Genomic DNA, 454,740 nt, shown 5'->3' on the forward strand with positions numbered 1-454,740 from the left:
GTGCCGGTGTTGATCGCTCCGCCGAAGACGTAGACGAACAGCAGCATCATCGCGATCGGGGTCACCGCGGTGGTGATGATCGTGTCGGGACTGCGCAGGATGTGGGTCAGGGACCGCCCGGTCAGGACCGCGGTGTCACCGAAGAAGTGCTTGATCATGACTGCTCCTTGCTCGACTCGACGCTCGACTGGTCCTTGCCGTCCTTGCCGTTGGTGCCCACGAGGGTGAGGAAGATGTCCTCGAGGGTGGGCTGCTTCTCGACGTACTCGACCTTCGCCGGCGGAAGCAGCGCCTTGAGGTCGCCCAGGGTGCCGTTCGCAATGATGCGGCCCTGGTGCAGGATCGCGATCCGGTCGGCGAGCTCCTCAGCCTCGTCCAGGTACTGCGTGGTGAGCAGCACCGTGGTCCCCTGCTCCGAGAGCTCCTTGACGACCTGCCACACCTCGATGCGCGCCTCCGGGTCGAGGCCCGTCGTGGGCTCGTCCAGGAAGATCACCTTCGGCTGCCCGATGAGGCTCATCGCGATGTCCAGGCGGCGACGCATGCCACCGGAGTAGGTGCCTGCCTTGCGCGATCCCGCTTCGACCAGGTCGAACCGGGCCAGGAGGTCGTCAGCGATCTGGCCGGGGTCCTTCAGGTGCCGCAGCTTGGCCACCAGCACCAGGTTCTCCCGGCCGGAGAGGACCTCGTCGACGGCCGCGAACTGCCCGGTCAGGCTGATCGACTCCCGAACTCGCTGCGCGTCGGTGGTGACGTCGAACCCGTTGACGGTCGCCGTGCCGGCGTCCGGCCTCAGCAGCGTCGACAGGATCCGCACCATCGTCGTCTTGCCCGCTCCGTTGGAGCCCAGCAGCGCGAAGATGCTGCCCGTCGCCACCTCGAAGTCGACGCCGCGCAGCACGTGCAGGTCCTTGTAGGACTTCTCCATGCCCTGCACGCGGATCGCGGGCCCGCTGTCTGCTCGGGTACTTGACTCGATACTCATCCGGCTTCCTCTCTCGTCACGCTCTCGAAGACGTGGATCAACCGTTCGGGGTCGATCCACGGAGTCTGTGGCTGGGTCGAACGGCCTGCCCCGGCCCGGCCGCCGTGGCGGCCGGGCCGGTCAGGACGGGTGCTGCTCAGAGGCTGCGGGCGGTGATGTCGCCCTGGGTGGTGGTCGCGTGGATCTCCAGGTCGACGGCGCCCGTGTTCTTGAGCGCGTTCTCGACCCGGCCCACGGCGGTGCCGGCGTCGAGGGACGCGGAGACACCGGCAGCGGCACCCACCGACACGTTGCCGGCCTGGGTGGTCAGCACGACCTTGCCGCGGACGGCCTCGGTGACGCTGATGTCGCCCTGCATGGTGCTGATCTCCGCGGGACCGGTCAGGCGACCGACCGAGACGTCGCCGGCCTGGGCAGTGAGGCGGACGCTCGCCGCCTCGTCGACGTTGATCGCGCCGTAGGCCTCGTGGGTGACGTCACCGAACCGGCCGACGCCGCGCAGCTCGGCGGTGGCCGCCTTGCCCTCGACGCTGGAGCCGGCGGGAAGCTGGACCGTCACCTCGATGGCACCGGAGGCGCCGAGGATCTCGTGCTTCACCGGGGTCACGATCCGCAGTACGCCGTCGGCGTACTCGACGGTGGTGGCTTCCGCGGCCTTCACGTCGCGGCCCTTGGAGGCGTCCGCGGGGAGGACCTCGACCACTGTGTCAGCCCGCTCGGCGGCAATGAGCTGGACGCGTGCTGCGGGGATGTCCAGGACGGTGGAGATCGGGGTCGGGGTGTTGAAGTTCTGCACTGTGCTCAGCTCCTGTGCTTGGTGGTACTCGTGGTTTCTGATGTTGGAAACGCTACGTTGCGTTCGCGAATCCAGCAACACTCATCTTGAATTTGGTCACCGTTTTTGCAGGTCAAATGGGATAAATCGTTGCGCGCTGTGAGAAGTTAACGCAACGAGACCTTATGAGCCGTTGCACTTAGTGGAAGTGAACGCTACGCCTGGACCAGCCAGCCGTGACCCTCCCGAGCGCTCGTCAACAGATTGGCGGGACGGCCGTCGCCGAACAACGGCGATGTCGGTATTGCAGCCTTGCTCTACAGGTCATCGATGCGGATTGTGGCAACGCAGCGATGACCGCTAGGTTCACGGTCCGGGAGGATTCATGGAGCTTCGGGACATCGAGATCTTCTTGGCGCTGGCCGAGGAGCTGCACTTCGGACGCACCGCCGAGCGACTGCATGTCACCCCGTCCCGGGTCAGCCACGTCATCAAGAAGCAGGAACGCCGCATCGGCGCCCCGCTGTTCGAACGCACCTCCCGAACGGTCCGCCTCACCGCGCTCGGCGAGCGGCTCTACCAGACCCTCCGGCCCGCCTACCAGCAGATGCTCGACGGGATCGAGGAGGCGTCGGCTGTCAGCCGCGAGGTCTCGGGCACGCTCACGCTCGGCACCATGGGCATCCAGGGCTGGATGATCGAGGACATCCTCGAACGGTTCCGAACGCGCCATCCAGCCGCCCGGCTCCTCCACCGCGACCTCAACGCCGTCGATCCGCTCACGCCGCTGCAGTCCGGCGAGATCGACGTCGCCCACCTGTGGCTGCCGGTGCGCGAACCCGACATCACCGTCGGCCGGATCACCCACACCTCGTCGATCGTGGTCGCCATGTCCGCGACCCACCCCTTTGCCGGCCGCGAGTCGATCGGCATGGAGGACTACGGCGACCTGACGTTCGTGGCGCTCGAGTCGCCGATCCCGGCGTCGATGGAGGAGGTCTACCATCCCTTCCGCACCCCGTCCGGACGTCTGATCGCCCGCGGCCCGGTCGTCGCCACCTGGGACGAGGGACTCAAGGAGGTCAGCGGCGGACAGGTCGTCATCGCCGCTGCGGCCCAGGCCGCCCATTACTACCCTCGGCCCAACGTGGTCTACGTCCCGGTCCGCGACGCCCCGCCCTGCCGCTGGGCATTCGCATGGCAGACAACCAACGCGAATCCGCTGATCCGCGCCTTCGCCGCCGTCGTCGACTCCAGCCGCAGCGACGCCTGAAGAACATCGCGCGCTTCATGGACTTCGTCAGCGAGAGCCTTGTCCGCGCCGCGGCGCAGGCCCGCGAGATCCTCCACGCCAAGGCCGAGACGCCGTCGGACGGGACTACCGCACCGCCTCCAGGGCCCGCTGCGAGCGCACCGTCCGAATGATCGACCAGGCCACCGTCGCGACGGAGGCCAGGGCGAAGACCGCGAAGATCGGCCGCTCCACGAAGAACGTGGGCGACATGGTGAACGACTGCCGCATGGTCTGCTGGAGGGCTGGCCCGAGCACGAACCCCATGACCAGGGGCGCGACCGGCAGGTTCGCCCTGTCCAGCAGGAGGGCCAGGAACCCGAAGACGGCGCACACGCCGACGTCGAACAGGCTGTTGCGCTCCAGCAGGGCGCCGGCGAGGCAGCACACCACGACTATGGGGCCCATGATGCTGAACGGGACGCGGGCGTTCTTGGCCCACAGCCCGACCAGCGGGAGGTTCAGCAGGAGCAGGATCACGTTGGCGACGAGGAAGCTGGCGATGATCCCGGCGGTGAAGTCGGCCTCCTGCGTGAACAGCATCGGCCCGGGCACGAGCCCGTAGACGAGGAGCGCGGCGAGGATGAGCGCCATCGACGCGCCGGTGGGGATACCGAGGCTGAGCAGGGGCACGAACCCGCCCATGGCGGCGCCGTTGTTGGAGGCCTCCGGGCCGGCGATGCCCTCGATGGTGCCGCGGCCGAACCTCGAGGTGCCGCGGCGCTCGGCCCGACGGCGCTCCCAGCTGTAGTTGAGGAACGACGTCACCGACGGCAGCATCCCGGGGATCAGGCCGAGGAAGAAGCGCTGGAGCGTGCCGCGCGCGGTGGGGCCGACGCTCGCGCGGCGCTCCTCCCGCGTGGGCAGCAGGCTGCCGACCTTCGCGATGCTGGCGTCGGGCTCGCTGCGCAGGAGGGTCTTGAGGATCTCCCCGATGCCGAACAGCCCGATCATGACGGGGACCACGCTGAACCCCTGCGCGAGCGTCCACGAGCCGAAGGTCAGCACCTGGACGCCGGAGATCGCGTCGTAGCCGACGAGCGAGAGCAGGATGCCGAGCACCCCCATCGCGAGCCCCTTGACGAGCGAGCCCGAGACGAGCCCCGCGATGGCCGTGAGGCTGAACAGGATGAGGCCGAACTGCTCGGGCGGCCCGAAGGCGAGGGCGAACCGGGCCAGCGTGGGGCCCAGCAGCATGACCCCGATGGTGCCGACGATCCCGGCGACGAACGACGAGACCGCCGCCGTCGCGAGCGCCGCGCCGGCCCGCCCGCGCTTGGTCAGCGGGTAGCCCTCCAGCGCGGACGGCAGCGAGGAGACCTCGCCGGGGATGTTCAGCAGGATCGCCGTCGTCGAACCGCCGTACATGCCGCCGTGGTAGACGGCCGCGACCTGGAGCGCGCCGGCGCCGTCGACCCGCGCGATCGAGCCGCCGCCCGCGCCCACGGTGTGCACGTTCGCGCTCGGGGTGCGCACGACGTAGCCGTCGATGCTGCGTTCCTTGGTGACCAGCGCCCGCCCCGACGGGAGCCATCTCCGCCGGGTCGTCGACGACACGGCCCGCGCGATCGAGCAGTTCCGCGCCACGCTCGACGAGTTCGACTGGGACGCCGTCGTCGACGACATCGCCGGCGCCGACCGGGTCTTCTGCTACGGGCTAGCGCCGACGGGCTACATCGCCGACTACCTCGCGTTCTTCCTCGCCCGCACGGGGGTCGACGCCCGCAGCTCGCGGATGACCGGCGTGCTGCTCGCCGACGAGCTGGCCGGGATCCGTCCCGGCGACGCGGTCATCGTGTTCGCGCCCATCCGCCAGTTCGACGAGGTTGTCGCCGCCGTCCGCGCCGCGCGGGCACAGGGTGCGCCGGTGGTGCTGATCACCGAGGCCATCGGCATGCCCATCCGTGCCGAAGCCGACCACGTCATCACCACCGCGCCGACGTCGCTCACCGCGGCCAGCGACGCGAGCATCCCGCTCGTCGTCGCGCAGGCCATCGTCAACGCCGTCGCCGCGCGACAGCCCGAGCGCGCCCTTGCCGCGATGGACCGGCTCAACGCGCTACGCCCCTCGGTGTCGCACCAGAAGGTCCAGCTGACGGCGGACCGGCTCGGCATCCCGACGCACCCCGAGATCCGGCGGCAGGAGGATGGGCCTACGACTCCAGCCGGGTGATCTCGAGGGACATCGCTTCCGGCGACGCGTCGGTGACGTACACGCTGACCAGCCGGTCGGCGTCCGACGTCACGCAGACGTACCTGCGGAGCAGCTTCTCGACCTCGTGGATGCTGTCCGAGAACTGGGTCTGCGCCTCGCAGGTGTCGAGGGTCGGCGCGTCGTCGAGGACCGAGAGCCGGTCGCCCTGGAGGTAGTCGGCGTAGCAAAGGTCACCGTCCCCGTCCTCGTTCGCGCCCCAGTTGGTCTCTTCGCTGTCGAGATCGATGCACGTGTAGTTGTTGATGGTGATCTCCCCCGCGGGCGCCGCCGCGGAATCGGTCTCCGCAGACGTCTCCGACCCGGCCTGCTGGGCGGCGAGCTCGTTGATCTGCTCGCGGAGCGCCTTGTTCTCGGCCTCGAGCGTGCTCTTCGCCGCCGTGAGGTCCGCGACCTGGGTCTGCAGGTCGGACGATGTAGGGCTGCCCGACAGCACGGGCACCTCGACCGTCCCGGTGAACAGACCGATCACCGCCGCCAGGACCACGGCCCCCGCGCCGATCCAGGCAACCCGAAGGCTTGTCGAAGAGTCCGATGACACCGAAGCCGCTCCTAGTCAGTTCATGCCAATTGTCGCGAACATCCTAGGAGATGGCGGGGGTCATTCAGTCCGCGGTCGCTCAGTCCTCACCGTCGAACCGAGCCCGCGCCCGCCCGTGTCGCTCATCGGCGTCGACTACCTGTTCGAGCCCGACGTCCTCGTCGAGGTCGAGGCGTTCGCCGTCCTCGACCGAAGTTGACGCATCGATCAAGTTAGTCCTATCGTTCTTGACCATGACGTCAAGTAACGCGATCATCGAGCCGGTCCGGGCGGTCGACGCCCCGGCGATCAAGACACCGGCAGCGGAGACCCCCGGGGCCGTCGACGGCGGCCCGGCCACCCCGACGCCGTTCAAGCTCCTCCCCGTGGGCGAGGCCTTCGGCGTCTGCGACCTGGATGGAGAGTGCTACTGATGACCGGTGAGGCGTTCGGCCGGGCCACCGACCGGCTCGTGGTCGATGTGTGGAGCGACGTGATGTGCCCGTTCTGCTACATGGGCGACACGCTCCTGGAGCAGGCGCTGGAGAAGTTCCCCCACGCCTCCGGCGTCGACGTGCGGTACCACAGCTTCCTGCTCATGCCGGGGCTGACCGAGGACGACGCCCCGGTCAACCCCGCCGAGCTGCTGTCGGCCAAGCACGGCCTCCCGCTCGAGCAGGCGCAGGCGATGAACGACCAGGTCACGGAGCGGGCGCGGCAGATCGGGCTGGACTACCGGTTCGATCACGCCCAGGCAGTCGGCACCCGCACCGCGCACCAGCTCAGCCACTTCGCCGCCACGCAGGGCAAGCAGCACGAGATGGTCCAGCGGCTGTTCAAGGCGTACTTCACCGACGGGCTGAACGTCGCCGACCACCAGGTCCTGGGTGACCTGGCCGCCGACGTCGGCCTAGACCGCGACGCCGCCCTCGCCGCGTTGGCCGGCGGGGAGTTCGCCGACGCCGTCGAGGCGGACATCCAGCAAGCCCGCCAGTACGGCATCCAGGGTGTCCCGTTCTTCGTGTTCGCCGGCAAGTACGCCGTCTCCGGCGCACAGCCGGTCGAGGCGTTCGTGCAGGCCCTGGAGACGAGCTGGAACGAGACCGTCGGCTCGCCCACCGCGGCCGGGGTCACCGCCGGGTCCGGCCGATGACCTCGGACCCGCCGCGGCTACGTGCCGACGCACGGCGCAACGTCGAGGGCATCCGCACGGCTGCCCTCGACGTGTTCCGTGCGGGCGGGCTGAACAGCCCCCTCGACGAGGTGGCGCGTGCAGCGGGGGTCAGCAAGGGCACCATCTACCACCGCTTCGGGGGCAGGCAGGGACTGATCGACTCGGTGGTCGAGGAGCTCGTCGCCGAACGCATCCGCGGCATCGTCACCTCGGTCGACGCCGTCGACGACCCCGTCGACCGGTTCGAGAGCTACCTGCGCCAGATCTGGCTGCTCCAGTACGACGAGCCCGCCGCCAACGACGTCCTGCTGCGTGCCATGCCCGGGTCCGAGCAGCTGATCGCGCTGTGCGAGCACGCCAGCGCGGCCGCCGCACGGTTCCTCGATGACGCCCAGGCCACCGGCACCATCCGGGACGACCTCACCCCGGACGACGTCCACCTGCTCATCTGGGAGCGCGGCATCATCGCCCGCGCGTGCGACCAGCAGCACCGCGACGCCTACCGCCGCAGCTTCGAGCACACCCTGCGCGGGCTGCGCAGCGACGCGTAACGCTCGGACTACAGGTTGTCCGAGTAGAAGGCGACGAGCCGGTCGACGGCGGCCTCGACGTACTGGGGCTCGTCGTACATCTCGTAGTGACCGGCGCCGTCGACCACCATGAGGTCGACCGGGTTGGGCGCCAGCTTCCACAGCCGCATGCCGGTCTCGTAGGAGCCGGTGTTGCCGATGCGTCCGGCGAGGATGACCTGCAGCGGCTGGGTCATGAGCTGATCGACCAGGTGGAACGCGTCGTAGCCGAGGAGCAGCGAGTCGCCACGGGAGAGGCGGCGGTTCGTCGAGTGCTCGTTGCGGCCCCGCTCGGTCCGGTAGAACGTGATCGCCTGGGTCGTGTCGATATCGGTCAGGCCGGCCGCGGCGGCGTCCTCCAGGGTGTCGGGCAGCCAGTTCTCGCGGGTCAGCTCGCCGGTACGAGCCTCCTCGGTGCGGGCGTCAGCCATGGTGTCGAGCGCGGCCGCCGGGCCGTCCGGCTGGAAGGCGCGGAAGGCGGCACCCGTGTCGCTCGGCACCACAGTGCCGACCGCCTTGATGCGATGGTCGGTGCGGGCGGTGTGCACCGCGTAGCCGCCGCCGGCGCAGATGCCGAGCACGCCGATGCGGTGCGGGTCGATGCCGGGGACGGTGCTGAGCGCGTCGATCGCGTAGGAGATGTCCTCACCGCGACGGTACGGGTCCTCGAGGTCGCGGGGCTCGCCGCCGCTCTGGCCCTGGTGCGCGGGGTCGAACACGAGCGCCGCGATTCCTCGGGCGGCCAAGCGGGAGGCGTAGTTCGCGCCGATCTGCTCCTTCACGCTGCTGCCCGGCGTCGAGAGGACCACGGCGCGCAGCGGCGCGGCTTCGTCGATGCCGTCGAGGTCGAGGTCGTCGGGCAGGTGGAGGTCGGCCGCGAGCTCGATCGGCCCGCGCGGGATCGTGATGTGCTGAACCATCTGATGAGGTCCTTCGCGTAGAGTTTGTTCGATAGCCGTTCTGTTCGAGATGGGCAGTAGTACAGTCTCGAACTAGTTCAGAACTGTACCACTTGGATGAGGGGGCTCGTGTGTCGGTTGACGCCGCACAGCTGTGGACGCTGAACCATCGCCTGCTGACCGTCGTGCTGGACGCCTGCAGCGCCGAGCTGGCCGAGCTCGGGCTGGAGACGAAGGAGTTCTTCGTGCTCGCCGAGGTCGCGGCGTCGCCGTACCCGGCAAAGCTGGCGACGGCGCTGGTCATCCCCAAGGCGAGCGTGACGGTCTATGTGCGCAACCTGGTCGCCAAGGGGTTCATGCGACGCGAGATCGACGACGCGGACCTGCGGCGGCATCGGCTCGTGCTGACCGACGAGGGTGAGGCGGCGCGGGACCGCGCTTTCGCAGCACTGGCGACGGCGTTCGACCGGAGGCTGGCGACGATCCCGCCGCGCGACCGCACCGAGCTGCAGCGGATCCTCCTGGCGCTGCTGGAGCCAGGGGCGGAGGGGTAGTCCGATCACAGGCTTGGCGGGTCACGGCTGGGCTCCGTAAGGGGGGATCGGCGGGCCGTGGCTACTTCCTCGCGCAGGCGGTAGAAACGAAGCACCACTCGTGAAAGGGGGCGTCGTGATCGATCGCACCGGGCTGGCGGAGTTCCTCCGCAATCGTCGTGAGGCACTGCAGCCGGAGGACGTCGGCATGCCGCGCGGGCAGCGTCGCAGGACCAGCGGGCTGCGGCGCGAGGAGGTCGCGGCCCTGTGCAACATGTCGGCCGACTACTACTCCCGCCTGGAGCGGGAGCGTGGACCGCAGCCGTCGCAGCAGATGCTCGGCTCGATCGCCCAGGGGCTCCACATGTCGCTCGACGAGCGCGACCACCTGTTCCGCCTCGCCGGGCACAACCCACCGCCCAGGGGAACGTCCAGCGAGCACATCAGCCCTGGCCTGCTGCGCATCCTCGACCGCCTGGAGGACACCCCCGCGGAGATCGTCACGGAGCTCGGCGAGACCCTGCGGCAGACGCCGATGGGCGTCGCGCTCACCGGCAACACGACCCAGTACACCGGGCCCGCCCGCAGCACCGGCTACCGGTGGTTCACCGACCCGGCCTCCCGGAACATCTACGCTCAGGAGGAGCACGCGTTCCTGACTCGGATGTACGCCTCGGGGCTGCGCGAGATGGTCACCCTCCGCGGTCCTGGCTCCCGGGCCGCGTACCTGGCCGGCCTGCTCCTGGACAGCAGCGAGGAGTTCCGGCGCGTGTGGGACGACCACGAGATCGGGATACGCCCCCACGAGGTCAAGCACTTCAACCACCCCGAGGTCGGCGCCCTCGAGCTGAACTGCCAGCGGCTCGTCGACCCGGGCCAGGCCCACTCGCTGATGGTCTACACCGCCGTACCCGGCAGCGAGAGCTACGAGAAGCTGCAGGTGCTGTCCGTCATCGGCGCGCAGACGCTTCGCTGACCTCGGCGGCGATCGTGCCCGCGGAAAGATCGTGCTCCTGAGCCGATCAGACATTCCACTACGGTGTTGCGCATGCAGCCTGCGGCGATAGGGCCAGCCCGTCCGACTGTCGTCTTCGATGTTCTCGGCACCCTGGTCGACCAGGCCGGGAGCCTCGGGCGGCGGGTGTCCGAGGTGACCGGGATCAAGAGCGGTGCCGCGGCGTACGTAGCCCGTCGATGGCTCGAGCGCATCGCCGAGCAGGAGCGCGAGATCGTCGAGCGCCGTCGTGCGTTCATCCCGAGCCACGAGCTGGATCGCGAGGTCCTGAACTCGCTGGTCCACGAGCACCTGCTGCCGCCCGGGTCGGCCGCTGTGCTGGCCGACGCGTCGGAGCGGCTGCGCCCCTGGCCGGACACCGTCGCCGGCCTCGACCTCCTCGCGGGCGACCTGGCGGTGCTCGGCCTGTCGAACGCGAGCCGTCGCGTCCTGGCCGGGCTCAGCGCGGGCGGCGGGCTGCGCTGGCACCAGGTGCTCTCCGCGGAGGACGCGGGCACGTACAAGCCGGGTCGCGAGGTCTACGAGCTGGCGGTCGCCAGCGCGCCCGCCGCCTCGGGTCCGCCGTTCATGGTGGCGGCGCACGCCTGGGACCTGCGAGCCGCCGCGGCGGCGGGGATGCGCACGGCGTACGTGCCCCGCCCCGCAGGCGACCTGCCTCGTCCGGACGACCGGTTCGACGTGCACGCGACGAGCCTCGTGGACCTGCACGCGCGGCTGCTCGAACTGCCCGAGAACTAGGGCCGCTGTTAGCCTTCCGGCATGTCGTCGGACAGGATGATCAGCGGAGACAGTGGGCGGACCGCTCCCCCGGCGCACCGCGCCCTGGGCACGCCCCAGGGCGTCGGCGCCCCGCTGACCCGGTCCGCCGTCTTCCTCGTGCTGGTCGTGGCCGACGGCGACGATGCGCTGGGCGCGGTCCGCGAAGTGCTCTCCGACCTCGCCGGTCTGGTCAAGACCGTCGGGTTCCGGGACCCGCAGAACCCGGTCTCGTGCACGGTCGGCATCGGCAGCCGGATCTGGACGGAGCTGACCGGACGGGAGCGGCCCGCCGAGCTCCACCCGTTCCGCGAGATCGCGGGCGCCGCGCACACGGCGGTCGCCACCCCGGGTGACCTGCTGTTCCACATCCGGTCCGATCGGCAGGACCTCTGCTTCGAGCTCGAACGCCTGCTGCTCGACGCGTTCGGCGCCTCGGTCACCACCGCCGACGAGGTGTCCGGGTTCCGCTACTTCGACACCCGCGACCTGCTGGGCTTCGTCGACGGGACGGCCAACCCCGTCGGCGCCGAGCTCCCCGAGTCCACCCTCGTCGGCGACGAGGACCCGGCATTCGCCGGTGGCAGCTACGTCGTCGTGCAGAAGTACCTGCATCCCCTCGCCGCGTGGCGGGCGCTGACGACCGAGCAGCAGGAGCAGATCATCGGCCGCACGAAGGCCGACGGGGTGGAGCTGGACGACGCGGCCGAGGGGCAGAAGTCGCACAAGACCCTCACCACGATCACCGGCGACGACGGCGGCGAGCACGACATCCTGCGCGACAACATGCCGTTCGGCCGGCCGGGGCACGGCGAGTTCGGCACCTACTTCATCGGCTACTCCCGCCACCTGTGGGTCATCGAGCGGATGCTCGAGCGCATGTTCGTCGGGGACCCGCCCGGCCTGCACGACCGGATCCTCGACTTCTCGACCGCGCACACCGGCACTGCCTTCTTCGTCCCGTCCACGGCGATCCTCGACGCGTTGTAGGCGGGCGTCGGCACGGACTCCCGCACGTCGCCCCGTCCCGAGTCCGGCGCTAGGAGTCCGGCGCCCCGCAGATCGGGTCCCGCCATCGGGTAGCCGTCTGGGCGTCGGCCCGCGCGGCGACCAGCCTGGACATGAGCGACCTGTCCTGCTCCCCTGGTTCGGCCCCGGTCTCGACCGGGCAGACGGCGCGGCCGACGATCTTCGCGGCGGGAATCTGCTCCAGGGCGCCGTCGTCGCGCAGGAGCAGGAGGCTGACGTCGTCGACGTTCACGACCATGCCGTCGTGGTATCTGGAGCTCTCCCCGGAGGACGCCGCGACGCCGTCGACGACCACGCGCTCGTTCGGCAGCCAGCGCGAGGACGCGACGGGTTCCCACAGCGACCACAGCAGCAGGAGGACGAGCAGCAGCGCGGGATAGGTCCGGTCGGCGAGCCGGATCCAGCCCGGGGCCTCGCGCGTGCGCGCGAGCAGGAAGAACGTGACCGTCACCGCGCCGATGACCTGGTAGAAGAGCAGGACCAGGTCGCGGCTCACCGCCGCGGAGACCAGGCCGACGACGAACGCCAGCGCCGCGAAGACCGCCAGCGCAGCACCCGTCCACAAGCTCGTCCCGGCCGCCCGGCTCTTGACGGTCAGCTCGTCGAGCGGGAGCCGGTCCAGGCGGCTGCTGAGCGGGAAGTCGAGCCGCCGCATCCACGCGACCCAGGCGTAGAACGCGAAGATCACCACGGAGGCCACCGGGAGGCACAGGATGCCGGCCAGGACGAGGACGACGAGCGGATCGATCCTGCCCGGCCGGAACCAGATGCGGCGCTGCAGCACGACGCCGAGCACGGCGATCGTCGCGATGAGGTCGGTCCACGTCGCCAGGACGAGGCTCAGCGGGTTGACGTGCTGGATGACGGCAAGCATCGCGTTCGAGTCACCGCGCGTGATCGACCAGACGTTGAACGCGATCAGGACGAACGGCGCGACGGGCACCACGGCCAGGAAAAGGGGGTCCTTGACCAGCGCCCCGAGCCCGGTCTCGTCGGCGGGTCGCGGCGTCGAGCGTCGGCCGCTGTCGCCTCCACCGGACCAGTCGATCCCGCGCTCGTCAGACATGGCGACGAACATATCGGCACATTTGCGCCGGCTGAACGGCCGGGTGTGAAGGCCATCGAGTTCGATCCGCCGAGTACTTGTTTTCGGATGCCCGAACTTTTAGAGTCTCGACATGCCCAGCGCCCGCCGTACCCCCGCCGTCCTCCGTCTCGCGCTCCCGCTCGCGCTGGTCGCGGGAGCGCTGTCCGGCTGCTCGGCGTCGGCCCTGGAACGCGCGGCGGACGACCGGCCGGTGGTGCTGACGACGTTCACGGTGCTCTCGGACGTCGCGCAGAACGTGGCCGGCGAGCACCTGCGGGTGGAGTCGATCACGAAGGCCGGCGCGGAGATCCACGGGTACGAGCCGACGCCGCGCGACATCGCGAGGGCGTCCGAGGCGGACCTGATCCTGGACAACGGGCTCAACCTCGAGTCGTGGTTCGGGCAGTTCGTGGAGTCGGTGGACGTGCCGCACGTGGTCGTGTCCGACGGCGTCGAGGTGCTGGACATCACCGAGGACGCCTACGCAGGCAAACCGAACCCGCACGCGTGGATGAGCCCCGTGAACGTCGCTCTCTACGTCGACAACATGGTCGAAGCGTTCAGCGACCTCGACCCGGCGCACGCCGACGACTACGCGGCCAACGGCGCGGCGTACCAGGCGGAGCTGCAGGAGGTCCAGGACGAGCTCGCCACCGGGCTGTCCGCCCTGCCGGAGAACGAACGGGCGCTGGTGACCTGCGAGGGCGCGTTCTCCTACCTCGCCCGCGACGCCGGCCTGACCGAGCGGTACATCTGGCCGGTCAACGCCGAGCAGCAGGCCACCCCGCAGCAGATCGCCTCGGCCATCGAGTTCGTGCGCGAGAACGACGTCCCGGCCGTGTTCTGCGAGTCGACGGTCTCGGACAAGCCGATGCAGCAGGTGGTCGAGGCGACCGGTGCGGCCTTCGGCGGCACCCTCTACGTCGACTCCCTCTCGGAGGCCGACGGGCCGGTGCCGACCTATCTCGACCTGATCCGCTACGACAGCGCGACGATCATCGACGCCCTCACCGGGGGCAACGCATGACCGCGAACCAGGACGCGACGAACCAGGCCACCGGGACCCGGGCCGCCGCGATCCAGGTGGCGGACGTAGTGGTCCGCTACGGCGAGGTCCTGGCCCTCGACGGCGTGTCGCTGAGCGTCGGGCCGGGGCGGGTGACCGGGCTGATCGGGATGAACGGATCCGGCAAGTCGACCCTGTTCAAGTCGATAATGGGCATGGTCCGCCCCGACCGCGGACGCGTCCTGATCGACGGCGCCGACCCCGTCGTGGCACGCCGGGAGGGCCGGGTCGGCTACGTGCCGCAGAGCGAGGACGTCGACTGGGCCTTCCCCGTGTCCGTCCGTGACGTCGTCATGATGGGCCGCTACGGACGCCAGGGCCTCACCCGGCGCGCCCGGCCGGCCGATCACGCCGCCGTCGCCGACGCCCTGGACCGGGTCGAGCTCACCGACTACGCCGACCGGCAGATCGGGCAGCTGTCCGGCGGGCAGCGCAAGCGCGCGTTCGTCGCGCGCGGCATCGCCCAGGACGCCCGGACCTTGCTGCTGGACGAGCCCTTCGCCGGCGTCGACAAGCGCTCCGAGGCCACTATCGTCCGGCTGCTGAAGGAGCTGGCGGCCGACGGCCGGACGGTCCTGGTGTCCACCCACGACCTGCACGCCCTGCCGCGCCTGGCCGACGAGGCGGTGCTGCTGCTGCACCGGGTCCTGTTCCACGGTGACGTCTCCGAGGCGCTCCGGCCGGAGAACCTCGCCCGCGCGTTCGGCCTCGACGGCGTCGACGTGCTCGACCACGAAGGATCCGTATGAGCCCGCTCGACCTGCTGCTGGAGCCGCTGCAGTACGACTTCATGGTCCGCGCGATCGTGACGACCGTGATCGCCGCCGTCGTCTGCGCGCTGCTCTCGTGCTGGCTCGTCCTGGTGGGCTGGTCGCTGATGGGCGACGCCGTCTCCCACGCCGTCCTGCCCGGGGTAGTGCTCGCCTATGTCCTCGGCGCACCGTTCGCGCTGGGCGCCCTGGTGTTCGGGTTCCTCGCCGTCGCCCTGATCGGCGCGATCCGCGGCACGAGCCGCGTCAAGGAGGACGCCGCGATCGGGATCGTGTTCACCACCCTGTTCGCCCTCGGCCTCGTCCTCATCTCCGTGACGCCGAGCCAGACCGACCTGAACCACATCATCTTCGGCAACATCCTCGGCGTCTCCACCGCCGACCTCGTCCAGATCGGCATCCTCGCCGCCGTCGCGTTCGTGGTCCTGGTCGTCAAGCGCCGCGACCTGACCCTGTACGCGTTCGACCCGATGCACGCCCACGCCATCGGGCTCTCGCCCCGGTTCCTCGGGGCGCTGCTGCTCGGGCTCCTCGCCCTGACCGCCGTCGTCGCGCTCCAGGTCGTCGGGGTGATCCTGGTCGTGGCGATGCTGATCATCCCCGGCGCCACCGCTTACCTGCTCACCGACCGGTTCGGGCGCATGCTCGTGATCGCCCCGGTCATGTCGGCGATCTGCTCGGTCGTGGGGATCTACCTCAGCTACTGGCTGGACGCCGCCTCCGGCGGGCTCGTCGTGGTCGTCCAGGGTGTGGCGTTCACCCTCGTCTACCTGTTCGCTCCCCGCCACGGCCTGCTCGGCAGGTACCTGACGACCAGGCCGGTGGCGGTCCCCGCGGGATGACTCAGCTGGACCCGGTCCGTGCAGGTCACACGGTCGGGACCAAGGTCCCTTGGATGCGGGGCCGGGGACTCTGCCGGCGGCTGGCGGTCCGCGGGAGCGTGGAGACAGGCACCGGAAGGGTTCCGGCGCATCTCCCAGGAGGACATCATGAGCTCGATCAGCCACTCCGCATCGTCGGCACACGGACCGGTCGCGCGTGAGCGTGCCGCCTCGGCTGCCACGACTGTCACGAGCAAGTCCGTCGCCCGGTACAGCTTCGCGGGCGTCCGGCTGCTCCTCGCCGTCGAGTTCCTCTGGGCGTTCGGCGACAAGCTCTTCGGCTGGGGCGTGGCCACGCCGACCGACCGCGCCTGGATCAACGGCGGCGCCCCCACCGAGGGCTTCCTCAGCGGCGTCGAAGGACCCTTCGCCGGATTCTTCGGCGCACTGGCGGGCAACCCGGTCATCGACTGGCTGTTCATGCTGGGGCTGCTCGGTATCGGTGTCGCCCTCGCCCTGGGCATCGGCATGCGCCTCGCCGCCGGGACCGGCGCGCTGCTCATGCTGCTGATGTGGATGGCATCACTGCCGCTGGAGAACAACCCCTTCGTGGACTACCACCTGCTCGACGCCGTCCTGCTGGTCGGGCTGGCCGCCTACCTGGCCGGTGACACGATCGGTCTCGGCAAGCAGTGGGCACGGCTCCCGCTGGTCAAGCGGTTCCCCGTGCTGCGATGACAGCCCACCCCGTGGTGCCCGTCCCGGCGGTGACCAGGACGGGCACCACAGCTACGGTAGAGCGCATGGACGTGCGCGTGTTCCTCGTGGATGACCACGAGGTCGTGCGCCGCGGCGTCGCCGACCTGCTCGAGTCGGAGCCCGGCGTGCGCGTGGTGGGCGAGGCGGGCACCGCCCGCGAGGCCCTGGCGCGCGTGCCTGCGGCGAAACCGGACGTCGTGGTGCTGGACGTCCGGCTGCCCGACGGCGACGGCGTGACCGTCTGCCGTGAGCTGCGCTCCCGCATGCCGGATCTCGCCTGCCTCATGCTCACCTCGTTCGCGGACGACGAGGCGCTCTACGACGCGATCCTCGCGGGTGCCGCGGGCTACGTGCTCAAGCAGGTACGCGGCACCGACCTGGTCGAGGCCGTGCGGACCGTCGCGTCGGGCGGCTCGGTCCTCGACCCCCGAGCCGCCGCGCGCGTGATGGAACGGCTCCGCGCCGACGCCCACCACGAGCCCGACCCGCTCGCCGACCTCACCGACCAGGAGCACCGGATCCTCCTCCTGATCGGGCACGGCCTGACCAACCGGCAGATCGGCGCCGAGCTGTTCCTCGCCGAGAAGACGGTCAAGAACTACGTCTCGAAGATCTTCGCCAAGCTCGGGCTCGAACGACGAGCCCAGGCCGCCGTCCTCTCCGCCCGACTGGAGCGGGAGGAACGACCCCACCCCTGACGCCTGCTTGCGCGGGCCGCACCGGACGCGCCCGGGATCAGGCCGGCAGGACCGTGTCCGTGGGGAGGTCGGTGGGGAGCGGGACCCGCCACACCAGGCGGGTCCCGACCCGGTCGGCGTCCCGGTCCCCCGGCCCGACCTCCAGGCTGCCGCCCAGCTCGTCCGCGCGCCGGGCGAGGTTGCGCAGGCCGCTGTGCGGGGCGCCCGGTGGGATGCCCGTGCCGTCGTCGCTCACGGTGAGCACCAGGTCGTCCGCCACGGCGAGCCGGACCTCCGCCCGGGAGGCCGACGCGTGCCGGGCGACGTTCGACAGGGCCTCACGCAGTACGGCGACGACGTGCTCGGCCGTGTCGGGCGGCACCAGGGTGTCGACGGCGCCCGCGAACCGCAGCCGGGCAGGGAACCCGAGCGCTGTGGCTACCGCGTCGACCTCCGTGATCACCCGCGAGCGCAGGCCGACCCGCCGGCCGCTCGCGCCGCCGGACCCGTCATCCGACTGCAGCCGGTAGATAGTGGTCCGCACCAGGGAGATCGTCTCGTCCAGCTCGTCGACCGCCGTGTTGAGCTGCTCGGCGACCTGCGGTGGTGCGGTGCGTGCCACGCGCTGGAGCGACAGGCCCGTGGCGTACAGCCGCTGGATCGCAAGGTCGTGCAGGTCCCGTGCGATGCGCTCCCGGTCGCGCAGCAGGACCACACGCTCGGCGTCGGCCCGGCCCTCCGCCAGCTCCAGGGCGACGGCGCCCTGGGCGGCGAACGCGCTCAGCGCCTCCACCACTACCGACGAGAACGGTTCCTGGCCACGGACGCGCGCCGCGGCCAGGACACCACGGGCGCTGCCCGGCTCGCCGAGGGGCCAGACGGCCAGCGGCCCGAGCGTCACCGGCAGATCGAGCGCGAATCCGGCGCGCTCGTCGGTGGCGGCGTCGTCGGTGACCATCGGCACGCCGGTACGGAAGGTGAGCGCGGCGAACGTCCCGTCGGCGGACAGGACCGACCCCACCTGCGCCTCGGTGCCCAGGCCGGACGCGGTCTGCAGCATCAGGCGCCCGGTGAGCGGGTCCGGCACGGAGATGGCCGTGAGGTCGGCGTCGGCCACCTCCCGTGCCTGGCTGCCGATGAGGGTCAGGACGTCGTCCGGCGATGAGCCGGCCAGGACCTGGCGGGAGATCCGGTCGTTCGCGCGCGCCCAGCGCTCGCGCAGCCGTGCGACGTCGTACAGCCGGGCGTTCTCCACCGCGACGCTCGCCGCTGCCGCGAGGGCCTCCAGCACCCGCTGGTCCTCGGCGGTGAAGTCGCCGCCGCCGTGCTTGTCCGTCAGATAGAGGTTGCCGAACGGCGCGCCGCGCACCCGCAGCGGCATCCCGACGAACCGATTCATCGGCGGGTGGTGCGCGGGGAAGCCGACCGATGCGGGGTGGGCGGCCAGGTCGTGGAGGCGCAGGGGCACGGGATTGCGGATCAGCTCGCCCAGCACGCCGTGCCCCGTGGGGTACGGACCGATCGCGGCGATCTGCTCGTCGGTCAGGCCGACCGTGAGGAACCGGGCGATCCGTCCGTCGGCTCCGAGCACGCCGAGGGCGCCGTACCGGGCATCGACGAGCTCGACGGCGGTCTCCACGATGCGGTGCAGCACCGTCTCCAGGTCCAGGCCGCGGCTGACCGTGATGACCGCGTCGAGCAGCAGGTCGGTGCGGTCGCGCGGCGTGCCAGTCAGGTCCATCGGCACCTCCCGAGGGCCACGGTAGCGCGCGCGGCGGGCGGCCACACCGGGGACCTTGGTCCCGGGATCCAGGGCAACCCGGCTCTGCCGCACCCGCCCGGCCGCCTGATGTCCTGGAGGTCGACCGAGGAGGCAGTCATGAGCATCAACTGGTACCGGGGCATCATCGTCGGGGTCGACGGGTCGGACGAGAGCCTGGTCGCGCTGGACTGGGCGGCCCGCGCCGCCGACCTGCACGAGGCTCGCCTGACGGTCCTGGCGACCTACGCCGTGCCGATCACGCCCGATCCGGGGATCGGTGATCTGATCGGTGAGATGCGAGACCAGGCCAACCAGGCCGCCCGGGCGGCGCGCAACCTGCTCGGCTCGCGCCGCCCGGGCGGGCACGACCTCGAGGTGGTCGTGGTGCCCGGCGCCGCCGCCTACGAGCTGATCCAGCGCGCAGAGGCCCACGAGCTCGTGGTGGTGGGGCGACGCGGCCTCGGGGCGTTCGACCGCCTGCTGCTCGGCTCGACCTCCGCGGCGCTGGCGGCGACGACTCCCGGAGCGGTGGCCGTGGTGCCCGCGGGCGCGTCGGCCGGGGACCCGCGCCGGATCCGGGTCGGTGTCGGACGCAACGACGAACCGGACGTCCTGGGTGCGGCCTTCTCCGAGGCCGACGTGCGCGGCTGCACTCTCGAGATCCTGCACGTGACAGGTTCCGACCCGATCACCTCCGCGCTGCCCGAGATGGACCCCGTGGCCGCTTCCTGGCACGAGGCGGCAATGGCGGACCTGGCCGACCGGGTGGCCAGATGGTCGGAGAAGTACCCGCGGGTCACCTGCTCGGTGGTGATCCGACGCGGGGACAGGATCTCCGCGCTGCTGTACGACCTCGCCCCGGACGACCTCGTGATCGTCGGCGGACACCGCCACCCACCCGTCATGGGCCACCTGCTGCGCAGCGCGCCGGACGCCGTGCTCCGGGCCGCGCCGTGCCCCGTCCTCGTGGTGCACGCGCAGCGCTAGGCGAGGCCCGGCAGCCGGGACGGGGTGCGTGCCCTGGTCGGCGGTAGGGCTGTCCCTCGGCCTGCCCCAGGCCAAGCAAAGGGCTTATCACACCTAAATTTCGATGAATCGTCATTCACGGTGAAACTGGGGCCCAGCCGGTCAAAACCGGACAGTGCTTGCACAGGGGGCAGGTTCGTGACGATCACAAGTGACGTGCGGATAACTGACGTCTGCGAGGTCGACGCGCCTGAGTGCCGCTCCACCCGCGCCGCCATGCACGACTACCTCAACAGGCGCCTTCCCCCTGACCGCGAGAACCACCTCGAGGTGCACCTGGACGGCTGCGCCGCATGCATCCGCGCGTTCATCGACATCCGCGAGGTCTCCTGGAAGCGCCGTGCCGCAGCGGGCACCGCGGCTCAGGACGGGTCTTCGTAGCGGGCAGCGATCGCGGCGGCACGGTTGCGCAGGGACGTGCGCAACGACTGCGGGGCCAGTGCTTCCGCGTCGGTGCTGAGCTGCCACAGCGCCCATTCGGCGTGTCGTGAGTCCTGGAAGGTCACTTCCAGCCGCAGGCTGCCGTCCTCCTCGGCCTCTTCGGCGAGTACGGCCAGCGCGGTGCCCACCAGCTCCTCCCGTCGCGCCGGGTCCACCCGGACGAGCACGGTGACCTGGTCGCCGCCGGTCCGAAACCGGGTGCTGCGTTCCTGCCAGACCTGGTCCAGATCGACCCGGTCCGGTCGCTCCGCCGGCTCGGCGAGCTCCTCGGCGGCCAGGATCCGGGACAGCCGGTAGGTGCGGTCCGCGCCGGACGCCGTGGCCAGCAGGTAGCCCTTGTCCCGCACGGTGACCAGGCCGATCGGGTCCACCGTGCGCCACTTCGGGGCCTGGCCCGCGGCCGCGTAGTGGATGCGCAGCTTGTGTCCGGCGAGCACCGCGCGTCGGACCTCGATCATCGTGGCGTCGGGCACCTCGTCCGTGACCGGCCGGCGTGCGAGCAGGTCGGTCTCCGGGTCGACCAGAAATCGCTGGGCCACGTCGCTCGCGGTGGCCTGGTGGCTCTCAGGCATGGCGTCGACCACCTTGCGCATGGCCGAGGCGAGCGCCGAGCCGAGGCCGAACACCTGCTCGCCGCGCCCCGATCCAGCGGTCAGCAGGGCAAGGGCCTCGTCGTGGTTCAGCCCGGTGAGCTCGGTCCGGAACCCGGGCAGCAACCCGAACCCGCCGTGGCGGCCGCGTTCGGCATAGACCGGGACGCCGGCCGCGGACAGCGCCTCGATGTCGCGCAGCACGGTGCGGGTGGATACCTCCAGCTCGCGGGCCAGCGTGGCCGCGGACAGCCGACCGCGCTGGCGCAGCAGCAGCACCAGCGAGACCAACCGGTCGGCGCGCACACGAAAAATCGTATCGGAATACCTGACACAGGGTGTCGTGATTCGTTGGAAGGCTCGTTCGCACGACGTCGAAGACGGCGGCTACCGAGCCGACGGACGTGCGTACCCCATGAATCGAATGGAGCTGAAGTGGCGATGGAACGAACGGCAGTCAACCCGGTGACGTGGTCGGTGGAGATGGGATTCAACCAGGGCGAGATCGTCTCGGGTCAGACCCGGACCCTGTACTGCTCGGGGCAGACCGCGATGAGCGGCGACGGCAAGCCCCAGCACGACGGCGACATGGCGGCGCAGGTGGCGCTGAGCCTCGACAACCTGGAGGCGGTGCTCGGCGAGGCCGGCATGTCGCTGGCGAACCTCGTCCGGCTCAACGTCTACACCACCGACGTCGACCTGCTCTTCCAGCACTACGGGGTGCTGGCGTCGCGTCTGGGCGCCGCCCGGGTGGCACCGACCACGACGATGCTCGGGGTGACCCGGCTGGCGATCCCCGGCCAGCTGGTCGAGCTCGAGGGAACCGCCGTCGCGTGAGGTGACGTCGCCCAGGCCTCGGTGGACCTCACCCCGGCCTGGGTGGTCCTCCGCCAGGATCGGGTCCACGATCGAAGTACGACTCCCGGAGGCCCACCATGTCCGTCATCCCGACCTACAACGCCGAGCAGCTCGCCGACGTGCTGTCGATCCTGCCCGAGGTGGACAGCGTCGAGCTCAAGCTCACCGTCCCGGACGATCGTCAGCGCTCCGTCGTGCAGGTCCTGGGTATCGACCCGCTGGACGCGGTCATCCGCCAGACCGCGTTCGTCGACACCCCCAACCTGCGGCTCTCGTCGGCCGGGGTGGTGCTGCGCGCTCGGCGGACCCAGCGCAAACCCGGCGACCTGACGGTCAAGCTGCGGCCGGCGATGCCGTCCGACGTCCCCAAGAAGCTCCGGAGCCACAGGGGGTTCAAGGTCGAGCTGGACGCGTCGCCCGCCGGCTACGTGTGCTCGTGCTCGCTCACCGTCGAGGCTCCCGACCGCCAGGTGCGGAAGCTGATGACGGGCACCCGCGACATCCGCGACCTGCTCGACGACGACCTGCGTACGCTGCTGCGCGAGCGCATGCCCGACGACGTCGGTCTCGACCAGCTCGTCGTCCTCGGCCCGGTCAACCTGCTCAAGTGCAAGTTCCAGCCGAAGGGGGAGAGCCGGCGCATGGTCGCCGAGCTGTGGCTGCTTCCCGACGGCTCCCGGATCCTCGAGCTGTCCACGAAGGGAGCGCCCGACGCGGCGTTCCAGATCGCCGCGGAGACGAAGGTCTACCTTGCGGGTAACGGGGTCGACCTGGGCGCCCCTCAGGAGACGAAGACCCGCGCGGCGCTCACCGCGCTGACGGCCGAGGGCACGGGACCCGGCGAAAGTGACTCCTGATGACGGCGAAGGAGCCCGTGATGTCACCGTCCGACCTGCCGGTCGAGGAGGTGCTCGACCGCGCCACCGGCCCACGGCGCGCGGAGGCCGATGAGCTGCTCGCGATCCACCGCGAGATCAGCGGCGAGCAGCCGGTCGTATGGGCGGGCCGAATCATCGGCTTCGGAGAGTTCGAGTACCGCTACGAGAGCGGGCGCGAGGGCCGCTCTCCCCTGCTCGCCTTCGCACCGGGCCCCACGAAGCACACGATCTACCTCGTCGAGGACTTCTCGGAGCGCTGGCCCGGTCTCATGGCCAGGCTCGGCAAGCACCGTGCGAGCAAGGTCTGCCTCTACCTCACGCGGTTGACGGGGGTGGATCGCGGCGCGCTGCGCACGCTGCTTGAGCACTCGTACGCCGATGCGCGGTTGCTGGCGCGCCACAGTGGCTGAGGCCCGACGCCGTCGCTGCCGGGCTCGCCGCGAAGGCGGGTCAGACCTCGCGGTCGCTCTCGTCGGAGAGCCGCTGGTCGGTCGCGGCGTCCGCCTGCTTGACCGCCGCGAGGCTGGCGCGCTGAAGCACATCGAGCTGGGCCGGGTTGTACAGCTCGACGACTGCCTCGACGAACGTCTGCTGGGCGACCTGCTCGCTCTTGGACATGCGCCCCGCCGGGCTGCTCAGCCACGGGTAGTCGGCCAGGTTGCTCGCGATCTTCGGCGCGAGCTGATCCGCGAGGCGCTGACGCGTCGCCTCGTCCGCATTCGCGGGTAGCGCATCGAACTCCGCGCTGACCTCATCGAGCTCCACCTCCACCATCTGCCGCAGGTCTGACATCGCATCCTCGTCATAGAGCTGGGTGTAGATGTGGATGAGCGAGCGGTCGGCCTCGGACATGCGCGACGCGACAGACTCGAAGCCCACCGGGCTGTCAGCCGGGGCGCTGTCGCGCAGGATCGCCGCGATGTCGGACCGGGCCTTCTGCTGGCGCTCGATGCTCGCCGCGAGCTCCGCGTCGAGCTCCCGCAGAGCGGCCGGCGTGCTGCCGCCGCCGGCCCGGACCTCCCCGACGTCCGACAGCGGAACGCCCAGCTCGACGAGCCGCCGGATCCGCAGGAGGCTGACGAGGTGCCGCACCTGGTACTGCTTGTACCCGTTGGACTTGCGCTCGGGCTCTTCGAGCAGCCCGACCTGGTGATAGTGCCGGATGGTCTTGACCGTCGTGCCCGCCAGCTCGGCGAGCTCCCGTGTGCTCCAGGCCATGCTGGATCCTTCCCTTCCTCGTTGACCCTGCCCCGACGGCACGGTTTCTACTGACGTGCACCAGTGAAACCCGGCGCGCAGGCGCCACGTCGAAAGAGGCTCCGATGTCAGGCTTCAACCCCTACGAGGGGCTCCAGGATCTCGTCGCGCAAGTTCCGGAACTCGTGCAGCCGTTCGTCGTCGCACTCGCCGGTGCGATCCCGTACATCGAAGGTGAGGGATCGGCGGCGCTGGGCATCCTCGCGGGCATCCACCCGCTGGTCGCCGCCGTGTCGGGCGCGGCAGGCAACATTATCTGCGTCGTGCTCGTCGTGGCGCTCAGCTCGCGGGCCCGGACCGCCACCCTGGCCCGCCGGAGCCGCCGCACCGCCGCCACGGCGACTGCCACAGCGTCCACCGTGACGGCTGGCGGCACGACCCTCGCAACGGAGGAGCGGACCGGCGAGGCGGAGGAGGCGGGCGAGCCTTCCGGGCGACAGGCCAAGGGCCGCAAGCGGCTGCGCCGCTGGCTGGTGCGTTTCGGCGTCCCCGGAGCAAGCCTCCTCGGTCCCCTGGCACTGCCGACTCACCTCACCGCCGCAACCCTCGTCGCCTCGGGAGTCAGCAAGCACTGGGTCATTCTCTGGCAGGTGATCGCGATCGTGCTGTGGACCACCCTGCTCACCCTCGCCGCGACGGGACTCATCACCGCGATCGAAGCGGCGTGAGCCACCGGCGACACCAAGCCCACCACGACCGGCTCAGGTGCCGTACACCGCGATCTCGGTCGCCTTGATCACGAAGAAGGCTCGCGATCCCGGTGCGAGGTCCAGCTCCGCGGCGGCTTGTGCCGTGATTTCAGCGCTGAGCTCTGCTGTCCGCACTCTGATCTGGCCGCCGTGCGGTTCGAGGTGGGTGATCGTCACCTCCAGCGCGTTGCGTGGGCTGCCACCGGGTGCGTCGAGGAAGACGGACACGGCGCTGGGCGGGAAGACGGCGACGACCGGGTCGCCTTCGTGAGGCTGGGGATCGCCGGGGTGTCCCTCGACCCGCATGCCGGCTGCAGTGAGCACGGCGTGGTCGCGCCAGGTGCCGGGAATCATGTTCAGGCCGGCGATCTGGGCGGTGAACCGGCTGCGAGGCCTGGCCAACACTTCCGAGCTGTCGCCCTGGTCGACGATCTCTCCGCCGTCGATCACGATCACCCTGTCGGCGAGCAGCAGGGCGTCGAGGGCGTCGTGCGTGACGAGCACGACGGTGCGTTCGGCCAGCACTCGCCGCAGGGTCTGCCGCAGGGCAGGTGTCACGGCGACGTCGAGCGCGGCCATGGGTTCGTCCAGGAGCAGCAGCTTCGGGTCGGCGGCCAGGGCCCGGGCGACGGCGGCCCGCTGAGCCTGCCCCCCGGAGAGCTGGGCGGGGCGGCGATCGGCGAGCTCCTCAATCCCTACCTCACGCAGCCACTGGTCGGCCGCGGCTCGCGAACCGGACCGGCTGTCGCCGCGGCTGCGGGGGCCGAACGCGACGTTGTCGAGCACACTCAGGTGCGGGAAGAGCAGCGGCTCCTGGGCCAGCAGGGAGACCTGCCGGTCGTGCGGTGGCACGTGCAGGTCGCGCTCGCGGTGGCCGCGGACCGTCAGGGGTCGCCCGTCCAGGGTGACCCGGCCGACGTCGGGCCGCAGCAGGCCCGCCGTGACCGCGAGGACCGTGGACTTTCCCGCGCCGTTCGGTCCCAGCAGCGCGACGGTCTCCCCCGGGGCGATGTCGAAGGCGAGGTCGACTCCCCGGTCGGCGACGGTGGCCTCGTACTCGAACGTCACAGGCTGGCCTTGCCTTGGCGGGCGAACCCGATCACCAGGACGGCCACCACCACCAGCACGAGCGAGAGCGCCACAGCCGCCTGGGCATCGGTCTCCCGGAGCAGGTAGATCTCCAGCGGGAGCGTGCGGGTCACGCCCTGCAGGCTGCCCGCGAAGGTGATGGTGGCGCCGAACTCGCCCAGCGACCGGGCGAAGGCGAGCACGGCTCCCGAAGCCAGGCCGGGCAGCACGAGCGGCAGGGTCACGCGCCGGAAGACCGTGGTGGGTCCCGCGCCCAGGGTGGCGGCGACGACCTCGTACTTCTGGCCGGCGGTGCGCAGCGCGCCCTCAAGACTGACCACGAGGAACGGCATGGCGACGAAGGTCTGGGCGAGCACTACCGCCGTCGTCGAGAACGCGACCTGGATCCCGAGCACCTCGAAGGTCTCGCCGAGCAGCCCGCGCCGCCCGAACGTGTACAGCAGGGCGATACCGCCGACGACGGGAGGCAGCACCAGCGGAAGGAGCACCAGCGACCGCAGGATTCCCTGGCCTCTGAAGCTCGTCCGGGCCAGGACCAGGGCCATCGGGACACCGAACGCGATACACAGCAGCGTGCTGGTGCCCGAGGTGCGCAGGCTCAGCAGCAGCGCTTCCTGCGAGGCCTGCGAGCCGAGCAGGTCGAAGAAGCGGCTCCAGGGCGTCCGCAGCACGATCGCCACGAGCGGCAGCAGCACGAAGGCTGCTCCCGCCACGGCGGGGAAGAAGATCCAGGTCGGGACACCGACCCGGACGGGCTGACCTGTCATGTCAGGGTGCCTGCGCGAATCCGGCGTCCTGCAGGATCGACTGCCCGCCCTCGGCCAGGACCAGGTCGACGAACTCCTGAGCCAGGTCCGCGTTCTCGCTGTCCGCGAGCGTCGCGACGGGATAGACGTTCACGGCCGACGACGACTCGGGGAACTCGACTCCCTCGACGTCCTCACCGGCGGCGATCACGTCGGTCACGTACACCAGGCCGGCGTCGGCCTCGCCCGTGGTGACCTTGGCCAGCACGTCGGTGACCGACTGTTCCTCGCTCACCGGCGACAGCTCCACACCCGCGGACTCGGCGACCTTCTGCGTGGCGGCACCGCACGGCACCTCCGGAGCACAGATCACCAGGTTGACGTCGTCGCCGGCCAGGTCGTCCAACCCCTGCACGCCCGCCGGGTTGCCCGGGGGCACCGCGATCTCCAGCGTGTTCGAGGCGAAGGTCACCGGGTCAGCGCCTTCGAGCCCTTCGGCGGTCAGCTTCTCCATGTTGGCCTCGTCAGCGGAGGCGAAGACGTCGGCGGGCGCGCCCTCCTGGAGCTGCGCGACCAGGTCCGACGAGCCCGCGAAGTTGAGCTCGACCTCGACCCCGTCGTGGCTCGCCTCGAACTCCTCCCCGATCTGCTCGAACGTCGCGGTCAGCGACGACGCGGCGTACACGGTCAGGGTGGTGTCCTCGACGCCGGTGCCCTCCGCGCCGTCCGCGCCGTCGGATCCGCATCCGGCGACCGCGGCCAGGACCACCGCCGCCGTCGTGATCGAGACCCTTCGCCTCATGATTCTCCCTTGGTTGTCTCCACGATCACCGTCGTGGACTTGATGACGGCCACCGCGACCGAGCCGAGCTCCAGGCCCAGGTCGCGCACCGCTTCGCTGCTCATGAGGGACACGACCCGGAACGGCCCGCACTGCAGCTCGACCTGGGCCATCACGGCGTCGACCTGGATGTCGGTGACCAGCCCGACGAACCGGTTGCGCGCCGAGCTCGCCATGCCCTTGGGCGGCCCCGGCAGGGTCGCCTGCTGACGGGCGACCTGAGCGACCTCGTACCCGTCGACGACCTTGCGACCCGACTCGTCGCTGCTCTCGGTGAGCAACCCCCGGCTGATCCAGCGGCGCACGGTGTCGTCGCTCACCCCCAGGTAGGCGGCGGCATCCCGAATCCTCATCTGCGGCACGCTGTTGATCTTAGTGGTGAGAACTCGGGTGTTGGAACCCATCGGCTCACGATCTGCGGAACCGCATTGACCCGAACCACTGTCGCACCACTTTTTCTCCACAGCGCGGTGGCACGATCCGGCTGCACCTGGCGGGATCGGTGCCGGCTCGACGGCACCGATCCCGCTGCCCTGTCGCGGCACACCCGGCAAACGGGTGCCCGCCCCAACCATTTTCTTGAGGACAGTCAACAATGAGGCAATCTGTGTGGACCGACCACCTCCGGCGGTCGGTCGTGGCCCTCGGCGCTTGCGGCATCGCCTTCGGGCTCGCCGCCTGCGGCAGCACCGGCGAGACCCCCGAGTCCGCTGAGCCGTCATCGATCAGCGAGTCGTCGGCCGCCGAGTCCCCCGCGGCCGAGCAGGACACGGAAGAGGCAGCCGACACCGAGGAAGGCGACACCGAGGAAGGCGACACCGAGGAAGGCGACGACTCGGACGGCGACGACTCGGACGGCGACGGGACCACGTTCAGCCCCTGCGATCTCGAGACCGATGGGGCCGCGCCCGATTCGAGGCTGGGGTCGCTCGTCGGCGAGTGGACCGCCGTCGGCGAATCCTTCCTCGGCGACTCTGAGGGCCAAGGTTCGCTGCTGTGCATCGACGGCGACGGTGACGTCTCCTACAGCTCCGTCGACGGCGACTGGATCGGTGCGCTCACCGCCGGCGAGGTCCCCGGGGGCGACTTGCAGCTCGAGTCGCTCGACAACCAGGCCCTCACCGAGTGGTTCGTCGGGTACGACTCCGAGCCCGACACGATCGACGTCGGCGAACCCGGCGGCCGCGGCTTCGAATACGCCCGCGTCAAGTAACGACCGGCACGCTCGGAGGCCGCCCGCGAGAGCGGGCGGCCCTCAGGCCGGTGGTCGGCGATCGTCGGACGGCAAGCCGTCGAGCTTGGCCCGCAGCTGTGCCGCGTCGGCGTCGTTGAGCGCCACGTAGATGTCGAGCGCCTGCTGCCAGCTGCTGCGGGCGGCGTCCAGGTCGCCGGTGGTGTGGTGCGTGTCGCCGAGCTTCGCGCAGGTCACGGCTTCGCTGTGTCGCTCGCCCAAGCTCTGGAAGATGCCGATGGCATGCTGGAAGTGGTCGATGGCCTTGGCGTGGTGCCCGAGATGATGGTAGGCGTGGCCGAGACTGTCCGCGGTAGCCGCCTGGCCGAGCCTGGCCCCCGTCAGGGTCATCAGAGTCATCGCCTGCTCGCAGTAACGCAACGCCTGCTGGTGGTCGCCCTCCAGGAAGTGCCACCAACCGATCGAGTTGAGCACATGGGCCTCACCGTCTCGGTGGCCGACCGACCGGTACAGGTCCAGTGCGCGTCGGCCGCACTCGATCGCTTCGACGGTTCGTCCTCGTCGCACCCAGAGGCGGCCTTGCGTATGCCGGGCTTCCGCTTCCCCCGCAGGATCGTCCAGCGCCAGATACAGGGCCAACGCCTCATCCACGAAGGAAAGCGCCTCATCGACACGCCCGAGATGCGTGTTCGCCTGCGCGAGAATACAGCTCAGGCGGGCCTGGGACGGGACGTCTCCGAGCCGCTGGGTGGCCTTCAGTCCCGTCCGCAGGACGTTCACCAGTTCCTGACGGCGCCCTCGATCAAAGTAATCGCGAAGCGTCCAGGCCAGCTGCCAGCAGTGCACGTCGAAACCCCACCCTGCCGCGTACTCGACGGTCGCGACCAGAGTGGACCCCTCGGAGGTGAACCAGGCTCGGGCCGAGAGGGCGTCGTGCACCCGAACGGGCGAAACACCCGATGCCGCCGGGGCGAGGCTGAGGGGATCGCGCGTAGGGGCTATCGACCTTTGGGCCGCGTAGGCCGAGTGCAGGTAGAAGTCCAGCAGCCTGCGGACCGCCTCCGCTCGATCTTCGTGCGGGTCCTCGTTCTCGGCGAGCTCTCCCGCATAGGTGCGCAGCAGGTCGTGGAACGCGTACCTGCCGGGCGCCGGCTCGACGAGCAGGTTGGCGCGGCTGAGCTCGGTGAGCAGCTTGGCGGTGTCCCGCGGTGACGCTCCGGCGATGCTGGCGGCGGCCGCCGTCGGCCAGTCCGGACCGGGGTGGAGGCCGAGCAGCCGGAACAGGCGGGCGGCGTCAGTGGTGAGTGCCCGGTATGACCAGGAGAACACGGCACGGATGTCCGTGCTCTGGTCCGGGTCGGCAAGCGCGTCGAGGCGGCCGCTCGCGTCGCCGAGTCCGGCGGCCAGGGCTGCCAAGGGGAACCGGGGCTCGTCCGCGGCGCGGGCCGCGGCGATCGCGAGGGCAAGGGGCAGACCCGCGCAGGCGTCGATGATCCGGCGGGTGGCGTCGGGTTCGGCGGCCGTCCGGAGCTTGGGGATCCTGGCTTCGAGCAGCGCACGCGACTCCGCCGTGTCCAGCTCCTGGAGGTGCATCGGCTGCGCGCCATGGGCGACGAGGCCCGTGAGCCGGTTCCGGCTGGTGACCAGGACCCGGCACCCGGCAGCACCGGGCAATAGCGGGCGGATCTGGTCGAGTCCGTAGGCGTTGTCCAGCACCACCAGGACGCGCTTGCCCACCAGGAGGCTGCGGTAGAGGGCGGCTCGGGCGTCCAACCCGGGTGGCACCGACGCCGGCGGGGTTCCGAGGGCGTCAAGGAAGTCGCGGAGGACGTCGGTCGGCGCGGTCGGGCGTCCGGCGGGGTCGAAGCCGCGGAGGTTGGCGTAGAGCTGGCCGTCAGGAAACCGATCGGCGACCCGGTGCGCCCACGTCACGGCCAGTGCGGTCTTGCCGACTCCGGCGGTCCCGGTGATCACGGCGACCGTCGTGGCCTGGTGCTCGGGGGCACCGGCGGCGGGCGGCAGCCGGTCCAGCTCGGCGACCTGCGCCGTCCGGCCGGTGAAGTACGGGGCGACAGCAGGCAGCTGCCGAGGAGTCAACGGCGCCGGTCCGCGCCTGGCGGCCGGGGTGGCGCTCCCCTGCGGAGGCACGCGCGCCGGCACCGGGTCCCCGGCAAGGATCAGGCGGTGCAGCTCCTCGACCGGCGCCGAGGGCCTTACCCCCAGCTCCTCGTCCAGGATCCGGTGCAGGCGCCGATACGTCTCGAGCGCCTCGCCCTGGCGTCCGGCGCGGTAGAGACTGAGCATGAGCAGGCGCCACGGCCCCTCTCGGAGCGGGTGCTCGGTGACGAGGGACTCCAGCTCGGCGATCGCACCCGACCCGGTCCCGGACTCCAGCTCCGCGCCGATGCACTCCTCGAGGACCGCGAACCGCAGCTCGTCCAGTGCTCGCGCGCGGCTTCGGATCGCCGCGACCTCGAGGCCGGCAAACGCCGCGCCACGCCACGGGGCCAGCCCTTCGCGGTATGCGCCGGCGGCTGCTGCGAGGTCGCCGTCCTGCAGCGCCCGCCGGCCGCGGGACGCCAGGTCCTCGAAGCGGTCCGCGTCGACCACGCCGTCGGGGACCTCGAGCGTGTAGCCGCCCTTGCGGCCGCGGATGGCTACGTCGCCTCGATCCAGTCGCCGACGAAGCTGGTACGCGTAGGAGCGCAGCGTCGTTGCGGCCTGCGCCGGGGGCTCGCCCGCCCACAGCTGGTCGATCAGCCAGTCGGACTCGACCGATGAGTTCGCCTTGAGCAGCAGGAGCGCCAGCAGCGTCTGCGGCTTGGCGGCCAGCGGTCGCACCGGCTCGTCCGAGATCTGCAGCTCGAACGGGCCCAGGACCCGGAACTCCACCGGATGAACGGGCATCGCACTCCTGTCGGTATCACGATCCGCAGCCCGTGGACCATCCCGCCCTTCGATCCGGGCAGTGGCGCACAGTGTACGAGCACGCCGGACCCCTCCGAGAGAGTCTGTCCCGAGCTCTCAGATCGCGGGCAGCATCCTGGTCGTGACCAGGCCGACGTCTCTCATGAACCGTTCGAGAGCGACGGCGGCGATGCCGGTCATCCCGGGGTCGCTGAGAGACGAGATCTCGATCGCGAGGTCCGCCGCGGCGTCCCCGGGCGACTCCTCGGCGACCCTGCGCCGGACGATCGGCAGCATGCGCTCGCCCAGGAACCGCGCCGTCCAGCCGGACAGGGTGATCACCTCAGGGTTGACGAGCGCGACCAGGTCGGTGAGCGCGGCGCCGAGGTAGTGCGCGGTGCGTTCGACCGTGTCGGCCGCCTCCCGGCCAGGCGATTCCGCGAGGGCCTCCAAGAACCGGCGGCGCCCGGGCTCGGCGGCGAGGGGGTGCCCGGGAGCGATCTCGGCGAGCGTCTGCCGGATGCCGTCGGCGCCGAGGTAGGCCTCGACGCAGCCTCTCCGCCCGCATCGGCACAGGCGCCCGTCGAAGGTGAAGAGGGTGTGGCCCCATTCGCCGGCGGAGTCGGAGGACCCGCGGGTGAGCACGCCGTCCTGCACGATGCCCGCGCCTACACCGATGCCGAGGGTGACGGTAACGATGTTCGTGCGCCGCCGTCCCGCGCCCAGCCACAGCTCGGCCGTCGCCTTCGCCTTGAGCGGGTTCTCGACCACGACCGGCAGTCCGAGGCGGTCGCGCAGGCGATCGAGGTGGAGCCAGATGGCGTTGGGTGCCGCCACGGGCACCTTGACCGGGCGTCGCGTCCCGCCGGGCAGGAGGATCCCGACACCGAGCACGTCGTCCCGGTTCGCCCGGGCGCGCTCCAGGGCGGCGCCCAGCACGCGTTCGATCCCGTGGATGACCGTATCGGCGTCATCGAGGCCCTCGTCGATGGTCGCCTCGGCCAACGCCAGCTCGCCGAGCTCCGCGTCGTACACCTTCGCCGCGAGGTAGGCCTCTTCCACGTCAACGTAGACGCCGACGACGCGGCCCCGGTCGGCATTGGGTCGCAGACCGGTCGTCGGCCGCCCGATAGACCCGCCCACCTGGCCCGTCTCCGTGATGATGCCGTGCTTGAGAAGGTCGCTCACGACGGTCGAGACCGTCCCGATGCTCAGACCCGTGTCCTCTGCCAGCCTGTTGCGCGTCGACTCGCCCGCGGCCAGCAGTGCGCGCATGACGGTGAGCCGCGACTCGCTGCGGATGTCGCGAGAGGTACGCCGATTCACAGCCATGACCGTTCCCAAGATCTCTGCCCGCTGCTCCGGGAGCTGGTTGCCACACGCAGGACGCATCTGGTCGCCCACAGTAACGCCCAGGACTGAGCCTGTTTCAACCTGATTGAGGTCCCTACGGTGCGGCACGCCGCGAGCCCGCCCATCCTCGGCGGGACGGACGGGCCCGCGGCCGTGGCGAGGCCGGGCGGTCAGACGGCGGGCGGGACGACCACGACCTTGCCGTGGACCTGTCCCGCGTCGGCCTGCTGGTGGATAGTGGGCAGCTCGCTCAACGGCACGCGCCGGGCGATCTCCACGTGCAGGTCGCCGCTGTCGACGAGTGCGACCAGGCGCGAGAGCACGTCGGCCTCGGGGTGGAGGAAGATCGTGACCGCGCGCACGCCGCGGCCCTCGTCGCCGGGCGTGGTCACGGTCGGTGTCGTGGAGACGACGACGCCGCCGTCGCGGACCCGGGGCACCAGGGCGGCGAATCCGTCGGGGGTGATCGGGGCCAGGTTGAGCAGCACGTCGACGGGCTCGGTCACCGCGTCGAGCACCGAGGTGGTCGTGTGGTCGATGACCTCGTCCGCACCGGCCGCCTTGACGACCTGCTCGCTGCGCGGGCTCGCGGTGGCGATGACGTACGCGCCGGCACGCCTGGCGAGCTGCACGGCGTACCCGCCCACCGGGCCGCCCGCACCATTGATCAGCACCCGCTGACCGGCCTGGAGCCCGCCGGCCTCGAACAGCGCCTGCGAGGCTGTGAGCCCCACCGACGGCAGCCCGGCGGCGTCGGCCAGCGGGATGCGCGTCGGGGCCGCCACCAGGTCGGCAGCCGGGGCGACGACGTACTGCGCCGCCGAGCCGTCGGCGATCATCGGGATGAAGCCGACGACGTCCTGGCCCACGGTGAGGCCGTCCACCCCGTCGCCGAGCGCGTCGATCGTGCCGGAGACGTCGTAGCCCGGGACGTGCGGCAGCGTCACCGGGAACGGCAGGAAGCCGCCACGGATGCCGCCGTCGGCCGGGTTGAACGCCGACCCGGCAACCCGGACGCGCACCTCGCCGGCGCCGGGGACCGGCAGGTCGGCGTCCTCGTAACGCAGAACCCCGGCGCCGCCCGTCTCGTGGAACCGAACTGCCTTCATGATGTCGCTCCCTTCAGCAAGTGCTTCGGATTCGAAGCAACTGCGGAGCACGCTAGCACTGCTTCGAATTGGGAGCAAGTGCTTCGAGTTGGAAGCATCGGCGGGCCTGGCTAGGCTGGAGACGTGACCTCGACGCCATCGCCTCTGGATGCAACGCAGCTGGGCGCCTACTTCGCCCTCATCGAGGCGAGCAGCCTGCTCAAGCACGCTGTCGAGCAGCAGCTGCGGGAGGCCGGGGACCTCAGCTACGTGCAGTTCCAGCTCCTGGCCACCCTCGGCGACTCCCCGACCGGCAGCCGGCGGATGACCGATCTGGCCGACGGCGTCGTCTACAGCCGCAGCGGACTGACCTACCAGGCCCAGACGCTGGAGAAGCGGGGCCTCGTGACCAGGTCGCAGTCCTCCGATGACGAGCGCGGCGTCACCGTCACCATCACCGACGGGGGACGCGCCGTGCTCGCGGAGGTCTTCCCCGGTCACGTCGCCGTCCTCGACGACCTGCTGTTCGCCGCGCTGTCCCGCGCCGACATCGAGACACTCGCCGACGTCCTCGCCCGTGCCCGAGACCACATGCGTCAGACCCCGCCGCGGTCAGCACAGCCACGGCGCCGCAAGAGGACGACGGCGGCGAACCAGCCCTGAGAGGCTGCAGCCTCTACATCGCCGGCGGGCGACACGTCGCCGCAGCCCACGAGACCGGCGGCAGCGTCATCGTGAGAAGACCGTCGTGCAGGCTTGCGTCCGCGAGCGGTCGTAGCGTGACGCGGTCGGGAGCCTCGCGCGTGTTGGCTGCTGCGAGGTCGCCGTCGTGCAGGTACAGCGCCTGCTCGAGCGTCGACGCGCCGGCGGAGCGGAGGTCGACGGTGACGGTCACGGCGGAGCTGAGATCTCGGTTGACGGCGAAGACCGTGGTACCGGTCTCGTCCGTTGTGGCGACGGCGTCCACGGTCGCCACCTCGCCCAGGCGCTCGTGCGAGTAGGTCCCCGAGGTGACTCTCGTGGTGAGCACCTGACCCCGCGCGAGTCGCGCGGTCGCGGCGAACGGGTGAAAGATCGTCTGCCTCCACGCCGGCCCGCCGGGCTCGGTCATGATCGGCGCGATCACGTTCACGAGCTGTGCCAGGTTGGCGCTGGTCAGCCGGTCCGCGTGCCGCAGGAGCGTGATGAGGAGGCTGCCGACGACCACCGCGTCCACGACGGTGTACACGTCCTCGAGCTGGCGCGCGGCCGTGGGCCACTCGCGGTTCGCGAGCCGGGCGGCGTCGTCTCGCTCGGCCTCGGTGGGCGGCCTGCCCTGGTACCAGACGTTCCACTCGTCGAGCGACACCGGGATCGTTCGCCGGGACCGGCGGCGGTGGCGCACATGGTCGATCGTCGCGTAGACGCCGGCAAGCTGGTCGTCGAGGTCCGCACCCGCGGCGAGGAAGCCCGTAAGGTCCCCGTCACGCGGCTGGAAGTACGCGTGATACGAGAGATGGCCCACCTCGTCCCAGGTGTGCTCCAGGACGACCCGGTCCCACTCCAGATAGGTCGGGCTGCCGATCCAGGACGAGCCGCAGACCGCGAGCTCGAGGCGGGGATCGACCTTGTGCAGCGCGCGAGCGACCCGCAGCGCGAGCCGCCCGTACTCGTCGGCGTCCAGCGCTCCGATCTGCCAGTCGCCGTCCATCTCGTTGCCGAGAAACCAGAGTGCTACGCCGTACGGGTCGGGATGGCCGTGGCTCGCCCGGAGGTCGGCCAGCGTGGAGCCGGGCGGACCGTTCACGTACTCCACCAGGTCGAGCGCCTGCTCGAGCCCACGTGTCCCGAGGTTCACCGCGAGCATGAGCTCGAGGTCGAGCCGCTCCGCCCAGCGGGCGATCTCATCGGTGCCGACCGCGTTCGTCTCGGTGCCGAGCCACGCGAGCTCGCGACGGACCGGTCGGCTCGAGCTCGGGCCGACGCCGTCCTCCCAGCGATATCCGGACACCTGGTTACCGCCCGGGTACCGCACAGCGGTGACTCCGAGCTCACGGACGAGCGCCGCCACGTCGCCGCGGAAGCCGTGCTCGTCCGCGGTCGGGTGCGTCGGCTCGTAGAGACCCGTGTAGACGCCGCGCGCGGCCTGCTCGACGAACGCCCCGAAGATGCGCCGGTGGACCGGCCCGATCGGAGCGTCGGCGTGCACCGTCACAAATGCGTTCGACGGTGAGGACTGCAGCGACATCGGCTTCCTTTCGGGGTGACACGCGGCCGAGAACCATGCAATAGAGAATTGCTGCGTGAGCGCTCACGCAGACCTTAGGGTCGGACTTCTCAACTGTCAACGCCGCTCAGGCAGTGCCACGCCACAAGGGCCGGGGCGTGATCGACAGGCGTTCACCATCGCGCGACTCGCCGGACAGAATGCGGTCGATCAGCCCTGCGGTCACCGTGGCGAGCTCCGTGTCCACGATGGCAAGACTCGAGAGCGCGGGGTACGTGACGGCTCCCAGCGAGATGCCGTCGATGCCGACGATGCGGACGTCGCCCGGCACCGCGATGTCCGCCTCGTGAGCCGCGACCAGAGCACCCATGGCCATCAGGTCGCTGAAGGCGATCACCGTGTCGGTCTCGGGATGCTCGGCGACGAGTCGGCGGAAACCGTCGATTCCGGCGTCGACAGACTGGAAGCCCGCATCGCAGACGACTACCGAGCCCTTCGAGAGCTCGTCGACGTGACGACCGTAGGCCAGGCGGCGCGACGACGGCTCGTACAGCGCGCCCGTCGCGTGGCTCTCCAGGAGCCCGAACCGGCGGCTTCCCCGCGCGCGCAGGCCTTCGACGAGTGCCGCCAGTCCTCGATCGAAGTCGATCGCCACCGAGTGCAGCGCGGGATGAGTGGCCTCCTCGCCGATCAGCACCACCGGTACGCCTCGGGCGGCAGCCGCGATCTCGGACTCGTTCCCGGACAAGTAGCCGACAATGACGTCGACGTCCTGCGAGATCCGGCGCAGGAGCTCGTCCTGCGGCGCCTGCTCGTGCGACAGCACGGTCATCTGCCAGCCGCGCGCGGCGGCGGTCCCGAGGAGCTCGGCCGTCAGCTCGGTGTAATAGGGGTTGCGGAAGGAGTCGACGACGAACCCGATCGCGCGCGCCTTGCTGGAGCGTGCGAGGTTGGCGGCGAACCGGCTCGGGCGGTAGCCGAGCCGCTCACTCGCCTCGAGCACCTTGCTGCGCGTCTTCTCGCTGATGCGAGGCATGCCGTTCATCGCGCGCGTGACCGTCGTCCGTGAGACGCCGGCCTCGGCCGCGATGTCCTCGATGGTGACGCGCTGATCCACGAACCCCCCACTCGTCGGAACAGCTCCGTGCCGCACGGTCGCCGCCCGGAAATGAGCCGTCGCCCGCGCCAGTGGTGAATCGGGGCGCCTGGATCATACATTCACGGATGCGTGAGCGCTCACATGCCACTTGCGTGAGCGCTCACGCATCGCCTAACATCGGGGCCGTTGAATGACAGGTGACGTAAGTCACCACGGACAAAGGAGTTCCGATGGCACGACAGCATCCGTACCTGGCCTCCGGCCTGGCTCTCGCGATGTCCTTCTCGCTCACGGCCTGTGCCGGGGCGTCCGACGACAACGCTGACGGGACGACGACCCTCACGTTCCTGTCGTGGGTGGACGAGGAGCGCTTCGGTCCGGTCGTCGAGGCATTCGAGGCCGACCACCCGGAGATCGACATCGAGATGACGTTCACGCCGCCGGTGAACGAGTACGTCCAGGCGCTCCAGACGCAGGTGCTCTCCGGTACCGCTCCCGACGTGTTCCTCATCGCCGCGGAGAACAAGACGAACCTCATCGACGGCGGCCACGTCGTCGACCTGTCGGGCGAGGACTTCGTCAAGAACGTCGAGCCGTTCAACCTGGAGACCTACGGCCGGGACGGCGCGTACTACGGGCTCTCGCTCGCCTCGTGGGCCGGGGGCTACGTCTACAACGAGGACCTCCTCGCCGAGGCCGGCTACGACGGTGTGCCGGAGACCTGGGACGAGTTCCTCCGCATGTGCGAGAAGCTGAAGGACGCCGGCATCACCCCCTTCCTGGAGCCGGCGGACGGCATCCCGTTCACGATGGCCGCGTGGCTCGGAGCAAAGACCGAAGGCATGGATCCGACGCTGGACCAGCAGATCTTCTCCGGCGCGTCCTCGTTCGAGGAGGAGTGGACTCCCCTGCTGGAGGAGTACAACCGGCTCTTCGAGGACGACGTCATGACCCGAGACGTTGTTGGTCTCGACGGCCAGATGGTCCTGGACGAGTTCACCGCTGGACGCCTCGCGGTGATGCCTGCCGGTGGGTGGACCGTCTCGTCGATCCTCGAGGCCGCACCCGAGATGAGCTGGAGCTTTGCCCAGATCCCCGGCGTCGACGGTCGTGAGCCGTACGCGGCCGGCGCCGCAAGCCCTGGGTACGCCATCAACTCCGCCTCGGACCAGGAGCACCAGGAGGCGGCGAAGGTCTTCCTCGCGTGGCTGGCCTCGCCCGAGGGCACCGAGCTCATCTTCGAGCAGACCGGTGACGTCACGGTGACGAGCGACTTCGAGCCGCAGGTCGACCCCCACTTCGAGCCGCTCGTCGACAACATCCGTAGCGGTCGGATCTACCTGCCCATGATTGCGTGGGAGCGGTCAGAAGACGTGCTGAACGTCGAGGCGATCGCACAGCTCCAGCGGATGGTCACGGGAGAGATCACACCGCGGCAGATGGCGTCCGCTCTCGACGCGAAGCTCGCGGCTTCCTGAGTCCGATCGTGCGGACTTACACGGAAGGTGTGATCGCATGAGCGCGATCGTCGTGAGCAAGGCACACGACGCCGCCACCCGACCTGCGAAGCGTCGCAGGTCGGGTGGCGGGTGGAAGCAGATAGCGGTGAACCAGGCATTTCTCCTGCCGCTCGGCGCCGCGTTCGTCTTCCTCGTCGTCATCCCCCTCGGGCAGACGTTCTACTGGAGCCTGACGGACTTCACCGGTTACGACCCGGACGCCAGCTTCATCGGTCTGGCCAACTACGCCAGCATCCTCAAGGACCCGTCCATGCTGGCCGGCCTGGGGTTCACGCTGCTGTACGCCGTCGCGACGACGGCAGTCATCACGGTCCTGGCGATCTCGCTCGCCGTGCAGCTCAACAAGGTCTTCGCGGGCCGCAACTTCGTGCGTTCGGTGTGGTTCTTCCCGGCTGTCCCCTCGATGGCGATCCTCGGCCTCGTGTGGCGGTACATCTTCTCGCCACTCGAGTCGGGCGTGATCAACTCGGTCCTCGCCAAGCTCGGGATCGCGCCGGTCGGCTGGCTCTCCGACGACGGGCTTGCCCGGTTCGCGGTCGTCGTCGTCGGGGTGTGGGCGGCCACCGGGTGGCATGCGGTGCTCTACACCGCGTACCTGCAGTCGATCCCCGAGGAGTACTACGAGGTGGCGAAGATCGACGGGGCCAGCCCACGGCAGCAGTTCTTCGGCATCACGCTGCCCCTGCTCACGCCGGCGATCGTCATCAGCACGTTCCTCCTCATGACGGGCGGGCTCAAGGTCTTCGACCTGCCTTATGCGCTCACCGGCGGCGGCCCAGGGTTCGCCACGCAGACGATCACGCAGTCGATCATCATCGCCGGCGTGAGCCAGGGGCGTTCCGGAATGGCCTCGGCGCTAGCGGTCCTCTTCACCATCGCAGTCGCCGCGCTGACGTTCGGGCAGCTCCGGCTCACCCGTGCACTCGAGCGGAGGCTCTCATGACCAGTCCACTGTGGCGCCGAATCGGTCTGAGCGCCTGGATGATCCTGTTGGCGTGCGTCATCGGGATCCCCCTCTACTACATCGTCGTCAACACGCTCAAGACGCAGTCCGAGATGGTCGCGAACCCGCTGGCGCTGCCGACGGGTCTGTTTCTCGACAACTACCGGGAGGTCCTCGCCAGTCCGAGACTCTTCCGCTCGTTCGGGAACACGGTCTACGTGACTGCCGTGTCGGTGGCGGCGCAGCTGGTCACGGGTTCGCTCGCAGCCTTCGCGATGCTCATCTGGACGTCCCGCTGGAACCGCATCGTCGGAAACCTCTTCCTCCTGGCCTTCGTGGTTCCCGGGCAGGCGACCCTGATACCCCTGTACCGCACGCTTGTGGGGCTCGAGCTCGTCGACGATCTCAACGGCCTCGTCCTGATGTACATGGGCGGCGCGATCTTCTGCTACTTCCTCATCCAGGGGTACATGCGCACGCTGCCGTTCGAGGTCATCGAGGCGGCACGCCTCGACGGTGCCGGATCGCTGCGGATCTTCTGGCACATCGCACTGCCGCTGATCAAGCCCATCCTCGTGACCGTCGGGATCTTCCAGACGATGGGGGTCTGGAACGACTTCCTCATCCCGACGGTGTTCATCTCCAGCCCGGACAACCGCACCGTCGTGCTCCAGGTGTTCAACGCGGTGTCCGAGTTCGCGACCGACTGGCCGATGTTCATGACCGTCTCCGTCGTAGCGCTCATCCCCATGGTGATCTTCTTCGTGCTCACCCAGCGCCACATCGTCAACGGGCTCCTCGCGGGCAGCGTGAAGGGATAGCGGAATGTATTTCGGAGGCGACTACAACCCCGAGCAGTGGCCCGAGGAGGTGTGGGACGACGACGTGCGCCTCATGCGCGAGGCGCACGTGAACCTCGTCAGCGTGGGCATCTTCGCCTGGGCGCGGCTGCAGCCCGACGAGGGCGAGTTCGACCTCGGCTGGCTGGACCGGCTCCTGGACAAGCTCCACGCCGGCGGCATCGCCGTCGACCTGGCGACCGCTACCGCGTCACCGCCGGCCTGGCTGGTGCGCCGGTACCCCGACGTCCTGCCGGTCACCGAGACCGGCACCGTGCTCGGCCCGGGCAGCCGCCAGCACTACGCCCCGACCTCGCCCGACTACCGGCGTCTGGCCGCCGAGCTGGTGACCGCGCTCGGCCGCCGCTACGCGGACCACCCCGCGGTCGCGATGTGGCACGTCAACAACGAGTACGCCTGCCATGTGCGCGCCGACTTCTCCGAGCACGCCGCCCGCGCCTTCCGCACCTGGCTCGCCGACCGCTACGGCGACATCGACGCGCTCAACGAGGCCTGGGGCACCGCCGTCTGGTCCCTGCACTACGACGGCTTCGACGACGTCCGGCCGCCGCGGGCCTCCCCGACCACCCAGAACCCCTCGCTCGTCCTCGACTGGCGCCGGTTCACCTCCGACTCGGTCCTCGAGCTCTACCGGATGGAACGCGACGCCCTCCGCGCCGCCGGCGCGACCCAGCCGATCACCACGAACTTCATGGGCGCCTTCCCGGCGATGAACTACTGGGACTGGGCGGCCGAGGTGGACCTCGTCTCCCACGACGGCTATCCCGACCCGCGTGATCCCGAGGCGTTCCGGCACGCCGCCTTCGCGGCCGACCTCATGCGCTCATTGCGCCCCGGCCGCCCGTGGCTGCTCATGGAGCAGGCCCCCAACGCGGTCCAGTGGCGACCCAGCAACGCCGCCAAGGCGCCGGGCCAGATGGCCGCCTGGAGCGAGCAGGCCGTCGCCCGCGGCGCGGACGGCATCCTCTACTTCCAGTGGCGCCAGTCCCGCAGCGGTGCTGAGAAGTTCCACTCGGCGATGCTCCCCCACTCCGGTACGCGCTCGCGCACCTGGAAGGAGATCGTCGAGCTCGGCGGCGCGCTCGAGCAAAGGGACGCGGCCTGCCCACCGCGGGGCGACGTCGCCGTCGTGTTCGACTGGGAGAACTGGTGGGCGCTCACCCAGGTCGACCTCCCGGCGGACGTCGACTACCAGGCCGAGGTCTTCGCCTGGTACCGGGCGCTGCACGCGCGCCACGTCCAGGTGAGCTTCGTCCGCGCGGGCGACGACCTCTCCGGCTACCGCCTGGTCATCGCCCCCGCCCTGTACCTGCTCACCGAGGACGGCGCCGCATCGCTCGAGCAGTTCGTCGGATCCGGCGGCACGCTGGTCACGACCGCCTTCACCGACGTCGTCGACGAGAACGATCGCTTCCGCCCCGGCGGCTACGGCCGCCAGCTCGCCGACGTCCTCGGCGGCGAGCCCGTCGACTTCTTCGGTGTGCTTCCCGAAGACGGGCGTAGCGCCCGCGGGCTCGACGGCGAACCCCTCGCGGTCATCACGATGGTCGAGGACTTCGAGCTTCACGACGGCGAAGCTCTCGCCCGCACCGGTGAGGGCGAGCCGGTGCTGGTCCGCCACCACTACGGCTCGGGCACATCGCTGCACCTCGCCTGCTTCACCGACCGGTCCGGCATCGACCAGGTTCTGGACCGGGCCACCGCGACGGCCGGCGTGCGGCCCGTCGTCGGCGGCCTGGACCCCACGGTCGAGGCCGTCACCACTGCCCGCGGCGTCACCCTCATCAACCAGTCGCGGCGGCCCACCTCCGTCACGACCCCGGACGCGGCATTCGAGCTGTCCCCCTATGAGGTCCGCCACCTGATCGCCTGACCCCACCGAACCGGCCCTGCGCGGGGTCGTCGGGCTCCGGTGTCAGCCGTGCTGCTCCGCCTCGAGGCGCTCCCACTCCGCGCGCGTGAGCGGTAGCACTCCCCCGTGCTTGGTCCCGGGCCGCAGGGTGAACCGATCCGGCGGCACCCTCGTCCAGCCGCCCGAGAGGATGTCGTCGGTCTCCATCGCGAAGTACCCCTGGGGCCTCTGGGAGTACTGGTCCAGGAAGAGGTACCAGCGCGCCGCGCGGCGATCCCGGATGATGATCGGCGCCTCGACGTCGCCGTACTGGTCCGCGCCGATCCTGGACGCCACCATGCGGTAGTCGTCCGAGAACAGGCTCGTCCCAACCTCCTGGTAGACCCGCAGGCTGCCCGCCGCGCGGTCCTCGTCCTTGCTGATGCGTACGACGTAGCCGTCGTCCTGGAGCACCGCGGTGTCGATGATGTCGCGGTCGGCGTCCACGAGGACCTGCGCCGGCGAGAACGTGTGGAAGTCGCGCGTTCGCGCGAACAGGATCCGGCTGTAGGACTCCCCGAGGTGCTCGGGGTCGTCCGGGCCGTACAGCCGGGACGACCAGAACACGATCGCCTCGCCGGTCTCGGCGTCGGTGGTGACCTCTGGCGCCCAGGCCATCCCCGCGGTCGGAGGCGCCACCTCGACGAGCCGCGGCGGGCTCCACGCGAGCAGGTCGGCCGAGTCCCACACCACGATGCGGCGACTGCCGTGCCGCACCCAGCTCGCCCAGTCGCCGTCACCATCCTCGACGCGCAGATCGGTCGCCAGGATGTGATATCGACCAGCCGCATCTCGCGCCAGGACCGGGTCGCGCACACCTCGGGTACCGACGGTGCTCTCGAGGATCGGCTCGCCGCCGAAGAGCGGGCGCCAGCGCAACGGGTCGTCGCCCACGGTCAGCGACAGATAGATGCGCTCGCCCCCAGGCTCGTCACGGAAGTGGACCAGCAGATAGCCGAATGGCTCGTCGGCGGGTCCCTCCTCGCTCATGAGCCCGCTCCGACGGGTGCCGAGGCGACGACCGCCACCGTGAAGGACCACGGCGGAAGGTCGACCTTCGCGGCCCCTTCCGCTACGTCGATGCCCGGCGCGGCCTCGACCACGATGTCGACTCGTTCCACGGAATGACCCTTCTGCTCGTGCCTGTGCGCGACGGCTCGCCTCCGCGGACACAGCTCGTCCGGGAAGATGCTAGACGCTGCGTGAGCGCTCACACAATGTCGCCCGATGGCCGGCGGGTCGTCGCCGGACGCCGGTGGACGGGTGCTCCACTCACGCGACAGTCGGTATTATCGTCCACGCGCGTGAGCGTTCACGCACGAGAAGGCTCGCAGATCCGGCGGCTTGTGCCGGGCCCCTCGGTGGCCTTCTGACGCTCGACGAGATGAGGACCTTCGATGGCGAAGCACACGAATGGCGACGCGACCCGCCGACCGGCACCGTCTCCGCTCTTTCGCGACCCCGTCTACGACGGTGCCGCGGATCCGACCGTGATCTGGAACCGCGCGAAGCGCGAGTGGTGGATGTTCTACACGAACCGGCGCGCGTGGTCGCCCCCGATCGACGACGTGTCCTGGGTGCACGGCACCGACATCGGCATCGCTATCTCACGGGACGGCGGGACGAGCTGGCTGTACCGGGGAATCGCGCGGGGACTCGGGATCGAGCCCGGCCGGCACACCTACTGGGCGCCCGAGGTCCTCGACGACGGCGAGACCTACCACATGTACGTGAGCGTCCTCGAGGGTGTGCCGACCCGGTGGGAGGGCCACGACGCGACGATCCGCCACTACACGAGCGGCGACCTCGTCGACTGGCGGTTCGAGTCCGCGCTCGAGCTGGGCTCGCCGGACGTCATCGATGCGTGCGTCTTCCCGCTCCCCGAGGGCGGCTTCCGCATGTGGTTCAAGGACAGGGGGCACACGTACGCCGCGGACAGCCCCGACCTGTATCGCTGGCAGGCCAAGGGCCCTGCGGTGGAGATCTCCGTGCACGAGGGCCCGAACGTGTTCGCGCTCGGTGGCGCCTACTGGATGCTCGTCGACGAGTGGGCCGGCCTTCGTGTGCTGCGCTCGGACGACCTCGAGACCTGGCACGCCCAGGGCCGAATCCTCGACGTCTCGGGCAACCGCGAGGACGATCGCGGCTACGGCCTGCACGCGGATGTCGTCGTGGTCGGGGACGACGCCTACGTCTTCTACTTCACGCACCCGGGACGTGAGCCCGGGCAACCCGTCCGGGACGACCTGTTCGAGCATCGCCGCTCGTCGGTCCAGGTCGCGCGCGCCCGGGTCATCGAGGGTCGGCTGGTATGCGATCGGGATGCGGTCCTGGCGGGACCCTTCCTCCCGACGGACGGACCGCGGCCGTGACCTTCACCAGGACCCCGCCTGTACCTCGCAGCGGCCGCGGATCAGGCGGACTCCCGCCAGATGACGCTCGGAACGGAGCGCCGCCGCTCGAAGCCACCGTCGGCTCCGCCCAGCGCCTTCTCGAGGACGTCCGCGACCTGCCCGGTGAGCTCTGAGCCCAGGATCGCGAGGCTGGTGAGCGCGGGGACCGTGGCGGCGCCGAGCGACAGGCCGTCGATGCCCACGATCTTCACGCGACCTGGCACCTCGATCCCCTGGCGATGGGCGGCGCGCAGCGCACCCATCGCCATCAGGTCGCTGAACGCGATGACGGTGTCCGTGTCGGGGTGGCGTTCGATCAGGGAGTCGAAACCGAGCTCGCCGGCGGCGACAGACTGTACCGGCGCCTCGCAGACGACGACGGCCTTCGCCGACGCGGGATCCACGGTGCTCTCGTACGCCTCCCGCCGGCTGCTCGGGACGTACGCCGTGCCGGCCGGCTGGCTCTCCAGCAACCCGAACCGCCGCGCACCCCGAGCCCTGAGGCCGGCGACGAGGTCGCCGAACGCGCTCGCGAAGTCGAAGTCGATCGAGTGGAGGCCGTCCGCGGTCACCGTGCGATCGATCAGCACCAGCGGCACCCCGCGGGCCGCAGAGACCAGGGCGGCCTCGTCGGGCTCGCTGATATAACCGACGATCGCGTCGACCTCGCTGGCGAGGCGGCTGATGAGCTTGAGCTCGTTCTCGTGCGAGGAGATCGTCATCTGCCAGCCGCGCTCCGACGCGGCGTCCAGCAGATCTGCGGTCAGCTCGGAGTAGTACGGGTTCCGGAAGGAGTCGACGACGAACGCGACCGTCTTGGCCTTGCTCGACCGGGCGAGGTTCGAGGCGAATCGGTTCGGGCGATAGCCAAGCCGCTCGCCGGCTTCGAGGACGCGCGCTCGGGTCTCCTCGCTGATGCGGGGCATCCCGTTCATCGCGCGGGTCACGGTCTGGCGTGAGACGCCGGCCGCGCGGGCAATGTCCTCGATCGTCACACGCTGCTGCATGCCGACCATTATCTCCGTGTGCCGTAGGCCCGTATCTCCGTGTGCCACAGGCCCGCCGTCGCCCGGTCGCCCATTCCCACATACCGCAGGAATCGGCGCGTGCAGCCTTGACCTGAACGACCCGGCTCGTGGGGCTCCGGCCCTCGTTCGCTCGACGTCGCCGCACTGGCACGCGTGGCCGGCGGACTCCAGTAGCGTTCACTTGACTGATGATTTCATCAGAACTGCTTGACTCGTCAGCCGATTTAGTTGATGATCTCATCAGTTGATCCGATGGAGGACTGATGATGGTGACAACGACGTCGTCGCGCAGCGAACATGCGGTGCGGGTAGGCCGGCGCGAGATCTTCGTGACCGAGGCGGGGAGCGGGCCCGCGGTCGTGCTGCTGCACGGCGGGGGCGCCGGGGCCTCCGGGGTGTCCAACTACGACCGGAACATCGATGCGCTGGCGCAGCACTTCCGGGTCATCGTGCCGGACATGCCCGGCTACGGCAGGTCGACCAAGGGGATCGACCCGACCGACCCGTTCGGCGACCTGGCACTGTTCGTACGCGGCCTGCTCGACACGCTGGACATCGACCGCGCGCACCTCGTCGGCAACTCCTACGGCGGTGCGGCCGCGCTGAGGTGCGCGCTCGACCGGCCCGAGCGGGTCGACCGGCTCGTGCTGATGGGTCCGGGCGGCGTCGGCACCACTCGGAGCGCACCCACAAAGGGCCTGACCGCGCTGCTGGACTACTACCGGGGAGCCGGCCCGTCGCTGGAGAAGCTCGAGCGGTTCATCCGCGAGTACCTCGTGTACGACGGCGCTGCCGTCCCGCAGGAGCTGATCGAGCGGCGCTACGCGGCGAGCATCGACCCCGAGGTCATCGCCGACCCACCGTTGCGAAGGCCCTCCGGCCGCGGCGCGCTGCGGACGCTGCTGCGGATGGACTTCACCCGCGACCGGAGGCTGCGCAGGCTCGCGGCGCCCACGCTCGTGCTCTGGGGAGCCGACGACAAGGTCAACCGGCCCGAGGGCGGGCACGCGCTGCTCAACGCGATCCCACGGTGTGACCTCTACGTAGCCGCGCGGACCGGCCACTGGGTGCAGTGGGAGCGCGCCGAGCTGTTCAACTCCCTGACCATCGACTTCCTGACGCGAGGTGACTCATGACCACGCTCCTGCCCCGGCCCGCCACCGGCCCGTCGGTGTTCGGCGCCGTCCACCTCGGCTATGTGGTCGTCGAGACCGAGCGGTTCACCGAGTGGCACCGCTTCGGCGCCGACGCCATCGGCCTCCACGTCGACGAGCTGGACCGAGACACCATGCGCTTCCGCATGGACGATCGCGAGTGCCGCTTCCTGCTCCGGCGCGGCCCGGCGGAAGACCTCGTCGGCGCGGGCTGGCAGGTGGACGACCACGAGACCTTCGACGAGATCCTGTCCCGCGTCGCGGACCGCAGTGTCCCGGTCACGGAAGGGACCGCCGAGGAGTGCGCGCTGCGCGGCGTCGAGCGGCTGTGGCGGTTCCCCGGCCCCAAGGGCATATCGACCGAGATCTTCACCCGCGCCCGGACCACCGCCGCACCCCTGAAGATGCTCAACAGCGCTTTCGTGACCGGCGCCGCAGGGATGGGGCACCTGGCGATCACGACGAAGCGCCCGGACGAGCTGCGCAGCTACTACAACACCGTCTTCGATGCGCGCATCACCGACTTCATCGACGAGAACATCAGCGGTCTCACGCTGAAGATCCGGTTCCTGCGGGTCAACGAGCGGCATCACTCGATCGCCGTCGCGAACGTCAACGGCGTCCGGATCGACCCGATCCGCACCAGCATCCAGCACATGAACATCCAGATCGAGACGCTCGACGACCTCCTGGCGTCGTTCGAGCGCGTCACCGACCTGGGCTTCGCGATGGCCTGGAGCGTGGGTCAGCACACCAACGACCGCGAGCTGTCGTACTACTCCGTCACCCCGTCGGGCTTCGAGCTGGAGGTCGGCTGGAACCCGGTGGTCATCACCCCGGAGCTGGAGTCCACGTGGGACCCGTCCACCTATCAGGGCATCTCGATCTGGGGGCACAAGCCCGTCGGCGAGACGGTGGTGACGAAGATGGCCCAGTTCCAGGGCGCCCTGAGGTCGTTGCGGGAGCGCGAGGTCGTCGTGTCGGAGCTCAGCGAGGTGCGTCGATGAGCGCGGCCGAGGTGCGCCCGTTCGACGTCGCCGTCGTCGGGTACGGCCCCGTCGGCGTCACCGCGGCGAACCTGCTCGGCGAGATGGGCCTGCGGGTTCTTGTCCTCGACCGCGAGCCCTCGGTGTACGAGCGCGCCCGGGCGATCTCCACCGACGAGGAGGTGATCCGCATCTGGCAGGCGATCGGCCTGTCCGAACGGCTCAAGGCCGACATGCTGAGCGAGAAGCCGATCGACTTCGTCGACGCCGACGGGCAGTCGTTCATGAGCATCGTCCCGACGCCCCGCGGCAACGCGCACCCGACCCAGCTGTTCATCTACCAGCCGGCACTCGAGGAGGTGCTCCGCGCCGGCGTCGGGCGTTACCCGAACGTCGCGGTCCGGCTCGGGCACGAGTGCCTCGGCCTCACGCAGGACGCCGAGGGCGTCGACCTCACGGTCCGCGCCCGGGACGGCGTCGGGACCTACGGCGTTCGTGCACGCTACGTGATCGCCGCCGACGGCGGATCGAGCCCGATCCGCGGACAGCTCGGCATCGGGTTCGAGGGCAGGACGTACGAGGACCGCTGGGTGGTCATCGACACCAAGGTGAAGCAGGAGTGGCCGGAGGTCGAGCGGCTGCGCTTTCACTGCGACCCGCAGCGCCCGGCAGTCGACTGCCCCACGCCCCTCGGCCACCACCGCTGGGAGTTCCCCATCCTGCCCGGGGACGACGAGGCGCAGCTGATCACCGAGCCCGCGGTGCGTCGCCTGCTCGCCGACCAGGGCATCGGCCCGGAGCACGTCGACATCCTCCGCGCCGTGGTCTACAGCCACCACGTCCGGCTCGCCGACCGGTGGCGCGTCGGCCGGGTCTTCCTCGCGGGCGACGCCGCGCACGTCATGCCGCCGTGGATCGGAGAAGGTATGGCGTCGGGCGTTCGAGACGTCTGGAACCTGTGCTGGAAGCTCGACGCCGTCCTGCGGGGCGAGCTGCCCGAGACCCTGCTCGACAGCTACCAGGCCGAACGGCAGCCACACGTGCGCAAGGTCACGCGCGCCGCCGTGAACATCGGCCGGCTCATCACCGAACGCAACCGCCTGGTGACCACGGTCCGCGACCCGCTGATGCGAGCGGCGATGCGTGTCCCCGGCCTGGGTGCCTTCATCCGCGGCGCGAGCTGGTTCCCGCGCTCCCGCTACCCCGACGGCTTCTTCGTCCGCAGCCGCTCGGTGCTCCGGACGCTCGGCGCGGGGCGTGGACGCACCGTCGGCGGATGGCAGGTCCCGCAGCCATGGGTGCTGCACCCGGTGGGTATGCGGATGCGGATGGATGATGCGCTGCCGCAGGGCTGGGTCGTCCTCCGCACGGCGCCGGCAGGCCGCGACCGCGGCGCCGAGGCCTGGCGGCTCGCGGGCGTCCCGGTGATCGACGTGCGCTCGCCGGGATCGAGGACCGGCAGCGGTGCGATCGTCGACACGGACGGCTCGCTCCTCGCCTGGCTCGCGAAGGGTCGAGCCGACGTCGTCGTGCTGCGCCCGGACGGTTTCGTGTACACCTCGGCCGGAGGGCGCGGGCACCTCGCGGCACCGCCGTTCGGCGCCGCTGCGCACGCCGGAGCGGCGCAGGCCGTCTCGGCCCGGGCCGTCGCATGAGCCGGATCTACCGCCTCGGCCTGCTTGCCGACCGGCTGGAGACCGCCGCCGCGACACGGACCCCGATCCCGCCGCTACGGAACGACGTCGGCGCGGCGAGCGTCTCCGCTGCCTACGCCGTGCAGGCCGAGCTCACCCGTCGCAGGGTGGCTCGTGGCGGGCGCGTCGTCGGCCGCAAGGTGGGCCTGACCTCACCCGCGGTGCAGGCCCAGCTCCGGGTCGACCAGCCCGACTTCGGCGTGCTCTTCGCCGACATGCAGGTCGCCGACGGCGGGACCGTGCCCGCGGGCACGCTGCTCCAGCCCAAGATCGAGGCCGAGGTCGCGTTCGTGCTTCGCGAGGACCTCGTCGGTGAGCTCGACCTGGCGCAGGTCCGGGGCGCCGTCGCCCACGCCGTCGCCGCGCTCGAGATCGTCGACAGCCGGATCGAGGACTGGGACATCGGCATCGTCGACACGGTCGCCGACAACGGTTCGTCGGCCCTGTTCGTGCTCGGCGGTGCTCACCGAACCCTCGACGAGATCGAGCCGCGCGACGTCGGTATGTCGCTGTCGGTCGACGGCAGGGTCGCCTCCACCGGCTCCGGCGAGGCGTGCCTCGGAGATCCGCTCGCGGCGCTGCTCTGGCTCGCACGGACCGCCCAGGACCATGGCGCCCCCCTCCGCGCCGGCGAGGTCGTCCTGTCGGGCGCGCTCGGCCCCATGGTCACGGCCGTTCCCGGGACCACCTACTTCGCAGAGATCACACCACTCGGCTCGGTCTCGGTCGAGTTCGGAAAGGAACAAGCATGAGTCGGACCAAGGTCGCCGTGATCGGGTCGGGCAACATCGGCACCGATCTGATGTTCAAGATCCTCCGTCTGTCCGGCTCGCTCGAGCTGGCCGCGCTCGTCGGCATCGACCCTGCCTCCGACGGCCTCGCGCGTGCGGCACGGCTCGGCGTCGTCACCGTCTCCGACGGGATCGACGGGCTCATCGGGACGGATGGCTTCGACGACATCCAGATCGTGTTCGACGCGACCTCCGCCGGGGCGCACGTCGTGAACGCCGCGAAGCTCGCGCCCTTCGGCAAACGCATCATCGACCTCACCCCGGCCGCCGTCGGCCCCTACGTGGTGCCACCCGTGAACCTCGGCGCGCACCTGGACGCCACCGACGTCAACATGGTCACGTGCGGGGGCCAGGCCACGATCCCGATAGTCGCCGCGATCAGCCGGATCACCCCCGTGCCGTACGCGGAGATCGTCGCGTCGATCGCGTCCAGGTCCGCGGGGCCCGGCACCCGCGCGAACATCGACGAGTTCACCGAGACCACCGCGGCCGCGATCGAGCAGGTCGGCGGCGCCGGACGCGGCAAGGCGATCATCATCCTCAACCCTGCCGAGCCGCCGCGCATCATGCGGGACACCGTGCTCGCCCTCATCGGGGACGCCGACCACGACGAGATCCGAGCCTCCGTCGCCGAGATGGTCGGCCAGGTCTCGGCCTACGTGCCCGGATACCGGCTCAAGCAGGAGGTGCAGTTCCGTGCCCTGGGCGTCGACGAGCCCGTCCACACCCTGCTGCCCGCCGGCTCGCCGCCCGTCACCCACCAGGTCTCGGTGTTCCTCGAGGTCGAGGGCGCCGGGCACTACCTGCCCGCCTACGCCGGGAACCTCGACATCATGACCTCGGCCGCCCTTCGGGTGGCCGAGCGCATCGCCGAGCACACCACTGAGCAGCACACAGAAGAGCAGGAGCCTGTTCGATGACCAGCATCTTCATCCAGGACGTCACGCTGCGGGACGGGCTGCACGCCCTCCGCCACCGCGTCGACCCCGACGACGTGCGCCGGATCGTCGCGGCCCTGGACGCCGCCGGCGTGGACGCGATCGAGGTCACGCACGGCGACGGGCTCGCCGGTGGCTCGCTCAACTACGGGCCGGGCAGCCACACCGACTGGGAATGGATCTCCGCCGCCGCCGAGACCGTGCGGAACGCGCGCCTGACCGCGCTCGTCCTGCCCGGTATCGGCACGGTTCATGACCTCAGGCGCGCCTACGACCTCGGCGTCCGCTCCGTCCGCGTCGCCACGCACTGCACCGAGGCGGACGTGTCGGCGCAGCACATCGGATTCGCCCGTGAGCTCGGCATGGACGTCTCCGGCTTCCTGATGATGAGCCACCTGGCCAACCCGATGCGGCTCGCCGACCAGGCGAAGCTCATGGAGTCCTATGGCGCGAACTGCATCTACGTCACCGACTCCGGCGGGTACCTCACCCCGCGCGGCGTCACCGAACGGGTCCGCGCCTACCGGGACGTCCTCGACCCGGCCACCGAGGTCGGCATCCACGCGCACGAGAACCTCAGCCTCTCCGTCGCCAACAGCGTCGTTGCCGTCGAGGAGGGCGCCACGCGGGTCGATGCTTCGCTCGCCGGCCTCGGGGCGGGTGCGGGCAACTGCCCGATCGAGCCGTTCGTCGCCGTCGCCAACCGGTACGGCTGGCAGCACGGCGCCGACCTGTTCGCCCTGCAGGACGCCGCCGACGACCTTGTCCGCCCGCTCATGGACCGTCCGGTCAGGGTGGACCGCGAGACCCTCACCCTCGGCTACACGGGCGTCTACTCCAGCTTCCTGCGCCACGCGGAACGCGCCGCCGCGGACCACGGCGTCGACGCCCGGGACATCCTCACCGAGGTCGGCAACCGGAAGCTCGTCGGCGGCCAGGAGGACATGATCGTCGACATCGTCCTCGACCGGGTCGCCGCCCGTCGCTCAGGTGATCGCCGGCAGCTTCGGTAGCGGACGCGTACTGATCTCCCGGGCCTCCTCGGGGCCCAGCCCGAACATCAGGAGCACTCGCTCGGTGAAGCCGTCCGACGCGGCGCCGTCGTCCAGCGAGGCATCGGACTCGAGAAGCTGCAGCAGGCCGAGCAGCGCGCCGCCGGCGGCCATCATGCCGAGCTCCGGGTCCGGCATGTCGAACCGCCCGGCCTCGATCCCTGCGGCGATGTCCGCTACCGCGCGGGGGCGCAGTCCACGATCCGTGACCAGCACTGACGTGCCTGTGTTCAGGATGATCCGCACCAGCTCCGGATAGGCCCGCTGCAACCGGCCCGTCATCCTGAAGCTGCGGGCGAAGACCTCAGCGGGATCGGTGAGCCCGGCCACCGCCTCGTCACGCAGTGCGCTCCAGGTGTCGAGCGCTGTGGCGACAGCCTCGTCGAACAGCTCCTCCTTGGACGAGAAGTGGTTGTAGAAGGAGCCGAAGCCGACGTCGGCGGCCTCCGTGATCACCTGGATGCTGACGTTCGTCCTCCCGCTGGCCAGGAAGGCCTGCGCGGCGCTCACCAGGGCGGCACGAGTGCGTGCCTTGCGCCGATCGAGCCTGGTCGACGGGCTCTCAACGCTCACGGACGCTCCCTCGGACGACGGTCCGTCGGTTCTGACGGATTCATCACCAAGGATCGCATGTCGACTACGCCGGCGCGCTGCCTGCCCGGCCGATCCGGGTCGGCGACAAAAGGTCCCTGCTCGTGATCGCCAACCTTGACGACGGGCCGCGCCGTTACACCCACCTGCAGCGTGCAGTACCCGACATATCCCAGCGCATGCTCACCCTCACACTGCGTCAGCTCGACGAGGACGGGCTGGTCAGCCGGACCGCGTACGCCGAGGTGCCACCCCGCGTCGAGCACTCCTTGACCCCCTGGGTCCAACCCGTAGAGGTCTGACACTCGTGTCAGACGTGCAGGTCACCGGCTGGCCTGCACGTCTGACATGTCATGTGCGGCGGCTCAGCCTCCTGCTGGGGTCTCGATGACAACGACGCCGTAGGGACCGAGCTCGATCGTCTCTCCGACGGAGTGCCCGGTCAGGATGTCAGTACCTGCGGTGCCGGGCGTCGCGCTGTGCGACTCCGACGTGGAGTTGACCAGGAAGGTCAGAACAGTGCCGTCCGGCCGGATCCGGCGTGACACAGCGACGCCCGCGGGAGTGCGCGTGCCACGGACATCAGTCCCGGCCAGCAGTGCGTCGATGACGAGTGCCACGCCGGCCTCATCGGGCAGCGACGCCGAGTACAGCACTCCGCCGTTGCCGGCGGACGCGGCGAACGTCAGCGCCGGGATCCCTGCGTAGTACTCGCCGCCGTAGCGTGCCAGCACGGTGGTGTCGGGGTCCGGGCGCAGCACGTCGCACAGGATGGTGCCTGCCGGGGCGCTCGCGCCCGCCAGGACGGTTTCGCCGAAGTCCAGTGCCACGCTGTGTCCGGGTCTCAGCGCGTCGGTCTCCTCGACCGTGACGCCGGCGAGGTCACGTAGCGGGACCGGCGCTTGCCCCTGGTGGAGCCGGTCGAGCTCGTCGACGAGCGCACTCATGGTGGTAAGCAGCAGGCGGCCACCGTCGCCCACGTAGGCCCGCAGTGCGGCGGCCGGCTGTTCGCCAAGCATGTACAGGCAGGGGGCGATGACGGCCTGGTAGTCGTCGAACGGCCCGGCGGTCGAGATGATGTCCACGGGGATGTTTCGACGATGGATCTCGCGGTACCAGTTCTCCACCTGGGCAACGTAGTCGAGGGACTGGCTGGGGCCGGTGGACATGGCCAGCCCCCAGTTCGACGGCCAGTCGAAGACGATCGCGACCTTGCCGGGTTCGACGTGACTGCCGAGGACACGCCTGGAGACCTTCGCCAGCTCCTCGCCGAGCTGTGCCACCTCGGTGAAGGTTCTCGTCTGGGACGATCCGTCCGCACCGATGACGGCGCCGTGGAACTTTTCGCACCCGGCACGCGACTGGCGGAGCTGGAAGAACTGGACCGTGTCGGCGCCACGCGAGATAGCCTGCCAGGACTGTTGGCGCAGCTGCTGTGGCCGCTTGAGCGCGTTGTACGGCTGCCAGTTCTGCCGGGACGGTGTCTGCTCCATGAGCATGAACGGCTTCTGGTGGCCGACTGCACGCATCAGGTCGTGTCTGAAGCAGGTCTCGGCCGCGGTCGTCTCAGGTGAGGGGTAGCTGTCCCAGGACACGATGTCCAGGTCCTCGGACCACTGGAAGTAGTCGTAGTCCGGAAAGGTACCCATCATGTTGGTGGTGACGGGGCGGTCCGGATCGTGCTGTCGGATAGCAGCCTTCTCGTCGCGGAAGGACTCAAGTACTGCCTCACCGTAGAAGCGGCGGTAGTCCAGTGAGAGTCCGCCCAGTACTGCCTTGTTCCCGGCCGTGGTGTCTCCGAGCTCGTTCGGCGGGAAGATCTCCTCGAACGAGTGGTAAGTGTGGCCCCAGAAGGCCGCGTTCCATGCCTCGTTCACGTTGTTCACCGTGCCGTATCGAGCGCGAAGCCACTCGCGGAAGGCCCCAGCGCAGATGTCGCACCAGCAGAATCCGCCGTACTCGTTGGACACGTGCCATGCCGCCAGGTTCGGCACGGGCCCGTACCGCTCCGCCAGTCGACCTGCGAGTTCGGTCGACAGTCGGCGGTAGACCGGGGAGTTGATGCACGGGTTGTGGCGCTCCCGGTGCCGCATCCGGCGCCCTTGGTGATCAACCCGGTTGACCTCCGGATGGCGCAGCGAGAGCCACGCCGGGAGCGCACCGGTGCTGGTCGCCATCACGATCGACAGTCCGGCGTACCGGGTCATCGTGACGATCTTGTCCAGCTCTGCGAAGTCGTAGACGTCCTCGGAGGGCTGGAGTCTCGCCCAGGAGAACACGTTGATCGTGACGGAGTTGATGTTGGCCTCGCGGAAGAGCTCCATGTCGCGGGCCCAGACTTCTTGCGGCCATTGCTCGGGGTTGTAGTCACCTCCGTAGAGGGCGCTGACGCCGTCGAGCGCCGTGACGGGGGGCTGCTGGCCGGCGAATGATGCTGTGGTGTCAGCGCTCACCTGTGAAGAACTCCGATGCGTAGCGGAGGACGAGGGTCAAAGCCCAGTCCTGATCATTGGCGAGGGGATCTGCTGTGTAGCCGGGGCGTCCGTCCACGGTGCCTGGCATGACGAACGCACAGGTCGCAGCGCCGTCGTCACGAAAGAGGGTCAGGTTGGCGATGCAGATCTGTTCCGCCTCTTGCCAGAGGCGCTCGGTGCGCAGCTCCGGCGGGAGCATCAGCATGGCGACGGCGGACAGGACGCTCCAGTGGTGAGGCATCGTGTCGCCCCACAGCCGATTGACGCCGAACCAGTAGCCGTCCCAATGGCGCAGGGGCACGTGCCGCAACCGGATGTGCGGCTGCGGCCCGGCGAAGGCACGTAGCCATTCCAACGTCGTGGTCAGGTGTGGCAGAAAGCGGTCGTCTCCGATGATCCCAGAAGCGATGCCGAGCAGACTGATCAGAGGTGCGACGATTGATTGTTCGTAGTTGACCTCGTGTGCTGGCAGATCCGGGCCGAGCGACGCAAAGTGCTCGGCGCTGCGGACGATGTGCTGCTCGAGTTCCGACACCGTCTCGTCCTGACCCAGCGACCGGTGGATCTCGATGAGGGTGGCACACGCTTCGGCGTGCCCGATGGAGAGGTGTTCGTCGGCGCCGAGAGCGATGCCGCGCCGGATGATGCGAGTGGCGAGCTCCAGATCGGCGCTGTCTCCGAACAGGCGGTACTGGTCGGCGAAGAAGTGCGCCATCCAGGGGAAGTTGTAGAGCCGTGGACAAGGCTCGAGCGAGGCGGACCCCCACCGCACCGTGCCGTCATCGGACACCAGGCGTGCACGGGCGAACTCGGCCCAGGCATGCAGTGGGGCCTTCACGTCGGCGAGCGGGGTCCATCCCAGCAAGGCAGCCTGTTGGAGCAGCGTAGGCATGGCAAGTCGTTCGGCGCCGTCGTTCCAGTCCGACCACCCGCTGGCCGCCCACGTGAGTCCGGTACTTGTGTCGTAGGGCACCATGGCCGCGGAATCGGGTGCGGGCCTCTCGCGGGCGAGCTGGTGGGTCAGGATGAATCGCACGCGCTTGCGCACGAGCGAGCTGAGTGGCTCACGGAAGAGCACGGCCGTGCGGGCACCGGAGACGTCGATCTCGCAGACCTGGTGGATCGCTGATGTCACCACGGTACGGCCCTGGCTGTCCGTGGCGGTGGTGACTGCTTCCGGGCGGTCAGCTGTGGCGATCGCCCCGCCGTGCGGGAGCACGAGCTCGTCGCCGACCGCGGTGTGGAGCGGGAGCGTGCCGAAGGATCCGGTCCGGTCGGACTCGAAGGCCGCCATGTCGGCCACAAATCGGACTCTCCACGTCAGGGTGTAGGTGGCGGTGGCCGGGAGGACGATGGGTTGCTGGCCGCCGAAGGCGCGCTCGTTCCGAGCGGCGTCGGTGGGATGGACCACGATATGCCCGCGCACGTTCGAGGAGCTGTTCGCGTTACGCGACTCGATCGAGTAGCTGCTGAGCCGGCCGTCGACGACGTCGACGGCGAGAACCGGACCGATGCCGGACATCGGTTGTGCGACGATCCAGCTGTCCGTGCCACCTGTCCACACGTGTGCGTGCACGGACCGTTGCAAGGACTCCCTGGCCGAGCTGTAGGTGTCTTGGAACGGGCAGGAGATCCCCATGGAGGTGATCGATATCGGAGCATCCGACGCGTTGGAGACCGCGTAGGACTCGGTGAGCGCTCCGTCCTCGATCGTGCGGGTGATCGTCAGTGCGAGGTGATCGCCCAGGGTAAAGGTGGCGGTGCTGCGATCTTCGTCGAGCGTCAGCTCAGAGGGTTGGTGCCACCGCGCGCTCCCGCGATCGGTGATCACGAACCCGCTGCCCCACTCGCGTTCGTACGTGTGCCACGGCTCGCTCGTCGGGTCGAGAAGATAACGGCGGTCCGGATCGGTGTCTGCGGTGAACTGCAGGGGCGCACCGGTCGTGCTGCTCATGGCGACCATGCCGCCGCCCAGCCGCCAGCGAGTACGGGTGTCGGTCAAGAGGATTCCTTCGGATGATGGGGAGTGACACGGGATGGCCGTGGTGCGCCGAACCCCGGCAGGCCGCCGAGGTAGTAGACGATCGCCGTCACGAGGAAGATCGGAAGTGCGGCGCCGAAGACGACGAGCAGGCCCGGCCATTGCGACCACGTCCAGAGAGTGATGAGTCCGAGCACGGCGAGCATCAGACTGCAGATCGGTCGAGCGAGAAGCATCTGCACAGTTGTCCTGGCCGCCCACCACGACGTCTGGTCGAAATGTGCACGCACTACCCACACCAGCATGGCGAACAGGACGAGTGCGAACAGGATCACTGTGAGCGCACCCCCAGTCGCTGCACCGGAGGCGCCGGCCACCTCGTGGGTCATGAGGCGGAGCTCCAGCACGAGGAGGGCTCCGGCGAGTGTCAACGGCCAGCCGAGGAGGTTGGCTGCCCCGAGCTCACCTCGCCAGAGGTGATGGAAAGTCGCCCAGGTCTCGCGTGCGGTCCACTGCGGCGCAGATTCACGGAACCAATGTCGCCAGGTGCCATAGGCCGCCGCCACCGAGGGGAACCACCCCACGACGACGAGACCGAGAAAGCTGTGCACGAGAATAGCCAGGTTGACGACGAAGATGTTCATCGAAATGCGAGCGAGCTGTTCAAAGCGGATGGCGAACCTCGTAAGGCGTGGTTGCCGCTCGGCGGAGGCGAGGGTGAAGCTAGCCCTTGACCGCACCGAGCATCACTCCCTTGTTGAAATACTTCTGCACGAACGGGTAAAGCACGAGAAGCGGGAGTGAGGAGACGATGATGACGCCGTACTTGATCTGATCGGCGAGCTCTCGCGCATCCTGCATCGTCGTGCCTCCAGCGCCGACGGTCGCGACTTCTCGAACGTTGCTGGACTGATTGGCCAGGATGATGCTTTGCAGGACGTTCTGCAGCGGGAGCATGGACTGGTCACGAATGAAGACCAGTCCCGTGAAGTAGTCGTTCCAGTGCTGGACGAAGTAGTACAGACCGATCACAGCGACGAGAGCGCCCGACAGTGGCAGTGCGATACGTGTGAAGAATCCGAAGAAGGACACGCCGTCGACTCGGGCTGCGTCATAGAGCTCCTCAGGTATCGAGACCTCGAAGAAGGCACGAGCGATGATGAGATTGAAGACGTTGACCGCGACAGGGAGGATGAATACCCATCGCGTGTTCAGGAGCCCCAGGTTATGGAAGAGGATGTAGCTCGGGATGAGGCCGCCAGAGAACATCATCGTGAAGACCAGGCCGAACAGCAGTGTGCGGCGCGGGCGGAAGTCGCGGCGAGAGAGGGCGAAAGCCGCTGGCAGAGTCACCAGCAGGTTGAGTGTGGTGCCGCCGACCGCGTAGAGGATGGTGTTTCCGTAGCCCTGCCAGATCCGCTCGTCTGCAATGACAAGCTCGTAGCCGGCAAGCGTCAGTCCGCGCGGCCACAGGGTTACCTGCCCGCTGGCGACGAGCGACGGATCGGAGAATGAAGCGATGAGCACGAACCAGAGCGGATATGCGACAACGACCACCGTGATCACGATCAAGGCGGCGATCACCATGGTGATCAGCCGGTCTCCGAGTTTTTCCTTCTTGGTGTTGCGTGACGACGCCATGATGACCTCCTCAGTACAAGCTTGTGTTTGACACTCGCTTCGCGATGGTGTTGGCGATCACGAGCAGGGTCAGGTTGATGACAGAGTTGAAGAGCCCGATGGCAGTCGCGTAGGAGAACTGGTTGCCAAGGATTCCGACTCGGTACACGTACGTCGAGATGACCTCGGAGGCCGACAGATTGAGGGCGTTCTGCATGAGGAGGGCCTTCTCGAAGCTCACACTCAGCACCTGGCCGAGATTGAGGATGAGGAGAATTCCGCAGATAGGCAGGATCGCGGGGATGTCGATGTGACGGATCAGGCGGATCCGGCCCGCTCCGTCGAGCTTGGCGGCCTCGTAGAGGTTGGTGTCCACATTGGAAAGAGCGGCCAGGTAGATGATGGCGCTCCATCCGGCGTGCTGCCACACCTCTGAAAGCCAGTAGACCGGGGCAAAAAGCTCGGGTTCGGCCATGACATTGGAGCCCAGAGCCGCCCCGAGAAGGCCGGTATTCGGGTTGAGGAATATGTTTATCATCGCCACGATCACCACGACGGAGATAAAGTGCGGCATATAGGTGATCGTCTGAGCGATACGCTTGGTGTTCCCGCCTGCGATCTGGTTGAAGAGCAGGGCAAGGATGATCGGGGCAAGAAAACCGAGCACCAGTGTTCCCAGGCTGATGCGAAGGGTGTTCGTGAGGACCTGCCCGAAGAGCGGCGACGTCACGAACATCTGGATGTACTTGAGCCCGACGAAATCTCCGCCGAGGAGCCCTTCTGCGGGGTCGTACTCGAACACGGCCAGTCGCAGCCCGTACATCGGAACGTAGGCGAACAGCAGCACGAAGAGCATCGCCGGCAACACCATCAGCCAGTGCTGCCAGTATCCGGCAAGGTGTCGGACCAGGGTCTTGGTGGGCCGGGGACGGTCTGTCGATTCTCGACTGAACGGCTGTCCTGCTTGTTGGCTCTGGCGGCTCGCCGCTTGCACGCTCAACTCTTGCTCCATTTCGTGAACGTCGACGTTCTCGCCCTCGGGTGGGGCGAAGTTTCTCGCCCCACCCAATGGCACCGCCATGGCCTACTTCTGCCTCGCTTCGTCGTAGATCTGTTGCCAGAGCTCGACGTTCTGCGTGCCTCCGAGGGTGTTGACCTGGTCGACGTACTCGTCCCACTGTTCGTCGACGTTGCCGTCCTGCAACCAGCTCGCGGTCATCTGCATCGCGTAGTTGAGCACGTTGGTGGCATTGTTGGCGATCGTGTTCGTGTCTTCTTCAGATGGTCGCGCCCATGGTGGGATGACGTCGTTCTCCCAGTCGATGTTCTGATAGACGTCCTGATAGTTCGCATCCATCTTCTGAAGGCGTGCGATGTTGATCTCGTTCGCCAAGGTGATGTCCGGGCTGATCCAGCCTGCGAATCCGCCCTCAAGGGCTTCCCGGTCGTTGCTGGCCTCCCAGAAGTGATCGGTGACCGTGTAGGTACCGTCGCCGTCGTCGGTGACGAAGCTGGGCATCGTTCCGCGGAACTGCTGCACTGAGATCTCTTCGGAGAACAGCGCGTCGATGACCCGATATGCCGCTTCCTTGTTGGTGGCTGAGCTACTCATGGCGATGTTGCTCGTGAACACGTACGTGTCGGCCGAGGCATCCCACACGACCTCGTCGTCGGCCATGCTCTCGTCTGCCTTGGGGGGTGCGATCGAGATGTACTGGTCCTCGAACTCCGTCCCCAGGTCGCTCGCACCCCAGCCGAAGACCATCCCGACGGTTGGCGTGATGCCGTCGGCCTGGTTCCTGGCGGAGTACTGGGAGCTGTCGGCAGTGAGCGCGTCCTCTGGGATCAGGCCCTCACTCATGAGCTGGTGAAGGAAGCCGATCACCTCCCGGTACTCCTCGGAGACCAGGGCGTTGCGTACCTCGCCGTCCTCGACGTAGATGCCCTGCAGCATCGACCCAGTTGCGAAGTGAGTGGTCAGACCCGCGGAGTTCAGCAGCAGGAACGGGCTGGCGAACCCTCCGAAGGAGTCGATGGAGAGCTGGTTGATGTTGAGTGGAATCTCGTCGGCCTTGCCGTTGCCGTTCGGATCCTGCTCCTTGAACGCCACGAGCATGTCGTGGAGCTCGTCCCAGGTCCGCGGAGGCTCGAGGTCGAGAGCCTCGAGCCAGGTCTTGTTGACGATCATGTACCGGCCGGGAACTTCGTACCCGGCACCCATGTACGAACTGACCGAGAACACCTCGTCGTCGGTTGTTGCCACCGTCTGCCGCGCTGTGGGGACGGTGTCGAAGTACTCCCGCAGGTTCGGCATCTGGTCCAGGTGCGTGCCGAGGTCCTCGAAGTAGGGGTTGCGCTGGGTGTCTTCCACGGAGAACGCACTGATGGAGATGTCCGGCACGTCCTGGGCTGCGAGCATCGCTGCCCTTTGCTCGCCGAATCCGGTTGCGTCGACGCTCTCCCACTCGATCGCGCACTCGCACAGCTCCTCGACCTGTGCGGTCCAGCCCATCTCGGCGACCGGCATCTGGTCGGGGTTCTGGGCGACCAGCACCTGCACGATGGGACGTCCGCTCGCGTCGGTCTTCTCGTCGGCGGCGTCACTGCCGGCGCAGCTCGCCAGGGTGAGGCTGACGGCGCACGCGAGAACGCCGCCGAGTGCGGCGCCCCGGCGGCTGTAGTGCCGGTGCTTCGGGCGGGGTGAGGACATCGTTGTGCTCCCATACGGTCGAGACAGACATGCTGGCGGTGCCGACCGTGCGCTCACGGTCGGTTATCCCATGGCGGCAGGCCGAGGAATGCTCAAGTTCACCAAAGGGCCATCCATCGTTGGAGGGCCGCCTGTCCGATGTTAGGGGGGCGCAGCTCGACGGCAAGGAGGTGCCGATCGGCAGTTAACATCCTGTTAAGGATTGTCCGCAGACGGAGCCATCACGTTGCATCGGGCCGCTGCCTTCGATAGTCGCTGGGGGGACAACCGATCTCCCTGCTGAACGCACGTGAGAATGCGAAGAGGCTGCCGTAGCCACACGCCGCGGCGATCTCCTTGACCGGCAGGTCCGTCTTGACGAGCAGCTCCTGGGCCTGCGACATCTTCGTACGCAGGATGAACCGCTGCGGCGTGACGCCGACGTGCCGCTTGAAGAGGATGAAGAGGTACTCACGGCTGATGAACAGGGCTGAGGCGATGTCGTTGACCGTCAGCCGGTCGGCCACGTGCCTCTCGATGTAGACGACCGCTTTGCGGACCATTGCGTTGTCGGCGTACTCGCCAGGTCTGAGAGCGGCGTGCGAGGACTCTGCGATGATGGCGATCATCTGCAGGAACCAGCTCTGTACGCGCAGCTGGGTGGCCAGCGTGACCTCGCGGACCTGGAGCATGGCCATCACGATGTCCTTGACCGCGGACACGGTGGGCAGCGACAGGACCGGACGCCTTTCGCTGAACCCGCACTGTGCGAGGAGCGCTGGAGCATCGGCACCGGTGAATGCGACCCAGCAGTACGTCCATGGGTCTCGCGGATCGGCGTGGTAGATAGCGCTGATGTCGGCCGGGATGACGAAACACTGGTTCGCGCCGATCTCGAAGTGTTCGTCGTTCATGTAGCAGTGGCCGCGACCGCTCAGCACGAAGTGGACCACGTGGTAATCACGCTTGGGCGCGCTGAGGTCGAACTCAGAGGTGCGCTCTTCGTACCCCGTGAACAAGAACTCCAGGTTCCTCATGGGAACGGTCAGGTCGAGATTCAGCTTCATGACGCGGCCTCACAACCTGATCTGCCCGGCGACTGTTCGTGACCCGTCAGTACGACGCCTCATTCGACAGGCTTGCCTCGCCCGGCGGGTGAAACCGCCCGCCGGGCGACGCGTTCCGGCGCGCCACACCGGTCCAGGTACAGGATCCACCACCAAGGATGGCACGCCGGCTAGACCGCGGCCGCGCCCGGCTGCGGCCGCGCGGCCCGGTCCAGGCGCAGCCGGCGCGGGGTCAGGTACCGCCGGCGGTCGGTCACGATGATCGTCGCCAGGAGCCCGACGGCGAGCCACGCGGCGAGCTCGACGATGCCGGTGACGAGGCCAGTGCTGCCGGTCGCGACGGCGCGCAGCGCGACGATCGCACCGTGCGTGGGCAGGAAGCCCGCGATCGAGTACAGCGGTCCGGGCAGTGTCGACACCACGCCCGTTGCCACGGCGAGGACCGCTATGGCGAGGGAGGCCAGGCGGCCTGCCGGTCCGAAGATCGCGGCGAGCGCCTGGTTGAGGGCCACGAACGTGCCGGCGGCGAGCAGCGCGACCAGCAGGAAGCCGGCCGCCGCCGTCGCGTGCAGGTCCAGCACCGGGACCGCGATGACCGAGATGACGGCGGCCGCGCTCGCCCCGGCGATCGCGCCGGGTGCGGCGGCGCGCACGGTGATGCGCCAGGTCGGCTCGCGCGAGGTGAGGATCCCGGCCGGCACGGGGCGGGTGACGAGGTAGGTCACCAGCGCCAGGGCCCACAGCGCGAGCGCGGCGAACAGGGTGATCGACAGGACCCCGAACGGGGTGGAGAGGATGTTCGCCACTGTCGGGCTCGACGCGACGGCCGACAGGTGGTCCTTCTCCTTGTCGGTGTACGTCGGCACCTGGTCGACGGCGTCGGCGAGCCCGTCGGCGAGCTGCTGTGCGCCGTCGTCGACGTCGCGGGCGCCGTCGGCGAGCTGCCGGGAGCCGCTGCTCAGGTCGTCCGCGCCCGCGGACAGCTCGCTCGCGCCGTCGGCGACCTGGTGCGCGGCCTCGTTCGTCTGCCGGACGCCGCTGTCGAGCTCGCTCGCCCCGGAGGCGACCTGCTGGGCGGCGGAGTCGACCTGCCGCGCACCGGCGGCGACGTCCTGCGCGCCCGAGTTGACCTCGCGTGCGCCGCTCGCGGCCGAGGCGATGCCGGCGGCCAGGTCGACGGACTGGGCGGCGAGCTCGGCGTTGCCGTCGGCGACCTGGCGGCTTCCGGTGGCCAGGGCCTCGACGCTGTCCCGCGCGGAAACGATGTCGCCGCGCACCTGTACCTTGCCGTCGTCGAGCCGCTGCGCGTCGGACTCGGCCTCGTCGGCGGCGCGCTCCAGGTCCGCGCAGAAGTCCGGGTCTGCCGCGATCCGGTCGGCGCACTCGTCGGCGAGACGGCGGAGCTCGGCGGCGCCGTCCTGCGCGTCCGGGAGCCGGTCGATGCCGCTGATCGCGCTGTTCGCCAGCGGGACCACCCGGTCGGCGAGCTGCTCGTTGCCGTCGGCGACCTGGTCGGCACCGCTGGCGAGCTGCTGCGTCGCCGCGGGGAGCCGCGCGGTCTGCCGCGCGGCCGTGTCGAGCCCGGACGAAAGCTCCGCCGTGCCGTCGGCAAGCTGAGCGGAACCGTCGGCCAGCTCGCCGGTCCCGTCGGCCAGCTGGGCGGCGCCGTCCGCGAGCTGGGCGGACCCGTCGGCCAGCTGCGCGGTCCCGTCCGCGAGCTGGGCGGACCCGTCGGCCAGCTCGCCGGCGCCGTCCGCCAGCTCCCCGGCGCCGTCGGCCAGCTCGTCGGCGCCGTCGACGAGGTCGGAGGTGCCGTCGGCCAGCTGGTCGGCGCCGTCCGACGCCTGCTGCAGCTGGTCGTGCATGGTGTTGAAGCCGGCGTAGATGTTGTCGAGGTAGGTCTCGACGATGGTCTGGTTCAGGGCGTCCTGCATGTCGGTGGCAACGCCGCCGGCCAGGTGCGGGTCCGCGACGCCGGCCGCCGAGGTGGTCTCGACGTCCAGGCCGGCGCGGACGGCGTCGAGCGGGTCGTCCTCGGTCGCGGCCGAGGTGGCCTTGGCGGAGAAGTCCTCCGGGATGGTGACGACGGCGGCGTAGGACCCGTCGTCGAGCCCGTCCTGCGCGTCGTCGGCGTCGGTGAGCACCCAGTCGTACGCGGAGTCCTCGTCGTGGGTGAGGTCTCCGGCGAGCGTGCGGCCGAGCGGGATCGTCTGCCCCTCGACCTTGACCGGCTCGTCGTTGTTCACGACGGCGGCCTGGGCCGTCCCGTGGTCGGTCTCGGGGGACCAGAACGCCCAGGTGAGCAGGCCCATGACCACCAGCGGGACGGCGACGAGCGCGGTCCAGGTACGCCAGGTGAGCGGGCGGGTCGTCAGGGCTCTGGCGGAGGTGGCGAACGGCTTGATCATCACAGGACCTCTGCGGGGCGATGGGTCATGGCGTACAGCTGGGTGGCGCCGAGCGGGAGCAGGTCGGCGACCCGGTCGGGGTCCTGGCAGGCCAGGACGAACGTGGCGGGCAGCCCCGTGGCGGTGACGCGGGTGGCGAGCTGCTCGCGCAACCGGGCGCGCGCGTCGGAGCGGAGCACGAGGTCGGCGTCGTCGACCAGGATCAGGGCGACGCCGTCGGCGAGCGCCTGGGCGACCCGTCCCGCGGGGTCGAGGTCGTCACGGCCGTCGACGACGGCGATCTCGGGCCGCAGGGCGTGCACGTGCTGCGGCAGCACGTGCCCCAGCACCTTCAGGTCGCCGCGGTGCGTGGTGACGCGTCCGGCGAGCGACAGCAGCAGCGCCGTCTTGCCGACCGCGCCGGACCCGTGCAGGACGAGCACCTCGCCGCGGGGCACGTGCAGCTCGACGTCGCGGTAGACGGGGCGTCCTCGGTCGTCGTCCAGGGCCAGTGCGTGCGCGCTGATCACCTCGTCGCTGCCAGGAGCGGGCCAGTTGGCCAGGCGGAGCTCGTGCAGGAGCCCGTCGCCCTCGGCGTCGAACACGGGCAGATGCCGGTCCAGCGCGGGCGGCAGCCCCCAGGCCCGGTCGCCCAGCAGCGCGAGGACGGCGGGGACGAGGGTCATGCGCACGAGGAACGCGTCGACGAATACGCCCACCGCCAGGGCGAACGCGATCGGCTTGATGGTCGCGCTGCCCTCTGGGACGAACGCCGCGAAGACCCCGAACATGATGAGCGCGGCCGCGACGACGACGCGGGAGGCCGAGACGAAGCCCTCCTCGATCGCCTCGTGCGCGTCGCCGTGGTGCGCGTAGTGCTCGCGGATCCGCGAGACGAGGAAGACCTCGTAGTCCATCGCGAGGCCGAACAGGACGCCCATGAGGATGATCGGCAGGAAGCTGATGACGCTGCCGACGTGGGCGACGTTGAACAGGTCGGCGCCGTGCCCCTGCTGGAAGACGAGCGACGTCATGCCGAAGGCCGCGCCGACCGACAGCAAGTAGCCGAAGGTCGCCTTGACCGGCACCCAGACGGAGCGGAACACCATGGCCAGCAGCACCAGCGAGAGCCCGACGACGAGCAGGCCGAACGGGACCAGGGCCGCGCCCAGCTGGGTGGACACGTCGATGCCGACGGCGGTGATGCCCGTGACCGCGGTAGCGGTGTCGTACTTGTCGAGCCAGTGCTGCTCCTGGTCCCGGATCCGTTCCACCAGCGCGTCGGTGCGGGCGTCGTCGGGCGCCGTGGTGGGGACGACCTGGATGATGCCCGTGTCGCCCTTCTCGTTGGGCGTGGCGAGCGGCACGAGCGCGACGCCGGGGATGTCGCGGATCTCGTCGGCGATGTCGTCGACCAGGCCGACGGGGTCCGTGGACTGGATGACGTCGGCGGTGACGATGAGCGGGCCGTTGTAGCCGGCGCCGAAGTGCTCGGCCACGACGTCGTAGGTCTCGCGTGCCACCGAGCCGTGCTCCTCGCTCCCGTTGTCGGGCAGCGCGAGCCGCAGGTCGGCCGCGGGCAGGGCCGCGGCGCCGAGCCCGATGACGACGACGGCGACCGTGATCAGCGGCTTGCGGGTCACGAAGCGGACCCATGGCCGGGCGACCCGGGGCTTGCGGAGCCGGAGGCGCCGCCGTCGTCCGGTCTTCTCCGCCGCGGCTGCCTTCGGCACCTCCTGCACCTTCTGCGCCTTCGGCGTCTTCGGCACCAGGCGGGTCCCGGCGAAGGACAGGAGCGCGGGCACGAACGTCTCGGCGACGCACACCGCGACGGCGACGCCGAAGGCGGCGGCCACGCCCATGGTCGTCAGGAACGGGATTCCCGCGACCGACAGGCCGAGCAGCGCGATGACGACGGTCAGCCCGGCGAAGACCACCGCCGACCCGGCGGTGGCGGTGGCCCGCGCGATCGACTCCTCGACCTCGAGGCCCTCGGCGAGCTGGTCACGATGTCGGGACAGCAGGAAGAGCGCGTAGTCGATGCCGACCGCGAGGCCGAGCATCACGGCGAGCATGGGGGCGGTCGAGGAGACCGGCACGAAGATCGTGGCCAGGTAGACCACGGCCACGGAGACGCCAACGCCCAGCACGGCCGTGACCAGCGGCATCACCGCGGCGATCAGCGACCGGAACATCAGCAGCAGCACGAACAACGCGATGACCAGGCCGACGGCCTCAGTCGGGCTCAGTTTGGGCACCTTGTTGGAGAACGCGTCACCGCCGGTGTAGACCTCGGCGCCGTCGCCTACTTGGCCGGCCAGGTCGTCCGCGATCCCGGTCAGGTCCGACTTCGTCTCGGCGGTGACCTGGGCCAGGTCCACGCTGAGCGGGATCGCGATGATCGCCGCCCTGCCGTCGTCGGAGACCGCGCCGTCGACGTCGTCACTGAACGGGTCGGAGACCAGAGCGACCTGCGGCACGTCCTCGATGCGGTCGACGGCGTCCGCCACGGCCTTGCGGGTATCGGCGGTGTCGACCTCCTCACCCTCCGGCACCAGCAGGACCAGCTGCGCCGACGTGCCGCTGACCTCGGGAAAGACGTGGCCGAGGTGGTCAAGGGCGTCCTGCGACTCCGAGCCCGGGATCGCGAAGGTGTCATCGGTGCCCTCGTTCAGGAGAACCGTCGCGGTGCCGCACACGAGCAGCGCCACGAGCCACGCGACGACGACGAGCGCGCGGCGCCGCGCCGCGGCACGGCCGAGCCGGTAGAGGAATGACGACACACGGGCCTCCTGAAGCGCTGAACGATACGTAGTGCATCCTCGATGCGTGTTGTATCGTAATACACAGTGTATCGAGTTGAGCAACTGTTCGCACCAGGAGCCATGCCGAGAGAAGGGAGATCAGCCATGCAGGTCCCGCCGGCGGACGATCGCCCGGACGCCCCGCAGTCGGACGGTCCCCGGAACGTCGCGCCGTCGAAGCGGCGGCTGGAGACGCGCGCCCGGCTGGTCCAGGCCGCCTACGACGTCTTCGCCGAGGTGGGCATCCACGACGCCTCGATCGAGCTCGTCTGCGAACGCGCCGGCTTCACCCGCGGCGCCTTCTACTCGAACTTCACCTCGAAGGAGGAGTTGTTCCTGGCGACGTACGAGGTGCAGATGGCAGCACGCGCGCGGCGCCTGGCCGGGGCCGTCGAGTCCGCTCTCGGAGACGTCCGGGAGGGCGATCCGGCGCGCGCGACCGACGTCGGCATGCGGGTCGCCGTCCTGTTCACCGAGGCGCTCACCGCCGACGTCACCTGGTACCTCGTCAACAGCGAGTTCCGCGCCCAGGCGCTGCGACGTGCGGAACTGCACGGACCCACCGCCGAGGTGGAGGAGCGGTTCGAGCGCGCGTTCGCCGAGCTCCTGGCCGAGGTCGTCGGCCACCTCGGCCTCCGGCTGCGGGTCGAGCCCCGCCAGGCGGCGGTCCTCCTGATCAAGCTGTACGAGGCGCTGCTCGAACGCGCCCTGCTCCGGGAGACGCCGCAGCCTGCGGACCCCGGCGCGATGTCGGACGCGCTCGCCCGCGTCCTGGCCGTGCTGACTACCCCCTGACCGACCCGTCCGTCCCGTCCGACAACCCCTCACGAAGGACCTGCCCATGAGCCGCGCACGCCGCATCGACACGCACCAGCACCTGATCCCCCCGCGCTACGCGGACTGGATGCACGACAAGGGCATCCGCCCCGGCGGGATCGACCTGCCCGCATGGTCCGAGAGCTCAGCGTTGTGGTTCATGGACGGGCACGGGATACAGACCGGGATCCTGTCCCTGTCGACCCCCGGCGTCTGGTTCGGCGACGACGCCGAGGCCCGGCGGTGGGCGCGCGAGGTCAACGAGTACGGCGCGAGCCTGGTCCGACGTCGGCCCGACCGGTTCGGCCTCTTCGCCACCCTCACGCTGCCCGACGTCGAGGGCGCCCTCGCCGAGGCGGAGTACGCCCTCGACGAGCTGCACGCCGACGGGATCGTCCTGCTCGCCAACAACGACGGCCGCTACCTCGGCGACCCCGGGTTCGCGCCCCTCCTGGACCTGCTGAACCGGCGCAAGGTGACGGTCTTCGTGCACCCGGGAGAGCTACCCGCCCCGGAAGTTCCCGGCATCCCGACCTTCACCGCCGACTTCCTGCTGGACACGACGCGCACCGCGACGAGCCTGATCCTGTCCGGCGCCATGGACCGCTACCCCGACATCAAGTTCATCCTCGCGCACGCGGGAGGGTTCGTCCCGTACATCTCGTACCGCATCCTGCTGACGATGCTCAGCCAGAAGAACAAGGCTCAGCAGGCGTGGGCGATCCTCGACCAGCGGCACCAGGTGCCGAAGCTGATGGAGGTCTTCAAGCGCTTCTACTACGACATCGCACTCTCGGCGAGCCCCGCGGCCCTGCCGAGCCTGCTCGAGGTGGCAGCGCCGGACCACATCACCTACGGCAGCGACTACCCGTTCGCTCCCCCGCCAGCGATCCGATTCCTCAACGGGCAGTTCGAGAAGTACCCGCTGGACGCGGCCCTCCGGGACGCGATCGACCGGGGCAACAGCGAAGCCCTCTTCCCCCGGCTCAAGGCCTGACGCCGGTCGCGGACCGGCCCGAGCGCTCTCCCACCACGTAAGGGCGTCACGAGCGGGTGGAAGCCTTGGATACGCTTTGTATCGGCCGCCGCGAAAGCGGCTCGTCGACCCGAAGTGCCGTGAAGTGAGGAGAAACATGCAGTCCACGGACTCAGAGGCCACCTCGAAGGGGCTGACGCGCAGGCGTGCCGAGACGCGCCAGCGACTGATCGACGCCGCCTACGAGGTGTTCGCCGAGGACGGGATTCGCGATGCCCCGGTCGAGCTGATCTGCGAGCGGGCCGGCTACACCCGCGGGGCCTTCTACTCGAACTTCGGGTCCAAGGAAGAGATCTTCCTGGCCATGTACGAGATCCAGATGTCGGCTCGAGCCACGCGGCTCGCGGAGGGCACCGAGTCCGCACTCAAGGCGGTCAGCGCTTCGGACCCCGAACGCGCCGACAAGGTCGTCGCGCTGATCGCCGCCCAGTTCGTCGAGGGCCTCGCCGACGACGTGCGCTGGTACCCCGTCTTCGCCGAGTTCCGCGCCCAGGCGCTCCGGAGACCCGAGCTGCGCGCGCCGACGGCGGCGGCCGAGGCCCGGTTCGAGGCCGCGCTGGCCGCCGCGCTGCAGACCGCTGCCCGGGCCCTCGATCTGCGGTTCGCGGTGGACGAGAACTACCTCGCGATCGTCGTACGTTCGATGTACGAGGCGTTGCTGACCCGGATGCTGCTGCACGAGACGCCGGCCGGCGGAGCCGAGGAAATGGCACGGTCTCTCGCCGACCTGGTGCTCGGCGTGAGCACGTCGCAGAACACCGAGGCCGACGAGGCGGCGGCCCAGTAGAGCCGTCGCCCCCGGGCCGGGTTCTGTTGTCGCTCAGCCGATGCCGATCGAACCGATAGCGATACCGACCACGAGCATCGCCAGCGCCACCACAACCGCCCGCCACAGCACCTTCTTGTGGTGGTCGCCGAGGTTCACCCCGGCGAGCGAGATCAGCAGCAGGATGGCGGGCACCAGCGGGCTCTGCATGTGCACGACCTGGCCGGTGATCGAGGCGCGGGCCATGTCGACGGGGTCGATGCCAAAGGCGGCGGCGCTCTCGGTGAGCACAGGAAGGATGCCGAAGTAGAAGGCGTCGTTCGAGAGGAAGAAGGTCATCGGAATGCTCAGCAGCCCCGTGATCACCGCCGAGTACGCCCCGAGCTCGGCGGGGATGCTGCCCGCCACCCACGCGGCCATGGCGTCCACCATTCCCGTGCCCTCGAGCACTCCGATCAGCACGCCGGCCGCGAGCACCATCGAGACCACGCCGACGATCGACGGGGCGTGTGCGACGATGCGCTGCGCCTGGTCGGAGACCCGGGGGAAGTTCACGATGATGGCCGCCGCGCTCGCGGCCATGAACACGTAAGCCAGCGGTAGCACGTCGGCGACGAGCAGCGCCATCACGGCGACCGTGAGTACGAGGTTGAACCAGAACAGCTTCGGGCGCAGAGTCGGCCGCTGCGGGTCGAGCATGCTGTCCGCCATCGCGGTGTCGGCGGGATTCACGAGGGTGCGGATGGCGCCGGTCGAGATGCGCTCGACCTGGGTGGCGGTGCGTCCGGTGCCCCGCGGGCCGATCGTCCCGGATGCCGAGGAGCCCGACCCGTTCACGCCCTCCCAAGGAAGGTCGATCGAGCCGAGCCGACGCCGCTCGAGCAGGCCGAGGTGCCACGAGAACACGAAGATCACGGCGAGCCCGACCAGCAGCGACGGCACCATCGGCACGAACACGTCGCTCGGCGACAGGTTCAGGGCCGCTGCGGCACGAGCGGTCGGCCCGCCCCAGGGCAGGATGTTCATGGCGCCGTTCGCGAGGCCGGCGACGCACGTGAGCACCACGGGGCTGAGCCCGAGTCGCAGGTAGATCGGCAGCATGGCGCTCGTCACCACGATGAAGGTGGTCGAGCCGTCGCCGTCGAGCGAGATCACCGCGGCGAGGAGGGCAGTGCCCACGACGACCTTCACCGGGTCGTGGCCAACCACGCGCAGGATGACGCGCACGAGTGGATCGAACAGCCCCACGTCGATCATCAGGCCGAAGTAGATGATGGCGAACATCAGCAGGGCGGCCGTGGGAGCGAGACCGCCGATCGCGTCCATCGCCATGTCGCCGATCCCGAGACCGGCACCGGCGAAGAGCCCGAAGATCGTGGGAACGATGATCAGCGCCAGTACCGGTGTCATCCGCTTGGTCATGATCAGCACCATGAAGGTGGCGACCATTCCGAATCCGAGCACTACAAGCACGGGAGACTCCTTTGTCTGGGCGGCCGGGACGGCACGGGTGTGCGATGTTCAGGTCACCCTAGGAACGTGTCGGGGGGCGCCGCGCGCTACTGCGCGTTGTGGCCGAATACTGCACAGAACCCGTTCTGCGCATTCTGCTCACTCAACGTCCGCGCGCGTGGATAGCATGCGAGCATGGCGACGGCGCATCCGCATCGGCGGCCCCCACGGGCAGAGGGGGTCGCGCCCGCTGCGGGCGAGGGGCGGTCCGGTCCCTCGGCCAAGCGCTTCACCGCCCAGGTGAATCGCTCGATCGTGGCGGCGATGATCGTGGTCTCGCTCGTCACGCTCGGGCTGTTCACCCTCACGGGGCTCAACCGGCTCGTTCAGCAGACCCAGGAGTCAGCGCTGCGCATCGCGCAGACCGTTGCGCAGACCCCCGATGTCCGGGCGGGCGCCGAGGAGGAGTCGGAGCGACAGCCGCCGTCGAGCGACGCCGAGCTCGTGGCCGGGACCCTCGACGACTACGCCCGCGAGGTGGAGCGCCGCACCGGCGCGCTGTTCGTGGTGGTCACCGACGACACGGGACGGCGCCTCGCGCACCCGAACCCCGCCGAGATCGGCGACCCCGTGTCGACCAGCCCTGATGCCGCCCTGCGCGGCGAGGAGACGGTGAGCTGGGAGCGCGGGACCCTGGGCTACTCGGCGCGGGCCAAGGTTCCGGTGCACGGACTCGACGATCCCGACGCGATAGTGGGCGAGGTGAGCGTCGGCCTGCCGCCTGCCGAGGTGTTGTCGACAGTGCTGGCCGACGCCGTTCCGGTGGCCCTCTCGACGGCGCTGGCGCTCACGGTCGGCGGACTGCTCGCGCGGTTCATCACGCGACGGCTGCGCGAGAAGACGCTCGGGCTCCAGCCCGAAGAGCTGCTCGAGCTCGTCCACGACCAGCAGGCCGTGCTGCAGGGAGTCGACGACGGCGTGATCGGGCTGTCGGGTGACGACGTCGTGACGGTGTGCAACGATCGCGCGGCGGCGCTGCTGGGCCTCGTCGATGCGGTGGGGCACCAGGTCGACGAGGCGATTCCGGATGCGGGCGTGCTCGAGCGGATCAGGAGTGCTCGTTTCGTGGCGTCGCCGGCCCACGGTCAGGCCGCCGATGCGGTGGCGCACGACGTGCCGCCCGCCGCTCCGCTCGTCGTGAACGGACGACTCGTCTATGTCGACGTGCACGAGGTGCGGCGCGAAGGCCGGCTGCTCGGGCGAGTGGTGATAGTGCGCGACGTCACGACGGTCGAAGACCTGTCCCGCCGACTCACCGCGGTCGGCACCCTGGCCAGCGCACTCCGGGAGCAGCGGCACGAGTTCGCCAACCGCATCCACGTCGTGACCGGGCTGGTGCGGGCGGGAGACACGGCTGAAGCCCTCGACTACCTCGACCGCATCGGCGAGCACGGCCCGGTGCGCTTCCCGATCGAGAACGCGGGCCTCGTCCGAGAGCCATACCTGCAGGCCTTCCTGGGGGCGAAGGCGCTAGAGGCCGAAGCCCGGGGAGTGACACTGCGCATCGGTCCCGACGCCGACGTGAGCGGGTCGCTCCTGCACCCCGAAGACGTCACCACCGTGCTCGGCAACCTCGTGGACAACGGCATCGCGGCGGCGGTGACCTCGGCGCGAGCTCCCCGCTGGGTCGAGGTGGAGGCACTCCGGCACGGCGGTGAGCTCCATCTGTCGGTCATGGACTCCGGCGACGGTACGGTGGGCGATCCGTTCGCGGCGGAGGCGCGACCTGCTCAAGCCCCGCAAGCGGGCGAAGCGACGCCGCCCACCGGGGACGCGCGGGAGTCTCCGGTGCCGAGAGACCCCGGCGTTGCCGAGCCCGCGCACGGTCACGGCATCGGGCTGCGCCTGTCGGCCGAGGTGGCGCGGCGACACGGCGGCGAGCTGAGGCTCGCCATGGGCGGCACAGAGCACCACGGCGCGGTCTTCGTGGCCCGCCTCGAGCACCAGTTCGAAGAGGAGGACGGCCGATGAGCGCGGCGAACGATGCGGGTTCCGCGGTCCGATTCCGGGTAGTGGTGGTCGACGACGACTTCCACGTGGCCCGGCTGCACACGCGCATCGTGGAGTCGGTCGAGAGCTTCGGGGTGATCGCGACCGCGGGAACGGCGGCACAGGCGGCCGCGGTGATCGACGCCGAGCATCCGGACCTCGTGCTGGCCGACATCTACCTCCCCGACGGCTCCGGGCTCGACCTCATCGCCCGGCGGGACGTCGACGCCATCGTGCTCTCGGCTGCCGCCGCCACCGCGGCGGTGCGCAAGGCCCTTCAGCGCGGGGCGTTCGGCTACCTCATCAAACCCTTCGCCGACGACGCGCTCGCCGAGCTGCTCCGCGCCTATGGTCGGTACCGCAACCTGCTCGACTCCCGGTCCGAGCTCGACCAGGAGGCGGTCGACCGCGCCCGTCGAGTGCTCCACGGTTCGGGTGGCCGCGATACCGCCTCACGCCGCTCTCCCACCGAGACCGCGGTGCTCGGGGCACTCGCCGAGGCGGGGGCGGCACTCTCGGCTCCGATGGTCGCCGATCGGGTGGGAATCTCGAGGGCGACGGCCCAGCGCTACCTCTCGGCCCTCGCCCACCAGGGACATCTCGTGGTGGAGCTGCAATACGGCTCGACCGGCCGCCCCGAGCACCGCTACCGCACGGCGGGGCGCACGTAGGATCGCCGACGACTTCCTGGCGAACCGACGGCGCGCTGCCGCAGGTCAACGCCACTCGGCAGCACTGACCTGGCGGGATGCCGCCGCGACAGGCCCGAACGATTCCACACGGACACCGTGCGTCTGGAATGTCAGTAGCTGTTGGGTGCCTGGACGGACTGCCAGTGCCACGGCTCCGGGTTGCGCCCGGACGGCTCGGCGAACGGGGGGTGCACCCAGCCGTAGGCCTCGGCGTTGACCTTGAGCCAGTCGTACTGGGCCGATCCGAACGTCTGCACCCCACCGCCGATGTCGATCGCCAGGCCCGTGCCGTGGTTGGAACAACCCGGCGGGGCCGCAGTGTCGGACGACGGGTCGTACAGCGCCTCCTGCTGCTCGTAGGTGCGGTAGGAGGAGTTGACAGTCAGGTTCACGCCGAACTCCGCCGCATAGGCGGCGTTCAGCTCGGCCAGATCGCCGACGACGTCCGCCCGTACGTAGTGACCCGGAGCGAACGGGATCTCCGCCAGCTCCGACCAGGACAGGTGCCCGTTCTCGGCGGACCACACCTGGTCAGGCTCGGGGCATGTGGCGGCCGGAACGGTGTCGGTGTCGTCGGTCGTGCCCGTGTCGTCGCCCGGGTCAGCGCCGGTGTCGTCCGCACCCGGGTCGGTGGCGTCAGCCTCGGCCTTTGCCGCATCGTCCGCTGCCTCCGCCGTCACCGCGGCGGCGGCCTCCTCGATACCGGCGGTCGCCTCGATCAGGGCCTTGGTCAGCCGGCCGGCGTCGCCGAGCACGTCGGCGCTCGCCTCCGATGCCGCGCCGGCCTTGGCGGTGCCAGCCTGTGCCGTCGCAGCGGGAGATGCGTCCACCTGGGCACCTACCGCGGCCTGGGCGTCCGCCGCCCGTCCGAGCAGCGCGTCCGCCTGGGCGGTCAGATCGCCCGCGTCGTCCAGCGCGGCGCGCAGGGCGTCCCGCCCGGCCGCATCTGCAGCCGACTCCGCGTGAACCTGCTCGCCGTCGACCAACGCCGTCTTCAGACCGTCCCGGGCCGCTTCCAGCCCGGAAGCGGCTCGGGCCAACCGGGCCTGCCGCCCCGAGGCGACGACAGCACCGGTCGCCTCACGCAGCGCGGCGGTCACCGCGGGCACGTCGTCGTCGAGCGCGTCGCTCGCCTTCAGCAGCGCGGTGGCCTCGGCCTCCGTGCCCGACGGCGACGTGGTCACCGACTCCAGGGACGTCACCACCCGCTCGGCGTCCTCGATCGCCGTGCTGAGCGCACGACGCGCGGACTTGGCGGCGGCCTTGCCGTCCGGGCTCTCGAGCACGGCCCGGGCATCGTCCAGATCAGTGGCGAGGCCCGTCTGGAGCGAAGCGCTTTCGGTGATCGCCGCCTGCGCCCCGGCCACCGCGGACGGCGGATCGGTCGCCTCCGGCTCGAACACGTCGAGCGCGTAGGCGCTTCCGACCGCGACGACCATGGTCATCGCGGCGGCGACGATGCCGATCGTCCACCGCTTGCGCCTCCGCTCCGAGGCGCGCTTGCCCCGCCGGGGCCGCGGCGACATTCGAGGCGCCGGCGGCTCGGGCCAGAGCGGGGTCTGGGTCAGCACCGACGGAATCTACCGTCGGTGCGAGGCTGATGCGAAGGTTGCATGGGGTGAATCTTCTTCGTTCCAATCCCACTAGCCTTGGCTACACGACGGGACCAAAGAGCTTTACTCGCTCGCAAGCTCCATCAAGCATCGAAACAGCCATCGGTTTGTGGTGCGATCGGAGCTCACCAAGCAGATCCTCTGCAAGGTTCTGGCAGATTTCGATGAAGTCGATGCCGTCAGCCTTTTTTCGATCCAATCGCATCAGACACTCCGATGGAAACTCATCCGCCAAGCGTGTGATCCTCTCGAGGAGATCTTTCACGTCGGTCCTAGGCGATCCCATGCCCACGGACAAGGTATGCAGCCCACACAGACCATGCAACAGATCCCAGCGATCCAGCTCTCGCCCTTCGCCAACAATCCGGTTGTCGATGGGCCAGGTTGAGAGCGTTGCAAAGTCGCACCGAAACTTTGCTTGCGCTGAATCTATGGCAGGACACACGATCCAGCTCGATTCGCCCTGGTCGAATCTCTCCAACTCCGCGCGGAAGAGTTCCGGACCCCCTCCATCACAGTCCCGTTCGCCGATCGCTCGCAGGGAAATGGTTAGGTCACTCCAAGACATCGGAACACCAACCCTGTCGATCACGGCAGCTAGAGCCACTCGGTTCACCCTCGCTAACTCCGATCTTCACTTGCGATGCTCCAAGGATGTCCCGCACATCGAGCCACCACACCTCCGGCGCCGAAATGGACCTGGAGACACCTCCGGAACGCTCTCGTCCAGATGGCGCCCCACCTCCGGTGCAGCAGCCCGAGCCCACACACCGCCGCCCGGATGAACGGCGCCCTTGTCGGTTGGTGCCGGTCCGCACCAACGCCGACAAGGAGTGAAACCGCAAGATCGCGTCGATGCGCGCACCGGTCGAGCGGACCGTCGCTCACCTCAAGCAGTGGAAGATCCTGTCCACCGGCTACCGCGGACGCCTGACCGAACCACCAAGCGTGATCCACATGATCACCAACCTCGAGTTCTACCGCCAAGCCACGTGAATGACGCTCTAAGGCAGGAACCAGGTTCTCAAACTGGTGAACAACCCAACTATGGCCCTCGCGAACAGGCGAAGCATCCTGAGAAACGAGAATCCTGAACGATACGCTTCGACGACGACCCCAAAGGCCACAAAGGCTGCCGCAACGAGAAGTAGCACGAGAGCCGCTAATTCCACGCGCGACGGAATATCAACTAACCAGCGCAGACCAAGTGTCACCATGGAAACAGTGCCGAGAGCAAATCCAGATCTGGACCAGGCGTTCAGCTTAATCCGATCGAAGTCGTCGCTCGACTTGCGAGTAGGCTCGTTCACGACTGGCAATATACAGTGGCGCATCCTCTCCACCGGCAACCGCGAACGCTTGACCGAACTGCCAACCGTGATCCACGTGATCGCCAACCTCGAGTTCTACCGACTCGCGAACTAAATAATGCTCTCAGCTAAACTGAGAAATCCAGAAAGAATCTCACCATTCGCTTAATGGAATTCCACAAGACTCGCCACATGGAGGAATCGGTACGCACGCCGACGACAATCGTGCCGACGGCGACCATTGTCCCACCACCAAGTAGGAGTAAGATCCCCGCTAGCAAGACTGGAAACGGTAGCGAAGCGAAGTAGCCCGCAAGAAATATCGGACAGCCGACAAATCCGAGCACCATGCCAGCTGTAGCAATTCCAGATGTCGGATCTTCTGGGTACGGAATCTTAGCCACCAAAACTACCCTTTCTCAGAACGACAGACCACCGCCGGTGTCAATCAAGAATCCAATCAAATCGTCGGAATCCTCTGGCGGTCGCGAAATTGCCTTCGGGGCAATATTGAATACGGCCTGCTTGAGCTGGCCCCCCGCCGTGCAATTGTCGTAGCACTCCCCTCGGTCGAGGAACACTTCATAGGCTTGCTTACCGCCTCGAACTGCTCGCAGCCCCCCGAAGACAACGTCCTTGCCTCCGAGGAGAACGCACGCGGCAGCTCCAGCGCCCCCCGCCACCATTGCACAGCCGGGTGTTAGTTCCAAAATCTTGACTCCACGGTACGCCATAAAACTGCCATAGCCAATATTGAACGCCGCAGCAGCTCCCTTACCCCATTGGTGTTCGACCGGAAGATTCCAATATGGAATCTCTTCCAACCAGCCATTGGCTGTCCGAAGCCCACCCATGCAGTTCTCCGAGAACGACTCATTGGGGACGGCCGAGCACCAGTCCGAGATCTTCAGATCTTCGCTCCCGCTGGGGGAGACTTCATTTGATGCGTCGGCATCGCCTTCGGGTTGTTCGGTGGTGTCGTCTGAACCGCCAAGGGCGGCCTGCAAGGGTGTCGCTTCACCGCAAATGTCCACGATTCCCTCAGCGCACGGTAGGTGCCCGTCGACCTCGATCATGGAGATTGGATTGCCGGCTCCGAACGCGTATCGGTTGCTGGTGTAGGGGTTCGTGCCAAGCCCCATATCAGCCAGGGCCCCGTTGTACATGTCCCGCGTAGTGAACCTGTTCAAACCAGGCGCATAGTCCCGGAAACCCATGTCATACGTGCCAGAGCTTGCGTCCCAGCGCTTGGAGTTGTACCGGTAGGCGTTGTATGGCTCCGCGTCCTCCGGAGTACCAGGCTCGGCCTTGTCGATCCCTGTGTACTCAGACTCGTCGGCGTTCCCATACGCGGTGTACCCGTACGTCGCCACCGTGTTGCCCGCGTCGTCAGTCAGGGTTTCGACGTCGGTATGGGCGTTGTACCCGTAGTAGGCACTCTCTCCCGCCTCGACACCGTTCTCAGGGTCGGCCTGATGGGTGATCTGCGACAGCCGCTGACCCCACGGCGAGTACTGGTACGACTTGGTCAGCTCACCAGCGACCTCCTCGCCCAGCACCTCCGACGACAACCCGAGGTAGGTGTAGTCAGTCGTCTCCCCGCCTGCGGTCTTGGACGCGGTCCGGTCCAGCGGGTCGTACGCGTAGGTCGTCGAATCCATCCCGCCGGACTCGTTCAGCTTCTCCGACGTGGCGATGTGGTCGAACCCGTCGTACGTCGTCCGGCTGATCGTCAGCCCCGCCGAGACCACCGACGTCTGCCGACCGAACGGGTCATAACGGTAAGACGCCGTCGCACCGTCAGCCGTTGCCGTCAGCAGCCGGTTGCGGTCGTAGGCGTACGTCGTCGCCGTCCCACCCACGCTCTGCGAGATGACATTCGCATTGTCGTCGTGCACGTACGTCTCGGTCTTGGCCCCGTTGCCGGTCTTCACGGACTGGGAGAGCCGGTCCACCGGGTCGTACGAGTACGTCGTGGTGCTGTTCAGGTACGCACCCGCGACATCGGCGTTCGCCTTGGAGGCGACGTCGGTGGCCTTGTTGCCGTTGTTGTCGTACGTGTAGGCGTGCGAGGAGACCAGCGCACCGCCCGACTTCTCCTCACGCAACGACTTGAGCGCACCGTCCAGGAAGAACCCGTTGGTAACGACGTTCCCGTTGGCCTTCGTCTGCGTCGCCTGACGCCCCAGAGCGTCGTAGGTATACCGAGTCACCTTCGCCGCGGCACTGTCGTTCAGATCGTCCACCGACAGGGACGTGAGCGGCCCGCGAGCATCGAGCCCCAGGTCGTACGTGTACTCCGACCGCTGGTCCGGGTGCGCCACCGTGACCGGCTGCCCCAGCACGTCATACGTGTACGACGTCGTCGCCGTGTCCTGACCCGCCAGCGCCTCCTTGACGGACGCGACCTGGTTCAGGCCCGTGTAGGTGACCTGGTAGTCGTCCGCCCGCGCACCCGAGGACGTGTCATTGATCCCGGTCAGGTTCCCGTTGACGTCGTACGAGTACGCGAACGCCCGCGCCTCCGTATCGGTATCAGCAGAGTTGTCCCGCACCAACCGCACCGCGTCTGCCACTACCTTGCCCGTCGCCGACGGCTTGAGCGTGACTGTGACAGGGTCACCCTTGACCAGCTCCACCTCACCGACCGTGTTCCACGCCCCGGCCCCGGTGGTCTGGTTGACCGTGTAGGCCGGCTCGGTCACCTCCCCGCCATGACCGTCACCGTCCGCGCCGTGGGTCAACTCGAACTTCGCATCCGTGGCGGCACCCGTCACCTGCGGATACGTCACCGCCAGCGAGTACGTCCCATCGGCCGGGGCATCCAGGGTCCAGGTGAACTTGTCGGTCGTGGTCCCCGTGACCGCGGCATGCTGGCGGTGGTTGGTGCCCTGCTGATCAGGAGCAGTCCAGAACGTGGACCAGGTGCCCGTCACGGCGGTCAGACCAGTGGTGTTGTTGTCCGTCACCACCGAGTGCGACCCCACCGGTACACCGTCATCAGCCTTGGAAGCCAGCTTCCCGTCCGGGAAGTACGCCCACGTCATCGTCCGGTTCGCGGACCCGTCCGCCGACGTCAACGTCCGGGCGGTCTGCGCACCCAGGTCGTCGTACTCGTACGCCGTGGAGATGTCCCACGGGTCCGTGGTGTTCTTGATCCACCCGTTGTCGAGGTACTCAGTCACCGACTCGTTGCGGACCGTCTGCCCCTCCGACGCCGGCATCGACGTCTCGGTGACCCGGCCTGCGGCGTCATACACCGTCTCCGTGTACACGTTCGCGTCGTTGTACCGGGCGTCCGCCGGATCGTACGGCTGGAACTGCTTGACCGGCCGGTTCAGCGCGTCGTACTCCGTCCGCGACGCGAAGTCGTCCGCATTGGCCGTCGCCACACCCCGCGGCGTGACCACCCGCGTGGTGTTGCCGACCTCGTCGTACTCCACCTTCGTGGTCCGGTACTGCACCACACCGCCGACGCTCTCGTGCGGGGACTTGGTCTCCACCTGCGCGCCACGCTCGTCATATGAGACGTAGGACGTGTTGCCGTCCGGGTCCGTCGAGGACACCGCCAGACCGTCCGCGTCATACTCCGTCGAGCTCGAGTTACCCGCCGCGTCCGTCGCCGAGACCGGCCGGTGGCTCAGGTCATACTCAGTCGTGGACGTGAAGTCGTCCGGATCCGCCGTGGCGTTCTTCTTCGGGTCCACCGTCTTGACCAGGTTGCCGACCTCGTCGTAGCTGTACCTGACGACGTCGCCGTCGGCGTTGGTCACCGACGTCTGCTGGTAGATCGCGTCGTACCCGTAAGTTGTGATGAGTCCGTGGCGTCGCCGGTGGTGGCCACACCCTTGGGCTCGGTCCTCCTTTGAGTTCACCTCCCGTGTTACGCAACCACGCCAGGAGACGTCAAGACGTTAACGATCTATTAACTCACGAGCCCGTACCGCTTCACGACCATGCAGAAATACCCATTGCGAAACGTCGCTCGTCCTCGGCATATGACAGATACCGGATCATGTCGCCGGAAGGTATTAGCCCGAGATCCGGATACCCCTCGAACACGGATGTGAGCAGGAATTCTGAGAACCCGAGCTCATATCGGGTCCACTCCCACGCCGTCTGATCCCAAACGATCGTTGCCCACGATTCTGGGTCGTCGCTCGAGATATCCCAGCAGACAATATCTGCGGATCCACTAACCCCCCACGCCCACATCTCGACACTCTCGGGCGCACCTTCCCAGACCGAATATACGTTGTCCTCTGGCCGCCCGTTACCCCACATCGAGTACACATTCGAAGTTTCGGCAACCATTTGCTCCATGCCAGATGCGCGTATCCGCCCGGCCTCCAGAACACCGAAGTCTTCTTCGAAATAGCCGCCACCGAATCGGTCAATGAAAGCCCGATAATCGCTGGGGAACAGCGTGCCCTTTGGTGGGCGGAGCCGCTCCCAATCACGAGGCTCTCCGAGGGCTCCGATTGGCTGGACGCTACTGATCAACCGAGCCGACGCAGCACGATCCGAAAGCCCACTCATTACGGTTCTCCTATCAACGGAACCGCATCCCCGTTAGCGTCTGTTGCGTTTCCGAGGTTGGTCCCTTTGTACGTGTTCTGAAAACTTGCAATCACGGTCTTCGTACCAAGACCTGCCTTGGTCGCGACAAAGTTTGCCTGGAACGATGTCGGGACAGTTCGGTCGCCAATGTAATTTACGCGCACCATGTAGTTGACCGTCCAGCCATTGTCTACCAGCCAACCAACCTGCTTCTCCAGCGCATGATACATGTTGATGTCGTTCTGATCCGAGTCGATCTCTTTAGTGTTAAGTCCACGCGCGCATGTCGCGACGTTCCGAGGGTTCCGTCCGTCGCCGCCCAGGGACCCTGCTAGAAGGTGGCAGCTGTTGATGTTACCCCGCTCACCTCCAAGGGGCTTGATATAACCACGCGCCCACTTGCTTCCAGGTGACGGCTTCGCTCTGATCTTGTTCGGCGTGCGTTGGTTTCCGGGGATACAAATGGAGGCGCCCTGGGCTCGTTTCAGGCTATCGAGATCGAGATAGCTTGGCGTGTTGCTGCACGTGGCCCCCGCGCCCGTTTTCGAAGGCGTCGACGGCGAAGGCTTCGGGTCCGACTCGGGCGCGGCGAGCACGCCGCTCGATCCAACCGCCTCGAAGCCGAGTACAGCGAGGATACCCACTGTGCCGCCCAGTGCGGAGCTGAGTGTGGAGCCGGTACCACCTGCCGTCCCTGGTGCGGCAAGGGGTGCCAACGGCGCGGGCCGAGCAAGCGTGCCAACACCGCCTCCGCCCCAAGAGCCGCCGCTTCCGCAAGCGCTGCAGGGAGCGTGACCGTCGCCTTCGATCAGGCTGATCGGGTTGCCGGCGGTAAAGGCGTACCGGTTACTGGTGTACGGGTCCGAACCCAGCCCGAGATCGGCGAGAGCTCCGTTGTACATGTCCCGCGAGGTGAACCGGTTCAGGCCCGGGTCGTAGTCGCGGAACCCCATGTCGTAGGTGCCCGAGGCGGTGTCGAACCGCTTGGAGTTGTATCGGTAGGCGTTGAACGGTTCGGCGTCCGGGCTGACCGGGTCGGGCTTGTCGATGCCTGTGGTCTCGCTCCGGTCGGCATCGCCGTAGGCGGTGTACCCGTAGGTCGCGACCGTCCCACCAGCCTCGTCGGTCAGGGTCTCGACATCCGTGTGCGCGTTGTATCCGTAGAACGCGGTTCCGACCTCGGGCGCTCCATCCCCGTCGCTCTCGTCCGGTGCGCCAGGGTGGGTGACCTGGGACAGTCGCTGGCCCCACGGGGAGTATTGGTACGACTTCGCCAGCTGGCCGGCGACATCCTCCGTCAAGACCTCCGACGACAGTCCCAGGTAGGTGAACCGGGTTGTCTTACCGTCGGAGGTCTTTGACGTGGTCCGGTCCAGCGGGTCGAACGCGTAGGTCGTCGCCTTGAGCAAGCCGGCGTCATCGATCTCTTCGGACTTGACGACGTGATCGAATCCGTCATACGTGTTCCGGGAGACCACCGACCCCGCCGCCGTGACCGACGCCTGGCGTCCGAACGGGTCGTAGGTATACGACGCTGTCTGGCCCGGCGTTGTGACGGTCTGCAGCCGGTTGCGGTCGTAGCTGTACGTCGTGGTCGTGCCGCCCACCGTCTGGTTCACGACATTCGCGTTGTCGTCGTGAACGTACGTCTCGGTCGACGCGCCGCTGCCGGTCTTGGTCTTCTCGATCAGCCGATCGACCGGGTCGTAGGTGTACGACGTGGTCGAGTCCATCAGTGCATCGGTGTCCGCGTTCCGCTTGGATGCGGCATCGGTGGCTTGGCTGCCGTTCTCGTTGTACGTGTACTCGTGCGACGCGACCAACGCTCCGCCGGAAGTCTCCTCCCGCACCGTCTTCAGAGCACCGTCGTTGAAGTACGCATTCGTGACGACGTTCCCGTTGCCCTTGGTCTGAGTGACCTGGGCACCACGCTCGTCATATGTGTACGACGTCGTGGTCGGGTCACCCGCGCTCGCACCAGCCGTGTCCGTCACAGTGACCGTCTTGACCAGGTTGCGCAGGTCGTACCCATACTCCGCAGCCTGGTCCGGGTGATCCACGGTCACCGGCTGCCCGTTCGGGTTGTACCCGTACGCCGTCACCACCGCAGCAGTGGCGTTCTCCGTGACGCTGGCAACCTGGTTCAGCTCGTCGTAGACCATCTCGTACGACGACACCGACGCGCCCGCCGAGTCGTCAGCGATCCCGGTCAGGTTCCCGTTGACGTCATAGTCGTAGGTGAACGTCTTCTGCTCGGTGTCCGTGTCCGCGGAGTTGTCCCGGACCAGCTTGACCCCGTCCGCCACCACTGTCCCCGTGCTCGACACGGCAAGCTTCACGGAGGCCAACTCGTTCGCGCTCAGCGCGTACGAGGCAACCTTGCGCCACGCGCCCGCACCCGTCGCCTGGTTCACCGTGACAGCCGGCTCGACCACCTCCGGCTGCGTTCCTTCAGCGCCGTCGGGGTCATGCGTCAGCTGGTACTTCGCACCCGTCGCAGCGCTCGTCACCTGCGGGTAGGTGACATACAGGTCGTAGGTCCCATCCGCCGGCACGTCCAGGTTCCAGGTGAACGCATCCGTGCCCGTACCGGCCGCGTGGGTGCGGTGGTTGAACCCCTGCTCACCCTCCACCGAGGCCGTCGCCCACGTCCCAGTGGCGGACGTCGACTGGGCGTCGGTGTTGTCCACCAGGGTCACGTTCGACCCCACCGGCGCACCCTCGTCCGACATCGAAGCCTGCTTCCCGTCCGGGAAGTAGGACCACGCCATCGTCCGCGACGTCGACCCATCGGCAGCCGTCAACGTCCGGGCCGTCTGCTGCCCCAGCTCGTTGTAGTCGTAGCTCGTGGTGATCCCGTGCGGGTCGACCGACTGCTTCACCCAGCCGTTGTCGAAGTACTCCACCTCAGTGGAGTTGCGGACCGTCTGGCCTTCCGACGGCGGCAGCGACGTCGCCACGACCCGACCTGCGGCGTCGTAGGTGGTCTCCGTGTAGACGTTCGGGTCGTTGTAGCGGCTGTCCGCGGGGTCGTACGGCTGGTAGGAGCGCACCGGCCGGTTCAGCTCGTCGTACTGGGTCCGTGCCGCGAAGTCCTCGGTATTCGCCGTGGCGACCCCACGCGGGGTGATGACCCGGGTCTGGTTGCCGACCTCGTCGTACTCCACCTTCGTGGTCCGGTACACCGTCGACTCCCCGGAACCGGAATGCGGAGCCTTGGACTCCACCGCGGCGCCACGCTCGTCGTAGGTCACGTAGCTGGTGTTCCCGAACGCATCCGTGCTCGAGACGGTCAAGCCGTCGGCGTCGTAGTCGGTGGTGCTGCGGTTGCCCTCGGCGTCGACCGCCGCCACGGGGCGGTGGTTCAGGTCGTACTCGGTCTTGGACGTGTAGTCCTCGGCATCGGCCGAGGCGACCTTGATCGGGTCGCGCACCTCGACCGTGTTCCCGACCTCGTCGTAGTCGTACTCGATCCGGTCACCCTCCGCGTTGGTCACTGCGGTGAGCTGGTAGATCGTGTCGTACGCGTAGGAGGTCACGTAGTCCGTCGCGTCGCCGGTCGTGGCCACACCCTTGGGCTCGATCGTCTTCAGGACGTTCCCGACCGTGTCGTACTCGTACTTCGAGATGCGGTCAGGTCCGGCCGTGGTGTCCTTTGGCGCGGAAGCCGACGTGACCTGGTCTGCCTTGTCATATGTTGCCGTTGACGTCGATCCGTTCGGTGCCGTAGCGGTCGTCACGTTGTCGTTCGCGTCGTACACCGGCGCCGGCGTCGTGATCGTCTCGCCGGCCGACTTCCGATCGGTTGCCGCCAGCGGCCGCCCGAACGCGTCATACGCCTGCGTCACCAGCCCGTCCAGCGGGTCCTCGACCTGCGTCACCAGGCCGCGCCCGTCGTTCGAGTACGTGGTCCGCGAGACGTTGCCCAGCGCGTCCTCGGTCACCACGGGGTAGCCCACGTCGGTGTACTCGCGGTACTCGGTCACGTTCTCGTTCGCGTCCGTGGCCGTCAGCAGCTGCCCGTACGTGTCGTACGTGTACGACGTCGTGTAGTCGCCCGCCGTCGCCGTCGCGATCCCCTTGCCGTCCGTGACGGTCAGCAGGTTGCCCTTGGCGTCATACGTGAACTGGTTCTTGCGGCCCTGCGGCGAGGTGGTCTTCGCGATCTGCGCGACATACCCGCTGTCCCAGGTCCGGTACTCCATCACCTGCGTACCGGGCGGTGCCTGCTCCGCGGTCTCCCCCGGCACGCACTCCGACGCCGGCGGCGCACCACCACGGTCCGCGTTCTGCTCAGCGTCCCGCTGCCACAGCGGGTACCCGGACTTCGGGTCGTAGCAGTACGCGGTCACGGCCCCGTTGTCCTCAGTCAGCGTCCGGACGTTGTTGTCCGTGTCCCACGTCAGCGACACAGTCTCGGACTTTGCGTTCGTCACCGACCGCGGCCGGCCGAAGTCGTCCGACACGTACGTCGTGGCGTGGTCCTCGGCGTCCGTGACCGTCGAGTTCCACCAACCCGCAGTGGCGTTCGGCGCGTAGTCGAACGTCGTCACACCGTCGTTGCGGTCGGTAATCGTCTGCACCGACCAGTGGTCCTTCGGGTCATCACCCTCGGACGGGTAGAAGTACGACAGCTCGGTGTCGTTGCCCCGCGGGTCGGTGATCCGCGCGAGCTTCGCGTTCTTGTTGCCCTGGTCGGCGTCGTAGGTGAACTTGAACGTCTTCGCGATCGACGCCCCCGACGCATCCGTCGCACCCACGCCGTCGATCATCCGGCCCATCAGGCCCTTGCCGGTGTAGTAGAACTCGATCTTCCGGCCAGAGATGTCAGTCATGGACCGCACGTGGTCGTAGATCTTGGAGTTGTTCAGTGCGCCGGAACCGTTCACCAGGTTGCCGGTGGCCTCGTCCACGTACTGCCAGCCGGTCTGGCCCTTGGTCCAGTAGTTCACCGTCAGGGTCTGCCGGCCCGTGGGGTCGGTGACGTACTGCAGGAACTTACGGGGCTGGTTGTTCGACTGCCGCTCGGCGTAGGTGAACTGCTGCGTGTTGCCGTTCTTGTCGATCACCTGGTTCAGGTAGCCGTCGCAGCCGAACACGAACTTCGTACCGTCCGGGCGCAGCATCGTCCAAGCGTCCGGGTCCGGGTCCTTGTTCGACGCGCGGCAGTCCACCCCGGCCTTCTGGGTCAGCCGGTAGTTCACGCCCGCAGGCGCGTCCCACTGGCCCGTCGTGGTGTTCAGCCGGAAGACGTGAGTCGTGCCGTCGCCGTCCGGCAGCATGACCTCACGCGGGCTGTTGTTCGGGTGGAACTCCAGCGGCGCGCCGAGCCGGATCGGCCCGGACACCTGCGCCGACCAGCCGAAGCCCGACACCGTGTCGGAGGTGTCCTGCGAGTTGTACGCGAACCGCGCGAACGTCGACAGGCCCCGGCCCGGGTTGGCGAACGCGTCATACGACCAGACGGCGTTGCCCGCCGCGACGTTGTTCATCAGCGTCGACCCGGCACCGGTGTTCTTACCCGCGTAGGTGTAGAAGCTCTCCAAGCCCAGCTGGTCGGACGTCGGGTCCTCGACCGCGACGTTCTGCTTGAGCTGGCCCGTCGGCAGCGCCGCGATGCCGGCCTCGGCCAGCACGCCGGCCTCGGTCTGCTCGGCAGCACCCCCGGTCGCGGTGGTGTCCAGCCCCTGGGCCGACGCCGCGGCGTCGACCGAGTCCTCACCTGCGGCCTCGGCCTCCTGGCGAGCGGTCTTCGCCTGCGCCGCCGATGCGGTGTTCGCGATCTCCCACGACAGCGAGTAGTCCGAGCGGAGGTTCCCGTCACTCACCGGGGGCGCGACGACGGACGCCGTCATCTCGGCCACCTCACCGGACGACAGGTCCTCCGGCAGAGCCGTCGTGGTCGGCTCGGAGCCCGGTGCGACCGAGCCGTCCGGCAGCGTCCAGGACGCGACCAGTGCCTGGGAACCCTTGACCCAGGTGGTCGGGGTGGTGTTCGAGACCGTCACCGGCACCTGGTAGGTCGTGCCTGGCGTCATCCGCTCCGGGGTGTCCGGCGCGTAGAACGTGTCCTCCGGCGCCGTGGACAGGTACGTCACCGCCAGACGCGGCCCGGAACGCTCCAGACCGTTGTGGTCCTCGGCCTCACCCGAGGCGAACAGCGACCGGTCCTGGGAGGCGGCCTCGTCAGCCATCTTCACCAGCAGCGACTTGTGCCAGGTCGGGTTGTCCACGAACGCCTGAGTCACCGCCTTCGCGTCCCAGGACAGGCGCGACGGGCCCTCGCCCACGCTGGAGACCGCCGACTGGACCGTGCTCGAGTAGGTGCCACCCGCGTTCCACGTCCCGGTCCCCGAACCGTCCGGGTCGTTCCACGTCGCGGTCGTCTCGTTGAAGTCCACCGTTGCCCGGTGCAGGTTGTACACGCCCTGGGTCGGGTAGACCATGTCCCCGTTCCCGTCCAACTCCGTGGTCTCGGTGGTCTCCTGCCACATCTGCAGCTTCGAGTCGGTCACCACCGCGCCCGCGGGGATGTCCCACGCGGCGGCGTCCCACTCCATCACCGTGCGCGTATCGCCATAGGTGGGGCTGGCGTTGCCCACCAGGTCCCAGTACTGCGTCGTGATGTCCTGGACCGTGTCACGCGGCGTGGTCGGCTGCCCCGACGTCAGGGACGTGTCTCCCGAAGCCACCAGGATCTTCGTGGTGTGCCCCGCCTTGGGCAGCCGCACGATCTGCGTCGAGGACGGCACGATCGTCCCGTCCTTGCGCTTGACCGCGACCTGGTAGTAGTACAGCTTGCCCTCGCCCGTCGCGTCGGCCGCGGTCGGCACCGCCGTCGTGTCGGTGAACGATGTCGTCCCCGGGGCCACCGGCGCCACCAGCGTGGTGGCCGACGGCGTGAACGTCTGCGACACGCTGCGGTGCACCTGGTACTCCACCAGGTTGTCCCCCGTGCCCGACGACGGGTCCTGATACGCCGACCAGGACAGCTCCGCACCCGTGGCGTGGATGGTGTCCGGGATGTCCATCACGACACCCGGCTGCCCGTACGTGACTGTCAGCCGCGGCATGTTGCGGGTCTCGCCGCCGTAGACGTCCTCGCCCGCCTCGTACCGCGGGCCACCGACCGGACCGGCGGCCGTCTCGTCGGTCGCCTTGATCATGAACCCGTTGTCGAGCGACGGGGTCTTGACCCACTCGCCGACCGTGCCGGACACGTCGTACGTGTGCCACTTGCCGATCTCGCCGGCAGTCCGGACCTCGGTCGCGTCCTTGATGAACCGCACCCCGTCCGCGATCACCGCGGTCGTCGACGTCGCCGGCGTGTCCAGGATCTCCACCTTGCCGCTGGTGCCGGCGTCGAAGGTGTGCGCGGCGACCTCGCTCCATCCGGTCGCCGCCTGCTGGTTCACCATGTACGTGTGCACCGGGTTGGCGGTGGCGTGCGTGATCCGCACCGGAACCTGCGTGGACCGGTTGCTCCCGGTCACGTTGTGCAGCCACACCTGCCACAGGCCCGAGGCCGGCAGGTCAGGCGTCCAGGTGAAGATGTCGCCCGCGACCGTGTCCCGGTTGAACTGGTAGTCGCCGCCGAACCCGTCCGCGCCCGTCGCCGAGGCGGGCCAGTTGCCCGTCGACGACGCGTACGGCGAGACGTTGTTCAGGGTGCGGCGTGTGCCCGCGACCGCGCCCATCAGGCCGTTCGCGCTGTTCCACGTGGTGCTGGAGGACGTCCACGGTGCGGTGACCTCGCGCACCTCCAGCGGCACGCGCGTCGCCCAGTCGGTGTGCGCCTGGTCGAAGTAGAGCTGCAGGTCGGCGTGCGTGACGTTGGCACCCAGCGGCACCACGCCGTCCGTACCCGTCGTACCCGTCAGCTTCGGGAACTGCACCATCGAGCGCGCGACCCCGCCCTCGGTACGACCCACCGACAGCCGGCTGCTGGTGTAGTAGCTGGTCGTCGGCGCCTCCGACAGGATCATCGTGTCCTTCGAGAACGCACCCGTCGGCGAGACGATGATCGTCGGGTCCACCGTCACCGGCCACACCCGCGCCTCGTCGCCGAGCCACTCCTGGTCCGGCGTCACGGTCAGCGTCCAGGCGCCCTTGCCCGCACGCTCCAGCTCGTAGTCCACGTCCGTCGAGACGGCGGCGCCCTGGTCGTCGGGAGCGGACAGCTTGCCGTCCTGCGTGGTCTCGGCCTCGCGGGAGTCCCACATCACGCCCGCGGGGATCGACGCCACCGGCTCTGGGTCGAGCTCGGAGTAGAAGCCGATCGACCCGTCGTCCTCGACCCGCGGGGTCAGGTCGCCCAGCTCGGACAGCGTGAACGTGAACTCGGCCGGGTCGGCGCCGTCCGGGGCCTCGGCCAGGACGATCGACTCCTTGACCCGACCGGGCAGCACCTCGTACGACAGGTCCGCACCGCCCAGCCCCGCCACCTCGGAGTGAGTCACCGTGTCCCCGTCGACCCGCGGCGAAGTCAGGTCGCCGGCGGCGGCATCGGGCAGCCCGACGGTCACACCGCGGCCGGCGGCGTCCTCCACCCGGACCACCCGGTCCGGCCGCTGACCGAAGTACGCGCGGGCCGTGTTGGCCACGCTCGCGTGGGACCAGCCGTCCGAGGTAGCGGCCTTGCCCGCCTTCGTGGAGAGGCCCTTGGCCTCCGCGCCGGCCACGGCCTTGCCGGTCGCGGCGACGGTCGTGTCGATCTCGGCCAGGCCGTCGTGCGCGGTCTCGTAGAACAGCGGCTCGGCCGACAGCTCGACCTGGCGCTGGCCGTCGTCCAGCAGGAACGTCCGGGTGTTGACCGTGCGCTTGCCCGTCAGCTCACGCACCCGCTCACCCGGGTCGCCGGGCGTCGCGACCGGAGCGTCAACCGGATGCTGCTCCGGCGCGAGCGGGGCGTCCGCGGGGATCGGGTCCCCCTCGGGCTCGTCGTCACCTCCACCGAACAGGTCAGTGAACCAGTTCCCGCCGTCGTCCCCGTTCTGGTCTGACGAGGTGTCGGACGGCGGGGCCGCTGCCGCGGCCGCGGCAGCCCGGTCCGCCTCCGAGAGCCCGTCGCCGGCTGCCGCCGAGGCCGAGCCGGCAGGCACGACGTAGACGCCGACCAGTGCGGCGGCGGTCACCCCCACCGTCGACACGCGCACCCACCACCGCGCGCCCGAGCGGGGCATCGTCGTCGGAACCGCAACCGGACCGGTCGTCCTGCGCACCATCGAAAAACTCCCTGAGCTGCGCCCCCGCCACTCTCAGGCAGAGGTCAAGAAACCTCCGGTAGCGAACCAGCGCCCGCCCAGGACGAGGAAGCCTGAGAAATCCTCCGGGTGAATTTGCGGGTGAAAGTAAACGGCGCGTATCGGACTTTTTTGACGTCCGCACGCCAGGATGCCTACGTTGTAACGAGATGCCAGGCGGGTTGAGCACAGGGGAAGGATCTGCCACTGATGGCGCGCAAACGAGCCACGACAGAGAACCTGCTTGCGGTGCTGACCCTCTACGAAGTGGGCTCTTGCGGGGCGGCAGCCAACATCCTGGGACGAGACTCCGACACGGTCAGGTACCACCTGACCGCCACCCGAGAGGTGTACGGGGAGAACGTGCTGGTCTACGACCACGGCAGGTGGGAAGCCACTCCCACGGGTCTGCGAGTCCTGGAGATCGCACGCAAGGCGCGTGCGCTGAACGACGACCTTGCGGAGATCGACGCCCCCGACCCTGACGGCAGCAGCTCCGAGGACGCTGCCTGAGCTGTGTCCTGGCCGTCAGGATCACAACTCTCGAGAGCGGACCCGCACATGACGCGATGGCTGCCGTTCCGGCCGGTCCACGGGAAGTTCACCCGCTCGGCCGGGTGAATCCGGTCGAACCGGCCGCGCCGCGCGGCTAGTGTCCCTGTGTTATTTGCGTCGTTTGCACTGGCTGCGAACGCGCTCAAGACGAGGAGGACACATTGGCTCGGCATGCGGCACAACCGACATCCCGATCGGGCCTGAGGGCATCGGTCACCCGCTCCGTGGTGGGTAGGACGATCATCCTGGGTGTGGCACCCGCGATCGTGCTCGGGGGCGCGCTCGCCCCGACGGCCACGGCAGAGACGCTGTCGCCGTCGCTCGAGCCGGAGGGCACCTCTGCCCCCGTCGCGCCGGAGGACTCCGCGCTGCCCGACGCCGGCACGACGGCGGCCGAGATCGACCGGGTGGAGGTCGCCGCGGCGCCCGCCGCCGAGACCACCGTCGTGGACGACGTGACGGGTTCGAACCCGGAGGAGGGCGCCGAGGCGGCCACGGTGGCCGACGGCGCGGTGGTCCTCGACACGGCTGACACCGACGGCCGGCTCGCGGGCGAGATCGCGGTGCCGGAGGGGTTCCAGACGGTCGGCCTCTCCTGGCCCGCCGAGATCGACCAGGTAGTTCCCGAGATGCAGGTGCGCACCCGGGCCGCCGACGGCACCTGGAGCGAGTGGAGCCACCTGGAGAAGTCCACCGACGACGCCGACGCCGGTACCGCCGTCAAGACCTCGACGCCGGTCTACGTGGGCGAGGCCGACGCGGTGCAGCTCGCGACGGTGGAGGAGACGGCGGAGTTCCCGGAGGGCATGGAGCTCAGCCTGGTCTCGTCCGCGCAGGTGACCACGGCCGCGGCGACGACGGCGGGCACGGTCGCGCCGTCGGCCGCGACGGCGGGGCCCACGATCATCACGCGCGAGGAGTGGGGCGCAGCGCCCCGGTGCCTCGAGCCGGGCACCGGTCCCACCTGGTTCCCCGCCGAGGGCGGCCTCAAGGCCGCCGCGGTGCACCACACAGTGAACCCGAACGACTACGCCACAGTGGCCGAGGCCATGCAGGCCATCCGCAACGACCAGGCGTACCACCAGCAGACCCACGGCTGGTGCGACATCGGCTACAACTTCCTGGTCGACAAGTGGGGAAACATCTACGAGGGCGCCGACGGCAGCATCGAGGAGCCGATCATCGGCGCCCACACCGGCGGCTTCAACACGAGCACGGTCGGCGTTGCCATGCTCGGCACGTACACGACCGAGGCGGGCGTCACGCCTGCGGCGGCTCAGCAGGACGGCGTGGCCAAGATCATCGGCAGCCGCCTGTCGGAGTACGGCGTGAACCCGGACGAGTCCGTGGTTCTCACCGCCGCCGCCCACACCGACGGCGGCCGCTACTACACGGGCGACCAGGTGACGCTGCCGCGTGTGTTCGGACACCGCGACACGCACCAGACCGAGTGCCCGGGCGAGCTCGCCTACCCGCTCCTGTCGACGATCCAGGATCAGGCCGCGTCGTACGCGCGGCAGTACACCGAGGTGGCGGAGCAGTACAACAACTTCGTCCAGGCCATGTACCAGGACTACCTCGGTCGCGAGGCCACGGCGACCGACATCGAGAGCTGGGCCTACCGGGTGTCGGTCGACGGGCAGGGCGTGCTCGCCGACGGCATGGCGAAGTCGGACAACTACCGCAAGGTCCGCATCACCGCGGCGTTCCAGGCGACCCTCGGCTACACGCCGTCGGCCACACAGACGGCCAACTACCTGTCCCAGGTGAAGCAGAAGACGCGGACGATCGACGAGATCGAACCGTTCCTCATGGGCACCTCGACCTACTACAAGCACGTGGGTAGCACCGACGCGAAGTACGTGACCGCGCTGTACCAGCACATCCTGCACCGCCCGCCGACGTCGGACCAGCTCAACCACTGGATACCGCGGCTGGCGACGCTGGGGCGCGCAGGCGTCGTCAATGCCCTGTGGGACAACCCGCAGGCGGTGCGCCTCCGTGTAGTGGCGACCTACCAGCACTACCTCGGCGTCGCGCCGACCACCGCCCAGGCCGACACCTGGGTAAAGCGGCTGACGGCCGGAACGGGCGAGGACGAGGCGACGCTGCGCCGGGCGATCGTGGTGACCGCGAAGTACCTCGCCAACGCCGACTTGAGGTACTGAGCCCCCGGCGGGGACCATCAGCAGGCCGTCAGGTGCCCGGCAGCTCAGGCTGCCGGGCACCTGACGTCTGCACGATGTGAGCGACCCGCCGCCCCCGGCATCTTGACCACTCGTGGCCTTTGGCCGGGACGGTCAACCGCCTGCGGGCGGCGTGGTTCAAGCCGAGGCTACCTGGGATCGACGCACGTCCAGCTGATGGTGCCGGTGAGCTCTGCACCCGGGGTCGGTGACGTGAAGCTGTCCAAGGTGATCGTCCCGGAACCGTCGGCCTCGACCTCGATCGTCGGGCTGCTGTCCAGCCCCGGCACGAACGGGCCGATGCTCGCTCCTGGACCGAGCTCGTACTCGCCAGGACCGGCATACCCCTCGGCGGCGAAGTACACCGGCAGGTCCTCGCCGCCGATCCTGGCGGGCTCGCCGTCCAGCGGGGCGAATGCGAACCCGTCGGCGCTGCTCGCGAGCTTGGCGCAGCTGAACTCCGCGCTGGTGTCGGTGAGGCTGCCGGTCGTGGGGATGGCGACGACCCGGTCGCTTGCGGTCATCGTCCCGGACAGCTCGTAGTTCTGGCACAGCGACACCTCCTGCTGAGGTTCGCAGCCGCCTGATGCCCCGTTCGCCACCTCGCCGGGGTCGCCCTGGTCGCCGCTGTCGGCCGACGTCGTGCCGGCCGAACCGCAGCCGCTGACCAGCAACCCGACCGCCGCGATAGTGCCAACTGCTACGGCCTGGACCGACCGCCGCAATGGTCTCGTCATCTTCTTCCGTCCTTTACCTTCGTCGGGGGACAGCGGTCTGCTCGGTCGTGCCGAGTCCCGATCACGGCACATGACCCGGCGGGTATCCCGGATAGCCCGGGTACTGCGGCGTCTGCTGTGTCGCCTCGGCTGGGTTGCCGCTCGATCCAGAGCCGTAGCCCGAGTAGCCCCCGGTGCCGCTGTTCCCGGAGTAACCGTCCCTGCCGCTGTAACCGCCTCCCGCGGCGTCGCCTGCGGACGTGTCAGGGATGTTCGGACCGTCCAGGTAGTCGACGGGCAAGTCCGGGAGCCGCGAGTAGGCCGCGTTGATCGCACGCATGGCCACTTCTGTCAGCGCGCTTGCGCCGGGATCTACGGCGTCACCTACAGCGGAGGCGAGAGGGGAGAAGTCGCCGCCGAACTTGCCGACCACGTACTCGGTGCCGATCTTCGCGACTTTTCCACCGACAGGTTTTGCGTTCTTGATCTGCTCCTCGGAGAAGAAAGGCTTGCGAGGACCAGGGCGCTCCCCAGGTCCGAACGTGTCCTCGAATGTGTGCTCGTGTTTCACCGACCCTTCTGGGGGAAGGTCGTTCTTGGCGAGCGACTCCTGGTATCCCGGGTTCTCGTAGTACCTCTCGCGATACTGCCCGTTCCCCCAGCGGTGTTTGTCCATTTCCGATTCCGGTACGGTCGTTGGGCTGCCTGCCCGCTTGATCGCCTCGCGCTCCGCGTCGCCTGCGGGATCCGGCGGGGGCGGCGGTCCGTATGGCTTGGCCGGCCCAGTCGGCGCGCCTCCTCGCTGCCTCACCTGCTCCTCAATGCCCTCCATCAGGTTCGCCGATGTCGGCGGCGCCATGCCGGCGCCTGCGGCTCCAGCACTCGCGCTGGCCGCCGACGCAACCGCGCCGGCCATACCGCCGGCCGCTCCGGCGGCGCCGACGACGTTAGTGACGCCCTGTGCGGTGCCGCCCTTGGTGGAACCGGAGTTCAGCACCCCGACGATCCCGTCGACGACGTGGTCGAACCCACCGCTGGTGAGCTGTTCGAGCATGCTCCATGTCAGGCTCATTTCTGTCCCTCCGATCGCTGCGGCACTGGCGCAGAACCCGCATCGGCTGCCGCGGGCTGCGCACCTCTCCCGGACTTCACTCGCTCCGATCCCGCTGCTTGCCAGACGCCTAACATGCGACCGCGCCGCTCGCCCTCTGTGGCGGTCCCCCACACCCACAGCGGCATTCGTGTAGGTGGCAGCGGTGGCAAGCTGCGTCCGAACGAGCCCGCCAGCTTCGTCATGCGGCGATGACTCGTCAGGTTCCACTCGACGAGCACTATGACCGCCGTCCCCGCGACGAGCAGCAACGTCGACAGCCCACCGCCGAGGAGCAGCACGTGCAGGATTCGCACCAGCACACTGACGGTGCCGTCGGCGAAGGCGTTGGCGACCGCGTGCTCACCCAGCGCGGCGGCTATGGTCACCGGGATCGCGATCCAGCTCCAGCGGCCCCCGCGGTACAGCAGCCCGATGCCCAGGCCGAGCGCGATCAGCGCGCTCCACAGCAGGTGACCGGCACCGATCACCGTCACGCCGTCCGCCCAGTTGGTTCCCATGACCGGGAACGGCACCGTGAGCACGGGCGGCGACTCGAAGTTGAAGCCGCCGCGACCGAACAGCGCGTTCTCGTGCAGGGCGAAGCCGGCACCCGACCACGCGCCGAGCAGCATGATGTCTGTCGCTGACGGACGGACCTCCCGGCGTCTGGCGAGCAGCACCACGATGAGCGCGGGCACCACCTTCAGCACCTCCTCGATCACCGGCATCACCACGACGCTGCCCACCTGGGGCTGCTGCTCCAGCGCCGACATCAACGGCCGGCCGACCAACGCCGAGAGACCGAACATCCCGAAGAACCCGGCGAAACCAACCGCCGCGAACGCCGGGAACCGCAGGGTTCGCACCGACCCGACCGCCAGCGTCAGGATCACCAGCACCCAGGTGTGCGCGAGCAGGTCCTGCACGAACAGGCCCACGCCGCCGGCCTCCGTAAGGCTCGGCAGCGAAGCCAGCAATGCCAGCGTCGACCCGGCCAGACCGACCAACGCCATCAGGTTCAGCGACCGCCAGCCGTGCTTCAGGCCCGCCAGCCGGCCGGGACGGCGCGCCGGCGCTTGGCCGGCAGGAAGGGCCGACGGCGGCGGAGCGACGTCGGCCGGGGCATGCACCGAGTCCCGCGCTTGCCCGGGGGGTGCGTAAACAGGCTCACTCACCGGAACCATCTCCGGTCGCGAGATCGACGTCCAGGTCCGGGCAGTTGGTGGCGACCCAGTCACCGACCTCCTCGGCGGCCTGCACCATCGCCTCCGCTTCGCCCTGAATCTCGGCGATGGCGTCTTCGTCCTTCGTCACATAGGCGTCAGCCACCTTCTCGTAGAAATCAGCGGCCGTGTCCATCGGCGCCTTGATCTCACCCGGCGCGACGGCCGCAAGCTCACGCATCGTGTTCTTGAGCTCGTCGATCTTGGCAGGATCCCCGTCGAGGAACTCCATCGAGAACGCGTCACTGCTCTGTTCGAGCTTCACGCAGAAGGTGCCGCCGCCGGACTCCGCCGGCTCACGTTCCTCGGACTCTGCCGGCTCGCCTTCGGGCGCACGCTCCCCGGCGTCGGCAGTCTGCTCGGCCGTCGATCCGGCCTGCTGCTCACCCCCACCGCCGGAGTCCGTCGCCGCACAGCCGGCCGTGGCCAGCACGGCCGCCGCCAGCACGATCACGAGCCGCCGGCCCGCGATCCCCCATGTCGTGTTGCGCAACTGGTTCATGCGCACAAAGCTGGACGACTCCGCTAAAGGTCGGCTAAAGGCCGGTCAGAGCAGCTCGTCGACCGCCGCGTCGAGGGACACGGCGGAAGCCGACTCGGTGACCGCACCCGCACGGTCGGCGAGGGACGCGCGTGCACCGGAGCGGGTGGCCTCCCGGTCAGCCTCGCGGTCGACGGAGAAGGGCCGGGCGTCCAGCCGCTCCCGTTCGCGGTCGGTGATCGTCAGCAGTCGTAGGGCCTCGTCCGCCCGGCCCTCGGCGAGCGCCAGCCCGGCCAGACCGTCCAGCGCGTCCAGCTGCCCGGTCTCCAGCTTGGCCCCGCGGTACAGCCGCAGGCTCCGCACGTACAGTGCCCGCGACCCGGCGAGGTCGCCGTCCGTCCGGGCCATGCCGGCGAGATTGCTCAGTGCGAACGCCTCGCCCGTGGTGTGCCCGAGCATCCCTGACCTTTCGAGTGCCGAGCTGAAAGCGGCCTTCGCCTCGGCGGGCCGGCCCAGCCCACGCAGTGCCATACCGAGCGGGTTGAACGTGGATGCCGTGCGCATCGCGTCACCCATCGCTTCGGTCAGCTGCCGGCACTCCTGGGCGTACTCGAGCGCCGCCTCGTTGTCGGCCTGGGCGAGCGCGGTGAACGCCAGCCCGTTCAGCGCGCTCACGACGCCGAGCGGATCGGGCAGCTCCCGGTACACCCGCAACGCCTGCTCACCGAGCCGCCGTGCCTCGAGATCGTCCCGGTTGGCCCGGGCGAGTGCCGACGCCGCTCGATAGGTCTCGGCCCGTAATCGACCGGGCAGCGAGTCGACCGCCGGCAGCCCGCGCCGGAGCCAGCCCCATGCCTCGACGGCCAGTCCGTGATCACCCCAGAACCACCACAGCGACGCAGCGATCCGCAGCATGGATTCGACGTCATCGCCCTCGCCGAGGCACCAGGCGACGGCGGCGCGGAGGTCGGGACTCTCCCGCGTCAGCCGGGGCAGCCAGCTCGGGTCGAACCGCTCGCGGTCAGCGGTCTCGGCCAGCGCGGCATACCAGGCGGCGTGCCGCTGTCGCAGCCGTCCCGCCTCGCCCGGTTCGTCTCGCTCCAGCCGATCGGCGGCGTACTCCCGGATCAGGTCGAGCATCCGGTACCGGGCGCCGTCCGCCGACAGCTCGACGTTCAGCAGCGACCGGTCTGCCAGCCGGACCAGGATCTCAGGTGGTCGACCGGTGACCGCCTCGGCGGCATCCCGCCCGAACCCGCCCGCGAACACCGAGAGCCCGCAGAGCATTGTCTGCTCGTCGGGCGTGAGCAGCTGGTAGCTCCAGTCGATTGTCGAGCGCATGGTGCGGTGCCGGTCCGGCGTCGTCCGCGAGCGGGTGTCGGACAGCCCGAGGCCGCCGCCGATCTCGTCGAGCGACAACGCGCGCAGCTGGGCGGCGGCGAGCTCGATCGCCAGCGGCAGGTCCGACAGCCGTTGGCACAGCTGCGCGGCCGCGCTCCCGTTGCGGCCGTCGATGGTGAACCCGCGGCGCGCCTCCGCGCCGCGTACGGCGAGCAGCCGGATCGCTTCGGCGCGAGGCAGCCCGGATACCGGCCAGACCTGTTCGCCGGGTACGCCGAGCGGCTCGCGGCTGGTCGCCAGGATTCGCAGGCCCTGGCAGCCCGCGAGCAGGTCGGCGGTCACCCGGGCACAGTCGTCGGCCAGGTGCTCGCAGTTGTCGAGAACGATCAGCGCCCGCGTGCCGCGCAGCTGCGCGACCAGCACCTGCGTGATCGGCTCATTGGTGCGGGGGCGGATGCCGAACGCGGCGGCGACCCTGTCGGCGACCGAGCTACCAGGCGCGGACGCCGCCAGCTCGACGACATGCACGCCGTCGCGATGGTCGGCTTCGGTGTCGCGGGCCAGCTCGAACGCCAGCCGGGTCTTGCCTGCGCCACCGGGGCCGGTCAAGGTGAGCAGTCGGGTCCGACCGAGCCGGTCGGCCAGGTGCTCCAGCTCGTTGCGCCGCCCGATGAAGCGGCTGGCCGAGACCGGTATCGACGACGGCGGGTCGAGGGTGGGGTCACGGCGCTCGATCGCCCGGGCGAGTGCGGTCAGCTCGCTACCGGGTTCGACGCCGAGCTCCCGTGCCAGCTTGACCTCCAACTGCCGGAAGCTCTCCAGGGCTTCGGTGCCGCGGCCGCAGCGGTACAGCGCGAGCAGGTGCAGGCTCACCAGGCGTTGCCGCGTCGGATGGTCGGCGACCAGCCCCGACAGCTCGGCGACCAGGTGCGCGTGCCGGCCGATGGCCAGGTCGGCGCCGAGCCGATCCTCCAGCGCGGTCAGGCGAAGCTCGGACAGCCGCGTGCGGGCGGCAAGCACGTCGGGCCCGTCCGGAACGCCCGCGTACGGCTCACCGCGCCACAGGTCGAGCGCGGTCGCGAGGTCGGCGGCGGCACGTGCCGGGTGATCGGTCCGGGCAGCTCGGGCGGTCATCACCAGCGCCTCGAAGCTGAGCGCGTCGACCTCGGCGGGTTCGGCGTCCAGGAGGTAGCCGTTCGGTGCGGTGACCAGGCGATCCCCAAGGACCTTGCGCAGGCCGGAGACGTGGACCTGCAGGGAGGTACGCACGGTCGCCGGCGGCTGTTCGCCCCACAGCTGGTCGATCAGGCGGTCGGTGGAGACGGGTGTGCCGGCGTGTGCCAGGAGTACGCCGAGGAGGGCCCGCGGCCGCGGCCCGCCGAGCGGGACGGAGGTGCCCTCGATGATGGCTTCCAGCGGTCCGAGGACCCGGAACTCAGCGGTCGAAATCGTCGCTCCTCACCAGGACAACGACATGCTCAAACGAGGCATGCGGGGAAACGAAGGCCGGCCAGTATTTCCTTCACCGAAAGACCGAATGTAAATCAGATGTTACTGTCAAAAAGCAATATCCAAGCTCCCGAGCCGTGGACACTGCGATGGCCAGTGAAGGCCCGGCATGTCGAATGCGCAACCCGTGCTTGAGGACAGGACATTCGTGGCTTACCAATCGCTTGAGAACTATGGGTTCATCGGCGACCTGCACACGGTGGCTCTGGCCGGCGTGGACGGGTCGATCGACTACATGTGCTTCCCGCACTTCGACTCCCCCACCGTCTTCGGCGCTCTGCTCGACGACGACCTGGGCGGACGGTTCAAGATCGCCCCTGCCGTCGACGGATCTCGGTACAAGCAGATGTACCTGCCGGACACGAACGTGCTCCTGACGCGTTTCCTCGGCGCCAACGGGGTCGTCGAGATCACCGATTTCATGCCGGTCGAGGAGATGCGACACACGCACATCCTCATTCGCCGGGTGCATGCGGTCCGGGGCCCCGTCGACCTCCATCTCGAGTGCGCGCCGCGCTTCGACTACGCCCGGGTCGGTCACCGCGCGAAGGCCAAGGGCGACGAGGTGTGGTTCATCCCGAACGACAACAGCATCCCGACGCTGCGGCTGCTCTGCGCGATCCCCGTCGACGTCGTGGACGGAGACGCCGTCGTCGACTTCACTCTGCAGTCCGGGGAGAGCGTCGACTTCGTCCTGGAGACCGTAGAGAGCGAGGAGCGGAGCCCCGCCGAAGCCACCGACTACGCCGAGAAGGCACTGCAGCACAGCATGCAGTTCTGGCGCGGCTGGAACGCCACGATGTCCTACCGCGGACGGTGGCAGGACATGATCAGCCGCTCGGCGCTGGCGTTGAAGCTGCTCACCTCGCAGAAGTACGGCTCGATCGCCGCGGCCGGCACCTTCGGCATCCCCGAGGAGATCGGCGGCGAGCGCAACTGGGACTACCGGTTCACCTGGGTCCGGGACGCGTCGTTCACCGCGGCCAGCCTCATCCGCCTCGGCTTCACCGAGGAGGCAAGCGGCTTCATTCGCTGGATCGAGCAACGGTTCGACGAGTCCGACACCCCGGGGAAGCTGCAGATCATGTACGGCATCGACGGCCGGCACGACCTCGCCGAGGCGACGCTGGACCATCTGAGCGGCTACCGGGACTCCGCTCCGGTACGCATCGGGAACGGGGCGTACGAACAGACCCAGCTGGACATCTACGGTGAGCTGCTCTACGCGGTCAACCTCTACGACGAGCTGGTCGAGCCGATCTCCTACGCGTTGTGGAAGGACCTGTCGGCGGCCACCGACTGGGTCTGCGACCACTGGCGGGACACCGACGAGGGCATCTGGGAGGTCCGTGGCGGGCAGCGCGAGTTCCTGTACTCGCGGCTCACCGACTGGGTGGCGTTGGACCGGGCGATCCGGATCGCGCAGCGGCGGTCGTTCCCCGCTCCGCTGGCCCGCTGGATCCAGGTCCGCGACGACATCCACAACGAGATCTACACCGGCTTCTGGAGCGAGCAGAAGCAAGCGTTCGTCCAGTCGAAGGGTTCCGACACGCTGGACGCGTCGGCGCTGATGATGCCGCTCGTCGACTTCATCGCCCCCCGTGACCCGCGCTGGCTGTCCACCCTCGACGCCGTCGAGAGGGAGCTGGTGGACGACGCACTCGTCTACCGTTACCGCCCGGATACGGCCGCGTCGGACGGCCTGGAAGGCGCCGAAGGCACCTTCGGCATCTGCTCCTTCTGGTTCGTGGAGTGCCTCGCCCGGTCCGGTCAGATCGACAAGGCGCGACTCTTCTTCGAGAAGCTGCACGGCTACGCGAACCATCTGGGCCTGTACGCCGAGGAGCTCGACCCATCGGGGCGGTTCCTGGGCAACTACCCGCAGGCCTTCACGCACCTCGCCCTCGTCAACAGCGCGCTGTACCTCAACGAGGCCCTCGAGCGACGGCAGCGCTGAGATCAGCCGCTCGACTCACTGCTGCACGTGGAACTGAGGCTGTGAGTCCCCGGGCGGCTTCGCGGTGGCGGGGCGCCGGGCCGGCAGATGCGTGCGCAGGACCGAGCGGTAGTCGGAGTCGTGGAAGAGCTTCGCGGTGAGGATGACTCGCGGGGTCGTCCGCCACACCACCGCCACGAGCGCCGCCCCAGCGAGCGGCCCCGCGAAGTACACCCACCAGTCCTGCCACTGTCCCGACACGAGATTGGGTCCCAGGGTCCGCGCCGGGTTCAGGCCGGCGCGGGTGAACTGGGAGCCCAGCCAGAAGCTCAGCGTCACGACCGTGCCGGCGACGACGGGGGTCCACCGAACCAGGACAGGCGTGGAGACGGACACGAAGATCGCGCATATCACGAGACCCACCATCAAGGCTTCCACCAGCACGGCGGCCCAGGGGGCCACCTCCGGAGCGATGGCGCCGTACTCGATGCCCGCTGCCGTCTGCCTCCAGACGAGGCGGAGCGCGAACGCGCCGAGCGCGCCTCCGATGAGCTGAGCCGTCCAGTAGCCGAAGAGGTCGTGCGGGTGCACGTGCCCGGTGATCCAGAACGCGAGCGTCACCGCGGGGTTGAGATGGGCGCCACTGAGGCGACCGGTCGGGCTCCTCGCGATCGAGGTGAGGATGACCACGAACACGATGCCGAGCAGGAGCCGGCGTACGGGCTCCGACGGGAGCCAGTCCTGGACGACCGATCCCGGATGGAACAGCAGCGTGGCGGTCGAGAGGGCGGCGAAGACCAGGACAGCCGTGCCCGCGAGCTCGGCGCCCCACTCGCCGAGGTGCAGCCCGCCGGTGGCGGGCTGCGGTGCCGGGCGCTCCTCGCTCAACGTGACGACCGCTCGCGTCCTGGGTGACGCATCAGGGGGCGTCGATCGTGGGCGGTGCCGCCCAGCTGCCGAAGCCCTGCGCCTTGGCTCCGGGCGGGTTGGCGCCGATGGTGGGCCACAGGAGGGCCTCGGTGTAGGACGCCGGGGAGACGACGTGGGTGCTGTCGTGACCGCGGGTGGCCTGCACGTCACGCCATTCCTGCGGAAGCTCGTACCACGTGCCGACGAACCACATCTTGATCACGTTGCGCGCGACCGGGCCGAGCAGACGGTCGCTGAGGATGCGGGCACGGAGTCCGGTGTCCAGCGCCTTCTCGTCGTCGCCGGCGTCGCGGTGCACGTCTGTGTACGTGTTGAGCAGCTCGGCTAGGACCTCCTCCCCCACGGCTTCACGCGTCGTGGACAGGTAGGGATCAGCCTGGCCGGTGCCGAGCAGACGGAAGCGCGAATAGCCCGTCAGGGTCGAGGAGAGGTCGAGAAACGCCTCGTGGAGCTCGTCGTTCATCTCAGGCCACCTCTACCGGGGCGAGGCCGCGGAAGACCGGGGCTGCATTGACCCCCGGTCGGCCGGGCATCGGGTTGCGGATGATCTGCGAGGCGAGGTCCCTGATGTGGAACATGTCGACCACGGCCGGCAGCAGCAGGTCCGGTCGGCCGTTGAAGGCCTCGGTGAGCCGGGTGAGGAAGTCGCCGTACGCCCGGCTGAAGGCCGTCACGGCGTCCTGCAGCTCGCCGGGTTCCGTGTAGTGGTCCAGGGCCGAGTCGGGCACCACCGGGTAGACGGCGTCCCAGTCCACGTCCAGGGCCGGACCCGTCGGACTGCCGGCCTCGTCCCCGGGCTGGTAGTGGCGGCCCAGGAGCAGCTGCTGGAACCGGTAGTAGTGGGCGAGCTCTCCTTCCTCGTCGAAGATCCCGCCACCCAGGCCTTCGCCCTGCTCGCTGATGACGCGCAACGCAGCGGCGGCCGACGACGCGTCGGTGACCTCCACGATCGCCGCACCACCGGAGTAGTAGTAGGCAGGCCCGACCTGACGGGCCGGGTCGCCACAGAACAGGCCTTCGCCCATCTCGTGGTGGAGTCGCTCGAGCCCCTCGCCGATCTCGGCGTAGAACTCCCCGATGCTGAAGAAGTGGAGGCTGTCCTCGTGAGCGTCCACCGCGGGCAGCAGGGCGCCGGCGGACCGGTCACGCGACACGAAGCGGGAGTCGTCCTCTCCTGCCACGGCTGGCCGCTCGATCTTCAGGAAGGTCTCGATCGTGTCGCGGGAGAAGGCGCGCGTGCCGACCTCGAAGTCGTCCTCGCCGTCGGGCAGGCGCGCGGGGTAGACCGGCACGAAGCTGTTCGCAGACAGGTCCGGGGTCCCTCCCACGGCATTGAGGATGTTCGCGGACAAGGTCAGGTGGAGCATCTCTTCGACCGCGACGACCCGGATCACCCGGTAGGCATCGGCGTTCGCCGTGGGATGCATCGAGTAGAGCGCCGTGAGGTACGGCGGGATCGTCGCGTGCTCCAGCTGCATGGCGACATGTAGGTACTGTTGCAGGTCCTCGACGGTGGCGATTCGGCGCAGGCTCATCAGGTCATCCCTCGATCGTGACGGACGGGCGGGTGGTCAGCTCGGAAACGATGTGGTCCGCGGTGCGGAACGACAATGCCGCCAGCGTGAGCGTCGTGTTGGACGTGCCGATGCTCGGCATGCTCCCCGATCCGACGAGGTAGAGGTTCTGGTGGTCCCAGGACCTCTGGTGGCTGTCGACGACGGAGTCGTGGCTAGCCGTGCCCATGATGTGGGTGCCGGACCAGTGGTTGCCGCCGCGGATCACGTAGCCGTCGCCCTGGTGGGACACGAAGCCGGGGTCCAGCGGGTCGTAGTGGGTCCTGTCCTCGACGCCGAGCCGCTGGAACAGCTGACGCGAGACCCGGCGGCTGACCGCGACGGCGTCCATCGTGTAGTCCGGCAGGGAGTACGAAAGCACCGGGCGCAGGTTGCCCAGCGCGTCGACGTAACGACCGTCGACCGTGATCCGGTTGCTCGGCTCCGGCGGCAGGTCGATCATGAACGACAGCATCAGCTGGCGGGAGATCCGGTCCGCCACGCGCCGCCGCAGGGCTGTGCCGTAGGCATTCGCGTCGTCGACGAGCTCGATCAGGTCGGTGTACGGCGACCCTGTGGGCCAGGACCAGCCATCGTTGTGGATGCTGACGCGCATCGCGGCGTGGCGGGTGCGGAAATCCCCCGAACGCAGGTCCTCGATCCCCGAGGTGCACTGCGAGCCACGCATCGTCCCCGCGACCTCGGGCAGCAGGCCCCAGGTCAGCAGGTAGGCGTGGTCCATCAGGTTGCGGCCGACGAGCCCGCTGCTGCTCGGCAGGCCGGAGGCCAGCAGCAGGCGAGCGTTCTCGACGGGGTTGGCAGCGAGCACGTAGGTGGTGGCGCGCAGGGACCCGGTGACGTGCTCCGGCGACGTCGTCGAGCCGTAGGCCTGGTAGTCCACGTGGCTGACCTGACCGTCCGCACCGACGTGCACCTGGGAGGCGACCGTCTGCGTGAGGATGTCGACACGGCCCGTCCGCACGCCGAAGGAGAGCGTCTTGCGGGCGCTGTACTTGGCCTGGACCGGGCACAGCGGCACGCAGTTGATGTTGCCCTGGCAGCGGTCGCCCTGGTCGACCTGGTGCGTGCTCACCGCACCGACGGGCACGTATCCCTTGCCGCCGTCATAGGCGGGGTTGGGGATGCTGTTGCGGGACTGGGCGGTGGGGCGCACCAGGATCGTGCGTTCAGTCTCCTCGAGCTGCACGACGGTGCCGTCGAGGTCTCGGGCGATGATGGTGTCGAGGTAGGACTGCGGCAGGCTGTGCATCGGGAACACGTAGTCCGGTGGGAACGTGATGCCGTAGAACGTCTGGTCGGCTACGTCGGCGGACACGCCGAGCTCGCGCTCCGCCTGCTGGTAGTACAGCTCGAGGTCGTCGTACGCGATGGGCCAGTCGCGCCCCTGCCCGAAGCGGGTGCGCATCTGGAAGTCCTCGGGGAGCATGCGCAGGGCCTTGCCCTCCCAGTGCATCGTCGTGCCGCCCAGCACCCGGGTGTAGGTGCTGTCCATCTCGTACGGACCGTTCTGGATGAGATAGCTCGTCGAGTCGGGATGCCCCGCCTGGAGGCGCCTCACGTCCGGGGAACGCGGCATCGGCGCGTTCGGGTTGACCTCGTAGGCGGAGTTGTTGTCCTTGGCGGCCGCACCGTAGAACCGCGTGAGGTGCGTCTCGTACTCCGCTACCGACAGCTCCTCCCCCGGGCCGGCCTCGACGATAAGCACCTGGAGTCCGCGCTCGGCGAGCGATCGGGCGATGATGGCCCCGCTGACACCCGAACCGACGACGAGAACGTCGTAGTCGGTGCGCGCTGCGGCGGCGTGGTCGATCGGAGCTGGCATGAGAGGCCTTTCTTGAGAGGCTGAGCATGATCAGGAGATGTCCTCGCGCACCGTGGCCACGTCAGAGCCCTGTCAGGTCTGCGATGTGGCGGCGTGCGAGACGGAACGCCTCCAGCGGGTGCGCGGTGGCCGGGTCTTGTTCCGCCTCCACCACCAGCCAACCCGTCCAGCGGTCGTCGGCCAGCCTCTGCAGAATCGGGGCGAAGTCGATGCAGCCTTCCGTGTCGCCCGGGACGGTGAAGATGCCCTGGCGCAGGGCGTCCCAGAAGCTCAACGCCTCCTTGCGCATCCGGTCCAGCACCGGCTGGCGGAGGTTCTTGAGGTGGACGTGACCGATGCGTCCCTCGTGCCGAGCCAGGACGGCCATGGGGTCGCCTCCCCCGACCAGCAGGTGGGCCGTGTCCAGGAGCAGCCAGGTCTCGCCGGCGACGGTGTCGGTCATCAGGCGGTCGATGTCCTCGGACGACTGCACTCCCGTGCCGGTGTGGTGGTGGTAGTTGATGCGCAGGCCGTGATCGGCGGCGATCCGGCCCATCTCGCCCAGTCCGCGGATCAGGTCGTCCCACTGCGCGTCGTCGAAGACGGGCCGGTTCGCCAGGGCCGGGACGGGCTGCTGGTGGACGGCCCTGGTCACCTCGGCGACGTAGACGTCCTGCAGGCCGATCGCGGTGAAGAACGGGATCTGGTCGCGGAAGGTCTGCAGGGTCTGCTCGTACGCGCCCCCCTTCGAGGCGAACCACGTGGAGACCCAGCCCCCCGAAGGAGCCAACCCCCGCACGTCGAGGGCGGCCCTGAGGGTCGCGGCGTCCTTGGGATAGGTGCTGCCCAGCTCGGTGCCCTCGTAGCCCGCGAGTGCCATCTCGCTGATGATCTGGTCGAAGGACGTGCCGGCGCCTAGCTCTGGGAGGTCGTCGTTGACCCAGGCGTTGGGCACAGCGGCGAGGCGAACGGTTCCGGAGGCAAACATGTGTCCCTTTCGAAGGATGGGTGGCCGACCTCGAACTTCATTGCGATCCCTCCATGGAGGCGAGCGGCCCGGTGCGGTCGAGACGTGAGCGAGTCTGGAAGTGCCAGCCACTCCAGGCGGCGAAGACCACGAACTCCGCCAGGAGAACGCCGACCGCGAGGTACGGCTGCACGAAGGCGAGCAGGACCGAGGCCGTCGCGACTGTCGGCAGCACGTAGAGGTGGTGCGACCGGTGACGGCTCAGCACCGTTCTGGACTGGTCGGTGTGAAGCAAGTACGGCCCGCGCAGCACGTGCCGGGCCAGCAGACCGACGCTGAGCGACAACAACCCGACGTTTCCTGCGAAGACGATCGTGGACCAGGGCTCGGCGATCCGCTCGGTCCCGATGAGGTCGGCCGAGAAGGGCACGAGGGTCACCGCGCCAAGCACGCAGAAGTTCAGGGCCAAGGTCCCGACGTGACACTGCTGGAGCCGCGCCGTCACCGCGTGGTGCACGAGCCAGAAACGAGCGATCAGCAGGAAGCTGATCAGCCATGCGATGAACACCCGTCGGTCGTTGCGCATGAGCGCGAGGATGGACTCGTCTGTTTCCGGCAGCTTCAGGTCGAGCGCGAGGAGGGTCAGCACGATCGCGAAGACGCCGTCGGTCAGAGCGTTCATCCGCTCAGGCTTGAACTGCCCCTCGACGGAGGCGTCCCCCTTCAGTTGCGAGCCGTCTTCAACCTCAGGTTCCATCACGTCTTCTTCCACTCGGCGTTGACCGGAATGGACTTCTCATTGATGACGACCTGAATGACGGACGGGCTGCTCGTGTTGGCCAGTGCCCCCCGGACGGCGTCGTCGAGCTCGCCGTACGTCGCGGCCTTCCAGCCTTGGCAACCGAAGACCGCGGCCAGCTTGCTGTATTCCCAAGGGTGCAGGTAGCAGGACTCGTAGAAGGGCTTGTCGGTGCGGAAGACGGTCGGGTCGGCGAGCCACTGCTCGACGCCATACACACCGTTGTCGATGACAAAGATGATCGGGTCGAGGCCGAAGCGCGTCTGCGTCGAAAGGCATTGGGCGCTCATCTGGAAGCCACCGTCACCGGCGAAGACCATCACCCGTTGCTCCCTCCGCTTGGCCAGGCAGACGCCCGTCGCCGCCGGCGAGATGTAGCCGATCGACGAGTACGACGGCTGGGCGAAGAACGCTCTGGCGGTGGGGACCCTCAACAGCAGGCTGCCGAAGTAGTTCAGGCTCGCGTCGCTGCCGACGATCGTGTTCTCGTCGACGTAGCGCGGGATGAAGTCGTAGAACCCGGGATAGGTGATCGGGTCAGCAGGATCCGGTGGGGCGGTGGTCGGTGGCGTCACTGCTGGGAGCGGCGCCGCCTCCCGTGAGACGCCACTCGTGATCAGGGCGTCGATGGCGTGGGCCAGCGCGACCTGGGCCCAGAAGGAGGTGCCGTACTTGACGGTGTCGAACGACACGAAGGCCGTCTTCTCGAACTTTGGATTCCAGCCCAGGGTGTTGAGATCTGTCAGCCAGACGCCCAGTGCCAGGACGAAGTCGGCCCCCTCCACCAGGCTCTGGACCTCTGCGGAGGACGCCTTCCCGTCGAAGACGCCGGCGAACAGGGCGTCGTCCTCGGCCACGACCGACTTGCTCAGGAGCTCGGTGACATAGGGAATGTTCAGCTGCCGCAGGAGCATCGCGGCCTGTTCGTGCAGGCCGAAGCGGTCGACCTCGACGCCCACCCAGATCAGCGGGTTGCTCGCCTTCTCGAGCATCGCCGTGATCGTCGCGATGGACTCCTTGAGGTCGGCATCGTCGGACATCGTCCGGGCCGGCCTGAGTTCGCCCTGCGGCGGTTCGCACTCCAGGTCGACCATGTCCTGCAGGAGCTCGATGTAGACCGGACGTCGTTCCGTGATGCACTGCGTGAGTGCGTAGTCGATCAGCATGCCGGCCAGGTCGGGATTGTCGACTCGCACCGCAGCAGCGGTCAGATGCTCGAAGGCCTGCATGTCGGTCTCGCGCCCGCTGATGAAGTGATGCGCGCTGAAGCCGGTCTGTTCAAACGCCAGGGTCTTCTTGATGTCCGGAGTGCCATTGATCAGGACCACGGGCACTCTCTCGGCGTAGGACCCGGCGATGGCGTTCGCCGCGCTCAACGCGCCGGCGGAGTAGGTGACGCAGAGCGCCCCTACTCCGTTGATGCGGGCATAGCCGTCGGCGGCATAACCGGCATTGAGCTCGTTGACCTCTTCGATGACCGTGATCGGGCTCGGGCCCACGTACCCGTTCACCCACCGGATGGAATAATCGCCGGCGATCGAGAAGAGATGGCCCAGCCCCACCTGGTGGAGTCGGTCGACCAAGTACTGCCCGACCGTGTAGGGATCGCTCATGCTTCGGAACCTCCGTCGATGGTGGCAAAGGATCAGTAACTAGCCGCGCCGCCGAACAGGCGCGGCAGATAGATGTCGAAGATTCCGGGACACCGGCGTTCGGGATAGCGCGCGAGCATGAAGTCCTTGAAATCAGCGCCAGTCATTCCGTCGGCGACCGCCGCAGCGGCCGCGGACAGATATTCGATGTTCCGAGCGACCTCGTTCTTGTCCGCCGGGAGACCATGACCGGCGAGGAACAAGTCATGGTCCTCCGTCAGCAGCTGGCTCAGGACGCGGATCCATCGGTGCATGCCAGAACTCAGGTAGAGGTGCGTTCCGCTGTACAACAAGTCCTGTGCGATACACACGCCCAGCTCGGGGAGCTTGATGGTCAGGTGATAGTCGATCTCGGTGTCGGTCACCACGTCGAACAGGTAGCGGATCCCGTCGATGGTTTCCTCACCCGGCCGCACGATCCCGTCGGGCACGACAATGACATCTGGCGCGAAGTCGCCCATCTTCCAGTGGTCGCCCAGAGAATCTTCGCCGTGCTCTTTGAGGAAATCGACGGTCTCGGCCAACGCGAAGACGGGCACGTCGCGAAAGGCGGCTCCCAGCCCGAACCAGTGGTCGGGGTGGCGATGCGAGAGATACAGCCTCTCGATCGGCTTGCCCAGGGTGTCGGCATACTCGCGGAAGCGTCGGGCATACGGCGCGAGGAACTGGCCGTCGACCAGGACCAGCTTGGTCGGGCCCTCGATGATGTGCGTGGCGTTGGCAATGTTGTTGTCCAGGAACGAGGAGACGAAGGTGTGGACGCGGACATCAGCGGAGCGTCTCGCCACCACGATGATGGGATCCGACAGAGCGTGCGACACGGGTGGACCTCCGAGCCTGCGTTGGGAGAGCGATGGACGGTCACGGGTGCTGGGCGACCGCGGCGAGCTGTTCCTGCAACGTGGTCAACGCGGTCGCGGCGACGTCATAGGCGCTGCCATACGGCGTCGGGTCGTCCTCGCCCGGCCGCCAGAACCGACCACGCGACATCCGCATGGAGCTGTCGAAGGGCGGGACCGCGTTGAAGACCTCAACGAGGTACGGGCCGCGGAAGACCGGTTCGAGCTCCCGCAGCAGCAGGTCCCACGGGATCCAGGCGTCCCCCACGGCGCCCCGGTCGGGCGCTGAGACGTGCACGTAGTGCAGTCGGTGCTGCGCAGACGCGCGCGCGACATTGCGCCGGAAGCTCTGCGGGCCCTGGCTCTCCATGACGACCTGAGCGGTGTCGAGGGCCACGCCGGCCGGCCGGCTCTCGAAGCTGTCGAGGAAGTCCAACACCTCGGAGACCATGTTCGGCCCAGGTGTCTCCCAGCTCTTGACCGGCTCGATCGCGAGCGTGACGTTCTTCGTGACGGCATGCTCGACCAGCTCCGCAAAGCTGGACCGCGCCGTCACATACCGTTGTGCCATCCAGTCCTGCAGCGCATCGCTCCAGATCGGCTCACCGTCGTCGGTGACCGGGAAGACCCCGTAGGGGTAGAGGAACGGCCCTGACATGATGGCGGCGTCACCGCCCAGGATGGCAGTGATGTCGACCCGGGACTTGAGATACGCGAGCGCCTGCGCGCGTTGCTCCTTGTAGGGCGAGGTGATGTCGAACCCCTGCGTCGTCCCGACGTTGGTGGTGAACGGAACGTCGCCCACGCCGGCAAGGTCGAACCGATTCTTCAGCTCGACGTAGCTTGCGACCTCCAGCGCGTGATCGCCGCCGACCGGCTGCGGCGCGATGTGCACGTCGAAGCCGGTGTAGCCCATGTCCTTGAGGGCTCGGCAGTGTTCGATCAGGATCCGGCTGTAGGCCTCGTCATCCGGACGGAGGTCGGCAGTGAACATGAAGAAGCTGAAGTAGATGTCCCGGGAGGACGTCGTGGTCATACTCGCTCCCTTGCTGTCTCAAGTTGCCGGCTAGGAGCCGAAACTTGTCACGCAGGTAGGGGGTAGGCCTTGATTCGCACGAGCCAGCGGGTTCGTCTGGACGGGGCCTGTTCGGCCTCGGCCATCAGCCAGCCCTCGTAATCGTTGTCGGTCGACATCTACGTCGGAGGATCCACAGGATCGGGACGAGGTCGATAGAGCAGTCCCTGGGTGAAACTTACGACCACGCGCTCCACACAATTCCCGTTAAGGTCCCAGGCCGCAACCGCAAGGCTCCCTCGGCCATGCTGAGGCAGTCATCGACCCCGGTGCACGCCGACGCCGGCAAGACCGAAAAGAGAGCCACACGAAATCAGCTGGTGAACAGCCGTGAGGCGATCATCCCGCCGGCCGCCTGGACCGCGTCTGACCGGACGCCGGTCCAAACGGAATCGCCTCGTAGCCGCAAGTCGCCGTGGGGATTCGGCCCTGACGTGAAACGCTCGGCAGATGGTGGAGATCAGCTTTGACGACCTGATGGAAGCGGTCGTGCGCGGCTTCGAATTGGGCGGCGTTGCGGTCTTGGTCGTGGGGTCAGTGGCTGCGTTCGTCTCGGCCGCCCTCTCGTACCGGCGGGTCGGAGGGCGCCGCGCCTACGAGGGAGCGCGTCGTAACCTTGGGCGCGTCATTCTCCTGGGCCTGGAATTCCTCATTATTGCCGACATTGTCATGACAATCACCATCGATCCCACACTCAAGAGTGCGGCCGCGCTCGGACTCATCGTGCTGGTCCGAACATTTCTTAGTTTCTCGCTCGAGATCGAACTCGAAGGTTCTCTGCCTTGGCGCCGAGGAGCCTCGAGACCGAACCCGAACGTGGCGCCGCGTTCGGGATGAGTCCTTGCCCCATTTCCGGACCGCGTGGTTCGAGTTCTCGTGGCGAGCCTGCGACCAGCAGAATCGTTGAAATGGCCCGGTAGAACGGGCATCTCCGCCCGGTGCCGGTACGGGTTCGCGTGCGAGGGGGGTATGCGGTGCAGGCAATCGGCCCCTCCCGCCCGACGGGCCGGACCGTGGAATGTTAGTTTCGAGAGGTGGCTGACGACGCGCCGCACGGCCCGCGAATTGCTCGTCCGGCGCGGTGGGCGCTGGGGCGGGTCGAGCGTTCTGGCGGGTTCGTCACCAGGATGACCTGGCATCTCGTCGACGGATCGTCGGTCCGGTGGGCGTCACGAGCCGTGCGCCGCCGGGGCCGGGTCGAGGTCCGGGACGCGAGCGGCGCCCTGACCCGGGTCGTCGGGGCGGAGCCCACGACCGCGGCCCGCCTGGCCAGGATCAACGTGGTCGCGGGCGTGGCCTTCATGATCGGCGGGGCGATGTTCGCCCTGGGCCCGCTGCTGGCCGAGCTCGGCGTCGGCAGCGTCCGCGCCGTCGACACGGTCTACCTCGTGGGCGGGCTGTTCTTCAGCGCGGGCGGCTACGCCTCGGTGGTGCAGGCGTCGAACGTGCCCACCGACATCGACGAGCGCGGCACCCTGAGCGCCACGGCGTGGACGTGGTGGGCCTGGCTGCCGCGGCAGATCGGCTGGCTCAGCGTGGCCGTGCTGTTCGCGGGGACCCTGTTCTTCGGCGTCAGCCTGGTCGCCGCGTTCGCGTCCGGCCTGACGGCGCGGCAGTCCAACGGGTGGATCTGGTTGCCGGACATGCTGGGCTGCATCTGCTTTCTCGTCTCGGGGCACCTCGCCCTGGTGGAGGTCTGCCACGGCCGCATCGGCGTGCGGCCGCACGAGCTGGGCTGGTGGGTGGTGGCCGTCAACCAGGTGGGCTCGGTGTTCTTCTTCCTGGCCGGGCTCGCGGCGTTCACACGGCCCGCCACCTCGACCGTGGTCGACCTGGGCCTGGTCAACTGGGGCACGTTCGTCGGGGCGGTCTGCTTCGTCGCGGGCGGAGTGCTGCAGCTCGGCGAACGTCCGGACCGCTGACGCCCCGCCGACATCTAACCCCCCAGCAAATTCGCTCGCCCTCCGGTCGACGGCATCCAAGGGCGCCTGGACGGTGCGCGGCTGGGCGCAGGAGTCAGGCCACTACCTCGGCACCGGAGCGGACAAGGCGAGCCTGGATCGCCTCAACGAAGGGTCTCCGACGAAGCGGGGGCCACCGGGGCCGCGATCCGGGGAAGTCGTCTCCTAGGCTACGAAGAAACCCCGCTCGACCGGAGCGTTTGCCCTGGTCAAGCGGGGTTTCCGTCTGTGGAGCTAGGGGGATTCGAACCCCCGACCTTCTCATTGCGAACGATGGGGGTCCGGATCCACTGGCATTTCAGGCCCGATTCTCCGAGTGCACGGGGTGCATCGGATGCGGGTGGATCCGCTCCCGGGGGACACCTGGGGGGCACGCCAACAGGGCTGGGCGGAGCACCGCTATGTGTCGTCAAGTGAGGCAGAAGCTTGTACGACCGCTTCGCCCAGTTCAGTTGCCCAATAGAAGGGGTCCCCGAAGGCACCGTTGCGGCTCCCAATCAGGCCAGTGCCCAACAGGTCTGACAGACACCAAGCCGCACGGTCCTCTGTGAGCCCCAAGGCGTCCGCGACGTGCTTGGCGATCCAGCCGCTCTTGCCCCTGGCACCCCGCATCGGATGAGTACAAACGTAACGCAGAACGCGGAAATGACGGGGCGTGAGGGTACTCATCGCCATGAGCGCCTGGTCTGCGTCGTGTACCGAATCGGACTCGCCTGAGGCTGACGCACGCGCTGCCTCCCCGAGCACCGCACCCATTGCTCGTAGCGTCTCGTCGTGTCCGTTCATCCCTGCCGCCCAGAGCACGCGCATGTATAACGGCATGAGGGCTGGATCCTGCTCCAGCAACTCTTCGAGATCTTCGCGGGAGCGGCCCGAAATCGATTCCGCCGCCTTGAGCGCCCGAGAGGTCAACCGCTGCCACTCCTCGCGCAGCCCGGAGGAGATCCAGCCCGCTATAGGACCGGCCCCAGGCAAGAGCGTGCCTGCAACCTCGCTCGCCGCATCGTCGACCGGATGACTGACCTTGCCCATTCAGGAACGATAGCGCCCCGCTTCGTCGCACGGCATCGAACTCCTGCGGCGGCAGCGTGCCCTTCAACTCATACCGCGTCGAGGCTGAACGCGTCATGTGATGTCAGACAACGCTTGCGCCAGTGGGCCGTCGCCCATATCCGGCGTCCAGCGGACAACCTTTGTCCGCACTCTCTCATCAACTTCTGGCGCACGCTCGCGCCGGTTTGTGAAGATAATCGGCCTGTTTGACACATACAGGACTGTCTGCCAATCCGCCAATCCAACAAGTCGTCGAGCCGAATCGACCACAATAGCTCGGCTCTGCGTGAACTTTATCTGCACAGCGATTTTGCCGTTGACGACGGCGTCGAAGCCGGAATCAATCAGTCCATCTTGAGCATCCATGGACTGTGCGACGCGGCGGAGCGCGGCTAGGACAGCACGCTCGTATCGGTGCGCGGAAGTGATCGCGAGAACCTCTTGCGGAACATTCGATGAGTCCTGGGCAGCTTCCTCCAGGATTTCCGTCGCGACGTCCGCAGCACTACCTGAAGCCTCGAACTGCGCATCCCCGCTCTTCACTCTTCGCATCGCAGCACGTTTCACCGCGTTGCTGAATTCCGCTTCGTTTTCCCCTAGCTTCAAGCGGCGGAGCGCCTGGCCACTAAGCGCCAAGTAAGCAAAGACCCCGCCGACAAGCACCAGAGCGACGCTTCCGGCCTCGCTGGAATTCACATAGACCGCAACCCCGCCGGCAACTAACCCTGCCGCAGCGACGACACCCGCGACGATCCGTGAGAAGCGGCCAAGTCCCTCTGTCTGCGAAGATTCGCCGTCTGGAGCGCTTCCTTCGCCCCCTTCTTCCTGGTCGTCATGAACCGGCCGACTCATCCGAGCACTGCCCCGAGATAGTCCTCGACCATGGGCGCGAAGCCGTAGGGCGCGTAGTCGCTGAATTGGTCCGGCGTCGCCCACGCGAGGTCCGAAAGTTCTTCGGAGTCGGCCACGTACGCCATGCCGCTCTTGACCTCGCAAGCCACATAGCCCATGAGCCGCCTGGTCTTCGGGTGGACCCGCTCGCCGAGCATCTTCATTGCCTCGACCGTGAGCCCTGCCTCTTCAGCGGTCTCACGCACAGCGGCCTCTTCGAACGTCTCGCCAGCCTCGACCGCACCTGCGGGGAACTGCCACGACAGCGCGCGCTCAGATGCGCGGCGCTGGACCAGGAGGAGCTTCCCGTCCTGCACGATGATCGCTGCCGCGATGGCGGGCTTCTCTTCCGTCACTGCCTCAGACATCCGTACCTCCCAGCACTTCGAGAATGGGGGCGAGTAATGGCGCTCTGGCCAGCGAGCATGCCTGCTGGCCAGGCAGGGTTTCAGGCGAGGTCGGTACGTGGGATCGGCCCAAGGGCAGTGAAAGTCTCAGACGGCCGCGAGCCCTCATACAGGGTGGCGGTAACGTTCTCCGCCGTCGTTTCCAACAGGGACGGCTGCGCGAAGGTGCTGACGGCGTCTAGAACTTCACCAATCTTAAAGTTGCGACGCTCCACGTAGATCCGCGCAACCTCCCGATGAGCTGGTTCGGGAAGTAGCGCATCGCTGGGCATCTTGAAGTCGCTTGCGACCAGCGCCTGGACAATTCGCATTCCTGTGTAGAAGACCTGCATAAAGCTGAAGTCGTGTGGAACGGGGCAGACCACGAGGTTCCGCGACTCGTCAAGACGCACCGCGTCCGACTTCCCCGAGGATGTCGGCACGATCCCGATCCGCAAACCCTCGGCCCCGTCGAGCTGTAAGCGGTTGATCTTCACTGACGCACCAACCCAGCGGTCAGGCTCGGCTGACCCGAGGAAGAGGTCTGCCTTCCAGAGACCCCGGATGCTGCGAGGAAGTTGGACCCGGCTGGTTGGCCGGTGGAACGCCGCAGCAAGCTGGTTGAGGTAACCCTGCAACTTGACCGGCTGGCCGCGTTTGCCCGAGAGTGCGCGGGACTCCGGGGTAATGAGTTCGCGCTTCGTCTCGACGAGCTGCTTTGCGCCCGTTTTCTCGATCGCGAACAAGATTGACGCAGGGTCGCCCTGAGTAATCTTCACCTTCTTCAAGGCAGTCGCAACCCGGTCGGTGATGACTTCCTCCTGTCGCATCACTGCGTCGTGAATCGCGTACTCGAACGCTACGCCGAGGTCGCCGTCACTGGCCTTCCTCACTCGGCCGAGGTCGGCGAGCCGCATGTTCTCCCGGCCGCCGTGGGGCTCAAGGTACTCCTCTCCGATGGAGTGAAGCAGGCCGACGATGATTGGCCGCGTGACAGCGACAAGGCCACTCACTTCATCAGCCACGGGATTGAGTTGACGCTCTTCACGGATCTCCACACGCCGATGATCACGCCGCGCTGGACGAAGCACCATCTCTCAGCGCACCAAATAGGGCGTGTTGCGCAAACTCGCCGTTGAGGGCGGAAAATGCGAGAGCTGTGGACCCCCCCGGAACCGTGCGGGCATGGTGTGACCACGTCGATCGGACGACCTCGGCATCGGGGCCTACAAGACCGGTCTGGATCGCCTCAACGACGGCCCGGGGGCACCAGGGGGGCACGACCCGCCGGGAACGGCGCCCAACCAACGAAGAAACCCCGTCTGACCGGAGCGTTTGCCCTGATCAGACGGGGTTTCCATGTGTGGAGCTAGGGGGATTCGAACCCCCGACCTTCTCGAAAGGGTTCATCCCGCTCCGCCGAGCAGAAAGGCTTTGGTTGCGATCCTTCGCTCGCCTGCGCGGACGGGGTCAGATCGGCGGAATCTCAACGATTCCAGCGGGTTGAGTCTAGCGCAGACCAGGTGGTCATGGGCGGTCGTTGGCGGTCGGCAGCGGTGGCCGAACCCGAGGCGAAACCGAGGCAGGAACGGGGAAAGCGCGGCAGAAGCGAGGCAGCGCCGTCGGCATTCCCACGCCCGAGAGCGGTCCACCGGCTGATGGATCGCTCTCCTGGTCTACCGCGCGAACTGGTGAGCCAGCCGGCGGGCTTCGATGTGGGACTCGGCAACGGATGCGGTGTGGAGATCGATGAGCTCGGCCATCGCGGGAACCACCGGCGCGAGCACCAGCTGCGGCTTGACCCCGTGGATCTGCAGGCCGAGGGTCTTGGACCCATGGAGCACGCGGTCCTTAGAACGGTCTGGAACCTCGCCCGCACGGGCAACGCCTACCACAACCTCGGCGCGGGCTACTACGCCCGCCTCTGCCCCGACCGCACCACAGCGATCTTCGTCTCAGAGGACAACCAGCTCGTCGCCCAGCAGCCGCTCCAGCAGCGGAGCGAGCGAGGCACGCTGCTCGTCGTCCAGTCGGGTCAGCATCATGCTCCCCGCGGACACCGCAGCGGCGATCTTGTCGCGCAGCTCGCGACCTTCGTTCGTCAGGGCGAGTAGCTTGACCCGCCGATCCGTGCCGGGCACCCGCCCGGCCAGCCCTCGCTCTTCGAGCTGATCGGCCAGCGACGTGATGTAGGAACGGTCGCACTCCAGCCGTTCTGCCAGCTCACTCATCGGTGCCGGCTCGTCCAGCATCGCCAACGCCCGAGCGAGATGCATCGGTAGCCCAAGCGGCGCCACAGTGGAGGCGAAGTCCGCCTTCGCCCGCTCCGCCAAGGTCACCAGCATCTGCGACAGCCGCCACGCCTCCACCAGACGCGCCTCATGACTCACTAGGGCAGCTGCAGCGTGATCCACGCCGCCAGCATAACCCTCCTACGTCAATAGTTCAGTCAGTCAAAGATTGCCCGGGCCGCTGTGGCGTATCACGCCCATCGTTGCTGCCCGAGGAGGAGTTTCAGACTGTCCGCGAGGGCTTCGGCACCGATCTCAGCACCGGCACCAAGCTCATCTACATGCTCGAGGGCGCGATGGACTACGGCCACAGCCGGTCCGTCTATGGCCTCACTCCCGGCGACAAGCTGCAGTTCGACGGCGAAGGCGCGCACGGGCCCGTCGCGCTGGTCGAGCTGCCGATCCGGTTCCTGTCTCTCATCGCGTTCCCGGACGCGATACCCGTCCAGACGCCCATCGCGGCAGCGGGTCGCCGGTTCATGTGACCCCATGGATGTAGCACTTTGGTTTGCAACAGCTCCCGAGCCAGCTATTCCGGGCCGTCGAACCGGGCCTGGGCCGAGCGCACTTCTTGCATGTGTCGTGCGGACCAGTCGGTGAGGTAGCGGAAGGCGGGTTGAAGGGTCGCGGCGAGCGCGGTGGCCTCGTACTCGACGCGGGGCGGCACCTCTGCGTGATACGTGCGGGTGACGAGGCCATCGCGTTCAAGCTTGCGCAGGCGTTCGGTCAGCACCTTGGGCGTCACTCCGGGCAGCAGTCCGCGCAGCTCGGTGAACCGGAGTCGGCCATGCTCGCTGAGCACCCACAGGATGTGGGAGGTCCAGCGTGCAAAGACGATCTCCACGACCGGCGCGAACGGGCAGGGGTCCTCAACGAACTTTGCCTCAGCCAATGGTACCTCCTTGGTAACTAGTATCTTCAGCATACTAGCGTGTGTGGGCGTCGGGAAAAACCGACGGAAGTGCTACCGAAAGGACAGCTCATGACGACGCCGGACAACGACCGTGTCGCCCACAACCTCCAGCTGATGAAGGAGGCGGACGACGCCTTCAACGCGCGCGACTACGCCGGCTTCCTCGACCACCTGCACACTCAGGACGTGGTCGTCTACCAGCCCAATCTGGCGCAGCCGACGCACGCACTGGAGGACCACCGCGCCGAGGTCGAGTGGCTCGTGCGCGCCTTCCCCGACCTGCACGTGCACAACGACCTCTACGAGCTCCAGTTCGGCCAGGGCGACTGGACCCTGGCGCTGGGCCGGATGACCGGAACCTTCACCGGCGAGATGACCGCCCCCGACGGAACCGTCGTCCCTCCGACCGGCAAGGGCTTCGACATCCAGTTCACCACCATCGCCCGTTGGCGTGACGGCAAGATCGCCGAGGAGCGCATCCTGTGGGATCAGTCCGCGATCAGCCAGCAGACAGGGCTGGCGGACTGACACGCAACGCGGGGCCGGACTGGGTGACTGCATGTCGAAAGCCGGCCCCGCCCGCGTACTCATCGCCGCTGTCTACAGCCCTGGCGCGCCCCGGGACGGGGCCGGGGCGACTCAGGAACCACAAGACGAAAGGCATTGTCATGGAACTCGGCGTCTATTCCTTCGGGGACCTCGGTCACGACCGGACATCGAAAGCAGCGGGGCGGCGCTTGGACGCGCTCATTCGTCAGGCTCAGGCCGCCGACGAAGCGGGGCTTGACATGTTCGCGCTCGGCGAGCATCACAGGCCTGACTTCGCGGTCTCGGCTCCGGAGGTGGTTCTCGCGGCGATCGCGGCGACGACCCGGCGTATCCGGCTCACGACATCGGTCATCGTCCTCTCGACGGTCGATCCGGTGCGGCTGATGGAGCAGTTCGGCACTCTCGACCAGATCTCGCACGGCCGGACGGAGATCACCGTCGGTCGTGGGGCATTCCCGGAGTCGTACTCGCTGTTCGGGTACGACATACGGGACTACGAGGCCTTGTTCGACGAGAACGTTCGGCTCCTCATCCAGCTACGCGACGACCCGGCGAAGCCGTGGCAGGGCCGGTTCCGATCTGCCTTGCGCGACGTCCACACAGGGCCCCGGCCGGCGCAGCAGAAACTGCCGATCTGGATCGGGGTGGGTGGCACCCCGCAGAGCGCCGTCCGCGCCGGGATGCTCGGGCAGCCGATGTTCTTGTCGCTGTTCGCCGGGCCGCGCAGCGGTGTGCGCCTGGTGGAGCTGTATCGGCGTGCGGGCACGCAGGCCGGGCACGACCCCGCCTCACTGCGGCTGGCCACCGGCGGGCACATGTATGTCGGGCGAACGTCGCAGGGCGCCCGGGAAGAGTTCTACCCGCACTACTCGCACTACCTCTCCCTGCACCCGAGCTTCGCCGGCGGCATGCCGCGCCACGTGTACGACCAGTGGATCGCCAACGGCCTCCTCGTGGGGAGCCCGCAGCAGATCATCGACGGAATCATGACCCACCGGGAGCTGCTCGGCGTCGACCGGTTCGTCGGCCAGTTCGACCCCGGCATGCCCGAGAGCCTCGCCGACGGCAGCCTCGAGCTCTACCTCACCGAGGTCCTCCCCGTCATCAAGGCCGAGACCCGCACGTCCGAGCCCGCCGCGACGGAGGTGGCGTCATGAAAATCGGCATCATCGGTGCCGGCAAGCTCGGTACCACGCTCGCCCGACGCGCCGTCAACGCCGGTCACGACGTCGTGATCGCCGGGCGCCCCGGAGCCGCACAGACCGCCCTGGTCGTGGAGGTCATGATCCCCGGCGCGACCGCACTGCCTGTCACCGACTGGGAGGATCTAGACGTCGCGATCCTCGCGGTGCCGTTCTCCATAGCTCTCACCATCCCCATGCCACTTCAACCGGGCACCGTAGTGATCGACCCGACGAACCATTGGGCGCCGGTGGACGGCGATCTGAGCGATGTCGCCCACCGGAGCACGAGCGAGGCCCTCGCCGCCCGTCACCCGCAGCTGCAGTGGGTGAAGTCCCTCAACCAGCTTGGTTACCACGACCTCGAAGACGAGACCATCGGGATCGCGGAGCGGCCGGCGATGGGCATCGCATCCGACTCGGCTGAGGCAGCGCACACGGCATCGGTGCTCATTGCATCCCTCGGGCTCGACCCCGTGGTGATCGGCCCGCTCAGCACCGGCACCCTCCTGGAGCCGGGTGGCCCCGCCTTCGGAACCACGCTCAGCAACGCCGAGCTCAGTACGCTCCTCCACCCGGCCGAACAGGCGGAGCGGTCGCGGGGCGACGTTGCGGAACATGTCGGTTGAGAGCGCATTCCGCGACGCCGCCTGAATACTGCCGCACGTTCGACGCGGCTACCCGGCCTCGGCCTCGACCAAGCGCCCGGCCCACGCACCAACGATGACCTCTGTCCAGCTCGTGAACGTCTCGCGGGCCTCGGCAGGCAGAGCGGCGATCATCTCGCCCAGGACGGCATCGAGCTGTCCGTAGAACGCTTCGGACGCCGCCGCACCTGCTGGAGTAGCCAGGACATGGGTCGAGCGCCGGTCGCCCGGGATGGCCTCCCGCGCGATCAAGCCGCGCGCCACGGCGCGATCGACCAGGCCCGTGAGCGCCGCCTTCTCGACGCCGAGTGCTTGCCCCAGCTCGTTCATCCGCCTCGGGCCGCGCACCAGCACGCCGAGCATCCGCGCCTGCATGGGGGTGACCCCATTGCGCTCAGCCACTGCGGCGACCTGCGAATGGACCATCACCGACAGCTGGGCGAGCACGTGCAGCGGGCTGGTGCCGTCGGGACCGAACTCGCACGCCTCGTCCCGGACGTCGTGGTCGAGCTTCTCAGCTGTCATGGGAATACAGTACATGGCAGAAAGTGTTCATGGCATGTACTGTTAGTGCCACGTACTCAACCACTGCAAGGGAAGACCTCATGACCTCCGCCTTCGACTCCTACGACCTGGCTGGCGCGTCGCTGAAGAACCGCATAGTGATGGCGCCGATGACGCGCTCGCGCGCCTACGGGGCAGGAGCGACGCCCACCGATCTGAACGCCGACTACTACGCGCAGCGCGCGTCCGCCGGCCTGATCGTCACCGAGGGCACGCAGCCCTCGGTCGTAGGGCAGGGCTACCCCGACACCCCTGGGCTGCACTCGACCGAACAGGTGGCGGCATGGCGCATGGTCACCGACGCCGTCCACGCCGAGGGCGGAGTGATCTTTGCCCAGCTCATGCACTCGGGCCGTATCGGCGACCCGGACCTGCTTCCCGACGGTGTCATCAACGTCGGCCCGTCGGCCGTCGCAGCGGACGGACAGGTCTACACCCACGCGGGGATGAAGCCGTTCCCGGTGCCGCGCGAGCTGACCCACGAGGAAGTCCTGTCCACGATCGTCGACTTCACGACGGCGGCGCGCAACGCGATCGCCGCCGGCTTCGACGGTGTGGAGATCCACGGGGCCAACGGCTACCTGGTGCACCAGTTCCTTGCGACCAACGCGAACCAGCGCACCGACTCCTGGGGCGGATCCGTCGACGGCCGGATCCGGTTCGCCGCCGAGGTCGCGACCGCCGTCGCCGGCGCCATCGGCGCCGACAGGACCGGGATCCGCCTGTCCCCGGGCAACCCGCTGCACGACATCGCCGAGGAAGGACTCGACGAGACGTACGACGCCCTGGTCACCGCGCTCGCCCCGCTCGGGCTGGCCTACCTGCACGTGATGGAGGCACCGGGCCAGCGCGAGCTCACCCTGCGGATCCGCAAGGTGTGGGACGGCACACTCATCCTCAACCCGTCCACCGAGGGCCGGCCCACCGGCCCTGAGGAGCTGTCCCTCCTCGAGGACGGCACCGCCGACCTGCTTTCTTATGGGGCGCTCTTCCTGGCCAACCCGGACCTGCCCGCGCGCCTGGCCGCAGGCGGTCCGTTCAACACCCCGGACCGCGCCACCAGCTTCGGCGGGGACCACCGCGGGTATACCGACTACCCCTCGCTCGTCTGAAAGGCAGTTCGATGAGCTTCAACACCCCGAACGGCACCTACGGCGCCCAGATGCCGGTGTCCACCGCGCAGATGCGCGCCATGAACGAACGCAACATCGCCGCCATCCGCGCCGGCCAGTCCGCGATGGGAATGCAGGCACTCGTCCTGATCACCATCGGCAAGAAGAGCGGCCAGGTTCGAGAGAACCCCGTCGCCTACTTCCCGGTCTCGAACGACTCCTGGCTGGTCGTCGCCTCGGCGGCCGGAGCCGCCAAGCACCCGGCCTGGTACTTCAACCTGGCCGCACAGCCCGACAAGGCCCGCGTCGTGCTCGCGGGCGAGGAATTCGACGTCGACGCCGAGGAGCTCCACGGACAGGAGCGTGAGCACGTCTGGCGGCAGATCGCGTCGGCGTCGGCCGGCTTCGCCCAGTACGAGACCCTCACGGACCGGGTCATCCCGGTCATCCGGCTCACCCGTCGCACGCACTGAACCAGAAGGAGACAACCCCATGAAAAAGGACACTAGCGTCCACTGGCACCGCACCAGCGCCGCCTTGGACCTAGACGGGAAGAACGTGGCCGTCGTCGGCGGCACCGGTGGTATCGGCCGGGCCCTGAGCCGGCAGATGGCCACACGCGGTGCCCAGGTCACCGTCGTCGGCCGCACGTTCCGCGACCGGGGTATGCCGAACATCGAGTTCGTCCAGGCCGACCTGGACCGCATGAGCGAGGCCCAGCGCGTCGCCCAGACCCTGCCGGCCGAGGACCTCGACGTGCTCGTACTGACCACGGGGATCTTCGCCGCGCCCCAACGGCAGGAGACGCCCGAGGGCCTGGAACGGGACATGGCCGTCAGCTACCTCAGCCGCCTGGTCCTGGTACGCAACCTCGCAGCACGGCTCGGGACCGCCCGACCCGAGGGTGCGCCCCGCCCGCGGGTGTTCGTCTACGGCTACCCCGGCTCCGGACAAACCGCGCACGTGGAGGACCTCAACTTCGAGAAGGACTACGTCTCCATGAAGGCGCACATGAGCACCGTCGCCGGTAACGAGGCCCTCGTGCTCGACTCGGCGCAGCGGTACCCCGGCCTGGGCGTATTCGGCCTCAACCCCGGTCTGATCAAGACCGACATCCGCGCCAACATGCTCGGCGAGGGCAGCTGGAAGCACCGCGCCATGGAGACCGCCATCGGGTGGTTCACCCCCGACGCAGACACCTATGCGAAGCACATCCTGCCGCTGCTGTTCACCCCCGACCTTGAGCACCACACCGGAACCATGTTCGACAAGAAGGGCAGTGCGATCCTCCCGTCACAAACCATGACGACCGCCCACGTCCGCGACATCATCAAAGGGTCCGAGCACCTGCTCACCCGGAAGGTCCCCGCCGTCCGGCACTGAGCACACCCCGCCGCCGGCCGGACACCACCCGTGGGCTCCGGCTGACCGGCACCTCGGCCGCACCGTCCACGCGCCCTGACGCCACCCGCACCCCAGCCCTCATACCCGGAGAGAGATCATGGTCGACTACGGTCACGACCTGCTGTTCGGCAGCTTCGTCACACCCCGGTCCGACGCGATCGCGGAGCTGATCCATGCGGCCCAGGAGGCCGAACGCGTCGGCCTGGACCTCGTGACGGTCCAGGACCACCCCTACCACCCCGGCTTCGTCGACACCCCCACGCTCATCGGTCAGCTCGCAGCCCGCACCGAACAGATCCGCTTCTCAGCGAACGTCACCAACCTCCCGCTGCGCCCGCCCGCCGTACTGGCAAAAGCGACAGCAAGCCTCGACCTGATGACCGGCGGACGGATCGCGCTCGGGCTCGGCGCGGGCGGCTACTGGGACGCTATCTCCGCCTACGGCGGCACCAGGCTGACACCGGGCCAGTCGGTTGACGCGCTTTCGGAGGCCATCGACATCATCCGCGCGCTGTGGGACGTCACCGACCGGTCCATGGTGAACCATCAGGGCGAGCACTACCAGATCGTGGGCGCCAAACGAGGGCCTGCACCGGCCCACCCCGTGCCGATCTGGGTCGGCGGGTACAAACCTCGCATGCTCCGCCTGATCGGCGCCAAGGCCGACGGGTGGCTCCTCAGCATGTGGGGCAACGACATCAAGGCCATCGGCGACGGCAACCAGAGGATCGACGATGCCGCACACGCCGCAGGCAGAGACCCGTCAGCGATCCGCCGCCTGGTCAACATCCCCGCTCGCGCCTCGGCCACATCGGAAGGGCTGCTGGCCGGGCCGCCCCGGACCTGGGTCGACCAGCTCGCCGGTCTCACGCTTGAGCACGGCTTCTCAGGGTTCATCCTCGCTGGCGACGACACCAGCCTCTACGACGTCATCGGACAAGAAGTGGCGCCTGCGGTCCGCACGATCGTCACCGCCGAACGCCCTCCGTCAGCACCTCGGGATTGACTCTCGGCAGAGTATCCGCCCGGCTCTACTGACGTTCTTCGGTGTCCACGGTCAGCAGACCGCGGATCGCGTCGATCGTGGCAAGGGTCGAGACGACCTCGTCGAGCGTGTGCAGCGGCGACTCAGGTCGGCCCTCAGCCAGGTAGGAAGCGAACGCGAGCGCTTGGTAGCTCAGTGCGTCGTATCCATCCTCGAAGGTGTCGTCGGTCCACGACTCGGTGACATCCGTCCCGTCGGCGCGCGTGGTGAGCACGACACCGGTCGGCGTGAAGAAGGACGCGGGGATGTCGATGCGCCCCTTCGTGCCGATGACCGTGGCGCGCGTGGGCAGGTGGGCGACCATCGACGTCGCGACGAAGGCGTCCGCTCTTCCGGGTGAGGTGAGGATCGCCGAGGCCCGCAGGTCGACCCCGTCCGGGGTGATCTCGCCCGAGGCCTGGACCCGTGCCGGCGCCCCCAGGACGAAGCTCGCGAACGAGACCGGGTAGACGCCGGCATCCAGGAGCGCACCACCACCCAGCGTCGGATCCCACATCCGGCTGCCCGGGTCGTAAGGGGCCACGAAGCCGAAGTCCGCGGTCACGAGGTGGATGTCGCCCAGCGTGCCGTCGTCGAGCATCTGGCGCACGATGTCGATCTGGGGCAGGTAGCGGGTCCACATCGCTTCCATGACCAGCACTCCCGCGGCGCGTGCTGCCGTTGCGATCTCGCGTGCCTCGGCGGCCGACAGCGCAATCGGTTTCTCCACGAGGACCGGCTTCCCGGCGGCGATTGCCTGCAACGCCAGGTCTCGGTGCGAACTGTGCGGTGTGGCGATGTAGACGGCGTCGATGGACTCGTCGGCCAGCAGGGCCTCCGGGGTCGGGTACGACGTCGGGATGTCGTGCGTGGTGGCAAAAGAGGACAGCCGGTACGGGTCGCGGGCGGTGACCGCGGCGACGCGCTGCGCGGTGCGCCGGTGGACGGCGCGGACGAACCGGGTGGCTATCCACCCGGTGCCGATGATGCCCCAGCGCAGTGCCGGGGTCGCGTCGCCGTCGATGCGGCGGGGCTTCGGGAGGGTCATGGCGGGACTCCAGGTCAGAGGTCTTCGGGGCACGGGTTCAGGGGCATGGATTCAGGGGCCGACGGCGGCGAGCCTCACCACACGCGGATGCGCGAGATACCTGAGGCGAGAGCGGCGAGCGGGCCGGCCGGGTAGGTCTCCTCGGCGGACTTGGGGGCGCCGCCCAGGTCGACGTCGATGGCGACGGGGCTGCCGTCGTGATCCTCGAACTCCGCGTCCACGACCCGGACCCGCTCGAGGTCCTTGCCGGTCACGACGTTGATCCGCAAATGGTCGAACCGCGTGGGCAGTGCCGCCTCCAGGTAGACCCCGTCGCCGTCCTCGACGACGGCGACCGAGACGCCCTGATCGACGACGACGGCGCCCTCCTCGGCTTCGTACGGCACCGCGCCCGAGGCGTAGAAGTTGTCCCGGATGTAGACGGGCTGCTTGGCGCCCATGAATCGCTCGTGGTCGCCGGTAGAGGGGTCCGCGAGCTGATCGAAGTAGCTGGTGAGCGAGGACGGGTGCCCGTCGTACCCGGCGGTGCCGTAGCCGACGACCTGGCCCGCACGCGCCGTCGGCCCGTAGGCCCGACCTGCGTCGCTCCCCAGGAAGATGTTCCCGATGTGGCGGTCGTCGCCGCCATGGATCGCGGCGTAGCCCGCGACCTGGGTGCTGTGCGGCACGTGGTACGGCGTGGGCCGCTCCACGACCGGCTCCAGCGATACGGTGCCGCACACGAGATTGCTGACGAAGGCGCCTCCCTGGCTGAACACCTCCAGGGACGCACGCGAGCCGAAGATGTTGTGGTCGACCAGGTACGGTCCGTGGCTCACCTCGACGAACAGGTCGCGGTTGTTGTCGTGGAACAGGTTCCGGGTGACCCGAGTGCCCTGGGTCTGCCAGTCCAGCCAGGTTCCGAGCGTGCAGTCGTGGATGCGGTTGTGCCGGATGGTGACGTCGATCGCGGCGTGGAGCTTGATGCCGGCGATCTCGTAGCCGTAGAACTCGCGCTTGATCGCGATGTTGTAGATGTGGTTGTCCTCGATGGTGGAGAACACGCAGCCGAGGTGTCCGACTATGCCGTTCTGGCCGCAGTCGTAGATGGTGTTGCGACGCACGACGTGCGAGCCGACGTGCTCACGGTCCCACCCGATCTGGCGTGCGGAGAACACCGACTCGAGCTGGTACTGGTAGCCGGGCTTGTCTCCGCGGAGCGTGGCGTAGTTGTGGCCGGTCGAGGCCTCCTTGCCCAGCGAGATCGCCGAGCACTTCGCATCGTGGATGACGTTGTCCTCGATGATCCAGCCCTTGGCCCAGTTCGGCCCGATCAGGCCGGGCTGGTCGGCGGTGGGCGGGGCCCACGGACTCGCGGCGTGGGCCAGCTCGAAGCCCCGCACCGTGATGTAGTCGATGTGGTGCTCGGCGGGGTAGAACACCGACCGGCGCACGTTGATCTCGACCGCCTCGGCGTTCGGGTCTGCGCCCTGGAAGTTCGCCCAGATCGTCGTGACGTCCGGGCCGACCTCGGCGTACCAGACATGGCGCGTCTGCTCGGGATCGCGGATGTGATCGGTGCCGCCGGTCCAGTCGTCGGTCGCCTCGGCGCGCAGCGGCGGGTCGAAGACCTCCGGCAGGGTCAACACCTCGTAGAAGCTGCGTCCGTTCAGGTAGACGTCGCCCAGGTGCTTGCGGGGCGTGTCCTTCTTCGGGTAGACGATCCAGTCGCCCTCGATCTGTTCGGCGTAGGGGTTGAACGAACCGAACAGCGTGTTGGGGACGGTGACCGTCCATACATCTCCCCCGCCCTGCTCCCACCCCGTTACCGGCTCCGAGCCCTTGATCACCACGTGCTCGCCGGGCGCCGCCTGGTAGGTGATCCGCCGGGCGTCGCTGAGCCCGCCGCGGCGCGGCCGCACCCACTCGCGATACTCCCCACCGTGCACGACGACGGTGTCGCCGGGTCGCGCCACGGCCGCGGCCCGGTTGATGGTGCGCAGCGGGCTGTACGCGCTGCCGTCCGCGGTGTCGGACCCAGTGGTCGCGACATGGAGCGTGGTGGGCGCAACGGTGTTCATGAAGCTCCTCAAAAGGCTGGGTACTTGCCCGGTCACTTGCCGAAGCCGGCGGTCAGGCCGGACACGAGCTGGCGGCGGCCGACGATGTAAGCGGCAAGGATGGGCAGGACGGACAGGACGACGGCGGCGAGCACAGCCGGGACGTTGACGGAGAACTCGCCCTGGAAGGACCACAGGGACAGCGGCAGCACCCGGGTCTCGGCGCTCTGGGTCAGCACGAGCGGGAACAGGAACCCGTTCCACACCTGCAGGGCGTTGTAGACGCCGACGGTCATGATGGCCGGGCGGGTCAGCGGCAGCGCGAGGTTCCACAGGGTGCGCCACTCCCCCGCGCCGTCCATCTTCATCGACTCGAACAGCTCCGCCGGCACGTCGCGCAGGAAGTTGGTCAGGATGAGCACCGACAGCGGGATGGCGAACGCGATCGACGGCAGGATGATCGCCCACAGGGTGTCGTAGAGGCCCAGCTGCACGATGAGGTAGTAGACAGGGATGATCGTGGCCTGGATCGGGATGGCGATCCCGAGCAGGAAGACCTGGAAGAGCCGCGCCGTCGAGCGGCGGCGTGATCGCACCACGACGTAGGACGCCGTCAGGCTCACCGCCAGGATCACCAGGGTCGAGACGAGGGTGACGACGACCGAGTTGCCGAAGTAACGCAGAAAGTCGTTGGCCAACACCTGCCCGTACGCGTCCAGGGTCGCGTTGGCCGGCAACGACAGCGGGTTCTCGGAGTAGTAGTCGGCCTGAGGGCGCAGGCTCGTGACGAGGATGTAGTAGATCGGCACGATGATGATCGCCAGCCAGATCCACCCCGCCAGGCCGCCGAAGAGGTTTGGCGTGGTGCGTGCGACGCGTACGGACATCAGACGCCCTCCATCTGCGAGTCCATCTTGCTCGCTCCCGAGAACCGGTTCAGCCCGATCGAGACCGCGAGGCCGACGACGACGAGGATGACGGCGATGACGCTCGCCTTGCCCATGTCGTAGCTGCGGAAGCCGGTCAGGTACATGTCCAGCGGCAGGATGCGGGTCGCGTTGCCGGGACCCCCGCCGGTCAGGACGAAGATGAGGTCGAAGTAGGTCAGGGAGCCGACGATCATCAGCGTCGAGGACGTGACGATCGTGTACTTCAGCTGCGGCAGCGTGATGTAGAAGAACTGCTGTACCCGGCCGGCGCCGTCGAGCAGCGCCGCCTCGTACATCGACTTCGGGATCTGCCGCACGCCGCCCTGGTACAGCAGCGAGTGGAACGGCACGAAGGACCACGAGATGACGAACAGCACCACCCACAGCGCCAGGTCGGGGCTGCCGATCCAGTCCTGGGACAGCCACGAGATGCCCAGTGCGGTGCCGAGCCCGAAGTTGGGGTCGAGCAGCGCTCGGTAGGCGATCGCGACGGCCGCCGCCGAGAACAGCAGCGGCAGGAAGTACAGCACCGAGAGCACGGCGCGGTAGCGCTGGCGGCCGGCCATGAAGACGCCGAGCAGCAGAGAGAGCGGCGTCTGGAAGAGCCAGGTCGCCACGCTGAGGACCACGGTGAGGCGCATGGCGTTCTGCGTCACCGGGTCGGTCAGGGTCCGGCCCCAGTTCTCGGCGCCGGCCCATACGGGATCGCCCAGGCCGTCCCAGCTCATGAACGACAGGACAGCGACGCCGATCAGCGGCACCACGGCGAACACACCGAACAGGACCAGGGCTGGGCCGGCCATCCAGACCGACGGGCCGTCCGCGCGGTTTCCAGGGGCCCGGCGGCCCTGGCGCGTCTGCGTCAGGGCCGCCGAGCCGGTTGCGGCACTCACAGCGTCGCGTCCATCGCGTCGGAGAACTGCTGCGGGTCGATCTGCCCCAGGAAGAGCTGACTGAGGTTGTTCAGCAGCTCCTGGGCCTGGGCCGGCGGCAGGGCCTGGTCCCAGGAGAGCTGGAAGTGCGGGGCGTCGCGCACCATGCCGTACACGAACGACAGATAGTCCGCGTTGTCCTGCTGCTCGATCTTGTCCTCCAGCCCGGTGATCGGAGGAACGGTGCCGATCGCCAGCAGGTCGTCGACGGCGTCGTCGTTGAGCACCTGGGAGGAGATGAACGACTTTGCCGTGGCCTGGTCCTCCTCGGCGGCGGATGCGGAGACCGACCAGAAGTTGGACGGGTTGCCGACGATGTTCGCCGGGTCACCCGCGCCACCGTCGACCGCGGGGAAGGTCGTGTAGCCCAGGCCGCCCGACTCGACGAGCTCGGGGGCGTCGTTGAGGAAGTTCGGGTACACCCAGCTGCCCTGCAGGATGAACGCCGCCTTGCCGGTGTGCACGAGTGCGGTGTCGGCGTTCTGGTCGGCGTTGACCGAACCGAAGCTGTCCCCGAACGCACCGGCGTCGACGAGCTCCTGGATCTTGGTCGTGGCCTCGATGACGGCGGGGTCGGACCACGCGCCCTCCTCGCCGTCGACCACGGCTTGGAAGACCTCCGGGCCGCCGATGCGGTCGGTGAGGTACTGGATCCACATCAGCTCGGGCCACACGCTCTGCCCGGCCAGCGCGACCGGGATCACGCCCTGGTCCTTGAGGGTGCCCACCGCGGTGAGCAGCTCGTCGTACGTCGTCGGCACCTCGACGCCGGCCGCGTCCAGGACCTCCTGGTTGTAGTACAGGACGACCGGCTGGCTCTGCGTGTTCGGCACCGCGTAGGTCTTGCCGTCCACCTGACCGTTCGCCGCGACCGACGGGACCAGCCGGTCGGTGAGCTCCTGCGTGTCCGCCGTGATGTCGACGACGCTGTCGTTGGCGACGTAGTCGGCCAGCGTCCCGCCCGCCCACGAGTAGATCAAGGTCGGGGCGTTGCCCGATCCCACGGCGGTCCGGATCTTCTCCTTGTACGCGTCGTTCGCGAACCAGTCGACCGCGATCTCCTGGTCCGGGTTCTCGGCGTTCCACGCGTCGAACTGCGCGCGGAACATCTCCTCGCTCCCGCCGGTCAGCGCCCACGCACTCGCCCCGTCCGCGGCCGCCTGGCCGGGCTGGTTACCTCCACCGCATGCCGCCAGCACGGTCGCCAAGCTCACCGCGGCCACCATGGCGCCAGTGCGCCGTCCGATGCTCAGCCTCATTGCTCGAGTCCTCTCTCTCGTCGACACCACCGTCGACTGGACAGAAACAGTTTCGCACTGTTTCCTAAACAGATTCGACGGTAGGGCCGACGCCCATTGAAGTCAACACGCAAAACAGGCACTTTCGTGCGTGAGTGTTCCGAAACTTTTTCAGAGGGGGTAGGCTGCCGGTGATCCACTCGAGGGAGGTTTGCAGTGAGCAGCACGAACGCGTCGCGCCCGACACTGGAGCAGGTGGCCCGTGTTGCCGGGGTCTCGAAGGCCACCGCCTCCAAGGTGCTCAACCGCAGGCCCGACATTTCGGCCCAGACGCGACGGCGGGTCGAGCAGGCGATAGACGAGCTCGGCTACGTGCCGACCACCGGCCCTCGCGAGAAGGACCGTCTGCAGAAGGTCAACGTCGTCTTCGACACCCTCGTGAACGTCTACTCCATGCAGGTACTGGACGGCATCCTCACTGCCGCACACTCCCAGGACGTCGAGGTGCTCGTCGACAAGCTGGATCCGGATCCCGAGGGCGACGGCCCGCTGTCCGGGGGGTGGATCCGCCGCTTGGCGGCGCACGGGCGCACCGGGGTGATCGTCGTGACCTCCGAGCTCACCGCCGACCAGCGCGACCTAATGCGCTCGCTCGGGCTCAGCGTCGTCATGATCGACCCACTCAACCCGCTCGACGACGAGGTGGTGTCGGTGGGGGCGACGAACTTCACCGGTGGGATGCAGGCCACCCGCCACCTGCTGGATCTGGGACACCGCCGGATCGCTTTCGCCGGGGGGCTCCCGATCTCGATGGCCTCGCGCGAGCGTCTGCAGGGCTACCTCAGCGCGATGAGCTCGGCCGGGGTGGCACTCGACCCGTCGTTGGTCCTCGAGCAGGGCTTCAGCTTCCTGGCCGGGCTGGAGATGGCCAGTGAGTTCCTCGCGGGCCCGCAGCCACCGACGGCGATCTTCGCCGGGTGCGACGCCTCCGCCCTCGGGGTGCTGGAGGCCGCGCGACGCCGAAGTCTGCGCGTCCCGCAGGACTTGTCGGTCGTCGGCTTCGACGACACCTACGTGGCCGTGTCGACCGCACCGCCCCTGACCACTGTGCGTCAGCCCATCATCGACATGGGCCGCGTCGCGCTGCGGACCCTGCTCCAGCAGGCGCGCGGAGAACGCGCCGACTCCCACCACGTCCAGCTGTCCACACAGCTGGTCGTGCGAGAGTCGACCGCCGCTCCGGCCGCTGCGCCGGTGGGCGCCTGAGAGCTCAAGCACCCACCGGTCAGGCAGCACTCGTAAGGAGTCCTGCTCGACGTCGCGCAGGCGCCGGACCGTCAGAGACCTTCGGCCTGCACGTACTGACGCACAGTCGTGGGTGTGATGTGGGGGTACCGGTCGTTCATCACCGGGTCCAGGCGGCCCTGACCCTTGAGCTGGGCGCGGTAGTACATCAGGGGTAGGTACTGGAGGAAGTTCGCCTGACCCCCCTCCTGCAGTTGCGCAATCTGCGCGTCCAGGTCCTCCAAGGAGCCCATGCGCCGGACCGTCAGCGTCGTCCCGGAAGCCTCCTCATACGCCAGGACCATGTCGGCGAAGTTCAGGCTGTCGCCGAGCGCGGCGAAGACACGCGGCACCGGCCGCTCGTCCACGGCAACCGCCGCGGTGTACCGGGCCGTGTCCGCGTAGGTCGTGTAGTCCATCGGGGACTCGCCCTCGCCCCAGACCCGGGCGGTCTTCGCCTTGGGGTCGATGACGTCGATGAACCCGAACAGCACGTCCTTGTCCAGGAAGCCCCCGATCATCACGTGGGTGACCTCGACCCCGCCTCGCTCGTCGTCCGCGATCTGGGCGAAGTGCCGGCGCATGTCCGCCGTCACGATCTGCCCGGGGTTCACCGTGAACATGTCGAGCGAGAACGTCGACGGGATGAAGCGTCGCACTCCCGCCTCGCGAGCCGCCCGCAGCACGGCGCGCTGCCCCTCGATGATCGTCTCGGGCCCGCCCTGCACCGCGGAGATGACCGTCATGGCACCCTCGGTGAAGGCGGACAGCGCCGCCGTGTCACCGGAGTTGATGTCGCCCTCCACGACCTGCGCGCCGCGGGCCTCCAGGTCCGCGACCTTAGCCCGGCTCCCGGGGCGCACCAGCAGTCGCAGCTGCACATCCGGCATCGCCATCAGCTCCTGCGCGATCAAGGCCCCCAAGTGACCACTCGCGCCCATCAGTGCGATCGTCTTGTTGCTCATCATGCCCTTCGTCTCGTTGCTTGCTTCTGTTCTTGTGGTCTCTGGGCGACGATCAGCCGCGCAGAGCCGGACCGGTGGCACACAGCCAGGCCCGCGCCACAGCGCTGGTCGAACTGGACTGGACCGGGTTAGCGGAGGATGACGCGTGCGTCGAAAGCGATGCGGACCTCGGTGATGAGGTCACCTTCGACGTGGACCCAGTTCGCGACGGGGACCGAGCTGGTGTCGTTGGCGTGGTGCAGGTCGAACCAGGTCAGGGTGTCGGGCCCGTCGACCCATTGCCTGATGATGTCGATGCGCCGGGTGATGGAAAAGATGTGGCCGAGAGCCTGCTGGTACTGGATGGCGCCGTCGATGTGTCCGAGGGGTCCGGTCACGGCCACCTGCGGGGCGAGGACGGTTTCCAGGAGGTCGGCGTCTCGGTTTGTCCACGCCTGGAAGTACGTGTCAACGGGAGCGGGGACGGTTGTCATGATGCGCTGTTCCTTGTCGGTCGTGGCTATGCGTTGCGAGGGCGGGTGGGTGCGAGGCCGATGAACCAGGCGGCGGCAACGCTGAGGTGCATGACGGCCAAGGCGATCGCGGTCTGCGGGTCGGAGGCGACGAAGAGCGGGCTCACGATCGACAGCAGAGCGAGGCCCACGCCGAGCCCTCGCGCCCATCGCCGGAAGCCGGGACGCCGGCGTGAGACGAACCAGGTCACGACGCCCGCCGCCGTGGCCGGGACGATGCTGGCGACGAGCACCAGAGGCCAGCTGATGCCCTGGTAGCCCGGGGTTGTCACCTGCATGGCCGCTCCGGCGACGGTGGCGATCCAGAAGGCTGAAAGGTTGACCACGGCGGCGAGGACGGTGCCGCCTGCGAGCACGGCAGGGCGAAACGGGCGCGCGCCCTGCCGTGCGGTGGTGCGGCCCTTCGCGGCGGTGTCGGTCATGAGTAGCTCCTCGAGCGGGTGGAACAAGCTAGCGAGCAACGACGTTAGCATCATTGCTTGACTCACTCAATTGTTGAGCATATGGAGTATCGTCGTGGTAGTGACCGATCAGCTGATCCAGCGTGGCTTGGCGCAGTCGCGCCGGCTTGCTCGGCTGATCGTGCTGCTCGCCGACAGGTCAAGAGAGGAATTCGCCGTGGCGATCGCGCCGTTCGGCCTGCCTGTACCGGTCGCCCGCACCCTCATGGTGCTCTCCGGCCCAACACCGATGAACGAGATGGCCGGCCACCTCGGCTACGACCCGTCGTACGTGACCGGGCTCGCCGATCAGCTCGAACAGCGCGGCCTCGCCACTCGCGTCCCCGGCAAGGACCGGCGCATCAAGATGCTGCAGCCCACCGCCGAGGGCCACGCGTTGCGGACCCGGATCATGCACGCGGTCGATGCCGCAGGCGCGTTCGCGCAGAGCCTGTCCCCCGCTGAACGAGACACCCTCGGCGAGCTGCTCGAGCGCCTCCTCGACCCGACAGCCACGAAGTGAACCGAAAGGAACCCACCATGCTCACCCTCACCGGTGAAGAACTCGCCGGCCGCGACACCCTTGTGGTCGGCGGCACCGGCAACGTCGGCACATTCCTCGTTGACGCGTTCTTGCGCGCCGGCGCGCGCGTGATCGTGCCCTCCCGCTCCCCGGAGAAACTTGAGCGGCTGCGCCATCGCCTCGGGCCGAAGAAGGCGGAGCATCTCGTGGAGCTGACGGGCAACATCGGCACGCCAGAGGGCGCCGCCGATGTGCAGCAGCAATTGCGCGACCTGACCGACGACCTGTACGCCGCGGCCGCTGCCCCCGCGAGCTGGCACCAGACGAGCTCGATGTTCCGGGCCGGCTTCGCCGACTTCCAGAACGTCATCGAGACCCGCCTGTACCCGCACTATCTCGCCGCCGAAGCGGTCCTGCCGCTGCTCAACCAGGAGGGCTCGTACACGACCATCAACGGCCCTGCCGGATTCGGCCGCGCTCCGATGCCGGGAACCGGGTCCATCGCGGTGGTCGCTGCTGCGCAGGCGAAGCTGATCGAGGCATTCGCCGTGGAGACTGGCGGGCGACCCCGCGTCAACGACGTCATCATGATGGCCTTCCTCGGCCCGCAGGGCACCCGCCCCGGCTCGCCTCTGACCGGCGAGCAGGTCGGCGACTTCGTTGCCTCACTCGCCTCCTCCGCCGACCAGGGCGTCCACCAGCAGACCATCTACCTGCACGAGCCGCGCCAGGTCGAGGACGCGCTCGCCGGCACCTTCGCCTGAGCAGGAAGGACACAGACCATGGCTGAGAACCAGTATGCCCAGTGGAATCAGAAGATCATCGACGAGTTCCGCGCCAACAGCGGCACCGTCAACTCCGCTCCCTTCGGGCGAAGCCTGGTGCTCGTGCACCACACCGGCGCGAAGAGCGGCACAGAACGAATAACCCCGGTGATGTACATCCGGCAAGACCCGGACACCTGGCTCATCGCCGCCTCCAAGGCCGGGACCCCGGAGAACCCCGCCTGGTATCACAACCTCCTCGCCCACCCCGACACCACCATCGAGACCCCCGACGACGGGGTGGTGGCCGTCCATGTCGTCGACCTCAAGGGCGAAGAACGCGACGCGGCGTGGGACCGCTTCACCACCATCAGTCCTGGGTTCCGCGCCTACCAGGAACGCACCACCCGCATCATCCCCGTCCTGGCCCTGGGCCGGCGAACGAGCTGACCCGCCCGCAGCCGCGCCCGACTTCGTCATCAACAAGAAGAAAGACACCCACCATGACTGACACCACTTCTGCCCACACGCCCGACCCCGAAGAGGCCGCGTCTCCGCTCACGGGTCCGGTGCTCGTCGTCGGCGCCACCGGCGATCTCGGCGGCAAGGTCGTCGACGCACTCCTCGCGAACGGCAAGCAGGTTCGCGCGCTGGTGCGCCCCACGACGAACGCGAACAAGCTGGAAGCGCACGGCGTGGAGATCGCCCGCGGCGACATGCTCGACAAGGCCTCCCTCGTCAAGGCAATGACCGGCGCGGACGCGGTCATCACCACTGCCGCCGGCTACACCCGCGGCGGTAAGCAGGCCAACGACATCGACACCGTCGGCAACGCCAACCTCGCCGAGGCAGCCAAGGAAGCAGGCGTGCGCCGCTTCGTGCTCACCAGCATCCTGACCAGCCACCTCACCCCCGACGTGCCACACTTCTGGCACAAGAAGCTCGCCGAGGACAAGCTCGAATCCCTCGGCGTTCCCTTCGTCGCCCTACGGCCAGGTGCGTTCCTGGACCAGATCACACAGATGAACGGCAATAACCCGTTCGAGAAGCACTCCACTACGTGGCTGGGCAGCAAGAAGGTCAAGCTGACCTTCGTGCTCACCACCGACCTCGCCAAGCTTCTCGCCGCCGCCGTCGACGCGCCCGTCACTGACGGGGAGCGGATCGACATCGGTTGGGACCGCCCGATCAGCATGGACGACTTCGCCCAGATCAGCACCAACATCACCGGGGCGAAGATGAAGGTCCGCGCGATCCCCACCGGTCTCCTTCTGACCGCTGGTGCGCTCATCGGCCGGTGGGCACCGCTGGTTCCCGACATGGCCGCCATGGCCCGGTGGTTCGACACAGGCAAGTACGTCGCGGACACCAGCCGACAGGCAGAAGTCTTAGGCCCCGTCCCCACCGCCGAAGAGGCGATCGCAGGGTTCGCGGCAGGCCTGCGCGCCCAGCGCTGAGGGCATGAGGAGGGGGTGGCGGCTCTGTCTTGGCCGCCGCCCCCCCCCCGCTGCCCTTGAGGATCGAGGATGAATGTCCGTCACGTCGATGACCTGAGCAGGGTCTACCTGCTGTTCGGCCAGGAGCGCCGGTGGAGTCCTGACGACAGCTCCTCCACGTCACCGGCGGGGTGCTCAAGGACGCCGGTCGCGCCGGCCGGCACCCGGACCTCGACCTCCAGCGCGGAGCCGGTGCTGCTCCAGACGATGGAGGCGCGGCCGTACGGGGTCTCGTGGGCGGCCCCCGCCCAGTCGAGCCCGCTCTCCGCGCCGGGGCGAAATCGGATGGCGCGCCAGCCCGGGCTGGTCGGGGCGATGCCGGCGATCGTGCGGTGCATCCAGTCGGCCACCGCTCCGAGGGCGTAGTGGTTGAACGAGGTCATGTCGCCCGGGTTGACGTCGCCGTCGGGCAGCATGCTGTCCCAGCGCTCCCAGATCGTGGTCGCGCCCATCGTGACCGGGTACAGCCACGACGGGGCCGAGCGCTGCAGGATGAGCTCGACCGCCAGATCGAGGTGTCCGGTCCGGGTGAGCGCGTCGAGCAGGACCGGTGTGCCGAGGAAGCCGGTCGTGAGGTGGACGTCGGCCTCGCGCACGAGCTCGGCAAGGCGCTGCCCGGCGGCCGGCTCCTCCTCGGGTTCGAACAGGCCGAACATGATCGCGATCGCATAGGCCGCCTGGGAGTCCGACGTCAGGCGGCCCGGACCGGTGCGGTAGCGGCCCCGGAATCCGTCGCGGGCCTGAGCTGCCCGCACGGCCAGCTCGTCCGACTCAGCCCGGCCCAGCTCGGCCGCCGTCGCGGCGAGCACGGCCGACGAGCGCGCGTAGTAGGCGGTCGCGACCAGGTGCGGGTCGGTCAGGCCGTCCGCCGGGTCGTCCGGTGGCGCGGTGGGGTCGAGCCAGTCCCCCAGCTGGTAGCTGGTGTCCCAGACGTGGTCGTCGCCGGCGAGCTCGTGCTCGAGGTCGTTCCAGGCACGCGCGCTCGGCCACTGGCGGCGCAGGACCTCGGTGTCGCCGAAGTGCTCGAAGACGGTCCACGGGACCAGTGTCGCCGCGTCACCCCACCCGGCCCCGGGCCGCGGCGGCGTCCACTGGTCGCCCCCGGGGATCGTGGGGACGTACCAGGGGACCGTCCCGTCCGGCAGCTGTTCGGCGGCGACGTCCTGCAGCCAGGAGGTGAGCACGCCCGAGCAGTCGTAGAGAAAGCTCGCCGTCGGCGCGAACACCTGGATGTCGCCGGTCCAGCCGAGCCGCTCGTCGCGCTGCGGGCAGTCGGTGGGCAGGTCCACGAAGTTGCCGCGCATGCTCCAGACGACGTTCTCGTGCAGGCTGCTGAGCATCGGGTCCGAGCACTCGAACCAGCCGGTCCGCCGCATGTCGGTGTGCAGCACCCGGGCGACGATCCCGCCGTCGACCGGCCGGTCGCCCCACCCGGTGATCTCGGCGTACCGGAAGCCGTGGATCGTGAAGCGCGGCTCCCAGGTCTGACGGTCCCCACCCTTGAGGACGTAGCGATCGGTGGAGACAGCGCCGCGTAGCGGACGGGTGCACAGCTCCCCCGCCTGGTCCAGGACCTCCGCATGGCGGATCTGGATCGTCTCACCGGCCTGGCCGGCGACGTCGAGGCGGAGCCGCCCGACGAGGTTCTGACCGAAGTCCAGGATGACGCGTCCGTCGTCGGTCCGCCGGGCGTTCACCGGAGCGATCTCCTGGGTGCACCGGACCGGCGGTCCGGTCGGGGCGGCGATCCGGTCGACGTCGAGGTCCCGCTTGGCGACCGGAGTCCACCCGGCACCCGTGAAGCCGGCCTCCGACCAGCCCGGAATCTCGTCCCGCGCGTCGTAGGTCTCGCCCTCCAGCAGCCCGGCCCACTGGACGGGGCCTGGTGCGGCCTGCCATCCGGGGCCGGTGGCGACGACGGTGCGGCTCCCGTCCGGGTGTGTCACCTCGAGCTGCGCGAGGAGAGCGGTCGCCTCGCCGTACAGGTTGACATGGCCGCCGCCGAACCCCAGCCGGCCGCGGAACCAGCCGTCGGCCAGGTGCGCCCCGATCGCGTTGGGCCCTTCTCGCAGCAGCCCGGTGACGTCGTAGGTGTAGCAGCGGAGCCGGTGGTGGTAGCTCGTCCAGCCAGGACCGAGCTCGTCGTCGCCCACGCGGATGCCGTTGATCTCGGCCTGGTAGAGCCCGTGCGCGGTCACGTACAGCCGGGCCGACACCGCCGGGGACCCGAGGTGGAACTCGCTGCGCAGCAGGGCCGGCCTGCGCAGCGACCCGGGATCCTCGTCCCAGGCCGGGCCGATGGCCACCGCCTGCCAGTCGGACGGCTCGAGCAGGCCGGCCTCCACCGCGGCGGGCGGGCTCCACGAGCTCGCCTCGCCGTCGGCGCCCCAGGCCCGGACGCGCACGGTGGCGCCCTCCCGCGAGCGGAGGGCTTCGAACGGCCAGGCGACCAGCACCGACTCGACGCCGTCCACCATCCTGGTCTGCCGCCGGCCGTCGAGCTCCAGCTCCAGCTCGGCGCGGACCTGGCGCCACCCGTCCGGGGCACGGGTGACGACCCAGCTCACGCGCGGCGCGCTCTCGCCGATGCCGAGCGCCTCGCGGTGGTGTTCGAACGTCGGGGCGTCGACGGCGGGTTGCGTCACGGGTGCGATCTCCTGTCGGGAGCGTGGAGGGTGCGGGGCAGGTCCGGCTCGGGGCTCATCCCTTGACCGATCCGGCGGTCAGGCCCTTCATGACCCTCTGGTTGAGGAAGAGGTACAGCAGCAGGGTGCCGACCACGTTGGTGCAGATCGCCGCGAACAGCGGGCCGTAGGCGGTCTGGCCGAACTCGCCGGTGAAGCTGAGCAGTCCGGCCTGGATCGTGCGCAGGTCGTCGCTGATCGTGAAGGTCAGCGCGATGAGCAGGTCGTTCCAGATGAAGAAGAACTGCACCAGCGCGACGGTGAAGACCGCGTTGCGCACCATGGGAAACCCGACCGCCCAGAACGCACGGACCATGCCGGCGCCGTCGAGCGCCGCCGCCTCGAAGACCTCGCGTGGCACCGAGCGGAAGTAGGTGGCCATCATGAACACGGTCAACGGCAGCCCGGTCGCGGTGTAGGTGATGATGAGCGGCCACAGCGTCCCCGCGAGCCCGAGCTCGAAGTAGGTCGTGAACAGCGGCAGCAGGATCATCTGCCACGGCACCATGACCCCGGCCAGGAACAGCAGCTGCACCCCGTGGCGGCCCTTCCACACCAGCACCTCGAGCGCGAACGCGGCCGCGACGCCCAGCACGATCATCAGCGCCAGGGACGGGACGACGGCCAGGAGGCTGTTCCGCGCGTAGGTGGCGAGGTTGCCCTGCGTCCACGCCGCGACGTAGTTGTCGAAGCTCAGGTGCGAGGGCAGCGACCAGCTCGGTTCGGACAGGAACTCGTTCTGGGTCTTGAACGACCCGAGCAGGAGCCAGACCAGCGGGTAGATCTCGATCACGAGCAGGATCGCGATCGCAGCCCGCAGCGGCAGCCGCCGGAAGAATCTGGTGGTCATCGGTCAGTCCTGGGTCAGGTCGCGTCGCGAGGAGCGGAAGATCAACAAGGTGACGCCGAGGCTCAGGACGGTCAGCACCAGCGCGATCGTGCTGCCGTATCCGTACTGGCCGTAGGAGAACGACGTCTGGAACATGTAGAGCGTCAGGGGCGTGGTCGCGTCTCCCGGCCCGCCGTTCGTCAGGGCCACGATCGAGTCGAACACCTTGAGCGTGCCGTTGATGCTGAAGATCAGGGCGGCCAGCAGGACCGGCATCGACAGCGGGAGCACGATGCGCCGGATCATCTGCCAGCCCGTCGCCCCGTCGAGCCGGGCCGCGGCGAGCACGTCCTCGGGGATGTCGACCAGGCCCGCGTACAGCAGGACCGCGTAGAACCCCATCGACCGCCAGACGTCCATGGCCGCCAGGACCCAGAACGCGGTGTCCGCGCTCCCGAGCCAGTCCACGCTGGCGATGCCGACCAGGTTCAGCACCTCGTTGACCAGCCCGTTCTGCGGGGCGACGGCGAACAGCTGCTGGAACATCAGGCCGACCGCGACGGTGGGCAGCACGATCGGGAAGAACACGAGCGTGCGGATGAGGCTGGAGGCCTTGCGCAGCGCGAACACGTACAGCAGCGCCAGCAGGTACCCGAGGAGCACCTGCCCGACCGTGATGACGACGGCATAGCGGACGGTGAACCACAGCGAGTCGAGGATCCGGGGGTCGGTCCACAGGGTGCTGAAGTTCTGGAAGCCGACGGCGCCGAAGCCGGTCAGGGCGTTTCCCTCGAAGAACGTCAGGCCCAGCGACCACAGGACCGGCACCAGCATCACGAGCGTGTACACCGCCAGTGCCGGTCCTAGGAGGATGATGACCGCTCGGCGATCACCCAGAACGTCGTGCATTACTTCTCCGCGTCGAGGTCGGCCTGGATCTTCGCCATGAAGTCCTCGGCGCTGATCGACCCGGACACCAGCGGCGCGGCGTTCTGCTGGCTCGTCGTGGTGGCCTTGGCGCCGAACAGGGCCTCGAACCAGAGCGTCGTCTCGGTGGTCCCTGCGATCGTGTCCTGGACGGACTGCGTCAGCTCCGGCACCTCGGCGACATCGCCGTTGACCTTGAACCCGGAGATCGTGCCCTGGTCGCCGAGCGAGGTCGCGCCGTAGTTCTCCGCGATGCAGGAGAGCCAGGCGCCGGTGTCGTCGCCGTAGGCCTTGGCCGACACGGCGATCGGGAGTCCCACGTTGGCCGGGAGCTGGTCGGCGGAGCCCGCGCCCCCGGCGACCTCAGGAAGCCCGAAGAAGCCGATGTTCTCCGCGCCGATCTGGTTCTGTGCCGGGTCGTTGAACGCGCCGAGCGTCCAGGAGCCCATGTAGAACATGCCGGCGTTGCCGGTCAGGAACTGGGAGACCGCGGTGTCGTAGTCGATCGAGCCGACGCCCTGGCCGAAGTAGCCGTCTGCGCCGAGGTCCGCGATCGCCTGCGCTGCCTCCACGTACTCCGGATCGGTCAGCTTCGCCTCGCCGTCGGCCACCCGCTGGAGCGCGTCGGGGCCGAGCGAGCGGTAGAGGTAGCCGCTGATGAGCCGGGTGATCGGCCAGCCCTGTTCGCCGGACGCCGAGAGCGGCGTGACGCCGGCCTCCTGGAGCTGGGCGGCCGCCTCGGTGAGCTCGTCCCAGGTCTGCGGTACCTCGATGCCGTTGTCGGCGAAGAGCTGCTTGTTGTACCAGACGCCTTCGATGTTGAACTGGTAGGGCAGGACGATGAGGCCGCCGTACAGGTTCTCGATCGTCGAGATCGCGGCCGGCTCGATGTCGTCGACGACGCCGAGCTCGGTGAGGGTCGCTTCGAGGTCGAGCGTGTGGCCGGCCTCGTCGAGGCCCTTCGTGACGGCGGGCGACCCGCTGGCGGCGAACTGCGCCGGCAGCGCGTCCTGGCCGCCGAGGAGCTGGAGCTGCTGGTCCAGGCCCGACTGCGGCACGGTCTCGATCTCGAGGGGCAGCGCCTCGTTCGCGTCGGTGCACGCTCCCGTGCTGAGCGACGTCAGGGCGTCCTGGACGATCTGGTTGTCATCGTTGATGAGCAGCCCGAAGGTGTCGTTCCCTCCGGAGGGGCTGCCGCCGCCGCAGGCCGCGAGCAGTGCGATCGCCGACACCGACGCGGCAACGGGGATCAGGCGTCGGGACCGGGGTCCGGACAGAGATGAAGCGTCCACAGCATTTCCTCCTTGAAACGGCAGGGTCGCGCGGATTTAAGCGCTTAAGTCGCGGACCATACAGACGCCCGTCACGCGGTGTCAACCAGGGGCCGGTCAGACCCCGAGCGGCGCGGCCGCCGTGCTCGCCCGGACCACCAGGCCAGGGCGGACCACGACGGTTCGGTGGCGATGCTCGCCGGCGGGGTTGTTCATCTCCTCCAGCAGGAGCTCGGCCGCGGCCTGTCCCATCTTGGCGCCCTCCAGCTGGACCGCGGTCAGGGCCACGGGACCGCTGCGGGCCGAGCGGTTGTCCTCGCACCCGACGATGCTGATGTCGCCCGGAACCTCGGCGATGAGGGCAGCGTGGAGCCCGTCCGCGATGCCGTTGGCGATGTCGTCGGTGACCGCGACGATGCCGTCCGGGCGTTGAGCGGTGGACCGCTCGCCGAGGGCACGGGCGACGGCCACGCCGTCCTCGAAGGCCAGACCGTCGGTGTCGATCTCCTCGAGCACCGCTCCCCCGGCCTCGCGCACGGCCCGTTGCACGCCGACACGGCGGGCGTGCACCGGCTGGTAGTAGTCGCGCCCAGCCACGAAGGCGATCCGCCGGCAATCCGTCTCGATGAGGTGCCGCGCGGCGAGGTAGCCGACCTCCTCGTTGTCGACCAGGACGGTGCAGCACTCGATTCCGTCCTGGTCGTAGTTGAGCAGCACCATCGGTCGGCCGTGCGAGCGCATCCGCTCGATCCCGGCCAGGGAGTCCTCCATCGGCGACAGCAGGACCCCGCCGACCCGCGCCTCGTCGAACAGGCGCAGATAGTCGTCCTGCCGGTCCAGGTCGCACGCGGCGTTCCCGAGCAGCAGACGCAGCCCGATCGCGTCGGCGCCCTGCTGAGCGCCGTGGGCCATGTCCACGAACAACGAGTTGTCCAGGTCGGCGAGCACCATGCCGATCGAGCTGGTCGTGCCCGTGGCCAGGGACCTGGCCGCGTCGTTGCGAACGAACCCGAGCTCGGAGATGGCGGCCCGCACCTGTTCGGTCGTCGCCTTGGAGACCTTCTCGGGTCGATTGATGACGTTGGAGACCGTCGCGATGGACACGCCCGCATGCCGCGCTACGTCCAGCATGCTCGGGTTGGTCTTCTTCGGCGTCGCCGGCACCGGTCCACCCCCTCTCGGTCTCCGATGTCTCAGAGGATAGCCGCAGGCGCGAGCCGCGATCAGTCGCGCTGAGCGGCCTGGGACAACCTCTTGTTTAAGCGCTTAAAGTCCTGCTAGGGTCCCGTGCCCAGCGCAGCGTCCCGTGCGCACACCCACGACAAAGGAGTCGAGATGCACCAGCTCCGGCGACCCCGAGGCGGCCTGCTCGCCGCCCTCGGTACCGCGCTCATCCTCATGATCGGCTCGCTCGTGGCGGCACCCGCCTCAGCGCTCGACGGCGAGACCCGGTTGCACGACCCGAGCATCATCAAGGTCAACGGCTGCTACTACGCCTACACGACCGGGTTCGAGAACGACCCGGCCAACCCCAGCGGGTCGATCATGGTCTACCGCACCTGCCAGTCCACGCCGGCGGGCGGCTGGCAGAAGATCGGCAACGTCTGGGAGTCCACGCCCGCCTGGGTCACCCAGGCGCACGGCGGGACGACGCCGCCGAACATCTGGGCCCCCGACATCAACTACTTCGACGGCGAGTACCACCTCTACTACGGGACCGCCATCTGGGGCGTCGACTACGCGGCCATGGGCCTCCTGACGGCCCCGAGCCCCACCGGTCCCTGGACCGACCGGGGCATGGTCACCGACGTGAACTATCCGATCGATCCCGACGTCGTCCGCGGCGAGGACGGGCGCATGTACCTGGCCTGGGGTTCTTTCGGCGGCATCTACCTGCACGTGCTCGACGAGTCGACCGGCAAGCTCTCGACCACCGACCACAACCTCTGGCACCTCGCCACGAACATGGAGGGCGCCTCGATCGTCCAGGACGGTGGGTACTTCTACCTTCTGGCGCCGACCGGGACCTGCTGCAACGGCACCAGCAGCGGTTACAACACCGTCGTCGGGCGCGCCACGTCGGTGTCCGGGCCGTACGTCGACCAGAGCGGGCGGAACCTGGTCGACGGGAGCACGACCGTGATCCTGCGTGGCGCATGGCCGCGCGTGGCGGCCGGAGGCGGCGACGTCTACACCGACGGCACCGACCGCTACCTGGCCTACCACTACTACGACGCGGACAACGGCGGTCGCGAGACGCTCGACATCCGTCAGCTGAGCTTCGCCGGCGGGTGGCCCATCCTCGACGCCCCGCTGGGCAAGTCGGATGTCGTCCTGCAGACCAGGCACTCCCAGCTGTGCGCGGACGTCTGGTTCGCGAGCACCACGGCCGGGGCCGAGGTGAGGCAGGGCAGCTGCAACGGCGGCGACAACCAGCTGTGGCAGACCACCCGCAACGGCAACACCTACGAGTTCCGGGCCACCCACTCGGGCCAGTGCCTGGAGATCTACGGCGCCTCGACCACGCAGGGCGCGACAGCCAACCAGTGGACCTGCAACGGCGGCAACAACCAGAAGTGGGAACGGATCCCGGTCATCGGCGCCTACTCCATGCTCCGCAACGTCGCCACCGGCCAATGCCTCGAGGTCTCCGGGTACAACACCACCAGCGGCACCGTCCTCAGCCAGTGGCCGTGCAACGGCGGCGACAACCAGCTCTGGCTCATGGACTGACAGGCACGAAAGCTCGCCTCTGACGCACCGCGCCGATCCGGGGATCGGGGTTGCGGGGGTCTCCGCCGAACGGATCAGCGGAGACCCCCGCAGACGCGTCGTGCCCGGTTACGACCGTCGCCGACCGCTGGGCATACGTGGCGTCGGGACGAACAACTCGCTGGCCACCGCACCGGCCGCGATCGCCATCGCTCTGACCCTGGACACTCTTGCTGCGCTGGTTGATGGGCCAACGGATACACGCTCGTCTGGCTGCTCCTCAGCGGCTTCGTTGCCGTCGTCGGCGCTGCTCCCGTCATCGGCACCGCATCGCCCAGGTCGACGACGCCCCAGCCCGACGTCCCGCCGCCGACTCCGCCTGGGGTGGCGCTGGCGTGAAGCGTTATCTCTGGCTTTGAGGGACTCGGAACTACTACTGCGCCCACCGCGAGCCGAAGATATCGGCCCTGGTGGGCGTTGGTGAAGTCAGCGGGACTCGAATCCGCGACCCCCTGCTGGTGGAGCGGGTTTCGACGCTCGCTCACAAGGCTGTCTTGAGTGGGCTGAGTTAGCCCTGGTAATGGTGCGAGAACGGCTAGATTCCGCCATTCCTGCGCCGCTCGCGCTCAGCCTGACACGGTTGGCATCCGTAGGCAAGCGTTGGCGCCGGGGGTCGCTGGAACCGTGTCATGTTGCGTGTCACGGGCGGCAATCGTGTCAGGAACCGTGTCACGACTCGACCGGAATCTGGTGCAGATGCTTATCCACATCCTTGTCGTCCCGACCTCGTGATCTCCGGCTGGAGGAGCGCAGTGGGAGAACCACGGGGGTCGAAGGCACTGTGATGCGCGCCCTCACGCGACAGGCTGGGAAAGCGGCGTCAGGAACTCAGCCCGAGGTTGATCAGTCGGTACCCCATCGCTTCAGTACTCACTCCGAACTGTTCGGCAAGTAGTTCGGTGGCACGGGCGGGGTTCGCCATCTGCGAAGCCCGCAGCCGGCCGATCGCTTCGTGGACGAGCGAACGAGGCATAAGCAAGGCCGCCGCGAAGGCGTTCGCTTCAATCTCCTCGTCGTTGGTGGCCATGCTGGAGAGTCCGTCGCGCCGGTTCACCCGAACGGTCGAGTCGACGATGTACTCACCCTTATGCATCTGGAGGTGCCCGAGTTCGTGGGCAACCGTGAAGCGCTGCCGGCGGCGATGATGCCCGCTGTTGACCGCGATGAGTTTGGTACCACCCTCGCGGAGCAATAGCCCGCTAACCGTGGGATCCAACGACTCGTGAACAAGCTTTACCCCCAGACTCGCCGCGATCTCTTCGACCGGTACGGGGATCGTTCGGACCGCCAGCCGCTCCAGGAGTTCGGCTGCATGCTTCTCGGCCTTCACTCGATCCGGCAGGCGTGTCATGACGTCTCCTCGGTATCAGTCTTGGCCTGGCTCCGCGCCCACTTCCTGAGCGCGGCATGTTGGGTCTCCGTTGGGTCAACGGCATGGGGTGCGGCCGCCAACAGATCCTGAATCGGGATTTCCAGCACTTCGGCGATCATCGCTGCCTGATGTGCAGCGGGGTGCTGCCGGCCCGCTTCGAGGTTCGCGATCGATGCCCGAGTCAAGCCCAGTCGCGTCGCCAGATCAGCTTGGGACATCTTCGTCCGCGCACGGCCCGCCCGAACACGCTGGCCGAGGTCCAGGTAGAACGATTTGATCCTCTCTTCGCTGGGCACTGAACCAGTATGTCCCCAACCAGAACGAATGTCAATCTAACAAACCTATCACGATTCTGTTGACAGCCATGGTGACAGGGAGGCAAACTTCTCACGGAGCGGAGGTCAGCCAGATTGACGCCCAACAGAACTAGGAGGACGCGGTCATGGCGGCCGAGATTCTGAGCAAGCCCCAGCACAGCAAGACCACCCCGGTCGTCATCAACGGCACTGAGGTCGACGTCACGGAGCGCGAGCTGACGTTCGAGCGCATCGTCGAACTCGCCGACCTCGGAGCCACCGGGGACGTGGAGTACTCCGTCAAGTACAGCCGTGGGCCCCACGACAACCAGACGGGGATCCTGCGACCGGGCCAGAGCGTCAAGGTAAAGAAGGGGATGAGGTTCGTTGTCAAGGCCACCGTTCGCTCCTGAGGAAGCTATCGAGCAACTGCAGAGCGAAGGCTTCAACATCGAGGTCGTCGAGGGCGCGGTTCTCATTCACGACGTGCCTGCCGTCGACCCGAATGGAACCGTCCACCGAGTCACCCTCGGTGATCCGCTGCAGTACGCAGGAGACCGCCTGCTCCCTCCGCGTGATCACACGCTGAAGTTCTGTGGAGACCACCCAAGCGACGACCAGGGCCACCCGCTGACCCGCTTGGTCGCTGGGCCCGACCACTCGGCCTTGACGCCCGGCGTAGTTGCACAATTTCTGCTGTCGTCCAAGCCAACCAACGGCACGTACCTGGATCTGCACGACAAGGTCACCCACTACGTGGATCTGATCGAGCGGTGGGCACAGTCGATCGAGCCGGGCGCATCCGCCCGCACCTTCGGGCGCACCGACGGATCGACAGCACACAAGTCACCGTTCCGATATGCCGACTCGGCCACACCGCGGGCCGGGATCACAGACCTCGCCGAGCCCTTGCAGGGACAGCGGCTCGCCATCGTCGGCATTGGCGGGACCGGCTCCTACCTCCTCGACCTTCTCATGAAGACCCCAGTCGCGGAGATCCACCTCTATGACGGAGATGTGTTGCTGTCCCACAACGCTTTTCGTGCCCCGCGGGCGATCAGCGTCGAGGAGCTGCGCACGGAGCCCAACAAGGCCTCGTACTGGGCCAAGCAGACAGAGGTATTCCGCGAAGGCGTCGTCGCGCACGACCTGTACGTCACCGCCGAGGATGTCCCCGAACTGGCGCAGTACGACTTTGTGTTCCTCGCGGTCGACGACGGACCCGCCCGCACCGAACTCGTGACCGCGCTCGAAGCCGCAGACGTCTCGTTCATCGACGTCGGCCTGGGTGTCGACCGGGCCGGTCCAAAGGGGCAACTCCTCGCCGCAGTCCGCATCTCCGTCAGCACGCCACAAGCGCGCGCACACATCCCCGTCGGCACAGGCAAAGACGAGTACGGCTCGAACATCCAGATCGCTGAACTCAACGCCCTGAACGCGACCTTGGCCGTCCTGGCATGGAAGCGGCTCAACGGGTACTACCTGGACGCGGTCGAAGGGACCACATCGATCTACTCGACCGACGACAACACGATCGCCGAGGACCGGCCGTGACCCACATCGACCACACCTTCGTCAACGCGGTACCGGTGAAGCTCGCGCCGAACACCCTGTACATCAGCGCGAAGTACGAGATCGTAGCCCACCTTTGCCTGTGCGGCTGCGGATCAAAGGTCGTCACACCGCTCGGGCCCGCGGAGTGGACTCTGACCACCGACAGGCACACGGTCACCTTGGCCCCGTCGATCGGTAACGGCGCGCTCGCGTGCCGGTCGCACTACCTCATCACCAACAGCATCGTGCATTGGCTCCCGCAGCAGTCGCCGACCGCGCAGCGACGTGCCCTGGAACGCGATGACCGGGATCTGCAGCACCAGTTGCTCAACGATGCACGGTGGTGGCGGCGCATCGCTCGCACCGCCGGCCGGTGGTGGCGCACGAGAACCTGGCGATAGACACAGGACATCTAATGGCAGGCGCGACGGGCGCCACATGGTCGCCTGCCCACTTGCCCTGCACCGCCTCGGCGCACAGGAACAAGGAACAGTTCGAAGAACAATCGAGATGGATAGGACCAAGATGAACAACAAGAACAGGCGGCACGTCGTGCCGAACAAGACAGGTGGGTGGGACGTCGTCGCCCCCGCCAGCAAGCGCGCGAGCGCTCACGTCGACACCCAAGCACAAGCCGTGGAACGTGCCCGCCAGATTGTCGGGAATGCCGGAGGCGGAGAAGTCCGCATCCACGGCCGGGATGGGCAACTGCGCGACTCGGACACCGTCACACCCGGGAACGACCCGAACCCGCCGCGGGACACGAAGTAGCACGCTCCGTGGTCCCGCCGAGCAAGCTTGACGGGGCTGAAGCATTGAGTGGCCAGCCTGGTCTCACCAGGCTGGCCACGGCATCCTCCAAACCTCTGCCCCCGCCCGTACCGCTGATGAGCGCGAGCAGCTCATGGGTCTATTCCGGGGTGACGCTCGCCGCCAGTGGCGCCACGGCCTCGACGGGCTGAGCGATCGATCGAGGATCAGCCCTCGCGCGGGGCGGCCTGTACTGATTTCACCTCGTGATCCGCGAGACCGGTGGCTGACGTGCGGCGTGGCGTGGCACTCGTGGACGATGACGAGTTGGTGGCCAGCATGATGCGCGTACTGGAGATCGACTTCCAGGTTGTCCAACACTTCGCGGAGGACGACACCGAGGGCGTCGCCCAGTTCCGCCGGTGCGGGCGCCGCGCAATCCGGAACCTCGGCTACAGGGCTCGCACTCACCAGACCGATCCAGACCTTCGCGAAGACCGCCTCGTTGTCGTGCACGCGATGATCGCGAACCTCAACGACGACGACAATAATCGCCTCGAAGAACGCGCGATCCTGCTGGCGCGGAGCATGCCGTCCCCTTTCGATAGGCGCTCCGATCCGTAGCAATCGGTGCTGACGGCTCGACCAAAGCCTGTTGCGGTGGCGCGGCCGTGCAAGATCGATCAACCGTCAAGCCAGCGCCCTCCGGCTACATGCCGATACCTCGCGCATGGCGTGTCGCGCCTGGCCGCCGTGCAAGCACGGTCGGGGGTCGTGTCACCCGACGCAGTGCCCCGGCAACGCGTGCAGCATCGACAGCTTGGGCATCAGTAGAAACTGGGTCGTTGCCGAGTGGTGCGACGCTGGTGATGCCGTAGCGGTCACGGTAGGCGGCGATCGTGCGTGCGGCGGCGTTCCAGGTGTGTCGGGCTGGGGTGTCGCCTGGTTCGGGGCCAAGTGCGGCGAGCCATGGCTCCTGGTCGCGGACAGCGCGTTGGACAAGATCGGTGACGCGTTGCTCGATCAGTGCCGCCCGCTCCTGGAGCGCCTGCCGGTACTCGTTCGTCATCGGCCCGACCACTTCGGGGATGAGGCCGGCGATCCGGCGGGGTGTGGGTCGTTGGATGGTCAGCCCGTCGGAGCGGGCGGGTCGGGCGGTGGTGGTGGCGAGGCGGTGGTGCAGGACGGCTGCGGGGTCGTCGGCGTCGTCCAGGCCTCGCTGGGCCACGAGCCAGGGCAGCACGTGTTCGACGTAGTAGCCGTCGGCTTCGGCCCGCCGCAGCTCTGCCGTCAGAGCACCGAACGCAGGCGCCGTGACGACCCTGTCTGCGTCCTGGGGTGAGAGGCCGCTGTGGTGAAGCAGCCGGGTCCAGCGGTCGTGTTGGCCGGCGGCGGCGAGGGTTTCGTATTCGGCAGCGAGCTGCGCGACCGATCCCCACCGCTCCTTCTCGTGATGGCTGGTCTGGGTGGCGGATTTCTCGGCTCCGACGGTACGCGCGATTCCGGTCAGGACGCTCCGGGGTGTGGGGTCTTCGTAGTCGTCGGGGGTGATTTCTACGGGTGTGTCGGTGATGACGTAGGCGGTGTTGTTCTCCCGTCCGCGGGTCAGGCCGACGTACAGGTTCTCCCGGGTCATGCCCGGCCCGGCGATCAGGTGCCCGGTGTCCACGGTCAGGCCCTGGGCGCGGTAGGTGGTCACGGCGTAGCCGAGGTCGAGGTGCTCGGCGGCGTAGGCGGCGGGCAGCACGACCGTGTTCCCGTATTTCGCTTCGGGGTGGCGCAGGACGACGGATCCGTCCATGCGGACCTTGACAAGGGTCCATCGGTCGCCGTTGCGCACCCAGGCTCCGTTGCGGGTGCGTAGGCGGCGGTCGTTGCGGCGGGTGATCACGGTGTCCCCGGCCGACGCCGCCAGCCCGTCGGCAAGGCGGACGGCCCGATCGGGATCGGTGGCGCCGGTCTGGAGCCGTTCGGTCCGGGCCCGTTCGTTGACCCCCCGGACGGTCTCGCTGTCGGCGGCCACCAGTACGGTGGCCTTGCCTTGTGCGAGGTCGTTCTTCCAAGCGGCGTAGGCGGTCTCGACCATGGTCTGGGTGTCGCCGTCGCGGACGCGGTCGTGGTCCAGGTAGGTGTCGATGGCTTCGTCGTGTCCGTGGCGCAGGGCGAGGGAGGCGTGCTTCTCCCAGGTGTGGGTGAACCGGTGCACCTCGGTCAGCTCCGGGACATTGTCTTCGCTCTGGCGGGCTGCGGTCAGGAGGGCGAAGGCTCCACCGGCCTCGACGGCCTGGAGCTGGGCGGGGTCACCGACCAGCAGCACCTTCGCCCCCACGGCGGCGGCGTGCGCGGTGATCCGGTCCAGGGTGAGCGTCCCGGCCAGTGTCGCTTCGTCGATGATCAGGAGCTGCCCGGCTGTGAACTGGGCGTCGTGGTGGGTGTGGTCGTAGAGCCACTTGGCGGTGTTCTCACACCCGATGCCCAGGTCCTCGGCCAGGACCGCTGCCGCGACCGCGGACGGCGCCAGCCCGACCACGGATCCTGGCCCGTGTTCGTGCTCCCATGCGGTGCGTAGTGCGCGCATGGTGGTGGTCTTCCCGGTCCCGGCCGGGCCGACCAGCAGGTCGACCTGGCGCGCGGAGACCGCGATGCGGGCGATGGCCTCGGCCTGTTCCGGCGACACGGTCCGCCCGCCCGTGGCCTCCTTCGTGATGGCGTGCTCGACGGCGTCCAGGGTGATCGTTGCTGCGGTGCGGGTGCCTGCACGGTCCAGGAGCCTGGTCTCGGCGTCCAGGAGGGCTCGGGAGGAGTACCGGGCCGAGTCCTTCGGCCGCAGGATGCTCGTCCCGTCCTCCCGCTGAAACTCCGCGGGCGTGCTAGCCAGGTCAGGCGGCGTCAACCGCACCGAACCACCCAGCGCCCGGTCGGTGATCGCGTCCAGCACGGCCATCCGGTCCTCAGCTGTGGCGAACCGCAGGGACTTGGTCTGCCGGGCGGCTTCGGCGTACAGGTTCCACCGCCCCCAGACCGGTTTCTTCTCCGAGACCACGACCACCACCACCCGGGCCAGCTCCTGGATGAGGTCCAGCGGGATGTCGTCGGCCCGCAGCACCCGCGGCGGCCCCTTCGAGACCAGTCGACTGGCCCACGTGGTGGCGTCCCGGCCCAGGATCCGGGCCGTGCGGTGCCGCCACGTAGCGGTGAGGTCGGCCAGGGAGTGGTGGTTCTTGTCGGGGCGGGTCTCCTTGCTGGCCTGCTGCTTGTACTTGTTGATCGTCTTCCTGCTCGGCCGGCGCCCGTACTTGGCTACGTGCTGCGCGATCAGTTCGTCCGCGCGGGTGTTGACCTGCTCCGAGCGAGTGGAGAACTCGGCCAGCAGGTCGTCCGGCAGACCCGTGATCGACCAGCCCGGGTTGCGGCCCTGCCCGGCCCGGGCGCGGAGCTCCCACCCGACGCCGAGTTGACGGGTGAGGTGGTCCATCACGATCGCTTCGTGCAGCTCGGACATCGCCACCACAGCCGCGTAAAGCCCGCGGGCGTCGAGGGATCGCCAGTGTCCGTCCAGGAGGGTCTTGACCTTGTTGGAGACCACGACGTGGGTGTGCAGGTGCGGGTCGTTGGTCCGTGAGTCCCAGTGATCGAACGACATCGCGATCAACCCGGTGACCCCGACCTGGGCGACCGCGCCGCCCTCACCGGCTTCGGTGACCGCGTTGCCGGCGACGGAGGCTCCGGTGCGGGTCGCGGCCAGCTCGCGCTCCATGAGCGCGAGCACCTCCACGACGGCCGCGTGGTGGATGGCCACGATCTGCTCCTGGATCCCGGCGTCGGACACGCCCCACAGGATCGAGGCGGACTTCGGCAGTGCGAAGCCGAAGTCGTACCCCGCGACCGCTTTCCGCGGCTTGCCGTCCTTGCCCGGCCCGTACACCGGGTACGCCCGCCCGAGTTGCAGGCCGGTGATCGGGTCCATGCCTTTGCCCGCCAGTCGGGCCATCTGCTCCTCGGTCACCAGGTCCCCCACGACCAGGCGCCCGAGTTCGTCGGACCCGGGGCTAGCGACACCGGAGCCCATCCACCGGCCGGGTGGTGTGCCGGTCTCGGTGTAGTACCGCGTCAACGGGGTACCCATCGACCGGTCCCCGTCCCCAGCCGCGACCGACCTCATGAAGTACTCGAACCCATCCCCTGCCGACATCTTCGCGATCGACACCGCCATGATCCGCACACCTCCTACAGCAGGAGGTGCACGGGCCGCACCAAACGACCCGAACCGCTCTAGGTGCCTCGATCTGCAAGAGGCGTACTGGATTTTTGGGGTAGGTGTGCGGGTCTGTGGTTTGTGGTGTTGTGTGTGCTGTGGTGTGTTTATGATGTTTTATGTGTGTGTTGGTTTGGTTTGTTGGTGTTTCGTGGCGTGGTGGTTGTGTTTGCTGGTGATGCTGTGTCTGACGCGGGCGGGAGGCGCGGGGGCGGGTCCCCCTCGCCCCTTCACCCGCTCTCACCGACGCCGCCCGCCCATGTCCCCCACTGCTCGTGCAAGTCACCTCACGTTCCGGTGTCGCTACGCGACGGCAGGCGGCTTCGGTACGGTCACCGTCCCGAGCGATGATGCGTTCGAGGCGTCAGGCGTTGCACCGAGCAGGTCGTCGAGCAGGTCGAGTGTCACGTCGAGCGCGTTCGCGATCCGTGGCCGCGCCCACAGCGACGGCGTCGTATCCCCGGACTCCCAGCGAGCGACCGTGGACCGCTGCACGCCGACTTCCATGGCGAGCCCCTCTTGCGTTTTGCAGACCTCACGCCTGCGACGAGCAAGTGCACCACGCCGCGGCCTGACCGCCCCCGGACTCTCCACCCGGTCGATGGCGGCGAGACGAGTCGGTCCGTCCTTGACCGAAGCTGGTTCGTGTTCGGCGGCGAGTACGACGACGATGACGGCCGCGCGGTCATCACTCGTGGCGAGCTGTTCGAGCGCCCGCGCGTCACCAGCAGCCTGGAGCAGACGCTCAATGTCGCGCCTCTGGAGCGCTACTGCCTGGGTTGCCATGCGTCCCCCTCGATGGATGGTTCCCGACAGAACCAGACTCCGGGAGCAGCAAGGCTCGAAGTACCCCACGACGGGGTACCAACCTCACCGGCAACGGTTGACGAAGGACGTCACGTGGTCTCGGGAGTGGCCGACCCGATCCATGCCGCCAGCGCTCGGACTTCTTCGCCGGCTTTGCGATGCTGGCCGGCCAGGACGCGGACGGCCTCGCGGGCCATCGGGTGGTACCGCGTCTGCTGCGGCGCGACCGTCCGGGCCTGTTGCAGCGAGGCCAGGGCCGCGTCGCGGTCGCCGACGGCGATGAAGGCGCGCGCGGCGTCGATGAGGTGGTGCCCGCGACGGGTCCGGGGCATCGACGCGGGCAGGTGCAGCTCGCGGGCGCGTTCGGCGGCAATATCAGGGTGCTTGAGCTCGATCTGCGCGGCGATGTCATGGACGGCGGTGTTCACAGGCCCGAAGGTCAGGTGGTAGTGGACGCGGTCGACGCCGTCGGGCACGCGCGCAGCCAGGCGTTGAGCCTCCTCCAGGTGGTGCGCCGTCGCTTCCTCGTCGCGGGCGCGGGAGGCCTGCGTGACCTGTCGGAGCCGGATGCTGCCCAGCAGCGTTACTGCGGCACCGGACGGGTCGGTGCCGACGGCGTCCTGGAGCTGGTCGTAGGAGAGCTCCAGGAGCCGGAGCCCTGTGTCGTAGTCCTTGGCGACCTGGAACCCGTTGGCGCGGGTCCACTGCGACAGGCCGATCGACAGCGGGTCGTCGGCCAGCGAGGACGCCCACTGCAGCCGTTCCTCCAGGATCGAGGCGAGGTCGACGTAGCCGAGGCGTGAGGCCAGGCAGTAGGCCATGTAGTAACAGGAAGCCAGGAGGCGGGCGGCGCGCCGTCGGGCCTTGCCGTCCAGGTGGTGCACACACGCGGTGAGTTCTTCGAGGAGCGCGGGAAGCATCTCGCCCAGCGCCGTGTACCGCGCGGCAGCGCGGTAGTTCGTGGCCTGGTCGACGTCGCGGGCGATGGCGTCGACGGACCGTGGCACGGGGCGCCATTCGGGTGGGAGGTCGTAGGCGCGAGCGATTCCGCGGATCGCGGCGATCGGCGCGTGGACCCGGGCATCGGCCCGTTCCCGGCCCCGGTAGGGCTGCCCGGTGAGCTCCTCGACACTGACCGCAAGGGTACGCGCGGCGGTGTTGAGGAAGCCGTAGGTCGGCAGGCGTTCGCCCTGCTCGACCTTGCGGATCGCGCCGAGTGAGAGGTGGGCGTGGTCGGCGAACTCGCGTTGGGTGTAACCCGCGAGCTTGCGGTACGTCGCGATGCGTGACCCAACGGTCTCGTCGCCGTTGCCGGTCATCCTGGCCTCCCCTCACCAACAGGTACCTCGCGCCAGGGTACCGGCGCGAGACACCGCCAGTCAGCGCCCCGTGGACACCCAGTCGGTGATCGCCTCGATGACCTCGGACTGCCAGACACGGGTCTGCGGCTGCTGGTACGCCTTGTCGTCCGCGACGGCGAAGCCGTGCCCGGCGCCCTCGACGACCATGAGCCGCGACCGCTCGTTGAGCTCCTTGATCGCCTCATAGGACGGTCCGATCGGGACTTGTGTGTCGGCATCGCCGTGTACCAGCAGGGTCGGGGCGATGACGTCACCGAGCGCGGTGTGCGGCTGGAGCCAGAAGACCTCGTTGAGGAACGCACGCCCGTGCCGGAACGACGTCGAGTACTGCAGGAACCCGTCCCGGGTCAGCAGGTCGGCGTGCTCGTCGTCCAGGTGGTCGTCCACCCAGTAGGGCCGGCCGTTGATCGTGCGCGCCTTGTAGTCGATCCGTGGGCACAGCATCACCAGGCGCTGCACCTCGGCCGGGCGCTTCGCCGCGTAGTAGGCGCAGACACCGCCGGCGAACGACTGCCCCACCAGCGATGTCGTCGTCGCACCTGTCTCGGCGCTCAGTACCTCGAACCCGGCCCGTACGTCGTTGAGCAGGCCCGCGAGCGTGACGTCCTCCTGCGTTCCCTCCGACTCGCCGTGCCCGCGCAGGTCGAACCGGAACGACGCAATCCCTGCCACCGCGAGGCCTTCGGCGATCCGGTCGAAGAACCCCGACTCGTGCCGGGTCACGCCCCGCCCATGTACGAGAAGGACACCCACGTCCGGTGTGCTGGCGGGCACGACGACGTCACCGACCAGGCGCAGTCCGTCGAGCGAGCGGAACTCCACACGAGACTCCATGGGCATGGCGTTCTCCTGGTCTCTCCCGGGCACTGACGTGCTCAGTGTGCCCCACAGCTCGCCGGTCAAGGGCCACGATCCGACACCGGTCCCTATCACGCTACGCAGATGCGACAGGGGTGCAGCAGCCGTGCTCTGTTCTGCCTGCTCACCTCTGGCTTCGATGAGAGACGACAACCATTCACCTCATCGAGAGGCAAACCCATGGCAGAACCGACGGCGGTCCTGGACCGCACCGAGAGCGACCTGGACCGGCTGACGGCCGATCTGTTCGACCTGGATGTCCGCACGCTGGCCGTCCCGATGGCCTGCACGAACCACACGAACGACGGCTGCTCGGCGAGCTGTCCGAGCGTCGGCTGCACGGCTACTTGCAGCTGCAGCAACTGCAACTGCGGGAAGTAGGGACGGTGGCGATGGCGCGCGAGCGAACGTTCATCCCACACCCGGAGTTCCCCCTCCTGGCACGGACGCCATTACTTCCGCACGAGCCCAGGAGCCAGGCGGCGCCGACGCTCTCGGGCTCGTTCCTCGAGGCGGTGCGCTTCGCTTCGCGCTCCCTCGCCACCATCACCGACCATGACCTGGACGCCGACGAGCGACTCGCGACCACGGTGCACGCCTACGAGCGTCGCGCTCGGACGCGGGCGACGCCGCGGGGTGCGTTCGCCGGCGTCCAGGTCGCCCACGCGACCGAGAGCGCTGCCCGGTTCCGGATCGGGAAGAATCACCGGGCCCGGAGCGCGCCGTCCGCTGCCTGGCTGAGTGATCTTGCAAACCAGCTCCTCGACGTCCCCGAGGTCCTCGACGCCGTGCGGCTGGTGTCCAACGACCTCGCAGCACGTCGCGGCGACCGGTACGAGCACGAGTGGGCCACAGGATCCCAGAAGCCCGAACGGATCACGCTGCGCGCGACGCCAGCGGTCGAGCTGATCCTGGAGACGTGCCGCACCCCTGCCCGCCTGGCCCAGGTCAGCGCCACCATCCAGACCCGCTGGCCGAACGCTCCGGCCGAAACCATCCGAGCGACGGTGCAGATGCTGGTCCGGGTCGGATTACTGCTGACCGATCTGCTGCCGGACGACGTCGCACAGGACCCGCTCAAGCACCTCCTGACCCTGATCCCGGCACAGCACGAGATGCTCGGGCCGCTGGTCCAGTTGCGCGACCTGCTCGCGGAAGCAGACAAGTACCCGCCCGGTACAGACGAACGTCTCGACGCGCTGGCCGAGGCCCGCCCGATCTGCGACAGTCTCTCGCCTTACGAGAGCCCCATCACGGTCGACGTCGCGGTCGACGCCGACATCCAGGTTCCGCGTTCGCTCGTCACCGAAGCAGCCGACGCGGCCGGCCTGCTGTGGAGCATCACGCCCTCGTCCGATGTTCTGGGCGTCTTCCACTCCCGGTTCGTCGAACGGTACGGCATCCGACGACGGGTACCACTGCTGACCGTCGTCGACCCGGTGACCGGCCTCGGCAACCCGGACGACGACGAACGCCCCGACCCGGCCGAGAACCCTGCGCGTGGACGAGCCCTGGCCGGTCTCCTCGCCGACGCCGCCTCCCGGCAGAGCACCGAGGTCACGCTCGACGACGCGACCATCGCCGCGCTCCGCGTACCGGGCGAGCGCCTGCCACCGACCAGCGGCGAGCTCTACACGCGCGTCCTGTCCGGTTCGGCCGACGACCTCGCGGCAGGCCGATACCTGCTGGCGGCACACCTGGGCAGCACCCTGGATGCGGGGTCGACCCTCGGGCGCTTCTCCTCGCTCCTCGACCTCGCCAGCCCCATCGTCGATTCTGAGGCGCCACTCCGCGCCGAGGTCGTGGTCCGCCCGCGCCTGGCGGCCCTGACGACCGTAGCGTTGCCGTCCGGGTTCGCACCGCAACGGATCTGCGTCGGCTCGGTTCCCGACCCCGGGGACCTGACGCTGTCCGATCTTGAACTGGCCTCCGACGGGCGCTGCCTCACGCTGTGGTCCCGGAACCTCGACCGGGAGATCTCCCCCGTCCTCTACTCCCGGATCGGGCCCGCGTACGTCACACCGGCCGTCCGCGTACTCCAGGACCTCGCGAACGCCGGTACCCAACCGTGGCATGCCTGGACGTGGGGACCCCTCGCTGACGCCCCGTTCGTTCCCCAGGTCCGGTGGCGCAACACGATCCTGTCGCCAGCCCGATGGCGCCTCCCCCACCGGCTCGCAGCGGCCGTCTCCGACAAGCACTCCTGGGAATCCGGACTCGCCCACTGGCGCACGGCCGCAGTTCCCACAGTGCCGCGCCTGGTGGTCGCGCAGGACGCCGACCAGCGGCTCCCGCTCGACCTGGACGACCCGCGCGACCGAGAGCTCCTGCGCAGGTACGTCCGCCGTGGCGCCGACGCGGTGACCGCCCCGCCCGGTGGACCTGACGCGGTCCAGGCCGTTGCGGACGGCCCGGACGGTCGGCATGTCCTTGAGCTTGTCGTTCCGCTCCAAGGACACCGGCCGCGCCCGGTCGCGAACGGCGATCGGCCAGCCGTCTCGACACCACCTGTCATCCACCTGCCAGGTGGACGTTGGCTCTCGCTGACAGTTCCTTCGCCGAGAGTTCATCACGATGACCTGCTCGCGCAGATCGGTGACCTCACCGCCACAGTGCGCAGCGACATCGACCGCTCGTTCTGGCTCCGCTATGACAGCCCAGCCCATGGGCCGCACGTTCGCGTTCGGTTCGCGGGCGAACCTTCAATCCTGAGCACCGTGGTACTGCCCGCCGTGTCCGAGCGGTACGCGACCTGGATGGCTCACGGCCTGGTCGGGCGCCTGATCATCGAGTCGTACGAGCCGGAGATCGACCGCTACGGCGGCCACGACGCGATCGGCGCCGCCGAGCGGCTCTTCGACGCCGACAGCGACCTTGCGTTGAGCCTCCTGACGGAAGCGCCCGACGACGATGCCCGGCTCCTGCTCGCCGCGCTCTCCGCCGTCGAGATCGCACGCGGGCTCACCGATGACGCGGCTGCTGCCGTCGGGCGTCCCCGGCTGGACCGTGCCCGACGACGACGGGTCAACGAGCTGCGCGCGACGGCACCGTCCAGTCCAGCCGCGCTGCTCGCCTCCCCGGCCCGAGAGCGGTGGGACCGGCGCAGCGGAGCACTCGCCGTCTACCGCGACGCAGTCCCGGACGCTCGACGTGCCGACTGCGCCTCTTCGATGATCCACATGCACGCCAACCGGATTGGCCTCGACCGGGACCACGAACATGTCGCTCGTGCACTGGCGGCGGAACTTCTCGCTCAGGAGCGTCGATGAACACCGGTCAGGCCGCCCTGGCCATCGCTGAACGCCTGCTGGACCCGGAACGCGTGATAGCGGCCGCCCCGTCGTACGGGATCGCGACACTCGCCGACGGGCTGCCAGGAACTGCGTTGCTGCATGCGCGCTTGTCCGGCGTCGACCCGGTCTTCGCCGCCGCTGCCAGCGCGCACTGGGACGCTGCCGCCTCAGGTGCCGCTACCGCCCAAGTCCAGGGGCCCGGGATCTACGGGGCCATCGGAGGACTGGCGGCTTCGCTGGTCCTCGGGTCCGCCTACCTGCCTGACCCCGAGGTCACGGCAATGGCGACGTCCCGTTCGGTCCGCTGGCTCTCCGCTCGCGCTGTCGACGTAGCCACCCACTACGCCGAGGCGGCCCGCACCGGCGAGTCCGGCACGTCGTGGCACATCTACGACACGGTCTCCGGCCTGGCAGGCATCGGCCGCATCCTGCTCGCCGCCCTGGCCGACGGTCACTCCTCCGCGGAACCGGGTCTGGTCGCCGCGCTGACGGCGATGACCACGATGCTGACCGACCACGGAGAGCCCCTGCCTGGATGGTGGGTTCCGACCGAACAGCACCCGGCGGTTGTCGCCGCCCGACTCGACCACACCGGGGCCGCAGACACAGGTCTCGCCCACGGCGTCGCCGGCCCTCTCGCCTTCCTGGCGCTGGCGCACTCCACCGGGCACACCGTCGCCGGACAAGAGACCGCGATCCGGGACGCCGCCCGTTGGCTCGAACGCTGGCGAGCCGGCGATCACGGCTGGCCCAATCACGCCACGGGCCAGGAGCTCGCGGACGGCGCCACCCCCACACGGCACGGACGCCGTGCGGCGTGGTGCTACGGCGTGCCCGGAGTCGCCTGCAGCCTGCTGCACGCGGCGCATGCGCTCGACGACGACGGCCTGGCCGGTGCAGCCCGTGCGGATCTCGCGCGGCTCGTCACCCAGCGTGCGGCGTGGGATGCCGAGGGGCCTACTCTCTGCCACGGGTACGCCGGGATCCTGCGTTGCGCGACCGGCGTTGATCCAGGCGTCGCCGAACTCGCGGCGGCCGGCGTCACGCAGTCACTGAACCGCGAACGGCCATTCCTTGTTGCCCACGTCGAGCACGGGGCCAGCCACGACAACCCCGGATTCCTGACCGGCGCGGCAGGGGTCGCGCTCACCCTCAGCGAGTTCGGCGGACTTCCCGCACGCCCAGTCACAACGCCCTGGGACGCCCTGCTCCTCGTCGTATGAGCCCATAGGAGAAGGCCCTGACACCCTTGTCAGGGCCTTCTCCACATCGTGCCTTCCGCGGCGTGCTACGCCTCGACAGACGTCGCTGCCCCGACCGCCGTCACGACGAACACGTGGTCCACCTTGTTAACGACCAACAGGGCGCCGTCCTCGCCATGCAGCGGCACCGAGGCGGGCGAGCGTGCCTCGATCGTCACCTCGACCCCGTCCGCCGTCTGCTCCTGCCACGCCCGGGCTCGGTCGGCGAGCCGCCGCGCCAGGTCGGCCCCGTCGGGGCCGAACCCGCACGCACCGACCTGCAGCATCGGCATCTCATCGGTGCCGCCTGTCTGCCGCGCGACCATGTACGCCAACGACCCGCCCGAGTAGACGCCCCACGCGCCCCACGGGTCCTTCGCGCGGGGAATCCGTCCCGCCGCCACGGCCTCCGCGTTGACGAACACCCGGCAGAAACCGGGCAGCGTCGCGAGCCAGAAGTCCTGCTCCGGCGTCCACGCCCACGGCGCGACGACATCGGTCCACTCCAGCGTCGGCTCGCTGTCCAGTGCTTCCAGAAGCGCGCGGTCTATCGGCTGTGCGTCGTCGATCCGCAGCGTCAGGTCCGGCCCCGTACCGAGCGGGACATTCTTCTCCGGCATCGCGCGGATGCCCTTCATCGGAATGAAGCCGTCCTCGACAACCGACACGCTCCGCAGCCCCGTCCCGCTGCGCTCGAACGCGACCACCCGGGTCAGGCCGCGCAGACGCAGTGGCAGCACCACGCGGCCATCAGGAGCGAGCTGCTCGACCCATGCGGGCGCCACGTCCCACGCCCCGGCTGTCACCAGGATCCGGTCGAACGGACCATCCTCGGCGGCGCCGAGGGTGCCGTCACCGGTCACGACCCGCACTCGGTCCGCGCCATGAGCCGTTAGGTGAGTCCGTGCCGCCTCGGCAACCTCGGGGTCGTACTCGATCGTGGTGACCGAGCCCGACGGTCCGACCAGATGAGCCAGGAGCGCGGCGTTGTACCCGGTCCCCGCACCGACTTCCAACACCCGCTGCCCCGGTCGGACCTGTGCCTGCTCCAGCATTCCCGCGACCGTGCCCGGCGCTGACGCCGAGCTGGTCGGCACGCCCTGCTCGTCCCAGTGGGTCACCACCGCACCCAGCCCGTACGCCTCCTCGATCGGCGCCTCCGGCACGAACACGTGCCGCGGCACCACGGTCATCGCATCGGCCACGTCCTCAGCCAGCGGGCGGCCCCGCATCGCGGCCAGACGGTCCAGCATCCCGGACCGTAACGTCACCTCGTCCTCGCGTGTCTCATCCACGCGTCGAGGTTATGGCCCAGAGCGATGCGCGTCTTGGCTTCGGAGCCACGGGCGCGCAGGTGCTACGAAGATGCGACAACCGACGCGAGTAGATCAGCCACGTCCCAGTGGGACGTCCGCGACGACGTCCCACTCGTACATCTGGTTGTCGCGGTTGAGGCGGATGAGCTGGGCGGCGGTGATCGGGATGGTCACCGGCTCGATGTCGCGCAACGGAGCGACACGTTCCCGGATCGGGCCGGCAGGGACGTCAGCGTTGCTGTACGCGATAGAGACATGCGGGTGGAACTCGGGGCTCTCGGGCGCTTCGTCCCAGACATCCGCGATGGCTTCGCGAATGCCGTCCCGGACGGCGGCCACGGCTGTCCAGGGGCGCACGAGCAGGCCGGTCGCTTCGTCGTCGGCCTCGACCGGTCCAAGCGTCAGGTCGACGGCGGGGACAGTGGCCAGGTGCTTGGTCGCAGCACGCGCAATGGCATCCACATCGTCGTCAGAGACCTCGTCGGTGAAGCCGAGCCCCTGCATCGTCAGGTGCAGCCACCTTTGCGGGATGAGATCGAGCCCTTCAACACCGGTGAGCCCATCGTGGAGACGTCCGACGAGGTCGTGCAGCGGTGCCACCGCGGCGTCGTCGAACGTGAGGTGCCAAGTGTAGAACGAGCGGCCGAGGGACCAGCCAGGACGCCACCACCAGTGGTTGACCAGCCGTTCCAGTCGGCCGAACTCCTCCCAGCGAGCAGTGAAGCTGTCCAGCTCAGGTGTCGGCATGCACGCCCTCCTCAGTGGTATGTCCGGACACGAGTTCTCGGACATCGCGGATCGCGGGCAGAGCCTCCCACGACGCCGCGGCATCGACGAACTCCGCCACGCGCTGCCGCACCGGGAACGACGCAGCTCCACCGATCCGGTACGCATCGGCGACCAGGCTCGCGGCCCGTTCGACATCACCGCTCGCCGGGTCCAGCAATGCCGTGGCAACATCGATTCGTGTCATGGCCTGCGGCCCGGTGAAGCCTTCGGCGTCGAACGTGTCCAGGGCCAGGTTCGCGTACTGCTCCACGCGTGCGGTGTCCCCAACGGCGAGGTAGGCGGTGGCGGCGTTGCCCGCGGCGCGAGGCTCGCAGTAGACGGTCGTCGTCAGGCTCGCAGTAAGGGCCGTCTCCGGATCGGGATGTTCGGTGCGGACGGTCCAGGCGTGCCCGACCGCATGATCAACACCGGCTCGGTCACCCATCCGGGCCAGTGCCCGAGCGCGGCCGTTAACAGACAAGCGAACCGCGTGCGGTCCTCGGGGAGAACGGGCGAGGCCGTCGTTGGCCAGGGCGAGTGCATCGGGGTAGCGGCCCGCGTAGTACTCGACGAGGCTCTGCGCGGCACGCGCCCAGGCCATGAGGTCCGGGTCTCCCGTGGTCTCAGCGAGGTCGAAGGCCTCGGCCGCGTGCGCGCGGGCCGAGGGAAGGCGTCCCATGTCGAGACTGAGTGCAGCCTGCGCGCCTGATAGATGGGCCGCGACCGCGAACAGGCGCATCGCAGTGTCCGGGCGCTGCGGAGCCTCCAGCAACGGATGGAGATGGGATCGCAGGCCACGTGCTTTGGCATGGAGGTCGGCCGGCGGGACGCGTTCGTCCTGGTCGATGATCCACTCGACAGCGGGAGCCAGGTAGTCGATCTTTGCTGCGCTCACGTCCAGCGAGGCCAACCAGGACCTCCGCTCGGCGACGTCGAGCAGCTCACCGTCATCGAGCGGATACGGAGGATACGCCGGAGCCATGTCAGGCGCGGGCACGCGGCTCGGGATGACATCCCTCCCGACGGCCGAGGGCGTCAGGAGCGCGGCAAGATCTTCGAGAGTCAACGAGAGCACGTTGGCGAGCGCGGGCCGCACCCAGGCGAGAGGTTCGACGTCGCCCGCCTCCCAGCGCGTAACCGTCGTACGCGCGACGCCGAGGCGCTCGGCGAGCGCTTCCTGGCTCAGGCCCTGCAGTCGGCGGCGCTCGGCCAGCCCGGTCCGTGGAGTGCGCACGCGGTTCCCCTCCCGATCGTGCGGCCTGGTGACCTGGGCCATGATCGTACCGGGGCTGGCGCTTATCTCGGGAGAGGCGCCCCGCACACGGCGCTGACCGGGACCGTCAGGGGAACGGTCCCGGCCAGCGGTTCCCGCCCGGCGTTGGGCGGGCTCACGTCCGGATCGGGGCATCCGGACGTGAGTTCATCGCTGCCAGATCGGCAGCTCGTAGACGGTCGTGCCGTCGTCGGGCTTGGTCTTGGTCCATCGAGCACGGAGGCCCAGGTCCGTGGTCGGGTACCCGAGCCCGGCCTGATCGGCGGCGTCGGTGATGGTTAGCATCGTGCCGCCGTCAGCGGCAGGAATCGGGGCGTGGCGCACCCAGGCTCGCGCGACGGCGGATTGGATCTCGGCTCCGGCGAGGTCAGCCCCGGACCGGTGCCAAACGCGCAGTTTGGCCACGCCCGGTGCCGAGTCGACAGCGACCGCTAGCTGGGCGGCCAGGTCGGGCAGGGGCGTCGTGTCGATGGCTGGGAGCAGCGAGTCGAGTGCCGTCGCCGCACCGTGCTCGTCGATGGTGCCGGTGACCTCGTCGGCAGCGGCACGCACCGTCGACGGTCCGTGACCCATGCTGATCCCACGCCCCGCCCAAACGAGGGCGTCGAGGTCGTTCTCAGAATCGCCGACAGCAACTGTCGCCTCCGGCGGAATGCCAAGCCTCTCCCGTAGGGCTTCAAGAGCACTCGCCTTCGTGACTTCCGGCCCGGTCACGTCCAGCCACGACTCCCCTGCCGGAGTCACTGTCACCCCGGTTTCTCGCAGCGCCTCCAGGTGCCGTCGCAGTCCTGGCGCGGCCAACGCCACGCGTGTTGCAGGGCTGGAGCACAGGTCCGCGACTGATGCGGTCTTCTGTTCACCGTTGACTTGCGTCGGCTCGAACAGCGTGTTTACCCGCCAGCCCCAACCCGGTTCCTCGACCGCGACCAGCGTCGCAGGCTCCAGTTCCAGGACGCGGCGGATCACCGTGGTCGCGTCGAACAGCTCGCTGCGCGCGAACCGATACCCGCCCGGTGCGCTCGTGTCCAGTCGGATCGTCAGGCCTCCGTTCGAGCACACCACGTGCCCGTCGGTCAGACCGAGGCGCTCGATCACCGGCAGCGCTCCGGCCAGCGACCGCCCTGTCGCGAGCACGATCTGGTGTCCCGCCGCGCGTACCAGCCCGATCGAGCGATCCACAGGGGTAGCGATGGTGCCATCGGACGCCATGATGGTCCCGTCGATGTCCAGCGCGACGAGCAGCCGGGCGTGGCTGCCAACGGCGATCACGACCGGCTCCCGAGGCTGACCAGGACATGTCCGTGGTGGGTCGCCGGGTGCGGATCGCCCAGCAGGATGCAGCGCATGCCGTGCTGCTCCAGTTCATAGGCCAGTCGGGTGTACGCCTCGGCAAGTCTCGCTTCTGCCGGGACCACGACGACGTTCGCACCATGGCTGCGGGCGGTTTCTGTGACCTGGCTGATCGTGAGCCCGTCACGCGTGTCGTTGAGGACATCCGCGAGCGCAAGGCCCTCTGATTCCGCGTAGGAGGCGACTTCGTTGCGCTGCCGGTCAATCTCGCTCAACGTCCGCGCGGCGACGTATCCCACCGCGACCGGTCGCGGCCCAGTCATCGGGCGGTCCCTGCCAGTGTGCGGACGTGGCACTCCAGCCCCGCAACAGTCCCGGACCAGTCGGCGACGGCGGGGGTCGCCAGCCGCTGAACGACGCCTTCGGTCAGTCCAAGTTCGCGGGCGATGACCTCGCCGTCGGACAGCCGAGTCGGCTCGATCCGTACCGAGCCGCGAAGGATCGTCAGACCGGCGACGCGCTCCTCGCCGAGCGCCTCCAGGATCTCGATGAGGGCGACGAACATGCCGTGCAACGACTCGCCGGCTGGGGGTCTGGTCTGGGCCTGCATGGTTCACGCTCCGGGTCCGGGGCGAGCCCACTGGAACGCGGGCTCTCGTACCTTTCCCATCGAACCCGAAACACCAACTCATCTGTAGCGCACGAGGGACGCGGTGGCGTCGCACCCTTGTCGCACCGGCATGCGCCGCGCAGCTGTGTACGGCGTTTGGACCCTTTTGAGCCGGGGAGGCGATGCGACTACAACCCAGGTGCTTCGATACCTCCGCCACTGCGCCGACGAGGCGGGCCTTCTGGGGCGGGCCAGGGCTCGGCCTTCCGTGGCTTGGGCTTCGTTCGCCGTGGCGGATCCTCCGGCGCGGTCTCGAACGCGGTGGCTGGCCGAGTGAGGTCGGGTGGGGTCCAGCGGTCTTCGGGGTCGTCCTGGAGGTAGAAGGGTATGGCTCCGGGTTCGGAGGCGCCGATGGTCAGGACTCCGTGCACGTAGGGCCGTTCGTACGGGTCCTGGATGTACCCAGCCGGGGGCGTGGCCGCTACGTGCTCGGCGATCTCGCGTTCCTCGTCGCTGACCGCGGGCCGGGTGTCACCGACCCTGGCAGCGAGGTGTTCGTAGGTGGCGATGGTGTCGAGGGCCCAGCGTGCGAGGTCGTAGACCTCCATCCGCAGCACCCTCATGAACTCGGTGGGTGCGGGGGCGCCGGCGGTCTGTGCGCGCGCTTCTAGCGTGCCGGCTGCCTCTTCTTCGATGAGCATCGCAAGGAGTTGACCGCGAGCTTCGAACCTGCCATAGGCGGTGATGGCCGCCAGGCGAGCTTCGAGGACGCGCCCGTATCCGCCGGTGAACCACGCGACTGCGCTCGGAGTGCGTTGAGTGCGGCCGGGCAGGACCTGCGTGCTGGTGTTCCTCAGCACGCCGCGTCGGACCACGCCGACAGGTGTGGGTGTGGCGGTCGGGACTGTGCTGACCTCCAGCGGGTACAGGATCTCTACGGGTGAGACCCCGAGCGCGGCAGCGAGCACGGTGACGTCTTGCAGGTAGATCTTCTCCCGCGGCCGGGTCTCCAGGTTCGCGATGCTGGCCCGCGCCATCGGGTAACCGAGCGCGGCGGTCCGGTCGGCGACCTGCTGCGTGGTCAACCCGGCGGCCCGGCGCGCGGAGCGCAGCCGCTCGCCAATGCCTGCGGTCCAGGAGCTCGACCACACCTGACCATCTCGCTCCGCCTGAGCGTCGCTGGGCTGGTCAGACCCGGCGCCTGGGTCGCGGCGATAAGGCTCAACGGGATATCCCATGCGATCAGGCTATCCCTAGAGTGCACGATGACAACACCCAGGCTCTAGTGTGCAGGTATTGCACATCCATCGGGCTCGGCCTACTCTGATGCACATGCCGGGTGCGCGGTGCGTGCCCCGGCGGAGGACTGATGATGAGCGATCAGAGCACGGGCGCAGTCCGGACGGCAGGGCCGGACCACCACCCCGACCAGCAGCCCGCCGAGACACTCCCGCGCCCCGACGGCATTGCCGCGCTTCCGTCCGTCGGCCAGAGCTCCCCGGGCAGCCGCAACGCCTCGCCAGCGTTCGCCACCCCGGAAGGGCTCCGCATCCTGCTCGACCGTCTAGCCAGTGATGAGGCGTGGGCGACCATGCCGGAGGCCACGGAGCTGCTGGCGTACTGCGCTGACCGGTACCGCCATCTAGCGCGCAAGCTCCATCTCGCCGAGCACGATGCGGCTGTCGCCGCGTTCGAAGCGCTCCGCAGCCCTGCCGTGCGGCGCGCACGGAACCCGTGGGCAGTAGTCACCACGGCGGTGGCCCGTACTCTCCGCGCCGAGGCCCGTGCCGATCAGCTGCTGTGCTCCCGGGACCGGGCACGTCGCCTGATGGCCCGCACCGACCTGGTCCCTGCCTGGCGCATTGGCGACCCGTCCGCCCCGACCGCCACTCCGAACGGCGAAGGAGCACCATGGCTCGAACATGCCCTGGCCACCGCCCACGCGGGCGACCCGGCAGCCGACGATCTCGACCCGACCACGGCCGTCGTCGTCGCCCGGGTGCAGACCGCGACCCGGACGACGATCACGGTCCTGGTCGCGGTCGGGTGGCCCGACGACGTGGCCCGGCACGGACTGGAACACATCACCACAACCCTGACCGCAGCAGGCGGTCTGCCCGCCGCATGCGAACGGCTGCGCAAGGACCGCCAACCGGCCGCCGTGCTGGACATCGACCAGCCGGCCTGGACCCGCCTCGTCTCGGCAGTCCTGGGCACCCCGGCCCGCAACGGGGTGCTGCACCGCCTCCTGGCCGGCGACACCGCACGCCTGGTGATCGAGCAAGACGCGCACGACCTGACCCCGCCCCACTACCTCGATGCTCGGGAGGCCGGACATGCCGCATGACGACACTGACGGACTGCGGCTGGACCGCGCCGTCGACTCCATCACCGTCGGGTACCGGCACCGACGCGACCTCGGAGACCTCCAAGCCCTGTGTGACTCGATCCGTAGGGTCGGGCTGCTGGGCCCTCTCACGGTCACGCCGGACGGTCTGCTGTTGTGCGGGTGGCGACGCCTGGAAGCCGTCAAGCTGCTCGGCTGGAAGACCGTGCCGGTGTTCGTGCGCCGCGTCACGTCCGGGCTGCGCGACCTAATCGCGGAACACGACGAGAACACCATCCGCGAGCCCCTGCCGCTGGAGACCGCCGAGGAGCTGTACCGCGAGTACAAGAGTGCCGAGACCGAACAAGCCGCCGTCCGGCAGCACGCCACCCGCTTCCAGGCGACCAAGAACGCGAGCAACGCGGGCTGGAAGGACGGCAACACGACCGGCAGCGACGTGAAGGGTGGGGGCAAAGGGGACGACAACGGTCCCGCCGAATCGGCGGCACCGCAGCAGGAGGAGTCTGTTCCGGGCCGGCACGGTGACGCGCGTGCCAAGGCCGCCCAGATGGTCACCGGCACGAAGTCCTACACCCGTCTCGAGCACACCGGACGGATCAAGGACACCCGCGACGACCCCACCATGCCCGAGCGCATTCGCGCCATGGCCCAGACCGCCTGGCACGACATCACGACCAACGGAGCTTCTCCCGAGAAGGAGTGGAAGCAGATCCGCGCGGCGATCACCGAACACCACGCCACCGACGACCAGCCACAAACGGGCGAAGGCCAGGTCGATCCGGCCGACCTGGCCACCGTCGCGCAGGCCGCGCTTGCCCGGCCACGTACACCGCGCCCCAGAACGCCCACGTCCAATGCTGATATCCAGCCAACAACGCCCAGGACGGCACGGCCGCTCGCTGAGGTGGTCGCTGACCTCGACGAGTGGATCGATCACGCCGACGTCGATGCTCTCGCCGCAAGAGCGAACAGCGTCGACATCGCGCGCCTGCATCGCACGACAGAACGCCTGGACCACCTGTGCACCGGCATCCACGCCGCCCGCCACAAGCGCCACCCCGCGCTCCGGCGCCAGAAGCCGGCCGGAGCGCAGGGTCACGCCGTCAACGAAGAACAACCTCCGCTCTGGTAACCGAACCCGGATTCCCCGCGGTCGCCTACCAGCCAGTACCTGAGTCCTCTCCAGCCACTAGTCTCACGCCGACCGGTGCATCCTCTGGCGCTTTCCGTGTCTCCTGCTCACGCCGTTCGAGCTCGCGCCGCCAGGCCTCGTCGCCGATCTCCACCATGGCCTGCAGCACCGCCGACGTGTCGGGCGCCAGGCGGAGCTGCTCGATGTAGTGACGGGCCGTGATCCCGGTGTCGATCTTGTGCCCGAGCAGGGCGGCAGCATCGGCCGGCTTCATCTTCCGCGCGACCTCCGTCGCGACCGTGGACCGCAGCTTGTGCGGATGCACCAGCCCGGTCATCTCCGCCTTCTCCAGCGCCGCTCGCAGGCTGCGCCGCATGTTGTGCGTGGTCTGCGGACGATCCACGTTCCGCCCGTCCTTGAACATCCGCGACGGAAACACCGGCGTGTCCACCCGTGTACCAGCCGGGCGGACCGACTCCAGCGCCGCCACGGTGAACGGCGGAATGATGATGGTGCGCCCACCGGCGTCGGTCTTCGGCTGCTCCTGCCGAACGGTCCCCTGGCCCTTGATGTCCACGAGCGTGGCCTCGACCCGGACAGTGGGCAACCCATCACTGGTCAGGTTCACCTCGCCCCACCGCAACGCCATCACCTCCCCGATCCGCAGCCCGGTCCCGAGCATCACGTCCACTGCGGTTGGCAGGTGCCCGGTCGGCTTCGGCCCAGGCAACCCGCCACGCTGCTTCTCCCAGGCGCGCACCGCCCACCGCAGCTGGCCCACGGTCATCACAGTCAGCGCCACCGGCCGAGGCGTCTTCGGCTTGGGCGTCTTGGCCTTGCGCACCGGGTTGTCCCGCAGCGCGTCGTGGACCACGGCGCGGTCGAGGACGTCCGCGAACCGGCCGTGTGCCTGGATCGCGGTCGCCACCATGTCGTGCCCGCCCGCATTGCCGCGGCGGATGATGCCGTCGACCCAAGTCTGGACAATTGCAGGTGTCAGCTGGTTGAGCCGGTAGTGCCCCAGGAACGGGTTCACGTGGTTGCCCAGCAGCCGCTCGTACTCGTCCACCGTCTGCGGTCGCACCGGCGGGTCCGGCCACTTAGAGCGCTCCCGCAACTCGTCGATCCACTGCCTGCACGCCAGACCGACCTTGCTGTTCGGTGACAACGCCGCCGAGCCGCGCGCCGCACCGATCCGCTCAGTGACCGCCTTCTGAAGCTTGGACAGCGCCGCGCCCTCGTTCTTCCCGATCCGTGTCACCTGCACAACGGAGTTGTCCAACAGGCACAAACGGGCGCGCGCCCGCACCTGCCCGTCCGGCGTCGGCGCGAACGAGAACTTGCCGTGCTCGCCGGGCTTGAGGTTCTCTCTGGGCATCGGTCACCACCCCGTCCCGTGCTGAGCATCCCCACGCCTGCGGGAAGCGGAACGGCCGCGGATCTCGTGCGCTTCGATCCAGGCGCGCACGTCGGCTTCCTCGAACAGCACGTGCCGCCCGATCTTGTAGGCCCGAGGACCGGTCCCGTTCTTGCGCCACGACCGCACCGTCTCCGGCGAGGCGTGCAGCTTCTCGCACAGTTCCTCGACCGTCCACATCGGGGTCCGGTCCAGGCGTCCGTCGTACTCGTCGGGGCTCCCGGGGCGGTTCTCGTTCATTCCCCATATGAGTGAACGAGGCACCAGTCCTATCGGGCCACGGCGGTCCCTCGCGGTCGTCCCCGGTGGGTCAAAGCGAGGCAGAAACCGAGGCAGCATGCGTCTCATCAGTCAGCACCGTTCTTTCCGGTCAGTGCCTTCCCGCATGAAGAAAGGCCGCTGACCTGGGCTAACGCCCTGTCAACGGCCTTTCCAATCGGTGGAGCTAGGGGGATTCGAACCCCCGACCTTCTCATTGCGAACGAGACGCGCTACCAACTGCGCCATAGCCCCTCGGACTGCAGAAGACTAGCACTTCACCGCCGGGGCTCCGCAACTTGATCCGGTGTCGCGCGGGTCACTGACACCTGACCCGCGCGACCCCGACCAGCACACTCACCCCGCCGCCCGGCGTCGCGCCAGGATCTCCTCGAGCGGCGTCGCCAGCGTCTCGGACTTCATGCGCGGCGGCTCGCCACGCAGCAGCTCGTCCTCGGCGACCGCGTCAGCCGCGGCCGACGCCGAGGCAGCCGCGGCCCCAACCGACGCCGACGCAGACCCCCCAGCGTCCCCCGAGGTGACCTGACGGTCCGAGGCACCCCGAGACGCCGTCGGCCCCTTGGCGGGCGACGGCGCAGCCGGGAGCGCTATCGGCTGCCGCTGCGGTGCCGCGGGCTTGGTCACGTAGGTCGGCAGCGGAACCGGGACCGGGTCCCAGGCGCTCCCGCCCAGCGGCTCGTCCGCCTTCGCGGCCTCGCCGTCCGGCCGCGCGTCGGCCTCGACCTCGACCTCGACCGGGACCTCGACGACCTTGGGCTTCGCCGGGCCGTCGAGGATCTCGTCGAGCACGTTCTTGCCGCCGACCCGCGGGATCGCCTGCGTCTGCGTGTCCGAGCCGCGTGTCGCCAGGCCGACGACCTGCGCACGGTTGCGCGGCGCGTACGGGCCACCGTTCGCGAGCACGCGCTCCTGCGTGGCGCGCTGTCGCGCCGCGCGTACGGTCGCCTGCCAACGAGCGTCCGCTCGCCGCGCGGCACGGGCCGCACGGCGGCCCAGGAACAGCACGAACAACAGCATGGCCGACGGCGCGACGGCGACTCCCCAGTGCAGCCGGTCGAAGCCGACGAACGCCCAGGCGGCGACGCTGCACAGCAGCAGGAACACCGACACGATGAACCGGCGGCGCGCACGGGCAGCCCGTCGCGCACGCCGCTCGACCCGGCGGATCCGCTCCGCCGTCAGCGGGCGGCCGCGGACCATGATCTGGAGCGGGTGTCCCTGCTTCGGGGTCGGGTGGGCGACGCGCGGCACGCCCTGGCCGGTACCCCGCCGGTTGCCGTCGTTGACCATCGCCCCTCCCTTCCTACCCGAGCCGCTCATCGCGACGATGCGCAGCCCTCCCGAAAACCGGTCCGTCACCCGTGCGTCGGCGAGCTCTGCCCGACGACGCACCAGGCTTGGCATCCAGTAGCCCAGCCACAGGACGAACAGCGCTACGGCTGTGAGCCCCGCGGTCGATTCCACAACACGACGTTAGGCGAGCAATGCCACGGCCTGCCGCACCGCGCGCGGCGTGTCCCGCCGTCACGGAGCGTCCCGCAGGCGCTGCCAGCGCGCCAGCAGCCCCTCGGGGACCTCCTCGCGGGTGACGGCGAAGGTGCGGTGGTCGCGCCACTGGCCCTGGATGTGCAGGAACCGCTCGCGCACGCCCTCGTCCCGCAGCCCGAGCTTCTCCACGACCCGCAGGCTCGGCTTGTTCTCGGGGCGGATGTTGATCTCGATGCGGTGCAGCCCCAGGAAGAAGGCGTAGTCCACGGCCATCGCGACGCCCGTCGGGATCACCCCCCGCCCGGCCACGCTCTCGCTCACCCAGTACCCGATGCTCGCGGAGCACATCGATCCCCAGGTGATGGACGCGACCGTCAGCTGTCCCACGAGGGCACCGTCGAGCTCCACGCCGAACGGGAGCGACGTCCCGGCGCGGGCCTGCGCGGAGAGGGAACGCACGTACTCGCCGAACGTCGAGGCGATGTAGCGGTTCGCACCGGGCGACGTCGCCTCCCAGCGCTCGAGCCACGCTGCGTTCTCGGCCCGCAGGCGGGCCCAGTCAGTTGCGTCCCGACGCCGGAGCGGGCGCAGCACGACTGCCCCGGCCGACGTGTCCTCGCGCAACGTCACCGGCCATGGCTTGGCCACCGTCCACCCCTTAACAAACTTTCCCGTGGTGCCTTCCGGCACGTCCGACTTACTCGACGGCATCATCGTTCGCCCCTTGCCACGTCCTATGACGAATCTCGGCGTTGGAGAGGGTCTACCACGCTCGGTGGTCTCAGACCCGTCGAGCAGCCGCTCGGTCATGTTCTCGCCTTCTTCGTGCGCTGTTCGTAACAATCTTGTCTCGGAGTCTTGGCACAATAGCGGTCATGAGCGGCATCTCTGTCCCGACGCCACAGCCTTACCCCGTCCATCCCGGGATGGAGACAGGTGACGCCAAGGAGGAGCTCCGCCGCGCCATCCGCGCACAACGCGGCCTGCGGTCCGCCCGGCTGAGGACCCAGGCCGCCCAGTCGCTCGCCGACATCATCGAGTCGATTCCCGAGGTTCGCGACGCCGGGTGCGTCGCCGCGTACGCGGCGCGCAGCGCAGAGCCCGGCATGCTGCCGCTCCTGGACCGCCTCGCGAGCCGCGGTGTCCGTGCGCTGCTCCCCGTGCTGGGCGCCGGCCTCGCCCGGGACTGGGCGGACTACACCGGACCGGACGACCTCCTGGAGCGCGCGCCCGGCCGGCCGCCCGAACCCGGCGGCCCCACCCTGGGCACGGATGCGATCAAGCTGGCCGACGTCGTCCTCGCGCCCGCCCTCGCCGTCGACACCCGCGGTGTGCGGCTCGGGCAGGGCGGAGGCTGGTACGACCGTGCGCTCACCCACCTGCGCCCCGGCGCGAAGGTGGTCGCCGTGGTCTTCCCGGAAGAGGTGTACGACGCCGCGGACCACCCCCTGCCACGCGAGGAGCACGACATCCTGGTGCACGCCGTGGCGACCACCGCCGACTGGCGCTGGCTGGGCTAGCAGACCCCGCTGGTCGAGACCGGTCTCGACCAGCCCGACCAGCGGCGGCCTACGTCACGGTCACGGGGTGAGGATCAGCTCGTCCTCCTGCGCGCCGTCGACCGCCTCGGTGCTGAACGGCCACGGGAACGTCTCCCCCTTCACCCACGCGTCGAGCTGGTCGTCGTAGTGCTCGGAGGCCGGGTGTGCGGACGCGCCGGTCACGACTACCCAGGTGGAGGCGTCGAGGTCGGCGAGGTCGACGACCATGCGCATGGACGGGCCGCCCGTCACGTCGAAGCTGCCGCTGGCCGCGTCCCATGCGGTGGCGTTCACGATCGAGGGGCCGCCCCCGACCTTGACCGGCGCCGGGTTCATGTACGCGGCGATCGGGGCCGGGATGCCGTCCCCGCCGAGCACCAGGTGCTTCAGCTTGAGCTGGTGCAGCGTGCCCCACTCCCAGTCGCTGGTGTCCTTGCCGAGCTCGACCGTGAGGTCCTGGCGGGCGCTGACCAGCGCCTCGGTGAGCACCTGGTCGCGGCTCTCCACGACGGCCACCGTCGACTTGTCGTCCCAGAAGGCATCGTTCGGGTTGTCGAGCATGCCCTGGATCACGGCGAGCCAGCGGCTGCCGCCGTCGGGCCACATCGACTGCGGTAGCTCGTCGTTGAAGGTGGTCTCCAGGAGGTTGCGCCACACCGCGGCGAAGTAGGCAGCAGCGGCGGAGTCCGAGTCCATGGAGTAGTCGTCCCAGTCGGCCAGGAGGGCCTGGCCGTCCGAGTCGTAGCCGGCGTCGAGGTCCACGGCGAGCAGCACGGGCACCAGCGTCTCGGCGAAGACGCTCCACTCGTCCATCTGGATGTCCGACATATCGGCGGCCGTGAGCTTGCGTCCCTCGGCGATCCGATCGCTGAGCAGGGTACGGATGCGTTCCGACCGGTACCCGTAGTCCCAGTCGCGGCTGAGGAACGGCCCGGAGCCGCCCGGCAGCACCGCCTGGTTCGCCGCGACGATGAAGCCTTCCTTGGGGTCCACGACGCCCGGCATCTGCGCCGGGTCCACGTAGCCGGTCCAGTCGTAGCGGGCGTCCCAGCCGGGGCGCGGCCAGGTGCCGTCGGACTCCACCGCACCGGGGACGCTGGCCCGCACCGGGATCTTGCCCGGCGCCTGGTAGCCGATGTGCCCGTCCGTCGTGGCGAACACGATGTTCTGCGCCGGGACCTCGAACTTCGCTGCCGCCGCCTTCATGTCCGCGGGCGTCTTCGCGCGGTTCATCGCGAACACGGCGTCGGCGGTGTGGCCGGGCTGGAGCGCCGTCCACTGCAGGGAGATCTCGTACTGGCCGAGCTCCGTGCCGGTCTCGGTGGGCGAGTTGCGCACGGCGTCCATCTCGCCCTCGTCCATGACGGACGAGATGATCGGGCCGTGCACGGTCCGCCGGACCTCCAGGTCGACCGGGCTGCCGCCGTCGACCCGGATCACCTCGGTCTCCTTCTCCATCGGGACCCACTCGTCCGCACCGCGGAGGTAGGTGTCGTTACGGACCCGCTCGATGAAGAAGTCGGTGACGTCGGCGCCCATGTTGGTCATGCCCCAGGCGATGTCCGCGTTGTGCCCGATGATCACGCCGGGGAAGCCGGAGAAGGAGAACCCGGACACGTCGAAGGGGCACTCCGGTCCCACTTCGTTGCAGTGCAGGCCCACCTGCGTCCAGATACCGGGGGCGGCGAGCGCGAGGTGCGGGTCGTTGGCCAGCAGCGGCTTGCCGGACTCCGTGTACTGGCCCGACACCGCCCAGGAGTTCGAGCCCGTGCTCTCACCGCGCGCTATCTGCACGGGCACGGCGTCGAGCGCCCGCTGCGCCGAGTCGAGGGCCTTGGCCAGGTCCGGGCTCTCGTACATGTCCCCGGTGCCCGACGCCGTCTGGGTCGCCTGGGTCTGCTGCGTCGCCGCCGGGACGCCCGCCTCCGCGGGGTCGAGGACCGTCGCGTTGCCCGTGTTCGAGTACGCCGGGAACAGCTCGGCGACGCGCGACGCGTCGCCGAGGGTGCTGTAGGCCAGGCCGCGGTCGAGCTCCTCGTTGTAGTTGTTGCGCAGGTCCCAGGCCATGGCCTTGAGCCAGGCGAGCGAGTCGATCGGGTCCCACTTCTCCGGCTCGTTCACCTCGACGCTGACGTCGAGCACCGTGTACTCCACGGCCGTCTCGGCCGGGCTGCGGTCCGCGAGGTAGGCGTTCACGCCGTCCGCGTAGGCCTGCAGGTACTGCCGGGTCTCGTCGTCGAGGATGTTGAACTCCTCCTCCGCGACGTGCCGCCAGCCGAACGTGCGGGTGACCATGTCGGCCTGGATCGCGTCGGGGTTGTTGCCCACGAGCTCGGCCAGGCGGCCCGCGGTCACGTGCCGGCGGTAGTCCATCTCGAAGAAGCGGTCCTGCGCGTGCACGTAGCCCTGCGCGCGGAACAGGTCCTCGGCCGAGTCGGCGTAGATCTGCGGCACGCCCTGGGCGTCGCGGCTCACGCGCACGTCCGAGCTGAGTCCCTCGACCTGCACCTCCCCGGAGTACTCCGGGAGCGGACGGCGGCCGGTGAACCAGCCGAAGGTCGTCACGGCGACCAGCGCCAGTACCACGACGACGGCCGTGCCGACCAGGAACTGGCGGACACGGGAGGTACGAGTCCGACGGGGCTTGGCGGGCCGCGCACCGTCGGGGGAGGCTGTTTCGGCGGGCTCTATGGGCTCGGCGGAAGTCGTCGCGGACACGCAGTGGAGACTACCGCCCGCCCCTGGACTTGAGTGACCGCGCTTGGGTGAACACACTCGGGAGATCCTGGGACTATCCCCCGCCGCCCGACCGTTACTATTGGCACTCGGAAACCCCGAGTGCCAGGCCAGGTCCCGGTGAGCGCTCGACGCCCCGGCCGGCCTGACGTCCAAGAGGAGTGCACGTGCCCACCTACGCGTACCGGTGTGCCGACTGCGGCCACGCGTTCGACATCCACCAGGAGTTCAGCGACTCGTCGCTGACCGTCTGCCCCGAGTGCCAGGGCCGGCTGCGAAAGGTGTTCAGCTCCGTGGGCGTCACCTTCAAGGGCTCCGGCTTCTACCGCACCGACTCGCGGAGCACGTCGACGAGCAGCACGGTGAAGCCCGGCAAGTCGGAGTCCTCGTCGGACTCGTCTTCCTCCTCGGGGTCTTCGGGCTCGTCGGGGGGCTCGTCCTCGGACGGCTCCGGCTCGTCCTCGTCTTCCTCGAGCTCCTCGGGTTCGTCGAGCTCCTCAAGCTCGTCGTCGAGCGGTTCGAACGCTTCGAAGGCCGCCTCGGCCTGACCTTCGCTCGCGCAGACGCCACTGATCCGGAACCTCTTCGCCGGGCACACAGACCCGCTCGACGAGCTTCCAAGGGTCCGAGCGCGACAACAGGCGGCGTTTTCCCGCCGTCGTGCACAGGTTGCCCGATGGCGGCCGCGCGGCCCTGCCTGCGCTGCATAGCGTCGTCGGCATGGGACTTCTCGACACGATCGCAGAGCCGGCAGCACGTCATAGTTCGCCACCCGGCTCCGGCTTGCGCACGCCATGGAGCCGGACCACCGAGTCCGCGCCGGACCGCAGGCCGCACACCCGCCTGGCCGCGTTCCTGCCCCGCCCGGGTCGGCCTCGTTCGGCGGCACTCCGCCGCACGCGACGGATCCTGTGGCGCTGGCGCTTCGCCCTCGCGGCCGTGATGTTCGGCCTCGCCACCGCCCAGACGGTGCACCTCCTGCGCCCACCACCGCCCCCGACCGTCGACGTCGCCGTCACGGCCCGCGCCGTCGCGGCAGGCACCGAGCTCACCCGGGACGACGTGGTGGTGCGCGCGATCGCCGCCGACCTCGCCCCGCCCGGCGCGCTGCACACGGTTCGCGACCTGCTGGGCCGCGCGGCCGTCGTCGGGCTCCCGGCGGGGGCGCCGCTCCACGCCACCCTCGTCTCCGACGACGGCGTCTCCGCCGCCGCCCCGCGCGGCACCGTGGTGGTCCCGGTCCGCCTGTCCGACGACGCGATTGCCGCCCTCCTGCGCCCCGGCGACCGGGTGGACCTGCTGGCCGGGACGACGTCGGGCAGCGAGCCGGCCGCGGAGCCCCAGTACCTCGCCCGGAGCGCGCTCGTGCTGCCCGTCCCGGCCGAACGCGAGGCTGAGGGAGCGGGCGGGCTGCTCGCTCCGGCGTCGGACGGCGACCGGCCCGTCACGCTCGTCGCGGTGAGCCCAGATGATGCCCCGGAGCTGTCGGCGGTCTCCGGCTGGGGATCGGTGACGGCGGTGCTGGTGCCGTAGAACCACCGCGCAGCAAAGCTCGGGAACACCGGGTGAACAGCTTTAGCCAATTCGGCCGAATGTCCTGTTCGACGTGCGCTGAACCGGATTTTCCACCACAATCCCCTTCGAGGTCCTGGCCGACGCCGACCCACACCAACGTCACAGAGATCCAGAAAGAGATCCAGGGGGATCCATGCGCGACCAGCTCAACGGCTTCAAGGAATTCATCACGCGCGGCAACGTGCTCGACCTCGCTGTCGCTGTTGTCATCGGCGCTGCTTTCTCGGGCGTCATCAGCGGCCTCGTCGACGGCTTCATCATGCCGCTCATCGGGTGGCTCGTCGGTGCGCCGGACTTCACCGCCATCTCGTTCAACGTCCCGAACTGGCGTGGCGAGTACACCGTGTTCCCGATCGGCCTCTTCATCCAGGGCCTCATCATGTTCGTGCTGATCGCGTCGGCGATCTACTTCTTCGTGATCCTCCCGATCAAGAAGCTCGCCGAACTGCGCAAGCCCGCGGAGGAGCCCACCGTCGAGGAATCGCTCGCCGAGGACGTCGCGCTGCTCACCGAGATCCGCGACATTCTCCGCGCCCAGGCCGGTCAGCAGTCGGGCTCGCACCCCAGCTGAACCCCACCGCCGCGCCCGCACCCGATCTCCAAGGCTCGAACAGCGGGCGCGGCTGGATCGGCGGACGCGTCAGCCCCAGTGCGGCGGGACGTCTCGGCGCAGCTGCTCATCGTTGGAGCCGTGACCGGCGTCGGTCGCGGCTCCGCCGTCGGACCCCTCGCCCCAGCCGGCCGGGCGCTCGTCGGCGCTCACGCCCAGCACGGCCTCACGCTCGGTCCCCCGGCGCACGGCGCGCCGGGGACCCCGCCGTCGCGGGGCGGCGTCACTCTGTGCCGGGTCGGCCGGCGCGTTCACGGGCTCGCTCACCCGACCATTGTCGCCCCGACCGGCGCGCGTTCGGTCAGGCCGTGGCGAACGCCACCAGCGCGTCCAGGTACGCCGGCCATCCGGTCGCGGAGCCGACGCTGCGGTGGATCGAGCCGCCGCCCTCGCCGTGCGCCTCGAACCCGGTGTGCACCAGGCGCAGCACGGTCTGGTCGGGTCCGACCTCGGTGAACGTCACCTCGATGCGGCTCGCCCGCTCTCCGTCCGGGTCGAACCGCCAGTCGCCGTCCAGCATCCATGCGAGCACGAGCCGGCCGGGGGCGCCCCATTCGAGCACCCGGCCCCAGTCGCACTCGGTGCCGTCGGGCTGCCGCTCGTACCAGCGGCCGCCCGCGGTCGGCTCGAACACGATCGCCGCGGGCCGCTCGTCCCCGAGCCAGTGCCGTTCGGCGACCCACGCCGCCTGTTCCACGGTGAAGAGCTCGAACGCCCGCGCCAGTCCGGCGGGCACGGTCACCTCCGCCACGACGGGCGTGTACGACTGGGTCTCGCTCATGATCGGTCCCTCTCGGGTTCTTCGCCGCGCCCCGCCTGACGGGCCGGGGCAGCGCTCCGCCGTCGGACGGCGTCCTCGCCGACGTACTCGGCGAAAGCGGCCAGCTGGTTGCTCCAGAAACGGTCGAGGTAGGCCCGCACGTCGGCGGGCCCGCTCGGATCGAGGCCGTAGAGCCGCCGCGTGCCCTCCGCGTGATCGCGGACGAGACCGGCCTCCTTCAGCACCTTGAGGTGCTGCGACACGGCGGGCCGGCTGATCGGCAGCCGCTCCGCGAGCTCCCCCACGGACACCGCGCCGCCGGCCAGCAGGGCCACGATGTCCCGGCGCCGGGCGTCGCCCAGCGCGTCGAGCTGCTGCTCGCCGCGGCCGGCACCCCGCTCCGAGCTGGCGGCACCGGTCGCCATTCGGTAAGTTCCCACGAACGGTAAGTTACAACTAACCGTCGATCCCCGCAACCGCTCAGTCGTCCAGCACCTGCGGCACGATCAGCTCCGCCGCCGGCGCCACTCCCCCGGCAAGCCCGACCCGGGCGTCCCGCACGGAAAGCACCACGCGCCGCACGCGCTCGGCCTCCGCGTCCGGGTCCAGGAACGCGGCCGCGGACCACACCTGCGCCACGACCCAGCCGAGCCGTTCGAGCCGCTCGGCGAGCTGCCGGTCGCGCACCCGGATGGAGGGCTCGGCCACGTAGGCGGCGTCGTCGGTCAGGACCGCAACCAGGAGCTCGCCCGGCAGGTCGGGATGCCCCACCGCGAGCGGGATCCGGTCGCCGCCGGGGAGCCCGTAGTCGGTCTCGACCACGAGACCCGAGCGCCAAAGCCGCTCCCCCAGGTCCACGACCAGGCGGTCGACCGACCGCGCCACGTCGACGCCGTTGCCGATCTCCACCTGGTCCGCGAGGCCCGAGCGTTCCTCGGCGAAGGCCAGCACCCGCGCCAGCATCTGGGGCCCGGGCCCGCGCAGCCGTTCAGGGTCGAGGTCGGCGGCCGGGAAGCACGACACCACGTGCAGCCGCTTGCGTGCCGCCCCCAGCGAGCCGAGCAGCATGGCGTCGCCGCCGCCGTCGCCGAGCACGCCGAACCGGTGCAGCACGCGGCCGTGCGGCGTCCGCCCGAACCCGAGGGTCAGGACTATCGTGTCGCGCGCCAGGCCGGCAACACCCGTGACGTCGGCGACCACTACCGGTTCGGGCCGCGACCCCGCGAAGAACGGCGCCAGCGCCGGGTTGCCCCGCACCTCGGCGAGCAGCCGCTCGCGGATGCGGTCGGCGTGCGCGGCGGTGACGGTGACGATGCCGAAGGTCTCCTCGGGCCGGGTCATCGCGTGCTCGATGGCGAGGTCGACCACCCGCTCGACCTCGGCGGTCGTCGACTCGACGGTGCCGGACACGGGGTCGGGCATGCCCGACCCGTCCACGAGCGAGAAGTGCACCAGCGCCTCGGTGCGCGGCACGGGAGCTGGCCGCATGATCCCGTCGTAGCCGTGCTCCGCCAGCAGGCCCGTCAGCCGCGGGTCCCGCCGCGCGGGCTCCGGCTGCAGCGTCACGCGCGGCAGCAGCCGCGCCAGGTCCCGCACGGCGGTGCCCGACGCCGACCGCGGGTCACCGACGACGACGATCTGCCGGCCGCGCGCCAGCGCGGGAACCACCACCTCGACCGGCACGTGCTGCACCGCGTCGAGGATCACCAGGTCGGCGCTGCGTTCCGCCGGCAGCAGGTGCGGCACCATCGTCGGCGTCGACACCCAGGTGGGCCGCAGGCGCCGCACTGTCGAGCCGTGCTCGGACACGAGATCCCGCATCGAGGCCAGGCCGCCGTCGACCAGCTTCGCGTAGAGCGCCTCGGCATCCTCCCGCTCGTCGCGCATCGCCGCGCCGAGGTGCGCACGCACCGCCGCCCGTACGGGCGCGGACAGCGAGTCGACGTGCCGGCGGTCGAGCTCGCGGAACCGCCCGGCGAGGGCGTCGAGCCCGGCGCCGTCCTGGCCGGCGAGGTCGGGCTCGGTGGCCAGGACCTGCTCGAAGACCGACGACCACCACGACAGCTCCAGCTCCGGCCCCACGAGGTCGGCCTCCACGCGGCGCTCACCGAGGTCGTCGACCAGCTCGGAGAGCCCGGCCTTGCGCAGGCGCCGCAGCACGGCGGTCCGCTCGGGCAGCGGGGCCAGGGCCTCCTGCGTCTCGGAGAGGGACGCGAGGCGCTGGACCAGGGCGAACAGGTCGAGGTCGAGCAGCTCGCCGCCCGCCTGGGAGGAGCGCAGCACGGGTTCGAGCGCCTCGAGGTCGATGCGCACCGCCTCGTAGGTCTCCTCGACGCCCGCCAGGCCCTCGGGGAGCGTGGGCCAGCCGCCGCGCGGGCACTGCGCCTGCCAGACCTCACGCTGCCGCTGCACCTCGACGAGGGCCGCGTGCATGTCCGCCACGCGGACGCCCGGCCGCACCATCTCGCGGGCGCGCCGCTTCAGCCGACGCCGCGTCACCCAGCCCATCTCGACGCCCTGCTGGGCCCGCGTCCGCCGCGTCGCCGTGGCCTGCACCATGTCGGCGGCCGTGCGCTCGAAGACCATCGGCTGGAACACGTCGAGGGTGCCCCGCATGCCGCCGAGCATCGCCAGCTGCTCGCCCCACTGCCGCGCCGTCGACGCCGGGACCAGGCCGGTCACCCGCGAGACGTACTCGATCTGTTTGCGCAGCTCCGGCAGCGTCTGCTCGCCCAGGCGGGTGATGCGGGCGAGGGCGGACCGGGCGTCGTCGTCGGTCAGGATGTGCGCGCCGAACCACGGGCTCGACGACGACCTCAGCGTGAACGCCCCGAGCTCGGCGGCCCGCTCGAGGTCGGCGGCGAGCTCGGCGCGGCGCTCCGTGCCCAGCGCGAGCACCGAGTCCTCCTCGAGCCGCACACGCGTGGCCGGGGCCGGCCGCTCGGACGTGAGCCGCGCCAGCGCCTGCAGGGCGTCGTACGCGGAGACCCGCCAGGGCTCGCGCACCCGGTGCAGGGCCTCGATGTAGCCCGCGAGCTGCGCCCGCGACCCGATCAGGGCGTCCCGGACGCGCGCGACCTCGTCTGCGTCGATGCGCTCCTGCGCGGGCGCCATCGCCTCCAGGAGGCGGCGCGACGTCGAGGTGCGCCAGGTCGGTACCGGCGCGATGTCGAGCAGCAGCCCGTCCAGGCCGAGCGTCGCCAGGCGCGCAGCCAGCGCGTCCGCGGCCCGGCGGTGCCCCGGCACGTACAGCACGGACCGGCCGCTCGCGTTCGCCTCGGCGACGACGGCGGACAGCGTGCCCGCGACGTCGGACCCCACGGGCGCGTCCACGAACAGGTGACTGCCCGTCGCGAGGGCGTCCACGACGTGCCGCTGGTGCGGGTCCAGGTCGCCGACGCCGCGCTCGTGCGCCGGAGCCGCGTCGCCCACGCGGCGCTCGGGAAGCTCCAGCTTGCCCAGCTGCGTCACCGACCCGTCCACGCCGGCGAGCGCCGCGACGACCTCGTGCTCCCCCAGGGCGGGGCCGAGCTCGTCCAGGTCGTCGACCAGTACCTGCCCGGGGTGCACGAACGTGCCCACCAGCACGCGCCGGTCCAGCTCGAACTCGCCCAGCACCGCCGACCCGAGGCTGGCGATCCGGTTCAGCACATCCGTCGGGTTGAAGCCCGCGAGCGTGAAGGTCGCCTTGGCCAGCGCTGCCGGGTCGACCAGGGCGCCGTGGGCGCGCAGGGTGCGCGCCACCACGGGGTTGATCTCGGCGGTGGGATCGAGCGTGATGTCGTAGTCGCCCTCGCCGTCGCTGCGCGGCGTGAGCATGACGGGCCGCAGCAGGACGGGCGCGCGCACCACGCGCGGCTCCTGGTCCTCCTCGTCCGACGCCGGTACCGCGCGGCCCGAGGGCATGGCCAGCGTCACGATGGGCACGGAGCCGGTGAGCGCCGGGGCGTCCGCGGGGCTGTCGGCGGAGTCCCCGCCGTGCTCCGACGGCGAGACGACGCTCGCCGGGCCGAGCACCCGGGTGATGGCCTCCATGTCGTTCGAGTCACCGCCGGTGGCGGGCCGCTCGGTCCAGGTCGCGACGCCGATCGCGAGATAGGTGGGCGACACCCCGTAACGCTGCGCGTGCTCGGCGGAGCGCGCGGCGACCGCCCGGGCCCGACGGCGGGCGGTCGGCAGCGCGCCTGCCTCGCGCACGAGGTTGGACAGGCGGGTCGGACGGCCGGCGAAGAGCTGGGCGACGCCCGACGGGTGGGCCGCCGACAGGTCGATGACTGCCTCGCCGAGCAGCCCGACGTCGGCAAGGGAGGAGCCCCCGGCGAGGCGGACCAGCCCGGCGCGCCAGCGCGCGACCGACTCGGTCATGGGGTCCCCTGCGGCCCCCGGAGCCTCCTCCGCTGCCAGCTCGGTGGCTTGGTCCACGGTCTCGTCCTTCAGCGCGGCCGAGAGCTCCTCGGACAGGTCGGCCGAGATCTCGGGGGCGGCTGCGGTCTGGCGGCGTGCAGCGTTCACCCCAGCACGCTAACCGCGCGGCGTCCGCAAGAGCCGGACGCCACGCCGCGCGACACGCCGGAGCGCCAGAACCCCCGGCGTGTCAGACCTGCACCACCCGGGTGACCCGTGGGTCCGCCCGTGCGGCGGGTACAGACCGGTGCATGCAAAAGCCCCTCCGGCAGGGGGTCCGAAGGGGCTCAGCAGACGGGCCGAAGCCCGACAGGAATGACGGTGCGCACCGCGCAGGGGGCGGGCGATGCGCACCGTCTTGTGAGAGTCTGCACCTGTTCCCGGCGGACGTCAACACCGAGTCGGACGATCGTCCAGGTTGCAAGACGTGCGTCAAAAAAACGTTGTCGAAGGGCAAGTTTCACCCTGCCGATCACCCTCTCAACCGCGACATCTCGCCAATCTGGCGCAGGGCGCATCGATTCCCCTCGAGCACCGCCCCGACACCTTCGTCGCGGCACCGAGCCCGCGTCCGTCGGCGGCGAAATCACCCTCCCGGAGCGTCCGACCGCCGGCTCCCGGGGTGCCCACCGGCCGGTGACAAAAAAGCCTGGACGGCCCCACCTAGACTCGAACGCTTGTGAGCGCACTCGTCGAGGCTGTTTTCCCCCGCCGGCTCGGCCGGTCCTTCCGCTGGCTCGTCTCCGCGTCCTGGACCAGCAACATCGGCGACGGCATCGCGCTCGCCGCCGGCCCCCTGCTCGTCGCGTCGCAGACCGAGAGCGCCTTCCTCGTCGCGCTCGCCGCAATGCTCCAGCGGCTGCCGTGGCTCCTGTTCGGCCTCTGGGCCGGCGCGCTGGCCGACCGTCTGGACCGTCGCCTCGTCGTCATCGTCGCCAACACGATCCGGGCCCTGGTCATCACCGTCCTGTGCGTCTTCATCGCGACCGGGACCGTGAACATCGGCATGGTGCTCGCCGCGATGTTCCTCTACGGCATCGCCGAGGTCTTCGCCGACACCACCCAGCAGACCCTCCTGCCGACGCTCGTCGCACCCGCCGACCTGGGCGCGGGCAACCAGCGCATGCAGGCCGGGTTCCTCACCGCGAACCAGCTGGTGGGCCCGCCGCTCGGCGCCTTCCTGTTCGCCGCGGGAATGGTCTGGCCGTTCGCGACGCAGGTGGTTTGCGTGGCGCTGGCGGTCCTGCTGGTCTCCCGCATCACGGCCCCGCCCGGGGCGTCGTTCACCACCGTGCGCGACGCCGAGAGCCACGTCCGCAAGGACATCGCCGAGGGCCTGCGCTGGGTGTGGCACCACCCGCCCGTGCGGACCCTGAGCATCGTCATCCTCGTGTTCAACATCACCTGGGCCGCCCCGTGGGGCGTGCTGGTGAAGTACTCGCTCGACCACCTGCACATGAGCGAGGTCGGCTACGGCCTGCTCACGACGGCGAGCGCGGTGGGCGGCGTCATCGGCATGTTCTCGTACGGCTGGCTGGAGCGGCACGTGAACCTGGCGACGCTCATGCGCGTCTGCCTGACGCTGGAGGTGCTCACGCACGGGGCGCTCGCGCTGACCACCACGGGCTGGGTGGCGATCGTCATCATGTTCGAGTTCGGCGTCTACGCGTTCGTCTGGGGCACGCTGTCCACCACGGTCCGGCAGCGTGCGGTGCCCAAGGAGTTCCAGGGCCGCGTGGCGTCGATCAACATGATCTGCGTGTTCGGCGGCCTCGTCGTCGGGCAGGGGATCGGCGGCCTCATCGCGGAGCACTGGGGCCTCGTGGCCCCGTGGTGGTTCGCCTGCGCGGGCGCCGGCATCACCCTCCTGCTCGTGTGGAAGTCCCTGGGAAACATCGCCCACATGGGGCAGCCGAAGTAGAACCGGGGCGCGGTGGGGTCAGCGGGCCTTGACCACCGGGATCGAGCCCGTTTCCGTGAACTCGCGCATGCGCTTGCTCACCGTCGACTGGCTGACGCCTACCTCCTCCGCGATCTCCCGGTACGTGCGGCCCTTGGTGCGCAGGTCGATCATGCGCTCGGCATCCCGCGTGCCGAGCTGCGTGTTCCGCCGCGGCGCGCGCCGTGGGGGAATCGCCTCCCGGACGTTCGCCGTGGCGCGGGCCGCCGCCTCGGCCGGATCCGCGGCGGGCACGTCGGCAACGGACGTCCGGGCGGCGACAGCCTCCACCGGTTCGGCCTCGGGACCCGGGGCACGCTCGCTCACGCCCTGCCGCGGCATGTCGAGGGCAGCGCTCCGCCGCGCGGGCCGGCGCTCCGCACCGCCGTCGAGCGCGCCAATGTCGGACACGCCCCCGTCGAACGCTTCCCCGTCGAACACGCCCCCGCCGACCGGCTCGCCGAACTCCGCGGCGACGACGTCGGCGGCGCGCCTCTCGTACTCGGGCGCCCCGAACCCGGGAGCCCCGAGCTCGTCCCGCGTACCGGACAGCCGGGCGTCCATGGGCTCGTCGATGAGGATCCCGGTCAGCCGCTGGCGGTCAGCGGCGTGCAGGCGGGCGACGTCGGCGGTGCCGTCACCGACGGCGGCGAGCGCCTCGCACCAGGCGGCCACCTGCGCCCGCATGTCCGTGGGCGGCACGGTGCGCAGCGCCACGGAGCGGGCCCGACGGCGTCCGGCCTCGGCGCGGGCGAGCCGACGGCGCGCGGTCCGTGACCCGTCGTTCAGGCTCTGTGCCCGGAACAGGTCCTCGGTCGTGAGGAAGAGCGCGTGCATGCGCGCGGACTGCCGCATCGCGGACCAGGACGTGCCGGTGGCAAGGTGGCGGTCGCCGATCAGGGCGAGGTGCCACATGAGTGCGGCGAGCAGGGGCACGATGAACCGGAACACGACGGCGCCCACGGGGTGGCCGATGTAGGCCTCGTGCCAGGCGGCGAACACGCCGGAGGCCGACGAGAGCGCCCAGGTCAGGGCAAGCAGGGTGCCGCCTGGCCGGTTGTCGCGGGCGGCCTCGCGGGCCAGGAGCGCGACGGTGACCAGGGACAGCTCGAAGACGCCTGCGGTCGCGTAGGCGGTGCCCTGGTTCATGGCGAGGACGTCGATGCCGAACTGGACCATCGCCAGGTACGCGGACCCGGTCGAGATGAGGGCGACGGATATCGCACCGGTGAGGACCAGGTTGCGGGAACGGCGCGTCGGGACGGTCGTGACGGGGAACGCCCGGTCGGCGGGGGCCACGGTGATCTCTCCTTGGTCGAGGACTGTCGGGCGAGAGTATCGAACAACAGTTCGGATGCCCAGGGGTTGGGCGAACACGAAGATATCGGACATGTGTGACGGCCCGGTATCGTCCATGGCTCAACTGCGCCCGGAGTCCGCGCGGGAGACCATGGACACGGCGGCACCGAGCGGGCAGCCCAGGCTCACGGAGGGGACTACATGTCGGAGATGCTCAGCGGGTATGCGGCCGGACCGGCCCCACGCCGTCAGCACGGTGCGGGTGCGCGCCGACGCGCCGCGCGGACCTGGAGCTGGGTGGCGGGCATCGTTGCGGTCGCGATCCTCGGGACGGCGGCCTGGTTCGTCCTGCGGCCCGACGCCGAGCCCGCCGCGCTCGCGACGCCGTCGGCGAGCCCGTCGCCGTCCGCCAGCCCCACCCCTGAGCCAACGCCGACGCCCGCGGTCTTCTCGCTCGCGGACCTGCCCAGGCCGGGCATCGACGAGATCCTTCCCCGCGCCCTGCCGCTGGCCAAGGTCGACACGCTCCGGGGCCTGCCCGGCTCGGTCGCCGTGCCGAAGACGGCGCGGATCCCCGTCTGGGCGCGGCCGGACGTGACCAAGGCACCGGTGCTCGCCCTCGAGTCCACCTACTACGAGGCCGACGCCCGCTGGCTCGTGCTGGAGCGCCGGCCCGGGTGGGTCAAGGTGCTCATCCCCTACGGCCGCGGCGCGCTCCCGTCGCAGGACCCCGAGAAGGTCAACGGCGCCTCCGGCTGGCTGCGCGGGAGCGACGTCACCCTGGAGAAGGAGAGCCGGTCGGTGGTGGTCGACCTGTCGGACCGCACGGTGACGGTCACGCAGGCCGACGGCTCCCAGAACCGGCTCCCCGCCACCGTCGGCGCACCCGCCACGCCGACGCCGGAGGGCCTCACCCAGGTCTTCACGGTCACGGAGGCCGTGAACACCGGGCTGTCCGTGTTCCTGTCGATGCAGAGCGAGTCCCTCGACGGGTTCTTCGGCACCGACTACGCCGCCACCGCTATCCACGTGGGTGTGGACCAGGGCCTGGCGGTCAGCAACGGCTGCATCCGCCTGACGAGCACCGACTTCGAGCGGCTCGCCGGCCTGGACCCCGGCGTCCCGATCCTGGTCAAGGCCTGAGCCCGGCGGCGGCCCCAACCACCGATCGAGTCCGGGCAACTACTACGAATGCGGGCTGTGTTGCTCTGCGTAGACAAGGTCTACGCAGAGCAACACAGCCCGCATTCGTACAGTCACCCCGTGACGCCGACGGCGGACCGCCCCGTCAGGACCCCGCCGGGCAGGGCTCCTCGGCGGCCTTGCGGAAGCACCCCACGAAGTGGCCGGGAGCGTACTCGACCAGCCCGACGCCGTCCGGCACCTCGCCCGAGCCCGAGCCTTCCGCCGAGGCCGCCTCCTCACCCAGTGACCGGCCCTGCGCCGCGACGGCCTCGTGGTACAGGCACCGCCCCGCCAGGCGCGCGGCTCGCCCCGCCTCCTCCGCCTCGACCTCTTCCCACGTCCGGTCCAGGTGCGGCACCGACGCCAGGAGGTCGCGCGTGTAGGGGTGCAGCGGGTCGTCGAAGACGGCGGTCGTGTCGCCGCGCTCGACGATGCGCCCCTTGTAGAGGATGACCACCCGGTCGGAGACGTAGTTGCCGAGCGAGAGGTCGTGCGTGACGAACAGGATCCCGAGGCCGCGGGCCTTGAGCTCGCCCAGCAGGTTGAGCACGTCGATGCGGGTGGAGGCGTCGAGCATGGAGATGATCTCGTCGGCGACCAGCAGCTCGATGTCGAGCAGCAGGGCACGCGCGATGAGCAGGCGCTGCAGCTGCCCGCCGGACAGCTGGTGCGGGAACTTGCCGAGGATGTCGTCGGGCTCGAGCGTCACCGCGGCGAGCGCGTCGTCCAGCCGCGAGCGCCACTCGCTGCCGGAGACCTTGGGGAAGTAGGACTGCCGCAGGGTCTCGAACGTCCGGTCCACCTTGAAGATGGGGTTGAACGAGCTGAACGGGTCCTGGAACACGCCCTGGACCTTGCGGTAGTAGTCGCGGCGGGCGCGGAACCCGAGCTTGGTGACGTCGCGCCCGTCGAACGTGATGGTGCCGCCGGTGGAGTCGAGCAGGTGGAGCACCATCTTGCCGATGGTCGACTTGCCGCTGCCGGACTCCCCGATGAGCGAGACCACCTCGCCGCGCTGCACGTCGAGGCTGACCTGGCGCACGGCGTGCAGGTCGGAGGTGCCGAAGGTGCCGGTCTTGTAGACCTTGTCGAGCTGGGTGAGGGTCAGCATCAGCTCACCGCCCAGCACGCGACGTGGTGGCCCTCGGCCACCTCCTTGAAGGGCGGGGCCTCGGCGCACTTGTCGTGCGCTAGGGGGCAGCGGTCGCGGAACCGGCAGCCGGCGGGCGGTTCGAGGAGCGACGGCGGCCGCCCCTCGATACCTTCGAGCTGCTGCTCCTCGTACCGGTCGCCGACCTTGGGCAGCGCCCCGATGAGCATCTTCGTGTACGGGTGCAGGGGCTGGTTGATGATCGTCTTGGCCGGCGCCTTCTCGGCGAGGTGCCCGGCGTACATGACCAGGATCGTGTCGGCGACCTGGAACAGCACTGAGATGTCGTGCGTGATGACGATCATCGACTTCACGAACCCGTGGTCGCGGAACTCGACGAGCGCCCGGGCGACGGCCTTCTGCGAGGACACGTCGAGCGCTGAAGTGACCTCGTCGCCGATCAGCAGCGACGGGTTCAGGAGCGTGGACAGCACGAGCACCACGCGCTGCTTCATGCCGCCGGACAGCTCGATCGGGTACCGCTTCAACACCTCGGCGTCGAGGCCGACGAGCTCGAGGCGCCGTTCGAGCTCGGGCAGCACGTCGGTGTACCGGACGTTGTGCGCCGCGAGCAGGTCGCGGATCATCCGACCGATCTTGCGGGTCGGGTTCATCGCGGACATCGCGTACTGCGGGATGAGGGACACCTCGCGGTAGCGGTGGCGCCGCATGGCGCCGTCGTCGGACAAGGGCAGCTCGGTCTCGTCCAGGACCACCGTGCCGCCCACGTGCTGCATGCGGGTGTCGAGGCGGATGAGGGCCTTGCCGAGCGTCGTCTTGCCGCAGCCGGACTCGCCGGCGATGCCCATGATCTCGCCGTCCGCCACCTCGAAGGTGACGCCATCGAGGGCCTTCACGTCGCCGCGCAGGGTGCGGTACCAGACCTTGAGGTCGTTCACGGCCAGGGCCATGTCACATCTCCCGCAGCTTGGGGTTGAAGACCTCGTCGAGGCCGACGTTCATGATGTAGAGCGAGCCCACGATGAGCGTGATCCCCAGCCCCGGCGGGATGAACCACCACCACAGCCCCAGGTGGAGCGCGCTCCACTGCACCGCCTGGTTCATCATCAGGCCGAGCGACATCGCGTTGGTTGGCCCGAGCCCGATGAAGTCGAGCGACGCCGCCGTGAGGATGGACCCGCCGAACAGCAGCACGAACGTCATGAACAGGTAGGAGTACATGTTGGGCGCTACCTCGCGCCGCAGGATCGTGCCCACTCCCACGCCCGACAGCCGCGCGAGGTCGATGAAGTCCCGCGAGCGCAGCGACAGGGTCTGCGCGCGCACCGCGCGGGCCACCCACGGCCAGCTGAACACCCCGATGTACAGCGCCTGCATGGGGACGCTGCGCACGCCCAGGTAGGCGTTGATGATGATGAGCACCACGAAGCCGGGGATCACGAGCACCACGTTGGTGAGCATGTTCAGCAGCTCGTCGATCAGGCCGCCGCGGTAGCCCGCGACGAACCCGATGGTCATCCCGATCACCGCGGACACGCCGCCGCCCAGCAGGCCCACGAGGAACGTGGAGCGCAGGCCGGCGACGAACTGCGCGAAGACGTCCTGCCCGAACGTCGTCGTCCCGAACGGGAAGTCCGCGGACGGCGGCGCCATGGGCGGCCCCGCGTAGTCCATCGGCGCGTACCGCAGGAACGCGGGCCCGAGCAGCCCCAGCAGCAGGAACCCGAGCACGACCACCATGCCGATGATGACCTTGGGGTTGCGCAGCGCGAAGTACAGCGTCTCGCGCGCGTCTCCCCCGGGCTTGCGGCCGCCCGACGGCGAACCGGTCGCCCCGGGCTGTTCGCTCGCCTCGGTCACCGGCCCCGTTATGGGCTGTGTCGCCGTCATGCCGTTCTCCTTCCGCATGAGCCTGCGGCTCCGCTACTGCGCCTCCGGCTCATGCGGTGCCCCCTGTCAGTCCGGTCCGCGTGCGGGGGTCGACCAGCACGTAGACGATGTCGATCACGAAGTTGGCCACCAGCACGCCGATCACCACGAACAGCAGGGTGCCCTGCAGTAGGAAGAAGTCCTGGTTCTGGATGGCGGACAGCACGAGCTTGCCCAGGCCCGGGTACGCGAACACGATCTCGGTCACCAGGGCGCCGCCCAGGATGGTGCCGAGCTGCAGCGCCAGGCCCGTGATCTGCGGCAGCTGCGCGTTGCGGAACGCGTACTGCCGGATGAGCCGCTTCGGCGCGCCGAGCGCGGCGAGGTAGTTCGCGTAATCCGACTCGAGCTCGTAGATGATCAGGTTCCGCATGCCGATCGCCCAGCCGCCGAGCGAGACGAGGAAGAGCGACAGGAACGGCAGCACCCAGTGCTGCAGCAGGTCGAGCGCGAACGACCAGGACCACTGCGGCACCAGGCCGAAGTCGTAGCCGCCGGCCACGGGGAACCACCCGAGCGCGACGCCGAAGCCCCACGCGAGCAGGATCGCGAGCCACATGTACGGCATGGCCGTGATGAGGTACCCGACCGGCAGGGCGACGTTGTCGAGCCAGCGGCTGCGCGCCGCCATGGCACCCACGCTGTTCCCGACCACGAAGCTCAGCAGGATGGCCGGGATCATGATGCCGAGCGTGTACGGGACGGCGTCGAGCACCACCTGGCTCACGGGCGCGGGGAACAGCCACACGCTCGTGCCCAGGTCACCGCGGAACAGCGCGGCCCAGTAGTTCAGGTACTGCTGCCAGAGCGGCAGGTCGAGCCCGAACGTCCGCTCGTAGTACTCGGTCATCGACGCGATCGTCTCGGGGTGCTGGACGGCGGCGCGCGCCACCATCCGCTGAACCGGATCCCCCGGCATGAGCCGGGGGATCAGCCAGTTCAGCGTCACCGCGACGACGAAGGTCAGGCCGTAGACCAGCGTCTTGCGAGCGAGATAACCACGCATACGTCAGGAGGCCGGCTCGAGGCCGAGCAGCGTGTTGATGCCGCCCATCTGCACGTACCCGTTCCACAGGACCGGGAAGTACGCGTCCTCTCGACCCTCCTTGGGCCAGTTGGTCCACTGCGACTCGTTGTACTGGGCCCACGCGCCGTTGTACCAGAGCGGGATCAGCGGCATCTCGGTCATGAACCGCTCCTGCACCTGCGACAGCGTGCTGGTGAACTCGGGTGTGCCGCTCTCCGTGCGCGACAGGTCCTCCACCAGCTCCCACGACTCCTCGTCCTTGGCCCGGCCGAAGTTGCCCGCCAGCATCTGCTCCTGGACGGGCTGGTAGAACGCGTAGTTGTAGTAGGTCCAGGGCGTGTTGCTGATTCCCGCGTTGCCGTTGATGACCAGGTCGAAGTCGCCGGTGGCCCGCGCGTCGTCGACGGCGCCCGCGTCGGGGAAGTCGGCGGTGACCTTGATGCCGGCCGCGGAGGCGTCCTCCGCGATCACGCGCGCCGCCTCCATCCAGTCGGTCCACCCCGCCGGGACGATCAGCTTGAGGTCGATCTTCTCGCCGTCGGGCGTCTCGACGAACCCGTCGCCGTCGGTGTCCTCGTAGCCGGCGTCGGCCAGGATCGACTTGGCCTCTTCCGCGTCGAAGGTGAAGCCGAACTCTGCCGCGACGTCCTCGTCGTAGTACTCCTCGAACGCCGGCACCAGGCCCGACGGGTGCGCCTTCGACACGAGCCCGCCGTAAGCGTTCGCGACGATCTTGTCGACGTCGATCGACCGCGCGAGCGCCTGCCGGAAGTCGACGTCGTCCATCGGCGCGCGCGTCTGGTTCGGGATCAGGTTCGCCGACGCCGCCGCCAGCATGTACGGCTCACCCTCGTAGTAGGTGCTGACCTGGCCGGAGTCGACGAGCGTGTTGACGCCGGGCAGGAAGTTGTTGCTCAGGTCGAGGCTGCCGGACAGCATCAGCCCGAGCGCCACCTCGTTCGAGGTGTTCACGACGTCGACGATGTACTTCATCGGCATCTCGTAGCCGAGCTCGCTCCGGGCCCACCAGTCGTCGTTGCGCTCCCAGACCATCCGGTCCTGCCCGACGGCGGAGAACTTGAACGCGCCCGAACCGATCGGGTCCTCGTTCGGGTTGGAGAGCAGCTCGTCGTCCGACCACTTCGACATGATGTGCTCGGGGACCACCATGGTGCTGTAGAGCCAGTTGTCCCACTCCTGGAACCGGGGGTCGGAGAACGTGAACTTGACGGTCGTCTCGCTGGTGGCCTCGACCTTGTCCAACCAGGTCCACAGGTTGCTGTACGGCACGGCGTCGACCTTGCCGAGCTCCGTGGTGAAGACGACGTCGTCGGCGTCGAGCGCCTCGCCGTCCTGCCAGGTGAGGCCCTCGCGGAGGGTGAGCTCGTAGGTCTTGTCGCCGGTCCACTCGCCGCCCTCGGCGAGCCAGGGCGTCAGCTCGAGCGTGATGGGGTCGAACTGGAACAGCGGCTCGTAGAGCAGGCCGCGTGCGCCCGTGGCGTGCCCGGAGCTCGGGATCGGGTTCCAGCTCGACGGCGGACCCCACTGGGTGCCGCTCGTGAAGAGCGTCTCCTCGCGGGGGTACTCGCCAACGAGCTCGTTCGCCGAGTCCATGCCTTCGGCGGACGCATACGGGTTGGACGGCGTGGGTACGCTCCCACCACCACCGCCGGAGCAGCCTGCGAGCAGCAAGCCCACCACCGCGGCTGTCGCCAGGGCCGACGCGCCCCGGGACTTGGTCTGTCGAAGGAACATCATCGATCCTCTCGTCCACCCGCACGGCCGTCGTGCGGACCCCGGCGCGTCTTCGCACCGGGTTTGGTGAGCATCGTTCTGCCCCGAGGCCGATTGCGTCAAGGTTTGTCACCTATGTTGCGCAATCGACACCTATGTCCGACCCCGGCGCTTCGCGCGCGGGGCCGGGCGGACGCTAGGCTGTGTGCGCCGGTCCGGGCACTGCCCGACGCCGGACGCGCCCCTCCCGCCAGGAGAGGGGTGAGCGCCTGTAGCTCAGTGGATAGAGCACCGCTCTCCTAAAGCGGGTGTCGGCAGTTCGAGTCTGCCCAGGCGCACCTTCTACCTCGCTTGCTCGGCGAGCACCGCTACCCGCTGCTCGGTCCGGGCGCGCTCCCCTCCCCTCGCCACCATGGCCACGGCCATGACGGCCACCCCGGCCAGGGTCACGACGGCGCCCGCCCACAGGGGCGACGTGTACCCGAGGCCGGCGGCCAGGGTCAGGCCGCCCACCCAGGCGCCGAACGCGTTGCCGATGTTGAACGCCGCGATGTTCGCCCCGGAGGCGAGGGTCGGAGCCGCTGACGCGTGCCGCATGACCCGCATCTGCAGGCCAGGCACAGTCGCAAAGCCGACGGCGCCCATGAGGACCAGGCTGATCATCGTCGCCACCTGGCTCGTGGCGGTCAACGCGAAGACCTCCAGGACGACCGTGAGCAGGACCAGCAGGGTGAGCAGGGTGGTCCCGAGGTTCCGGTCCGCGGCCTTGCCGCCGGCCAGGTTCCCGACGAAGAGGCCCGCGCCGAACAGCACCAGCAGCCACGGCACCGTCGAGCTCGCGAACCCGCTCACCTCGGTGAGCGTGAAAGCGATGTAGGTGAACGCGCCGAACATGCCGCCGTAGCCGAGGACCGTCACCGCTATCGACAGCCAGACCTGCGGCGCCCGGAACGCGGCCAGCTCGCCCCGGAGCCCGGACCCGGTCTCCCCGCTGGGGCCCGCGACGGCGTCTGGCACGCCGACCCGGGCCGGGACCAGGAGCGCGATGCCCACGAACGCGAGCACGCCGATACCGGTGATGGCCCAGAACGTGGAGCGCCAGCCCGCCGCCTGGCCCAGCAGGGTGCCGAACGGCACGCCCAGCACGTTGGCGACGGTCAGGCCGGCAAACATCATCGAGATGGCGGCCGCCCGGCGTTCCGAGGCCACCAGGTCGGCCGCGACCACTGCCCCGATGCCGAAGAAGGCGCCGTGGCACAGCGCGGCGACGACCCGGCCGAGCATCATCAGCTCGTAGGTCGGGGCGACGGCGGACAGCAGGTTCCCCGCGATGAACAGGACCATCAGCCCGAGCAGGGCCTTCTTGCGGTCCACCCGCGTGAGCGCGGCGGTGAGCCCCACCGCGCCCACCGCTACGGAAAGCGCATAGCCGGAGATGAGGTATCCGGCGACGGTCTCGGAGACGCCGAAGTCCGTGGCCACCTCGGGCAGCAGGCCCATGATGACGAACTCGGTGAGGCCGATCCCGAAGCCCCCGATGGCGAGGGCCCACAGGGCGACAGGCATGACAAAGCTCCTTGGGGGTAGGGCGGGGCAGGGCGACAGAGCGGGGCCGGGCAGGCCAGAGAGACGGCGCGTCAGCCGTTGAAGGTGTCGGGGTGCGGACCGGTGCGGCCGTCGCGGTCGAGGGCGTCGATCGCGGCGACCTCCGCCGCGGTGAGCTCGAAGCCGAACAGCTCCAGGTTCGACGCGATGCGCGACGGCGTCACCGACTTGGGGATCACGACGTTCCCGTGCTGCAGGTGCCAGCGCAGGACCACCTGGGCGGGCGAGACGCCGTGCGCCTGGGGGGCGTCGGTCACGGGTGCCTCGCCGAGCATCGCGCCCTGCGCGAGCGGGCTCCACGCCTCGGTGACGATGCCCAGGCTCGCGTGGTGGGCGCGCAGCGCACGCTGCTGGAGGCCGGGGTGCAGCTCCACCTGGTTGACGACGGGCCGCACACCCGTCGCCGCGACGATCGCGTCGAGGTGCGCGGGCTGGAAGTTCGAGACGCCGATCTCGCGCACGAGGCCGGCCTCGCGGGCCGCGACGAGCCCTTCCCAAGCCGCCTCGTACCGAGCCAGGGCGGGCGCGGGCCAGTGGATCAGGTACAGGTCGAGCCGGTCGAGGCCGAGCAGCTCCAGGCTGCGCTCGAGGGCGGGCCGTACCTGGTCCCGGGCCAGCGAGTCGATCCAGAGCTTGCTGGTGACGAACAGGTCGTCCCGCGACAGGCCCGACTCGGCGAGGGCCCGGCCCACGCCGGCCTCGTTGCCGTAGATCGCGGCGGTGTCGATGCTCCGGTAGCCGGCTTCGAGCGCGTGGCCGACGGCGCGGGTCGTCTCGGCGTCGGGCACCTGGAAGACGCCGAACCCGACCTGCGGCATGGCCGCACCGGGGCGGGCGGCGTTCGGGAGCGTAACGGTGGGGATCGTGACGGCGGGGACGAGGGATGACATGAGGGCTCCTTGCTGTTCTTCGAGCGGCGCGTCGTGTGCGTGCGCGGCATCCTGGCGTACGCGCTTATTTGCAGACGCCTCATAGATAGTTGCACGCGCGCACTAGTTGCACAAGCGCTATAGTTGGAGACCGGAATCACGCCCGACAAGGAGGGGCCATGGGAATCGCCGACGACGCCGTCGAGATCCGCGCCCAGGGCTGGCGAACGCTCGCCGCGCTGCACGGTTTGATCGACACCGCGCTCGAGCGCGCGCTGCAGGCCGAGCACGGCCTGTCCGTGGTGGAGTACACGGTGCTGGACGCCCTGTCCCGGCAGGACGGGTGGCACATGCGCATGCAGCAGCTCGGCCGCGCGACCGCGCTCTCGCCGAGCGCCACGACGCGCCTGGTCAACCGCTTGGAGGACCGCGCGCTGCTGACGCGGGTCCTGTGCCAGGACGACCGGCGCGGCATCTACACCGAGCTCACGAAGGCCGGCGAGAAGCTGCTCCGCGCGGCGCGCCCCACGCACGACCGGGCCCTGCAGGATGCGCTGCAGGAAGCGGAGCAGGTGCCGGAGCTCGCCTCGCTCGTCGGCACGCTCGGCAGCGTCGGGGCAGCCGCCTGACCTGGCCTCTCGCAGGTGGCTACACACCGCACGGCAAGCGCGCTGCGGTCAGGACCGACATAGCGCCGAACCCGTGACTGCAGGCATGAATGCAGCGTCGGATTCCCGCCAGCATCACGGCGCCCGAACGTCGAGGCTGAGGCCATGACAACTTCGTATGCCGACAACGCACGAATCGCACTGGTCACCGGGGGCAACAAGGGGCTCGGCCTCGCCGTGGCGCGGCGCCTCGGGGAGGCGGGCGCAACGGTGCTGATCGGCGGCCGTGACGCCACTCGGACGGAGGATGCCTCGGCGTCCCTCCGCGATGTGGGACTGAAAGCGTGGCCCTTGACACTCGACGTGACAGTCGACGCCAGCGCCGTGGCCGCTGCGGAACAGATCGAGCGCGAGTACGGCCGCCTCGACATCCTGGTCAACAATGCCGGCATCCTGCCGGAGGCCACCACGCCCGACCTGGACCGTCCGTTGGATCTCGCCATGTTCCGCATGACGTTCGATACCAATCTGTTCGGCGTGGTGTCAGTGACACAGGCGATGCTGCCGCTGTTGCGACGGTCTGGTGCTGGCCGCATCGTGAACGTGTCGACCACGATGGGCTCGCTGACCGACCAGCTTGACCCTCGATCGCCGTACTTCGGCCTGGTCCTGCCGGCCTACCAGGGTTCGAAGGCAGCGCTCAACGCGCTGACGATCGCGCTGTCCAAGTCGCTCGCGGACACGTCGATCCTGGTGAACTCGGTCTGCCCGGGCTGGGTCCAGACCGACCTGGGCGGGCCCGACAACCGCGCCGCCGCACCCACGCCGGCCGAGGAGGCGGCCCCGATCGTGGCTGACCTGGCTCTGCTCGGGGCGGACGGCGCAAGCGGGACGTTCGTCGACGGGGCCGGTCCCGTCGCCTGGTGATCGATGGACAAAGCAGTTCGAAAAGGATTGCATTGGGCCCATGGCCGACGGCGTTGAGACGACTGCATACCTGGTCAACGAGTCCCGGGCGCGAAAGCCAGAGCTGTCCCGGGACCCCTATGCGGAGTCCTGGATCCCTGAGCGGGAACGCGCGGCGGTCCACGAGCTGTGGGCGGGGTTCGCGAGCACCGTCTACGAGCACGACGACCTGGTGGTCTCGCTCCGCTGTCGAGCAGTGCTCGATGCGCTCGCCGAGACGCTCGCGGCCCACCCCGACGCCGTACTTCTCACCTGCGGCGCCGGGTTCGCGTCGTACCCGTGGCTCTTCCCCTTCACGGACGTCGTCGAGGTCGACCTGCCCGACATGATCGCGGCCAAGGCCTCGCGCGCTTCCGCGCTCACCCGTCGAGGGGTGCTGCCGGAACGGAGCGTGAGCTACGTCGCTGCCGACCTCACCGATCCCGAGCAGCGTGGCAGTGTCGCCTGCACGACCAAGGAGATCGCCGCGGGCCGCCCGGTGATCTACCTCGCCGAAGGCTTCGTCTTCTATCTCCCGCTCGACGACTGCCGCGCCACCGTCGCGCTCGGCGACGATATCCCCCAGCTCAAGCGGACCATCGTCACGTACTGGGAAGCCGACAACCCGGTCCTCGAACGCCAGCGCGTCTGGTTTCGGGAGAGGGGGATTCCCGATGACGCCGCCTACCTGAGCCGGGCAGACCTCACCAAGCTCCTCGGCGACTCGATCACTTTCTCCACCGTCGACGACCTGCAGCGGCGCTATCTCGGCTCCGTCGAGATCGAGGAGACGAACGAGCTCGTCCCCGAGCACGTGGCGGTGGCCGACCGATGAGGGACGTCCTTCATGTGCAGACCCGCGCCTATCCGCTGCACTTCGGAAGCCTGGAGCTGATCCCGGACGGTATGGAAGTGCTGGGGCAGCACATCGGCCTCTCCGAGGCGCGGCTGGAGAGCCAGACCTACAACCCCGAGCGGATCGTCGTGCTGGACCTCACGGCGCTGGTGCAGCGCGAGGTCCAGATCCCGGGTATGACGATCCACCGCTGCCGAGCCCGGGTCCTACGCGCGGGAACGGTCCTGCTGACCTACGCGATGACCCACGAGAAGGACCTGCGCGCGCTTGACACCGCGACCCTCGACACCTTCGACTCCGACGTCAACACCGCGCTCCGGGCCGCGGACGCCCACGTGATCGACGCGGTCCTCGACACCGCTGCCTCGATCGGGCTGCTCGGCAGCTCCACGGTGGTCCACACGGACGGGATCGGCACCGGCCCGCCGTCGTCCATCGATCTGCGCGTGGTCCGGTACAACGCGCACTTCGTCACGATCGACCCGCCGTGGAACAGAGATCCTCGGGTGCAGCCGATGCCGCTGGGCCCGCACTGCAGCATCCTCATGTCCTACACCTACGCGTGGGACCTCGACCCGGATGCCCGCTTCGACGACGTCCTGACCGTTCTCGAGCCTGCCGATATCACCGTGGCACAGATCGCGGTGCTCTTCAGCGCCATGATCGGCAGCCGTCGGATCCTCACCCAACTGGCCCGAGCGCATACCGGCCACATGGAGGATCACGACTTTCGCCGGTTCCTCGATCACGTGTGGGCGGAGTTCTACATGCTCGACGCGTACCGCATGGACTCCGCGCAGAGCCACCGGGCGACCTATATCGCAGCGCTCACGACCATGGGGCTTCCCCAGGCGCAGCAGAGCGCCACGGAGCTGCTGACCCATGTGAACAGCTCGCTGCGTTCGGAGTCGACCCTGAAGACGCAGCGACTGGATAGCCGCCTCAACCGGGTAGCGGCGATGCTGACCGTCGCCGTCGCCGGCAGCTTCACGGTGGACATCATGGCCTACGTCGCCCCGGACGCCCCCGTGGCTACCCGCATCGCGGTCGTCGCGACCGTCGTCGCGCTCGGGATCGCCACGGTCATCGCGACCATCGCGGCGCGGGAGGCCATCCAGGAGTGGTTCGGCCGACTCCGGAAGGTCCGCCCGTTCCGCCGCCGGATCCCGCGGGCACGTACCTGACGGCTCGCGGCCTCCCGGCGCCGCGACTTCCCGGCTCCCTGTGCGACCCTGCAGAGCCGGTCTGCGGTCAGACCCAGGCCGCCGGGTCCGCGAGCACGGCCTGCAGCACCTGGCGCGCCCCGCCCGTGAGCGCCGCGTGCGGACCGGCCTGAGCCGCCCTGACCTCCAGGTCGACGAACGGCGCCGCGAGCACGCGGTCGGCGAGCACGGCCTCGACGTCGGCCCGGAGCCACGGCAGCAGCTCCGTGTACGCGCCGCCCAGCACGATGGTGGCGACGTCGAACAGGTTCACGAAGTCCGCGAGGGCCGAGCCGAGGGCGCGGCCGGCGGGCAGTGCGGCCCGGTCGCCGGCTGTCGGTGCGGCCCGGTCGCCGGCCCGCAGAGCGGCGTCGCCGTCGGCCAGCTGGGTGACGAGCGAAGCCAGCGGGGCGTCCGGCGGCAGGCCCGCCGCGCGCATCATCGCCACCTTGCCCGCGTACTGCTCCAGGCAGCCGAACGCGCCGCACGAGCAGCGCGGCCCGGCCGGGTCGACCACCACGTGCCCGATCTCGCCGTTCCACCCCCGCTCCCCCAGGAAGAGCTCACGGTCGACGACTATCGCCGCGCCGATGCCGACGTCGCCCGACACGAAGATGAAGGAGTCCGGTGCGGCGACGTCGGAGCCGCCGGCGAGCTCCGCGAGCGCCGCGAGCTTGGCCTCGTTGGCGATGCGTACCTCGGTCTCGCCGAGCCCCAGCAGCGGGACCGGCTCCAGCGACGACCAGCCGAGGTTGGGCGCCACCTCGAGGAGCCCGGTGCGCGGGTCGACCAGGCCGGGCAGGGCCAGCCGCGCGCCGGCGACAGTCATGCCGGCCGCCGCGACGCCGTCGGACATCTCGCGTGCGAGGTCGCCGAGCCGGCGGAGCACCGCCGTCGGGTCGCTGTCGTGGAAGGCGCCGGGGACCACGCGTTCCGCCACGACGTCGCCGGTGAGGTCGAGCACGCGGGCGCCCAGGTAGTCGACGTTCACCTCGAGCCCGAGGCCCACGACGGATCGCGGCGCGGGGACCAGCGGGACGGCGGGCCGGCCCGCTCGCCCGCCGTTCACGGCGGGCAGCTCGCGCACGAGCCGGGCGGCGACCAGCTGGTCCACCAGCGTCGACACCGTCGCCCGGGCCAGGCCTGTCGCGGCGGCCAGACCGGCGCGGGAGAGTGGTTCCGGCACCTCGAACACCGCGCGGGCGATCAGCTCCAGGTTGCGCTCGCGCAGGGTGTGCTGACGGGCCGCGGCGGGGCCCGTCCGCGTGGTGGTCTCGCGTGCGGTCCCGGCGGTGGTCACGCCTTGACTCTAGCCGAGGCCCGCGTAATAGTTCATCCGTACAACAAATGCGGCGCCGCATGGCGGGGCCGCCCTCGATGAGGAGACCCCGTGAGCGACATCAAGTACTCGTTCGGCCTGTGGACCGTCGGCTGGCCCGCCGCCGACCCCTTCGGTACGGCGACCCGCCCCGAGCTGGACCCGGCCGAGTCGGTCCGCAAGCTCGCCGATCTCGGTGCCTGGGGCTTCACGTTCCACGACAACGACGTCTACCCCTTCGGCTCGGACGACGCCGAGCGCCAGAAGCACATCGACTCCGTCAAGAAGGCCTCCGCCGAGACCGGCCTGGTCTGCGAGATGGTCACCACCAACACGTTCACGCACCCCGTCTTCAAGGACGGCGCGTTCACGTCCAACAACCGCGACGTGCGCCGCTTCGGCCTGCGCAAGGTGCTGCGCAACGTCGACCTGGCCGCCGACATGGGCGCGTCCACGTTCGTCATGTGGGGTGGCCGCGAGGGCACCGAGTACGACAACTCGAAGGACCTCAACGCCGCGCACGCGCGCTACGCCGAGGGCATCGACACCGTCGCCTCGTACATCAAGGAGAAGGGCTACGGGCTCAAGATCGCCCTGGAGCCCAAGCCCAACGAGCCGCGCGGCGACATCTTCCTGCCGACGATCGGTCACGCCATCGCGCTGATCGACTCGCTCGACAACGCCGACATCGTGGGCCTCAACCCCGAGGTGGGCCACGAGCAGATGGCCGGCCTGAACTACACGCACGGCATCGCCCTGGCGCTGCACGTGGGCAAGCTGTTCCACATCGACCTCAACGGTCAGCACGGCCCCAAGTACGACCAGGACCTCGTGTTCGGCCACGGTGACCTGCTCTCCGCGTTCTTCACGGTGGACCTGCTCGAGAACGGCTTCCCGAACGGCGGCCCCCGCTACGAGGGCCCGCGCCACTTCGACTACAAGCCCTCGCGCACCGAGTACCTCGACGGCGTGTGGGAGTCGGCCGCGGCCAACATGAAGACGTACGACCTGCTCGCCGCCAAGGCGAAGCAGTACCGCGAGGACCCCGAGGTCCAGGCCGCCTTCGAGCACGCCGGGATCTTCGAGCTGGGCCAGTCGACGCTGGCCGAGGGAGAGTCGTTCGACTCCTTCCTCGCCGAGGCCGACCCCGACGTCGACGCCCTCGCCGAGCGGGACTACGGCCTGGTCCGCCTCCACCAGCTGGCCCTGAACCACCTGATCGGCTGACCTACCAGGTCACGTCCTGCGCCCTCTTCGAGGCCCGGGTTTCTTCGCTTTGGGCCACCTCAGAGCGAAGAAACCCGGGCCTCGAAGAGGAGCGCTCGGCCAAGAGACCGACGCGGTAGCGTGTCAGTCGCCTTCCCCCTCACGAACCACCCCCTGGAGCACCGATGCCCCTCGTCGCCGGTGTGGACACGTCCACGCAGTCCTGCAAGATCGTCGTGCGCGACGCCGAGACCGGAGCGCTGGTCCGGACCGGTTCCGCCAAGCACCCGGACGGCACGGAGGTGGACCCGCGGCACTGGTGGGACGCCTTCCAGGAGGCGGCCGCCGCTGCGGGCGGCCTGGCCGACGTCGCGGCCCTGTCCGTGGGCGGTCAGCAGCACGGCATGGTCACGCTCGACGCCGACGGCAACGTCGTCCGGCCGGCGCTGCTGTGGAACGACAACCGCTCCGCGCCGTCGGCCGAGGCCCTGATCACCGAGCTGGGCGACGGCGACCGCGCGGCGGGCGCCCAGGCCTGGGCCGACGCCGTCGGCTCGGTGCTCGTCGCCTCCCTCACCGTCACCAAGCTGCGCTGGCTGCACGACAACGAGCCGGAGAACGCGGCGCGCGTCGCCGCCGTCGCGCTCCCCCACGACTGGCTGTCCTGGCGCATCGCGGGCTACGGTCCCGCGGGCGACCCGACGGCGCCCCTGGGCCCGCAGCTCGACAAGCTGTTCACGGACCGCTCGGACGCCTCGGGCACCGGGTACTACGACGCCGCCGTCGGCGAGTACCGCGCCGACCTGCTGGAACGTGCGCTGGGCCGCACCGACGTGGTGCTGCCGCGCGTGGTCGGCGCGGCCGAGGCCGGCGCCGTGGCGCACCCGTCCGTCGCGGGCTCCGACGTCGACGGCGGCGCCCTGATCGGGCCCGGCGCGGGCGACAACGCCGGCGCGTCCCTCGGGCTCGGCATGACGCCGGGCGACATCGCCATCTCGATCGGCACGTCGGGCGTCGTCTCCGCCGTCGCCCCCAAGCGCACCGCCGACGGTTCCGGCGCCATCAACGGCTTCGCCGACGCGACCGGCAACGCGCTCATGCTCGCCGTCACGCTCAATGCGGCGCGCGTCGTGGATGCCGCACGCGAGGTGCTGGACGTCGACTTCGACGAGCTGGCCGAGCTGGCGCTGCAGGCCCCGCCCGGCTCCGACGGCCTCGTGCTCGTGCCGTACCTGGAGGGCGAGCGCACGCCCAACCGGCCCGACGCCACCGGCACCCTGCACGGCATCCGCCTGGCGACGTCGACCCGCCCCCACCTGGCCCGCGCCTACATCGAGGGCATGCTGTGCGGGCTCGCGGACGGCCTCGACGCGCTGCGCGCGCAGGGCGTCTCGGTGGAGCGCGTGATGCTGATCGGCGGAGCGGCGCAGTCGCCGGCCGTGCAGCAGATCGCCCCGCAGGTCTTCGGGCTGCCGATCGGTATCCCCGAGCCCGGCGAGTACGTGGCCGACGGCGCCGCGCGCCAGGCCGCGTGGGTGCTGGCGGCCGCGGGCGACCCGAATGCCGTGGCTCCGGCGTGGTCCACCACGATCGCCACGACGCTCGACGCCGATCCGAAGCCGGTGATCCGCGAGCAGTACGCCGCCGTGCGCGACCTGGCCTGAGCCTGTGCCCGCCCATCTCGACAGCACGTCCGTGGAAGGCCTGATCGGCGCGCTCGCCCGGCGGTCGGCCGCGCTCGACATCGCCCTGCACACCGTCCAGGTGAGCGTCCGCGGCGAGACTGTGGCGCACGCCGTCAGCGAACGGACGGGCCTGGACACGCCCCAACGGATGTACTCGGTGTCCAAGACGGTCACGGGCCTGGCCATCGGGCTGCTGGCGGACGAGGGTCTGCTGAGCCTCGACGACCCCATCACGAAGCACTTCCCCGAGATGGGCCCGGTGCATCCGTGGCTCGCGGCGACGACGATCCGGCACATGCTCGCCATGCGCGGCCCGCACCGGTCCACCACGTACAAGCGCACGGACGACGGCTGGCTGGAGTCCTACTTCCGGGTGCCGCCGACGCACCCGCCCGGCACGGTCTTCACCTACGACACCAGCGCCTCGTACACGCTTGCCGCGCTCGTCGAACGGCTCTCCGCCACGTCTCTCCCGGACTACCTGCGGCCGCGCCTGTTCGACCCAGTGGGCATCAGCCCCGACCTGCGGTTCCTCACCGGGCCGGAGGGCATCGCCCACGGCGGCTCGGGGCTGATCTGCACCCCGCGCGACCTGCTGCGCCTGGCGCGCCTCCTGCTCGACGGCGGCGTGCGCGACGGCGTCCGACTCCTACCCGCCGACTACCTCCGCGCCGCCACGGCCCCGCAGGCGGACACCGCCCTGCAGAACTCCGCCGCCGCGCTGCGCGGCGGCTACGGCTACCAGCTCTGGCTCCCGCGTCCGGGATGGTGGCTGATGTTCGGGCTCGGCGGCCAGCTCGTCTACGGCAGCCCTGAACGCGGGCTCGCGGTGGTGGTCACCGCGGACTTCCAGGCCTGCCCGAGCGGCGACCGGTTCATCGACGACGTGCTCGACCTGCTGATCGATCCGCTGGTCGAAGAGCTCGACGCCGACCGCGCCCTGAGCGGTGCGCACGACACCGCCGTCGAGCTGCCCTGGCCCGCACCTCGTCACGTCGCCGCACACGCACGGCCCGTCGCCGAGCGGTACGCGAACGTCGTCGACGGCCCGGGCCCCGCCGAGCTCGTGCTCTCGCTGGACGACGGCGGCGGCCGGCTGACCAGCGCCGACGGCCTGGTCGGTGCCGACGGCCGGACCGCAACCGGCTGGGACGTCGAGCTGCGGTTCGACCGCCCGGTCCGGACCGTCGTCGACGACCAACCGGCCGTCGTCACCGCCGGTTGGACCAGCCCCGACACCTTGGACGTGCGCTGCTCACTGCTCGGCGACAACCTGACGACCTGGCGCACCCGCCTCGCCTGGGCACAGGACGGCACCCTGACCGTGCAGTCCCAGGTGTTCGGCGAAACCGCCGACCACGGCTGGAACTTCCACGCGACCTACCGGGCTGACGCCTGAAGGCACCTCCGAACTGAGTCGCGTTCAACAGGCTCCGGCAGAGCCATAACCCTCGTGGTTATGGCTCTGCCGAACCTAGTGAATCGACGTCAGCACCGTGTCAGCCCTTGACCGACCCGATGAGCGCCCCCTTCACGAAGTACCGCTGGATGAACGGGTAGACGATCAGCATCGGCAGCGTCGCCACGACGATCACCGCCATCTTCACCGACTGCGCCGGGGGCACGACGTCCACCACGGACGCGTCCGCGTTCATCCCGCTCGCGACGATGACGATCTGGCGCAGCAGCACCTGGATCGGCCACTTCTCGGCGTCGTTGATGTACAGGATCGCGTTCTGGTAGGTGTTCCAGTAGCCGACGGCGTAGAACAGGCCGATGGTCGCGATCGAGGCGATCGACAGCGGCAGCACGATCCGTAGGAACACGCCGAGGTCGGAGCAGCCGTCGATGCGGGCCGCCTCCTCGAGGCTGTCGGGGATCGCCTGGAAGAAGCTGCGCATGATCACGAAGTTGAACGCGTTGATCGCGACGGGCAGGATCAGCGCCCACAGCGAGTCGATGAGGCCCAGGTTCTGGACCACGATGAACGTCGGGATCATGCCGCCGCTGAACAGCATCGTGAAGACGACGAGGAAGTTGATCACCCGGCGCCCGCGCAGGTAGCGCTTCGACAGCGCGTACGCCATGAACGAGGTGAGCAGCAGGCTCACGAAGGTCCCCACGACCGTGACGAACACGGAGACACCGAGCGCCCGGAAGATCGTCGACGTCGACAGGATGTAGCGGTACGCGTCGAGCGTGAACGTCTCCGGGATGACGACGAACGAGCGCGTCGCCAGCTCGCCCGGCGTCGCGAACGAGCTGCCCAGCACGTTGAGGAAGGGCAGCACGCAGATCAGCGCGAACCCGCCGAGGACAACGACGTTGACGACCCGGAAGACCCGCATCGCCGTCGTGGGTCGCCGGAAGCCGCTCGTGCGGTTCGCCGGCCGGTCCAGGCGCACCCGGGGCGCGGCGTCGTCGGTCGTGCTCATCTCGTGCTCCCAACGTCAGGCGGCAGATCCGGCCGGCGCAGCGCGAACATCCCCGCGCTGACGAAGAACAGGAAGGCGACCGGGTAGAGAACCAGCTGGCTGCCCACCAGGCAGACCAGGCCGGTGACGGCAAAGAACGCACCCGCCGTGCTGCGCCCGGGCCGACGCCGGGCAACGAAGATCCCGGTGATCCCGAGGAGCAGCACCGCCATGAGGGTGAGGCCGAACCAGGCGGCCAGCGTGCGGGCGGCCTCGTACGGATCGCCCGCGGCGGCGCCTGCCGTCAGGTCCAGGCCGATCCGCTGCATCTCGGGGTACAGGGTGGTGGAGAACCCGTCCTCGTCGAGCCGGTTCATCACGAGCGCGAACGATCCGAGGAACAGGGTGGACAGGACCATGCCGGTCCCGGCCACCCAGACCTCGGCGGTACGCCGCACGAGCGGCACCCCCGGGACGGGCGCGGCGGGGATCCGGTCAGTCGCGGCCGCGGACACCATCGACGGTCACCTCCTCCCGGCGCAGCGTCGGGCTGTTGTCGACGTGGAACGCCGGGCCGTCGCACCCGTCGACCCGGACCCGGGTGATGTCGGAGTCCGCGACGTAGCCGAGGTAGAACCCCTGCCGCGCCATGAGGTCCACCCCGTCCGCCATGGCCGGCCGTCCCGGGATGGCGTCGTCGGCGAAGGAGACCGTCACGTCGTCGAGGGTGAGCTCCGCCAGGGGCTGCTCGGGCAGCCCGTAGAGGTGCCCGGCGGCGGCGTGCACCCCGCGGGCCGTGATGTGCGCAAGGTGGATGCGGCGAAAGACCGGCGTGGAATCGTCGACCGGGTACGGGCGCCGGTCGGAGACGTGCGGCGCCTTCCCGTCCGGGCCGCAGAAGTAGTACGGATTGATGACGATCGGGCACATCACGTCGCTCATCACGAGGTTCGTCACCCGGATGTCCTCGACGACGCCGCCCCGGCCCCGGCGGGACTTGATGCGGATGCCGCGGTCGGTGCCCTGGAAGACGCAGCCCGTGATGACGACGTTGCGCACCCCGCCGCTCATCTCGCTGCCGATGACCACGCCACCGTGCCCGTGCACCATCGTGCAGCCCGTGATCGTGACGTTCTCGCACGGGACACGCTCCGGCGAGCGCTCGGTACCCGCCTTGATGGTGATGCAGTCGTCGCCGACGTCGATGTGGCAGTCGCTGATCCGGACGTTCCGGCACGACTCCGGGTTGATGCCGTCGGTGTTCGGCGAGTCCGGCGGGTTGGTGATCCGCACACCCGTGACGCTGACGTCCTGGCAGAGCAGCGGGTGCACCGTCCAGGACGGTGAGTCGCGCAGCGAGACGTCGCGGATCGTCACCCGCTCGCACTCGTGCAGCCCGATCAGGGTCGGTCGTGGGTAGGCCAGGGACTCCCGGTCGTGGCGGAACGCGTCCCACCAGCGCTGCCCCTGGCCGTCGATCGTGCCGAGCCCGGTGATCGCGACGTCGGTCTCCCCGTGCGCGTACACGCACGGCGAGTGCACAACGGTGGGCGCGCCCTCCCAGCGCGCCTCGACCGGCGGGTACAGGTCCGGGTCGGGGACGAACTCCAGCCTGGCCCCGGCCTCGAGGTGCAGCTCGACGTGGCTGCGCAGGCGCAGCCCGCCGGTGCGGTGCACGCCGGCCCGGACGACCACCCGGCCGCCGCCGGCCCGCGCGGCCGCGTCGATCTCGGCCTGGAGCGCGGCCGTCTCCAGCGGGTCGGCGGTCTTCGGGGTGCCAGGGCCGGCGTGCACCGTCATCAGCCGTTCACCTCGGCGTACGCGGCGGTGAACTCCTCGGAGATCTGGTCGAGGCCCTGCCCGCGCAGGCTCTCGATCGTCGCCTCGTAGTCGGACATCTCGGTGGCCCCGGTGATGTACTGGTTGTACGCGTCGTTGACCTGCTGCTCGATGGTCGACCACCGGCTGTCGTACGTCTCGGACGTGAGCGACTGGGCCGGGTTGGTGATGACGTACTCCTCGTTCTCCGCCATGAGCTCGTTGCCCTCGTCCACGTACGGGGACGTGCTCTTGTACGTGGTGACCGTCTCGGACGGACGCGAGGAGCTGTACGGCTGGACCTCCTGCTCCCACGCGGTCTGGTCGGTGACCGTCACCACGCCGTCGGCGTCGAGCTCGTAGTGCTCACCCTCGACCCCGTTGGTCATGAGGTCGAACGCCTCCTCGTCCATGAGCTTGTCGATGAAGCCGAGCACCTTCAGCAGCTCGTCCTCCGTCTTCACCTCGGACTTGGGGATCGCGAGCCAGCCGCCCATGCCGCCGCCCGTGTCCGTGAGGATGCGGCGCGGCACGTCCTGGTACGTGATGTCGTTGACCAGCGCCCACTTCATCGGCGTCTCGGGGTCGGCGCTCTCGGCGAGGGCCATGTAGTTCTTCGCCTCGAACAGGCCGGTGACGACGATCCCGCCCTTGCCCTGCGCGATGCCGTCCTGCTGGTTCTGCTTCTGGACGGTGACGAACTCCTGGTTCACTCCGCCGTCCTCGTACACGCCGCGGTACCACTCCATGGCTTCCTTGAAGGCGTCGGTGGTGAAGGCCGGCACCACCTGGCCGTCGTCGGTCACCTCGAACTGGCTGCCCGCGCCGAAGTACCCCGACAGGGAACGAAAGCCGACCTTGAAGCTCTCCTCGCGGTCGTAGAACCCCGTGGTGTCGTCCTTGCCGTTGCCGTCCGGGTCGTCGTGGGCGAACGCATCGGCGACCTGCGCGAGGTCCTCGATCGTGTGCGGCACCTCGAGGCCGAGGTTGTCCAGCCAGTCCTGCCGGACGACGACGCCGTAGCGGGCCTTGATCTTCTGGAACGGCACGCCGTACAGCTCGCCGTCGATCCGGGCGTTCTCGAGCGTCACCGGGTCGATCTGCGACAGGTTCGGGAAGTCAGCGAGATAGTCCTCGACGTCCCAGAACATGCCGGAGGTGAGCGCCGTCCGCACCGTGGTGCTGTCCCCCTGCGTGAGCGAGACGATGTCGGCGAGCTCGCCCGAGGCGAGCGCCGCGTTCATCTTCTCCTCCTTCGAGGCGTCGGGCACCCACTGCACCTCGAACTCGGTGCCCGTGTACTCCTCGAGCGCCGTCTCGATGACGCCGTCCTTCTCCGGCGTCGTCGGGGTGTGCAGCATCGCCATCCACGTCACCGGCCCATCGGAGCCGCCGTCCCCGTCACCCGACCCGCCGCCGCACGCGGCGAGCGTGAGTGCCAGCACAGTCGCCGACGCCACCGCTGTTCCGTTCCTTCTTGAGATCATGAGCTGTCCCTTCGGTGATGTGAGGTCGTCGCCCGGCCGCCACGTCGCGGCCGGGCGCGTAGAGCTATCGAGCCACCGCGGCCTGCGGTCCCACCGGCGCCACCTCCGCCTCGGAGCCTGCAGTCAGTCCGCGGAACACGGCACGGGTGACGAGCCCGACGGCGTACGCGGGGATCCCCACCCCGAACATGACGAGCAGCGGCAGCGCGAGCTGCCACGTCAGCCACCAGGTCGCCCCGACGACGGTGGCGCCGAGGATCGTCCAGTGCAGGGAGCCGAACCCGATCAGGAGCGCCCCGCCGAGCTGGCGCGGGATCGTGGCCAGGTCCGTCGCCGCCAGCACCGGGTACACGTAGGACCAGGTGATCCCGACCACCCCGAGGGCGCCGACGTTGAGGATCTGGACGTACCAGCTCGACGCAAGGAAGACGTTGGTGACGATCACGGCCCCGGCCGCCAGGAGGATCCAGGAGATCAGCATGGAGCGCCCGGCCTGCTCCCGGGCGTACCGCCAGAACACGCGGGCGGGCGGCGGGGTCTCGCCGGCGCGCAGCCACCGGTCGACGTACTTCGCCAGGGCGTACGACGCCGGCCCGATGCCGAACACGACGAGGCCACCCGCCGTCGTCACGACCCAGAGCAGGTTGAGGAACGCGACGCGGTACACGCCGGTCAGGAACGTGTTGATCCGTACGAAGCCTTCGAACGAGAACACGGTGCACCACCCTTCACGGCGCGGGCCGGCCGCATCAGTAGACGCCTTCTTCGCCGAAGCGCTTGGCCAGCCGGTTCGCCATGACCACGAGCAGCAGGCCGACCAGGCCCTTGAAGAGCCCGACGGCGGCCGCGTAGCTGAGCTGCCCGTTCTGGATGCCCGCCGTGTAGACGTAGGTGTCGAAGATCTCGCCGACCTCGCGGTTCAGCGAGTTCATCACCAGGAACATGTGCTCGAATCCGAGCTCCAGGAAGTCGCCGATGGCCAGGATGAACATGACGATGATCGTCGGCCGGATCGCGGGCAGCGTGATGTGCCAGGACTGCCGCAGGCGGCCCGCGCCGTCGAGCTCCGCGGCCTCGTAGAGCTGGACGTCCACGGCGGTCATCGCCGCGAGATACACGATTGTGCCCCAGCCGGCGCCCTTCCAGATCTCCTGGCCGATGTACAGCGGCCGCAGCCAGTCGGGATCGGTGAGGAACGGGACGGGCTCGCCGCCGGCGTCGACGATGAGGTTGTTGATGCTGCCGCCGTCGGTGGAGAGCAGCACGTAGAAGATCGAGGCGACGATCACCCACGACAGGAAGTGGGGCAGGTAGATGACCGACTGCACGCCGCGCTTGAAGTACTTGCCCCGCAGCTCGTTGAGCAGCAGCGCCAGGACTATCGGCACCGGGAAGGCGAAGACCAGCAGCAGGAGGGAGATCACCAGCGTGTTGCGCAGCAGCATCACGAAGGTGTCCTCCGTGAACAGCCGCACGAAGTGGTCGAAGCCCACCCACGGGCTGCCTCCGATGCCGAGGAACGGCATGTAGTCCTGGAAGGCGATGACCAGCCCACCCATGGGGGCGTACTTGAACACCAGGAAGTACGCGATGCCCGGCAGCGCCATCAGGTAGAGCGTCCGGTGCCGCCAGAACGGCGAGGTCCGCGGACGGCGTGCCTGCGGCCGCTCCGCGACCGCGCTCGTCCCCGGCGGTCTCGGGGTCACCGTGGTCGCCGCGCTCATCGCCGCGACCCCACGGTCCTGGTCACTACCACCATTGGTATGCCCTCCTGCTCGCCGTCGAGCCGAATCCGATCCTGACCTCACCGCCAGCAACCGGTTTCCGGGACCGTACCGGACGAACCTTGAGGTCCGCAAGGGTGTTTATTGCCTCTCCCGCCTCTGTTTCACTCCGCGCCTACCCTGCGCAGGAAACCGGTTGCTACAGTGAGCGGGCCTCAACCGAGAGACAATCCGAGAACGGGTTTCTCTTGCGTTTCACGACGACGTGACGGACGAAAGGCAGGCGATGGCGCTCTACTCCAACCCGATCCTCGACGCGGACTGGCCCGACCCGGACGCGATCCGGGTCGGTGCCGACTTCTGGCTGATCGCGTCGAGCTTCAACCGCGCCCCCGGGCTCCCGGTCCTGCACTCACGCGACCTGGTGAGCTGGGAGCACGTCGCCAACGCGCTGCCGCACGTCCCGCCCGTCGAGCACTACGCGCTCCCCCGGCACGGCTCGGGCGTCTGGGCGCCGAGCCTGCGACACCACGACGGGGTCTTCGTCATCGTGTACCCCGATCCCGACCACGGGATCTACGTGCTCACCGCGGCCGATCCCCGCGGCCCCTGGTCCGAACCCTGGTGCCTGCTCCCGGGTCGCGGGCTGATCGACCCGTGCCCGCTCTGGGACGACGACGGCCGGGCCTACCTCGTGCACGGCTGGGCCGGCAGCCGCGCCGGTATCAAGAACCGGCTTACCGTCGTCGAGGTAGACCCCGGGCTGCGGCAGGTCGTCGGGAGCCCGCGCACCGTCGTCGACGGCGACGAGCTGCCCGGGTTCCGCACCCTCGAAGGCCCCAAGCTGTACAAGCGGGACGGCTGGTACTGGATCTTCGCCCCGGCCGGCGGCGTGGCGACCGGGTGGCAGACCGTCTTCCGGTCCCGCTCCGTGTGGGGCCCGTACGAGCACCGGACGGTGCTCGAGCAGGACACGACGCCCGTCAACGGCCCGCACCAGGGCGCATGGGTCGACGCGCCGGACGGATCGGACTGGTTCCTGCACTTCCAGGACCGCGGCGTCTTCGGGCGCGTCGTGCACCTGCAGCCGATGCGCTGGGAGGAGGGGTGGCCGCAGGTCGGCGAGCCCCTGCGAGACGGACGCGGCCGGCCTGTCCTCGAGCATCCCCTGCCCGTCCCGGCGGCTGGTGACGGGCAGCAGGAGCCAGTCCGCAGCGACGACTTCGCCGCTCCCGTGCTGGCCACCCGCTGGCACTGGCAGGCGAACCCGCGGCCCGACTGGTACGAGGTGCCCGGCGACGGCACGCTCCGCCTCCGGGCGCAGGTCTCCGCCCGCAGCGACCTCCGCGAGCAGGGTGCGGTGCTCTGCCAGCAGCTCCCGGGTCAGCCGAGCACGTGGACGACACGCGTGACCCTCCAGGGGGACGCCCCGGGCACCCGGTGCGGGCTGGTGCTCCTCGGCCGCGAGTACGCCTGGGCCGGCCTCGTGCGTAAGCCGACCGGCATCGACCTCACCCTCCGACACGGTGCCGTAGGGAACATCGAGGAGTCGTTCGCGCGGACCTCGGCACCGGACGGCACCCTCGACCTGCGCCTCACCGTCGAGGCCGACGGCGCGGCCATCTTCTCGTGGCGCTCCCCCGACACGGAGACGTGGCACGACCTCGCGCGGGCGTGGACCGCGGTGGAAGGGCACTGGATCGGCGCGGAGGTCGGGCTCTTCGCCGCCGCCCCGCCGGGCACGCCGGTCGACGAGCGCGGTGGTGCGCTGTTCGGCCCCGTTCGGGTCACCGTCGCAGGAAAGGACGCATGATGGCGCGGTTCGCGAAGAGCGGCGCGACGATCGGCCAGGTGGCCGCTGCCGCGGGGGTGTCCCGGGCCACCGTGTCGCGCGTCATGAACGGGCAGTCGACGGTCGATGCGAACATGGCCGAGCGGGTGCGCGCGGCCGCCGCCGAGCTGCAGTACCGCCCCAGCACGATGGCGCGCGGCCTCTCCCTCGGCCGGACGAACACCGTCGCGCTGGTGGTCCCGGACCTCGGGAACCCGATGTTCCAGCAGATCCTGCGCGGCGCGGTCGCCGCGTCCGAGCCGTTCGGCTTCCGGTTCCTGGTCGCCGAGACCGCGGAGCATGCCGACGCCGAGGCCGAGATCGCCCTCGAGGCGCGGCTGCGCTGCGACGCCCTGATCCTCGCCGCGCCGCGCAGCCCGGAGGCCGTCCTGCGGGAGCTGCTGCCCCAGGTCGAGCCGACCGTCCTCATCAACCGCGAGGTCGCGGGGCTCGACGTGCCGACGGTCCGCGTCGACTACGGCGCGGGCGTGCACAGCGTCGTCGACCACCTCGTCGCGCTGGGTCACCGCGAGCTCGCCTACGTCGCCGGGCCACGGGCCAGCGCCTCCCATGCGTTGCGCGTCCGCGCGCTCGAGGAGGCCCGCGAGCGGCACAGCAGCCTCCGGGTCACCACGGTGCCGTGCGGGTCCACCGTCGACGACGGCTACCGGGTCGCCGACGAGGTGCTCGCGAGCGGGGCGACGGGGGTGGTGGCGTTCAACGACCTCGTCGCGTTCGGGCTGCTCGCCCGGCTCAACGAGACGGGGGTCGACGTCCCCGGGGACATCTCGATCGCGGGCTTCGACGACATCGAGCTCGCGCACTACGCGACCCCCTCCCTGACGACGGCGGCCGTGCCCCAGGCAGAGCTCGGCAGGCGGGCCTGGGGTCTCCTGCACCAGCTCGTCACGAACCGCGGCGCGACGTCGGGCGCGGAGATCCCCTCGAGGAACCCGCTCGTGATGCCGGGTCTCGTCGTGCGGTCCAGCACCGGACCCGTCCCCCCGGCGCGGCGCCTCCCGACGCCGTCGTCCGACCGAGCGGGTAGTGCCCGGACCGCCGCGCCGGGCGGGCGCGCGACCTGGGCCGCCACGAGCGACGGCTGGACCCTGACGGCCGACGACCAGCCGCTCACCAGGTACGCCGACGGCGAGTCCATGCCCGGGGTGCACAGCCCGCGCCCGTACCTACATCCCCTGCACTCGCTCGGTGGTGTCGCGATGACCCAGATCACGCCGACCGACCACCGGCACCACTACGGGGTGTCGATGGCGGTAGCCGACGTGAACGGGACCACCTACTGGGGAGGTCGGACGTTCGTCCGCGGCCAAGGCCCGACCCTGCTCGCCAACCACGGCCGGCAGCACACGGTCTCCGCCGCGGTGGTCGAGGGCGGGGCGACGCTCTCGAGCCAGGTCCGCTGGGCGGACGAGCACGGCTGGGACCAGCTCGTCGAGCAACGCCGCCTCACGGGTCTGCTCCTCCCGGAGGTCGAGGCCTGGGCGCTCGGCTGGTCGAGCCGGCTCCGGGCGGGCGACTCGGACGTGGTGATCGGCAGCCCGGCGACGAGCGGCCGGCCCGGGGCGGGATACGGCGGGCTCTTCTGGCGCCTCCCGTTCGCCGACGAGAGCTCGGTGCTCACCGCGGACGCCGACTCCGAGGTCCGGGCACACGGCTCGCGCTCGCCGTGGATAGCGGTCGAGCGACGCACCGGCGACGCGTGGACGACGCTCCTGCTCGTGCAGCCCGGCGACGTCGACCCCTGGTTCGTGCGGGTCACCGACTACGTCGGGGCCGGTCCCGCGCTCGCGTGGGAAGCGCCCCGGCGCATCGCCGCCGGGACGTCGCTCGACGTCGAGCTGGTCGCCGCGGTCGCCGATCGGCGGCTCGACGCCGCCGACGCGGCGGACCTGGCCGAGTTCGCGGTGGCCCGGCTACGAGCGACGGCGAAGTAGCCGGCTACTTTCGGCGGTAGGTCAGGTGGCGGTAGCGCAGGCCCGACGACGATGTCGTCCACTCGGTCGACGAGGCGACCGACCACTCCGCGCCGATCTCGGGGGCGAACGCGTCGCCCTCGACCTCGGTGTTGATCTCGGTGACCTTGAGCACGTCGGCGATCGGCAGCGACTCGCTGTAGATCTGGGATCCGCCGATGACCCAGATCTCGTCCCCGCCGGGCGCGTCCGCCGCGATCTTGAGGGCCTCGCCGATCGACCCGGCCGGCACGACGTCGGCTTCGGCGTCCGGCACGCCGAACGGGCCGCGCGACGAGACGACGATGTTGGTGCGGCCGGGCAGCGGGCGCTTCGGCAGCGACTCCCAGGTGAGCCGGCCCATCACGACGGGGTGTCCCGCCGTCGTCCGCTTGAAGTGTGCGAAGTCCTCCGGCACGTGCCACGGGATGTCACCGCCCGCGCCGATGACGGGCCGGCCTGCGGCGTCGCGCGCCTGTCCCCAGATGAGCCCGATCATCAGACGGCGATCGGGGCCTTGATGGTGGGGTGCGACACGTAGCCCAGCACCTCGACATCCTCGAACTCGTAGTCGAAGATCGAGTCGCGCGGGGCCAGCCGCAGCGACGGGTACGGGTACGGGTCGCGCGCGAGCTGCGTCTCGACCTGCTCCACGTGGTTGTCGTAGATGTGCACGTCGCCGCCGGTCCACACGAACTCGCCGACGTCGAGGCCGGTCTGCGCCGCGACCATGTGCGTGAGCAGCGCGTACGAGGCGATGTTGAACGGCACCCCGAGGAACAGGTCCGCCGAGCGCTGGTAGAGCTGGCAGCTCAGCTTGCCGTCGGCCACGTAGAACTGGAACAGGGCGTGGCACGGCGGCAGGGCCATGTCGTCCACCTCGGCCGGGTTCCAGGCCGTGACGACGTGCCGCCGCGAGTCCGGGTTGGTGCGGATCTGCTCGACGACCTTCGCGATCTGGTCCACGTGCCCGCCGTCGGGCGTGGGCCAGGAGCGCCACTGGACGCCGTACACCGGGCCCAGCTCGCCGGACTCGTCGGCCCAGTCGTCCCAGATCTTCACGCCGCGCTCCTGCAGCCAGCGCACGTTGGAGTCGCCGCGCAGGAACCACAGCAGCTCGTACACGACCGACTTGAGGTGCACGCGCTTGGTGGTGATCAGCGGGAACCCCTGCGTCAGGTCGTACCGGATCTGCCGTCCGAACACGCTGCGCGTGCCCGTGCCGGTCCGGTCGCCCTTGGGGGTCCCGGTGGCGAGCACGTCGCGAAGCAGGTCCTCGTACGGGGTGTCGATCTCGCTCATGTGGCAAAGACTACGACGGGCACCTCGGTGAGCCCGGAGACGCACCGTCTCCGCCCGGAACGATCAGTCCTGCTCGGTCTTCAGGTCCTTGAGCCGGGCCCCACGACGGCGGTACAGCACGCCCATCGTCACGATCACGAGCGCCACGACGACCCCGGCCACGGCGCCCCACGCGGACCCGCCGCGGAACGCCGGCCCGTCCACGTCGAGGATCCGCTCGCCCGCGTGCGACGCGGCCGACGTCCCCAGCACGATCCCGAGCGTCAGCAGGTTCGGCACCGCGAACAGGGCGGCCAGCACCACGTACGCGCTGCGTACCTGCCAGGACCGCCTGGACAGGACCGCCAGGGCCAGGAGCAGCACCGGTACCAGCGTGAACACCGCCCCGGTCATCAGCCCCCACCAGGCACCCGCGGCGAACGACCCGTCCACCGCGTTGCCGATCACCTGAGCCCACCAGCGCGGCAGGAACGCGGACAGGAAGAGGTAGATCAGCCACACGCCCAGGATCACGCCGAGCACGCCGAGCACGCGCTTCCCGATGTCGCGCCAGTCCGGACTCCACCGCGCGCCGCCCGACGTCGGACCGGTCGCCTCCGGCTTGCCGCTCACGTTCTGCGCCATGGCACGATCGTTGCAGCGCCGTGGCGAGTCTGCGCGGCGAACGGGAACGTCACGAACGCCGTCCGCGTTGACCATTGGGCCGGACCGACCGGAGGCGCTGGACCCAGCTCCGTGACCGTGTCGGTGACCAGTGGAAGGATGATCCTCATGACGGAGCAGACCACCACCTCGGGCGCCACGAGCACCGAAGACGCCGTGACCCCCTCGCCCACCGACCCGCTGTGGGTCGAGCGCAACGGAACGCGCACGTACACGGGCTTCTCGGCCCGCGGCGCCCGCGTCGAGATCGGGCCCGCGAGTGCCGGGGCGGTGTTCACGCCGGGCGAGCTGCTGAAGATCGCGCTCGCGGCGTGCGCCGGGATGAGCAGCGACAGGGCGTTCTCGCGCCGTCTGGGTGACGACTACAAGACCACCATCCGGGTCGAGGACCCGAAGGACATGGCGGAGGACCGGTACCCGGTGCTCACCGAGAAGTTCGAGATCGACCTGTCCACCCTCAGCGACGAGGACCGGGCGAAGCTCCTGACGATCGCCCAGCGGTCGATCGACAAGACGTGCACCGTGGGCCGCACGCTCAAGGCCGGCGCCCAGGTTCCGGACGCGCAGTTCGACCAGCCGGCGGAGGGCTGACATGACCGACGACAAGCAGCGGCTGACCGCGCCGGAGTCCAACGGCCAGGCGACTCCGGGCGACGCGATCGTCAAGCCGGACAACTCCGTGGAGGTCACGCCGGCGGACTGGGTCAACTACAAGCCAGAGGGCCCCCTGGACTACCTGGTCGACAAGGCGGTGACCATCCCGTCGGCGACCATCCACAAGCATGTGGACAAGATGCGCGCCCGGAACCCCAACGCGACGCCGGCGGAGATCATCCGGCTCCTGGAGAAGGAGTACCTCCGGGTCATCCAGACCACGGGCGGCGCCGTCGGCGCGGCCGCCGCGTTCCCGGCGGTCGGCACCGCGGCGAGCGTCGCGCTGTCGACGAGCGACGTGGCCACGTTCTTCGCCTCGTCCGCGGCGTTCTCCCTCGCGGTGGCCGACGTGCACGGCATCGACGTCCAGGACGTCCCGCGCCGACGGGCGCTGCTGCTCGCCACTGTGCTCGGTGACCAGGGCGCCAAGGACGTCGAGGACGCCATCGGCGGTTCGGGGGTCGCGTGGGGCAAGGTGCTGCTCACGACGATGCCGCGCACCACGCTGCAGCGGGTGAACAAGGCGCTCACGCATCAGTTCATCAGGAAGCAGGTCGCCAAGCAGAGCGGCCTGCTGCTGGGCCGCATCCTGCCGTTCGGCATCGGCGCGGTGGTCGGCTGGGTCGGGGCGCGCGCCCTCGGCCACGGCGTGATCGCCCAGTCCCGGGTCGCGTTCGGCACTCCCCCGGGCCGGTTCCCGCGCGTCATCGAGCAGAGGTAGCCCGGACCCGGCGCCGTCCCGAGCCTGTCGAGGGGCGCCCGTCCGAGACTGTCGAAGGGTCGAGCGGCCGATATCCGCCAACTGCTCGGCGAGTTTCCGAAACCCGACCTAGGCTGCGGGGCATGGCGGACACGACGCAGGGCGCACTCGCCCCGACGTACCATCCACTGCCGGTCACGATCGCGCGGGCGCACGGTACACACGTATGGGACACGGACGGCAACGAGTTCCTCGACTTCCTGTCGGGGTACTCGGCCCTGAACTTCGGGCACCTGCACCAGGGCCTGGTGGCCGCTGCGATGACGCAGCTGCGCCAGGTCACGCTGACGTCCCGTGCGTTCGACCATGACCGGCTCGAGGAGTTCGCCCAGCGGCTCGTCGAGGTCGTGGGGCTGCTGACGACCGGCGGCGAGGGCAGCCTCGTCGTACCGATGAACACGGGCGCCGAAGCCGTGGAGACCGCGATCAAGGCGGTCCGCAAGTGGGGCTACGACGTGCGCGGCGTGCCCGAGGACCAGGCGACCATCGTGGTCGCCGAGGGCAACTTCCACGGCCGCACCACCACGCTCGTCGGCCTCTCGGACGACCCGACCGCCCGCGGCGGGTTCGGCCCCTTCGCCCCTGGGTTCGTCCAGGTCCCCTTCGGCGACCTGGCAGCGGTGGCCGACGCCGTGGACGACACCACGGTGGCCGTCCTCATGGAGCCGGTGCAGGGCGAGGCCGGTGTGGTGGTGCCGCCGGACGACTTCTGGCCGGGCCTGCGCGCCCTCACCGCGGAGAAGAACATCGCCCTGGTCGCCGACGAGATCCAGTCGGGCCTCGGCCGCACCGGCACCACCCTGGCCTGTGAGCTCTGGGACGTGCAGCCGGACCTGGTCTGTCTGGGCAAGGCGCTGGGCGGCGGGATCCTCCCGGTCTCGGCGGTGGTCGGCAAGCCGGAGATCCTCGGCGTCCTGACGCCCGGCACGCACGGTTCGACGTTCGGCGGCAACCCGCTGGCGTGCGCGGTCGGCATCGCGGCGCTCGACCTGCTCTCTACGGGGCAGTACCAGGCGCGCGCGGCGGCGTCGGGCAGGGTGCTCAAGGAGCGGCTCGACGCGCTCGTGGACCGGGGCCTGCTGACCGGGGCGCGCAGCGTCGGGCTGTGGGCGGGCATCGACATGGACCCGGCGTTCGGCACGGGGCGCGACCTGTGCGAAGCGCTGCTGGAGCGCGGGGTGCTCGCGAAGGACACGCACGAGGCGACGATCCGCCTGTCGCCGCCGCTGTCGATAGTGCAGCCCGAGCTGGAGATGGCGCTGGACATCCTCGAGGAGTCGCTGGTGGCGCTCCGGGACGAGGACTCCGACGGGGGCTCGGGTGAGGATGCGGACCAGGGCGATGAGCCCGGCGTATCCGAGGGCGACGAGCCCAGCGCACCAGAGGACGACGCCGTCGACCCGCCTACCGAGATGTCCGCCGAGACGTCCGACAGCACCGACGCCGCCGCCGTCGCCAAGGGAACCAGGGGAACCAAGGGCAAGAGCCTCAGGGGCAAGGGCGAGCCGTCCGAACTGTCACCGACCGCCGGCTGAGCGTAGGCTCCCGGGGGTGACCACTACGACGTCGTCCCACAACACCGCAACGCTCCCGGCCCTCCCCGAGCTCCAGCGTGCCTATGCCGAGCTTCAGGCCAAGGGCCTGAAGCTGGATCTCACGCGCGGCAAGCCGTCGGCCGAGCAGCTCGACCTCGCCGAGCCCATGCTGGCCCTGCCCGGCGTCGGCGTGCACGCCGACGACACCGGCACGGACGCCCGCAACTACGGCGGTCTGGACGGCGGGCTCGCGATCCGGCGCATCTTCGCCGAGCTCCTCGACGTGCCCGTCGAGCAGCTTCTCGCGGGCGGGAACGCCTCGCTCACCACCATGCACGACGTCGTCGCGTTCGCCGAGCTGTTCGGCTTCCCCGACTCGCCGAAGCCGTGGGCGCGCGAGGACAAGGTCCGCTGGATCTGCCCCGTGCCGGGCTACGACCGGCACTTCACGATTTGCGAGGCCATGGGCATCGAGATGATCCCGGTCCCGATGACGCCGGACGGTCCGGACGCCGAGGCCGTGGCCGCGCTCGTCGCGGCCGACCCCACCATCAAGGGCATGTGGGTCGTCCCCACGTACTCCAACCCGGACGGCGCGGTCATCACCGCCGACGTCGCCCGCGCTCTGGTCTCCATGCCCACCGCCGCGCCGGACTTCCGCATCCTGTGGGACAACGCGTACGCGGTGCACCACCTGACGGACGACGAGGTGACCAGCCCCAACGCCATCGCGCTGGCGGCCGAGGCGGGCCACCCGGACCGCGTCCTCCTGTTCGCCTCCACATCCAAGATCACGTTCGCGGGCGCGGGCGTCGCGTTCCTGGGGAGCTCGGCGGCCAACATCGCCTGGTTCAAGAAGCACCTGTCCGCGGCCTCGATCGGCCCGGACAAGCTCAACCACCTGCGGCACGCGATGTTCTTCGGCTCGGCCGACGGCGTGCGCGAGCACATGCGCAAGCACCGCGAGATCCTGGCGCCCAAGTTCCAGGCAGTGGTCGAGATCCTGGCCGAGCGTCTGGGCGGGTACGGCATCGCGTCGTGGACCGAGCCCAAGGGCGGCTACTTCGTGTCGCTCGACGTCGCGCCGGGCACGGCGTCCCGGGTGGTGCAGCTGGCCAAGGAGGCCGGGATCGCGCTCACGCCGGCAGGCGCCACCTACCCGTACGGCAAGGACCCGGAGGACAAGAACGTGCGCCTCGCGCCGTCGATGCCCCCGCTGGAGGAGGTCCGCACGTCGATGGACGGCGTGGCCACCTGCGTGCTCCTCGCCGCCGCGGAGGCCGCGGCCGCGAAGTAGATCCCTGGCGAGAAAGAACTCTGGCGAGGTAGAACCACAGATCGCTGTGGTTCTACCTCGCCAGAGTTCTTTCTCGCCAAGTTCTATCGAACCAGGGTTCCACTTCGGCGGAAGGGGTGGGTCGGGGTTACTCCGGGCAGTGCTTGTTCACCACGAGCACCGGGCACGCCGCGTGGTGCAGCACGGCCTGGCTCGTGGAGCCCAGCAGCAGCCCCCGGAACCCGCCGCGCCCGCGCGAGCCCACGACCACGAGGTCCGACGCGGTGGAGAACTCCGTCAGCAGCTCCGCGCCCGTGCCGTCCAGCACGATCCGCCGGATCCGCAGCCCCGGGTTCTCGGCCTCGTACTTGTCGACGAGCACGTCCATGCCGGCCCCGATGTCGGCGAGCACCTGCTCCCGGTCGACCGAGGACGGCAGCCACGCCAGCATCCCGCCGTTCCCCACCGGCACACCGGTGACGGCCGTCAGCTCCGCGCCCCAGGCGTTGGCCTGCACAATCGCGTGCTGCAGCGCCCGCTCGGCCTGCGGAGACCCGTCCACGCCGACGACGATGCGGCGCACCTCCCGGATCTCGGCCGCCCCGGGCGCCGTGTCGGTCTCCGAGGCTGCCGCGCCCCCGGGCTCGCCCGGTTCGGCGTCCGGCGCCTTCCACGAGACGCCCCGGTTGGTCTCCGCGCGCAGCGGCACCACGACCACCGGACACTTCGCGTGCGCGGGCAGCGCGGACGACACCGTGCCCAGCAGCCGCTCCGTGAACCCACCCCGGCCGCGCGTACCGACGACGGCGAGCCCGTGGTCGGCGGACAGCTCCACGAGCACGCCCGCGGCGTCACCGGTGGCGACCTCCGTGGTGGCGCGCACGCCGGCGTCGGCCACACGAGCCTCCGCCTCGACCAGGACCGCCTTGGCGCCCTCCTGGATGGTGGTGTCGTCGAGGGCGGCGTACCCGCCGTCGAGCGACGCGGCCGTGAACGACGGCAGTGAATAGCTGCACACGATGTGCAACGCCCAGCCCACCCGATGTGCGTAAGCGGTAGCCCAGTCCAGCGCGTGCAGACTCGCGGCCGATCCGTCCACCCCGACCAGTACGACCTCGGATCGTGTCATCGCCAGCCCTTTCTTCGGCAGTGCACCTTTGCAATCCAACGCTACCGGCGGCGCGCGGATTATGGGTAACTGCCGGCAAAAAGACTGCAGAAAAATGGCAAAGCAGAGCGCCCGTCCTGTCTACGAGCCCGACCACCGGGGTCGAGCCTGCCGAGACCGGACAGGCGCTCTGCTGAGCAGTCCTGCGGGGCCGAGATCAGCCCATGCGGACGAACGTGGGGTTCGACTGCCAGATGGGACGGAAGTCGACGACGGTGCCGGGCTTGGACGCGTCGATCATCGTGTTGCCACCCGCGTAGATCGAGACGTGGCCGGGCGTCCACATGAGGTCGCCGGGCTGGGCCTCGGAGGCCGGCACGATGGTGCCGTAGCCAGGCTGTGCCGACGACGAGTGCGGCAGCGAGATCCCGAGCTGACCGTAGACGTACGCAGTAAAGCCCGAGCAGTCGAAACCGCTCGGGCTGGAGCCACCGGAGACGTACGGGACGCCGATGTAGCGGCTCGCGATGGAGATGACGGAGTTGCCGATCGCCGAGTCGGGGATGTCGACCGACGTGGAAACGGCCTCAGCGGCCTCGGCGGCGGCAGCCTCAGCGGCCTCCGCGGCTTCCTCGGCAGCGATCTCGGCCTGGTACTCGTCGTTCTCGGCGGCGGAGACCACGGAGACGGCGGAGCTCTCCACGGTGAGCTCAGCGTCGGGCGCGACCGTCACGACGGGCGCGGCTGCGAGCGACTCCCGGGCCTGCGCCGTCAGCGCGTTGAGGTCCACCGAGTTCATCTTGGCGTGGCCGGTCTCCATCGGAGCGGCCTGCGCAGCCATCGCGCCACCGAAGGTCGAGACAAGAAGTGCACCACCGGCCGCGGCGACCGCGGTACGGCGACCTACGGCGGCGTTCTGGGCAAGCTCGGTGAGCGGAGTCACGGGTCGTCGCGCAGCCCGATGGCGTGCGCGGGTGGTACGTGCAGTCACGTAGAACCTCTCCTTGTACGCCTTCGAGGTCAGCTGTCGGGTTCGGGTGGGAGAAATCACCCGGCCGTGCAATTCCGAAGAACTACCCGGCTTCACCCCGAGGACGCGCCCTGGCGCCCAGTGGTGGGTCCCCCGCCTCTGTCATGCGGTCGTCTTGGGGCCTCAGCCGGTGACAGAGTTCGGCGTCCGTCCGAGGACTCCCACGAATAACTCCGGGGGAGCGATCCGAACGTACCGGACGTCACCCCCGATGTCACGTTCCGGCAACGAATGCCATGCCGTGTCGGAAATGCGGTTGCGCCTTTCCGACAAACCGGGCAGTCCGGAGGGCTCGCTCAGGCCGTCGCGACGAAGAGATGGCGGGCCAGATCCTCGCTGAGCTCGAGCGCCGTACCGGCGCCGTCGACGGTCACGGTGTAGGTCCCGTCGCTCAGCTCCGCGGTGATCCGCGAGCCGGGCACCAGGCCGGCGTCGGACAGGCGAGCGAGCAGCTCGACGTCCGTCTGCAGCGGCTCCGCGATGCGGGTCAGCGACGCCGCGAGCGGCTCGCCCTTGACGCCCTTCTTCGCCGCCGCCTCGAAGGCGGACGGCAGGGAGATCACGCCCGTCAGGAACGGCACGTCCGTGTAGGCCTCGCCGAGCTCCGACAGGCCGGGGATCGGGTTGCCGTACGGGTCGTGGTGCGGGTGGTCCAGCAGGCCCACGAGGCGCTTCTCCACGAGGTCGCTCATGACGTGCTCCCACCGGCACGCCTCGACGTGCACGTGCTCCCAGTCGAGCTTGATGACGTCGGTCAGCAGGCGCTCCGCGAGACGGTGCTTGCGCATCACGCGCATCGCCTTGTCGTGGCCCAGCTCGGTCAGCTCGAGGTGGCGGTCGCCGGTCACGATCACGAGCCCGTCGCGCTCCATGCGCGCGACCGTCTGCGACACCGTCGGCCCGGAATGCCCCAGGCGCTCCGCGATGCGCGCGCGCAGGGGGGTGATGCCCTCCTCGTCGAGCTCGTAGATCGTCTTGAGGTACATCTCGGTGGTGTCGATCAGATCCGTCACGTCAGCTCCCGTCATGCGCGCAGCCGTCCAGTCGCCCCTGGGCTCGGCGCCCCGGGCGTCGGCCCAGGTTCTAGTCTAGTTCTGTGCCACTGACAATCCCGACACACCTGCTGCCCAGCGACGGCCGTTTCGGCTCCGGCCCCTCCAAGGTGCGCCAGGGCCAGGTCGATCATCTCGTGGCGAACGCCCATGTGCTCGGCACATCCCACCGCAAGGCACCCGTCAAGGACCTGGTGCGCCGCATTCGTGAGGGTGTCACGGAGCTGCTCGGCGCGCCCGAAGATTACGAGGTGGCGCTCGGCAACGGCGGTTCCACCGCCTTCTGGGACGTCGCGACGCTCTGCCTCGTGGAGCGCAAGGCGCAGCACGCCTCGTTCGGCGAGTTCGGCGGCAAGTTCGCCACGGCCACCTCGCGCGCCCCGTTCCTCGAGCCCTCCCAGGTGATCTCGGCGAAGCCGGGCACGGTCGCCTACCTCGAGCCCGCCGACGACGTCGACACCTACGCCACCCCGCACAACGAGACCTCGACGGGGGCGATGGCCCCGGTGCGGCGCCCGTCCGGGCCCGACGGCGCCGTCGTGCTCACCGACGCGACGTCCGGCGCCGGTGCCCTGCCCGTGGACCTGAGCCAGACCGATGCCTACTACTTCGCCCCGCAGAAGGCGTTCGCGGCCGACGGCGGCCTGTGGCTCGCCGTCCTCTCCCCCGCCGCCGTCGAGCGCGCCGCACGGGTCGAGGCCTCGGGACGCTGGGTACCGGAGTTCCTGTCGCTGACGACGGCGATCGAGAACTCGCGCCAGGACCAGACCCTCAACACGCCCGCCGTCGCGACGCTGCTGCTCCTGGCCGACCAGGTGGAGTGGCTGATCGGCCAGGGCGGGCTGGAGTGGTCGACGAAGCGCTGTGCGACGTCGGCCGAGACCCTCTATTCCTGGGCCGAGGCCAGGGAGTGGGCGACGCCGTTCGTGGAGCGCCCCGAGGAGCGGTCCACGGTGGTCGGCACTATCGACCTGGCCCCCGAGATCGACGCCGGGCGGGTGCTCTCCGAGCTGAGCGCGAACGGCGTCCAGGACGTGTTCGCGTACCGGAAGCTCGGGCGCAACCAGCTCCGCGTCGGGATGTTCCCGGCCGTCGAGCCCGACGACGTCGCCGCGCTCACCGCGTGCGTCGACTACATCGTCGAAAGCCTCTGACCAGCCTGATCACGTCCGCAATACCCCCTTGACGGGGAGTTCTGCCTATTGTCCGGGAGTACAGGGACTCTGTAACGTTCCCGCAACGGCGGGAACCATTCTGAGGGGCTGTTCAACACCATGCCAGTGATCGACCACTTCACATTCGGGATCGTGACGCCCCTGCTGGCGTACGCGATCTCGTGTACCGGCGCAGCGACGGGCCTCGCGTGCACGTCCCGGGCCAGAGCGGCCTCGGGCGGCACCCGCGCGGCGTGGCTCGTCTTCGGTGCCGTCGCCCTCGGCGGAACCGGGATCTGGGTGATGCACTTTGTCGCCATGCTCGGCTTCTCCGCGTCCGGCGTGACCATCAGATACAACATTCCCGAGACCCTCCTGAGCGCGGCGATCGCGATCGTCGTGGTGGGGGCCGGCCTGTTCATCACGGAGCTGGGCAAGCGAAAGCTCCCGGCGATGCTCGTGGGCGGTGCCCTCGCGGGCGCCGGCGTCGCGGCCATGCACTACATGGGCATGGAAGCGATGGAGATGTCGGCGCAGGTCGTCTACAACCCGGCCTACGTCGTCGCATCGGTCGCGATCGCGATCGTCGCCGCAACGGCCGCGCTGTGGTGCACGGTCCACATCCGCGGCACGCTCGCCACCATCGTGGCCACGCTCGTCATGGGGATCGCCGTCACCGGCATGCACTACACCGGCATGGCGGGTGTCTCCGTGGTCAACCCCGTCGACATGGTCCCCGCGGGCGCGTCCACCATGCAGCTGCTCGTGCCGCTCGTGATGGCGGTGAGCGTCGTGACGTTCCTGCTCATCCTCGGGATCGGCCTGTGGCCCACCGAGGACGAGCTGCGCACGCAGGCCGAGTTCGAGAACCGGCTCAAGGCGCACAGCGAGCAGCGCCAGCGGTTCGAGAACGTGCAGCAGGAGCTGCAGCCGGGTCCCGCTCAGTTCGCGCAGTCACACCGCGCGCGCTGACAACCCGGCAGCACCTCGGAGCGCCCGCCCCCTGCTCGGGGCCGGGCGCTTCGTCGTCCTCCGGGACGGCGCCGTTGGTGTGACCACACCCACGTACCGTTAGCAAGGCTAATGATCTAGACTGTCACGGGTGTCGTCGAGCTCTCGCAGATCCAGCCGAAGCCCGGCCACCGTCGGAGGCGACCTCCGCGTCGCCCTGACCCGCATCTCCCGCCGCCTGCGCGCCGAGCGCGGCGAGGCCGACCTCCCCGAGGGGCAGTTCGGGATCCTGACCGTGCTGCACAAGCACGGCGAGATGTCCCCCGGCTCCCTCGCCGAGCACGAGCGAGTCCGCCCGCCGTCGATGACCCGAGCCGTGAACACCCTGGTGGAGCTCGGCCTCGTCGAGAAGGTCGAGCACGCGACGGACAAGCGCCAGGTCGTCGTCCGGCTCACCACGGCGGGCGAGCGCGAGGTCGCCGAGACCCGGCGTCGTCGCGACGCCTGGCTCACCAAACAGCTGTCCACCCTGACCGTAGAGGAGAGAGAGATCCTTGCAGGAGCCAACGAGCTCCTCATCCGGATCGCCGCTCGATGAGCGCAACGTTCGCCAGCCTGAAATACCGTAACTATCGTCTCTGGTTCGCCAGCGCTCTCGTCGCCAACATCGGCACCTGGATGCAGCGCGTGGCGCAGGACTGGGTCGTACTGACCGTCCTGACCAACAACTCCGGCGTCGCCGTGGGAATCGTCACCGCGCTGCAGTTCATCCCGCACATCTTCCTGTCCGCGTGGGCCGGCCTGCTCGCCGACCGCGTCGACCGCCGCAAGCTCCTGATGATCACGCAGGGCGGCATGGGCGTACTGGGCCTCGGGCTCGGTGCGCTGGTGCTGTCCGGCGCGGCCGAGCTGTGGCACGTGTACGTGTTCGCGACCCTGCTGGGTGTGGTGAGCGCCGTCGACGGCCCCGTCCGCCAGACCTTCGTGTCCGAGCTGGTGCCGACCAAGCGGCTCGCGAACGCCGTCGGGCTCAACTCGACGAACTTCAACGCCGCACGGCTCATCGGGCCGGGCGTGGCGGGTCTGCTCATCGCCGCCGTCGGCACCGGATGGGTGTTCATCATCAACGGCATCGCGTTCGGCGCCGTCATCCTCGCGCTCACCCGGATGCGCGACCTGCGCGCCATGCCCACCGCCTCGCGCGCCAAGGGCCAGATCCGCGAGGGTCTCGCCTACATCCGCGGGCGCAGCGACATCGTGGTGATCATGATCGTGATGGGCGTGGTCTCCACGTTCGGCCTCAACTTCCAGCTGACGTCCGCCATGATGGCGCGCGTCGAGTTCGGCCGGGGTGCGGGCGAATACGGCATCCTCGGTTCGGTCCTGGCGATCGGCTCGCTCGCGGGGGCGCTCCTGGCGGCCCGGCGTGAGCGGCCGCGCGTGCGGCTCGTGCTGGGCGCGGCGTTCGCGTTCGCGATCGCCATGGGGATCCAGGCCGTCATGCCGACCTACCTCGGCTACCTGCTGATGTGCATCCCCGTCGGCTTCGCGTCGCTGACCATGCTGACGTCGGCGAACGCGGCGATCCAGCTCTCGGTGGCGCCCGAGGTGCGTGGTCGCGTCATGTCTATCTACATGATGGTGCTGCTCGGCACCACGCCCCTGGGCTCCCCGGTGATCGGCTGGATCGGCGAGACGTTCGGCCCGCGGTACGCCGTGCTCATCGGAGCCGTGGCGACACTGCTGGTGGCGGCGGTAGCTACCGTCTGGGCGGCCAAGACGTGGCACGTGCGCGTGCGCGCCCGCCTCTCCCACACCCGCCGCATCCCCCGCCCGTACCTCCAGGTCACCTACCCGGACCTGACCCCAGAACCGGAGAAGCAGATCCTGGCGGCCTGACCCGAGCGCCGAACGAGGCGCTCAACCGGCGGCCCGCCGCGCCGAGCGAGGCGCTCAACCGGCGGGCCGCCTCAAGGTCCGCTTCCACCAAGCAGTTGCGCATGGTTCTGGCGTCAGATCCATGCGCAACTGCTTGGTGGAAGCGGACCTTTTCCGTTGGGGCCGACGGTGGCGGCCGCTACTCGACGTCGGACGTCAACGACCCTCCCGGCGGCGGGACAGTGTGACGAGCGCGACCACAGCACCCCGCTCGGCCCCACCGTCCACAGCGGCACGATCTCCTACCGCCGCGGACGCCGACCTTCTGCTGCGATCGGCACATGCGAACACCCTTCAAGATCCCCGCCGACGCCGAACGCACACTGCACAGGCAACAAGGACTTCTGACGAGTCGCCAGTGCGACACGTTCGGCATCAGCCGCCAGACCCGCTGCCGGCTCGTCAAGCAAGACCGCTGGCGCAGACCGGCGCGCGGCGTCTACGACACCAACCCGGTCCCGCTGAACGCCCGGGTCCGGGACGACTGGTTCACTCACGCCGAACGCTGGCGGACGTGGCTCGCGCTGCTGTGCCACGGCCCCACAGCGATCGCGGCGGGGGCCAGTGCCCTGGTGCTGCACGGCGTACAAGGGCTGCCCCGGGACTTCCTGGCCGAGGTCGCGATGCCAGACGGAACGCCGCGAAGGCACCGCGCCGGCGCGGTACGCCAGTACGGCTCGTTCCCCACCGACCGGATCGGCGACCGTGCGGTGGCTCGCCTCGACCATGCATTGGCCCAGGCGCTTCCCAGGCTGCCGCGGGAGAACGTCCTCGCGGTCCTCGACGACGTCGCCCGGCGGCTCGGCATGACGCCGAACAGGCTCGCCGCCGTCCACGACATGCTGCGCGGCCATCCGGGGGCCGCGCACGTCCACGACCTGTTTCCGCTGGTCGACAAGCGGGCCGAGTCCCCGGCCGAGTCGTCCACGCGACTCTCGTGCCACGACAACGGCGTACCGCCGGACGACATCCAGGTCCGGATCGTCGTGGGCGGCAAGGTCGTCGCGCGCGTCGACTTCATCTGGCAACTGCCTGGCGGTCGCTGGCTTGTCGTCGAGATCGATGGCGTCGGCCCGCACAGCACGCCCCAGGCACTCGTCCGGGACGCTCCGCGACAGAACCAGCTTCTGGCCTCCGACCGGATCGTGCTGCTCCGGTTCAAGCCGACGGACAACAACAAGCCGGGCGGGATCGGGGCACAGATCGCGAAGGTGCTGGCGAAGCACCGTTGGCGCCCTGGTCAGTACGCCGCCCAGGGCGCGACCGTCGACCTGGACCCCGCTGACCGCCGTCGGGCGATCACACCGGTCTGAAGGTCCGCTTCCACCAAGCAGTTGCGCATGGTCCTGGCGCCATTTCCATGCGTAACTGCTTGGTGGAAGCGGACCTTGTCGGGGCTCCGGATCGGGCAGCTGGCCGAGCAGCGGGGGTCACGGGGGCGCGAGCGGGCGGGTGGGCCGTTAGATGCCTGCCGCGGTGCGGATCGGGCCCATCAGGAAGTAGACGACGAACAGCGCCGCCGCCACCCACAGCAGCGGGTGCACCTTGCCGACCTTGCCGACCGCGACCTTGAGCAGCACGAACGAGATCACACCGGCCCCGATGCCGACGGTGATCGAGTACGCGAACGGCATGAGCACCATGGTGAGGAACGCGGGGATGGCGACCTCGAGGTCGGTCCAGTCGATACCCGTCACCTGGACGACCATGAGGAACCCGACGATCACGAGCACGGGGGTGGCGGCCTCGTGCGGCACCACCTCGACGAGCGGCGACAGGAACGTCGTCAGCAGGAACGCCACACCGGTCGTCACGGCCGCGAGCCCGGTCCGGGCGCCGTCGCCCACGCCGGACGCCGACTCGACGTACGCCGTGTTCGAGGAGACGGAGCCGGCACCGCCCGACACGGCGGCCAGCGAGTCGACCACCAGGATCTGGGTCGTCCGGGGCGGGTTACCCTTCGAGTCGAGCAGCCCAGCCTCGCCGCCGATGGCGACCATCGTGCCCATCGTGTCGAAGAAGTCGGCGATGAGGAGCGTGAACACCAGCAGGATCACGGCCACGACGCCGATCTTCTCGATCGACCCGAACAGCGAGAACTGGCCGATGAGCGAGAAGTCGGGCAGCGCAACCAAGGAGTCCGGCAGCGCGGGGACGTTGAGCGCCCAGCCGCCCGGGTTGTCGTCGGAGCGCGCGCCGATGCTGCCGACGGCCTCGATGACCAGCGCGAGCACCGTCGACGCGATGATGGCGATGAGGATGCCGCCCCGGACCTTGCGCACCATCAGGACCGCGGCGAGCAGCAGCCCGAACGCGAACACGAACAGCGGCCAGGCGCCGACCGAGCCGCCCATGCCGAGCTCCGTCGGGGTCGCCAGGGAGGCGGGGATGCGCACGAAGCCGGCGTCGAACACGCCGATGAACGTGATGAACAGGCCGATGCCCACGCTGATGGCGATCTTGAGCTCGCGCGGCACCGCCTTGAACACGGCCTCCCGGAAGCCGGTGACCACGAGGATCAGGATGACGAGGCCTTCCAGCACGACGATGCCCATGGCATCGGCCCAGGTCATTCCCGGCAGCGCGGCCACGGAGAAGGCGACGACGGCGTTGAGGCCGAGGCCCGCCGCGAGCGCCAGCGGGAAGTTCGCGACGACCCCCATGAGGATCGACATGATGCCGGCGACCAGGGCGGTGGCCGCGGCGATCGCCGGAAGGTCGCCCGCCGAGGAGTCGCCGCCGAGGAACTGCCCCGAGCCGTCGGGCACGGTGCCCAGGATGAGCGGGTTGAGCACGACGATGTAGCTCATCGTGAAGAAGGTGACGAGCCCGCCGCGCACCTCCGTCCACACCGTGGACCCGCGTTCGCTGATCTTGAAGAACCGGTCGATGACGCCCCGAGCCTGGGCCTGGTCGTGAGCCATGGTCCGATGTTCCCCTTCGTTACCCGATGTCGCTCGACGGCGTGCCGCGTACCGCGGTCCGGAGCATCCGCTCCACGGAGGGCACCCGGGTCATCACGTACTGGACGCTGAGGTGGTGGAAGTCCCGGTAGACGGGGTGGCTGATGTCCCCGACGCTGCAGGTCCGCTCGTCGCAGGTCTGCGACCAGACGCCGTCCCAGGTCTTGACGCCGTACTTCTTCCAGATGCCGGCGCTGATGCCGGGCAGGTCGCCGTTGGACTCCTCGGCCTCCGCGCGCGACATGCTGCAGTCGCCGAGCCCGGTCAGGGGCCGGGTGAGGCACTCGAGCGGGTCGACGTCGAGCTGCGGGTTGTCCTTGACCGCCACCACGGACGGCGTCACGGCGGTGAGGTGGGCGAACAGCTCGTCGTTCGCGCTGGCCCAGGTGCTGCGCACCTCGTCCTCGGTCATCCAGCTGCCGTCGGCGTGCTGCATGCGGCTGGCGTAGATCTGCGCCTGGCTGACGACGACGGCGTCGGGCCGCAGGTCGTCGACGACGCGCATCGACTCGGCCTGGAAGTCGCCGCACGGCCCGCGCTCGGCCGGCTGTTCGACGTCGACCTTCGCGGCGGGGCAGCCGTGCCGCCAGCGGACGGCGAGGCGCAGGCCGGCGTCGTCGGCCGCGGCGTCGAACGCGGGGATCCAGTGCATGGTGTGCGAGTCGCCCAGCAGCAGCACGGTGGTGGTGGCGGAGATGTCGCCGAGCATGCAGACGTCGGTGCCCGACGTCGTCCGGGTGATCTCCGTGCACCCGTACGGCTTCGGCTCTGCACCGGCCTCGACCGCCGTGGCGTACGGCTCGCGCTGCAGCACGGCCCCGGTCGCGACCCGGGTGCCGACGCTGAGGCCGCCGACGGCGAGCCCGATCACTATCGTCACGGCCGCTGTGCGCCGCCACGACTTCATGGCTCGGCTGAATCGGACCGGGTTCTCGACCCAGTGGTAGGTCGCGAACGCGGCGCCGAGGGCGCCGAGCGAGGCGAGCACCTTGATCCAGATCGCGTCGTCCTGCACCGCCGCGGTGGTGAGCACGACGAACGGCCAGTGCCAGAGGTACCAGGAGTAGGAGACGTCGCCGAGCCGCTGCAGCACCGGCAGGTCGAGCACGCGGTCGACCCACGTACGGGACGTCGCACCGGACGCCGTGCCCGACGCCGAGACGCTGCCCGCGGCGAGCACGAGAAGCGCGCCGCCCACGGGCAGCAGGGCGATGGTGCCGGGGAACGGGTCGGTCTCGTGCACGAACGCGAACGAGAGCGCCAGCAGCGCGAACCCGGCGGTGCCGAGCAGCGCCCGGAGCACGCCCGGCCGCAGGCGGGAGCGTTCGGCGAGCTTCCCCCACGGCAGCGTCGCGACGAGGGCTGCGCCCGCGAACTCCCAGGCCCGGGTGGGCAGGATGTAGAACGCCCAGTCGGGGGCGGCCGCCGTCAGCCACACCGAGGCCGCCAGCGACACCACGAACGTCCCCGCGAACAGGACCTGCAGCATGCGGCGGGCCGGGAATCGGGTGCGCCGCGCCAGGGCGACGGCCAGCAGGATCAGCAGCGGCCAGAAGATGTAGAACTGCTCCTCGATGCCGAGCGACCAGGTGTGCAGGTACGGGCTCGGGGTGACGGAGTCGGAGAAGTAGTTCTGCCCCTGGTACGGGAACAGCAGGTTGGAGACGAACAGCATCGCCGACGCCCCGTGCCACGCGAGGCGGCCCCAGACCAGCGGCGACAGGATCAGGACGCACCCGAGCAGCGTGACCGAGACGACCAGCGCGAGCGCCGGCACGAGCCGCCGCATGCGGCGGGTCCAGAACTCGACGAGGTCGACGGTCCCGCTGCGGTGCACCTCGCGCAGCAGCAGCGAGCTGATGAGGTAGCCGGAGATCACGTAGAAGACGTCGACGCCCGTGAACCCGCCGGGGATCGCGATCCCCGCGTGGTAGACGACGACGGCGAGCACGGCGACCGCGCGCAGCCCGTTGATGTCGGTGCGGAACGCGTGCCCCGCACCCGGGGTGGCGGGCGACGGGTCCGGCCCTGGACCGCGGGGCTCCGCGGGCGGTCCGGTGGGTCGGTCGACGGCGGTCGTCGCCTGCGCCATTTTTCTCCTGCGGTCGTTCCAGACTGGGGCCGTCACACACCATAACGGGCGCAACGGGGCAGGTTGCCGGGTTATCGGGGAGGGCCTGAGGAGAACGGCTCAGTCCAGGAACAGGTGGGAGCAGACCAGCACCGGCGCTTCGACGGTACCGCCGTCGACCACGCACCCGATCGCGCCACGCTGCACCTCCGTGCTCACCAGGTTGTCCCGGTGCGACGGCGAGTCCAGCCACGCCTGCACGACGTCCTGCGGCGGGTTGGCGGTGCGGCTGAGGTTCTCGGCAACGAGCCCGCCCGGGCAGCTCTTCCGCACGGGCGGCAGCGGTGCGTGCACCAGCTTCGGCGCACCGACCAGCGCCGCGGCCCGCTCCACCGCGACGGGCTGAAGGCAGTCGTCGTGCTCCAGCTCGGGCACGCCCACCTGCGCGCGGGCCGCGTTCACGCCGTCCTCCAGGGCCGCCGCGTACTGCCCGGGGTCGGTCAGGTCGACGTCGCCGGGCGCCGTCCAGGTCGCCTCGGGCGCCGCAGTCAGCTCCGGGGTGCCGTCCCGGCCGCCGCCCGGCATCGCCGAGCAAGCCGCAAGCAGCGCGGCGGCCGCCACGAGCGTGACGGCGAGGCGGGTCGGGAGGCGGGCCACGACGTCGATTCGACACCGCACGTCTGCGGTCCACAAGCGCAGGCTCGCCGTCCACAAGCTCAGGCCGGCCGTCCACGGGCGCAGGCTCGCCGTCCACGGGCGCAAGGTCCTGCCCTCAGGCGCAAGGTCCCGCCCTCAAGCGCAAGGTCCCGCCCTCAAACCCCGGGGAGCACGCCTCACCGGCGAGGCGTCCCTACGCCAGGAACACGTGCGCGCAGATCATGACCGGCGCGGCGGGGTCGCCGCCGTCGGGCACGCAGGCGATCGCGCCGCGGGTCAGGTCGCCGTTCAGGATGTTGGCGCGGTGGCCCTCCGAGTCCATCCAGCCCTGCGCGGCCTCCGCCGGCGTCCACCCGCCCTTGGCGAGGTTCTCCGCCACCGCCGTGGTGGGGCACGCCTCGAAGATCGGCTCGAGCGGCGCGTGCGCCAGCTCCTGTCCGATCAGCGCCTGGGCCCGCTCGAGCGCGACGTCGTACGCGCAGTCGTCGTGGACCAGGGCCGACAGGCCGTTCGCCGTGCGGTGGCCGTTGACCGCGTCCTCCAGCGCCTCGGCGTACTGCACGGCATCGGTCAGGTCGGGCTCGGTCCCGCCGTCCCCGGAGCCATCGCCCGAGCCGTCCCCGGTCTCGTCCCCCGTACCGCCGTCGGTCCCGCCGCCGGAGCCGTCACCCGAGCCGCCGCTCGCCCCGGGTATCGAATCGCGCTCCGAGCTGCGCGACGCCGAACCGCTCGGCGCCGGCTGCACGTCCACCGCAGCGGACTCCTGGTCGTGCTCCCCGTGGATCGCGCCCACCGAGGTGGGGTGGGCGGACGGCGCCAGCTCCGCCGCCATCGCCTCGCCCACGACACCGGGCGCTATCCCCGGCGCGGGCATGGGCTCGGCGCCGGGATCGAGGAGCCCGGCGCACGCCGTGAGGCACGCGCCCACCACGACTGCCAGCATCGCGCGGGCGAGGGCCCGGCGCGGGGCACGCCCCGGCTGGGCCGCGGACGACGTCGTACGGTGTGCTGGGGACACGAGTCCGGACAATACCGGCGATCACGGCGGTACGGAATGCCCCGAAGGTCGCTCTGTATGCGGGGCGCACCTGCCGCGGCCAGGCCGCAGCCGCCCGGACCATTCCCTTGGCACGCCCCCCGTGGCCGTGCCACCGTGTGGTCACCGATCAAGGAGACGCGATGCCAACCCGGCCCCTCAACAGGCCGACCGTGACCGGCCGCCTCGCGGCGGCCGACCTGGCGGGCCTTGCCCTGATCTACCGGGTCCGTCGGCGGCGGCTCACGCTCATCCCGCCCGAGGTGCTGGGTGAGCTGCGGGACCGGATGCGCGCCGTCGAGTCGGCGCGTGTTCCCGGCAGCGTGATCGAGGCGGGGTGCGCACTGGGCGGGTCGGCGATCGTGCTCGCGGCCACGAAGCGGCGCGACCGGCCGATGACCGTGCACGACGTGTTCGGCCTCATCCCCCCGCCCACCGACGCCGACGGCGAAGACGTGCAGCGACGGTACGAGCGCATCGCCGCCGGGTCGGCCACCGGGCTGGGCGGCGACGTCTACTACGGCTACCAGGAGAACCTGCGCGACCGGGTGGCGCAGAACTTCCGCAACTGCGGCGTCGACCTCGACGAGCGGAACGTGACCCTGGTCGAGGGACTGTTCCAGGACACCGTGCGGCCCACGGGGCCCGTGGCCCTGGCCCACGTCGACGGCGACTGGTACGAGTCCGTGAAGGTCTGCCTGGACCGGATCTGGCCGCGGGTCTCGGACGGCGGCGCGGTGGTGGTGGACGACTACTTCCGCTGGTCAGGCTGCCGCAAGGCGGTGGACGAGTTCCTCTCGAGCCGATCGGACGTGCGGGTCGAGACGCTGCGGAGGCCGCACCTGATCAAGGTGTGACGGTCGCGGGTCAGGAATGCGGTTCCGATCGGACGATTCGGGTCGCACGCGGCACATTCATCGCATATTTTTGCGGGGCACCAGCGATCCCATTCCTGTCGACCAGCTTAGGTTTCCCATGTCCGGAACGAGTACGAGCAGCAAGCCCTGGAACGACCGGCGCATCGCCTTTGTGGGTGGTCTTCATCGCAGCGGCACCACCCTTGTTGCCCGCATTCTCGGTTCGAGCCCGAACGCTTCCGGCCTGACCGGAACCGGCGCCGCCATGAATGAGGGACAGCACATTCAGGACACATATGTGGGCAGTCTGGGCAATACATCCCAATGGTCGTTTCATCCGCGGGCGCACCTCACCGAAAAGGACGCAAAAAGCACGCCCGACGCCGGAGCCCGGCTCTGGCAGAGCTGGTCGCCCTACTGGGACCTCGAGCGGGCGGTGCTCGTCGAGAAGTCGCCGCCCAACCTGACGAAGATGCGCTACCTCCAGGAGGTCTTCCCGAGGTCGCGCTTCATCGTCGTGACGCGCCACCCCGTGGTGCAGGCGCTGGCGGTGCGCAAGTGGGCCACGCACACCCGTGGGCGGTACACCTACGGCTTCCCGCGGCTGATCGAGCACTGGGTGCACGCGCACGACGTCTTCGCGGAGGACGCGCTGCACATCGAGAACCTGCTCGTGCTGCGGTACGAGCATCTGATGCGCGAACCCGCGCAACAGCTCGGCCGCGTCGCGCAGTTCCTGGACGTCGAGCTGGACCGCAGCACCGTCGACGCCTTGGACGCCGGTCGCAGCAACCGGTACGCCGAGCTGTGGCGGACGGGCGGACGCGGCCAGCTCGGTGGCCGCGTCCGGACCCACCTCACGCACATCGGCTCGCGCACGGGTCCGTCCCGGGGCGACCTGCTGCGTGACTTCGCCGACGTCGCCCTGCTCCCCCGCTACCGGAACGTCGTGAGCGAGCACCTCGGCGACCGGATCCGCGCCCACGGCTACGACCTGGACGTGCTCGACCAGGCGGCACCGTGGGCCCCGGCGCAGCTCGGCCCGACAGCGAGCGCCCGATGACCGCCCGCGTCGTCTACGTCACCGGCTGCGGCCGCAGCGGCACGAGCGCGCTCGCCGGGGTGCTGCGCCAGTTCGGGCTGCACGTCCCACAGCCGGAGGTCGAGGCCGACGCCTCGAACCCCCGCGGCTTCTCCGAACCGCGGTGGGTGGTGGACTTCCACGAGGCCCTGCTGCGGTCGGCCGACGTGCAGGCGTCGGACCCGCGCCCCATCGCCTGGCACCTCGTCGACCGGGCGGGCGCCGAGGCGGAGGCGCTGAGTCAGATCCAGACCTGGCTCACCGCCCAGATCGGGGCACACGGCAACCTCGTCATCAAGGACCCGCGGCTGCTCTGGTTCCTCGAGCTCTGGCAGGAGGCGGCCGCGACCGCCGGGGCCGCGGCGTCATCCATCACGATGCTGCGCTCGCCCACGGAGGCCGTTGACAGCAACGCCGCCTACTACAAGGGCAGGGGGCTCGTGGACCGGGTGGCGGGGTGGATCAACCTGATGCTCGGGGCCGAGCTCGCGACGCGGGCGACCCCGCGGGCCTTCGTCCGCTACCGCGACCTGGTCAACGGCTGGGACGGGCCGGTGTTCGGTGCCGCGACCGCGCTCGGCATCCCGATGATCGACCCCCACGACGCGGACGCCTTCGAGCGGGTGAACGCCCTCATCGGCCCGACGCCGCACCGGGCGGACGTCTCCTGGAACGACGTGCCCGTCCCCGCGCCGCTGCGCGGGCTGGCCGACGACACGTGGGCCGCCCTCGACGCCCTCCCCGAGCACGACGACGCCGGGACCCGCGCCGAGTTCGACCGGCTCCGTGCGCTCTACCCCTACATCCACCGGAAGCTCGCGGCGTCACCCGCCCGGCGGATCGCGCAGCTCGTGCCGCCCGAGGTGGTCCCGGCCGCCGTCCGGCAGAGCCTCGGGGGGATGCTCAGGCGTTCCCCGGAGTCCCCTCGCCGAGGTAGTCATCTGGCGACGTAGTCACGCCACCGGCACGGCCTCCAGCTGGGCACGCATGTCCTCGGCGTCGGGCATGTCGAGCTCGGTGTAGATGACGTGGGCGTGCTCGTAGTGGGTCCGCGCCAGGTCGGGATTGCCCAGGGAGCGGTATGCGTGGCCGACGCCGGCATGGGCGCGCGCCTGCTGGTGCCGGGCGCCGTCAGCGGCCGCGAGGGCAAGCGCCTCGGTGTGCAGGGCCAGCGCGGCCGCCGGGTCGCCGGTGAACTGGGCGACCTCGCCGAGGCCGTTGATCGACCACGCCTGGGAGGTCCGCTCACCGATCTCACGAAAGTGGGCCAGCGCCTGCTGGAAGCACTCACGAGCCCGGTCCGGGTCGCGCAGGCGGAGGTGGAGGGAGCCGAGCGTGTCGAGGGCGTTGGCCCGGCTGCGGTGACTACCCATCTCCTCCGCGATCGCGATGGACCGCTGCAGCAGATCGGCCGCTTCCGTGTACCGCGCGCGGCGCATCTCGACGCTGGCGATGTTGCCGAGCGTGACGGCCTCACTGAACCGGGAGCCGAGATCCTGGAAGATGGCAAGGGCCTGCTGCTGAACCTCGACGGATGCGGCTAGATCGCCCAGTCGTGCTTCGCTCACTCCGAGGTTGTTCAGCGCGAGCGCCTCGCCATGCCGGTCCCCGATCCGCCGAAACACCGCTACCGATTCACGGTGATGGCCGAGCGCGTCCTTGTAGTGGCCGCGAGTGTTCTCGGCGCCGCCCAGGTTGCTCAGCGTGCGCGCCTCACCCACCAGGTCACCGACCTGCCGGAACAGTGCCAACGCCCGCCACGCATGCTCGATGGAGGCGCCGTACTCGCCAAGCCGCTTGTAGCCCACGCCGAGCTGGCGGAGCGCGTGGGCCTGCCCGGCCAGGTCTCCGGCATGTTCGGCGGCACGCAGGGCGTGGCCGTTGATCGTGAGCAGGTCCGCGAAATGGGCCTCACCCGAGTACATGTTCACGATCTGAGCGAACCCGTGAACGTAGTCGGGCGTACCCGCGTCGGCATGCCCGGCGATCGCCACGATGCAGAGCCATTCGGTCTCCAGCCAGCCGCGCGCCGCGTCCGACCCGACCAGGTCCGGGATCTCGACGTCCACACCGGTGACTTCCGGCCGGTAACGCGCCTCGTTCGGGTACAGAACATCCATGGCGGCGACCGCCGAGGCCTGGTAGTAGGCGAGCAGTCGTTGCTCCGCTGCCTTGCGTTCCTGGTCGCTGTCTTCGGTGAGGGTCAGGTGGGTGGCATATGCACGCAGGAGGTCGTGCATGGCGTAGCGGCCCGGGCCGGTGCGATGCAGGAGGTGGGCACGGACGAGCGCCTCCAGGACCCGGCGGGCCTGGTGCGGGTCCAGTCCGGTCAGGGCGGCGGCCACGTACGGGTCCAGGTCGGGGCCGGGGTGCAGGCCTAGCCGCCGGAAGGTGCGTGCCGCCGGCTCGGGCAGGTGCTGGATCGACCAGGAGAAGACGGCGTGGACGGCCGCGTACGGGTCACCGCCGGGATCGAGCAGCTCGAGCCGCTCCTGCCGATCGGCCAGCTCCGCGACCACCTCGGCCAGCGATCGGTCCGGTCGGGACGTGGCCAGCACGGCGGCGACCCGCAGCGCCAGCGGAAGCCGGGCGCACTGCTCGGCGAGCGTCGCGGCCGCTGCGGGTTCGGCCATCACCCGATCGCCGATCAGGCGGTGCAGCAGGTCGACCGCCTCGGTGGCGGGCAGGACGTCGAGGCCGACCTGGTGGGCACCGTGGACGGCGACCAGCCCGGCCAGGCTGTCTCGGCTGGTCACCACGACCAACGACGACCCGCTCCCGGGCAACAGGGGCCGTACCTGGGCCACGCTTCCGGCGTTGTCCAGCACGATCAGCATCCGGCGTCCGGCCAGCTCGCTGCGGTACCGGGCCGCCCGCTCGTCGTCGTCCAGGGGGATGTCACGCTCCGGGACGCCGAGCGCGGTCAGGAACCGGGCCAGCGCGTCGGTGGGCCGTACCGGCTGGTCCGGGTCGTACCCGCGTAGGTTCACGTACAGCTGCCCGTCGGGGAACTGGTCGGCGATCTGGTGCGCCCAGTGCACCGCGAGCGCTGTCTTGCCCACACCGGCGGTGCCACTGATCGCGGTGATCACTACCGTGCGCGCCGGGCCGTCCTGCGCCGGGCCGTAAACCAGCTGGCCCAGCCGCAGTAGGTCGTCGTCGCGTCCGGTGAACCCGGCGACGTCCAGGGGCAGCTGCGCGGGGCGCGCGCGGTCGGTCGCGGCGGCCGGGGTCGGGCTGCTCAGTTCGCGGTCGGTCAGGTCAGGACCCGGTGCACCGGCCGGCGGGGCCAGCTCCGGGTCGTGCCGCAGGATCCGCTGATGCAGGTCGCGCAGCTCGGGCCCCGGGTCGCTGCCGAGCTCATCGGCCAGGCGTACCTGGAGCTGCCGGTAGTGCTCCAGGGCGTCGGACTGACGCCCGCACCGGTACAGCGCGAGCATCAGCTGCCCGGCCAGACGTTCGTCGTACGAGTGCGCCTCCGCGGCGGCGGCAACCTCGGGCAGGAGCCGCGCGTGCTCCCCGCGACGCAGCAGCAGGTCGTAATGGTCGAGCGTTGCCGCCTGCCGCTCGGCCTCGAGCGTCACGGCGAGCGAGCGCAGCCAGTCGCTGTCCAGGTCGGCGAACGGCACGCCATGCCAAAGGGCCATGGCGTCCTGCCACAGGGCCTCGGCGCCGTCGTCGTCGGCGCGCCTGGCCTGCGCGACCAGTCCGCGGAACTGGTGGAGGTCCACCGCGGCCGCGTCGACGTCGAGCGCGTAGCCGCCCGACCGGCGGATCGGCGCCGGGCCCCCTTTGTCACCGAGCACGGACCGCAGCCGCGAGATGTAGCTGTGCAGGGTCTGCCGCGCGCTGTGCGGCGACGTCGCGCCCCACACCCGCTCGATCAGCTGGTCGAGCGAGACCGGCACGCCCGGCTCGACCAGCAGCGCTGCCAGCACGGCCCGCTGACGCGCCGTACCGAGCGGGACCGGCCCGCGGTCGCTTCTGGCGGACACGTGACCGAGCAGCTGAAACCGGACCATCGTCTCCCCCTGCCTCGGCGTAGTGCACCCGGAGGCAAGAGAGTAGTAAGGCGGTGGATCACGCGACACGTTAATGCGGCGTCGTGCAAAGGGTTGCAGTTCCGCCCTTTCAGGCGCTACGCGGCACCCGATCGAAGTCGAACCAGAGCTGACCACCGATCGGACGACAACGTGTCAGACGTACAGGTCACTCGCGTGACCTGTACGTCTGACACCTGAGAACGAACGCGTCAGCTCAGGAACGCGCCGTAGCAGTAGGCCTCGGACACCCACTCGTGGGAGCTGATCGAGTCCCACGCGCGATACGAGCCAGTCCCACCCGTCAGGTAGTTGTCGTGGAGGTCGCTGACATACTTCTCGCCCTTCGTGACGCATCCGAAGTTGCCTCGGTAGTTGGCATCGCTCCACACCCTGACGGCCAGTCCGGAGTTGCCCTTGTGCAGGAGCGAGCTTGCCTTGTCGTTGTCGCTGCCCTGGAAGCTGCCGACCGAGTCCGCCCAGTTCGGGTCGTTGTCTGCGTCCGAGCCCAGAACGCCGGCGCAGTTGATGTCCTCGAAGGCGCCGAAGCGGCCGGGCGTCGCGGCGTTCCACGCGGTGTCACAAGCCGCGGAAGCCTGAGCGCTCGTGATCGGGAGCAACGCCCCCGCGACCGCGAGGCCGAGCGTTGCGAGCAGGACTGAGGTCTTGCGCATGGTGTGCTCCTTGACTAGTTGGATGGTGCTGGTTCAGCCGCCAGGATCTCCCTGGCATGCTCCACGGCCGCGTGCTGCAGCCGTTGGTATGTGATGACGTCGTCGCGGTACTGCCGCAGCCGGCCGCGGTACTCGCTCTCCAGGTCGCGCGTCGTGCTGACGATCGAGGTCTCCCGGGTAGCGCAGATCGCCTCGGCGACCGCCAGTTCCTGTTCGACGTCAAGAGCCTTCTCGTCGCTCAGCCCGTCGGTCAGGCGGGGCAGGTCCTCGCGGATCGCGGGCGGGTCGGGGTAGTCGTGGCCGCGCTCGCGCATGCACTCCGACCACGCCGCGAGCGCCGTCTCGAAGCGCTCGTCCGCGACGAGGTCGTCCGCGTAGAGGCCAACGAGGTTGGTGGCGACCTTCTCGGCCTGGAACCAGGCGGCGAAGTCCCCGTAGAGCTCACCCTTCGCGTGCGCCACACAGCTGTCGCTCGGCGTCTGGATGGCGCCACCCATGGGCAGCTCCGCCGTCAGCATCTCCGCGGACGCATCACCGTCCAGGGCTTTGGAGTAGCGCAGGCGCTCCGCCTTCGGCAGCGCGTTGGCATAAGCAGTGTTGGGGTCGTCCTGCAGGATCGCCACGAGCCGTTCCTGAAGCTCCGTGCCGTAGCCGTGCTCGCGCGCCCAGCCGACGTCATCGAGTACATAGCCAAAGCCCTGACGTTCTTCGACGCTGGCGACCGGCACCGGCAGGTACCGGAATCCCTCGGCCGCCATGCAGTCCTCGATCAGGAGCTCACGGGCCTCGTCCACCAGCATCTGCTCGGCGTCGGTCAACGCCCGTTCCGTCGTGGCGGCGTCGACGTCTGCGGCGTCGGCTCCGGACATCTCCGAACCTGCTGCGGTGGTGCAACCCACCACGGCGACCGCGACGACTGCTGCCACACAGGTGTCGAAGAACGCTCGCTTCATGCCTTGTCACCTCCTCGACGGACCGGATGTCTGACGTTCGCCCCCTGGGGGACAGGGGGCGAACGTCGCTGCTCACCGCCGTGGGGGACGGGGGTGAACCGGCGCCACCAGCGCCAACACCCAACGTAGGGAGATGGCCTTGCAGGAAACATGTAGGCGCCTTGCAGCCGGTCAGAGGTCGCCAGGCTCCCGGCACGGCCCCACACCGCGCCCCGCCCGCAAGCCTGTGGTCTGATGTACTCGATAATTTCGACGTTCTTGATCGTGTTTCAGACAGCTCCACGATCCGAGGAGTCCGCTTGCCCGTCGCAGTCGTCAACTGGAACCCCCGTCGGCCAGTCGTGCGCGGCAGATTGGGCAGGCTCGTTCCGTGGAGACGCCCCGTGAACAACTTCGGCGACCTCCTCGGACCGTTGATCGTCTCGAAGATCGTGCTCGACGGCGGCCTGACCGAACCCGCCACGCAGCACCGGCTCCTCGCCGTCGGATCGATCCTCAACCTGGCGCGCACGGGTGACGTGATCTGGGGTATCGGCGCCAACGGCAAGACGCTCGATCGCCCGGCCGCATATCGGGAGCTCGACATCCGAGCGGTCAGGGGCCCGCTGACCCGCGCGTTTCTCCAGGCGAAGGGCTATACGGTCCCCGAGGTCTACGGTGACCCGGGCACGCTGGTGGGACGCCTCTGGCCCCGCGAGCACACCGCTCGCGGTTTCCGGCCGCGCGCGGTCACGGTCGTCCCGAATCTCAACGACAGGCATCTCGCCGCGGGCCGCTCCGACGCAGTCGATCCCACCAGCGACGTCCGGGAGCTGCTCGGAACCATCGCGGCGAGCGATCTGGTGGTCGGCAGCTCGCTCCACGCGATAGTGGTCGCCGAGAGCTTCGGCGTCCCCGCGCGGCTCGTCACCTCGTCGACCGAGCCGAGATTCAAGTTCGAGGACTACTACCGCGGCACGGGGCGCAATGAGTTCCGCCCCGCCCCCGACGTCGACACCGCAATCGCCTGGGGCGGCGAGCCGCTGCCCTCGTGGGACCCGAAACCGCTCCTCGACGCGTTCCCCCGCGACCTGTGGGTCACTGCCTCCGCAGGAGCGCCCGCGTACTAGCGACGTCGCGCACGTCCCGACGGAACGCCGGCCAGATCAGTGCCTCGAGCGCGAGGACGACCGCCGCGACCGCGAGCGCCACGCCGATCGCGACCCACGGGGCTCCGGGGTCGACGAAGTGCACAACGGCCGCCGCGCACAGGGCCGCGATGCCATGTGCGAGGAGCGTGCGGCAGGCACTCACCAGCCACGGACGAGCGGCCAGGTCTGTCGCGCGCCCGGCCAGCCACAGCGAGATGGGCCACAGCAGGGCGGACGCGACCCCGTAGGCGACGGCCACACCCATGACCCCCCAGATGCTGCCGACGACGACCGCGACCACGACCAGCGGGCGCGACCAGAGCGCGAACCGGAACTGGGCACGCATCGTCCCGGTCGCCTGGAAGACCCAGCCGGAGGTGAACGACGCCGCCTGGAACACGCCGCCCAGGGCGAGCACTGCGAACAGGGGCGCCATCTCGAGCCATCTGCTGCCGAGCACGACCTCGACGACGGGCCCCGCCACGGCTGCCCCGAGCATCATCACCGGCGCGAGCAGGTTGAGGAGGATCGTCTGACCACGCACCACGAACCGGCCGAAGTTCTCCGCGTCGTCCTGCAGGCGGGACAGGACAGGCATCGCCACCCGCGTGATCGGGAACTGAAGCTGACGGACCGGCAGCATCATCATCCGGAAGGCACGGTCGTACAGACCCGCGGGCGCCGCACCGAACCGCGCGCCGACCACTACCGCGTCGGCGTTCATGCTGACGTAGGTGAGCAGCTGGGCGCCCAGCTGGTGGACACCGTAGGAGACGAACGGCCGTACCGACTCCCGTCTCCGGGGCAGGCCCGGAAGCCAGCGGGCGAGGATGACGGATCCCACGCAGATGGTGGCGGCCGCCACGACCTGCTGGGCCACCAGCGCCCAGTACGAACCGTCGAGGAGAGCAACACCGATCGCAACGAGCAGGCCCAGCACGGGGGCGAGCACGTCGACCAGCGCGATCGCCGTGAACCGCAGGTCCCTCATCAACGAGGCCCTGAACTGCGCCGCGACGCCGCCCAGCAGGAACGTGACCGCCAGCCAACGAGTGATGTCCACCAGCAGCGGTTCCCCGTACAGCGCCGCCACCACGGGCGCTCCGGCCAGGACGATGACGCCCGCGGCCGCACCGCAGCCGAGGTTGAGCCAGAACAGGTTGTCCCGCTGGCCCGGGGTGATGGTCGGGGCCTGCACGGCGGCCCGGGACAGCCCGAAGTCCTGCAGGATGCTCGCGGCCCCGACGATGGCACCGACCATCGCGACGTAGCCGTAGTCGGCCGGGCTCACCAGGCGAGCGAGGACGACGATCGACGCGACCTGCACGAGAGCCCGGACGCCCTGGCCGGCCAGGGTGACCACGCCGCCCCTGGCCGCGCTGCGCCCCAGTGACTCGGCACGTGGTCGCGTCGGCGCCTCGCTCATCCGAACGCCTCCTAGACAGCCGGCTCGACGGAACGAGGCGCCCCTCGCCCGGAGACCGCGTCCAGCACCGTGCGCTCGAGCTCCGCGAGCGTCGCCTGTGCTCTCAGCACGACCCTCCGGACCTCCGGCGAACGACCGCGTGCGCCGCGGAGAAACGGGATCAGCTGCGCGGCGTCGGCCGTCGCCGAGTCCATGCTCACGCCTCTGTATCCGACGGCGGCGAAGTGCTCCCGGACCTTCGACGCCGGGCTCGGGGCAAGCTCCACCGGCACAGCTCCGCCCAGCGACGCGAGAATGAGCACGTGCAGCCGGTCGCTGACCGTGATCGCGGTCTGGCGGTAGAGGCTCCGGAGCTCTGCCTCGTGGTCGATGTCGCCGCGGTCGCCCCAGGGCAGGTGCACACCGCCCAGCGACTCCGCCAGCTCCCGCGCCCGGGCCTCGTCCTGGCGCACCTGCGGAACGCAGACGACGTCCAGCCCCGACTCGTCCGCGAAGGACCGGACCGCCCGCACCCACTGGTCGCCCGGCCATGGCCGGGGTCCTCGCATGCTGACTACGAGCTTGCCGCGGGCGACGTCGTCGTCCCAGTACGCCGGCTCGCTGAACGCGACGTCCGGGGCCAGCGCCCCGTGGCCCACGACATCGAGGCTTCGAGTGTTCCGCCACCACACGTGCTGCGAGATGCGGGACATCGCACGGTGGACCCAGACCGACGGCCCGAAGGCGCCGCGCGCGACCGCGCGCGGCGGCAGCACGACCGCCCCGCCCTTCACCCGCACCGTCGCCGCGAACACCAGGTAGGCGAACTGCCGCGCGAGCATGCGGGCGCTCAGGTCGAGCTCGCCGGGTTCGACCACCAGTGCCGGACGGCGCGATCGGACGAGCGCACCGAAGAACGAGCCGAGCTGGCGTGTGCTGTAGACACGGTCCGACGCGCGGACGCCGAGCCGCTCCAGCCACCGCTGCGGTGCGCTGCCGACGTAGACGTCGGCGGCCTCGGTCGCCGTCCGCACCCACGCGAAGACCCGCTCGCGGATCAGGGCGTCGCCGATGTTGGGATAGTCGCCAGTCATCATCGCGAAGACACGGGAACCTTCTGCCATCTCCAGGTCCTTCCTCAGCGAGCGAGCGCGCGTCGTGCGCGGCGGACGAGTCGCCATGCCTCACCCTTCAGCCGGCCACGAAGCCGTTGTGTGATGGGCCGGGACAGCCTGTCGTGCTTGCGCACCAACGGGCGCATGGGTTCGAGGTAGACGTTGAGGTCCCCGGCAGCCTTGGCGCGCTCGAAGAGCTCGAAACTCAGCTCCGAGAGCTTCCGGCGCTCCCTGACGAGCCGCACCCGACGCCGGGGCACGCGGTACCCGGGCGCCACCCGCTTGCGCGGCACCCACTTGCCGTCGGCCACGTCGTCGGCGAGCCGGACCGCCAGCCCGTCCCGCCGGTGCCGGAAGTTCCCCGCCTGTGCCTGGGCGAGCTCCTCGGTCGTGACGGGCTCGAGATGGACCTTCCCGTGCTCGGCACCGGACCACAGGATTCGCTCGGCGGCCTCGGTCCGCGTCACGACGACGTTCGTTCCCCGAGGGTCGGCCTCGTACCGCGGGATCCAGGCATCGCCGAAGACGACGTCCGCGGACTCGGCGTACACGTCGTCACAGAAGTTGCAGGCGTTGAGCTGGAACGACGCATGGCCCCACTGCCCGCCGACCAGACGTCCGGGCAGCTCGGTGGCGGGACGTGTCGAGCCGGCACCCCAGGCACCGAACCGGTAACGCTTCGCGCTCGCGCCCGGGTCCTTGATCCGGAAGTCCACCCGCTCGAGGTCGTCCGGTGCGATCCCCTCCTGCCACGCGAGCGACTCGGCGAACCCGGACGCCTTCATGTGGCCGCAGACGATCCCGACGAGACAGCCGAACTGCGCCGCGAGCACCTCGTCCTCGCGCATCAGCAACCGCATCGCCTGGACGAAGCACGGGACTCCGACGAGCGCGTACGTCTTTCCGTCGCCGCGCAGCTCGGCCACGACGGAGGCGAAGGTGGTCGAGTAGTAGGCCGACTTCCGGCTGTTCAGGAGCTCGTCCGGTGTCTCGGCCGTCCGGTACTCGAACAGGCGCGGGCCGCCCGACGTCGGGCCCACGTGCACCACCCGATCGACCTCGCCACGCTCCAGGAGCTGTGCGAGGAACCAGCTCGTCAGCCCCCCGGAGCTGCTCCGGTAGATGTCGTCCTCATCCGTGAGGCGGCCGGCGTAGGTGCCCCGATAGCGCCCGATCCGGGGGTCCCTGGGGAGCTCCTCCCCGAAGACCTCGCCACTGACTTGATCCTCGTCGGGAGACTCGTCGGCGAACGGGCAGGTACGCGCGGCAGCCGCGAGCGCGTCCCGGCCGACGCCGCTCGCGTCGGCCTCGTAGTACCCGTACCGGCCGATCTGGACCGAGATCGCGCCGCCGGTGCGGACCGAGCATGCGCCGCAGCCCACACACATCCGTCGGTCGATCACGTCGAGGATCGTCGGCTCCGGCGATGCGGCTCCGGCCGCGCTCTCCGCGCACCGCGCCGCGGCACTCGGTCCTCCGGTGGGCGCCATCACGTCTCCCGGCCGAGGACTGCCCGATAGGTGTCCCGGTGCAGACGCCCGACCTGGTCCCAGTCCCGGTTCCGGAGGTTCGGGGAGCCCGTCCGGCGCCCCGTCCGCGCCGAGGAGATCGCCTTCTCGATGTCGTCAGCGGTCAGCGGCCCGTCGAACAGATGCACCCATCCGGCGCCGACCTCCTGGTCCAGCGCCTCCGAGGACCCGCTGCGCGGCATCAGGACGGGCCGGTCCAACGAGAGCGCCAGGAGGGCCGCGCCGGAGTTGTGGAAGTTCGTGTACGCCAGGACCACGAGCTCGGCCGAGCGGATCTCCCGCACGAGGTCGTCGTCGCTCACGAACTCGAGCCGATGGCTGACCCGGTGGTCCGCCGCGGCCGCGGCCCGCACGGCGTCGGCGATGCTCTCGTCGAGGGCCTTGCCGACGATCCGGAGATCAAGCTCCTCGTCCGGAAGCTGGGCGAAGACGTCGAGCAGCCGCTCGATCCCCTTGTACGGGCGGATCCGCCCGAACTGGAGAAGACGCCCCCGGACCTGGCCCCAGCTCGGGTCGAGGTGGAACCGTCCCCGGAAGTGCCCGTGCGGGATCTCGACCGACCAGGTGCCCTCGGGCACCTTCGTCGCCGGGTTCAGGACGATGCGCAGCCTGGTCTGCCGGTCGATCGCCGCCAGGATCCGTCGCTCGCCCCTCGTACCCGACTCGTGCGGTTCCTCGTTGTGCACCGTGCGGACCAGAGGGATACCGCTCACGGAGAGCCTGACCAGCACCGCCCGCATGAGGAGGCGCTTGACCATCGTCCCCGGCGCGGTCCGATGCCGTACCAGCGACTCCGGCCAGTGGACATGGAAGATGTCGTACGTGCCGAGGAGCGCACGGCCCCACGAGAAGGACAGGACCTCGACCTCGGCGGGCACGGCGCCCTCGTAGATCTGGTCGACGTACCGCGTGTTGCCGCCGGTACGGTCTCCGGCGGTGTGGAGCACTCGCACCGCCTCAGGCACCGGTACCCGCCTGCGACGTTTGGCCTTCCTTGTGCACCGGGTGCACCGGGTCGAACGGGTGCCGCGCCGACCGGCGGCTCGAGCCCGCCTCGACGGGTGACCCGTCGGGGGCGACGTCATCAAGCTCAGGATCGGGCTTCGCAGGGCCAGGGCCGTCGTCGTCCGCGCCCGTCGCCGTCAGCCCGGACAGGCGACCGACGCCGTCCCGCACCACGTCGGCCAGGCCGCCGAGCACACCGCTGGCCCGCCAGCGGCGCGGGGCGTCCTCGCTGGTCCGGGCGGGCTCCTTGCCCTGCACCGAGTCCACCGGACCGTAGGCGTAGTACCCGCCGTACCCGTAGCCCGCGCGTTCGACGGCGGCGACCCGGTTCACCACCACTCCGAGCACTCGGGCTCCGACGGTATCAAGCGCGCCGAGCGCCTCGGTCAGCTGAGGGCGATGGGTGATCCCCGCCCCGACGACCACTACGGCGCCACCCGTCATCTTCGCCAGGATGGCGCCGTCGGTCACCGGCAGCAGCGGGGCCGTGTCGGCGATCACGACGTCGTACGCATCGGCCAGCTCGGCGAGCAGCGCCGCCATGCTCTGCGACCCCAGCAGCTCGCTCGGGTTCGGCGGAACCTGCCCGGACGGCAGGACGTGGAGATTCGACGTGCCCCAGGGCTGGATCGCGTCCTCGTGCCTCACGCGCCCGATCAGGACCGTCGTCAGGCCCACGGACCCCTCGAGCCCCAGGTACCCCGAGACGGACGGGCGCCTCAGGTCGGCGTCGATCAGCAGCACCCGAGAGCCCGCGTCGGCCAGCGTGATGGCCAGGTTGATGCTCGTCGTCGACTTGCCCTCTCCGGGCAAGGCCGAGGTGATCACGAAGACGCGTGGCCCGCCGCCGACCTCGAGGAACTGCAGGTTCGTGCGGAGTCTCCGGAACGCCTCGGCGCGCGGCGCATGCGGGCTCTCCTGGACGATGAGCGGATGCTCGGCGACGTCCTCGTCGAAGTTGATCACCCCGATCACCGACGCGTCGGTCAGCTTCTGGACGTCGCTCTGGGACCGGATCTTCGTGTCGAGCATCTCCCGCAGGAACGCGAGGCCCACCCCCAGGAAGGCACCCAGGAAGAGCCCGAGCGTGAGAACCACCGCCGTATTCGGTGACACCGGCCTCGATGGCACCGTAGCGTCGCGAACCGTACTGATCGTGACGGAGGCCGCTGTGTCACCCGCGGAACGCTCCAGCTCCGGGACGACGACCGCCAGGCTCTCCGCGATCCCGTCCGCTGTCCGCGCCGCGAGGTCGGGCGAGGAGTCGGCGACCGTTATCGTGATCAGGACCGTCTCCGCCGGCTGCTCCGCCTGCACCCGCCCCGCGAGCGAGGTGACGGAGTCGTCGAGCCCCAGGCTCTCGATCACGGGCTCGAGGACGCGCGGGCTGGTGATGAGCTCCGCGTACGACTTCACCTTACGGACCGTGAAGTTGTTGCCCTCGATCATCTCGTTGAGCGAGGTCCCACCGCCGACCGCCACATAGACCTGGGACGACGCGCGATACATCGGGGTCATTGTCAGGAGGATCACGACGGCGGCGATCACCGCGGCGACGACCGTGGCGACGACCGTCACCCACCGCTTCCGAAGTACGTTGAGGTATTCGTTCGCTTCCAAGAGTTTCCTCGTCGTCTCGAACTGAATGGCCTAGTTACGCGATATGCGCATTACGACCACACCAAGGCCTGTCGTCTGACCGAGGGTAGCCCGCACGCATTGACTGCGCGCCCGGGACGCATCAAACATTTCACGGTGAGCCGCCCGCCAGATGCGTCCGCACGAACAACCAACCACTTTGCATGAACTGCGCCGGATCCACGGTTATGGCCCTGGCCAGAAACCCGGCGGCCGATACCGGCGCCCCCGACACCTGCGCGTGCCTGGCCCGATACAAGAGTTCCTGGCATCGCACGCCCCGACGCGAAAGGCTGTGGTCAGGAATCCCGAGCCAAGCCCCGTAATACCTCCTGATCCTCTGCTTGCAGTCCAGGACACCACGCGCGGCCGTGGTTGATTTACCCCCGTACATCCGGTATTTGAGTGCCACCGCCGAATGCCGGACCAACATGCCCGCCAAGGAAAGCCTGATAAAGAGCTCGAAATCCTCCGCGTAACGCGTGTGCAGCTGCGGCGGAAGCCGCTCGCCCTCGGTGACCAGCACCGACCGCCGGATCACCGCACCCCCGGGCGGCCACGGGCCGAATCCCGACCTCATGATCACGTCCAGCGAGATCTCGCCGTACTTCGACGGCCATGGTCGTTCGGATCCGTCGGGCCAGACGCCGCGGACGTCGCCGCCGGCCGCGACGACGTCGGGCGCTTCGTCGAGAACCTTTATCGACTCGCGCACGCCGCCGGGCACGAGCTCGTCATCGGCGTCGAGCAGAACAACGTACGTGCCCGACGCCGCGCGCAACCCCGCCTGGCGTGCTGCCGATGCGCCGCTGTTCTGCTGAAACAGCACGCGCGCCCCGTGCCTGCGAGCGATCTCCGTCGTCGCATCCATTGATCCGTCGTCGACGACGATCACCTCGTCCGCGGCCGCGGCAAAGGCGCTGTCGACGGTCGCGCCCAGGGTCGCCGCCGCGTTGAACGCGGGGATCACCACCGACAGCCCGGGCTCAGGCATGGACCAGCTCCCCTCGGAACGTATGGCTGTCCGCGGGAAGCGCGGCCTGCGGTGCGGTGCGCCCGGCGCGCTGCAGCAGGTGCGTCGAGATGAACGGCGCAAGTGCGTACAACGCCATGAACGGAATGACCTCGATCGACTGGTAGACGAACGTCTCGAGCATTCCCCCGATCAGGCCCGCACGAAGCCACGAGTGCGATCTGTCCACGGCCCAGATCGACTGGCTCATGATGAGGTAGAACAGCACGACCCCGAGAACTCCGAAGCTCACGAGCTGCTGGAAGAAACCCGACTCGACGACTCCGGCGGAACCACCACCGAAGTTCTCCGTCACGTTCGTATACATGCCGGTCCAGCCCCCGATGACGAGCGGGGAGTCGGACCACAGCTCGGCGGCCTGGAACCACTTGGTCACGCGGCCCTCATTGCCCGCGGCGTCAACGCTCAGCGAGCCAAGAATCCGTTCCGCATAGACAGTTCCGCTGAATACGGCGGCTCCTGCGAGAAGCAGCCCTGATCCCCAGTAGACATACCGGATCCTGGTCGACAGGCGCCTTGCCGTGAACACATAGGCAACAAACCCGAGTGCCAGGATCATCGCCCCGGAACGGGAGAAGCTGACGACGATGGCGATGGCGAACAGCCCGGCCAGCACGGCGTAGACGGGACGCTTCCGCGAGCTCCAGAACTCCATGAATACGAATACGAGCATCGCGATGAACAACGGATAGTGCAGATAGTTGCCGGTCATCGACGACGGGCGCACGAGGCCACCCATGCTCGCGAGGTCGCTGCCGGGAAAGGTGTCGAGAAGGAGCTGGCCCTGCTGCAGGAAACCCACGGTGACGGAGGCGATCCCGGCGAGCCCCAGCCAGAACGCGACGGGCACGTCGCCCGCGTCCTCCGCCTCGCGCGAGCTGAGGACCAGGATGGTCACGGCGAAGAAGGCCATGACCCCGACGTAGATCCACCCCGCCGCGCTCGCCTTGACGACCGTCACGTAGGCGGCCGACACCATAGCGACCAACAGGAACAGATAGACCGTCCAGACGCGCCGTGCCTGGCCCGGACGATTTGTGCCACGCGCCATCAGGAGAGCCACCACGAAGGCCAGCATCGCGAGCGCCTGCCCCACGTAGGCGACCTGCTTGCCGAGCGACGTCTCCAGCACTCCGCGGGTGCAGGCAGCCACTACGCACACCGCGAACGTGACGGTGAGCAGGGCCTTACGCACGGCCGGCCCGCGCTCTCATCGGACGCACGGCGTCGATCTGGTTCACCACCCGGGCCCGTTCTCCCACGGGTACCAGGCAGTGCGGATGCTTCCGGTAGAACCGCCGGGCCGAGGAGAGCTCGAGCTTCCATGCCTGCGCCGAGAACCCCCGTCCGGTCTCCCGGCCCCAGCCGTGCCGCCAGCGCACGTCGCCGTCCACCCGGACGCTCATCCCGTGCTCCCAGGCCCGCAGCCCGAGGTCCGCGTCCTCGTAGTAGACGAAGAAGCCGGGGTCCCAGCCGCCGAGCGTCTCGAAGTCGGCACGCGTGATCGCCAGCGCGGCACCCATCACCCAGACCACCTGGATCAGCTCGCCGGGACCCGCGAAGCGCAGGTACCGGTCGTCGCGCAGACGCATCAGGTGCCTGAGCTTGCGTGTCGGGTACGGCGTGCCCCGTCCGTTCTCCTGGGGCGATCCGTCGGCGTTCACCAGCTGGGGAGCCACGATCCCACCGTGCCGCCGCACCTGGTCGGCGAGGGTCGCGATCCCGTCGGGCGTGACTGTGACGTCGGGGTTGCAGAAGATCAGCACCTCGGAGTCGGTCACCGACGCTCCCACGTTGTTCGCCGCGGAGAACCCTCGGTTCGAGCCGAGCGCGACGACCTCCCCGCCGAGCCGGCGCGCGACCTCCCTCGAGTCGTCCGACGAGCCGTTGTCGACCACCGTCCATCGGTACGGCACGAACTGCTGGCCGGCCCAGAACCGCTCGAGGGCACGTGCGCTGTTGTACGAGACGGTGATCAGGCTGACCTCGTCAGAGGACGTCACGGGTTTCTCTCCTTGTCGGGCCCTGGCGTCAGGGCTTGTTCTTGGTCGGGGTCTCGGGGCCAGTCAGTCTCGGGGCCGGGTCAATAGGACCCGCTGGGAAAGAGCACCTCGCGTGTGGTCCGCAGGATGATTCCGATGTCACCCAGCAGGCTCCAGTTCTCGACGTAGTAGAGATCCAGACGCTTGCTCTGATCGATCGACAGGTCGTTGCGGCCGCTCACCTGCCACAGCCCGGTCAGGCCGGGCTTGACGAACAGACGACGCCGCAGCGCGGCGTCGTACTGCGCGACCTCGAGCGCCACCTGGGGGCGTGGGCCCACCAGGCTCATGTCGCCCTTGATCACGTTGAGCAGCTGCGGGAACTCGTCGAGCGAGTACTTGCGCAGGAACCGGCCCAGCCGGGTGACCCGGGGGTCCGCCTTCGGCTTGTAGAACACGCCGACGTCGCCGTCGAGCATCTCGGCGAGCTCCGCCTCGGCGTCCTGCCGCATCGACCGGAGCTTGAGGAGGGTGAACGGCTTGCCGTTCTGGCCGATCCGCTGCTGCGTGAACATCGCGGGGCCTGGGCTCGTCAGACGGACCAGACAGGCGAGGACGAGCATCGGCACGCTGACGGCCAGCAGGATCAGCGTGGCGACGACCACGTCGAAGATCCGCTTGATCGCATGCTGCGCGCCCGTGTAACCAGGAGGCGAGACCTGTACCACCGGCAGGCCATCGACCGGGGTGATCATCAGGCGAGGGCTCGCGACGTCAGCCAGTGCCGGCACCACCACGAGCTCAGCGCCCGTGGGCTCCAGGTCCCAGGCGAGCTGTTTGAGCGCCTGCGGCGTCGCCCCGTCGGACGCGGTGACCGCCACCGCATCGACGTCGTGCGCCCGCGCTGCCGCCGCGGCGTCCTCGATCCGGCCGAGCACCGGAACGCCGTCCACCGGCGAGGCGATGGAGCTGCCGCCGGGAAGACACAGCCCGATCACCTGGAACCCAGCCTGGTGGGTGCGGTCCGCCCGGCGGCACAGGTCGATGACGGCGTCGCGCGCGCCGACCACGAGGGTGCGCCGCTGAAAGTCGCCCCGTGCCCGCTCGCGGTGCAGCTTGCTCGCGAGCAGCCACCGGCCGCCCACCACGAGCGCGATCCCGATCGGCAGGGTCACGGCCACGTACGACCGCGCCAGGTCGAACTTGACGAGGTAGCAGACGATCGCGGTGAGCCCGAAGAGTGCGGCCGTCGCGCGCACCACCCGGAGGTACTCCTCACGGCCTGAGCCGAGCAGCCGCGGGCCACGTGAGCCGACGAGTCCGAGCGCGAGCACCCATGCCTCGGCGAGCAGGACCGAGATGAGGACGTACTGTCCTCCGCGCGGCTCGAAGAGGTCCACCTCGATGCTCCGGTCGAACCGGAGCACGTACCCGAACGCGACCGCCGCCATGACGGCGGCGATGTCCACGAAGAGCGCCCGTCGGACGATGACGTCCTGCCAGGGCGCCGCCGGTCCCCGGCGCAGGGACGGGGCTGCCATGGAGACCGTGCGGTGGGGTGCTTCGCCGGTCAGCTGCTCCTCGAGCTCTGCGGCCCGGCTGTCGACGTCGGCGGGGAGACGGTTGTCGATGGTCAAGATCCACTCCTGGACGTGGGCATCCGAGACTGTCCATCCATGGATGGATGAAGGCCCACGCGCTGCACCTCACCCAGATGAGGTGCAGCGCGTGGGTCGATCAGGAGGCCGCCTGGGGGGCGGTCCCGAACAGATCAGCTGCGGCGAGCCCGGACACGGGTCGCCGCGATCGCGCCCAGGCCGAGGAGCAGCAGCCCGCCGGCGGCCGCGAGATACGGCAGGCTCGACGAGCCGGTCGCAGCGAGGCCCCCGTCGTCGTCTCCGGTACCCGCCGCGACGGCGGTGATCGTGTAGACCTCGGACAGCGGCTCGCCGTCCGCGTCGAGGACCTGGACGGTGTAGTCGCCGGCCGCGGAGACGGTGGCGGTGCTGGACACGGTGCCGTCAGCGTCGAGCGTCAGCTCCTCGGAGTCGGCACCGGCCACTTCAACGGCCTCGTCGGCCGCAGCGGCTTGACCCGCGAAGGCAATCTGGACAGTGATGGTCGCACCCGCAAGATCCGGGCACGTGACGGTGAAGTCGAAGGGGTCGCCCACCGTCACGGTCAGCGTCTCGAAGGTGATGACGCACGGAAGCTCGCCCGGCCCGTAGTCATCATCTGCGGCCGCGACCGACGCCGGAACCAGCACGGCGGCTGCGGTGATGGCGATGGCGCTGATGAGGCGTCGAAGCATGCTCAGTCCTTGATGTTGTGGCGTTGTTGCTGCACGTATCGGTGCCTTGGCACCGGACCCCGCGACCCTGCATATCCAGCGCGAGACGCGCGTTCCTCAGTCGATTTCATCAGCCGGATCCGTCATTCTTCGATCGACACCTTGACTGGCCTCGGGCCAGGAGTTGTCCGGAGAATAACGTCCCCATCCTGATGCTTCCCGGTGATAATTACATACGTCACAGAAGATGTCGCGCCCGGACGCAGCGTGATATCTCGGAATGACAGCCAAAGTTCGTCATGTTTCTGTGGCGATAGCCCGATTTGTTCTGAATTCTCGGATCCGGATGCGAAGCCGCCTCCGGCCGGTGCGTAGACCAGCGCCCGCAACCGGATCTCGCCGGGCCGGCTCTCCTCGGGCCCCACGATGTACGGCGACAGCTCAGGCACCTCACCAGCATCGACGCGCGACGTGTAGGTGACGGTCACGGCCAGCTCGCGCGAACCGTCCGGCCGTGTCTCGCGCTCCTGAAGGTCCACTGCGGTGTCGACGTAGTAGGCGATCTTGGCCATCTGAATACCCTGGGTGAAAACGCCGACCACCGGGCGGTCGGCGTTCACGCCGCGGAGCGCGCCGTCGAGCACCGTGCCCTCCAGCAGGCCCGCCTCGGCGGGCTCTCTGGACCACACGAGCAGCCGGCCCTCGCGGGCCGCCGCGACAAGGGCGTCGACCCTCGCCGCGGGATCGCCCGCCCCCGCGGACAGGGTCGCGAACGCCTGCCGGGCGGTCTCCTCGAAGATCGCGTCCTGCGCCTCGGGCGTCTGCGTCTTGTAGACCCCGTTGAGCAGGTAGGCCACGAGGTCGTCGCCCTCGAGCGTGCCGCCCGGCCCGGTGTCGACCTCGCCCAGCAGCCCGGCCAGCACGACGGGGTCCGCCGTGAGCACGCCGTCCACGGCCTGCCCGGTCTCCCGGCGCCACATCTCGCGCGCGATCCTGGCCGCCCTCGGGAAGTCCGGCGTCGACGTCACGTTCTGCATCCACCGGCCCAGGTCCTTGCCCCCGAAGATCTGCCGTTCCTCCGTGGTCAGCGGGACCACCGGCTTGTCGAACGGTCCTACCTGCGACCCCGGAAGCTGGCCGGTCAGCTCGATCTCACCGTCCTCGGCGTGGAGCACCAGCACCGTCCCCGCGATGCCGCCGAGGGACCGTGGCTCCGCGTTGTTCTGCACCAGCACCAGGTAGTCCCGCGGCCCGTCGGTGCCGAGCATCGGCGGGATGAGCTGCGCGGCGCGGGCCGCCGTAGCGGTCGACGCCCTCAGGCCGACGAGCTGTTCCTCCAGGTCAGCGACGGCTTCGGACACCTGCGGCAGCATCGGCGAGCCGCCGGTGCGCTGCACGCCCTGCAGCGCGTACCCGACGGCCTGGTCGGCCAGCTTCACGTCGGGCGCCACCTTCTCCAGGGGCGCGAGGTCGACACGCCCGCCCGTCGGCGAGAGCGTTGCGGGGTCCACCACCTCGACGACGTCGGCGAGCTGCGGCAGCGGCCCCTGGGCCAGCTCGTCGACCGTTGCGGCCATGGCGGCAACGGCCTCGACCGTCGGGCCGACGCCGGGCAGCCTGCCCACCAGCGACCAGTGGAGGCCGCCGGTGGCGTCCCGGGCGTTCGCCGCATGTTCCTGCACGTCGGCCACCGTGCTGTCGAGCTGCTCCGTGCGGCCGGCGACGGCGTCGGCCTGCAGGGTGGCGACGCCGCGCGCCGCCTGCTCCAGCGAGCTCCGCGCCCGCACGGCGTCCAGCGCCACCCACGCGACGAGCAGGCCGAGGACCACCAGGAGCCCTACTGCGCCGAGCGCCGCGATCCGTAGGTTCCGACGGCGGCGGCGCGTCCAGAACGGCGGCCTGGGCTGCGGCGGTTTCCTCCACGGCGGCGGCGTCGGTCGCTCCCACGTGATCGCCGCCGAGCCGCCGGCACCGGGCCCGTCCGGGCCGGGCGGCCCGACTCTCCGGAGCGGAAGGACCTTGGCGCCACGTCCGGCGCCCGTACCTGTTCTCGTGCTCTCAGAGGGGCCTTTGGCAAGCGGGATCACCGGCACGCTCGCCCACTTCTCGCCCCATCCAGGATGTGTCACCAGACCTCCTGAAGGCTGTTTCCGCGCGGTAGCCGTCACGTTACCTGCGACATGCCTGGCGGGCGCGTCGGAATTCACCACTTTGCATTTATCAGGCCTATTTTCCATGCATTTCTATGATGACGACCGGATGGCGCTGAATAGAGCCAAAGTAATGGACCGCTAGAATGGCATCAGACTTTGCCGCAGATCCCGAGAGAGGCATCTTCATGACCCTTACGGTGCTCGCCGTCTGCACGGGCAACATCTGCCGCTCCCCCGCCGTCGAGACGCTCCTGCGCGGCGTCCTCGACACCTCCGTCGTCGTCGGCAGCGCCGGGACGAACGCAATGGTCGGTCACCCGATCGCCGAACCCATGGCCGAGCTCCTGACTGCCGGCGGGTTCCCGCCGGTCGGCTTCGCCGCGCGGCAGCTCACCACCGACCTCATCGAACAGGCCGACCTGATCCTCGCCCTGACCCCCCAGCACCGCGCCGACGTCCTCGAGTACGTGCCGTCAGCCGTGCGCCGCACCGTCACCGTCGGTGAGCTGGGCCGGCTGTCGAGCACCCTGATACCGGGCGCCGTCGTCGGGCAGGACGACGCCGCCCGGCTCGCCGCTCTCCTGCCCGCCGCCCTCCAGGAGCGGCCGCGGCACGTCGGCCGCCACCACGACGACGGCGTCGTGGACCCCTACGGACACTCCGCCGCCACCTACCGACGCTCCTACGACCAGATCCTCGACGCACTGACCCCGGTGATGGCCGCGCTGCGCGCGTGATCCGGTCCGGCGGAATTCACCCGGGGCACGGCCTGTGACAACGGGCTTGACGACCTCTTGTCCGTACACTGGCCAGGTGCCAACGATCCGCTCCCTGCTGGCCCACCCCGAGGAGCGTCGGCCCAGCCCGCCGGCCCCGCGCGCCGACCTCTACCGGGTCTTCGGCGCGGGTGTCGGCCTGTTCGCGATCGGGCTGATCGTTGCGCTGATCCTGCTCCTCACCGGTCACGGCAGCGTCGAGTCCGTCGCGATCTGCGGCACGGGGATCGTGCTCGGCGGACTCGGTCTGCTCTGGGCCCGCCGCCAGAAGCGACGGCAACAGCAGCCACCGGCGTAGCGGCTGGGCGCCCGGCGCTCCGTTCCTGGTGTGCTCCGTTCCTGACCCAGTTCTCTGCCGCACCCAGTTCCTGCCGCACTCAGTTCCTGCCGCACTCAGTTCCCTGGCGCACCCAGTTCCTGGCGCAGTCGGTTCCTGGCGCACTCGGTTCCTGGCGCACTCGGTTCCTGGCGCACTCGGTTCCTGGCGCACTCGGTTCCTGGCGCGCTCAGCCCCAGGCACGCTCAGCCCCAGGCGCGCTCCGCGCTCAGCTCTACCGCACGTGCCGGGTCGCGCAGCGCCGCCTCCAGGAGGAGTGCGTCCGCCCCCGTGAGCTCGGCCAGCGCTCGGGCAAGGCCCTCGGGCGAGACGGCGTGCGCGACAGCGCGCCGGTCCGCGCTCGTTGTGCCCGCACCCGTTGTGCCCGCGCCCGTCGTGTCCCCGCCCGTCACGGCCCCGCCCGTCACGTCCGCCGACACCCACCAGGCAACGGGCTTGCCCTCCACAGTCAGCGTGTCGTGGCGGTGCCAGGTCGCCGGCGCGCCCGGCACGAGGGCCCGGACCCGCGGGTCGAGCTCGACCAGCTCGCCGGGGTCGTCGGGGGTGATGTCCGAGTCGCCCTCGAACGGGAGGTCCAGCAGGTCGGCGAGCGCCTCGGCGACGTCGGCCGGTGCGGGGACCACCGGGCCGAGCTGGGCCCACTGCGGCGAGGCGGCGACCGCGAGGTCGTCCGTGCTCTCCACCGTGATGCCGGCGGGGCCAAGCGCGGGCAGCCTGGCCGGCGCGAAGGCGCGCGAGTCGTCGGCACGCGACTCGGCGGCACGCGAGTCGTCGGCGCGGGCGAGCGCGGCCAGACCCGACCAGACGGCCCGGGCGACATCGACGGACAGCCGCGCAGGCTTCTCCCCGTCCGCCCCGGGCAGGCGCTCCAGGACCGCCGGCCAGTCGTGTCCGGGCAGGTCAGCAAGGTTGTGCAGGCCACCGAGCGCGGTCAGGAGGTCCGCGCCGAGGCCGGCGGTCTCCGGCGGGGCCGTCGGCAGCAGCGGCGTTTCCACGAGGGCGAACGGCCCGCCGAGACGCCGCCGCAGGAACCACGCCGTGTACGACGCCGCCTCCCGGCCTGGGGCGTCCGGCGAGCGCACGGGTGTCAGGAGCGCGCGGCGCAGGTCGGGCTCGGCGGAGATGCGGGCGAGCGCCGCGGCAAGCGGGCTCCGCTCGGGATCGGCGTCTGCCGTGTCCCGCAGCGCGTCGAGGTCGGGGACCGCCTCCGCGTCCCCGATCCATGCGCCGGGGCCGAGCTCGTCCGCGAGAAATTCGAGGTACTCGTCCCAGTCGGAGAGCCAGCCGGCGGGGTCGTCGGGACCGTAGTCGGCGTCCTCCGTATCGTCCGCGTCGGGCGTCACGACGTCGACGACGTGGTAGACGCCCAGCTCGGCGCGCGCCCCGGCAGCACCGAGGGTCTCGTCGCCCCAGCGTTCGACGACGCCGTCGCGCACCGCGGCGAGGTCCAGGTTCCGCGCCGCCCAGGTACCGGGCAGCGCCGCCTCGCGCAGCGGGACGACGCCGTCGTCCGCCACGACGGGAAGCTCCCCCAGCCAGAAGGGGAGGCCCTCCGGGCCGACGTCGGCGATCGCGAGCTGAACCAGCTCGAGCACTGCCGAGACGGTCTCGGCGGGCGTCGGATCGTCGGGTGCCCACGACTCGCCGGGCGTCGGATCGTCGGGTGCCCACGACTCGCCGGGCGCCGCACCAGCCGATGGCCCTGCCGGCAGGGCAGCGCCGAGGCGGTCGGCATCGCCGTCGTCCAGCACGTCCTCGGCGGCGGCGAGCGCAGCGGACCGGACCGCGGCGTCCGCGAGCAGCCCGCGCGGCGTGGTGGACGCGGCGCCCGCCCGCTCCAGGACGGGATGGGCGGCGTCCGGGTGCACCACGCGGACCCCGAGCGCGCGGGTGATGCCGGCGAGGTGCGGGGCGTCGAGCAGCACGGTCCCGCGGGCGCCGCGGGTCACGCGGCCGTCGGCGAGCGGGAGCGGCGCCCCGGCGACGGCCTCGAGCACCGCGGGCTCTCCGGCGTGCGCCGCGAGGGCGGCGAGCGCCGCGTGGACGACACGCGGCTCGGGCGGGAGCACCTCGACCAGGTCGGCGAGGTCGAGGGAGTCGGCCCCGAGCGAGCGCACCAGGGCCTGGTATCGCACGGGGACGGTGACCAGCGGCCGCGGGGCGCCGGCGGCGAGCGCACGGGCGAGCGTCGGGTCCTCGCCGAGCGGCCCCGCGAGGAAGGCCGCGTCCCGGGGCGCGATCCGCGGCGCCGCGCCGGGCCGGTCCTCGACTGCCGCGCGGGGCCCGTCCTCGGCCGCCGCGCCGGGCCGGTCCTCGGCAGCCACGCCGAGCCCGTCCTCTCCCGTCGCGCCGGGCCCGACCTCGGCCGCGGCACCCGGCGGCTGATCCGGCGCGCTCGGCGACAGGAGCGGGGTGTCGCGCAGGGCAGCGGTGGCGGACGCGCGGATCGCGGCGTCGACGTCGCCCGCCGGGAGCCCGGTCGGCACCAGGCCGAGGACGTCGCGCTCCGCGGCGGGCTCCCCGGAGAACGCATCCTGCCCCTTGGGTCGAGCGCCGAGCTCGCCCAGGAATGCGGCATAGGCGCGGCCCGCCTCGGCAGCCACCCGGTCCGACGTCGGCCCCGGCAGCACGCCCCGCCGCCCCGGATCTACGGGGAACGACGCGATGAGCAGCGCGGGGAACGTGAGCCGCACGTCGGTGGGTGTCGGCGCGTGCAGCACCGGGCTCGCCGCCGCGCGGCTCCCTGCCGTGCGGTCTCCCGCCGAGTGGCCTTCCGTCGAGCGGCCCTCCGTCGAGCGGCCCTCCGTCAAGCGGCCCTCCGTCAAGCGGCCCTCCGCCGAGCGGATCCCCGCCGTGGGCAGCGCCCAGAGCACCGACCAGTCCGGACGGCGCGCCTCGGACGGCAGCGAATCGTCCGGTCCCAGCGCCCCGGACGCCCGGTACACGCACCACCGCGATCCCACGTCGCGCAGCACGCGCGAGTTCGCCGACGGCGCCATGCCGCCGGGTTCAGAACCCGGCTGACCTGCGAAGTCATCCTCGATCACTACTTCGTCGAGCGCTGGCAGCGCGAGCAGGAGGGCGTCGTCGACGGCGGCGAGCTGGGCCCGGACGGCGGCCACCGCATCGGCGTCGCGCAGCAGGAGCTCGACCACGGTGTCCGGCTCGTCCGGCGCGGTTCCAGGTGCGGGGAACGGGAGGCGCAGCACGGGCAGCGCGGCGCCACGCGCCTCAGCAGCGGCTCTGAGGTCGGTCGGTTGCCGGGCGGCCGAGGTGAGGTCGGTCGGTTGCCCGGCAATCGAGGCGAGATCGGTCGGTTGCCCGGCAATCGAGGCGAGATCGGTCGGTTGCCCGGCAATCGAGGCGAGGTCGGTCGGTTGCATCGAGATCGGTCCGTTAATGGACCGATCTCGATGCAACTGACCGATCTCGCTCTCGGCAGGTGACAACGGACCGAACTCGGCGCCGTCCGGCCCCAGCCCGAGCTCCGAGCGGGTCGCGGCGAGCGAGAACCGCACGCCACCGTCTCGGGACCGGACGACCACCTCGTCCGATACGGACCGCACAGCAGCGAACCCGACCCCGAACCGTCCGACCTGGTGTACGGGACCGCCATCGCCGGACCCGCGGTCGCTATACCCGCAGTCGCCGAACCCGCCATCGCCATACCCGCCGGACCCGCGGTCGCCGGACCCGCCGACACCGGACCCGTCCGGGCCACCCGGCCCACCGGGCCCACCCGGCCCACCCGGCCCACCCGCGCCACGGGACTCCCCGACCTTCGCGGAGGCGCGCAGGGAGGCCAGCGAGGCGACGCCGTCGGTGTCGAGCGGTGCGCCGGTGTTGGAGGCGACGAGCCACCAACCGCCGCTAGACCTGTCGCCGCCAGACCCGCGGTCGCCGTCAGACGTGTCGCCGTCAGACGTGTCGCCGCCGGACCTGTCGCCGTCGGACCTGCCGCCACCAGACCCGCCGCCACCAGACCCGCGGTCGCCGTCGGACCTGTCGCCATCGGCCCCGTCGCCGCCAGACCCGCGATCGCCATCGGCCCCGTCGCCGCCAGGACCGCGCACCTCCAGACGGAGAGTCAGCCGCCCCGGCACCCCGGCGCGCGCGGCGGCGTCGGCCGCGTTCTGCGCGAGCTCCACCACCACCCGGTCGCGGTAGTAGCCGCGCGCATGGTCCTCCTCGGAGTTCGCGTCCTCGCGAAAGCGGGTCGGCGATGCGAGCCACGCCTCGGTCACCGCGCGCCGCAGCGCACCCGTGCCGAAGGGGTCGTGGGTCACGCGGGGGATTCGCCACCCGCGGGCACCTCGTCCGCCTCGGACACCGCCTCGACCTCGTTCTCGTCGATCAGCGGCGCGGGCGCCGGCCAGTCGGTCGCGTGCGCCTCGACGTCGGTCTCCGAGTGGGCGCCGCAGCCGTGGTCGAGGGAGACCACCTTGCCGTCGTCGGGCGACCACTCGTTGGCGCACACCCCGAAGAGCTGGCCCATCGGGCCGGACAGCGGGATGAGGAACGCGCAGGCCATGCACTCGGCGGCCGCCGCGACGGCCCCGGCGGACGTCGGCCCGCGCGAGCCGCGGTACCAGCGCTCGGCGGCCTCGTCGCGGCCCTGCGGGGACAGGACGCGGGCACGGGCGAGCGCGAGCTCGTCGATCGCCACCTCGTCGACCTCTGGGTCACCCGTCGAGGTGTACCCGGGCTCGAGCCGCGGGTCGTCGGCGCGGAACGGCAGCACGTCGCCCGGGCCGACGTCGCCCGGGCGCAGCCGCTCGGACCACGGGAGCCAGGCCGGGGCGAGGACCGCATCGGAGCCGGGCAGCAGCTCGACCTCGCTGATCGTGGCGGTCCGGCCGCGCGGCACGCGCGTCACCGTGACCGTCCAGTGCCAGCCGCGGTACCCCCGCATGGTCGCCGCGAAGCGGTGCGAGACCACCCGCTCGTCCTCGAAGAGGGTGCCGAGGTGCTCCCCGACGTCGTCCGGTCGCTCAGCCACCTCCTGCGCGGCGGCGCGCGCGAGCTCGGCCGCACCGTTCAGCACGGCGTCTCGGCTCGAGCGTGCGGCGACCCGCCGGGTGGGCGTTCGTGTGGCGGGCGCGGTGATCGTCACCATGTTCCTCGGGACCTCGTGGGGGTTCAGGCGTCGAAGTCGTCTGCGACCTTGCGCAACATCTTGGCAAGCATCTCCGAGTTCTTCGGATAGCGCCCCTTGCGCAGGTCAGTTGCGACGCGGTCGAGCATCTGCGTGAGGTCGGCGACGAGCACAGCCATGTCGTCGGGGTCCTTCCGCTTCGCCTTGGCGACCGACGGCGCGGCGTCGAGCACCTTGACCGCGAGCGCCTGCGGACCGCGGCGGCCGTCGGCCACTCCGAAGTCCACGCGTGCGCCCGGCTTCGGGACGACGCCGTCGGGCAGGGCCGAGGCGTGCAGAAATACCTCGCCTCCGTCCTCGTTGGCGATGAAACCGAAGCCTTTGTCGGTGTCGAACCACTTGACCTTGCCGGTGGGCACTGCAACCTTCTTCTGTGCTTGTCGATACTGCTCGCGGAACTGCTCATAGCGGCCCGGGCTGCTGCGACTGAGCGCGCCACCTCCGGCCGAAGCACAAGGTTACCGGGCGGAAGGCTGCCGCGTCGCATGCATTGGGCGTACTTCGCCCGTACCGCCTGCCCGACGCCGGCACCCGGCCGCCCGATCGCTCGGTTTCACACCCCGATCCCCAGGTCCGCACCGAACCGGAGCGCCACCTCGTCGAGCCACGCCTCAGGGTCGGCGACGGGGCCGACCAGGTGCCCGAACAGCTCGAACGAGATGGTGCCGAAGAGCGCCGTCCATGCCATCAGGGTGCGGCGGATCGTCTCGGGCAGCGCCTCGTCGGACAGGTCGGTCTCCCGCATCAGGCCGTGCTCCGCGAGGAACTCCAGCGCGGGCGCGACCGTGCCGGGCGCGGCGGCGGCCCCGGACAAGGGCACGACCGCCGGGCGCGCCCCCGCCGCGTAGGCGTCGCCGACGATCCCCACGAGCACGCGCACGACGCGCGTGGCCGGCGCGACGGTGTCCCGCGGCGCGGCGTAGCCGGGTACCGGAGTGCCGTACAGCAGCCCGAACTCGCCCGGGTGCGCGACGCACCACGCCCGCACGGCGCGGAAGGTGGCGAGCCAGCGGGCGGTCGTGTCCGCGCGGTCGGCGACGGCGGCGTCCGCGGCCTCGGCGGCGGCGCCGAGCTCGTCGTACGCCTCGATGAGCAGGGCGGTGAGCAGGGCGTCCCGGCTCGGGAAGTACCGGTACACGGCCGAGGACACCATCTCGACGTCGCGCGCGACGGCGCGCAGCGACAGCGCGGCGGGGCCGTCGGTGGTCAGCCGCGCGCGGGCCGAGTCGAGGATCTCGCGGGTGATCGTCTCGCGGGCAAGGGCGCGGGCGGTGCGGGCCGGACTCATGTCTCCCAGGCTGCCATGCCGGATCACTGCACACAAACGAGAGCACTGCTCTTGCCAAGCGGGATCCCGCGTGCCACGCTTACCGCAGGACAACAGAGAGCACCGCTCTCGGAATGGAGCATCGATCATGTCTGACAGCCACCTCATCGTCGGCGCCGGCCCCATCGGCCGCCACGTCGCCGCCCTCCTCGCCGACCGCGGTTCCCGCGTCACCGTCGTGAGCCGCTCGGGCCGCAGCACCGGGATCGACGGCGTCCAGCACCTCGCCCTCGACGCCTCCGATCCCGACGCCCTGGCCCGCGCCGCCGAGGGGACCGACTACCTCTACAACTGCGCCAACCCGGCCGACTACACCCAGTGGGAGCGGGTGTGGCCGCCGCTCGCCGCCTCGCTGCTGTCCGCCGCCGAACGCTCCGGCGCCGTCTACGCCATCACCGGCACCCTCTACCCCTACGGCCCCGTCGACGTCCCCATCTCCGAGGACCTGCCCGAGGCCGCCACCGACCACAAGGGCCGCCTCCGGGCCCGGATGTGGGCCGAGGCCAGGGCAGCGCACGACGCCGGGCGCATCCGCGCCGTCGAGATCCGCGGCTCCGACTACATGGGTCGCGGCGTCGGCGGCAACGGCCACATCTCGCGCCTGGTGCCGGACGCCCTGCGCGGCAAGCGCGCGCTGATGATGGGCCGCACCGACCTGCCCCACACCTTCACCGACGTGCACGACGCCGCCCGCACGCTGGTCGCGGCCGCCGAGGACCCGGGCGCCCACGGACGTGTCTGGCACGTCCCGAGCAACCCGCCGGTCGCGCAGGCACAGGCCCTGACCGACGTGCTCGCAAGCGTGGGCAAGCCGCCCGTGAAGGTCTCCTCCCTGCGCGGCGCAGGGCTCGCGGCAGCCGCCCTGGCCGTCCCCTTCATGCGGGAGATGCGCGAGATCATCTACCAGTGGGAGCGGCCCTACGTCCTGGACGACTCCGCCGCCCGCGCCCGTTTCGGCATCGCCCCGACCCCGTGGGACGAGGTCTGCCGCCGCACCGCGCAGGGCTGACCCGCCCCCGGGCGTGGTACGGCCGGACTTCGGCCCAGGAAACCCGCGTAGCATCGTCAGGATGGCCTCCTCGCTCCCCGCAGCGCCGGCGGCGGCCACGCGGCACTTCGCCGACGACCTCCGGCAGCGCTCGGACACCGCGCTCGCCGCGCTCCTGCGCGCCCGTCCTGATCTTGCCGCTCCATCCCCCTCGACACTTCGCTCGCTCGCAGCCCGTGCGTCGAGCCGCACCTCGCTCGAACGCGCTCTCGCGCGCACCGACGCCCTGACCCTGCAGGTCCTGGAGACGGTGCTCGCGCTCGAGCCGGTCTTCCGGGCCCCGCCCGAGTCGCAGGGCCCCCGCGAGGTACCGGAGCGGAGCGACCACACCCCGCCGGGTGCGGGCGCCGGCGGGCCGCCGCCCGGACCCCTCAGCACCGAGGTGGTCAGCTGGGCGCTCGGCGGGTCCGCGGAGGACCGGCCCCGGGTCGAGGCCGCCGTGCGCCTCGCCGTCGAGCAGGCCCTGCTCTGGGACGCCGGGCCCGGTCCCGACGTCGAGGGCGGCGAGGCGTCAGCAGGCCCGGGCACCGCCCTGGTGGCGCCCGTCGACCTGCGCACAACGCCCGGGCTCGACGAGCTGCTCGGCCCGAACCCCGCGGGCCTGGGCCCGCACCTCGACCCCGTCCCGGAGGGGCTGACCGAGGCGGTCAGGCGGTCGCTCGGCTCGGCTCCCGGCCCGGCCGAGACGGCCGCGGCGCTCGACACGCTCCTCGCCGGGGCACCCCCCGGCGCCCGCACGATCCTCGACGCGCTCGCCTGGGGACCGCCGGTCGGCGTCGTCCCGCCCGCGGGATCCCGGCCGCGCGACGCGGTGAACTGGCTGGTCACCGAGCATCTCCTGGTCCGGTCGGACGCCCGGCACGTGGTCCTGCCGCGCCTGGTCGGGCTGGCGCTGCGCGGCGGGCACACCCACCGCCAGCCGCACACCCGCGCACCCGGGCTGCAGGGCCGCACGGTCCGCACCGCCACCGTCGACGCCGAGGCCGCGAGCGCCGCGCTCGAGCTGGTCCGCCGCGTGCGGGTGCTGCGGCAGTACTGGGACGGCCACCCGCCGTCGGTCCTCCGGGCGGGTGGCCTGGGCGTGCGCGACCTGCGCCGGGTCGCCGTCCAGCTCGAGGCGGACGAGCGCGCGACGGCGTTCGTGATCGAGGTCGCCGCCCTGGCCGGCCTGGTACGGGACGACGGCGACGCGCCGCCGTCGTACGTGCCGACCGTCACCGACTGGGACGACCTGGACGACGCCACCCGCTGGGCCCGGCTGGTCGAGGCCTGGCTGGCCTCCCGCCGTGCGCCGTGGCTCGTGGGCTCGCGGGACGACAAGGGCGCGCTGCGTGCGCCGCTGTCGCCCGACCTGCAGCGGCCGTGGGTGCCGCGCCTGCGCAACGGCGTGCTGGGGGTGCTCGCCGCCGGGTCGGCCGAGGAGACCGTGCTCGCGCCGGCTCCCGGCGCGGTCGTCGAGGTGCTGACCTGGCACACGCCCCGCTCCGTGCCGCCCGCGAGCGCGGTCGAGGGCCTGCTGGCCGAGGCGGAGTGGCTGGGCGTGACCGGGGCCGGCGCGCTGTCGACGCCGGGCCGCGCCCTGCTTCCCGTCCCACCCGACCAGCCCCAGGTACCGGGCGCCATCGCCGCTGCGCTGCGTGCGGTCCTCCCCCACGAGGTGGACGAGATCCTGCTGCAGGGCGACCTCACGGGGATCGTCCCGGGCCGCCCCACGCGCGAGCTGGCGCGGCTGCTGGAGCGGTCCACGGACATCGAGTCGCGGGGCGCCGCGACGACCGTGCGGTTCAGCCCGGCGTCGGTCACGAGGGCGCTCGACCAGGGCGAGACCGCTGACGGCCTGCTGGACGAGCTGGCCCACCGGTCGCCCGTGCCCGTCCCGCAGCCCCTGGACTACCTGGTCCGGGACACCGCCCGGCGGCACGGCGCGGTGCGCGTGGGTTCGGCGTCGTCATACCTGCGGGCGGCCGACGCCACCGTGCTCGCCGGGCTGGAGCACGACCCGACGCTCGTCAGCCTGGGCCTGGTGCGGCTCGCGCCCACCGTGCTCGCGGCGTCGGTTCCCGCGGCCACCCTGCACGAGACCCTGCGCAGCCGTGGCCTGGTCTCGGCCCTCGAAGGGCCGGACGGCCAGGTGCTCGTCGCACGCCGGGGCGTGACGGGCCGGGCGATGCCGGCCCCGCGCTCGGCGGCCGCGATCCGGATGGGCTCCGCGTCCGACGTCGCAACCCGCACGCCCGATCCCGAGGCCCTGGTCGCCGAGCTGCGCGCCGTCGAGACGGCGGCGCGGGCCGGTGCACGGGCGCGGGCGGACGCGGCCGAGGTGGCGCACTCCGTGACGGCGACCGGCGGCGGCATCCCGCTGCGCGGCTACCGTGTGGTCGGCAGCCGGCTGAACCGGGTGAGCACTGCAGAGGTCCCGCCGGGGCCGACCGGTCCCCCGGTGCCGCCCGCGCCGACAAACGGGGCGGCCGCGCGCGGCGCCACGCCGGGCGAGAGCCCGGCCGTCAGCCCGGGAGTCGACCCGGAGGACGACGACCCGGGAACACAGCACCCCGCTGACGGGTTGGCACTGCTACGCGACGCGCTCCGCGACGGTTCCACGGTGATCGTCGAGGTGGCCGGGCACACCGGCCGGCTGGAGCGCCGCGAGCTGAAGCCCCTGAACCTCGACGGCGGCAGGCTCCGCGCGCTCGACCCGGACAGAGAGGCCGAGCTGACGATCGCCGTCCACCGCATCGCGTCGGTCCTGCCGACGTCGTCCACGCCGTAAGCCGCAGCTGAGCAAGACCAGAGCAAGACTGAGGGAGACTCCATGCCCGACGGCCCGTTGATCGTGCAGAGCGACAAGACGCTCCTGCTGGAGGTCGACCACCCGAGCGCCGAGCAGGCGCGCCGCTCCATCGCGCCGTTCGCCGAGCTCGAGCGCGCGCCCGAGCACGTGCACACCTATCGCCTGACGGCGCTGGGCCTGTGGAACGCGCGCGCGGCCGGCCACGACGCGGAGCAGGTCGTGAACACGCTCATCGAGTTCAGCCGCTACCCGGTGCCGCACGCGCTGCTGGTCGACGTCGCCGAGACGATGGCCCGCTACGGGCGCCTCGTGCTTTCGCAGGACCCGGCGCACGGCCTCGTGCTGCGCACCACCGACAAGGCGGTCCTCGCGGAGGTGCTGAAGTCGCGGCGCACGGCGGGCCTCGTCGGCGAGCGCCTCGACGAGTCCACGGTGGCGGTGCACCCCTCCGAGCGCGGCCACCTCAAGCAGGTCCTGGTCAAGCTCGGCTGGCCGGCCGAGGACCTCGCGGGCTACGTCGACGGCGAGAAGCACCCGATCGAGCTGAGTCCGGTCACCAAGCCGCGGACGCCGCACGAGAAGGCCGCCGCCTGGGAGATGCGGCCGTATCAGGCGCAGGCCGTGGACGGCTTCTGGCACGGCGGCTCGGGCGTCGTGGTACTGCCCTGCGGCGCGGGCAAGACGATCGTGGGCGCGGGCGCGATGGCGAAGTCCGGCACGACCACGCTGATCCTGGTGACCAACACGGTGAGCGCGCGGCAGTGGCGCGACGAGCTGGTGCGCCGGACGACCCTCACCGAGGACGAGATCGGCGAGTACTCCGGCGCCCGCAAGGAGATCAAGCCGGTCACCATCGCGACCTACCAGGTGCTCACCACCAAGCGGAAGGGCGTCTACACGCACCTCGAGCTGCTCGACGCGCGCGACTGGGGCCTCGTCCTGTACGACGAGGTGCACCTGCTGCCCGCCCCGGTCTTCCGGATGACGGCGGACCTGCAGGCCCGACGCCGCCTCGGCCTGACCGCGACGCTGGTGCGCGAGGACGGCCGCGAGGACGAGGTGTTCAGCCTGATCGGGCCCAAGCGGTTCGACGCGCCCTGGAAGGACATCGAGTCCCAGGGCTACATCGCGCCCGCCGACTGCGTGGAGGTGCGGCTCACGCTCCCGGAGAGCGAGCGCATGACGTACGCGACGGCCGAGCTGGAGGACAAGTACCGGCTGGCCGCGTCGGCGTCGGGCAAGAAGAAGGTGGTGGAGCAGCTCGTGGCGCGCCATCCCGACGACCAGGTGCTGGTCATCGGGCAGTACCTCGACCAGCTCGAAGAGCTGGCCGAGCACCTCGGCGCGCCGATCATCACCGGGGCGACCACCAACAAGGAGCGGCAGCGGCTGTTCGGGGCGTTCCGTGAGGGCGAGATAACGCGCCTCGTGGTGAGCAAGGTCGCCAACTACTCGGTGGACCTGCCGGAGGCGTCGGTGGCGATCCAGGTCTCGGGGTCGTTCGGGTCGCGGCAGGAGGAGGCGCAGCGCCTCGGGCGCATCATGCGGCCCAAGGCCGACGGCCGCACAGCGCACTTCTACGCGGTGGTCGCGCGCGACACCGTCGACCAGGACTTCGCCGCCCATCGGCAGCGGTTCCTGGCCGAGCAGGGGTACGCGTACCGCATCGTGGACGCCGAGGACCTGGACGAGTCGCCGGCCGATTCCTCGGCCCCCTGACATCGGCCCTGCCCAGGGCCGTGAAAATGCCCTTCACGCTGGGCATTCACCTGAGGATTCGTTGCACGTCCACAGCGTTACAGCCTCCGATTGCGGTGTCTTGAACCCGGGGTGACGATCAGGGCGTGATCGAGTCCTCAGCAAGACACGAGCATCCGCACGATCCCGGCACCCGGGCTTCCGGGGGATGGGCAGTCGTTGCCTTCGCGGGCCTCGTCGGCGTCGTTCTCGCGGCCACCTCCCAGGCCGCCAACGCGACGGTCGGCGAGCCGGCCGAGCCGCTGCCGTCCGTGTCGCCGCGCCTCTCGGCGGCCACGCAGGCGCAGCTCATGTCGGACGTGCTGCCCGCGTCGCCGCCGATCACCCTCACGGACCCCGTGACCGACGGCGCGGGCGTGCTCACCGACGCCGAGCGCGCGGACGTCCGGGCCGCCGTCGACCGGCTCGCCGACGAGTCCGACCTGCGCATGTTCGTCGTGTACATCGAGAGCTTCGACGGCACCGATCCCGTGGACTGGGCCAACGCGAGCGCGAACCAGTCCGGGCTCGGCACCGACGACCTGCTCCTGGCGATCGCCACCGTCGACCACCAGTTCGGCCTGTCCGCGGACAGCAACGTCAAGCTCACGAACACCCAGCTCGGGCAGATCGACAACACCATCGCCTCCGCTGTCGAGGACGAGCGGTGGGCCCCGGCCGCGACCGACGCCGCCGACCGCGTCCGCCGGGCGATGGCCGGGGCGACCGACCCCCTGCTCATGGCGGGCATCGCCCTGGCGGCGGTCCTCGTGCTCGCCGCAGCGGGCTACGTCCTGTGGCGGTTCGCCGTGCCCCGGCTCCTGCCGCGCCTCGCGCGGCTCACGGAACGCACCTCGGCACCCGGCGGCCCGACGCCGGACGAGTTCGCCGGCCTGACCCTCGCCGAGCTCGACGAGCGCGCCGCGGCGACCCTGGTCGGGATCGACGACGCGCTCAAGACCTGTGAGCAGGAGCTCGGCTTCGCCCGCACGGAGCTGGGCGCCGACGCGACGAGGGGCTTCGAGCAGATCCTGGCGCGCGCCGCCGGCGATGTCCGCGAGGCATTCGCGATCCGCCAGCAGCTGGACGTCGCGGCCGCGGAAGCGGAGGACGGCGGGCCGGAGGGCACGCAGCCCGACGGCGGCGCGGCCGAGGCCGCCGGCCGGCGCGCGCGCCTGACGCGGATCATCGCGCTGTGCGAGGGCGCCGCCGACACGCTCGACGCGCGTACCCGCGCGTTCGACGACCTGCGCCGCCTGCAGCAGCGCGCCCCGGAGGTGCTGGCCGACGTCGTCGCCCGCGAGCCCGAGGTGGTCAGCCGGGTTGCCGCCGCGCGCGCCACGCTGGAGGAGCTCGCCACGACGTACCCCGCGAACACGCTGGCGACCGTGTCGGGCAACCCGGAGCAGGCGGAGCTGCTGCTCGCCAACACCAAGGAGGCGGTGGCCGCCGGGCGCTCGGCCCTGGACGCCGGGCAGAAGGTCGTCGCCGTGGCGCACGCGCGGGGCGCGCAGAACGCGCTCGGGCAGGCAGTCATGCTGCTCGACGCCGTCGACGCCACCGCGGTCCACCTCGAGGAGGCCGCCGGCCGCCTCGACAAGTCGGTGGCGTCGCTCACCCAGGACGTGACCTCCGCCAAGGCGGTGGCGGGCGACTTCCGGGTCACCCTCGCGCGCACCGCCGCCCAGGCCTCGCTCAAGCACGTCGAGGTGACGCGCGACGGCGGCGACCCGCTGGCCGGGCTGCAGCGCATCGCCGCGGCGGAGGCCTCGCTCGACGCCGCACTGGCGTCCACCCGGGACGCCACCGAGGTGGCGGCCCGGGCGTCGGCGCTGCTGCGCGACACGCTCGGCCGGGTCGACGCACAGCTGCGGCAGACTGCCGACTTCGTCGCCACGCGCCGCGGGGCCATCGGCTCGACGGCGCGGACGCGGCTGGCGGAGGCGGTCCGGCTGGCCGACGTCGCCCACTCGCTCCACCCGACCGATCCCGCCGCGGCGCTCGACGAGGCCCAGCACGCGAGCACGCTGGTGCAGGAGGCGACGCGCCTCGCCCGCCAGGACGCGGACGCCGTCGTGGCGGCCGTCGCCGCCGAGGCAGAGCCCGACGCCGACAGGTCGGACGCGAACGGGCCGATCACCGGCGGCATGATGCTCGGCGGCATCCTGCTCGACCCGAACCTAGTCCGCTCCCGCAAGCGCGCCCACACTGCGCGCATCGGCGGCGGGTTCGGTGGCGGTGGCTTCGGCGGCGGCCGCCCCGCAGCGCTCCGGAAGCTGGGCACGGTCCGCGCCTGGTGGCCGGCGCCGGCGAGGTGACACTGATCACGCGACCCGTCACGCGGTCGGCGAAATGTCCGAAGAGCGGTAATTTGCAATGCGGATCTTCAGACATCCTGCCGATCACACGGACAACCATTCCGGAAGGTCACTCGTGAAGAAGTTCGCCCTGCCCGCCGCCCTGCTCCTCGCCCCGCTGCTCGCGTCCTGCGCAGCGGCCTCGCCCGACGAGGCGGCGACCTCCGCCCCGCCACCCGCCGCGGAGGGCGAGGTGCACTGGTCCTACGACGGCGAGAAGGGGCCCAACGAGTGGGGCCACCTCACCAAGGACTTCGCCGCGTGCGAGGCCGGTGACGCACAGTCGCCCATCGACCTGCCCGACCACGCCGCCGAGAAGCTGACTGAGCACCCGAAGATCACGTCGTCGCCCACCGTCGGCGAGTCGGTCGACACCGGTCACACCATCCAGCTCGTGCCCGACGGCGACGCGTCCGAGGTCGAGTGGAAGGACAACGAGTTCGACCTCGCCCAGGTGCACTTCCACCTGCCGTCGGAGCACACCGTCGAGGGCAAGGCGCTGGACGCCGAGTTCCACTTCGTCCACACCACGGAGGACGGGCAGGTGCTCGTCCTGGGCGTGCTCGCCCAGACGGGCGACGCCGAGAACGAGGACTGGCAGCCGTTCATCGACGGCGCTGCCGAGCCGGGCTCGGACGAGCTGCCGATCGACGTCGCCGCGATGCTGCCGACGGACCCGACGTTCGAGGAGTACGCGGGCAGCCTCACGACACCGCCGTGCACCGAGGGCGTCGACTGGGTCGTCTACCACGAGCCCATAGAGCTGTCGGCGGAACAGATCGCCGTGCTCAAGGAGGCGTACGAGGACAACGCCCGCCCGGTCCAGCCGCAGGGTGACCGCGTGGCCTACGAGGGCACGGTCACGGTGTCGGACGGCTGACCGCCGGTTGACCTGGACGGTCGGTAGAAGGTCAGGAGATCGGTAGTCCGGGTCTCCTGACCTTCTGCGTACCACGCGCCCTGGCCGGTTCCAGCTACAGGTAGCGCAGCGGGTCGAACTCCTCGATCGGGATGATGCGGACGCGCGGCAGCATGGTGGTGAAGGCGTCGGCGTCGGCCTCGAGGTCGTACATGACCAGGCCGCGCTGCTCCAGGTCCGTGAACCGGGAGTTGACGAACTCCCGGAATCCCAGCAGGCCGACGCGGCGGTCGTCGTCGTCGAGCAGCGCCTCGATCTGCGGCAGGAAGTCGCCGTCGTGGCTCGCGAGCAGGACGTCGCCGGGGCGGTCCATCAGCGCGTCGAGCGTGCGCTGGATACCGACGTCGACGACCTTCTCCGAGCCCTGCGCGGCCAGCGGGATCGGCTTGTAGCCCATGGCGAGCAGCGCCTGCACGAACGGCATCGGCATCTGGCCGGACGTCGCGTTGAGGAAGAACAGCGGCACGACGCTCTGCGACCACACCTTCTCCGCGAACGCGGAGATGCGGTCCCAACGGGGGCGCTCCTCGGGTGCCGGACGGCGGTTCAGCACGTTCATGCCGAGCGTGGCGTCGATGTTCTCACCGTCGACGATGAGATACGTGCGCCGGGGAGTCTGCCCAGCTTCCTGCGGGGACGGTGCTGACATGCCTGACAGCCTAGCGGCGTGCCGGGTACCGGGCCGGACGATGCTCTGCCGAAGCCGGGGCGATTTCTCGGGCGAATCTCAGGCACCCTTCAGGAACCAGCCGCACACTTGAAACATGGCTACTCCTGAGGCGCGTCTCGTCGTGGTCGACGACGAACCGAATATCCGTGAGCTCCTGTCCACCTCCCTGCGTTTCGCGGGCTTCGAGGTACACGCCGCCGCGGACGGCAACGGCGCTCTCCAGCTCGTCCGCGACGTCGAGCCGGACCTCGTGGTGCTCGACGTGATGCTCCCCGACATGGACGGCTTCACCGTGACGCGCCGCATGCGGGCGACCGGCCGGCACACCCCCGTCGTCTTCCTCACCGCGAAGGACGACACGCAGGACAAGGTGCAGGGCCTGACCGTGGGCGGCGACGACTACGTGACCAAGCCGTTCAGCCTCGAGGAGGTGGTGGCCCGGATCCGTGCGGTGCTGCGCCGCACGGGCGTGCCCGCCCCCGAGGAGGAGGCGGTGCTGCACGTCGGCGACCTGGAGATGGACGAGGACTCGCACGAGGTGCGCCGCGCCGGCGTCGAGGTGGACCTGTCCCCCACGGAGTTCAAGCTGCTGCGCTACCTCATGCTCAACTCCGGCCGCGTCCTGTCCAAGGCGCAGATCCTGGACCACGTGTGGCAGTACGACTGGGGCGGCGACGCGAACATCGTCGAGTCCTACATCTCCTATCTGCGGCGCAAGATCGACACGCTCGAGGTCGAGGGCGAGACCCTGCCCCCGCTGATCCACACGAAGCGCGGCGTGGGGTACCTGCTGCGCGCCCCGCAGCCCGCCCGTGCTTGAGCGGACCAAGGAGCGCCTCTCCGGCATCCCGCTGCGCGCGCGGCTCGTCGCGATCATCTCGCTGCTGCTGGCCGCCGGACTGGGGATCGCGGGGATCGCGACCACCACCGTGGTGTCGAACTACCTGGAGCGGCAGGTGGACCAGGAGCTGCACACCGCCGCCCTGGGACTCACCACGGGTGTTCCGCAGCAGGGATCTGGGCCGGGTCTGCCCAGCGACTACTACGTCCAGGTCACGTACGAGGACGGTACCGTCAGGACGAACCGCACCGAGGCGACCCTCAACCAGTTCGGCCTGCCCGATCTCCCGGACATGACGTTCGAGGAGGCCGCCGCCAGCAAGGGCCAGCCGTTCACCGTGCCCGCCACGAGCGAGTCCGCGCAGAGCGAGAGCTGGCGAGTCGTCACCTTGGCCGTGACTTTCCAGCCGGGCGGCGAGCAGGTGATCGTCTACGTGGCACGTCCGCTGGTGGGCATCGACAGCACGGTCTCGATCCTGACCAGCACCCTCGTCCTGTCCGGGCTGGGCATCGTGCTCCTGGGCGGGCTCACTGCATGGGTCCTGGTCGAACGTTCGCTCCGGTCGCTGCGCTCCGTGGAGCACACCGCCGCACAGATCGCGGCCGGTGACCTCACCCAGCGTGTGCCCGAGGCACCGCCCACCACGGAGATGGGTTCGCTCGCGGCGTCGCTCAACGCGATGCTGACGCAGATCGAGCGGGCCTTCGCCGCGCAGGAGGCGTCGGAGGTGCGGATGCGGCAGTTCGTCTCGGACGCGTCGCACGAGCTGCGCACGCCCGTCGCGACCATCCGCGGCTACGGCGAGCTCTACCGGATGGGCGCCCTGGACACCACGGACAAGGTCGACGACACGATGTTCCGCATCGAGGACGCCGCCCGCCGGATGGGCACGCTCGTCAACGACCTCCTGGTGCTCGCCCGGCTCGACGAGGGCCGGCCCGTCGCCCGGGAGGACGTCGACCTGGCGGCCCTGGCACGGGACTCGGCCCAGGACCTGCACGCCCTGGACCCGACGCGCGAGGTCGCCGTGGTGCCGCTCTCACCCGAGGGTGACGGCGCCGCCGGCCGGGTCCCCGACACGCTCGTCGTGGAGGGCGACAGCGACCGGATACGACAGGTCCTCACCAACCTCATCGGCAACGTCGCGCGGCACACGCCTGCGGGCACGCCGGCCGAGATCGCGCTCGGCGTGCTGCCCGGCCCTCCGGACCAGAACGGCACTCCGCAGCGCAGCAAGGACGCCGACAACGCCGGGCAGGACGGCGAGGGCACGGATCCGAGCTCGGACGAGCCGCCGTCGGGCAGCCTGGCCGTGCTCGAGGTGCGCGACCACGGTCCCGGCCTCACCGAGGAGCAGGGCCGCCGGATCTTCGAGCGGTTCTACCGCGCGGACTCCTCGCGTACCCGCGAGTCGGGCGGCTCGGGACTGGGGATGGCGATCGTCGCGGCGATCGTCGGCACCCACGGCGGACACGTCGAGGTGGCGCCCACCGCGGGCGGCGGCCTCACGGTCCGGCTGACGCTGCCGCTCTGAGGCACCCGCACTACGTATCGGGCGCTCAGGTCACTCCGGTGACCTGCGCGCCCGACGCGTTCGGCGCTCGGCCGATGACCACCATCCAAGACGGTGGTAGCCACCGCTGACCAGATCGGTAATAGGCTGGCAGTGCAGTGACCGACCTCAACCGTTAGGCAGATTCACATGGGCGTGCTGACGTCTGACGCGCCACAGTGGTTCCTCAAATCCTTCGTCCGCAGCGCGGTGGGCGCGGGAGCCACGGCGGCCACCGAGGTGATCGAGGAAGTCGGCCAGACCCTCCTCGACCGCTGGGCCGACGAGCACCGGCACTTCCACAACCTGCGCCACCTGGCCGCCGTCCTGCACCGCGTGGACGAGCTGGCCGAGGAGACGCACGAGCCCGACCTGGTGCGCCTCGCCGCCTGGTACCACGGGGCGGTGTTCAACGCGGAGCGCAAGTTCGCCGACGCCTCGCAGGGTGGCGAACAGTCAACGGCCTCGGCGATCCTGGCGCACGACGAGCTGACCGGCCTCGGCGTGCCCGCGCGCGCCGCAGACCGGGTCGCCGCCCTGGTCAACGCCATCGTCCGGCACGCGCCGGACCCCACGGACTTCGACGCCGCGGTGCTGAACGACGCCGACCTCGCGATGCTCGCCGCCGAGCCCCAGCGCTACAAGGACTACAAGTCGGCGGTGCGGGCCGAGTACGCGCACATCCCGACCGAGGACTACATCCGAGCCCGGATCCGGGTCATCGAGCGGCTGCTCGCCCGCAAGTCGCTGTTCCTCAGCCCGATGGGCGCCGCGTGGGAGGAGCCCGCGCGGCAGAACCTCGACATGGAGCTGCACCGGCTGCGCAAGGAGCAGGCGAAGCTCGGCACCGCCTGAGGCAGACCCTCCGCACGGCCCCGCAGCGGTTCGAGCACGACCACAACCCCGGCTTCGGCGTGCCCGTGCACAGCGCGCTCCGGAAGCGCCCCGCCGTCGGCCGGCGCGTACCTACCTTCGTAGCGACGCCGGACGGGCCGGCGCACGGGAGGTGATGGTCATGCGGTTCGAGGTCGACAGCGACCAGGTGGAGCAGGCGAGCGCGGCAGTGGCGAGCTCGGTGGCGACGGTACGCGCGGAGGTGGCGGCGCTCATGCGCAATCTCGACGCGCTGCAGGCGACCTGGCAGGGGCCGGCCGCCGCGGCGTTCGGTGGCACGGTCACGCAGTGGCGCGGCGCGCAGGCACAGGTCGAGGGCGCGCTGGACGCGATCCAGTCCGCCCTGGCGGCTGCGGCCCGCACCTACGCGGAGGCGGAAGCGGCAGCCACCCGCATGTTCTCCTAGAAAACGGCCGACGCCGGTCGGTCACCTTCCGTACGGAAGGTGACCGACCGGCGTCGGCTGAGCACCCGGACCGTAGCCCGGACGGGTCAGGCCGGACTCAGAAGTCCATGCCGCCCATGCCACCGGTCGGGTCGCCGGCGGGGGCCCCGACGGGCTCCGGCTTGTCGGCGACGACGGCCTCGGTGGTGAGGAACAGCGCGGCGATCGACGCGGCGTTCTGCAGCGCGGAACGGGTCACCTTGACCGGGTCGTTGACGCCCGCGGCGAGCAGGTCCTCGTACACGCCGGTCGCGGCGTTCAGGCCCTGGCCGGAGGGAAGGTTGCGCACCTTCTCCGCCACGACGCCGCCCTCGAGGCCGGCGTTCACGGCGATCTGCTTCAGCGGGGCGTCGATCGCGGCACGCACGATCGCGGCACCGGTCGCCTCGTCACCCTCGAGCTCGAGCTTGGCGAACGCGACGGCACCGGCCTGGATGAGGGCCACGCCACCACCGGCGACGATGCCCTCCTCGACGGCAGCCTTCGCGTTGCGAACGGCGTCCTCGATGCGGTGCTTGCGCTCCTTGAGCTCCACCTCGGTGGCCGCGCCGGCCTTGATGACGGCCACGCCGCCGGCCAGCTTGGCGAGGCGCTCCTGCAGCTTCTCGCGGTCGTAGTCCGAGTCGGACTTGTCGATCTCGGTGCGAATCTGGTTCACGCGACCGGCGATGAGGTCGGCGTCGCCGGCACCCTCGACGATCGTGGTCTCGTCCTTGGTGACGACGACCTTGCGCGCCTGGCCGAGCTCCTCGAGCGTCGCGTTCTCCAGCTTGAGGCCCACCGTCTCGGTGATGACCTGGCCGCCGGTGAGGATCGCGATGTCCTGCAGCATGGCCTTGCGGCGGTCGCCGAAGCCCGGAGCCTTGACGGCGACGGACTTGAAGGTGCCACGGATCTTGTTCAGCACCAGGGTCGCCAGGGCCTCGCCCTCGACGTCCTCGGCGATGATGAGGAGCGACTTGCCCGACTTCATGACCTGGTCGAGCACCGGCAGCATGTCCTTGACGTTCGAGATCTTCGACTCGACGATCAGGACGTACGGGTCCTCGAGCACGGCCTCCTGGCGCTCGGGGTCCGTCTCGAAGTAGCGGGCGAGGAAGCCCTTGTCGAAGCGCATACCTTCGGTGAGCTCGAGCTCGAGGCCGAAGGTGTTCGACTCCTCGACGGTGATGACGCCTTCCTTGCCCACCTTGTCGAGAGCCTCGGCGATGAGCTCGCCGATCGCCGGGTCACCGGCCGAGATGGCGGCCGTGGCAGCGATCTCTTCCTTGGTCTCGATCTCCTTGGCAGCGTTCAGCAGCTGCTCGGTGACGGCCTCGACGGCCTTCTCGATGCCGCGCTTGACGGCGATCGGGTTGGCGCCGGCGGCGACAACACGCAGGCCCTCCTTGACGAGCGCCTGGGCGAGCACGGTGGCGGTGGTGGTGCCGTCACCCGCGACGTCGTCAGTCTTCTTGGCGACCTCCTTGACGAGCTCCGCGCCGATCCGCTCGTACGGGTCCTCGAGCTCGATCTCCTTGGCGATGGAAACGCCGTCGTTCGTGATCGTGGGGGCGCCCCACTTCTTGTCCAGAACGACGTTGCGGCCCTTGGGGCCGAGCGTGACCTTCACCGTGTCGGCGAGCTGGTTGAGCCCGCGCTCCATGCTTCGACGAGCAACCTCGTCGAAAGCGATGATCTTGGCCATGGGGATGAATCCTCCGCTGGTGGCGATGTCCAGGCCGGCCGGTGCCCGCGACGGACGGCCTCTTGCCCCAGCGATCATGTCTCGCCGCGACAGGAGGCCTCACCATTCGACCCTGCTGTCACTCTCGAACGGAGAGTGCTAAGACATTATTGGCACTCGGACCAGGAGAGTGCAAGACGCGTACACCGCGAGCGAACGCCGTGCCGAGTCCACCCGGACGCCAGGCGGGGCAGACGCGCCGGGTCTACCCGGACGCCAGCCGGGGCAGACGCGGTGCGTCTACTCAGGTGCCAGCCCGGGCGTGTGCCGGTCGTCGAACTCCCGCAGCAGCGCCCGACGCGCGGCGTGCCAGCCGCCCATCCCGTGCACGCCCGGGCCGGGCGGGGTCGACGCCGAGCAGAGGTACACGCCCTCGGCGACCCGGTACGGGTCGAGCGCGGGGGTGGGCCGCGCGACCATCTGCCACATGGTTGCCGCGCCGGCCGAGATGTCGCCGCCCGGGTAGTTCTGGTTGTGGCGCTCCATCTGCGCGGCGGGAATGCACCGCGAGCCGACGACGACGTCGCGGAACCCGGGCGCGAACCGTTCGATCTGCCGGGTGACCACCTCGGTGACGTCCTGCGTCGAGCCGGCGGGCACGTGGGCGTAGGTCCACAGGGGTCGCGCCGCGCCGCGCAGACGGCCCGGGTCGGCGACGCCCGGATCGCTGACCAGGACCGTCGGATGGTCGGCGTGCAGCCCGTGCGCGACGGTGTCCTCGGCGACGACCATCTCGGCCCGTGTGCCGCCGAGGTGCACGGTCGACGCGGCTCCGACGTCGGGCACCTGCCAGGGGACCGGACCCGACAGGACGAAGTCGACCTTGGCCGCGGCGTTGCCGTGCCGGAACCTGCCCAGGGCACCGCGGTGCGGAAACCGGATCCGGTCCCCCAGTACCCGGACCAGGGTGCTCGGCGTGGTGTCGAAGAGGACCGCGCGGGCGGGCGGGAGATCGGGCCAGCTGTCGACCCTGCGGCCGGTCTCGACGGTGCCTCCGTGCGCCTCCAGATCGCTGACCATGGCGTTCGTGATGGCCTGGGAGCCGCCGACCGGAATCGCCCAGCCGCCGTCGGCGTGCGCGAGGGCCGCGAGGAGCAGGGCGGTGCCCGCACCCGCGAGCGACGGGAGCGGCGTGATGTTGTGCGCTGCGACGCCGGTGAGCAGCGCCTTCGCCTCTTCGGTGAGGAACCGGCGGTCCCAGCGCGGGCCGCCCTGCTCGAGGAGTGCGGCGCCGAACCTCAGGCCGGGCCGGATCGCCGAGGCGAGGCCCCAGGGCTGCCGCGCGTGCCCGCCCGGGCTCCCCAGGCTCCCCACCCCGTCCAGCATGCCGCGCACGGTCCGCTTGTCCCCCATGGCGAGCGCGGTGACCTGCTGCCAGTCGGCGGCGAGGGGGCCGATCAGGTCGCGCCAGGCTTCGCCGTCGGGTCCAAGGCGGTCGGTGGTCCTGGCCAGGTCGCGGAAGGCGAGGCCGGCCCGGCCGCCGTCGAGCGGCTGGGCGTAGGCGATGTCCGGCGCGACGAGCTCGACACCGCGCGCCGGGAGGTCGAACGCCCGGAAGAACGGCGACGCCCAGGCCATGGGATGCACGGCGGAGCAGAGGTCGAAGACCATGCCGGCGGCATCGTCGGCGAGCTCGGGGATCGGGAGGGTGCGCGCGCCGCCCCCGATCGTCGGCTGGGCCTCCAGGACCCGGACCCCCAGCCCCGCACGGGCGAGCGTCACCGCGGCCGCCAGGCCGTTGGGGCCGGAGCCGACCACCACCGCGTCGAGAAGGGTCACGCCTCCATCGAATCATGCTGACCGGCACGACGGCGGGCGCCGGGCACGAACCAGAACGAGCAGCCGCGGTACGGGGCGGCTGCTCGATCGCGTCGGACATCGTCGTCCGACACTGCACGGCACCGGTCGTCGTCGACCGTCAAGTTCGGACGCCAGGGTCTGGGTCCCGGCATCCTCGGGGGGAGCGGCGGGCGACGGGCGGGCCCTTCCCACCCGTCGTCCCATCGAATCAGAGCGGACGAACCTGCTCTGCCTGCGGACCCTTCTGCCCCTGCCCCACCTCAAACTCGACTTCCTGCCCCTCATCGAGGGACCGGTAACCATCGGACTGGATCGCGCTGTAGTGAACAAAAAGGTCCTGGCCGCCGGCAGTCGGGGTAATAAAGCCATACCCCTTCTCGGCGTTGAACCACTTGACGGTGCCCTGGGCCATGCGTAGTTCTCCTTGTACCTCTGCACGGGACACTCGGTCGACCCGTGGTGGTTCGAGCCTAGTGGTCCGTCTCACACCAGGGAACCCTCTATGCCCGGTATGCGGCATTAAGCGGTCGGCGAACACGCAGGTCAGAGGGCTGCAGAGAGGCCCATGCAGGTGAATATCAACGTAGTGGTACGGGTTGGTGAGATCTGCCAACCCGCTACTTCACGATGACGACGACCGCGTATTCCGACGCCGTGACGTCCGCGGACTCGATGGCAGTGGTCGCGCCGACTGCCTGAGCGACAGCCGCAGCGGTGTCCGCCCGGTCCGCGCTGTACAGCACGGTGGTCTCGGTGTAGCCCTCGCCCAAGCCCTCGGTGTCGTCGTCGGGGAGCACGTTGCCGGTGAAACCGGCCGCGACGATCGTTGCGGCCAGGTCCGCCGCGGACCCGTCCGGGCCTCCCGAGTTCAGGACATGGACCGCCGCCGTCAGGTCAGCATTGGCGGGGTTGCCCGTAATGCCACCGGTCGACGCCGACGCGGAGGCTGAGGGCGACGCGCTGGGGGAAGCGCTCGGCGACGCGGCGGGGGCCGTTGCAGACGCCGAGACCGAGGCAGACGGATCGCCCGACGCCTCTGCCGGGTCATCGTCTCCGGAGAGCAGTGTGATGCCGCCCCACGCCACGGCGGCGCACACGACGGCAACCAGCAGGAACGGCCAGGCCGAGCTCCAGCCGCTGCGCGGTGCACGGTGCACACCCACAGGTGCGCCCCCGGGGACGGCGACGTCGAACTCGTCGGGCGGGTAGGGGTAGCCACTCTTCGTCACGGCAGAGAGAGTAGCGGGTCGTTGTGACGGATCGGTGCCTTCTCAGTGGTTCTCATCGGCCAGCCGCCGTGCAGAACGGGTTTGCTGCCGGGTCGACCGGAGCCTCCGCAGGCGCTTGACCAGCATCGGGTCATGCTCCAGGGCGGCAGGAGAGTCGATCAGCGCATTGAGAACCTGGTAATAACGCGTGGCGGTCAGGTCGAACAGCTCCCGCGCCGCTTCCTCCTTGGCGCCCGCGTACTTCCACCACTTGCGCTCGAACGCGAGGATCTCGCGGTCACGGTCGGAGAGCTTGCTCCCGACCCCCTCGACAACGGGGGTATCGGCGCCAGAAACGAGTAGCTCGCTCATCTGCCCACCGTAGGTCGCAAGAACATGCCTGTCATTCACCTGAGTCCTTTCACGTTGTCTGCACGCCGACCTGTCCGCCGACCCCGATTTCGGTCTGCGACCCCTACGGCAGGCGCCAGTCGACCGGCTGCGCGCCCTGCTGCTCGAGCAGCGCGTTGGCCCGGGAGAACGGCCGCGACCCGAAGAAGCCGCTGCGCGCCGACAGCGGCGACGGGTGCGCGCTCTCGACGACCGGGACGTCGCCGAGCCACGGCTTCAGGTTGCGCGCCTTCGCGCCCCACAGGATCGCCACGAGCGGCCCGCCCCGCGCCACCAGCGCACGGATCGCGGCCTCCGTGACCTCCTCCCAGCCCTTGCCCGAGTGGGAGTCGGACGCGCCGGGACGGCAGGTCAGCGTCCTGTTGAGCAGCATGACCCCCTGGTCAGCCCAAGGCCGCAGGTCGCCGTTCGAGGGCTTCTCGATCCCCAGGTCGTCGTACAGCTCCTGGTAGATGTTGGCCAACGACCGCGGGACGGGCCGCACGTCCGGCTGCACCGAGAAGGACAGGCCCATTGCATGGCCCGGCGTCGGATACGGGTCCTGCCCCACGATGAGCACGCGCACGTCAGCGAGCGGCCGCTTGAACGCCGCGAGCACGTTCTCCCCCGCGGGGACGTAGGTGCGCCCCTGGGCGACCTCCGCGCGCAGGAAGTCGCCCATCGCATGGATGCGCGGCTCGACGTCGGCCAGCGCTTCGGCCCAGTCCGGCGCGATGACCTGCGACAACGGCGGCCGGCCGGAGGCGGGATCGGCGTCGACGGGGGGTGTCGGGTTCACGGTGGTCTCCACGTCCAGGAGATTACCGGCACCCTCCGACACTGACAGTTCGTGCTGCCCGACACACCCTCTTGTGACGACTCTTCACGGCGCAAGCGGGACAATGAGCACCGTGAGCGCGACGACTAACCCAGAACCGGAAGGCCCCACCACCGACCTCCCCACGACAACTCCCGTCCGCTGGGCGCGGTACGTAGCCATGGGCGACTCCTTCTCGGAGGGTCTGTGGGACCCGTACCCCGACGCCCCGGACGTTCAGCGCGGCTGGGCCGACAACCTCGCCGCCATCCTCTCCGCACGCCGGATCGCGGCGGACCAGGCGCCGCTCGAGTACGCGAACCTCGCGATCCGCGGCCGCAAGCTGCGCCCGATCGTCGCCGAGCAGCTCGACGTCACGATCGACGCCCAGCCGGACCTCGTCTCGCTGGTTGGGGGCGGCAACGACATCCTGCGCGCCACCGCCGACATCGACGCGATCTCGGCAGCGCTGGAGGACGCGGTCGTCGCGCTCCGCGCCTCCGGCGCCGACGTCCTGATGGGCACCGGCTTCAAGGCCGGCGCCGCCCTGAGCTGGACCAACGGCCGTGTGGGCATCTTCAACGCGAACGTCTGGTCCATCGCCAGCCGCCACGGCGCGCACGTCCTGGACCTGTGGGGCATGCGGTCGCTCGCCGACCTCCGCCTCTGGTCCGGGGACCGCATCCACCTCACCCCCGAGGGCCACCAGCGGGTTGCGAACGCCGCCCTGGTGGCGCTCGGCCTCGACCCGGACGAAGCCGCCTACGACGTCCCGCTCGACGCCGCCCCGCCCGCCGCCTTCCGCGAGACCGCCCGCGCCAACGCGGCCTGGATGCGCGAGCACGTGGGCCCGTGGATCAGGCGCCGGCTGACAGGCACCTCCAGCGGCGACGGGCGCACCGCAAAATGGCCGACGCCGGAGGCGTGGCCGCGCGCGTGACACCTCGTGCGCCCCTACACTTTCGAGGGTGAATCTCAGAGGCTCCCCGGTGCTCGCACCGGGGAGCCTCTGCTGTCTCGCCGGCCAGTCGTCACCGCGTAACTTAACAATCTAGATGGTACAGTTACGATCATGATGATGAGTCCTCCGCTCAGTGCGGACACGTCCGCGCTGGGCACCAAGCGGCGCTGGACGCTCCTGGTCACCGTGGGCACCGGTCTGCTGCTGATCACCCTGGACAACTCGATCCTGTACACGGCGCTGCCCACCCTCACCCGCGAGCTCGAGGCCAGCTGGGCCGAGAGCCTGTGGATCATCAACGCCTACCCGCTGGTGATGACCGGGCTCCTGCTCGGCTCCGGCACCCTGGGCGACCGGTTCGGGCACCGGCGGATGTTCCTCGCGGGCCTGGTCGTCTTTGGGCTGGCCTCCCTCATGGCAGCGACCGCGCCCACCCCGGAGGTGCTGATCGCCGCCCGCGGCCTGCTGGCCGTCGGCGCGGCCGCGATGATGCCTGCCACGCTCGCCCTGATCCGGGTCGCCTTCGTCAACGAGCGCGAGCGCAACATCGCGATCAGCGTGTGGGGCAGCCTGTCGGTGGTCGGCGGCGCGCTCGGGCCGATCGTCGGCGGCGCGCTGCTGGAGCAGTTCGCCTGGGGCTCGATCTTCCTGATCAACGTGCCGGTGGTCCTCGTGGCCGTGATCCTCGTCGTGGCCGTCGCCCCGGAGGACGAGCCGCACCCCGGCACCAGGTGGGACTTCGTCTCCTCGGTGCAGGCCCTGGTCACCCTGGTCGGGCTGGTGGTCCTGATCAAGGAGGTCGCCAAGCTCGACCGCTCCGGAGCCGTCGTCCTCGGCGCCGGCCTCGTCACCGTCGTCGGGTGGTGGGTCTTCGTCCGCCGGCAGCGGCGTCTGCCCTTCCCGCTGCTCGACCTGTCGATCTTCCGCAACGCCGCGTTCGCCTCCGGAGTGCTGGCGGCGGCGGTCGCCATGTTCGCCATGGGCGGCCTGCAGCTGGCCACCACCCAGCGGTTCCAGCTTGTGGCCGGCTTCTCACCCCTCGAGTCGGGCATGCTGGTGGCCGCCGTTGCGATCGGATCCCTGCCGTCGTCGCTCCTGGGCGGGGCGTTCCTCCATGTCGTGGGCTTGCGCGTCCTGATCGGTGGCGGCCTGGGTGTCGGGGCCCTGGGCGTCGCCGGGACCCTGGTCGGCGTCCAGCACGGGATGGGCTGGCTGCTTGCCGGCCTCCTCGTCACGGGTCTCGGACTCGGCTCGGCGATGTCCGTGGCCTCCACGGCGATCATCGGCAACGCGCCGGCCCGCCGGGCAGGCATGGCCTCCTCGGTGGAGGAGGTCTCCTACGAGTTCGGCAACCTGGCCGCCGTCGCGCTGCTCGGCTCGCTGCTCACGACGGTCTACACGATGACGATCCGCCTGCCCGACGACGCTCCCGCGGCGGCGGGCCGGTCCATGAGCGACGCCCTGACCGCTCCGGGCGCAGGACCTGAGGTCCTTGACGCTGCGTTCCGGGCGTTCGGGTACAGCTACTCCACGGTAATGGTCGTCTGCGCCGGGGTTCTCGCCCTCGGCGCTATGGTCACCACAGTGCTGCTCCGGAACTACGGACCGGGGTCGGCATCCTCCGCCTACGGCTCCGGCCACTGAACCGACCTCACCGAGACGCACTCACTCTGGAGGCCCCGTGCGACCGAGCAACCGTGACCGAATCCTCGATGCCGCCGTGGGTGTCGTCCAGCGTGAGGGCGTCACCGCCGTCACCTTCGACTCGGTGGCGGCCGAGGCGGAGCTGACGCGCGGCGGGATCATGTACCACTTCCCGTCCCGCGAGGGCCTGCTCGCCGCGATCCACCAGCACCTGGCCAACCGGTGGGAGGCCTCCCTCGTCGCGGACGCCGGCCGGCCCGCCGACCAGCTCACCCCCGACGAACGGCTGGCCGCCTACATCCGGGTGTGTGCGCAGTCCGCGACCCGTGCCGAGCTGCAGCTCATGCTCGAGGCCGGCAACCGCCCGGAGTGGGCCGCGCCCTGGAGCGAGGTCCTGGAGCGCTGGGCGCCCGCCGCCGACGACGCCGAGGCCGATCCCGCGTCCCTGGCCAGGCTCGTGGCCCGGCTGGCCGCCGACGGGCTGTGGATGTTCGAGTCGATCTCCTACCGCATCATGCCCGAGGCCCAGCGCCGCGCGGTCGCGGAGCACCTTGCGCGGGTGGTCGCCGCTCCGGACGGCAGCTGATTTCTGTCAGCTCACGCCAACCTGGAACTGGCATCAAGGACCAAGCAGTGCGAGCGGCACGACCGCAACACCATGAGCCTCTCGCCGAGCGACCATCTTGGCCGCTGTTGTACAACTTCGTCGTTCAATTCTAGGCAACTTCGTCGAGACTTTTTAGGCAACTTCGTCGGCGATTCTTAGGCAACTTCGTCGATGAGCGCCGTCGACCCGACCACGCAAGCATGCGATTGAACGACTGGAAAACCATGCGACCGGTAGACCAGAGACCGTCTGTGCCGGTGAGCGCGCCCACCGGCATCGAGGCGAAGGCTTGGCGGTGACCGGAGTGCGTAGTCAGGCAATTGGTCAGGCTGGGCCCAATCCGCAGCCTCAGGAACGGCAGCAGTCCAGCACCACAACGGCGCTGGACTGCTGGAACGTCTGGAGCCGCCTGTCGGGTTCGAACCGACGACCTTCCGCTTACAAGGCGGGAGCTCTACCAGCTGAGCTAAGGCGGCGGGCGGGGAACAGCCTAACGGTTCCGGCCACCGGATCCGAGTCCAGGACCACGGGCCTGGGAACGCAGACGGAACACAGAGCCGGACACAGACCGGCGGGGCCCCGGACCGCAGCCCGGGACCCCGCCGTCGACACGCTCGGAACTACTACTCGGACGGTTCCGTGGACGGCTCCGACGAGGGCGCCTCGCCCGTGATCGCCTCTGTCAGCGCGCCGGGAGCCTGCCAGCCCTCGAACCGCTCGCCGTCGATCAGCACGGTCGGCGTCCCGAACCCGCCGTCGGCGTTGAACAGGGCCTCGTCGCTGGTCGCCGCGTCGGTGGAGGCCGCGACCCACTCCTCGTAGGTCTCCCGGGCCTGGCCGTCGGAGATGCCCGCAGCCACCTCGGCCGGCACGCCGGCCTGCTCCGCGACCTGCGCGATCTGCTCGTCGGACAGGCCGGCCGTCTGCTCCGCCGGCTGGCTCGCGAACAACGCGTCGTGGAACGCGGAGAACTGCTCGGGCGCCTGGTCAGCGACCCAAGCCGCGGCCGACGCGGCACGCGTCGAGTACTCCGTGCCCTGCGACGTACGGTCCAGGATCGAGACGGGGTGCACCACGAGGGTGATGTCGCCGGCCTCGCGCATCTCGGCGATGCTCGCGCTGTTCGTCTGCTCGAACTGGCCGCAGATGGGGCACATGTAGTCGACGTAGACGTCCAGCGTCGTCGCGCCCTCGTTCGAGGTGCCCGCCACGCCGTCGGCACCCACCGGGATGCCGGTGTCCTCGACCACGCCGGCGGGGACGTTGTCGACCTTCTCCATGGGCGTCTTCTGACCCTCGGTGAGGATCAGCACCACCGCCACGATCAGACCGATGACGGCGAGCCCGAGCACGCCCAGCACGATCACACGGTTGCGCTTCTCGCTCGCCTGCTGCTTCTTCTGGAGCGCGAGGGCCTCGGCACGAGCTGCGTCTCGGCGCTGTGCCTTGGTCTGGTTCGTCGACATCGGGGTCCTTCGAGATGCGGGCCAATGGGGCGGGGCGCTTCTGGCGCCCGGGAGGATCCTACAAGCGCTCTCTGGGAAGCGGCTGGGTGTTTCGTTACGATCCGGAAGCCCGGCACGAACACGCGCAGGGGCGCGAAAGACTCACCACGAGACGTCGGGCCGGTCGCCCAGCGGCCACCAGAGGATGTCCACCGAGCCGCCGAACAGGGGCAGCGCGGCGAGCACCGCGAGCGCCAGCACGATCAGCGTGACGACGGCCTTGCGGCCCCCCGTAGGAGCGATCCGGCGCAGCAACGGCCCGGCCCCGACCCGCGTCCCGTACGACGCCGGTCCCCACCACGACACGATCACCGTCACCAGCATCGCGACACCGAGCACGAGGCTGTCGACGATGGGCTGGTTCATACCGCCCACCGACCGCGCCTCGACCGTCTCGATGGGGACGATGATCACGTTGCCCGGTGCGAAGAACATCAGTCCCAGCAGCACCACGATCACGCCGACGCAGATCCCGACGGCCGCGGCGGGCAGCACGCCGAACACGGCGCGCACCAGGTGCCAGGGGGACAGGAGGGTCGCGACGAGTGCGTCGGTACGGTTGGGGCCGCGCCGCGCGCGGCGGCTGCGGAACTCGTCGACGGCGATCCCGGCCAGGCGGGTCACGATCAGCAGGGCCACCAGCACGGCGACGGCGATCCCGGGCCGGGTGGCGGCGAGCGTCACCAGCGCGAGGGTGATCGCGGCGAACAGCGTCCGATAGCCAGTGACGCGCGCGGGGTTGGCCGGTTCCAGGGCAAAGGTTGGTCCGGCCGACGACGCCGGGCGCGGCGTGCCCACCGCGCGACCCGTGACCGACCGCCCCCGGGCCGGGCTGGGCGCCAGGTCCTTCACGCCGCCGATGCTCGCGCCGGAAGCCCCGGCGACTGCTGCGGCTCCCGCCGCCGCCCCGACGCCCGCGCCGCCGGCGGCCGCCGATACCGGCCGCCGGTGCGGCAGCACGCCCTGCGGCATGACCCGCGTCGAGCCGACGTCGGCCGCCGTCGCGGCGGTGGGCCGGTCACCGGTTGCGGCGCCGACAGCGTCGACGACCGTCGTCTCCGAGTCGTCCTCGCCCTCCGTCGCGGCGACGAACGCGTCCGACTCGGCCTTGAGCGCCCGCGCTACCTCGTCCGGCCCCCAGCGTTCGGCGGGCACGGCCCGGAGCGCGGCGCCGAGCGCGCGTCCGGCGCGCCGCGGCAGGCCGTCGAGATCGGCCTGGCCCTGCCGTGAGCGCCGCAGCACCAGCTCGGTGGGCCGCACGCCGAACGGCGCGCGGCCGGTGCCGGAGAACGCGAGCACGGCGGCCCAGGACCACCAGTCGGTGTCGGGACCGGGCTCGGCGCCGTCGAGCAGCTCGGGCGCGAGGTAGCCGGGGGTGCCCATGACGAACCCGGTCCGGGTCGCCCGGACGTCGCCCGGGCCCTGCGCGAGCCCGAAGTCGATGAGGACCGGCCCGGACCGCGCGATGAGCACGTTCGATGGGGTCAGGTCGCGGTGCACGACGCCGGTGCCGTGCACGGCTTCGAGGGCGTCGGCCAGCTGGTCGGCGAGCTCGAAGAGGTCCCGGGGGTCGAGCGGCCCGCGCTCGTCGATCTCCTCCTCGAGCGTGGGGCCCTCGACGAGCTCGGTGACGATGAAGGCATCGGGCCCGTCGAGCTCGGCGTCCAGCACGCGGGCCACGGCCGGGTGCCGCAGGCCCTGCAGGGCGGTCGCCTCGCGGCGCAGCCGCTCGCGGGCCGCGGGATCGTCGAGGTGGCGGTGCAGCATCTTGAGCGCCACGGCGTTCCCGCCGTCGTCCTGCGCACGGTAGACGGCGCCCATGGCGCCGGAACCGATCTCGCGCACGACCGTGTACCCACCGAGCTTCGAACCGGCTGCGGGGCCGGGTCCGTTCGGGGGCGCGATCGAGGCCTCCACCTCCTCCATGAGGCACACCGTAGTCGTCGCGGACCGCCGACGCCCGCCAACATCCAGCCCCTGACCAGCAGCGAGACAACTGTTCACCCAAGCGGAACACACGCTCGTTACCCTGAGCAGGACAGAGACCTCGCTACTCTTGACACTGCATCGCAATACTCATACACAACCAAGGAGCAGTACATTGCCGGGTAAAGACGGGTACGATCTGGTCGTCGTCGCAAACCGGCTCCCGGTCGACTTCTCGGTCGGCCCAGAAGGTGGCCTCACCTGGCAGAGGTCACCCGGCGGCCTGGTCACCGCACTCGAGCCGGTGATGCGGGAGGCCGACGGCGCCTGGGTCGGCTGGTCCGGAGCCCCCGACCTCGCTCACGAGCCCTTCACTGCCGACGGGATGCTGCTGGTCCCGGTGACGCTCAGCGCACAGGAGATCGCGCGGTACTACGAGGGCTTCTCCAACGCCACCCTCTGGCCGCTCTACCACGATGTCATCGCGCCGCCCGCCTACCACCGCCAGTGGTGGGACGCCTACCGCCGGGTCAACCAGCGCTTCGCCGACGCCGCCGCCGAGCAGGCCGCCCAGGGCGCCGTCGTCTGGGTGCACGACTACCAGCTCCAGCTCGTCCCCCGCATGCTGCGCGACCTGCGCCCGGACCTGCGCATCGGGTTCTTCGACCACATCCCGTTCCCGCCGGTCGAGCTGTTCGCGCAGCTCCCGTGGCGGCGGCAGATCATCGACGGGCTGCTCGGCGCGGACCTCGTGGGCTTCCAGCGCAACGGTGACGCCGCGAACTTCGTGCGCTCCGCGCGCCGCCTCACCGGGTACACGACGCGCGGTCCTGTCATCACGATCCCGGACGCCGACGGGCGCCCCGGCCGGCACGTGCGCGCGTCGTCGTTCCCCATCTCGATCGACTCCCACCGGTTCGACACGCTCGCCCGCACGCCCGAGGTACAGGCCCGGGCCAAGGAGATCAAGGCGGACCTCGGCAACCCGGACACCCTGATGCTCGGCGTCGACCGGCTCGACTACACCAAGGGCATCCGGCACCGGATCAAGGCGTACGGCGAGCTGCTCGACGACGGCCGCCTCGACGTCGAGCACGCCACGCTCGTGCAGGTCGCGAGCCCCAGCCGCGAGAACGTGGGCGCCTACCAGGACCTCCGCGAGCACGTGGAGGTCCTCGTGGGCCGGATCAACGGCGAGTACGGCGAGCTGGGCCACTCCGCCATCCACTACCTGCACCACTCCTACCCGCCGGAGGAGATGGCGGCGCTCTACCTCGCGGCCGACGTGCTGCTGGTGACCTCCCTGCGCGACGGCATGAACCTGGTCGCCAAGGAGTACATCGCGGCCCGCTCCGACGACCGCGGCGCGCTCGTGCTGAGCGAGTTCACCGGCGCGGCCGACGAGCTCTCCCCCGGCCCCCTGCTCGTCAACCCGCACGACATCGACGGCATGAAGGACATCATCGTGGCCGCCGCGACCATGGACCCCAAGGAGCAGCGCCGCCGCATGCGGCGCCTGCGCCGCAAGGTCCTGGCCGACGACGTCGCCAAGTGGTCGGAGACCTTCCTCGGCGTGCTCACCGCCGTGCCCACGCGCCCGCTCATCGTGGACCCGCGCTCCGCGGAGCCCCGCCACCACAACCTCCGGGACGCGCTCACGGCGTTCACGACAGCGCCCGAGGGCGTCCCCGCGCGGGGCCGGCTCGCCCGCATGGGCAACGGGAACGGACGGCGCAAGAAGCCGACCACCGGCTGGCTGCTCGCGTCCGACTTCGACGGGACGCTGGCGCCGCTCGTGGACGACCCCAAGGCGTCCACGATGACCCGCGCCGCGCGCACCGCCATCGAGCAGCTGCACGCGCTCGGGCAGGAGGCGCCGGTGCGCCTCGCGCTCGTCTCCGGGCGGGACCTGTCCGACCTCGCCGAGCGCTCCGTCGCCCCCGAGGGCACCTTCCTCGTGGGCAGCCACGGCGCGGAGGCCGGGCGGGCCACCACCACCGGCGTCGAGCAGGTGCCGTTCCATCTCACGACCACCCAGTCCGGCCAGCTCGACGCGCTCGTCGCGGGCTTCGAGTCCGCGGTGTCGGGCCGAGAGGGGGCGTGGGTGCAGGTCAAGCCCGCGGCCGCCGTCGTGCACACGCGCCTGGCGAGCGTGGACGACGCCGCGGCCATCACCGTGGCCGCCGACGAGGTGGCGGCCAACCTGGGCCTGCCCGTCATGCACGGCAAGGACGTGGTCGAGGTGTCCGTCGTGACCACCAGCAAGGGCGAGGCGCTGCGCCGGCTGCGCGGTACCGTGGCGGCCGAGCTGGGCGTCGAGAAGGTGCGCGTCCTGTACGCGGGCGACGACACCACCGACGAGAACGCGTTCAGTGCGCTCGAGGCCCGCGACCTGTCGATCAAGGTAGGCACGGGCGACACGCTCGCCGCCCACCGTGTGCCCGACCCCGACGCGCTCGCCGCCGTCCTCGCCGACCTCGCGCGCACCCTGAACGACGAGGACTGACCGGAGATCTGACCCGGCCGTGACCCGGCCGATACCGCGGCCTTGACCAACCGGGGTACGATCACGCTGCAAGTGTCACCGCCGACACGTGAGTGGAAGCAACGGCACCCGACCACAACGGATCGTCCGGCACGTACCTGCCGGTGGAGGGATGTACTAGTCATGGCTACGGTCACTTTCGATCACGCGACGCGCGTCTACCCGGGCACTGAGCGCCCGGCCGTCGACCAGCTGAACCTGGAGATCGAGGACGGCGAGTTCCTCGTCCTCGTCGGCCCGTCCGGCTGCGGTAAGTCCACGTCCCTGCGCATGCTCGCGGGCCTCGAGGACGTCAACGCTGGGCACATCTTCATCGGTGAGCGCGACGTCACCGACGTGCAGCCCAAGGACCGCGACATCGCGATGGTCTTCCAGAACTACGCGCTGTACCCCCACATGTCGGTGGCGGACAACATGGGCTTCGCCCTGAAGATCGCCGGCACGCCGAAGGCGGAGATCCGGCAGCGCGTCGAGGAAGCAGCGAAGATCCTCGACCTCACCGAGTACCTGGACCGCAAGCCGAAGGCCCTCTCGGGTGGCCAGCGTCAGCGTGTCGCCATGGGCCGCGCCATCGTGCGTCAGCCCCAGGTGTTCCTCATGGACGAGCCGCTGTCGAACCTCGACGCCAAGCTCCGCGTCCAGACCCGTACGCAGATCGCGTCGCTGCAGCGCCGCCTGGGCGTCACCACGGTCTACGTGACCCACGACCAGACCGAGGCCCTCACGATGGGTGACCGCATCGCGGTCCTCAACGGCGGCATCCTGCAGCAGGTCGGCACCCCGCGTGAGATGTACGACCGCCCGAACAACGTGTTCGTCGCCGGCTTCATCGGCTCGCCCGCCATGAACATCGGCACGTTCGACGTCAAGGAGGGCCACGTCAAGGTCGGTTCGGCCGACGTGCCGCTCGAGCGTTCCATCGCGAGCAGCATCACCGAGGCCGACGGCGGCAAGGTGACCCTGGGCTTCCGCCCCGAGGCGCTCGACCCCGTCGCGGTCGGCACCCCCGGCTCGTTCGACGTCGAGGTCAACCTCGTCGAGGAGCTCGGCTCGGACGCGTTCGTCTACGGCACGCTCAAGGGCGACGCCGCCAACGTCGACCTGAGCGCCGGTGAGACCAACCAGCTCATCGTGCGCATCGACCCGCGCACCGTGCCGGACAAGGGCGACGTCATCGCGGTCTCGATCCAGGCCGGTCACTCGCACGTGTTCTCCGCGACCACCGGTGAGCGCCTCGGCTGATCCCTCGGCTCGCTGAGGGAACAGTTACATCCTCGGGGTGTGTTGCTGTGCGTGGACAATGTCCACGCACAGCAACACACCCCGCAGGTCTTTCATCAAGCTCCGCACAGCGGATGCCCCATGCCTCGTGCCCTGCCTGCCCGGCAGGGTGACCGGCTCAGCGCAGAATGGTGCCCATGCCCCAGCAGAACCTCCAGATCACCGCGGTCGCACCCGACCCCGCGCTGCTGGACCTCCCGTGGGACGTGCCGCTGGCAGAGTGGCCCGAAGAAGTTCTTGCCGCACTGCCCCAGGGCATCTCGCGGCACGTGGTCCGCTTCGTGAACCACGGTGGCCGGGTCATCGCGATCAAGGAGATCGGCGAGACCGTCGCCTACCGCGAGTACGAGCTGCTGCGCCAGCTGCACCGCATCGAGGTGCCCTCGGTGGTCCCCGTGGGCGTCATCACGGGTCGCAAGGCGCCCGACGGCGAACGGCTCGAGGCCGTGCTCATCACCGAGCACCTGCAGTTCTCCCTGCCGTACCGCGCGCTGTTCAGCCAGGACCTGCGCCCGGACACCGCGACGCGCCTCATCGACGCCCTCGCGGTGCTCCTGGTCCGCCTGCACCTCGTGGGCTTCTACTGGGGTGACGTCTCGCTGTCGAACACCCTCTTCCGGCGCGACGCCGAGACGTTCGCCGCCTACCTGGTCGACGCCGAGACCGGCGACATGCACCGCACCCTGACCAACGGCCAGCGCAACTACGACGTCGACCTGGCACGCACCAACATCATCGGCGAGCTCATGGACCTCTCCGCGGGCGAGCTGCTCGACGAGGAGGTCGACGAAGTGGCCATCGGCGACGCCCTGGTCGAGCGCTACAACGAGCTGTGGGCCGCCCTTACCGTCTCGGAGGCGTTCGACTCCGGGGACCGCTGGCGCGTCGCCGCGCGCATCGAGCGGCTCAACGACCTCGGCTTCGACGTGGGCGAGCTCGAGATCACCACGGACATCGACGGCACCAAGGTGCGCATCCAGCCCAAGGTGGTCGACGCCGGGCACCACTCCCGCCGGCTGCTCCGGCTCACCGGGCTGGACGTCCAGGAGAACCAGGCGCGGCGCATGCTCAACGACCTCGACAGCTACCGCGCCGCGACGGACCGGCAGAACGACCAGGAGCAGATCGTCGCGCACGCCTGGGTCCGCCAGGTCTTCCGCCCGACGATCGACGCCGTACCGCGCGAGATGCGGCGCAAGCTGGAGCCCGCGCAGCTGTTCCACGAGATCCTCGACCACCGCTGGTTCATCTCGCAGCAGGCGCAGCGGGACATCCCGCTGCCCGAGGCCGCCGAGTCCTACGTGGAGAACGTGCTGCGGCACCGCCCCGACGAGGACGCCGTGCTCGGCCTCGCTCCGGGCGAGGAGGCCGAGCAGGAGGTCTAGCTCCAGGAGGTCTAGCTGCTCGCCTCGGCGCGCTGCTTGGCCACCTCGTACAGGGTGATGCCCGCCGCCACGGCGGCGTTCAGCGACTCCGTGGTGGTCGCGATCGGGATCGACACCACCGCGTCGCACACCTCGCGCACCAGGCGGGACAGGCCCTTGCCCTCCGAGCCCACGACGAGCACCAGCGGGTCGGTGGCGTACGCGAGCTCGCCCACCTGCATGTCGCCGCCGGCGTCGAGCCCCACCACGAAGCAGCCGGACTTCTTCAGCTCGGCGAGCTCGCGGGCCAGGTTGGTCGCTCGCGCCACGGGGACACGCGCCGCGGCGCCCGCGGACACCTTCCAGGCCGACGCCGTCACGCCCGCCGCCCGCCGCTCCGGCACCAGCACACCGTGCGCGCCGAACGCCCCCGCGGACCGGAGCACCGCGCCGAGGTTGCGCGGGTCGGTCACGCTGTCGAGCGCCACGATCAGCGGCGGCTCCCCGGCCTCGGCGGCGGCGTCGAGCAGGTCGTCGGCGTCCTTGTAGTCGTACGGCGGCACCTTCATCGCGACGCCCTGGTGCACTGCGCCGTCGGTGATCTTGTCCAGGTCGAGGCGCGAGGCCTCGAACATCGGGTGGCTGCGCGTGTGCGCGATCTCCAGGATCTCCTTGGTGCGGTCGTCCGACTCCAGGTGCGTGGCCAGGTAGATGCCCTCGACGGGCATCTCGGCGCGCAGGGCCTCCAGCACCGCGTTACGCCCGGCAACGACCTCGGTCGCCCCGGCGCCCTTGCGCCCGGCGCCGCGGCCCCCGGGACCGCCCGGACGCCGCCCGGCGGCCGCCCGCCTCTCCGCGGCGAGCTTGCGCTCGTGCGCGGGGTGGTAGGTGCGGTCCTCGGCCTTGGGGGTCGGGCCCTTGCCCTGCAGCGCCTTGCGGCTGTGGCCGCCGGTGCCGACCTGGGCACCCTTCTTGGAGCCGGCCTTGCGCACTGCGCCGGCCCGCCTGTTGGAGTTACCTGCCATCGTCGTCTCGTCTCTCAGCCGGTGGTCGACCTTGTCGAGACCACCACGTGTTCGGTAGGGGTGGCCGCGACAAGCTCGACCACCGGAAAAAAGTCAGGAGAGCGCCCAGCGGGCGCCGTCGGCGGAGTCCTGGACCTCGATCCCGGCGGCCGCGAGGCGGTCGCGGATCGCGTCGGAGGTGGCCCAGTCCTTCGCGGCGCGCGCCTCCGCGCGCGCCTTGAGCTCCGCCGCGACGAGCCCGTCGAGCGCCGTCGCGTACCGGTTGTCGGCGGACGTCGACCACTGCGGGTCCGCGGGGTCGAGGCCCAGCACGTCGAGCATCGCACGCAGCGTCACCAGCTCGCCGCGTACCGCGGCGTCGCCCCCGGAGGTGAGGGCGGTGTTGCCGGCCCGCAGGTGCTCGTGCACGACGGCGAGCGCCTGCGGCACGTTCAGGTCGTCGTCCATCGCGGCCGCGAAGGCCTCCGGAAGCTCCGCCTTGGCGACCTCCTCCGCCGGGACGTCGCCCACCCGCTCCGACGCGCGCGCGACGAAGCCCGACAGGCGCTCCCACGTGGTGCGCGCCTCGTCCAGCGTGTCAGGCGCCCACTCGAGCATGGAGCGGTACTGCACGGCGACCAGCGCGTAGCGCACCACGGGGGCGGGCGCCTGGGCCAGCAGCTCGCTGACCAGCAGCCCGTTGCCCAGGGACTTCGACATCTTCACGCCGGCCTGGGTGACCCACGCGACGTGCATCCAGCGCTGCGCGAACCCGTAGCCCGCGGCCCGCGACTGCGCCTGCTCGTTCTCGTGGTGCGGGAACCGCAGGTCGAGGCCGCCGCCGTGGATGTCGAAGGTGTCGCCCAGGTAGCGGCGGGCCATCGCGGAGCACTCCAGGTGCCAGCCGGGGCGGCCGCGCCCGTACGGGGTGTTCCACGACGCCGACTCGGGCTCGCCCGGCTTGTTGGCCTTCCACAGCGCGAAGTCGTGCGGGTTCTTCTTGGCCTCGCTCGCGGAGCCCGCCACGACCTCGGCGCCCTCCTCGGGGCTGAGGTCCTCGACCTTCTGCCGGGTGAGCTCCCCGTAGGCGGGCCAGGAGTGCACGTCGAACCAGACGTTGCCCTCGCCCGTGCTGTAGGCGTGGCCCTTCTCGACGAGGCGTTCCATGAGCGCGACCATCTCGGGCACGCTGCCCGTGGCCCGCGGCTCGTAGGTGGGCGGGATAACGCCGAGCGCGTCGTACGCCTGGGTGAACACGCGCTCGTACAGCGCGGCGTGCGCCCACCACTCGCGACCGGCGGCAGCCGACTTGGCCAGCACCTTGTCGTCGATGTCCGTGACGTTCCGGATCAGGGTGACCTTCAGGCCGCGCCGGGTGAGCCAGCGGCGCAGCACGTCGAACGCGATCACCGGGCGGAGATGGCCCACATGGGGAGGTGCCTGGACGGTAGCGCCACACAGGTAGATGCCGACCTCGCCCGGGGTGATGGGATTGAAGTCGCGCACCTCGCGCGCAGCGGTGTCAAACAGGCGAATAGTCACCTGTCAAGGGTACCGGCGGTCACGCACTCATTTCCTGCCCGGCGACGCCGTCGTCGCCGGGTGCGGGTCAGCGCGTCTCGTCGGCCAGCAGACGCGCCACGTGCTCGTGCCCGCGCACCTCGTAGCCGACGATCGTGACGGCCGGGGCGAGCATGACCAGGAGCAGCGACCAGGACATGTGGAACCCGGCCACGGCGGCCGCGACGGCCGCGGCGAGGACAAGGACGGTCCCGGCGACCAGGAGCATGTGCAGCCTGTCGAACGACCGGGTCAGCACCCAGAACTGCGTGTAGTCGGCCAGCACGGCCACGAGCACCGGCACGGCGACGGCCAGCACGGTCCCGACGGCGCCGATGTGGGCGTCCCCCGCCAGGTAGTACGCCGCCACGTGCAGCCCGGCGCCCACGCCCGCGAGGCCCGCGAAGACCACGATGTTCCCGTAGCCCCAGGCCCACGACCGCTCACGGTGCCGGTGCAGCATCTCGGCGTCGGGCGTGAGGTAGTACGTCCACCAGAGCCCGAACGTGAGGCCCATGCCCGCGAGCGCCACGAGAGCGGCGTCGAGCGTCCAGCCGGACTCGTTGGTGACGGCGGACAGCGTCGCGACGGTGCCGATCACGCCCTCGCCGAGCGTGATGATGGCCAGGAGGCCGTACCGCTCGGCCATGTGGTGGGCGTGCCACGGGGTGCTCCGCTGACCGGGCTGGTCCGCACGGATCCGCTCGGCCAGCCACGGTCCCCCCATCTCGACGACAGCCAGCAGCGACCCCACCATGAAGAAGACCGGCACGCTCACGGGCGCGAGAACGAGGATCACCCACCCGATCTGCGTGATCGCGAGCGTCCACACGTACCCCATGCAGGTCGCGCGGTACTCGGGCGCCTGCCGGGCCGCCCGCAGCCACTGCACGAGCATGGCCAGCCGCATGACGACGTACCCGGCGACCATGATCTCGTTGTGCACTCGATCGCCCTCGACGAGTGACTCGAACATGTCCGGCAGGCCGAGCGCCAGGATCACCACGCCGATCATCTGGACCATCGTGGTGACCCGGTAGAACCAGTCGTCGGTGTCGAAGGCGGAGGCGAACCAGGAGAAGTTGATCCACGCCCAGCAGATGGCGAACATCGAGAACGCGAACCCGATCACGCCGGCCGCCGCATGGCCGTCGGCGACCAGGTGGGCGCCCTGCTCAGCTGCCACGCCGAACCCGACGACGAACGACAGGTCGAACAAAAGCTCCAGCGGGGTGGCGGTGCGCGACGGCTCGTGGGGGTCCCGGCCCGTCATCGGTCGGTTGCGGTGGTGCATGGTGGGCAGGGTGGGCATGGCCCTTGTTCTACCCGATGGCCCGCGTCCCGGACTACCCGAAGTTCTTCGACTCGCCCCGGTAGGTCGGCACCGTCTCGACGACCTCGGCCCCCCGGACGAGGTGCACCCGGTCGAACCGCTCCATCATCTCGCCCGCCTTGGCGTGCCGGAGCCAGACGCGGTCCCCGGTGTGCAGCGCGCCGTCGGGCGACAGCCCGCGTGCCACGTGCAGCGGCGTCTGGACCTCGCCCGTGCCCTCCGGGCCGCTCAGCGCGTACCCGGGCGTGAAGAGGCGCGGCACCCGCGCGGCGCCCGCCTTGCCGGAGGCCACGTACCCGCCCGCGAACGCCGTCACCCAGCCGGGGGCGGGCTCCCGTACGACGTCCAGCCCGAAGAACGCCGCGGGACGCGCCTGGAAGGAGCGGTAGCCGTCGAACAGGCCGGGTGCGTACAGGCCGGAGCCGGACGTCACCTCGGTGACGCCGGGCGCGCCGCCGCTCACCTCGATCGACCCGGTCCCGCCGGCGTTCACGAGCTCGACCTCCTGCCCGACGGCGTCCCGCACCGCCGCGAGGATCCGCACCCGGCGCTCGTTGACCTCGCGCATCGAGAGGCGCTTGACGAGCCGGACGGCGGGGCTGGTGTCCGGGAGGCCGGCCACCTGGGCCTCGTAGAACATGAGGCCGCGCACCGCCAGGCCCTTCGCCTGGGCGACCGTCGCGAGGGCCGCGACGTCGCCGGGCTCGCGCAGGGGCGAGCGGCGCACGCCGAGGTGGGCGGTGAGCCGCCCGAAGCCGACGCGCAGCGAGCAGTCCACGTCCACGCAGACCTTGATCGGGTCGCGACTCGCCGCGCCGTCCGCCCCGGCGACAAGCTCCTCGGCGGTAGCGATCAGGCCGAGGTGGGCTACGGAGTCGATCATCAGGGTGATCTCGGCCCGGGCCGTGGGATCGGCCGCCAGCTCGGCGAGGGCCTCCGCGTCCACCGTCGGATAGCCGACCAGTACGTCGTGCATACCCTCGCTGACCAGCCACAACGCCTCACGAAGCGAGTACGCCATGACGCCGGCGAACCCGTGCCCGAGTGCGCGCTCGACGAGGGAACGCACGCGGACCGACTTCGACGCGACACGAACAGGGACGCCGTCGGCCCGCTTGAGGAGGTCGAGCGCGTTCGTGTCGAACACGTCCAGGTCGACGACGGCGACGGGCGCGGGCAAGCCGGACGTGGCGGCGGACAGCCGCGCGGCGGTGTCTGCTGCGGAGCTCATGACCGAACGCTACTCCCCCGCCCCGGGCGCACGGCAGAGGACCGCCCGACTCGCCCGGTGCGCGGTCTCGCCCCGGATCGGGCCCTAGTTCGTGCCGCGAGCGCATGGGATAGTGCTCCCGTGATCTGGACGAACTGGGCGCGCAACGTCAGCGCCACACCCGCACGGCACGAGCAGCCGGCCTCCGAGGACGAGCTGTCCGACGCCGTGCGCCGCGCCGTGAAGGACGGGCACCCGGTCCGCGTGGTCGGCGGCGGGCACTCGTTCATGCCGGCGGCCGCCACCGACGGCGTGCAGCTCAACCTCGATCACCTGAACGCCCTGCACCGCGTCGAGCGCGACCCCGACACGGGCCACGCCCTGGTCACCGTGGGTGCGGGCATGCGGCTGCACCAGCTCAACCGGATCCTGGCCGAGCGCGGGCTCGCCATGCAGAACCTCGGCGACATCGACCAGCAGTCGGTCGCCGGCGCGATCTCCACCGGCACGCACGGCACCGGCGCCCGGTTCGGCGGCCTCGCCACCCGTGTGCGGGCCCTGACGGTGGTGGGGCCCGACGGCGACGTCACCCGCGCAACGCCCACCGAGCGGCACGACCTGTTCGAGGCGTCCCGCCTCGGACTCGGCGCAACGGGCGTGCTCAGCACCGTGACCATCGAGGCCGTCTCCGCCTTCGACCTGCACGCCGTCGAGGAGCCCTGGCCCCTGGACCGGGTCCTCGAGGAGCTCGACCACCTCGTCGCGGACAACGATCACTTCGAGTTCTACTGGTTCCCCACCACGCGCCGGGCACTGACCCTGCGCAACATGCGGGTCGAGGCCGGGACGAGCGCGGGATCGGGCCTCGGGCACCGGGTGCGCAAGGCCGCCGGGGCGGCCCGGTCCTTCCTCGACGAGGAGGTGCTGTCGAACGGGCTCTTCGAGACGGTCAACCGGATAGCGACCACGTTCCCCGCGGCGACGCCCACGCTCAACGCGGTCTCGGCCCGCGCCCTGAGCGCCCGCCGGTACACGGCGCCGTCGCACGACGTGTTCTGCACCAACCGCCGCGTGCGCTTCCGCGAGATGGAGTACGCGGTGCCGCGCGCCGCCGTCGTGGGCGTGCTGGGCGAGCTCGACGCCTGGCAGCGGTCGACGGGCGAGAACGTGCCGTTCCCGGTCGAGGTGCGCTTCGCGCCCGCGGACGACGTGTGGCTCTCCACGGCGTACGGCCGCGAGACCGCGTACGTGGCCGTCCACCAGTACTGGCGGCTGCCGTACGCGCGTTACTTCGACGCCGCCGAGCAGATCTTCACGGCTGCGGGAGGGCGTCCGCACTGGGGCAAGATGCACAGCCTCGACGCCGAGTACCTGGCCGGTCAGTACCGTCGCTTCCCGGACTTCCGCCGGGCGCGCGATGCGGCCGACCCCGAGGGCGTGTTCGCCAACCCCTACACCCAGCGGGTCTTCGGCTGAACCTGCCCGGGTAGAGCCCGAGCCCTGGCCCTCACGGCTCCATGTCGTCGAACACGTCGTGGGCCAGGTCGGCGAACCCGGCGCGCGCGGCCGCGTCGTCCTGGTCGACCATCCACGCGAGCTCGATGCCGTCGATGCGCAGCGCCGTCGTCCGCGCGAGCGCGTCGATATCGGTACGGAACTTGACGTTGGCGACGTCGGCCAGCCGCTGCAGGTACTCCCGGGTCATCGTGATGCTCTGCTTGAGGTGCGCCTGCGCCACCTCGCGCAGCACCGGCGTCCGCGCGCCCGAGACCGCGAACTCGAAGGTCAGCAGCCGCATGTGCTGGTGCTGCTTGAGGCCCAGCAGCAGCGCGTCGACGGTGGCCTCGGCGAGCGTCGGCCGGTCCGGCCCGGCACCGAGCGCCGCCAGCACGGGCTCCGACGCCCGCATCGCGATGCTGCGGCCCATGGCCCGCAGCATCGCGTCCTTGTCGTCGAAGCAGTAGTGCACGGTGCCCAGCGAGATCCCGGCCTCCTGCGCCACGCGACGCACGGTCACGGACTCGACGCCCTCACGCAACGCCACGCTCAGGCCGGCCTCGACGATCTCGGCCCGGCGCTCGTCCAGCGGCTTGCGCTTGTTCATGCCTTGTCCCCGCAACCGGGCACCACGAGCGCCGTCGCGATCGCGGCGACACCCTCGCCGCGGCCGGTCAGGCCGAGCGCATCGGTAGTGGTCGCGGTCAGGGAGACGGGCGCGCCGGCGGCGGCGGAGAGAGCCGCCTGTGCCTCGTCGCGCCGCGTGCCGACTCGAGGATGGTTTCCGATCACCTGGACTGCCACGTTACCGATCATGTACCCCGAAGCCCGAACGCGCCTCGCGGCTTCCGCGAGCAGCGTGGTCCCGGAAGCGCCCGCCCACTCGGGACGCCCCGTCCCGAAGTGCGACCCGAGGTCGCCCAGGCCCGACGCCGAGAACAGCGCGTCGGCCGCGGCGTGCGCGGCCACGTCGGCGTCGGAGTGCCCGGCCAGGCCGCGCTCCCCAGGCCAGAGCAGGCCCCCGAGCCACATCTCGCGGTCCGAGCCGTCCGGCGCGAACGCGTGCACGTCGACACCGATCCCGGTGCGCGGCAGGGGGTACGCGGCCGGGGCCGGACCCGCGGGGTCCGGCGTGCTCGACGGGTCGGTCATGCGTTGGTCTCCTGCAGCACGAGGGACGCGAGCCACAGGTCGCGTTCGGTGGTGATCTTGAAGGCGGCGGCGTCCCCCGCGACGATGTGAACCGGTTCGCCGAGGGCCTCGACCAGGCCGGCGTCGTCGGTCGCTGCGAGGTGCTCCGCCAGGGCCCGGGCCGCCCCGGTGCGGTGGGCGCGCACCAGCAGGTCGCGGGCGAACCCCTGGGGCGTCTGCACGGCACGCAGCATCGAGCGGTCCGGCGTGCCGGTGACGAGCTCAGCGTCGCCGTCCGGACGCACCTGCTTCACCGTGTCGGTGACGGGCAGGCCGGGCACGACGGCGCCATGGCCGTTGCGGACGGCGCCCACCACCCGCCGGATCAGCTCCGGCGGGACGAGGGGGCGCGCGGCGTCGTGCACCAGCACCACGTCGTCACCGGGCCTGGCGAGCGCCAGGCCCGCGGCGACGGACGCCTGGCGGGTCGGGCCGCCGTCGGTCACCTCGACGGGGACCTGCACGCGCGGATCATCGGCCAGGAGGTCGGTCATGACGCCGACGAGGCCGTCCGGCGCGGTCACGACGATGGAGTCCACAACGCCCGACGCCGCCAGGCGTCGGGCGGCGTGCAGCACGAGCGGAAAGCCGTCCAGCTCCACCAGAGCCTTGGGCAGGTCGCGCCCCAGTCGGGATCCCGAGCCGGCGGCCGTCAGGATTGCAAGGGTCGTCATCTCGTCGGGGTCCCCACAGGATCATGATTGAAGCGAAGGATCCCGTTGGGGCGCGAGCACCGGGGGTCCTGACAAGTGCGTCAGTAGTGCTTGGGATCCTGTGGGTGGGTCAGGAAGCGAGAACCTCGTCGAGGATCGCTTCCGCCTTCTCCTCTTCGGTGTGCTCGGCCAGCGCGAGCTCGGACACGAGAATCTGCCGAGCCTTTGCGAGCATTCGCTTCTCACCTGCGGAAAGGCCGCGGTCGGCGTCTCGGCGGGAAAGGTCGCGAACGACCTCGGCCACCTTGATGACGTCGCCGGACGCAAGCTTCTCAAGGTTCGCCTTGTAGCGGCGTGACCAGTTGGTGGGCTCTTCGGTGTACGGCGCACGGAGGACCTCGAACACGCGATCGAGACCCTCTTGGCCGACGACGTCGCGTACACCCACAAGGTCGACGTTTTCCGCCGGGACCTCGATGGTGAGGTCACCCTGAGCGACCTTGAGCTTGAGGTACATCTTTTCTTCGCCGCGAATCTTGCGGGTCTTGATCTCTTCGATCAGCGCCGCGCCGTGGTGCGGGTAGACAACCGTCTCGCCTACTGTGAACGTCATCTGCAGATGTCCCCTTTCCCTGAAACCAGGTTACCACGGCGTGATCTGGAGAACTTGCACCCTTGGCGTTCCCCCAACCCCGTTCAGGGTGGCGTTTACGCAGGTCAGAGCGCTGCGAGCAGGGCAGAGCAAGGTCGTCACCACCCCTTGGTCCTCGATCGGATCGTTCCGCACCCGTGACTGTTGCCACTCCCTGACCGGGCAATTCGCCTCCGGTAACGATGCGCGGGCACACCCGCGGGCCCACTAAGATGTGGCGGGGATCCGACCCCGCCCGAACCAGACGAACATCAGGGAGTTCACCGTGTCCCGTCGCGCCACCGCCGCCCGAGGCGCCCGCACCATCGCCGTCGCGGCGGTAGCCGCAGCGGGGGCCCTCCTCCTGGCGGCCTGCGCCCCGACCACCACGACGCTGACCTACGACCCGTCCGACGGCGTCGGCGTCTCCGTCCTGGGCGAGGACGACAGGGACCTGCGCGGCATCAACCTCATGGTCGTGTCGGCCGCCGAGGGCGAGGCAGGCAACGTCCTGGGCGCGCTGGCCAACGAGACCGCTGACGACGTCTCCTTCACGCTCGAGGCCCCGGGCGCCTCCCCCGTCACCGTGGCCGTCCCCGCGGGCTCCACCGTGTACCTGGGCACCGAGACCGGTGAGCCCGTCCAGCTCGACACAGTGGGCGCCGCGCCCGGCGACTACCTCGACGCGACGCTGACCGTCGGCAGCGACACCAAGGAGTTCCAGCTCCCGGTCTTCGACGGCACCCTGCCGGAGTACGCGGACTACCTGCCGGTCGCCGCGGTGGCGCCGTCGCCGTCCGCGTCGCCCTCCCCATCGGAGTGACCCCGCCGAGATAGAACCCTGGCGAGGGGTAGAACTGCAGCGAGATAGAACTCTGGCGAGGCGGCACAGCGGTGCTACCTCGCCAGAGCTCTATCTCGCTGCAGTTCTATCTCGGCAGGACGGCGATCGTCAGCCGAAGCGGCCCGAGACGTAGTCCTCGGTGGCCTTCTCGGCGGGCGACGAGAAGATCGTCGCGGTGTCGTTCATCTCGATGAGGCGGCCCGGCTTGCCGGTGCCCGCGATGTTGAAGAACGCCGTCCGGTCGCTCACGCGTGCGGCCTGCTGCATGTTGTGCGTGACGATGACGATCGTGTAGTCCTTCTTGAGCTCCTGGATGAGGTCCTCGATCGCCAGCGTGGAGATCGGGTCCAGGGCCGAGCACGGCTCGTCCATGAGCACCACCTGCGGCTTCACCGCGATTGCGCGGGCGATGCAAAGACGCTGCTGCTGGCCGCCCGACAGGCCGGAGCCCGGTCGGTCGAGGCGGTCCTTGACCTCGTTCCAGAGGTTGGCGCCGCGCAGGGACGACTCGACCAGGTCCTCAGCGTCGGACTTGGAGATCTTGCGGTTGTTCAGCTTGACGCCCGCCAGCACGTTGTCCTTGATGGACATCGTCGGGAACGGGTTCGGGCGCTGGAACACCATGCCGATGTTCCGGCGAACCGCCACCGGGTCGACGTCGACGCCGTACAGGTCGACGCCCTCGAGCTCGACCTTGCCCTCCACGTACGCGCCGGGGATCACTTCGTGCATACGGTTGAGGGTGCGTAGGAAGGTCGACTTGCCGCAGCCCGACGGGCCGATGAAGGCCGTGACGGACTTCGGGTCGACGGTCATGGAGACGCCCTCGACAGCGCGGAAGTCGCCGTAGTAGATGTTGACGTCCTTGACGTCTATACGCTGGGCCATCTGTCTGTTCCTTCGGGCTGTGTCTTCGGGTGAGCTGAGGTGTGGGCAGGTCAGCGGGTCTTCGGTGCGAACCAGCGGTTCACGAGGCGACCGGCGACGTTGAGCAGCATCACGATCACGATCAGTGTCAGGGCGGCACCCCACGCGTTCTGGATGGCGATGTCCGCGACGCAGTTCGCCTGGCCCTCACGACAGGTTGCGAGACCTTGGCTGTACTGCCGATAGATGAACACGGGCAGCGTCATCATGCGACCCTCGGACGGGTCGAAGTTGATCGAGTCCGTCACTCCGACGGCGACCAGAAGGGGCGCCGTCTCGCCGATGACGCGGGCGATGGCCAGCAGGACGCTGGTGGTCAGGCCCGCCACCGCGGTACGGAGGACCACACGGATGATCGTGAGCCACTTGGGCACGCCGAGCGCGTACGACGCCTCACGAAGCTCGTTGGGCACGAGCTTGAGCATCTCCTCGCAGGACCGCACCACCACGGGGATCATCAGTACCGACAGCGCGACGGCGCCGATGATGCCGAACCGCGCACCGGCACCGAAGAAGATGGTGAACAGCGAGACCGCGAAGAGGCCGGCCACGATCGACGGGATGCCGGTCATGACGTCCACGAAGAACGTCACCGCCCTGGCCAGCGGGCCGCGCCCGTACTCGACCAGGTAGATGGCGACGAGGATGCCGATCGGCACGGAGATCAGCGTGGCGCAGCCGGTGATGATCAAGGTTCCCATGACCGCGTGGTAGATGCCGCCGCCCGGATCACCGCCGAAGATGCCACGCATCGAGTAGGACAGGAAGTCGATGGTCACGCGCCCCGCACCGTTGAACAGCACGGTCCAGAGGAGCGAGACCAGAGGCACCATCGCCAGCAGGAAGGCGAACCAGATGAGCGCGGCCATGATGCGGTCGGTGCGCCGGCGGCGCGGCTCGGCCGTGGTCAGGAGCGCACGCGTGCGCTCGGTGGCGTCAAGGGTCGACGTGTCGGCGCTCATCAGTTGGCCCCCGAGAAGTCCTTGCGGCGGGCAACGATGGCCCGAGCGGCCATGTTCACCGCCAAAGTGATAACGAACAGCGCGAGGCCCGTGGCGATCAGCGCGTTGACGGCCAGGCCGCTCGCCTCCGGGAAGTCCAGGGCGATGTAGGCGGCGATCGTCTGCTGCTGCGCCGCCTGGAGGATCTTGAACGAGTACAGGAAGCCGGGCGACAGGATCATCAGCACGGCCATGGTCTCGCCGAGCGCGCGGCCCAGACCGAGCATCGCCGCCGAGATGACGCCGGACTGGCCGAAGGGCAGGACCGCCGTGCGGACCATCTCCCAGCGCGTGGCGCCGAGGGCGAGGGCCGCCTCCTCGTGCAGCTTCGGAGTCTGCAGGAAGACCTCCCGCGAGACCGCGGTGATGATCGGCAGGATCATCACCGCGAGCACCACGGAGACGGTGGCAAGCGTGCGCGCCGTCGGCGACACGTTGCCGGCAAAGAGCGGGAACCACCCGAACCACTCGTTCAACCAGGTCCATACGGGAGCGACGGCCGGCGCCAGGACTGCGACGCCCCAGAGGCCGTAGACGACCGAGGGGATCGCCGCGAGCAGGTCCACGAGGTAGCCCAGGATCTGGGCGAGCCGGCGCGGAGCGTAGTGCGAGATGAAGAGCGCGATGCCCATGGCCACCGGGGTGGCCATCAGCAGGGCCAGCACAGCCGCGAGGAGCGTGCCGAAGACCAGCGGTCCCACGTACGCGAGGAACGACGTGTCGTCGGGGTACCGCGGAACGGCGTCGGCCAGCTCCGCCTCGCTCGCCGTCATGGCGGGCCATGCCCGGACGATCAGGAACAGCGCCACCGCGGCGAGGGTCGCGAGGATCAGGGCACCGGAGCCCGTCGCGATCCAGCGGAATGTCCGGCTGAAGCCCCGTTCGGTGTCGCCGCTCGACCGTCGCCGCCGGACCGGCGCCACGGGAGCGGGCGGGCTGTCAGTGGTCGTCACAGATGTTCCTCGGCTCGTCGTGTCTGTGTTGAGGTAAGCCTGACACGGCCATGCCGGTGGTCGGGCCACGAGCGCCTGCTGTGCTCGTGCGGCCCGACCACCGGCCGGGTGCGGTGCCAGGTACTGCTGGCGGCTGAGATCAGCCGGCGGCCGTGATCGCCTCGACCGACGGCAGGAACTGGTCACGCAGCTCGGACGAGAGCGGGGCGGAGCCCGCCGAGTCGGCAGCGGCGGCCTGGCCCTCGTCGCTCAGGATGTAGCTGTAGAAGCCCTTGACGAGATCCGCGGTGGCGGCGTCCTCGTACGTGGCGCAGGCCAGGTGGTACGACACCAGCACGATCGGGTAGGTACCCGCGATGTCGCGCTTCAGGTCGTAGGCGAAGACGTGGTCGCTGGTGCCCTCGACGCGGGGCGAGCCCTCGACGACGGCGGCGGCGGCCTCGGGGGTGTACTCGACGAACTCGTCGCCGACACCCACGTGCGCCGTGCCCAGGTCAGCGATCTGCGACGCGTCTGCGTAGGTGATGGTGCCCTCGCCGGCCTGCGCGGCGCTCACCACGCCGGAGGTGCCCTGCGCGGACTCCTGGCCCTCGATCGGCCAGATGCCCTCGGGCTCCCAGGTCCACACGTCCGGGACCACCGTGTTCAGGTACTCCTGGAAGTTCTCGGTGGTACCCGAGTCGTCCGAGCGGTGCACGACCGTGATGTCGGTGCTGGGCAGGTCGGCGTCCGGGTTGTCGGCGGCGATCGCCTCGTCGTCCCAGGCGGTGATCTCGCCGGCGAAGATCCCGGCGATGGCCTCCGGGGTGAGGTTCAGGGTGTCGATGCCCTCGAGGTTGAAGGCGACGGCCACCGGTGAGATGTACCCGGGGTACTCGACGACTCCGCCCTCACCGCACTGCGCCTCGGCGTCGGCCATCTCCTCGTCGTCCAGCGCGGCGTCCGAGCCGGCGAACGGGAAGGCGCCCGAGATGAAGCTCTCGCGGCCACCACCCGAGCCGACCGGGTCGTAGTTCACGGTCACGTCCGGGTTCTGGCTCTGGAAGCCGGCACGCCAGGCCTCCATCGCGGACTCCTGCGACGACGCGCCGCCGCCGTTGAGCTCGCCAGAGAGGTCCAGGGCGGACTCGGAACCTTCGCCGCTGGGGTCGGCGCCGGGGTCGGACCCGCAGGCTGCGAGGCTCAGCGCGAGCGCGCCCACCATGACAGCGGAGCCAACGCGGGGGAATCGGCTGATCTTCACGTGTCGTTCCATCCTGTTCAAGTCGTACGCGCGGCGAGCGCCGCGGCGTCAGTCGGGACGCTAGGCAGGTGGAGTGACCTGCTCACCAGGTCCAGGTAAACGGAGGGTGAACAACCCCGCGAAACGCGGGTGATACGCAACACGGTCACCATGGCACGCCCTGGAGCTCTCCACCTGCCAACGGCCCGTGCTATCCGTCCGCCTCGTCGTCCGGGCGGTCGCGGGTCAGGTAGATCGACTTCGCGGCGTCGCCGATCCACTCCTGCAGGTCGCTGGAGATGACCGCGCTGCCCGTCGCGCCGGCGGCGCGCTGCTGCCCCTCGGCGGACGCGACGTACGCGACGAACTCCTTGACGAAGTTCCCCTTTGCCTTGTCCTCGTACCGCGAGCACACGACCAGGTAGGACACGAGCACCATCGGGTAGGCGAAGGGCTTGTCGATGGTCCGGTCGAGGACGAACGCGAGGTCGTGCTCGTAGCGGTTCTCGATCCGCGGCGACACGTCGACGACGGCGGCCGCGGCATCAGCGCTGTAGGCCACGTACTCGTCGCCCACCTTGATGGACACGCGGCCGAGGTCGGTGGTGCGCGAGGCGTCCGCGTACGTGATGCCGCCCGGCGTCGAGCGCACCGTGTCCGTCACGCCGCCGGTCCCCTCCGCCGCGAAGCCCTCCTGCGACGGCCACAGGCCGTCCGGCTCGAACGGCCATGACTGGGGCGTGGTCGCGTGCAGGTAGTCGGTGAAGTTCTCGGTGGTGCCCGAGTCGTCGGACCGGTGCACCGGTGTGATGCCCAGGGCGGGCAGCTTGGCGTCGGGGTTGACCGCGGCGATCGCCGGGTCGTTCCACTGGGTGATCTGCCCCGTGAAGATCCGCGCGATCAGGTCCGAGGACAGGTTGAGCTGGTCGATGCCCTCGAGGTTGAAGGCCACGGCGATCGGGCTGATGTAGACCGGCAGGTCGATGGCGTTGCCGCCGTCGCAGGCCGGGCCGGACGCCGCCATCTCCTCGTCGCTCAGTGCGATGTCGGAGGCCCCGAAGGCCGTCTCGCCCGCGAGGAAGGACTCGCGGCCGTCGCCCGAGCCGATGGGGTCGTAGCTGATCGCCGCCTTGGGGTGCTGCTCCTGGAACCCGGTGATCCACGCTTCCATCGCCGACTCCTGGGACGAGGCACCGGCCCCGTGGAACTCACCGACGATAGCGGGCTGCGGGTCGGCGCTGGGTTCGTCGCCCGCCCCGAAGCCCGGCATCTCGATCGCGGCGCAGCCCGCGAACGGCAGCACGAGGGCGCCTGCGGTGGCAGCAGAGACGAGGCGGGTGTACCGGGAGGTGCTCACGGTTCGCGAAACTACTCACGGGCTCCGTCCCGCGAGCAAACACCGGGTGAACGGAAGGTGACCAGAGCCGCGAGGGCCCAGTGAGGTGCGACACCGGACGGCCGCACCTTCACGGGTTTCACCCCTCGTCGTCGGCCAGCTTGTAGCCCAGGCCACGCACCGTCAGGAGGAACTTGGGCGAGCCCGGGTCCGGCTCGATCTTCGAGCGGATGCGCTTCACGTGGACGTCGAGAGTCTTGGTGTCGCCCACGTAGTCCGCGCCCCAGACCCGGTCGATGAGCTGGCCGCGGGTCAGCACCCGGCCGGCGTTCCGCATCAGCAGCTCGAGCAGGTCGAACTCCTTGAGCGGCAGGGCCACGCTGTCCCCGCTCACGGCGACGGTGTGCCGCTCGACGTCCATCCGGACCGGGCCGACCTCGAGCACGCCGTCCGCGTCGTGCTCCGTCGAGTCGGTGGGCTGGCGGCGGCGGAGCACGGCCCGCACCCGGGCGAGCAGCTCGCGGTACGAGTACGGCTTGGTGACGTAGTCGTCGGCACCGAGCTCCAGGCCCACCACCTTGTCGATCTCGGAGTCCTTGGCGGTCAGCATGATGACCGGCACGTCGCCGCGAGCCCGCAGCTCCCGGCACACCTCCGTGCCCGACAGCCCCGGCAGCATCAGGTCGAGCAGCACGAGGTCCGCCCCCTCCGCGTCGTACGCGGCGAGCGCGGAGTTGCCGTCGGCGGCCTCGATCACCTCGAACCCCTCGCGGGTCAGCTGGTACGTCAGCGGGTCCCGGTACGACTCCTCGTCCTCAACCACCAGGATGCGCGTCACGCACCTACCTCCTCGTTCTTCGTGGCCCCGTGTTCGGTGGCCTTGTGCTGGTCCTGCTGGTCCTGCACCTCGCCCTCTCGGACGACGTCCGAGAGGGGTGGCGGTGTGACCCGGCCGGCACGGTTCCCGCCGGTGGGCCGGTCCGCGGACGGGATCCGCAGCGTGAAGGTCGAGCCCCGGCCCGGCTCGGACCACATCGTGACGTCGCCACCGTGATCGGCCGCGACATGCTTGACGATGCTCAGGCCCAGGCCGGTGCCACCAGTGTCGCGCGAGCGCGCGGGATCCACCCGGTAGAACCGCTCGAAGACGCGGTCCTGCGCATCCTCCGCGATCCCGACGCCCTGGTCCACCACGGCGATCTCGACGAGGCCCGCCCGCTCGCTCACCCCGACGCCCACGCGGCTGGCGGGTCCGGAGTAGGCGACGGCGTTGTCGACCAGGTTGCGGACCGCGGTGACCAGGAGGTTGTGGTCGCCGTAGACCTCGGTGTCCAGGTCCCCGCCCATCGTGATCGCGATGTTCTTGGACTGGGCGGTGGTGCGCGCCCGGTCGACCGCCTCCTCCACCACCTCACGGATCGGGACCGGCGTCAGCTTCGGCACCGCGCCCGCGCCCTGCAGGCGCGACAGCTCGATGATCTCCTGCACCAGGGCGGACAGCCGGACCGCCTCGCGCTGCATACGCTCGGTGAACCGGCGGACGGCGACCGGGTCGTCCGCGGCGTCGGCCACCGTCTCGGCGAGCAGCGCCAGCGCGCCCACCGGCGTCTTCAGCTCGTGGGACACGTTGACCACGAAGTCGCGGCGGATCGCCTCGACGCGGCGCGCCTCCGTGCGGTCCTCCGCCAGCACCAGCACCCGCTCCAGACCCAGCGGCGCCACGCGCACCTGCAGCAGCACGGTGCCCTGGCCCACCGGGCCGCGGGCCAGCTCGAGCTCCTGCTCGCGGATCACGCCGTCGCGCCGCACCAGGGCCACCAGGTCCGTGATCGCCGGGTGCACGAGCGTGTCGTTGCGCACCACGCCCAGCGCGTAGGCCGGCGGGGACGCGCGGATCACCTCGTCCTCGCCGTCGAGCACGACGGCGGCCGAGCGCAGCACCGAGAGCACCCGGACGAGGCCCGCGTCGAGCTCGTCGGGTTCGGCCTGAGGGAGGGCATGCTGCTGCCGGTCGGAGACGCGGAAGGCCAAGGTGGCCACCACGCCGACGATCACGCCGAGAATTCCGGCGGCCAGCACCGGCACCCCGGAGATGATTCCGTCCACGCCTCCAGGGTAGGTCGACGTTTCAACCGCTGATCGACGAGGGCGGGCGGACGGACGATCGTGTCGCCTACTGTTCATGTCAGGGAGGAAGAGCGTTAACCTCCCGGTACATCGCGACGTCGAACCTTGGCGGGTGCGGGCGGTAGCTGCGCCGTGGGCCGTTCCGGGACTTGTCCGGAGCGGCCGGCCCGGCCGCGCGTCGGCCCTGCCCGCCTGACGGCGGCGTGACAGCGGACGCGAAGCCGTCCGCGCGCCCCGAGTGCGAGAGGAAACCGATGCGAGAGATCTTCGATGCCGAGCTGCAGCAGGTCGGAGACGACCTGACCGAGATGAGCAGGCTCGTCGAGTCCGCCATCACCCGTGCCGGAAGGGCGCTGCTGGAGGCCGACCTTCAGCTCGCACAGGAGGTGATCGCCTCCGACAAGACCATCGACGCCATCGAGGACTCGCTCGACGAGCGGTGCGTCCACCTGCTCGCCCAGCAGGCGCCGGTGGCCACCGACCTGCGGATCGTCGTGAGCGCGCTGCGGATGAGCGCCTCCCTGGAGCGCATGGGCGACCTCGCCCGGCACGTGGCACAGGTGGCGCGCGGTCGCTACCCCGCGCAGGCGATCGTGCCCGAGGCGCGGGAGACATTCGAGAAGATGCACGACGCCGCCGTCCGCGTGGCCCAGCGCACCACCAAGCTGCTCGCGACCCGCGACCTCACCGTGGCCGAGGCCCTCGAGCGGGACGACGACATCATCGACGCGCTGCACCAGGAGACGTTCAACCTGCTCCTGGCGCCGGAGTGGCAGGGCACCGTCCAGGAGTCCGTCGACGTGACGCTCGTGGGCCGCTACTACGAGCGGTTCGGCGACCACGGGGTGTCGGTCGCTCGGCGCGTGACGTTCCTCGTCACCGGAGACTTCCCGGACGAGTAGGGCGCTCGCCCCGGCTCCGCCGTCGAGCACGTTGTTGCCGCTTCCAAGGCTTGGAGGCGGCAACAGCTGTCTGCGCGCCGATGGCAGGATGGAGCCATGACCTACACCCTCGTGCTGCTCCGCCACGGCGAGAGCGAGTGGAACGCGAAGAACCTGTTCACCGGCTGGGTGGATGTAGCCCTCTCCGAGAAGGGGGTCGAGGAGGCCAAGCGCGGTGGCGCGCTCCTCAAGGAGGCCGGCGTGAACCCGGACATCCTGCACACGTCGCTGCTGCGCCGCGCGATCATGACGGCGAACCTCGCGCTCGACGTCGCCGACCGGCACTGGATCCCGGTCAAGCGCAGCTGGCGCCTCAACGAGCGCCACTACGGCGCGCTGCAGGGCAAGGACAAGAAGCAGACGCTCGCGGAGTTCGGCGAGGAGCAGTTCATGCTGTGGCGCCGCTCGTACGACGTGCCGCCGCCGGAGATCGAGCTGGGCTCCGAGTTCAGCCAGGATGCCGACCCGCGGTACGCCGACGCCCCCGTCGTCCGTACGGAGGCCCTGAAGCTCGTGCTCGAGCGCGCCCTGCCGTACTGGGAGAGCGAGATCGTGCCCGACCTCAAGACCGGCAAGACCGTGCTCGTCGCCGCCCACGGCAACTCGCTGCGGGCCCTGGTGAAGCACCTCGACGGCGTCTCCGACGAGGCCATCGCCGGGCTGAACATCCCGACGGGCATCCCGCTGGTCTACGAGCTCGACGAGGAGACCCTGGCCCCCGTGAAGCCGGGTGGCACCTACCTCGACCCCGAGGCCGCGAAGGACGCGATCGCCGCGGTGGCCAACCAGGGCCGCTGACCCCTCTCAGACCGCCGAGGCAGAACTGTGGCGAGGTAGAACCAGGGCATCGCGCTCTGGTCCTACTTCGCCACAGCTCTAATTCGCCACATGACCTCGGCGCAGCTCGTTATCTCGCGGTGTGGTGTTTTCTTGCCTGCTCGTAGACGTCCAGCATCTCGTCGGCCGCGCGGTCCCAGCCGAACCTGGTAGCCGACTCACGGGCGCCCACGGCCAGGCGGGCGCGCAGCTCGTCGTCGTCCAGGAGGCTCTTGAGGACCAGGGCCCAGGTCTCGGGCTCGTGGTCGGGCACGAGGACGCCGGAGACGCCGTCCTCGACGACCGTGCACAGGCCGCCCACCGCCGCCGCCACGACCGGCGTACCCGACGCCTGGGCCTCCGCCGCGACCAGGCCGAACGACTCGCTGTGCGACGGCACCGCCACCAGGTCGGCCGCCCGGAAGTAGCCGGCCAGCGCCTGCTGCGGCACCGGGGGCCGCACGCGCACGTGCGCGGCCACCCCCTCCTGGTAGGCGAGCGCCTCGAGCTCGCGGACGGCGGTCGGGCGCCCGGAGGCGCCGCCCAGCACCACGAGCAGCGGCGGCTGCCCGCCCCCTTCCGACCAGACCCGCTCCCCCAGCGCCCGCACCAGCACGTCGGGCCCCTTGAGCAGCTGCACGCGCCCCGCGAACAGGACGATCTTCCGGTCCACCGGCAGTGCGAGCCGCTCGCGCAGCTCGGCCCGCTGCCGGTCACGGTCCGCAGGGTGCTGCGCCGCGGGGTCCCGCTCCGCCGGGTCCTGCGCCGCCGGATCCCGCTCCGCGTCGTCGGGCAGCGGGGAGAACACCCCGAGGTCCACCCCGGGCTGCACCACGTGGACCAGGTCGGGGTCGGCGTGGTAGTCGCGCACCAGGTCGGCGGCCTCCTGGTCCGTGTTGGCGACCAGCGCGTCGGCCTCGGCGACCACCTGCTCCTCGCCGATGATCCGGCCCTGCGGCTCGGGTGCGTCCCCCGGCGCGAGGGAGGCGTTCTTCACGCGCGCCATGGTGTGCATGGTGTGCACCAGCGGCACGTCCCAGCGCTCCGCCGCGATCCAGCCCACCTGGCCGGACAGCCAGTAGTGCGTGTGCAGCACGTCGTACCAGCCCTCGGGGCGGTGCGCCTCGGCGCGCAGCAGGCCCGCGGCGAACGCGCAGAGCTGTCCGGGCAGGTCGTTCTTGTCCAGCCCCTCGTACGGCCCGGCGGACACGTGGATGACGCGAATGCCGGGTTCGGGGTCGGTCACCTTGGGCTGGGCCGACGACGTCGCCCGCGTGTAGATCTCCACCTGCGCGCCACGCCGGGCGAGCGCCCGGGACAGCTCCAGCACGTACACGTTCATGCCGCCGGCGTCGCCCGTGCCGGGCTGCTCCAGCGGCGAGGTGTGCACGGAGACCATCGCGATCCGGAGCGGGCGGGCCGCGTCCGGCTCGACGAGGTCTGGCGGCAGGCTGTCGCGCATCACGCCTCCAGGACGCACGCTGGCACGGGCAGCTCCAGTCGGTCCGTGATCTCACCCTTGCCCGACGCGCGGTCGAGCCGGATCGCGACCAGCTCGTCGGTGTTCTGCGCCGCCACGACCACGAGGTCGCCGTCGGCCAGGACCGCGTGGTGGCGCGGCCACGCGCCCGCACCGAGCGGGACGTCGCAGACGTTTTCGATGACCAGGTGCCCGACCGCGCCGGGTACGGAGTCGTCAAGGCCGTCCGGTGTCGCGGCCGCGTCACGCACCCGGAGCACCGACAGGACGTCCGGGCCGCGCACGCCCACGTGCACGAGGTCGCCGGCGACGGTGAGGTGCGAGGGGTACCCGGCGGCGCCGTCGGACATGGTGCGCCCGGTGATCGCCACCGAGCCGACGTGTTCCAGCCTGCCCGGCCCGGCCGGGACCAGGACGTGCAGGCGGCAGTCGAGCTCGCCGACGAGCAGGATCGTGCCGTCGGGCAGCTCGACCAGGTGGCGCGGGCCCGTGCCGGGCGGCAGGACGGCGGCCACCTGGCCGCCCGGCGCCTCGGGGACGCCCGACGGGCCGGAGCCGTCGAGCGGGTAGGTGCGCAGCTCGTCGGTGCCGAGGTCGGACACGAGGACGCGGTCCCCCCACACGTGCACGAAGTGGGCGTGCGGCCCCTCCTGCCGGTCCGCGACCGGGCCCGTTCCCGCATGCGGGAACGTCCGCGGCGCGCCGAGCGCGCCGTCCCCGGCCAGCGGCACGACGGCGGCGACGCCGTCGCCGTAGTTCGCGACCCAGGCCGCGGTGTCGGTGGCCACCACGTGGCACGGGCCCGAACCGCCCGAGGCGGCCGTGCCCGCTGGGGCGAGCGCGCCGGCGTCGGACACGTGGAAGGACGCGAGGGCGCCGGGCTCGGACTCGGTCACCGTCACGAGCGTGCGACCCGACGGGTCCAGCGCGAGGAACGACGGCGAGGCGACCGGCGCGACCAGCTCGCCGCCCGCGAACTTTCCGCTCGGGCCGATGGCGACGCGCCAGATGCCCTCACCGGTGCCCGGCCCGGCGTCTGCCTTGGGGTAGGTGCCGATCCACAGGGCGGAGGGGATAGTCATGCGATCAGCCTAATGACGTCCGAGGCGTGCTTCGGCCGGAATGCACGACGCCCCGGCCGCCCCTCGATGAGGGGCACCGGGGCGCACTGGGCCGTCGTGACTGCGTCGGCGTCAGCCGTTCGCCTTCGCGTAGGCGTCCTGGACCTCTGCCGCGATACGGCCACGGTCACTTACCGTGTAGCCGTTCGCCTTGGCCCATTCACGGACCGCGGCGGTGTCGCTGCCGGAACGGGACCGTCGCGTAGTGGCGGTCCGCGCAACCGGCGACTTCACCTTGCGTGCGTGACCGACCCACGTTGCGAGCGCGTCACGCAGCTGAGTCGCGTGCTCGGCGTTGAGGTCGATCTCGTAGGAGACGCCGTCGAGGCCGAAGTTCACGGTCTCGTCGGCGGAACCGCCAATGACGTCATCTTCGAGAACAAGCTGAACCTTCTGAACCATACGGGTGCTTCCCTTCCGCGCCACAAATTCCGGGGTTAGTTCGCGAGCATGCCGCACTCAATCTTGACATGTCAATAATGAGCATGTGACACCGATCACGAAAAATTCACCCGAGACGGTGAACTACGCGGATTTGATCTGCGAAGACGGGTGCGGATAACCTCGGCCGCGCGGATCAGCGCGAAGCGGAATTCTCCGTGTTTTCCGCCGCTGCCGCGATCGCGTCGCGGTCCATTCGCTCGAGAGCCTCACGCTCGTGGCGGTCCGCCCGGATGATCTTGCGCATCGCAAACCAGAACAACAGGCCGACGCCCACTGAGGGCGTGAGCCCGGCGAGCACCGCAAGCGTCATATCCATCACAAGATCCTCACAAACTCATCTGCGCGGTCGAATTCCTCAGGCCTGCGGCTTCACCAGCGGGAAAAGGATGGTCTCCCGGATGCCCTGGCCGGTCAGCGCCATGAGCAGACGGTCGATGCCCATGCCCATTCCGCCCGAAGGCGGCATCGCGAATTCCATCGCGGTCAGGAAGTCCTCGTCCAGCAGCATGGCCTCGTCGTCGCCGGCAGCGGCCATCCTGGCCTGCGCCTCGAAGCGCTGCCGCTGGACCACGGGGTCGACGAGCTCGGAATAGCCCGTGGCCAGCTCGAAACCGCGCACGTACAGGTCCCACTTCTCGACCTGGCCCTTTTCCGAGCGGTGGTCGCGGGTGAGGGGTGACGTCTCGACGGGAAAGTCCCGCACGAACGTCGGCGCCGTCAGGTGGTCGCCCACCTGGTGCTCCCAGAGGGTCTCGACGAGCTTTCCGTGATTCAGGATCTTCTTGTTGCCGACCTCGACATCGAGCCGCTGGGCGATCTTCTCGAGTTCCTCCGCAGAGGTGTCGGCGGTGATCTCCTCGCCCAGGCTTTCGGAGAGCGAGTCGTACATCCGCAGGTTTGCCCATTCCCCGCCCAGCTCGTACTCGGAACCGTCCGCAAGAGGCACGAGCGTGGTGCCGAGAACGTCCTGCGCGGCGGTCTGCACCAGATCCTGGGTGAGAGCGCCGATGGTGTTGTAATCACCGTAGGCCTCGTACGCCTCGAGCATGGCGAACTCCGGCGAGTGCGACGAGTCCGCGCCCTCGTTACGGAAGTTCCGGTTGATCTCGAAAACCTTCTCGACGCCGCCGACGACCGCCTTCTTCAGGAAGATCTCAGGCGCGATGCGCAGGAAGAGCTCCAGGTCGTACGCATTCATGTGCGTCGAGAAAGGCCGCGCCGACGCGCCCGAGGCAATGGTCTGCAGCATCGGCGTCTCTACCTCGAGAAAGCTGCGGCGGTAAAAATTCTCCCGCAGAGAACGCACCACGCCGGCACGCAGGCGCACCATGTCGCGCGCGGCAGGGCGGGCGATCAGGTCCACGTAACGCTGGCGGACCCGCGCCTCTTCGGAAAGGTCCTTGTGCAGCACAGGGAGCGGGCGCAGCGCCTTGGCCGCCATCCGCCACTCGTCGGCGAAGATGCTCAGCTCGCCGCGCCTCGACGCGCCGGCGCGGCCGTGCAGGAAGAGGTGGTCGCCCAGGTCGACGTCGGTCTTGAACGCCGCCAGTGCCTCCTCGCCGAGCACGGCCAGGCTCAGCATGCCCTGGAGGCGGTTGCCCTCGCCGTCCTGCAGCGTGACGAAGCACAGCTTGCCGCCGATGCGGATGAACACCACCCGGCCCGCGACGCCCACCACGTCGTCCGTCTCCTGGCCGGCCTCGAGGTGCCCGTACTTCGCCCGGACCTCGGCGATGGTGTGGGTGACCGGGACGGTGACCGGGTAGGCCTCGACACCCTGCGCCAGGAGGCGCTCACGCTTCTCGCGCCGGATCCGCAGCTGCTCGGGCAGGTCGTCGGTCGGCGGGGTCGCGGCGCTGGAGGCAGCGGGGTTCTCGGTCGTCACGGATGCGATTCTATCGGGGGTACAAGCTCAAATTTCCCGCTGTGACGCACGGCGCTCGGCCGTGCACCGGCGGCTCAGGCCCGGAGATCCAGGGCCAGGTCCAGGATCGGGGCGCTGTGGGTCAGGGCGCCGACCGACAGGAAGTCCACGCCCGTTGCCGCGACCTTCCGCGCCCGGTCGAGCGTCAGGTTGCCGGTCGCCTCGAGCTCGACGTGCGCCGGGACGCCGTCGTGCCCCTCCCGGGCGCGGACGGCGGCGACCGTCTCGGCGAGGAGGCCGGGCTCCATGTTGTCGAGCAGCAGGAAGTCCGCGCCCGAGGCCAGCGCCTCCAGGGCCTGGGCGGTCGTATCGGCCTCGACCTGCACCTGCACGTCCGGGAATCTCTCGCGGACGGCGCGGATCGCGGCGGCGACCGACCCGGCGGCGACCACGTGGTTGTCCTTGACCATGGCGACGTCGTACAGGCCCATGCGCTTGTTGGTGCCGCCGCCTGCGCGCACCGCGTACTTCTGCAGGGCGCGCAGGCCCGGCGTGGTCTTGCGGGTGTCGAGCACCTGCGCGCCCGTGCCCGCGAGCTCGCGCGCGAAGGCGCGGGTCGCGGTCGCGACGCCGGACGCGCGGCTCGCCAGGTTGAGCAGGGTCCGCTCGGCCACGAGCAGCACCTGGGTGCGGCCCTCCAGCGCCGCCAGGACCTGGCCCGCGGTCACGGCGTCGCCGTCCTGCGCGTGGAAGGTGACCTCCGGGGCCGGCAGGCCCAGCCGGGCCGCCACCTGGTCCAGGACCTCCGGCACCACCACAAGGCCCGCGACGACGCCGTCCTCGCGCGCCACGAGCTCCGCCACTCCGGTGGCCGACGGCGGGATGGTCGCCTGCGAGGTCACGTCCCGGCCCGGGGCAGGGCCGAGGTCCTCGTCGAGGGCGACCTCGACGACCCGGGCGACCCAGGCGGCGTCGAGCCCAGGGGTGACCGTGGAGGGGGTGGCGAAGACGGGAAGGCTGCTCACTGGCCCACCGTATCCGCGGCGTCGGCTGCGCCGGCGTCGTCGACCATGGTCTGGAGCGTCCGCTCCGAGTCCGCGAGGTAGCGGTTCAGGTCGGCCGCGGCGCCGTCGGCGTCGCCGGCCAGGAAGCGGCGCAGCAGGCCGGCGTTGCGGTCGACGAAGCCGTCGAAGAACGCGCCGTTGTCGCCCAGCAGGCCGAACGACAGGCGCAGCTCGGCGGAGAGGTTCGCGTGCACGCGGTCGAGGCGGGGGCTGCCCGCGAGCGCCACGATCCCCGAGTGGAACCGCATGTTGGCGGCGGCGATGTCGCGCCAGTCGCCGCCGAGCCGGGCTGCGAGGGCCGCGTCGACGGCGTCCCGCATCATGCGGGCTCCCGGGTGGGCCGGGTCGCCCGCGGCGAGCACCGGTACCTCGATGAGCCGCCGGACGCGGTAGATGTCGACGATGTCGGCGAGGGCGGGCTTCGCGACGGCGACGCCCGCGTTGGGCCGCCGGACCAGGAGGCCCTCGTGGACCAGGATGCGGAAGGCCTCGCGCAGGGTGTTGCGGGAGACGTCGAGCGACTCGCTCACCGACTGCTCCGAGAGCCGCTGTCCGGGGGTCAGCCGTCCGGTGACGATGAGCTCGCGGATGGCGTCTGCGCTGCGTTCTGCGCGGTCCGGCTTCACGGGGCCAGTCTACGGACCGCTTGGGCCGGTGCTGGCGGCCTGGCCACCCTTCGCCCGGACGGTTCGTTGAACAATGCGACGGCGTTGGGCGCGAGAGGGACTCATCGCGGGGGTTGTGCGCCAGCAGTGGAGCCGTGTCATGATCGACAAGGTCTCGCAATACGGATGAAACAACCAAGCGAGACCATCCTGACTGTTGAACAATCCGGCTCACCACAACGACCAGGAGGACGCCATGTCCGACACGAGCCACGAGCCCGCGACCACGCCCGCCGAAGCGCCGCCGGAAACCTCGCCGGCCGGGGTCGGACGGTTCGCGTCCGCACGGCGCCGCTCCCTGCTGGGCGCCCTCTTCCTCATGGCGACGTCCGCCATCGGACCTGGCTTCATCACCCAGACCGCCACCTTCACCCAGCAGCTCGGCGCCGCGTTCGCGTTCGGCATCCTGGCCTCGATCCTCCTGGACCTGGCCGTACAGATGAACGTGTGGCGCATGATCACGCTGACCGGCAAACGCGCGAGCGTGCTGGCCAACGACGCCCTGCCGGGCAGCGGCTACGTGCTGGCCGTGCTCATCGTCTTCGGCGGCCTGATCTTCAACATCGGCAACACCGCGGGCGCCGGCCTGGGCCTGAACGCCCTGTTCGGCCTCGACCCCCGGATCGGCGGGGCGATCAGCGCCGTCATCGCCATCGCGATCTTCCTCGCCAAGCGCGCCGGGGCCGTCGTCGACCGGGTGGTGATCGTCGCCGGCGTGGTGATGATCGTGCTCACCGTGATCATCGCGATCCTGTCCGACCCGCCCGTCGGCGACGCGATCAGGCAGACCGTGCTGCCCGACACCGTCGACTTCGCCACCATCACCACGATCGTGGGCGGCACCGTGGGCGGGTACATCACGTACGCGGGTGCGCACAAGCTGCTCGACTCCGGCACGGCGGGCCCCGAGCACATCGCCGAGGTGAACCGGGCGGCCGTCAACGGGATCCTCGTCACCGGCATCATGCGGTACGTGCTGTTCCTGGCGATCCTCGGCGTCGTCGCCTCCGGCGTCGTGCTGGACGTGGCCGGCAACCCGGCCGCCGACGCGTTCTCCGCGGCGGCCGGCGAGACCGGCCTGCGCATCTTCGGCGCGGTGTTCTGGATCGCGGCGATCACCAGCGTCATCGGGTCGGCCTACACGTCGGTCTCGTTCCTGCCCGTGTTCTCCGCCAGGATCACGGGCCGGGCCGCCGACCTGTGGACGGTGGGCTTCATCGTCGTCTCGCTGGTGATCTACCTGGCGATCGGCACGGCGCCCGCCACCCTGCTCGTTTTTGTGGGCGGTGTGAACGGCCTCATCCTGCCCATCGGCCTGACCCTGTTCATGTACATCGGCTGGTTCCGCGGCTCGCTCCTGGGCAGCCTTCGCTACCCGCGGTGGCTCCTGGTGGTCGGAACCCTGGCCGCCGTGGTCACCTGGTACATGGCGGTCAACGCGGTGGGCCCGATCTTCGACCTGCTGTCCGCCTGAGCTCCGGCCGGGCACCTCGACACACTGATCTCGACGAACTGACAAGGAAACGCACCATGAGCGCCGTCGACCTGAACAGCGACCTCGGCGAGGGCTTCGGGCGGTGGAGCCTCGGCGACGACGAGCAGATGCTCGGCATCGTCTCCAGCGCCAACGTCGCCTGCGGGTTCCACGCCGGGGACCCGGCGTCCATCCGCCGCACCGTGCGGTCCGCCGTGGCGCACGGCGTCACCATCGGCGCGCACGTCGGCTACCGCGACCTGGCCGGGTTCGGCCGCCGCAACATGGACGTCCCCGACGACGAGCTCGAGGCCGACATCGTCTATCAGATCGGCGCGCTCCGCGGCCTGGCCGACGCCGAGGGCGCTACCGTCACCTACGTGAAGCCGCACGGCGCGCTGTACAACACGGCGGCGGTGGACGAGCGGGTCGCCCGGGCCGTCGCGGCGGCCGTCGCCGCCGTCGACCCTGGGCTGGTGCTGCTGGGGCTGCCCGGGAGCGTGGCTCTCGCGGCGGGCGAGGCGGCCGGGCTCGCGACGGCAACCGAGGCCTTCGCGGACCGCGCGTACACCCCGGAGGGTCGCCTGGTCTCGCGGCGAGAGCCGGGTTCCGTGCTGCACGACGCCGACGACGTCGCACGCCGCATGCTCCGCCTCGTCACCGAGGGCGTGGTGACCGCGGTGGACGGGTCCGACGTCGCCGTGCGCGCCGACTCGGTGTGCGTGCACGGCGACTCCCCCGGCGCCGTCGCCATGGCCCGGCGGATCCGCGAGGTGTTCGACGCCGAGGGCATCCGGCTCGCGGCGTTCGCCCCGGCGGCGGGCAGCGGCGCCGCAGCGTGATGCGGGTACTGACCGCCCGCGACGACGCCCTCCTGGTCGAGCTCGACGACCTGGACCAGGCGGTCGCGCTGTACGAGTCCCTCCTGGCCGACCCCGTGCGCGGCGTCGGCGTGCCCGTGCCCGGCGCGCGGACGCTGCTCGTGCCGTTCCGCCCGTCGGCGATCGCGGCGCGGGACCTGGCCACCGAGCTCCGGACGAGGCCGCTGGAGCGCCGGACCACCTCCGCCGCGCGCACCGTCGAGATTCCCGTCCTGTACGACGGCGCCGACCTCGCCGAGGCGGCCGGGCTGCTCGGCTGGAGCCCCGACGAGCTGGTCCGGCGGCACACCGCGGCGGCCTGGACGGTGGGGTTCGTCGGGTTCGCGCCCGGGTTCGCCTACCTGACCAGCGACGACTCCGAGCTGGTGGTCCCTCGGCGGTCGAGCCCGCGCACCCGGGTGCCGGCCGGGTCGGTGGCCCTCGCCGGGCCGTACAGCGGCGTCTACCCCCGGGAGAGCCCCGGCGGGTGGCAGCTCGTGGGCCGCACCGACGCGCCGATCTGGGACGTGACCCGCGAGCGCCCGGCCCTCCTGCTCCCGGGCGACCAGGTGCGCTTCGTCGCGATCCGGGAGAAGGTCCGCTTCGATCGAGCAGTTGGGCATGCTTCGCAGCCCGAGACCAGTCCCAACCGCTTGATCGAAGCGGACCTTCGCTCGACCACTGGGTCCGGCCATGTCGACGAGGGTGTCGAGGTGGTCAGCCCCGGCGTGCAGGCGCTGGTGCAGGATCTCGGCCGGCCAGGATCCGAGGGAGCCGGGGTGTCGGCGTCCGGTGCGCTGGACCGCCCGAGCCTGCGCGCGGCCAACCGGGCGGTCGGCAATCCGTCGGACGCCGCGGCGATCGAGTCGGTGGGCGGGCTGCGGCTGCGTTCTCGCGGCCCGCAGGTGCTCGCGGTGACGGGGGCGGTCGGCGACATCGTGGTCCGGCCAGGTGTCGCTGCCGAACCGGGCGCCGTCGGCCCGGGCGGTGACCAGCGGGGTGCCGCCGAACCGGCGCGCCCCAACCGCCGTCCGCGGCCCGGGGAACCGTTCGCGCTGGACGACGGCGACGAGCTGCGGCTGGCGCCCCCTGCCCGAGGCGTGCGTGCCTATGTGGCGGTGCGCGGCGGGATCGACGTGCCGCCCGTGCTGGGCAGCCGGGCCACGGACGTGCTGGCCGGGCTGGGGCCCGATCCGCTCGGGTCCGGCGACCTGCTGCCGGTCGGCACGCCGGCTCGGGGCCTCCCCGCGGCCGACCCGTTCGTGAGCGTGCCCGTCGGGGGAACGGCGCCGCGCGGGGCACCACGCGGCGAGACGCAGCAGGGGGCGATGCGCCCGGGCGAGACGCCGCCGTCGGGCATCCAGGCGGCTGCAGGCACCCTGCCGCCGTCGGACGACCTGCCGGCGCCCGGCGAGGTGACCGTGCTGCCGATCGTCCTGGGGCCGCGTGACGACTGGTTCGACGCCGCGGCGATCGCCAGGCTGACCGGCCAGGACTGGCTGGTGACGCCGCGCTCCAACCGGATCGGGCTGCGCCTGGACGGGGAACCCGTCACCCGCGTCCCCGAGCGGGACGGCGCGGAGCTGCCGAGCGAGGGCTGCGTCACCGGCGCGATCCAGGTCCCGCCGGACGGCCTGCCCGTCCTCTTCCTCGCCGATCATCCCTTGACCGGCGGCTACCCCGTGGTCGGGGCCGTCGCCGCGGACCACGTGCCGCTCGCCGGGCAGCTGCCCGCGGGCGCGCACGTCCGCTTCACGATCCGGGACCTCGCGCCGAGCGCGCGCCCGGAGGACACCACCCGGAACCACGCAGGAGGCACCTCATGATCCGCACCGTGCTCATCGCAAACCGGGGCGAGATCGGGGTCCGCGTGGCCCGGGCGTGTGCCGACCTGGGGATCCGCTCCGTTGCGGTGTACGCCGACGGCGATGCCGACGCCCTGCACGTCCGCCTCGCCGACGAGGCCTGGGCCCTGGACGGACGCACCGCCGCGGAGACCTACCTGTCGGTGGGGAAGCTGCTCGACGTCGCGCGCCGGTCCGGCGCCGACGCGATCCACCCCGGGTACGGCTTCCTGTCCGAGAGCGCGGCCGCGGCGCGCGCCGTCGAGGAGGCGGGGCTGGTGTGGGTGGGGCCGACGTCGGCCACGATCGAGCTGCTCGGCGACAAGATCGCCGCCCGCGACCTGGCACGAAAGGTCGGCGCGCCCCTGGTACCCGGCTCGGACGGCCCGGTGCCCGACGCCGCCGCCGCGCTCGCCTTCGCCGAGGAGCACGGCCTGCCGCTGGCCATCAAGGCGGCGCACGGCGGCGGGGGCCGAGGAATGCGCGTGGCCCGGACCCTTGAGGAGGTGCCCGAGCTGTTCGACGCCGCCCGGCGCGAGGCGGAGGCCGCGTTCGGGCGGGGCGAGTGCTTCGTCGAGCGGTTCCTGGAGCGGCCCCGGCACGTGGAGGCGCAGGTCATCGCGGACGACCACGGCCATGTGGTGGTCGCGGGCACCCGCGACTGCTCCCTGCAGCGACGCAACCAGAAGCTGGTCGAGGAGGCGCCCGCGCCGTTCCTCGACGACGCCGTGCGTGAGCGGGTGCACGAGTCCGCGCGCGCGCTGTGTGCCGCCGCGGGTTACCGGAGCGCCGGGACTGTGGAGTTCCTGCTCGGAGTGGACGGCACTCTCTCGTTCCTCGAGGTCAACACGCGGCTCCAGGTGGAGCACCCCGTCACGGAGGAGACCACCGGGCTGGACCTCGTGGTGGAGCAGCTCCGCGTCGCCGGCGGCCTGCCGCTGTCCGTGACCGAGGACCCCGAGCCGCGCGGGCACGCGATCGAGCTGCGGCTCAACGCCGAGGACCCGGCGCGCGGGTTCCTGCCCGGGCCCGGGCGCATCGACCGGTTCGTCCCGCCCGCGGGCCCGGGCGTCCGGGTGGACTCCGGGGTCGAGTCCGGGTCGGTGATCCCCGGCGAGTTCGACTCGCTGTTCGCCAAGATCGTCGTGTGGGGGCCCACCCGGGAGGCGGCTTTGGCGCGGGCCCGTCGGGCCGCCGCCGAGACCGTTGTCGAGGGGGTGCCCACGGTGCTGCCGTTCCACCGCGCGGTGCTCGCCGACCCGGCGTTCACTGCGTCGGGCGGCGGGGCTGCGGACGCCGGAGCAGAGGGCACCGGAGCAGAGGGCACCGGAGCAGAGGGCACTGGAGCAGAGGGCACCGGAGCAGTGGGCACCGAAGCAGTGGGCACCGGAGCAGTGGGCACCGGAGCAGCCAGCGCCCCGTCAGCAGGCGCCGCGTCAGCAGGCGCCCCGTCAGCAGGCACGCACGGATTCGCCGTCCACACCCAGTGGATAGAGACGGAGCTCCTGGCGTCGATCGACCCGCAGACACTCGCCGAGCCTGTGGTCGAACCCGGGGTAGTGGACACCTGGGTCGAGATCAACGGGCGGCGGTACCGGGTCCGCACCCCGGGCGGCATGGGGTTCGCGGGCGCCGGTCCGGCGGGCGCCGGTCCCGTCGGTTCCGGCAGCGCGGCACCCGGCAGCGCGGCACCCGGCACCGGCGGGACCTCGACGGCCGAGGGCGCGACCCCGCCGTCGGGCAGCGGGACGGACGACGGGCGCGTGCCGGTGCTCGCAGCCATGCCCGGCAGCCTCGTGCGCTGGCTCGTGGCCGACGGCGAGACCGTCGCCGACGGGCAGCCGGTCGCCGTGGTCGAGGCGATGAAGATGGAGACGCAGCTCGTATCGGCGGCCGCGGGTGTCCTGAAGCACAAGGCGGCCGAGGGCACGCAGATCACCCCGACCGACCCGATCGGCTACGTGGCGCGGTAGTCCCGCTATTTGAGCTCGGTTCAGCAGGCCAAAGAGTGCCACTATCCGTCGCTTCATGGCCCTATCCGGCCTGCTGAACCTGAGTCAGTCCGCTCAGCATGCCCGGAGCAGCTCGTCGTCGATCCGGCTGGCGGTGCGACGTCGAGCCGCAGGTTGATCACCCTCTAGTGCGTCGAACCGTAGCGGACACGTCGATCCGGGCTTCGATGGACGTGCATGATGCGGTTCGGCGCCAGGGTGCACTGCCACTATGCGGTTCGGCGCCCGGACCGTGGCTGGTTCGGGGGTCCCGGGGGGGGTGGACGGCGGGGTCAGCTGATCGTGAGGATCCCGTCGTCGTCCAGCTGGACGAGAACGCGGCGCTTCCAGGCGTCTTCCGGCTTCGGGAAGTCCGTGCGGTAGTGGCCGCCGCGGGTCTCCTCGCGCAGCCAGGCCGCGCGGGTCAGGGCGCGGGCCACCTGGTGCACGTTGGTGGTCTCCCACTCGGCGGTCTGGGGCTCGGCGACGACCTCCGCCGCCAGGTGCGCATCAGCCCGCACTGCAGAAAGCCGCTCGTCGACCTCGGCCAGCGACCGCGCCGACCGGATCACGCCCGACCCGGCGGACGTCACCTTCTGGATCCGCGACCGGGCGGCGGCCGCGACCAGCGCCGACCCGCCGGGGCGTTCGGCCGGCTCCCCCGGCTTCAGCTCGCCGGCGTCGAACCGGGCCGCGACGTCGCGCGCCGCGCGGGAGGCGAACACGATGCCCTCCAGCAGCGAGTTCGACGCGAGCCGGTTGGCCCCGTGCACGCCGGTGCACGCGACCTCGCCGACCGCGTACAGCCCGTCCACCGAGGATCGCCCGTCGAGGTCGGTCACCACGCCGCCCGAGTGGTAGTGCTGCGCGGGCGCCACGGGCACCGGCTCCTCGGACCAGTCGATGTCGGCCTCGAGCAGCCGCCGGTTGATCGTGGGGAACCGCGTGCGCAGGAACTCCCGGCCCAGGTGGCGGGCGTCGAGCAGCACGTTGTCAGCTCCGGTGGCGGCCATCTGCCGCACTATCGCGTGCGCGACGACGTCCCGCGGCGCCAGCTCGGCCATCTCGTGCACGCCGGGCATGAACCGGTGCCCGTTGACGTCGAGCAGCAGCGCGCCCTCACCGCGCACCGCCTCCGAGATGAGCGGGAGCTGCCCCTTGGCGCCCGAGCCGAGCCACAGGACCGTCGGGTGGAACTGCACGAACTCCAGGTCGCCGAGCACCGCGCCCGCTCTGAGGGCGGCGGCGATGCCGTCGCCCGTCGCGCCGGCCGGGTTGGTGGACGACCGGAACACCTGCCCGATCCCGCCGGTCGCCAGCACGACGGCGGGGGCCAGGACGGCGCCGACGCCGTCCCGCGAGCCCGCGCCCCGCACGTGCAGGGTCACGCCGCAGGCGCGCCCGTCCAGGGTTGTCAGCACGTCCAGCACCAGGGCGTTCTCCACGACCTCGATGCCCGGGTCGTGCCGGACCGCCTCGATCTGCGCGACCAGCGCGCGGGAGATCTCCGCGCCCGTGGCGTCGCCGCCGGCGTGCGCGATCCGGTCGGCGTGGTGGCCGCCCTCCCGGGTGAGCGCGATGTCGCCGTCGGCCGCCTTGTCGAAGACCGCACCGCGCGCCACGAGCTCGCGTACGCGGGCCGGGCCCTCGGTGACCAGCACCTGCACGGCCTCCGGGTCGGACAGGCCGCCGCCGGCGGCGAGCGTGTCCGCCAGGTGCGCCTCGGGCGAGTCCGACGGGTCGAGCGCGGCGGCGATGCCGCCCTGCGCCCACACCGTCGACCCCGACAGGAGCCGGCCCTTGGTCACGAGCAGCACCCGCGGGACGTGCGTACGCAGCTCGAGCGCCGCCGTCAGGCCCGCGATCCCGGAGCCGACGACTATCGCGTCGGCCTCCGCGGTCCAGCCGGGTGCGGGGGCCGCAAGCGAACGTGCGAGGCGAGGTCCGGGTCCGGGCGTGGGGTTCACGCGCGGCCCGACGCCGTGCGGACCAGGCCGGCCCGCTGGAACGGCTCGATCGCGAGGCCGCTCTCCTGAAGCCCGTACCCGTCCGGCACGTGCCCGGGCTCGTCGGTGATCTCGACCATGCGGTTCTGCTCGTCGACGAACACGACGTTCGGCAGGAAGGTCCGCGCGTCGCGGTCGGAGAGCATGCCGTAGGCGATGAGGATGACGACGTCGCCCGGGCTGACCAGGTGGGCCGCCGCGCCGTTGATGCAGATCTGGCCGGAGCCGGGCTCGCCCGGGATCACGTAGGTCGTGAGCCGCGCGCCGTTGGTCACGTCGACGACATCGACCTGCTGGCCGGGCAGGAGGTCCGCGGCGTCGAGCAGGTCGGCGTCCACGGTGATGGACCCGACGTAGTGCAGGTCCGCCTGGGTCACCGTGGCCCGGTGGATCTTCGCGATCATCATGGGCCGCTGCAGCGAGGCGGGGCGGCCGGCGGCGGAGTGCGGGGTGGAGCTCATGGCGTTACCTCTGGTCTGGCGAGACCTCGACGGCCTGGTTGTCGATCAGTCGGGTGGAACCCACCCGTGCGGCCACGAGCAGCAGCGCGGAGCCGGAGAAGTCGTCGGCGACCGCGTCCACGGTCACCGGGTCGACGAGCGCCAGGTAGTCGACCACGACGCCTTCCGCCTCGTCCAGCACCTGCCGCGCGGCGTTGGTCACACCCGCGGCACCACGGTCCGCTGCCGCGGCCCCCGCGGCCAGTGCGCGGGAGAGGGCCAGGGCCCGCTCCCGCTCGCCCGCGGACAGGTAGGCGTTGCGCGAGGACAGGGCGAGCCCGTCGGCCTCGCGCACGGTCGGCACGCCCACCACCTCGACCGACACCTCCAGGTCGCGCACCATGCGGCGCACGGCCAGCAGCTGCTGGGCGTCCTTCTCGCCGAACAGCGCGACGTCGGGCCGCACCAGGTGCATCAGCTTGAGCACCACGGTGAGCACGCCGTCCAGGTGCCCGGGGCGGTGCTCGCCCTCCAGCACCTCCCCGATCCGCCCGGCCGAGACCCGCACCACGGGGTCGCCGTCCGGGTAGACGACGTCGGGCGTGGGCGCGAAGACGACGTCGGCCCCGACGCCGGCCAGCTTGGCGACGTCGCCGTCCAGGTCACGCGGGTAGGTTTCGAGGTCCTCGCCCGCGCCGAACTGCAGCGGGTTCACGAAGATCGTCACGACCACCTGGCCGTTCGGGCCGGCCTCCTCGCGCGCGCGGCGCACGAGCTCCAGGTGACCGTCGTGCAGCGCGCCCATCGTCATGACGACGGCGCGCTGCCCCGGCGCCGCATCGGGCCCGCCCGGCTCCAGAGGACCGGCGATGGCCCAGCGCATCTGCGCGTCGCGCAGCTCGGAGCGGGTGCGGACCACGAGCGGGGTGCGCTGCGCGGGCTCCGCATCGGGCGAGGTAGTGGTCTGGGTGATCACTCGGTCTTCCTTCCTGCGCGCGACTCCCCCGTCGCGCCGTCCAGCGCGTCCAGCAGCGCCTGCGCCGCGGAGTCGTCGATGCGGTGGCTCGCCAGCGCGCGGCGCGTGGCCCCGCGGGCGAGCTCGGTGTAGCTGTCGGGGATGTCGGTGGCGCCGCTGGCGGCGGCGAGGGCGCTGAGCTCGGTCAGGTGGCGGCGCACCGTGCCGACGTCGCCCCGGGAGACCGGCCCGGTGAGCGCGGAGATCGCACCCGGCCCGACGCCGTCGCGCGCGTCCGCGGACCGGGTCGCCGACTCCAGGGCCGCCGACAGCAGCGGCGCGAGCACCCGGCCGGGCGACTCGATCCCGGCCGCCTCCAGCGCCTGCGAGGCCTGCGCGACGAGCACTACCAGGTGGTTCGCGCCGTGCGCGAGCCCCGCGTGGTAGATGCCGCGGGCCTGCTCGTCCACGATCACGGGCTCGCCGCCGATCTCGACCACGAGCGCCTGCCCGATCGGCAGCACGGGCGCCGGCGCGGTCACGGCGAACGTGCAGCCCTCCAGGCGCGCCAGGTCGAGGGAGGTCCCGGTGAACGTCATGGCGGGGTGGACCGCGAGCGGGATGGCTCCGCCGAGCCGGGCGGGCTCCAGGACGGCGGTCCCGAAGCGCCCGGACGTGTGGATCGCGAGCTGGCCCGGCTGCCAGGCCCCGGTGTCGGCGAGGCCGGAGACCAGGGGGCCGAGGGCGTCGTCGGGCACCGCGAGGAGGACCAGCTCGGCCCGCTCCACGACGTCGGGCACCTGGAGGTTGGGGACGCCCGGCAAGAGCGTCTCGATGCGGTCCCTGGAGTCCTCCGAGATGCCGCTCGCGCCGACGACGGCGTGGCCCGCCGCCCGCAGCGCGTTGCCGAGCACGGCGCCCACGCGACCCGCGCCGACCACGCCGACGCCCAGCCGGCCGGGCCGGCGGCCCGGCTCGTCGGGGTCACTCACCGGACATCACCGGTCACTCTCCTCGTCGTTCCATCCATCGTTCCGGACCCGCCGCCGCGCGTGCGGTGCGGGCCCGCAGGGCCTGCTCCGCGATCAGCCGCTCGGCATCGCCGGCATCGAGGTGCGCCACCTCGGGATGCACCGGGCCCTCCGTGGAGTGCACCTGGAACGAGGCCACGCCCAGCCGGCGCTGCCACGGTCCCTGGCTCAGGGCCAGCGACTGCGTCCGCTCGTGCGGCACCACGTCCAGGATCTTCACCATGCGGCCCCGGCGCAGCAGCAGCGCGCGTCCGGTGACGGTGAACCCGTTGCGGCGCCACGCCACCGGATCAAGTATGCGGGTCCGACGGGGTGCGGTGACGAATGTACTGATCGTCCGGGAGTCGCCGTCCAGCCCCGCGTCGAGGACACGGCGCGGCTCGTCGACGCCGAGGTCGGGCAGCACGAGGGAGAGCACGGTCAGCGCCTCCTCGCGGGTGCCGACCGGGAGCAGGACGCTGTTCTTCTCCTCGCTCTCGCCGCCGTAACCGGCGACGTTCACCTGCACGCGCCACCAGTCGCGGCCGCGCCACAGCACGCTCTGCACCAGGCGGACGGCCTGCACGCGGCCCGGCGGGATGGTCTGGGAGCGCGTCTCGAGCATGCCGTGCCGCAGGCGGACGCCGTCGGGCGAGATGGCCACCCGGAAGTCGAACTCGCCCGTCAGGCGGCCGAACAGGTACCCGCCCGCGCCCAGCACCGCGGGCAGCGAGGCGGACATCACGGCGAACTCGCCCGTGACGATCACGACCACGAGGACCGCGAGGGCCCAGACGATCAGCGTGATCATCGCCCCGGAGCGCACCACCGAGGCGATCAGGCGGCCCAGCGGCACGGTGAGGACGGGCGTCTGGGGCGCTTCGAGGCTGGCGGGCGGGGCCGGGCGGGCCGTCCCGGCCCCCTGCTCGCCCGCGGGCTCGACGGCGTCCTGGATCCCGCCGTCCGGCACCGCTCCCTCCGGAGCGGCGCCGGCGGTCACGACGTCGGACGGCGCGTGGGACCGCGCGTCGACCGCCGGGCTCGTCCTGGCGACCTTGAGGCCCGCCGCGCGGGCGAGGAGCTCGGCGCGCAGCTCGTCGGCGTCGGACCCCTTCAGGAACCCGATGGCGACGCCGGAGTCGGTGCCGCCCGCCGTCTCCAGGGTCAGCTCGCACAGACCGAAGAACCGGGCCACGAGCGGCTGCCGGATGTCGACCGACTGCAGCCGGTCGAGGCGGGCGTGCCGCTGCTGGCGGAACAGGATGCCGCGCCGCAGGTGCACGGTCTCCGCGCCGATGGCGAAGGTGGTCATGCGCCAGGCCAGCGTCGAGTAGCCCCAGCCCACGAGCGCGACGGCGGCGAGGGCCGCGAGCAGGGTCCACCAGTACTCGCTGGACACGAGGGCGATGAGGCCGCCGCGCGGCCCGCCGTCGAGGCTCTGCTGGCCCAGGATCACGACCGCCGCGCCGACCACCGCCCAGCCCCGGACCAGCGGGGTGATCGGGTGGACCCGCCGCCAGACGAGCTCCTCGGCGTCGGGCTGCGCGGGATTGCCCGGCCGGCCGGGCGCGACCCGCTGGCCGGGACCCGGCTCCCGCTCGTCGAGGCCGCGCTCCGGCGTGCTCACAGCCCCGCCAGACGGGCCTCACCGCGGGACGCGAGGCGGTCACGCAGTCGCGCCGCCTCGTCCGGGGCCAGGCCTGGGATCTGGGCATCCGTGCCGACGGACGCCGTGTGGAGCTGCACCTTCGCCAGGCCCAGCTTGCGGTCCAGGGGCCCCGCCTCGACGTCCACGTACTGCATGCGGCCGTACGGCACCACGACCATCGACCGGAACATGACGCCCTTGCGGATGAGGAGGTCGTCGTCGCGCTCGGCGTAGCCGATGGCCTTGACCTGGCGTGGGACCAGGATGATCGTCCACACGAGGAAGACGGCGGGGACACCGCCGAGGATCCAGAACCAGGGGCTGACGGTGACCGCGAGCACGACGCCCACGACCAGCGGTATCCCCAGGCTGATGGCGGCCGGGACCAGCCAGGCCGTCACGAGCCGCGGGGACACGCGGTTCCAGGTCACGTCGTGCGGTTCGAAAGGGCTGGTCATGTTGGCCATTGTTCCGCAGAGGGCAAGCGCTGGGTAGCGAGGCCTCACGCCGGAGCGGGGGACTCACCTTCGTCGGAGCTGGCACGGTCCTTGTCCGACGGCGGCAGCTCGCAGAACTTCTCCACGACCAGGCCCACGACGGCGAGCACTATCGAGCACAGCACCGCGATCCCGGCCGCGACGGCGCGGTCGCGGCGCGGCTCGATCGCGAGGTCGCCCAGCACCACCAGCACCTGCGCCAGGTACCAGCCGCCGAGCAGCGCACCCGTGAGGGCGGCCGCCTTCGCCAGGACGAGCGTCCGCGCGGCGCGGAGTCCGTCGAGGGAGGGCCGCTTGCCCTTCTGGTACGACCGCACGGTCCACCCCGACCAGAACACCGCCCCGGCCAGCGCGACGATCGCGACGTCGACCAACCAGGGCACCACCGGCAGGTAGACGGCGCGCGACTCGAGGGCACGCAGCACCAGCCAACCGACGAGCGCGACAGCAACGAGGACTGCGATCAGAGACCTGACCGGGGTTCGGCGCATGTCAGGCGTCGCGCCCCCGCTCGTCCCGGACCGGCACCCACGAGGGGACCGAGTCGATCGGGCCGTCCGACGGCGGAGCCTGCTGCTCGGTCGCGTAGCCCGGCACCCGGATCACGGTGTGATCGTTGTCGTAGCCGTCCCGGTGCCCGTTCAGCTGCCCGTTCGCGTGCCCGTTCCCGTGGCCGTTCAGCTGCCCGTTCGCGTGCCCGTTCAGCTGGCCGTTCTGCGCCGGGTCGGGCACGCCGTTCGTCGGCGCGCCGACCGGGGCGAACACCGGGGCCCCCTGCTCGGGCTGGGCGCCACCGTTCACCGGCGGGAACACGCCTGCCGGCTGGCGCGACGGGTTGACCGGCGCGAACACCGGCTTGGCCGACGCGGCGGACGCCGGGGGCAGCGGCTCGTGCTCCGGCACCTCGTGCGCCGTGTCCCGTACCGCACGGGGCGCGATCGGCGACGGCGGTGCCGGGACGAGCGCCTCCTCCGGCGGCGGCACTGCCGACCCGGGCATGCCGATCGGCGGGGCCGTCCGCTGGGTCGCGGGCATAGCCTGCTGCGGGATCGGCACGGAGCCGCCCGGGCCCGGCACCGGTCCGCTCGAATAGCCCTGCGGGTGCGCGCCCGGGTACACCTCCTGCTGCGGGCCGCCGACCTGAGCCTGGGCGTCCAGGTCCACCTGACCGCTGGAGTAGCCCTGCGGGTGACCGCCGCCCGGCACCTCGACCACGGGGCCGCCGGGCGAGACCGGCGGACGCCCGCTCGGCGGGAGCGACGGGGGCAGGGCCGGGGGCATCTCGGCGACGGGGGCGTCCTGCCCGCCGTCGTCGGGCACGGCGGGGTGGTTCGAAACCGTGCTCCCACCGCCCTGCTCCGGCTCCGGGTCGGTCAGCCAGTCGAGCGCGAGCCAGCGGATGCCCGACCGGTCGGGCGCGGTGGCCGCCAGCTGGGCCACCGGTCCGCCGCCGAGGCCGGGCAGCACGGCGTCGGGCGCGATCTGCGACCACGGCTCCAGGACGAACGCCCGCTCGTGCGCGCGGGGGTGAGGGATCTCGAGGTCCTCGGCGGCGTCGGTCAGGGTGCCGTAGGCGATCAGGTCGACATCGAGCGTGCGCGCGCCCCAGCGCTCCTCGCGGGTGCGGCCGTGCACGTTCTCCACCTCCTGGCAGGCGTGCAGCAGCCCGCGCGCCGGGAGCGTCGTGCGGGCCAGCAGCACCGCGTTCAGGTAGTCGGGCTGGTCCTCCGGGCCGCCGACGGCGGCCGTGCGCGCCAGCGGCGACACGTCCGTGATCTGCAGTCCTGGCACACGGTCCAGCTCGGCGACCGCCGAGCGCATGGTCGCCTGGGGGTCGCCCAGGTTGGCGCCGATGGCGATGACCACGTCCACGGACCCCGCGGGGACCTCGTCGAACCGGTCGCGCGGCTCGGGCTGCTGGTACTGCTGCTCCTGCGCGTAGGCCTGCTCCGGCTGCCCGACGGCGGAGTCGGGGACCGCCGACGACACCCGGGTCGCCTCCATGTCGCCCTGGTCGTACTGCTGCCCGAACATCTGGTCGTACTGGTTCTGCTGCGGATCGACCCGCTGCTGCTGCTCGAACGGCTGGGCCTGGTCGAACGGCCCCGGCTGCTCGAACACCGGCGCCTGCTGCTCGGGCTGCGCCGGCTCCGGCTGCTGCGCGAACTGGTCGTACTGCTGCTCGAAGCCGTTCCGCTGGTCGAGACCCGGCCGCTGGTCGAGCCCCTGGAGCGACTCGTACTGCTGGACCGGCTCGAAGGCGGGCTCAGGCTGGAACGCCGCCTCCGGCTGGAACGCGGGCTCCTGGCCCAGGTGGTCCTGTCGCTCGGGCTGGGCCGGTGCCTCGGCCTGCAGCTCCCATGCCGCAGGGATCACCTGCAGGGGCTGGGGGGCGATGAGCTCGGGCGCGGGGAGCGGCTCCGGCTCCTCAACGGGAGGCTGGACGGCGGGCGCCACCGCGGCCGGAACCCGGTCGACGAGCGGCTCCGCCTCGAACACCTCGGCCCCGAACTGCGCCGGCTCGACCGGCTGATACGGCGGGAACTGCTCCGGCTCCTCGGCCACCGGGCGGGCGACGGGCTCGAAGTCCTGCAGCGCGGGCTCGGCGGCGAACGACACGCCGTCCGACCCGCTGCGCGCCTGCTCCGCGGCGTCGTTCCAGGACTCGACGGGCGGGCCGGTCGGGAACACGTCGACGGGCCCGGCGTCCGCCGGCCCGACTGACGGGGCGAGCGCGTCCGCGGCCTGGACCTGCCCGCCCGGAGCCGCGACGACGGGCGCGTGGACGCGGTCGCGACGGATCGCCACCACGACGTCCGCGAACGGCACCGGGATGGGCGCGTGCGGCTTGTGCACGCGCACGTCGACCGCCTGGACCTGGGGCCGGGCCAGCACCGCGGCGGCGATGCGCTCCGCCACCGTCTCGACGAGGTCCGCGGGCTCGCCCGTCAGGATGTCGTGGACATCCCCGGCCACGTCCGCATAGCTCACCGTCTGTGCCAGGTCGTCACCGGCGGCCGCCGGGCGCGTGTCCAGGTACAGCACGACGTCGGCCCGGAACTCCTGGCCGGTCTGTCGCTCCGACGGCAGCACACCGTGGTACCCCCGCGCGCTCACACCGGTCAGCTGGATCTGGTCCAGCGACCGGCCGTCCGGGTCTTGAACGCCCGTTCCGAACGCTGTGGTCACCGTGGTCCTCCCCCGTCGTCTTTGCGTGCACCGGAATCCTGCCAGGTTGGCGTGCCTTGTCCCCCGGCCGTCCACGATTCTGTGGTCAAGGCCACGGTGGAAGTCAATGCCTCCGGTGCGGATTGGGGAGAGCTATCCGGCGACCCTACCCGTGGCTCGCCGGCGGCGGTGGTCCACGCGGCCGCCACCTTGACCGCATCGGCGCTCGCCCGGACGGTGTGCACGCGCACGCACCAGGCGCCCGCGGCGGCCGACAGCGCCGAGATCGCGGCCGTCGCGTCGTCCCGGGCACGGGGCGGCACCGGGTGTCCCGACGAGTCCGCGAGCAGATGACCCAGGAACCGTTTGCGGGACGCGCCCACGAGCACCGGGCGGCCGAGCTGGTGCAGCGCGTCGAGGTGGGCCAGCAGCGGCCAGTTCAGCGCCCCGGCCTTGCTGAAGCCGAGGCCCGGGTCGAGGATCACCTGCTCGGGCCGCACCCCGGCGTCGTGCAGGGCGGCCACGCGGGCCGCCAGCTCGTCGCGGACGTCGGCCACGACGTCGTCGTACACCTCGAGGTCGTCCATGACGTCCGCGTGCCCACGCCAGTGCATCGCCACGTATGCGGCGCCGGTCTCGGCGACGGCGCGGCCCATCTCGGGGTCGGCGAGGCCGCCCGAGACGTCGTTCACTATGCGCGCCCCGGCCGCCACGGCTCGCTCGGCGACGGCCGCGCGCGTGGTGTCCACGCTCACGATCGCGCCGCGCGCGGCGAGCTGCTCGATCACGGGCAGCACCCGCGCGAGCTCCTGGTCCTGCGGCACCCGCACGGACCCGGGCCGGGTGGACTCCCCGCCCACGTCCAGGATGTCCGCACCCTCGCCGAGCAGCTCCAGGCCGTGCGCGACGGCGGCCGACGGCTCGAACCACTCGCCGCCGTCCGAGAACGAGTCCGGGGTGACGTTGACGACACCCATCACGAGGGTGCGGCCCACGCCGGAGAGCTCGGGCAGGCCGAGCACCCGGGCGTCCCGGGTGGGGTGACGCACGGTGGAGACCACCGTCACTTCCCGAGGATGAGGCTCATCGCCTCGGCTCGGGTGGCGCCGTCCCGCATGACGCCGCGCACCGCCGACGTGATCGTGCGCGAGCCGGGCTTGCGCACGCCGCGCATCGACATGCACAGGTGCTCGCACTGGACCACCACGAGCACCCCGCGGGGCTCGAGGAGCTCCACCAGGGAGTCCGCGATCTGGGTGGTCATGCGTTCCTGGACCTGCGGACGGCGCGCGTAGACCTCGACCAGGCGGGCCAGCTTGCTCAGCCCCGTGATGCGGCCGTCCACGTTCGGGATGTACCCGACGTGCGCGACGCCGTGGAACGGCACCAGGTGGTGCTCACAGGTCGAGTACACCTCGATGTCCTTGACCAGCACCATCTCCTCGTGGCCGAGGTCGAAGGTGGTGGTCAGCACGTCCTCCGCCTCCTGCCGCAGGCCCGCGAAGATCTCCTGGTACGCCCGGGCGACGCGGGCCGGCGTCTCCCGCAGGCCCTCCCGCTCGGGGTCCTCGCCGACGGCGATGAGGAACTCGCGCACTGCGGCCTCGGCCCGTGCGGCGTCGTACGGCGGGATGTCCGCCGCGCGCCGCACGGGCGTCGACAGGGGGGTGATGGACCTGTCGGTCATCGTGTTGCTCCGGTCTGTCAGTTCGGCGGGTCCGTGGGCACCGCGTCGGACGGCGTCGCCGTGTCCAGCACCGCCTCGTCCTGCGGCACCACGGCGGGGTGCCCGTTCTGGGCCGCCAGCTCCTTGGGCGTGAGGACGGGACCGCGGGTGTGCACCGTGCGCTGCTCGCTGGACAGCCAGACGTCGCGCGCGGGGCGCTTCTCGACGGACCGGAAGACCTCCGCGAGCTCCTTCTGGTTCAGCGTCTCCTTGTCGAGCAGGCCGAGCACCAGCTCGTCGAGCACGTCGCGGTACTGGCTCAGCACCTCCCACGCCTCGTCGTGCGCGGCGTCGACGAGCTTGCGCACCTCGTCGTCGATGGTGCCCGCGACGGACTCGGAGTAGTCCCGCTCGTGCCCGTAGTCGCGGCCCAGGAACGGCTCGCCGGCGCTCGTGCCGAGCTTGATGGCGCCGACCCGCTCGCTCATGCCGTACTCGGTCACCATCTTGCGGGCGATGGCCGAGGCCTTCTCGATGTCGTTCGAGGCGCCGGTGGTGGGGTCGTGGAACACGATCTCCTCGGCGACGCGGCCGCCCATCGCGTACGCGAGCTGGTCGAGCAGCTCGTTGCGCGTGGTCGAGTACTTGTCCTCGAGCGGCATGACCATGGTGTAGCCCAGCGCCCGGCCGCGCGGCAGGATCGTCACCTTGGTGACGGGGTCCGTGTAGCGCATCGCCGCGGCGACGAGGGCGTGGCCGCCCTCGTGGTACGCCGTGATCTTCTGCTCCTTGGTGTTCATCACTCGCGTGCGCTTCTGCGGGCCGGCCACGACGCGGTCGATGGCCTCGTCAAGGGCGCGGTCGTCGATGAGCTGAGCACCGCTGCGCGCGGTGAGCAGGGCGGCCTCGTTGAGCACGTTCGCCAGGTCCGCACCCGTGAATCCGGGCGTGCGGCGGGCCACTGCCTCGAGGTCGACCTCGGGGACCATCGGCTTGCCCTGCGAGTGCACGTTGAGGATCGCCTCGCGGCCCTTGAGGTCCGGGGCCTCGACGGCGACCTGGCGGTCGAAGCGGCCGGGGCGCAGCAGCGCCGGGTCGAGGATGTCGGGGCGGTTGGTCGCGGCGATGAGGATGACGTTCGTCTTGACGTCGAAGCCGTCCATCTCGACGAGCATCTGGTTCAGCGTCTGCTCGCGCTCGTCGTGCCCGCCGCCCATGCCCGCACCGCGGTGGCGGCCGACGGCGTCGATCTCGTCCACGAAGATGATCGCGGGCGAGTTCTGCTTGGCCTGCTCGAAGAGGTCGCGCACCCGGCTGGCGCCCACGCCGACGAACATCTCGACGAAGTCCGAGCCGGAGATCGAGTAGAACGGCACACCCGCCTCGCCGGCGACGGCGCGCGCGATGAGCGTCTTACCCGTACCGGGCGGGCCGTAGAGCAGCACGCCCTTGGGGATCTTGGCGCCCACGGCCTGGAACTTGGCCGGCTCGGCGAGGAACTCCTTGATCTCCTGGAGCTCTTCGACCGCCTCGTCCGCGCCCGCGACGTCGGCGAAGGTCACCTGCGGGGTGTCCTTGGAGGCCAGCTTCGCCTTGGACTTGCCGAAGCCCATGACCCGGTTGCCGCCACCCTGGGCCCGCGAGAGCAGGAACCAGAACACGACACCGATCAGGAGGAACGGGATCAGCACCGACAGCATGGAGGACCAGAAGCTGGGCTGCGGCACCTCCGAGTCGAACCCGTCGGCCGGGTCGGACTTCACGATGGCGTCCTCGACCCGGTCGCCCTGGGGCAGGGTGTAGAAGAACTCGACGGTCTTGCCGTGGTCGACCTTCTCGGCCTCGTCACCTTCGCCCTCGGTCGACGAGTACGCCTTCGAGAGCTTGAGCTCGACGCGCTGCTCGCCGTCGACCATGAGGGCGTGGTCGACCGTGCTGCCCTCGAGCAGCTCGATTCCCTGTGACGTCTCGATTCGCGAGACATTGGGCTGGTTCAGTGCCGAGATGGCCAGCGTCACCACGACCAAGGCGACCAGGATCCAGATGACAGGCCCACTCAGAAGCTTCTTGATGTTCATCGGCGACGGGGACCGAGCCCCGTTTCCCTCCGCTCGCGCAGTATGTTTCCGTCGAAACTACATGGTCTCCCTGACAGGAGGCCCGGGTGTTCGCCCAGAGCATGTGACGCCTGGACCACACCTCGCCCAGACGTGACGAACCGCCCGGGATGGGCATCCCGCGGCGTCGAGCAGTGACTGAGAGAAGTCGGTCTTCGTCAGCCGCCGTAGACGTGCGGTGCCAGGGTGGCAACGAACGGCAGGTTCCGATAGTTCTCGGCGTAGTCGAGGCCGTAGCCCACCACGAACTCGTTGGGGATGTCGTAACCGAGGTACTTCACGTCGACGTCGGCCTGCGCGGCGTCCGGCTTGCGCAGCATCGCGGCGATCTCGACGGACTCGGGGCCGCGCGAGCGCAGGTTCGACACCAGCCAGGACAGCGTGAGGCCCGAGTCGATGATGTCCTCGACGATGACGACGTTGCGGCCGGTCAGGTCCGCGTCCAGGTCCTTGAGGATGCGGACGACGCCCGAGGACTTGGTCCCCGAGCCGTACGACGACACCGCCATCCAGTCCATCTGGACCTTGTGGTGCAGACGGCGGGACAGGTCGGCCATCACCATGACCGCGCCCTTGAGGACGCCGACCAGGAGCAGGTCCTTGCCCGCGTAGTCCGCGTCGATCTGGGCGGCCAGCTCGTCGAGCTTCTTGGTGAGCTGCTCCTCGGAGAGCAGGATCTCTGCGAGGTCGGGTCCGACGTCGGACTGGTCCACGGGTTACTCCTGAGTTGTGCTGGGGGGCAAGGCGCCGGTCCAGGTACCGGTCGGCGCGGCGTGCAGGAAAAGCCTGCCACACGCACGGCGGGCCTGTGCGCCTCCCGGGAGGTGGGCGGGGCCCTGACCGCTCCACGACACGACCAGCGCGTCGAGCGCGTCGACGTGGCGCGTGGTGGTGCCCGTGGGCGGGCAGCCGGCCGCGAGCGCGGCGAGCCGCAGGGCACGACGCCGGAGCGCCGGATGGGCCCGCTCCAGCACCTCGACGTCGAGGACCTGCTCGACGTCGCTCTCCCGTGGTGCGGCCGGATCGCTGCCCGGCACGCCTGCCGCCGTGCCCGCTGCCGCCCTCGTCCCCGCGGCTGCGCGGGCCTGCGCCAGGAGCTCCGCGGCGAGGGTGTCGAGCAGGTCCGCGTCGTCGCGCAGCTGGTCCGCGCTGCGCCCGAGGGCCTCGACGACGCCCGGGCCCAGCGTCTCCTCGAGCACCGGCAGCACCCGCCCCCGCACCCGCGAGCGCAGCGGCGTGAACGCCCCGCGAGATCGGTCAGTTGCCTCGTCCTGACGCTCTCGCGCGGGCTCGGGGTCGTCGGGCAGCAGGTTCGTGGGGTCGATCCAGAACTCCAGGCCCGACGCCGCGCACACCGCCTCGGTCTGCGCGCGCCGCAGCCCCAGGAACGGCCGGCGGAAGATCCCCCGCTCGCGCGGCATGCCGGCCAGCGACCGGGCCCCGGCGCCTCGCGCGAGCCCGAGCAGCACCTGTTCCGCCTGGTCGTCGAGGGTGTGTCCGAGCAGCACCCGGGCAGCGCCCCTCTCGGCGGCGACCGCCTCCAGCGCGGCGTACCGGGCGTCCCGGGCGGCGGCCTCGGGACCGCCGGCGCCGTCCGACCAGACGGCGCGCCGGACCACCACCGGGTCGAGGCCCAGGGCGCGGCACTGGTCGGCCGCTCGCTCGGCGACGTCGGCGGAGCCTGCCTGGAGGCCGTGGTCCACGACCACCGCACCCGCCCGGACGGCGTACCCGCGCGACCGCACGGAGCGCCCGACGCGGCGGGCCTCGAACGCCACCGACGCGGCGAGGGCGAGGCTGTCCGCGCCGCCGGAACAGGCGACCAGCACCAGCTCGTCCGGGCCCAGCCCGGCCAGCGCCGCCCGGACCGCGTTCCGCGCCGCGGCGACGGCGGGATCGACATGGGCCACGGTCAGGCGCCCCCGGCGCTCATCCGTGCACCCGGCGCACCCACGCGCGGGCGTCGGCGATCTCCCGGGCGGAAGGCAGGTTCTCGGGGGCGGCCCACACGGCGTTGAGCCCGTCGCGCCCCACGGCCCGCTCCACGGACCGCACGAACGCGGCCCCGTCGCGGTACTGGGCGAGCTTGGCCTCCATGCCGAGCAGCTTCTGCACCACCAGGTCGAAGGCGCTGCGCCCCTCGCCGTCGCGCCGCCGCTCGAACCGCGCCCGGATGCGCCGCACGGAGGGCACCACCCGCGGCCCGACGGCGTCCATCATCACGTCCGCGTGCCCCTCCAGGAGCGCCATGACGGCGGTGATGTCGGCGAGCTCGTCCTTCTGCTCGTGCGTGAGCATGCCGTCCATGATCGTGCCGCCCTCACCCCGCAGGGCGTCGAGCACGCTCCGCCCGATCACGGCGATCTTCCTGTCGAACCGGGCCTTCGCCAGCTCCGCCGTCGTCCGGGCCATGCCCGCGACCAGCTGCTGGGTGCGGCCGCTGAGGTGTCCCGAGAGCCAGGGCGCCGCGGCGAACTGCAGCGCGTGCGTCTGCTCGTGCAGGCAGACCCACAGCCGGAAGTCCCGCACCGGGACGCGCAGCGTGCGCTCCGCCTGCAGCACGTTGGGCGCGACGAGGAGGAGGCGGCCGGACCCGGAGTACGGGTCGAACTGGCCCAGCACCCGCCCGCTGAGCAGCGCGAGGACCGCCCCGATCTCGGCGGCGCCCGCCATCTGGGCGCCGGGCGAGGTGGCCCCCTTGGACACCTCGGCGACGACCGAGCCGATCCCGTCCGTCATGACGGCCATGGATTGGGTGTTCGCGCGGGCCCAGGTCGCACGGTCCACCACCGCCACCGGGCTCAGCGCCGTACGGCCGTCCTGCGGCGTCAAGCGGGTGGTCTCCAGCACGTGCCCGACGGCGTCGCCCGCCGCCGTCCGCAGGCCGCTCACCAGGGCGTCGAGCTCCTCCCGGGGCGCCTGCGGCCCGGGCGCGGCAAGACGCGCCGCGATCTGTGCTGCTGCCGACCAGTCGACGACCTGGGGGGCTGTGGAGGCCTGGGTCACCGGACCACGGTAACGGTCCGGGGTGACGGCGCGTCAGCCCGGGGTCGAGTACGCCGCGAGGTCGCCGACGAAGTCGTCGTAGATCGAGGTCGCGCCCACCGACTGGTCGGCAGGGATCGAGTCGGCGAGGACGGAGAAGACGAGGAGCCGGTCGTCGGCCGTGACCACCGTCCCGGCGAGCGCGCGCACCCTGGGGAGGCTCCCGGTCTTGGCGCGTGCCAGGCCCCGGGCGGCGTTGGTCCCCGTGAACCGCCCGTGGCTGCTGGCGAGCGTCCCGGACAGGCCCGCGATCGGCATGCCTACGGCCTCGCTGCGCAGCTTCGGCTGCCCGGGGTCGACCATCACCTCGAGCAGGTTCACCAGCTGCTGGGCGCTCAGGTACGAGCCGTCCCCCAGGCCGGAGCAGTCGCGCAGGCGGGCGCCCGTCATGTCGATGCCGAGCTCCTTCGCCCTCGCGATCACGGCCTGCGTCGCCCCGTCGTTCGAACCGGGCAGGCCGGCGTCCACCGCGACGAGGCGCCCGAGGACCTCGGTGATCGTGTTGTCGGAGTACTGCATGGCGAACTCGACGATCTCCGCGAGGGGGGCGGAGCTGACCTCGCCGAGCACCCGCGCGTCGTCGGGGGCGCTCTCGTCGATCACGGAGTCGGCGGTCGTGAGGCCCTGGTCCTCGAGGGCCGCGGAGAATGCCTCCGCGGCGTACTTGCCCGGGTCGGACGCGCGAGGCCCGTTGTCGCTGTATTCGTCGGACAGCAGGCCGACGTTGATCCCGACGGAGGAGACCGGCGCGATGTAGCCGGCCGCGATGTCCGGGCTCGCGACGGTCGGCGCGGTGTCGTCTCCGGTGAAGAGCGTGTCGTCGAGCGCGACCCGCACCTCGGTGGTCCCGGTGACCTTCACCTTGGCGGCGACCTGCTGCGCGAGGTCGGCGAGCCCGGCCCGGCCGTTAACCGCGTTTGGGTCGCCCTTGCCCGCGGACAGCATCATGTCGCCGCCGCCGACCAGCACCACCGTGTTGTCGTCCAGGAGGACGGCCTTCGTCTGCAGGGTGGTGCTCGCGATGGACGACGAGAGCGCCGCGACGCCGGTGAACAGCTTCTGCGTGGACGCGGGGGTCATCAGCTTGTCCGGGCTGGACGAGCCGAGCACGTCCCCCGACAGCCCGTCGGCCACCACCACGCCGACGCGGGAACCGAGCCGCTTGTCCTTGGCCAGGCCTGTCACCAGGCGCTGGATCTCCACGCTGTCCGGCACCGGAGCGTCGTCCGGGAGGCCGGCCAGGAGCGAGACGGGCGCGGGCCCGTCGACGGCACCGGGCGCGGACGGGAAGGGGCTGGCCTGGGGCCAGGGGTCGGCCGTGGTGAGCATGCCGGGAACGACGTCGTACGCGTCGGCGACAAGGTACCCACCGAACAGTGCGACGACTGCGGCGACGGCGGCGCCGGAGCGCAACCCCCACTCCATGGGCATCCTCTCGATCGTCACGTGAAAGCCATAGCCAACTCTAGTCGCGGCAAACCACGCGGCGCGTACGACGACGGCGATTCACGGGAAATTTCACCCGCTCGCGCGGATCGATTCCCGCGCGCGCCGCGCACGCTGCGAATTATGCCGAACGCAGACAGTGGTTCTGACCACAGGTAACGGTCGGGACACAAGACACATGGCACACTGGACGGGCGCAAGGCCGCCGCCGCGGTAAGACACTTCGGCGACCATCATCGAGAACTGGAGCACATCGGCGTGGAGTTCGACGTCACGATCGAGATCCCCAAGGGTCAGCGGAACAAGTACGAGGTGGATCACGAGACCGGACGCATCCGCCTCGACCGCATGCTCTTCACCTCGACGCGCTACCCGGACGACTACGGCTTCATCGAGGGCACCCTCGGTGAGGACGGCGACCCCCTGGACGCACTGGTCCTGCTGGAGGAGCCCACGTTCCCGGGCTGTCTGATCAAGTGCCGCGCTCTGGGCATGTTCCGCATGCGCGACGAGGCCGGCGGTGACGACAAGGTGCTGTGCGTGCCGACGGGCGACCAGCGCGCGGCGTGGCGCCAGGACATCGACGACGTCTCGGACTTCCACCGCCTGGAGATCCAGCACTTCTTCGAGGTCTACAAGGACCTCGAGCCGGGCAAGTCGGTCGAGGGCGCCCACTGGGTCGGCCGCTCGGACGCCGAGGCGGAGATCGTCCGCTCGATCCAGCGCGCCAAGGACACGGGCTACTACGACAAGCACTGAACCGGGCCGTAGTCCCCGGAAATGCCAGACGCACAGGTCACCGGAGTGACCTGTGCGTCTGGCATTTCCGGGGACTACGGGCGGCCCGCGTACGGCATGGCGTTCGAGAGGCGGAGCGGGCTCTCCGACAGCGGGTGCCCCGGCAGCGTCGCCTCGAGCATCGTGCCGCCGCCCGTGTACATGGCCACGTGGTAGATCGACGCCGGGTCGCTCGGGTTCGAGCCGTAGAAGATGAGGTCACCGGCCCGTAGCGACCCGTAGTCCACCTTGCCGACCGCCAGGTACTGCGACCGCGACGTCCGCGTGATGTTCACGCCCTGGCTCGCCCACGACATCATCGTCAGGCCCGAGCAGTCGTAGGAGGACGGGCCCGCCGCGCCGAGCAGGTACGGCGCCCCGATCTTGGTCCGCGCCCAGGCCACCGCGCCGATCCCCCGGCCGGCCGACCCGACCGTCACACCCGAGGTGGGCGGACCGACCGGCGCGGGTTCGGGCGCAGGTTTCGGCGCAGGCGCAGGTTCCGGCGCGGGCACCGGCCCGCTGCCCGACGGCGGCGGGTCGCCGTCGTCCGACCCGCCGGAGCCACCCGAGTCCGCCGGAGCCTCGCGCTCGGCCTCGTCCGCGCGCACCCGCGCGCGGGCCTCGTCGCGGGCCTCCTGCTGCCGTTCGAGCTCGGCCTTGGCCGCAGCCTCCCGCGCGGCCTCCGCGGCGGCGGCCCTGGCCGCCTCCCGTTCCCGCTCGATCTGGACGCTGGTCTGCCGCAGCTGCGCGAGCCGCTCGACCAGGGCCGTCCGCTCCGCCTCGGCGGCCCTGGTGCGCGCCTCGAGGTCGGCCGCGGCGGTCTGGGCGGCGTCGAACGCGGTCTGGGCCCGCCCGGCGGCGGCGGCGAGCTCCTTCTTCGCGGCCGTCCACCGGGCGTCGGCGGACTCCGAGGAGGCGCGCGCGTCCTGGTACGCGGCGAGGGCCCCGCTGAGCTTGCGCTGCACGGCGCGCTCCGCCGCGCTGCGGCCCACCATGTCGGGAACCGAGTCCGCCTCGAGGGCGACGCCGAGCGGCCCCAGGTCGGCATCGCGCGCCGACGCCCGGTACACCTCGGCCAGGCTCGTGCGCGCCGCCGCCTCGCCCTTGCGCGCCTTCTCGACGACGGACCGGGCCGCGGCCACCTCCCGCTCGGCCAGCTCGACGGCCAGCTGCGCCTCGGCGTAGTCGGCCGCCGCCACCTGCACACGGACCTGGGCGGCCGCAAGCTCCGCGCGGAGCGCCTCGAGCGCGGACTCGGCCTGCTGGACATCGAGGGTCCCGGCGTCGACCGCGTCGCGGGCCGCCTGGGCGTCCGCGGCGGTGGGCGGATCAGCGGGCGGGTCCGCCTCGGCGACCGGACCCCAGGGGAACACCAGAGCGAGTGCGAGGACTGCGGCGCCCAGCGCGCGGAGCACCAGCACGGTGCCGTGCCCGTGCCTCTCGGACACGGCGGCCCGGTGCGCCGCAGCCCTGCCCGTCAGGCCCGCCCAGTGACCGGCCGACTCGTCCAGACCTCGGATCCGCCCCATGATCCCCCTTTCGATCCGCACACTGTCCGGCGTGTCGCCTTGCGCAGATCCTGTGAATCACTCCGTTGTTACCGGTCCAAATGTGCCCCGAGCATCCGATTCGCGCATCCGGAGAGCCCCCGTCCCGCACCGCATTCCTGTATCGCGCGTCTCGCATCGTGGTCTCGTACTGCAAGACGCCGGTTCCACCCGCGCGCGGCGCGGGTTACGGTCCCAGGCATGAGTCGTCGAATGTGCCACTGACAACCAGCGCCACGTTCGCCTGCCCACGACCGGCCCGAGCCCATCGACGGACCCAGCCGCGCGTTCCGCGGACCACTGCGCACACGCCCACGAGGCAAGCCAGTACCGAGCACACCACCCCGAGCCGCAGGAGCGACATGGCCATCCACACCCCGCCGGCCGCCCAGGGCGCCCGCACCGCACACGCCCCGGTCCACGAGGCCCGCGTCGCCTTCCCGGCCACGGCGGCCCCGGCGTCCGCGGCTTCGGCCGCGGCAGCAGCCGGGGCGACGCCGTCGCCCGGGGAGACCACGCCGACGTCCGGCAGCGAGGTGAGCAGCAACGGCGTCACCGCGACCTCGCGCGCGCGGAGCAAGCCACCGGTGCCCGCGAGCGGTGCGTGGCGGGAGGACGGCGACCCCGGGCACCGTCAGTTCGCCGACGTCGGCGCGTTCGAGCTGGAGGCCGGCGGACGGCTGCCCGCCGTGCGCGTGGCCTACGAGACCTGGGGCACCCTGGATACCGACGGCTCGAACGCCGTGCTGGTGCTGCACGCCCTCACCGGCGACTCGCACGTGACGGGCGACGCCGGGCCGGGGCACGTGACCGACGGCTGGTGGGCGCAGATGGTCGGCCCGGGCAAGCCCATCGACACCGACCGGTACTTCGTGGTGGCGCCCAACGTGCTCGGCGGCTGCCAGGGCACCACCGGACCGTCGTCGGCTGCCGACGACGGGCGCCCGTGGGGCGGCCGCTTCCCCTACATCACCACCCGCGACCAGGTGGCCGTGGAGATCGCACTGACCCGCGAGCTCGGGATCCGGTCCTGGGAGCTCGTGATCGGCGCGTCCATGGGCGGGCTGCGCGTGCTCGAGTGGGCGCTGCTCGGGCCGGAGGCCGGCGTCGGGGTGCGTAACGTCGCCGCGATCGCGACGACGGCCCAGACCGGCGGGGACCAGATCGCGTGGGCGCACCCGCAGCTTGCCGCGATCCGCGTGGACCCGCGGTTCCGCGACGGCGACTACTACGACGCGGCCGACGACGACGGCCCGCACACCGGCCTGGGTATCGCACGCCAGATCGCGCACACGACGTATCGCACGGGCTACGAGCTGGACCAGCGCTTCGGCCGCCTGCCACAGGGCGGCGAGGACCCGTTCGCGGGCGGGCGGTTCGCCGTGCAGTCGTACCTGGAGCACCACGGCGACAAGCTGGCCCGCCGGTTCGACGCCAACTCCTACCTGGTGCTCACCGAGTCCATGCTGTCGCACGACCTGGGCCGCGACCGCGGCGGCGTCGAGGCCGCGCTCAGCCAGGTCACCGCGCGCACCCTGGTGGTGGCCGTGGACAGCGACCGGCTGTTCCCGCCCGAGCAGTCGGCCCGGCTGGCGCAGTGGATCCCGGGAGCGGAGTCGCTGCGGATCGTGACGAGCGACGTGGGCCACGACGGCTTCCTGGTCGAGGCGGACCAGATCGGCCCGATGGTCAGCGAGTTCCTCGGGTAACCATCGCGCGGTTCGTGGGCCCCGGGCATAACTTGGTCGTATGGCAAAGCTCAATCCGTACCTCAGCTTCAAGTCCGAGGCCAAGGATGCCCTGGACTTCTACCAGTCCGTGCTCGGCGGTGAGCTCGACGTCAGCACGTTCGGTGGAACCCCGATGGAGGGGATGCCCACTCCCGACGAGGACAAGGACCTCGTCATGCACGGGCAGCTCGACACCCCGGGTGGCCTCACGATCATGGCGTCGGACACGCCGTCGTTCATGGAGTACGTGGCGCCCACCAGCGGCGTCACCGTCTCCCTGTCGGGCGGCGCGGAGGACCACGAGTACATCAAGGGCGCCTTCGACAAGCTGTCCGACGGCGGGACGCCGGGCCAGCCGCTCGAGCTCGCGCCGTGGGGCGACTACTACGGGGCGCTCACCGACAAGTACGGCATCTCCTGGATGTTCAACATCGGGACCGAGTGATTCGCCGGGTGAACTTCCGCTACTGAACCTGGCTCCAGTAACCTTCGTCGGGCCGGTCGACGCCGACCGGCCCGACGAAGAGGAGCGTCCAGTGACACAGCGCCGTGCACTCTCCATCCTGATGGCCCTCGGCCTCGTGACCTCCGGCGCGATCGTGGCGTCGTCCCCGGCCCAGGCCGATCCGCCGGCACGGGAGGTCCTGTTCGTCGCGAACAACTGGGACGGCACCGCCTCCGTCCTGTCGTCGGGCGCGGACCTCACGCCGGTCGGGCAGGTGAACGTGATCCCCGACCGCGCCGAGCGGATGCGCGAGATCTACCGCGACCCGGTCCGGCTGGCGGCCTTCCTGGTCATCCGGGAGACGGTGGGCGAGGGCCACGACCAGTTCGCGGACGACATGTACACCACGCCCGACGGCTCGTCCCTGGTGGTGTCGCGGCCGAGCTTCGCCGACGTCGTCTCGATCAGCCTCGCCACCGGCGAGGTCGAGTGGCGGTTCCCGGTGTCGGGCCTGCGGGCCGACCACATGGCCGTGTCGCCGGACGGGACGCAGGTCGCGGTCTCGGCGTCGACCGGGAACACCGTCCACGTGCTCGACATCGAGACCGGCGCCGAGGCCGGCTCGTTCCCCACTGGCGACAAGCCGCACGAGAACATCTACACGGCCGACGGGCTGATCTGGAACATGTCGATCGGCGAGGTCAACAACGACCTCGACGACCCGGCGCTCGACTTCCTCAAGGGCGACCGCGTCATCACCGTCGCCGACGCCGAGACGTTCGAGGTGGTGCGCGAGATCGACATGCGCGACCGGCTCGACGACGCCGGGCTGGGCGCGCTGTCCGACGCCGTCCGCCCCGCCACCTTCAGCCCCGACGAGTCGAAGCTGTACTTCCAGGTGTCGTTCTTCGGCGGGTTCCTGGAGCACGACGTCGCGAGCGACCGCATCACGCGGGTCAAGACCCTGCCGCGCGTCTTCGAGGGCCGCCGCGACGAGATGGTCAACGACTCGCGCCACCACGGCCTCACCATGCAGCCCACGGGCGAGCACCTCTGCGTCGCCGGGACCATGGACGACTACGCGGTGGTCGTGGACCGAGCCACGCTCGAGGAGGGGCCGCTGGTCGACGTCGCCAAGCCGTACTGGTCCACCGTGACCGGTGACGGCACCGCTTGCGTCGTCTCGGAGTCGGCGGCCGACCAGGTGACGTCCATCGACTTCGGGACCGGGCAGAAGGTCACCTCGGTACCGGTGGGCGACCACCCGCAGCGGGTGCGGCTGGGTACCGTCCCGGCCGGCTGGTCCGGGGTCGGTTAGGGTCGGCCGCATGCTTGCCGCCTACGTGACCCGCGTCTCGCCCGACAGCCCGCTCGACGGCCTGGAGGTGGGTGATCGCCCCGAACCGGAGGCCGTGGAGCACTGGACCACGGTGGACGTCCGGGCCGCGAGCCTGAACCACCACGACCTGTGGTCGCTGCGCGGCGTGGGCCTGCGCGAGCAGCAGCTGCCGATGATCCTCGGCACCGACGCCGCGGGCGTGGCCCCGGACGGGACCGAGGTGATCGTGCACGGCGTCATCGGGGCCGACGGCCACGGCGTCGGGCCGAAGGAGCCGCGGTCGCTGCTCTCGGAGCGTTACCCCGGGACCCTCGCCGAGCGCGTGGCGGTGCCGACGGCGAACCTCGTGCCGAAGCCCGCCGAGCTCTCGTTCGAGGAGGCCGCGTGCCTCCCGACGGCGTGGCTCACCGCGTACAACATGCTGTTCACGGCGGGCGGCCTCACCCCCGGCGACCGCGTGCTGGTGCAGGGCGCGGGCGGCGGGCTCGCGACGGCGGCGGTCACGCTGGGTGCGGCGGCCGGCCTGGAGGTCTGGGTGACGTCGCGCTCCGCCGAGAAGCGCGAGCGGGCCGTCGCGCTGGGCGCGGCGGGCGCCGTCGAGACCGGCGCGCGCCTACCGGCCCGCGTTGACGCCGTCCTCGAGTCCGTGGGCCAGGCGACGTGGGCCCACTCGATCCGCTCGGTGCGGCCGGGCGGGTCGGTGCTGGTCTGCGGCGCGACGTCGGGCGACGCTCCCGCGGCCGAGCTGACCCGCATCTTCTTCCAGGAGATCCGGGTGCAGGGCGTCACCATGGGCTCGCGGGACGACCTCGGCGCGCTCGCCCGGTTCTGCGCCCGCACCGGCGTGCGCCCGGTGATCGACGCCGAGGTGTCGCTGGAGAAGGCCGCCGAGGGGCTGGCCCGGCTCAACGAGGGCAGCCAGTTCGGCAAGGTAGTCGTCCGGCCCTGAGCCGGCCCTGAGTCGTTCGCTTACAGGTCGGTCAGCAAGTTCCGCCGAAACTCTTGACCTGGGTCCGCCGTGTCCGCGACAGTGTCAGAGAGCGCTCTCTCGGCGCTCATAGTGCCAGCCCGACGTTCGAAGGAGCACGTCAGATGCGCAGACACCTCCGCCTGCTCGCGGCAGCGACAACCGCCGCGTCCCTCCTCACCCTGGGCGCGATCACCCAGGTCACGACGGCTTCCGCCGCCGACGTACCGCTCTCCCAGGGCCGGACGGTCACCACGTCCAGCACCGAGTTCGACTGGAGCACCGGCGCCGGCGCCGTCGACGGCGATCCCGGCACCCGCTGGTCCAGCGCCGCCGCCGACAACCAGTGGATCCGCGTCGACCTGGGCTCCGTCCAGGCCATCGACCGGGTGGTCCTCGACTGGGAGACGGCGTACGCGTCCGGCTTCCGCATCGAGACCTCGGCCGACGGCGCCGCGTGGTCCACCATCTACTCCACCACCACCGGAACCGGCGGGGACCAGAACCTCGACGTCGACGGGAGCGGCCGCTACCTGCGCCTGTGGGCCACCCAGCGGGCCACGCAGTGGGGCGTCTCCCTGTGGGAGCTGCAGGCGTTCGGCCCGGGCGGCTCCGTGCCCGGCGAGGCGGCCCTGCTGTCCTACGACAAGGCCGGCAGCGCCTCCAGCTCGCAGAACGACGGCGCGTGCTGGCTCTGCTCCCCCGACAAGGCGTTCGACCTCGACCCCGCCAGCCGCTGGGCCGTCAGCCCCGAAACGGGCTGGGTCGACGAGGGCTGGATCGCCGTCGACCTCGGGGCCGCCGCGCACGTCAGCAGCGTCGTGCTGCAGTGGGACCCGGCGTTCGCGACCGCCTTCGACATCGAGGTGTCCGACAACGGCACCACGTGGCGCACCGTGCACACCACCACGACCGGCACCGGCTTCAAGCAGACGGTCCCGCTCGACGCCGACGGCCGGCACGTGCGCGTGCACATGCGCGACCGGAGCGGCCCCTACGGCTACTCGCTGTGGGAGTTCCAGGTCTACGGCACGGGTGGCGCGCCCACCACGCCCCCGGCCGAGCCCGCCGACCCGGACTTCGACAACCTCGACCTGGTGTGGAGCGACGAGTTCGACGGTGCTGCGGGCACCCCCGCCAACACGTCCCGCTGGACCATCGACCCCGGCCTGCCTGCGAACAACGAGCTGGAGGTCTACACCCCGAGCGGCAACGGGTTCCACGACGGCCAGGGCAACTTCGTGCTCGAGGCCCGGCGCGAGGACCGCGACGGGCGGCAGTACACGTCGCACCGCATGAACACGTCGGGCACGTTCAACACCCAGTACGGCCGGTTCGAGGCCCGCGTGAAGGTCCCCGAGGGCCGCGGCCTGTGGCCGGCGTTCTGGATGATGGGCTCCGACTTCCTCGACGGCCGCCCGTGGCCCTACAACGGGGAGATCGACATCATGGAGTTCATCGGCCAGACCCCGACCACCGCCTACTCCACCCTGCACGCCCCGGCGTACAACGGCGGCGGCGGCTACGGCGGCTCATACACCCTGCCCGACGGCTCGAAGATCTCGGACGGCTTCCACACCTGGGCCGCCGAGTGGGGCAGCGCGGGCATCCAGTTCTCGCTCGACGGGCGCGACGTCTTCTACGCCGACCGGGACACCGTGGAGTCCACCCGCGGCCCCTGGGTCTACGACCACGACTTCTACATGATCCTCAACCTCGCGGTCGGCGGTGACTGGCCCGGCCCGCCCGACGCCGCCACGCCGTTCCCGTCCCGGATGCTCGTGGACTACGTGCGCGTCTACCAGTAGTCCGCCCACCGCCCGAGGTACCCGACGCCGGAGTGGTCACCTTCCAGAGGAGGCGACCACTCCGCCGTCGGGCACCTCGGGTATAACTGGCGGGATGCAGCCCGAACGTTCCGCACGGCCCACCCTGGAGGCCGTGGCCTCCGTCGCGGGGGTCTCGCGTGCGACCGTGTCGCGGGTGATCAACGGGGTGCCGACGGTGGACCCCGAGATCGTCGAGGTCGTGAGCCGGGCGATAGAGCAGACCGGCTACGTGCCGAACCTCGCGGCCCGGTCGCTGGTGACGCGCCGCACCGGTTCGGTAGCCCTCGTCGTGTCGGAGCCGCCGGAGCAGCGCTCGCCGCTGCCGTTCCTCGAACGGCTCTTCACCGACCCGTACGTGGGGCGCGTGACCGCCGGGGCGCAAGCGGTGCTGCGGCCCCGCGACATCCACCTCGCGATCATCCCCGCCGACCCGCCCGCCCACGACCAGGTGGTGCGGTACGTGCGGCAGGGGCACGTCGACGGCGTCCTGCTCATCACGTCCAGCACCGCCGACCCGCTGCCGGGCCGGCTGGCCGCGCTCGCCGTGCCGCTGGTGCTGTCGACCCGGACCACACTGCCCGGCGTGGCCTGGGTCGACCTGGACCAAGCTGCCGGCGGTCGCCTCGCCGCCCAGCACCTCGCCGGGTCCGGGCGCACGCGGCTCGCGGTGGTCGCCGGGCCGCCCGACGCGCCGTTCGGGCACGCTCGGCTGCAGGGGTTCCTTGCCGGGGTGCGTGCGGCGGGCCTGCGCGAACCCGAGGTGGTCACCTCCGACTTCACTCGCCCGGGCGGCGAGGCCGCGGCCCGCACGCTGCTGGCCGCGCGGCCCGACGTCGACGGCGTCTTCGCGGCGAACGACCTCATGGCCGACGGCGTCTCGACCGCGCTCCGCACCGCCGGCCGGGACGTACCGCAGGACGTCGCGGTGGTGGGGTTCGACGACTCGAGCGTCGCCGCGCAGGCCCACCCGCCGCTCACGACCGTACGTCAGCCCGTCGAGGACATGGCGAACGCCATGGCACGGCTCCTGCTCGCCGAGCTCGACGGCGACACCGCGGGCGGGTCGGAGACCTTCGTGCCCGAGCTCGTGGTGCGCGCGTCGGGCTGATCAGGCGAACCGGCGGGAGAACTCCTCCACCAGCGTGGGGCCGGTGTCACCGATGCGCCACACGCTCCAGCCGTCGGCCGTGTACGAGCCCGATGCGGCAGTGGCGGCCGAGTCCGGGTGCCGGTATCGGGCGCCGTTGGCCAGCTCGATCGAGCCGTCCGGCAGGAGCGTCGCCTCGAAGTGCTGGTTGCGCCGCGGGCGCGACCACACGATGCGGGTGGGCGTGCCCAGGCTGCGGGCGAGCGCCTCGAGGTCGGGGTCGTCCTCCTCCTCGAACAGCATCGGGGTGCTGGCCCGGATGCTCTCGCCCGGCGGCACGGGACGGGCCGGCGCCTCGGGGGCGCTCGACGGGTACGGGTCCGCGGCGAACGCCGTCTGGGCGTAGCCGTCGTCCGGGCCCGCCATGTAGCCGCCGGACTCCCACGGGCTCTGTTCCGTCACGACCGGGGCAGCATTGTCGGCGTAGGGCGGCTCGTAGCCGGGCTGCTCGCCGTAGCCGTAACCGTCCTGGTCGCCGTACCCGGGGGGAGCCTCGGGGGTGTAGCCGTACCCCGGCGCGGCGGGGGCGGGTGCGGGAGCCGGCGCGAAGGACGACTCCGCGCTGTTGTAGGCGGGCTCCCGTTCGTACCGGGGCATGGTGACGTCGAAGTCGATCGGCTCGTTCGCGGGCGCCCCGGCGTAGGCGGGCGCTTCCTCGTAGGCCGCGGGCTGCCACAGGTTCTGCTCGGCCGGCGGCTGCGGCACGGGCGCCGGCGAGTAGCCCTGTTGGGCGGACGGCGTCGGGTCCGACGCCGGGTACGCCGACGCCGCCGCCGGCTCGTCCGGCTGGGCCGACGCCGTGAACCGGTCGGTGCGCGAGCGGCGACGCACCGACGGCGTCGGCTCGGCGGGAGTCTCGACGCGTGCCGGCGCGCCGGCGTCGCCGAGCGAGGAGCGGCTCGCGGCGAGGCGCGGCGGGGTGCTCGGCGTCGGGCGGGAGTCCGCGCCGGGGCGCACCCGGGAGACCGGGGCGCTCGGCGCGCTCTCGTCGCTCGGGGCAGCCGGACCGCTCGGGGCCGGTGCGGCGTCGGACGTGGCGGCCGCGGCCTGGGCCCGGCGGGCGGCGCGGGTGCCGGCACGCTCGGGCGCACCGCGCTGCGCGCCCCCGCGGAGGCTCGATCGCAGGCCGGTCGCCGCGTTGGTCGGCCCGGAGGACGGGTTGTCGGCCGACGGCGACTGCTGCGCGGCGGAGCGGCCGGAGCGGGCCTGCGGCGCCTGCGCGACGACCGGCATCTTGCCCGTGAGGGCGTAGCCGACCTTGACGCCCTCCTCGAAGGCGTCCTTGGGCGCCGCGGAGCCGCCCGCGACCCCGCCGGTGACGCCCGTGTCCATCGAGCTGCTGACCGAACCCTCCAGCGAGCTCGTGATCGCGCCGCCGATCGGCGCCGACTTCGGCGCGGGCAGGCCGGGCGGCAGGTGCACCACGAGCGGCGACACGTCGAGGAACTTGCGGCCGTCGTTCGAGTTCACGACCCCCATCTTCAGCACCTCGACGGGCATCGTCGGCTGGCGCAGGAAGTCGACCGCGTTGAGGATCTCGTCGGGCGCGTTCTGGCAGATGATGATGAGCCGCGCGCCGTTGCCGCTGTTCTTCCCCGCCTGCGTGCGGGTGATGGGCACGCTGTCGTAGAACGCGGCGACGTCGTGCTGGAACGAGCTCGCCCCGCCGCTGTAGCGGGCCGCGAGGTCGGACCGCGTGAGCCGGCCGGCCGCGCCGGCATGGTCGAGCGCCTTGGCGAGGTTCTCCCGGTCGAGGTCGGCCACCAGCTCCACCACGACGGGCGAGCCCGACGCGTCGAGCGCGAGCAGGTGCGGCTCGTCGGGGCCGGAACCCTGCGCGATCGGGAAGACCTCTTCGCCGAGGAGCCCGTCGATGTGCGAGTCGACCACCTGGTTTGCCGTGGTCTTGAGACCTGGTTCCGCGCCGTCTGCGCCGTTGGCGGACGTGACGAGGAGGGGCCGCTGGGTGTCGACCTCGAACAATGGCATCTCGTGATCTCCCCGGGTCCTGCGGCATCGGTCCGCCTTAGCCTAAAGGTCCGGCGCAAGCGAGCGGAAACACCGGGGTGAAGGTGTAGTGATACTTGTCCCCGGAGGCGGGGCTCTCCTAGGCTTTCCGCCATGACTACGACCCACGCCCCTGCCTTCCTGACCCGGCGACCTTCCGTCGCGGGCCAGCAGGTGCGCGGCTCGGGGAGGTGCCACCAGGCACAGCGATGAGCGCCGCGGCGTCGGTGACGACGCTGTGGCCGGTCCTGATCGCCGGTGTCGTCGCCGGGTACGCAGTCGCCCTTCCCGTGGGGCCCGTCGCGTCCTACCTCGTGGGGCTCGCCGCCCGGCATCCGTGGCGGGTCGGCGCGGCCGGAGCGCTCGGGATCGCCGTTGTCGACGGCGGCTACGCCCTGATCACCGGCCTGTTCGGCACGCTTGTCGCCGGGCTGGTGCAGCCGGTCGAGGGGCCGCTGCGAATCGCGTCCGCCCTCGTGCTCGTGGTGCTGGCCGCCCGTGGTGCGCGGACCGCGTGGCGGGAACGGACGGCGTCGGGCGGCGAGGCGCGGGCGGACCCGCTCAGCGCGCCGCGCGCCTTCGCGCGGTTCGTCGCGATCACGGCGATCAACCCGGGCACTGTCCTGTTCTTCGCGGTCGTCGTGACGGGCGGCGCGCTGCTGCCCGACGCCGACCCGGCCGGCCGCACCCTGGTCGCCGCCGTGTTCGGGGTCGCCGCGTTCGTGGCGTCCGCGTCGTGGCAGCTCGCGCTGGCCCTCGGCGGGACGCTGCTCGGCCGGGTGCTGTCGGGGCCGCGCGGCCGGCTGGGCACGGCGCTGGCGTCGTCGGGCCTGATGCTGGCCCTGGCGGTCGTCATGCTCCTGCCCTGACGCCCGCCCAGCGCACAGGGACGCTAGGAGTGGCCCGTCTCCGACTCGTCGGCGGCGAGCCGCTCCTCGACCCGGGCGATCTTGCTGTCGATCTGCCCGCCCGGCGCACCCGGACGAATATCGGCCTTGATCACGAGGGACACGCGGTGCCCGCCGCGCGCGACGGAGTCGGTGGCGCGCTGGATCACCGGCATCACCTCGTCCCAGGATCCTTCGATCTCGGTGAACATCGAGGTGGTCCGGTTCGGGAGCCCCGATTCCCGGACGATGCGGACAGCCTCGGCAACCTGGTCGGCGACGGACTCGCCTGCGGTCATGGGGGCGACGGAGAACGCGAAGACAGCCATGTGCCCATACTGCCCCGCGTACGCTCGACGCGTGAACGTCACCCTCCTCGCGGGCGGGGTCGGCGGTGCGCGGCTCGCGCACGGCCTCGATCTCGCGCTCGGCGCGGCACCCGCCAATGCATCGACCCAGACCAGCTCACCGGCCCAGGCCCTCACCGTCATCGTGAACGTCGGCGACGACACCGAGCTCCACGGCCTCGCCATCTCCCCCGACATCGACACCGTCCTCTACACCCTCGCCGAGCTGAACGACGAGGACCGCGGCTGGGGCCTGCGCGGCGAGTCGTACGCGACCCTGTCGGCGCTGAAGGACCTCGGCGAGGACACGTGGTTCACGCTCGGCGACCGCGACCTCGCCACCCACATCGTGCGCACCGCGCGTCTGCGCCGCGGCGATCCGCTGTCCGCCGTCACGGCGCACCTGGCCGCCTCGATGGGCGTCCGCCCGCGCGTCCTGCCCGCCACGGACGACCACCTCGCCACCCTGGTCGACACCCCGTCCGGCCGGCTCGGGTTCCAGGAGTACTTCGTGGGACGGCAGCATGCGGACGCCGTCCTCGGCCTGCACTTCGAAGGGGCCGACGCCGCCCGCCCCGCCCCCGGCGTGCTCGACGCCCTGGCCGCCGAGCTGGTGGTGCTCGCGCCGTCGAACCCGTTCCTGTCCATCGAGCCGCTCCTCGCGGTGCCGGGGGTGCGTCAGGCCCTGACGGACGCCCCCGGCCGACGCGTGGCGGTCAGCCCCATCGTGGGGGGCCAGGCGATCAAGGGCCCGGCCGCCCAGATCCTGGAGTCGCTGGGGCACGAGGTCTCCGCCCTGGGCGTGGCCCGGATCTACGCGGGCCTCGTGGACGTCATGGTGATCGACGAGCGCGACGCGAACCTCGCCGGCGCCGTCGCCGACCTCGGCCTGACGGTGCACGTCACCGACACGATCATGGGCGGCCCGCCCGGCCGCGAGCGCCTGGCCCGCGAGCTGCTGGCGCTCGCGTGAGCGGCGCCGCCCCGCGGCAGGGCCGGCGCACCACGGCGGTGGTCCCGCTCCGCGACGGCGTCTCCGGCAAGTCGCGGCTGGCCGCGGTGCTCGACGCCGGTTCGCGGCGGCGCCTCATCCGCGTGCTGGCCCGGCACGTGGTGACCACGCTGCTCGCCGCCGACGGGATCGAGCGGGTTGTGGTGGTGACGGCGGACCCGGTCTTCACTCGGGAGACGCTGGCCGGGCTGGAGGTCAGGGTGCTGGAGCAGCCCGGCGACCGGCCCGGGCTGAACGCGGCCCTGGAGCATGCCCGCTCCGTCCTCGCGGCGGGCGATGCCGGGCGGACGGTCCTCGAGGCAAGCGATGCCGGGACGTCAGGAGCCGCGGCGCCCGGGGCGCAAGCCCCCGAGGACGGCCGCCTCCTCGTCGCGCACGCCGACCTGCCGGCACTGACCCCCGCGGACGTGGCGGCGATCCTCGCCGAGGAGGCCCCGGTCGTCGTCGCGACCGACCGCAACCGCTCGGGCACCAACCTCCTGCTCCTGCCCTTCGGGGTCGCGAGCGCCGGGTTCCGGTTCCGATTCGGCGACGGCTCGCTGGCGGCGCATCTCGCGGAGGCCGAGGCCCACGGTCTGGGCGCGACTGTCGTGCAGCGGCCGGGCACCGCGGTCGACCTGGACACCGTCGACGACTGGTCGCAGCTCCCGGACGAGGTCCGCTCCGCCGTCGGTCAGCAGGTGCCCGGCCTGCTCTAGCGCGTGGCGGCGTCTACCGCCGCGCGCAGGCTCCGCAGCGCCTCCTCCAGCCGCGCGTCGGCCAGGTTCCCGTAGCCGACGACCAGCACCGTCGACCTGGCCGACGGCGCCGCCTGGTACCGGCGCAGGTCGACCAGGGCGACGTCCCGTGCGGCCCCCTCGCGCACGACGGCGGCGGCGTCGACGTCGGGCCGGCCGACGCCGCCCGATTCGCCCCCGGGCAGGTCGGTCCCGGCCAGGTCCACCGTCACGTGCATCCCCGCCGCGATCCCGCCGACCCGCGCGCCGGGCAGCTCGCGGTCGAGGGCGGCCAGGAGCGCGGCCCGGCGTCGGGCGTAGCGGGTGCGGGCCGCGCGCAGGTGCCGCGCGTACGCGCCGTCGGCGACGAACCGCGCGAGCGTGAGCTGGTCCAGCGTCGCCGGGCCGGGCGTGGGTCCGCGGCGCACCGACACGTCCAGCACGGCGGCGCGCCACCGCTGCGGCACCACCATCCAGCCGATCCCGAACGCCGGCGACAGGGTCTTGCTCGTCGAGCCGAGCAGCAGCACCCGGTCCGGGTCGAGCCCCTGCAGGGCGGGCACGGGCCGGCGGTCGTAGCGGAAGTCGGCGTCGTAGTCGTCCTCGATCACCAGCCCGTCCACCTCGCGCGCCCAGGCGAGCAGCTCCGCGCGCCGGTCGTCAGACAGGACCGCACCGAGCGGGAACTGGTGCGCCGGGGTGAGCAGCACGGCCCGGGCGCCCGTGCGTGCGGCTTCCGTGCGCAGCCGTTCCGTCGAGATGCCGTCGTCGTCGACCGGAACCGGGACGGGGGTGAGGCCTGCGGCCCTGGCGACGTCGCGCAGCGCGGCCCAGCTCGGGTCCTCGACGAGCAGGTGCGTGTGCCCGGCGTCAGACAGCGCCGCCGCGATCCGGGACATGCCGTCCGCCGCACCCCGGGTGAGCACGACGGCGTCGTCGGGCCCGGACACCATCCGCGCCCGCCGGAGGTGGGTCGCCACCGCCGCCCGCGCCGCCGGGTGCCCCGCCGGCGGCTGCGCACCCAGGTCCTGGTTGGTCGCCTCCGCGAGCGCGTCGCGGGCCGCCCGCAGCCAGGCCTCGCGGGGGACGTGCCGTAGGTCGGGCACCCCGGGCGCGAGGTCGTGCGTCGCGCGGTCCGGCGCGTGCTCCAGGCTTGTGCCCGACGGCGGCCGCGTGCCCGGCAACAGCCCCTCGCCCGGCGTCGGCAGGGTGCCCGACGGCGACCGGCTCCCCTGCGCCGTCGGCCCACCGCCGGCCCGGCGACCCGGGCGACCCGGCCCGGCGTCCGCCCGACTGCCCGCAGCGCCGTCGGGCACGGGTGCCGCGACCCGGGTCGCGGAGCCCGTGCGTGCGTCGAGGATTCCCTTGCCCACCAGGTGCCCGTACGCCTCGGTGACCACCCAGCGGGAGATGCCGAGGGCGTCGGCGAGCGTGCGGCTGGGCGGGAGCGCCGTACCGGGTGCGAGGCGGCCGGAGGCGATGTCCTCGAGGAGCGCCGCCTCCAGCCGGTGCCGGAGCGCGCCCGGGCCGGGCGCGAGCGCGATCAGCACGTCGGCGGCGGAATTGGTCTGGCCTGTCGCCATGGCATTGGACCGTAGCACCAGACCGATTCCTGCCTAGCGTGGTGAACGCCGGGCGGAGGTGCCCGGGTAGGCAGGCCGAAGGAGCTGACCATGCAGTACCGCACGCTGGACAACGGGCACACCTCGTTCGACGTCTCGACGCTGTGCCTGGGCACGATGTTCATGGGAACGCGAACCGACGAGGAGACGTCGTTCGCGATCCTGGACCGGTTCGTCGAGGCCGGGGGCACGTTCCTCGACACGGCGAACAACTACAACGCCTGGGTCGGGGGCTACGGCCGCGACTCCGAGGACGTGCTCGGCCGCTGGCTCGCCTCGCGGGGCAACCGGGACGACCTCCGGATCGCGACCAAGCTGGGCGCGGCCAAGAAGGACCCGGACCTGCCGCTGTCGAACACGCCGCCCACCAACTATCAGGGGCTGGCCGCCTCGACCGTCCACGACGAGGCGCACGAGAGCCTGCGCCACCTCGGCATCGACCACATCGACGTGCTGTACGGGCACGTCGACGACCGGGAGACGCCGCTCGAGGAGACGGTCGGCGCGTTCGGCAAGCTGGTCGACGAAGGGGTGGTCGGGATCCCGGGCATCTCGAACGTCGCCGTGTGGCGGGTGGTCGAGGCCCGGGACACGGCCGCGCGGTTGGGAGTGGCGCCGTACGGCGCGGTGCAGCAGAGCTACAGCTACGTGTACCCGCGGCCGCAGCCGATCCGGACCAACTGGGCCACACCCGAGCTGCTCGACTACGCCCGCTCCACCGGCACGGCCGGCCGCCCGGGGCTCACGGTGCTGGCGTACTCGCCACTGCACCAGGGCGTGTTCGTCCGGGACGACAAGCCGCTCGGCGACGGCTCGGACCACGCGGGGTCACGCGAGCGGATCAAGGTGCTGCGTGCGGTCGCCGCCGAGATCGGGGCGACGCCGAACCAGGTGGCGCTCGCCTGGCTCCTGGGCGGCGAGGTGCCGGTGGTCCCGGTGTTCGGGGCGAGCAGCGTGGCGCAGCTCGACGAGGCGCTCGGGGCCGCGGACCTGGTGCTGGACGACGAGGTGCGGGCGCGGCTGGACGCAGCGTGACCCACTTGGTTGTGGGCGCTACCAGCCGCCGCGGTGCACTACCTCGTCGACGGGCTTGCGTTTGCGGCGGGTGGGCGAGCCCTTCGCCCCGCCGTCGGCCGGGTGCCCGACGGCGACAACCCCCGTGATCTCGAACTCCTCCGGGATGCCGAGCTCGGCCCGGACCGCGGCCACGTGCTCCGGCGGGACGCCGAAGAAGCACGCGCCCAGCCCCTCGTCGACGGCGGTCTGCAGCATCAGCAGCGACGCCATGCCGACGTCGATGTGCCAGAAGGGAACCGGCCAGCGGGCCTCGTCGAGGTCCGCCCAGCCCTTGTCCTTCTCCGCGTACCGCCGCAGGTAGGCGGCCTTCGACGCGAGCGCAAGCACGATGACGGGAGCGGTCCGCATCCCGTCCAGCCAGGCCGACATGTCCCGCTCGGACGTCTCCGGCGTGGACGCCGCCCAGAACCGCTCCCGGTCCTCCGTCGTCTCCAGCACCACGAACGCCCACCCCTGGCTGAACCCCGCGCTCGGGGCGCGGACGGCGTTGCGGGTGATGCGGTCGACGGCCTCTGCCGCGACCGGCTCGTCGGTGAACTTGCGATGCATCCGGCGCTTGCGGACGACGTCCTGGAACTCCATGGGCGCATTCTCTCCTCCGGTTCCCTCCAGCCTCACCTTCGGTCGCCGAACGTAGGCTTGGTCGCTCCATCGGCACTCATGCCGCGACCAGGCCTACGTTCGGCCACTCACGAATGTGGTTGCCGAGCAGCGGCACCGGAGCGAGCCTGAGGACATGACTCTCCAGGCGATCGAGCAGGCATCGCTGCCGCACGGCAACTTCGAGGGCTACCTCCACGGCTCCGGGGTGTCCGTCATCTTCGAGCGGGTGGCCAAGGACGGCACCGGGCCGAGGCTGCACCGGCACCCGTACTCCGAGACGTTCGTGATCCGGTCCGGCCGGGCGCTGTTCACCGTGGACGGCAAGGAGTTCGAGGCCGTGGGCGGCCAGATCCTCGTGGTCCAGGCGATGGTGCCGCACAAGTTCAAGACCCTCGGCGCCGACCTCTACGAGGCGGTCCACATCCACGCGAACGACCGCTTCGAGACGGAGTGGCTGGAGTAGGCCGATTCACCCGGGTGGATTCCCGACCGAAGGCAGCCTCCAGCGTAGGAGCCGTGCCAAGATCCGGGCGTGACCGAACCAGCCACTGAGACTTCCGTCGAGACCTCTGCGCAACGTGTCTTCGAGGCCGAGCTGCATCTGACCAGGTCGGACTACCGCGAGGGCCTCCTGCGGATGCCCGTCATGTGGGCGTTCCACGGGCTCGCCGCGATCGTCGTCCTGGCGGCCATCGTGCTCACCTTCGTCGGCACCGAGTCCACCGAGACCGAGTACCTGATCCCCATGGTGTGGCTGCCGCTCATCGTGCTGAGCTTCGTGCTCGGTTCGGTGCCCGACCTGTTCGCCTGGAGCATGGAGCGCACGTCCCCGTTCCGGGACGGCGCGACGGTCCGGCTCGACGCCGAGCAGATCGCGTACACCGGGCGGCAGACCTCGCTGTCGTACAGGTGGCCGCTCGTCCGCAAGGCGACCGAGACCCGCGTGGCGTTCCACCTCGTGGCCGGCACGGGCCTGTCGACGGCGGTCTGCATCCTCCCGAAGCGCATCTTCCCTCTTGAGGACCACGCGGCGATCCGCGACCTGATCACAAGCAAGGCCGGCAAGCTCCGCCAGCACTGAGCAGTACCAATATCGCCCCCTCGGGGAAACAGGTACTCCCCGGGCAGTGTTGCGGAGCGTAGACATTGTTCACTCTCAGTAACACTCTCCGAGCGGTACATGTCTCCCCCGAGGGGATCGAGGCAGACCGCGGAGGCTGACGCCTACAGCCGCTCCGCGATGACCTCCAGCAGCGACTTGCCCTCGACCCCCGCCAGGTCCAGCGCCTGGGTGCGGCACGAGAAGCCGTCGGCCAGGTAGGTGGTCCCGGGGGCGGCCTCACGCAGCGCCGGCAGCAGCGCGTTCTCCGCGACCGCCACCGACGTCTCGTAGTGCCCCTTCTGCATGCCGAAGTTTCCGGCCAGTCCGCAGCAGCCCGCCAGCACCTCGATCTGCGCCCCGCCCTTCTCCAGCAGGGCCTGGTCCGCCTCGTACCCCATCACGGAGTGCTGGTGGCAGTGCGGCTGCACCACGGCGCTGACGTCGGCGAGGGAGGGCATCTCCCACTCGTCCGGAACGTCGTCCGAGGTCAGCAGCTCGGCCGCCGTCCGCGTCATGCGGGCCACCGCCTGCGCGCGCGGGTCGTCCGGGAACAGGTCGAGCAGGTCGGAGCGCAGCACCGCCGTGCACGACGGCTCCAGCCCCATGATCGGGATCCCGTTCACCGCGTACGGCCCGAGCACCTCGAGCAGCTTGAGCAGACGGCGCCGGGCGCCGTCGAGCTGGCCCGTCGAGATCCAGGTGAGGCCGCAGCAGGCCTGCTCCGACGGCACGATGACGTCGTACCCCGCCTTGGTCAGCACCTTCAGCGCCGCCTGCGGGACCGTGGGCGAGAGCGCGTCGCTGAACGAGTCGGTCCAGAGCACCACCTTCGGCTTGGTCGCGAGCCGGGCCGCCGTCGCCGCCTCCTGGCCCGGGATGCCCAGGCCGGGCTCCGCGACCACGCGCAGCCCGGGGACGCCGTGCGTCGCACCGCCGCGCGCCCACCACTGCCGGAACGGGATCTCCGCGAACTTCGGCATCGACCGGCGGGTGTCCATGCCGCCCGCCCACAGCACAGCCTTCCCGATCCACTTCACGCCCAGCAGGCTGTTGACCAGCTCCGGCACGGCCCCGGCGAGGCGGGCCCAGCGCGGCAGCCAGCCGAGGGCGTAGTGGTCGACGGGGCGCAGCTTGCCGCGGTAGGTCCGGTACAGCACCTCCGACTTGTACTGCGCCATGTCGACGCCCGCCGGGCAATCGCTGGAGCACGCCTTGCACGACAGGCACAGGTCCAGCGACTCCCGGACCTCGGGCGCCGACAGCCCCCCGACGAGCGTCCCGTTCACCGCCTCCTGCAGCACGCGGGCCCGCCCGCGGGTCACGTCCTTCTCGTCCTTCGTCGCCTGGTAGCTCGGGCACATGAAGCCGCCCGACGCCGACGTGTCCGCCCGGCACTTGCCCACGCCCACGCAGCGGTGCACGGCGGTGGTCAGGTCGTTGTGGTCGTGCGCGAACGAGAACCCCTCGTACCCGGACTTGCGCCGGACGCCGTGCCCGGAACCCTTCCCGACCAGCGGCAGCTTGGTCCGTACGGGGGCGGCGGCGGGCCGCCGCAGGTCGACGTCGATGGCCCGCGGCCGCACGACGACGCCCGGGTTGAGCAGGTCCTTCGGGTCGAACAGAGCCTTGAACCGCTCCATCAGCGCTATCGCCTCGGGCGAGTAGATGAGCGGCAGCAGCTCGGACCGGGCGCGGCCGTCGCCGTGCTCGCCGGACAGCGACCCGCCGTAGCTCGCGACGAGCTCCGCCGCCTCGATCATGAAGGTGCGCAGCACCGACCCCGACGTCTCCAGCGGGATGTCGATCCGCAGGTGCACGCACCCGTCGCCGAAGTGCCCGTAGGGCAGGCCGTCCACGCCGTAGCGGTCCATGAGCGCCTGCAGGTCGCGCAGGTACGGCCCCAGCTTCTCGGGCGGCACCGCCGAGTCCTCCCAGCCGGGCCACGCCTGCTCCCCGGCGGGCGTGCGGCCGGCGAGCCCGGCGCCGTCGGCCCGGATCTGCCACATCTTCGTGGCGTCCGGCCCGGCGGGCAGCACCGTGGAGTCCAGCGCCGTCGACGCCGCGACTATCGCGTCGGCGCGGCCCAGGGCCTCCGCCTGCGACGAGCCGCCGACCTCGATCATGAGCCAGCCGGAGACGCCCGGGACGTCGGCACCGGGCAGCGGGGGCACCGAGCCCGCGCCCTTGGCCCGCCGCACGACGTCGACCAGGCGGGCGTCCAGGCCCTCGATGGCGAGGGGCTTGTGGTCCAGGAGGCGGGGGACGTCGTCGGCCGCGGTGGCCATGTCGGGGTAGCCGAGGACGACGAGCGTGGGCGCGCCCGGCATCTCGACCAGGTTGAGCTCCGCCTCCAGGACCGTGACGAGCGTGCCCTCGGTGCCCACGAGCGCGCGGGCGAGGTTCGAGCCGTTCTCGGGCAGGAGGTGCTCCAGCGAATAGCCCGACACCTGCCGGCCGAACCGGCCGAACTCCGTGCGGATCAGCGCGAGGTTCTCCCGGACGAGCTCCTTGAGGCCGGGGACGCTCGTGAAGTCGGGGTCGCCGGAGCCCGCGGTGAACCGCCGCCCGGCGCCGTCGACCACGTCGAGCGAGACCACGTTGTCCGCGGTGCGCCCGTACGCGACCGCGTGCGGACCGCACGCGTTGTTGCCGATCATGCCGCCGAGCGTGGCGCGGTTCTGGGTGCTCGGGTCCGGGCCGAAGCGCAGGCCGTGCACCTTCGCCTCCGCCTGGAGGGTGGACATGATCGTGCCCGGCTGGACGCGGGCCGTGCCCCGTTCCGGATCGATGCTCAGCACCCGGTTGAGGTTCCGCCCCAGGTCGAGCACGACGCCGGGGCCCACCGAGTTGCCCGCGACCGACGTGCCGGCACCGCGCGCCGTGATCGGGATCGCGAGCTCGCGCAGCACTCCGAGCGCCGCGACGACGTCGTTGGTGCTCTCCGGGAAGAGCACGCCCTCGGGGACCACGCGGTAGTTCGACGCGTCCGTGGAGTACTCGGCGCGGCGGCGCCTGCTGATGTCGACGTCGCAGCCCACGACCGTGCGCAGCGCGTCGGCGACCGCCTCCCGGGCGGCCTCGGCGGCATGGCTCGCCTCGCGGCGCGCGGTATCGCGCCGCTCCTCGCTCTCGGCGCGGCGGCGTTCCGCCTCCTCGGCGGCGCGGGCCTCGGCCTTCTCCCGCGCGGTACGGGCGGCCTCGGCGTCGTCGGCGGTGTGGTTCTTGTCGTTCGCTGCGTGACCGTGGTTCATGCCGTTGCGGGGCGAGGCGTCGTTGGTCTGCGGTGGCACTCCGCGATTCTCGCACCACCCGGGTGAGAATTCCGCAAGAGTCCATTCCCCGGTGTGCCGAGATAGAACTGTGGCGAGATAGAGCTGCAGCGAGGTAGAACCGCAGCCTTCGCTGCGGTTCTACCTCGCCCTGGTTCGGCGCGAGGGTCAGCCCTCGAAGGTGACGTCCACCGTGATCTGGTCGACGCCGGTCAGCGCCTTCGAGATCGGGCAGCCGACCTTGGCGGCCTCGGCCGCGGCCTTGAAGCCCGCCTCGTCGATGCCGGTCGCGAACCCGCGCACGGTCAGCGCGCTCTTGGTGACGCGGACGCCGCCTGCCGGGTCCGGCCCGAGGGTCACGTCCGCGGTGACCTCGATCTGCTCCGGTGTGGCACCGGCGATGCCCAGCTCGTTCGTGAATGCCATCGTGAAGCAGGACGAGTGCGCGGCCGCGAGGAGCTCCTCGGGGCTGGTGACGCCTGCGGCTTGGTCGGCGATGCGCGCCGGCCAGGATACGTCGTACGTCCCTACGCCCGACGACGAGAGCTCGACCTGCCCCGACCCCTCCAAGAAGGTGCCGTTCCAGGCGGTGCGGGCGGTACGTGCTGCCATGGTGCGCTCCTTGAGAAACTAGATGATTCCTGCGTGCCCGACACTACGACGCCCGCCGGGCAGTCACGTCACGGTGCGAAGTCGAGCAGCTCCTCGTCCACGGCCATGACGGTCCAGCCGCTGCCCGTGGCGTCCTTGAGCTCGTAGGCAGGGACGAGCAGCACCACGCCGTCGGGCAGGGTGTAACGCACCTCGGTGAGCGTCGCCGAGACGATGGTCACGTCCTCCACGGGCCAGGCGATCGAGCCACCCGGCGTGGGTGCATCCCCCGCCGACGCCACCCCCTCCGGCCGCGACCCCAGCACCGCGCCGGAGAACCGTGGGTCGCCCAGGCGCTCGACGGCCTCCACCTCGCTGACGACCGGGTACGAGCCCAGGATCTCGCCCCCGGATGCGATGTACACCTCCGCCGTCGTCGGCGCGTCCGACAGCCCGACGCCCGCGTGGAACACGAGCCCCGTCGCGGAGGGCAGGTCGCCACCCGCGTCGAGCGGCGCCACGCCCTCGGACCTCGGCTCGTCCCGCTCGACCAGGGGCGACGGCGCCCCGCCCGACTCGGCCTCGTCCTCCGACTCGGGCGCCGCCTCGGCCGCCTCCCCGGACTCGGGTGCCGTCACCCCGGCGTCCGCTGCCGTCGGGGCGCTCCCCGCCCCCGACTCCCCCGCCAGGTAGCCGCCCCCGCCCGCCGCGACGATCCCCGCCACGGCGGCCGCGACGAGCCACGGCGTCCGACGGCGGTGCCGCCGCACCGCGAGCTCGTCCGTCCGCCCGGGCCCGGGCCCGGTCTGCTCGGTCTCGGGCTCCCCGGCACGCTCCCGCCCGTCGGTTCCCTCGTGCCCCGCCCGCTCCGACGGCGCCCGCACCTCCGCCAGCGGCCCGGATCCCGAGCCGGCGATGAGCGCGTCGACCTTCGCCCGGAGCACGCCCTCGACCGGATCGGGCGCGCGCTTGGCGGGGTCCGCTGCCACCAGGCGGTCGTACGCCGGGTCCCCCGGTCGCTGGTGCTCGTTCATCGCTGTCCCTCCGTGCCTTGCCCGGCTGCGCGCCGCGTACACCCTCTACATGTGCTCATGCGTCCACCGCTTGCTCATGGGCGTCCCACGCGTCGCGGAGACGCGCCCGGGCGCGGGACAGGGCCGCGTCGGCCCCGCCGCGGGAGACGCCCAGCACCCGGGCGAGGTCGTCGCCCGACAAGCCGTCCCAGGCGACGAGCAGGAGGATGCGCCGGTCGCGCGGGGACAGCCGGGACAGCACCCGGCGTACGGCGTCGTCGTCGGCGGCGAGCGTCGCGGGGTCCACGTCGTCCGGCTCGTCCGGGACGACCGCGACCGGCAGCGCCCGCATCTTGCGCCGGTGGTTCGCCAGCACGTACCCGGCGGTGCGGTACATCCAGGGCAGCTCGGCGCCGTCGGGCACGTCGTCGCGCCGGCGCCACGCGGTGGCGAGCACCTCCGCGGCGAGGTCCTCGGCGTCGGAGGCGCGGCCGCCGTCGGGCAGCCGGCGCACGAAGTACGAGTAGAGGGCGCGCGAGTGCGCGTCGAAGAGCGCGCTGAACCACGCTTCGTCGTGCGGCCTGTCGGGCGCGGGCCGGTCGTGCGGCGGCTCGCCGGGGCTGTCGTCCACAACCCCACTCTGTCGCGAATGCCCCCTTCCTTGCACGCCCAGCCACACGCAAGCGCGAAGTAGAACTGCGGCGAGACAGAACTCTGGCGAAGTAGAAGCGCAGCGAGTGCCGCAGTCCTACTTCGCCAGAGTTCTGTCTCGCCGCAGTTCTACTTCGCGGGCGTGGTCAGCAGGCGCCCAGGTCCACCCACACGCCCCACTCTCCGGTGGTGCCGGGCGTCTCGCCCTGCGTCCACCACTTGGCGCGCCACTCGTGGCCGCCGTGCGACACGGTGCTGCCGTTCGTGTAGATCGCCGAGGCGCTCCACGCGGCCGAGGCGCACGCGTCACCCGGTGGGTCCGTCGGGGGATCCGTCGGCGGGTCGGTCGGGGGATCCGTCGGGTCGGTCGGGTCGTCGCCGCCCTCCACCGGGCCCGGCGTGCCGGTGCCCAGCACGCCCTGGAGCGCGCCGGTCAGCTCGCCCGAGCGGTCACCCGACAGGTCCCACCACATGGCCCCGCCCAGCCCCTGCGACCGGATGTACTGGGCCTTCGCGGTGACCGACTGCGTGTTGTCGTACGACCACCAGTTGTTGCCGTCGTGCCGCCAGGCAGCGGCGAGGTTGGCGTCGTAGTAGCCGGTGCCGACGTTCTTGATGACGTCGTAGTCGTTGATGCCCGCCTCCCACTGCCCCGAGGCCGCACCGGTTGCGGTACCCCAAGGGGTGGACGACGTCGCGCCGGTCCAGCCGCGCCCGTACATCGCGAGGCCGAGGCCGAGCTGCGCGGGGTCGACGCCGTTGTCCACGTACGTCTGCACGGCGAGGTCCGCGCTGAACTGCCGCGCGGCGGCCCTCGGGTCGGCGGGGTCGTCGTAGAGGTTGCCCTGGTGCCCGGTGAGCGTCGGCTCCCAGGCCCCGTGCAGGTCGTAGCCCTGGACGTTGCCGAAGTCGAGGGACTCGAAGATCTCCGGGTCGTTCCAGCCGCCGTCCTCGATGTCGGCGGGGTTGGCCGGCAGGAACGCGGAGAGCTCGTAGTCCTTGCCCGTCGTCGCGCCGAGGGCGTCGAGCTGCTCCCGGAACTCGGCGAGCAGGAGCTTGAAGTTGCGCGCGTCGTTCACCGGGTCGACGTGGTTACCCACGTTGCCGTTCGGCGAGCCCGGCCACTCCCAGTCGATGTCGAACCCGTCGAAGACGCCCGCGGCCGCGCCCGCACCGCCGCGGCCGTCGATGACCGGCAGGTTGCCCTTGATGAACATGTTGATACAGCTCGACACGAGCTTCTGCCGCGAGGCGTCGGTCGCGGCCGCCAGCGAGAAGTTCTTGGACCAGGTCCACCCGCCGATCGACATCATGACCTTGAGGTCCGGGTGCTTCGCCTTGAGCTGCTTGAGCTGGTTGAACGACCCCGCCAGCGGCTGGTCCCAGGTGTCGGCCGTGCCGGACACCGAGTTGGCCGCCGTGTAGCCCATGCCGTAGTCGGCCCAGGCGTCGCCCGCACCGTCGGACCCGTCGGGGCCGGTGCCCTGGGCCTTGTTGGCCTCGAAGCACTCGAGGTTCTGGTGGTGGATGTTCGCGAAGGCGTAGTTGATGTGGGTCAGCTCGTCGGCCACGCCGGACGTGTCGATCTGCTTGACCTGGTAGCCGCGCCCGTACACGCCCCACTGCGTGAAGTAGCCGACGCTACGGAAACCGTTGATGGCGGAGCTGCTCGCGGCGGCGGTCGTCGGCTCTGCCTCGGCCGCGTTCGCCTCCCACAGGCTCGCGCCCGCTACGGCGGCGGAGGCCGCCACGGCGACCGCGGCCACCCCCGCGAGGACACGTTTGGTGAGCCGTCTCGTGCCCGACGGCGGAGCGAAGGTCGGTCCCATGTGCTTCCCTCTCGTCTGCGGCCCCGGTCGGCCGACGTCCTCCTAAAGTAAGGAAGCCTCGCATAATGCGGAATGAGGGAAATCCCCTACGCATCTAGGTAGCCCGCCTGCGCAGCAGCCGGGTGACGCGGCGGATCGCCGAGGTCCGGTGCACCACGGGCGACCACTGCGCGAGCGCGACGGCCAGCAGCAGCGCCACGCCGTAGAACAGGTCGTTGACCCACCGCGGCGAGCCGCCGAGCTGCAGGCCCTTGATGCCGACGGCCAGGACGTACATCGCCACGATCGTGCCCCACACGTTGAACCGGCCGCCCCTGAACTGGGTCGAGCCGAGGAAGACCGCGGTCAGCGCCGGCAGCAGGAAGCTGGGTCCCACCGTCGGGTCGCCCGCGTTGATGCGGCTGGTGAGCAGCGCACCGGCGAGCGCCGCGATCGCCCCGCCGGCCATGAGCGTCCCGACCTGCAGCCGTTCGACCCGCACGCCCGCCAGCCGCGCACCGTCCGGGTTGTAGCCGGCCGCGTACATCCGGCGCCCCACAGGCGTGCGCTCCAGCACGTACCAGGTCACCAGAGCGACGGCGAGCAGGATGTACACGGGCAGCGTGACGCCCCCGACCTGCGTCGTGGCGATCTCGCGGTAGTCGGGCCCGAGGTCGAGGATCTGCTGGCTGCCGGACAGCCACGCCATCCCGGCCAGCAGGATCGAGCTGACGCCGAGGGTCGCGATGATCGGCTCGACCCGCAGCCTGGTGATCACGAGCGCCGTCACCAGCCCGATCAGCGCACCGACCACGACGACGAGCGGCAGCTGCAGCGCGATCGGGAGCCCGGCCCTGCCGAGCAGCCAGGCCGACAGGATCGCGGTGAAGCCCACCTGCGCGCCGACGGCCAGGTTGAGCGACCCGGCGACCAGCGGGATCAGCGCGGCGATGGCGGCGAGCCCGGTGAGGGCCTCGGCGTCGAGCAGCGAGCGCCACACGCCGACCTGGAGGAACTTCTCCGGGATCCAGATCGAGAAGACGATGAACATCGCGACGAAGATGTAGACGGCGCTGATGTTCCGGAACGAGAGGGCACGAATCATGGTTCTCCCTGGGCAGGACGGGGGTTCGGGGAGGGCCCGCCCGACGGCGGAGCGGGTCGCTCGAGCCCGTATCCCTCGACGACGAGCCGGTGCTCGGTGAGGTCTTCACCGTGCAGCTCGGCGGCGACCCGGCCGTCGCGCAGCACGAGCACCCGGTCGCACAGCCGCAGGAGCTCCTTGGCGTCCGACGAGCTGACGAGGACCGCGGTACCGGCTGCCGCGGCCTGCGCGACGGCGTCGTAGATCGTCGCCTTGGCGCCGATGTCGACGCCCTGCGTCGGCTCGTCCAGCAGCAGCACCGCCGGGTCGTCGCGCAGCCAGCGCGCCAGCACGAGCTTCTGCTGGTTCCCTCCGCTGAACAGCGCGAACGTCTGCTCCGGTCGCGGCGGGACCACCCGGTAGGCGGTCATCAGCCGCGCGGCCTCGGCCTGCTCCAGGCGCCGGACGACGGCGCCGAACCGGTTCCGCAGCGTCCGCAGCTGCGGCAGCGTGACGTTCTCTCGCGCCGTCATGGGACGGATCGCGCCGTACCGGGCACGTTCGGCGGGGACGAACGCCATCCGGCGTCGGATGCTGCGCGCGGGAGAGCGTCGCGGGTAGGGCTCGCCGTGCACGGCGAACGTGTCGGCCCGGGCCTCGACCGCGCCGAAGAGCAGGGACGACACGGCCTCGCGGCCCGAGCCGAGCACGCCGGCCACGCCGACCACCTCGCCCGGGTACAGCTCGAGGTCGAGGTGCGCCACGGCCTCGCCCACCAGGCCGCGGACCGCGAGCACGGGGTCGGCGTCGGGCCGCCGGGTGCCGGCCCGGGCCACGGAGCTCGTCACGGATGCCCCGGTGATGAGCTCCACGAGCCGGTCGTGGTCCATCGACGACACGGGCTCGTCGGCGACCTTGCGGCCGTCCCGGAGCACCGCTACGCGGTCCGCGAGGGAGAGCACCTCGTCGAGGCGGTGGGAGATGAACACGACCCCCGCGCCCTCGGCGGCCAGCCGCCGCACGGCGTCGAACAGCACGTCCACCTCGGAGCGGTGCAGGGACTCGGTGGGCTCGTCCAGGACTATGACGTTCCGGCCGTGGGTCCAGCCGTCCAGCGCCCGAGCGATGGCGACGATCGCCCGCTGGGCGGGGGTCAGCGCCCGCACCGGGACGTCGACGTCGAACACCTCGCCGAAGCGGGCGACGAGGTCGCGCGCCCGGGCCCGCTCCGCCGTCGGGCGAGACGGGTGGAGAGCCGACGCGCCGGACGCCTTGACGAGGTTCAGGTTCTCGATGGTGGTGAGCTCGCCCACCAGGGCGAGGTCCTGGTGGATGAAGTGGATCTCGGCGCCGTCCACGGGCGTCGCCGCCCCCGAGTCCTGCGTGTGGACGCCGGCCAGGACCTTCACGAGCGTCGACTTCCCGGACCCGTTGTGGCCGATCACGGCCACCACCTCGCCGGACCGGACGTCCAGGGACACCCGGTCCAGCGCGGTCAGGCCGGGGAACGTCTTGACCACGGAGTCGACCCGCAGCAGGAGGGAGGGTTCCGTCATGACCCCGCCCGCACGGCTGGTCCCGCCCTCACGACTGGTCCACGAGCCAGTTCGCCGCGAACCGGTCCTGGAAGTCGGGGATGGACACGTAGCCCACCACCGGGTCCTCTGGCGCGTTCTCCTGGTCGATCACCTGGGTGAGCGTCGCGGCACGGGTCTCGGCGTCGGGCCAGGCGTACTCCTGCCCGGCCATCTCGCGCAGGAGCTGGTCCAGCACCGTCCACATCATGAGGTTCAGGTCGACGGCGAGCGTCGCGTCCTGGTCCCCGGCGGCGATCTGCTCGTAGTTCGGCGGCGCCGTCCACATGGCGATGCCGTCGACGTCGATGCCGGCCAGGCCCAGCTTCTGCGGCAGCCCGATCTGGACCTCGTCCACGGCCGAGACGAAGTACTCGGTCTGCGGGTTGGCCTGGAGGTCGCTCACGACGCGGTCCGCTGCGGTCGAGCCGAGCTCGGCGACCGGGATGTCGACGACGCGCAGCTCGCAGTCGGGGCAGAGCTCGGTCAGCTTGTCCTGCGCGCCCTCGAGCTCGAAGGGCGAGAAGGGGAACTCGGGGATGTTGTAGAAGACGTACTCGCTCGCGCCGCCGGAGCGGACCACCGCTGCCGCGGCGAGCGCCGCGCCGTTGGTCCGCATCCAGTCGGGGCCGTTGAACGCCTCGGGCAGGCCGAACTCCTCGGTGTTCATCACCGAGCCGCTCGCGACGGGGATGCCCAGCTCGTCGAGCTGCTCGATCTGGCTCTCGAAGAAGACTGGGTCGAGGGTGATGTTGATGACGCCGTCCGGGGCCAGCTCCACCACGGTGTTCATGGCGGCGTTCACGCTCTGCGCGTCGCGGCCCACCTCGACGCGCTCCAGCTCGATACCGAGCAGCTCGGCGGGCGCCTGCAGGTTCTCCCACATCACGGCGCTGACGGGTGTGCCGACGTCGAGGTAGACGACGGTGGTGCCCTTCCCGACCGGCTCGCTGAGCGGTTCGTCGATGAGCAGGCCCTTGTCGCCGCCGCCCGTCCACGGTTCCAGGAAGGCCTCGGCCGCTGCGACGTCGGGCCCGGCGCCGTCCGCCGCGCCGTCGTCAGCGCTCCCGTCGGTGCAGCCGGCCATCAGCAGCGCTGCTGAGGCCGCGAACGTGACTGCCTGTGCGGTCCTGCGTGATCCGTACCTCATCACACGCCCCTCTCGTCGCCGTCGGCGACGACGGCATCGCCCACGCCGACGTCGTTGCCGGCGTGGGCGAGAACGTAGGCGCGGCCAGGTGCGGGTTCAAGGTGCCGCCAGGTTCGCTGCACAAAACGCCGACGCCCGGAAGTCCCGCGGCGTGACCGCGTATGCCCGGCGGAAGGCCCGGGTGAACGTCGTCGCGTCGTCGAACCCGCAGGCGTAGGCGATGTCGGCGACGGTCCGTGCGTCGACCGGGTCCGCCAGCCGCTCGGCCGCTGCACGCAGCCGGACCGTGCGCAGGTGCTCCCCCGGTGTGGTGCCCAGCGCCTCGAACAGGTCGTAGAGCCGACGCCGCGACACGTAGTGCCGCCGGGCGATCCCGTCGACGTCGAGCGTCGGGTCGGCCGCGTTCGCCCGCACGAAGTCGAGGACGGTCACCCGCAGGCCGTCCGGCGTCTCGGGCAGCACGGGCGCCGTCGCGAAGGAGGAGCGGAGCATGGCGACGGCGAGGTCCCGGGCGACGCCGGGGAGGTCGGGCACCGTCAGGCCGGCGACCGGACCCTCCCGGACCGGACCGTCCCGGCCCAGGCTCGGCACCTGCCCAGCCACGAACCCGAACAGAGTCCGAGCCGCGGCCGAGCCAGGCACCGCGAGCCGGCGTCGGGCCGCGTCCAGCAGGTCGCGCGGCAGGCCGAGGGAGGATCGCGAGACCTGCACGATGAGCTGCTGCTGACCCGGCGAGGAGTAGTCGAGGTAGTAGGGCGCGTCGGTCGCGTAGACGGAGACGGACCCGCTCCGGACGGCGACACGCTGCCCGCCCGCACACACCAGCCCGGTCGCGGAGCGCTGCAGGGAGAGATGCAGGTCGTCGCTCCCGGCGTGCGCAGCGAGGCGGGAGGACCGCTCGGCACTGGTGCCGGACGTCGTCACGAGCGACACGGACAGCCCGGCGTCCAGGGCCGCGTGCTCCATCCGGCCGTGGAAGGCGGACTCGAACCCGAGGCAGTTCAGGGGCACGAAGCAGCTGCTGACGACGTCTTCCCACGCGTCCGCGCTCTCGACCTCGAGTACCGCCACCGTGTGCCTCCATGCACGTGCCCGCCCCGTTCCCGGGAGCGCTCTCGGTGCTGGGGATCGTAGTGCACAAAACGCCGACGGCGGCAGGTGCGGGCGGTGTTAGCGTCCCGACGAGGCACCTTCACAGGGAGGCGGAACGATGGCGTTCTTCGATCAGGCGGGCTGGGACGGCCGCGCATACATCGGCGGCTGGGTCACGACGGGCGGCACCGCGGAGGTGATCTCCCCCGCCACCGGCGAGCGGCTGGCCACGGTCGCCGAGGGCACGGCGGCCGACGTCGACCGGGCCGCCGTGCTGGCAGCGGAGGCGCAGCGCGACTGGGCGGGCCGCCCCGCCGAGGAGCGGGCGGCGGTCCTGCGCAAGGCGGCGGCGGTGCTGGAGACGCACCAGGACGCGTTCGTCGACTGGCTGGTCAAGGAGGCCGGGTCCGGCCAGGGCAAGGCAGCGTTCGAGCTGGGCCTGGTCACGGCCGAGCTCCACCTCGCGGCGGGCACGGCCACGATGCCGTACGGGCAGCTCCTGGCGTCCGGCCACCCCCGGCTGTCGCTGGCCCGACGCCGCCCCGTGGGAGTGGTCGGCGTCATCGCACCGTTCAACTTTCCCGGCATCCTCGCGATGCGCTCCGTCGCGCCCGCCCTCGCCCTCGGCAACGCGGTGGTGCTCAAGCCCGACCCGCGCACCTCGGTGGCCGGCGGCCTGTTCCTCGCGGCCGTGCTGGAGGAGGCGGGCGTCCCGGCGGGCGTGTTCGGCGTGGTGCCGGGCGGGGCGACGGCGGGCGCGGCGCTGGTCGAGCATCCGCGGGTCCCCGTCATCTCGTTCACGGGCTCCACCGCGGCCGGCCGCGTGATCGGCGCGACGGCCGGGCGCCTGCTCAAGCGGGCGCACCTGGAGCTCGGCGGTAACAACGCGCTCGTCGTGCTGCCCGACGTCGACGTGGCCGCCGCCGCTTCCGCCGGCGCCTGGGGGTCATTCCTGCACCAGGGCCAGATCTGCATGACCACCGGGCGGCACCTGGTGCACGAGGACGTCTACGACGAGTACGTGGGGCTGCTGGCCGAGAAGGCGGCGGCGATCCCGGTGGGCGACCCCGCGACGGGCTGCCCGCTCGGCCCGCTCATCGACGCGAACCAGCGCGACAAGGTGCACGGGATTGTCACGGACACCGTGGCGGCCGGCGCGACGCTCGAGGCCGGCGGCACGTTCGACGGCCTGTTCTACCGGCCAACGGTGCTGTCGGGCGTCCGGCCGGAGCACCGCGCGTTCGCGGAGGAGATCTTCGGGCCGGTGGCCCCGGTACTGCGGTTCGGCGACGTCTCCGATGCGATCGACCTGGTCAACGCCACCGAGTACGGCCTGTCGGTGGCGGTCCTCAGCGGCGACACGTTCGGGGCGTTCGAGCTGGGTGACCGCATCGACAGCGGCGTCCTGCACATCAACGACCAGACCGTGGACGACGAGGCGCCCGCCCCGTTCGGCGGCACCGGCGCGTCCGGGACAGGCGCCCGGTTCGGCGGCCACGAGGCCAATATCGAGGCGTTCACGGAGACCCAGTGGGTCACCGTGCAGTCCCGGATCCAGCGCTATCCGTTCTGAAGATGCCCCGCTTCCCGCGCCCGCGACGGCAGGATTAGCATTCCGGCAAAAGTTAGGAAACCTGCGTTAACAGGACATAAGGGATATCCACTCGGTGGGACTACGTAGTGGAGGGCGACCAACCGCGCGTGGTTGTTTCGGCGCAAAACCTTTGGCGCCGAAACAACCTCTTGCGGTATCAGGTACATCGTTGGTCCGTGCCAGGGCAGGGTCCCAGGCGTTGCGCCATATCGCAGCAAAAGTCGCAGGCCCAGGTTGATGCGGGTGAAACGTGAGACGGTCATACTTGCGAGCACCGTGAACGAATCCGGGAGGCTCGACGATGACCGCGCTGCCGCAGCAAGTCGTTTTTCCGCTCTCCCTCGGTGACCGCACCGTGGCGCCCAACGTCGCGTGCGAGCTCACGCGAGTGGTGGGTGACGAACCTGGATGTGTGGACCAGACAGCCCGGATGCTCGACGACGAGCATCTGGTCGGGACGGCGCTGATGCCGGACCCGCTGCCTGCCGCACGTGCGGTCCGAGAGGCCGTAGGCCCGCTCGGCCTCGACGACGACGCGCGCCGCGTGCTGCTCGTCGCCGCCGTCGCCGTGGTGGACCGCACCGAAGTACTGCTCGCCGCGTCGGGCACAGACATCGACACCCTCATGGCCGGCCCCGCCGGCCGCCACCTGCACCTGGTTGGCGGCCGGTTCCGGTTCCACCATCCGCGCATCCGCTCAGTGGTGCACGACGACGCCGACCTCGCCTCCCGCACCGCCGCCCACGTCGCGCTGGCGGAGGTGCACCGCAAGGCCGACGAGCCGCTCGTCGCCATGTGGCACACGGCCCTGAGCACGCTCGCGGGTGATCCCCTGCTCGCCGACGGCCTGGTCGAGCTCGCCGAGCAGCACCTCACCCGCGGCGACGTCCACCGCGCGCACGAGGTCGCCCGCGAGGCAGCGAGCCACGGCACGGACAGGGTGCGGGCGCGCGCCTTTGCGGTGGCCGGCCGGGCATCGCTGTGGGCAGGGCACGTCCACGACGCCGTCGTGTACCTCCGCCGGGCCACCAATCCCTCCGTCAGCGGCTCGTCCGCCGTCGGCGTGCCCGACGCCGCCCGCTCGCTCGGCATCGCGCTGTCCCTCCTGGACGGCCGGCCCGACGCCGTCGTCCCCGAGGACGCCACGGGACCCGACCGCGCGGCGATCGCCGCCGCCCGCAAGACGATGCGATTGCTCGACGGCGCACCCGGCGAGGCGGCCACCATCCTGTCCGACGTCGCGGACCTGGCCCCCGCGCGCACCGCCGGCTGGTGGTTCGACGGCCCGGACGAGGCGATGACCCCGCTCGCGGAGGCGCACCTGCGGGTGGCGCAGTCGTACCTGGCGCTGCGCCTCGGCAACATCACCGAGGCGGCCTCGGTGCTCGACGACGCCGTCGAACGCCTCCCCGTGGCCCTCGCCTTCGGCGGGCTCGGGATAGCGCTCGCGCGCCGGCTCGACCTGGTCCGGGACGGGCACCTGAGCCGGCCGACCGTTGCTCTCGAGGCGTCGGTGCCCGGGCAGGTCGCGCCGGTGGTGCGTGCGGCCACGCTCGGCGACCGCGCCCAGACCGCCGTGTTCGACGGCCGCTGGGTCGAGGCCGCGACCCTGCTCGGGCTCGCGGCCGAGCGCGGCGGCGACGAGCTGCGCCGCCTCTGGCTGCCCACGCCCGACCCGGTGGAGCTGCTGGTGCTCGCCGGCCAGGACCGGGCGGCCCGCCGCTCGCACGAACGCCTGCGGCTCCGCGTGCTGCCGTCCGTGGGCTCGGACGCGAGCGGCTACTCGGGCGGGCCCGGCGGGTCCGGGGGCGGGCAGTCCGGGCTGTCCGGGAGCGGGCACGCCGGGACCGGCGTGCCCGGGGGCTCCGCCAGCTCCGGCGGCGCGGGTTTCTCCGGCGGGCCGATACGACGCCGCCGGCTCGACCTGGCCCGTGCCGAGCTCGCCCTCGCCGACGCCTCCGGGGTGAACAGGGCCCGCGAGCGGGCCGTCGAGGCGTCGCTCCGCGTGGGCTCGACGTTCGAGCGTGGCCTCACGGAGCTGGTCGCCGCCCGTTCCTTCGCCCGGCTGGGCCTGCCCGGCGACGCCGCCGCGCACCTGCTCGGCGCCCACGAGCTGTTCGAGGAGTCCGGCGCGAGGGCCTGGGAGCACATCGCCGAGCAGGCGCTGAAGACGCCGGGCTTCGTGCGCGAGCCCGCGGGCCGCGGCGCGGCGGGCTCGGCCGGCGAGACCGCCGGTCGCGCTGCCGACACCGCCGGCCGGGCCGCCGACGCCGCTGGCCGAGCCCGTCCGAGCCCGACCGAGGCACCGGGCGAGCCGTCAGGAGCGGCGGTCGTCGACGCCGGGGAGGAGCTGTGCGGGCAGTGGACCGACCTGCTCACCGAACGGGAGCTCGACGTCGCGCGGCTCGTGGTGCAGGGCCGGACGAACCGGCAGGTCGCCGCGAGCCTCTACGTCTCGGTCCGCACCGTGGAGGTGCACCTGGGGCGGGTCTTCCGCAAGCTCGGGGTGCGCTCCCGCACCGAGCTCGCGGTGCTGGCGCTCCGGGGTTGAGCCGCTGGCCGGCGCCGGTCCGGCGCCGGCCTCACGCCTCCAGGAGGATCGTCACCGGGCCGTCGTTGACCAGCTCGACCTGCATGTCGGCGCCGAACCGCCCGGTCTCGACCGTCAGGCCGCGCTCCCGCAGCGCGGCGACGACGGCGTCCACGAGAGGTTCGGCGACCGGCCCGGGCGCCGCCTGGTTCCACGTCGGGCGGCGCCCCTTGCGGGCGTCGCCGTAGAGCGTGAACTGGCTGACGACGAGCACCGGCGCGCCGACGTCGGCCACCGACTTCTCGTCGTGCAGGATCCGCAGGTCGGCGATCTTGCGGGCGATGGTCTCGACCTGGGCGGGCCCGTCGTCGTGCGTGACGCCGACCAGCGCCAGGACGCCGGGCTTGTCGATGGCGCCCACCACCTCGCCGTCGACCACCACCGACGCGCGGGTGACGCGCTGGAGCACCGCCCTCATCGGCGGCCGTCGCTGTACGCGTCGGCGAAGACGGCCCGGACCTCCCCGACCGGCCGGCCGCCGCCGAGCACCGGCACGCGGCCCAGCCCGTCCAGCCCGCCCGGGTACACGCCCGGCAGTCCGGCCGCGCCCGCGGCGCGCAGGGCGGCGGCGAGGATCGCCGGACGGGACCGGGCGGAGCCGTCGAGCACCTTGAAGGCGAGCGCGGAGCCGTCGGGCAGGCCGGCGGCGTAGACGCCCTCGGCGCCGTCCTTCGCGACCAGGCCGGGCACGGCCTGCATCGCGAGCGTGACGTCGCGGTCGGTGCCGCCCACCATGTCGGGGTGCGCCGAGACCGCGCGGCCGACGCGTGCCTCGTGCGAGCGGACGTCGACCGTCGGCGCGGCCCCCAGGATCGAGAACGCGCGCGCCAGGCCGAGCAGCGTCGTGGAGAACAGGGGCGCGCCGCAGCCGTCGACGGTGGTGTGCATGACCACCTCGGCGTCGCCCGTCAGCTCCAGGATCGTGTTGCGGATCGCCCGCTGCAGCGGGTGCTCGGACGACAGGTACGTCTCGATGTCCCAGCCCTGCGTGAGGCAGGTCGCGAGCATCGCCGCGTGCTTGCCCGAGCAGTTCTGCGCGAGCGATGCCGGACCCGGCCCGCCGTCGTGCGGCGCCATGTGCCACTCGAGCGCGGCCTGCGGGTACAGCGGCAGGTCGGGCGTGTTCCGCAGCGCGCCGGAGCCCAGGCCGACGGAGCCGAGGATCTGCAGCACACCCTCCAGGTGGAACTGCTCGCCGTTGTGGCTCGCAGCGGCCAGCGCCAGGAGGCGGTCCGGCAGCTCCAGGCCGGCCCGCAGCATCGCGACCAGCTGCACCGGCTTGAGGGACGACCGCGGCCAGATCGGGGTGGTGGGGTTGCCGACCTGGACCACGGGCCGGCCGGACGGGTCGAGCACCACGAGGTGTCCCAGGTGCACCGACTCCACGAGGTCGCCGCGGATCACCTCGGCCAGCGGCGCGGCGTCGTCGAGCACGGCGCCCGACGACGGCCGGCCGGTCCGGGCGATCGGCGAGGCCGTCCGTGCGGGCGCCTGGTGCGCTGTCACCATCCGCCCTGGGGGCCGCGCGGCTTGTTGCCCGTGCCGTACGGCTGGAGGCGGGGGCGCACGTCGGCCCAGTAGACGATGGCCGGGGCCACCGCGATCACGTTGAGGAAGGAGCCCGCCGTGATGTAGCTCGGCGGCAGCCCCAGCAGGCCGAAGACGGCAGCGGCACCGAGGATCGCAAGCCAGATCGGCTTCGAGAGCTTGCCCTCGGTCTTGTAGGCGTGGGCAGGACGACGGATCGCGTCGACCAGGGCGATGACCTGGACCGCGAAGACGATGACGCCCAGCACGATGAAGACGAACTGTTGGAGAGCTCCGAACACGGGACGAGCCTACGGCAACCCGGGCTGCGGATCGCCTGGTCCGACGACGGCGGAGCGGAGCACGGCCCGCTCCGCCGCCAGATGCCTCAGGCGGACGCCCGGTAGGCCCGGAAGGCGCCGGTCGCCAGCCACGTCATGACCAGCACCGCCGCGGCGAGCAGGCCGAGCCTGCTGCCCACCAGGCCCCAGTCGGCGGAGCCGGTGAGCGCCTCCCGACCGGCCACGACCGCCCAGTCGAACGGGTTGAACCGGGCGGCGTCGGCCACCCAGCCCGCGGACAGCCGCGTGTCCATCACCGCCGACGACAGGAACATCAGGGGCAGCACGATGAGCTGCGACAGCCCGATCAGCGCCTCCTGCGACCGCGCCAGCAGCGCGAACGCGTTGGACATCGCGGCGAACAGGCAGGTGAGCAGCACCACCGCGGCGAACAGCACGGCGATACCGAGCGGGCCGCCGTCGAACCGCGCGCCGCCCAGCCAGGCCACGGCCAGAACGACCAGGCCCTGCACGACGGCGATCACGGCGTACCAGGCCATGGTCGAGACGAGCATGGCCGCGCGGCTGGCCGGCGAGGCGAGCAGCCGGTCCATCACGCCGCGGTCCATGTCCTGGACGAAGGACGTGCCGGCCCACGCGGCGCCGAACATCGCCGTCATCATCACCACGCCCGGCGCGATGAACTCCAGGTACGAGTCGCCCGGCGCGGCGAACCCGGGGATCTCGACCACGCTGCGGAACAGCTGCCCGAACAGCAGCAGCCAGATCATGGGCTGGACCAGGTTCATCACCGCGAACACGGGGATCCGTACGGTCCCCCGGTAGGCCCGGGCGGTCAGCAGCCCGGCGTGCACGACGGCGCTCATGCCGCACCCCTCTCGTCGAACACCCGGCCGGTGTGGTGCAGGTACACGTCGTCCAGGCTCGGCCGGGCAGCACCGTCGCTCTGGAGCCGGTCCTTGAGCTCGTCGGGCGTGCCGCTGACGACCACGCGGCCCTGGTCGACGATGACCACCTGGTCGGCGAGCCGGTCGGCCTCGTCCAGGTAGTGGGTGGTGAGCAGCACGGTCATGCGCTCACCCCGCGCCATCGTCTCGATCTCGGCCCAGAGGTCGGCGCGCGCCTCGGGGTCCAGGCCCGTGGTGGGCTCGTCCAGGAACAGCACCTGCGGCCGGTGGACCAGCCCGATCGCGACGTCCAGCTTGCGCGCCATGCCGCCCGAGTAGGTGCGGACCAGCCGCCCGGCGGCCTCGGTGAGCCCGAACCGCTCGAGGAGCTCGGCGGCCCGGGCCCGAGCCGCGCGGCGGGACAGGCCCTGGATCCGCCCGGCCAGCACCAGGTTCTCGTGCCCGGTGTCCATCGGGTCGCAGACCGGCTTCTGGGCCACGTACCCGATGGCCCGGCGCACGACGGCAGGGTCGCGGACGACGTCGTGCCCCGCGACGCGCGCCGTGCCGGCGTCGGGCGCGGACAGCGTGGCCAGGATCTTGACGGTGGTGGACTTCCCGGCCCCGTTGGGGCCGAGCAGGCCCAGGACGGTACCGGGCTCGACACGGAGGTCGAGGCCGTCGAGCGCGCGGACCACGCGGCCGCGCGAGCGGTAGGTCTTGGTCAGGCCGGCGACCTCGATCGCCGGTCCCGTCCCTGGTTCGGCGGCCGTGGCCGCCTGTGTTCGTACGGTGGACATGCTTCTCCCTCGGTGGGGAGCCCCGCGCGCACCCGTAGGCTGGGAGTGCGTCTCGCGTCCGGTCACGCACCGGGCTCGGATTGCGGTCCCCGGGCGATGGCAGTCGCCCGGGGGCCTTTCCTTTGTCTGCTTCTCTTCTGCTTCCTTCTGCCCGACGGCGGTGGCAGCCGGCGTCGGGACGATCTCAGCGCCGGTCGGCGCCGAACAGCATCTGGGCGAGGATCAGCATCTGCGAGGCGAAACCGAGCAAGACCGGGAGCAACGCCCACAACCAGTTCACCGTGAACCCGACCGCAAGGAACGCGGCGGCAGTCACCGCCCACACGACGATGGTGTAGATGCCGAATCGCGCAGCCGCCGTCGGGTCCTCCTCGAAGCGGTTACCCGCCTCGACATGTCGACGCGCTTCGGCGACAGCCCACTGCTTCTTCCTGTTGGTCGTGGTCGCGGCCAAGTAGGACAGCAACACCACGCCGGCCACGAGCGCCAGCCCGTCCACGGCGAACCACATGTACTGGGCGCCGAAGAGGTGCACGACAGCGAGCAGGCAGCCGACCAGCACCAGGCCCCACCCGATGCCGAACAGCGCCGAGCGGCCGGCGGGCATCGGGTGGTTGGTCGTCGTCTCCTGGGCAAGCGACGCGCCCACCACCCAGCCGAGCGCGGCCCCGGCAACCAGCGCGACCCCGGTCGGCAGCCCGAGCCCGATGTCCCGGTCCGCGAGGCCGACCGCAGCGAAGACAGTCCCGACGACGCTCGCGGCCAGCACGATCGAGATGAGCACGACGACCGCCACGTACGACGGCTTGCGCGGAACGCGGTTGTGAGCCATCAGCTCCGCGGCGGACGGCGCGGTAGGTGCGGCGCCGGCCGTCGTCGGGCCTGAGGCCTCCTCGACGAGCGCGCGCACGTCGCCGAGCTCGTCCACGGCGCGCCGGGCGGCATCGTCCGGCTCGACGCCGCTCGCGGTCAGCTCCGCCACGCGGTCCAGGAGGTTCGCGCGGATCTCCTCCTTGAGGTCCTGCACGTCGGGGGTCATCGCGAGGCCGGCGAAGGCCTCGTCCAGGAGGCGGTGCACGGAGGTGTCCATCACCGGGAACCTTTCAGGTCGAGGAGGGAGTCGATGGTGCGCCGCGTGACCACCCACGCGTCCACGTTGCGCCGGTACACGGCCCGGCCGGCGTCGGTGATGCGGTAGTACTTGCGGCGTCCGCCCTGGGACTCGTCGCCCCAGTAGGCCTCGACCAGGCCGTCCTTCACGAGCCGCCGGTAGGCCGCGTAGAGCGTGGCCTCCTTGATCTCGTAGTCGCCGCCGGTCGCGTCGCGGATCGCCTTGTAGATCTCGAACCCGTACCGGTCCCGGCCGCGCAGCACGCCGAGCACGATCGTGTCGGTGTGCCCGCGCAGGAGATCGGCGGCGAAGGCATCCGCCCCGCCGTCCGGCGTCGAGTCGCTCGCTCTCTGCATCACGCCTAGTACTGTATCTGATCAACTACTAGACCACAACACCCTGCGACCGAGTGCAGACTTCATCGCGGACCAGATCGCTGACTGCAGACTTGGTTGCGGATGGGTGCCCTGTATCCGCTGCCAACTCTGCAGTCGGCATCCGGAGTGGTTAAGAAGTCTGCAGTCGGCAGTCGGTGGAGCCCGCGCAGCCGGCCGGGGACTACAGCTCCGGGAGGGCCTCGCGGGCCTCGCCCGGGGAGGCTCCCGCGGCCTCCAGCGCGTCCACCACCGGCGACCGCAGCAGCATCACCAGCGACTGCACCTGCCAGTCGCCCTCGCCCACTGTCCGGGGGTCCACCTGGGCGGCCACGGTGGTCAGCACCTCGCGTCCGCGCGTGCCGTCACCCCCGGAGCCGACGTCGGACGCGAGGAGCCGCACGCCCGACGCGAAGGCCTCGACCAGCCCGGCCACCGGCTCGACGTCGTGGTCCCCGTCCAGCACGGGGAGCACGCGGCGGGCGAGGACCCGCACCGACCGCATGGTCCGGTCGACGAGCACCGCCTGCCCCTCCAGCCGGGCGAGCTCACCGCGATGTATCCGCCCCACGGAGATCCGGGCCAGCTCGCGGGCGTCGCGCGCGGCCTCCTGCCACTCGGCGAGCACCGGCTCCGAGGCACGGCCGCGCACGAGGGCGGCGCCGACGTCGTCCAGGTCGCGCGAGCGCAGGCCGCGGGCGAGCGTCTCCAGGGTCTCGGCGAGCTCGGTCACCGCCTGCTCGGCGAGCGCCCGCGGACGGCGCCGGGTGTCGCCCGGCGTGAGCAGCGCGACGAGCAGGGCGATCGCGCCGCCGGTCAGGGCGTCGGTCCACCGGCCGAGCGGCCCGCCGGAGACCGAGGGCAGGCCCACCACGATGATCGCCTGCACGCCCGCCTGCGTGACCAGCAGGGTGCCCCGGTCGATGAACCGGGCGGCGATCGCGGAGATGAACAGCACCAGGCTGAGCTGCCACCAGCCCGACCCGATCAGGTGCACTATCAGGTCGCCCATGGCGACGCCGACGGCCACACCCACTGCCAGCTCGGACACCCTGCGGACGTCCCGCTGCGCGGTGAAGCCGAGCAGGACCCAGGCCGCGACCGGCGCGAAGAAGGGCTGCTCGTGCCCCAGCACGTAGCGCGCGACCAGGTAAGCGGCCCCGGCAGCGAGCGACGCCTGCGCGATCGGGATCAGGCTCGCCCGCGCGCGTGTCCAGCCCTGCCGCAGCCGGGTGCGCAGCATGAGCGTGCGCATGGCCTTGCGCCACATCTCGTCGGCGGGGCCGGGCAGTGAGGTCACGAGGGCATCCTCGCATCCGCCCGCCAACGGCTGAGTGCGGGATCTTCGCCCCTTTCTGTGTGCCAGAAGGGCAAAGATCCCGCACTCAACGGGGCGGCTGGGTCAGATCAGGCTGGCCGGGCCGCGGAGGCCGCGGGTCAGCGGGCCGTGCGCCTCCGGGCGGTCGACGGACATGCCGTCGCCCGGGACCACGATCTCCTGCGCCGCCGACACCTCGATACCCTGGCCCGAGATCTCGCCGGTCACCATGAGCTCCGTGTCCTCCGGGACGTTGCGCTTCAGCACGGCGAGGCCGATCGGCCCCAGCTCGTGGTGGCGCGCAATCGAGGTGAGCGTCCCGACGACCTTCCCCTCTCCGCCGTCCGACGCCGGAAGGCGCACCTCCGCGCCCGCCTCCGGGAGAAGGTGCTGCGAACCGTCGAGGTGCAGCATGACCAGCCGGCGGGGCGGGCGGCCGAGGTTGTGCACACGCGCGACCGTCTCCTGGCCCCGGTAGCAGCCCTTGTTGATGTGGACGGCGGTGCGCAGCCAGTCCAGCTCGTGCGGGATGGTGCGGTCGTCGACCTCGCGCGCGTACCGCGGGCGCCACGCCTCGACCCGCAGGGCCTCCGTGGCCCAGGTGCCGGCGAGCGGCCAGCCGGCGGACTCGCGGGCCGCGACCTCGGCCTCCAGGTCGGCGCGGGGCACCAGCACGAGCCGCCAGGGGCGCTGCGCGCCGGGGTGCTCGGCCTCGGCCGGCCCGTAGCGTGTGCCGCCCCCGACCACGTTCGGCCACGCGTCGTGCCAGGTCACCGGCTCGCCTTCAGCACCCTCCGCGGCCACGGGCTCGCCGATCGCCGCCCACTGGTCGGTGGCGTCCGTGATCTCGACGCGCAGCATGAACTTCATGCGGTCGAGCCAGCCGGCCAGGCCCGGGGCCGACTCGCGCTCGGTGATCAGCCACGTGGCCTCGCCGTCGTCCACCACGCCCGCCGCATGCTCGATGTGGCCCTGCGGCGACAGGACGAGCAGCTCCGTGCTGGTCCGGGGCGCCAGGCCCTCGAGCTGCTGCGAGGTGATCGAGTGCAGCCAGCTCAGCCGGTCGGGTCCGGCGACCCGGACGATCCCGAGGTGGGACTGGTCGACCACCGCCCCGCCGCGCGACAGCGCGCGCTGCTCGGCGGTCGGGTCGCCGTAGTGCCAGGCGACGCCGGCGTCGGGGCCGGCGGCGGCAACAGCGCCGTGCCGGCGCAACAGGGGGCTCTCGTAATCCATGCTCACCTCAGGTGCAGCGTTGTGGGCGGGCGAGGCATTCCCCGCCCGCGTTCTCACTGCCGGTCCAGCTCCGCCGACGCGTACGAGCGCAGCGGCTCGCCGAACGCGGCGAGCTCCTCCACCCACAGCAGGCGGCCCTGCACCAGGCCGTACAGCCGCTTCGACGCCCGCACCTCGGACGCCGTCGACGTGCGCGCTATCGCGTCCGACGCCAGGTCGATCCGCCCGTTGCCCGCGGCGCCGATGTAGACCGCGATGCGCCCCGAGGCGTCCGCCACGAGCACCTCGAGAGTGTGCTTGTCGTCCTCGAGCCCGTCGGGGCGGTCCGTGGACACGCGCCAGTAGCCGGTCTCGGTGGACCAGACGGTGCCCGCCGTGGTTACGTCGGGCGCCTCGGCGGCGGCCAGGGCCTCGGCCTCGGCCTCGGTCGGGTCCGGGACGGGGGCGGGCCACGCGCCGTCGTCGGGCAGCTTGTCCGGGACGACGCCCTCGAGCACCCGCAGCGTGGACTCGAACCGCAGGTACGGGCCGCCGTCGTGGTCGAAGACCAGGTCCTGCACGAAGGTCTTCTTGCCGATACCGGGGTAGTCGATCACACCCTCGCCGCGCCACCGGCCCACCAGCCAGGCCAGCGGATAGACCTCGGGCGAGAGGCCGTCAGGGAACGTGAACGTCATCAGCGCTGGCCGGTGTACAGCTTGTAGACGACGTAGCCGGCGAACCAGGCGACCGCGACGGCGACCGCGACGATGAGGCCGGTGAAGATGAGCTCAAGGGCATGGATCGACATGGTGCCGATCCTAACCGGCCACGGCTTAGAGTCAGCGGCATGCGCCAGCTCGTGATCAAGACCACTGCAGGCCTGGACCGGCCCGAGGCCACCAACCAGGCGTTCACCGTCGCCGCCGCCGCTGTGGCGTCCGGGGCCGAGGTGAGCCTCTGGCTCACCGGTGAGTCCGCGTGGTTCGCGCTGCCCGGCCGGGCAGCCGACCTGGTGCTCGAGCACGCGACGCCCCTGCCCGACCTGATCGAGGCAGTCCTGTCCGCTGGAACCGTCACGCTCTGCACCCAGTGCGCCGCGCGCCGCGACATCACCGAGGCGGACGTGCTGCCCGGCATCCGCATCGCGGGCTCGGCGCTGTTCACGGAGGAGATCCTGCGGGAGGGCGCCCAGGCCCTGGTCTACTGACCGGTACGCCTGGTGGCGTTCAGGCGCGGACCAGGCCCGTGCGGCGCAGCAGCAGGTAGAGCTCGCACCCGAGGCACAGTCCGATGACGGCGTTGAGCGCTGCGGCGATGAACGCCACCCCGGCCGCGATCGGCACCGCCAGGAGCACCCCGGAGAAGCCGAGGATCACGCCCACCCCGGTGACGAAGAGGCCGATGCCCTGCGCGAAGCGGGGCGGACGCCGGTCCTCCATCTCCGCGGGCGGGCTCAGCCGCGGCCGCACGAAGCGCTTGAACACCATGCCCTGCCACGAGCCCTCGGCGCCGCGCACCGTGCCGAGCAGGAAGCTCAGCATGATGAACGTCAGCAGCCACAGCCCGGCGGTGCTCGCGCCGAGCAGCACCACGGCTGCCAGCAGCACCGCCGTGATGCTCGCCCCAACGCGCGGCCCGCGCGGGTCGATCCCCTTGCTCACACTCATGACTGCCTCTCCCCGTCCAGTTCGACCCCCGCGGTCGAAACCCGGCTCAGCGCCTGTCGTGCCTGGGTGTCGGACACCACGCCGCTCATGCGAGCCACCTCGCGCCCACCGCCGTCGACCACGAGCACCGTGGGCGTCCGGAGCACGCCGAGCGTGCGGACGAGGTCGAGGTGGTCGTCCACGAGCACCTCTCGGTGCCCGACGCCGGAGCTCGACCCGGTAAGCCCCCCGAGAACACGTGACGTGGACCGGCAAGCGGCACACACCTCGGCCGAGAACTGCACGAATGTCACTCGGTCCGCGAGTGCGATCCCGGACGACGCCCAGTCGATTCCGACGGGCGTTTCCCGGGGTGCGCGCACAGCACCTTGACGTGCCGACCACCACACTCCGAGTGCGGCAGTACCCAGCACGAGCACCACCAGCGCTATCACCTGTCCCAACATTCAGCCCACGATGCCGTGACTTGCTCGTCCAGACAAGTCCTCACCTGCGGTATCTCAGAGAATGACCATCCGGCCCACGACGAACACGAAGATGCCGCACACCGCGACGGGCAGCGCGCTCGCCGCGAGCCCGGCCAGGCGCGCACGGCGGGCGGGCAGCCGTTCCAGCAGCAGGTGCAGCGCGCCCACGACGAGACCCGCGACGAGACCGCACCAGAGACCGCTCACGGTGTCGATGTTCGGCAGCAGCGTCCCGGCCGCGCCGCCCACCACCACGGCGGCGATCGCGGAGATCCCCAGCGCCACCCAGCCGCGCACCGGCAGCGCGGACACGGCCGCGGCGACCGCCAGCGCGACGGCGCTCGTCACGACGAGCGCGGCGCCGGCGTCGGACCGGGCGGCAGCGATCCAGCCGGAGGCCGCGATCGCCGCGACGACGCCGGCCACTGTGCCCGACACGGACTCGGTGAGCTGGGGCCGCCCGTCGCGGCGCAGCATCTGCGCGATGAACGCGAGCACCACGGCGCCCGCCAGCACCATCGGCAGGTGGCGCAGCACGGGTTCACCCTCGGTCAGATAGGTAGCCGCCGCACCGCCGATCCCGCAGAGCGCCACGACCACGCGCGTGCTTCCCGGCGCGGGCAGCCGCAGCATCGACGGCCAGCCCAGCGCGACGAGAACCACCAGGACCACGACCGCCGCCACGACGGGCAGGGGCCGAGGCTGGACGTATGACGCTGCGGCGACGAGGGCTGCGAGCGCAGCGGTCGTCACGGCGCGGCTGGAGACGGACACGACTCAGAGTTTTCCAGAGAGAGTCCGTGTTCCCTCAATCGGAGCCCTGCACGCCCTGAATCCCGCGTCCGAGCGAGACGAGCAACACTCGCGTCATGCGAACGTCACGGGTCCTGACCAGCATGGTGGTGCTCAGGAAAAGGGCGTGTAACATGCACGCAACAAGCAACAGGGCAGACTTCCGCAAAGCCAGTTGGACGCGACGGGACGTCTCGCTTCAGCGAGACCCGAGCCAGGGACGGTAGCGAGACGCCGGTTCCGAGAGGAGGTGCGTCAATGGCAGAGCTGTTGATCCTCACACCCGCCACCGGCGGGTCGGCCGAGGTGCTGCCCGCACTGGGACTGCTGTCCCATCGGGTGCGGGTGCTCCCGATGGAGCCCTCGGCGCTTGTTGATGCCCCGGATGCGGACGTCGTCCTGCTGGACGCCCGCCGCGATCTCGTCGCGGCCCGCACCACCTGCCGGCTGCTGCACGCCACGGGCCTCACGGTGCCGCTCGTGCTGATCCTCACCGAGGGCGGCCTCACGGTCGTGACCCACGAGTGGGGGGCCGATGACCTGCTGCTGGAGTCCGCCTCGCCCGCCGAGGTCGAGGCCCGCCTCCGTCTCGTGGTCGAGCGCTCGGCGCGCGGCCCCGCCGAGGAGTCGCAGCAGGAGATCTCCGCGGGTGAGCTCGCGATCGACGCCGGCGGGTACACCGCCCGGCTCCGCGGCCGCCCCATCGACCTCACCTACAAGGAGTTCGAGCTCCTCAAGTACCTGGTGCAGCACCCGGGCCGCGTGTTCACGCGCGCCCAGCTGCTGCAGGAGGTCTGGGGCTACGACTACTACGGGGGCACGCGCACCGTCGACGTCCACGTGCGGCGGTTGCGCGCCAAGCTCGGTCCCGAGCACGAGCAGCTCATCGGTACGGTGCGCAACGTCGGCTACCGGTTCGACCCGCCCAAGGAGCGTCCGGTCGAGGACACGCCTGCGGTGGCGCCCGTCGGCTCACCGGTCGGCTCTTCGCCGACCGGCAGCACGACGAGCGACGTCGTGGCCCCGGGCGCGGCGAACGGCGCTGAGGCGTCGGACGCGAAGCCCACTGACGACTCCAGCGGGGGCCCCACCGGGAAGCGAGTGGCGCAGACGGGCCACTGAGCGTCGCGTAGACAGGCACTGAGCGTCGCGTAGACAGGCACCGAGCGCCGCGCAGACAAGGCACCGAGCGCGTAGGTTCGTACCTGTGACCGCACTTTCGGCCAGACCGGCCGTCCGCACGGCAGCCACCAGCGATTTCACGTGCGCACTCGTCGAAGGGCCGTGGCAACACGAGCTCGTCTCGTCGGGTGGTTCACGCTTCCACGTTGCGGTCGCCGGCCCCGAGACCCGCTCCGCTCCCCTGGTGCTCCTGCTGCACGGCTACCCCCAGTTCTGGTGGGCCTGGCGTGCGCAGATCCCCGCCCTCGCTGACGCCGGCTACCGCGTCGCCGCGATGGACGTGCGCGGTGCGGGCGGGTCGGACAAGCCGCCGTCGGGCTACGCGGTGCCTACGCGCGCGGCCGACGTCGCGGGTGTCGTGCGCTCCCTGGGGCGCGAACGCGCGGTGGTCGTGGGGCACGGCACGGGCGGCACGCTCGCCTGGGCGGTGGCTGCGCTCCACCCCGGCACGACGGCGGCCGTCGCCGCCCTCGCCAGCCCGCACCCGGCCAGGATGCGCCTGAGCGGTCGAGCCGCGCTCACGACGGCCGCGCTGCGCGAGCTCGCGTACCTGCAGGTCCCGACGCTGCCGGAGCGCGCACTGGCCCAGGGTGACCTCGTGGAGCGCATCCTCACGCTGGGCGCTGCCGCCCCGCTGCCCGACGACGTGGTGGAGCTCTACAAGAAGGTCATGCGGATCCCGTTCGCCGCGCACTCCGCCGCCGAGGCGCTGCGCTGGGCCGTGAGGTCGACACCCCGGATGGACGGGCGGCGATTCGGCGTCGCGCTACGCGCTCCGCTCGGCATCCCCGCGCTGCAGGTCCAGGGCGGCAAGGACGGGATCGTGCGGCCCGAGCGCGCCGATCTCGACGCCATGGCTCTCGCTCCCGACCTGCGCTACGAGCTGATCCCGGGCGCCGGACACTTCCTCCCGGAGGAAGCCCCGGACGAGGTGAGCCAGATCCTGCTCAGCTGGCTCTCCCGGGTGAGCCCTCCACCGAAGTAGAGCTACTTCGGCGCGATGAGGGGCAGTCCCGCCAGCGCCGAACGCTCCGGCGCCGGGCGCACCAGCTTCGCCGCCTTGTCGGGGTCCGTCTCGCCCGCCCCGTACGACGGGCACAGGTGCGAGATGCTGCACGCCCCGCACGCCGGGGTACGCGCGAGGCACACCCGCCGCCCGTGCCACACGAGGTGGTGGCTGAGCATGGTCCACTCCTTCTTCGGAAAGAGCTCGCCCACCTCGGCCTCGACCTTCACCGGGTCCTCGTCGGTGGTGAGGCCCAGCCGGCGCGCCAGCCGCCCGAAGTGGGTGTCCACAGTGATTCCCGGGACACCGAACGCGTTGCCGAGCACCACGTTCGCCGTCTTGCGCCCGACGCCGGGCAGGGTGACCAGGTCCTTCAGCAGCCCCGGGACCTCGCCGTCGTACCGGTCGACCAGCGCCTTGCCCAGGCCGATCACGGCCCGCGCCTTGGCGCGGAAGAAGCCGAGCGGCCGCAGGATCTCCTCGAGCTCCTCCGGGTCCGCCTCCGCGTACGCCTGGGCGTCCGGGTACATCACGAACAGCTCCGGCGTGGTCTGGTTGACGCGGACGTCGGTGGTCTGCGCGCTGAGCACCGTCGCGATCAGCAGCTCCAGCGGCGTCGTGAAGTCCAGCTCGGCCCGGGCGTCCGGATAGGTCACCGCCAGCTCGCGGTTGATCCGCCGCGCCCGGCGCACGAGCGCCAGCCGGCTCTCCGGCGCGCTCTTGGAGACATTCTCTGATTGACGCTCGGGCTCGCGCTCACTGACGGTCACGTCGCCACACTAGCCATCCCCACTGACATTCAGCCGTTGGGCCGGAAACCACTGTCAGACCCGGTCGATATGTTGACGGCCTTGCACCTGCCCGCCTCATACCCACGGAGTCCTCGTGAGCAGCAGCACCTACTCCCCCATACCAGAGCTCAACCGCCTCAAGGAGTTCGAGGAGAACGTCTACCCCGAGGCCTTCTCCGACGGTTTCGAGCTGTTCGAGTACGGCGACGTCTCCTCCCTCGGCTCCGACGCACCTACCGAGATGCGCGACGGGCTCATCCCGTTCGCCCAGGCCAACCACTCCGGCTCCTTCTATGCACTGTGGAGGCGCGAAGACCGGGCAGACCTCGCCACAGTGCCGGTGATCTTCTGCGGCGACGAGGGCGACCTGTACATCGCCGCAGGCAACATGCGTGAGTTCTTCCGGCTGCTCGCCGTCGACGACGCTGATGACGCGGACGACGTCCCCGCCCGGGACGCCTACATCAGCTGGCTCGAGCGCACCTTCGGGCTGACGCCGGTCGAGGATCCTGCTGCCCTCTACGACGCGGTACTGCTGGAGCACGGCCGCGCCTTCTGCGACTGGTGGCTTACCTTCGACGACGAGGACTCGATCATCGAGGACCTGCTGGACGAGCTCACGGACCTGGAGGACGCTCAGGGGGCACGCGGCTGAGCGGGAGATCCGCTCCCCCGGCGTCGGTCTTCCGCCTTCGGGTTGAGCTCGTGTACCTAGGACGCGGAGTATGAGAAGGTCGAGGGCGCACATGCCGTCCACGAGCCGTGCGGGCACACCCGATGCCCCACCCCACGGTCCGGGCAGCACCCCGGACCACACGACGGTCCACGTGAATCGAGGAAGAGTCACCATGCCGTACACGCACCACCTCCGCGTCTACCCGTCCGCCGAGCCGCTGAAGCGCACCGACCAGCTCGCCTGGAAGCTCGCGGAGCTCGCCACGGACGCCGTCGAGCCCACCGCCGAGGTCACCGACATGGTGATCAACCGCGTGATCGACAACGCCTCCGTCGCGGCTGCCAGCCTCACGCGCGGGCCTGCCGTCGCCGCCCGGTCGCAGGCTCAGGCGCACCCGTACACGCCCGGCGCCACGGTCTTCGGCCTGGCTCCGGAGGCGACGAGCAGCCCCGAGTGGGCAGCGTGGGCCAACGGCGTCGCCGTGCGGGAGCTCGACTTCCACGACACGTTCCTCGCGGCCGAGTACTCCCACCCGGGCGACAACATCCCGCCGATCCTCGCGGTGGCCCAGCACGCCGGCCGCGCCGGCCGGGACCTGGTGCGGGGCATCGTCACCGGCTACGAGATCCAGGTGGACCTGGTCCGCACGATCAGCCTGCACAAGCACAAGATCGACCACGTGGCCCACCTCGGCCCGTCGGCGGCGGCCGGCATCGGCACGCTGCTGGGCCTGGACACCGAGACGGTGTTCCAGGCGATCGGCCAGGCCCTGCACACCACCACGGCGACGCGGCAGAGCCGCAAGGGCCAGATCTCGACGTGGAAGGCACACGCCCCGGCCTTCGCGGGCAAGCTCGCGATCGAGGCCGTGGACCGCGCGATGCGCGGCCAGACCTCCCCCGAGCCGATCTACGAGGGCGAGGACGGCGTGGTCGCCTGGCTCTTGGACGGGCCCGGCGCCGCCTACGACGTCGTGCTGCCCGAGCCCGGCGAGGCCCGGACCGGCATCCTCGACACGTACACCAAGGAGCACTCCGCGGAGTACCAGGCGCAGGCGATCATCGACATGGCGCGCGCGCTGGGCAACGAGCGCCCGGAGCTACGGGACCCGGCGAACATCGCCGCGATCGTGCTGCACACCAGCCACCACACGCACTACGTGATCGGCTCGGGCGCGAACGACCCGCAGAAGTACGACCCGACGGCGTCGCGCGAGACGCTCGACCACTCGGTCCCCTACATCTTCACGGTCGCGCTGCAGGACGGCGGCTGGCACCACGTGGACTCCTACGCCCCCGAGCGCGCGCAGCGTCCCGATACCGTGGCGCTGTGGCGCAAGGTCACCACCGCCGAGGACCCGGAGTGGACCCGCCGCTACCACTCGACCGACCCTGCTGAGAAGGCGTTCGGCGGCCGCGTCGAGATCACTCTCACGGACGGCCGGACGGTGACCCGGGAGATCGCCGTCGCCGACGCCCACCCCCTGGGCGCCCGCCCGTTCGCCCGCGCGAACTACGTCGAGAAGTTCCGCACCCTGGCCGCGGGCGTCCTGCAGGACGCCGAGATCGAGCGCTTCCTCGGCCTCGCCGAGCGTCTGCCCGAGCTCACGCCCGCCGAGGTCCGCGAGCTCACGATCATCGCGGCTCCCGGAGTGCTGGAGACCGTCAAGGCCCCGACGGGCCTCTTCGAGCTGGGGCGCACCTCGGTGGCCGAGCCGGTCGAGACCTGGGAGGCCTGATGCTCTACTCCCACCTCACCGCCGCGGCCAAGCGCCGCGCGTTCCGCGAGGCCCTCGCCGGTCCGGACATCCTGCGGCTCCCGGGGGCGTTCAACCCGCTGAGCGCCAAGCTGATCCAGGACAAGGGATTCGACGGCGTCTACGTCTCCGGCGCCGTGCTCTCCGCGGACCTCGGCCTGCCCGACATCGGCCTGACCACCCTCACCGAGGTGGCCGGCCGGGCCGGGCAGATCGCCCGCGTCACCGACCTGCCGGTCCTGGCCGACGCCGACACCGGGTTCGGCGAGCCCATGAACGTGGCCCGCACGGTCCAGACCATGGAGGACGCCGGCGTGGCCGGCATCCACATCGAGGACCAGGTCAACCCCAAGCGCTGCGGCCACCTGGACGGCAAGGAGGTCGTCGGGCTCGGCGACGCCGTCCGGCGCATCCGGGCCGCCGTCGACGGCCGCCGCGACCCCGACTTCCTCATCATGGCGCGCACCGACGTGCGCGGCACGGAACCGGGCGAGCGCGGCCTACGGCTCGCTGTCGACCGCGCCAAGGCCCTGGCCGGTGCCGGGGCGGACGCGATCTTCCCCGAGGCGATGAAGGACCTCGCGGAGTTCGAGGCCGTCGCCTCGGCCCTGGACGTCCCCGTGCTCGCCAACATGACGGAGTTCGGCAAGTCCGAGCTCTTCACCGCCAAGCAGCTGCACGACGCCGGGGCGCAGCTCGTGATCTACCCCGTCACCCTGCTGCGCATAGCGATGGGTGCCGCGGAACGGGCGCTGGACGAGATCTCGGCGTCGGGCACCCAGGACGCCCTGGTGCCCCAGATGCAGACCCGCGCACGGCTCTACGAGCTCACCGACTACGCGGCCTACAACCACTTCGACAGAGACGTCTTCACCTACAAGCCCTGACCTCGTAATGCCAGGACACGAAGGAGTGCGCATGACCGAGACCACGGAGATCCGCAAGGGTCTGGCCGGCGTCGTCGCCGACACGTCGGCGATCTCGAAGGTCAACCCGGAGACCAACTCGCTGCTGTACCGGGGCTATCCGGTGCAGGAGCTGGCCGCCAAGAAGACGTTCGAGGAGGTCGCCTACCTGCTGTGGCACGGCGACCTGCCGACGCCGGCGCAGCTGTCGGCGCAGACGGCGACCGAGCGCGTGCATCGCGAGCTGCCCGACAACATCCGCGACGCGATCCTCGAGCTGCCCACCGACTGCCACCCCATGGACGTGTGCCGCACCGCGGTCTCGATCCTTGGCGCACACGACCCGCAGGCGGAGGACTCCTCGGTCGAGGCGGAGCTCGCAAAGGCGCTGCGGCTGTGGGCGGTCCTGCCCTCGGTCGTCGCGCTGGACCAGCGCCGCCGTCGCGGCCAGGAGCTCGTGCACCCGCGCGAGGACCTCGGCTACTCCGCGAACTTCCTGTGGATGACGTTCGGCGAGGAGGCGGAGCCCGCCGTCGTGCAGGCCTTCGAGGCCTCGATGGTCCTGTACGCGGAGCACTCGTTCAACGCGTCCACGTTCACCGCGCGCGTCATCACCTCGACGCTCGCCGACCTGCACTCGGCAGTCACGGGCGCCATCGGCGCCCTCAAGGGCCCGCTGCACGGCGGCGCGAACGAGGCAGTGCAGGCCACCTTCGAGGAGATCGGCACGGCCGACAAGGCCCAGGCGTGGCTGGACGACGCGCTGGCGCACAAGAAGAAGATCATGGGGTTCGGCCACCGGGTCTACAAGCACGGCGACTCCCGCGTGCCGACCATGCGGGCCGTGCTGGGCGACCTCGCCCAGCACTACGGGCAGACCGAGGTGCTCGACCTGTACGACACCCTCGAGAACGCCATGGGCGCGGCCAAGAACATCAAGCCGAACCTCGACTACCCGGCGGGCCCGGCCTACCACCTGATCGGGTTCGACACGAACATCTTCACGCCGCTGTTCGTGGCGTCCCGCATCACGGGCTGGACCGCGCACGTCATGGAACAGCGCGCCGCCAACTCCCTGATCCGGCCGGTGTGCGAGTACGTGGGGCCGGAGCAGCGCGAGGTTCCCTGACAAGTTCCCAGGACGCCCGTTCCAAGGTCCCAGGTGACACCCCTAGGATTCATGGACGGGCGTCCTACTACGCACCGGGCAAGGACTGGCATCCTGCATGAAGCGGACGAAAACGTCGGGCTGCACGCCACGCGGACGCCACGAGAGACACCGATGACCCGGCAATCTCGTGACATTGAGGCAGACTGAGAGGTGGAAAAGACTGATGGACGAAAGTCCCCGACACGTGAGGACACCGCTGGTGGACGACGAAGTCGTACTCTCTGCCCCCCTCTTCGCGGACATGGAAGGCGAGGAGACACGCGCGCTCTTCGAGTCCATGGTGCCCGTGGAGCTGGTCCGGGGTGACGTGCTCTTCCGCGAGGGCGAACCGGGCGACCGGCTCTATGTCATCGCACAGGGCAAGATCAAGCTGGGTCGCCGGTCGAGCGATGGCCGCGAGAACCTGCTGTCGATCCTGGGTCCGGGCGAGATGTTCGGTGAGCTGTCCCTGTTCGACCCGGGTCCCCGCACGGCGTCGGCCTCGTCCGTGTCGGACTCCGTGGTCTACGAGCTGCGCCACGACTCGCTCGTGAAGTGGATCGCCGACCACCCCGGCGTCGCCACCCAGCTGCTCGGCGCGCTCGCGCGCCGCCTCCGCCGCACCAACGAGACGCTCGCGGACCTCGTGTTCTCCGACGTCCCGGGCCGCGTGGCCAAGGCTCTGCTGGACCTGTCGACCCGCTTCGGCGAGCCCAACGACGACGGCATCCGCGTGGCGCACGACCTCACGCAGGAGGAGCTGGCACAGCTCGTCGGCGCCTCGCGCGAGACCGTGAACAAGGCCCTGGCCGACTTCGCGACCCGCGGCTGGGTCCGCCGCGAGGGCCGGGCCGTGGTGCTGCTGGACCTGGACAGGCTGGAGCGCCGGGCTCGCTGACTGTCGAGACCCGATGATCGGTAGATAGGTCAGGTGGTCGGTACCCCGGGGTACCGACCACCTGACTTGTCTACCGATCACGCGCATGCGGCGGGCCAGCCTGGCTAGACCGACCGCGCCGTCAGCGTCATCAGCGTCGCCTCCGGACGGCACGCGAACCGGACCTGCGCGTAGGGCGAGGTCCCGGCGCCCGCGGAGACGTGCAGCCAGGTCGAGTTCTCGCCGCCCTCGCGGTCGGGCCGAGGCCCGGGCCAGCCGTGCAGGCCGGACGCGCGACCCCGGTCCAGGTCAGAGTTCGTCACGAGCGCCCCGTAAAACGGCAGGCAGAGCTGCCCGCCGTGCGTGTGGCCGGCGATGATCGCGTCGACGCCGTCGTCCTTGAGCTGGTTCAGCACCCGCTTGTACGGAGCGTGCACGACGCCGAGGCGCAGGACCGCGTCCTCCTCACCGGGCACGCGACCCGGCTCGGGCATGACGTCGAGGTCGAGATGCGGGTCGTCCATCCCGACCAGCCCGACCGTGCGGCCATCGCGGAGCTCCACGAGGCCCCTGCGGTTGTCGAGGTCCACCCACCCGGCGTCGGTGAACGCCTTGGCGAGCGACTCCGTGGGCAGCGGCACCTTGTCCTCCCGCTCCACGCGAGCGTCCGGAAGCAGGTACCGGGCCGGGTTCTTGAACGACGGCGCGTGGTAGTCGTTCGAGCCCATGACGAACGCGCCGGGCACGTCCATCAGCTGACCCAGGACGTCGAGCAACGGGGCGAGCGCCTTAAGGTGCCCGAAGTTGTCCCCCGTGTTGATCACCAGGTCGGGCTCGAGCGCAGCCAGCGACCGCACCCAAGCCTGCTTGGTGCGCTGGCTCGGGGTGAGGTGCAGGTCGGCGATGTGGAGGATCCGGATCGGCCGCTGTCCCGGTGGCAGCAACGGCACGGTCACCCGACGCACGTGGAAGAGCTTGGTCTCCAGGTGCGCGTAGGCGAGCCCGGCGACGGCGAGGCCCCCGGCGATTCCGAGCGCCTTGCCGACATTACCCAGGGTGCCCATCCGGATCAGTCGTTCCCGCCGTTGCCGCCGCCGATCGTGATGTCGCCGCCGCCACGGTTGTCACCGCCGCCGGTGTCACCGCCCGTGTCGCCGGAGTCACCGCCGTCACCCGAGTCGCCACCGCCCTCGCCTGAGTCGCCACCGTCGTCGTCCTTGTCCGGCTTCGGCGCGACCGGCTCCTTGCCGACGAGCTTGGGGTCGGCAGCCGGGAAGCTCTTGACCGGCAGATCGGCGACCGCCTGGTCCATGTAGCGACGCCACGTCGGCGCGGCGATGGTGCCGCCGTACAGCGGGCCGACCTTGGCCGACTCGTTGTACCAGCGCGCCGCCGGCAGGTCCACGCTCATGTGCTCGACGTTGCCGCTGGCCTCGCCGACCCAGACCGAGGTGGAGAGGTTGGGCGTGTAACCGGTGAACCAGCTCTGCATCGCCCCGTTCGTCGTACCGGTCTTGCCCGCCACCGGGCGACCGTCCTCGAGCCCCGGGCTGAGCGCCCACGCGGTGCCCCACGGGCTGGTCTGGAAGACCTTCGTCATCGCGTAGGCAACGGTGTTGGCGACCTCGGGCTCGAGCGTCTGCCGGCAGTCGGCGGACGGCACCTTTATCTTCTTGCCGTTGTGGTCCTTGACCTCGAGGATCGCCACCGGATCGCAGTACGTGCCGCCCGAGGCGAACGTCGCGTACGCCGATGCCATGTTGATCGGCGTCGAGGCCTGCGTCCCGAGCGTCATCGACGCGAGCACGTCGATGTCAGCCTGCTGCGGGTTGTCGATCGTGCGGAACGTCGGTGCACCGTCGCGCGTCAGACCAGACGTCATCGGCCGGTAGCCGACGTCCCATGCCGTCTTCTGCACGTCACAGAGGTCGAGCTGCTGCGACATGCGGGCGTAGACCGTGTTCAGTGACTGGAAGGTGCCCTGGAGCACGCTCATCATCCCGCTGCCGGCCCCGTCGACGTTCGACACGGGCCACGGCTGGTGGGTGAAGGCGTGGACGCAGCCGTCGGCCCTGAACTCCGTCTCGTAGGCGGAGTAAGAGCTGGCGCTGACCCGGTCCTGGAGCTTGTGCCCGCTGCGCAGCCACTCGGCGAGCACGAACGGCTTGAAGTTGGAGCCCACCTGGAACCCTCTCGAGTTCCCGTGCATGTAGTCGGCCGAGTAGTTCTGCGCCGTCGTGCCCCCCGCAGGTTCGGCACGCGCGTCGTAGGGGATGTTCTGCGCCATCGCCTTGATCCGCCCGGTCCCCGGCTCGACCGAGGTGATGGCGGACTCGAGACCGTAGCCGTTGTCCGCCGGGACCGCCTCGCTGACCGTCTGCTCCGCGGCCTTCTGCATCTTCATGTCCAGCGTGGTGACGATCCGCAGTCCGCCTCGGTACAGGAGGTTGTACCGGTCGTCCCTGGTCTCCCCGAACTCGGGGCTGAGCATGACCTCCTTGATGACGTAGTCGCAGAAGAAGGCCGCGCCACCGGCGGAGTCACACCCGACCTCGATCGGCTGGACGTCGAGGGTGCTCGACAGCTTCGTCGCCATCGCCTCGTCCCGCTCCGCGGTCGAGATGTAGCCGAGCTGCCACATCTTGCCGATCACCAGGTTGCGCCGGGCCACGGCGTCCTCGGGGTTGGCCACCGGGTCGAACTGGCTCGGTGCCTTGGTGATGCCGGCGATCGTCGCCGCCTCCACGATCGACAGGTTCTTCGCGGACTTGTTGAAGTAGTGCTGCGAAGCCGTCTCCACGCCGTACACGCTCGTGCCGAACTGCGCGATGTTGAGGTAGCCCTGCAGGATGTCGTCCTTCGACATCTCCTTCTCGATCGCGATGGCGAGCTTGGCCTCGCGGAGCTTTCGGGTGAGCGAGTCCTCGCGGGCCTCCAGCACGCCGAAGGTGTCGCCCGCCCGGTCGGCCTCCTCGATGAGGACATTCTTCACGTACTGCTGGGTCAGCGTCGAGGCACCCTGCGTGTCGCCGCCGCCGAAGTTCTGCAGCGCGGCACGCGAGATGCCCTCGATGTCCACGCCACCGTGCGTGTAGAAACGCTCGTCCTCGATGGCGATGACCGCGTTCTTCATGTTGTCCGACACCTTGTCGAGCGGCACGACGATGCGGTTCTGCGCGTAGAACGTGGCGAGCTTGGTCTTGCCGTCGCTCGCGTAGATCACCGACTGCTCCGACAGCGGTCCCGGAACCAGCTCAGCGGGCACCTCTTCGAAGACCTCGACACCGGTGTCCACCGCGGTGTCCATGCCTGACGCCAGCGGGATCACCAGTCCTGCCGCGATCACGCCCCCGGCGCCTGCGGTGAGCACGAATGCGAGAAGGAGTCCGATGAGCTGCGCCGCGGGTATGGTCCGAGTGATCCGGCGCGGCTCGCGAGGGTTCGCCATGGCCATGGGCCCAGGTTACGGGCTGTCCCCGACACGGCGCGCCGAAAGCGACTCCGCCCGTGTGCAGGTCTCGTGCGGAATCGCCGTCGCCGGTCGCGGGCTAACATCGACGCCATGGCAACGAAGTGGGAGTACGCGACGATCCCCCTCCTCATTCACAACACCAAGGCGATCCTCGATCAGTGGGGCTCGGACGGCTGGGAGCTCGTGCAGGTGGTCCCCGGACCCGACGGCACCGGGCTGGTCGCCTACCTGAAGCGCCCCAACGGCGGTGACGCATGAGCCACGAGCAGCGCCTCGCCGAGCTGGGCATCAAGCTTCCCGAGGTGGCGGCCCCGGTCGCGGCGTACGTTCCGGCCGTGCAGACCGGCCGCTACGTCTACACGTCCGGCCAGCTGCCCTTCACGGAGGGCAGCCTGCCTGCCACCGGCAAGGTCGGCGAGGGCGAAGGCCTGGTCTCCCCCGACGACGCCGCGGGCTACGCCCGCACGTGCGCCCTCAACGCGCTGGCCGCCGTTCGATCGATCACCGGCTCGCTCGACTCGATCTCCCGCATCGTGAAGGTGGTCGGCTTCGTCGCGAGCGACCCGGCCTTCACCGGCCAGCCCGGCGTCATCAACGGCGCCTCCACCGTGCTCGGCGAGATCTTCGGCGACGCCGGCCTGCACGCTCGCTCGGCCGTCGGCGTGGCGGTTCTTCCGCTGGACTCGCCGGTCGAGGTGGAGCTCGTCGTCGAGCTGGCGTAGCGCCCTCGCCGCGGCCCGGAACGGGAGTGACCGGACCCACTCCGGATTCGGTTTCCGTTCCGGGCCATGCGTCGGCTATTCTGAGCAGGCTTCCGCGGAAGGGCTTCGTGCCTGATGTGCGGTGGACTCCATCGGGGTGTGGCGCAGCTTGGTAGCGCGCTTCGTTCGGGACGAAGAGGTCGCAGGTTCAAATCCTGTCACCCCGACCATGTGAAAAGGCCCTCTGACCAGCAGAAATGCTGAGTCGGAGGGCCTTTTCACGTTACCGCCCCTGGGCTTGCCACTCGGGAGCAAGGACCGCCCAGAGCTCCTTGTCGTGGCGTGTACCCCCGTACGGCCATGCCTCGCGCCGCACACCCTCCAACGTCATGCCGAGCCGCTTGGCCACCGCCGAGCTGCGGTCGTTGTCGGCCCGGCAGTGCCACTCGGCTCGGTGCAGGCCCCGGGCTGTGAATGCCCAGTCCAGCAACACGCCGCACGCCTGAGTGACCAGACCGTGGCCCTCGGCGGACGGCTCCAGCCAGCATCCGATCTCACACGAGCCGAAACCGGCCTGGAAGTCGGTGAACATCACGCCGCCGACCAGCACCCCGTCCCGCCAGATGCCGTACAGGCGACCGCCGTCCTCAGCCTGGCGTTCCGCATACCGCTTGAGCGTGCTCTGCGCCCCGCTCAGATCTTCAGTGACGAACCCTGCCCCGACCCACGGCCGGATGTGCTCGCGAGCCCGATCCAGATGGGCCGCGAACTCTTCGGCGTGCCAGACCTCCAGCGAGCCGAGGTGAACGCCGTCGCGCAGTGCCAGCGAGAACATAGGAGCCCTCCATTCACATAACAGTTGTTACGGCAATGTACCGTGGCAGCATGCCACGTCCCAAGGGAGATCACGAGGCCCGTCGCCGCGAGGTCTCCGAAGCGGTCTGGCAGGTGATGGCCACGCGCGGCTTTGCCGGCCTCACTCTGCGCGCCGTGGCGGCCGAGCTCGGCGCGACCACCGGGCTGCTCACGCACTACTTCCCCACCAAGCGCGCCCTCGTCGCATACGCCCTCGATCTGCTCGAGCAGCGGACCATCGCGCGACCGCGTCGCCCCGCTGGCAAGGGTCTGATCGCCCTGAGGCACGCACTGATGGACATCCTGCCGCTGACGCCGGAGGCCACGGAAAGCAACCGGATCTGGGTCTCCTCCTGGGACGCCGCGCTCTCCGACGGCGACCTGCGTGCCGACTACGCCCGCAAGTACGCCCAGAGCCGTGACGAGCTGCGCGAGCGAGTTGCCGCAGCCCAGGAGCTCGGCGAGCTTCCCGCGGGCGACCCGGTACCCATCGCGACCGGTTCCCAGTCCTTCGCCCTCGGCCTGGCGGTCCAAGCCCTGCTCGACCCCGCAACGTTCACACCTCAGCGGCAGGTCGAGCTCCTGGACGACTACTTGGCCGCCCTGACCGCCTCGCACTCATCCGCCACTCACCCCTGACCCGGATCACCACCCGCGGGCGGTGCGCAGCGCGTTCTGCTCTCGGCAGATGAGGGGACATTCATCGAGCGAATAGAACGGGTGTGCTATATCTTGATGACATGACGCGAGCCGGAGACACCCGACCTCGAACGGCCGACGGCCGACCGCCGTCGACACCGTTCAGGGCGAATGGCCCCGTCACCGATGCGGCACAGGTCCGGGTGGTGCGTGAGCTGTTGGCGGACATGATCTTGCCGCGCGCCACCGACACGGCTTCGTCCGTGTCAAAGCAGGCGCAGGCGGAGTGGGTGGATCTGCTCGGCGAGCTCGAGGCCATGAAGAACACCGTGACCGCGACCCAGGCGCGGTTGGCTGTCGCGTTGGAGGAGGCCACCAAGGCCGACGAGGCCAAGCAGGGCATCCGTGCCGAGCGGCGTGGTCGTGGTGTGCCGAACCAGGTGGGTGCGGCGCTGCAGTCCAGTCCGCACGCGGGTGCGTCGTTCCTGGGCACGGCCCGGGTGTGGGTGACCGGTATGCCGTTCACGTTCGACGCCCTGCGCACCGGGGTGCTCTCGTCGTGGCGGGCGACGTTGTTGGTGCGGGAGACGTCTCATCTCTCGGCGGAGGATCGCGCCCGGATCGATGAGGAGATCTGCGGGCCCGCGGCGCTGACGGCGCTGGCCCGGACGGGTACCCGGCGGTTGGTCGCCCGGGTCAAGGAGCTTGCCGGGCGGCTGGACGTGCAAGCGTGTGTGAAGCGGAACGCGAAGGCCGTGGCGGAGCGGTGTGTTTCGGTGCGTCCGGCCCCGGATCTGATGGTGTATCTGACCGCGCTGGTGCCGATGCAGCAGGGGGTGCAGGCGTATGCGCAGCTGAAGGCGCACGCGGAGGCGGCCAAGGCCACCGGTGACGGGCGTGGGGCCGGGCAGATCATGGCGGACACCCTGATCGAGCGGGTCACCAGCCGTGAGCCCGGTAAGGCCGATGACGTGCCGGTCACGATCAACCTGCTGGTCTCCGACCAGACGCTGCTCGCCGGTGGCGACCAGCCGGGGGTTGTTGTGGAGGGTGCCCCGGCGGGTGTGGGTACCGTCCCGGGACCGGTGGCACACAGCCTTGCCGCGCACGGGATCGACACCGACGCGGCGTGGCTCCGTGCGATCTATGTGGATCCCAGGGGTCGGTTGCTGGCGACGACGTCGACGTCACGGTTCCACCCGCCGGGTCTGGCCGCGTTGTTGCGGGCGCGTGGGCAGGGGATCTGTGCCACGTCGTGGTGCGACGCCCCGGTGCGGCACATCGACCATGTGGTTCCGCATGCCGAGGGCGGGGAGACCAGCCTCGACAACGGGCAGGGCCTCTGTGTGCGGTGCAATCACGCGAAGCAGGCACCGGGGTGGCGGCAGAAGGTCACCGAGATCGACGGCCGGCACGCCGTGGAGACCACCACACCCACGGGGCACACGTCCGTCTCCGTGGTGCCCGTGCCGCCGGAACCGGTCACGTCAACAGGGCACGATGACACGTCGAGTGCGCCCCGGCCGCCGCAACCGGTCCAGCCCACAGGGCACACGCACACGCGCACCTCGCCGGTCGTGTCCCGGCCGCCGGCCCCTGCGCGAGACGAGGCCAAGGACGGTGCCGAGCGACCGGCACCGGCATGGACCCCGGCCGTCGGCATGAACGGCCCGGGCAAGGGACGTATCCCACGTAGCCGCTACTCGATCGGCTGCGCCGCTCGGCGTCCCCGTGGCGCGATCGCCTACCGCCCGCCCGGTCGGCGCGGCGCGGCCCGGCCCAGGTCCCCACGACGGTCCCGACCCGATCTCGCCTGGGCACATACCCGCTGAACCGACCACCGCCACGAGTGAACCCTCGCGGCGGCCATCAGCGCGCCCGAGAACTGGTGCCCGCCCCGCTCTCCGGTGCAAGACTGGGCGCCTACCCAATCCAGGAGGCGTCCGATGAACCCGTTCGTTCTGGTCGGTGGCGGCCTGACGACAGCTCGCGCCGCGGAGGCGCTACGCAGCGAGGGGTACGACGGCGACGTCGTGGTCGTCACCAGCGAGCCCCACCATCCGTACGAACGGCCGCCCCTGAGCAAGGACTACCTGCGCGGCGAGGCGGAGCGGGACGCCGTCTTCCCGCTGGACGAGGCCTGGTACGGCGAGCACGCGGTCGCCGTCCGCACCAACGAGACGGTGGTCGGGCTGGACCCCGCGGAGCACACCCTGACGCTGTCCGACGGCGCCACGCTCTCCTTTTCAAAGCTCCTCCTGGCACCGGGCTCCACGCCGCGGCCGCTCGACGTCATCGGCACTGACCTGGCCGGCGTGCACTACCTGCGCACCCTCGAAGACTCCGACCGCATCTCCAGCATGCTGCTCGAAGCGTCGCTGGAGGGGGTCGGACGGGTCGCCGTCGTCGGCGACGGGTGGATCGGGCTCGAGGTGGCGGCGTCGGCGCGGTCCCTGGGGCTGGACGTCACCGTGGTGGGTCGCGGATCGCATCCGCTGGGACGCGTGCTCGGGCCGGAGATGGGCGACTTCTACGCGGGAGTGCACACCGAGCACGACGTGCGGCTGCTGAGGCGCACGTCCGTCTCGGGGCTGCGGGGCGCGGAAGGCCGGGTCACCGGCGTGGACCTGTCGGACGGAACGCAGGTGGGAGCCGACGTCGTGGTGATCGGCGTGGGTGCCACCCCGAACATCGGTCTCGCGGAGGTCGCCGGGCTGGACCTGCGCCCCGCGTCGCTGGGCGGGGGGATCGTCGTGGACGGGACGCTCGCCACGTCGCACCCCGACGTGTACGCCGCGGGCGACGTGGCAAGCATCCCCTCGCTGCACTACGGGCGGCCGCTGCGGGTGGAGCACTGGGCGACCGCGCAGGAGAGCGGCGCGCACGCCGGGCGCGCGCTGCTCGGCGCCACCGCGCCGTACGACAAGCTGCCGTACTTCTACAGCGACCAGTACGACGTCGGCATGGAGTACACGGGCTGGGTGGACGTCCCCGGCGGGTACGACGACGTGGTGGTCTCCGGGAGTGTCGATACCCGCGAGTTCGTGGCGTTCTGGCTGCTGGACGGGCAGGTCGTGGCCGGGATGGCCGTGAACGTGTGGGAACAGATGGAGCGCGTGGAGGAACTGATCAGGTCTCGGAGGAAGGTTCCCCGCGAAGAGCTGGATGCCTTCGTGAGCTGACCCGACCACGACGACCAAGGTCCGGGCGGACCGCCGCGTCAGAGAGCGAACAGCAGGCCGGCACTGACGAGCACGACCACCGCGGTGGCGAAGTGGACGCCGAACGCGACCGCCTTGGTCCCGCCGTGGCGCAGCACGATGAGGCAGTCGCCGAGCGGCGCGAGCGCCACGGCCAGCATGAACCACGCTTCGGCGCGGGTGCCCACAAAGATCAGGAGCACCAGACCCACGATGCCGAAGACGGCGTCCCGCAGCCCCTTGATCTCCAGGTAGGCCCGGTCGTGCGTCGCGGGGACGCCGTAGCCGGCGGCGGCGGGGTAGGGCTTGAGCAGGTACCGCACCCCGATGTACAGGATGAACAGGTTGAGGACCACAGCCAGGGCGTACGCGACGACGGTCATGCCAGATCTCCTTGCTAGCGCTGATAGATGATGTAGCAACGCTAGCAGAGCAGGAGCAGATCTCCTAGCAGCGCTAGGATCTAGGCATGACGACTCAGACGCGCCGTGAGCGCGAGCGGGCGCAGCGTGAGCAGCTGATCGTCACGGCCGCGCGCGAGCTGGCCGAGGCGGAGGGCTGGGAGGCGGTCACGACCCGGCGGCTCGCCGCCGAGATCGAGTACAGCCAGCCCGTCCTGTACAGCCACTTCAAGGGCAAGGGCGCCATCATGACGGCGGTCGCCGTCCAGGGCTTCGAAGAGCTGGCGGTCGAGCTGCGCGTCGCACGAGCCGCGGCCCGCGGAACCCGCGACGCCCTCGCCGCGGTCGCTGCGGCCTACACGGACTTCGCCCAGAAGCGCCCCGCGCTCTACGACGCCATGTTCACCCATGCCGTCGACCTGACGTTCGCCACGCCCGACGGCCCGGCCTATCTGCGCGAGGGATTCGGCGAGCTGCTCCAGGCCGTCCAGCCGCTGGCCGGGGACGACGACCCCGGCATCCTTACCGAGACCTTCTGGGCGAGCCTGCACGGCCTGGCCATGCTGGAGCGCAGCGGCCGCCTCCCCGTGGAGGCGCACGACCACCGGCTGGACCTGCTGATCGGCCGCTTCGCACCCGCGGAGACCTGACGCGGCGCTAGGGCGCCGACGCGGTCGCTTCGGCGTCCGCCGCGAGGTGCGCCAGCCAGCCGCCCGACGCCGTGATGTCGCGGGCCCCGTCGAGAGCCGCGGGCTCGCACAGAAAGCCGGGGACCTCGGTGTTGTCGGCCAGCAGCACCTTGCCGATCGTCATGGGTGCAGGAACCGATGCGACGAAGTCGCCGAACCCAGCCGTCGGCAGCTCCCACACCTCGGCCTTGATCGGGGCACCGCCGTCGGCCACGCGGACCAGGCCCGGCTTGGCCGGGGTCGTGTCCAGGGCGAAGAGCCGGTAGCCGGGAGCGGTGGTGGTCGTCGCGACCAGGCGGCCGCCCCGGTCGACGAGCTGGTGGTTGAGCGGCTGCCCGCTCAGGTGCGCCCCGACCACCGCGAGCGGCACCGATGCCCGGGGGGCCGCTGCGTGCCGCACCGATCCGGGCCGCATCGGCTCGGAGCTCTCCGCGAGAAGCTCGGCAACACCCGCGAGCAGGCCGTCGCTGAACGCCGGCCCGACGAGCTGCACCCCGAACGGCAGCCCCTCCACGTGTCCCGCGGGCACCGCCAGGGCGGCCATGTCCAGGAGGTTCGCGAAGTTGGTGAACCGGCCCAGGTCGGAGTTCACGCCCACCGGGTCGGCCTCGACCTCGGCGAGGGTGGGATGCCGCGTCGTCGTCGGGAGCAGCAGCACGTCCGTGCCCGCGAGCGCCGTGCGGGCGGCCAGGCCGAGCTCGTCGAGCCGGGCCATGTCCGCGAAGAGCTCGTGCGCCAGTGGCGCGGCCGCCTTGCCGATGATCGCGCCGACCACGGGGTCGACGTCGTCGGGGTGGCGCGCGACGAACTCGCCGACGGCGGCATACCGCTCGGCGACGAACGCCCCCTCGTACAGCAGCCGCGCGGCGGCCAGCAGGGGCGCGACGTCGACCCGGCGTACCCGTGCGCCTGCGCCGGCCAGGCGGTCGGCTGCCGCCTCGAACGCCTCCGCCCAGCCGGGCGCGAGCGGTCCCAGCGCCTCAGGGGCCGGGACCCCGACGACGGGCGGGCCGCCGTCGCCGTCATCGCGACGGACCGCGTCCCAGCCCGGGGGCAGGTCGCGCGCCAGGGGGTCGACGCCGTCCGGTCCGGCCAGGCCGAGCAGTGCCCGGCGCGCCGTGGCCAGGTCCCTGGCCAGCACCGTCACGCAGTCGAGCGAGCGGCACGCCGGCACGACGCCGGTCGCGGGCACCACGCCGCGGGTCGCCTTGATCCCGACGAGCCCGTGCAGGGCCGCCGGCACCCGGCCCGAACCGGCCGTGTCGGTGCCGAGCGCGACGTCGACGATGCCCAGCGCCACCGCGACGGCGGAGCCGCTCGACGACCCGCCGGAGATCCGCTCCGGCGCCGTCGCGTGCCGCACCGCGCCGTACGGGCTGCGCGTCCCCACGAGGCCGGTCGCGAACTGGTCGAGGTTCGTGGTGCCGAGCACCAGCGCACCGGCCGCGCGCAGGCGGGCGACCGCCGTCGCGTCGCGCTCGGGCAAGTAGGCGAACGCCGGGCAGGCCGCCGTCGTCGGCAGCCCGGCGACGTCGATGTTGCCCTTCACCGCCGCGAGCAGGCCGGCCAGCGGCAGCTCCTCCCCCGCCTCGAGCCGCCTGCTGACCTCGTCGGCCTCGGCCAGGACGTCCGCGCGCGGACGGAGGTCGATCCACACCTCGGGCCGGTCCACCTCGGCGACCCGGGCGTACGCGGCCTCCACCCGCTCCGCCAGCGCGTTCACGCCGCCATCTCCTCTGCCACGACCACGAGCACCCGCCCCGGCCCCACCTGCTCGCCGGTATCCACGTGCACGGAGGTGACGACGCCGTACGCCGTCGCAGTGACTGGTGCTTCCATCTTCATTGCCTCCAGGGTGATGAGGGTGTCGCCGGGTACCACCGCGTCGCCCGGTTCGACGTCGACGCGGAACACCGTGCCGACGAACGGCGCCTCGACGCCGTGCGCGCCGGGCGGGACCGGCACGCCGTCTCCCGCGGGCGCCGGGGCCGGCTCCGGCCGCGGCTCGAACTCGCCGGCCGCCGCCCAGGCGTCACGCTCGGCCTGGAACGCTGCTGCCTGCCGCTCGCGGAACCCGGCGATCGGCTCGTCGTTCTGCTCGAGGAACCGCTGGTACTCGGCGAGCGCGAACTCGCCCTCCTCCACCCGCAGCTCGAGGCGGCCGGCCGCGGCCTGGTCGCGCAGCTCCCCGAGCTCCGCGGACGACACCGGATACCAGCGGATCCGGTCGAAGAACCGCAGCAGCCACGGGGTTCCCGGCCGGAACGAGCCGCGCTGCGCGTGCGTGGACCACACCTGGGTGGTGCGGCCCACGAACTGGTAACCGCCCGGCCCCTCCATCCCGTAGATGCACAGGTAGGCGCCGCCGATGCCCACGGCGTTCTGGGGCGTCCAGGTGCGCGCCGGGTTGTACTTGGTGGTCACGAGCCGGTGGCGCGGGTCCAGCGGGGTGGCCACCGGAGCGCCGAGGTACACGTCGCCAAGCCCCAGCACCAGGTACTCGGCGTCGAAGACGGTCCGGTAGACGTCCTCGACCGTGTCCAGCCCGTTGATCCGGCGGATGAACTCGATGTTCCAGGGGCACCACGGGGCGTCGTCGCGCACACCCGCCATGTACCGGCGGATGGCCTCGCGCGTGGCCGGGTCGTCCCACGACAGCGGCAGCCACACGGTGCGTGAGGGCACCACGAGCTCGGCGGTGGGCGGCAGCGCGGCGTCGACCTCGCGGACCAGGTCCAGGGCCTGCCGCAGCGTCAGCACCGCCGGGTCGAGGTGCACCTGCAGGGACCGGATGCCGGGTGTCAGGTCGAGCACGCCCGCGGCCCGCAGCGCTCGGGTCACCACCGGGTCGTACGTGCTCGCGGCGTCGCGCGGCACGCCGAGCCGTTGGTACAGACCCTCGGCCAGCGCGTGCACGCGCATGCGCGTGGCGACGTCGAGCTGCATGGGGCCGTACTCGACGAGCAGGTTGTCGTCGCCGCTGCGCCGGTAGGTGACCTCCGGCGATACCTGCGTGCCCGAGCGGGTGACGGCCGGGACCCGGGCGAGCACACCGCCGTCGGACACGGCGGCGCGGTCCGCCGCGGCCGGCCGCAGCGGTGCGGCACGCAGGGCGTCCGCCTGCGCCTCCGTGACGGGGACGAAGCGGACCGTGTCGCCGGGCCGCAGCTGGCCGAGCTTCCACAGGTGCCCCACCGCCACGGTCGCCGGACAGGTGAAGCCGCCCAGGCTGGGCCCGTCGGGCCCCAGGAGGATCGGCAGGTCCCCGGTGTAGTCGACGGCGCCGACGGCGTACGGCGTGTCGTGGATGTTCGACGGGTGCAGGCCCGCCTCACCGCCGTCGGACCGCGCCCACGTGGGCCTCGGGCCCACGAGCCGCACGCCCGTGCGCGCCGAGTTGAAGTGCACCTCCCAGTCGGTGGCGTAGAACTCGGCCATGTCGTCGACCGTGAAGAACTCGGGCGCCGCGTGCGGCCCCTCCAAGGCCGCGACCTCCCACCGTTCGGGAAACCCCGGCCGCTCCTCCGGCGGCACGCCCACAGCCTGCCCGACGCCGGACGGGTCGCCCAGGCGCACCACGTCACCCGTGCGCAGGGGCGCCCCGGTGGTGCCGCCGATCTCGCCCAGGTCGAAGGTCGCCGCCGAACCCAGGACCTGCGGCGCGTCGAGCCCGCCGGCCACCAGCACGTAGGTGCGCATGCCGCGGGTCGGGGCGCCGACGTCGAGCACGGCGCCCGGCTCCAGGGCGAGCGGCTCCCACTGGGGCACCGGAACGCCGTCGACCGTCACCGGCGCGGGCGCACCCGTGACCATCACAGTGGCGGCCGTGCGGAACCGCAGCGCCGGGCCAAGGAGCGTGCACTCCAGGCCGGGCGCCCCCTCGGGGTTGCCCAGGGCCCGGTTGCCGAGGCGGAACGACAGGTCGTCCATCGGCCCCGACGGCGGGATGCCCACGTGCCACAACCCCGTACGGCCCGGCCAGTCCTGGATGGTGGTCAGCATGCCGGGCCGCACCACCTCGAACCGCGCCGAGGCGTCCGCCACCTGCGCCAGCGTCCCGGTGTCGTGGCGCGCGGCGACGACATCCGGGTGGTCCGGCAGCGCGGCGAGCAAGCCCAGGTTGGTGGCCACGCCGTCGATGCGGGAGTCGCCGAGGCCACGGGCGAGGACGGCCCAGGCCTGCTCGCGGTCCTCGCCCTGGGCGATCACCTTGGCCAGCAGGGGGTCGTAGTGGGCCGAGACGGTGGTACCGGCCTCGACCCAGGTGTCGACGCGGACGTCCGCAGGGAACGCGGCGTGCGTGATCGTCCCAGCGCTGGGGGTGTTGTCCCGGTCGGGGTTCTCCGCGTAGACGCGAGCCTCGACGGCCGCCCCGCGGGGGGCGCGCGGGGCGTCGAGCCACTCGCGCACCATGCCGGCGTCGCCACCGGCGAGCCGCAGCATCCACGCGACGAGGTCGACGTCGTAGACGGCCTCGGTGACGGGGTGCTCCACCTGGAGGCGCGTGTTCACCTCGAGGAACGAGGCCTCCGCGCGCTCGGCGTCGTAGACGTACTCCACCGTGCCGGCCGAGCGGTAGCCCACGGACGCGGCGAGGTCGCGCGCGGCGTCGGCGATCCGGGTGCGGACGGCGTCCGGGAGGTGCGGCGCGGGCGCCTCTTCGACCACCTTCTGGTTCCGGCGCTGCAGGGAGCAGTCCCGGTCACCAAGCGTCACGACGCCGCCCGCGCCGTCGCCGAACACCTGCACCTCGATGTGGCGTGCGTGCTCGACGAGCCGCTCCAGGAAGACGTCGGCGGTGCCGAACCCCGCCGCAGCCGTGCGGCGCACCGCGTCCCAGGCGGCGACCAGCTCGTCGGCGTCCCGGCAGGCCCGCATCCCGATGCCGCCGCCGCCGGCGGTGGCCTTCAGCATCACCGGGAACCCGATCCACTCGGCCTCCGCCACCGCATGGTCGACGTCGGTGAGCAGACCGGTCCCGGCGAGCAAGGGGACCCCGGCTGCCTGCGCTGCGGCCCGCGCGGTGTGCTTGGCGCCGAACAGCTCCAGGTGCTCCGGCGTCGGCCCGGCGAACGCGAGCCCGGCCGCCTCGACCTGGCGGGCGAAGCCCGCGTTCTCGGACAGGAAGCCGTATCCGGGGTGGATCGCGCCCGCACCGGTGCGCAGCGCGGCCTCCACCACCAGGTCGCCACGCAGGTAGCTCTGCGCTGCGGGGGCGGGCCCCAGCGGCACGGCCTCGTCGGCCAGGTGCACGTGCAGGGCCCCGGCGTCGGCCGCCGAGTGGACCGCGACGGTACGCAGGCCGAGGGCGCGCGCCGTCCGGATGATCCGTACCGCTATCTCGCCGCGGTTGGCGACGAGCAGCGTGTCGTAGGGCAGCCCCGTCATGCGCGCGTCACGATCACCCGGACGGGCGTCGGGTCGAACCCGTTGCACGGGTTGTTGATCTGCGGGCAGTTGGAGATCAGCACGAGCACGTCGCGCTCGGCCCGCACGGAGACGGCGAGGCCAGGGGCGGAGATCCCGTCCACGATGCCGAGCGCGCCGTCCGGGTCCACGGGCACGTTCATGAACCAGTTGATGTTCGAGACCAGGTCGCGCTTGCCCAGCCCGTGTCGGGAGCCGCCCAGCAGGAAGTTCTCCACGCAGGCGTGCTGGGCCCGCGTGTGGTGCCCGTAGCGCAGGGTGTTGGACTCCTTGGAACAGGCGCCGCCCAGGGTGTCGTGCCGGCCGCAGGTGTCGGCCACGACGGTCATCAGCGGGCCGTGCTCGGCATCGCGGAGCACGCTGCCGGTCGTGAGGTAGATCGTGTCCTGGCCCTGGAGGGTGTCGGGGGCGCTGTACCGGAGCTCGGTGTCGTGCGCGTCGTAGACCAGGAAATCGACTGCCTGGTTGCCGCCCACGTCCACCATCGTGAGCGTGTCTCCGGCGGCTATCACCCGGGTCCAGGGGTTGCGGGCAGCCACTGTCTCGTCGTGGATCACGACGGCGTCCGCGGCGACCTCGGGGGGAACGATCGCGAGCGGGTCGGCGGTGGCTGGGGCTACGGTCATCGGTCGGCTCCTGAGGTGCGGCGGTGTGCTGTCGAGTTCTCGTACGCCCGTCGCCCCTCGGGCGTGGCGCCCCACGCGGGGTCCCCGGGCGCGGTCGGCGCCCCGGGCCAGGCCACGACGTCGAGCGGGCCGGCGGTGAACTCCGGCCGCGGGTCCAGCGGGTGGGCGGTGCTCGCGAGCAGCACGATCAGCGGGAGCTCGGCCGCGAGGGTGATGCTCGCGGGGCCGGACGAGCCCACGAAGGCGGGCCGCCCGGCGTCGGACACCGACACGCCCTCGAAGAAGGTGACGCTCGGGGGGAGGTCGCGCCGCGTCAGACCGTGCTTGGCGGCGGCGAGCGCAAAGAGCTCGCGTCCGGCGGGGCTGGGGCCGAAGACGTCGCCGCTGCCGTAGCGCTCCACGTTGCGGGCCAGCGTGGAGGTCCCGAACAGGGCGTCATGGCGCGGCGCGGCGGCGGAGTTGTCCGCCGTGTCCTCGACGATCGTCGCGAGCGCGCGGCCCTGGTCGGACAGGAGCAGGTGGCCGGCAGTGAGGAAGGCCTGCCACTGCACCTTGACCGTGTCCGCGACGTTGAGGCGCTCGGTCGGCTGATCGGCGTGGAACACCAGCAGGTGCGCGCAGCCGTTGCCCGTCGTGTCCCGCACGCGGAGGCGGGTACCCGCCGCGACCACCAGGCTCGTGTACCCGCCGGGCGGCACGGTCTCGGCCCAGACGAGGTCACCCGCCGAGACGCCCGGCGGCAGGTCGCCCGCGTAGGCGGACGCGGGGTGCAGCACCCGGGGCAGCTCGGCGGCCGCAGCCCGCTCCTGCTCGCGGGCGTGGGCCTTCGCGCCCGCGGTGGTCGCGGTGGTCATGACGCCTCCTGGGGTTTCTCCATGGGTTTCTGTCGAATGACAGGAATAGGTTTTCGCCCGCGTGTTTCCCCCGGGCGCACGGCGAGGTAAATCCTGAGTTACACCAGGTAGCGTCAGGCGAGTGACCTCCTCGATCGTCCGCCAGGGCGCCACGCCCGCGCCGCGGCGCCCCGGCCGCCCCCGCGCCGACGGCGCCTCGCCCACGGGGCGCGGCACCGAGTCGGACCTCCTGTCCGCGGCGGCGCGCCTCTTCTGCACGGTGGGCTACACGGCCACGTCGACCCGCGCGATCGCCGACGCCGCCGGTGTGCGCCAGGCGTCGATGTACCACTGGTTCGGGACCAAGTCCGCGATCCTCCAGCGGCTGCTGCTCGACTCCGTCGAGCCCTCGCTCGAGTCGGCGCGGCTGCTGCTCGCCCGGCCGGAGGCGCCGGCGGTACGACTCTGGGCGCTCGCTCGGCTCGACGTCGAGCTGCTCTGCTCGGGCGACCTCAACATCGGCGCGCTGTACCTCCTGCCCGAGGTGGCCGGGGAAGGGTTCGAGGCCTTTCGCGAGCATCGCGAGCAGCTGCGCGCCGCGTACGGCGAGCTGGTCTCGGGCGCGGTCGGGTCCGACGCCGGGCACGACGCCGCCGCGGTGGTCCTGACCTTCGTGGAGAGCGTGATCCTGCGGCGCCGCGACGAGCCGGAGCTCGACGCCGCACAGGCGGGGCAGCGCTATGCGGATCTCGCGCTGCGGCTGCTGGGGCTCGACGACGACGCCGTCGCCCGAGCCCGCGAGGCGGGCTCCGCACTGGCGGACGAGGCCCGCCCAAAGAAACCTGTCGACCGACAGAATTAACGCAGTCGTTCCACACGTGCGACACGGGTGTGACGCGCGGCGAGGTGAATGGGTCCTGCTACCGGACCCCATCCAACCGCCGCGCGCCACGCGGCCCTCTTTCGAGGAGCCACCCATGATCATCGCAGGTATTGGCGTGACGGTGCTTGCCGTCGTCGTCATCGGGATACTCGTCGCCCGAAAGGTCGACGGCGACTCGGCCAACTACCTCGTCGCCGGGCGCCGCCTCGGCGTGCCGCTCGTCGGGGCGTCGCTCATGGCGGCCGCCGTCGACTCCAACGCCACCGTCGGGAACACCGACCTGACCTCGCTGTTCGGCTTCTGGTCGGGGGCCTCGCTGGCCCTCGGCCTGGCCATCTGCCTGCTGCTGACGGGCCTGTTCCTGGCCCGGCGGCTCAACGGCATGGGCCTGTACACGCTCGCCGACTACTACCGGAACCGCTACGGACGCGGCGTCGAGGTCGCGGCATCGGTGCTGATGATCTTCGCGTTCGCGATCCTCATGGCCGGCAACCTCGTGGCGTGCGGGTTCCTCCTGGAGCACTTCGCCGGGCTGCCGTACTGGGCGGGCGTGGTGCTGGCCGTGACCCTCGTGCTGATCTACACCGTGGGCGGCGGCATGTTCTCCGACGCCTACACCGCGGCCGTCCAGATCGTCATCACGCTGGTCGCCACGGCAGCGCTCGTGATCTGGTTCGGTACGACCATCGGCTTCCAGGTCCCCGAGGGGATGGGGCCGTTCGACCTCGAGCAGCTCACCTCCACCGACGTCGGCGCGCCGATCAACTGGGCCACGCTGATCTCGCTGGGCATCGGCGACATCGTCGCCATCGACTTCATGCAGCGCATCTTCTCCGCCCGGACCCCGCAGATCGCGCGGCGCGCCTGCTTCACCGCGGCGGCGGGCACCGCCGCGATCGGCGTCGCGTTCGCGATGGTCGCGCTGGGCTCGGCGGCGATCGGCATCGACGCCACCGACGGACCGATGCTCTTCACGCTGCTCTCGGACCACGCGCCGGTATGGCTGACCGTACTGGTGCTCTCGGGCATCGTCGCGGCGTCGTTCTCTACGGCCTCCGGCGCGATCCTGGCCACGTCCGCGGTGGCGGTGCGCAACATCCTGGGCGTGCGCCGCGTCGCCCCGGCCGACGGGACGTACGACCCCCTGCTGCGCTGGACCCGCTTCGCGATGCTGCCGATCGTCGTCGTGGGAACCGTGATCGCCCTGACCGTGGCGCAGACCGGGATCCTGCTCACTCTCGCGTTCGACCTGATGCTGGCCTGCCTCGCGGTCCCGTTCCTGCTCGGCGTGTTCTGGAAGCGCGGCGGCACCGCGGCCGCGGTCGCCGCGATGGCCACCGGGCTGGTGGTGCGGTTCGGCCTGTTCGTGCTCACGCCCACCATCTACGGGGTGCCCAACGACATCGCGTACATCCCGAACGACCTGGTCCCCGCGACGTTCGACGGCTGGCCCACGATCTACGGGGCGATCGTCTCGATCGTGGCGTACGTGGCGGTGGCGCTGGCGCGGCCTGCGGAGACCCCGGCGCCGAGACCCGAGCCCGAGCAGGAGATGGAGCCGGCGGTGGCGTGAACTGTACTGACCGTCGTTCAGCACGCACTTACTGCCAGATCCGGCCCGATCCTGGTAGCAAGTGCGTGCTGAACAATAGTCAGCAAGCCGCTCGGGGGCGCTCAGCCCTGGCACGCCTCCTGCAGGGCGCTGCTGAGCTCGTCGCTGCCCTGGGAACCGCCGACGTAGAGCGTCCCGTGGTACGGCAGGTAGACGTCACGCTCGAGACCGAGAGAGTTGATCCTCAGTGGTGCACCGTCGAAGTAGCGCCACCCGAAAGGGCCCATGGATGTGTCGCCCTGCGGGTTGACGATCCACATCCCGACCGACCGCCCCGGTGGGATCGCGACGGAGCGCACGGTCCCGTCGGGAACGCCGTCGTCGGGGCTGCCCCCGAAGGTCATATCGTCCACCGGGTCATCGTCCAGAGGCTCGAACCGGTACACCTCGGGATCAGTACTCCTCACCGTGACGGGCCACGGGGAGGGGTTGTCCACGGTCTGCGCTACCACCACTTCCTCGTCTTCGTGGAAGGACGCCCAGAAGTCGTCATGAGGGATGCAGGCCGGGAGCACGAGGCCGCCCGCCATCGAGGCCGAGCCTGTCTCGATCCGCCCGATGCGCGCAACGGCCTGCCATGCGGCGACGCCGACGAACAGCGCCACGATCACCGCAATGGGAATCCAGCTGCCGCGGCGACGGCGCGGTAGCTCTGCCTCCGTGGCTCCGGCCGGGTCCACCGCTTCGACGCTGGTCATGCACACGCCTCCTGCAGGGCGCGGTCGAGCCGGCCGGCGGTGGGGTCTGCCCCACCCACGGCGACCGTGCCACGCAGCGGCAGGTAGAACTCGCGCTCTACGCCGAGCGAGCGCAGTGTGACGTGCGCGCCGCCGAAGGTGCTCCATCCGTCGGCCGTCGGCACGTCGCCCTGCGGATTGACGATCCACATGGTCGCCTCACGGTCCGGCGGAATGACCACCCGGTCGGAGGTCTGCGCGGGGTCCGGCGCACCGTCTACCGGATCCTTGACATACAAGTAGTCGTCCCGGAAGTCGTCGGCCATCGGCTCGAACCGGTATACCTCCGATTCCCGGCTGATCACCGTGATGGGCCACCGTGACGGGTTCCGCACCGTCTGCACCAGCACGACGTCCTCGTCTGTGCCGAACATCGCCCAGAGACCGTCGCTGGGGACGCAGTCCGGGAGGGTAGCGCCAGCTCCGCTGTTGCTCGCCGAACCGAGCTCCACCTGGGCCGTGCGGGCTGCAACCTGCCAGGCAGCGGCGCCCGCGACCAGCAACAGGACGACCGCCATGCCCACGATCCGGCCGACCCGCCGTATCCGCGGCTTCTCGACCTTCGCGGCTTCCGCCGGCTCCACCCCTGCGACGCTGGTCATGGGCCGGACACTAGGTTCGGCACGCGCCGGTCGTCCACGAAAGGGTGGGGTGAAACACGCAGGTCCGCTTCGATCAAGCAGTTACGCATGGTTGTGAGGCTGAATCCATGCGTAACTGCTTGATCGAAGCGGACCTGCGTGTACTGAAGTTGAACCGACCCGGCGGCTCAGCCGCGCCGCTCGCGGACTGCCTTCGCCAGGTCGCGGAGAAGATCCTCCGTGGTGTCCCAGTCCATGCACTTGTCCGTGACCGACTGGCCGTAGGTGAGCTCGGACAGCGGGCCAGGCTTCTGGGCACCCGCCTCGATGAAGCTCTCCATCATGAGGCCGGTGATGCCCCGCTCGCCGTCGGCGATGCGGTTGGCGATCTCGTGCACGACGCCGGCCTGGCGCACGTGGTCCTTGCCCGAGTTGCCGTGGCTGGCGTCCACGATCACGCCGTTCTCGACGGCGCCGCCCAGCCCGGAGGTGCGGGCCACGCGCAGGGCGGCAGCGACGTCCTCGGTCGAGTAGTTGGGGCCGGAGCGTCCGCCCCGCAGGATGACGTGGCAGTCCGGGTTGCCCGTGGTCTCGACGGCGGCGGCACGCCCCTCGCCGTCGGCCCCGAAGAAGGTGTGCTCGCTCGCGGCGGTGATGCAGCCGTCCACGGCGATCTGGACGTCGCCGTCCGTCGCGTTCTTGAACCCGACGGGCATCGACAGGCCGGAGGCGAGCTGCCGGTGCACCTGCGACTCCACGTTGCGGGCGCCGATCGCGCCCCAGGTCACGGCATCGGCGATGTACTGCGGGCTGGTGGGCTCGAGGAACTCGGCCCCCGCGGGCACCCCGGCGTCGAGCACTCCGAGCAGCACCTCGCGGGCGAGGTTCAGACCGTGGCGCACGTCGTGCGTGCCGTCCAGGTGCGGGTCGTTGATCAGGCCCTTCCAACCGACGGTGGTGCGCGGCTTCTCGAAGTACACCCGCATGACGACGACGAGGTCGTCGGACAGCTCGCGCCGGAGCAGGGCGAGCCGGGCGGCGTAGTCGAGCGCGGCGACCGGGTCGTGCACCGAGCACGGGCCGACGATCGTCAGCAGGCGGTCGTCCTCACCGGTCAGGACGTCGCGCACCTCGCGGCGGGACGTCGTGACGAGGTCGCTGCGGGCGGTGCCGAGCGGCATCGACTCCAGCAGGCTGCGCGGGGCAGGCAGCGGGTCGAGGGCACGAATGCGCAGGTCGGAGGTGCGGGTACCGAGGTCGGTTGCCTCGGTGCTGGGTTCCGCAGGGGTGATGCTCATCGGGATCGGGGCTCCTGGTAGGCGAGGTCTGGTTCGAGGAACCGGACGGCCCGCCACCGACTCCTGGTCCGGAGCGGCCCGTCTCGGTAAAGACGAAGGGCCTGGACGCGATCGGCGTCCCAGGCCCTGGCTCCGGGTGGAAAGTTGGTCAGGCGCGCGCCCGCCGGGCTCCACCAGGAGCCGACGTAAAGCGCCAATACCAACGGATGTCCACGGCCAAAACGGTAGCCTCAGCCCCGCTGGCTGTCCACTGGATCCCAGGATGCGATCAGTCACAGTCCGCAGCTCCCGCCCGACCGCCACCGGGCCCGCCACCCCCGCTACCGGGCGTAACGCTCCACGAACGCCCGCATGATGCGCATCGGCTCGGTGACCGTCACGGCGACGCACCGCTCGCTCACCAGCTCCGCCTCCTCGGACGGAAAGTAGCCGTAGTCCCGGTAGATCATGATCCGCTGCACGATTCCCGCAACGTCCAGCTCGGGGTGGAACTGCGTGGCGTACAGGTTCTGCTTGATCCGGAACATCTGCACCGGGCAGCCGGCCGACGAGGCGAGCAGCACGGCGTCGTCGGGCAGCTTGCGCACTGCCTCCTTGTGGCCCACGAACGCCGGGAAGGCCTGCGGCAGTCCCGCCAGCAGCGGGTCCGACGCCGCGTCCGGCGTGAGCTCCACCGTGACGGGACCCACCGGCTCCGCGAACGTCGGGTCGATCACCGCGCCCTGGTGCGCGCCCAGTGTCCCGACGCCGTAGCAGGCGCCCAGGAACGGGAAGTCGCGGGCCACTATCTCGTCGAGCAGCGTCGCGAGCTCCGCCTCGACGCGCCGCTGCACCGGGCTCTTCTTCTGCACGGGGTCCGAGGAGTTGAACGGACCTCCGCCCACGACCACGCCCGAGTAGTCGTCCAGGTCCACCGGCGGCAGCGAGTCGCGCTCGAGGCGCACCCGGTGCAGCTGCTCCGGCGCGAGGCCTCCGTACCGGCAGAACGCCGCGTATTCACCGTCCGCGGCGAGGTCCTCCGCACGCGTCGCGAGCAGCAGAAACGGCTTCATGACAAGAGGGTAGGTGAGATCAGCCGCTCTCGGAACGGCGACCTCACCAGACCCCACCAGATCTCACCAGGTCCCCCGGTGGTCACGTCCAGCGGAACAGCCGCACCCCGAGCGGGAAGAGCACCAGCGTCCACGCGACCAGCACGAGCACCTGCGCCAGCGGGAAGCCATCGGTGCCGAACCAGCCGATGGTCAGCCCCTGGGCCGCCGCACCGAGCGGAAGGAACAGCCCGATCTCCCGCATCCAGTCGGGCATGATCGACAGCGGCACCCACACCCCGGAGAACATCAGGGACGGGAAGTAGATGAGCATCCCCAGGCCGGACGCCGTCGTTCCCTTGTCGGCCCGCGCGGCGACGAGCAGCCCGAGCGAGAACATGGCGGTCGTCGAGAGCACGAGGACGAGGAGCACGACCAGCGGGTCGGCCGCGAGCGGGACGCCCAGCACCACCATGCCGCCGACCACGGCAGCGCCGGCCGACACGATCAGCGCGAGCACGTTGATCACCATGTGGGCGCCGATCAGGTTCTGCGGCGGCATCGGCGTGGTCGACAGCCGCTTCAGGATGCCCTTCTCCCGGAACGTGGCGAACTGCACCGGCATGGTCGTCAGCGAGATGGTCCCGACGGCCAGGGCGATGATGGTGGGCAGGTAGCTGGTGACGCCGGGCGCCTCGTTCCATGGCGGCGGGGCGTCGGTCATCGGTTCCTGGAACGCGGGGATGGCGAGCCCGAGGCCGAGCAGCAGCATGCTCGGGAAGACGAGCGCGAAGAACACGGCGGTCGGGTCCCGCAGCCACACCTTGAGCTCGGTCGCGAGCAGCTTCCCGAAGCCGCGGGTGCGCCCGCGGCCTCGGCCCGCGGGTGCGGGCACGACCCGTTCGACGGCGCTCATGCCGCCACCTCCTCGTTCTCCTCTGCCCGGTACTCACGACCGGTCACCTGCACGAACACGTCCTCGAGGGTGCGCTCGACGGTGCGTACGTCGTCGGGCACGACGTCGGCCGCTGCGAGCGCCTGCACGACGGCGAACAGCACCTTGCGGGTGCCGGTCACCTCGATCTCGTCGCCTGCCGGCGCGGCGGCGGTGACGTCGTCGTCCCGCTCGGCGAGGGCCGTGAGCACGTCGACGGCACGCGCGCGGGCGCCGTCGTCGGCGAACCGGAGCCGGACGCCGCGGCCTCCTTCGAGCCCTTCGATCAGGGCCGACGGCGTTCCCCCGGCGACCACGCGGCCGCCGTCGATCACGACGAGCCGGTCGCAGAGCCGCTCGGCCTCGTCCATGAAGTGGGTGACCAGCAGGACGGTGACCCCGGAGTCCCGGACCCGTTCCACGAGGGCCCAGGTCGCGCGGCGCGCGGCCGGGTCGAGGCCGGTGGTGAGCTCGTCGAGGATGGCGACCTGCGGCCTGCCGACCAGCGCGAGGGCGATGGACAGCCGCTGTTTCTGCCCGCCGGACAGCTTGGCGAACTGCTGGTCGCGGTGCGCGGTCAGGTCGAGCAGGTCCAGGAGCTCGACCGGGTCGGCCCGGCGGGAGTAGAACGAGCCGAAGACGTCGAGCGCCTCGCCGACGGTGATCTTGTCGTGCAGCGCGGCCTCCTGGAGCTGCACGCCGACGTGCTCGCGGATCAGCGCCGGGTCGGTCTGCGGATCGTGCCCGAGGACCCGCACGGCGCCGCCGTCGGGCACCCGCAGGCCGGCGACACACTCCACGGTGGTGGTCTTGCCGGCCCCGTTGGGGCCGAGGATCCCGAAGATCTCGCCGCGCGCGACCTGGAACGACACGTCGGCTACCGCGTTCTTGGGGGCGGCGCCGCGACCGGCGCCGGGGTAGGTCTTGCGGAGGTGGCTTACCTCGACGACTGGGGACGTCATGAGAGCTCCTTGGTCAGATCAGCTGGGCCGCACGGGAGCCGTGCGGAGCAGGGCGTAGAGCGCGAGGGCGGCCAGGACGACGGCGAGCGTCGCCCCGCCGAGGCCGAGCAGCATGGTCATCAGGCCCTCGGAGGCGGGCACCTCGGCATGTTCGAGGTCGGGCCGGAGCTCGACGTTGGCGATCGACCCCACCACACCCGTCCGGGTCGCGAGGTCGACGAGCACGACGGGCACCGCGAGCGGGACGATCAGGAGCGCACCCCAGGCCCGGAAGTGGGCGAAGCCCAGCCCGACGCACGCCCCGAACAGCAGGTACGTGGTGATCACGAGGCCCTCGGCGACCGCGGTGCCGAGCACGGTCACGGGCGAATCGAACGGGAGCGCGCCCAACCGCCGCCAGGTCATCCCGAGCGCCGTGCTCAGCACGCGTTCGCCCAGCAGGGCGAGGGTGGTCACGACGCCGAAGCCCGCGCCGACGACGAGGGAGCCGCGGACCACGCCACCGAACAGGGACCGGCGGCTGCCCCCGGCCGCCACGTGGAGCGCCAGGATGCCGGCCGAGGCGGTGATGCCGAGCCAGATCATCGGCCAGCGCGACGAGCCGAGCGTGGCGTCGAGGGCACTGATCGCCAGGTCGTTGCCCGTGGCGGCGTTCCCGACGCTGATCCCGACGGCGTACAGCACGTAGATGACCCAGAACCAGATCCCGACGGTGGTGCCCGCCCTGCGCAGCCTCAGGTCCACCCCGGCGACGCCGCGCCGGTGCTGGGCCCGGACGCGCTCTGTACGGCTCACCGCGGTCTCCTCGATGGTCGGTGTTGTCATCGTCATCCCCCTCAGACCGCCGGCCGCAGCAGGATCGTGCGCAGCGGCACGCCGAACAACCAGCCCGCCAGCGCGACCGTGGCGAGCCCGCCGGCCAGGCCGAGCAGGACGCCCGGGCCGCCGTCGGGCAGGTTCTGCGGACCGACGACGAGGGCCGTCACGCCGGTGTGCGTCGCCAGGTCGACCAGCGCCGCCGGGACGAGCGCTGGGACTGCGTAGAGCGTCCCGAGCACCATCCCGAAGCGGTAGTAACCGGCCGAGATCGCGGCGCCCACCAGGTAGTACGTGGCGACGACGAGCGTCTCGGTGACGATCGTCAGCGCGATGCCCGCGTAGCCGTCCACCGGCAGCCCGAACTCACGCGACCAGGTCTGGCCCAGCGCATCGAACAACGCGCGCTCGCCGACCAGGTAGACCGCGGTCACCACGCCGAGCATGACGCCGCCGACGAGGGCGCCCCGGACGGTCCCGGTCACGAGCGCCCGGCGGGTGCCGCCGGCGGCGACGTGCAGGCGCAGGTACGCGGCGGGGATGATCATCCCCAGCACCAGCACGAACCACCGGGACGGGCCGCCCATCTGGGCGTCGATGACACCCTCGTCCAGCCCCGAGCCGAGCCGCGCCTTGCCCACGATGATCGCCACGGCCACGATCACGAAGATCACCCAGTACCACGCGCCGATCATGCGGACGATGCGGATGGTGGCACCGGCCGCCCGCCGAGCGGCGCGCCCCTCGGCCGCGCGGGCCAGCGCGTCCCCGCCGGCGCGCGCGGCGACCGGGCGGGCCGTCGTGGCGCTCATGACGGGACGCTCCGCGGATCGGTGAGCCGGACGAAGAGGTCCTGCACCGGCACGGCGCCCACCTCGACGCCGGCCGCACGGGCCGCAGCCAGCTCGTCGTCGCCGAGCGCCCCCTCCAGGGTGACCTGGACGGTGTTGCCGAGCTGCTGGCGGTGCAGCACCCGGCGTCCGTCCGCGAGCCGCTCGACGGCGTCCTTCGTCCCCGTGAGGCTGAATCCCCGCGCTCGCATCTGGTCGGCGGGCTCCGCCAGGAGCACGCGCCCGCCATCGATGACGATGACGTCCTCGAACAGCCGCTCGACCTCCTCGACCAGGTGGCTGGAGAGCAGGATGGTGCGCGGGTGCTCCGCGTAGTCGGCCAGGAGCTCGTCGTAGAACGCGTACCGCGTGGGCGCGTCCATGCCGAGGTACACCTCGTCGAAGATCGTCAGCGGCGCGCGCGTGGCCAGGCCGATGGTGGCCCCGATCGCCGACCGCTTGCCGCGCGACAGGGCCGACGGGTTCTTGCGGACGTTCACCTCGAACAGGTCCAGCAGGCGTTCCGCCGTCTCGGCGCTCCAGTCGGGCCGCATGTCCGCGTAGTACTTGAGCGAGGTCGAGACCTTCTCGTCGTTCATCAGGTCGCCGCTCTCGCGGACGAGCTGAGTGCCCGAGGTGATCCACGGGTTCTCCCACGGGTCCTCCTCCTCGCCCTCCGGCCCGACGACGACGGTGCCGCTCGTCGGCCGGGTGAACGCCGCCAGCAGCGAGAGCATCGTCGTCTTGCCGGCACCGTTGCGGCCGAGCACCCCGGTGATGGTTCCGGGCCGGATCGTGACCGATGCGCCGTCGAGCGCAGTGCTGGCCTCGTCCTTGACCAGGGTCCCGTTCGGCAGCATCCTGCGGCTCCTGCCGAACTGGACGACGACGTCGTCCAGCCGTGCGCCGAAAGGTGCGGTCGTCATGACTCCTCCTTGTTTCGCCGGTCTCCGCTTCGCTTCCCGCTGCTGCCCAGCACGTACGCGACGACCTCGTCGGTGGGGATCCCGAGGATGTCCGCCTGCTGCAGGGCCGGGGCCAGGACGTCCTCGAAGTAGTGCTTGCGGTGCTCGTCGAGCAGACGCTCCCGGGCGCCCGGCGCGACGAACATGCCGAGGCCGCGGCGCTTGTAGAGCACGCCCTCCTCGACCAGCCCGGAGAAGGCCTTGGCGGCCGTCGCGGGGTTGATCCGGAAGGTGGTCGCGAACTGCGTGGTGGACATGACCTGCTCCTCCTCGCCGAGCTCGCCGGAGAGCACCTGGGCGCGGATCCATGTTGCGATCTGCACGTATATGGGCTCGGGGCCGTCGAACATGTCTCGGTCCTGACGTTCAGGGGTTCATTACTGAACTAATGAACCATGGCCGTGGGGGTGGGCGCAAGTGCTTTCGTGGGAACCCGGCCTAAACGCCAGTTGACCATGCGGTTGGTGCCGGATCCCTGGGTGGGTTCCGGACCAAACGCATGGTCAACGGGGGTCTAGCGGCTGGGTGGGGTGGCGGGTGGTGGGTCAGGCGTCGTCGGCGGCGTCCAGGGTGGCCAGCTCCGCCAGGTCGGCGGCTATCAGCTCCGCGATCTGGATCGTGTTCAGGGCCGCCCCCTTGCGGAGGTTGTCGTTGCTGACGAACAGGACCAGGCCGCGGCCGTCCGGGACCGACTGGTCCTGCCGGATCCGGCCGACCAGGGATGGGTCGACGCCGGCCGCCGCGAGCGGCGTCGGGACGTCGACGAGCTGGACGCCGGGGGCGTCGGCCAGCAGCTTGCGGGCCTCGTCCGGGGTGATCGGCCGCGCAAACTCCGCGTGGATCGACAGCGAGTGCCCGGTGAACACGGGCACGCGCACGCAGGTGCCCGCCACGGCCAGGTCGGGCAGGCCCAGGATCTTGCGGGACTCGTTGCGGAGCTTCTGCTCCTCGTCGGTCTCGCCCGAGCCGTCGTCGACCAGGTTGCCGGCCATCGGCAGCACGTTGAACGCGATGGGCGCTACGTAGATCTTTGGATCGGGCAGGTCGACCGAGCCGCCGTCGTGCACCAGGCCCTCGATCTCCTGCCCGACGGCGGCGCGCACCTGCCCGGCCAGCTCGTCCACCCCGGCCAGGCCGGAGCCGGACACGGCCTGGTAGGTCGCCACGCGCAGCCGCTCCAGCCCCGCCGCCTGGGCCAGCGGCGAGAGCACCGGCATCGCGGCCATCGTGGTGCAGTTCGGGTTGGCCACGATGCCCTTGACCGCGTCCGCGATCGCGTCGGGGTTCACCTCGGAGACGACGAGCGGCACCTCGGGGTCGCGCCGCCACGCCGACGAGTTGTCGACCACCAGCGCGCCGGCGTCCGCGAACCGGGGCGCGTGCTCGCGCGACGTGCCGGCGCCGGCGGAGAAGAGCGCGATGTCCATGTCGGCGAGGTCGTCGGTCGAGGTGGCGGCGACGTCCTCCACCGGGACGTCCACCCCGGCGAACGGGAGGGTCGTGCCGGCCGAGCGGGCCGACGCGAAGAACCGGATCGAGGCCACGGGGAAGTCCCGCTCCGCCAGCAGGCGGCGCATCACGGCGCCCACCTGGCCGGTGGCGCCGACGATCGCGACGTGCACGCCCTGGTCAGAGATGGCAACCATGTCAGCGCCCCGTTCCCGCGTAGACGACGGCCTCGCCGTCGGAGGCGTCGAGCTCGAACGCGGTGTGCACGGCGCGCACCGCGTCGTCCAGCGAGTCGGCGCGGGTCACCACGGAGATCCGGATCTCCGAGGTGGAGATCATCTCGATGTTGATGCCAGCGTCGCGCAGCGCGCCGAAGAGCCGCGCCGAGACGCCAGGGTGCGACTTCATGCCGGCGCCGATCAGCGACAGCTTGCCGATCTGGTCGTCGAACTGCAGCGAGTCGAAGGCCAGCTCGCCCTGCACGGCGGTGAGGGCCGCCATGGTGGCGGGGCCGTCGCCGTCGGGCAGCGTGAACGAGATGTCGGTGAGGCCCGTGGCCGCGGCCGAGACGTTCTGCACGATCATGTCGATGTTCGCGCCCGCGCCGGCGACGACCTCGAAGATGCGGGCGGCCATGCCGGGCACGTCAGGCACACCGATCACGGTGATTTTGGACTCCGAGCGGTCGTGCGCCACACCGGAGATGATGGGGGCTTCCATGGGGTTCTCCTTCGACATCTGGTCGGCCGCGACCACACGCGTGCCGTCGTGGGCGCTGAACGAGCTGCGGACGTGCACCGGCACGTTGTAGCGGCGCGCGTACTCCACGCTGCGCAGCGCGAGCACCTTGGCGCCGCAGGCCGCTAGCTCCAGCATCTCCTCGTAGGAGACCCGGTCGATCTTCCGGGCGGCGGGGACGATGCGCGGGTCGGCGGTGAACACGCCGTCCACGTCGGTGTAGATCTCGCAGACGTCGGCGTCCAGACCCGCCGCGAGCGCAACGGCAGTGGTGTCCGAGCCGCCGCGGCCGAGGGTGGTGACGTCGTTCGTGGACTGGTTGACGCCCTGGAATCCGGCCACGATCGCGACCTGCCCCTTGTTCAACGTCTCGCGGATGCGGTGCGGCACGACGTCGACGATCCGCGCCCGCCCGTGCACGGCGTCCGTGATGACGCCGGCCTGCTGGCCCGTGTAGGACTTGGCCTTCACGCCCAGGTTGTTGATCGCCATCGCCAGGAGCGACATGGAGATGCGCTCGCCCGCGGTGAGGAGGATGTCGAGCTCCCGCTGGGGCGGGAGCGGGGTGATCTGCTGGGCGAGGTCGAGGAGCTCGTCGGTGGTGTCGCCCATGGCGCTCACCACCACTACTACCTCGTTGCCCGCTCGCTTCGCCTCGGCGATCCGCTTCGCGACGCGCTTCACGCTGCGCGCGTCCCCGACCGAGGATCCGCCGTACTTCTGCACGACAAGAGCCATGCGCCTGCCTTCCGTTGCCGGCCTCCGTCTGTCTCAACGGCCCGCCGGGTGGTTGGGTTTGCGGCTTGATCGTACGACGGCGGGAGTCCGGGGGGGCTGTGACGTTCACCGTGCGGGATGGACGGCGGTCGCGTCCGGCGGCGTCCATGTGTCAGCCGGGCAGTCCCTGTCCACCCCACAGCGCCGAGAGAGGTAGGGCGGCCAGACGATCGCCGAACGGTCGAACGTGTTCGCCGAGATAGACGACGTACCCAGCCTTGAACCGTTCGCCCAGCCTGTCGCGCATCCACGCGAGGTGCGAAAACGCGTCGCTGCGAACCGAGCCGGACGCCTTGACCTCGATCCCGACGACGGCCCCGTCCCGTCGCTCGAGCACGAAGTCGACCTCTCGCCCCTCGCGATCGCGGTAGTAGGACAGGTCGGCGCGCACGGAACTGGTGGCAAGCTGTCGAGTGAGCTCCGTGAAGACGAACGTCTCCATGAGCATGCCGGACAGCTGGTGCCCGGGCCGCGCGACTGCCTCAGGGTGCGCGCCGACCAGCGACGCGGCAAGTCCCGAGTCCGTCACGTAGGCCTTCGGGGTCTTCGTCAACCTGGATGTCAAGTTGTTCGACCAGACCGGTAGACGCGAGGTCAGGTACACGATGTCGAGGTAGCCCAGATAGTCGCGGACTGTGGGCTGGGCAATGCCCAGGCTCTGCGAGATGTCGGTCACGACGAGGCCGGAACCTGAGCGCGCCGCGACGATCCGTAGGAGTCGCGGAACCGTGCTCACATGACGCACGTCCGCGAAGCTCGCGACGTCCCGCAGCACCACTGTCGAGACATAGCTGTCGAACCAGTCGTCGCGCAGCTCGGCATCGAGGCGGACCGCTTCCGGGTACCCGCCCCCGCAGATCAGGGAGAAGTACTGCTCTCGCGCCCAGTTGGTGGATAACGCCCGCCCCGTCAACCGCTCCGGTTCGAACAGGTCGCTCGGCGCGTCGACGTCTGCCCGGGTGAGCTCCGCCGCGCTGAGCGGCCACAGGTCGAGGAAGACCGCCCGGCCCGCCAACGACTCAGAAAGTGTGGGCACCGTCAGGAACCGCGTTGACCCTGAAAGCACGAACTGCCCAGACGCGTCGCTCTGGTCAGTGACGGCCTTGACGGCAAGCAGGAGACCGTCACCGCCACGCTGCACCTCGTCGATGATCCGAGGTGTCTCGCCGAAAGCGACGAAGGCCGTCGGGTCATCGCGGACCGTATTGAGCGTCGTCGCGTCGTCCAGCGTCGAGAAAGTACCGCCCGATGCCTTGTGCAGCTCGCGCAGCAGAGTCGTCTTCCCTGCCTGTCGAGGACCGCCCACGACAACGATCCGGAACGCACCGACGCGCCGTTCAAGGCCGGTGAGGGCGCGACGAGGCACATGGTGAGACATGCGACCATCGTAGCCCGCGGATTCGAAGCTGTACCTTCGAATTCGCGGAAGTTATACCTTCCAATCTGCGGGCGCTCCAGATGCGGATCCGTCAGGCGAAGACGTCCCAGGCCAGGCGGGCGATCAGGGCACCCACCACGATGACGAACACGACGCGGACGAACTTCGAGCCCTTTGCTACGGCCATCCGCGCGCCGATATAGGCGCCGACCAGATTCGCCAGGCCCATGCCGAGACCGAGCGCCCAGATGACGGCGCCGCTCGGGACGAAGAAGATCAGCGCGCCCAGGTTGGTCGCGAAGTTCACGATCTTCGCGATGGCCGACGCCGGGAGGAACGAGTACCCGAGGGCGCTCACCAGGCTGATGACCAGGAAGGTGCCGGTGCCCGGGCCGAGCAGCCCGTCGTACGCGCCGATGAGCAGGCCGATCAGCGCGGCGATCCGCTTGTGTCCGTTGCCGACCCAGCGCAGGTCGTCGTGCTGGCCGACGTTCGGCTTGAGCAGCGTCCAGGTCAGCACACCGACGAGCACGACGAGGATGATCGGCTTGAACAGCTCGTCCGGGATGTGTGACGCACCTATCGCGCCGCCGAACGCACCGACGAGGGCCGCGAGCGCCATCGGTCCGGCGGTGTGCAGGTCCGGCTGGACCCGCCGGTAGTAGGTGATGGCGCTGGTGGAGGTGCCCATGATGCTGCCGAGCTTGTTGGTGGCCAGGGCCTGCACGGGGCTGATCCCGGGGACGAGCAGCAGTGCGGGAAGCTGGATCAGGCCGCCTCCGCCGACTACGGCGTCGACCCACCCGGCGGCGAGGCCGGCGACCAGGAGCAGGACGATGGTGAGGAGATCGAGTTCGGGCACGGATGCATTGTGCGTGAACCGCGCAGCTCCCCACGCGGCGTCTCGTTCACGAGGACGGTGCGCTCACATCGTCGTGCCGCGCCGGACGACGACGGCGGAGCCGTCCGCGATGAAGGCCGAGAACGGTTCGGCGGCGAGGCTCTCGACGAACGGCCGGCCGTACACCTGCTCGACGTCGCACTCGAGGGCGGGGTCGCGAGCCTGCCAGACCTGCCAGCTCGGGTGCTCGACGCGGTACTCGACCGAGCCCCCGCCGCGCTGAGCGGCGTAGCCCCAGTAGTGCTCGGTGATGAACTCCTCCTGGGAGCCCTCGACGAGCGGCTGCGCGCTGCCCTCGGTGGTTGCCCGGAGGTGGTGCCAGGACCCGGCGTCGCGCCACGAGTACTCCACGACGCCGTCGGGCGGGTCGCCGTCGGCCGCGAGGTCGATGCGGTGCCGCATCGGCCGCGCCACGTACTTCTCGCCGTAGGCGACACGGGCGACGGTGGCCAGGGCCCAGCGGGGCACGATCTCCTTGACGAAGACGACGCCACGCCGCCAGCCGTCGTAGGCCCGGCGGCGCACATAGAACCGCAGGTTGATCTCGTCGAAGTCGCGGTGGAACGGGACAGGGACGCCGAGCAGCCGCGTGTCGAGGAACTGGAAGCCGACCACGCTCACGAAGTGCCGGCCGCCCCACGTGTCGAGCTCGACGCCGCGGGGCACGAGCGGCCGCAGGACCGCCGGGTCGACCTCGTAGTTGAGCATCACCAGCCGGCGCCACTCGGCCGCGAGGAACTTCCCGGTCTGCGCCTCGGGTCCGGTCACGCGGGGAACGTACCAGCCCGGCGGTCCGCATGTCAGTGCCGACCCGTAGGCTGACCTCTTGTGTACGAAGGCGCGGTCCAAGACCTGATCGACGAGCTCGGCCGGCTTCCCGGCGTCGGGCCCAAGAGCGCGCAACGCATCGCGTTCCACCTGCTCGCGACGGACAACCAGGAGGTCAAGCGGCTGGTCGACGCGCTGACCGAGGTGAAGCTGCGCGTCCGGTTCTGCGAGCTCTGCGGCAACGTCGCGGAGGCGGAGCGCTGCCGCATCTGCCTCGACCCTCGGCGCAGCGACGACGTGATCTGTGTCGTGGAGGAGCCCAAGGACGTGGTCGCGATCGAGCGCACCCGGGAGTTCCGCGGGCGCTACCACGTGCTCGGCGGCGCCATCAACCCGATCGAGAACGTCGGCCCGGACGACCTGCGCATCAGCGAGCTCCTGGCCCGCCTCGCGGACGGGACGGTGCAGGAGGTGATCCTCGCCACCGACCCCAACGTCGAGGGAGAAGCCACGGCGACCTATCTTTCCCGACTGATGGGTCACATGGGTATCACTGTCTCGCGGCTGGCCTCTGGTCTTCCTGTGGGTGGAGACTTGGAGTACGCGGACGAGGTGACGCTCGGCCGGGCGTTCGAAGGTCGCCGTGTCATCGGAAACGACAAGTAGGTGGGACCACGATGAGTGAGATAACCCCCGGTTCGGACCTCCGCGAGGTCGCAGACCAGGTGTCCGCACAGGCACGGACGTTCCTGTCGACGGTGACCCAGGTCGCGTCGGGCGGGATGCCGGGGGCGGAGCTCTCGCTGCTCGTGCTGGCGTCGTCCGACCTGCTCGCGGCGGGGGCGCGGCTCGCCGCGATCGTGGACGTGGTGCCCAAGGAGCGCTACGAGCCCGACGCCGGACCCGACACCGACCTCGACCCGCTGCGCGAGGCCCTGTCCAAGATGTTCGACGGGTTCGACGACTACACCGAGGTGGTGGACCCCGTGCTGGGCGAGGACGTCGGGTCCGCGTCGCTGTCGGGCGACCTCGCGTGCGTCGCCGAGGCCCTGGCCAAGGGGCTGCAGCACTTCGACAGCGGCCACGAGGTCGAGGCCCTGTGGTGGTGGCAGTTCTCCTACTTCTCGCTGTGGGGCGAGCGCGCGGCGTCGGCCCTGCGGGTGCTGCAGGTCCTGCTGGCGCACGTGCGCCTCGATGTGGAGGACGACGTCGCCGCCGAGGCGGAGTACGACGCCCTCCACTCCTGAGCCGGCGCGGGTCGAGCCGACCCGCGCCGGATGCGTCAGGCGACCCGGGTGCCTTGCGGGAGCTCCGCCGTCGGGACCCGCAGGCGGTTCACCGCGACGACGACGCCGGCCGCGCCGAGCAGCAGGTCGAACCCGAGCCCCCACGGCCACACGAGCTGGTCGGAGACCTTGACGGGCTCCACCGGGGAGTCGGGCTGGATGGTGTTGCCGTCCATTACGTACCCGCTGCACCAGTCCTGCGGCCCGGTGTCACCGGTCCGCGCGTACCGGACGCCGTACTGCAGCACCGCGAGCATGTTGCCCTCCTCGGAGAGCTGCTCCGGGTCGCCGTTGAGCGGCTGCGCGTCGGCGACCACCACGAACGGGTTGGGGGCGAGCAGCCACCAGGTGCGCTCGCTGTGCCAGACGTCGACCTCGTGCGTCTGCCACTCGCACTCGGGTGCCGTGGTCTCCTCCCAGGTGTACCCGGGCTCGACGTCCCACACGCGCACGCTCTCCGTGGTGGTGGTCGCCGGCACGAGCAGGCCGAACAGGATCGGCAGGACGGCGGTGATCCCGCCGACGGTCAGGTAGGTCAGCACCGCCGACCCCGACGTCTTGCTCACGATGGCCGAGAAGCCCAGCCCGATGGCGCACACGACGCCGAGCATCAGCGCCAGCATGAGCACGGTGGTGAGCAGCGCGAGCCAGTTCACGCCGCCGCCGACCAGGGCCCACACGAGGAACGGGATGCTCGCCACGAGGAACGCGAGCGCCGCGATCCAGGACGCGGCGAGCTTGCCGAGCACTATCTCCGCCGGCGACAGCAGGGTGACCTGCAGCGTCGCGAGGGTGCCCGCGTTCCGGTCTCCGTTGATCGCGCCCGACGACAGGGCCGGTGCTACGAGCAGTCCGAGGAACAGCACGAAGCCGACGACGATGCTGTAGACCGTCCCGCCGAACGGCTCGTCGGAGCCCGGCTGGTCGCCCGACAGGATGCTGAACGCGCCCGTCGTGAGCAGCGTGATCAGGCCGACCATCAGGAACCACACGATCAGGGCGGTCTTCCACCGCGTCGACCGCACGCGCTGCCGCAGCTCCAGCACCGCCACGGTGCGCAGGCCGTGCCAGGACAGGGACCAGGTGCCGCGCTCGCCGGGCACTACGCCGTCGGGCTGCGCGGACTCGACGACCTCCACGTCAACGCTCATCGTCGCTCCTCCTCAAGGGCCAGGTAGGCCTGCTCCAGCACGCCGCCCGCGGGGGCGAGGCTCGACACGTCGATGCCGGCCTCGATAGCGGACCGCAGCAGTGCCGCGGCCGCGGCGTCGCCGGTCAGCTCGACGAGCACGCCGGGGCCGTCGGGCTCCTTGCGGTAGGCCGGGCCGTCCTCGTCCAGCCGGGCAGTGAGCGCCTCCGGGTCCAGCCCGGTCAGGCGCCACTCGCGCGGCCGGTCGCCGTCGGCCACCGACTGGGTGGCGACCGTGCGCCCGCGGGAGATGAACACGGCGTCGTCGGCCATCTCGTCGAGCTCGGTGAGCACGTGCGAGGAGACCAGGACCGTCTTGCCCTCGGCCGCGAGCCGGCGCACGAGCACGCGCAGGTCCACGCGGGAGCGCGGGTCCAGGCCGGAGGCGGGCTCGTCGAGGAGCAGGACGTCGGGGTCGTGCACGAGCGCGCGGGCCAGGCCGAGGCGCTGCTTCTGGCCGCGGGACAGGACGTGCGCGGGCTGGTCGGCGAGCTCCGACAGGTGCACGAGCTCGAGCAGCTCGCTCGCGCGGGCCAGGCCGGCGGCCGCGTCAATGCGGTACGCCGCAGCGACCGTGGTGAGGACCTCACGCGCCGTGAGGGAGTCCCACGTGCCGAAGACGTCCGGCATCCAGCCGGTCCGCGAGCGCGCGACGTAGTTCTGGGTCACCGGGTCCGCCCCGGCGATACGGATGGTGCCCGCGTCGGGCTTCAGGAGCCCCGCGAGCATGAGCAGGAGGGTCGTCTTGCCCGACCCGTTGGGACCGATGAGCGCGGTGACCCGGCCTGGCGCGGCGACCAGGTCGACGTCGGCCACGGCATGGACCGGCCCGAACGAACGCCGCACGCCCTGCGCGCGGATACCACCGTCTGGTGTCATGCGGGGACATTAGCGCGAGTCACGGACACAAACCGTCGGTCCCGGGGATGAAACCCGCGTACGACCAGGGGATGACGTCGCAGGTCAGCCTCGGCGAGCCTTGCCGCGCACGTCCAGCAGGCCGGGCTCCCCGAAGGCCACGTTCTGGTGGATCGCCACCGCCACCTCGTCGCCGGAGAAGCGCAGCTCCAGGCGCCACTCGAACGGGGTGCCGAGGAACACCATCCGGCCGCGCAGCGTCGAATCAGAGGTCCAGGCCGCCGCCGTCGAGACATCGGCCGGTGCGCCCAGGAGCGAGCAGCTCCCCGGGGTCCACTCACCGCGCCCGAACCGCACGAAGTGGTCCAGCCCGCCGATCGTGAAGGCCACCTCCGTCCGGCCGTAGGCGTCGCGGTCCAGGGTGAGGGCGCTGACATCGCGCTCGTTCGGCTCGAGCTCGTAGATCACGCCCCGCAGCGACGCCTCGACCGGGCTCGACGCCGCCCCGGCCGGCGTCCGCAGCACCGGCTCGAACGGGACGGCGGTGTCCGCCCGGTCGGGTACCGGCGCCTCGGCCACCTGATCGACCCAGGCATCGTCGGGCAGCAGCGCGTCCCACACCACGTCCAGCACCGACTGCAGGTCCGAGAGGCCCGACGTCATGGTGATCACGAGGTCCTTCTCCGGCCAGACCACTATGTACTGCCCGAATGCGCCGTCGGCCCGGTAGGCGCCGTGCCGGCACTGCCAGAACTGGTAGCCGTAGCCCTGGTCCCACTCCGGCCAGTCGTGGGGGCCGTTCGGCACCTGCTTCGCCGTGGCCGCCGCCACCCACTCCGCGGGGACGAGCTGCTCGCCCTCCCGGACGCCGCCCTCCAGGTAGAGCTGGCCGAACGCCGCCATCTCTTCCGTGGTGATCGACAGCCCGAACCCGCCGACGTCGATGCCGTCCGGGTCCTGCTCCCATGCTGCGTGCGTGATCCCGAGCGGCGCCAGCAGGCGGGGGGTCAGGTAGTCGAGCAGCCGCTCCCCCGTGAGCCGGTGCAGGATCGCTGACAGCAGGTAGGTCGCGCCCGTGTTGTAGACGAAGTGCGTGCCCGGCTCGTGCTCCACGGGGTGAGCCAGGATCGCGCGCGCCCAGCCGGAGCCCGGCAGGGAGATCGTGCGGTCGATGCCCTCCATGGTGGACGCGCTGTGGCCCGTCGTCATGGTCAGCAGGTCGCGCACGCGCATGGCGCTCAGGTGCTCGCCCGGGTCGGCGGGGGCGTCGTCCGGCAGGAGGTCGACAACCTTGTCGTCCAAGGCCAGGAGCCCCTCATGGATCGCGATGCCGACCGCCGTCGACGTGAAGCTCTTGCTCACCGAGAACATCGTGTGCGGGCGATCCGCCGTGTGCGGGTGCCACCACGTCTCGGCGATCACCCGGCCGTGGCGCAGCACCATCACGCTGTGCACGTCCTCGAGCCGGTCCAGGTGGTCGACGAGGCGCCGGACCGCTGCCGGATCGACCCCCTCGGCCTCAGGGGTGGAGCGGGGCAGGATCCGCGACATGCTGGTGCACGTCCTTTCGCTCGGCGACGCGACATTCTTGCCCACCTGGCACGCCGCCGAAACCTGGGCCCGTCATGCGGTCAGTCCAGCAGCCAGGTCGGGTTGCGGAGGTAGGACTCGGCCACGGCGAGCGTCCCGGGCACCTGCGCCGACCAGAGATCGGGCGGCAGGGCGTCGGCGCGGTGGGTGGTGGTCCAGCCGAGCATCTGCAGACGGCGCACCATGGACAAGGCACACCCGAGCTCGACGGCGTCCCGCACCAGCGGCCGCACCGACGTGTACCCGGCCAGCCATTCCAGGGCCATCGTGGGCGCCTGCGGCGTGTGCTCCAGGAAGCTCAGCGCGGACGCGAAGTCGTACTGGAACCACGTGTGGCCGCAGTCGTCGAAGTCGATGACGGTCAGCTCGCCTTCCGCCTGCCCCGAGCCTGCCGAGATCATGATGTTCGACGGCCGCAGGTCCGCATGCACCAGCCCCCACGCGGCGGCGTCGCGCGGCGCCTGCCCGACGACCGCGAGCGCCGCCGCCTGGGCCTCCTCCAGCAGGTCGCGCTCCGCGCCGTCGACCGCGTCCTCCCAGCGCCCCCAGCGCGCCGTCGGCCCGAGCATGTCCGGGACGTCCCACGAGTGGCGGGCGAACCCCGCGGGCGGCGTCCAGCCGAGCACGTGCTCGTGCAGCCGGGCGTTGATGGCGCCGATCTCGCGGTAGTACGACGTCGGGTCGACGGCGCCGCCCATGCTCGCGTCGGCATCGCCGAAGATGTCCTCCAGGATGCGGCCCTGGACGTAGCCGTAGGCGACGCACCACCATTCGGTGCCGTCATCGGAGGTCAGGGCCGCGCAGAACGTGCCGTCCCCGGTCCGCAGTGCGGCGGGCACCTGGCAGACGCCGTCGGCGGCGAGCGCCGCGACCCAGGCGACCTCGGACTCGAACGCGTCCGCCCCGGCCAGGTACCCGGGGCGAGCGACCCGCACGACGGCGACCGGGGCGGCGTCGGCCGTCACCAGGAACGTCGCGTTCTCCGAGACGGTGATGAGGCGCATCGCGACGGCGCCGTCGAACGCCCAGGACGCGGTGACGCCGTCGCGGAGCCAGCCGGGTGCCTGGTCCCCGGGGCCGAGCGCGTCGAACGCGGCGAGCGACGCCGAAGGGGTGGGCGGCTGCGGACCGGACGCGGACTGCGCTGCGGCAGTGACGGGCATGTCGATGCTCCTCAGGGCTGGGAGCGGAGGCGGGCGGCCGCTGCCATGGTGCTCTGCGGACCGAGGGCGCACAAGGGGCGCAACGGGAAATTCACGCAAGTCACGGGAGCGAAATATCCCGGGCCCGCAGCGCGCCGAACGGTTACCCGACCGTCATCGCCAGGCTGTGCCAGGGGTTACACGCCGCCTCCACGATGGGACCGTCCTGCGGACGGCCGGGCGGCCGTGGATCCCTCCCGGGACGCGAGCGTGAGGAGCACTGCCCATGGTTACCCGGTCGACGATCATGGACACCAACGCCTTCCGGCCCGGTGACCCCACCGGCGGCCTCGCGCCCCGGACCGCGGAGCTGGTGGACCGCCGTTCGGGCGTCCTGGGCTCGGCCTACCGGCTCTTCTACCGCGAGCCCGTGCACCTGGTGCGCGGCAGCGGTGCCCACGTCTTCGACGCGGACGGCAACGACTACCTCGACGTGTACAACAACGTGGCCTCGGTGGGGCACGCCCATCCGCGCGTGGTGGCGGCGATCGCCGAGCAGGCAGCGGCTCTCAACACGCACACGCGCTACCTGCACGAGCGGATCGTCGACTACTCGGAGGCGCTGCTGGCGACCATGCCCGACGAGGTCGACCGGGTCATGTACCTGTGCACCGGGTCGGAGGCCAACGACCTGGCCGTCCGCGTCGCCCGCGCATACACGGGCGGCACCGGCGTCATCGTCAGCGCCGAGGCCTACCACGGCAACACCGAGCTGACGTCGGCGCTGTCGCCCGCCCTCGGCTCCGCGCAGGACCTGGCGCTCGACGTGCGGACGGTCCCGGCCCCCGACCCGTACCGGGCGCCCGTGCCCGCCGAGGACCTGGGCCGGTGGTTCGCCGACCAGGTCGCCCGCCAGGTGGCCGACCTGGAACGCCACGGCGTGCGCATTGCCGCGTTCCTCGCCGACTCGATCTTCTCGTCCGACGGCGTGTTCCCCGACCCGGCGGGCGCCGCCGGTTTCCTGGCGCCCGCGATCGAGGTGGTGCGGCGGGCCGGCGGAGTGTTCATCGCCGACGAGGTGCAGCCGGGCTTCGGCCGCACGGGTGACGCGATGTGGGGCTTCGCCCGCCACGGCGTCGTGCCCGAGATCGTCACCCTGGGCAAGCCGATGGCCGCAGGCATCCCCGTCAGCGCGGTGGCCGCCCAGGCGGACGTGCTGGCCTCGTTCGGCGACCGCATCCCGTACTTCAACACCTACGGCGGCAACCCGGTGTCGATGGCGGCCGCGCAGGCCGTGCTCGACATCCTCCAGGAGGACAAGCTCCAGGAGCGGGCCGCCGACGTCGGCGCGCGGATGCTCGCGGCCCTGCGCGAGGCCGCCGCTGACCACCCGCGCGTGGGTGACGTGCGCGGGGCCGGCCTCTACGTCGGTGTCGACATGGTGGCCGACCCCGAGACCAAGGCGCCCGACGTCGCTGCGGCCCTCGACGTCGTCGAGGCGCTGCGCGAGCGCCGGATCCTCACCTCCGTCTGCGGACCGGGGAACGTGCTCAAGCTGCGTCCGCCGCTCGTGTTCGACGACCAGGACCTCGACCGCCTGGTCGAGGGCTTCACCGAAGCGCTCACGGCGCTCGGCCACTGACTCACTGGAGGACGGTATGACAACGACCGGAACGGCGCCCGGCACCGCGGGCGTCACCTACACACAGGCCGACGGCCAGTACTTCGAGAAGCGGCAGCTCCGACGCAGCGCCGGCTTCTGGGGCCTGTGGGGCATCGGGATCGCCGCGGTGATCTCCGGCCAGTTCTCCGGCTGGAACGTCGGCCTGGGCACCACGGGCTGGGTCCCGATGCTGATCGCCATGGTCTTCGTGACGATCATGTACTTCACGATGATCTTCTCGATCGGCGAGATGTCCGCGGCCATGCCGCACACCGGCGGCGCGTACTCGTTCGCGCGGGCCTCGATGGGGCCGTGGGGCGGCTTTGTCACCGGGTTCGCGGAGACCATCGAGTACGTGGTGACCACCGCCGTCGTCGTCTGGTTCTCCGGCGTCTACGCGGACTCCGCGCTGAGCGCCTTCACCGGACAGTCGCTGCCGCAGTGGGTGTGGTGGATCGTGCTGTACGTGGCCTTCGTGGCGATCAACGCGCTCGGGGCGCACGTGGGCTTCCGGCTGGCCGTGGTGGTCGCCGTGATCTCGCTCGTGGTGCTGGCGTTCTTCGCGGTGGCCGCCCTCGCATCCGGGGCCGTCGACTTCTCCCGCCTCAACGACATCGCGCCCGCCGACGGCGGTACGGAGCTGATGCCGTTCGGGACGATCGGCATCCTCTACGCCCTGCCGTTCGCCATCTGGTTCTTCCTCGGGATCGAGGAGCTGCCGCTCGCTGCCGAGGAGGCGCACGACCCCGCCCGCGACATCCCCCGGGCCGCGGTCTGGGGTGTCGCCACGCTCGCGATCTTCGGGCTGGCCGTGCTGTTCCTCAACCCGGCGGTGACGGGCACCGCCGCCATCACCGTGTCGCCCGGCGACGGCGACGAGCCGCTGCTGGCCGGGTTCCGCGCGTTCCTCCCCGCGGAGGCCTCGGGCGTGCTGGCCCTGCTCGCCCTCGTGGCACTGCTCGCCTCGCTCCAGGGCATCCTGTTCGCCGCCGGGCGCAACCTGTACTCGCTCTCTCGAGCGGGCTACTACCCCACGTTCCTGTCGCTCACCGGAGCCAAGCACAAGACGCCGTGGGTGGCGCTGGTCGCGACCGCGGTGATCGGCTTCGTCATCCTCGCCCTGGTGCTCCTCGTGGTCCCGGCGGTCAGCCCGGACGCCGCGGGGGCGGCGTCGGGCGTGATCCTCTTCATCGCGGTGTTCGGCGCGGTGATCTCGTACGTGATGCAGATGGTGTCGTTCGTGGTGCTGCGCCGGAAGTTCCCCGACGCCGTGCGCCCCTACCGGAGCCCGACCGGCGTCTGGGGCGCGGTGGTCGCCGGCGTGATCTCCGTGGCGGCCCTGCTGGGGATAGTGCTGAACAGTGCGTTCCAGGTGGCGGTCGTGACGTTCCTGGTCGTCTTCGTGGTGGGGCTGGCGGCGTTCGCCCTGGTGGGGCGCAAGCGCCTGGTGCTGTCGCCCGAGGAGGAGTACGCGATGTCGGGCGGGCTGTCGGAGGCGGGCGCCGGCCCGTCCGGCGATCCCGTCGCAGTCGAGCCGGGGCCGGACGCCGCCGAACCGCTGGAGAAGGCCGAGGCCTGACGGTCGAGGTGCCGCGGGGCATGCCAGACTCCCTGGCATGCCCCGCGACCTGCGCGCGCTGCCCAAGGCCAACCTGCACCTGCACCTGACCGGCTCGATGCGGCCGTCGACCGCCGCCGAGCTCGCCGCGCGCTACGGCCTCCCGCCGCTTCCCGCCGTGCCGATCGTGCCCGGCGTCGTGCACGGCTGGGACGCGTTCCAGGCGCGGTACGACACGGCCCGCGCGGCAGTGCGCTCGGCCGAGGACATCGCACGAGTGGTCCGCGAGGCGGTGGAGCAGGACGCCGCCGACGGCGTCGGCTGGACCGAGCTCCAGGTGGACCCGACGTCGTACGCGGACCGGCTCGGGTCGCTGGAAGCCGTGGTCGAGGCGCTGCTCGACGCCGCACGCGACCTGCCCGTTGGCGTGATTCTCGCGGCGAGCTGGGGTGCGGACCCGCAGCGCGCGGAGCGGAGCGCCGGGCTCGCGGTGAAGTACGCGCCGTACGGCGTGGTGGGCTTCGGGCTGTCCAATGACGAGCGGCGCGGCCGCGTCGGCGACTTCGTCCCGGCGTTCCGCCTGGTGGCCGACGCCGGGCTGGCGCGTGTGCCCCACGCCGGCTTCTACGAGGGGGCCTGGCACGTCCGCGAATGCGTCGAGCTGCTGGACGCCACGCGGATCGGGCACGGGCTGACGGCGCTCCAGGACCCGTCGGTGGTCGCGCTCCTGGCTGAGCGCCAGGTCACGCTCGAGGTGTGCCCGACGTCGTACCCGCCGTTCGGCGTCGCGCCCGCCCAGGGCGCGGTGCCGGCCCTGCTGGCCGACAGCGTCCCGGTCGCCCTCGCGACCGACGACCCGCTGCTGTTCGGGGTCGGGATGGTGGGGCAGTACGAGGTCGCGCGGCAGGCCTGCTCCGATGCCGAGCTCGCCGCGATCGCGGCGACGTCCGTCGGGGCGTCACACGCGCCGGCCGGCCTGCGGCGGCAGCTGCTCGCCGGGATCCGGGACTGGCTGGCCGGGTAGCTCGCTCGCCTGTCGACCGGCCTCGCGTCACAGCAGTAGCTCTCCGACCACCTCGCCGAAGAGGAGGTCCCCCGTCTTGCGGAAGCCACAGCGCAGGTAGAACTCTTCCGGCCCGTCGGGGCCCGGGACCCATAGGACGGTGATGCGGTCGAGCCCACGGCGCCGGGCCTCCTCGGCCACCTGTTCCACGGCAAACCGGCCCACCCCGCGCTTACGCGCTTCGCGCGCCACGTTGAGGCGCCAGATCCCAGCCCGGAACTCGGGGATCTCCTCCTCCGGGTTCCAGTTCGCCATGACGAAGCCGACCACGTCGTCGCCATCGAGGACCACGCGAGGCCACGCGGTCGGATTGACGTACGCCTCGGCAACCGACCAGGCGACCGGTGACACAGGTTCCTTGTCGGCTGCCTGAGGTGGCAGCTGGAGGGTCGCAAAGAGGTTGTCCGTCGTGAGCTCTGCCAGATGGAAGTTGGCCATGGTCCCGACTCTTCCACGAGGCACTGACATCCGCCGTCGAGCGCTCAGCCCCGAAGCCGCTCGCGGGCCTCCATCAGAGCGAAGCCCAGGAGATTGAGGCCACGCCAAGCAGCGGGATTCTCTGCGTTCTCGTTCTGGGCGCTCATTCCAATACCCCAGACGCGGTCTCGCGGGCTCGCCTCCACCAGCACACGCGAACCAGTGCGCAGCAGGAACTCACGCATGTCCAGATGCGCCGCAAACTTGTGCGTGTTGCCGCGCACCACGATCTCGAACCGTTCTCGCTCCCAGACGGAGTCGTCGAAGTCGCGGACGGTCCGGCCGGCAGCCTTGGCGAGCGCGGGGTTCGGCGCTTCGATCGCTGCGCGCTCCGCCTCCAGGTCGCCGAAGAGGCGCGCTTTCTCCGCCATCATCCAGTGCTCGGCAGTGAGGTATCGGACGTCGTCCACGACGAACGGCGCCTCGAACCACTGACTCAGGCCACCCTTGCCGGCAGTTCCGCCAGGCTCGGGCTGATGCCCCCAGAAGTGCAGGTACTTGGGGGTTGCTCCAGCCTCGACGAGCATGCGCAGCTCATCCACAGAACGAGCGAGAGCAGGCCGCAGGGTGACGTGATCGGGCATGCGTGGAAGTGTGCCAGGAGCCACTGACACAAATACCGGTCAGCCCGCGACGATCTCGACCTCGTAGCCGTCCTCGTTCTCCAGGTAGGCCGCGTAGTGGTCGGGGCCGCCGGCGTGCGGGTGCTTGTCGGGGAAGAGGAGTGCCCAGCCGTGCTCGGCCGCCGCCTCGACGAGCCGGTCCACGTCGTCGCGTGTGCCGCCGTGGAACGCGAGGTGGTTGAGCCCGGGCGCGAGGCGGTCGTGGACGTCGGAGGCGATGGCGGGGCTCTGTTCGACGACGACATAGGTGCCGTCGAGGATCCAGCTCACCCCGGCGTCCCAGCGCTGGTGCTCGGAGTAGCCGAGCGTGGTGAGGAGCCAGCCCCACGATCGTTCGGCGCGATCGAGCGACGGAACCCACAGCTCTACGTGGTGCAGGCGTCCGCGGGTCACGGAGCGGCCGCCGCGATGACGCGGGTGAGGCTGCGATGGAGCGCCCCGAGCTCGTCGGCCGTCATGTCCAGGCGCTCCATGATCGCGGGCGGCACTCGTAGTGCCTGCTCGCGCAGCGCCAGCCCCTCCTTCGTGAGCTCCACGGCGAGCGCCCGCTCGTCGCGCGGGTCACGGCGGCGCGTCACGTAGCCGCTCGCCTCGAGCCGCTTGAGCAGCGGGGACAGGGTGCCGGGGTCGAGCTGCAGCAGCCCGCTGAGCTGCTTGACCGAGAGCGGTGACTGCTCCCACAGGGCAAGCATGACCAGGTACTGGGGATGCGTGATGCCCATCGGTTCGAGCAGCGGCCGGTACAGCGCGATGACGCTGCGCGAGGCGACGGCAAGGGCGAAGCACACCTGACGATCGAGGGCCAGGAGGTCCTCGGGTTCGGTTGCGGCGGGTTCGGCCGCGGCTTCCTTCGGGGCGGACGACATAGCGGCGCCGGTCCGGGGTGTGACGGTCATGTGGCTCCTCTCGGCTGTTGACCAGGCTATCAGTTTGTGTGCAAACTATTTGCACACCAAGTAAATGGAGGAACGATATGCGCGACCGCGACGGTCTCACCCTGGGCTACCGATTCAAGTGGCGGCTCAACTGGCTGCTGCTCCATGTGGCCGGGCCGGCCGAGCAGGCCGACGACACCGATCCTCGGCGTCGGATGGAGCGTGAGCGCGCCGCGCGAGTGGCGCGATACCGGGCGGAGCACGCCGAGCACTGAAGCGCTCAGTGCCCGGCCGCGGCCAGCAGGTCCCGCGACAGCGGCGCGAGGGGGTAGCTCGCTACCGGGTCCGCGGGGTCGATCCACACGAGCTCCTCGAGCTCCGCCCGGACGGCGATCTCCGCACCGGGTCGCAGGCGCACCCGGTACGCGTGCGCGTCGACGATGTGGTCGGGCTCGTTCGCGGCGGGCGCTCCGAACCGACCGAGGCTCTCGATGTCGGCGGGGTCGAGCCGCAGCCCGACCTCCTCCTCGAACTCCCGCAACAGCGCCGCCAGGGGTTCCTCGCCGGGCTCGATCTTGCCGCCCACCTGCATGAACGCCTGCGTTCCCCGCTTGCGGACGAGCAGATGCCGCCCGTCGGAGCGCTCCACGACGGCCGCGACGATCCGCAGCGTCGTGATCGGACCGATAGCGCTGCTCTCGCTCATGGCTGCTCCACGATCTCGTCGATCACCGTGCCGCCCAGCACCTGCACCACGAGCGATACGCCGACCAGCCCGGCCGACGTGATGTCCGGGTCGTCGGCGGACGGCTCGTCGTAGAAGTCCGGCCCCTCGTCCCGCGACGCCGCTCCGGACGTGCTCGCCGAGGCGCCCTTCCGCTGCTCGGTGGAGGCACCGTTCGCCGCCCGAGCCCGGCGTTCGTTCGCCTGCCGGAGCGCCTCCCGGGCGCTGCCCGCACCCGACACCGGAGCTCCGCCGGGGGGCGGGGCCTGGTCCTCGTAGACCGGCTCGGGCTCCGGCATGTCGTAGTCCGAGGGAGGCTCGGTAGTGCTGGCACCCGAGAGCCAGGCCTCGTCGGCCGCGCTCGACGCCGACGGCGGGCTGGCAGCAGGCCGAGACGGCGCAGGGCGGCCGGCCTCGGGGCCGGACGGCTCGGGCCGGGACGGTTCAGGGCGCTCGGCGACCGCAACGCTCCCCTGGGCCGACGCTCTGGCCAGCCCTGGCCGTTCGCCTGAGGCCGAGCCGTTCGCCGCACTCATCCCGGTGTTGCTCGCCACGGAGGCCGCGCCGCCGCCCGGTGCGGGCACGTCGGGCCAGTCCGGCTCCGGAGCGGCAGCGGGTGCAGGGGCCTCGCGTCGCGGCTCACCCGACGACGGCGTCGGACCGGAACCGCCGCCCGACGGGCCGCCGCCCGACGCGCCCCCACCACCTGCGGGTCCGCCGTCGGAGACGCCGCCGGACGTGCCGCCCCCGCCGGGCGGGCCCTCGTCAAGCGTCGCCTCGACCCGGATACGGATGCCGAGCGTCTGATAGACCGCTTCCTCCACAGCGCTCGTGTGCCGCGTGTTCGAGAACGCGCGGGCCAGGCCGGGGGCCGCGAAGCCGAGCTTCAGCGTGCCGCCATCAAGGGCCACGACCTGCGCGTTCGGACCGACGAGCGACCACGTCACGCGAGCAGCGGCGAGAGCGCCGAGCACCTCTGGCCAGCGTCGCCGGACGGTCTCCGTCGTGATGCCGGGCTCGGCACCCTCGCTCGCGGCCGGAGCGGCCGCCGACGCGGGTGCCGGCTCGGGAGCGGTCGGCGCTGGGGCCGGCTCGGGAGCGGTCAGTGTTGGTGCCGGCGTCGCGGGAGCGGACTGCACGGGAGCGGCCGGCGTGGATGCCCGCTCGAACTCCGGAGCAGCGGGCTCCGCCTCGGCAGGCGCCACGGGCGCCGACGCGGCCTCCGCGATCGGCTCCGGTGCCGGTGCCGGTGCCGGTGCCGGTGCCGGAGCGGGCTGCGGGGTCGGCGTCGGCTGCCCGGGCTCGCTCCTCTTCTTGCGCGCGTCGAGCACCGCCCGCGCGGCCGCAGATCCGGCGAGCCCGCCCGTCGTCGGTTCCTGAGCCGGCCCACGATCCGGTGCGGCGGCTGCGCCGCCCCCGCCCGACACCGCAGGCGCGCCCGAGGCAACGATGCCGCCCCGTTCGAGCCTGTCGATGCGTGCGGCGAGGCCCGCGGCGCCGTCGTCCGCCCCGGGCAGGAGCAGGCGGGCGCACAGGAGCTCCAAGTGAAGGCGCGGCGACGTCGCGCCGGTCATCTCGGTGAGGGCGACGTTCACGAGGTCCGCCGCCCGGGAGAGTTCCGCCACCCCGAGCCGACCGGCCTGGGTGCGCATGCGCTCGAGCTGGTCGGTGGGGATGCCTCGCAGCACGGCCTCGGCGGCGTCGCCAGAGACCCCGATGACGATGAGGTCGCGCAGGCGTTCGAGGACGTCCTCGACGAACCGGCGCGGCTCGTGACCCGTCGCGATGATCTGGTCCACGACCCGGAAGATCGAGCCGCCGTCGCGCGCGGCGAGCGCGTCCACGACGTCGTCCAGGAGGGTCGCGTGCGTGAAGCCGAGCAGGCCGACCGCGAGGTCGTAGTCCACCGTGCCGCCGGTGGCGCCGGCGATGAGCTGGTCCAGCACCGAGAGGGAGTCACGCACCGAGCCGCCGCCAGCCCGCGTGACCAGCGGGAGCACACCGCCGCCCACCTCGATCCCCTCGGCGCTGCTGAGCTGCTCGAGGTACGGGGACAGCACGTCCGGCGGCACGAGCCGGAACGGGTAGTGGTGCGTACGCGACCGGATGGTGCCGATCACCTTGTCCGGCTCCGTTGTCGCGAAGATGAACTTGATGTGCGGCGGTGGCTCCTCGACGATCTTCAGCAGCGCGTTGAAGCCCTGCGGCGTCACCATGTGCGCCTCGTCGAGGATGAAGATCTTGTACCGGTCGCGGGCCGGGGCAAACGTCGCCCGTTCGCGCAGGTCACGCGCGTCGTCGACACCGTTGTGCGACGCCGCGTCGATCTCCACCACGTCGAGCGACCCGCTACCGCCGCGCGCCAGCTCGACGCACGACGGGCACTCGCCGCACGGCGTGTCGACCGGGGACTCGGGCGTGTTCTTTGCGCAGTTCAACGTGCGCGCGAGGATCCGGGCCGACGTCGTCTTGCCACAGCCCCGGGGACCGCTGAAGAGATAGGCGTGATTCACCCGCCCGCTGCGCAGGGCCTGCATGAGGGGGCCCGTGACGTGGTCTTGGCCGATCACCTCGGCAAACGTCTCGGGCCGGTAGCGGCGATACAGGGCGGTGGTCACGCCAGCAACGATAGACGCCGCCACCGACACTGACGACGTGGCCGTCCACAGGACGTCGTCCTCGCCGCAGAGGCCGACCGCTACGGCCTGGCCCCGGCGCCGCCGTCGAACGCCTGAGCCTGCCGCCGCACGCGCAGCTTCATCACCAGACCGGGGATGCCGACGGCGAGCAGGACCGGGATCGCCGCGACGATCCCGAACCAGATGAAGATGGCGAGGTAGCCGAGGGCACCGCTACCTCCGCCCGCGTCCGCCTGCGCAAGGAGGACAAAGCTCGCCACGAACCCGACCACCACAAGGGCGGCGATGACTGCCGCGACCCAGACGAGGATGTTGGCCCATCGCCGGTATCCGGCGCTGACCGCAGGGGCTTGCGGTGCCACGTACGCCTGCGGCGCACCGGGCGTCCGGGCGGGGTAAGGGGCTGGTTGCTGGTCCGACATGGGCCTCACTCTCGCACGTCAGCGCCGCAGCGCCCGCCGCGCCAGGCCGTTCCCGAGCCACTGCACTGCCTGGACGATCAGCACGATGATCACCACCACGACGGCGGTCACAGCCCAGTCGTACTGCCGGTAGCCGTAGACGATCGCGAAGTCACCCAGCCCGCCGGCACCCAGGTACCCGCCGATCGCGGACATGTCGAGCACGCCCACGAACAGGAAGGTGTACCCGAGGATCAGGGGCGCGAGCGCCTCGGGGACCAGCACGGTGCGCACGATCCGCAGGGGCGACGCCCCCATGGCCCGTGCCGCCTCGACCACACCGGGGTCGATCGAGACGAGGTTCTGCTCCACCAGCCGGGCGAAGACGAACGTCGCCATGATGCACATCGCGAACGTGAACGCCTCGATCCCGATCGTCGAACCGATGACGGCGCGGGTCAGCGGCCCGAGTGCCACCAGGAAGATGATGAACGGGATGGGCCGCACGATGTTCACCGCGAGGTTCAGCACGGCAAACACGAACCGGTGCTGCAGCAGGTTGCCCGGCCGCGTCAGGTACAGCCCGAGCCCGAGCGCCAGGCCCAGGAAGCCGCCCACCAGCAGGGCGATCAGCACCATGTAGGCCGTCTGGCCCGCCGCCTCCCAGAGCAGCGGCGTCAGCCGCTCCCAGTCCCCGCTCATGCGTCCGCCCTCCCGTGATCGTCCACCCAGGTCACGGCGCGCAGCGCCGCCACTGCGGCCTCCACCGCGGCCCCGTCGCCGACGAGCTCCACGGTCAGCGACCCGTACGGCCGCTCCGCGACCTCAGTGATTCCGCCGAACACGACCGTGCCGTCCACACCGTGCTCGCGCAGCGTGCGCGTGAGCACGGCCGACGAGCCGGCCACCTCGTCCACGCCGACGGTCACGATGTGTCCGGCGTGCCGCGTGCGCAGGCGTGCCAGCACCTCCGGCGAGGGCCGGTCCCGCAGCGCGGTGGCGACGAAGCGCCTGGTCACGTCGTGCCCGGGCGCACTGAACACCTGGTAGGCCTCGCCCACCTCGACGACGTGACCCCGGTCCATCACCGCCACGCGGTGACAGATGGAGCGCACCACGTCCATCTCGTGCGTGATCACGACCACGGTGATCCCGAGCTCGCGGTTGACCCGCTGGAGCAGGTCCAGCACGTCGCGCGTGGTCTCGGGGTCCAGGGCCGACGTCGCCTCGTCCGCCAGCAGGATGCGCGGGTTCGTGGCGAGCGCCCGGGCGATGCCGACGCGCTGCTTCTGCCCGCC

General features: G+C 70.7%; 407 protein-coding genes, 4 tRNA genes, 4 pseudogenes and 1 riboswitch (1 of these 416 only partly in view). Of the genes and pseudogenes, 161 read left to right on the top strand and 254 right to left on the bottom strand.

What is annotated here, in order from left to right; genetic code table 11:
• The 3 genes and pseudogenes from C8K30_RS11645 to C8K30_RS11655 all read right to left on the bottom strand — a co-directional run.
• A pseudogene (locus C8K30_RS11645) lies at positions 1-158 on the bottom strand (ABC transporter permease); the annotation flags it as partial.
• The gene (locus C8K30_RS11650) at positions 155-985 is read right to left on the bottom strand and encodes an ABC transporter ATP-binding protein (RefSeq protein ID WP_108493085.1); all 831 of its coding nucleotides are present in this window, start codon (positions 983-985) and stop codon (positions 155-157) included. The pseudogene C8K30_RS11645 and the gene C8K30_RS11650, both read right to left, overlap by 4 nt.
• 136 nt (positions 986-1,121) lie before the next feature.
• On the bottom strand, positions 1,122-1,781 hold the full coding sequence (locus C8K30_RS11655; RefSeq protein WP_108493086.1) for a DUF4097 family beta strand repeat-containing protein: 660 nt from the start codon (positions 1,779-1,781) through the stop codon (positions 1,122-1,124).
• Between the two features lie 364 nt (positions 1,782-2,145).
• On the opposite strand from C8K30_RS11655, the gene C8K30_RS11660 reads away from it, so the two are divergent.
• Positions 2,146-3,033, top strand: a complete 888-nt coding sequence (locus tag C8K30_RS11660; RefSeq protein WP_108493087.1) for a LysR family transcriptional regulator — start codon at positions 2,146-2,148, stop codon at positions 3,031-3,033.
• Positions 3,034-3,138: 105 nt separating this feature from the next.
• Here C8K30_RS11660 and C8K30_RS11670 read toward each other — a convergent pair whose 3' ends face one another.
• Positions 3,139-4,527 carry a tripartite tricarboxylate transporter permease gene (locus C8K30_RS11670; protein ID WP_158280986.1) on the bottom strand — a complete coding sequence of 463 codons (1,389 nt, stop codon included), beginning with the start codon at positions 4,525-4,527 and terminating at the stop codon, positions 3,139-3,141.
• Positions 4,528-4,540: 13 nt separating this feature from the next.
• Between C8K30_RS11670 and C8K30_RS11675 the strand changes: the two genes are divergently transcribed.
• A complete protein-coding gene (locus C8K30_RS11675; protein ID WP_108493529.1) occupies positions 4,541-5,224 on the top strand; it encodes a MurR/RpiR family transcriptional regulator in 684 nt (227 codons plus the stop codon).
• Here C8K30_RS11675 and C8K30_RS11680 read toward each other — a convergent pair.
• Both C8K30_RS11680 and C8K30_RS30955 read right to left on the bottom strand, forming a co-directional pair.
• Positions 5,205-5,804, bottom strand: a complete 600-nt coding sequence (locus C8K30_RS11680) for a hypothetical protein (protein ID WP_146197436.1) — start codon at positions 5,802-5,804, stop codon at positions 5,205-5,207. The two genes, C8K30_RS11675 and C8K30_RS11680, sit on opposite strands and share 20 nt — an antisense overlap.
• A 79-nt stretch (positions 5,805-5,883) precedes the next feature.
• Positions 5,884-6,039, bottom strand: coding sequence for a hypothetical protein (locus tag C8K30_RS30955; RefSeq protein WP_199230456.1), 156 nt, complete (start codon positions 6,037-6,039; stop codon positions 5,884-5,886).
• Here C8K30_RS30955 and C8K30_RS11685 point away from each other — a divergent pair.
• The 3 genes from C8K30_RS11685 to C8K30_RS11695 are packed head-to-tail and all read left to right on the top strand — an operon-like array spanning position 6,038 to position 7,508.
• Positions 6,038-6,217, top strand: coding sequence for a hypothetical protein (locus tag C8K30_RS11685; protein ID WP_108493091.1), 180 nt, complete (start codon positions 6,038-6,040; stop codon positions 6,215-6,217). The two genes, C8K30_RS30955 and C8K30_RS11685, sit on opposite strands and share 2 nt — an antisense overlap.
• Positions 6,217-6,936 carry a DsbA family oxidoreductase gene (locus tag C8K30_RS11690; protein WP_108493092.1) on the top strand — a complete coding sequence of 240 codons (720 nt, stop codon included), beginning with the start codon at positions 6,217-6,219 and terminating at the stop codon, positions 6,934-6,936. The genes C8K30_RS11685 and C8K30_RS11690 overlap by 1 nt, the downstream gene beginning before the upstream one ends.
• A complete protein-coding gene (locus C8K30_RS11695; protein WP_108493093.1) occupies positions 6,933-7,508 on the top strand; it encodes a TetR/AcrR family transcriptional regulator in 576 nt (191 codons plus the stop codon). The genes C8K30_RS11690 and C8K30_RS11695 overlap by 4 nt, the downstream gene beginning before the upstream one ends.
• 8 nt (positions 7,509-7,516) lie before the next feature.
• Here C8K30_RS11695 and C8K30_RS11700 read toward each other — a convergent pair whose 3' ends face one another.
• The gene (locus tag C8K30_RS11700) at positions 7,517-8,446 is read right to left on the bottom strand and encodes an alpha/beta hydrolase (protein WP_108493094.1); all 930 of its coding nucleotides are present in this window, start codon (positions 8,444-8,446) and stop codon (positions 7,517-7,519) included.
• A gap of 110 nt (positions 8,447-8,556) precedes the next feature.
• Here C8K30_RS11700 and C8K30_RS11705 point away from each other — a divergent pair, with 110 nt between their 5' ends.
• The 4 genes from C8K30_RS11705 (at position 8,557) to C8K30_RS11720 (ending at position 11,719) form a co-directional block, all read left to right on the top strand.
• Positions 8,557-8,979: a MarR family winged helix-turn-helix transcriptional regulator gene (locus C8K30_RS11705; RefSeq protein ID WP_108493095.1), complete on the top strand. Its 423-nt coding sequence runs from the start codon at positions 8,557-8,559 to the stop codon at positions 8,977-8,979.
• 115 nt (positions 8,980-9,094) lie between these two features.
• Positions 9,095-9,934 carry a helix-turn-helix transcriptional regulator gene (locus C8K30_RS11710; RefSeq protein ID WP_108493096.1) on the top strand — a complete coding sequence of 280 codons (840 nt, stop codon included), beginning with the start codon at positions 9,095-9,097 and terminating at the stop codon, positions 9,932-9,934.
• A 72-nt stretch (positions 9,935-10,006) separates the two neighbouring features.
• Positions 10,007-10,711: an HAD-IA family hydrolase gene (locus C8K30_RS11715; RefSeq protein ID WP_108493097.1), complete on the top strand. Its 705-nt coding sequence runs from the start codon at positions 10,007-10,009 to the stop codon at positions 10,709-10,711.
• A 21-nt stretch (positions 10,712-10,732) separates the two neighbouring features.
• Complete coding sequence (locus C8K30_RS11720; RefSeq protein WP_199230458.1) at positions 10,733-11,719, top strand: Dyp-type peroxidase; 987 nt, start codon at positions 10,733-10,735, stop codon at positions 11,717-11,719.
• Between the two features lie 49 nt (positions 11,720-11,768).
• Here the strand turns inward: C8K30_RS11720 and C8K30_RS11725 are convergent, their stop codons facing one another.
• Positions 11,769-12,824: a hypothetical protein gene (locus C8K30_RS11725; protein WP_146197437.1), complete on the bottom strand. Its 1,056-nt coding sequence runs from the start codon at positions 12,822-12,824 to the stop codon at positions 11,769-11,771.
• 112 nt (positions 12,825-12,936) lie between these two features.
• On the opposite strand from C8K30_RS11725, the gene C8K30_RS11730 reads away from it, so the two are divergent.
• From C8K30_RS11730 to C8K30_RS11750, 5 genes are all read left to right on the top strand, one after another.
• Positions 12,937-13,872, top strand: a complete 936-nt coding sequence (locus tag C8K30_RS11730; RefSeq protein ID WP_108493099.1) for a metal ABC transporter substrate-binding protein — start codon at positions 12,937-12,939, stop codon at positions 13,870-13,872.
• Complete coding sequence (locus C8K30_RS11735; RefSeq protein ID WP_108493100.1) at positions 13,869-14,660, top strand: metal ABC transporter ATP-binding protein; 792 nt, start codon at positions 13,869-13,871, stop codon at positions 14,658-14,660. Before C8K30_RS11730 ends, C8K30_RS11735 begins: the two co-directional genes overlap by 4 nt.
• A complete protein-coding gene (locus C8K30_RS11740) occupies positions 14,657-15,523 on the top strand; it encodes a metal ABC transporter permease (RefSeq protein WP_108493101.1) in 867 nt (288 codons plus the stop codon). The genes C8K30_RS11735 and C8K30_RS11740 overlap by 4 nt, the downstream gene beginning before the upstream one ends.
• Positions 15,524-15,670: 147 nt before the next feature.
• Positions 15,671-16,240, top strand: a complete 570-nt coding sequence (locus C8K30_RS11745) for a hypothetical protein (RefSeq protein ID WP_108493102.1) — start codon at positions 15,671-15,673, stop codon at positions 16,238-16,240.
• A gap of 65 nt (positions 16,241-16,305) precedes the next feature.
• The gene (locus C8K30_RS11750) at positions 16,306-16,959 is read left to right on the top strand and encodes a response regulator transcription factor (RefSeq protein ID WP_233257138.1); all 654 of its coding nucleotides are present in this window, start codon (positions 16,306-16,308) and stop codon (positions 16,957-16,959) included.
• Between the two features lie 37 nt (positions 16,960-16,996).
• Here C8K30_RS11750 and C8K30_RS11755 read toward each other — a convergent pair whose 3' ends face one another.
• A complete protein-coding gene (locus C8K30_RS11755) occupies positions 16,997-18,679 on the bottom strand; it encodes a GAF domain-containing sensor histidine kinase (protein WP_108493104.1) in 1,683 nt (560 codons plus the stop codon).
• A gap of 138 nt (positions 18,680-18,817) precedes the next feature.
• Here C8K30_RS11755 and C8K30_RS11760 point away from each other — a divergent pair, with 138 nt between their 5' ends.
• Positions 18,818-19,687: a universal stress protein gene (locus tag C8K30_RS11760; RefSeq protein WP_158280987.1), complete on the top strand. Its 870-nt coding sequence runs from the start codon at positions 18,818-18,820 to the stop codon at positions 19,685-19,687.
• Between the two features lie 177 nt (positions 19,688-19,864).
• Positions 19,865-20,107: a zf-HC2 domain-containing protein gene (locus C8K30_RS11765; protein ID WP_146197439.1), complete on the top strand. Its 243-nt coding sequence runs from the start codon at positions 19,865-19,867 to the stop codon at positions 20,105-20,107.
• On the opposite strand, the gene C8K30_RS11770 is transcribed toward C8K30_RS11765, so the two are convergent.
• Positions 20,089-21,063, bottom strand: coding sequence for a YafY family protein (locus tag C8K30_RS11770; RefSeq protein WP_108493107.1), 975 nt, complete (start codon positions 21,061-21,063; stop codon positions 20,089-20,091). The two genes, C8K30_RS11765 and C8K30_RS11770, sit on opposite strands and share 19 nt — an antisense overlap.
• Positions 21,064-21,198: 135 nt before the next feature.
• Between C8K30_RS11770 and C8K30_RS11775 the strand changes: the two genes are divergently transcribed.
• The 3 genes from C8K30_RS11775 to C8K30_RS11785 all read left to right on the top strand — a co-directional run bounded on the left by C8K30_RS11775 (position 21,199) and on the right by C8K30_RS11785 (position 22,903).
• Positions 21,199-21,594: a RidA family protein gene (locus tag C8K30_RS11775; protein WP_108493108.1), complete on the top strand. Its 396-nt coding sequence runs from the start codon at positions 21,199-21,201 to the stop codon at positions 21,592-21,594.
• A 98-nt stretch (positions 21,595-21,692) separates the two neighbouring features.
• Positions 21,693-22,472, top strand: coding sequence for an adenylate cyclase (locus C8K30_RS11780; RefSeq protein ID WP_108493109.1), 780 nt, complete (start codon positions 21,693-21,695; stop codon positions 22,470-22,472).
• A 20-nt stretch (positions 22,473-22,492) separates the two neighbouring features.
• A complete protein-coding gene (locus C8K30_RS11785) occupies positions 22,493-22,903 on the top strand; it encodes a DUF1801 domain-containing protein (RefSeq protein WP_233257139.1) in 411 nt (136 codons plus the stop codon).
• Between the two features lie 40 nt (positions 22,904-22,943).
• Here C8K30_RS11785 and C8K30_RS11790 read toward each other — a convergent pair whose 3' ends face one another.
• Positions 22,944-23,711 (bottom strand): MerR family transcriptional regulator, encoded by a 768-nt coding sequence (locus tag C8K30_RS11790; RefSeq protein WP_108493111.1) that lies wholly within the window; start codon positions 23,709-23,711, stop codon positions 22,944-22,946.
• Positions 23,712-23,815: 104 nt separating this feature from the next.
• Between C8K30_RS11790 and C8K30_RS11795 the strand changes: the two genes are divergently transcribed.
• Positions 23,816-24,418 carry a small multidrug efflux protein gene (locus C8K30_RS11795; protein WP_108493112.1) on the top strand — a complete coding sequence of 201 codons (603 nt, stop codon included), beginning with the start codon at positions 23,816-23,818 and terminating at the stop codon, positions 24,416-24,418.
• A 33-nt stretch (positions 24,419-24,451) separates the two neighbouring features.
• On the opposite strand, the gene C8K30_RS11800 is transcribed toward C8K30_RS11795, so the two are convergent.
• The 4 genes from C8K30_RS11800 to C8K30_RS11815 are packed head-to-tail and all read right to left on the bottom strand — an operon-like array spanning position 24,452 to position 27,477.
• Positions 24,452-25,507 (bottom strand): sulfate/molybdate ABC transporter ATP-binding protein, encoded by a 1,056-nt coding sequence (locus C8K30_RS11800; protein WP_108493113.1) that lies wholly within the window; start codon positions 25,505-25,507, stop codon positions 24,452-24,454.
• Positions 25,504-26,295 carry an ABC transporter permease gene (locus C8K30_RS11805; RefSeq protein ID WP_108493114.1) on the bottom strand — a complete coding sequence of 264 codons (792 nt, stop codon included), beginning with the start codon at positions 26,293-26,295 and terminating at the stop codon, positions 25,504-25,506. Before C8K30_RS11805 ends, C8K30_RS11800 begins: the two co-directional genes overlap by 4 nt.
• 1 nt (position 26,296) lies before the next feature.
• On the bottom strand, positions 26,297-27,076 hold the full coding sequence (modA, locus tag C8K30_RS11810) for a molybdate ABC transporter substrate-binding protein (protein ID WP_108493115.1): 780 nt from the start codon (positions 27,074-27,076) through the stop codon (positions 26,297-26,299).
• Entirely contained in the window at positions 27,073-27,477 is a 405-nt protein-coding gene (locus C8K30_RS11815; protein ID WP_108493531.1) for a molybdopterin-binding protein, read from the bottom strand. Before C8K30_RS11815 ends, modA begins: the two co-directional genes overlap by 4 nt.
• Before the next feature lie 233 nt (positions 27,478-27,710).
• Here C8K30_RS11815 and C8K30_RS11820 point away from each other — a divergent pair, with 233 nt between their 5' ends.
• On the top strand, positions 27,711-28,328 hold the full coding sequence (locus C8K30_RS11820) for a hypothetical protein (RefSeq protein WP_146197440.1): 618 nt from the start codon (positions 27,711-27,713) through the stop codon (positions 28,326-28,328).
• Between the two features lie 42 nt (positions 28,329-28,370).
• On the opposite strand, the gene C8K30_RS11825 is transcribed toward C8K30_RS11820, so the two are convergent.
• From C8K30_RS11825 to C8K30_RS11835, 3 genes are all read right to left on the bottom strand, one after another.
• Positions 28,371-31,214 carry a BTAD domain-containing putative transcriptional regulator gene (locus C8K30_RS11825; protein ID WP_108493117.1) on the bottom strand — a complete coding sequence of 948 codons (2,844 nt, stop codon included), beginning with the start codon at positions 31,212-31,214 and terminating at the stop codon, positions 28,371-28,373.
• A 117-nt stretch (positions 31,215-31,331) separates the two neighbouring features.
• Positions 31,332-32,546, bottom strand: a complete 1,215-nt coding sequence (locus C8K30_RS11830) for an ROK family transcriptional regulator (RefSeq protein ID WP_108493118.1) — start codon at positions 32,544-32,546, stop codon at positions 31,332-31,334.
• Positions 32,547-32,737: 191 nt separating this feature from the next.
• Positions 32,738-33,676 carry an NADP-dependent oxidoreductase gene (locus C8K30_RS11835; protein WP_108493119.1) on the bottom strand — a complete coding sequence of 313 codons (939 nt, stop codon included), beginning with the start codon at positions 33,674-33,676 and terminating at the stop codon, positions 32,738-32,740.
• Positions 33,677-33,799: 123 nt separating this feature from the next.
• Between C8K30_RS11835 and C8K30_RS11840 the strand changes: the two genes are divergently transcribed.
• Positions 33,800-34,318, top strand: a complete 519-nt coding sequence (locus C8K30_RS11840) for a MarR family winged helix-turn-helix transcriptional regulator (RefSeq protein ID WP_108493120.1) — start codon at positions 33,800-33,802, stop codon at positions 34,316-34,318.
• A gap of 13 nt (positions 34,319-34,331) precedes the next feature.
• Here C8K30_RS11840 and C8K30_RS11845 read toward each other — a convergent pair whose 3' ends face one another.
• On the bottom strand, positions 34,332-35,882 hold the full coding sequence (locus C8K30_RS11845; protein WP_108493121.1) for an alpha-N-arabinofuranosidase: 1,551 nt from the start codon (positions 35,880-35,882) through the stop codon (positions 34,332-34,334).
• Between the two features lie 106 nt (positions 35,883-35,988).
• A complete protein-coding gene (locus tag C8K30_RS11850; protein ID WP_146197441.1) occupies positions 35,989-36,978 on the bottom strand; it encodes a LacI family DNA-binding transcriptional regulator in 990 nt (329 codons plus the stop codon).
• Positions 36,979-37,190: 212 nt separating this feature from the next.
• On the opposite strand from C8K30_RS11850, the gene C8K30_RS11855 reads away from it, so the two are divergent.
• Genes C8K30_RS11855 through C8K30_RS11870 form a run of 4 tightly spaced genes read left to right on the top strand, consistent with a single transcriptional unit; the run spans position 37,191 to position 42,156 of the window.
• Positions 37,191-38,438 (top strand): ABC transporter substrate-binding protein, encoded by a 1,248-nt coding sequence (locus C8K30_RS11855; RefSeq protein WP_108493123.1) that lies wholly within the window; start codon positions 37,191-37,193, stop codon positions 38,436-38,438.
• 37 nt (positions 38,439-38,475) lie between these two features.
• Positions 38,476-39,423 carry a carbohydrate ABC transporter permease gene (locus tag C8K30_RS11860; protein ID WP_108493124.1) on the top strand — a complete coding sequence of 316 codons (948 nt, stop codon included), beginning with the start codon at positions 38,476-38,478 and terminating at the stop codon, positions 39,421-39,423.
• Positions 39,420-40,244 carry a carbohydrate ABC transporter permease gene (locus C8K30_RS11865; protein ID WP_108493125.1) on the top strand — a complete coding sequence of 275 codons (825 nt, stop codon included), beginning with the start codon at positions 39,420-39,422 and terminating at the stop codon, positions 40,242-40,244. Before C8K30_RS11860 ends, C8K30_RS11865 begins: the two co-directional genes overlap by 4 nt.
• Positions 40,245-40,248: 4 nt before the next feature.
• Positions 40,249-42,156: a beta-galactosidase gene (locus tag C8K30_RS11870; protein WP_108493126.1), complete on the top strand. Its 1,908-nt coding sequence runs from the start codon at positions 40,249-40,251 to the stop codon at positions 42,154-42,156.
• A 42-nt stretch (positions 42,157-42,198) separates the two neighbouring features.
• Here C8K30_RS11870 and C8K30_RS11875 read toward each other — a convergent pair whose 3' ends face one another.
• Together C8K30_RS11875 and C8K30_RS31620 are read right to left on the bottom strand one after the other, a co-directional pair.
• Positions 42,199-43,164, bottom strand: coding sequence for a glycoside hydrolase family 43 protein (locus tag C8K30_RS11875; protein ID WP_108493127.1), 966 nt, complete (start codon positions 43,162-43,164; stop codon positions 42,199-42,201).
• Positions 43,161-43,295, bottom strand: coding sequence for a hypothetical protein (locus C8K30_RS31620; RefSeq protein WP_255415718.1), 135 nt, complete (start codon positions 43,293-43,295; stop codon positions 43,161-43,163). Before C8K30_RS31620 ends, C8K30_RS11875 begins: the two co-directional genes overlap by 4 nt.
• Positions 43,296-43,664: 369 nt before the next feature.
• On the opposite strand from C8K30_RS31620, the gene C8K30_RS11880 reads away from it, so the two are divergent.
• A complete protein-coding gene (locus tag C8K30_RS11880) occupies positions 43,665-44,546 on the top strand; it encodes a hypothetical protein (RefSeq protein WP_233257140.1) in 882 nt (293 codons plus the stop codon).
• Between the two features lie 41 nt (positions 44,547-44,587).
• On the opposite strand, the gene C8K30_RS11885 is transcribed toward C8K30_RS11880, so the two are convergent.
• Positions 44,588-45,574 (bottom strand): LacI family DNA-binding transcriptional regulator, encoded by a 987-nt coding sequence (locus tag C8K30_RS11885; RefSeq protein ID WP_158280988.1) that lies wholly within the window; start codon positions 45,572-45,574, stop codon positions 44,588-44,590.
• Positions 45,575-45,858: 284 nt separating this feature from the next.
• Between C8K30_RS11885 and C8K30_RS11890 the strand changes: the two genes are divergently transcribed.
• From C8K30_RS11890 to dmpG, 6 genes are read left to right on the top strand one after another with little or no spacing between them, the layout of a single operon-like run.
• A complete protein-coding gene (locus tag C8K30_RS11890) occupies positions 45,859-46,731 on the top strand; it encodes an alpha/beta fold hydrolase (RefSeq protein WP_233257141.1) in 873 nt (290 codons plus the stop codon).
• On the top strand, positions 46,728-47,756 hold the full coding sequence (locus C8K30_RS11895; RefSeq protein ID WP_108493130.1) for a VOC family protein: 1,029 nt from the start codon (positions 46,728-46,730) through the stop codon (positions 47,754-47,756). Before C8K30_RS11890 ends, C8K30_RS11895 begins: the two co-directional genes overlap by 4 nt.
• Positions 47,753-49,390: a bifunctional 3-(3-hydroxy-phenyl)propionate/3-hydroxycinnamic acid hydroxylase gene (locus C8K30_RS11900; protein ID WP_108493131.1), complete on the top strand. Its 1,638-nt coding sequence runs from the start codon at positions 47,753-47,755 to the stop codon at positions 49,388-49,390. Before C8K30_RS11895 ends, C8K30_RS11900 begins: the two co-directional genes overlap by 4 nt.
• Entirely contained in the window at positions 49,387-50,181 is a 795-nt protein-coding gene (locus C8K30_RS11905; RefSeq protein ID WP_108493132.1) for a 2-keto-4-pentenoate hydratase, read from the top strand. The genes C8K30_RS11900 and C8K30_RS11905 overlap by 4 nt, the downstream gene beginning before the upstream one ends.
• Entirely contained in the window at positions 50,178-51,140 is a 963-nt protein-coding gene (locus C8K30_RS11910; protein ID WP_108493133.1) for an acetaldehyde dehydrogenase (acetylating), read from the top strand. The genes C8K30_RS11905 and C8K30_RS11910 overlap by 4 nt, the downstream gene beginning before the upstream one ends.
• Positions 51,137-52,171 (top strand): 4-hydroxy-2-oxovalerate aldolase, encoded by a 1,035-nt coding sequence (gene dmpG, locus C8K30_RS11915; protein WP_108493134.1) that lies wholly within the window; start codon positions 51,137-51,139, stop codon positions 52,169-52,171. Before C8K30_RS11910 ends, dmpG begins: the two co-directional genes overlap by 4 nt.
• On the opposite strand, the gene C8K30_RS11920 is transcribed toward dmpG, so the two are convergent.
• On the bottom strand, positions 52,145-52,783 hold the full coding sequence (locus C8K30_RS11920; protein ID WP_108493135.1) for a TetR/AcrR family transcriptional regulator: 639 nt from the start codon (positions 52,781-52,783) through the stop codon (positions 52,145-52,147). The two genes, dmpG and C8K30_RS11920, sit on opposite strands and share 27 nt — an antisense overlap.
• Positions 52,784-52,875: 92 nt before the next feature.
• On the opposite strand from C8K30_RS11920, the gene C8K30_RS11925 reads away from it, so the two are divergent.
• Complete coding sequence (locus C8K30_RS11925) at positions 52,876-53,103, top strand: winged helix-turn-helix transcriptional regulator (RefSeq protein WP_369940028.1); 228 nt, start codon at positions 52,876-52,878, stop codon at positions 53,101-53,103.
• Positions 53,104-53,166: 63 nt separating this feature from the next.
• Here the strand turns inward: C8K30_RS11925 and C8K30_RS11930 are convergent, their stop codons facing one another.
• From C8K30_RS11930 to C8K30_RS11970, 9 genes are all read right to left on the bottom strand, one after another.
• The gene (locus C8K30_RS11930; protein ID WP_199230459.1) at positions 53,167-55,254 is read right to left on the bottom strand and encodes a beta-galactosidase; all 2,088 of its coding nucleotides are present in this window, start codon (positions 55,252-55,254) and stop codon (positions 53,167-53,169) included.
• A complete protein-coding gene (locus C8K30_RS11935) occupies positions 55,244-57,229 on the bottom strand; it encodes a hypothetical protein (protein ID WP_146197443.1) in 1,986 nt (661 codons plus the stop codon). Before C8K30_RS11935 ends, C8K30_RS11930 begins: the two co-directional genes overlap by 11 nt.
• Before the next feature lie 44 nt (positions 57,230-57,273).
• Positions 57,274-57,900 (bottom strand): YesL family protein, encoded by a 627-nt coding sequence (locus tag C8K30_RS11940; protein WP_146197444.1) that lies wholly within the window; start codon positions 57,898-57,900, stop codon positions 57,274-57,276.
• Positions 57,901-57,979: 79 nt separating this feature from the next.
• Positions 57,980-58,897 carry a carbohydrate ABC transporter permease gene (locus tag C8K30_RS11945; protein ID WP_108493139.1) on the bottom strand — a complete coding sequence of 306 codons (918 nt, stop codon included), beginning with the start codon at positions 58,895-58,897 and terminating at the stop codon, positions 57,980-57,982.
• Positions 58,898-58,907: 10 nt separating this feature from the next.
• Entirely contained in the window at positions 58,908-59,957 is a 1,050-nt protein-coding gene (locus C8K30_RS11950) for a sugar ABC transporter permease (protein ID WP_233257143.1), read from the bottom strand.
• 3 nt (positions 59,958-59,960) lie between these two features.
• Positions 59,961-61,586, bottom strand: a complete 1,626-nt coding sequence (locus C8K30_RS11955; protein WP_108493140.1) for an extracellular solute-binding protein — start codon at positions 61,584-61,586, stop codon at positions 59,961-59,963.
• A gap of 221 nt (positions 61,587-61,807) precedes the next feature.
• Positions 61,808-62,602 (bottom strand): AraC family transcriptional regulator, encoded by a 795-nt coding sequence (locus C8K30_RS11960; RefSeq protein WP_233257144.1) that lies wholly within the window; start codon positions 62,600-62,602, stop codon positions 61,808-61,810.
• Between the two features lie 200 nt (positions 62,603-62,802).
• Entirely contained in the window at positions 62,803-65,040 is a 2,238-nt protein-coding gene (locus tag C8K30_RS11965) for a YhgE/Pip domain-containing protein (protein ID WP_108493142.1), read from the bottom strand.
• Positions 65,040-67,802, bottom strand: coding sequence for an MMPL family transporter (locus tag C8K30_RS11970; protein ID WP_108493143.1), 2,763 nt, complete (start codon positions 67,800-67,802; stop codon positions 65,040-65,042). The genes C8K30_RS11965 and C8K30_RS11970 overlap by 1 nt, the downstream gene beginning before the upstream one ends.
• 126 nt (positions 67,803-67,928) lie before the next feature.
• On the opposite strand from C8K30_RS11970, the gene C8K30_RS11975 reads away from it, so the two are divergent.
• The 3 genes from C8K30_RS11975 (at position 67,929) to C8K30_RS11985 (ending at position 70,462) form a co-directional block, all read left to right on the top strand.
• The gene (locus C8K30_RS11975; protein ID WP_108493144.1) at positions 67,929-68,618 is read left to right on the top strand and encodes a TetR/AcrR family transcriptional regulator; all 690 of its coding nucleotides are present in this window, start codon (positions 67,929-67,931) and stop codon (positions 68,616-68,618) included.
• A gap of 46 nt (positions 68,619-68,664) precedes the next feature.
• The gene (locus tag C8K30_RS11980; RefSeq protein ID WP_108493145.1) at positions 68,665-69,636 is read left to right on the top strand and encodes an amidohydrolase family protein; all 972 of its coding nucleotides are present in this window, start codon (positions 68,665-68,667) and stop codon (positions 69,634-69,636) included.
• Between the two features lie 136 nt (positions 69,637-69,772).
• On the top strand, positions 69,773-70,462 hold the full coding sequence (locus tag C8K30_RS11985) for a TetR/AcrR family transcriptional regulator (protein ID WP_108493146.1): 690 nt from the start codon (positions 69,773-69,775) through the stop codon (positions 70,460-70,462).
• Positions 70,463-70,495: 33 nt separating this feature from the next.
• Here C8K30_RS11985 and C8K30_RS11990 read toward each other — a convergent pair whose 3' ends face one another.
• A complete protein-coding gene (locus C8K30_RS11990; protein ID WP_108493147.1) occupies positions 70,496-71,914 on the bottom strand; it encodes a CitMHS family transporter in 1,419 nt (472 codons plus the stop codon).
• 174 nt (positions 71,915-72,088) lie between these two features.
• Between C8K30_RS11990 and C8K30_RS11995 the strand changes: the two genes are divergently transcribed.
• Both C8K30_RS11995 and C8K30_RS12000 read left to right on the top strand, forming a co-directional pair.
• On the top strand, positions 72,089-73,924 hold the full coding sequence (locus C8K30_RS11995; protein ID WP_108493148.1) for an ATP-binding protein: 1,836 nt from the start codon (positions 72,089-72,091) through the stop codon (positions 73,922-73,924).
• Positions 73,921-74,613, top strand: coding sequence for a response regulator (locus C8K30_RS12000; protein WP_108493149.1), 693 nt, complete (start codon positions 73,921-73,923; stop codon positions 74,611-74,613). The genes C8K30_RS11995 and C8K30_RS12000 overlap by 4 nt, the downstream gene beginning before the upstream one ends.
• A 131-nt stretch (positions 74,614-74,744) precedes the next feature.
• Here C8K30_RS12000 and C8K30_RS12005 read toward each other — a convergent pair whose 3' ends face one another.
• A complete protein-coding gene (locus C8K30_RS12005; protein ID WP_146197445.1) occupies positions 74,745-76,205 on the bottom strand; it encodes a M15 family metallopeptidase in 1,461 nt (486 codons plus the stop codon).
• A gap of 82 nt (positions 76,206-76,287) precedes the next feature.
• Complete coding sequence (locus tag C8K30_RS30295) at positions 76,288-76,854, bottom strand: hypothetical protein (RefSeq protein ID WP_146197446.1); 567 nt, start codon at positions 76,852-76,854, stop codon at positions 76,288-76,290.
• Positions 76,855-77,102: 248 nt separating this feature from the next.
• Here C8K30_RS30295 and C8K30_RS12010 point away from each other — a divergent pair, with 248 nt between their 5' ends.
• On the top strand, positions 77,103-77,243 hold the full coding sequence (locus C8K30_RS12010) for a hypothetical protein (RefSeq protein WP_233257145.1): 141 nt from the start codon (positions 77,103-77,105) through the stop codon (positions 77,241-77,243).
• Between the two features lie 8 nt (positions 77,244-77,251).
• Here the strand turns inward: C8K30_RS12010 and C8K30_RS30685 are convergent, their stop codons facing one another.
• The 5 genes and pseudogenes from C8K30_RS30685 to C8K30_RS12025 form a co-directional block, all read right to left on the bottom strand.
• Entirely contained in the window at positions 77,252-77,557 is a 306-nt protein-coding gene (locus C8K30_RS30685) for a hypothetical protein (protein ID WP_158280990.1), read from the bottom strand.
• A 419-nt stretch (positions 77,558-77,976) separates the two neighbouring features.
• Complete coding sequence (locus tag C8K30_RS12020; protein ID WP_233257146.1) at positions 77,977-81,024, bottom strand: RHS repeat-associated core domain-containing protein; 3,048 nt, start codon at positions 81,022-81,024, stop codon at positions 77,977-77,979.
• Positions 81,025-81,054: 30 nt separating this feature from the next.
• A pseudogene (locus tag C8K30_RS31810) lies at positions 81,055-81,432 on the bottom strand (hypothetical protein); the annotation flags it as partial.
• Between the two features lie 73 nt (positions 81,433-81,505).
• Entirely contained in the window at positions 81,506-82,096 is a 591-nt protein-coding gene (locus C8K30_RS30300) for an SMI1/KNR4 family protein (protein ID WP_146197447.1), read from the bottom strand.
• Positions 82,096-91,341, bottom strand: a complete 9,246-nt coding sequence (locus tag C8K30_RS12025) for a DNRLRE domain-containing protein (RefSeq protein ID WP_146197448.1) — start codon at positions 91,339-91,341, stop codon at positions 82,096-82,098. Before C8K30_RS12025 ends, C8K30_RS30300 begins: the two co-directional genes overlap by 1 nt.
• A gap of 228 nt (positions 91,342-91,569) precedes the next feature.
• Between C8K30_RS12025 and C8K30_RS12030 the strand changes: the two genes are divergently transcribed.
• Entirely contained in the window at positions 91,570-91,872 is a 303-nt protein-coding gene (locus C8K30_RS12030) for a hypothetical protein (RefSeq protein WP_108493152.1), read from the top strand.
• 293 nt (positions 91,873-92,165) lie between these two features.
• Positions 92,166-94,082 (top strand): N-acetylmuramoyl-L-alanine amidase, encoded by a 1,917-nt coding sequence (locus tag C8K30_RS12035; RefSeq protein WP_108493153.1) that lies wholly within the window; start codon positions 92,166-92,168, stop codon positions 94,080-94,082.
• Positions 94,083-94,249: 167 nt separating this feature from the next.
• On the opposite strand, the gene C8K30_RS12040 is transcribed toward C8K30_RS12035, so the two are convergent.
• The 5 genes from C8K30_RS12040 to C8K30_RS12060 form a co-directional block, all read right to left on the bottom strand.
• Positions 94,250-94,837 (bottom strand): hypothetical protein, encoded by a 588-nt coding sequence (locus C8K30_RS12040; protein WP_146197449.1) that lies wholly within the window; start codon positions 94,835-94,837, stop codon positions 94,250-94,252.
• Between the two features lie 61 nt (positions 94,838-94,898).
• Entirely contained in the window at positions 94,899-95,888 is a 990-nt protein-coding gene (locus C8K30_RS12045) for a hypothetical protein (protein ID WP_146197450.1), read from the bottom strand.
• Positions 95,885-97,084 (bottom strand): PrsW family glutamic-type intramembrane protease, encoded by a 1,200-nt coding sequence (locus tag C8K30_RS12050; RefSeq protein WP_158280991.1) that lies wholly within the window; start codon positions 97,082-97,084, stop codon positions 95,885-95,887. Before C8K30_RS12050 ends, C8K30_RS12045 begins: the two co-directional genes overlap by 4 nt.
• Positions 97,077-97,634, bottom strand: a complete 558-nt coding sequence (locus tag C8K30_RS12055) for a hypothetical protein (RefSeq protein ID WP_108493157.1) — start codon at positions 97,632-97,634, stop codon at positions 97,077-97,079. Before C8K30_RS12055 ends, C8K30_RS12050 begins: the two co-directional genes overlap by 8 nt.
• A 45-nt stretch (positions 97,635-97,679) precedes the next feature.
• Positions 97,680-100,403 (bottom strand): BTAD domain-containing putative transcriptional regulator, encoded by a 2,724-nt coding sequence (locus C8K30_RS12060; RefSeq protein WP_369940030.1) that lies wholly within the window; start codon positions 100,401-100,403, stop codon positions 97,680-97,682.
• A gap of 208 nt (positions 100,404-100,611) precedes the next feature.
• Between C8K30_RS12060 and C8K30_RS12065 the strand changes: the two genes are divergently transcribed.
• Positions 100,612-102,420 (top strand): glycoside hydrolase family 15 protein, encoded by a 1,809-nt coding sequence (locus tag C8K30_RS12065; RefSeq protein WP_233257147.1) that lies wholly within the window; start codon positions 100,612-100,614, stop codon positions 102,418-102,420.
• Positions 102,421-102,435: 15 nt separating this feature from the next.
• On the opposite strand, the gene C8K30_RS12070 is transcribed toward C8K30_RS12065, so the two are convergent.
• The 9 genes from C8K30_RS12070 to C8K30_RS12110 form a co-directional block, all read right to left on the bottom strand.
• Positions 102,436-103,287 carry an MIP/aquaporin family protein gene (locus tag C8K30_RS12070; RefSeq protein WP_108493160.1) on the bottom strand — a complete coding sequence of 284 codons (852 nt, stop codon included), beginning with the start codon at positions 103,285-103,287 and terminating at the stop codon, positions 102,436-102,438.
• A 31-nt stretch (positions 103,288-103,318) separates the two neighbouring features.
• On the bottom strand, positions 103,319-103,792 hold the full coding sequence (locus C8K30_RS12075) for a hypothetical protein (protein ID WP_108493161.1): 474 nt from the start codon (positions 103,790-103,792) through the stop codon (positions 103,319-103,321).
• 1 nt (position 103,793) lies between these two features.
• Positions 103,794-104,864, bottom strand: a complete 1,071-nt coding sequence (locus C8K30_RS12080; protein WP_108493162.1) for a ferritin-like protein — start codon at positions 104,862-104,864, stop codon at positions 103,794-103,796.
• A 4-nt stretch (positions 104,865-104,868) separates the two neighbouring features.
• Complete coding sequence (locus tag C8K30_RS12085; RefSeq protein ID WP_108493163.1) at positions 104,869-106,725, bottom strand: FAD-dependent oxidoreductase; 1,857 nt, start codon at positions 106,723-106,725, stop codon at positions 104,869-104,871.
• 61 nt (positions 106,726-106,786) lie between these two features.
• A complete protein-coding gene (iolE, locus tag C8K30_RS12090; RefSeq protein ID WP_108493164.1) occupies positions 106,787-107,692 on the bottom strand; it encodes a myo-inosose-2 dehydratase in 906 nt (301 codons plus the stop codon).
• A gap of 37 nt (positions 107,693-107,729) precedes the next feature.
• Positions 107,730-108,353 carry a TMEM175 family protein gene (locus C8K30_RS12095; RefSeq protein ID WP_233257148.1) on the bottom strand — a complete coding sequence of 208 codons (624 nt, stop codon included), beginning with the start codon at positions 108,351-108,353 and terminating at the stop codon, positions 107,730-107,732.
• A gap of 74 nt (positions 108,354-108,427) precedes the next feature.
• Positions 108,428-110,083, bottom strand: coding sequence for an alpha-keto acid decarboxylase family protein (locus C8K30_RS12100; protein ID WP_108493166.1), 1,656 nt, complete (start codon positions 110,081-110,083; stop codon positions 108,428-108,430).
• Between the two features lie 32 nt (positions 110,084-110,115).
• On the bottom strand, positions 110,116-110,943 hold the full coding sequence (locus C8K30_RS12105) for an MBL fold metallo-hydrolase (RefSeq protein WP_108493167.1): 828 nt from the start codon (positions 110,941-110,943) through the stop codon (positions 110,116-110,118).
• A gap of 40 nt (positions 110,944-110,983) precedes the next feature.
• Positions 110,984-111,997, bottom strand: coding sequence for a sugar phosphate isomerase/epimerase family protein (locus tag C8K30_RS12110; protein WP_108493168.1), 1,014 nt, complete (start codon positions 111,995-111,997; stop codon positions 110,984-110,986).
• Between the two features lie 489 nt (positions 111,998-112,486).
• On the opposite strand from C8K30_RS12110, the gene C8K30_RS12115 reads away from it, so the two are divergent.
• On the top strand, positions 112,487-112,873 hold the full coding sequence (locus C8K30_RS12115; RefSeq protein WP_233257149.1) for a DUF1622 domain-containing protein: 387 nt from the start codon (positions 112,487-112,489) through the stop codon (positions 112,871-112,873).
• Between the two features lie 197 nt (positions 112,874-113,070).
• Positions 113,071-113,958, top strand: a complete 888-nt coding sequence (locus C8K30_RS12120) for a hypothetical protein (protein WP_108493169.1) — start codon at positions 113,071-113,073, stop codon at positions 113,956-113,958.
• A 438-nt stretch (positions 113,959-114,396) separates the two neighbouring features.
• Here the strand turns inward: C8K30_RS12120 and C8K30_RS12125 are convergent, their stop codons facing one another.
• From C8K30_RS12125 to C8K30_RS12140, 6 genes are all read right to left on the bottom strand, one after another.
• Complete coding sequence (locus tag C8K30_RS12125; protein ID WP_108493170.1) at positions 114,397-115,029, bottom strand: hypothetical protein; 633 nt, start codon at positions 115,027-115,029, stop codon at positions 114,397-114,399.
• A gap of 93 nt (positions 115,030-115,122) precedes the next feature.
• Positions 115,123-115,902, bottom strand: coding sequence for a hypothetical protein (locus C8K30_RS30305; protein ID WP_146197451.1), 780 nt, complete (start codon positions 115,900-115,902; stop codon positions 115,123-115,125).
• Positions 115,899-116,309, bottom strand: a complete 411-nt coding sequence (locus C8K30_RS12130) for an NUDIX hydrolase (RefSeq protein ID WP_108493171.1) — start codon at positions 116,307-116,309, stop codon at positions 115,899-115,901. The genes C8K30_RS30305 and C8K30_RS12130 overlap by 4 nt, the downstream gene beginning before the upstream one ends.
• Before the next feature lie 80 nt (positions 116,310-116,389).
• Positions 116,390-117,385 (bottom strand): hypothetical protein, encoded by a 996-nt coding sequence (locus C8K30_RS12135; protein WP_146197452.1) that lies wholly within the window; start codon positions 117,383-117,385, stop codon positions 116,390-116,392.
• Positions 117,386-118,003: 618 nt separating this feature from the next.
• Positions 118,004-118,171: a hypothetical protein gene (locus C8K30_RS30690; protein WP_158280993.1), complete on the bottom strand. Its 168-nt coding sequence runs from the start codon at positions 118,169-118,171 to the stop codon at positions 118,004-118,006.
• A gap of 111 nt (positions 118,172-118,282) precedes the next feature.
• A complete protein-coding gene (locus tag C8K30_RS12140) occupies positions 118,283-118,741 on the bottom strand; it encodes a MarR family winged helix-turn-helix transcriptional regulator (RefSeq protein ID WP_146197453.1) in 459 nt (152 codons plus the stop codon).
• Between the two features lie 80 nt (positions 118,742-118,821).
• Between C8K30_RS12140 and C8K30_RS12145 the strand changes: the two genes are divergently transcribed.
• Entirely contained in the window at positions 118,822-119,103 is a 282-nt protein-coding gene (locus tag C8K30_RS12145; RefSeq protein WP_233257150.1) for a hypothetical protein, read from the top strand.
• A gap of 44 nt (positions 119,104-119,147) precedes the next feature.
• Here C8K30_RS12145 and C8K30_RS12150 read toward each other — a convergent pair whose 3' ends face one another.
• Positions 119,148-119,543 (bottom strand): helix-turn-helix domain-containing protein, encoded by a 396-nt coding sequence (locus C8K30_RS12150; RefSeq protein WP_108493174.1) that lies wholly within the window; start codon positions 119,541-119,543, stop codon positions 119,148-119,150.
• 57 nt (positions 119,544-119,600) lie between these two features.
• Here C8K30_RS12150 and C8K30_RS12155 point away from each other — a divergent pair, with 57 nt between their 5' ends.
• The 3 genes from C8K30_RS12155 (at position 119,601) to C8K30_RS12165 (ending at position 121,890) form a co-directional block, all read left to right on the top strand.
• Positions 119,601-120,059 carry an ester cyclase gene (locus C8K30_RS12155; protein WP_108493175.1) on the top strand — a complete coding sequence of 153 codons (459 nt, stop codon included), beginning with the start codon at positions 119,601-119,603 and terminating at the stop codon, positions 120,057-120,059.
• A gap of 140 nt (positions 120,060-120,199) precedes the next feature.
• On the top strand, positions 120,200-121,237 hold the full coding sequence (locus C8K30_RS12160; protein ID WP_108493176.1) for an LLM class flavin-dependent oxidoreductase: 1,038 nt from the start codon (positions 120,200-120,202) through the stop codon (positions 121,235-121,237).
• A complete protein-coding gene (locus tag C8K30_RS12165) occupies positions 121,234-121,890 on the top strand; it encodes an NADPH-dependent F420 reductase (RefSeq protein ID WP_108493177.1) in 657 nt (218 codons plus the stop codon). Before C8K30_RS12160 ends, C8K30_RS12165 begins: the two co-directional genes overlap by 4 nt.
• A gap of 48 nt (positions 121,891-121,938) precedes the next feature.
• On the opposite strand, the gene C8K30_RS12170 is transcribed toward C8K30_RS12165, so the two are convergent.
• Positions 121,939-122,433: a MarR family winged helix-turn-helix transcriptional regulator gene (locus tag C8K30_RS12170; protein ID WP_158280994.1), complete on the bottom strand. Its 495-nt coding sequence runs from the start codon at positions 122,431-122,433 to the stop codon at positions 121,939-121,941.
• An 80-nt stretch (positions 122,434-122,513) separates the two neighbouring features.
• Between C8K30_RS12170 and C8K30_RS12175 the strand changes: the two genes are divergently transcribed.
• From C8K30_RS12175 to C8K30_RS12190, 4 genes are all read left to right on the top strand, one after another.
• Complete coding sequence (locus C8K30_RS12175) at positions 122,514-123,584, top strand: alkene reductase (protein ID WP_108493179.1); 1,071 nt, start codon at positions 122,514-122,516, stop codon at positions 123,582-123,584.
• Positions 123,585-123,595: 11 nt separating this feature from the next.
• Entirely contained in the window at positions 123,596-124,057 is a 462-nt protein-coding gene (locus C8K30_RS12180; protein WP_199230462.1) for a nitroreductase/quinone reductase family protein, read from the top strand.
• A gap of 19 nt (positions 124,058-124,076) precedes the next feature.
• The gene (locus C8K30_RS12185; protein WP_108493180.1) at positions 124,077-124,967 is read left to right on the top strand and encodes an SDR family NAD(P)-dependent oxidoreductase; all 891 of its coding nucleotides are present in this window, start codon (positions 124,077-124,079) and stop codon (positions 124,965-124,967) included.
• A 118-nt stretch (positions 124,968-125,085) separates the two neighbouring features.
• Entirely contained in the window at positions 125,086-125,994 is a 909-nt protein-coding gene (locus tag C8K30_RS12190) for an LLM class flavin-dependent oxidoreductase (protein WP_108493181.1), read from the top strand.
• A gap of 25 nt (positions 125,995-126,019) precedes the next feature.
• On the opposite strand, the gene C8K30_RS12195 is transcribed toward C8K30_RS12190, so the two are convergent.
• From C8K30_RS12195 to C8K30_RS12215, 5 genes are all read right to left on the bottom strand, one after another.
• Positions 126,020-127,060 carry a Gfo/Idh/MocA family protein gene (locus C8K30_RS12195; RefSeq protein WP_108493182.1) on the bottom strand — a complete coding sequence of 347 codons (1,041 nt, stop codon included), beginning with the start codon at positions 127,058-127,060 and terminating at the stop codon, positions 126,020-126,022.
• Between the two features lie 74 nt (positions 127,061-127,134).
• Positions 127,135-129,120 carry a right-handed parallel beta-helix repeat-containing protein gene (locus tag C8K30_RS12200; RefSeq protein WP_108493183.1) on the bottom strand — a complete coding sequence of 662 codons (1,986 nt, stop codon included), beginning with the start codon at positions 129,118-129,120 and terminating at the stop codon, positions 127,135-127,137.
• A 32-nt stretch (positions 129,121-129,152) separates the two neighbouring features.
• A complete protein-coding gene (locus C8K30_RS12205) occupies positions 129,153-129,986 on the bottom strand; it encodes a carbohydrate ABC transporter permease (protein WP_108493184.1) in 834 nt (277 codons plus the stop codon).
• Positions 129,986-130,921, bottom strand: a complete 936-nt coding sequence (locus C8K30_RS12210; RefSeq protein ID WP_369939866.1) for a carbohydrate ABC transporter permease — start codon at positions 130,919-130,921, stop codon at positions 129,986-129,988. The genes C8K30_RS12205 and C8K30_RS12210 overlap by 1 nt, the downstream gene beginning before the upstream one ends.
• Complete coding sequence (locus tag C8K30_RS12215; protein WP_108493186.1) at positions 130,918-132,219, bottom strand: extracellular solute-binding protein; 1,302 nt, start codon at positions 132,217-132,219, stop codon at positions 130,918-130,920. The genes C8K30_RS12210 and C8K30_RS12215 overlap by 4 nt, the downstream gene beginning before the upstream one ends.
• A 195-nt stretch (positions 132,220-132,414) precedes the next feature.
• Between C8K30_RS12215 and C8K30_RS12220 the strand changes: the two genes are divergently transcribed.
• A complete protein-coding gene (locus tag C8K30_RS12220; protein WP_108493187.1) occupies positions 132,415-133,464 on the top strand; it encodes a LacI family DNA-binding transcriptional regulator in 1,050 nt (349 codons plus the stop codon).
• 71 nt (positions 133,465-133,535) lie between these two features.
• Here the strand turns inward: C8K30_RS12220 and C8K30_RS12225 are convergent, their stop codons facing one another.
• The 3 genes from C8K30_RS12225 to C8K30_RS30700 form a co-directional block, all read right to left on the bottom strand.
• Complete coding sequence (locus C8K30_RS12225) at positions 133,536-134,450, bottom strand: NmrA family NAD(P)-binding protein (RefSeq protein ID WP_108493188.1); 915 nt, start codon at positions 134,448-134,450, stop codon at positions 133,536-133,538.
• A 125-nt stretch (positions 134,451-134,575) separates the two neighbouring features.
• The gene (locus C8K30_RS30695; protein WP_158280995.1) at positions 134,576-134,920 is read right to left on the bottom strand and encodes a nuclear transport factor 2 family protein; all 345 of its coding nucleotides are present in this window, start codon (positions 134,918-134,920) and stop codon (positions 134,576-134,578) included.
• Positions 134,921-134,946: 26 nt separating this feature from the next.
• A complete protein-coding gene (locus C8K30_RS30700; RefSeq protein ID WP_158280996.1) occupies positions 134,947-135,381 on the bottom strand; it encodes a DUF6069 family protein in 435 nt (144 codons plus the stop codon).
• A 100-nt stretch (positions 135,382-135,481) separates the two neighbouring features.
• On the opposite strand from C8K30_RS30700, the gene C8K30_RS12235 reads away from it, so the two are divergent.
• The 4 genes from C8K30_RS12235 to C8K30_RS12250 are packed head-to-tail and all read left to right on the top strand — an operon-like array spanning position 135,482 to position 138,143.
• Positions 135,482-135,922, top strand: coding sequence for a MarR family winged helix-turn-helix transcriptional regulator (locus C8K30_RS12235; protein WP_108493190.1), 441 nt, complete (start codon positions 135,482-135,484; stop codon positions 135,920-135,922).
• A 17-nt stretch (positions 135,923-135,939) separates the two neighbouring features.
• A complete protein-coding gene (locus C8K30_RS12240) occupies positions 135,940-136,686 on the top strand; it encodes an SDR family oxidoreductase (protein WP_108493191.1) in 747 nt (248 codons plus the stop codon).
• A gap of 18 nt (positions 136,687-136,704) precedes the next feature.
• Entirely contained in the window at positions 136,705-137,136 is a 432-nt protein-coding gene (locus C8K30_RS12245; RefSeq protein ID WP_108493192.1) for a nitroreductase family deazaflavin-dependent oxidoreductase, read from the top strand.
• Positions 137,137-137,189: 53 nt separating this feature from the next.
• Positions 137,190-138,143 carry an SDR family oxidoreductase gene (locus C8K30_RS12250; protein WP_108493193.1) on the top strand — a complete coding sequence of 318 codons (954 nt, stop codon included), beginning with the start codon at positions 137,190-137,192 and terminating at the stop codon, positions 138,141-138,143.
• A gap of 104 nt (positions 138,144-138,247) precedes the next feature.
• Here C8K30_RS12250 and C8K30_RS12255 read toward each other — a convergent pair whose 3' ends face one another.
• From C8K30_RS12255 to C8K30_RS12275, 5 genes are all read right to left on the bottom strand, one after another.
• Positions 138,248-140,827, bottom strand: coding sequence for an alpha-L-rhamnosidase (locus tag C8K30_RS12255; RefSeq protein WP_108493194.1), 2,580 nt, complete (start codon positions 140,825-140,827; stop codon positions 138,248-138,250).
• Positions 140,828-140,882: 55 nt separating this feature from the next.
• A complete protein-coding gene (locus C8K30_RS12260) occupies positions 140,883-141,716 on the bottom strand; it encodes a carbohydrate ABC transporter permease (protein ID WP_108493195.1) in 834 nt (277 codons plus the stop codon).
• 3 nt (positions 141,717-141,719) lie between these two features.
• Positions 141,720-142,604 carry a carbohydrate ABC transporter permease gene (locus C8K30_RS12265; protein ID WP_108493196.1) on the bottom strand — a complete coding sequence of 295 codons (885 nt, stop codon included), beginning with the start codon at positions 142,602-142,604 and terminating at the stop codon, positions 141,720-141,722.
• Positions 142,604-143,914 carry an ABC transporter substrate-binding protein gene (locus tag C8K30_RS12270; protein WP_233257151.1) on the bottom strand — a complete coding sequence of 437 codons (1,311 nt, stop codon included), beginning with the start codon at positions 143,912-143,914 and terminating at the stop codon, positions 142,604-142,606. Before C8K30_RS12270 ends, C8K30_RS12265 begins: the two co-directional genes overlap by 1 nt.
• Positions 143,915-144,010: 96 nt before the next feature.
• Positions 144,011-145,057: a LacI family DNA-binding transcriptional regulator gene (locus C8K30_RS12275; protein ID WP_199230463.1), complete on the bottom strand. Its 1,047-nt coding sequence runs from the start codon at positions 145,055-145,057 to the stop codon at positions 144,011-144,013.
• Between the two features lie 171 nt (positions 145,058-145,228).
• On the opposite strand from C8K30_RS12275, the gene C8K30_RS12280 reads away from it, so the two are divergent.
• Entirely contained in the window at positions 145,229-146,626 is a 1,398-nt protein-coding gene (locus tag C8K30_RS12280) for a family 43 glycosylhydrolase (RefSeq protein ID WP_108493197.1), read from the top strand.
• Between the two features lie 859 nt (positions 146,627-147,485).
• Here C8K30_RS12280 and C8K30_RS12285 read toward each other — a convergent pair.
• The gene (locus C8K30_RS12285; protein ID WP_108493198.1) at positions 147,486-148,016 is read right to left on the bottom strand and encodes an ImmA/IrrE family metallo-endopeptidase; all 531 of its coding nucleotides are present in this window, start codon (positions 148,014-148,016) and stop codon (positions 147,486-147,488) included.
• Positions 148,013-148,333, bottom strand: coding sequence for a helix-turn-helix transcriptional regulator (locus tag C8K30_RS12290; RefSeq protein WP_108493199.1), 321 nt, complete (start codon positions 148,331-148,333; stop codon positions 148,013-148,015). The genes C8K30_RS12285 and C8K30_RS12290 overlap by 4 nt, the downstream gene beginning before the upstream one ends.
• A gap of 146 nt (positions 148,334-148,479) precedes the next feature.
• Here C8K30_RS12290 and C8K30_RS12295 point away from each other — a divergent pair, with 146 nt between their 5' ends.
• The 5 genes from C8K30_RS12295 (at position 148,480) to C8K30_RS12315 (ending at position 151,261) form a co-directional block, all read left to right on the top strand.
• A complete protein-coding gene (locus C8K30_RS12295; protein WP_108493200.1) occupies positions 148,480-148,746 on the top strand; it encodes a multiubiquitin domain-containing protein in 267 nt (88 codons plus the stop codon).
• Positions 148,721-149,887 carry a ThiF family adenylyltransferase gene (locus tag C8K30_RS12300; protein WP_108493201.1) on the top strand — a complete coding sequence of 389 codons (1,167 nt, stop codon included), beginning with the start codon at positions 148,721-148,723 and terminating at the stop codon, positions 149,885-149,887. The genes C8K30_RS12295 and C8K30_RS12300 overlap by 26 nt, the downstream gene beginning before the upstream one ends.
• A complete protein-coding gene (locus C8K30_RS12305; protein ID WP_108493202.1) occupies positions 149,884-150,288 on the top strand; it encodes a DUF6527 family protein in 405 nt (134 codons plus the stop codon). The genes C8K30_RS12300 and C8K30_RS12305 overlap by 4 nt, the downstream gene beginning before the upstream one ends.
• 124 nt (positions 150,289-150,412) lie before the next feature.
• Positions 150,413-150,658, top strand: a complete 246-nt coding sequence (locus tag C8K30_RS12310) for a DUF2188 domain-containing protein (RefSeq protein WP_108493203.1) — start codon at positions 150,413-150,415, stop codon at positions 150,656-150,658.
• Positions 150,659-150,949: 291 nt separating this feature from the next.
• Positions 150,950-151,261, top strand: a complete 312-nt coding sequence (locus C8K30_RS12315; RefSeq protein ID WP_146197454.1) for a hypothetical protein — start codon at positions 150,950-150,952, stop codon at positions 151,259-151,261.
• An 85-nt stretch (positions 151,262-151,346) separates the two neighbouring features.
• Here the strand turns inward: C8K30_RS12315 and mobF are convergent, their stop codons facing one another.
• The 4 genes from mobF to C8K30_RS12335 form a co-directional block, all read right to left on the bottom strand.
• On the bottom strand, positions 151,347-154,850 hold the full coding sequence (gene mobF, locus C8K30_RS12320; RefSeq protein ID WP_108493205.1) for a MobF family relaxase: 3,504 nt from the start codon (positions 154,848-154,850) through the stop codon (positions 151,347-151,349).
• A 345-nt stretch (positions 154,851-155,195) separates the two neighbouring features.
• Complete coding sequence (locus C8K30_RS12325) at positions 155,196-155,678, bottom strand: helix-turn-helix transcriptional regulator (protein ID WP_108493206.1); 483 nt, start codon at positions 155,676-155,678, stop codon at positions 155,196-155,198.
• 110 nt (positions 155,679-155,788) lie between these two features.
• The gene (locus tag C8K30_RS12330; RefSeq protein WP_108493207.1) at positions 155,789-157,018 is read right to left on the bottom strand and encodes a helix-turn-helix transcriptional regulator; all 1,230 of its coding nucleotides are present in this window, start codon (positions 157,016-157,018) and stop codon (positions 155,789-155,791) included.
• A gap of 60 nt (positions 157,019-157,078) precedes the next feature.
• Positions 157,079-157,900, bottom strand: a complete 822-nt coding sequence (locus C8K30_RS12335) for an alpha/beta hydrolase (RefSeq protein WP_108493208.1) — start codon at positions 157,898-157,900, stop codon at positions 157,079-157,081.
• Positions 157,901-158,098: 198 nt separating this feature from the next.
• On the opposite strand from C8K30_RS12335, the gene C8K30_RS12340 reads away from it, so the two are divergent.
• Genes C8K30_RS12340 through C8K30_RS12350 form a run of 3 tightly spaced genes read left to right on the top strand, consistent with a single transcriptional unit; the run spans position 158,099 to position 162,434 of the window.
• Entirely contained in the window at positions 158,099-158,299 is a 201-nt protein-coding gene (locus C8K30_RS12340; RefSeq protein ID WP_108493209.1) for a hypothetical protein, read from the top strand.
• A gap of 11 nt (positions 158,300-158,310) precedes the next feature.
• Positions 158,311-161,187, top strand: a complete 2,877-nt coding sequence (locus tag C8K30_RS12345) for a lantibiotic dehydratase (RefSeq protein WP_108493210.1) — start codon at positions 158,311-158,313, stop codon at positions 161,185-161,187.
• Positions 161,184-162,434, top strand: coding sequence for a lanthionine synthetase C family protein (locus C8K30_RS12350; RefSeq protein WP_108493211.1), 1,251 nt, complete (start codon positions 161,184-161,186; stop codon positions 162,432-162,434). The genes C8K30_RS12345 and C8K30_RS12350 overlap by 4 nt, the downstream gene beginning before the upstream one ends.
• A 65-nt stretch (positions 162,435-162,499) precedes the next feature.
• Here C8K30_RS12350 and fxlM read toward each other — a convergent pair whose 3' ends face one another.
• The 7 genes from fxlM to C8K30_RS12385 all read right to left on the bottom strand — a co-directional run bounded on the left by fxlM (position 162,500) and on the right by C8K30_RS12385 (position 168,947).
• Positions 162,500-163,747, bottom strand: coding sequence for a methyltransferase, FxLD system (gene fxlM, locus C8K30_RS12355; protein ID WP_146197455.1), 1,248 nt, complete (start codon positions 163,745-163,747; stop codon positions 162,500-162,502).
• A 93-nt stretch (positions 163,748-163,840) separates the two neighbouring features.
• Positions 163,841-164,515 carry a 2'-5' RNA ligase family protein gene (locus C8K30_RS12360; protein WP_108493213.1) on the bottom strand — a complete coding sequence of 225 codons (675 nt, stop codon included), beginning with the start codon at positions 164,513-164,515 and terminating at the stop codon, positions 163,841-163,843.
• On the bottom strand, positions 164,502-165,770 hold the full coding sequence (locus tag C8K30_RS12365) for a helix-turn-helix transcriptional regulator (protein ID WP_158280997.1): 1,269 nt from the start codon (positions 165,768-165,770) through the stop codon (positions 164,502-164,504). Before C8K30_RS12365 ends, C8K30_RS12360 begins: the two co-directional genes overlap by 14 nt.
• 186 nt (positions 165,771-165,956) lie before the next feature.
• Positions 165,957-167,078: an HAD family hydrolase gene (locus tag C8K30_RS12370; protein WP_108493215.1), complete on the bottom strand. Its 1,122-nt coding sequence runs from the start codon at positions 167,076-167,078 to the stop codon at positions 165,957-165,959.
• Complete coding sequence (locus tag C8K30_RS12375; RefSeq protein WP_146197456.1) at positions 167,075-167,374, bottom strand: hypothetical protein; 300 nt, start codon at positions 167,372-167,374, stop codon at positions 167,075-167,077. The genes C8K30_RS12370 and C8K30_RS12375 overlap by 4 nt, the downstream gene beginning before the upstream one ends.
• A gap of 44 nt (positions 167,375-167,418) precedes the next feature.
• Positions 167,419-167,709, bottom strand: a complete 291-nt coding sequence (locus C8K30_RS12380) for a hypothetical protein (protein WP_108493217.1) — start codon at positions 167,707-167,709, stop codon at positions 167,419-167,421.
• A gap of 188 nt (positions 167,710-167,897) precedes the next feature.
• A complete protein-coding gene (locus tag C8K30_RS12385) occupies positions 167,898-168,947 on the bottom strand; it encodes a helix-turn-helix domain-containing protein (protein WP_108493218.1) in 1,050 nt (349 codons plus the stop codon).
• Between the two features lie 134 nt (positions 168,948-169,081).
• Here C8K30_RS12385 and C8K30_RS12390 point away from each other — a divergent pair, with 134 nt between their 5' ends.
• Together C8K30_RS12390 and C8K30_RS12395 are read left to right on the top strand one after the other, a co-directional pair.
• Entirely contained in the window at positions 169,082-170,056 is a 975-nt protein-coding gene (locus C8K30_RS12390) for a hypothetical protein (RefSeq protein WP_146197457.1), read from the top strand.
• The gene (locus C8K30_RS12395; protein ID WP_158280999.1) at positions 170,046-171,188 is read left to right on the top strand and encodes a ParB N-terminal domain-containing protein; all 1,143 of its coding nucleotides are present in this window, start codon (positions 170,046-170,048) and stop codon (positions 171,186-171,188) included. The genes C8K30_RS12390 and C8K30_RS12395 overlap by 11 nt, the downstream gene beginning before the upstream one ends.
• 25 nt (positions 171,189-171,213) lie before the next feature.
• Here the strand turns inward: C8K30_RS12395 and xerC are convergent, their stop codons facing one another.
• The 5 genes from xerC to C8K30_RS12420 all read right to left on the bottom strand — a co-directional run bounded on the left by xerC (position 171,214) and on the right by C8K30_RS12420 (position 175,020).
• Positions 171,214-172,497 (bottom strand): tyrosine recombinase XerC, encoded by a 1,284-nt coding sequence (gene xerC / locus C8K30_RS12400; protein WP_158281000.1) that lies wholly within the window; start codon positions 172,495-172,497, stop codon positions 171,214-171,216.
• A gap of 72 nt (positions 172,498-172,569) precedes the next feature.
• On the bottom strand, positions 172,570-172,845 hold the full coding sequence (locus tag C8K30_RS12405; protein WP_158281001.1) for a helix-turn-helix domain-containing protein: 276 nt from the start codon (positions 172,843-172,845) through the stop codon (positions 172,570-172,572).
• A 200-nt stretch (positions 172,846-173,045) separates the two neighbouring features.
• Positions 173,046-173,118: transfer RNA gene (locus C8K30_RS12410), tRNA-Ala, on the bottom strand.
• A 102-nt stretch (positions 173,119-173,220) separates the two neighbouring features.
• Positions 173,221-174,348: a hypothetical protein gene (locus C8K30_RS12415; RefSeq protein ID WP_108493223.1), complete on the bottom strand. Its 1,128-nt coding sequence runs from the start codon at positions 174,346-174,348 to the stop codon at positions 173,221-173,223.
• Positions 174,349-174,408: 60 nt separating this feature from the next.
• Positions 174,409-175,020: a GNAT family N-acetyltransferase gene (locus tag C8K30_RS12420; RefSeq protein ID WP_369939884.1), complete on the bottom strand. Its 612-nt coding sequence runs from the start codon at positions 175,018-175,020 to the stop codon at positions 174,409-174,411.
• 227 nt (positions 175,021-175,247) lie between these two features.
• Here C8K30_RS12420 and C8K30_RS12425 point away from each other — a divergent pair, with 227 nt between their 5' ends.
• Entirely contained in the window at positions 175,248-175,892 is a 645-nt protein-coding gene (locus tag C8K30_RS12425) for a 5-formyltetrahydrofolate cyclo-ligase (protein ID WP_233257153.1), read from the top strand.
• A gap of 60 nt (positions 175,893-175,952) precedes the next feature.
• Here the strand turns inward: C8K30_RS12425 and C8K30_RS12430 are convergent, their stop codons facing one another.
• Positions 175,953-178,631, bottom strand: a complete 2,679-nt coding sequence (locus C8K30_RS12430; RefSeq protein ID WP_369939886.1) for a penicillin acylase family protein — start codon at positions 178,629-178,631, stop codon at positions 175,953-175,955.
• A gap of 185 nt (positions 178,632-178,816) precedes the next feature.
• Here C8K30_RS12430 and C8K30_RS31815 point away from each other — a divergent pair.
• Positions 178,817-178,957: pseudogene (locus C8K30_RS31815) on the top strand (FmdB family zinc ribbon protein); the annotation flags it as partial.
• Between the two features lie 14 nt (positions 178,958-178,971).
• Here C8K30_RS31815 and C8K30_RS31820 read toward each other — a convergent pair.
• A complete protein-coding gene (locus C8K30_RS31820) occupies positions 178,972-179,247 on the bottom strand; it encodes a hypothetical protein (RefSeq protein WP_369940040.1) in 276 nt (91 codons plus the stop codon).
• Positions 179,248-179,369: 122 nt separating this feature from the next.
• On the opposite strand from C8K30_RS31820, the gene C8K30_RS12440 reads away from it, so the two are divergent.
• Together C8K30_RS12440 and mscL are read left to right on the top strand one after the other, a co-directional pair.
• Positions 179,370-180,182 carry an RcpC/CpaB family pilus assembly protein gene (locus C8K30_RS12440; protein ID WP_108493226.1) on the top strand — a complete coding sequence of 271 codons (813 nt, stop codon included), beginning with the start codon at positions 179,370-179,372 and terminating at the stop codon, positions 180,180-180,182.
• A 175-nt stretch (positions 180,183-180,357) separates the two neighbouring features.
• On the top strand, positions 180,358-180,795 hold the full coding sequence (gene mscL / locus C8K30_RS12445; RefSeq protein WP_108493227.1) for a large conductance mechanosensitive channel protein MscL: 438 nt from the start codon (positions 180,358-180,360) through the stop codon (positions 180,793-180,795).
• Between the two features lie 69 nt (positions 180,796-180,864).
• Here mscL and C8K30_RS12450 read toward each other — a convergent pair whose 3' ends face one another.
• The 4 genes from C8K30_RS12450 to C8K30_RS12465 are packed head-to-tail and all read right to left on the bottom strand — an operon-like array spanning position 180,865 to position 186,106.
• Positions 180,865-181,101: a hypothetical protein gene (locus tag C8K30_RS12450; protein WP_108493228.1), complete on the bottom strand. Its 237-nt coding sequence runs from the start codon at positions 181,099-181,101 to the stop codon at positions 180,865-180,867.
• A gap of 34 nt (positions 181,102-181,135) precedes the next feature.
• Complete coding sequence (locus C8K30_RS12455; RefSeq protein WP_108493229.1) at positions 181,136-181,615, bottom strand: SRPBCC family protein; 480 nt, start codon at positions 181,613-181,615, stop codon at positions 181,136-181,138.
• Positions 181,612-182,034 (bottom strand): helix-turn-helix transcriptional regulator, encoded by a 423-nt coding sequence (locus C8K30_RS12460; RefSeq protein WP_233257154.1) that lies wholly within the window; start codon positions 182,032-182,034, stop codon positions 181,612-181,614. The genes C8K30_RS12455 and C8K30_RS12460 overlap by 4 nt, the downstream gene beginning before the upstream one ends.
• Positions 182,035-182,074: 40 nt before the next feature.
• Positions 182,075-186,106 (bottom strand): hypothetical protein, encoded by a 4,032-nt coding sequence (locus C8K30_RS12465; protein WP_108493231.1) that lies wholly within the window; start codon positions 186,104-186,106, stop codon positions 182,075-182,077.
• A gap of 571 nt (positions 186,107-186,677) precedes the next feature.
• Here C8K30_RS12465 and C8K30_RS12470 point away from each other — a divergent pair.
• The gene (locus C8K30_RS12470) at positions 186,678-187,919 is read left to right on the top strand and encodes an MFS transporter (protein ID WP_108493232.1); all 1,242 of its coding nucleotides are present in this window, start codon (positions 186,678-186,680) and stop codon (positions 187,917-187,919) included.
• 18 nt (positions 187,920-187,937) lie between these two features.
• On the opposite strand, the gene C8K30_RS12475 is transcribed toward C8K30_RS12470, so the two are convergent.
• Positions 187,938-189,236, bottom strand: a complete 1,299-nt coding sequence (locus tag C8K30_RS12475; RefSeq protein ID WP_108493233.1) for a winged helix-turn-helix domain-containing protein — start codon at positions 189,234-189,236, stop codon at positions 187,938-187,940.
• Positions 189,237-189,437: 201 nt separating this feature from the next.
• On the opposite strand from C8K30_RS12475, the gene C8K30_RS12480 reads away from it, so the two are divergent.
• Positions 189,438-190,379: a L,D-transpeptidase gene (locus tag C8K30_RS12480; RefSeq protein WP_146197458.1), complete on the top strand. Its 942-nt coding sequence runs from the start codon at positions 189,438-189,440 to the stop codon at positions 190,377-190,379.
• A 145-nt stretch (positions 190,380-190,524) separates the two neighbouring features.
• Here C8K30_RS12480 and C8K30_RS12485 read toward each other — a convergent pair whose 3' ends face one another.
• Genes C8K30_RS12485 through C8K30_RS12505 form a run of 5 tightly spaced genes read right to left on the bottom strand, consistent with a single transcriptional unit; the run spans position 190,525 to position 196,246 of the window.
• Entirely contained in the window at positions 190,525-191,532 is a 1,008-nt protein-coding gene (locus C8K30_RS12485; RefSeq protein WP_108493541.1) for an ABC transporter ATP-binding protein, read from the bottom strand.
• A complete protein-coding gene (locus C8K30_RS12490; RefSeq protein WP_108493235.1) occupies positions 191,532-192,482 on the bottom strand; it encodes an ABC transporter ATP-binding protein in 951 nt (316 codons plus the stop codon). The genes C8K30_RS12485 and C8K30_RS12490 overlap by 1 nt, the downstream gene beginning before the upstream one ends.
• A 1-nt stretch (position 192,483) precedes the next feature.
• Positions 192,484-193,422, bottom strand: coding sequence for an ABC transporter permease (locus C8K30_RS12495; RefSeq protein WP_108493542.1), 939 nt, complete (start codon positions 193,420-193,422; stop codon positions 192,484-192,486).
• Between the two features lie 49 nt (positions 193,423-193,471).
• Positions 193,472-194,467 carry an ABC transporter permease gene (locus tag C8K30_RS12500; RefSeq protein ID WP_108493236.1) on the bottom strand — a complete coding sequence of 332 codons (996 nt, stop codon included), beginning with the start codon at positions 194,465-194,467 and terminating at the stop codon, positions 193,472-193,474.
• Between the two features lie 3 nt (positions 194,468-194,470).
• Positions 194,471-196,246 (bottom strand): ABC transporter substrate-binding protein, encoded by a 1,776-nt coding sequence (locus tag C8K30_RS12505; protein WP_233257155.1) that lies wholly within the window; start codon positions 196,244-196,246, stop codon positions 194,471-194,473.
• A 241-nt stretch (positions 196,247-196,487) separates the two neighbouring features.
• Here C8K30_RS12505 and C8K30_RS12510 point away from each other — a divergent pair.
• Positions 196,488-196,560 (top strand) — tRNA-Arg (locus C8K30_RS12510).
• Between the two features lie 4 nt (positions 196,561-196,564).
• Here C8K30_RS12510 and C8K30_RS12515 read toward each other — a convergent pair.
• Both C8K30_RS12515 and C8K30_RS12520 read right to left on the bottom strand, forming a co-directional pair.
• Complete coding sequence (locus C8K30_RS12515) at positions 196,565-197,788, bottom strand: MFS transporter (RefSeq protein ID WP_108493237.1); 1,224 nt, start codon at positions 197,786-197,788, stop codon at positions 196,565-196,567.
• Positions 197,789-197,859: 71 nt separating this feature from the next.
• Positions 197,860-198,717, bottom strand: coding sequence for an aldo/keto reductase (locus C8K30_RS12520; RefSeq protein WP_108493238.1), 858 nt, complete (start codon positions 198,715-198,717; stop codon positions 197,860-197,862).
• A 158-nt stretch (positions 198,718-198,875) separates the two neighbouring features.
• Between C8K30_RS12520 and C8K30_RS12525 the strand changes: the two genes are divergently transcribed.
• From C8K30_RS12525 to C8K30_RS12540, 4 genes are all read left to right on the top strand, one after another.
• A complete protein-coding gene (locus C8K30_RS12525; protein WP_108493239.1) occupies positions 198,876-199,325 on the top strand; it encodes a MarR family winged helix-turn-helix transcriptional regulator in 450 nt (149 codons plus the stop codon).
• A 144-nt stretch (positions 199,326-199,469) separates the two neighbouring features.
• Positions 199,470-200,231: an SDR family oxidoreductase gene (locus tag C8K30_RS12530; RefSeq protein WP_108493240.1), complete on the top strand. Its 762-nt coding sequence runs from the start codon at positions 199,470-199,472 to the stop codon at positions 200,229-200,231.
• 40 nt (positions 200,232-200,271) lie between these two features.
• The gene (locus tag C8K30_RS12535) at positions 200,272-201,084 is read left to right on the top strand and encodes a class I SAM-dependent methyltransferase (protein ID WP_108493241.1); all 813 of its coding nucleotides are present in this window, start codon (positions 200,272-200,274) and stop codon (positions 201,082-201,084) included.
• Entirely contained in the window at positions 201,081-202,289 is a 1,209-nt protein-coding gene (locus tag C8K30_RS12540; RefSeq protein WP_146197459.1) for a hypothetical protein, read from the top strand. The genes C8K30_RS12535 and C8K30_RS12540 overlap by 4 nt, the downstream gene beginning before the upstream one ends.
• 67 nt (positions 202,290-202,356) lie before the next feature.
• Here C8K30_RS12540 and C8K30_RS12545 read toward each other — a convergent pair whose 3' ends face one another.
• Positions 202,357-203,607 (bottom strand): ROK family protein, encoded by a 1,251-nt coding sequence (locus tag C8K30_RS12545; protein ID WP_108493243.1) that lies wholly within the window; start codon positions 203,605-203,607, stop codon positions 202,357-202,359.
• Positions 203,608-203,697: 90 nt separating this feature from the next.
• Here C8K30_RS12545 and xylA point away from each other — a divergent pair, with 90 nt between their 5' ends.
• The 3 genes from xylA to C8K30_RS12560 all read left to right on the top strand — a co-directional run bounded on the left by xylA (position 203,698) and on the right by C8K30_RS12560 (position 207,915).
• Positions 203,698-204,852 carry a xylose isomerase gene (xylA, locus tag C8K30_RS12550; protein ID WP_108493244.1) on the top strand — a complete coding sequence of 385 codons (1,155 nt, stop codon included), beginning with the start codon at positions 203,698-203,700 and terminating at the stop codon, positions 204,850-204,852.
• Between the two features lie 164 nt (positions 204,853-205,016).
• A complete protein-coding gene (gene xylB, locus C8K30_RS12555; protein ID WP_108493245.1) occupies positions 205,017-206,495 on the top strand; it encodes a xylulokinase in 1,479 nt (492 codons plus the stop codon).
• A gap of 4 nt (positions 206,496-206,499) precedes the next feature.
• Complete coding sequence (locus C8K30_RS12560; protein WP_108493246.1) at positions 206,500-207,915, top strand: serine hydrolase; 1,416 nt, start codon at positions 206,500-206,502, stop codon at positions 207,913-207,915.
• A 100-nt stretch (positions 207,916-208,015) separates the two neighbouring features.
• Here the strand turns inward: C8K30_RS12560 and C8K30_RS12565 are convergent, their stop codons facing one another.
• From C8K30_RS12565 to C8K30_RS12590, 6 genes are all read right to left on the bottom strand, one after another.
• A complete protein-coding gene (locus tag C8K30_RS12565; RefSeq protein ID WP_108493247.1) occupies positions 208,016-208,951 on the bottom strand; it encodes a carbohydrate ABC transporter permease in 936 nt (311 codons plus the stop codon).
• Positions 208,948-209,448, bottom strand: coding sequence for a hypothetical protein (locus C8K30_RS12570; RefSeq protein ID WP_108493248.1), 501 nt, complete (start codon positions 209,446-209,448; stop codon positions 208,948-208,950). The genes C8K30_RS12565 and C8K30_RS12570 overlap by 4 nt, the downstream gene beginning before the upstream one ends.
• The gene (locus C8K30_RS12575; RefSeq protein WP_108493249.1) at positions 209,426-210,730 is read right to left on the bottom strand and encodes a glycoside hydrolase family 28 protein; all 1,305 of its coding nucleotides are present in this window, start codon (positions 210,728-210,730) and stop codon (positions 209,426-209,428) included. Before C8K30_RS12575 ends, C8K30_RS12570 begins: the two co-directional genes overlap by 23 nt.
• The gene (locus tag C8K30_RS12580) at positions 210,730-212,208 is read right to left on the bottom strand and encodes an extracellular solute-binding protein (protein WP_233257157.1); all 1,479 of its coding nucleotides are present in this window, start codon (positions 212,206-212,208) and stop codon (positions 210,730-210,732) included. The genes C8K30_RS12575 and C8K30_RS12580 overlap by 1 nt, the downstream gene beginning before the upstream one ends.
• Before the next feature lie 91 nt (positions 212,209-212,299).
• The gene (locus tag C8K30_RS12585; protein WP_108493251.1) at positions 212,300-212,950 is read right to left on the bottom strand and encodes a YesL family protein; all 651 of its coding nucleotides are present in this window, start codon (positions 212,948-212,950) and stop codon (positions 212,300-212,302) included.
• Positions 212,951-212,984: 34 nt separating this feature from the next.
• Positions 212,985-213,959, bottom strand: a complete 975-nt coding sequence (locus C8K30_RS12590; RefSeq protein ID WP_108493252.1) for a sugar ABC transporter permease — start codon at positions 213,957-213,959, stop codon at positions 212,985-212,987.
• 265 nt (positions 213,960-214,224) lie between these two features.
• Between C8K30_RS12590 and C8K30_RS12595 the strand changes: the two genes are divergently transcribed.
• Positions 214,225-215,772, top strand: a complete 1,548-nt coding sequence (locus C8K30_RS12595; RefSeq protein WP_233257158.1) for a glycoside hydrolase 43 family protein — start codon at positions 214,225-214,227, stop codon at positions 215,770-215,772.
• Positions 215,769-217,745: a DUF6807 family protein gene (locus C8K30_RS12600; RefSeq protein WP_158281002.1), complete on the top strand. Its 1,977-nt coding sequence runs from the start codon at positions 215,769-215,771 to the stop codon at positions 217,743-217,745. The genes C8K30_RS12595 and C8K30_RS12600 overlap by 4 nt, the downstream gene beginning before the upstream one ends.
• Before the next feature lie 4 nt (positions 217,746-217,749).
• On the opposite strand, the gene C8K30_RS12605 is transcribed toward C8K30_RS12600, so the two are convergent.
• The 3 genes from C8K30_RS12605 to C8K30_RS12615 form a co-directional block, all read right to left on the bottom strand.
• Positions 217,750-218,262 (bottom strand): dihydrofolate reductase, encoded by a 513-nt coding sequence (locus C8K30_RS12605; protein WP_108493255.1) that lies wholly within the window; start codon positions 218,260-218,262, stop codon positions 217,750-217,752.
• Positions 218,262-219,065: a thymidylate synthase gene (locus C8K30_RS12610; protein ID WP_108493256.1), complete on the bottom strand. Its 804-nt coding sequence runs from the start codon at positions 219,063-219,065 to the stop codon at positions 218,262-218,264. The genes C8K30_RS12605 and C8K30_RS12610 overlap by 1 nt, the downstream gene beginning before the upstream one ends.
• A gap of 63 nt (positions 219,066-219,128) precedes the next feature.
• On the bottom strand, positions 219,129-219,689 hold the full coding sequence (locus tag C8K30_RS12615; RefSeq protein ID WP_108493257.1) for a hypothetical protein: 561 nt from the start codon (positions 219,687-219,689) through the stop codon (positions 219,129-219,131).
• Positions 219,690-219,836: 147 nt separating this feature from the next.
• On the opposite strand from C8K30_RS12615, the gene C8K30_RS12620 reads away from it, so the two are divergent.
• From C8K30_RS12620 to C8K30_RS12635, 4 genes are all read left to right on the top strand, one after another.
• Positions 219,837-220,319: an OsmC family protein gene (locus C8K30_RS12620; RefSeq protein WP_199230465.1), complete on the top strand. Its 483-nt coding sequence runs from the start codon at positions 219,837-219,839 to the stop codon at positions 220,317-220,319.
• Between the two features lies 1 nt (position 220,320).
• Complete coding sequence (locus C8K30_RS12625) at positions 220,321-221,103, top strand: hypothetical protein (protein ID WP_108493258.1); 783 nt, start codon at positions 220,321-220,323, stop codon at positions 221,101-221,103.
• A 122-nt stretch (positions 221,104-221,225) separates the two neighbouring features.
• On the top strand, positions 221,226-222,677 hold the full coding sequence (gene rocD, locus C8K30_RS12630; RefSeq protein ID WP_108493259.1) for an ornithine--oxo-acid transaminase: 1,452 nt from the start codon (positions 221,226-221,228) through the stop codon (positions 222,675-222,677).
• Between the two features lie 16 nt (positions 222,678-222,693).
• A complete protein-coding gene (locus tag C8K30_RS12635; RefSeq protein WP_108493260.1) occupies positions 222,694-223,974 on the top strand; it encodes an aminotransferase class I/II-fold pyridoxal phosphate-dependent enzyme in 1,281 nt (426 codons plus the stop codon).
• Between the two features lie 127 nt (positions 223,975-224,101).
• Here C8K30_RS12635 and C8K30_RS12640 read toward each other — a convergent pair whose 3' ends face one another.
• The 3 genes from C8K30_RS12640 to C8K30_RS12650 form a co-directional block, all read right to left on the bottom strand.
• Positions 224,102-225,082: a universal stress protein gene (locus C8K30_RS12640; protein ID WP_108493261.1), complete on the bottom strand. Its 981-nt coding sequence runs from the start codon at positions 225,080-225,082 to the stop codon at positions 224,102-224,104.
• Positions 225,083-225,278: 196 nt separating this feature from the next.
• A complete protein-coding gene (locus tag C8K30_RS12645; protein ID WP_165919595.1) occupies positions 225,279-226,052 on the bottom strand; it encodes a C40 family peptidase in 774 nt (257 codons plus the stop codon).
• Positions 226,053-226,054: 2 nt separating this feature from the next.
• Positions 226,055-226,244: riboswitch (cyclic di-AMP (ydaO/yuaA leader) on the bottom strand.
• 143 nt (positions 226,245-226,387) lie between these two features.
• Positions 226,388-227,104: a metal-dependent transcriptional regulator gene (locus C8K30_RS12650; RefSeq protein WP_108493545.1), complete on the bottom strand. Its 717-nt coding sequence runs from the start codon at positions 227,102-227,104 to the stop codon at positions 226,388-226,390.
• Positions 227,105-227,193: 89 nt separating this feature from the next.
• Between C8K30_RS12650 and serC the strand changes: the two genes are divergently transcribed.
• The 5 genes from serC (at position 227,194) to C8K30_RS12675 (ending at position 232,499) form a co-directional block, all read left to right on the top strand.
• Positions 227,194-228,297, top strand: a complete 1,104-nt coding sequence (gene serC, locus C8K30_RS12655; protein WP_369940031.1) for a phosphoserine transaminase — start codon at positions 227,194-227,196, stop codon at positions 228,295-228,297.
• Positions 228,298-228,450: 153 nt separating this feature from the next.
• Positions 228,451-229,269 (top strand): MHYT domain-containing protein, encoded by an 819-nt coding sequence (locus C8K30_RS12660; protein ID WP_233257159.1) that lies wholly within the window; start codon positions 228,451-228,453, stop codon positions 229,267-229,269.
• Between the two features lie 121 nt (positions 229,270-229,390).
• Positions 229,391-229,846, top strand: a complete 456-nt coding sequence (locus C8K30_RS12665) for a MarR family winged helix-turn-helix transcriptional regulator (RefSeq protein WP_108493265.1) — start codon at positions 229,391-229,393, stop codon at positions 229,844-229,846.
• The gene (locus C8K30_RS12670; RefSeq protein ID WP_108493266.1) at positions 229,843-231,147 is read left to right on the top strand and encodes an MFS transporter; all 1,305 of its coding nucleotides are present in this window, start codon (positions 229,843-229,845) and stop codon (positions 231,145-231,147) included. The genes C8K30_RS12665 and C8K30_RS12670 overlap by 4 nt, the downstream gene beginning before the upstream one ends.
• Positions 231,148-231,467: 320 nt before the next feature.
• Positions 231,468-232,499 carry a type IV toxin-antitoxin system AbiEi family antitoxin domain-containing protein gene (locus C8K30_RS12675; protein WP_108493267.1) on the top strand — a complete coding sequence of 344 codons (1,032 nt, stop codon included), beginning with the start codon at positions 231,468-231,470 and terminating at the stop codon, positions 232,497-232,499.
• Between the two features lie 147 nt (positions 232,500-232,646).
• Here C8K30_RS12675 and C8K30_RS12680 read toward each other — a convergent pair whose 3' ends face one another.
• The 4 genes from C8K30_RS12680 to C8K30_RS12695 form a co-directional block, all read right to left on the bottom strand.
• Complete coding sequence (locus tag C8K30_RS12680; RefSeq protein ID WP_108493268.1) at positions 232,647-234,110, bottom strand: NCS2 family permease; 1,464 nt, start codon at positions 234,108-234,110, stop codon at positions 232,647-232,649.
• A gap of 19 nt (positions 234,111-234,129) precedes the next feature.
• Positions 234,130-236,241 carry an acyltransferase family protein gene (locus C8K30_RS12685; RefSeq protein ID WP_108493269.1) on the bottom strand — a complete coding sequence of 704 codons (2,112 nt, stop codon included), beginning with the start codon at positions 236,239-236,241 and terminating at the stop codon, positions 234,130-234,132.
• 99 nt (positions 236,242-236,340) lie between these two features.
• Complete coding sequence (locus C8K30_RS12690) at positions 236,341-236,877, bottom strand: CAP domain-containing protein (protein ID WP_108493270.1); 537 nt, start codon at positions 236,875-236,877, stop codon at positions 236,341-236,343.
• A 193-nt stretch (positions 236,878-237,070) separates the two neighbouring features.
• Positions 237,071-237,895 carry a CAP domain-containing protein gene (locus tag C8K30_RS12695; protein ID WP_146197460.1) on the bottom strand — a complete coding sequence of 275 codons (825 nt, stop codon included), beginning with the start codon at positions 237,893-237,895 and terminating at the stop codon, positions 237,071-237,073.
• A 161-nt stretch (positions 237,896-238,056) separates the two neighbouring features.
• Here C8K30_RS12695 and C8K30_RS12700 point away from each other — a divergent pair, with 161 nt between their 5' ends.
• The 3 genes from C8K30_RS12700 to C8K30_RS12710 all read left to right on the top strand — a co-directional run bounded on the left by C8K30_RS12700 (position 238,057) and on the right by C8K30_RS12710 (position 240,804).
• A complete protein-coding gene (locus tag C8K30_RS12700; protein WP_108493272.1) occupies positions 238,057-238,770 on the top strand; it encodes a TylF/MycF/NovP-related O-methyltransferase in 714 nt (237 codons plus the stop codon).
• 118 nt (positions 238,771-238,888) lie between these two features.
• Complete coding sequence (locus tag C8K30_RS12705) at positions 238,889-239,833, top strand: sulfotransferase (RefSeq protein WP_158281003.1); 945 nt, start codon at positions 238,889-238,891, stop codon at positions 239,831-239,833.
• Positions 239,830-240,804 carry a sulfotransferase family protein gene (locus C8K30_RS12710; RefSeq protein ID WP_146197461.1) on the top strand — a complete coding sequence of 325 codons (975 nt, stop codon included), beginning with the start codon at positions 239,830-239,832 and terminating at the stop codon, positions 240,802-240,804. The genes C8K30_RS12705 and C8K30_RS12710 overlap by 4 nt, the downstream gene beginning before the upstream one ends.
• Here C8K30_RS12710 and C8K30_RS12715 read toward each other — a convergent pair whose 3' ends face one another.
• From C8K30_RS12715 to C8K30_RS12725, 3 genes are all read right to left on the bottom strand, one after another.
• Positions 240,805-243,873, bottom strand: coding sequence for a tetratricopeptide repeat protein (locus C8K30_RS12715; RefSeq protein ID WP_108493275.1), 3,069 nt, complete (start codon positions 243,871-243,873; stop codon positions 240,805-240,807).
• A gap of 230 nt (positions 243,874-244,103) precedes the next feature.
• Positions 244,104-244,565, bottom strand: a complete 462-nt coding sequence (locus C8K30_RS12720) for a hypothetical protein (RefSeq protein WP_108493276.1) — start codon at positions 244,563-244,565, stop codon at positions 244,104-244,106.
• 14 nt (positions 244,566-244,579) lie between these two features.
• Positions 244,580-245,518: a hypothetical protein gene (locus tag C8K30_RS12725; protein WP_108493277.1), complete on the bottom strand. Its 939-nt coding sequence runs from the start codon at positions 245,516-245,518 to the stop codon at positions 244,580-244,582.
• Between the two features lie 383 nt (positions 245,519-245,901).
• On the opposite strand from C8K30_RS12725, the gene C8K30_RS12730 reads away from it, so the two are divergent.
• Positions 245,902-246,627, top strand: coding sequence for a polysaccharide pyruvyl transferase family protein (locus C8K30_RS12730; protein ID WP_233257160.1), 726 nt, complete (start codon positions 245,902-245,904; stop codon positions 246,625-246,627).
• On the opposite strand, the gene C8K30_RS12735 is transcribed toward C8K30_RS12730, so the two are convergent.
• From C8K30_RS12735 to C8K30_RS12785, 11 genes are all read right to left on the bottom strand, one after another.
• Positions 246,596-248,074, bottom strand: coding sequence for a lipopolysaccharide biosynthesis protein (locus C8K30_RS12735; RefSeq protein ID WP_108493279.1), 1,479 nt, complete (start codon positions 248,072-248,074; stop codon positions 246,596-246,598). The two genes, C8K30_RS12730 and C8K30_RS12735, sit on opposite strands and share 32 nt — an antisense overlap.
• An 11-nt stretch (positions 248,075-248,085) precedes the next feature.
• A complete protein-coding gene (locus C8K30_RS12740) occupies positions 248,086-249,177 on the bottom strand; it encodes a polysaccharide pyruvyl transferase family protein (RefSeq protein ID WP_158281004.1) in 1,092 nt (363 codons plus the stop codon).
• Positions 249,178-249,191: 14 nt separating this feature from the next.
• The gene (locus C8K30_RS12745; protein WP_108493281.1) at positions 249,192-250,658 is read right to left on the bottom strand and encodes a Coenzyme F420 hydrogenase/dehydrogenase, beta subunit C-terminal domain; all 1,467 of its coding nucleotides are present in this window, start codon (positions 250,656-250,658) and stop codon (positions 249,192-249,194) included.
• Positions 250,658-251,644 (bottom strand): glycosyltransferase, encoded by a 987-nt coding sequence (locus C8K30_RS12750; RefSeq protein ID WP_158281005.1) that lies wholly within the window; start codon positions 251,642-251,644, stop codon positions 250,658-250,660. Before C8K30_RS12750 ends, C8K30_RS12745 begins: the two co-directional genes overlap by 1 nt.
• Positions 251,645-251,654: 10 nt before the next feature.
• Entirely contained in the window at positions 251,655-253,322 is a 1,668-nt protein-coding gene (locus tag C8K30_RS12755; protein WP_108493283.1) for a polysaccharide biosynthesis tyrosine autokinase, read from the bottom strand.
• A 130-nt stretch (positions 253,323-253,452) separates the two neighbouring features.
• Positions 253,453-254,334 carry a glycosyltransferase family 2 protein gene (locus tag C8K30_RS12760; protein WP_108493284.1) on the bottom strand — a complete coding sequence of 294 codons (882 nt, stop codon included), beginning with the start codon at positions 254,332-254,334 and terminating at the stop codon, positions 253,453-253,455.
• Positions 254,327-255,568 (bottom strand): O-antigen ligase, encoded by a 1,242-nt coding sequence (locus tag C8K30_RS12765; protein WP_108493285.1) that lies wholly within the window; start codon positions 255,566-255,568, stop codon positions 254,327-254,329. Before C8K30_RS12765 ends, C8K30_RS12760 begins: the two co-directional genes overlap by 8 nt.
• Positions 255,561-256,376, bottom strand: a complete 816-nt coding sequence (locus C8K30_RS12770) for a glycosyltransferase family 2 protein (RefSeq protein ID WP_158281006.1) — start codon at positions 256,374-256,376, stop codon at positions 255,561-255,563. The genes C8K30_RS12765 and C8K30_RS12770 overlap by 8 nt, the downstream gene beginning before the upstream one ends.
• Positions 256,377-256,456: 80 nt before the next feature.
• Positions 256,457-257,992, bottom strand: coding sequence for a sugar transferase (locus C8K30_RS12775; RefSeq protein ID WP_108493287.1), 1,536 nt, complete (start codon positions 257,990-257,992; stop codon positions 256,457-256,459).
• A 134-nt stretch (positions 257,993-258,126) separates the two neighbouring features.
• Positions 258,127-258,666 (bottom strand): hypothetical protein, encoded by a 540-nt coding sequence (locus C8K30_RS12780; protein WP_108493288.1) that lies wholly within the window; start codon positions 258,664-258,666, stop codon positions 258,127-258,129.
• A 122-nt stretch (positions 258,667-258,788) separates the two neighbouring features.
• On the bottom strand, positions 258,789-260,774 hold the full coding sequence (locus tag C8K30_RS12785) for a DUF4012 domain-containing protein (RefSeq protein ID WP_146197462.1): 1,986 nt from the start codon (positions 260,772-260,774) through the stop codon (positions 258,789-258,791).
• A 209-nt stretch (positions 260,775-260,983) separates the two neighbouring features.
• Between C8K30_RS12785 and C8K30_RS12790 the strand changes: the two genes are divergently transcribed.
• Complete coding sequence (locus C8K30_RS12790) at positions 260,984-261,535, top strand: low molecular weight phosphatase family protein (protein WP_108493290.1); 552 nt, start codon at positions 260,984-260,986, stop codon at positions 261,533-261,535.
• A gap of 76 nt (positions 261,536-261,611) precedes the next feature.
• Entirely contained in the window at positions 261,612-261,872 is a 261-nt protein-coding gene (locus C8K30_RS12795; RefSeq protein WP_233257161.1) for a DUF2530 domain-containing protein, read from the top strand.
• Between the two features lie 224 nt (positions 261,873-262,096).
• On the opposite strand, the gene C8K30_RS30960 is transcribed toward C8K30_RS12795, so the two are convergent.
• The 4 genes from C8K30_RS30960 to C8K30_RS12815 form a co-directional block, all read right to left on the bottom strand.
• Complete coding sequence (locus C8K30_RS30960) at positions 262,097-266,197, bottom strand: hypothetical protein (protein WP_199230466.1); 4,101 nt, start codon at positions 266,195-266,197, stop codon at positions 262,097-262,099.
• Positions 266,194-267,027, bottom strand: coding sequence for a DUF3027 domain-containing protein (locus C8K30_RS12805; protein ID WP_108493291.1), 834 nt, complete (start codon positions 267,025-267,027; stop codon positions 266,194-266,196). Before C8K30_RS12805 ends, C8K30_RS30960 begins: the two co-directional genes overlap by 4 nt.
• Before the next feature lie 23 nt (positions 267,028-267,050).
• Positions 267,051-267,425, bottom strand: coding sequence for a cold-shock protein (locus C8K30_RS31675; RefSeq protein ID WP_108493292.1), 375 nt, complete (start codon positions 267,423-267,425; stop codon positions 267,051-267,053).
• 194 nt (positions 267,426-267,619) lie between these two features.
• Positions 267,620-268,354, bottom strand: a complete 735-nt coding sequence (locus C8K30_RS12815; RefSeq protein WP_233257162.1) for a TetR/AcrR family transcriptional regulator — start codon at positions 268,352-268,354, stop codon at positions 267,620-267,622.
• 127 nt (positions 268,355-268,481) lie between these two features.
• On the opposite strand from C8K30_RS12815, the gene C8K30_RS12820 reads away from it, so the two are divergent.
• From C8K30_RS12820 to C8K30_RS12840, 5 genes are all read left to right on the top strand, one after another.
• A complete protein-coding gene (locus tag C8K30_RS12820; protein WP_108493294.1) occupies positions 268,482-269,402 on the top strand; it encodes an NAD-dependent epimerase/dehydratase family protein in 921 nt (306 codons plus the stop codon).
• A gap of 61 nt (positions 269,403-269,463) precedes the next feature.
• Positions 269,464-272,211 (top strand): helicase-associated domain-containing protein, encoded by a 2,748-nt coding sequence (locus tag C8K30_RS12825; RefSeq protein WP_108493295.1) that lies wholly within the window; start codon positions 269,464-269,466, stop codon positions 272,209-272,211.
• A gap of 42 nt (positions 272,212-272,253) precedes the next feature.
• A complete protein-coding gene (locus C8K30_RS12830) occupies positions 272,254-273,951 on the top strand; it encodes a DNA repair helicase XPB (RefSeq protein ID WP_108493296.1) in 1,698 nt (565 codons plus the stop codon).
• Positions 273,952-274,076: 125 nt separating this feature from the next.
• On the top strand, positions 274,077-276,287 hold the full coding sequence (locus C8K30_RS12835; RefSeq protein ID WP_108493297.1) for a TPM domain-containing protein: 2,211 nt from the start codon (positions 274,077-274,079) through the stop codon (positions 276,285-276,287).
• A gap of 115 nt (positions 276,288-276,402) precedes the next feature.
• Positions 276,403-277,206: a carbonic anhydrase gene (locus tag C8K30_RS12840; RefSeq protein WP_158281007.1), complete on the top strand. Its 804-nt coding sequence runs from the start codon at positions 276,403-276,405 to the stop codon at positions 277,204-277,206.
• A 94-nt stretch (positions 277,207-277,300) separates the two neighbouring features.
• Here C8K30_RS12840 and C8K30_RS12845 read toward each other — a convergent pair whose 3' ends face one another.
• Positions 277,301-277,894 (bottom strand): NYN domain-containing protein, encoded by a 594-nt coding sequence (locus C8K30_RS12845; RefSeq protein ID WP_108493299.1) that lies wholly within the window; start codon positions 277,892-277,894, stop codon positions 277,301-277,303.
• Positions 277,895-278,009: 115 nt separating this feature from the next.
• Here C8K30_RS12845 and C8K30_RS12850 point away from each other — a divergent pair, with 115 nt between their 5' ends.
• From C8K30_RS12850 to C8K30_RS12865, 4 genes are all read left to right on the top strand, one after another.
• Positions 278,010-278,735, top strand: coding sequence for a response regulator transcription factor (locus C8K30_RS12850; RefSeq protein WP_108493300.1), 726 nt, complete (start codon positions 278,010-278,012; stop codon positions 278,733-278,735).
• Complete coding sequence (locus C8K30_RS12855) at positions 278,728-280,290, top strand: cell wall metabolism sensor histidine kinase WalK (protein ID WP_108493301.1); 1,563 nt, start codon at positions 278,728-278,730, stop codon at positions 280,288-280,290. Before C8K30_RS12850 ends, C8K30_RS12855 begins: the two co-directional genes overlap by 8 nt.
• A gap of 168 nt (positions 280,291-280,458) precedes the next feature.
• Positions 280,459-281,163 carry a hypothetical protein gene (locus C8K30_RS12860; protein ID WP_108493302.1) on the top strand — a complete coding sequence of 235 codons (705 nt, stop codon included), beginning with the start codon at positions 280,459-280,461 and terminating at the stop codon, positions 281,161-281,163.
• Positions 281,164-281,323: 160 nt separating this feature from the next.
• Positions 281,324-281,608 (top strand): WXG100 family type VII secretion target, encoded by a 285-nt coding sequence (locus tag C8K30_RS12865; protein ID WP_108493303.1) that lies wholly within the window; start codon positions 281,324-281,326, stop codon positions 281,606-281,608.
• Between the two features lie 97 nt (positions 281,609-281,705).
• Here C8K30_RS12865 and groL read toward each other — a convergent pair whose 3' ends face one another.
• The 6 genes from groL to C8K30_RS12895 form a co-directional block, all read right to left on the bottom strand.
• On the bottom strand, positions 281,706-283,334 hold the full coding sequence (gene groL / locus C8K30_RS12870; RefSeq protein WP_108493304.1) for a chaperonin GroEL: 1,629 nt from the start codon (positions 283,332-283,334) through the stop codon (positions 281,706-281,708).
• 279 nt (positions 283,335-283,613) lie between these two features.
• Positions 283,614-285,152 carry an NAD(P)/FAD-dependent oxidoreductase gene (locus tag C8K30_RS12875; RefSeq protein ID WP_108493305.1) on the bottom strand — a complete coding sequence of 513 codons (1,539 nt, stop codon included), beginning with the start codon at positions 285,150-285,152 and terminating at the stop codon, positions 283,614-283,616.
• 229 nt (positions 285,153-285,381) lie between these two features.
• On the bottom strand, positions 285,382-285,585 hold the full coding sequence (locus C8K30_RS12880; protein WP_108493306.1) for a cold-shock protein: 204 nt from the start codon (positions 285,583-285,585) through the stop codon (positions 285,382-285,384).
• A gap of 205 nt (positions 285,586-285,790) precedes the next feature.
• The gene (locus C8K30_RS12885; RefSeq protein WP_108493307.1) at positions 285,791-286,402 is read right to left on the bottom strand and encodes a LytR C-terminal domain-containing protein; all 612 of its coding nucleotides are present in this window, start codon (positions 286,400-286,402) and stop codon (positions 285,791-285,793) included.
• Between the two features lie 42 nt (positions 286,403-286,444).
• Positions 286,445-286,753, bottom strand: coding sequence for a DUF3263 domain-containing protein (locus tag C8K30_RS12890; RefSeq protein WP_108493308.1), 309 nt, complete (start codon positions 286,751-286,753; stop codon positions 286,445-286,447).
• Positions 286,754-286,856: 103 nt separating this feature from the next.
• A complete protein-coding gene (locus C8K30_RS12895; RefSeq protein WP_233257163.1) occupies positions 286,857-287,570 on the bottom strand; it encodes a uracil-DNA glycosylase in 714 nt (237 codons plus the stop codon).
• A 103-nt stretch (positions 287,571-287,673) separates the two neighbouring features.
• On the opposite strand from C8K30_RS12895, the gene C8K30_RS12900 reads away from it, so the two are divergent.
• The 3 genes from C8K30_RS12900 to C8K30_RS12910 all read left to right on the top strand — a co-directional run bounded on the left by C8K30_RS12900 (position 287,674) and on the right by C8K30_RS12910 (position 290,779).
• The gene (locus tag C8K30_RS12900; protein WP_369939920.1) at positions 287,674-288,528 is read left to right on the top strand and encodes an SGNH/GDSL hydrolase family protein; all 855 of its coding nucleotides are present in this window, start codon (positions 287,674-287,676) and stop codon (positions 288,526-288,528) included.
• Between the two features lie 132 nt (positions 288,529-288,660).
• Positions 288,661-290,193, top strand: a complete 1,533-nt coding sequence (locus C8K30_RS12905; protein WP_108493310.1) for an MFS transporter — start codon at positions 288,661-288,663, stop codon at positions 290,191-290,193.
• A gap of 37 nt (positions 290,194-290,230) precedes the next feature.
• Positions 290,231-290,779, top strand: coding sequence for a TetR/AcrR family transcriptional regulator (locus tag C8K30_RS12910; protein WP_108493311.1), 549 nt, complete (start codon positions 290,231-290,233; stop codon positions 290,777-290,779).
• A 421-nt stretch (positions 290,780-291,200) separates the two neighbouring features.
• Here the strand turns inward: C8K30_RS12910 and C8K30_RS12915 are convergent.
• The 3 genes from C8K30_RS12915 to C8K30_RS12925 form a co-directional block, all read right to left on the bottom strand.
• Positions 291,201-291,276, bottom strand: a tRNA-Thr gene (locus C8K30_RS12915).
• A gap of 147 nt (positions 291,277-291,423) precedes the next feature.
• A complete protein-coding gene (locus tag C8K30_RS12920) occupies positions 291,424-292,266 on the bottom strand; it encodes a thioredoxin domain-containing protein (protein WP_108493312.1) in 843 nt (280 codons plus the stop codon).
• A gap of 141 nt (positions 292,267-292,407) precedes the next feature.
• Positions 292,408-294,231, bottom strand: coding sequence for a serine/threonine-protein kinase (locus C8K30_RS12925; protein ID WP_108493313.1), 1,824 nt, complete (start codon positions 294,229-294,231; stop codon positions 292,408-292,410).
• Between the two features lie 175 nt (positions 294,232-294,406).
• On the opposite strand from C8K30_RS12925, the gene otsB reads away from it, so the two are divergent.
• The 3 genes from otsB (at position 294,407) to C8K30_RS12940 (ending at position 299,442) form a co-directional block, all read left to right on the top strand.
• Entirely contained in the window at positions 294,407-296,737 is a 2,331-nt protein-coding gene (gene otsB / locus C8K30_RS12930) for a trehalose-phosphatase (protein ID WP_108493314.1), read from the top strand.
• 162 nt (positions 296,738-296,899) lie between these two features.
• Positions 296,900-298,018: an ABC transporter ATP-binding protein gene (locus tag C8K30_RS12935; protein WP_108493315.1), complete on the top strand. Its 1,119-nt coding sequence runs from the start codon at positions 296,900-296,902 to the stop codon at positions 298,016-298,018.
• 167 nt (positions 298,019-298,185) lie between these two features.
• Positions 298,186-299,442, top strand: coding sequence for a DUF4032 domain-containing protein (locus C8K30_RS12940; protein WP_165919588.1), 1,257 nt, complete (start codon positions 298,186-298,188; stop codon positions 299,440-299,442).
• Between the two features lie 11 nt (positions 299,443-299,453).
• On the opposite strand, the gene rlmB is transcribed toward C8K30_RS12940, so the two are convergent.
• From rlmB to C8K30_RS12960, 4 genes are all read right to left on the bottom strand, one after another.
• On the bottom strand, positions 299,454-300,446 hold the full coding sequence (gene rlmB / locus C8K30_RS12945) for a 23S rRNA (guanosine(2251)-2'-O)-methyltransferase RlmB (RefSeq protein WP_108493317.1): 993 nt from the start codon (positions 300,444-300,446) through the stop codon (positions 299,454-299,456).
• Positions 300,447-300,539: 93 nt separating this feature from the next.
• Entirely contained in the window at positions 300,540-301,967 is a 1,428-nt protein-coding gene (gene cysS / locus C8K30_RS12950) for a cysteine--tRNA ligase (RefSeq protein ID WP_108493318.1), read from the bottom strand.
• Positions 301,968-302,034: 67 nt separating this feature from the next.
• Entirely contained in the window at positions 302,035-303,297 is a 1,263-nt protein-coding gene (locus C8K30_RS12955) for a low temperature requirement protein A (protein WP_199230467.1), read from the bottom strand.
• A gap of 34 nt (positions 303,298-303,331) precedes the next feature.
• On the bottom strand, positions 303,332-304,549 hold the full coding sequence (locus C8K30_RS12960; protein WP_108493319.1) for an alanine racemase: 1,218 nt from the start codon (positions 304,547-304,549) through the stop codon (positions 303,332-303,334).
• 120 nt (positions 304,550-304,669) lie between these two features.
• Between C8K30_RS12960 and C8K30_RS12965 the strand changes: the two genes are divergently transcribed.
• Positions 304,670-306,004: a D-arabinono-1,4-lactone oxidase gene (locus tag C8K30_RS12965; protein ID WP_108493320.1), complete on the top strand. Its 1,335-nt coding sequence runs from the start codon at positions 304,670-304,672 to the stop codon at positions 306,002-306,004.
• Between the two features lie 31 nt (positions 306,005-306,035).
• On the opposite strand, the gene C8K30_RS12970 is transcribed toward C8K30_RS12965, so the two are convergent.
• From C8K30_RS12970 to C8K30_RS12985, 4 genes are all read right to left on the bottom strand, one after another.
• A complete protein-coding gene (locus C8K30_RS12970) occupies positions 306,036-306,632 on the bottom strand; it encodes a TetR/AcrR family transcriptional regulator (RefSeq protein WP_108493321.1) in 597 nt (198 codons plus the stop codon).
• Positions 306,629-307,177, bottom strand: a complete 549-nt coding sequence (gene ispF, locus C8K30_RS12975) for a 2-C-methyl-D-erythritol 2,4-cyclodiphosphate synthase (protein WP_108493322.1) — start codon at positions 307,175-307,177, stop codon at positions 306,629-306,631. Before ispF ends, C8K30_RS12970 begins: the two co-directional genes overlap by 4 nt.
• On the bottom strand, positions 307,174-307,890 hold the full coding sequence (gene ispD, locus C8K30_RS12980) for a 2-C-methyl-D-erythritol 4-phosphate cytidylyltransferase (RefSeq protein WP_108493323.1): 717 nt from the start codon (positions 307,888-307,890) through the stop codon (positions 307,174-307,176). The genes ispF and ispD overlap by 4 nt, the downstream gene beginning before the upstream one ends.
• A 109-nt stretch (positions 307,891-307,999) precedes the next feature.
• The gene (locus tag C8K30_RS12985) at positions 308,000-308,482 is read right to left on the bottom strand and encodes a CarD family transcriptional regulator (protein ID WP_020017968.1); all 483 of its coding nucleotides are present in this window, start codon (positions 308,480-308,482) and stop codon (positions 308,000-308,002) included.
• A gap of 304 nt (positions 308,483-308,786) precedes the next feature.
• Between C8K30_RS12985 and C8K30_RS12990 the strand changes: the two genes are divergently transcribed.
• Complete coding sequence (locus C8K30_RS12990) at positions 308,787-309,323, top strand: hypothetical protein (RefSeq protein ID WP_108493549.1); 537 nt, start codon at positions 308,787-308,789, stop codon at positions 309,321-309,323.
• 129 nt (positions 309,324-309,452) lie between these two features.
• Here C8K30_RS12990 and pstB read toward each other — a convergent pair whose 3' ends face one another.
• From pstB to C8K30_RS13025, 7 genes are all read right to left on the bottom strand, one after another.
• Positions 309,453-310,232: a phosphate ABC transporter ATP-binding protein PstB gene (gene pstB, locus C8K30_RS12995; RefSeq protein WP_108493324.1), complete on the bottom strand. Its 780-nt coding sequence runs from the start codon at positions 310,230-310,232 to the stop codon at positions 309,453-309,455.
• Positions 310,233-310,282: 50 nt separating this feature from the next.
• Positions 310,283-311,233: a phosphate ABC transporter permease PstA gene (pstA, locus tag C8K30_RS13000; RefSeq protein WP_108493325.1), complete on the bottom strand. Its 951-nt coding sequence runs from the start codon at positions 311,231-311,233 to the stop codon at positions 310,283-310,285.
• Positions 311,233-312,225, bottom strand: coding sequence for a phosphate ABC transporter permease subunit PstC (gene pstC, locus C8K30_RS13005; protein WP_108493326.1), 993 nt, complete (start codon positions 312,223-312,225; stop codon positions 311,233-311,235). The genes pstA and pstC overlap by 1 nt, the downstream gene beginning before the upstream one ends.
• Positions 312,226-312,364: 139 nt before the next feature.
• Complete coding sequence (locus C8K30_RS13010; protein WP_233257164.1) at positions 312,365-313,468, bottom strand: phosphate ABC transporter substrate-binding protein PstS; 1,104 nt, start codon at positions 313,466-313,468, stop codon at positions 312,365-312,367.
• 190 nt (positions 313,469-313,658) lie between these two features.
• A complete protein-coding gene (gene pstS / locus C8K30_RS13015) occupies positions 313,659-314,804 on the bottom strand; it encodes a phosphate ABC transporter substrate-binding protein PstS (RefSeq protein ID WP_233257165.1) in 1,146 nt (381 codons plus the stop codon).
• A gap of 118 nt (positions 314,805-314,922) precedes the next feature.
• Complete coding sequence (locus C8K30_RS13020; protein WP_108493328.1) at positions 314,923-315,621, bottom strand: response regulator transcription factor; 699 nt, start codon at positions 315,619-315,621, stop codon at positions 314,923-314,925.
• Positions 315,618-316,889, bottom strand: a complete 1,272-nt coding sequence (locus C8K30_RS13025) for a cell wall metabolism sensor histidine kinase WalK (protein ID WP_108493329.1) — start codon at positions 316,887-316,889, stop codon at positions 315,618-315,620. Before C8K30_RS13025 ends, C8K30_RS13020 begins: the two co-directional genes overlap by 4 nt.
• A gap of 275 nt (positions 316,890-317,164) precedes the next feature.
• Here C8K30_RS13025 and phoU point away from each other — a divergent pair, with 275 nt between their 5' ends.
• Together phoU and C8K30_RS13035 are read left to right on the top strand one after the other, a co-directional pair.
• On the top strand, positions 317,165-317,812 hold the full coding sequence (phoU, locus tag C8K30_RS13030) for a phosphate signaling complex protein PhoU (protein ID WP_108493330.1): 648 nt from the start codon (positions 317,165-317,167) through the stop codon (positions 317,810-317,812).
• 96 nt (positions 317,813-317,908) lie between these two features.
• On the top strand, positions 317,909-318,649 hold the full coding sequence (locus C8K30_RS13035) for a phosphoglyceromutase (RefSeq protein ID WP_108493331.1): 741 nt from the start codon (positions 317,909-317,911) through the stop codon (positions 318,647-318,649).
• Between the two features lie 109 nt (positions 318,650-318,758).
• On the opposite strand, the gene C8K30_RS13040 is transcribed toward C8K30_RS13035, so the two are convergent.
• The 7 genes from C8K30_RS13040 to C8K30_RS13070 all read right to left on the bottom strand — a co-directional run bounded on the left by C8K30_RS13040 (position 318,759) and on the right by C8K30_RS13070 (position 325,266).
• Positions 318,759-320,129, bottom strand: coding sequence for a glycosyltransferase (locus C8K30_RS13040; RefSeq protein ID WP_108493332.1), 1,371 nt, complete (start codon positions 320,127-320,129; stop codon positions 318,759-318,761).
• On the bottom strand, positions 320,129-321,229 hold the full coding sequence (locus C8K30_RS13045; RefSeq protein ID WP_108493333.1) for a beta-propeller fold lactonase family protein: 1,101 nt from the start codon (positions 321,227-321,229) through the stop codon (positions 320,129-320,131). The genes C8K30_RS13040 and C8K30_RS13045 overlap by 1 nt, the downstream gene beginning before the upstream one ends.
• A gap of 111 nt (positions 321,230-321,340) precedes the next feature.
• Positions 321,341-321,670, bottom strand: a complete 330-nt coding sequence (locus tag C8K30_RS13050) for an Lsr2 family protein (protein WP_108493334.1) — start codon at positions 321,668-321,670, stop codon at positions 321,341-321,343.
• A 175-nt stretch (positions 321,671-321,845) separates the two neighbouring features.
• Positions 321,846-322,028: a hypothetical protein gene (locus C8K30_RS13055; protein WP_108493335.1), complete on the bottom strand. Its 183-nt coding sequence runs from the start codon at positions 322,026-322,028 to the stop codon at positions 321,846-321,848.
• 39 nt (positions 322,029-322,067) lie between these two features.
• Positions 322,068-323,597, bottom strand: a complete 1,530-nt coding sequence (gene lysS / locus C8K30_RS13060; protein ID WP_108493336.1) for a lysine--tRNA ligase — start codon at positions 323,595-323,597, stop codon at positions 322,068-322,070.
• A gap of 74 nt (positions 323,598-323,671) precedes the next feature.
• The gene (nadC, locus tag C8K30_RS13065) at positions 323,672-324,601 is read right to left on the bottom strand and encodes a carboxylating nicotinate-nucleotide diphosphorylase (RefSeq protein ID WP_108493337.1); all 930 of its coding nucleotides are present in this window, start codon (positions 324,599-324,601) and stop codon (positions 323,672-323,674) included.
• The gene (locus C8K30_RS13070; RefSeq protein ID WP_108493338.1) at positions 324,598-325,266 is read right to left on the bottom strand and encodes a GntR family transcriptional regulator; all 669 of its coding nucleotides are present in this window, start codon (positions 325,264-325,266) and stop codon (positions 324,598-324,600) included. The genes nadC and C8K30_RS13070 overlap by 4 nt, the downstream gene beginning before the upstream one ends.
• A 235-nt stretch (positions 325,267-325,501) precedes the next feature.
• Here C8K30_RS13070 and C8K30_RS13075 point away from each other — a divergent pair, with 235 nt between their 5' ends.
• The 4 genes from C8K30_RS13075 to C8K30_RS13090 are packed head-to-tail and all read left to right on the top strand — an operon-like array spanning position 325,502 to position 331,456.
• A complete protein-coding gene (locus C8K30_RS13075; protein WP_108493339.1) occupies positions 325,502-326,779 on the top strand; it encodes an NRAMP family divalent metal transporter in 1,278 nt (425 codons plus the stop codon).
• 56 nt (positions 326,780-326,835) lie between these two features.
• Entirely contained in the window at positions 326,836-327,621 is a 786-nt protein-coding gene (locus tag C8K30_RS13080) for a LamB/YcsF family protein (RefSeq protein ID WP_108493340.1), read from the top strand.
• On the top strand, positions 327,621-329,465 hold the full coding sequence (locus C8K30_RS13085) for a 5-oxoprolinase/urea amidolyase family protein (protein ID WP_108493341.1): 1,845 nt from the start codon (positions 327,621-327,623) through the stop codon (positions 329,463-329,465). Before C8K30_RS13080 ends, C8K30_RS13085 begins: the two co-directional genes overlap by 1 nt.
• Positions 329,462-331,456 carry a biotin carboxylase N-terminal domain-containing protein gene (locus tag C8K30_RS13090; RefSeq protein WP_108493342.1) on the top strand — a complete coding sequence of 665 codons (1,995 nt, stop codon included), beginning with the start codon at positions 329,462-329,464 and terminating at the stop codon, positions 331,454-331,456. Before C8K30_RS13085 ends, C8K30_RS13090 begins: the two co-directional genes overlap by 4 nt.
• Before the next feature lie 311 nt (positions 331,457-331,767).
• Here C8K30_RS13090 and C8K30_RS13095 read toward each other — a convergent pair whose 3' ends face one another.
• The 15 genes from C8K30_RS13095 to dacB all read right to left on the bottom strand — a co-directional run bounded on the left by C8K30_RS13095 (position 331,768) and on the right by dacB (position 349,472).
• Entirely contained in the window at positions 331,768-333,441 is a 1,674-nt protein-coding gene (locus C8K30_RS13095; RefSeq protein WP_108493343.1) for an L-aspartate oxidase, read from the bottom strand.
• Complete coding sequence (panD, locus tag C8K30_RS13100; protein WP_108493344.1) at positions 333,438-333,941, bottom strand: aspartate 1-decarboxylase; 504 nt, start codon at positions 333,939-333,941, stop codon at positions 333,438-333,440. Before panD ends, C8K30_RS13095 begins: the two co-directional genes overlap by 4 nt.
• A gap of 4 nt (positions 333,942-333,945) precedes the next feature.
• Positions 333,946-334,803 carry a pantoate--beta-alanine ligase gene (panC, locus tag C8K30_RS13105; protein WP_233257178.1) on the bottom strand — a complete coding sequence of 286 codons (858 nt, stop codon included), beginning with the start codon at positions 334,801-334,803 and terminating at the stop codon, positions 333,946-333,948.
• Positions 334,804-334,892: 89 nt separating this feature from the next.
• Entirely contained in the window at positions 334,893-335,867 is a 975-nt protein-coding gene (locus tag C8K30_RS13110; RefSeq protein WP_108493345.1) for a Rossmann-like and DUF2520 domain-containing protein, read from the bottom strand.
• 13 nt (positions 335,868-335,880) lie between these two features.
• Positions 335,881-337,512 carry a PH domain-containing protein gene (locus C8K30_RS13115; protein ID WP_108493346.1) on the bottom strand — a complete coding sequence of 544 codons (1,632 nt, stop codon included), beginning with the start codon at positions 337,510-337,512 and terminating at the stop codon, positions 335,881-335,883.
• Positions 337,509-338,000 carry a PH domain-containing protein gene (locus C8K30_RS13120; protein ID WP_108493347.1) on the bottom strand — a complete coding sequence of 164 codons (492 nt, stop codon included), beginning with the start codon at positions 337,998-338,000 and terminating at the stop codon, positions 337,509-337,511. The genes C8K30_RS13115 and C8K30_RS13120 overlap by 4 nt, the downstream gene beginning before the upstream one ends.
• 35 nt (positions 338,001-338,035) lie before the next feature.
• Positions 338,036-338,521 (bottom strand): DUF3180 domain-containing protein, encoded by a 486-nt coding sequence (locus C8K30_RS13125; protein WP_108493348.1) that lies wholly within the window; start codon positions 338,519-338,521, stop codon positions 338,036-338,038.
• A gap of 1 nt (position 338,522) precedes the next feature.
• Positions 338,523-341,219: a 2-amino-4-hydroxy-6-hydroxymethyldihydropteridine diphosphokinase gene (gene folK / locus C8K30_RS31255; RefSeq protein WP_233257166.1), complete on the bottom strand. Its 2,697-nt coding sequence runs from the start codon at positions 341,217-341,219 to the stop codon at positions 338,523-338,525.
• Positions 341,216-342,175 carry a dihydropteroate synthase gene (gene folP, locus C8K30_RS13140; RefSeq protein ID WP_233257179.1) on the bottom strand — a complete coding sequence of 320 codons (960 nt, stop codon included), beginning with the start codon at positions 342,173-342,175 and terminating at the stop codon, positions 341,216-341,218. The genes folK and folP overlap by 4 nt, the downstream gene beginning before the upstream one ends.
• Before the next feature lie 86 nt (positions 342,176-342,261).
• Positions 342,262-342,885: a GTP cyclohydrolase I FolE gene (gene folE / locus C8K30_RS13145; protein WP_165919587.1), complete on the bottom strand. Its 624-nt coding sequence runs from the start codon at positions 342,883-342,885 to the stop codon at positions 342,262-342,264.
• A 17-nt stretch (positions 342,886-342,902) separates the two neighbouring features.
• Positions 342,903-344,942, bottom strand: coding sequence for an ATP-dependent zinc metalloprotease FtsH (gene ftsH / locus C8K30_RS13150; protein WP_108493349.1), 2,040 nt, complete (start codon positions 344,940-344,942; stop codon positions 342,903-342,905).
• A 197-nt stretch (positions 344,943-345,139) separates the two neighbouring features.
• The gene (hpt, locus tag C8K30_RS13155) at positions 345,140-345,694 is read right to left on the bottom strand and encodes a hypoxanthine phosphoribosyltransferase (RefSeq protein WP_108493350.1); all 555 of its coding nucleotides are present in this window, start codon (positions 345,692-345,694) and stop codon (positions 345,140-345,142) included.
• 3 nt (positions 345,695-345,697) lie between these two features.
• Positions 345,698-346,891, bottom strand: coding sequence for a tRNA lysidine(34) synthetase TilS (tilS, locus tag C8K30_RS13160; protein ID WP_108493351.1), 1,194 nt, complete (start codon positions 346,889-346,891; stop codon positions 345,698-345,700).
• A gap of 19 nt (positions 346,892-346,910) precedes the next feature.
• Positions 346,911-347,987 carry a zinc-dependent metalloprotease gene (locus C8K30_RS13165; RefSeq protein ID WP_108493352.1) on the bottom strand — a complete coding sequence of 359 codons (1,077 nt, stop codon included), beginning with the start codon at positions 347,985-347,987 and terminating at the stop codon, positions 346,911-346,913.
• 33 nt (positions 347,988-348,020) lie between these two features.
• A complete protein-coding gene (gene dacB / locus C8K30_RS13170) occupies positions 348,021-349,472 on the bottom strand; it encodes a D-alanyl-D-alanine carboxypeptidase/D-alanyl-D-alanine-endopeptidase (RefSeq protein ID WP_233257167.1) in 1,452 nt (483 codons plus the stop codon).
• Positions 349,473-349,730: 258 nt separating this feature from the next.
• Here dacB and C8K30_RS13175 point away from each other — a divergent pair, with 258 nt between their 5' ends.
• Positions 349,731-350,231 carry an inorganic diphosphatase gene (locus C8K30_RS13175; protein WP_108493354.1) on the top strand — a complete coding sequence of 167 codons (501 nt, stop codon included), beginning with the start codon at positions 349,731-349,733 and terminating at the stop codon, positions 350,229-350,231.
• 74 nt (positions 350,232-350,305) lie between these two features.
• Here the strand turns inward: C8K30_RS13175 and C8K30_RS13180 are convergent, their stop codons facing one another.
• Positions 350,306-351,781 carry an NlpC/P60 family protein gene (locus C8K30_RS13180; protein ID WP_108493355.1) on the bottom strand — a complete coding sequence of 492 codons (1,476 nt, stop codon included), beginning with the start codon at positions 351,779-351,781 and terminating at the stop codon, positions 350,306-350,308.
• Positions 351,782-352,161: 380 nt separating this feature from the next.
• Here C8K30_RS13180 and C8K30_RS13185 point away from each other — a divergent pair, with 380 nt between their 5' ends.
• The 6 genes from C8K30_RS13185 to C8K30_RS13210 all read left to right on the top strand — a co-directional run bounded on the left by C8K30_RS13185 (position 352,162) and on the right by C8K30_RS13210 (position 359,217).
• Positions 352,162-353,508, top strand: coding sequence for a homoserine O-acetyltransferase (locus tag C8K30_RS13185; RefSeq protein ID WP_233257168.1), 1,347 nt, complete (start codon positions 352,162-352,164; stop codon positions 353,506-353,508).
• Positions 353,509-353,548: 40 nt separating this feature from the next.
• Positions 353,549-353,974 carry a VOC family protein gene (locus C8K30_RS13190; RefSeq protein ID WP_108493356.1) on the top strand — a complete coding sequence of 142 codons (426 nt, stop codon included), beginning with the start codon at positions 353,549-353,551 and terminating at the stop codon, positions 353,972-353,974.
• Between the two features lie 91 nt (positions 353,975-354,065).
• Positions 354,066-355,292, top strand: a complete 1,227-nt coding sequence (locus C8K30_RS30705; protein ID WP_158281008.1) for a YncE family protein — start codon at positions 354,066-354,068, stop codon at positions 355,290-355,292.
• 10 nt (positions 355,293-355,302) lie between these two features.
• Positions 355,303-356,262: a zinc-binding dehydrogenase gene (locus tag C8K30_RS13200; RefSeq protein ID WP_108493357.1), complete on the top strand. Its 960-nt coding sequence runs from the start codon at positions 355,303-355,305 to the stop codon at positions 356,260-356,262.
• A 143-nt stretch (positions 356,263-356,405) separates the two neighbouring features.
• Entirely contained in the window at positions 356,406-358,088 is a 1,683-nt protein-coding gene (locus C8K30_RS13205) for a discoidin domain-containing protein (protein WP_199230468.1), read from the top strand.
• 94 nt (positions 358,089-358,182) lie between these two features.
• Entirely contained in the window at positions 358,183-359,217 is a 1,035-nt protein-coding gene (locus C8K30_RS13210; protein WP_108493358.1) for a LacI family DNA-binding transcriptional regulator, read from the top strand.
• Here the strand turns inward: C8K30_RS13210 and C8K30_RS13215 are convergent, their stop codons facing one another.
• Positions 359,218-361,245 (bottom strand): hypothetical protein, encoded by a 2,028-nt coding sequence (locus tag C8K30_RS13215; protein WP_132235537.1) that lies wholly within the window; start codon positions 361,243-361,245, stop codon positions 359,218-359,220.
• A 227-nt stretch (positions 361,246-361,472) separates the two neighbouring features.
• Between C8K30_RS13215 and C8K30_RS13220 the strand changes: the two genes are divergently transcribed.
• On the top strand, positions 361,473-362,132 hold the full coding sequence (locus C8K30_RS13220; protein ID WP_108493360.1) for a LysE family translocator: 660 nt from the start codon (positions 361,473-361,475) through the stop codon (positions 362,130-362,132).
• 23 nt (positions 362,133-362,155) lie between these two features.
• Here C8K30_RS13220 and C8K30_RS13225 read toward each other — a convergent pair whose 3' ends face one another.
• Positions 362,156-362,479 carry a thiamine-binding protein gene (locus C8K30_RS13225; protein WP_108493361.1) on the bottom strand — a complete coding sequence of 108 codons (324 nt, stop codon included), beginning with the start codon at positions 362,477-362,479 and terminating at the stop codon, positions 362,156-362,158.
• 31 nt (positions 362,480-362,510) lie between these two features.
• Here C8K30_RS13225 and cofD point away from each other — a divergent pair, with 31 nt between their 5' ends.
• Both cofD and C8K30_RS13235 read left to right on the top strand, forming a co-directional pair.
• Entirely contained in the window at positions 362,511-363,470 is a 960-nt protein-coding gene (gene cofD, locus C8K30_RS13230; protein WP_108493362.1) for a 2-phospho-L-lactate transferase, read from the top strand.
• Entirely contained in the window at positions 363,467-364,207 is a 741-nt protein-coding gene (locus C8K30_RS13235) for an NTP transferase domain-containing protein (RefSeq protein WP_108493363.1), read from the top strand. Before cofD ends, C8K30_RS13235 begins: the two co-directional genes overlap by 4 nt.
• Here the strand turns inward: C8K30_RS13235 and C8K30_RS13240 are convergent.
• Entirely contained in the window at positions 364,204-365,808 is a 1,605-nt protein-coding gene (locus tag C8K30_RS13240; RefSeq protein ID WP_108493364.1) for a PLP-dependent aminotransferase family protein, read from the bottom strand. The genes C8K30_RS13235 and C8K30_RS13240 overlap by 4 nt on opposite strands.
• A 90-nt stretch (positions 365,809-365,898) precedes the next feature.
• Here C8K30_RS13240 and C8K30_RS13245 point away from each other — a divergent pair, with 90 nt between their 5' ends.
• On the top strand, positions 365,899-366,882 hold the full coding sequence (locus C8K30_RS13245; RefSeq protein WP_108493365.1) for an aldo/keto reductase: 984 nt from the start codon (positions 365,899-365,901) through the stop codon (positions 366,880-366,882).
• An 18-nt stretch (positions 366,883-366,900) separates the two neighbouring features.
• Here the strand turns inward: C8K30_RS13245 and C8K30_RS13250 are convergent, their stop codons facing one another.
• On the bottom strand, positions 366,901-367,506 hold the full coding sequence (locus tag C8K30_RS13250; protein WP_108493366.1) for a nitroreductase family protein: 606 nt from the start codon (positions 367,504-367,506) through the stop codon (positions 366,901-366,903).
• 154 nt (positions 367,507-367,660) lie between these two features.
• Between C8K30_RS13250 and C8K30_RS13255 the strand changes: the two genes are divergently transcribed.
• Both C8K30_RS13255 and C8K30_RS13260 read left to right on the top strand, forming a co-directional pair.
• Entirely contained in the window at positions 367,661-367,990 is a 330-nt protein-coding gene (locus C8K30_RS13255; RefSeq protein WP_108493367.1) for a cupin domain-containing protein, read from the top strand.
• A gap of 69 nt (positions 367,991-368,059) precedes the next feature.
• Complete coding sequence (locus tag C8K30_RS13260) at positions 368,060-368,608, top strand: YcxB family protein (protein ID WP_108493368.1); 549 nt, start codon at positions 368,060-368,062, stop codon at positions 368,606-368,608.
• A 143-nt stretch (positions 368,609-368,751) separates the two neighbouring features.
• On the opposite strand, the gene C8K30_RS13265 is transcribed toward C8K30_RS13260, so the two are convergent.
• From C8K30_RS13265 to C8K30_RS13305, 9 genes are all read right to left on the bottom strand, one after another.
• Positions 368,752-371,880 (bottom strand): FAD-binding and (Fe-S)-binding domain-containing protein, encoded by a 3,129-nt coding sequence (locus tag C8K30_RS13265; RefSeq protein WP_108493557.1) that lies wholly within the window; start codon positions 371,878-371,880, stop codon positions 368,752-368,754.
• A 186-nt stretch (positions 371,881-372,066) separates the two neighbouring features.
• A complete protein-coding gene (locus tag C8K30_RS13270; protein WP_108493369.1) occupies positions 372,067-372,510 on the bottom strand; it encodes an OsmC family peroxiredoxin in 444 nt (147 codons plus the stop codon).
• A 68-nt stretch (positions 372,511-372,578) separates the two neighbouring features.
• On the bottom strand, positions 372,579-373,523 hold the full coding sequence (locus C8K30_RS13275) for a hypothetical protein (RefSeq protein ID WP_108493370.1): 945 nt from the start codon (positions 373,521-373,523) through the stop codon (positions 372,579-372,581).
• A gap of 55 nt (positions 373,524-373,578) precedes the next feature.
• Positions 373,579-374,133 (bottom strand): RNA polymerase sigma factor, encoded by a 555-nt coding sequence (locus C8K30_RS13280; protein WP_108493371.1) that lies wholly within the window; start codon positions 374,131-374,133, stop codon positions 373,579-373,581.
• A 166-nt stretch (positions 374,134-374,299) separates the two neighbouring features.
• Positions 374,300-375,982, bottom strand: a complete 1,683-nt coding sequence (locus C8K30_RS13285; RefSeq protein ID WP_233257169.1) for a glycosyl hydrolase family 18 protein — start codon at positions 375,980-375,982, stop codon at positions 374,300-374,302.
• Between the two features lie 94 nt (positions 375,983-376,076).
• Positions 376,077-377,066 carry an ABC transporter permease gene (locus tag C8K30_RS13290; protein WP_108493372.1) on the bottom strand — a complete coding sequence of 330 codons (990 nt, stop codon included), beginning with the start codon at positions 377,064-377,066 and terminating at the stop codon, positions 376,077-376,079.
• Positions 377,063-378,601, bottom strand: coding sequence for a sugar ABC transporter ATP-binding protein (locus tag C8K30_RS13295; protein WP_108493373.1), 1,539 nt, complete (start codon positions 378,599-378,601; stop codon positions 377,063-377,065). Before C8K30_RS13295 ends, C8K30_RS13290 begins: the two co-directional genes overlap by 4 nt.
• A 28-nt stretch (positions 378,602-378,629) precedes the next feature.
• Positions 378,630-379,769, bottom strand: a complete 1,140-nt coding sequence (locus tag C8K30_RS13300; protein WP_108493374.1) for a substrate-binding domain-containing protein — start codon at positions 379,767-379,769, stop codon at positions 378,630-378,632.
• Positions 379,770-379,865: 96 nt separating this feature from the next.
• Entirely contained in the window at positions 379,866-380,840 is a 975-nt protein-coding gene (locus C8K30_RS13305; protein ID WP_108493375.1) for an AraC family transcriptional regulator, read from the bottom strand.
• A gap of 139 nt (positions 380,841-380,979) precedes the next feature.
• On the opposite strand from C8K30_RS13305, the gene C8K30_RS13310 reads away from it, so the two are divergent.
• A complete protein-coding gene (locus C8K30_RS13310; protein WP_108493376.1) occupies positions 380,980-382,434 on the top strand; it encodes an aldehyde dehydrogenase family protein in 1,455 nt (484 codons plus the stop codon).
• Positions 382,435-382,867: 433 nt separating this feature from the next.
• Positions 382,868-385,006, top strand: a complete 2,139-nt coding sequence (locus C8K30_RS13315; protein WP_146197463.1) for a helix-turn-helix transcriptional regulator — start codon at positions 382,868-382,870, stop codon at positions 385,004-385,006.
• 31 nt (positions 385,007-385,037) lie between these two features.
• Here the strand turns inward: C8K30_RS13315 and dtd are convergent, their stop codons facing one another.
• The 10 genes from dtd to C8K30_RS13365 form a co-directional block, all read right to left on the bottom strand.
• On the bottom strand, positions 385,038-385,463 hold the full coding sequence (dtd, locus tag C8K30_RS13320; RefSeq protein WP_108493378.1) for a D-aminoacyl-tRNA deacylase: 426 nt from the start codon (positions 385,461-385,463) through the stop codon (positions 385,038-385,040).
• Positions 385,460-386,479, bottom strand: coding sequence for an asparaginase (locus C8K30_RS13325; RefSeq protein WP_108493559.1), 1,020 nt, complete (start codon positions 386,477-386,479; stop codon positions 385,460-385,462). The genes dtd and C8K30_RS13325 overlap by 4 nt, the downstream gene beginning before the upstream one ends.
• 68 nt (positions 386,480-386,547) lie before the next feature.
• Positions 386,548-386,874 (bottom strand): DUF2516 family protein, encoded by a 327-nt coding sequence (locus tag C8K30_RS13330; RefSeq protein ID WP_108493379.1) that lies wholly within the window; start codon positions 386,872-386,874, stop codon positions 386,548-386,550.
• Between the two features lie 86 nt (positions 386,875-386,960).
• Positions 386,961-387,740 (bottom strand): ABC transporter permease, encoded by a 780-nt coding sequence (locus tag C8K30_RS13335; RefSeq protein WP_108493380.1) that lies wholly within the window; start codon positions 387,738-387,740, stop codon positions 386,961-386,963.
• Positions 387,737-388,561 carry an ABC transporter ATP-binding protein gene (locus C8K30_RS13340; protein ID WP_108493381.1) on the bottom strand — a complete coding sequence of 275 codons (825 nt, stop codon included), beginning with the start codon at positions 388,559-388,561 and terminating at the stop codon, positions 387,737-387,739. The genes C8K30_RS13335 and C8K30_RS13340 overlap by 4 nt, the downstream gene beginning before the upstream one ends.
• 184 nt (positions 388,562-388,745) lie before the next feature.
• Positions 388,746-389,651 carry a permease prefix domain 1-containing protein gene (locus tag C8K30_RS13345; RefSeq protein ID WP_108493382.1) on the bottom strand — a complete coding sequence of 302 codons (906 nt, stop codon included), beginning with the start codon at positions 389,649-389,651 and terminating at the stop codon, positions 388,746-388,748.
• A complete protein-coding gene (locus C8K30_RS13350) occupies positions 389,651-390,028 on the bottom strand; it encodes a PadR family transcriptional regulator (protein WP_108493383.1) in 378 nt (125 codons plus the stop codon). The genes C8K30_RS13345 and C8K30_RS13350 overlap by 1 nt, the downstream gene beginning before the upstream one ends.
• Positions 390,029-390,230: 202 nt before the next feature.
• Positions 390,231-391,346 carry an aromatic acid exporter family protein gene (locus C8K30_RS13355; RefSeq protein ID WP_369939962.1) on the bottom strand — a complete coding sequence of 372 codons (1,116 nt, stop codon included), beginning with the start codon at positions 391,344-391,346 and terminating at the stop codon, positions 390,231-390,233.
• A gap of 102 nt (positions 391,347-391,448) precedes the next feature.
• Entirely contained in the window at positions 391,449-392,600 is a 1,152-nt protein-coding gene (locus tag C8K30_RS13360) for a folate-binding protein YgfZ (protein WP_108493384.1), read from the bottom strand.
• A gap of 53 nt (positions 392,601-392,653) precedes the next feature.
• Positions 392,654-393,277: an FABP family protein gene (locus C8K30_RS13365; RefSeq protein WP_108493385.1), complete on the bottom strand. Its 624-nt coding sequence runs from the start codon at positions 393,275-393,277 to the stop codon at positions 392,654-392,656.
• Between the two features lie 152 nt (positions 393,278-393,429).
• Here C8K30_RS13365 and C8K30_RS13370 point away from each other — a divergent pair, with 152 nt between their 5' ends.
• Positions 393,430-393,789, top strand: coding sequence for a DsrE family protein (locus C8K30_RS13370; protein WP_108493386.1), 360 nt, complete (start codon positions 393,430-393,432; stop codon positions 393,787-393,789).
• Positions 393,790-393,808: 19 nt separating this feature from the next.
• Here the strand turns inward: C8K30_RS13370 and C8K30_RS13375 are convergent, their stop codons facing one another.
• The 3 genes from C8K30_RS13375 to C8K30_RS13385 form a co-directional block, all read right to left on the bottom strand.
• Positions 393,809-394,249: a DUF4395 domain-containing protein gene (locus tag C8K30_RS13375; RefSeq protein ID WP_108493387.1), complete on the bottom strand. Its 441-nt coding sequence runs from the start codon at positions 394,247-394,249 to the stop codon at positions 393,809-393,811.
• Positions 394,246-394,431: a hypothetical protein gene (locus tag C8K30_RS30310; protein WP_132235493.1), complete on the bottom strand. Its 186-nt coding sequence runs from the start codon at positions 394,429-394,431 to the stop codon at positions 394,246-394,248. The genes C8K30_RS13375 and C8K30_RS30310 overlap by 4 nt, the downstream gene beginning before the upstream one ends.
• A 318-nt stretch (positions 394,432-394,749) precedes the next feature.
• Positions 394,750-395,490, bottom strand: a complete 741-nt coding sequence (locus C8K30_RS13385) for a hypothetical protein (RefSeq protein ID WP_108493389.1) — start codon at positions 395,488-395,490, stop codon at positions 394,750-394,752.
• A 276-nt stretch (positions 395,491-395,766) separates the two neighbouring features.
• Between C8K30_RS13385 and C8K30_RS13390 the strand changes: the two are divergent.
• Positions 395,767-396,462: pseudogene (locus C8K30_RS13390) on the top strand (winged-helix domain-containing protein); the annotation flags it as partial.
• Between the two features lie 253 nt (positions 396,463-396,715).
• Complete coding sequence (locus tag C8K30_RS13395) at positions 396,716-397,675, top strand: alpha/beta fold hydrolase (protein ID WP_108493391.1); 960 nt, start codon at positions 396,716-396,718, stop codon at positions 397,673-397,675.
• A 2-nt stretch (positions 397,676-397,677) separates the two neighbouring features.
• Here the strand turns inward: C8K30_RS13395 and nth are convergent, their stop codons facing one another.
• Positions 397,678-398,466 carry an endonuclease III gene (gene nth / locus C8K30_RS13400; RefSeq protein ID WP_108493392.1) on the bottom strand — a complete coding sequence of 263 codons (789 nt, stop codon included), beginning with the start codon at positions 398,464-398,466 and terminating at the stop codon, positions 397,678-397,680.
• Between the two features lie 115 nt (positions 398,467-398,581).
• On the opposite strand from nth, the gene C8K30_RS13405 reads away from it, so the two are divergent.
• From C8K30_RS13405 to C8K30_RS13425, 5 genes are all read left to right on the top strand, one after another.
• On the top strand, positions 398,582-399,142 hold the full coding sequence (locus C8K30_RS13405; protein ID WP_108493393.1) for a hypothetical protein: 561 nt from the start codon (positions 398,582-398,584) through the stop codon (positions 399,140-399,142).
• A 193-nt stretch (positions 399,143-399,335) separates the two neighbouring features.
• Positions 399,336-400,901, top strand: a complete 1,566-nt coding sequence (locus C8K30_RS13410) for an MmgE/PrpD family protein (protein WP_108493394.1) — start codon at positions 399,336-399,338, stop codon at positions 400,899-400,901.
• Entirely contained in the window at positions 400,901-401,806 is a 906-nt protein-coding gene (gene prpB / locus C8K30_RS13415; protein ID WP_108493395.1) for a methylisocitrate lyase, read from the top strand. The genes C8K30_RS13410 and prpB overlap by 1 nt, the downstream gene beginning before the upstream one ends.
• A gap of 31 nt (positions 401,807-401,837) precedes the next feature.
• Positions 401,838-402,953: a bifunctional 2-methylcitrate synthase/citrate synthase gene (locus C8K30_RS13420; RefSeq protein WP_108493396.1), complete on the top strand. Its 1,116-nt coding sequence runs from the start codon at positions 401,838-401,840 to the stop codon at positions 402,951-402,953.
• Positions 402,954-403,194: 241 nt separating this feature from the next.
• Positions 403,195-403,872 (top strand): Crp/Fnr family transcriptional regulator, encoded by a 678-nt coding sequence (locus C8K30_RS13425; RefSeq protein ID WP_108493397.1) that lies wholly within the window; start codon positions 403,195-403,197, stop codon positions 403,870-403,872.
• Positions 403,873-403,976: 104 nt separating this feature from the next.
• On the opposite strand, the gene C8K30_RS13430 is transcribed toward C8K30_RS13425, so the two are convergent.
• Together C8K30_RS13430 and C8K30_RS13435 are read right to left on the bottom strand one after the other, a co-directional pair.
• Positions 403,977-404,915 (bottom strand): metallophosphoesterase, encoded by a 939-nt coding sequence (locus tag C8K30_RS13430; protein ID WP_108493398.1) that lies wholly within the window; start codon positions 404,913-404,915, stop codon positions 403,977-403,979.
• Positions 404,916-404,920: 5 nt separating this feature from the next.
• Entirely contained in the window at positions 404,921-407,305 is a 2,385-nt protein-coding gene (locus C8K30_RS13435; RefSeq protein ID WP_233257170.1) for a transglycosylase domain-containing protein, read from the bottom strand.
• A gap of 108 nt (positions 407,306-407,413) precedes the next feature.
• On the opposite strand from C8K30_RS13435, the gene C8K30_RS30315 reads away from it, so the two are divergent.
• The 3 genes from C8K30_RS30315 (at position 407,414) to C8K30_RS13445 (ending at position 408,254) form a co-directional block, all read left to right on the top strand.
• Positions 407,414-407,581, top strand: coding sequence for a DUF4177 domain-containing protein (locus C8K30_RS30315; protein WP_129786122.1), 168 nt, complete (start codon positions 407,414-407,416; stop codon positions 407,579-407,581).
• Positions 407,578-408,045: a RidA family protein gene (locus C8K30_RS13440; RefSeq protein ID WP_108493399.1), complete on the top strand. Its 468-nt coding sequence runs from the start codon at positions 407,578-407,580 to the stop codon at positions 408,043-408,045. Before C8K30_RS30315 ends, C8K30_RS13440 begins: the two co-directional genes overlap by 4 nt.
• Before the next feature lie 132 nt (positions 408,046-408,177).
• A tRNA-Pro gene (locus C8K30_RS13445) sits at positions 408,178-408,254 on the top strand.
• A 53-nt stretch (positions 408,255-408,307) separates the two neighbouring features.
• Here C8K30_RS13445 and C8K30_RS13450 read toward each other — a convergent pair.
• Positions 408,308-408,859 (bottom strand): GNAT family N-acetyltransferase, encoded by a 552-nt coding sequence (locus tag C8K30_RS13450; RefSeq protein WP_108493400.1) that lies wholly within the window; start codon positions 408,857-408,859, stop codon positions 408,308-408,310.
• A 50-nt stretch (positions 408,860-408,909) separates the two neighbouring features.
• On the opposite strand from C8K30_RS13450, the gene C8K30_RS13455 reads away from it, so the two are divergent.
• The 3 genes from C8K30_RS13455 (at position 408,910) to C8K30_RS13465 (ending at position 412,700) form a co-directional block, all read left to right on the top strand.
• Entirely contained in the window at positions 408,910-409,518 is a 609-nt protein-coding gene (locus C8K30_RS13455; protein WP_108493562.1) for a TetR/AcrR family transcriptional regulator, read from the top strand.
• Positions 409,519-409,745: 227 nt separating this feature from the next.
• A complete protein-coding gene (locus tag C8K30_RS13460) occupies positions 409,746-411,350 on the top strand; it encodes an HNH endonuclease (RefSeq protein WP_108493563.1) in 1,605 nt (534 codons plus the stop codon).
• A gap of 114 nt (positions 411,351-411,464) precedes the next feature.
• A complete protein-coding gene (locus C8K30_RS13465) occupies positions 411,465-412,700 on the top strand; it encodes an NAD(P)/FAD-dependent oxidoreductase (protein ID WP_108493401.1) in 1,236 nt (411 codons plus the stop codon).
• A gap of 38 nt (positions 412,701-412,738) precedes the next feature.
• On the opposite strand, the gene C8K30_RS13470 is transcribed toward C8K30_RS13465, so the two are convergent.
• Positions 412,739-413,101: a DUF4267 domain-containing protein gene (locus tag C8K30_RS13470; RefSeq protein ID WP_108493402.1), complete on the bottom strand. Its 363-nt coding sequence runs from the start codon at positions 413,099-413,101 to the stop codon at positions 412,739-412,741.
• Positions 413,102-413,187: 86 nt separating this feature from the next.
• Here C8K30_RS13470 and C8K30_RS13475 point away from each other — a divergent pair, with 86 nt between their 5' ends.
• Positions 413,188-413,769, top strand: a complete 582-nt coding sequence (locus tag C8K30_RS13475; RefSeq protein ID WP_108493403.1) for a TetR/AcrR family transcriptional regulator — start codon at positions 413,188-413,190, stop codon at positions 413,767-413,769.
• Positions 413,770-413,776: 7 nt separating this feature from the next.
• On the opposite strand, the gene atzF is transcribed toward C8K30_RS13475, so the two are convergent.
• From atzF to C8K30_RS13495, 4 genes are read right to left on the bottom strand one after another with little or no spacing between them, the layout of a single operon-like run.
• On the bottom strand, positions 413,777-415,531 hold the full coding sequence (gene atzF / locus C8K30_RS13480; protein ID WP_108493404.1) for an allophanate hydrolase: 1,755 nt from the start codon (positions 415,529-415,531) through the stop codon (positions 413,777-413,779).
• On the bottom strand, positions 415,528-419,196 hold the full coding sequence (uca, locus tag C8K30_RS13485) for an urea carboxylase (protein ID WP_108493405.1): 3,669 nt from the start codon (positions 419,194-419,196) through the stop codon (positions 415,528-415,530). Before uca ends, atzF begins: the two co-directional genes overlap by 4 nt.
• Positions 419,193-419,861 (bottom strand): urea amidolyase associated protein UAAP2, encoded by a 669-nt coding sequence (locus C8K30_RS13490; protein ID WP_108493406.1) that lies wholly within the window; start codon positions 419,859-419,861, stop codon positions 419,193-419,195. Before C8K30_RS13490 ends, uca begins: the two co-directional genes overlap by 4 nt.
• Positions 419,858-420,715, bottom strand: a complete 858-nt coding sequence (locus C8K30_RS13495; RefSeq protein ID WP_108493407.1) for an urea amidolyase associated protein UAAP1 — start codon at positions 420,713-420,715, stop codon at positions 419,858-419,860. The genes C8K30_RS13490 and C8K30_RS13495 overlap by 4 nt, the downstream gene beginning before the upstream one ends.
• A 121-nt stretch (positions 420,716-420,836) precedes the next feature.
• On the opposite strand from C8K30_RS13495, the gene C8K30_RS30965 reads away from it, so the two are divergent.
• Positions 420,837-421,556 carry a TetR/AcrR family transcriptional regulator gene (locus C8K30_RS30965; protein WP_199230472.1) on the top strand — a complete coding sequence of 240 codons (720 nt, stop codon included), beginning with the start codon at positions 420,837-420,839 and terminating at the stop codon, positions 421,554-421,556.
• 115 nt (positions 421,557-421,671) lie between these two features.
• A complete protein-coding gene (locus C8K30_RS13505) occupies positions 421,672-423,150 on the top strand; it encodes a sodium:solute symporter family protein (protein WP_108493408.1) in 1,479 nt (492 codons plus the stop codon).
• A gap of 101 nt (positions 423,151-423,251) precedes the next feature.
• Here the strand turns inward: C8K30_RS13505 and C8K30_RS13510 are convergent, their stop codons facing one another.
• From C8K30_RS13510 to C8K30_RS13580, 15 genes are all read right to left on the bottom strand, one after another.
• On the bottom strand, positions 423,252-423,887 hold the full coding sequence (locus C8K30_RS13510; protein ID WP_108493409.1) for a hypothetical protein: 636 nt from the start codon (positions 423,885-423,887) through the stop codon (positions 423,252-423,254).
• A complete protein-coding gene (locus C8K30_RS13515; RefSeq protein WP_108493410.1) occupies positions 423,884-424,528 on the bottom strand; it encodes a hypothetical protein in 645 nt (214 codons plus the stop codon). Before C8K30_RS13515 ends, C8K30_RS13510 begins: the two co-directional genes overlap by 4 nt.
• A 167-nt stretch (positions 424,529-424,695) precedes the next feature.
• Positions 424,696-425,805, bottom strand: a complete 1,110-nt coding sequence (locus tag C8K30_RS13520; protein ID WP_108493411.1) for a 3-deoxy-7-phosphoheptulonate synthase — start codon at positions 425,803-425,805, stop codon at positions 424,696-424,698.
• A 320-nt stretch (positions 425,806-426,125) separates the two neighbouring features.
• Positions 426,126-426,857: a glutamine amidotransferase gene (locus C8K30_RS13525; RefSeq protein ID WP_108493412.1), complete on the bottom strand. Its 732-nt coding sequence runs from the start codon at positions 426,855-426,857 to the stop codon at positions 426,126-426,128.
• 82 nt (positions 426,858-426,939) lie between these two features.
• Positions 426,940-427,752: an ABC transporter permease gene (locus tag C8K30_RS13530; RefSeq protein WP_108493413.1), complete on the bottom strand. Its 813-nt coding sequence runs from the start codon at positions 427,750-427,752 to the stop codon at positions 426,940-426,942.
• Complete coding sequence (locus tag C8K30_RS13535) at positions 427,749-428,732, bottom strand: ABC transporter ATP-binding protein (protein ID WP_108493414.1); 984 nt, start codon at positions 428,730-428,732, stop codon at positions 427,749-427,751. Before C8K30_RS13535 ends, C8K30_RS13530 begins: the two co-directional genes overlap by 4 nt.
• A gap of 18 nt (positions 428,733-428,750) precedes the next feature.
• Positions 428,751-429,557: a hypothetical protein gene (locus C8K30_RS13540; RefSeq protein ID WP_146197464.1), complete on the bottom strand. Its 807-nt coding sequence runs from the start codon at positions 429,555-429,557 to the stop codon at positions 428,751-428,753.
• An 11-nt stretch (positions 429,558-429,568) separates the two neighbouring features.
• Positions 429,569-430,360, bottom strand: coding sequence for a hypothetical protein (locus C8K30_RS13545; protein ID WP_108493416.1), 792 nt, complete (start codon positions 430,358-430,360; stop codon positions 429,569-429,571).
• Positions 430,357-431,304, bottom strand: a complete 948-nt coding sequence (locus tag C8K30_RS13550; RefSeq protein ID WP_108493417.1) for an ATP-binding cassette domain-containing protein — start codon at positions 431,302-431,304, stop codon at positions 430,357-430,359. The genes C8K30_RS13545 and C8K30_RS13550 overlap by 4 nt, the downstream gene beginning before the upstream one ends.
• Positions 431,301-431,693: a GntR family transcriptional regulator gene (locus C8K30_RS13555; protein WP_108493418.1), complete on the bottom strand. Its 393-nt coding sequence runs from the start codon at positions 431,691-431,693 to the stop codon at positions 431,301-431,303. Before C8K30_RS13555 ends, C8K30_RS13550 begins: the two co-directional genes overlap by 4 nt.
• Positions 431,694-431,888: 195 nt before the next feature.
• Positions 431,889-432,989, bottom strand: coding sequence for an aspartate-semialdehyde dehydrogenase (locus C8K30_RS13560; protein WP_108493419.1), 1,101 nt, complete (start codon positions 432,987-432,989; stop codon positions 431,889-431,891).
• A gap of 1 nt (position 432,990) precedes the next feature.
• Positions 432,991-434,268 (bottom strand): aspartate kinase, encoded by a 1,278-nt coding sequence (locus C8K30_RS13565; protein WP_108493420.1) that lies wholly within the window; start codon positions 434,266-434,268, stop codon positions 432,991-432,993.
• Between the two features lie 151 nt (positions 434,269-434,419).
• A complete protein-coding gene (locus C8K30_RS13570) occupies positions 434,420-435,685 on the bottom strand; it encodes an ATP-binding protein (protein ID WP_199230473.1) in 1,266 nt (421 codons plus the stop codon).
• 91 nt (positions 435,686-435,776) lie between these two features.
• Positions 435,777-436,547: a TSUP family transporter gene (locus tag C8K30_RS13575; RefSeq protein ID WP_108493421.1), complete on the bottom strand. Its 771-nt coding sequence runs from the start codon at positions 436,545-436,547 to the stop codon at positions 435,777-435,779.
• A 63-nt stretch (positions 436,548-436,610) separates the two neighbouring features.
• Positions 436,611-437,354, bottom strand: a complete 744-nt coding sequence (locus C8K30_RS13580) for a YqjF family protein (RefSeq protein ID WP_108493422.1) — start codon at positions 437,352-437,354, stop codon at positions 436,611-436,613.
• Between the two features lie 60 nt (positions 437,355-437,414).
• Between C8K30_RS13580 and recR the strand changes: the two genes are divergently transcribed.
• Together recR and C8K30_RS13590 are read left to right on the top strand one after the other, a co-directional pair.
• On the top strand, positions 437,415-438,020 hold the full coding sequence (gene recR / locus C8K30_RS13585) for a recombination mediator RecR (protein ID WP_108493423.1): 606 nt from the start codon (positions 437,415-437,417) through the stop codon (positions 438,018-438,020).
• Between the two features lie 11 nt (positions 438,021-438,031).
• Positions 438,032-438,601, top strand: coding sequence for a DUF5063 domain-containing protein (locus C8K30_RS13590; protein ID WP_108493424.1), 570 nt, complete (start codon positions 438,032-438,034; stop codon positions 438,599-438,601).
• Between the two features lie 35 nt (positions 438,602-438,636).
• Here the strand turns inward: C8K30_RS13590 and C8K30_RS13595 are convergent, their stop codons facing one another.
• From C8K30_RS13595 to C8K30_RS13610, 4 genes are all read right to left on the bottom strand, one after another.
• Positions 438,637-439,791 (bottom strand): ABC transporter permease, encoded by a 1,155-nt coding sequence (locus C8K30_RS13595; protein ID WP_108493425.1) that lies wholly within the window; start codon positions 439,789-439,791, stop codon positions 438,637-438,639.
• The gene (locus C8K30_RS13600) at positions 439,788-440,708 is read right to left on the bottom strand and encodes an ABC transporter ATP-binding protein (RefSeq protein ID WP_199230474.1); all 921 of its coding nucleotides are present in this window, start codon (positions 440,706-440,708) and stop codon (positions 439,788-439,790) included. Before C8K30_RS13600 ends, C8K30_RS13595 begins: the two co-directional genes overlap by 4 nt.
• 84 nt (positions 440,709-440,792) lie before the next feature.
• Entirely contained in the window at positions 440,793-442,238 is a 1,446-nt protein-coding gene (locus C8K30_RS13605) for a serine hydrolase (RefSeq protein ID WP_108493427.1), read from the bottom strand.
• 80 nt (positions 442,239-442,318) lie between these two features.
• A complete protein-coding gene (locus C8K30_RS13610) occupies positions 442,319-443,440 on the bottom strand; it encodes a phosphotransferase enzyme family protein (protein WP_108493428.1) in 1,122 nt (373 codons plus the stop codon).
• Positions 443,441-443,705: 265 nt separating this feature from the next.
• Between C8K30_RS13610 and C8K30_RS13615 the strand changes: the two genes are divergently transcribed.
• From C8K30_RS13615 to add, 3 genes are read left to right on the top strand one after another with little or no spacing between them, the layout of a single operon-like run.
• Positions 443,706-445,061 carry an aspartate aminotransferase family protein gene (locus tag C8K30_RS13615; RefSeq protein WP_108493429.1) on the top strand — a complete coding sequence of 452 codons (1,356 nt, stop codon included), beginning with the start codon at positions 443,706-443,708 and terminating at the stop codon, positions 445,059-445,061.
• 16 nt (positions 445,062-445,077) lie between these two features.
• Positions 445,078-446,661 (top strand): amino acid permease, encoded by a 1,584-nt coding sequence (locus tag C8K30_RS13620; RefSeq protein ID WP_108493430.1) that lies wholly within the window; start codon positions 445,078-445,080, stop codon positions 446,659-446,661.
• Positions 446,662-446,698: 37 nt separating this feature from the next.
• A complete protein-coding gene (gene add, locus C8K30_RS13625) occupies positions 446,699-447,664 on the top strand; it encodes an adenosine deaminase (protein ID WP_108493431.1) in 966 nt (321 codons plus the stop codon).
• Between the two features lie 27 nt (positions 447,665-447,691).
• On the opposite strand, the gene C8K30_RS13630 is transcribed toward add, so the two are convergent.
• Genes C8K30_RS13630 through C8K30_RS13645 form a run of 4 tightly spaced genes read right to left on the bottom strand, consistent with a single transcriptional unit; the run spans position 447,692 to position 449,669 of the window.
• Complete coding sequence (locus tag C8K30_RS13630; RefSeq protein ID WP_108493432.1) at positions 447,692-448,141, bottom strand: GNAT family N-acetyltransferase; 450 nt, start codon at positions 448,139-448,141, stop codon at positions 447,692-447,694.
• 44 nt (positions 448,142-448,185) lie between these two features.
• Positions 448,186-448,764 carry an NADAR family protein gene (locus C8K30_RS13635; protein ID WP_108493433.1) on the bottom strand — a complete coding sequence of 193 codons (579 nt, stop codon included), beginning with the start codon at positions 448,762-448,764 and terminating at the stop codon, positions 448,186-448,188.
• A gap of 39 nt (positions 448,765-448,803) precedes the next feature.
• A complete protein-coding gene (locus C8K30_RS13640) occupies positions 448,804-449,196 on the bottom strand; it encodes a VOC family protein (protein WP_108493434.1) in 393 nt (130 codons plus the stop codon).
• The gene (locus C8K30_RS13645) at positions 449,193-449,669 is read right to left on the bottom strand and encodes a MarR family winged helix-turn-helix transcriptional regulator (RefSeq protein WP_108493435.1); all 477 of its coding nucleotides are present in this window, start codon (positions 449,667-449,669) and stop codon (positions 449,193-449,195) included. Before C8K30_RS13645 ends, C8K30_RS13640 begins: the two co-directional genes overlap by 4 nt.
• A gap of 107 nt (positions 449,670-449,776) precedes the next feature.
• Between C8K30_RS13645 and C8K30_RS30970 the strand changes: the two genes are divergently transcribed.
• Positions 449,777-449,953: a hypothetical protein gene (locus C8K30_RS30970; protein WP_165919688.1), complete on the top strand. Its 177-nt coding sequence runs from the start codon at positions 449,777-449,779 to the stop codon at positions 449,951-449,953.
• A 5-nt stretch (positions 449,954-449,958) separates the two neighbouring features.
• On the opposite strand, the gene C8K30_RS13650 is transcribed toward C8K30_RS30970, so the two are convergent.
• The 5 genes from C8K30_RS13650 to C8K30_RS13670 all read right to left on the bottom strand — a co-directional run.
• Positions 449,959-450,384 carry an NUDIX domain-containing protein gene (locus C8K30_RS13650; RefSeq protein ID WP_108493436.1) on the bottom strand — a complete coding sequence of 142 codons (426 nt, stop codon included), beginning with the start codon at positions 450,382-450,384 and terminating at the stop codon, positions 449,959-449,961.
• Complete coding sequence (locus tag C8K30_RS13655) at positions 450,381-453,020, bottom strand: DNA polymerase III subunit gamma and tau (RefSeq protein WP_108493437.1); 2,640 nt, start codon at positions 453,018-453,020, stop codon at positions 450,381-450,383. The genes C8K30_RS13650 and C8K30_RS13655 overlap by 4 nt, the downstream gene beginning before the upstream one ends.
• A gap of 80 nt (positions 453,021-453,100) precedes the next feature.
• Complete coding sequence (locus tag C8K30_RS13660; RefSeq protein WP_199230475.1) at positions 453,101-453,463, bottom strand: hypothetical protein; 363 nt, start codon at positions 453,461-453,463, stop codon at positions 453,101-453,103.
• An 18-nt stretch (positions 453,464-453,481) separates the two neighbouring features.
• Positions 453,482-454,144, bottom strand: a complete 663-nt coding sequence (locus tag C8K30_RS13665) for a methionine ABC transporter permease (RefSeq protein WP_108493439.1) — start codon at positions 454,142-454,144, stop codon at positions 453,482-453,484.
• Positions 454,141-454,740, bottom strand: partial view of a methionine ABC transporter ATP-binding protein gene (locus C8K30_RS13670; protein ID WP_108493440.1) — the 3' portion only. The gene runs 453 nt beyond the window's last position; 600 of the gene's 1,053 nt are visible here — the last part of the coding sequence; its start codon lies off the right edge, out of view — the gene reads right to left on this strand; the stop codon is at positions 454,141-454,143. Before C8K30_RS13670 ends, C8K30_RS13665 begins: the two co-directional genes overlap by 4 nt.

The organism is Promicromonospora sp. AC04 (assembly GCF_003058225.1).
Lineage (GTDB): Bacteria > Actinomycetota > Actinomycetes > Actinomycetales > Cellulomonadaceae > Promicromonospora.

What these genes read in the sequence shown, in the direction of transcription:
- C8K30_RS11650 (WP_108493085.1), bottom strand. Translation starts at nt 985, where the DNA reads ATGAGTATCGAGTCAAGTACCCGAGCAGACAGCGGGCCCGCGATCCGC.
- C8K30_RS11660 (WP_108493087.1), top strand. Translation starts at nt 2,146, where the DNA reads ATGGAGCTTCGGGACATCGAGATCTTCTTGGCGCTGGCCGAGGAGCTG.
- C8K30_RS11675 (WP_108493529.1), top strand. Translation starts at nt 4,541, where the DNA reads ATGCTGCGTTCCTTGGTGACCAGCGCCCGCCCCGACGGGAGCCATCTC.
- C8K30_RS11685 (WP_108493091.1), top strand. Translation starts at nt 6,038, where the DNA reads ATGACGTCAAGTAACGCGATCATCGAGCCGGTCCGGGCGGTCGACGCC.
- C8K30_RS30955 (WP_199230456.1), bottom strand. Translation starts at nt 6,039, where the DNA reads ATGGTCAAGAACGATAGGACTAACTTGATCGATGCGTCAACTTCGGTC.
- C8K30_RS11690 (WP_108493092.1), top strand. Translation starts at nt 6,217, where the DNA reads ATGACCGGTGAGGCGTTCGGCCGGGCCACCGACCGGCTCGTGGTCGAT.
- C8K30_RS11695 (WP_108493093.1), top strand. Translation starts at nt 6,933, where the DNA reads ATGACCTCGGACCCGCCGCGGCTACGTGCCGACGCACGGCGCAACGTC.
- C8K30_RS11700 (WP_108493094.1), bottom strand. Translation starts at nt 8,446, where the DNA reads ATGGTTCAGCACATCACGATCCCGCGCGGGCCGATCGAGCTCGCGGCC.
- C8K30_RS11715 (WP_108493097.1), top strand. Translation starts at nt 10,007, where the DNA reads ATGCAGCCTGCGGCGATAGGGCCAGCCCGTCCGACTGTCGTCTTCGAT.
- C8K30_RS11720 (WP_199230458.1), top strand. Translation starts at nt 10,733, where the DNA reads ATGTCGTCGGACAGGATGATCAGCGGAGACAGTGGGCGGACCGCTCCC.
- C8K30_RS11725 (WP_146197437.1), bottom strand. Translation starts at nt 12,824, where the DNA reads ATGTCTGACGAGCGCGGGATCGACTGGTCCGGTGGAGGCGACAGCGGC.
- C8K30_RS11730 (WP_108493099.1), top strand. Translation starts at nt 12,937, where the DNA reads ATGCCCAGCGCCCGCCGTACCCCCGCCGTCCTCCGTCTCGCGCTCCCG.
- C8K30_RS11735 (WP_108493100.1), top strand. Translation starts at nt 13,869, where the DNA reads ATGACCGCGAACCAGGACGCGACGAACCAGGCCACCGGGACCCGGGCC.
- C8K30_RS11740 (WP_108493101.1), top strand. Translation starts at nt 14,657, where the DNA reads ATGAGCCCGCTCGACCTGCTGCTGGAGCCGCTGCAGTACGACTTCATG.
- C8K30_RS11745 (WP_108493102.1), top strand. Translation starts at nt 15,671, where the DNA reads ATGAGCTCGATCAGCCACTCCGCATCGTCGGCACACGGACCGGTCGCG.
- C8K30_RS11750 (WP_233257138.1), top strand. Translation starts at nt 16,306, where the DNA reads ATGGACGTGCGCGTGTTCCTCGTGGATGACCACGAGGTCGTGCGCCGC.
- C8K30_RS11755 (WP_108493104.1), bottom strand. Translation starts at nt 18,679, where the DNA reads ATGGACCTGACTGGCACGCCGCGCGACCGCACCGACCTGCTGCTCGAC.
- C8K30_RS11760 (WP_158280987.1), top strand. Translation starts at nt 18,818, where the DNA reads ATGAGCATCAACTGGTACCGGGGCATCATCGTCGGGGTCGACGGGTCG.
- C8K30_RS11775 (WP_108493108.1), top strand. Translation starts at nt 21,199, where the DNA reads ATGGAACGAACGGCAGTCAACCCGGTGACGTGGTCGGTGGAGATGGGA.
- C8K30_RS11780 (WP_108493109.1), top strand. Translation starts at nt 21,693, where the DNA reads ATGTCCGTCATCCCGACCTACAACGCCGAGCAGCTCGCCGACGTGCTG.
- C8K30_RS11785 (WP_233257139.1), top strand. Translation starts at nt 22,493, where the DNA reads ATGTCACCGTCCGACCTGCCGGTCGAGGAGGTGCTCGACCGCGCCACC.
- C8K30_RS11790 (WP_108493111.1), bottom strand. Translation starts at nt 23,711, where the DNA reads ATGGCCTGGAGCACACGGGAGCTCGCCGAGCTGGCGGGCACGACGGTC.
- C8K30_RS11795 (WP_108493112.1), top strand. Translation starts at nt 23,816, where the DNA reads ATGTCAGGCTTCAACCCCTACGAGGGGCTCCAGGATCTCGTCGCGCAA.
- C8K30_RS11805 (WP_108493114.1), bottom strand. Translation starts at nt 26,295, where the DNA reads ATGACAGGTCAGCCCGTCCGGGTCGGTGTCCCGACCTGGATCTTCTTC.
- modA (WP_108493115.1), bottom strand. Translation starts at nt 27,076, where the DNA reads ATGAGGCGAAGGGTCTCGATCACGACGGCGGCGGTGGTCCTGGCCGCG.
- C8K30_RS11820 (WP_146197440.1), top strand. Translation starts at nt 27,711, where the DNA reads ATGAGGCAATCTGTGTGGACCGACCACCTCCGGCGGTCGGTCGTGGCC.
- C8K30_RS11825 (WP_108493117.1), bottom strand. Translation starts at nt 31,214, where the DNA reads ATGCCCGTTCATCCGGTGGAGTTCCGGGTCCTGGGCCCGTTCGAGCTG.
- C8K30_RS11830 (WP_108493118.1), bottom strand. Translation starts at nt 32,546, where the DNA reads ATGGCTGTGAATCGGCGTACCTCTCGCGACATCCGCAGCGAGTCGCGG.
- C8K30_RS11835 (WP_108493119.1), bottom strand. Translation starts at nt 33,676, where the DNA reads ATGAAGGCAGTTCGGTTCCACGAGACGGGCGGCGCCGGGGTTCTGCGT.
- C8K30_RS11845 (WP_108493121.1), bottom strand. Translation starts at nt 35,882, where the DNA reads ATGTCGCTGCAGTCCTCACCGTCGAACGCATTTGTGACGGTGCACGCC.
- C8K30_RS11855 (WP_108493123.1), top strand. Translation starts at nt 37,191, where the DNA reads ATGGCACGACAGCATCCGTACCTGGCCTCCGGCCTGGCTCTCGCGATG.
- C8K30_RS11860 (WP_108493124.1), top strand. Translation starts at nt 38,476, where the DNA reads ATGAGCGCGATCGTCGTGAGCAAGGCACACGACGCCGCCACCCGACCT.
- C8K30_RS11865 (WP_108493125.1), top strand. Translation starts at nt 39,420, where the DNA reads ATGACCAGTCCACTGTGGCGCCGAATCGGTCTGAGCGCCTGGATGATC.
- C8K30_RS11870 (WP_108493126.1), top strand. Translation starts at nt 40,249, where the DNA reads ATGTATTTCGGAGGCGACTACAACCCCGAGCAGTGGCCCGAGGAGGTG.
- C8K30_RS11875 (WP_108493127.1), bottom strand. Translation starts at nt 43,164, where the DNA reads ATGAGCGAGGAGGGACCCGCCGACGAGCCATTCGGCTATCTGCTGGTC.
- C8K30_RS11885 (WP_158280988.1), bottom strand. Translation starts at nt 45,574, where the DNA reads ATGCAGCAGCGTGTGACGATCGAGGACATTGCCCGCGCGGCCGGCGTC.
- C8K30_RS11890 (WP_233257141.1), top strand. Translation starts at nt 45,859, where the DNA reads ATGATGGTGACAACGACGTCGTCGCGCAGCGAACATGCGGTGCGGGTA.
- C8K30_RS11895 (WP_108493130.1), top strand. Translation starts at nt 46,728, where the DNA reads ATGACCACGCTCCTGCCCCGGCCCGCCACCGGCCCGTCGGTGTTCGGC.
- C8K30_RS11900 (WP_108493131.1), top strand. Translation starts at nt 47,753, where the DNA reads ATGAGCGCGGCCGAGGTGCGCCCGTTCGACGTCGCCGTCGTCGGGTAC.
- C8K30_RS11905 (WP_108493132.1), top strand. Translation starts at nt 49,387, where the DNA reads ATGAGCCGGATCTACCGCCTCGGCCTGCTTGCCGACCGGCTGGAGACC.
- C8K30_RS11910 (WP_108493133.1), top strand. Translation starts at nt 50,178, where the DNA reads ATGAGTCGGACCAAGGTCGCCGTGATCGGGTCGGGCAACATCGGCACC.
- dmpG (WP_108493134.1), top strand. Translation starts at nt 51,137, where the DNA reads ATGACCAGCATCTTCATCCAGGACGTCACGCTGCGGGACGGGCTGCAC.
- C8K30_RS11935 (WP_146197443.1), bottom strand. Translation starts at nt 57,229, where the DNA reads ATGAGCAGCACGACCGGTGCGCCCCTGCAGTTCACCGCAGACACCGAT.
- C8K30_RS11940 (WP_146197444.1), bottom strand. Translation starts at nt 57,900, where the DNA reads ATGAACATCTTCGTCGTCAACCTGGCTATTCTCGTGCACAGCTTTCTC.
- C8K30_RS11945 (WP_108493139.1), bottom strand. Translation starts at nt 58,897, where the DNA reads ATGGCGTCGTCACGCAACACCAAGAAGGAAAAACTCGGAGACCGGCTG.
- C8K30_RS11950 (WP_233257143.1), bottom strand. Translation starts at nt 59,957, where the DNA reads ATGGCGGTGCCATTGGGTGGGGCGAGAAACTTCGCCCCACCCGAGGGC.
- C8K30_RS11955 (WP_108493140.1), bottom strand. Translation starts at nt 61,586, where the DNA reads ATGTCCTCACCCCGCCCGAAGCACCGGCACTACAGCCGCCGGGGCGCC.
- C8K30_RS11960 (WP_233257144.1), bottom strand. Translation starts at nt 62,602, where the DNA reads ATGAGGAACCTGGAGTTCTTGTTCACGGGGTACGAAGAGCGCACCTCT.
- C8K30_RS11965 (WP_108493142.1), bottom strand. Translation starts at nt 65,040, where the DNA reads ATGATCAAGCCGTTCGCCACCTCCGCCAGAGCCCTGACGACCCGCCCG.
- C8K30_RS11975 (WP_108493144.1), top strand. Translation starts at nt 67,929, where the DNA reads ATGCAGGTCCCGCCGGCGGACGATCGCCCGGACGCCCCGCAGTCGGAC.
- C8K30_RS11980 (WP_108493145.1), top strand. Translation starts at nt 68,665, where the DNA reads ATGAGCCGCGCACGCCGCATCGACACGCACCAGCACCTGATCCCCCCG.
- C8K30_RS11985 (WP_108493146.1), top strand. Translation starts at nt 69,773, where the DNA reads ATGCAGTCCACGGACTCAGAGGCCACCTCGAAGGGGCTGACGCGCAGG.
- C8K30_RS11995 (WP_108493148.1), top strand. Translation starts at nt 72,089, where the DNA reads ATGGCGACGGCGCATCCGCATCGGCGGCCCCCACGGGCAGAGGGGGTC.
- C8K30_RS12000 (WP_108493149.1), top strand. Translation starts at nt 73,921, where the DNA reads ATGAGCGCGGCGAACGATGCGGGTTCCGCGGTCCGATTCCGGGTAGTG.
- C8K30_RS12010 (WP_233257145.1), top strand. Translation starts at nt 77,103, where the DNA reads ATGCGCGCACCGGTCGAGCGGACCGTCGCTCACCTCAAGCAGTGGAAG.
- C8K30_RS30300 (WP_146197447.1), bottom strand. Translation starts at nt 82,096, where the DNA reads ATGAGTGGGCTTTCGGATCGTGCTGCGTCGGCTCGGTTGATCAGTAGC.
- C8K30_RS12025 (WP_146197448.1), bottom strand. Translation starts at nt 91,341, where the DNA reads ATGGTGCGCAGGACGACCGGTCCGGTTGCGGTTCCGACGACGATGCCC.
- C8K30_RS12030 (WP_108493152.1), top strand. Translation starts at nt 91,570, where the DNA reads ATGGCGCGCAAACGAGCCACGACAGAGAACCTGCTTGCGGTGCTGACC.
- C8K30_RS12040 (WP_146197449.1), bottom strand. Translation starts at nt 94,837, where the DNA reads ATGACGAGACCATTGCGGCGGTCGGTCCAGGCCGTAGCAGTTGGCACT.
- C8K30_RS12045 (WP_146197450.1), bottom strand. Translation starts at nt 95,888, where the DNA reads ATGAGCCTGACATGGAGCATGCTCGAACAGCTCACCAGCGGTGGGTTC.
- C8K30_RS12055 (WP_108493157.1), bottom strand. Translation starts at nt 97,634, where the DNA reads ATGAACCAGTTGCGCAACACGACATGGGGGATCGCGGGCCGGCGGCTC.
- C8K30_RS12075 (WP_108493161.1), bottom strand. Translation starts at nt 103,792, where the DNA reads ATGAACGACGAGCTCCACGAGGCGTTTCTCGACCTCTCCTCGACCCTG.
- C8K30_RS12080 (WP_108493162.1), bottom strand. Translation starts at nt 104,864, where the DNA reads ATGAGCCTGCGCCGAATCGCCACCGTCGAGGACCTGCAACAGTACCTA.
- C8K30_RS12085 (WP_108493163.1), bottom strand. Translation starts at nt 106,725, where the DNA reads ATGCCAGCTCCGATCGACCACGCCGCCGCAGCGCGCACCGACTACGAC.
- iolE (WP_108493164.1), bottom strand. Translation starts at nt 107,692, where the DNA reads ATGTTTGCCTCCGGAACCGTTCGCCTCGCCGCTGTGCCCAACGCCTGG.
- C8K30_RS12095 (WP_233257148.1), bottom strand. Translation starts at nt 108,353, where the DNA reads ATGAACGCTCTGACCGACGGCGTCTTCGCGATCGTGCTGACCCTCCTC.
- C8K30_RS12100 (WP_108493166.1), bottom strand. Translation starts at nt 110,083, where the DNA reads ATGAGCGATCCCTACACGGTCGGGCAGTACTTGGTCGACCGACTCCAC.
- C8K30_RS12110 (WP_108493168.1), bottom strand. Translation starts at nt 111,997, where the DNA reads ATGACCACGACGTCCTCCCGGGACATCTACTTCAGCTTCTTCATGTTC.
- C8K30_RS12115 (WP_233257149.1), top strand. Translation starts at nt 112,487, where the DNA reads ATGGTGGAGATCAGCTTTGACGACCTGATGGAAGCGGTCGTGCGCGGC.
- C8K30_RS12125 (WP_108493170.1), bottom strand. Translation starts at nt 115,029, where the DNA reads ATGGGCAAGGTCAGTCATCCGGTCGACGATGCGGCGAGCGAGGTTGCA.
- C8K30_RS30305 (WP_146197451.1), bottom strand. Translation starts at nt 115,902, where the DNA reads ATGAGTCGGCCGGTTCATGACGACCAGGAAGAAGGGGGCGAAGGAAGC.
- C8K30_RS12130 (WP_108493171.1), bottom strand. Translation starts at nt 116,309, where the DNA reads ATGTCTGAGGCAGTGACGGAAGAGAAGCCCGCCATCGCGGCAGCGATC.
- C8K30_RS12150 (WP_108493174.1), bottom strand. Translation starts at nt 119,543, where the DNA reads ATGCTGAAGATACTAGTTACCAAGGAGGTACCATTGGCTGAGGCAAAG.
- C8K30_RS12155 (WP_108493175.1), top strand. Translation starts at nt 119,601, where the DNA reads ATGACGACGCCGGACAACGACCGTGTCGCCCACAACCTCCAGCTGATG.
- C8K30_RS12160 (WP_108493176.1), top strand. Translation starts at nt 120,200, where the DNA reads ATGGAACTCGGCGTCTATTCCTTCGGGGACCTCGGTCACGACCGGACA.
- C8K30_RS12165 (WP_108493177.1), top strand. Translation starts at nt 121,234, where the DNA reads ATGAAAATCGGCATCATCGGTGCCGGCAAGCTCGGTACCACGCTCGCC.
- C8K30_RS12170 (WP_158280994.1), bottom strand. Translation starts at nt 122,433, where the DNA reads ATGACAGCTGAGAAGCTCGACCACGACGTCCGGGACGAGGCGTGCGAG.
- C8K30_RS12175 (WP_108493179.1), top strand. Translation starts at nt 122,514, where the DNA reads ATGACCTCCGCCTTCGACTCCTACGACCTGGCTGGCGCGTCGCTGAAG.
- C8K30_RS12180 (WP_199230462.1), top strand. Translation starts at nt 123,596, where the DNA reads ATGAGCTTCAACACCCCGAACGGCACCTACGGCGCCCAGATGCCGGTG.
- C8K30_RS12185 (WP_108493180.1), top strand. Translation starts at nt 124,077, where the DNA reads ATGAAAAAGGACACTAGCGTCCACTGGCACCGCACCAGCGCCGCCTTG.
- C8K30_RS12190 (WP_108493181.1), top strand. Translation starts at nt 125,086, where the DNA reads ATGGTCGACTACGGTCACGACCTGCTGTTCGGCAGCTTCGTCACACCC.
- C8K30_RS12195 (WP_108493182.1), bottom strand. Translation starts at nt 127,060, where the DNA reads ATGACCCTCCCGAAGCCCCGCCGCATCGACGGCGACGCGACCCCGGCA.
- C8K30_RS12200 (WP_108493183.1), bottom strand. Translation starts at nt 129,120, where the DNA reads ATGAACACCGTTGCGCCCACCACGCTCCATGTCGCGACCACTGGGTCC.
- C8K30_RS12205 (WP_108493184.1), bottom strand. Translation starts at nt 129,986, where the DNA reads ATGTCCGTACGCGTCGCACGCACCACGCCAAACCTCTTCGGCGGCCTG.
- C8K30_RS12215 (WP_108493186.1), bottom strand. Translation starts at nt 132,219, where the DNA reads ATGAGGCTGAGCATCGGACGGCGCACTGGCGCCATGGTGGCCGCGGTG.
- C8K30_RS12225 (WP_108493188.1), bottom strand. Translation starts at nt 134,450, where the DNA reads ATGATGAGCAACAAGACGATCGCACTGATGGGCGCGAGTGGTCACTTG.
- C8K30_RS30695 (WP_158280995.1), bottom strand. Translation starts at nt 134,920, where the DNA reads ATGACAACCGTCCCCGCTCCCGTTGACACGTACTTCCAGGCGTGGACA.
- C8K30_RS30700 (WP_158280996.1), bottom strand. Translation starts at nt 135,381, where the DNA reads ATGACCGACACCGCCGCGAAGGGCCGCACCACCGCACGGCAGGGCGCG.
- C8K30_RS12240 (WP_108493191.1), top strand. Translation starts at nt 135,940, where the DNA reads ATGCTCACCCTCACCGGTGAAGAACTCGCCGGCCGCGACACCCTTGTG.
- C8K30_RS12245 (WP_108493192.1), top strand. Translation starts at nt 136,705, where the DNA reads ATGGCTGAGAACCAGTATGCCCAGTGGAATCAGAAGATCATCGACGAG.
- C8K30_RS12250 (WP_108493193.1), top strand. Translation starts at nt 137,190, where the DNA reads ATGACTGACACCACTTCTGCCCACACGCCCGACCCCGAAGAGGCCGCG.
- C8K30_RS12260 (WP_108493195.1), bottom strand. Translation starts at nt 141,716, where the DNA reads ATGACCACCAGATTCTTCCGGCGGCTGCCGCTGCGGGCTGCGATCGCG.
- C8K30_RS12265 (WP_108493196.1), bottom strand. Translation starts at nt 142,604, where the DNA reads ATGCACGACGTTCTGGGTGATCGCCGAGCGGTCATCATCCTCCTAGGA.
- C8K30_RS12280 (WP_108493197.1), top strand. Translation starts at nt 145,229, where the DNA reads ATGCACCAGCTCCGGCGACCCCGAGGCGGCCTGCTCGCCGCCCTCGGT.
- C8K30_RS12285 (WP_108493198.1), bottom strand. Translation starts at nt 148,016, where the DNA reads ATGACACGCCTGCCGGATCGAGTGAAGGCCGAGAAGCATGCAGCCGAA.
- C8K30_RS12295 (WP_108493200.1), top strand. Translation starts at nt 148,480, where the DNA reads ATGGCGGCCGAGATTCTGAGCAAGCCCCAGCACAGCAAGACCACCCCG.
- C8K30_RS12310 (WP_108493203.1), top strand. Translation starts at nt 150,413, where the DNA reads ATGAACAACAAGAACAGGCGGCACGTCGTGCCGAACAAGACAGGTGGG.
- mobF (WP_108493205.1), bottom strand. Translation starts at nt 154,850, where the DNA reads ATGGCGGTGTCGATCGCGAAGATGTCGGCAGGGGATGGGTTCGAGTAC.
- C8K30_RS12325 (WP_108493206.1), bottom strand. Translation starts at nt 155,678, where the DNA reads ATGGCAACCCAGGCAGTAGCGCTCCAGAGGCGCGACATTGAGCGTCTG.
- C8K30_RS12330 (WP_108493207.1), bottom strand. Translation starts at nt 157,018, where the DNA reads ATGACCGGCAACGGCGACGAGACCGTTGGGTCACGCATCGCGACGTAC.
- C8K30_RS12335 (WP_108493208.1), bottom strand. Translation starts at nt 157,900, where the DNA reads ATGCCCATGGAGTCTCGTGTGGAGTTCCGCTCGCTCGACGGACTGCGC.
- C8K30_RS12340 (WP_108493209.1), top strand. Translation starts at nt 158,099, where the DNA reads ATGGCAGAACCGACGGCGGTCCTGGACCGCACCGAGAGCGACCTGGAC.
- C8K30_RS12345 (WP_108493210.1), top strand. Translation starts at nt 158,311, where the DNA reads ATGGCGCGCGAGCGAACGTTCATCCCACACCCGGAGTTCCCCCTCCTG.
- C8K30_RS12350 (WP_108493211.1), top strand. Translation starts at nt 161,184, where the DNA reads ATGAACACCGGTCAGGCCGCCCTGGCCATCGCTGAACGCCTGCTGGAC.
- C8K30_RS12360 (WP_108493213.1), bottom strand. Translation starts at nt 164,515, where the DNA reads ATGCCGACACCTGAGCTGGACAGCTTCACTGCTCGCTGGGAGGAGTTC.
- C8K30_RS12380 (WP_108493217.1), bottom strand. Translation starts at nt 167,709, where the DNA reads ATGCAGGCCCAGACCAGACCCCCAGCCGGCGAGTCGTTGCACGGCATG.
- C8K30_RS12385 (WP_108493218.1), bottom strand. Translation starts at nt 168,947, where the DNA reads ATGGGATATCCCGTTGAGCCTTATCGCCGCGACCCAGGCGCCGGGTCT.
- C8K30_RS12390 (WP_146197457.1), top strand. Translation starts at nt 169,082, where the DNA reads ATGAGCGATCAGAGCACGGGCGCAGTCCGGACGGCAGGGCCGGACCAC.
- C8K30_RS12395 (WP_158280999.1), top strand. Translation starts at nt 170,046, where the DNA reads ATGCCGCATGACGACACTGACGGACTGCGGCTGGACCGCGCCGTCGAC.
- C8K30_RS12405 (WP_158281001.1), bottom strand. Translation starts at nt 172,845, where the DNA reads ATGAACGAGAACCGCCCCGGGAGCCCCGACGAGTACGACGGACGCCTG.
- C8K30_RS12425 (WP_233257153.1), top strand. Translation starts at nt 175,248, where the DNA reads ATGAGCGGCATCTCTGTCCCGACGCCACAGCCTTACCCCGTCCATCCC.
- C8K30_RS12440 (WP_108493226.1), top strand. Translation starts at nt 179,370, where the DNA reads ATGGGACTTCTCGACACGATCGCAGAGCCGGCAGCACGTCATAGTTCG.
- mscL (WP_108493227.1), top strand. Translation starts at nt 180,358, where the DNA reads ATGCGCGACCAGCTCAACGGCTTCAAGGAATTCATCACGCGCGGCAAC.
- C8K30_RS12455 (WP_108493229.1), bottom strand. Translation starts at nt 181,615, where the DNA reads ATGAGCGAGACCCAGTCGTACACGCCCGTCGTGGCGGAGGTGACCGTG.
- C8K30_RS12480 (WP_146197458.1), top strand. Translation starts at nt 189,438, where the DNA reads ATGTCGGAGATGCTCAGCGGGTATGCGGCCGGACCGGCCCCACGCCGT.
- C8K30_RS12485 (WP_108493541.1), bottom strand. Translation starts at nt 191,532, where the DNA reads ATGCTGACCCTCACCCAGCTCGACAAGGTCTACAAGACCGGCACCTTC.
- C8K30_RS12490 (WP_108493235.1), bottom strand. Translation starts at nt 192,482, where the DNA reads ATGGCCCTGGCCGTGAACGACCTCAAGGTCTGGTACCGCACCCTGCGC.
- C8K30_RS12495 (WP_108493542.1), bottom strand. Translation starts at nt 193,422, where the DNA reads ATGACGGCGACACAGCCCATAACGGGGCCGGTGACCGAGGCGAGCGAA.
- C8K30_RS12500 (WP_108493236.1), bottom strand. Translation starts at nt 194,467, where the DNA reads ATGCGTGGTTATCTCGCTCGCAAGACGCTGGTCTACGGCCTGACCTTC.
- C8K30_RS12505 (WP_233257155.1), bottom strand. Translation starts at nt 196,246, where the DNA reads ATGATGTTCCTTCGACAGACCAAGTCCCGGGGCGCGTCGGCCCTGGCG.
- C8K30_RS12515 (WP_108493237.1), bottom strand. Translation starts at nt 197,788, where the DNA reads ATGCCTGTCGCCCTGTGGGCCCTCGCCATCGGGGGCTTCGGGATCGGC.
- C8K30_RS12520 (WP_108493238.1), bottom strand. Translation starts at nt 198,717, where the DNA reads ATGTCATCCCTCGTCCCCGCCGTCACGATCCCCACCGTTACGCTCCCG.
- C8K30_RS12525 (WP_108493239.1), top strand. Translation starts at nt 198,876, where the DNA reads ATGGGAATCGCCGACGACGCCGTCGAGATCCGCGCCCAGGGCTGGCGA.
- C8K30_RS12530 (WP_108493240.1), top strand. Translation starts at nt 199,470, where the DNA reads ATGACAACTTCGTATGCCGACAACGCACGAATCGCACTGGTCACCGGG.
- C8K30_RS12535 (WP_108493241.1), top strand. Translation starts at nt 200,272, where the DNA reads ATGGCCGACGGCGTTGAGACGACTGCATACCTGGTCAACGAGTCCCGG.
- C8K30_RS12540 (WP_146197459.1), top strand. Translation starts at nt 201,081, where the DNA reads ATGAGGGACGTCCTTCATGTGCAGACCCGCGCCTATCCGCTGCACTTC.
- xylB (WP_108493245.1), top strand. Translation starts at nt 205,017, where the DNA reads ATGCCCCTCGTCGCCGGTGTGGACACGTCCACGCAGTCCTGCAAGATC.
- C8K30_RS12565 (WP_108493247.1), bottom strand. Translation starts at nt 208,951, where the DNA reads ATGAGCACGACCGACGACGCCGCGCCCCGGGTGCGCCTGGACCGGCCG.
- C8K30_RS12570 (WP_108493248.1), bottom strand. Translation starts at nt 209,448, where the DNA reads ATGGTGTCCGCGGCCGCGACTGACCGGATCCCCGCCGCGCCCGTCCCG.
- C8K30_RS12575 (WP_108493249.1), bottom strand. Translation starts at nt 210,730, where the DNA reads ATGACGGTGCACGCCGGCCCTGGCACCCCGAAGACCGCCGACCCGCTG.
- C8K30_RS12590 (WP_108493252.1), bottom strand. Translation starts at nt 213,959, where the DNA reads ATGAGCGCGGCGACCACGGTGACCCCGAGACCGCCGGGGACGAGCGCG.
- C8K30_RS12600 (WP_158281002.1), top strand. Translation starts at nt 215,769, where the DNA reads ATGATGGCGCGGTTCGCGAAGAGCGGCGCGACGATCGGCCAGGTGGCC.
- C8K30_RS12605 (WP_108493255.1), bottom strand. Translation starts at nt 218,262, where the DNA reads ATGATCGGGCTCATCTGGGGACAGGCGCGCGACGCCGCAGGCCGGCCC.
- C8K30_RS12610 (WP_108493256.1), bottom strand. Translation starts at nt 219,065, where the DNA reads ATGAGCGAGATCGACACCCCGTACGAGGACCTGCTTCGCGACGTGCTC.
- C8K30_RS12615 (WP_108493257.1), bottom strand. Translation starts at nt 219,689, where the DNA reads ATGGCGCAGAACGTGAGCGGCAAGCCGGAGGCGACCGGTCCGACGTCG.
- C8K30_RS12620 (WP_199230465.1), top strand. Translation starts at nt 219,837, where the DNA reads ATGACGGAGCAGACCACCACCTCGGGCGCCACGAGCACCGAAGACGCC.
- C8K30_RS12625 (WP_108493258.1), top strand. Translation starts at nt 220,321, where the DNA reads ATGACCGACGACAAGCAGCGGCTGACCGCGCCGGAGTCCAACGGCCAG.
- rocD (WP_108493259.1), top strand. Translation starts at nt 221,226, where the DNA reads ATGGCGGACACGACGCAGGGCGCACTCGCCCCGACGTACCATCCACTG.
- C8K30_RS12640 (WP_108493261.1), bottom strand. Translation starts at nt 225,082, where the DNA reads ATGACACGATCCGAGGTCGTACTGGTCGGGGTGGACGGATCGGCCGCG.
- C8K30_RS12670 (WP_108493266.1), top strand. Translation starts at nt 229,843, where the DNA reads ATGAGCGCAACGTTCGCCAGCCTGAAATACCGTAACTATCGTCTCTGG.
- C8K30_RS12675 (WP_108493267.1), top strand. Translation starts at nt 231,468, where the DNA reads ATGCGAACACCCTTCAAGATCCCCGCCGACGCCGAACGCACACTGCAC.
- C8K30_RS12680 (WP_108493268.1), bottom strand. Translation starts at nt 234,110, where the DNA reads ATGGCTCACGACCAGGCCCAGGCTCGGGGCGTCATCGACCGGTTCTTC.
- C8K30_RS12685 (WP_108493269.1), bottom strand. Translation starts at nt 236,241, where the DNA reads ATGGCGCAGGCGACGACCGCCGTCGACCGACCCACCGGACCGCCCGCG.
- C8K30_RS12700 (WP_108493272.1), top strand. Translation starts at nt 238,057, where the DNA reads ATGCCAACCCGGCCCCTCAACAGGCCGACCGTGACCGGCCGCCTCGCG.
- C8K30_RS12705 (WP_158281003.1), top strand. Translation starts at nt 238,889, where the DNA reads ATGTCCGGAACGAGTACGAGCAGCAAGCCCTGGAACGACCGGCGCATC.
- C8K30_RS12710 (WP_146197461.1), top strand. Translation starts at nt 239,830, where the DNA reads ATGACCGCCCGCGTCGTCTACGTCACCGGCTGCGGCCGCAGCGGCACG.
- C8K30_RS12715 (WP_108493275.1), bottom strand. Translation starts at nt 243,873, where the DNA reads ATGGTCCGGTTTCAGCTGCTCGGTCACGTGTCCGCCAGAAGCGACCGC.
- C8K30_RS12720 (WP_108493276.1), bottom strand. Translation starts at nt 244,565, where the DNA reads ATGCGCAAGACCTCAGTCCTGCTCGCAACGCTCGGCCTCGCGGTCGCG.
- C8K30_RS12725 (WP_108493277.1), bottom strand. Translation starts at nt 245,518, where the DNA reads ATGAAGCGAGCGTTCTTCGACACCTGTGTGGCAGCAGTCGTCGCGGTC.
- C8K30_RS12735 (WP_108493279.1), bottom strand. Translation starts at nt 248,074, where the DNA reads ATGAGCGAGGCGCCGACGCGACCACGTGCCGAGTCACTGGGGCGCAGC.
- C8K30_RS12740 (WP_158281004.1), bottom strand. Translation starts at nt 249,177, where the DNA reads ATGGCAGAAGGTTCCCGTGTCTTCGCGATGATGACTGGCGACTATCCC.
- C8K30_RS12745 (WP_108493281.1), bottom strand. Translation starts at nt 250,658, where the DNA reads ATGGCGCCCACCGGAGGACCGAGTGCCGCGGCGCGGTGCGCGGAGAGC.
- C8K30_RS12760 (WP_108493284.1), bottom strand. Translation starts at nt 254,334, where the DNA reads ATGCCTGAGCCCGGGCTGTCGGTGGTGATCCCCGCGTTCAACGCGGCG.
- C8K30_RS12780 (WP_108493288.1), bottom strand. Translation starts at nt 258,666, where the DNA reads ATGCTTCGACGCCTCATCAGCGCCATCGCCATCACCGCAGCCGCCGTG.
- C8K30_RS12790 (WP_108493290.1), top strand. Translation starts at nt 260,984, where the DNA reads ATGACCCTTACGGTGCTCGCCGTCTGCACGGGCAACATCTGCCGCTCC.
- C8K30_RS12805 (WP_108493291.1), bottom strand. Translation starts at nt 267,027, where the DNA reads ATGGTGACGATCACCGCGCCCGCCACACGAACGCCCACCCGGCGGGTC.
- C8K30_RS12815 (WP_233257162.1), bottom strand. Translation starts at nt 268,354, where the DNA reads ATGAGTCCGGCCCGCACCGCCCGCGCCCTTGCCCGCGAGACGATCACC.
- C8K30_RS12820 (WP_108493294.1), top strand. Translation starts at nt 268,482, where the DNA reads ATGTCTGACAGCCACCTCATCGTCGGCGCCGGCCCCATCGGCCGCCAC.
- C8K30_RS12825 (WP_108493295.1), top strand. Translation starts at nt 269,464, where the DNA reads ATGGCCTCCTCGCTCCCCGCAGCGCCGGCGGCGGCCACGCGGCACTTC.
- C8K30_RS12830 (WP_108493296.1), top strand. Translation starts at nt 272,254, where the DNA reads ATGCCCGACGGCCCGTTGATCGTGCAGAGCGACAAGACGCTCCTGCTG.
- C8K30_RS12845 (WP_108493299.1), bottom strand. Translation starts at nt 277,894, where the DNA reads ATGTCAGCACCGTCCCCGCAGGAAGCTGGGCAGACTCCCCGGCGCACG.
- C8K30_RS12850 (WP_108493300.1), top strand. Translation starts at nt 278,010, where the DNA reads ATGGCTACTCCTGAGGCGCGTCTCGTCGTGGTCGACGACGAACCGAAT.
- C8K30_RS12860 (WP_108493302.1), top strand. Translation starts at nt 280,459, where the DNA reads ATGGGCGTGCTGACGTCTGACGCGCCACAGTGGTTCCTCAAATCCTTC.
- C8K30_RS12865 (WP_108493303.1), top strand. Translation starts at nt 281,324, where the DNA reads ATGCGGTTCGAGGTCGACAGCGACCAGGTGGAGCAGGCGAGCGCGGCA.
- groL (WP_108493304.1), bottom strand. Translation starts at nt 283,334, where the DNA reads ATGGCCAAGATCATCGCTTTCGACGAGGTTGCTCGTCGAAGCATGGAG.
- C8K30_RS12880 (WP_108493306.1), bottom strand. Translation starts at nt 285,585, where the DNA reads ATGGCCCAGGGCACCGTCAAGTGGTTCAACGCCGAGAAGGGGTATGGC.
- C8K30_RS12890 (WP_108493308.1), bottom strand. Translation starts at nt 286,753, where the DNA reads ATGAGCGAGCTACTCGTTTCTGGCGCCGATACCCCCGTTGTCGAGGGG.
- C8K30_RS12900 (WP_369939920.1), top strand. Translation starts at nt 287,674, where the DNA reads ATGAGCACCGTGAGCGCGACGACTAACCCAGAACCGGAAGGCCCCACC.
- C8K30_RS12905 (WP_108493310.1), top strand. Translation starts at nt 288,661, where the DNA reads ATGATGATGAGTCCTCCGCTCAGTGCGGACACGTCCGCGCTGGGCACC.
- C8K30_RS12920 (WP_108493312.1), bottom strand. Translation starts at nt 292,266, where the DNA reads ATGTCGACGAACCAGACCAAGGCACAGCGCCGAGACGCAGCTCGTGCC.
- C8K30_RS12925 (WP_108493313.1), bottom strand. Translation starts at nt 294,231, where the DNA reads ATGGAGGAGGTGGAGGCCTCGATCGCGCCCCCGAACGGACCCGGCCCC.
- C8K30_RS12935 (WP_108493315.1), top strand. Translation starts at nt 296,900, where the DNA reads ATGGCTACGGTCACTTTCGATCACGCGACGCGCGTCTACCCGGGCACT.
- C8K30_RS12940 (WP_165919588.1), top strand. Translation starts at nt 298,186, where the DNA reads ATGGTGCCCATGCCCCAGCAGAACCTCCAGATCACCGCGGTCGCACCC.
- rlmB (WP_108493317.1), bottom strand. Translation starts at nt 300,446, where the DNA reads ATGGCAGGTAACTCCAACAGGCGGGCCGGCGCAGTGCGCAAGGCCGGC.
- C8K30_RS12955 (WP_199230467.1), bottom strand. Translation starts at nt 303,297, where the DNA reads ATGCCCACCCTGCCCACCATGCACCACCGCAACCGACCGATGACGGGC.
- C8K30_RS12960 (WP_108493319.1), bottom strand. Translation starts at nt 304,549, where the DNA reads ATGAGCTCCGCAGCAGACACCGCCGCGCGGCTGTCCGCCGCCACGTCC.
- C8K30_RS12970 (WP_108493321.1), bottom strand. Translation starts at nt 306,632, where the DNA reads ATGAACAAGCGCAAGCCGCTGGACGAGCGCCGGGCCGAGATCGTCGAG.
- ispF (WP_108493322.1), bottom strand. Translation starts at nt 307,177, where the DNA reads ATGACCGACCCGTCGAGCACGCCGGACCCCGCGGGTCCGGCCCCGGCC.
- ispD (WP_108493323.1), bottom strand. Translation starts at nt 307,890, where the DNA reads ATGACGACCCTTGCAATCCTGACGGCCGCCGGCTCGGGATCCCGACTG.
- C8K30_RS12985 (WP_020017968.1), bottom strand. Translation starts at nt 308,482, where the DNA reads ATGACGTTCACAGTAGGCGAGACGGTTGTCTACCCGCACCACGGCGCG.
- pstB (WP_108493324.1), bottom strand. Translation starts at nt 310,232, where the DNA reads ATGGCCCAGCGTATAGACGTCAAGGACGTCAACATCTACTACGGCGAC.
- pstA (WP_108493325.1), bottom strand. Translation starts at nt 311,233, where the DNA reads ATGAGCGCCGACACGTCGACCCTTGACGCCACCGAGCGCACGCGTGCG.
- phoU (WP_108493330.1), top strand. Translation starts at nt 317,165, where the DNA reads ATGCGAGAGATCTTCGATGCCGAGCTGCAGCAGGTCGGAGACGACCTG.
- C8K30_RS13035 (WP_108493331.1), top strand. Translation starts at nt 317,909, where the DNA reads ATGACCTACACCCTCGTGCTGCTCCGCCACGGCGAGAGCGAGTGGAAC.
- C8K30_RS13040 (WP_108493332.1), bottom strand. Translation starts at nt 320,129, where the DNA reads ATGCGCGACAGCCTGCCGCCAGACCTCGTCGAGCCGGACGCGGCCCGC.
- C8K30_RS13045 (WP_108493333.1), bottom strand. Translation starts at nt 321,229, where the DNA reads ATGACTATCCCCTCCGCCCTGTGGATCGGCACCTACCCCAAGGCAGAC.
- C8K30_RS13050 (WP_108493334.1), bottom strand. Translation starts at nt 321,670, where the DNA reads ATGGTTCAGAAGGTTCAGCTTGTTCTCGAAGATGACGTCATTGGCGGT.
- C8K30_RS13055 (WP_108493335.1), bottom strand. Translation starts at nt 322,028, where the DNA reads ATGGATATGACGCTTGCGGTGCTCGCCGGGCTCACGCCCTCAGTGGGC.
- C8K30_RS13075 (WP_108493339.1), top strand. Translation starts at nt 325,502, where the DNA reads ATGTCCGACACGAGCCACGAGCCCGCGACCACGCCCGCCGAAGCGCCG.
- C8K30_RS13080 (WP_108493340.1), top strand. Translation starts at nt 326,836, where the DNA reads ATGAGCGCCGTCGACCTGAACAGCGACCTCGGCGAGGGCTTCGGGCGG.
- C8K30_RS13085 (WP_108493341.1), top strand. Translation starts at nt 327,621, where the DNA reads ATGCGGGTACTGACCGCCCGCGACGACGCCCTCCTGGTCGAGCTCGAC.
- C8K30_RS13090 (WP_108493342.1), top strand. Translation starts at nt 329,462, where the DNA reads ATGATCCGCACCGTGCTCATCGCAAACCGGGGCGAGATCGGGGTCCGC.
- panD (WP_108493344.1), bottom strand. Translation starts at nt 333,941, where the DNA reads ATGAGCTCCACCCCGCACTCCGCCGCCGGCCGCCCCGCCTCGCTGCAG.
- panC (WP_233257178.1), bottom strand. Translation starts at nt 334,803, where the DNA reads ATGCGCTGGGCCATCGCCGGTCCTCTGGAGCCGGGCGGGCCCGATGCG.
- C8K30_RS13120 (WP_108493347.1), bottom strand. Translation starts at nt 338,000, where the DNA reads ATGGCCAACATGACCAGCCCTTTCGAACCGCACGACGTGACCTGGAAC.
- C8K30_RS13125 (WP_108493348.1), bottom strand. Translation starts at nt 338,521, where the DNA reads ATGCGCCGAACCCCGGTCAGGTCTCTGATCGCAGTCCTCGTTGCTGTC.
- folP (WP_233257179.1), bottom strand. Translation starts at nt 342,175, where the DNA reads ATGGGTGTCGTCAACGTCACCCCGGACTCGTTCTCGGACGGCGGCGAG.
- folE (WP_165919587.1), bottom strand. Translation starts at nt 342,885, where the DNA reads ATGACCGACAGGTCCATCACCCCCCTGTCGACGCCCGTGCGGCGCGCG.
- ftsH (WP_108493349.1), bottom strand. Translation starts at nt 344,942, where the DNA reads ATGAACATCAAGAAGCTTCTGAGTGGGCCTGTCATCTGGATCCTGGTC.
- C8K30_RS13180 (WP_108493355.1), bottom strand. Translation starts at nt 351,781, where the DNA reads ATGGGGCGGATCCGAGGTCTGGACGAGTCGGCCGGTCACTGGGCGGGC.
- C8K30_RS13185 (WP_233257168.1), top strand. Translation starts at nt 352,162, where the DNA reads ATGGCCATCCACACCCCGCCGGCCGCCCAGGGCGCCCGCACCGCACAC.
- C8K30_RS13190 (WP_108493356.1), top strand. Translation starts at nt 353,549, where the DNA reads ATGGCAAAGCTCAATCCGTACCTCAGCTTCAAGTCCGAGGCCAAGGAT.
- C8K30_RS13200 (WP_108493357.1), top strand. Translation starts at nt 355,303, where the DNA reads ATGCTTGCCGCCTACGTGACCCGCGTCTCGCCCGACAGCCCGCTCGAC.
- C8K30_RS13205 (WP_199230468.1), top strand. Translation starts at nt 356,406, where the DNA reads ATGCGCAGACACCTCCGCCTGCTCGCGGCAGCGACAACCGCCGCGTCC.
- C8K30_RS13210 (WP_108493358.1), top strand. Translation starts at nt 358,183, where the DNA reads ATGCAGCCCGAACGTTCCGCACGGCCCACCCTGGAGGCCGTGGCCTCC.
- C8K30_RS13215 (WP_132235537.1), bottom strand. Translation starts at nt 361,245, where the DNA reads ATGCCATTGTTCGAGGTCGACACCCAGCGGCCCCTCCTCGTCACGTCC.
- C8K30_RS13220 (WP_108493360.1), top strand. Translation starts at nt 361,473, where the DNA reads ATGAGCGCCGCGGCGTCGGTGACGACGCTGTGGCCGGTCCTGATCGCC.
- C8K30_RS13225 (WP_108493361.1), bottom strand. Translation starts at nt 362,479, where the DNA reads ATGGCTGTCTTCGCGTTCTCCGTCGCCCCCATGACCGCAGGCGAGTCC.
- C8K30_RS13240 (WP_108493364.1), bottom strand. Translation starts at nt 365,808, where the DNA reads ATGGCGACAGGCCAGACCAATTCCGCCGCCGACGTGCTGATCGCGCTC.
- C8K30_RS13245 (WP_108493365.1), top strand. Translation starts at nt 365,899, where the DNA reads ATGCAGTACCGCACGCTGGACAACGGGCACACCTCGTTCGACGTCTCG.
- C8K30_RS13250 (WP_108493366.1), bottom strand. Translation starts at nt 367,506, where the DNA reads ATGGAGTTCCAGGACGTCGTCCGCAAGCGCCGGATGCATCGCAAGTTC.
- C8K30_RS13255 (WP_108493367.1), top strand. Translation starts at nt 367,661, where the DNA reads ATGACTCTCCAGGCGATCGAGCAGGCATCGCTGCCGCACGGCAACTTC.
- C8K30_RS13265 (WP_108493557.1), bottom strand. Translation starts at nt 371,880, where the DNA reads ATGAACCACGGTCACGCAGCGAACGACAAGAACCACACCGCCGACGAC.
- C8K30_RS13270 (WP_108493369.1), bottom strand. Translation starts at nt 372,510, where the DNA reads ATGGCAGCACGTACCGCCCGCACCGCCTGGAACGGCACCTTCTTGGAG.
- C8K30_RS13275 (WP_108493370.1), bottom strand. Translation starts at nt 373,523, where the DNA reads ATGAACGAGCACCAGCGACCGGGGGACCCGGCGTACGACCGCCTGGTG.
- C8K30_RS13285 (WP_233257169.1), bottom strand. Translation starts at nt 375,982, where the DNA reads ATGGGACCGACCTTCGCTCCGCCGTCGGGCACGAGACGGCTCACCAAA.
- C8K30_RS13290 (WP_108493372.1), bottom strand. Translation starts at nt 377,066, where the DNA reads ATGATTCGTGCCCTCTCGTTCCGGAACATCAGCGCCGTCTACATCTTC.
- C8K30_RS13295 (WP_108493373.1), bottom strand. Translation starts at nt 378,601, where the DNA reads ATGACGGAACCCTCCCTCCTGCTGCGGGTCGACTCCGTGGTCAAGACG.
- C8K30_RS13300 (WP_108493374.1), bottom strand. Translation starts at nt 379,769, where the DNA reads ATGAGGTACGGATCACGCAGGACCGCACAGGCAGTCACGTTCGCGGCC.
- C8K30_RS13310 (WP_108493376.1), top strand. Translation starts at nt 380,980, where the DNA reads ATGGCGTTCTTCGATCAGGCGGGCTGGGACGGCCGCGCATACATCGGC.
- dtd (WP_108493378.1), bottom strand. Translation starts at nt 385,463, where the DNA reads ATGAGGGCGGTGCTCCAGCGCGTCACCCGCGCGTCGGTGGTGGTCGAC.
- C8K30_RS13335 (WP_108493380.1), bottom strand. Translation starts at nt 387,740, where the DNA reads ATGAGCGCCGTCGTGCACGCCGGGCTGCTGACCGCCCGGGCCTACCGG.
- C8K30_RS13340 (WP_108493381.1), bottom strand. Translation starts at nt 388,561, where the DNA reads ATGTCCACCGTACGAACACAGGCGGCCACGGCCGCCGAACCAGGGACG.
- C8K30_RS13345 (WP_108493382.1), bottom strand. Translation starts at nt 389,651, where the DNA reads ATGGACACCTCCGTGCACCGCCTCCTGGACGAGGCCTTCGCCGGCCTC.
- C8K30_RS13350 (WP_108493383.1), bottom strand. Translation starts at nt 390,028, where the DNA reads ATGCAGAGAGCGAGCGACTCGACGCCGGACGGCGGGGCGGATGCCTTC.
- C8K30_RS13360 (WP_108493384.1), bottom strand. Translation starts at nt 392,600, where the DNA reads ATGGATTACGAGAGCCCCCTGTTGCGCCGGCACGGCGCTGTTGCCGCC.
- C8K30_RS13365 (WP_108493385.1), bottom strand. Translation starts at nt 393,277, where the DNA reads ATGACGTTCACGTTCCCTGACGGCCTCTCGCCCGAGGTCTATCCGCTG.
- C8K30_RS13370 (WP_108493386.1), top strand. Translation starts at nt 393,430, where the DNA reads ATGCGCCAGCTCGTGATCAAGACCACTGCAGGCCTGGACCGGCCCGAG.
- C8K30_RS13375 (WP_108493387.1), bottom strand. Translation starts at nt 394,249, where the DNA reads ATGAGTGTGAGCAAGGGGATCGACCCGCGCGGGCCGCGCGTTGGGGCG.
- C8K30_RS13410 (WP_108493394.1), top strand. Translation starts at nt 399,336, where the DNA reads ATGCCGTACACGCACCACCTCCGCGTCTACCCGTCCGCCGAGCCGCTG.
- prpB (WP_108493395.1), top strand. Translation starts at nt 400,901, where the DNA reads ATGCTCTACTCCCACCTCACCGCCGCGGCCAAGCGCCGCGCGTTCCGC.
- C8K30_RS13420 (WP_108493396.1), top strand. Translation starts at nt 401,838, where the DNA reads ATGACCGAGACCACGGAGATCCGCAAGGGTCTGGCCGGCGTCGTCGCC.
- C8K30_RS13430 (WP_108493398.1), bottom strand. Translation starts at nt 404,915, where the DNA reads ATGGGCACCCTGGGTAATGTCGGCAAGGCGCTCGGAATCGCCGGGGGC.
- C8K30_RS13435 (WP_233257170.1), bottom strand. Translation starts at nt 407,305, where the DNA reads ATGGCCATGGCGAACCCTCGCGAGCCGCGCCGGATCACTCGGACCATA.
- C8K30_RS30315 (WP_129786122.1), top strand. Translation starts at nt 407,414, where the DNA reads ATGGCAACGAAGTGGGAGTACGCGACGATCCCCCTCCTCATTCACAAC.
- C8K30_RS13440 (WP_108493399.1), top strand. Translation starts at nt 407,578, where the DNA reads ATGAGCCACGAGCAGCGCCTCGCCGAGCTGGGCATCAAGCTTCCCGAG.
- C8K30_RS13450 (WP_108493400.1), bottom strand. Translation starts at nt 408,859, where the DNA reads ATGTTCTCGCTGGCACTGCGCGACGGCGTTCACCTCGGCTCGCTGGAG.
- C8K30_RS13455 (WP_108493562.1), top strand. Translation starts at nt 408,910, where the DNA reads ATGCCACGTCCCAAGGGAGATCACGAGGCCCGTCGCCGCGAGGTCTCC.
- C8K30_RS13460 (WP_108493563.1), top strand. Translation starts at nt 409,746, where the DNA reads ATGATCTTGCCGCGCGCCACCGACACGGCTTCGTCCGTGTCAAAGCAG.
- C8K30_RS13465 (WP_108493401.1), top strand. Translation starts at nt 411,465, where the DNA reads ATGAACCCGTTCGTTCTGGTCGGTGGCGGCCTGACGACAGCTCGCGCC.
- C8K30_RS13470 (WP_108493402.1), bottom strand. Translation starts at nt 413,101, where the DNA reads ATGACCGTCGTCGCGTACGCCCTGGCTGTGGTCCTCAACCTGTTCATC.
- C8K30_RS13475 (WP_108493403.1), top strand. Translation starts at nt 413,188, where the DNA reads ATGACGACTCAGACGCGCCGTGAGCGCGAGCGGGCGCAGCGTGAGCAG.
- uca (WP_108493405.1), bottom strand. Translation starts at nt 419,196, where the DNA reads ATGACGGGGCTGCCCTACGACACGCTGCTCGTCGCCAACCGCGGCGAG.
- C8K30_RS13490 (WP_108493406.1), bottom strand. Translation starts at nt 419,861, where the DNA reads ATGACCGTAGCCCCAGCCACCGCCGACCCGCTCGCGATCGTTCCCCCC.
- C8K30_RS13495 (WP_108493407.1), bottom strand. Translation starts at nt 420,715, where the DNA reads ATGACCACCGCGACCACCGCGGGCGCGAAGGCCCACGCCCGCGAGCAG.
- C8K30_RS13505 (WP_108493408.1), top strand. Translation starts at nt 421,672, where the DNA reads ATGATCATCGCAGGTATTGGCGTGACGGTGCTTGCCGTCGTCGTCATC.
- C8K30_RS13510 (WP_108493409.1), bottom strand. Translation starts at nt 423,887, where the DNA reads ATGACCAGCGTCGAAGCGGTGGACCCGGCCGGAGCCACGGAGGCAGAG.
- C8K30_RS13515 (WP_108493410.1), bottom strand. Translation starts at nt 424,528, where the DNA reads ATGACCAGCGTCGCAGGGGTGGAGCCGGCGGAAGCCGCGAAGGTCGAG.
- C8K30_RS13520 (WP_108493411.1), bottom strand. Translation starts at nt 425,805, where the DNA reads ATGAGCATCACCCCTGCGGAACCCAGCACCGAGGCAACCGACCTCGGT.
- C8K30_RS13525 (WP_108493412.1), bottom strand. Translation starts at nt 426,857, where the DNA reads ATGAAGCCGTTTCTGCTGCTCGCGACGCGTGCGGAGGACCTCGCCGCG.
- C8K30_RS13530 (WP_108493413.1), bottom strand. Translation starts at nt 427,752, where the DNA reads ATGAGCGCCGTCGAACGGGTCGTGCCCGCACCCGCGGGCCGAGGCCGC.
- C8K30_RS13535 (WP_108493414.1), bottom strand. Translation starts at nt 428,732, where the DNA reads ATGACGTCCCCAGTCGTCGAGGTAAGCCACCTCCGCAAGACCTACCCC.
- C8K30_RS13540 (WP_146197464.1), bottom strand. Translation starts at nt 429,557, where the DNA reads ATGACAACACCGACCATCGAGGAGACCGCGGTGAGCCGTACAGAGCGC.
- C8K30_RS13545 (WP_108493416.1), bottom strand. Translation starts at nt 430,360, where the DNA reads ATGAGCGCCACGACGGCCCGCCCGGTCGCCGCGCGCGCCGGCGGGGAC.
- C8K30_RS13550 (WP_108493417.1), bottom strand. Translation starts at nt 431,304, where the DNA reads ATGACGACCGCACCTTTCGGCGCACGGCTGGACGACGTCGTCGTCCAG.
- C8K30_RS13555 (WP_108493418.1), bottom strand. Translation starts at nt 431,693, where the DNA reads ATGTTCGACGGCCCCGAGCCCATATACGTGCAGATCGCAACATGGATC.
- C8K30_RS13560 (WP_108493419.1), bottom strand. Translation starts at nt 432,989, where the DNA reads ATGGTTGCCATCTCTGACCAGGGCGTGCACGTCGCGATCGTCGGCGCC.
- C8K30_RS13565 (WP_108493420.1), bottom strand. Translation starts at nt 434,268, where the DNA reads ATGGCTCTTGTCGTGCAGAAGTACGGCGGATCCTCGGTCGGGGACGCG.
- C8K30_RS13570 (WP_199230473.1), bottom strand. Translation starts at nt 435,685, where the DNA reads ATGTCTCACCATGTGCCTCGTCGCGCCCTCACCGGCCTTGAACGGCGC.
- C8K30_RS13590 (WP_108493424.1), top strand. Translation starts at nt 438,032, where the DNA reads ATGAGTGAGATAACCCCCGGTTCGGACCTCCGCGAGGTCGCAGACCAG.
- C8K30_RS13595 (WP_108493425.1), bottom strand. Translation starts at nt 439,791, where the DNA reads ATGAGCGTTGACGTGGAGGTCGTCGAGTCCGCGCAGCCCGACGGCGTA.
- C8K30_RS13600 (WP_199230474.1), bottom strand. Translation starts at nt 440,708, where the DNA reads ATGACACCAGACGGTGGTATCCGCGCGCAGGGCGTGCGGCGTTCGTTC.
- C8K30_RS13605 (WP_108493427.1), bottom strand. Translation starts at nt 442,238, where the DNA reads ATGTCGCGGATCCTGCCCCGCTCCACCCCTGAGGCCGAGGGGGTCGAT.
- C8K30_RS13610 (WP_108493428.1), bottom strand. Translation starts at nt 443,440, where the DNA reads ATGCCCGTCACTGCCGCAGCGCAGTCCGCGTCCGGTCCGCAGCCGCCC.
- C8K30_RS13615 (WP_108493429.1), top strand. Translation starts at nt 443,706, where the DNA reads ATGGTTACCCGGTCGACGATCATGGACACCAACGCCTTCCGGCCCGGT.
- C8K30_RS13620 (WP_108493430.1), top strand. Translation starts at nt 445,078, where the DNA reads ATGACAACGACCGGAACGGCGCCCGGCACCGCGGGCGTCACCTACACA.
- add (WP_108493431.1), top strand. Translation starts at nt 446,699, where the DNA reads ATGCCCCGCGACCTGCGCGCGCTGCCCAAGGCCAACCTGCACCTGCAC.
- C8K30_RS13630 (WP_108493432.1), bottom strand. Translation starts at nt 448,141, where the DNA reads ATGGCCAACTTCCATCTGGCAGAGCTCACGACGGACAACCTCTTTGCG.
- C8K30_RS13635 (WP_108493433.1), bottom strand. Translation starts at nt 448,764, where the DNA reads ATGCCCGATCACGTCACCCTGCGGCCTGCTCTCGCTCGTTCTGTGGAT.
- C8K30_RS13645 (WP_108493435.1), bottom strand. Translation starts at nt 449,669, where the DNA reads ATGTCGTCCGCCCCGAAGGAAGCCGCGGCCGAACCCGCCGCAACCGAA.
- C8K30_RS30970 (WP_165919688.1), top strand. Translation starts at nt 449,777, where the DNA reads ATGCGCGACCGCGACGGTCTCACCCTGGGCTACCGATTCAAGTGGCGG.
- C8K30_RS13650 (WP_108493436.1), bottom strand. Translation starts at nt 450,384, where the DNA reads ATGAGCGAGAGCAGCGCTATCGGTCCGATCACGACGCTGCGGATCGTC.
- C8K30_RS13660 (WP_199230475.1), bottom strand. Translation starts at nt 453,463, where the DNA reads ATGTCGGACCAGCAACCAGCCCCTTACCCCGCCCGGACGCCCGGTGCG.
- C8K30_RS13665 (WP_108493439.1), bottom strand. Translation starts at nt 454,144, where the DNA reads ATGAGCGGGGACTGGGAGCGGCTGACGCCGCTGCTCTGGGAGGCGGCG.